449 protein-coding genes, 15 tRNA genes and 2 pseudogenes (2 of these 466 running past the window's edge) are annotated in these 461,373 nt (G+C 37.8%); 207 read left to right on the top strand and 259 right to left on the bottom strand.

Annotation, left to right across the window (positions count from 1 at the left end):
- The 8 genes from MCBB_RS03345 to MCBB_RS03310 all read right to left on the bottom strand — a co-directional run.
- A protein-coding gene (locus tag MCBB_RS03345) for a DUF362 domain-containing protein (protein ID WP_084789748.1) crosses the window boundary here: on the bottom strand, nt 1-155 show its beginning. 985 nt of this gene lie to the left of the window's left edge; only the first 155 of its 1,140 coding nucleotides appear in the window; the start codon lies at nt 153-155; its stop codon lies beyond the left edge, outside the window.
- Between the two features lie 141 nt (nt 156-296).
- A complete protein-coding gene (locus MCBB_RS03340; protein ID WP_071906440.1) occupies nt 297-1,136 on the bottom strand; it encodes an ATP-binding cassette domain-containing protein in 840 nt (279 codons plus the stop codon).
- Nucleotides 1,137-1,396: 260 nt separating this feature from the next.
- Nucleotides 1,397-2,095, bottom strand: a complete 699-nt coding sequence (locus MCBB_RS03335; RefSeq protein ID WP_084789747.1) for a HoxN/HupN/NixA family nickel/cobalt transporter — start codon at nt 2,093-2,095, stop codon at nt 1,397-1,399.
- 316 nt (nt 2,096-2,411) lie between these two features.
- Entirely contained in the window at nt 2,412-3,251 is an 840-nt protein-coding gene (locus MCBB_RS03330; protein ID WP_071906439.1) for an ATP-binding cassette domain-containing protein, read from the bottom strand.
- Between the two features lie 161 nt (nt 3,252-3,412).
- The gene (gene cbiQ / locus MCBB_RS03325) at nt 3,413-4,207 is read right to left on the bottom strand and encodes a cobalt ECF transporter T component CbiQ (protein ID WP_084789746.1); all 795 of its coding nucleotides are present in this window, start codon (nt 4,205-4,207) and stop codon (nt 3,413-3,415) included.
- Nucleotides 4,208-4,303: 96 nt separating this feature from the next.
- Nucleotides 4,304-4,642, bottom strand: coding sequence for an energy-coupling factor ABC transporter substrate-binding protein (locus MCBB_RS03320; protein WP_071906438.1), 339 nt, complete (start codon nt 4,640-4,642; stop codon nt 4,304-4,306).
- Nucleotide 4,643: 1 nt separating this feature from the next.
- Nucleotides 4,644-5,330, bottom strand: a complete 687-nt coding sequence (gene cbiM / locus MCBB_RS03315) for a cobalt ECF transporter S component CbiM (protein WP_071906437.1) — start codon at nt 5,328-5,330, stop codon at nt 4,644-4,646.
- Nucleotides 5,331-5,688: 358 nt separating this feature from the next.
- Nucleotides 5,689-5,898, bottom strand: coding sequence for a hypothetical protein (locus MCBB_RS03310; protein ID WP_145976001.1), 210 nt, complete (start codon nt 5,896-5,898; stop codon nt 5,689-5,691).
- 157 nt (nt 5,899-6,055) lie between these two features.
- Between MCBB_RS03310 and pyrF the strand changes: the two genes are divergently transcribed.
- A complete protein-coding gene (gene pyrF, locus MCBB_RS03305; protein ID WP_071906435.1) occupies nt 6,056-6,706 on the top strand; it encodes an orotidine-5'-phosphate decarboxylase in 651 nt (216 codons plus the stop codon).
- Here pyrF and MCBB_RS03300 read toward each other — a convergent pair.
- The 13 genes and pseudogenes from MCBB_RS03300 to MCBB_RS03240 form a co-directional block, all read right to left on the bottom strand.
- Nucleotides 6,641-7,258 (bottom strand): hypothetical protein, encoded by a 618-nt coding sequence (locus tag MCBB_RS03300; protein WP_071906434.1) that lies wholly within the window; start codon nt 7,256-7,258, stop codon nt 6,641-6,643. The two genes, pyrF and MCBB_RS03300, sit on opposite strands and share 66 nt — an antisense overlap.
- A gap of 43 nt (nt 7,259-7,301) precedes the next feature.
- Nucleotides 7,302-8,216 (bottom strand): deoxyhypusine synthase, encoded by a 915-nt coding sequence (locus MCBB_RS03295; protein ID WP_071906433.1) that lies wholly within the window; start codon nt 8,214-8,216, stop codon nt 7,302-7,304.
- A gap of 154 nt (nt 8,217-8,370) precedes the next feature.
- Entirely contained in the window at nt 8,371-9,255 is an 885-nt protein-coding gene (locus MCBB_RS03290) for a CBS domain-containing protein (RefSeq protein WP_071906432.1), read from the bottom strand.
- Nucleotides 9,256-9,882: 627 nt separating this feature from the next.
- Nucleotides 9,883-10,611: a hypothetical protein gene (locus MCBB_RS03285; protein ID WP_071906431.1), complete on the bottom strand. Its 729-nt coding sequence runs from the start codon at nt 10,609-10,611 to the stop codon at nt 9,883-9,885.
- 128 nt (nt 10,612-10,739) lie between these two features.
- A complete protein-coding gene (locus MCBB_RS03280) occupies nt 10,740-11,897 on the bottom strand; it encodes an AlbA family DNA-binding domain-containing protein (protein WP_071906430.1) in 1,158 nt (385 codons plus the stop codon).
- Between the two features lie 150 nt (nt 11,898-12,047).
- Nucleotides 12,048-12,311, bottom strand: a complete 264-nt coding sequence (locus tag MCBB_RS03275; RefSeq protein WP_071906429.1) for a hypothetical protein — start codon at nt 12,309-12,311, stop codon at nt 12,048-12,050.
- Nucleotides 12,312-12,819: 508 nt separating this feature from the next.
- Nucleotides 12,820-13,308, bottom strand: a pseudogene (locus tag MCBB_RS03270) (tyrosine-type recombinase/integrase); the annotation flags it as partial.
- Between the two features lie 199 nt (nt 13,309-13,507).
- Nucleotides 13,508-16,075, bottom strand: a complete 2,568-nt coding sequence (locus tag MCBB_RS03265) for a cation-translocating P-type ATPase (protein WP_071906427.1) — start codon at nt 16,073-16,075, stop codon at nt 13,508-13,510.
- A 181-nt stretch (nt 16,076-16,256) separates the two neighbouring features.
- Entirely contained in the window at nt 16,257-17,153 is an 897-nt protein-coding gene (locus MCBB_RS03260; protein ID WP_084789744.1) for a cation diffusion facilitator family transporter, read from the bottom strand.
- Nucleotides 17,154-17,209: 56 nt separating this feature from the next.
- Complete coding sequence (locus tag MCBB_RS03255; protein ID WP_071906426.1) at nt 17,210-17,845, bottom strand: DedA family protein; 636 nt, start codon at nt 17,843-17,845, stop codon at nt 17,210-17,212.
- A gap of 96 nt (nt 17,846-17,941) precedes the next feature.
- Entirely contained in the window at nt 17,942-18,556 is a 615-nt protein-coding gene (locus MCBB_RS03250) for a phosphatase PAP2 family protein (protein ID WP_071906425.1), read from the bottom strand.
- 217 nt (nt 18,557-18,773) lie between these two features.
- A complete protein-coding gene (locus MCBB_RS03245; RefSeq protein WP_071906424.1) occupies nt 18,774-19,100 on the bottom strand; it encodes a hypothetical protein in 327 nt (108 codons plus the stop codon).
- An 11-nt stretch (nt 19,101-19,111) separates the two neighbouring features.
- Nucleotides 19,112-19,393: an ArsR/SmtB family transcription factor gene (locus tag MCBB_RS03240; RefSeq protein WP_071906423.1), complete on the bottom strand. Its 282-nt coding sequence runs from the start codon at nt 19,391-19,393 to the stop codon at nt 19,112-19,114.
- A gap of 402 nt (nt 19,394-19,795) precedes the next feature.
- Here MCBB_RS03240 and MCBB_RS03235 point away from each other — a divergent pair, with 402 nt between their 5' ends.
- The 5 genes from MCBB_RS03235 (at nt 19,796) to MCBB_RS03215 (ending at nt 24,116) form a co-directional block, all read left to right on the top strand.
- Nucleotides 19,796-19,999, top strand: coding sequence for a hypothetical protein (locus MCBB_RS03235; protein ID WP_071906422.1), 204 nt, complete (start codon nt 19,796-19,798; stop codon nt 19,997-19,999).
- 5 nt (nt 20,000-20,004) lie between these two features.
- Nucleotides 20,005-20,625 carry a DUF4013 domain-containing protein gene (locus MCBB_RS03230; protein WP_071906421.1) on the top strand — a complete coding sequence of 207 codons (621 nt, stop codon included), beginning with the start codon at nt 20,005-20,007 and terminating at the stop codon, nt 20,623-20,625.
- Nucleotides 20,626-20,670: 45 nt separating this feature from the next.
- On the top strand, nt 20,671-21,192 hold the full coding sequence (locus MCBB_RS03225) for a hypothetical protein (protein ID WP_071906420.1): 522 nt from the start codon (nt 20,671-20,673) through the stop codon (nt 21,190-21,192).
- Entirely contained in the window at nt 21,192-21,527 is a 336-nt protein-coding gene (locus MCBB_RS03220) for a hypothetical protein (RefSeq protein ID WP_071906419.1), read from the top strand. Before MCBB_RS03225 ends, MCBB_RS03220 begins: the two co-directional genes overlap by 1 nt.
- 900 nt (nt 21,528-22,427) lie before the next feature.
- Complete coding sequence (locus MCBB_RS03215; protein ID WP_071906418.1) at nt 22,428-24,116, top strand: SulP family inorganic anion transporter; 1,689 nt, start codon at nt 22,428-22,430, stop codon at nt 24,114-24,116.
- Nucleotides 24,117-24,243: 127 nt separating this feature from the next.
- Here the strand turns inward: MCBB_RS03215 and MCBB_RS03210 are convergent, their stop codons facing one another.
- The 3 genes from MCBB_RS03210 to MCBB_RS03200 form a co-directional block, all read right to left on the bottom strand.
- Complete coding sequence (locus MCBB_RS03210; RefSeq protein ID WP_231916392.1) at nt 24,244-24,978, bottom strand: DedA family protein; 735 nt, start codon at nt 24,976-24,978, stop codon at nt 24,244-24,246.
- Nucleotides 24,956-25,849 carry a cation diffusion facilitator family transporter gene (locus MCBB_RS03205; protein WP_071906416.1) on the bottom strand — a complete coding sequence of 298 codons (894 nt, stop codon included), beginning with the start codon at nt 25,847-25,849 and terminating at the stop codon, nt 24,956-24,958. Before MCBB_RS03205 ends, MCBB_RS03210 begins: the two co-directional genes overlap by 23 nt.
- 136 nt (nt 25,850-25,985) lie before the next feature.
- Nucleotides 25,986-26,210 carry a hypothetical protein gene (locus MCBB_RS03200; RefSeq protein ID WP_071906415.1) on the bottom strand — a complete coding sequence of 75 codons (225 nt, stop codon included), beginning with the start codon at nt 26,208-26,210 and terminating at the stop codon, nt 25,986-25,988.
- Nucleotides 26,211-26,543: 333 nt separating this feature from the next.
- On the opposite strand from MCBB_RS03200, the gene MCBB_RS03195 reads away from it, so the two are divergent.
- Entirely contained in the window at nt 26,544-27,419 is an 876-nt protein-coding gene (locus MCBB_RS03195) for a P-loop NTPase family protein (protein ID WP_071906414.1), read from the top strand.
- 437 nt (nt 27,420-27,856) lie between these two features.
- Here MCBB_RS03195 and MCBB_RS03190 read toward each other — a convergent pair whose 3' ends face one another.
- Together MCBB_RS03190 and MCBB_RS03185 are read right to left on the bottom strand one after the other, a co-directional pair.
- A complete protein-coding gene (locus tag MCBB_RS03190) occupies nt 27,857-30,832 on the bottom strand; it encodes a PAS domain S-box protein (RefSeq protein WP_071906413.1) in 2,976 nt (991 codons plus the stop codon).
- 357 nt (nt 30,833-31,189) lie between these two features.
- Nucleotides 31,190-32,446, bottom strand: a complete 1,257-nt coding sequence (locus tag MCBB_RS03185) for a tetratricopeptide repeat protein (RefSeq protein WP_071906412.1) — start codon at nt 32,444-32,446, stop codon at nt 31,190-31,192.
- A 786-nt stretch (nt 32,447-33,232) separates the two neighbouring features.
- On the opposite strand from MCBB_RS03185, the gene MCBB_RS03180 reads away from it, so the two are divergent.
- Nucleotides 33,233-33,442, top strand: a complete 210-nt coding sequence (locus tag MCBB_RS03180; RefSeq protein WP_071906411.1) for a TOBE domain-containing protein — start codon at nt 33,233-33,235, stop codon at nt 33,440-33,442.
- A gap of 476 nt (nt 33,443-33,918) precedes the next feature.
- On the opposite strand, the gene MCBB_RS03175 is transcribed toward MCBB_RS03180, so the two are convergent.
- Nucleotides 33,919-35,643: a DUF11 domain-containing protein gene (locus tag MCBB_RS03175; RefSeq protein ID WP_071906410.1), complete on the bottom strand. Its 1,725-nt coding sequence runs from the start codon at nt 35,641-35,643 to the stop codon at nt 33,919-33,921.
- A 607-nt stretch (nt 35,644-36,250) separates the two neighbouring features.
- Here MCBB_RS03175 and MCBB_RS03170 point away from each other — a divergent pair.
- The 3 genes from MCBB_RS03170 (at nt 36,251) to MCBB_RS03160 (ending at nt 39,114) form a co-directional block, all read left to right on the top strand.
- Nucleotides 36,251-37,390 carry an ABC transporter permease gene (locus tag MCBB_RS03170; RefSeq protein ID WP_071906409.1) on the top strand — a complete coding sequence of 380 codons (1,140 nt, stop codon included), beginning with the start codon at nt 36,251-36,253 and terminating at the stop codon, nt 37,388-37,390.
- A gap of 13 nt (nt 37,391-37,403) precedes the next feature.
- Nucleotides 37,404-38,084: an ABC transporter ATP-binding protein gene (locus tag MCBB_RS03165; RefSeq protein WP_071906408.1), complete on the top strand. Its 681-nt coding sequence runs from the start codon at nt 37,404-37,406 to the stop codon at nt 38,082-38,084.
- 301 nt (nt 38,085-38,385) lie between these two features.
- Nucleotides 38,386-39,114 carry an RDD family protein gene (locus tag MCBB_RS03160; RefSeq protein WP_071906407.1) on the top strand — a complete coding sequence of 243 codons (729 nt, stop codon included), beginning with the start codon at nt 38,386-38,388 and terminating at the stop codon, nt 39,112-39,114.
- A 67-nt stretch (nt 39,115-39,181) separates the two neighbouring features.
- On the opposite strand, the gene MCBB_RS03155 is transcribed toward MCBB_RS03160, so the two are convergent.
- Nucleotides 39,182-40,069 carry a Tim44 domain-containing protein gene (locus MCBB_RS03155; protein WP_071906406.1) on the bottom strand — a complete coding sequence of 296 codons (888 nt, stop codon included), beginning with the start codon at nt 40,067-40,069 and terminating at the stop codon, nt 39,182-39,184.
- A gap of 285 nt (nt 40,070-40,354) precedes the next feature.
- Between MCBB_RS03155 and MCBB_RS12055 the strand changes: the two genes are divergently transcribed.
- Together MCBB_RS12055 and MCBB_RS03150 are read left to right on the top strand one after the other, a co-directional pair.
- On the top strand, nt 40,355-40,558 hold the full coding sequence (locus MCBB_RS12055; RefSeq protein ID WP_171899075.1) for a hypothetical protein: 204 nt from the start codon (nt 40,355-40,357) through the stop codon (nt 40,556-40,558).
- 71 nt (nt 40,559-40,629) lie between these two features.
- Complete coding sequence (locus MCBB_RS03150; RefSeq protein WP_071906405.1) at nt 40,630-41,052, top strand: pyridoxamine 5'-phosphate oxidase family protein; 423 nt, start codon at nt 40,630-40,632, stop codon at nt 41,050-41,052.
- 130 nt (nt 41,053-41,182) lie between these two features.
- On the opposite strand, the gene MCBB_RS03145 is transcribed toward MCBB_RS03150, so the two are convergent.
- The 3 genes from MCBB_RS03145 to MCBB_RS12050 all read right to left on the bottom strand — a co-directional run bounded on the left by MCBB_RS03145 (nt 41,183) and on the right by MCBB_RS12050 (nt 44,216).
- Nucleotides 41,183-42,601: a right-handed parallel beta-helix repeat-containing protein gene (locus MCBB_RS03145; protein ID WP_071906404.1), complete on the bottom strand. Its 1,419-nt coding sequence runs from the start codon at nt 42,599-42,601 to the stop codon at nt 41,183-41,185.
- Nucleotides 42,602-43,111: 510 nt separating this feature from the next.
- Entirely contained in the window at nt 43,112-43,855 is a 744-nt protein-coding gene (locus MCBB_RS03140) for an alpha/beta fold hydrolase (RefSeq protein WP_071906403.1), read from the bottom strand.
- A 208-nt stretch (nt 43,856-44,063) separates the two neighbouring features.
- Nucleotides 44,064-44,216 (bottom strand): hypothetical protein, encoded by a 153-nt coding sequence (locus tag MCBB_RS12050; protein ID WP_171899074.1) that lies wholly within the window; start codon nt 44,214-44,216, stop codon nt 44,064-44,066.
- Between the two features lie 487 nt (nt 44,217-44,703).
- Here MCBB_RS12050 and MCBB_RS03135 point away from each other — a divergent pair, with 487 nt between their 5' ends.
- Nucleotides 44,704-45,135, top strand: a complete 432-nt coding sequence (locus tag MCBB_RS03135; protein WP_071906402.1) for a hypothetical protein — start codon at nt 44,704-44,706, stop codon at nt 45,133-45,135.
- Between the two features lie 160 nt (nt 45,136-45,295).
- Here MCBB_RS03135 and MCBB_RS03130 read toward each other — a convergent pair whose 3' ends face one another.
- Entirely contained in the window at nt 45,296-47,086 is a 1,791-nt protein-coding gene (locus tag MCBB_RS03130; protein WP_071906401.1) for a glycosyltransferase family 39 protein, read from the bottom strand.
- Between the two features lie 641 nt (nt 47,087-47,727).
- On the opposite strand from MCBB_RS03130, the gene MCBB_RS03125 reads away from it, so the two are divergent.
- The 3 genes from MCBB_RS03125 (at nt 47,728) to MCBB_RS03115 (ending at nt 49,269) form a co-directional block, all read left to right on the top strand.
- Nucleotides 47,728-48,024: a hypothetical protein gene (locus MCBB_RS03125; RefSeq protein ID WP_071906400.1), complete on the top strand. Its 297-nt coding sequence runs from the start codon at nt 47,728-47,730 to the stop codon at nt 48,022-48,024.
- A gap of 92 nt (nt 48,025-48,116) precedes the next feature.
- Nucleotides 48,117-48,650: an NUDIX hydrolase gene (locus MCBB_RS03120; RefSeq protein ID WP_071906399.1), complete on the top strand. Its 534-nt coding sequence runs from the start codon at nt 48,117-48,119 to the stop codon at nt 48,648-48,650.
- Nucleotides 48,651-48,942: 292 nt separating this feature from the next.
- Nucleotides 48,943-49,269 (top strand): DUF2769 domain-containing protein, encoded by a 327-nt coding sequence (locus tag MCBB_RS03115; RefSeq protein ID WP_331709797.1) that lies wholly within the window; start codon nt 48,943-48,945, stop codon nt 49,267-49,269.
- Between the two features lie 117 nt (nt 49,270-49,386).
- Here MCBB_RS03115 and hisG read toward each other — a convergent pair whose 3' ends face one another.
- From hisG to MCBB_RS03100, 3 genes are all read right to left on the bottom strand, one after another.
- On the bottom strand, nt 49,387-50,373 hold the full coding sequence (hisG, locus tag MCBB_RS03110) for an ATP phosphoribosyltransferase (protein WP_071906398.1): 987 nt from the start codon (nt 50,371-50,373) through the stop codon (nt 49,387-49,389).
- A 148-nt stretch (nt 50,374-50,521) separates the two neighbouring features.
- Nucleotides 50,522-51,343, bottom strand: coding sequence for an AIM24 family protein (locus MCBB_RS03105; protein WP_084789743.1), 822 nt, complete (start codon nt 51,341-51,343; stop codon nt 50,522-50,524).
- 85 nt (nt 51,344-51,428) lie between these two features.
- Nucleotides 51,429-52,313, bottom strand: coding sequence for a UbiA family prenyltransferase (locus tag MCBB_RS03100; RefSeq protein ID WP_145976000.1), 885 nt, complete (start codon nt 52,311-52,313; stop codon nt 51,429-51,431).
- Between the two features lie 224 nt (nt 52,314-52,537).
- Between MCBB_RS03100 and MCBB_RS03095 the strand changes: the two genes are divergently transcribed.
- Nucleotides 52,538-54,256: a histidine kinase dimerization/phosphoacceptor domain -containing protein gene (locus MCBB_RS03095; RefSeq protein WP_071906396.1), complete on the top strand. Its 1,719-nt coding sequence runs from the start codon at nt 52,538-52,540 to the stop codon at nt 54,254-54,256.
- A gap of 21 nt (nt 54,257-54,277) precedes the next feature.
- Here the strand turns inward: MCBB_RS03095 and MCBB_RS03090 are convergent, their stop codons facing one another.
- A complete protein-coding gene (locus MCBB_RS03090) occupies nt 54,278-54,847 on the bottom strand; it encodes an SOUL family heme-binding protein (protein ID WP_071906395.1) in 570 nt (189 codons plus the stop codon).
- 108 nt (nt 54,848-54,955) lie between these two features.
- Between MCBB_RS03090 and heR the strand changes: the two genes are divergently transcribed.
- Nucleotides 54,956-55,774: a heliorhodopsin HeR gene (gene heR / locus MCBB_RS03085; protein ID WP_071906394.1), complete on the top strand. Its 819-nt coding sequence runs from the start codon at nt 54,956-54,958 to the stop codon at nt 55,772-55,774.
- Between the two features lie 238 nt (nt 55,775-56,012).
- On the opposite strand, the gene MCBB_RS03080 is transcribed toward heR, so the two are convergent.
- The 3 genes from MCBB_RS03080 to MCBB_RS03070 form a co-directional block, all read right to left on the bottom strand.
- A complete protein-coding gene (locus MCBB_RS03080) occupies nt 56,013-56,408 on the bottom strand; it encodes a hypothetical protein (protein ID WP_171899073.1) in 396 nt (131 codons plus the stop codon).
- A gap of 58 nt (nt 56,409-56,466) precedes the next feature.
- The gene (locus tag MCBB_RS03075; RefSeq protein ID WP_071906392.1) at nt 56,467-57,036 is read right to left on the bottom strand and encodes a flavin reductase family protein; all 570 of its coding nucleotides are present in this window, start codon (nt 57,034-57,036) and stop codon (nt 56,467-56,469) included.
- 201 nt (nt 57,037-57,237) lie between these two features.
- On the bottom strand, nt 57,238-57,747 hold the full coding sequence (locus MCBB_RS03070) for a nitroreductase family protein (protein ID WP_071906391.1): 510 nt from the start codon (nt 57,745-57,747) through the stop codon (nt 57,238-57,240).
- Between the two features lie 319 nt (nt 57,748-58,066).
- On the opposite strand from MCBB_RS03070, the gene MCBB_RS03065 reads away from it, so the two are divergent.
- From MCBB_RS03065 to MCBB_RS03045, 4 genes are all read left to right on the top strand, one after another.
- A complete protein-coding gene (locus tag MCBB_RS03065; protein WP_071906390.1) occupies nt 58,067-58,246 on the top strand; it encodes a TIGR04165 family Cys-rich peptide in 180 nt (59 codons plus the stop codon).
- A 704-nt stretch (nt 58,247-58,950) separates the two neighbouring features.
- Complete coding sequence (locus tag MCBB_RS03055; protein WP_145975998.1) at nt 58,951-59,646, top strand: hypothetical protein; 696 nt, start codon at nt 58,951-58,953, stop codon at nt 59,644-59,646.
- A 508-nt stretch (nt 59,647-60,154) separates the two neighbouring features.
- Complete coding sequence (locus tag MCBB_RS03050) at nt 60,155-60,322, top strand: 4Fe-4S binding protein (RefSeq protein WP_071906387.1); 168 nt, start codon at nt 60,155-60,157, stop codon at nt 60,320-60,322.
- A gap of 17 nt (nt 60,323-60,339) precedes the next feature.
- Nucleotides 60,340-61,527 carry an NAD(P)/FAD-dependent oxidoreductase gene (locus tag MCBB_RS03045; RefSeq protein ID WP_071906386.1) on the top strand — a complete coding sequence of 396 codons (1,188 nt, stop codon included), beginning with the start codon at nt 60,340-60,342 and terminating at the stop codon, nt 61,525-61,527.
- 123 nt (nt 61,528-61,650) lie between these two features.
- Here MCBB_RS03045 and MCBB_RS03040 read toward each other — a convergent pair whose 3' ends face one another.
- Complete coding sequence (locus tag MCBB_RS03040) at nt 61,651-62,448, bottom strand: UbiA prenyltransferase family protein (RefSeq protein ID WP_071906385.1); 798 nt, start codon at nt 62,446-62,448, stop codon at nt 61,651-61,653.
- A gap of 186 nt (nt 62,449-62,634) precedes the next feature.
- Nucleotides 62,635-63,402 (bottom strand): hypothetical protein, encoded by a 768-nt coding sequence (locus MCBB_RS03035; RefSeq protein ID WP_071906384.1) that lies wholly within the window; start codon nt 63,400-63,402, stop codon nt 62,635-62,637.
- A gap of 222 nt (nt 63,403-63,624) precedes the next feature.
- On the opposite strand from MCBB_RS03035, the gene MCBB_RS03030 reads away from it, so the two are divergent.
- From MCBB_RS03030 to MCBB_RS02980, 11 genes are all read left to right on the top strand, one after another.
- Nucleotides 63,625-65,397, top strand: coding sequence for a thiamine pyrophosphate-dependent enzyme (locus tag MCBB_RS03030; RefSeq protein ID WP_071906383.1), 1,773 nt, complete (start codon nt 63,625-63,627; stop codon nt 65,395-65,397).
- Nucleotides 65,398-65,548: 151 nt separating this feature from the next.
- Entirely contained in the window at nt 65,549-67,048 is a 1,500-nt protein-coding gene (locus MCBB_RS03025; RefSeq protein ID WP_071906382.1) for a glutamate synthase-related protein, read from the top strand.
- 136 nt (nt 67,049-67,184) lie between these two features.
- Complete coding sequence (locus tag MCBB_RS03020) at nt 67,185-68,180, top strand: PAS domain-containing sensor histidine kinase (protein ID WP_071906381.1); 996 nt, start codon at nt 67,185-67,187, stop codon at nt 68,178-68,180.
- A gap of 446 nt (nt 68,181-68,626) precedes the next feature.
- A complete protein-coding gene (locus MCBB_RS03015) occupies nt 68,627-73,870 on the top strand; it encodes a DUF3320 domain-containing protein (RefSeq protein WP_071906380.1) in 5,244 nt (1,747 codons plus the stop codon).
- A gap of 434 nt (nt 73,871-74,304) precedes the next feature.
- Nucleotides 74,305-75,216, top strand: a complete 912-nt coding sequence (locus MCBB_RS03010; protein WP_071906379.1) for a DUF5591 domain-containing protein — start codon at nt 74,305-74,307, stop codon at nt 75,214-75,216.
- A 184-nt stretch (nt 75,217-75,400) separates the two neighbouring features.
- Complete coding sequence (locus MCBB_RS03005) at nt 75,401-75,691, top strand: metal-sulfur cluster assembly factor (RefSeq protein WP_071906378.1); 291 nt, start codon at nt 75,401-75,403, stop codon at nt 75,689-75,691.
- A gap of 2 nt (nt 75,692-75,693) precedes the next feature.
- On the top strand, nt 75,694-76,239 hold the full coding sequence (locus tag MCBB_RS03000) for an AAA family ATPase (RefSeq protein WP_071906377.1): 546 nt from the start codon (nt 75,694-75,696) through the stop codon (nt 76,237-76,239).
- A gap of 177 nt (nt 76,240-76,416) precedes the next feature.
- Nucleotides 76,417-76,489 (top strand) — tRNA-Ile (locus MCBB_RS02995).
- A gap of 978 nt (nt 76,490-77,467) precedes the next feature.
- Nucleotides 77,468-78,580: a hypothetical protein gene (locus MCBB_RS02990; protein WP_071906376.1), complete on the top strand. Its 1,113-nt coding sequence runs from the start codon at nt 77,468-77,470 to the stop codon at nt 78,578-78,580.
- Between the two features lie 49 nt (nt 78,581-78,629).
- Nucleotides 78,630-78,983: a hypothetical protein gene (locus MCBB_RS02985; RefSeq protein ID WP_145975997.1), complete on the top strand. Its 354-nt coding sequence runs from the start codon at nt 78,630-78,632 to the stop codon at nt 78,981-78,983.
- A gap of 123 nt (nt 78,984-79,106) precedes the next feature.
- Nucleotides 79,107-79,514, top strand: a complete 408-nt coding sequence (locus tag MCBB_RS02980; protein ID WP_071906374.1) for a DUF5518 domain-containing protein — start codon at nt 79,107-79,109, stop codon at nt 79,512-79,514.
- 106 nt (nt 79,515-79,620) lie between these two features.
- Here the strand turns inward: MCBB_RS02980 and MCBB_RS02975 are convergent, their stop codons facing one another.
- From MCBB_RS02975 to trpE, 8 genes are all read right to left on the bottom strand, one after another.
- Nucleotides 79,621-79,812, bottom strand: coding sequence for a hypothetical protein (locus MCBB_RS02975; RefSeq protein WP_071906373.1), 192 nt, complete (start codon nt 79,810-79,812; stop codon nt 79,621-79,623).
- Nucleotides 79,813-80,037: 225 nt separating this feature from the next.
- Nucleotides 80,038-81,087 (bottom strand): anthranilate phosphoribosyltransferase, encoded by a 1,050-nt coding sequence (gene trpD / locus MCBB_RS02970; protein WP_071906372.1) that lies wholly within the window; start codon nt 81,085-81,087, stop codon nt 80,038-80,040.
- Nucleotides 81,088-81,130: 43 nt separating this feature from the next.
- Nucleotides 81,131-81,943, bottom strand: coding sequence for a tryptophan synthase subunit alpha (gene trpA, locus MCBB_RS02965; protein WP_071906371.1), 813 nt, complete (start codon nt 81,941-81,943; stop codon nt 81,131-81,133).
- A 73-nt stretch (nt 81,944-82,016) separates the two neighbouring features.
- On the bottom strand, nt 82,017-83,201 hold the full coding sequence (gene trpB / locus MCBB_RS02960; protein ID WP_071906370.1) for a tryptophan synthase subunit beta: 1,185 nt from the start codon (nt 83,199-83,201) through the stop codon (nt 82,017-82,019).
- Between the two features lie 114 nt (nt 83,202-83,315).
- Nucleotides 83,316-83,999 carry a phosphoribosylanthranilate isomerase gene (locus MCBB_RS02955; RefSeq protein ID WP_071906369.1) on the bottom strand — a complete coding sequence of 228 codons (684 nt, stop codon included), beginning with the start codon at nt 83,997-83,999 and terminating at the stop codon, nt 83,316-83,318.
- 27 nt (nt 84,000-84,026) lie between these two features.
- Entirely contained in the window at nt 84,027-84,914 is an 888-nt protein-coding gene (locus MCBB_RS02950; RefSeq protein WP_071906368.1) for an indole-3-glycerol phosphate synthase TrpC, read from the bottom strand.
- Nucleotides 84,911-85,486 (bottom strand): anthranilate synthase component II, encoded by a 576-nt coding sequence (locus MCBB_RS02945; protein WP_071906367.1) that lies wholly within the window; start codon nt 85,484-85,486, stop codon nt 84,911-84,913. The genes MCBB_RS02950 and MCBB_RS02945 overlap by 4 nt, the downstream gene beginning before the upstream one ends.
- A complete protein-coding gene (gene trpE, locus MCBB_RS02940) occupies nt 85,483-86,934 on the bottom strand; it encodes an anthranilate synthase component I (protein ID WP_071906366.1) in 1,452 nt (483 codons plus the stop codon). The genes MCBB_RS02945 and trpE overlap by 4 nt, the downstream gene beginning before the upstream one ends.
- A 367-nt stretch (nt 86,935-87,301) precedes the next feature.
- Here trpE and MCBB_RS02935 point away from each other — a divergent pair, with 367 nt between their 5' ends.
- Nucleotides 87,302-87,805 (top strand): amino acid-binding protein, encoded by a 504-nt coding sequence (locus MCBB_RS02935; RefSeq protein WP_071906365.1) that lies wholly within the window; start codon nt 87,302-87,304, stop codon nt 87,803-87,805.
- Between the two features lie 298 nt (nt 87,806-88,103).
- Here MCBB_RS02935 and MCBB_RS02930 read toward each other — a convergent pair whose 3' ends face one another.
- Nucleotides 88,104-88,346, bottom strand: a complete 243-nt coding sequence (locus MCBB_RS02930) for a HypC/HybG/HupF family hydrogenase formation chaperone (RefSeq protein ID WP_071906364.1) — start codon at nt 88,344-88,346, stop codon at nt 88,104-88,106.
- Nucleotides 88,347-88,675: 329 nt separating this feature from the next.
- On the opposite strand from MCBB_RS02930, the gene MCBB_RS02925 reads away from it, so the two are divergent.
- Nucleotides 88,676-89,980, top strand: a complete 1,305-nt coding sequence (locus tag MCBB_RS02925) for an FAD-dependent oxidoreductase (RefSeq protein ID WP_071906363.1) — start codon at nt 88,676-88,678, stop codon at nt 89,978-89,980.
- Between the two features lie 50 nt (nt 89,981-90,030).
- On the opposite strand, the gene MCBB_RS02920 is transcribed toward MCBB_RS02925, so the two are convergent.
- A complete protein-coding gene (locus MCBB_RS02920) occupies nt 90,031-90,486 on the bottom strand; it encodes a hypothetical protein (protein WP_071906362.1) in 456 nt (151 codons plus the stop codon).
- Between the two features lie 139 nt (nt 90,487-90,625).
- Here MCBB_RS02920 and MCBB_RS02915 point away from each other — a divergent pair, with 139 nt between their 5' ends.
- The 4 genes from MCBB_RS02915 (at nt 90,626) to MCBB_RS02900 (ending at nt 93,250) form a co-directional block, all read left to right on the top strand.
- Nucleotides 90,626-91,642, top strand: coding sequence for a hypothetical protein (locus MCBB_RS02915; RefSeq protein ID WP_071906361.1), 1,017 nt, complete (start codon nt 90,626-90,628; stop codon nt 91,640-91,642).
- Between the two features lie 132 nt (nt 91,643-91,774).
- Complete coding sequence (locus tag MCBB_RS02910; protein WP_071906360.1) at nt 91,775-91,960, top strand: hypothetical protein; 186 nt, start codon at nt 91,775-91,777, stop codon at nt 91,958-91,960.
- Nucleotides 91,961-92,233: 273 nt separating this feature from the next.
- Nucleotides 92,234-92,899, top strand: coding sequence for a hypothetical protein (locus MCBB_RS02905; RefSeq protein WP_071906359.1), 666 nt, complete (start codon nt 92,234-92,236; stop codon nt 92,897-92,899).
- Between the two features lie 6 nt (nt 92,900-92,905).
- Nucleotides 92,906-93,250, top strand: a complete 345-nt coding sequence (locus tag MCBB_RS02900; RefSeq protein ID WP_071906358.1) for a hypothetical protein — start codon at nt 92,906-92,908, stop codon at nt 93,248-93,250.
- Here MCBB_RS02900 and MCBB_RS02895 read toward each other — a convergent pair.
- Nucleotides 93,236-94,480 (bottom strand): transposase family protein, encoded by a 1,245-nt coding sequence (locus tag MCBB_RS02895; protein WP_171899072.1) that lies wholly within the window; start codon nt 94,478-94,480, stop codon nt 93,236-93,238. The two genes, MCBB_RS02900 and MCBB_RS02895, sit on opposite strands and share 15 nt — an antisense overlap.
- 132 nt (nt 94,481-94,612) lie before the next feature.
- Here MCBB_RS02895 and MCBB_RS02890 point away from each other — a divergent pair, with 132 nt between their 5' ends.
- Together MCBB_RS02890 and MCBB_RS12335 are read left to right on the top strand one after the other, a co-directional pair.
- The gene (locus MCBB_RS02890) at nt 94,613-94,933 is read left to right on the top strand and encodes a hypothetical protein (protein ID WP_071906356.1); all 321 of its coding nucleotides are present in this window, start codon (nt 94,613-94,615) and stop codon (nt 94,931-94,933) included.
- 149 nt (nt 94,934-95,082) lie between these two features.
- On the top strand, nt 95,083-95,214 hold the full coding sequence (locus tag MCBB_RS12335; RefSeq protein WP_269454993.1) for a hypothetical protein: 132 nt from the start codon (nt 95,083-95,085) through the stop codon (nt 95,212-95,214).
- Nucleotides 95,215-95,441: 227 nt separating this feature from the next.
- On the opposite strand, the gene MCBB_RS02885 is transcribed toward MCBB_RS12335, so the two are convergent.
- Both MCBB_RS02885 and MCBB_RS02880 read right to left on the bottom strand, forming a co-directional pair.
- Nucleotides 95,442-96,497, bottom strand: a complete 1,056-nt coding sequence (locus MCBB_RS02885) for a glycosyltransferase (protein WP_071906355.1) — start codon at nt 96,495-96,497, stop codon at nt 95,442-95,444.
- A 309-nt stretch (nt 96,498-96,806) separates the two neighbouring features.
- Nucleotides 96,807-97,604 (bottom strand): TrmB family transcriptional regulator, encoded by a 798-nt coding sequence (locus tag MCBB_RS02880; RefSeq protein WP_231916391.1) that lies wholly within the window; start codon nt 97,602-97,604, stop codon nt 96,807-96,809.
- A gap of 239 nt (nt 97,605-97,843) precedes the next feature.
- Between MCBB_RS02880 and MCBB_RS02875 the strand changes: the two genes are divergently transcribed.
- Entirely contained in the window at nt 97,844-98,608 is a 765-nt protein-coding gene (locus tag MCBB_RS02875; RefSeq protein ID WP_071906354.1) for an ABC transporter ATP-binding protein, read from the top strand.
- Entirely contained in the window at nt 98,605-99,744 is a 1,140-nt protein-coding gene (locus MCBB_RS02870) for an ABC transporter permease (RefSeq protein ID WP_071906353.1), read from the top strand. Before MCBB_RS02875 ends, MCBB_RS02870 begins: the two co-directional genes overlap by 4 nt.
- Before the next feature lie 109 nt (nt 99,745-99,853).
- On the opposite strand, the gene MCBB_RS02865 is transcribed toward MCBB_RS02870, so the two are convergent.
- The 4 genes from MCBB_RS02865 to MCBB_RS02850 form a co-directional block, all read right to left on the bottom strand.
- Nucleotides 99,854-100,771, bottom strand: coding sequence for a cell wall biosynthesis protein (locus MCBB_RS02865; protein WP_071906352.1), 918 nt, complete (start codon nt 100,769-100,771; stop codon nt 99,854-99,856).
- 71 nt (nt 100,772-100,842) lie between these two features.
- Nucleotides 100,843-101,493 carry a hypothetical protein gene (locus MCBB_RS02860; RefSeq protein WP_145975996.1) on the bottom strand — a complete coding sequence of 217 codons (651 nt, stop codon included), beginning with the start codon at nt 101,491-101,493 and terminating at the stop codon, nt 100,843-100,845.
- Between the two features lie 366 nt (nt 101,494-101,859).
- Nucleotides 101,860-102,507 (bottom strand): hypothetical protein, encoded by a 648-nt coding sequence (locus MCBB_RS02855; RefSeq protein WP_071906350.1) that lies wholly within the window; start codon nt 102,505-102,507, stop codon nt 101,860-101,862.
- 176 nt (nt 102,508-102,683) lie between these two features.
- Nucleotides 102,684-103,745: an mRNA surveillance protein pelota gene (locus tag MCBB_RS02850; protein WP_071906349.1), complete on the bottom strand. Its 1,062-nt coding sequence runs from the start codon at nt 103,743-103,745 to the stop codon at nt 102,684-102,686.
- Between the two features lie 252 nt (nt 103,746-103,997).
- Between MCBB_RS02850 and MCBB_RS02845 the strand changes: the two genes are divergently transcribed.
- The 6 genes from MCBB_RS02845 (at nt 103,998) to MCBB_RS02820 (ending at nt 111,324) form a co-directional block, all read left to right on the top strand.
- Nucleotides 103,998-104,318: a hypothetical protein gene (locus MCBB_RS02845; protein WP_071906348.1), complete on the top strand. Its 321-nt coding sequence runs from the start codon at nt 103,998-104,000 to the stop codon at nt 104,316-104,318.
- A 276-nt stretch (nt 104,319-104,594) separates the two neighbouring features.
- Entirely contained in the window at nt 104,595-105,908 is a 1,314-nt protein-coding gene (locus MCBB_RS02840) for a prephenate dehydrogenase (RefSeq protein ID WP_071906347.1), read from the top strand.
- 421 nt (nt 105,909-106,329) lie between these two features.
- Nucleotides 106,330-108,522 carry a CDC48 family AAA ATPase gene (locus tag MCBB_RS02835; RefSeq protein ID WP_071906346.1) on the top strand — a complete coding sequence of 731 codons (2,193 nt, stop codon included), beginning with the start codon at nt 106,330-106,332 and terminating at the stop codon, nt 108,520-108,522.
- Nucleotides 108,523-109,128: 606 nt separating this feature from the next.
- Complete coding sequence (ahcY, locus tag MCBB_RS02830; protein ID WP_071906345.1) at nt 109,129-110,382, top strand: adenosylhomocysteinase; 1,254 nt, start codon at nt 109,129-109,131, stop codon at nt 110,380-110,382.
- A 152-nt stretch (nt 110,383-110,534) separates the two neighbouring features.
- Entirely contained in the window at nt 110,535-111,149 is a 615-nt protein-coding gene (locus MCBB_RS02825; protein ID WP_071906344.1) for a DUF2119 domain-containing protein, read from the top strand.
- Nucleotides 111,150-111,241: 92 nt separating this feature from the next.
- Nucleotides 111,242-111,324: transfer RNA gene (locus tag MCBB_RS02820), tRNA-Leu, on the top strand.
- A gap of 288 nt (nt 111,325-111,612) precedes the next feature.
- Here the strand turns inward: MCBB_RS02820 and katG are convergent.
- The 10 genes and pseudogenes from katG to MCBB_RS02770 form a co-directional block, all read right to left on the bottom strand.
- Nucleotides 111,613-113,787, bottom strand: a complete 2,175-nt coding sequence (katG, locus tag MCBB_RS02815; RefSeq protein WP_071906343.1) for a catalase/peroxidase HPI — start codon at nt 113,785-113,787, stop codon at nt 111,613-111,615.
- Nucleotides 113,788-114,140: 353 nt separating this feature from the next.
- Nucleotides 114,141-114,545 (bottom strand): annotated as a pseudogene (locus MCBB_RS12405) (IS1595 family transposase); the annotation flags it as partial.
- Nucleotides 114,539-115,048, bottom strand: a complete 510-nt coding sequence (locus MCBB_RS02805; protein WP_394327153.1) for a transposase — start codon at nt 115,046-115,048, stop codon at nt 114,539-114,541. The gene MCBB_RS02805 and the pseudogene MCBB_RS12405, both read right to left, overlap by 7 nt.
- Nucleotides 115,049-115,200: 152 nt before the next feature.
- The gene (fen, locus tag MCBB_RS02800; protein WP_071906341.1) at nt 115,201-116,187 is read right to left on the bottom strand and encodes a flap endonuclease-1; all 987 of its coding nucleotides are present in this window, start codon (nt 116,185-116,187) and stop codon (nt 115,201-115,203) included.
- Between the two features lie 176 nt (nt 116,188-116,363).
- On the bottom strand, nt 116,364-116,897 hold the full coding sequence (locus MCBB_RS02795) for a chorismate--pyruvate lyase family protein (protein WP_071906340.1): 534 nt from the start codon (nt 116,895-116,897) through the stop codon (nt 116,364-116,366).
- A gap of 1 nt (nt 116,898) precedes the next feature.
- Complete coding sequence (hacA, locus tag MCBB_RS02790) at nt 116,899-118,143, bottom strand: homoaconitase large subunit (RefSeq protein WP_071906339.1); 1,245 nt, start codon at nt 118,141-118,143, stop codon at nt 116,899-116,901.
- A gap of 264 nt (nt 118,144-118,407) precedes the next feature.
- A complete protein-coding gene (locus MCBB_RS02785) occupies nt 118,408-119,583 on the bottom strand; it encodes a homocitrate synthase family protein (RefSeq protein WP_071906338.1) in 1,176 nt (391 codons plus the stop codon).
- Nucleotides 119,584-120,214: 631 nt separating this feature from the next.
- Nucleotides 120,215-120,757 (bottom strand): class IV adenylate cyclase, encoded by a 543-nt coding sequence (gene cyaB, locus MCBB_RS02780; protein WP_071907965.1) that lies wholly within the window; start codon nt 120,755-120,757, stop codon nt 120,215-120,217.
- A 228-nt stretch (nt 120,758-120,985) separates the two neighbouring features.
- Complete coding sequence (locus MCBB_RS02775; protein WP_071906337.1) at nt 120,986-122,941, bottom strand: adenosylcobalamin-dependent ribonucleoside-diphosphate reductase; 1,956 nt, start codon at nt 122,939-122,941, stop codon at nt 120,986-120,988.
- A gap of 118 nt (nt 122,942-123,059) precedes the next feature.
- Nucleotides 123,060-123,542 carry a hypothetical protein gene (locus tag MCBB_RS02770; RefSeq protein WP_231916390.1) on the bottom strand — a complete coding sequence of 161 codons (483 nt, stop codon included), beginning with the start codon at nt 123,540-123,542 and terminating at the stop codon, nt 123,060-123,062.
- Between the two features lie 329 nt (nt 123,543-123,871).
- Between MCBB_RS02770 and MCBB_RS02765 the strand changes: the two genes are divergently transcribed.
- The 3 genes from MCBB_RS02765 (at nt 123,872) to MCBB_RS02755 (ending at nt 127,759) form a co-directional block, all read left to right on the top strand.
- Complete coding sequence (locus tag MCBB_RS02765; RefSeq protein WP_071906336.1) at nt 123,872-124,417, top strand: TATA-box-binding protein; 546 nt, start codon at nt 123,872-123,874, stop codon at nt 124,415-124,417.
- A gap of 34 nt (nt 124,418-124,451) precedes the next feature.
- Nucleotides 124,452-125,975 (top strand): phosphoserine phosphatase SerB, encoded by a 1,524-nt coding sequence (gene serB / locus MCBB_RS02760; protein WP_071906335.1) that lies wholly within the window; start codon nt 124,452-124,454, stop codon nt 125,973-125,975.
- Between the two features lie 380 nt (nt 125,976-126,355).
- Nucleotides 126,356-127,759 carry an MFS transporter gene (locus MCBB_RS02755; RefSeq protein ID WP_071906334.1) on the top strand — a complete coding sequence of 468 codons (1,404 nt, stop codon included), beginning with the start codon at nt 126,356-126,358 and terminating at the stop codon, nt 127,757-127,759.
- A 72-nt stretch (nt 127,760-127,831) separates the two neighbouring features.
- Here the strand turns inward: MCBB_RS02755 and MCBB_RS02750 are convergent, their stop codons facing one another.
- From MCBB_RS02750 to MCBB_RS02735, 4 genes are read right to left on the bottom strand one after another with little or no spacing between them, the layout of a single operon-like run.
- Complete coding sequence (locus MCBB_RS02750) at nt 127,832-130,534, bottom strand: AAA family ATPase (RefSeq protein WP_071906333.1); 2,703 nt, start codon at nt 130,532-130,534, stop codon at nt 127,832-127,834.
- Nucleotides 130,524-131,669 carry a metallophosphoesterase family protein gene (locus tag MCBB_RS02745; protein ID WP_071906332.1) on the bottom strand — a complete coding sequence of 382 codons (1,146 nt, stop codon included), beginning with the start codon at nt 131,667-131,669 and terminating at the stop codon, nt 130,524-130,526. The genes MCBB_RS02750 and MCBB_RS02745 overlap by 11 nt, the downstream gene beginning before the upstream one ends.
- Nucleotides 131,669-133,210, bottom strand: coding sequence for a helicase HerA domain-containing protein (locus tag MCBB_RS02740; RefSeq protein WP_071906331.1), 1,542 nt, complete (start codon nt 133,208-133,210; stop codon nt 131,669-131,671). Before MCBB_RS02740 ends, MCBB_RS02745 begins: the two co-directional genes overlap by 1 nt.
- Nucleotides 133,207-134,295, bottom strand: a complete 1,089-nt coding sequence (locus tag MCBB_RS02735) for a DNA double-strand break repair nuclease NurA (RefSeq protein ID WP_071906330.1) — start codon at nt 134,293-134,295, stop codon at nt 133,207-133,209. The genes MCBB_RS02740 and MCBB_RS02735 overlap by 4 nt, the downstream gene beginning before the upstream one ends.
- A gap of 278 nt (nt 134,296-134,573) precedes the next feature.
- On the opposite strand from MCBB_RS02735, the gene MCBB_RS02730 reads away from it, so the two are divergent.
- A complete protein-coding gene (locus tag MCBB_RS02730; protein WP_071906329.1) occupies nt 134,574-135,035 on the top strand; it encodes a hypothetical protein in 462 nt (153 codons plus the stop codon).
- A 132-nt stretch (nt 135,036-135,167) separates the two neighbouring features.
- On the opposite strand, the gene MCBB_RS02725 is transcribed toward MCBB_RS02730, so the two are convergent.
- On the bottom strand, nt 135,168-135,554 hold the full coding sequence (locus MCBB_RS02725; protein ID WP_071907963.1) for a thermonuclease family protein: 387 nt from the start codon (nt 135,552-135,554) through the stop codon (nt 135,168-135,170).
- Between the two features lie 346 nt (nt 135,555-135,900).
- Nucleotides 135,901-136,575 (bottom strand): hypothetical protein, encoded by a 675-nt coding sequence (locus tag MCBB_RS02720; RefSeq protein WP_071906328.1) that lies wholly within the window; start codon nt 136,573-136,575, stop codon nt 135,901-135,903.
- A 489-nt stretch (nt 136,576-137,064) separates the two neighbouring features.
- Between MCBB_RS02720 and galE the strand changes: the two genes are divergently transcribed.
- Nucleotides 137,065-138,033, top strand: coding sequence for a UDP-glucose 4-epimerase GalE (gene galE / locus MCBB_RS02715; RefSeq protein ID WP_071906327.1), 969 nt, complete (start codon nt 137,065-137,067; stop codon nt 138,031-138,033).
- 202 nt (nt 138,034-138,235) lie between these two features.
- Here galE and galU read toward each other — a convergent pair whose 3' ends face one another.
- On the bottom strand, nt 138,236-139,084 hold the full coding sequence (gene galU, locus MCBB_RS02710) for a UTP--glucose-1-phosphate uridylyltransferase GalU (protein ID WP_071906326.1): 849 nt from the start codon (nt 139,082-139,084) through the stop codon (nt 138,236-138,238).
- 278 nt (nt 139,085-139,362) lie between these two features.
- A complete protein-coding gene (gene rfbD / locus MCBB_RS02705; RefSeq protein ID WP_071906325.1) occupies nt 139,363-140,229 on the bottom strand; it encodes a dTDP-4-dehydrorhamnose reductase in 867 nt (288 codons plus the stop codon).
- A gap of 60 nt (nt 140,230-140,289) precedes the next feature.
- Here rfbD and MCBB_RS02700 point away from each other — a divergent pair, with 60 nt between their 5' ends.
- From MCBB_RS02700 to MCBB_RS02650, 11 genes are all read left to right on the top strand, one after another.
- Nucleotides 140,290-140,754 (top strand): dTDP-4-dehydrorhamnose 3,5-epimerase family protein, encoded by a 465-nt coding sequence (locus MCBB_RS02700; protein WP_071906324.1) that lies wholly within the window; start codon nt 140,290-140,292, stop codon nt 140,752-140,754.
- A 203-nt stretch (nt 140,755-140,957) separates the two neighbouring features.
- On the top strand, nt 140,958-141,899 hold the full coding sequence (gene rfbB, locus MCBB_RS02695) for a dTDP-glucose 4,6-dehydratase (protein WP_071906323.1): 942 nt from the start codon (nt 140,958-140,960) through the stop codon (nt 141,897-141,899).
- Between the two features lie 368 nt (nt 141,900-142,267).
- On the top strand, nt 142,268-145,999 hold the full coding sequence (locus tag MCBB_RS02690; RefSeq protein WP_071906322.1) for an Ig-like domain-containing protein: 3,732 nt from the start codon (nt 142,268-142,270) through the stop codon (nt 145,997-145,999).
- Nucleotides 145,993-146,745 (top strand): hypothetical protein, encoded by a 753-nt coding sequence (locus MCBB_RS02685; RefSeq protein WP_071906321.1) that lies wholly within the window; start codon nt 145,993-145,995, stop codon nt 146,743-146,745. Before MCBB_RS02690 ends, MCBB_RS02685 begins: the two co-directional genes overlap by 7 nt.
- A gap of 48 nt (nt 146,746-146,793) precedes the next feature.
- Complete coding sequence (locus tag MCBB_RS02680; protein ID WP_071906320.1) at nt 146,794-147,528, top strand: hypothetical protein; 735 nt, start codon at nt 146,794-146,796, stop codon at nt 147,526-147,528.
- 6 nt (nt 147,529-147,534) lie between these two features.
- Nucleotides 147,535-147,816 (top strand): hypothetical protein, encoded by a 282-nt coding sequence (locus MCBB_RS02675; protein ID WP_071906319.1) that lies wholly within the window; start codon nt 147,535-147,537, stop codon nt 147,814-147,816.
- A 119-nt stretch (nt 147,817-147,935) separates the two neighbouring features.
- Nucleotides 147,936-148,250: a hypothetical protein gene (locus tag MCBB_RS02670; RefSeq protein ID WP_071905841.1), complete on the top strand. Its 315-nt coding sequence runs from the start codon at nt 147,936-147,938 to the stop codon at nt 148,248-148,250.
- A 145-nt stretch (nt 148,251-148,395) separates the two neighbouring features.
- On the top strand, nt 148,396-148,710 hold the full coding sequence (locus MCBB_RS02665; protein WP_171899059.1) for a hypothetical protein: 315 nt from the start codon (nt 148,396-148,398) through the stop codon (nt 148,708-148,710).
- Nucleotides 148,707-149,489 carry a hypothetical protein gene (locus tag MCBB_RS02660; protein ID WP_071906318.1) on the top strand — a complete coding sequence of 261 codons (783 nt, stop codon included), beginning with the start codon at nt 148,707-148,709 and terminating at the stop codon, nt 149,487-149,489. The genes MCBB_RS02665 and MCBB_RS02660 overlap by 4 nt, the downstream gene beginning before the upstream one ends.
- A gap of 48 nt (nt 149,490-149,537) precedes the next feature.
- Nucleotides 149,538-149,975: an RDD family protein gene (locus MCBB_RS02655; RefSeq protein WP_231916427.1), complete on the top strand. Its 438-nt coding sequence runs from the start codon at nt 149,538-149,540 to the stop codon at nt 149,973-149,975.
- A 162-nt stretch (nt 149,976-150,137) separates the two neighbouring features.
- Nucleotides 150,138-151,001, top strand: coding sequence for a tetratricopeptide repeat protein (locus MCBB_RS02650; RefSeq protein ID WP_171899071.1), 864 nt, complete (start codon nt 150,138-150,140; stop codon nt 150,999-151,001).
- 93 nt (nt 151,002-151,094) lie between these two features.
- Here the strand turns inward: MCBB_RS02650 and MCBB_RS02645 are convergent, their stop codons facing one another.
- Complete coding sequence (locus MCBB_RS02645) at nt 151,095-151,385, bottom strand: DUF167 family protein (RefSeq protein ID WP_071906315.1); 291 nt, start codon at nt 151,383-151,385, stop codon at nt 151,095-151,097.
- Nucleotides 151,386-151,572: 187 nt separating this feature from the next.
- On the opposite strand from MCBB_RS02645, the gene MCBB_RS02640 reads away from it, so the two are divergent.
- Nucleotides 151,573-151,656, top strand: a tRNA-Leu gene (locus MCBB_RS02640).
- Nucleotides 151,657-151,946: 290 nt separating this feature from the next.
- Here the strand turns inward: MCBB_RS02640 and MCBB_RS02635 are convergent.
- Nucleotides 151,947-152,531 (bottom strand): class I SAM-dependent methyltransferase, encoded by a 585-nt coding sequence (locus MCBB_RS02635; protein WP_071906314.1) that lies wholly within the window; start codon nt 152,529-152,531, stop codon nt 151,947-151,949.
- Nucleotides 152,532-152,575: 44 nt separating this feature from the next.
- Nucleotides 152,576-152,989: a DUF371 domain-containing protein gene (locus tag MCBB_RS02630; RefSeq protein ID WP_071906313.1), complete on the bottom strand. Its 414-nt coding sequence runs from the start codon at nt 152,987-152,989 to the stop codon at nt 152,576-152,578.
- A gap of 348 nt (nt 152,990-153,337) precedes the next feature.
- Between MCBB_RS02630 and MCBB_RS02625 the strand changes: the two genes are divergently transcribed.
- Nucleotides 153,338-153,775, top strand: coding sequence for a GIY-YIG nuclease family protein (locus MCBB_RS02625; RefSeq protein WP_071907962.1), 438 nt, complete (start codon nt 153,338-153,340; stop codon nt 153,773-153,775).
- 320 nt (nt 153,776-154,095) lie between these two features.
- On the opposite strand, the gene cfbC is transcribed toward MCBB_RS02625, so the two are convergent.
- Together cfbC and MCBB_RS02615 are read right to left on the bottom strand one after the other, a co-directional pair.
- Nucleotides 154,096-154,902, bottom strand: coding sequence for a Ni-sirohydrochlorin a,c-diamide reductive cyclase ATP-dependent reductase subunit (cfbC, locus tag MCBB_RS02620; protein WP_071906312.1), 807 nt, complete (start codon nt 154,900-154,902; stop codon nt 154,096-154,098).
- Nucleotides 154,895-155,374, bottom strand: a complete 480-nt coding sequence (locus MCBB_RS02615; RefSeq protein WP_071906311.1) for a CBS domain-containing protein — start codon at nt 155,372-155,374, stop codon at nt 154,895-154,897. The genes cfbC and MCBB_RS02615 overlap by 8 nt, the downstream gene beginning before the upstream one ends.
- A 334-nt stretch (nt 155,375-155,708) precedes the next feature.
- On the opposite strand from MCBB_RS02615, the gene MCBB_RS02610 reads away from it, so the two are divergent.
- The 7 genes from MCBB_RS02610 to MCBB_RS02580 all read left to right on the top strand — a co-directional run bounded on the left by MCBB_RS02610 (nt 155,709) and on the right by MCBB_RS02580 (nt 164,071).
- Nucleotides 155,709-156,179, top strand: a complete 471-nt coding sequence (locus MCBB_RS02610) for a MarR family winged helix-turn-helix transcriptional regulator (protein ID WP_071906310.1) — start codon at nt 155,709-155,711, stop codon at nt 156,177-156,179.
- A gap of 51 nt (nt 156,180-156,230) precedes the next feature.
- Nucleotides 156,231-157,691 (top strand): MDR family MFS transporter, encoded by a 1,461-nt coding sequence (locus MCBB_RS02605; RefSeq protein WP_071906309.1) that lies wholly within the window; start codon nt 156,231-156,233, stop codon nt 157,689-157,691.
- A 486-nt stretch (nt 157,692-158,177) separates the two neighbouring features.
- Nucleotides 158,178-159,533, top strand: coding sequence for a B12-binding domain-containing radical SAM protein (locus tag MCBB_RS02600; RefSeq protein ID WP_071906308.1), 1,356 nt, complete (start codon nt 158,178-158,180; stop codon nt 159,531-159,533).
- 621 nt (nt 159,534-160,154) lie between these two features.
- Nucleotides 160,155-160,607 (top strand): hypothetical protein, encoded by a 453-nt coding sequence (locus tag MCBB_RS02595; protein ID WP_071906307.1) that lies wholly within the window; start codon nt 160,155-160,157, stop codon nt 160,605-160,607.
- Between the two features lie 120 nt (nt 160,608-160,727).
- Nucleotides 160,728-161,708 carry a calcium/sodium antiporter gene (locus tag MCBB_RS02590; RefSeq protein ID WP_071906306.1) on the top strand — a complete coding sequence of 327 codons (981 nt, stop codon included), beginning with the start codon at nt 160,728-160,730 and terminating at the stop codon, nt 161,706-161,708.
- Nucleotides 161,709-162,108: 400 nt separating this feature from the next.
- The gene (locus MCBB_RS02585) at nt 162,109-162,549 is read left to right on the top strand and encodes a MarR family winged helix-turn-helix transcriptional regulator (RefSeq protein ID WP_071906305.1); all 441 of its coding nucleotides are present in this window, start codon (nt 162,109-162,111) and stop codon (nt 162,547-162,549) included.
- Between the two features lie 109 nt (nt 162,550-162,658).
- Nucleotides 162,659-164,071, top strand: a complete 1,413-nt coding sequence (locus tag MCBB_RS02580; protein WP_071906304.1) for an MATE family efflux transporter — start codon at nt 162,659-162,661, stop codon at nt 164,069-164,071.
- A 386-nt stretch (nt 164,072-164,457) separates the two neighbouring features.
- Here MCBB_RS02580 and MCBB_RS02575 read toward each other — a convergent pair whose 3' ends face one another.
- The 5 genes from MCBB_RS02575 to MCBB_RS02555 all read right to left on the bottom strand — a co-directional run bounded on the left by MCBB_RS02575 (nt 164,458) and on the right by MCBB_RS02555 (nt 168,789).
- A complete protein-coding gene (locus tag MCBB_RS02575) occupies nt 164,458-165,669 on the bottom strand; it encodes a U32 family peptidase (protein ID WP_071906302.1) in 1,212 nt (403 codons plus the stop codon).
- A gap of 208 nt (nt 165,670-165,877) precedes the next feature.
- Nucleotides 165,878-167,278 carry an amidophosphoribosyltransferase gene (purF, locus tag MCBB_RS02570; RefSeq protein ID WP_071906300.1) on the bottom strand — a complete coding sequence of 467 codons (1,401 nt, stop codon included), beginning with the start codon at nt 167,276-167,278 and terminating at the stop codon, nt 165,878-165,880.
- Nucleotides 167,279-167,340: 62 nt separating this feature from the next.
- Nucleotides 167,341-168,231, bottom strand: coding sequence for a toprim domain-containing protein (locus MCBB_RS02565; protein WP_071906299.1), 891 nt, complete (start codon nt 168,229-168,231; stop codon nt 167,341-167,343).
- Between the two features lie 40 nt (nt 168,232-168,271).
- Nucleotides 168,272-168,454, bottom strand: coding sequence for a 50S ribosomal protein L37e (locus tag MCBB_RS02560; RefSeq protein WP_071906298.1), 183 nt, complete (start codon nt 168,452-168,454; stop codon nt 168,272-168,274).
- Nucleotides 168,455-168,546: 92 nt separating this feature from the next.
- Nucleotides 168,547-168,789, bottom strand: coding sequence for an LSm family protein (locus MCBB_RS02555; protein ID WP_071906297.1), 243 nt, complete (start codon nt 168,787-168,789; stop codon nt 168,547-168,549).
- A 151-nt stretch (nt 168,790-168,940) separates the two neighbouring features.
- On the opposite strand from MCBB_RS02555, the gene MCBB_RS02550 reads away from it, so the two are divergent.
- Nucleotides 168,941-169,417 (top strand): DUF1947 domain-containing protein, encoded by a 477-nt coding sequence (locus tag MCBB_RS02550; RefSeq protein WP_071906296.1) that lies wholly within the window; start codon nt 168,941-168,943, stop codon nt 169,415-169,417.
- A 105-nt stretch (nt 169,418-169,522) separates the two neighbouring features.
- Complete coding sequence (gene arfB / locus MCBB_RS02545) at nt 169,523-170,218, top strand: 2-amino-5-formylamino-6-ribosylaminopyrimidin-4(3H)-one 5'-monophosphate deformylase (RefSeq protein ID WP_071906294.1); 696 nt, start codon at nt 169,523-169,525, stop codon at nt 170,216-170,218.
- 282 nt (nt 170,219-170,500) lie between these two features.
- Here arfB and MCBB_RS02540 read toward each other — a convergent pair whose 3' ends face one another.
- The 6 genes from MCBB_RS02540 to glmS all read right to left on the bottom strand — a co-directional run bounded on the left by MCBB_RS02540 (nt 170,501) and on the right by glmS (nt 179,291).
- Nucleotides 170,501-173,023: a DUF5814 domain-containing protein gene (locus MCBB_RS02540; RefSeq protein WP_071906292.1), complete on the bottom strand. Its 2,523-nt coding sequence runs from the start codon at nt 173,021-173,023 to the stop codon at nt 170,501-170,503.
- A gap of 436 nt (nt 173,024-173,459) precedes the next feature.
- Nucleotides 173,460-175,118, bottom strand: a complete 1,659-nt coding sequence (locus MCBB_RS02535) for an AMP-binding protein (protein WP_071906290.1) — start codon at nt 175,116-175,118, stop codon at nt 173,460-173,462.
- 202 nt (nt 175,119-175,320) lie between these two features.
- Nucleotides 175,321-175,773 (bottom strand): acyl-CoA thioesterase, encoded by a 453-nt coding sequence (locus MCBB_RS02530; RefSeq protein ID WP_071906288.1) that lies wholly within the window; start codon nt 175,771-175,773, stop codon nt 175,321-175,323.
- A gap of 150 nt (nt 175,774-175,923) precedes the next feature.
- On the bottom strand, nt 175,924-176,499 hold the full coding sequence (locus MCBB_RS02525; RefSeq protein ID WP_071906286.1) for a helix-turn-helix domain-containing protein: 576 nt from the start codon (nt 176,497-176,499) through the stop codon (nt 175,924-175,926).
- 396 nt (nt 176,500-176,895) lie between these two features.
- Entirely contained in the window at nt 176,896-177,177 is a 282-nt protein-coding gene (locus tag MCBB_RS02520) for a hypothetical protein (protein WP_071906284.1), read from the bottom strand.
- A 335-nt stretch (nt 177,178-177,512) separates the two neighbouring features.
- A complete protein-coding gene (glmS, locus tag MCBB_RS02515; protein ID WP_071906282.1) occupies nt 177,513-179,291 on the bottom strand; it encodes a glutamine--fructose-6-phosphate transaminase (isomerizing) in 1,779 nt (592 codons plus the stop codon).
- A 434-nt stretch (nt 179,292-179,725) separates the two neighbouring features.
- Between glmS and purC the strand changes: the two genes are divergently transcribed.
- From purC to MCBB_RS02475, 8 genes are all read left to right on the top strand, one after another.
- Nucleotides 179,726-180,472, top strand: a complete 747-nt coding sequence (gene purC / locus MCBB_RS02510) for a phosphoribosylaminoimidazolesuccinocarboxamide synthase (protein WP_071906280.1) — start codon at nt 179,726-179,728, stop codon at nt 180,470-180,472.
- 37 nt (nt 180,473-180,509) lie between these two features.
- Nucleotides 180,510-180,764, top strand: coding sequence for a phosphoribosylformylglycinamidine synthase subunit PurS (gene purS / locus MCBB_RS02505; protein WP_071906278.1), 255 nt, complete (start codon nt 180,510-180,512; stop codon nt 180,762-180,764).
- A gap of 14 nt (nt 180,765-180,778) precedes the next feature.
- Nucleotides 180,779-181,429: a phosphoribosylformylglycinamidine synthase subunit PurQ gene (gene purQ / locus MCBB_RS02500; RefSeq protein WP_071906275.1), complete on the top strand. Its 651-nt coding sequence runs from the start codon at nt 180,779-180,781 to the stop codon at nt 181,427-181,429.
- 220 nt (nt 181,430-181,649) lie between these two features.
- Nucleotides 181,650-182,354: a uroporphyrinogen-III C-methyltransferase gene (cobA, locus tag MCBB_RS02495; RefSeq protein WP_071906273.1), complete on the top strand. Its 705-nt coding sequence runs from the start codon at nt 181,650-181,652 to the stop codon at nt 182,352-182,354.
- A complete protein-coding gene (locus tag MCBB_RS02490) occupies nt 182,351-183,136 on the top strand; it encodes a uroporphyrinogen-III synthase (RefSeq protein WP_071906271.1) in 786 nt (261 codons plus the stop codon). The genes cobA and MCBB_RS02490 overlap by 4 nt, the downstream gene beginning before the upstream one ends.
- 58 nt (nt 183,137-183,194) lie before the next feature.
- Nucleotides 183,195-183,467, top strand: a complete 273-nt coding sequence (locus tag MCBB_RS02485) for a signal recognition particle protein Srp19 (protein ID WP_145975995.1) — start codon at nt 183,195-183,197, stop codon at nt 183,465-183,467.
- Nucleotides 183,468-183,727: 260 nt separating this feature from the next.
- Nucleotides 183,728-185,131 carry a single-stranded-DNA-specific exonuclease RecJ gene (gene recJ / locus MCBB_RS02480; protein ID WP_071906269.1) on the top strand — a complete coding sequence of 468 codons (1,404 nt, stop codon included), beginning with the start codon at nt 183,728-183,730 and terminating at the stop codon, nt 185,129-185,131.
- A 102-nt stretch (nt 185,132-185,233) separates the two neighbouring features.
- Complete coding sequence (locus tag MCBB_RS02475; protein ID WP_071906267.1) at nt 185,234-186,037, top strand: DUF7839 domain-containing protein; 804 nt, start codon at nt 185,234-185,236, stop codon at nt 186,035-186,037.
- A 92-nt stretch (nt 186,038-186,129) separates the two neighbouring features.
- On the opposite strand, the gene MCBB_RS02470 is transcribed toward MCBB_RS02475, so the two are convergent.
- Nucleotides 186,130-187,017 carry a pantoate kinase gene (locus MCBB_RS02470; protein ID WP_071906265.1) on the bottom strand — a complete coding sequence of 296 codons (888 nt, stop codon included), beginning with the start codon at nt 187,015-187,017 and terminating at the stop codon, nt 186,130-186,132.
- Between the two features lie 85 nt (nt 187,018-187,102).
- Here MCBB_RS02470 and MCBB_RS02465 point away from each other — a divergent pair, with 85 nt between their 5' ends.
- Nucleotides 187,103-187,768 carry a histidinol phosphate phosphatase domain-containing protein gene (locus tag MCBB_RS02465; RefSeq protein WP_071906263.1) on the top strand — a complete coding sequence of 222 codons (666 nt, stop codon included), beginning with the start codon at nt 187,103-187,105 and terminating at the stop codon, nt 187,766-187,768.
- 229 nt (nt 187,769-187,997) lie between these two features.
- Nucleotides 187,998-188,150 (top strand): hypothetical protein, encoded by a 153-nt coding sequence (locus MCBB_RS12045; protein WP_171899070.1) that lies wholly within the window; start codon nt 187,998-188,000, stop codon nt 188,148-188,150.
- A gap of 125 nt (nt 188,151-188,275) precedes the next feature.
- Here MCBB_RS12045 and MCBB_RS02460 read toward each other — a convergent pair whose 3' ends face one another.
- Both MCBB_RS02460 and MCBB_RS02455 read right to left on the bottom strand, forming a co-directional pair.
- Nucleotides 188,276-188,929, bottom strand: coding sequence for a 2,5-diamino-6-(ribosylamino)-4(3H)-pyrimidinone 5'-phosphate reductase (locus tag MCBB_RS02460; RefSeq protein ID WP_071906260.1), 654 nt, complete (start codon nt 188,927-188,929; stop codon nt 188,276-188,278).
- Nucleotides 188,930-189,118: 189 nt separating this feature from the next.
- The gene (locus tag MCBB_RS02455; protein ID WP_071906258.1) at nt 189,119-189,385 is read right to left on the bottom strand and encodes a hypothetical protein; all 267 of its coding nucleotides are present in this window, start codon (nt 189,383-189,385) and stop codon (nt 189,119-189,121) included.
- 169 nt (nt 189,386-189,554) lie between these two features.
- Here MCBB_RS02455 and MCBB_RS02450 point away from each other — a divergent pair, with 169 nt between their 5' ends.
- Nucleotides 189,555-189,938: a carboxymuconolactone decarboxylase family protein gene (locus MCBB_RS02450; protein ID WP_071906256.1), complete on the top strand. Its 384-nt coding sequence runs from the start codon at nt 189,555-189,557 to the stop codon at nt 189,936-189,938.
- 162 nt (nt 189,939-190,100) lie between these two features.
- Here MCBB_RS02450 and MCBB_RS02445 read toward each other — a convergent pair whose 3' ends face one another.
- The 5 genes from MCBB_RS02445 to MCBB_RS02425 all read right to left on the bottom strand — a co-directional run bounded on the left by MCBB_RS02445 (nt 190,101) and on the right by MCBB_RS02425 (nt 195,150).
- Nucleotides 190,101-190,859 (bottom strand): TatD family hydrolase, encoded by a 759-nt coding sequence (locus MCBB_RS02445; RefSeq protein ID WP_071906254.1) that lies wholly within the window; start codon nt 190,857-190,859, stop codon nt 190,101-190,103.
- Between the two features lie 178 nt (nt 190,860-191,037).
- Complete coding sequence (gene uppS, locus MCBB_RS02440) at nt 191,038-191,805, bottom strand: polyprenyl diphosphate synthase (protein ID WP_071907960.1); 768 nt, start codon at nt 191,803-191,805, stop codon at nt 191,038-191,040.
- Between the two features lie 256 nt (nt 191,806-192,061).
- Nucleotides 192,062-192,775 carry a methanogenesis marker protein Mmp4/MtxX gene (gene mtxX, locus MCBB_RS02435; protein ID WP_071906252.1) on the bottom strand — a complete coding sequence of 238 codons (714 nt, stop codon included), beginning with the start codon at nt 192,773-192,775 and terminating at the stop codon, nt 192,062-192,064.
- Between the two features lie 240 nt (nt 192,776-193,015).
- Nucleotides 193,016-194,278 (bottom strand): glutamate-1-semialdehyde 2,1-aminomutase, encoded by a 1,263-nt coding sequence (hemL, locus tag MCBB_RS02430; protein WP_071906250.1) that lies wholly within the window; start codon nt 194,276-194,278, stop codon nt 193,016-193,018.
- 242 nt (nt 194,279-194,520) lie between these two features.
- Nucleotides 194,521-195,150, bottom strand: a complete 630-nt coding sequence (locus MCBB_RS02425) for a cobalt-precorrin-8 methylmutase (RefSeq protein WP_394327152.1) — start codon at nt 195,148-195,150, stop codon at nt 194,521-194,523.
- Between the two features lie 276 nt (nt 195,151-195,426).
- Here MCBB_RS02425 and MCBB_RS02420 point away from each other — a divergent pair, with 276 nt between their 5' ends.
- The gene (locus MCBB_RS02420) at nt 195,427-195,690 is read left to right on the top strand and encodes a DUF5654 family protein (RefSeq protein ID WP_071906245.1); all 264 of its coding nucleotides are present in this window, start codon (nt 195,427-195,429) and stop codon (nt 195,688-195,690) included.
- Nucleotides 195,691-195,943: 253 nt separating this feature from the next.
- Here the strand turns inward: MCBB_RS02420 and MCBB_RS02415 are convergent, their stop codons facing one another.
- Nucleotides 195,944-196,387, bottom strand: a complete 444-nt coding sequence (locus MCBB_RS02415) for an RDD family protein (protein ID WP_071906243.1) — start codon at nt 196,385-196,387, stop codon at nt 195,944-195,946.
- A gap of 300 nt (nt 196,388-196,687) precedes the next feature.
- Entirely contained in the window at nt 196,688-197,698 is a 1,011-nt protein-coding gene (gene hypE / locus MCBB_RS02410) for a hydrogenase expression/formation protein HypE (RefSeq protein WP_071906241.1), read from the bottom strand.
- Nucleotides 197,699-198,248: 550 nt separating this feature from the next.
- Between hypE and MCBB_RS02405 the strand changes: the two genes are divergently transcribed.
- The 6 genes from MCBB_RS02405 (at nt 198,249) to MCBB_RS02380 (ending at nt 203,436) form a co-directional block, all read left to right on the top strand.
- Nucleotides 198,249-198,629 (top strand): 30S ribosomal protein S8e, encoded by a 381-nt coding sequence (locus tag MCBB_RS02405; RefSeq protein ID WP_071906239.1) that lies wholly within the window; start codon nt 198,249-198,251, stop codon nt 198,627-198,629.
- Nucleotides 198,622-199,266: a DNA polymerase domain-containing protein gene (locus tag MCBB_RS02400; protein ID WP_071906237.1), complete on the top strand. Its 645-nt coding sequence runs from the start codon at nt 198,622-198,624 to the stop codon at nt 199,264-199,266. Before MCBB_RS02405 ends, MCBB_RS02400 begins: the two co-directional genes overlap by 8 nt.
- A gap of 349 nt (nt 199,267-199,615) precedes the next feature.
- On the top strand, nt 199,616-200,296 hold the full coding sequence (locus tag MCBB_RS02395; RefSeq protein ID WP_071906235.1) for a TIGR02253 family HAD-type hydrolase: 681 nt from the start codon (nt 199,616-199,618) through the stop codon (nt 200,294-200,296).
- Between the two features lie 90 nt (nt 200,297-200,386).
- On the top strand, nt 200,387-201,937 hold the full coding sequence (locus tag MCBB_RS02390; protein WP_071906232.1) for an ATP-binding protein: 1,551 nt from the start codon (nt 200,387-200,389) through the stop codon (nt 201,935-201,937).
- Nucleotides 201,938-202,180: 243 nt separating this feature from the next.
- Nucleotides 202,181-203,143 carry a sortase domain-containing protein gene (locus tag MCBB_RS02385; RefSeq protein WP_071906230.1) on the top strand — a complete coding sequence of 321 codons (963 nt, stop codon included), beginning with the start codon at nt 202,181-202,183 and terminating at the stop codon, nt 203,141-203,143.
- A 101-nt stretch (nt 203,144-203,244) separates the two neighbouring features.
- Nucleotides 203,245-203,436, top strand: a complete 192-nt coding sequence (locus MCBB_RS02380; RefSeq protein ID WP_071906228.1) for a hypothetical protein — start codon at nt 203,245-203,247, stop codon at nt 203,434-203,436.
- A gap of 289 nt (nt 203,437-203,725) precedes the next feature.
- Here MCBB_RS02380 and MCBB_RS02375 read toward each other — a convergent pair whose 3' ends face one another.
- The 26 genes from MCBB_RS02375 to MCBB_RS02250 all read right to left on the bottom strand — a co-directional run bounded on the left by MCBB_RS02375 (nt 203,726) and on the right by MCBB_RS02250 (nt 222,231).
- Nucleotides 203,726-204,655, bottom strand: coding sequence for a PfkB family carbohydrate kinase (locus MCBB_RS02375; protein WP_071906226.1), 930 nt, complete (start codon nt 204,653-204,655; stop codon nt 203,726-203,728).
- A gap of 24 nt (nt 204,656-204,679) precedes the next feature.
- The gene (locus MCBB_RS02370; RefSeq protein WP_071906223.1) at nt 204,680-205,363 is read right to left on the bottom strand and encodes a HisA/HisF family protein; all 684 of its coding nucleotides are present in this window, start codon (nt 205,361-205,363) and stop codon (nt 204,680-204,682) included.
- Between the two features lie 569 nt (nt 205,364-205,932).
- Nucleotides 205,933-206,214, bottom strand: a complete 282-nt coding sequence (locus MCBB_RS02365) for a DUF3194 domain-containing protein (RefSeq protein ID WP_071906220.1) — start codon at nt 206,212-206,214, stop codon at nt 205,933-205,935.
- Between the two features lie 42 nt (nt 206,215-206,256).
- Entirely contained in the window at nt 206,257-206,607 is a 351-nt protein-coding gene (locus MCBB_RS02360; protein ID WP_071906218.1) for a prefoldin subunit beta, read from the bottom strand.
- A gap of 105 nt (nt 206,608-206,712) precedes the next feature.
- Entirely contained in the window at nt 206,713-206,985 is a 273-nt protein-coding gene (locus MCBB_RS02355) for a KEOPS complex subunit Pcc1 (protein ID WP_071906216.1), read from the bottom strand.
- A 26-nt stretch (nt 206,986-207,011) separates the two neighbouring features.
- Nucleotides 207,012-207,503, bottom strand: coding sequence for a Brix domain-containing protein (locus MCBB_RS02350; RefSeq protein ID WP_071907959.1), 492 nt, complete (start codon nt 207,501-207,503; stop codon nt 207,012-207,014).
- Between the two features lie 52 nt (nt 207,504-207,555).
- Complete coding sequence (locus MCBB_RS02345) at nt 207,556-207,687, bottom strand: DNA-directed RNA polymerase subunit P (protein ID WP_071906215.1); 132 nt, start codon at nt 207,685-207,687, stop codon at nt 207,556-207,558.
- Nucleotides 207,688-207,957 (bottom strand): 50S ribosomal protein L37Ae, encoded by a 270-nt coding sequence (gene rpl37A, locus MCBB_RS02340; protein WP_071906213.1) that lies wholly within the window; start codon nt 207,955-207,957, stop codon nt 207,688-207,690. It abuts the gene before it with no gap.
- A gap of 243 nt (nt 207,958-208,200) precedes the next feature.
- Entirely contained in the window at nt 208,201-208,992 is a 792-nt protein-coding gene (rrp42, locus tag MCBB_RS02335) for an exosome complex protein Rrp42 (RefSeq protein ID WP_071906211.1), read from the bottom strand.
- A gap of 1 nt (nt 208,993) precedes the next feature.
- A complete protein-coding gene (gene rrp41 / locus MCBB_RS02330) occupies nt 208,994-209,710 on the bottom strand; it encodes an exosome complex exonuclease Rrp41 (protein ID WP_145975994.1) in 717 nt (238 codons plus the stop codon).
- A gap of 16 nt (nt 209,711-209,726) precedes the next feature.
- A complete protein-coding gene (gene rrp4, locus MCBB_RS02325) occupies nt 209,727-210,515 on the bottom strand; it encodes an exosome complex RNA-binding protein Rrp4 (RefSeq protein WP_071906206.1) in 789 nt (262 codons plus the stop codon).
- Between the two features lie 70 nt (nt 210,516-210,585).
- A complete protein-coding gene (locus tag MCBB_RS02320) occupies nt 210,586-211,281 on the bottom strand; it encodes a ribosome assembly factor SBDS (protein ID WP_071906204.1) in 696 nt (231 codons plus the stop codon).
- Between the two features lie 3 nt (nt 211,282-211,284).
- Nucleotides 211,285-212,034, bottom strand: coding sequence for an archaeal proteasome endopeptidase complex subunit alpha (gene psmA, locus MCBB_RS02315; protein ID WP_071906202.1), 750 nt, complete (start codon nt 212,032-212,034; stop codon nt 211,285-211,287).
- Between the two features lie 208 nt (nt 212,035-212,242).
- A complete protein-coding gene (locus MCBB_RS02310; protein WP_071906199.1) occupies nt 212,243-212,608 on the bottom strand; it encodes an Rpp14/Pop5 family protein in 366 nt (121 codons plus the stop codon).
- Nucleotides 212,609-212,870: 262 nt separating this feature from the next.
- The gene (gene rnp3 / locus MCBB_RS02305) at nt 212,871-213,581 is read right to left on the bottom strand and encodes a ribonuclease P protein component 3 (protein WP_071906197.1); all 711 of its coding nucleotides are present in this window, start codon (nt 213,579-213,581) and stop codon (nt 212,871-212,873) included.
- Between the two features lie 315 nt (nt 213,582-213,896).
- Nucleotides 213,897-214,319: an RNA-binding protein gene (locus MCBB_RS02300; RefSeq protein WP_071906195.1), complete on the bottom strand. Its 423-nt coding sequence runs from the start codon at nt 214,317-214,319 to the stop codon at nt 213,897-213,899.
- Between the two features lie 3 nt (nt 214,320-214,322).
- Complete coding sequence (locus MCBB_RS02295) at nt 214,323-214,868, bottom strand: 50S ribosomal protein L15e (protein WP_071906193.1); 546 nt, start codon at nt 214,866-214,868, stop codon at nt 214,323-214,325.
- Nucleotides 214,869-215,161: 293 nt separating this feature from the next.
- A complete protein-coding gene (locus MCBB_RS02290) occupies nt 215,162-215,482 on the bottom strand; it encodes a carboxymuconolactone decarboxylase family protein (protein ID WP_071906191.1) in 321 nt (106 codons plus the stop codon).
- 332 nt (nt 215,483-215,814) lie between these two features.
- Nucleotides 215,815-216,273 (bottom strand): riboflavin synthase, encoded by a 459-nt coding sequence (ribC, locus tag MCBB_RS02285; RefSeq protein ID WP_071906189.1) that lies wholly within the window; start codon nt 216,271-216,273, stop codon nt 215,815-215,817.
- A gap of 312 nt (nt 216,274-216,585) precedes the next feature.
- The gene (mch, locus tag MCBB_RS02280; protein ID WP_071906187.1) at nt 216,586-217,548 is read right to left on the bottom strand and encodes a methenyltetrahydromethanopterin cyclohydrolase; all 963 of its coding nucleotides are present in this window, start codon (nt 217,546-217,548) and stop codon (nt 216,586-216,588) included.
- Between the two features lie 417 nt (nt 217,549-217,965).
- On the bottom strand, nt 217,966-218,583 hold the full coding sequence (locus MCBB_RS02275; RefSeq protein ID WP_071906185.1) for a thymidylate synthase: 618 nt from the start codon (nt 218,581-218,583) through the stop codon (nt 217,966-217,968).
- Nucleotides 218,571-219,542: a methionine synthase gene (locus MCBB_RS02270; protein ID WP_071906183.1), complete on the bottom strand. Its 972-nt coding sequence runs from the start codon at nt 219,540-219,542 to the stop codon at nt 218,571-218,573. The genes MCBB_RS02275 and MCBB_RS02270 overlap by 13 nt, the downstream gene beginning before the upstream one ends.
- Nucleotides 219,543-219,544: 2 nt before the next feature.
- Complete coding sequence (locus MCBB_RS02265; protein ID WP_071906181.1) at nt 219,545-219,850, bottom strand: DUF1894 domain-containing protein; 306 nt, start codon at nt 219,848-219,850, stop codon at nt 219,545-219,547.
- 2 nt (nt 219,851-219,852) lie between these two features.
- Nucleotides 219,853-220,314 carry a DUF1890 domain-containing protein gene (locus tag MCBB_RS02260; RefSeq protein WP_071906179.1) on the bottom strand — a complete coding sequence of 154 codons (462 nt, stop codon included), beginning with the start codon at nt 220,312-220,314 and terminating at the stop codon, nt 219,853-219,855.
- 83 nt (nt 220,315-220,397) lie between these two features.
- On the bottom strand, nt 220,398-221,480 hold the full coding sequence (locus tag MCBB_RS02255; RefSeq protein WP_071906177.1) for a hypothetical protein: 1,083 nt from the start codon (nt 221,478-221,480) through the stop codon (nt 220,398-220,400).
- A gap of 262 nt (nt 221,481-221,742) precedes the next feature.
- The gene (locus MCBB_RS02250; protein WP_071906176.1) at nt 221,743-222,231 is read right to left on the bottom strand and encodes a GNAT family N-acetyltransferase; all 489 of its coding nucleotides are present in this window, start codon (nt 222,229-222,231) and stop codon (nt 221,743-221,745) included.
- Between the two features lie 82 nt (nt 222,232-222,313).
- Here MCBB_RS02250 and MCBB_RS02245 point away from each other — a divergent pair.
- Nucleotides 222,314-222,386: transfer RNA gene (locus MCBB_RS02245), tRNA-Ala, on the top strand.
- A 158-nt stretch (nt 222,387-222,544) separates the two neighbouring features.
- On the opposite strand, the gene hypB is transcribed toward MCBB_RS02245, so the two are convergent.
- Together hypB and hypA are read right to left on the bottom strand one after the other, a co-directional pair.
- Entirely contained in the window at nt 222,545-223,207 is a 663-nt protein-coding gene (gene hypB, locus MCBB_RS02240) for a hydrogenase nickel incorporation protein HypB (protein ID WP_071906174.1), read from the bottom strand.
- A 204-nt stretch (nt 223,208-223,411) separates the two neighbouring features.
- Nucleotides 223,412-223,786, bottom strand: a complete 375-nt coding sequence (gene hypA, locus MCBB_RS02235; protein WP_071906172.1) for a hydrogenase maturation nickel metallochaperone HypA — start codon at nt 223,784-223,786, stop codon at nt 223,412-223,414.
- A 328-nt stretch (nt 223,787-224,114) separates the two neighbouring features.
- On the opposite strand from hypA, the gene MCBB_RS02230 reads away from it, so the two are divergent.
- Nucleotides 224,115-224,978: a ribose-phosphate diphosphokinase gene (locus MCBB_RS02230; RefSeq protein WP_071906171.1), complete on the top strand. Its 864-nt coding sequence runs from the start codon at nt 224,115-224,117 to the stop codon at nt 224,976-224,978.
- Between the two features lie 257 nt (nt 224,979-225,235).
- Here the strand turns inward: MCBB_RS02230 and MCBB_RS02225 are convergent, their stop codons facing one another.
- The 3 genes from MCBB_RS02225 to lonB form a co-directional block, all read right to left on the bottom strand.
- The gene (locus MCBB_RS02225) at nt 225,236-225,832 is read right to left on the bottom strand and encodes a hypothetical protein (protein WP_071906168.1); all 597 of its coding nucleotides are present in this window, start codon (nt 225,830-225,832) and stop codon (nt 225,236-225,238) included.
- A gap of 416 nt (nt 225,833-226,248) precedes the next feature.
- A complete protein-coding gene (locus tag MCBB_RS02220; protein ID WP_071906166.1) occupies nt 226,249-227,829 on the bottom strand; it encodes a DEAD/DEAH box helicase in 1,581 nt (526 codons plus the stop codon).
- A 420-nt stretch (nt 227,830-228,249) separates the two neighbouring features.
- Nucleotides 228,250-230,190 carry an ATP-dependent protease LonB gene (gene lonB / locus MCBB_RS02215; protein WP_071906165.1) on the bottom strand — a complete coding sequence of 647 codons (1,941 nt, stop codon included), beginning with the start codon at nt 230,188-230,190 and terminating at the stop codon, nt 228,250-228,252.
- Between the two features lie 564 nt (nt 230,191-230,754).
- Between lonB and cobQ the strand changes: the two genes are divergently transcribed.
- Nucleotides 230,755-232,236: a cobyric acid synthase CobQ gene (gene cobQ / locus MCBB_RS02210; protein WP_071907958.1), complete on the top strand. Its 1,482-nt coding sequence runs from the start codon at nt 230,755-230,757 to the stop codon at nt 232,234-232,236.
- Nucleotides 232,237-232,386: 150 nt separating this feature from the next.
- On the opposite strand, the gene MCBB_RS02205 is transcribed toward cobQ, so the two are convergent.
- Entirely contained in the window at nt 232,387-233,037 is a 651-nt protein-coding gene (locus MCBB_RS02205) for a potassium channel family protein (protein WP_071906163.1), read from the bottom strand.
- Between the two features lie 679 nt (nt 233,038-233,716).
- Between MCBB_RS02205 and MCBB_RS02200 the strand changes: the two genes are divergently transcribed.
- Nucleotides 233,717-233,790, top strand: a tRNA-Gly gene (locus tag MCBB_RS02200).
- A gap of 2 nt (nt 233,791-233,792) precedes the next feature.
- Nucleotides 233,793-233,866 (top strand) — tRNA-Gly (locus MCBB_RS02195).
- A 409-nt stretch (nt 233,867-234,275) separates the two neighbouring features.
- Here MCBB_RS02195 and MCBB_RS02190 read toward each other — a convergent pair.
- A complete protein-coding gene (locus MCBB_RS02190; protein WP_071906162.1) occupies nt 234,276-234,677 on the bottom strand; it encodes a CBS domain-containing protein in 402 nt (133 codons plus the stop codon).
- Between the two features lie 352 nt (nt 234,678-235,029).
- Between MCBB_RS02190 and nikR the strand changes: the two genes are divergently transcribed.
- The 11 genes from nikR to MCBB_RS02135 all read left to right on the top strand — a co-directional run bounded on the left by nikR (nt 235,030) and on the right by MCBB_RS02135 (nt 247,430).
- Nucleotides 235,030-235,446 (top strand): nickel-responsive transcriptional regulator NikR, encoded by a 417-nt coding sequence (gene nikR, locus MCBB_RS02185; RefSeq protein WP_171899139.1) that lies wholly within the window; start codon nt 235,030-235,032, stop codon nt 235,444-235,446.
- Between the two features lie 102 nt (nt 235,447-235,548).
- Nucleotides 235,549-236,391 carry a methyltransferase domain-containing protein gene (locus MCBB_RS02180; RefSeq protein WP_071906160.1) on the top strand — a complete coding sequence of 281 codons (843 nt, stop codon included), beginning with the start codon at nt 235,549-235,551 and terminating at the stop codon, nt 236,389-236,391.
- Nucleotides 236,360-236,854: a hydrogenase maturation peptidase HycI gene (gene hycI, locus MCBB_RS02175; RefSeq protein WP_071906159.1), complete on the top strand. Its 495-nt coding sequence runs from the start codon at nt 236,360-236,362 to the stop codon at nt 236,852-236,854. The genes MCBB_RS02180 and hycI overlap by 32 nt, the downstream gene beginning before the upstream one ends.
- Nucleotides 236,855-237,238: 384 nt before the next feature.
- Nucleotides 237,239-238,408 carry an ATP-grasp domain-containing protein gene (locus MCBB_RS02170; protein WP_071906158.1) on the top strand — a complete coding sequence of 390 codons (1,170 nt, stop codon included), beginning with the start codon at nt 237,239-237,241 and terminating at the stop codon, nt 238,406-238,408.
- 279 nt (nt 238,409-238,687) lie between these two features.
- The gene (locus tag MCBB_RS02165) at nt 238,688-239,761 is read left to right on the top strand and encodes an MraY family glycosyltransferase (RefSeq protein ID WP_071906156.1); all 1,074 of its coding nucleotides are present in this window, start codon (nt 238,688-238,690) and stop codon (nt 239,759-239,761) included.
- A 53-nt stretch (nt 239,762-239,814) separates the two neighbouring features.
- The gene (locus tag MCBB_RS02160) at nt 239,815-241,362 is read left to right on the top strand and encodes a Mur ligase family protein (RefSeq protein WP_071906154.1); all 1,548 of its coding nucleotides are present in this window, start codon (nt 239,815-239,817) and stop codon (nt 241,360-241,362) included.
- Nucleotides 241,363-241,932: 570 nt separating this feature from the next.
- Nucleotides 241,933-243,393, top strand: a complete 1,461-nt coding sequence (locus tag MCBB_RS02155; protein ID WP_071906152.1) for a Mur ligase family protein — start codon at nt 241,933-241,935, stop codon at nt 243,391-243,393.
- A 31-nt stretch (nt 243,394-243,424) separates the two neighbouring features.
- Nucleotides 243,425-244,996 (top strand): Mur ligase family protein, encoded by a 1,572-nt coding sequence (locus MCBB_RS02150; protein WP_071907957.1) that lies wholly within the window; start codon nt 243,425-243,427, stop codon nt 244,994-244,996.
- Between the two features lie 135 nt (nt 244,997-245,131).
- A complete protein-coding gene (locus MCBB_RS02145) occupies nt 245,132-245,569 on the top strand; it encodes a hypothetical protein (protein WP_071906150.1) in 438 nt (145 codons plus the stop codon).
- Nucleotides 245,566-246,831: a hypothetical protein gene (locus MCBB_RS02140; protein ID WP_071906148.1), complete on the top strand. Its 1,266-nt coding sequence runs from the start codon at nt 245,566-245,568 to the stop codon at nt 246,829-246,831. Before MCBB_RS02145 ends, MCBB_RS02140 begins: the two co-directional genes overlap by 4 nt.
- Before the next feature lie 197 nt (nt 246,832-247,028).
- Nucleotides 247,029-247,430 (top strand): DUF356 domain-containing protein, encoded by a 402-nt coding sequence (locus MCBB_RS02135; protein ID WP_071906146.1) that lies wholly within the window; start codon nt 247,029-247,031, stop codon nt 247,428-247,430.
- A gap of 59 nt (nt 247,431-247,489) precedes the next feature.
- On the opposite strand, the gene MCBB_RS02130 is transcribed toward MCBB_RS02135, so the two are convergent.
- Nucleotides 247,490-247,966, bottom strand: a complete 477-nt coding sequence (locus MCBB_RS02130) for a multiprotein bridging factor aMBF1 (RefSeq protein WP_071906144.1) — start codon at nt 247,964-247,966, stop codon at nt 247,490-247,492.
- Nucleotides 247,967-248,111: 145 nt separating this feature from the next.
- On the opposite strand from MCBB_RS02130, the gene MCBB_RS02125 reads away from it, so the two are divergent.
- Nucleotides 248,112-249,344 (top strand): proteasome-activating nucleotidase, encoded by a 1,233-nt coding sequence (locus MCBB_RS02125; protein WP_071906142.1) that lies wholly within the window; start codon nt 248,112-248,114, stop codon nt 249,342-249,344.
- Nucleotides 249,345-250,296: 952 nt separating this feature from the next.
- On the opposite strand, the gene cobK is transcribed toward MCBB_RS02125, so the two are convergent.
- From cobK to MCBB_RS02110, 3 genes are read right to left on the bottom strand one after another with little or no spacing between them, the layout of a single operon-like run.
- Nucleotides 250,297-251,121, bottom strand: a complete 825-nt coding sequence (gene cobK / locus MCBB_RS02120; RefSeq protein WP_071906140.1) for a precorrin-6A reductase — start codon at nt 251,119-251,121, stop codon at nt 250,297-250,299.
- The gene (locus MCBB_RS02115; RefSeq protein WP_071906139.1) at nt 251,118-253,649 is read right to left on the bottom strand and encodes a calcium-translocating P-type ATPase, PMCA-type; all 2,532 of its coding nucleotides are present in this window, start codon (nt 253,647-253,649) and stop codon (nt 251,118-251,120) included. Before MCBB_RS02115 ends, cobK begins: the two co-directional genes overlap by 4 nt.
- Nucleotides 253,646-254,035, bottom strand: coding sequence for a UPF0146 family protein (locus MCBB_RS02110; protein WP_071906136.1), 390 nt, complete (start codon nt 254,033-254,035; stop codon nt 253,646-253,648). Before MCBB_RS02110 ends, MCBB_RS02115 begins: the two co-directional genes overlap by 4 nt.
- A 31-nt stretch (nt 254,036-254,066) precedes the next feature.
- Between MCBB_RS02110 and rimI the strand changes: the two genes are divergently transcribed.
- The 7 genes from rimI to MCBB_RS02075 all read left to right on the top strand — a co-directional run bounded on the left by rimI (nt 254,067) and on the right by MCBB_RS02075 (nt 262,605).
- Nucleotides 254,067-254,528 carry a ribosomal protein S18-alanine N-acetyltransferase gene (rimI, locus tag MCBB_RS02105; RefSeq protein WP_071906134.1) on the top strand — a complete coding sequence of 154 codons (462 nt, stop codon included), beginning with the start codon at nt 254,067-254,069 and terminating at the stop codon, nt 254,526-254,528.
- 241 nt (nt 254,529-254,769) lie between these two features.
- Entirely contained in the window at nt 254,770-255,852 is a 1,083-nt protein-coding gene (gene carA, locus MCBB_RS02100) for a glutamine-hydrolyzing carbamoyl-phosphate synthase small subunit (protein WP_071906131.1), read from the top strand.
- A gap of 241 nt (nt 255,853-256,093) precedes the next feature.
- Nucleotides 256,094-259,300 (top strand): carbamoyl-phosphate synthase large subunit, encoded by a 3,207-nt coding sequence (gene carB, locus MCBB_RS02095; RefSeq protein WP_071906129.1) that lies wholly within the window; start codon nt 256,094-256,096, stop codon nt 259,298-259,300.
- A 363-nt stretch (nt 259,301-259,663) separates the two neighbouring features.
- Nucleotides 259,664-260,818: an amidohydrolase family protein gene (locus tag MCBB_RS02090; protein WP_071906127.1), complete on the top strand. Its 1,155-nt coding sequence runs from the start codon at nt 259,664-259,666 to the stop codon at nt 260,816-260,818.
- A 4-nt stretch (nt 260,819-260,822) separates the two neighbouring features.
- Entirely contained in the window at nt 260,823-261,272 is a 450-nt protein-coding gene (locus tag MCBB_RS02085) for a universal stress protein (RefSeq protein ID WP_071906125.1), read from the top strand.
- A gap of 72 nt (nt 261,273-261,344) precedes the next feature.
- On the top strand, nt 261,345-262,181 hold the full coding sequence (locus tag MCBB_RS02080; protein WP_071906123.1) for a CBS domain-containing protein: 837 nt from the start codon (nt 261,345-261,347) through the stop codon (nt 262,179-262,181).
- Between the two features lies 1 nt (nt 262,182).
- Nucleotides 262,183-262,605, top strand: coding sequence for a hypothetical protein (locus MCBB_RS02075; RefSeq protein ID WP_071906120.1), 423 nt, complete (start codon nt 262,183-262,185; stop codon nt 262,603-262,605).
- A gap of 149 nt (nt 262,606-262,754) precedes the next feature.
- On the opposite strand, the gene larE is transcribed toward MCBB_RS02075, so the two are convergent.
- From larE to comA, 10 genes are all read right to left on the bottom strand, one after another.
- Nucleotides 262,755-263,807, bottom strand: a complete 1,053-nt coding sequence (gene larE, locus MCBB_RS02070; protein ID WP_071906118.1) for an ATP-dependent sacrificial sulfur transferase LarE — start codon at nt 263,805-263,807, stop codon at nt 262,755-262,757.
- 207 nt (nt 263,808-264,014) lie between these two features.
- Nucleotides 264,015-264,674, bottom strand: a complete 660-nt coding sequence (locus MCBB_RS02065) for a TfuA-related McrA-glycine thioamidation protein (RefSeq protein WP_231916389.1) — start codon at nt 264,672-264,674, stop codon at nt 264,015-264,017.
- Between the two features lie 275 nt (nt 264,675-264,949).
- Complete coding sequence (locus MCBB_RS02060) at nt 264,950-265,459, bottom strand: TIGR00295 family protein (RefSeq protein WP_145975993.1); 510 nt, start codon at nt 265,457-265,459, stop codon at nt 264,950-264,952.
- 67 nt (nt 265,460-265,526) lie between these two features.
- Nucleotides 265,527-266,015, bottom strand: coding sequence for a transcription factor E (gene tfe / locus MCBB_RS02055; RefSeq protein ID WP_071906116.1), 489 nt, complete (start codon nt 266,013-266,015; stop codon nt 265,527-265,529).
- Nucleotides 266,016-266,361: 346 nt separating this feature from the next.
- Nucleotides 266,362-267,219 carry a coenzyme F420-0:L-glutamate ligase gene (locus MCBB_RS02050; RefSeq protein ID WP_231916388.1) on the bottom strand — a complete coding sequence of 286 codons (858 nt, stop codon included), beginning with the start codon at nt 267,217-267,219 and terminating at the stop codon, nt 266,362-266,364.
- Between the two features lie 133 nt (nt 267,220-267,352).
- Nucleotides 267,353-268,039, bottom strand: coding sequence for a (Fe-S)-binding protein (locus MCBB_RS02045; protein WP_071906113.1), 687 nt, complete (start codon nt 268,037-268,039; stop codon nt 267,353-267,355).
- Between the two features lie 62 nt (nt 268,040-268,101).
- Nucleotides 268,102-268,803 carry a GTP-binding protein gene (locus MCBB_RS02040; protein WP_071906110.1) on the bottom strand — a complete coding sequence of 234 codons (702 nt, stop codon included), beginning with the start codon at nt 268,801-268,803 and terminating at the stop codon, nt 268,102-268,104.
- 351 nt (nt 268,804-269,154) lie between these two features.
- Nucleotides 269,155-269,228 (bottom strand) — tRNA-Lys (locus tag MCBB_RS02035).
- A 231-nt stretch (nt 269,229-269,459) separates the two neighbouring features.
- On the bottom strand, nt 269,460-270,236 hold the full coding sequence (locus MCBB_RS02030; protein WP_071906108.1) for an ATP-binding cassette domain-containing protein: 777 nt from the start codon (nt 270,234-270,236) through the stop codon (nt 269,460-269,462).
- Nucleotides 270,236-271,009 carry a phosphosulfolactate synthase gene (gene comA, locus MCBB_RS02025; RefSeq protein WP_071906106.1) on the bottom strand — a complete coding sequence of 258 codons (774 nt, stop codon included), beginning with the start codon at nt 271,007-271,009 and terminating at the stop codon, nt 270,236-270,238. Before comA ends, MCBB_RS02030 begins: the two co-directional genes overlap by 1 nt.
- Before the next feature lie 408 nt (nt 271,010-271,417).
- Here comA and MCBB_RS02020 point away from each other — a divergent pair, with 408 nt between their 5' ends.
- The 10 genes from MCBB_RS02020 to MCBB_RS01975 all read left to right on the top strand — a co-directional run bounded on the left by MCBB_RS02020 (nt 271,418) and on the right by MCBB_RS01975 (nt 282,190).
- On the top strand, nt 271,418-271,981 hold the full coding sequence (locus MCBB_RS02020) for a pyruvate kinase alpha/beta domain-containing protein (protein ID WP_071906104.1): 564 nt from the start codon (nt 271,418-271,420) through the stop codon (nt 271,979-271,981).
- A gap of 230 nt (nt 271,982-272,211) precedes the next feature.
- On the top strand, nt 272,212-273,360 hold the full coding sequence (gene ftsZ, locus MCBB_RS02015; RefSeq protein ID WP_071906103.1) for a cell division protein FtsZ: 1,149 nt from the start codon (nt 272,212-272,214) through the stop codon (nt 273,358-273,360).
- Between the two features lie 270 nt (nt 273,361-273,630).
- Complete coding sequence (locus tag MCBB_RS02010; RefSeq protein ID WP_071906100.1) at nt 273,631-273,813, top strand: protein translocase SEC61 complex subunit gamma; 183 nt, start codon at nt 273,631-273,633, stop codon at nt 273,811-273,813.
- A 198-nt stretch (nt 273,814-274,011) separates the two neighbouring features.
- Nucleotides 274,012-274,455 (top strand): transcription elongation factor Spt5, encoded by a 444-nt coding sequence (locus MCBB_RS02005; RefSeq protein ID WP_071906098.1) that lies wholly within the window; start codon nt 274,012-274,014, stop codon nt 274,453-274,455.
- Entirely contained in the window at nt 274,455-274,943 is a 489-nt protein-coding gene (locus tag MCBB_RS02000) for a 50S ribosomal protein L11 (protein WP_071906096.1), read from the top strand. The genes MCBB_RS02005 and MCBB_RS02000 overlap by 1 nt, the downstream gene beginning before the upstream one ends.
- Before the next feature lie 220 nt (nt 274,944-275,163).
- A complete protein-coding gene (locus MCBB_RS01995) occupies nt 275,164-275,802 on the top strand; it encodes a 50S ribosomal protein L1 (RefSeq protein ID WP_071906094.1) in 639 nt (212 codons plus the stop codon).
- Complete coding sequence (locus MCBB_RS01990; protein ID WP_071906091.1) at nt 275,803-276,810, top strand: 50S ribosomal protein L10; 1,008 nt, start codon at nt 275,803-275,805, stop codon at nt 276,808-276,810.
- Nucleotides 276,811-276,914: 104 nt separating this feature from the next.
- Nucleotides 276,915-277,217, top strand: coding sequence for a 50S ribosomal protein P1 (rpl12p, locus tag MCBB_RS01985; protein WP_071906089.1), 303 nt, complete (start codon nt 276,915-276,917; stop codon nt 277,215-277,217).
- 577 nt (nt 277,218-277,794) lie between these two features.
- Complete coding sequence (gene alaS, locus MCBB_RS01980) at nt 277,795-280,509, top strand: alanine--tRNA ligase (protein WP_071906087.1); 2,715 nt, start codon at nt 277,795-277,797, stop codon at nt 280,507-280,509.
- A 421-nt stretch (nt 280,510-280,930) separates the two neighbouring features.
- Nucleotides 280,931-282,190, top strand: a complete 1,260-nt coding sequence (locus MCBB_RS01975; protein WP_071906085.1) for a methanogenesis marker 16 metalloprotein — start codon at nt 280,931-280,933, stop codon at nt 282,188-282,190.
- 185 nt (nt 282,191-282,375) lie between these two features.
- Here MCBB_RS01975 and MCBB_RS01970 read toward each other — a convergent pair whose 3' ends face one another.
- From MCBB_RS01970 to hypD, 4 genes are all read right to left on the bottom strand, one after another.
- The gene (locus MCBB_RS01970; protein WP_071906083.1) at nt 282,376-282,798 is read right to left on the bottom strand and encodes a zinc ribbon domain-containing protein; all 423 of its coding nucleotides are present in this window, start codon (nt 282,796-282,798) and stop codon (nt 282,376-282,378) included.
- Between the two features lie 279 nt (nt 282,799-283,077).
- Nucleotides 283,078-284,388, bottom strand: coding sequence for a TldD/PmbA family protein (locus MCBB_RS01965; RefSeq protein ID WP_231916387.1), 1,311 nt, complete (start codon nt 284,386-284,388; stop codon nt 283,078-283,080).
- Nucleotides 284,388-285,065 (bottom strand): phosphoglycolate phosphatase, encoded by a 678-nt coding sequence (locus tag MCBB_RS01960; protein ID WP_084789738.1) that lies wholly within the window; start codon nt 285,063-285,065, stop codon nt 284,388-284,390. The genes MCBB_RS01965 and MCBB_RS01960 overlap by 1 nt, the downstream gene beginning before the upstream one ends.
- A gap of 29 nt (nt 285,066-285,094) precedes the next feature.
- The gene (gene hypD, locus MCBB_RS01955) at nt 285,095-286,141 is read right to left on the bottom strand and encodes a hydrogenase formation protein HypD (protein WP_071906077.1); all 1,047 of its coding nucleotides are present in this window, start codon (nt 286,139-286,141) and stop codon (nt 285,095-285,097) included.
- A 257-nt stretch (nt 286,142-286,398) separates the two neighbouring features.
- Here hypD and MCBB_RS01950 point away from each other — a divergent pair, with 257 nt between their 5' ends.
- From MCBB_RS01950 to MCBB_RS01940, 3 genes are all read left to right on the top strand, one after another.
- Nucleotides 286,399-287,667 (top strand): Mur ligase family protein, encoded by a 1,269-nt coding sequence (locus MCBB_RS01950; protein WP_071906075.1) that lies wholly within the window; start codon nt 286,399-286,401, stop codon nt 287,665-287,667.
- A 250-nt stretch (nt 287,668-287,917) separates the two neighbouring features.
- Nucleotides 287,918-289,045 carry a hypothetical protein gene (locus MCBB_RS01945; RefSeq protein WP_231916386.1) on the top strand — a complete coding sequence of 376 codons (1,128 nt, stop codon included), beginning with the start codon at nt 287,918-287,920 and terminating at the stop codon, nt 289,043-289,045.
- 256 nt (nt 289,046-289,301) lie between these two features.
- The gene (locus tag MCBB_RS01940; protein ID WP_071906071.1) at nt 289,302-289,964 is read left to right on the top strand and encodes a nucleotidyltransferase family protein; all 663 of its coding nucleotides are present in this window, start codon (nt 289,302-289,304) and stop codon (nt 289,962-289,964) included.
- A gap of 142 nt (nt 289,965-290,106) precedes the next feature.
- Here the strand turns inward: MCBB_RS01940 and MCBB_RS01935 are convergent, their stop codons facing one another.
- The 6 genes from MCBB_RS01935 to MCBB_RS01910 all read right to left on the bottom strand — a co-directional run bounded on the left by MCBB_RS01935 (nt 290,107) and on the right by MCBB_RS01910 (nt 295,790).
- Nucleotides 290,107-290,310, bottom strand: a complete 204-nt coding sequence (locus MCBB_RS01935) for a hypothetical protein (RefSeq protein ID WP_231916385.1) — start codon at nt 290,308-290,310, stop codon at nt 290,107-290,109.
- 155 nt (nt 290,311-290,465) lie between these two features.
- Complete coding sequence (locus MCBB_RS01930) at nt 290,466-291,146, bottom strand: DUF169 domain-containing protein (RefSeq protein WP_071906067.1); 681 nt, start codon at nt 291,144-291,146, stop codon at nt 290,466-290,468.
- 304 nt (nt 291,147-291,450) lie between these two features.
- Entirely contained in the window at nt 291,451-292,188 is a 738-nt protein-coding gene (locus MCBB_RS01925; protein ID WP_071906065.1) for a geranylgeranylglyceryl/heptaprenylglyceryl phosphate synthase, read from the bottom strand.
- A gap of 280 nt (nt 292,189-292,468) precedes the next feature.
- Entirely contained in the window at nt 292,469-292,615 is a 147-nt protein-coding gene (locus MCBB_RS01920; RefSeq protein WP_048085552.1) for a 50S ribosomal protein L40e, read from the bottom strand.
- Between the two features lie 2 nt (nt 292,616-292,617).
- On the bottom strand, nt 292,618-293,127 hold the full coding sequence (locus MCBB_RS01915; RefSeq protein ID WP_071906063.1) for a DUF367 family protein: 510 nt from the start codon (nt 293,125-293,127) through the stop codon (nt 292,618-292,620).
- A 704-nt stretch (nt 293,128-293,831) separates the two neighbouring features.
- Nucleotides 293,832-295,790, bottom strand: coding sequence for a VWA domain-containing protein (locus MCBB_RS01910; RefSeq protein ID WP_231916384.1), 1,959 nt, complete (start codon nt 295,788-295,790; stop codon nt 293,832-293,834).
- A gap of 249 nt (nt 295,791-296,039) precedes the next feature.
- On the opposite strand from MCBB_RS01910, the gene MCBB_RS12040 reads away from it, so the two are divergent.
- The 3 genes from MCBB_RS12040 (at nt 296,040) to MCBB_RS01900 (ending at nt 297,535) form a co-directional block, all read left to right on the top strand.
- Nucleotides 296,040-296,195, top strand: a complete 156-nt coding sequence (locus tag MCBB_RS12040) for a hypothetical protein (protein WP_171899069.1) — start codon at nt 296,040-296,042, stop codon at nt 296,193-296,195.
- Nucleotides 296,196-296,218: 23 nt separating this feature from the next.
- Nucleotides 296,219-296,650, top strand: a complete 432-nt coding sequence (locus tag MCBB_RS01905; protein ID WP_231916383.1) for a hypothetical protein — start codon at nt 296,219-296,221, stop codon at nt 296,648-296,650.
- 180 nt (nt 296,651-296,830) lie between these two features.
- Nucleotides 296,831-297,535 carry a DUF116 domain-containing protein gene (locus tag MCBB_RS01900; RefSeq protein ID WP_071906057.1) on the top strand — a complete coding sequence of 235 codons (705 nt, stop codon included), beginning with the start codon at nt 296,831-296,833 and terminating at the stop codon, nt 297,533-297,535.
- Nucleotides 297,536-297,795: 260 nt separating this feature from the next.
- Here MCBB_RS01900 and MCBB_RS01895 read toward each other — a convergent pair whose 3' ends face one another.
- The 4 genes from MCBB_RS01895 to MCBB_RS01880 all read right to left on the bottom strand — a co-directional run bounded on the left by MCBB_RS01895 (nt 297,796) and on the right by MCBB_RS01880 (nt 299,592).
- Nucleotides 297,796-298,482 carry a CPBP family intramembrane glutamic endopeptidase gene (locus tag MCBB_RS01895; protein ID WP_071906055.1) on the bottom strand — a complete coding sequence of 229 codons (687 nt, stop codon included), beginning with the start codon at nt 298,480-298,482 and terminating at the stop codon, nt 297,796-297,798.
- A gap of 97 nt (nt 298,483-298,579) precedes the next feature.
- The gene (locus MCBB_RS01890; RefSeq protein WP_071907954.1) at nt 298,580-298,780 is read right to left on the bottom strand and encodes a helix-turn-helix transcriptional regulator; all 201 of its coding nucleotides are present in this window, start codon (nt 298,778-298,780) and stop codon (nt 298,580-298,582) included.
- A gap of 7 nt (nt 298,781-298,787) precedes the next feature.
- Nucleotides 298,788-299,168 carry a DUF2178 domain-containing protein gene (locus MCBB_RS01885; RefSeq protein ID WP_071906054.1) on the bottom strand — a complete coding sequence of 127 codons (381 nt, stop codon included), beginning with the start codon at nt 299,166-299,168 and terminating at the stop codon, nt 298,788-298,790.
- Nucleotides 299,169-299,184: 16 nt separating this feature from the next.
- Nucleotides 299,185-299,592, bottom strand: a complete 408-nt coding sequence (locus MCBB_RS01880) for a DUF2178 domain-containing protein (RefSeq protein ID WP_071906052.1) — start codon at nt 299,590-299,592, stop codon at nt 299,185-299,187.
- Between the two features lie 374 nt (nt 299,593-299,966).
- Here MCBB_RS01880 and MCBB_RS01875 point away from each other — a divergent pair, with 374 nt between their 5' ends.
- From MCBB_RS01875 to MCBB_RS01815, 13 genes are all read left to right on the top strand, one after another.
- On the top strand, nt 299,967-300,533 hold the full coding sequence (locus MCBB_RS01875) for a flavodoxin family protein (protein ID WP_071906050.1): 567 nt from the start codon (nt 299,967-299,969) through the stop codon (nt 300,531-300,533).
- Nucleotides 300,534-300,550: 17 nt separating this feature from the next.
- Nucleotides 300,551-301,300 carry a class I SAM-dependent DNA methyltransferase gene (locus MCBB_RS01870; protein ID WP_071906048.1) on the top strand — a complete coding sequence of 250 codons (750 nt, stop codon included), beginning with the start codon at nt 300,551-300,553 and terminating at the stop codon, nt 301,298-301,300.
- A 259-nt stretch (nt 301,301-301,559) separates the two neighbouring features.
- Nucleotides 301,560-301,895, top strand: coding sequence for a NifB/NifX family molybdenum-iron cluster-binding protein (locus MCBB_RS01865; RefSeq protein WP_071906046.1), 336 nt, complete (start codon nt 301,560-301,562; stop codon nt 301,893-301,895).
- A 375-nt stretch (nt 301,896-302,270) separates the two neighbouring features.
- On the top strand, nt 302,271-302,729 hold the full coding sequence (locus tag MCBB_RS01860) for a flavodoxin family protein (protein WP_071906044.1): 459 nt from the start codon (nt 302,271-302,273) through the stop codon (nt 302,727-302,729).
- A gap of 303 nt (nt 302,730-303,032) precedes the next feature.
- Nucleotides 303,033-303,611: a 30S ribosomal protein S3ae gene (locus MCBB_RS01855; RefSeq protein WP_071906042.1), complete on the top strand. Its 579-nt coding sequence runs from the start codon at nt 303,033-303,035 to the stop codon at nt 303,609-303,611.
- A 29-nt stretch (nt 303,612-303,640) separates the two neighbouring features.
- Nucleotides 303,641-304,309, top strand: coding sequence for a TIGR00297 family protein (locus tag MCBB_RS01850; protein WP_071906040.1), 669 nt, complete (start codon nt 303,641-303,643; stop codon nt 304,307-304,309).
- Between the two features lie 9 nt (nt 304,310-304,318).
- The gene (locus MCBB_RS01845; RefSeq protein WP_071906038.1) at nt 304,319-305,545 is read left to right on the top strand and encodes a 2,3-bisphosphoglycerate-independent phosphoglycerate mutase; all 1,227 of its coding nucleotides are present in this window, start codon (nt 304,319-304,321) and stop codon (nt 305,543-305,545) included.
- Between the two features lie 9 nt (nt 305,546-305,554).
- Nucleotides 305,555-306,925 (top strand): phosphoglucosamine mutase, encoded by a 1,371-nt coding sequence (gene glmM, locus MCBB_RS01840; protein WP_071906036.1) that lies wholly within the window; start codon nt 305,555-305,557, stop codon nt 306,923-306,925.
- Nucleotides 306,922-308,196, top strand: a complete 1,275-nt coding sequence (gene glmU, locus MCBB_RS01835) for a bifunctional sugar-1-phosphate nucleotidylyltransferase/acetyltransferase (RefSeq protein WP_071906034.1) — start codon at nt 306,922-306,924, stop codon at nt 308,194-308,196. The genes glmM and glmU overlap by 4 nt, the downstream gene beginning before the upstream one ends.
- Nucleotides 308,197-308,450: 254 nt before the next feature.
- Entirely contained in the window at nt 308,451-308,933 is a 483-nt protein-coding gene (locus tag MCBB_RS01830; protein ID WP_071906032.1) for a gamma carbonic anhydrase family protein, read from the top strand.
- Between the two features lie 150 nt (nt 308,934-309,083).
- Complete coding sequence (hisC, locus tag MCBB_RS01825; RefSeq protein ID WP_071907953.1) at nt 309,084-310,181, top strand: histidinol-phosphate transaminase; 1,098 nt, start codon at nt 309,084-309,086, stop codon at nt 310,179-310,181.
- Nucleotides 310,182-310,192: 11 nt separating this feature from the next.
- On the top strand, nt 310,193-310,915 hold the full coding sequence (locus MCBB_RS01820; protein WP_231916382.1) for an anaerobic ribonucleoside-triphosphate reductase activating protein: 723 nt from the start codon (nt 310,193-310,195) through the stop codon (nt 310,913-310,915).
- 110 nt (nt 310,916-311,025) lie between these two features.
- Nucleotides 311,026-312,159 carry a tetratricopeptide repeat protein gene (locus tag MCBB_RS01815; RefSeq protein WP_071906030.1) on the top strand — a complete coding sequence of 378 codons (1,134 nt, stop codon included), beginning with the start codon at nt 311,026-311,028 and terminating at the stop codon, nt 312,157-312,159.
- Nucleotides 312,160-312,204: 45 nt separating this feature from the next.
- Here the strand turns inward: MCBB_RS01815 and MCBB_RS01810 are convergent, their stop codons facing one another.
- The gene (locus tag MCBB_RS01810) at nt 312,205-312,600 is read right to left on the bottom strand and encodes a tautomerase family protein (RefSeq protein ID WP_071906028.1); all 396 of its coding nucleotides are present in this window, start codon (nt 312,598-312,600) and stop codon (nt 312,205-312,207) included.
- A 277-nt stretch (nt 312,601-312,877) separates the two neighbouring features.
- On the opposite strand from MCBB_RS01810, the gene MCBB_RS01805 reads away from it, so the two are divergent.
- From MCBB_RS01805 to MCBB_RS01800, 3 genes are all read left to right on the top strand, one after another.
- Nucleotides 312,878-313,252: a hypothetical protein gene (locus MCBB_RS01805; RefSeq protein ID WP_071906026.1), complete on the top strand. Its 375-nt coding sequence runs from the start codon at nt 312,878-312,880 to the stop codon at nt 313,250-313,252.
- A gap of 403 nt (nt 313,253-313,655) precedes the next feature.
- The gene (locus tag MCBB_RS12035) at nt 313,656-313,829 is read left to right on the top strand and encodes a hypothetical protein (RefSeq protein ID WP_171899068.1); all 174 of its coding nucleotides are present in this window, start codon (nt 313,656-313,658) and stop codon (nt 313,827-313,829) included.
- A gap of 104 nt (nt 313,830-313,933) precedes the next feature.
- Nucleotides 313,934-314,599 carry a putative Ig domain-containing protein gene (locus tag MCBB_RS01800; protein ID WP_071906024.1) on the top strand — a complete coding sequence of 222 codons (666 nt, stop codon included), beginning with the start codon at nt 313,934-313,936 and terminating at the stop codon, nt 314,597-314,599.
- Between the two features lie 122 nt (nt 314,600-314,721).
- On the opposite strand, the gene MCBB_RS01795 is transcribed toward MCBB_RS01800, so the two are convergent.
- From MCBB_RS01795 to MCBB_RS01710, 18 genes are all read right to left on the bottom strand, one after another.
- A tRNA-Gly gene (locus MCBB_RS01795) sits at nt 314,722-314,795 on the bottom strand.
- 551 nt (nt 314,796-315,346) lie between these two features.
- Nucleotides 315,347-315,769, bottom strand: a complete 423-nt coding sequence (locus MCBB_RS01790) for a hypothetical protein (RefSeq protein WP_071906022.1) — start codon at nt 315,767-315,769, stop codon at nt 315,347-315,349.
- A gap of 18 nt (nt 315,770-315,787) precedes the next feature.
- The gene (locus tag MCBB_RS01785) at nt 315,788-316,210 is read right to left on the bottom strand and encodes a hypothetical protein (RefSeq protein WP_071906020.1); all 423 of its coding nucleotides are present in this window, start codon (nt 316,208-316,210) and stop codon (nt 315,788-315,790) included.
- 23 nt (nt 316,211-316,233) lie between these two features.
- Complete coding sequence (locus tag MCBB_RS01780) at nt 316,234-316,704, bottom strand: hypothetical protein (RefSeq protein WP_071906017.1); 471 nt, start codon at nt 316,702-316,704, stop codon at nt 316,234-316,236.
- A 23-nt stretch (nt 316,705-316,727) separates the two neighbouring features.
- Complete coding sequence (locus tag MCBB_RS01775) at nt 316,728-317,186, bottom strand: hypothetical protein (protein WP_071906015.1); 459 nt, start codon at nt 317,184-317,186, stop codon at nt 316,728-316,730.
- Between the two features lie 433 nt (nt 317,187-317,619).
- Entirely contained in the window at nt 317,620-319,656 is a 2,037-nt protein-coding gene (locus MCBB_RS01770) for a copper-translocating P-type ATPase (protein ID WP_071906013.1), read from the bottom strand.
- 132 nt (nt 319,657-319,788) lie between these two features.
- A complete protein-coding gene (locus MCBB_RS01765) occupies nt 319,789-320,130 on the bottom strand; it encodes a DUF3566 domain-containing protein (RefSeq protein WP_071906011.1) in 342 nt (113 codons plus the stop codon).
- 367 nt (nt 320,131-320,497) lie between these two features.
- Complete coding sequence (locus MCBB_RS01760; RefSeq protein WP_071906010.1) at nt 320,498-320,977, bottom strand: DUF308 domain-containing protein; 480 nt, start codon at nt 320,975-320,977, stop codon at nt 320,498-320,500.
- Nucleotides 320,978-321,036: 59 nt separating this feature from the next.
- The gene (locus tag MCBB_RS01755) at nt 321,037-322,575 is read right to left on the bottom strand and encodes an MFS transporter (RefSeq protein WP_071906009.1); all 1,539 of its coding nucleotides are present in this window, start codon (nt 322,573-322,575) and stop codon (nt 321,037-321,039) included.
- 143 nt (nt 322,576-322,718) lie between these two features.
- The gene (locus MCBB_RS01750) at nt 322,719-323,144 is read right to left on the bottom strand and encodes a DUF1284 domain-containing protein (protein WP_084789736.1); all 426 of its coding nucleotides are present in this window, start codon (nt 323,142-323,144) and stop codon (nt 322,719-322,721) included.
- A 6-nt stretch (nt 323,145-323,150) separates the two neighbouring features.
- On the bottom strand, nt 323,151-323,777 hold the full coding sequence (locus MCBB_RS01745) for a biotin transporter BioY (RefSeq protein WP_071906008.1): 627 nt from the start codon (nt 323,775-323,777) through the stop codon (nt 323,151-323,153).
- Nucleotides 323,778-324,007: 230 nt separating this feature from the next.
- Nucleotides 324,008-325,372 (bottom strand): deoxyribodipyrimidine photo-lyase, encoded by a 1,365-nt coding sequence (phrB, locus tag MCBB_RS01740; protein ID WP_171899067.1) that lies wholly within the window; start codon nt 325,370-325,372, stop codon nt 324,008-324,010.
- Nucleotides 325,373-325,394: 22 nt separating this feature from the next.
- Nucleotides 325,395-326,360: a YbgA family protein gene (locus tag MCBB_RS01735; RefSeq protein WP_071906007.1), complete on the bottom strand. Its 966-nt coding sequence runs from the start codon at nt 326,358-326,360 to the stop codon at nt 325,395-325,397.
- A 112-nt stretch (nt 326,361-326,472) separates the two neighbouring features.
- The gene (locus MCBB_RS01730; RefSeq protein ID WP_071906006.1) at nt 326,473-327,672 is read right to left on the bottom strand and encodes an MFS transporter; all 1,200 of its coding nucleotides are present in this window, start codon (nt 327,670-327,672) and stop codon (nt 326,473-326,475) included.
- A gap of 218 nt (nt 327,673-327,890) precedes the next feature.
- A complete protein-coding gene (gene xerA, locus MCBB_RS01725; protein ID WP_084789735.1) occupies nt 327,891-328,880 on the bottom strand; it encodes a site-specific tyrosine recombinase/integron integrase in 990 nt (329 codons plus the stop codon).
- A gap of 35 nt (nt 328,881-328,915) precedes the next feature.
- A complete protein-coding gene (locus MCBB_RS01720) occupies nt 328,916-330,427 on the bottom strand; it encodes an ATP-binding protein (protein ID WP_071906002.1) in 1,512 nt (503 codons plus the stop codon).
- A gap of 123 nt (nt 330,428-330,550) precedes the next feature.
- The gene (dnaG, locus tag MCBB_RS01715; protein WP_071907949.1) at nt 330,551-331,699 is read right to left on the bottom strand and encodes a DNA primase DnaG; all 1,149 of its coding nucleotides are present in this window, start codon (nt 331,697-331,699) and stop codon (nt 330,551-330,553) included.
- A gap of 217 nt (nt 331,700-331,916) precedes the next feature.
- Complete coding sequence (locus tag MCBB_RS01710) at nt 331,917-332,312, bottom strand: toprim domain-containing protein (RefSeq protein WP_071906000.1); 396 nt, start codon at nt 332,310-332,312, stop codon at nt 331,917-331,919.
- Nucleotides 332,313-332,785: 473 nt separating this feature from the next.
- On the opposite strand from MCBB_RS01710, the gene MCBB_RS01705 reads away from it, so the two are divergent.
- The 5 genes from MCBB_RS01705 (at nt 332,786) to MCBB_RS01685 (ending at nt 336,383) form a co-directional block, all read left to right on the top strand.
- On the top strand, nt 332,786-333,076 hold the full coding sequence (locus MCBB_RS01705) for a DUF211 domain-containing protein (RefSeq protein ID WP_071905998.1): 291 nt from the start codon (nt 332,786-332,788) through the stop codon (nt 333,074-333,076).
- Between the two features lie 149 nt (nt 333,077-333,225).
- Nucleotides 333,226-333,894, top strand: coding sequence for an RraA family protein (locus MCBB_RS01700; RefSeq protein WP_071905996.1), 669 nt, complete (start codon nt 333,226-333,228; stop codon nt 333,892-333,894).
- A 28-nt stretch (nt 333,895-333,922) separates the two neighbouring features.
- A complete protein-coding gene (locus MCBB_RS01695) occupies nt 333,923-334,981 on the top strand; it encodes a UPF0104 family protein (protein ID WP_071905994.1) in 1,059 nt (352 codons plus the stop codon).
- Between the two features lie 134 nt (nt 334,982-335,115).
- Nucleotides 335,116-335,391, top strand: coding sequence for an H/ACA ribonucleoprotein complex subunit GAR1 (locus MCBB_RS01690; RefSeq protein ID WP_071905992.1), 276 nt, complete (start codon nt 335,116-335,118; stop codon nt 335,389-335,391).
- A 56-nt stretch (nt 335,392-335,447) separates the two neighbouring features.
- The gene (locus tag MCBB_RS01685) at nt 335,448-336,383 is read left to right on the top strand and encodes a transcription initiation factor IIB (protein ID WP_071907948.1); all 936 of its coding nucleotides are present in this window, start codon (nt 335,448-335,450) and stop codon (nt 336,381-336,383) included.
- A gap of 265 nt (nt 336,384-336,648) precedes the next feature.
- On the opposite strand, the gene MCBB_RS01680 is transcribed toward MCBB_RS01685, so the two are convergent.
- On the bottom strand, nt 336,649-336,846 hold the full coding sequence (locus MCBB_RS01680) for a DUF2116 family Zn-ribbon domain-containing protein (protein WP_071905990.1): 198 nt from the start codon (nt 336,844-336,846) through the stop codon (nt 336,649-336,651).
- A gap of 101 nt (nt 336,847-336,947) precedes the next feature.
- Entirely contained in the window at nt 336,948-337,625 is a 678-nt protein-coding gene (gene pyrH / locus MCBB_RS01675) for a UMP kinase (RefSeq protein WP_071905988.1), read from the bottom strand.
- A gap of 341 nt (nt 337,626-337,966) precedes the next feature.
- On the opposite strand from pyrH, the gene MCBB_RS12270 reads away from it, so the two are divergent.
- The 4 genes from MCBB_RS12270 (at nt 337,967) to prf1 (ending at nt 343,174) form a co-directional block, all read left to right on the top strand.
- Nucleotides 337,967-339,001 carry a PEP/pyruvate-binding domain-containing protein gene (locus MCBB_RS12270; RefSeq protein ID WP_231916381.1) on the top strand — a complete coding sequence of 345 codons (1,035 nt, stop codon included), beginning with the start codon at nt 337,967-337,969 and terminating at the stop codon, nt 338,999-339,001.
- Nucleotides 338,928-340,709, top strand: coding sequence for a PEP-utilizing enzyme (locus tag MCBB_RS12265; RefSeq protein WP_231916380.1), 1,782 nt, complete (start codon nt 338,928-338,930; stop codon nt 340,707-340,709). Before MCBB_RS12270 ends, MCBB_RS12265 begins: the two co-directional genes overlap by 74 nt.
- Nucleotides 340,710-340,717: 8 nt before the next feature.
- Nucleotides 340,718-341,596 (top strand): DUF7065 domain-containing protein, encoded by an 879-nt coding sequence (locus MCBB_RS01665; protein WP_071905986.1) that lies wholly within the window; start codon nt 340,718-340,720, stop codon nt 341,594-341,596.
- A 348-nt stretch (nt 341,597-341,944) separates the two neighbouring features.
- Nucleotides 341,945-343,174: a peptide chain release factor aRF-1 gene (prf1, locus tag MCBB_RS01660; protein WP_071905984.1), complete on the top strand. Its 1,230-nt coding sequence runs from the start codon at nt 341,945-341,947 to the stop codon at nt 343,172-343,174.
- 361 nt (nt 343,175-343,535) lie between these two features.
- Here the strand turns inward: prf1 and MCBB_RS01655 are convergent, their stop codons facing one another.
- The 7 genes from MCBB_RS01655 to MCBB_RS01625 form a co-directional block, all read right to left on the bottom strand.
- Entirely contained in the window at nt 343,536-344,135 is a 600-nt protein-coding gene (locus tag MCBB_RS01655) for an orotate phosphoribosyltransferase-like protein (protein WP_071905982.1), read from the bottom strand.
- Nucleotides 344,136-344,227: 92 nt separating this feature from the next.
- Entirely contained in the window at nt 344,228-345,181 is a 954-nt protein-coding gene (locus tag MCBB_RS01650; protein ID WP_071905980.1) for a Gfo/Idh/MocA family protein, read from the bottom strand.
- A complete protein-coding gene (gene hemC, locus MCBB_RS01645) occupies nt 345,178-346,050 on the bottom strand; it encodes a hydroxymethylbilane synthase (RefSeq protein ID WP_071905979.1) in 873 nt (290 codons plus the stop codon). Before hemC ends, MCBB_RS01650 begins: the two co-directional genes overlap by 4 nt.
- Before the next feature lie 240 nt (nt 346,051-346,290).
- Nucleotides 346,291-347,814: a coenzyme F430 synthase gene (cfbE, locus tag MCBB_RS01640; RefSeq protein WP_071905977.1), complete on the bottom strand. Its 1,524-nt coding sequence runs from the start codon at nt 347,812-347,814 to the stop codon at nt 346,291-346,293.
- A complete protein-coding gene (locus MCBB_RS01635) occupies nt 347,811-348,662 on the bottom strand; it encodes an NAD(+) kinase (RefSeq protein ID WP_071905975.1) in 852 nt (283 codons plus the stop codon). Before MCBB_RS01635 ends, cfbE begins: the two co-directional genes overlap by 4 nt.
- Nucleotides 348,662-349,576 carry a bifunctional fructose-bisphosphatase/inositol-phosphate phosphatase gene (locus MCBB_RS01630; RefSeq protein ID WP_071905974.1) on the bottom strand — a complete coding sequence of 305 codons (915 nt, stop codon included), beginning with the start codon at nt 349,574-349,576 and terminating at the stop codon, nt 348,662-348,664. The genes MCBB_RS01635 and MCBB_RS01630 overlap by 1 nt, the downstream gene beginning before the upstream one ends.
- A 112-nt stretch (nt 349,577-349,688) precedes the next feature.
- The gene (locus tag MCBB_RS01625; protein WP_071905973.1) at nt 349,689-350,144 is read right to left on the bottom strand and encodes a pyruvoyl-dependent arginine decarboxylase; all 456 of its coding nucleotides are present in this window, start codon (nt 350,142-350,144) and stop codon (nt 349,689-349,691) included.
- A gap of 300 nt (nt 350,145-350,444) precedes the next feature.
- Here MCBB_RS01625 and MCBB_RS01620 point away from each other — a divergent pair, with 300 nt between their 5' ends.
- The 3 genes from MCBB_RS01620 (at nt 350,445) to MCBB_RS01610 (ending at nt 353,408) form a co-directional block, all read left to right on the top strand.
- Nucleotides 350,445-350,837: a translation initiation factor IF-5A gene (locus MCBB_RS01620; RefSeq protein WP_071905972.1), complete on the top strand. Its 393-nt coding sequence runs from the start codon at nt 350,445-350,447 to the stop codon at nt 350,835-350,837.
- Nucleotides 350,838-350,915: 78 nt separating this feature from the next.
- The gene (speB, locus tag MCBB_RS01615) at nt 350,916-351,800 is read left to right on the top strand and encodes an agmatinase (protein ID WP_071905971.1); all 885 of its coding nucleotides are present in this window, start codon (nt 350,916-350,918) and stop codon (nt 351,798-351,800) included.
- A gap of 390 nt (nt 351,801-352,190) precedes the next feature.
- Entirely contained in the window at nt 352,191-353,408 is a 1,218-nt protein-coding gene (locus MCBB_RS01610) for an ornithine cyclodeaminase (RefSeq protein ID WP_071905970.1), read from the top strand.
- Nucleotides 353,409-353,581: 173 nt separating this feature from the next.
- On the opposite strand, the gene MCBB_RS01605 is transcribed toward MCBB_RS01610, so the two are convergent.
- The gene (locus MCBB_RS01605; RefSeq protein ID WP_071905969.1) at nt 353,582-354,394 is read right to left on the bottom strand and encodes a class I SAM-dependent methyltransferase; all 813 of its coding nucleotides are present in this window, start codon (nt 354,392-354,394) and stop codon (nt 353,582-353,584) included.
- Between the two features lie 260 nt (nt 354,395-354,654).
- Here MCBB_RS01605 and ade point away from each other — a divergent pair, with 260 nt between their 5' ends.
- The gene (ade, locus tag MCBB_RS01600; protein WP_071905968.1) at nt 354,655-356,274 is read left to right on the top strand and encodes an adenine deaminase; all 1,620 of its coding nucleotides are present in this window, start codon (nt 354,655-354,657) and stop codon (nt 356,272-356,274) included.
- A 146-nt stretch (nt 356,275-356,420) separates the two neighbouring features.
- Here ade and MCBB_RS01595 read toward each other — a convergent pair whose 3' ends face one another.
- From MCBB_RS01595 to MCBB_RS12030, 3 genes are all read right to left on the bottom strand, one after another.
- A complete protein-coding gene (locus MCBB_RS01595; protein WP_231916379.1) occupies nt 356,421-357,050 on the bottom strand; it encodes a DUF447 domain-containing protein in 630 nt (209 codons plus the stop codon).
- Nucleotides 357,051-357,135: 85 nt separating this feature from the next.
- Nucleotides 357,136-357,597: a DUF2124 family protein gene (locus MCBB_RS01590; protein ID WP_071905966.1), complete on the bottom strand. Its 462-nt coding sequence runs from the start codon at nt 357,595-357,597 to the stop codon at nt 357,136-357,138.
- A 178-nt stretch (nt 357,598-357,775) separates the two neighbouring features.
- The gene (locus tag MCBB_RS12030; RefSeq protein WP_171899066.1) at nt 357,776-357,928 is read right to left on the bottom strand and encodes a hypothetical protein; all 153 of its coding nucleotides are present in this window, start codon (nt 357,926-357,928) and stop codon (nt 357,776-357,778) included.
- Between the two features lie 253 nt (nt 357,929-358,181).
- On the opposite strand from MCBB_RS12030, the gene MCBB_RS01585 reads away from it, so the two are divergent.
- From MCBB_RS01585 to guaA, 3 genes are all read left to right on the top strand, one after another.
- The gene (locus MCBB_RS01585; protein WP_071905965.1) at nt 358,182-358,748 is read left to right on the top strand and encodes a GMP synthase subunit A; all 567 of its coding nucleotides are present in this window, start codon (nt 358,182-358,184) and stop codon (nt 358,746-358,748) included.
- A gap of 67 nt (nt 358,749-358,815) precedes the next feature.
- On the top strand, nt 358,816-360,234 hold the full coding sequence (locus tag MCBB_RS01580; RefSeq protein ID WP_071905964.1) for a DUF2142 domain-containing protein: 1,419 nt from the start codon (nt 358,816-358,818) through the stop codon (nt 360,232-360,234).
- Nucleotides 360,235-360,367: 133 nt separating this feature from the next.
- Complete coding sequence (guaA, locus tag MCBB_RS01575) at nt 360,368-361,294, top strand: glutamine-hydrolyzing GMP synthase (protein ID WP_071905963.1); 927 nt, start codon at nt 360,368-360,370, stop codon at nt 361,292-361,294.
- A gap of 158 nt (nt 361,295-361,452) precedes the next feature.
- On the opposite strand, the gene MCBB_RS01570 is transcribed toward guaA, so the two are convergent.
- Nucleotides 361,453-361,785 carry a cupin domain-containing protein gene (locus MCBB_RS01570; RefSeq protein WP_071905962.1) on the bottom strand — a complete coding sequence of 111 codons (333 nt, stop codon included), beginning with the start codon at nt 361,783-361,785 and terminating at the stop codon, nt 361,453-361,455.
- Between the two features lie 239 nt (nt 361,786-362,024).
- Here MCBB_RS01570 and msrB point away from each other — a divergent pair, with 239 nt between their 5' ends.
- The 3 genes from msrB to MCBB_RS01555 all read left to right on the top strand — a co-directional run bounded on the left by msrB (nt 362,025) and on the right by MCBB_RS01555 (nt 364,756).
- Nucleotides 362,025-362,420, top strand: a complete 396-nt coding sequence (gene msrB / locus MCBB_RS01565; protein WP_071905961.1) for a peptide-methionine (R)-S-oxide reductase MsrB — start codon at nt 362,025-362,027, stop codon at nt 362,418-362,420.
- 96 nt (nt 362,421-362,516) lie between these two features.
- Nucleotides 362,517-363,692: an Nre family DNA repair protein gene (locus tag MCBB_RS01560; protein ID WP_171899065.1), complete on the top strand. Its 1,176-nt coding sequence runs from the start codon at nt 362,517-362,519 to the stop codon at nt 363,690-363,692.
- 65 nt (nt 363,693-363,757) lie between these two features.
- On the top strand, nt 363,758-364,756 hold the full coding sequence (locus tag MCBB_RS01555) for a DegT/DnrJ/EryC1/StrS family aminotransferase (RefSeq protein ID WP_084789734.1): 999 nt from the start codon (nt 363,758-363,760) through the stop codon (nt 364,754-364,756).
- 195 nt (nt 364,757-364,951) lie between these two features.
- Here MCBB_RS01555 and cgi121 read toward each other — a convergent pair whose 3' ends face one another.
- The 6 genes from cgi121 to MCBB_RS01525 all read right to left on the bottom strand — a co-directional run bounded on the left by cgi121 (nt 364,952) and on the right by MCBB_RS01525 (nt 371,192).
- A complete protein-coding gene (gene cgi121 / locus MCBB_RS01550; RefSeq protein WP_071905960.1) occupies nt 364,952-365,470 on the bottom strand; it encodes a KEOPS complex subunit Cgi121 in 519 nt (172 codons plus the stop codon).
- Between the two features lie 110 nt (nt 365,471-365,580).
- Nucleotides 365,581-366,165, bottom strand: a complete 585-nt coding sequence (locus MCBB_RS01545) for a hypothetical protein (RefSeq protein WP_071905959.1) — start codon at nt 366,163-366,165, stop codon at nt 365,581-365,583.
- Between the two features lie 186 nt (nt 366,166-366,351).
- The gene (locus MCBB_RS01540; protein ID WP_071905958.1) at nt 366,352-367,854 is read right to left on the bottom strand and encodes a (R)-citramalate synthase; all 1,503 of its coding nucleotides are present in this window, start codon (nt 367,852-367,854) and stop codon (nt 366,352-366,354) included.
- 260 nt (nt 367,855-368,114) lie between these two features.
- Complete coding sequence (locus tag MCBB_RS01535) at nt 368,115-369,149, bottom strand: TIGR01177 family methyltransferase (protein WP_071905957.1); 1,035 nt, start codon at nt 369,147-369,149, stop codon at nt 368,115-368,117.
- Nucleotides 369,140-370,312 carry a geranylgeranyl reductase family protein gene (locus MCBB_RS01530; RefSeq protein ID WP_071905956.1) on the bottom strand — a complete coding sequence of 391 codons (1,173 nt, stop codon included), beginning with the start codon at nt 370,310-370,312 and terminating at the stop codon, nt 369,140-369,142. Before MCBB_RS01530 ends, MCBB_RS01535 begins: the two co-directional genes overlap by 10 nt.
- A 226-nt stretch (nt 370,313-370,538) precedes the next feature.
- Nucleotides 370,539-371,192 (bottom strand): PH domain-containing protein, encoded by a 654-nt coding sequence (locus MCBB_RS01525; protein WP_071905955.1) that lies wholly within the window; start codon nt 371,190-371,192, stop codon nt 370,539-370,541.
- Nucleotides 371,193-371,416: 224 nt separating this feature from the next.
- On the opposite strand from MCBB_RS01525, the gene MCBB_RS01520 reads away from it, so the two are divergent.
- Nucleotides 371,417-372,172: a UPF0280 family protein gene (locus tag MCBB_RS01520; RefSeq protein WP_071905954.1), complete on the top strand. Its 756-nt coding sequence runs from the start codon at nt 371,417-371,419 to the stop codon at nt 372,170-372,172.
- Nucleotides 372,173-372,276: 104 nt separating this feature from the next.
- Here MCBB_RS01520 and MCBB_RS01515 read toward each other — a convergent pair whose 3' ends face one another.
- Nucleotides 372,277-373,572 (bottom strand): molybdopterin-binding protein, encoded by a 1,296-nt coding sequence (locus MCBB_RS01515; RefSeq protein WP_331709796.1) that lies wholly within the window; start codon nt 373,570-373,572, stop codon nt 372,277-372,279.
- Nucleotides 373,573-373,923: 351 nt separating this feature from the next.
- On the opposite strand from MCBB_RS01515, the gene eif1A reads away from it, so the two are divergent.
- The 9 genes from eif1A to pscS all read left to right on the top strand — a co-directional run bounded on the left by eif1A (nt 373,924) and on the right by pscS (nt 383,311).
- Nucleotides 373,924-374,229 carry a translation initiation factor eIF-1A gene (gene eif1A / locus MCBB_RS01510; protein WP_071905952.1) on the top strand — a complete coding sequence of 102 codons (306 nt, stop codon included), beginning with the start codon at nt 373,924-373,926 and terminating at the stop codon, nt 374,227-374,229.
- Nucleotides 374,230-374,380: 151 nt separating this feature from the next.
- Complete coding sequence (locus MCBB_RS01505; RefSeq protein WP_071905951.1) at nt 374,381-375,157, top strand: serine protein kinase RIO; 777 nt, start codon at nt 374,381-374,383, stop codon at nt 375,155-375,157.
- Between the two features lie 60 nt (nt 375,158-375,217).
- The gene (locus tag MCBB_RS01500) at nt 375,218-375,796 is read left to right on the top strand and encodes a KH domain-containing protein (protein ID WP_071905950.1); all 579 of its coding nucleotides are present in this window, start codon (nt 375,218-375,220) and stop codon (nt 375,794-375,796) included.
- A gap of 119 nt (nt 375,797-375,915) precedes the next feature.
- On the top strand, nt 375,916-377,481 hold the full coding sequence (top6B, locus tag MCBB_RS01495; RefSeq protein ID WP_071905949.1) for a DNA topoisomerase VI subunit B: 1,566 nt from the start codon (nt 375,916-375,918) through the stop codon (nt 377,479-377,481).
- The gene (locus MCBB_RS01490) at nt 377,474-378,526 is read left to right on the top strand and encodes a DNA topoisomerase IV subunit A (RefSeq protein WP_071905948.1); all 1,053 of its coding nucleotides are present in this window, start codon (nt 377,474-377,476) and stop codon (nt 378,524-378,526) included. Before top6B ends, MCBB_RS01490 begins: the two co-directional genes overlap by 8 nt.
- 643 nt (nt 378,527-379,169) lie before the next feature.
- The gene (locus MCBB_RS01485) at nt 379,170-379,748 is read left to right on the top strand and encodes a transglutaminase-like domain-containing protein (protein ID WP_071905947.1); all 579 of its coding nucleotides are present in this window, start codon (nt 379,170-379,172) and stop codon (nt 379,746-379,748) included.
- A 328-nt stretch (nt 379,749-380,076) separates the two neighbouring features.
- Nucleotides 380,077-381,093 carry a phosphorylating glyceraldehyde-3-phosphate dehydrogenase gene (locus tag MCBB_RS01480; RefSeq protein WP_071905946.1) on the top strand — a complete coding sequence of 339 codons (1,017 nt, stop codon included), beginning with the start codon at nt 380,077-380,079 and terminating at the stop codon, nt 381,091-381,093.
- A gap of 234 nt (nt 381,094-381,327) precedes the next feature.
- Nucleotides 381,328-381,966 (top strand): PHP domain-containing protein, encoded by a 639-nt coding sequence (locus tag MCBB_RS01475; RefSeq protein WP_071905945.1) that lies wholly within the window; start codon nt 381,328-381,330, stop codon nt 381,964-381,966.
- Nucleotides 381,967-382,165: 199 nt separating this feature from the next.
- On the top strand, nt 382,166-383,311 hold the full coding sequence (pscS, locus tag MCBB_RS01470) for an O-phospho-L-seryl-tRNA:Cys-tRNA synthase (RefSeq protein WP_071905944.1): 1,146 nt from the start codon (nt 382,166-382,168) through the stop codon (nt 383,309-383,311).
- Nucleotides 383,312-383,559: 248 nt separating this feature from the next.
- On the opposite strand, the gene MCBB_RS01465 is transcribed toward pscS, so the two are convergent.
- From MCBB_RS01465 to MCBB_RS01450, 4 genes are all read right to left on the bottom strand, one after another.
- A complete protein-coding gene (locus tag MCBB_RS01465; RefSeq protein WP_071905943.1) occupies nt 383,560-384,018 on the bottom strand; it encodes a GyrI-like domain-containing protein in 459 nt (152 codons plus the stop codon).
- A 146-nt stretch (nt 384,019-384,164) separates the two neighbouring features.
- Nucleotides 384,165-384,464 carry a TIGR04076 family protein gene (locus tag MCBB_RS01460; RefSeq protein WP_269454998.1) on the bottom strand — a complete coding sequence of 100 codons (300 nt, stop codon included), beginning with the start codon at nt 384,462-384,464 and terminating at the stop codon, nt 384,165-384,167.
- A gap of 248 nt (nt 384,465-384,712) precedes the next feature.
- Nucleotides 384,713-385,387, bottom strand: coding sequence for a class I SAM-dependent methyltransferase (locus MCBB_RS01455; protein ID WP_071905941.1), 675 nt, complete (start codon nt 385,385-385,387; stop codon nt 384,713-384,715).
- Between the two features lie 111 nt (nt 385,388-385,498).
- Nucleotides 385,499-387,109 (bottom strand): GAF domain-containing protein, encoded by a 1,611-nt coding sequence (locus MCBB_RS01450; protein WP_071905940.1) that lies wholly within the window; start codon nt 387,107-387,109, stop codon nt 385,499-385,501.
- A gap of 239 nt (nt 387,110-387,348) precedes the next feature.
- Here MCBB_RS01450 and MCBB_RS01445 point away from each other — a divergent pair, with 239 nt between their 5' ends.
- From MCBB_RS01445 to MCBB_RS01425, 5 genes are all read left to right on the top strand, one after another.
- Nucleotides 387,349-388,029: a DUF169 domain-containing protein gene (locus MCBB_RS01445; RefSeq protein ID WP_071905939.1), complete on the top strand. Its 681-nt coding sequence runs from the start codon at nt 387,349-387,351 to the stop codon at nt 388,027-388,029.
- Between the two features lie 3 nt (nt 388,030-388,032).
- Nucleotides 388,033-388,863 carry a DsrE family protein gene (locus MCBB_RS01440; RefSeq protein WP_071905938.1) on the top strand — a complete coding sequence of 277 codons (831 nt, stop codon included), beginning with the start codon at nt 388,033-388,035 and terminating at the stop codon, nt 388,861-388,863.
- A 10-nt stretch (nt 388,864-388,873) separates the two neighbouring features.
- Nucleotides 388,874-389,200, top strand: a complete 327-nt coding sequence (locus MCBB_RS01435) for a DUF5400 domain-containing protein (protein WP_071905937.1) — start codon at nt 388,874-388,876, stop codon at nt 389,198-389,200.
- Between the two features lie 355 nt (nt 389,201-389,555).
- Nucleotides 389,556-390,932 (top strand): DASS family sodium-coupled anion symporter, encoded by a 1,377-nt coding sequence (locus MCBB_RS01430; RefSeq protein WP_071905936.1) that lies wholly within the window; start codon nt 389,556-389,558, stop codon nt 390,930-390,932.
- Nucleotides 390,933-391,063: 131 nt separating this feature from the next.
- Entirely contained in the window at nt 391,064-391,510 is a 447-nt protein-coding gene (locus tag MCBB_RS01425) for a universal stress protein (RefSeq protein WP_071905935.1), read from the top strand.
- An 82-nt stretch (nt 391,511-391,592) separates the two neighbouring features.
- Here the strand turns inward: MCBB_RS01425 and MCBB_RS01420 are convergent, their stop codons facing one another.
- Nucleotides 391,593-393,740 (bottom strand): PAS domain S-box protein, encoded by a 2,148-nt coding sequence (locus tag MCBB_RS01420; protein WP_084789732.1) that lies wholly within the window; start codon nt 393,738-393,740, stop codon nt 391,593-391,595.
- A gap of 247 nt (nt 393,741-393,987) precedes the next feature.
- Here MCBB_RS01420 and MCBB_RS12025 point away from each other — a divergent pair, with 247 nt between their 5' ends.
- The 3 genes from MCBB_RS12025 to MCBB_RS01405 all read left to right on the top strand — a co-directional run bounded on the left by MCBB_RS12025 (nt 393,988) and on the right by MCBB_RS01405 (nt 395,123).
- A complete protein-coding gene (locus tag MCBB_RS12025) occupies nt 393,988-394,149 on the top strand; it encodes a hypothetical protein (RefSeq protein ID WP_171899063.1) in 162 nt (53 codons plus the stop codon).
- A 181-nt stretch (nt 394,150-394,330) separates the two neighbouring features.
- Entirely contained in the window at nt 394,331-394,705 is a 375-nt protein-coding gene (locus MCBB_RS01410; RefSeq protein ID WP_145975988.1) for a hypothetical protein, read from the top strand.
- A 58-nt stretch (nt 394,706-394,763) separates the two neighbouring features.
- Nucleotides 394,764-395,123, top strand: coding sequence for a hypothetical protein (locus tag MCBB_RS01405; protein ID WP_071905933.1), 360 nt, complete (start codon nt 394,764-394,766; stop codon nt 395,121-395,123).
- 147 nt (nt 395,124-395,270) lie between these two features.
- Here MCBB_RS01405 and MCBB_RS01400 read toward each other — a convergent pair.
- The 3 genes from MCBB_RS01400 to MCBB_RS01390 all read right to left on the bottom strand — a co-directional run bounded on the left by MCBB_RS01400 (nt 395,271) and on the right by MCBB_RS01390 (nt 396,597).
- Nucleotides 395,271-395,356 (bottom strand) — tRNA-Ser (locus tag MCBB_RS01400).
- 133 nt (nt 395,357-395,489) lie between these two features.
- Nucleotides 395,490-395,951 (bottom strand): GyrI-like domain-containing protein, encoded by a 462-nt coding sequence (locus tag MCBB_RS01395; RefSeq protein WP_071905932.1) that lies wholly within the window; start codon nt 395,949-395,951, stop codon nt 395,490-395,492.
- Nucleotides 395,952-396,102: 151 nt separating this feature from the next.
- Nucleotides 396,103-396,597, bottom strand: coding sequence for a TIGR00288 family NYN domain-containing protein (locus tag MCBB_RS01390; RefSeq protein ID WP_071905931.1), 495 nt, complete (start codon nt 396,595-396,597; stop codon nt 396,103-396,105).
- Between the two features lie 277 nt (nt 396,598-396,874).
- On the opposite strand from MCBB_RS01390, the gene MCBB_RS01385 reads away from it, so the two are divergent.
- From MCBB_RS01385 to MCBB_RS01370, 4 genes are all read left to right on the top strand, one after another.
- On the top strand, nt 396,875-397,330 hold the full coding sequence (locus MCBB_RS01385) for a MarR family winged helix-turn-helix transcriptional regulator (protein WP_071905930.1): 456 nt from the start codon (nt 396,875-396,877) through the stop codon (nt 397,328-397,330).
- A 45-nt stretch (nt 397,331-397,375) separates the two neighbouring features.
- Nucleotides 397,376-398,833, top strand: a complete 1,458-nt coding sequence (locus MCBB_RS01380) for an MFS transporter (RefSeq protein ID WP_071905929.1) — start codon at nt 397,376-397,378, stop codon at nt 398,831-398,833.
- A gap of 130 nt (nt 398,834-398,963) precedes the next feature.
- Nucleotides 398,964-399,524 (top strand): TetR/AcrR family transcriptional regulator, encoded by a 561-nt coding sequence (locus tag MCBB_RS01375; RefSeq protein WP_071905928.1) that lies wholly within the window; start codon nt 398,964-398,966, stop codon nt 399,522-399,524.
- An 87-nt stretch (nt 399,525-399,611) separates the two neighbouring features.
- Nucleotides 399,612-400,856 carry an aldo/keto reductase gene (locus tag MCBB_RS01370; protein ID WP_071905927.1) on the top strand — a complete coding sequence of 415 codons (1,245 nt, stop codon included), beginning with the start codon at nt 399,612-399,614 and terminating at the stop codon, nt 400,854-400,856.
- A gap of 67 nt (nt 400,857-400,923) precedes the next feature.
- On the opposite strand, the gene MCBB_RS01365 is transcribed toward MCBB_RS01370, so the two are convergent.
- From MCBB_RS01365 to MCBB_RS01325, 8 genes are all read right to left on the bottom strand, one after another.
- A complete protein-coding gene (locus MCBB_RS01365) occupies nt 400,924-401,655 on the bottom strand; it encodes an MBL fold metallo-hydrolase (RefSeq protein WP_071905926.1) in 732 nt (243 codons plus the stop codon).
- A gap of 183 nt (nt 401,656-401,838) precedes the next feature.
- Nucleotides 401,839-402,345 (bottom strand): CDP-alcohol phosphatidyltransferase family protein, encoded by a 507-nt coding sequence (locus MCBB_RS01360; protein ID WP_071905925.1) that lies wholly within the window; start codon nt 402,343-402,345, stop codon nt 401,839-401,841.
- Between the two features lie 57 nt (nt 402,346-402,402).
- Entirely contained in the window at nt 402,403-402,945 is a 543-nt protein-coding gene (locus tag MCBB_RS01355; protein ID WP_071905924.1) for a flavodoxin domain-containing protein, read from the bottom strand.
- Nucleotides 402,946-403,069: 124 nt separating this feature from the next.
- The gene (locus tag MCBB_RS01350) at nt 403,070-403,567 is read right to left on the bottom strand and encodes a MarR family winged helix-turn-helix transcriptional regulator (RefSeq protein ID WP_071905923.1); all 498 of its coding nucleotides are present in this window, start codon (nt 403,565-403,567) and stop codon (nt 403,070-403,072) included.
- A gap of 13 nt (nt 403,568-403,580) precedes the next feature.
- Complete coding sequence (locus MCBB_RS01345) at nt 403,581-404,408, bottom strand: hypothetical protein (protein WP_071905922.1); 828 nt, start codon at nt 404,406-404,408, stop codon at nt 403,581-403,583.
- Between the two features lie 199 nt (nt 404,409-404,607).
- Nucleotides 404,608-405,120 (bottom strand): RDD family protein, encoded by a 513-nt coding sequence (locus MCBB_RS01340; RefSeq protein WP_084789731.1) that lies wholly within the window; start codon nt 405,118-405,120, stop codon nt 404,608-404,610.
- A 143-nt stretch (nt 405,121-405,263) separates the two neighbouring features.
- Nucleotides 405,264-405,722, bottom strand: a complete 459-nt coding sequence (locus MCBB_RS01330) for a GyrI-like domain-containing protein (protein WP_071905921.1) — start codon at nt 405,720-405,722, stop codon at nt 405,264-405,266.
- 256 nt (nt 405,723-405,978) lie between these two features.
- Nucleotides 405,979-407,085 (bottom strand): hypothetical protein, encoded by a 1,107-nt coding sequence (locus MCBB_RS01325; protein WP_071905920.1) that lies wholly within the window; start codon nt 407,083-407,085, stop codon nt 405,979-405,981.
- A 501-nt stretch (nt 407,086-407,586) separates the two neighbouring features.
- Between MCBB_RS01325 and MCBB_RS01320 the strand changes: the two genes are divergently transcribed.
- Nucleotides 407,587-409,365, top strand: a complete 1,779-nt coding sequence (locus MCBB_RS01320; RefSeq protein WP_071905919.1) for an ATP-dependent nuclease — start codon at nt 407,587-407,589, stop codon at nt 409,363-409,365.
- A gap of 93 nt (nt 409,366-409,458) precedes the next feature.
- Here MCBB_RS01320 and MCBB_RS01315 read toward each other — a convergent pair whose 3' ends face one another.
- The 25 genes from MCBB_RS01315 to MCBB_RS01195 form a co-directional block, all read right to left on the bottom strand.
- Nucleotides 409,459-410,142: an alpha/beta hydrolase family protein gene (locus MCBB_RS01315; protein WP_071905918.1), complete on the bottom strand. Its 684-nt coding sequence runs from the start codon at nt 410,140-410,142 to the stop codon at nt 409,459-409,461.
- A 182-nt stretch (nt 410,143-410,324) separates the two neighbouring features.
- The gene (locus MCBB_RS01310) at nt 410,325-410,801 is read right to left on the bottom strand and encodes a hypothetical protein (protein WP_071905917.1); all 477 of its coding nucleotides are present in this window, start codon (nt 410,799-410,801) and stop codon (nt 410,325-410,327) included.
- A 172-nt stretch (nt 410,802-410,973) separates the two neighbouring features.
- Nucleotides 410,974-411,058 (bottom strand) — tRNA-Ser (locus tag MCBB_RS01305).
- Nucleotides 411,059-411,091: 33 nt separating this feature from the next.
- Nucleotides 411,092-411,400, bottom strand: a complete 309-nt coding sequence (rpsJ, locus tag MCBB_RS01300; RefSeq protein WP_013645952.1) for a 30S ribosomal protein S10 — start codon at nt 411,398-411,400, stop codon at nt 411,092-411,094.
- Nucleotides 411,401-411,482: 82 nt separating this feature from the next.
- A complete protein-coding gene (tuf, locus tag MCBB_RS01295) occupies nt 411,483-412,724 on the bottom strand; it encodes a translation elongation factor EF-1 subunit alpha (protein WP_071905916.1) in 1,242 nt (413 codons plus the stop codon).
- 169 nt (nt 412,725-412,893) lie between these two features.
- Nucleotides 412,894-415,086 carry an elongation factor EF-2 gene (locus MCBB_RS01290; RefSeq protein ID WP_071905915.1) on the bottom strand — a complete coding sequence of 731 codons (2,193 nt, stop codon included), beginning with the start codon at nt 415,084-415,086 and terminating at the stop codon, nt 412,894-412,896.
- A 218-nt stretch (nt 415,087-415,304) separates the two neighbouring features.
- Complete coding sequence (locus tag MCBB_RS01285; protein WP_071905914.1) at nt 415,305-415,868, bottom strand: 30S ribosomal protein S7; 564 nt, start codon at nt 415,866-415,868, stop codon at nt 415,305-415,307.
- 15 nt (nt 415,869-415,883) lie between these two features.
- On the bottom strand, nt 415,884-416,309 hold the full coding sequence (locus MCBB_RS01280; RefSeq protein WP_071905913.1) for a 30S ribosomal protein S12: 426 nt from the start codon (nt 416,307-416,309) through the stop codon (nt 415,884-415,886).
- 235 nt (nt 416,310-416,544) lie between these two features.
- Complete coding sequence (locus tag MCBB_RS01275) at nt 416,545-416,976, bottom strand: NusA-like transcription termination signal-binding factor (RefSeq protein ID WP_071905912.1); 432 nt, start codon at nt 416,974-416,976, stop codon at nt 416,545-416,547.
- A gap of 5 nt (nt 416,977-416,981) precedes the next feature.
- The gene (locus MCBB_RS01270) at nt 416,982-417,278 is read right to left on the bottom strand and encodes a 50S ribosomal protein L30e (RefSeq protein ID WP_071905911.1); all 297 of its coding nucleotides are present in this window, start codon (nt 417,276-417,278) and stop codon (nt 416,982-416,984) included.
- Between the two features lie 11 nt (nt 417,279-417,289).
- The gene (gene rpoA2 / locus MCBB_RS01265) at nt 417,290-418,444 is read right to left on the bottom strand and encodes a DNA-directed RNA polymerase subunit A'' (RefSeq protein WP_145976045.1); all 1,155 of its coding nucleotides are present in this window, start codon (nt 418,442-418,444) and stop codon (nt 417,290-417,292) included.
- A 198-nt stretch (nt 418,445-418,642) separates the two neighbouring features.
- A complete protein-coding gene (locus tag MCBB_RS01260) occupies nt 418,643-421,255 on the bottom strand; it encodes a DNA-directed RNA polymerase subunit A' (RefSeq protein WP_071905909.1) in 2,613 nt (870 codons plus the stop codon).
- A gap of 139 nt (nt 421,256-421,394) precedes the next feature.
- Nucleotides 421,395-423,206, bottom strand: coding sequence for a DNA-directed RNA polymerase subunit B (rpoB, locus tag MCBB_RS01255; RefSeq protein ID WP_071905908.1), 1,812 nt, complete (start codon nt 423,204-423,206; stop codon nt 421,395-421,397).
- 382 nt (nt 423,207-423,588) lie between these two features.
- The gene (locus tag MCBB_RS01250; RefSeq protein WP_071905907.1) at nt 423,589-425,079 is read right to left on the bottom strand and encodes a DNA-directed RNA polymerase subunit B''; all 1,491 of its coding nucleotides are present in this window, start codon (nt 425,077-425,079) and stop codon (nt 423,589-423,591) included.
- Between the two features lie 46 nt (nt 425,080-425,125).
- Entirely contained in the window at nt 425,126-425,359 is a 234-nt protein-coding gene (locus MCBB_RS01245) for a DNA-directed RNA polymerase subunit H (RefSeq protein WP_171899062.1), read from the bottom strand.
- A 28-nt stretch (nt 425,360-425,387) separates the two neighbouring features.
- Nucleotides 425,388-425,461 (bottom strand) — tRNA-Lys (locus MCBB_RS01240).
- Nucleotides 425,462-425,471: 10 nt separating this feature from the next.
- Nucleotides 425,472-425,543, bottom strand: a tRNA-Asp gene (locus tag MCBB_RS01235).
- A 214-nt stretch (nt 425,544-425,757) separates the two neighbouring features.
- A tRNA-Tyr gene (locus MCBB_RS01230) sits at nt 425,758-425,831 on the bottom strand.
- Nucleotides 425,832-425,839: 8 nt separating this feature from the next.
- Nucleotides 425,840-425,914 (bottom strand) — tRNA-Pro (locus MCBB_RS01225).
- 35 nt (nt 425,915-425,949) lie between these two features.
- Nucleotides 425,950-426,023, bottom strand: a tRNA-Thr gene (locus tag MCBB_RS01220).
- Between the two features lie 342 nt (nt 426,024-426,365).
- On the bottom strand, nt 426,366-427,583 hold the full coding sequence (locus MCBB_RS01215) for a phosphoglycerate kinase (protein WP_071905905.1): 1,218 nt from the start codon (nt 427,581-427,583) through the stop codon (nt 426,366-426,368).
- Nucleotides 427,584-427,825: 242 nt separating this feature from the next.
- Entirely contained in the window at nt 427,826-428,506 is a 681-nt protein-coding gene (gene tpiA / locus MCBB_RS01210) for a triose-phosphate isomerase (RefSeq protein WP_071905904.1), read from the bottom strand.
- A gap of 533 nt (nt 428,507-429,039) precedes the next feature.
- Nucleotides 429,040-429,564, bottom strand: coding sequence for a hypothetical protein (locus tag MCBB_RS01205; protein WP_071905903.1), 525 nt, complete (start codon nt 429,562-429,564; stop codon nt 429,040-429,042).
- Nucleotides 429,565-430,371: 807 nt separating this feature from the next.
- The gene (locus tag MCBB_RS01200) at nt 430,372-430,992 is read right to left on the bottom strand and encodes a transglutaminase domain-containing protein (protein ID WP_071905902.1); all 621 of its coding nucleotides are present in this window, start codon (nt 430,990-430,992) and stop codon (nt 430,372-430,374) included.
- A gap of 861 nt (nt 430,993-431,853) precedes the next feature.
- Nucleotides 431,854-432,345: a hypothetical protein gene (locus MCBB_RS01195; protein WP_071905901.1), complete on the bottom strand. Its 492-nt coding sequence runs from the start codon at nt 432,343-432,345 to the stop codon at nt 431,854-431,856.
- Between the two features lie 937 nt (nt 432,346-433,282).
- Here MCBB_RS01195 and twy1 point away from each other — a divergent pair.
- From twy1 to MCBB_RS01180, 3 genes are all read left to right on the top strand, one after another.
- Nucleotides 433,283-434,197, top strand: coding sequence for a 4-demethylwyosine synthase TYW1 (twy1, locus tag MCBB_RS01190; RefSeq protein WP_071907943.1), 915 nt, complete (start codon nt 433,283-433,285; stop codon nt 434,195-434,197).
- A 227-nt stretch (nt 434,198-434,424) separates the two neighbouring features.
- The gene (locus tag MCBB_RS01185; protein WP_071905900.1) at nt 434,425-435,297 is read left to right on the top strand and encodes a DUF1002 domain-containing protein; all 873 of its coding nucleotides are present in this window, start codon (nt 434,425-434,427) and stop codon (nt 435,295-435,297) included.
- A 317-nt stretch (nt 435,298-435,614) separates the two neighbouring features.
- The gene (locus MCBB_RS01180) at nt 435,615-436,697 is read left to right on the top strand and encodes a hypothetical protein (protein WP_071905899.1); all 1,083 of its coding nucleotides are present in this window, start codon (nt 435,615-435,617) and stop codon (nt 436,695-436,697) included.
- A 306-nt stretch (nt 436,698-437,003) separates the two neighbouring features.
- Here the strand turns inward: MCBB_RS01180 and sucC are convergent, their stop codons facing one another.
- The 15 genes from sucC to MCBB_RS01105 all read right to left on the bottom strand — a co-directional run bounded on the left by sucC (nt 437,004) and on the right by MCBB_RS01105 (nt 450,683).
- Complete coding sequence (gene sucC, locus MCBB_RS01175) at nt 437,004-438,110, bottom strand: ADP-forming succinate--CoA ligase subunit beta (protein ID WP_071905898.1); 1,107 nt, start codon at nt 438,108-438,110, stop codon at nt 437,004-437,006.
- Between the two features lies 1 nt (nt 438,111).
- Complete coding sequence (locus MCBB_RS01170; protein ID WP_071905897.1) at nt 438,112-438,669, bottom strand: 2-oxoacid:ferredoxin oxidoreductase subunit gamma; 558 nt, start codon at nt 438,667-438,669, stop codon at nt 438,112-438,114.
- Nucleotides 438,670-438,672: 3 nt separating this feature from the next.
- Complete coding sequence (locus MCBB_RS01165) at nt 438,673-439,539, bottom strand: 2-oxoacid:ferredoxin oxidoreductase subunit beta (protein ID WP_071905896.1); 867 nt, start codon at nt 439,537-439,539, stop codon at nt 438,673-438,675.
- Nucleotides 439,540-439,714: 175 nt separating this feature from the next.
- Nucleotides 439,715-440,839, bottom strand: a complete 1,125-nt coding sequence (locus tag MCBB_RS01160) for a 2-oxoacid:acceptor oxidoreductase subunit alpha (protein WP_071905895.1) — start codon at nt 440,837-440,839, stop codon at nt 439,715-439,717.
- Nucleotides 440,829-441,038 carry a 4Fe-4S dicluster domain-containing protein gene (locus MCBB_RS01155; RefSeq protein ID WP_071905894.1) on the bottom strand — a complete coding sequence of 70 codons (210 nt, stop codon included), beginning with the start codon at nt 441,036-441,038 and terminating at the stop codon, nt 440,829-440,831. Before MCBB_RS01155 ends, MCBB_RS01160 begins: the two co-directional genes overlap by 11 nt.
- Before the next feature lie 281 nt (nt 441,039-441,319).
- A complete protein-coding gene (locus MCBB_RS01150; protein ID WP_071905893.1) occupies nt 441,320-442,126 on the bottom strand; it encodes a DUF5518 domain-containing protein in 807 nt (268 codons plus the stop codon).
- Nucleotides 442,127-442,183: 57 nt separating this feature from the next.
- Entirely contained in the window at nt 442,184-443,176 is a 993-nt protein-coding gene (locus MCBB_RS01145; protein ID WP_071905892.1) for a hypothetical protein, read from the bottom strand.
- Nucleotides 443,177-443,361: 185 nt separating this feature from the next.
- Nucleotides 443,362-444,144 carry a GIN domain-containing protein gene (locus MCBB_RS01140; protein WP_071905891.1) on the bottom strand — a complete coding sequence of 261 codons (783 nt, stop codon included), beginning with the start codon at nt 444,142-444,144 and terminating at the stop codon, nt 443,362-443,364.
- 37 nt (nt 444,145-444,181) lie between these two features.
- Nucleotides 444,182-445,573, bottom strand: coding sequence for a DUF4013 domain-containing protein (locus tag MCBB_RS01135; protein ID WP_071905890.1), 1,392 nt, complete (start codon nt 445,571-445,573; stop codon nt 444,182-444,184).
- A 366-nt stretch (nt 445,574-445,939) separates the two neighbouring features.
- On the bottom strand, nt 445,940-446,188 hold the full coding sequence (locus MCBB_RS01130; protein ID WP_071905889.1) for a hypothetical protein: 249 nt from the start codon (nt 446,186-446,188) through the stop codon (nt 445,940-445,942).
- A 127-nt stretch (nt 446,189-446,315) separates the two neighbouring features.
- On the bottom strand, nt 446,316-446,690 hold the full coding sequence (locus MCBB_RS01125) for a dihydroneopterin aldolase family protein (RefSeq protein ID WP_071907942.1): 375 nt from the start codon (nt 446,688-446,690) through the stop codon (nt 446,316-446,318).
- 135 nt (nt 446,691-446,825) lie between these two features.
- The gene (locus MCBB_RS01120) at nt 446,826-447,548 is read right to left on the bottom strand and encodes a class E sortase (RefSeq protein WP_071905888.1); all 723 of its coding nucleotides are present in this window, start codon (nt 447,546-447,548) and stop codon (nt 446,826-446,828) included.
- 283 nt (nt 447,549-447,831) lie between these two features.
- A complete protein-coding gene (locus MCBB_RS01115; RefSeq protein ID WP_071905887.1) occupies nt 447,832-449,211 on the bottom strand; it encodes a DUF515 domain-containing protein in 1,380 nt (459 codons plus the stop codon).
- Nucleotides 449,201-449,917, bottom strand: coding sequence for an archaetidylserine synthase (locus tag MCBB_RS01110; protein WP_231916426.1), 717 nt, complete (start codon nt 449,915-449,917; stop codon nt 449,201-449,203). The genes MCBB_RS01115 and MCBB_RS01110 overlap by 11 nt, the downstream gene beginning before the upstream one ends.
- Nucleotides 449,918-449,966: 49 nt before the next feature.
- Entirely contained in the window at nt 449,967-450,683 is a 717-nt protein-coding gene (locus tag MCBB_RS01105; RefSeq protein WP_071905885.1) for an archaetidylserine decarboxylase, read from the bottom strand.
- A 725-nt stretch (nt 450,684-451,408) separates the two neighbouring features.
- Here MCBB_RS01105 and MCBB_RS01100 point away from each other — a divergent pair.
- The 11 genes from MCBB_RS01100 to atwA all read left to right on the top strand — a co-directional run.
- A complete protein-coding gene (locus MCBB_RS01100) occupies nt 451,409-452,038 on the top strand; it encodes a hypothetical protein (RefSeq protein WP_071905884.1) in 630 nt (209 codons plus the stop codon).
- Between the two features lies 1 nt (nt 452,039).
- Nucleotides 452,040-453,116 (top strand): rod shape-determining protein, encoded by a 1,077-nt coding sequence (locus MCBB_RS01095; RefSeq protein WP_071905883.1) that lies wholly within the window; start codon nt 452,040-452,042, stop codon nt 453,114-453,116.
- A gap of 382 nt (nt 453,117-453,498) precedes the next feature.
- Nucleotides 453,499-454,110, top strand: coding sequence for a ribonuclease HII (gene rnhB / locus MCBB_RS01090; RefSeq protein WP_071905882.1), 612 nt, complete (start codon nt 453,499-453,501; stop codon nt 454,108-454,110).
- 7 nt (nt 454,111-454,117) lie between these two features.
- A complete protein-coding gene (locus tag MCBB_RS01085) occupies nt 454,118-454,957 on the top strand; it encodes a MotA/TolQ/ExbB proton channel family protein (RefSeq protein WP_071905881.1) in 840 nt (279 codons plus the stop codon).
- A gap of 27 nt (nt 454,958-454,984) precedes the next feature.
- The gene (locus tag MCBB_RS01080; RefSeq protein WP_071905880.1) at nt 454,985-455,380 is read left to right on the top strand and encodes a biopolymer transporter ExbD; all 396 of its coding nucleotides are present in this window, start codon (nt 454,985-454,987) and stop codon (nt 455,378-455,380) included.
- A 160-nt stretch (nt 455,381-455,540) separates the two neighbouring features.
- The gene (locus MCBB_RS01075; RefSeq protein ID WP_071905879.1) at nt 455,541-456,146 is read left to right on the top strand and encodes an IMP cyclohydrolase; all 606 of its coding nucleotides are present in this window, start codon (nt 455,541-455,543) and stop codon (nt 456,144-456,146) included.
- Between the two features lie 158 nt (nt 456,147-456,304).
- Nucleotides 456,305-457,066: a coenzyme F420-0:L-glutamate ligase gene (locus MCBB_RS01070; RefSeq protein ID WP_071905878.1), complete on the top strand. Its 762-nt coding sequence runs from the start codon at nt 456,305-456,307 to the stop codon at nt 457,064-457,066.
- 64 nt (nt 457,067-457,130) lie between these two features.
- Entirely contained in the window at nt 457,131-458,036 is a 906-nt protein-coding gene (cofD, locus tag MCBB_RS01065) for a 2-phospho-L-lactate transferase (protein ID WP_071905877.1), read from the top strand.
- Nucleotides 458,033-458,797, top strand: coding sequence for a GTP cyclohydrolase III (locus MCBB_RS01060; protein WP_071905876.1), 765 nt, complete (start codon nt 458,033-458,035; stop codon nt 458,795-458,797). Before cofD ends, MCBB_RS01060 begins: the two co-directional genes overlap by 4 nt.
- A gap of 223 nt (nt 458,798-459,020) precedes the next feature.
- A complete protein-coding gene (locus tag MCBB_RS01055) occupies nt 459,021-459,737 on the top strand; it encodes an MJ0144 family RNA dihydrouridine synthase-like protein (RefSeq protein WP_071905875.1) in 717 nt (238 codons plus the stop codon).
- Between the two features lie 112 nt (nt 459,738-459,849).
- On the top strand, nt 459,850-461,373 hold the 5' portion of the coding sequence (gene atwA / locus MCBB_RS01050) for a methyl coenzyme M reductase system, component A2 (RefSeq protein ID WP_071905874.1). It continues 72 nt past the right edge of the window; the window shows 1,524 of its 1,596 coding nt (coding positions 1-1,524); the start codon lies at nt 459,850-459,852; its stop codon lies beyond the right edge, outside the window.

The following is a 461,373-nucleotide window of genomic DNA, read 5'->3' as shown; positions in this document are numbered from 1 at the left end:
GCCTGGAGCATGTTGGGTTTGAGGAGTACAGTGTCACCAGGCTTTACAAAGGACTGTATCCCTCCAATACCATCTAATGACTTTTCCACAGCACTTTGAACTTCATGAAGGGTGTAGGATCTGCATTCTGATATTGAAACTGTACTTTTATTCAATTTAGCACCACATTGATCCATCGAACATTAACAGAATATTTGCTCCTTTTTTAAAAAAAGATTTTTTTTAATTTTGATTTTTAAGCTTCTGGGTCTTTTTCAATGCAATTATAGATTTTAAAGGCAATTATCGGATCAAATTTAATCTTCAACCTCTTCCAGGATTTTTCTTCTTGCTTCGCCTATGGTGAGTGGGTATGGTTTGCCAAAGGAAACATGATCCTCCTTGTTGAGTATCTCCATGAGGTGTGCTATTCTTGGAAGCCTGAGATTTGCCGTTCTTATGGTTTCAACATCACTGAAAACAGTCTGAGGGTTACCCTCCTTTATTATGTTTCCGTGACTGATTATGTAAACCGTGGATGCATAAAGGGGAACCAGATCAACGTCGTGGGTTGATATGATAATGGTCATCCCATCCTCGTTAAGATCGTAGAGCAACCTCATTATCTGGGAGGCACCCTTAGGGTCCAGGCCACTTGTTGGCTCATCCAGAACCATTATCTTGGGATCCATGGCAAGAATACCTGCAATTGCAACCCTCTTCTTCTGACCACCACTCAAATGATGGGGCGGCTTCTTCTCAAAACCCTCCATCCCCACACGTTTCAAGGCATCCTTAACCCTCTTCTCCACTTCATCCCTAGAAAGTCCCATGTTCATTGGGCCGAATGCAACATCCTCCATCACAGTGGGAGCAAAGAGCTGATCATCAGGGTTCTGAAAAACTATTCCCACGTTCTGCCTCAACTTCATGAGATCCTTTTTGTTGTAGCTTACTGGATGGCCGTTAACAACAACTTCACCTGAGGTGGGTCTCAGTATGCCGTTGAAGTGAAGAAACAGCGTTGATTTACCTGCACCATTGGGTCCAAGAAGTGCAACGATCTTACCATCTTCTGCTTTGAAGTTAACATTTTCGAGGGCTTTTGTGCCGTCAGGATACTCATATATGATTTCTCTGGTTTCAATGACGTTCATAATGATCACATGGGTTTTTAAGATATAAAAAAATCATAGCAATGAATTTATGTATAAAATCTGTATGAAATCTTGTACGTATAGAACTTTTTCTTTAGTAGTATATTATCTTTTTATTTTCTTTGAATTGATCATTAACTGGATCTTATGAGAACGGGTAAATCCATAAAAAAAAGTTTGGTTAAAAACTTTTTAAGATACAAAATTGTACATGATGGTTCTTTACATGATTCACTGCAAAAATTGGTGCTGTGAATGGTTCACAAATGCAAAAATGGCAGTAAATATTCTGTTATGGGTTGTAACAAAGTCAATATCCCCACTCCAACAATTATGGTTCCACTTACAAGGGGAATCTTATTTATGACCTTGTTGCTCACGTAACTCTGTATGAAGTCCTTTCCTTTAACAAAGAGTACTGAAAGGAGAGTTATAGATATTGCAAGACCTGCACTGAACACAAGAACGTAGATAATACCGTTGTATATCTGACCATTTCCAATGCTGAAAAGGAGCACTGCAAGGGCTGCAGGGCAGGGTATTAAGCCTGTGGATAATCCAATTGCAACCACTCCCTTTTTTGTGTCGATTTTATGTTCATGATGGTGATGGTGTGGATGATGGAACCTTCTAATTATCCATAGACCAACTGCAACGAGTATGATTCCACCTATTACACTCATGATATCATGGGTTGTACTGACGTTCAAGGATCCAAGAAGGAAGATTGAACCAATTCCAAGGAGAACAACCACGATCACATGGGAAAACACCACTGTGCCCCCAAGTAACAGTGTATCCTTCAAACCTGCATCTGTACCCATTACAAATGCAGCCATAACCGCCTTTCCATGTCCAGGTTCCAGGGCGTGTAATGCACCGAGTAGGAATGCAGCAGCCATGAAAAAGAAGCTTATCTGTAGGGGGAATGTGGTTAAATTTGATGATATGAAAGCCATTTTTATCACTCCAATGTGTTAATACAATTTTCAATTTTCTTTATAAGTCCAGTAATACCTATGATCTGTGTAGAACCCCTTCCATTCAAGTTCTTTAAGAAATAAAGGATATTATTAATACTATTTTAAATTTTATTTATATAATGAGTAATACTAATGTGCGCTGAAATAGTAGGTTCGTTGTATAGTTGAATGAAAAGGGATTCACTACTACTCTAGGTTAAATATTTTTATTTATATGAAATATTTTTATTTTAGTTTTTTTTAGGTTAATACTTAATTTAAACTAATTTTAACAGATTAAACCTTTGAAAACTCAATCTTCAGCCTGTTCACGTATTCTTCTTCTTGCTTCGCCTATGGTGAGTGGGTATGGTTTGCCAAATGAGACATGATCCTCCTTGTTGAGTATCTCCATGAGGTGTGCTATTCTTGGAAGCCTGAGATTCGCCTTTCTTATGGTTTCAACATCACCGAAAACAGTCCGAGGGTTACCCTCCTTTATTATGTTTCCGTGACTGATTATGTAAACCGTGGATGCATAAAGAGGAACCAGATCAACATCATGGGTTGATATGATAATGGTCATCCCATCCTCGTTGAGCTCATACAACAACCTCATTATCTGGGAGGCACCCTTAGGGTCCAGGCCACTTGTTGGCTCATCAAGAACCATGATCTTAGGATCCATGGCAAGAATCCCAGCAATTGCAACCCTCTTCTTCTGACCACCACTCAAATGATGAGGCGGCTTCTTCTCAAAACCCTCCATACCCACACGTTTTAAAGAGTCTTTAACCCTCTTCTCAATCTCTTCCTTAGAGAGACCAATGTTCATGGGGCCAAATGCAACATCCTCCATCACAGTAGGGGCAAAGAGCTGATCATCAGGGTTCTGAAAAACTATTCCCACGTTCTGCCTCAACTTCATGAGATTTTTTTTGTTATAATCCACAGGACTGCCATTGAACAGGATTTTTCCTGAAGAAGGTTTCAGTATGCCGTTGAAGTGAAGAAACAGCGTTGATTTACCTGCACCATTGGGTCCAAGAAGTGCAACGATCTTACCCTCATCAACCTTGAAATTAACGTTTTCAAGGGCTTTTGTACCATCAGGATACTCATATACAATATCCTGAGTTTCAATAACATTCATTTTTACCACCTTACACTATTTTATACAAAAAACAACTGTATACTTGCAAAAAGTTAATTAAACTGATATTACATCAACTATTCACTTATCCCCCATCATAGTCATTCGATTGTCTAAAAAAAATAGTTATAAAAAATTTATGGTTCTTATAATTCCTTAACTCAGAATACACTGAAACTGGCTGTTAGGTAAGTTCCAATTGCAAGTGTGACTTCAAATAAAGCCAGTAAAAGCAGGTTTTGGGCTCCAATACTTTTTATGCTTCCTTTTTCTCCCATGGTTCTTATTGAACCGTCGTAGCATCTTGATTCCATTGCGATGTACACTTGCTCCCCTTTCATCCATGTTTTTATGAAAAGGTTGCTTGCCAGCATCCCCATGGACTTGTAAGATTTTCTGAAACTTGAGTAGCCAAGTTTCGTTTCCTGGGAATGGTACATGGTTACGGCCTCGTCCAAGAAAAGGAATATGTAACGGTACATGAGCATGGCCAGTTCAATAACTATCTGGGGGATCTTGATGTCTTCAAATACTGAAAAAAGTTCTGTCATTGGTGTGGTGAGTGCCAGGAAGGCCAAACATGAAAACCCCCCCATGATCCTTGCCAGAACAAGAAATCCTAGGTTAAAACCATCTACAGTCACTGCTAGATTGAATATTCCAAGTTTCAGTATTGGTGCTCCTACTCCAAAGAATATAGCCATGAAAACAAAGGTTATAAATGCAAATAGGAATGGAACTGCCAGGAACTTCAGGTAAAATTTGGGAGAAATTTTAGCCTTGAAGATGATCAGAGCCGTTAAAATTCCAAATATGACGAGGGGCACAATTGGCGATTGCGATACCACACTCACAAACATGGTTAAAATTGCAAATAGCACCTTGTAATATGTATTTACATCTTTAAGCCCATTTGAATGAGCATAACTGTCCAGAGTGGTTTCAAACATAGACATTGTACCATATTTCCCCTTTTATTTTGCTACGAAGACAGTTAAATCCTTATTAGGATTTAAACTATTTTTTTAATTCCTACTTGCATTTTTTTAAAGCTATTCCCATTTCATCTCATCTTTAAGATCTTTACCTTTTTCTTTCCTTCTTTTTGCTTCACAGTGCCAGTATCCCATGAAATAACCTATAATTATAGCACCTATGGCTGCTTGGAGAGAAAATAAAAGAACCTCTATTTCGCCGCTTGGTGGTGTCCAGATAGAGTTTATCCAAGGGTGATAACCTAAGGACTCTAAATATTCCGGGCCCTGACCATCTGTTCCACTGAAGTAACCTTGGTCTTCCCCTTTACCATTGTAAAATGCAAGTGGGAATATTAGAAGTGCAGCAGTAATACAAAGTAAAATTATGGCTCTTTTAGTTACTTTACTTACCATCTTAGTCTTCCTCCAGTGCTGCTTTTCCTTCTTCAAGCGTTATAACTTTTAAACGTACCAGTATATCCGGTCTGAGTTTCATTATGTATCCAAATATTATTACGGTTAAAAGGCCTTCTGCTATTGCAAGTGGTACCTGAGTGTATGCGTAGATCACCATGAATTTAACGAATGCTGAAGTGAACGTTGGTATTGGAAATGCCAGTGAAAGCTGTATTGCAGTTGTTACATATGTTAACCAATCTGCCATAACCGCTGCAAGGAATATAGTTACTGAAGAGGACCATCCTAATTTTTTACCACCTTTCCAGATTAACCATGCGGCAAATGGACCAACAATACCCATTGAAAAGTCGTTAGCTCCAAGTGTAGTTATTCCACCATGCGCCAAGAGCAGTGCCTGGAAGACAAGGACAATTGCAGCTAAAACACTCACAACTGCAGGTCCAAATATCGTGGCGCCTAACCCTGTACCTGTAGGATGAGAACAGCTTCCTGTAACTGAAGGCAGTTTCAATGATGACAAGATAAATATAAATGCCCCTGCAACTGCTATTAACGGTTTTGAATCTGGTTGTTCGTTTGCTATCTTTTTTATCTGGATCACACCGTAGGCAATGACAGGTAATGCCAATGCATACCAGAACACGCACCAGTACCACGGTAAGAATCCTTCATATATGTGCATCTTTTCTTTCTCCTCTGATTTTTTTGAATCTGTTTGTTCAAGCTTTTAAACTTTACTTTAATTTTCTAAAAATTTACTTTAATTTAAAATTTACTTTAATTTAAAATTTACTTGAATTTCTGTAAAGTAAAGTTGAATAATATTATATTTAAAGGTTGCCATTTTTCTATTCAAAAGGAAAATGACAGGACATTTTATGTGCCTTTTAAAGTAGTGATAAAATTAGGTTGAAAAAACTTAAAACAAGCATTGGAATTAAAAATTTTTTTATTAGGATAATTCATTTTTGAATAAATGATTCTTATTAAAAAATAGTTGAAACCCATAAAAAATGTATCTAACTATCTTAGACAAAAAACTAAAATTCAACATCTTTAAGCAGGTAATAAACACAACATGCCGCTACCGCACCTATTAAAAAGCCAATGGTTGAAAGGAACCAGTGCCCCTCAAGGTTGATGTCAAGGGGGTAGCCCATTAGGTAGTACATGAGCTCAATTGAAACCAAACTCACAACTGTGAAGGTTATGAATGCAGCTGAAAGCTCCCACATTTTTTTCGTATCCATCTTTGGCACCGCAGACAAAAATTTACAGGATATTGGATGTTTTCTCAGTTACATCCATCCCTAAATCCATGTTTTATTTAATTATATATCTGATCCTTATTTAAAATTTGAGATATATGCCCAAAATCATTTAAAGAATTTAAACCAATTTAATTTCATGGAAGTCAAAAACAGGATAATACTGGCCCTGGATGTTAAAACCATGGAAAGGGCCTTTGAAGTAGCAGATGCAGTTTCAGATTACATAAACACCATAAAAGTGGGTTACCCCCTTGCACTTGCAGAGGGTCTTGAATCCATATCCATGATCAAAGAAGAGTTCAGTTCGAAGATCATAGCTGATTTCAAAGTTGCAGATATCCCTGAAACCAACAGGAAGATAGCAGACCTCACCTTTGAAGCTGGGGCTGATGCAATCATAGTACATGGATTCGTTGGGGCAGACAGTGTTACGGCATGTATGGAATCTGCAGATGAACATGATAAAGAGGTTTTTTTACTCACGGAAATGTCCCATCCTGGAGCTTCAGCATTTTTACAGCCTGCAGCTGAGCATATTGCAGAGATGGGTGTTGAACTTGGCATCAAAAACTACGTTGCACCTGCAACCAAGATCAACCGCCTTGAAACCATCAGAAACATCGTTGGTAAAAACGCATTCATAATATCTCCAGGAGTTGGAGCCCAGGGCGGAGAAACATCCAGCACACTTGATTTTGCTGATGCTGCAATCGTTGGAAGATCAATCTACCTTTCTCATGACCCTAAAAATACTGCAAAGGGCATTGTAGATGGCATCAAACTTTGAACCTGCCACCTCATAAAACACATCAAACAGTAGGAAGTAAATGATTGTTTGGGGCTGGAAGTACTGCAGTCCATTTATTTGAGGCAAATTTACAAATATCTGGAGTAATCCAAGGATTGAGAAGATCAGAACCGCTATTTTAAGGGTGAACCTGTATTCGAAGAAGTTTTTAACTAGATCACTCCTCTTTTCTATCCATGAAGCCTCGTGACCAACTTCATCAAGGAATGCTGCAGCTGTGCACACCATAAGGGTTACTATCCCAATGGCAGGTACTCCAAATATGAAGAGTATTGTGCTCAATATAATCAGAGAGAGTATGTGATTTGCTGTGTCAACCTTGAATGCCAGCAGATTTCCAATTAAAACTCCAATGAATATGCATGCTGCATCTGAACTTGAAACAGCAAGGTAACTGATGCATAAAACGCATAGAAGTCCCGTGATCACTGCCAGTAATTTGTTATTTTTAATATCGTAGAAATCATCGGAAAGTTTCATTAAAAAGCCTGAAAGGGCATAAAAAAGGGGGTAAAGTTCAAAAATAAGCATCACTTCTCTTTTAATTTGTAGAATATTTATTTCAGTTTTACACTTATTTCTGCTTTTTGTTTATCATTGCCCTTGCACCTGCAACCATGAGTGGGAAGGCTATGGTTGCATCTCCAACAACGGTTACGAGGTTTGAACCTGTCTTGGCCTTTGCCCATGACTTTGCCTCTTCAAGGGGTGCACCGCTGAGGCTTCCACCTTCACTCCGGTCCAGTGTTACCTGAATTCCTGCATCCACTCCACCTTTGAGGATGTTTGAAGCCAGTGCGTAGTGTTTTGGAAGTCCTCCTCCAAGCATTACAGTTGCAACCTTTTTGGAATCATAGACAATATCGGAAAGTTCGTGCATGTCTCCTGATGCGTCCAGGTGTAGTTCATGTTCCTGTGTGAACATCCATAGCTGGAGTCCGAGCATGCTGTCTATCATACCCGGTGCGTAGATTGGAACGCCCTTCTTTGCGGCTGTGTGGAGTATGGATCGTTCATCATCCACCCTGCTCCCAATTTCTGTGAGAAATTCCCTTATTGTGAGGTTGGATCTTTCCTCGGAAATTTGGGACATGAGTTCTGTTATTCTGGTTTCAAATACTTCAAAATCCTCTGATTTTGTGTATAGATCTGCTATTCTCCCCATTCCCATCTGGCAGAGGTCTTCATCATTTTTTTCAATTCCACGGTAGTGTCTGCCACCGAAGGCTTCAAGAAGGTCGTGGGTGAGGTTTGCACCGCTTGTTATCATGACGTCAACGTATCCATCATTGATGAGATCCCTGATCACGTTTCTGAGCCCGCCCGGCACCATTGGTCCTGCAGCACTCAAGAAAACCGCCGTGTCTTCATCAGCCATCACATCTGCAAGGAGTTCTGTGGCCCTGTAAAGCCTTCCAGCACCGAGTACGCCGGAATTTCCCATTTCTTCAATAAGTTCCAGCACGCTCATATCGCCATGGATATTCATATGGTTTATCTTCAGTTTAAGCATCTCCAAAAAATGTTAATTCAAAAAAGAATATGATTTCAATTGGAAAAATATTCATTGAATAAAGTGAGTTCTTAAAAATAAGTTTAGATCTTGATGTATTTAAATTAATTTATTTATAAAAGAAGTGGGTTCATTTGATTCCCGCTATCTTGTCCAGAAGATCCGTTCTTGTGACGATTCCTAGGGAAGTTCCATCGGTGTCAACAACTATCAAACGACCTATACGATTCTTGTTCATGATTTCTATTGCCTCTGCAATCATGACATCTTTCTCAACTGTTATGAGGTTTTTTGACATTAAATCCGTTAAACTGGAATTTTCTTTACCGTCTGCAAGGGCGCGTGTGATGTCGCTCAGTGTTAGGATTCCTGAAACTTTACCTTCATCATCGGTTACAGGTGCTCCCTCTATATGTTCATGGGTTAAAATTCTTGCAGCTTCCTTCAGAGTCATGGATTGATTGAGTTTAATCACATCAACGGTTGCAACTTCAAGAACAGTCTTTTTAGGTATGCTGCGTATTGCAGTGGTGTCAAGAAGCAGAATGTTGTCCATGTCATCCCTTCCAACAATGATACCGTCCACAATAAGTTTGTTCACAGGGGTTGGTCCAGCCCGGATCTTGTCACCCAGGTCAAGTTTCTTTATGTTTCCAACGGCCTTCACAGCTGCCTCACATTCACCAGGATGTGGAATACTTGTGAACTCTATCTTGGCCACTGATATGTCTTTGAGCTTTTTACCATCTTTGTAGATAGGTACCTGGGTTTCTTTGTTACTTTCTGAGATATTCAAGGTGTGGTATGCTTTCACAGTTGGTTTGTAACCTCCCCTTGGCCCCGGAACACCTTTCACAAGACCTAAACTTCGCAGTGACTGCATCTGGTTCCTTATTGTACCAGGATTACGGTTCATTAACTCTGCTATCTCTTCTCCCTTAATTGACTTACCTTCAGCATTCCTGTACAAATTTATGAGACTTTGGAGTATTTCTTTTTGAACCGATGTGAGCATAAAACCACCTTTAATATTTAATAATTATTTATAATTATCAATCAGATCATTCCTGATTAAATACTTAACTATATGTCTGCAAAATAAATTTAAAAAACAATCCACATGCAAGACCACATTTTATGAATTCCCATTCTTCGAATCTGTTTAAATGTTAAACAAAACTTTTTAATCATTTCATAAATTATTAAAAAGAAATTTCTAGAAAATTCACCCATAGAGCAAAGCTAAAAAAAATCCGTTTTTATAAATGTTATGGCTGTTAATTAGTCTTTTGTTCATTTCTGGATATTTAAATGTCTAAAAATATAAAAAACGGTTGATTCTTCTTTATTTCCCATAATATTTTTCAACTTTTAAATCAAGTTAAAAATCAACCTTAAATGTGGCACATTTATTATAATTGACAATTATCATTAATTGTCACTTATGATTATATAAAGATTTTGGGTATTACGCCTTATTTTTTAGTCTATCAAAAGGAAAATTAGTAGGATAAGTTAATACTCAAGGATTTTCCATGAGAATTTTGTTTGAGAATAAATAAATTGTTAGGGGCGGAGTAACCTTTAGTCTGTTTTCTTTTTTGGTTAAAAAGTAAGTAGAGGAAGTTTTTTTATTTAATTTTTATTTATTTTCAAGACAGTCCATATCCTCTTTCATTTGTTCATATTGTTTAATTGAATGATTGAAATAATTATCCAAAAAAGATTTGCTATTTTCTAATTTGGTTTGATACGCAATTTTTTTATCATCAGTCCAGGCTTTAGAAAATTCTTGAACAAGAATGCTCATCCTATTATTACATCTTTTCCAGATTAAACTCCATTTCTTTGTTATAATGTTCTTATCTTTTGATATTAGCTCTGCTTCTTCTTTTGTAATCTTATTTAAATCTTTAATTAAGGGAGTTACTACAATCGTTTTCTTATCTGGCCCTGTTCCCAAATGATAATATTGTCCTTTTTTCTTAACTAAGTAATCGTGCCTTGAAATAAAACCTGTTGACGAATCGGATAACATTTGCGGAATTAAACACCAAACATCCATTCTTTGAATTTTTAGATGTAATCCTAAACCCGCTTTAACCATTGCTTTAATAAAACCTTCATTCGGTTCCCATACAAACATGAAAATATGTTTTTCAAAAACAAGCCTTAAAAAATCTTGAGTAAATCCAGTACCTCTAAAATCTTCTCTTACCCAAACATGCTTTAATATAAACTCTTCTTTATCGTAATTGATCATAGCTTTAAATTTTCCATTTTCATCAAATTCGGCGGAAACATGATCTATGAGTCTTTTATCCCAATTATTTTCTTGAAATATTTCTTGAACTTTATCTTTAATTTCCATAAACCCTACCCCCTACACGAATTGACTCTACGATTTAAAGCTTAATTCATATACGTTATCTAACCAGTCTTTAAAGTACATTACTGCAATCCATTAAAGATTAAATTGGAATTAATCATTGGAAATGTTCACCTTCTTTTAGGATTCCACTCTCCTTCATCATTATAATTCCCAGATCCACCAAATCCACATGCATTTCGAAAAGCATCAAACGCAGGCTTTAGCAAATTACCAGGTATTTCAGGATATTTTGACATCAAAATTTCAGGATTGGCAAGTACATTTCTATCTATTAAATCTTCTTTTCGATGACTTAAAAAGAATTCATTATTATCTGGTTCCATTTTGTATCCCTTGACATCTACCAGAGTAATGAAAATAAATACAGGTAGTTCCACATTTAATTCTTTATAAAGTTCTAAATAGTTGGAGAATGCCCTTACTACTTGAATTTCATAGTAACTACTGGACATAAGTTTTTTCTCAGCATCAAAAAAATCTCCACAAACAGCTTCAATGATTCCATTTCTATAAAGCTGAGCATAACTACCACTAGCATAATCACCTATAGATTCACTAGTTAAATATCCATCAAAATTAACTCTAAAACGAGGGTTATGTGCATCAATCGCTGTTAGTTTATTGATAAGGTCTTTAATTTGCCCAATATTATATTTCTGGCCAGGATAAAAAGCATTGATTGGAATTAAATGCAAAATGAGTTTTCCTCCGGTTTTAAGCGATATCGGAGTTTCGCTAGACAATATGCTACTGATTCGTTCTTCTCTGAATCTTTTAATTTTCTCCCCTAATGTTTCTGAGAGATTGAAAGATGTTCTTAATTCAAAAATGTCCATCAAATTATTTTGAAACCCACCACGGATATAAAAATGTTTTAATTTTTTATTGTTAGTTATACTCACTCTATGTGGCGAATTCCAACTCCTTGGAACCTTAATTAAAATAAAAACATTATTTGAATCTGATTTATCTCTAAATCCAACTGATACTGAAGGAATCGAAGGTTCAGAATTTTCCTTAATTATATCTATTATTCTCATTCCAGTTTTATCTTGATTATCAACAGAGATACCATTAATTTCTGTGGGTATACCATCTTTAGCATCTATCCCATAAATCAACAGCCCACCATTAGTATTAGCAAATGCACATATGGTTTTCAATAATTTTTCTTTATGGCGTGGATTATCAAAATCTAAACTTCCTTTATATTCTAAATTTTTGCTTTCAGGTATTTTATGTTCTTTTAAAAGGTTTAAATCCAATTCTGTGATTTCTTCTACACTCTTTTCAAAAATAATAGGTCATCACCCCATTCAGCAGAATATATTCTTTTAAATTTCCTTCCTTGGAAAATTACAAACAAACTTTCTTTATCTTCATGAGCACGCTAATTAAAAAAAAGACTTATTGGACTAATGGACAGTGAATTCTTGCCATTGAACTGCTTCAATTGGCACATTAGCCATGAAATTCACAATATCGTTCCTACCATAATACTTTGGTATTCCCCTACTATCTTGTGCCATTAATATAACTGGCTTCCCTGGAAAAAATCTTTGAAAAGCAAGGATGGCATCTTGTGCCCTCGAACTACTATTTAAAACATGCATTTTTACAATCACAATTGCAAATTCAACACCTTGTTCTCTAATTAAAGCTCCCTGAAATTTTTCCATTTTATTACTCCCATTCATTCCATTATATTGGAATATACAAATATCATATTTATTATTATTGTGAGAGCATTTGATAAAAAATAATCAATAGAATAAGCCTTCACGCCCCATCATTCAACTCCTGCAGCCATATCCATCTCAATACCCAATTAAATTAAATTAAATTAATTAACTCATTGGAAAATTACGAGTTATAAATGATTTTTGGTTAAAGTTTTTACGTTTAAGCAATATTTGTTTATAGTTTATTGCACCTGGTTCATAGAATCCATGAAACCAAAAAAGAAACCTAGTAAAAAAATTGCAAGAAAAAATATAATCACTATGATTATACCGTATTTTAACGCCTTTTCCATAACAACCCACTCATTGACAACATCATATTTTATTTAAATACCATTATTACTAAAACTTATTTATCTTCCACCCGTTGAGTAATATACATGAGTATGATTATTTTCTTAATAAACTTAATTTAATAATGTTCTCAATCAAAAAAAATAGCCCTCTAAACCTCACCTTTCAGTTCTTTTAACTCCCTTTTCATTTCCGCAACTGTTTCACATAACTTACTGTTCTGTCTTTGTAGTTCCCTGATTTCATCTTGTGAATATTTTCCTGCCGTGGAGTCTTTGACTGATAGGTGTTCTATATACCTTAAATAGATTTTTCTAAGTTCATTTGGGTCAGCTAGGAAGTATGCCTCACGGACCCTATCTTTTAACTTGTGTCCCATCATGTGCTCCCGGATTTCCCAGGGCATTCCTGCATTTATTAACTGGGTGTTGAAGAACTTCCGCATCATATGACTGGTGGCCTTGTAGAACCCACCCTCATCTGGTACCCAACCAAGGAACCGGTTCAGTTCACGGTAGGAGTGCTGAATGGCCATTGTACTCATATGGTCACCACCAGACTGATACCTTGAAAAAAGGGCATCACCATCTTCCATATCCAACCGTTCAAACTCAAAATAAGTCTCAATAGCCTCAACCGCTTCCTCACTAAAAAAAGGTAGTGAACTTTACGTGAGTTTTCTTTCGATCTAAGCACCACGGGTAGAAAGAGAACTTCAAGCAGCAATTGAGAAATTAATTAAAAATAAGATATTAATATCTTTACATTAATTTGAGATAGATTATTGATTGAAATTTACTTAGCCATAGCTGCAATTTAACGAATATAACTAGCTATAGCTAATAAGTTTCATCCAATCCTTTCTTGCGGTATCGATTCACCCATTTAAAGCTTTCGAAACATAATATAATGACAAATGCAGCCAATATACACATTAAAATATCTTGTACTTCCAGAGGTCCGAAACGGAAGACATTTTGTAGTGGTGGGAAATAAAGCACCAGTACCAGGAAAAATAATGCCCCTCCAATAACCCACCAGAGAGCTTTATTAGAGGATTTGGGAGCTTTTAATATGTTCCGAGACCACGAACGATTGATAATTATCAGGGAAAGATTGGCAAAGATCAGGGTGGTGAAGCAAACAGTACGCGCATACACTTCCCCATGACCCCAGTAAAGAGCGGCTAAATAGACAGATAAAACAACGAAAAGAACAAATAATCCCTGTAAAATGCTCATTCCAAGAGTTTTCCGGTCAAACAGAGGATTTGTTGAACTGCGAGGGGGCCGTTTCATCACATTCTTCTCAGCTGGCTCAGCTTCAAATACAACTGAACACGCAGGGTCAATTATTAGTTGCAAAAAAGCAATCTGAACCGGGAACAGGACCAAAGGCCATTGGAAGACTACGGGTAAAATTGACATTCCAACAATGGGAACATGAATAGCGAATATGTATGCTATAGCTTTTTTTAGGTTGTCGAAGATGCGACGTCCCATTTTTATGGCGGCTACAATTGAAGAGAAATCATCCTCTAGTAAAACCAGTGCAGAAGCTTCTCTAGCAACATCAGTACCTCTCCCACCCATACTTATGCCAATCTGGGCTGATTTAAGGGCAGGTGCATCATTCACCCCATCCCCAGTCATGGCTACTATCTCCCCATTGGATTTAAGGACCTCTACCAGGCGTAACTTCATCTCCGGCACCATACGGGCAAAAATATTGACCTCCATCACCCTTTTTTTAAGGTCATCATCACTCATTTCATCCAGCTCAGGGCCTGTTATAACCTCCTCCGGATTTTTAAGTCCTATAGTTTTGGCAATGTTTTTGGCAGTGCCAGGGTAATCCCCAGTAATCATCACCACTCTGATTCCAGCCTGGTAACATTCTTCCACAGCTGGTGGAACTTGAATACGAACCGGATCCAGGAAACCCACCAGCCCCAAAAACTCGAAATGAAAATCATGTTGTTCATGAGGCAGATCAGGTTTTTTAAAGGAACCATTAGCCACTCCGATTATCCTTAAACCATCTTTAGCCATTAAAGATATATTAGATGATAATTTGTCAATTTCAGCACGGTTGAAGTGACAAAGATCCGCTACTGCTTCTGGAGCTCCTTTAGTAGCAATTATGTAATCCTCGCCATCGGGAGATTGCCATACATGGGACATGGCCAGTAGTTTCTCAGATAAAGGATATTCGTGGACTAGCTGCCAGTCATCATGGAGATGTTCAGTTTCTGATAAGGTTTTATCACCAAATTCTTTGAGAGATTTTTCCATAGGATCAAAGGGGTCTCTCTGACTTGCAAGGATGCTGAATTCCACCAGTTCATGGAAATTTTCAGGAAGATGGTCAGTTTCATGGGGGTTAAAATCGTAAAAATCAGTTCCTGCGAAGATTTTACTGACTGACATTTGGTTTACAGTCAGGGTTCCAGTTTTATCAACACAGAGTACAGTGGTGGATCCAAGGGCTTGAATTGCATGAGAACTGCGAGTAAGCACGCTTTTCCTGGAAATACGCCAGGCACCCAAAGCCAAGAAGATGGTGAGCACCACCGGTATTTCTTCAGGAAGGATGGCCATGGCCAGGGTTATCCCTGCAAGGAAACCGTTAAGCCAGTCAAGACGGGTGAAACCGTAAATTACTACTACAGCTGCACAGAACCCTGCCCCAATAATAGCCATATTCCGCACCAAGGTGCGAGTTTCCTTTTGAAGGGATGTATCCTCTGTTTCCAGGGTTTTGAGACGTTTACCAATACGGCCCATCTCAGTGTTAAGGCCTGTAGACATCACCTGAGCCACCCCCATGCCCTGCACCACCATGGTTCCAGAGTAAACGGAGGGAAGACCATCACCACCAGGCGGATGCATGTCCATCACACCTCCGCAGTGCACTTTGCGCACAGGAACTGACTCCCCGGTTAAGATGGACTCGTTTATTAGGAGGTTGCTGCAGGATAATATCACGGCATCAGCCGGAACCCGGTCACCCTCTTTGAGCATGATAACATCATCAGTTACCAATTCCTTACCCGCAATCCTTTTTTGCTTCCCATCCCGTATTACCCGGGCACGGGGACTGGACAAATCTCTAAGTGCCTCTAAAGTCCGTTCGGTTTTACGTTCCTGGTAAAAAGTGATACCCATAATAACGAAAACAAATCCCAGGAGCATCAGTGCCTCCTGAAGATCTCCTAAAAATAAATAAATGGTACCACATGCGATTAACAGGAGGAACATGGGTTCACGCACAACTTCCAATACAATGGTTAGAAATGATCTCTTTTCACTGGAAGGAAGTTCGTTGTATCCTTCTTCACTTATTTTACGGGTGCCCTCTTCTTCAGAAAGTCCGCTTATATTTTTCAGGTCCAGCTCATCTGCCAAATCATTACCCCCATCATTGGGAAAATTATTCACCTCGAGTTTATTTAAATCTGAAGAAGGACCTATAAATCTTTTTCCATTAATTAGAGTGTTAGGAAAGCCTAATTGTTCTTAAATGGAATGTTAGTCCCTTCTAATCTTGATAGGCCCACCTAACATTTAAAAATTTTACTTGTTCTTTTTAATCTAACTCACATTCTTCTTCAGCAGGACAGGTGTGAACAATAACCATTTTTAAGGGTTTTACTTGATTGATAATCTCTTCTTCTACACGATGGGAGATTTTATGACTCTCTTCAAGTCTAAGATTTTTGTCCAATTCAATGTGTAATTCAGCAGATGCATAAGGCCCCATGTTATTTATTTTCACACTATGAACACCCTGCACATCTTTTAAAGATAATGCAGCGGATTCAATATCTCTTAAAATCGTTGGATCAGGCACTTTTCCCATAAGAGCGTTAACACTATCACGAGCTACCACATAAGCCGTTTTAAGAACCATTATGGCAATAAATACAGCAACTAAAGGGTCTAAGAAGGTAAAACCTAAGCGAGACCCTATAACCCCTATTAATATGGCAGCACAGGAATAGATGTCAACAGACTGATGACGACCATCAGCAATTAGTACCGGGCTGTTGATTTTTTTCCCAGCATTAATAAGATAATTGGTCATGGCATAATTTACAAAAATACCAATCAATGCCATCCCCGCTGCAATTAAATCAGGAGGTGTCAGTGCTTCGCCCAGCATTAGTTTTTTATAGACTTCAAAGAGTATTTCAAAGGCCACAACACCCAAAAATGCGACAATAATTATTCCTACTATGGGTTCAGCCCGACCATGACCATAATGATGTTCTTCATCAGCAGGCCTCATCCCAATCATAAAACCAAAATAAGCCATTACTGAGGTGATTACATCAGATAATGTGTGTGTTCCTTCAGCAACCAACGCTGTACTACCTGAGAAGATTCCCACAGTAAAATTGAATATTGTAAGGAAGATATTACCAAATATAGCCACAAAGGAAGCTTTTTGGCCGATTTTTTCTCTCTGAATTTCATTTTCCAATTTAACCACCTAGAATCATAAGATTTTAAAGAATTTGCCCTGAATTATCTATCTGTTTATTTTTTTAATTTCTTTTTGTAAATAAAGTACAAAACAGCTGAGATTAGGATCACTATAACACTGACCTCTTCTAAATACGAAATCTCATCGGCCAACGTTTGATACATACTTCCAAACTGCCATCCAATAAATCCTAAGATGAAAGCCCTTACCAAAGTCCCGAAAAAGGTGATGACTAAATACTTCTTCAGATCAAAACGAATAAAACCACAAAATGCACTGATAGCTACGCTGGGAATGATCGGCACAGCCCTTACCAGAAATAATACCAACTCATCTGAACGACTTTTTTGAAATTTCTTTTCTGTTTTTTCAATATCTTCCCAGGAAACACCTAAATATTTACCCCAACGCTCCAAAAAGGGCTTACCTGCAAAATATGCGATACCATAAACAAATAACGATCCAATAGTCACACCTAAAGAAGCAGGCAACACAATGTTAAGAAATAGCTTCAAAAATGCATCTATAGAAATTACAGCACCTTTTAGCACAATAAAACTAGTTCCCATAATAACTAGTGTAGATGGAATAGGAGCTATCACTTCTTCAATAATACTAGCAATAAAAACACCTAAAGGCCCATAAACAAATAATATATTTTCTAAGTATAAAATTATCTCAGCAAACATGATTTTAACCTCATCAGGGAGAATTTACTATATATTTTAACGATTTTACATAAAGTTGAATTCATTACTAAAAAAATGTGCATTACTTATAAAACCTCAAATTTTACCCGTATTTTTATCCAATAAACAAACATGGGACAGTTTATCCATCAAATTATTATTTCCTACTTTCAGGACCAGTAGAGAGGATAATATTCCCACAATAGCACCGAAGGCAACATCTAAGGGATAATGCACTCCTATGTATATCCTGGAAAACCCTATAACTCCTGCAAAAGCTAATAAAGGATAAATCAAACCATAATTTTTTCCTCTGAAATTAAGTTTGTATTTAAGCCCGATCACCACAGCAGCTGCGAAAGATGATGCTGTATGGCCAGAAGGGAAAGAATAAAACTCGCTTTCTGAGACTAAAAGATCTACATTGGGTAGAGTAAGGAAAGGTCTGGGTTCTGCTATTATAAATTTCAACAAATATACTGCTACATTACTTACAAATAAAGCTGCCAAACCAAGGATAGCAACTTTTTTTCCTTTTTCTCCTCCAAATATAAACAAAAGTCCACAAATCGCAGCCCACACAATGAAGCTTCCAAAATTAGTAAGTAAAGGCATTATAAAATCAAATGCATTGTTATCCATCCCATGATTAATCATGTAAAAAAGAACGGTATTTTGATTTAAAATTCCAGATATTATAAAATTGTACATGAATATTTACTCCATTATTTCAGTATTGGGAATCAAAAGAGTTGTTCCCATGTTTACTAAGTTCTTTGGTTAAGTTGTGTGAGTTATAATTAAGTACTTATTCCAGAATTACGCCCCAATCTTTCCCCAATCAAATTAGTAAAATAAAAAAAAATGTTAAAAAGGTTCCTCTTAAGGGAAAAAAATAACTATTTATCCTAAAAAAAGAGGAGAATTTCTAATAAGTTATTTTAAATAGGATGGATAAAGCTACGAATTGTATTAGGTTTATGGAGAATAGTTCTAATAGGTGTTCTATGGCCTCCTCTAATTCCCCACCTCCTCCAACTGTAAAATTAAGTAGAACTAAAAAAACAGTGGCAGCAACATTCTGTACCAGAAGAACCAGTGTAAAGAATAACAGTCCTATGGTGAATTCAGATTTCATATCACGGTAACTGTTCCAGTAAATGTAGAACAATCCTAATAATAGGCAGACATTAGCTATTCCAACTCCAATAGCTGCATATTGAATGATGCTTAGTAAACCCGGTTCCAGTATCATTTTCTCACCATTTATTCAATGTCCAGTTTTCTCCAAATATTTTCAAAAAGTTTGTAATTTTCTTCCATTTTTGGAGAAAGAAAGTATAATTTACCATAAGTATCTCCAGTAGGCTGAATCAAGTTATTTTTTTCTAAAATTTTAACATGATGCCTTACTGTCTTATAATCTAAGTTTAGCTCCTCTGAAAGTTGATGAGCATTATAGGGCCTATCAGCTATCATTTTAATTATTTTAGCCCTATTCTTGCCCCCTCTTTTGCCAGCGATTAACCACCAGAGTAACTTATCCATAAGTTAGTATATAGAATACTAATATTAATTTATTTGCATAAAAAATAGGAATGAACTCATTTTTAACCATAAGAACGCCGGAGCCGGTTTTTATAATTATCAATTAGATTATTCCTGATTAAATAATTAACTATATGTCTGCAAAATAAATTTAAAAATCAATCCACAAGCAAGACCACATTATATGAATTTCCATTCTTCGAATCTGGTTAAATGTTAAATAAAACTTTTGAATCATTTCATAAAATATTTAAAAAAATTTTATAATCAGAATAATAACACAGAGTATTAGTTTGATGTTTATTTATATTAAGTAGGAATAGGAATAAAATGCATAGGAATATGAAGTGAATTTAAGGGCATTTAATGAACTTACGATTATCACATCAAACGGAGTTAATAATGAAGATAAAAGAAATTTTAAGTGATTCCTTAAAATATCCTATTTCAGATTGGAAGAAATTTTTGATATTTGGAATTTTCTCGGTTCTTGGTGGGATAAATATAAATTATTATTTCAGTATTTTAAGTACAACAAATGTTACAATTCCTCTCTTAGAAATAATTAATTTCATTTTTATAATTTTAATTATAGGTATTTTTTAAAAATCATGAAATCATCTATTAATAATGCTAATAAACCCCCAAAATTTGACCAATGGAAAATCATGTTCATAGATGGGATTAAAGTATCAATAGTAAACATTATTTATTTGATCCCAGTTATTCTGATTGCAATAGTTTTTTTAGCCATAAACCCATTAAATATCGTACCAATCATTAAAATCATTGAATATTATCCAAATAATGTTTTTTCCATGCTTAATGATATGTTATGGTATTTAAAGACAGGATTTGTGGTTCTTATGCTTTTATACACATACATGATCATCATTTATCCTTTTATTAACATTGCCGTAGCCTATATGGCCTACAATGACAGTAAACTAAAAACAGCATTCAAATTCCGGGAAATATTACATAAAATCTCTACCATAGGATGGAAAAATTTCACATTATGGTACATTGTGATTAAAATTTTGTTTTTAACAATATCTTATGCAGGATCTTTTATATTATTCTATGCCGCTGTTATCCTCCGTAACGGTTTTGGAATACATATTACTCCAATTATGCCTATTCTGACCTTCTTAATTATAGCCCCTTACCTTTCAATGTATTTTGTTAGATCAGTGGCGTTATTTTACATGTCTGGAGAAAAAATATCTTAATTGACCTTTTCGATAAGTATGAAAATAAATTGACTGGGTGAATGAATGGATAAAACAAAAGTTATGTTAATTTTAATGGGGATCGTGGTAATACTATTGTTTTTAGGAGATTTTTCACAGTATAAATCCTCTTTAGACCTATTGTATATTACTATGGGAATGATGGTGGTTATATTTGGATTTTTTGTTGAAGGCGAAAAATTTAATGAAACAGTTACTTATTTTGTAGCTATGTCTGCTGTTAACATATTCCAATGGTTAATTGTGATCAATATCTTATTTATTAGTCAAGTTTATTTAACGATTCAAGTTTTCATTGTTTTGGCCATTGCACCAGTGATGACGATATTTTTAATTAATAGACTTCGTAGAAGCAACCTAAAATACCTTGGAAATCAACAAAGGAAAAATAAGGATTTGGTAGTAGCTGACAAGATGAACGTGATTTTAACGGATAAAACAAAAGCCATATACATATTTGTAGGAATTGTGATAATGCTTGTCTGTTTAGCAAGTTTTTCACAATCCCAATCTCCTGAGAACTATTTGGTAGTGCCGTGGGTTTGATGGTTATAATATATGGATATTACTATGAAAATAAAAATGTAATGCCTCCAAAATATTCCCCCGGCATGTCCCGCGGTTCCATATATCGTGACATTAAAAAAGTTAATGTGACAGAAAATTATTTTTTTGCTATGTCCAGTGTTTTAATATTCCAATGGTTAATTCTATACTATATTACCTTTATTCGCCCATCTCTTGTCCCAGATGATGGTGCTGCTCTTGCAGCGTCCTTTGCCATAATAGCTACGATGTATTTTTATATCCAAATTCGCGAAAGTCACTTAATTAGAATAACTTGGCAAGGGATATTTATTGGAAATAAAAAAATATTTTGACCATCCCCCACTGTTATACCAGCTAAAACCAGCTCTCCATCCCCAATATGTCATTTAAACGGAAGTTTCTAATAAAATAATATTTATTAATAATTATTCACTAATTTTTATATCAAAAATAGTCTTGAAGGTGGCACATTTAATACAATTGATAATTATCAATCAGATCATTCCTGATTAAATACTTAACTATATGTCTGCAAAATAAATTTAAAAATCAATCCACATGCAAGACCACATTTTATGAATTCCCATTCTTCGAATCTGTTTAAATGTTAAATAAAACTTTTTAATCATTTCATAAATTATTAAAAAGAAATTTCTAGAAAATTCACCTTTGTAGTAAAACTAAAAATATTGCTATTTTATGGATATTACGAGTTATAATTACTTATTAATTTAATTATGGACTTTTAAATGTCTTAAAATAGAAAAAAATAGTTTATTCTTCTTTATTTCTCAGAATATATTTCAATTTTTTAATCAAGATCAAGATCAACCAAAAATGTGGCACATTTATTATAATTGACAATAATCATTACCATTCAATTGAGAATATGTAAAATATCTTGAGTATACGGCGTGTTTTTAAAGTCTCTCGAAGAATTATTGTTATAGATAAAAACTCCAAAATTTAGTTATTTTTGGAAAAAAATGTCAGGAATGGGATAAGTTTTTTAATATCTATTTCTAGGCCCAGAATGGTTAAAAATAAGTTTTAGGATTCATAACTTTTATCTTTAGAAAAATCATTGTACAAAAATTATTTTCTCAGTTTATAATTATTAAATCCCCAATTAAGCAAATAAATGGAAAAATCCACCTAAAAGAAACTAGAATTAAATTTCAGATAGTGAATTTTGGAATAAATTATATGCTTTAAATATCTAAAAGATATTAATGAGTTATAAAAATTATTTACCTAAGTTTCATCGTGAAACTTTAGTAAGTGACCTTTCGGCTGGTCTAACTCTGGCTTTTGTTAGTATACCTATTAGCATGGCCTATGCACTCCTGGCTGGTGTTGATCCCATCTATGGCATCTACACTGCAATGTTAACTGTTATTATTGGTTCTTTAGCTGCTTCTTCAAGTTTAATGATTGTTACCATCAGTGATGAAGTTGCTTTAGTGGTGGCAAGTTCAGTAGGTGCCTTGGGGGGTGATGTAACTCAGGGACTCGTTACTTTAACCTTGTTGGTAGGCTTATTACAATTTGCCACAGGGCAACTTAAAATGGGGAGTCTGGTGCGTTTTATTTCTGCAGAAGTCATGTCAGGTTTTATTGCTGCAGTGGGTCTTTCTTTGGTTATTAGTCAGCTTGCAAAATTCACAGGTTACAAAAGCACGGTCATACTGCCCTATATCTCGGATTCCATAATACAGGGAATTGACATTATCACTCATCCAAGTTTATGGGATTTACCCACATTTTTAGTTGGTTTGGTAACCATCGTGGTTTTAATATTATTCAAATGGTCACGGTTAAAGCGTTATGGGAATCTTCTGGCCATGGTCATCATTTCTGCCATGGTAGCTCTATTAGGACTAACAACTGTTAAGCTGACAGGTAGTATTGCTCCAATTTCAGGGGGTTTGCCAAAACCTGTTTTACCTAATCCTATGCTTATCCCTGATCTTATTTTACCCGCCCTGGCCATACTGATTTTAACATCTATACAAACAGTTGGTGTGGGATCTGCTTACCCTAATCCTGATGGAAAACGAACTAATAGGTCAAAAAACTTTTCTGCTCAAGGTTTAGCCAATATAGGAGGTTCAATATTCACAGCGTTACCTGCAGGTGGTTCTTTTACCCGTACTGGTGTGAATATTGAAAGTGGTGGTAAAACTCGATGGTCAGGAGTATTCTCAGGGATTTTTGTAATAGTAATATTCCTCTTGATACCTCAAATGTTTGAAAAAGTTCCTATGTCGGGCTTAGCTGCAATTTTAATTGCGTTGGGGTCAACGATTATAATAAACGAATGGAGTAACATCGTTTTAGCCTGGAAAAGTTCCAATATTTATCGTTATGCTATGCTTTTAACCTTTGTTGTGGGTGTAGGATTCAGTATTGAATATGCAGTTTTCGCGGGGGCCATACTCTCTCTATTAATTTACGCTTTCACCACTCACAAGGACATAATGCTCGAAGAACTTGTTTTACTGGATGATGGTCGTTATCAGGAACGCTCTCTCCCTGATGAGTTTCCAACTAATAAGTGCACTGTTATAGAAGTTAAGGGGTTAGATTATTTTGCAGTAGCATATTTACTGGAAGAACAAATGCCTTCAATTGAAAACACTACTTGTGCAGTTATTATTCTAAATTTACATGATCGTAAATATTTAGGAACAAATGTAGTTGTCTGGATGAATGAATTTGCAAGAAAGTTGCATGAATCAGGTAATCTCTTAATGCTAGCAGAAGTAGAAGATTCCATAAAAAAACAGCTTGAAAGAACGGGTGTACTGGAAGAAATAGGTTCTAAAAACGTTTTCATGGCCAGTTCAATAGTAAATGATTCAATCCGTGAAGCTGCATTATCCGCCAATAAATGGATTAAGGCTAATAAGATTCAATGAAAACCAACCAGAAGACGTTATAATGATCAAAATGTTCTAAATAAATAATTTAACTACATTCTGATCAAAAAAAGACCACAACCCTTCAAGTTTTGTTGCTTACTAATTCGTTATCATTACCAATTTTTCAAGAACTTGCTTTATTTAGTGTTTTTGACTTTTTTAACTTTTTTTTGTAAATAAAATACAATATAACCGCAATTGAAATAACTGCCACTGTAATTTCTTCCAGGTAGGAAATTTCATCTGCTACAGACTGGTACATACTTCCAAATTGCCAGCCTATAAATCCCAGAATAAAAGCCCTTACCATAGTCCCTAAGAATGTAATTATAACATATTTTACCAAATCGAATCTAATAATACCACAGAAAGCACTTATAGCCACACTGGGAATAACTGGAATCGCTCTAACCATGAAAAGGAGTATTTCATCTGAATGACTGTTTTCAAATTTTTCTTCTGCTTTTTCAATATCTTCCCATGAAACACCCAAATATTTACCCCAACGCTCAATGAATGGTTTTCCTGCAAAATAACCAATTCCATATACAAAAAGTGATCCTAGGGTAACACCTAAAGAGGCAGGTAATACAATGTTAAAAAATAGATTTATGAATCCATCTAAAGAAATTGCAGAACCTTTTAAGACTACAAAACTGGTCCCCATGATAACTAGAGTAGATGGTATGGGTGCTATTACTTCTTCAACAATACTGGCAATAAAAACCCCAAAAGGACCGTAAACAGCCAGTATACTTTCTAAATATAAAATTATTCCTTCAAACATTATTGGGCCTCTTATTTCTTTTGTTGAACAGGTAAATTTCAAAACAAGTTCATTCTTTGCTATATCCTTCAAAAGGGCAGGTGTGAATAGTAGCCATTTTTATAGGTCCTACCTGGTTGATGATCTGTTTTTCAACCTCATGAGAGATTTTATGAGATTCTCTTAGGTTTAAATCAGCATCAAGTTCAATGTGCAACTCTGCTGAAGCATAAGGCCCCATATTATTAACTCTTACTTCATGCACTCCTTTAACATCATTTACAGACATTGCAGCCACCGTAATTTCATCTAAAATTTTTTCAGATGGTATTTTACCCATGAGGGTGTTAATATTGTCACGAGCCACAATGAATGCTGTTCTTATCACCATTATAGCAATGAATATGGCTACAATAGGATCTAACATAGTAAATCCTAATTGTGCACCTATGACACCTACCAGTACTGCACCACATGAGAAAATATCCACTTTCTGATGCTGCCCATCAGCAATAAGTGCAGGACTGTTGATTTTCTTCCCAGAACGAATTAAGTAAGTGGTCATAGCATAATTCACAAATATTCCAATTAATGCCATGCCTGCTGCGATCCAATCCGGTGCTTTTAGTGTTTCATGCATTAAAAGTTTGATATAAACATCTGAAAGAATTTCATAGGCAACCACCACCAAGAACACCACTATTACTAATCCAATAATTGGTTCAGCCCTACCATGCCCATACTGGTGTTCATTATCTGCAGGCCACATCCCTATTTTGAACCCGACAAAAGCCAGAATGGAAGTGATGACATCTGAAAGTGTGTGGGCAGCCTCAGCAACTAAGGCAGTACTACCAGATAAAGTCCCAACAATAAAGTTGAAAATAGTCAATAGGATATTTCCAAAAATAGCAACCATCGAAGCTTTACGACCAATACTTTCCCGGTTAGTGATGGCATCCATAAAAAATCACTTAAAGTTTTTAAATTCTGGCAATTTATTAAATAAGTACGCTTAACTCGTTTTTTTCTAATTTATGAATCTTATTTTACTCAGAAAATAAGGAGAATCCAGGGATTAAAAATATGAAGTCCCTGAGTTAATAACGCCTGTCGTTTCGATTAAGTAAATTTTTCAGGTGGTTAAATTGCATGTCTAAATCATTTAACCTCTCTGTGAGTTCCCTATTTTTCATTCTAACTTCTTCAAGGTCCCTGGACATTTTGTATAGAATATCATCTACTTCGCCCCTGCTACCATGAGAACTTCCACTTTTTTGGACCTGATCAATTGCAGTGTCCATTAATTTTTTCGGATCAAACATTTTTTATTACACCACTCTCGGATTTTTTTTGGAAATGAGGTTTATTTCAGCCTTAGATTAATCCAATGTATTCCAAGCTATATAAAGACTTCGGTAGTCCATAGGGCTTTAATTAGGCTTAACTAAGATTATTAGGGCATCCTAACAAGGAGGAACATTTATTAATTTAAATAATAAACATTAAATAAAAAAAATAAGAGTTTTCAAATGCTACTGGTTTCTTAATACTAATTTAGAAAAACAATAAAACACACTCTATCCAACAAAATAATCACTTAGGCAGTGATTTAGTTTTAATAAGCAAATTAGTAAAATGGAAATTAATGGTGCAGCATGGTTGATTACAAGGTTCATAGTGTAGATGAAAATGAGGATTTTGTTTATACACGCTCATTTAGGAAAATATACCGCATGTTCCGTAGTCTTAAAAACCGTAAAGGACGTTTTGTACTCGTTACCGGAACTCCGGGAACTGGTAAATCCGCTAATATTTACACCGCCTTAAAAAGTTTAGATTTGAATGTCTATGAACCTGCCTTATTTTTACACAATGTGGATATGAGTTATGATGAAGTCTTTAATGAATTTTTCAAAACACTCAGAGCTGACCTTAATGTAGAGACTAATGAAGATGTATATAAAAAAGTGCAAGAGTATGATGTGGTCTTACTCGCAGATAAAATTCTCGATTCTGAATTTATTAACAAAGAAAAAGCAGGACTCAGCCTTTGGACTCTTAATAAAGGATTACGAGCATTGCCATTCTATTTTAAAATCGAACTGGAACGTATAAAACATAAAAATGACCTCAAAAACGTGAATATAGTAATCCAAACAGTTTTTGCGTTTCGTTTCAATGGGAGAAGCTATGATATATTAACAGATTTTTCCATATTTTCAAAAATTCTCATTTTCATATTTAAACATCTTTTTGAAATAATCATGATCACCTATTCTGAAGAGGAAATCTTACAAATCGTGAAAAATAACTTCAAATACGCTGATGATACATCGATAAAGTCTTATATTGAAAAATATGGTCATAAACCCAGATCTATTTTTAAAGCATTACGAAATGAAGGAGAAACTATTGTCCCAAAATATGAAAAAGGATTTTTGTACGGTTTAATAATTACAGGCATATTCCTAATTTATCAAATAATGAGGTTTATTATTCACTTTGCAACAGATGTACTTGTAGTAGTATAGAGCAAATTTATAGATCACTAACCCGTCCACTGCATAGAATCACTGGAATATTCACAATACGACGAGTCCATTCTAAATTCTCTTCTAAAGATACATCTAACCTATTGAATATTTAAAAATTCAAACCAAACTGTATAAATTATTGATAGTCTTTTTTGTTAAATTTGCACTATTATAATTAAGTACTAATCTAAAATTCTACCCTAATTTTTCCATAATATTAAAAAAAAAAGTAATATTTATAATGAATTTTATACATCAAAATTAACCTTAAATAAGGGACATTTAATACAATTTACAATCAGATTATTTGATATTAAAATATTTTGGGTAAGTATATGGTTTCAGTTTCCAGTTTAATAACTCTACAAAATAATAAAAAAATTACAAAAAGATGCATATTTTTCATTATAGGAAGTTTCTCATATATGCTTCAATTATAATCTTTCTTTATAATCCAATTCTTTAAAAGTAATTTTAAATTTAGTTCCATTACTTCTATCCAGCTCAATATTCCCATCAATTTGGTCAGTTAAACTGTTTACAAGTTGTAGACCGAGTGTTTCTGTGTTTTTGGGATCAATGTCTTTTTGTAATCCAATTCCATCATCAGCAACAATAAGTTCTAATCCTTCCTCTGATGATTTAAATTCGATTTTTATTGTTCCGTTATATTTGGGGAATGCATATTTGATGCTGTTGGTCACCAATTCATTTATGATTAGTCCTACTGGTATGGCAGTTTCGATGCCAATTTTAATATCTTCAATATCCAATTCTGATTCAATGGAACCGGTTTTGATTCCATAAGAATAGAATATATCAAAGACAAGTCTCTCTATATACTCTTTGAAATTGATGTTAGTGAAGTTGGGTGATTGGTAGAGCTTTTCATGGAGCATGGCCATACTCTTCACCCTGCCCTGGCTCTCCTTCAAAACATTCTCTGCTTCCCTGTCTTCAACGTGTTGAATCTGTAGGTTAAGCAAACTAGAGATAATCTGCATGTTGTTCTTAACCCGGTGATGGATCTCCCGAAGAAGAACTTCCTTTTCCTCGAGAGATTTTTTAATCTCTTCCTCTTTTTCTTTAAGTTCAGTAATGTCTTGATTGGTACCGTGAGTTTTGATGGTACGTCCTTCAGAATCTTTCGTAATCGCAATTCTCACCACTAAGTGGCGAATATTACCATCCCTTCTGATAATTCTATGCTCCACCATGGATACATAATCCGGATCCGAAGTTTCTATTGCTTTCGCAGTTTCATCTGCTACCATATCATGATCATCAGGATGTACAAATTCACGAGCATAAACTTCCGAAGACATCAAATAGCTACCTTCCCTTTCAACAGTTGTACCATATAAATCATAGAACCGATGATCAAAAGTGAATGTATCACTGGCTACATCATATTCCCAATTAACCAAATTTGACATTTCCATTGCATTAACCAGCTGAATTTGGCTTGATCTCAACTTTTTTTCGGCTATTTTACGTTCTGTAATATCATTGAAAATCACCAGAATATAAGCTGGCCCATTTTCCCCCATTATCAAAGTTAATGAAGTTTCTCCCCATCGAATATCGCCATTTTTATCAATGATTCGGAACTCAAAAGGAGCTACTTCTCCATGCTTAACTAAAAGTGAAAACTTTTCTTCCAACAAGTCTAATTCATCTTTAGGTAAAATTCCCAGGTCCATTAAATGTTTTCCGATTAATTCATCTTTAAATATGCCAATAATTTGCTCTGCCGCCACATTAAAATCTAGAATTATACCATCCAAACCTACGATTATAGTGTAATCTGGATTAGATTCAAAGAGAGTCCTGTATTTTTCTTCATTATCCCTAAACTTTTTTTCTGCATTTATACGTTCTGAAACATCTTCACTAAAGATTATAATACCACCTATATCACCGGAGGATAAGTACCATGGATGAACTTCCCATCTAATATATTGAACTCGTCCGTCTGCACGAACAAACTTATCATCATCAGCACGCTCAATAGATCCTGTAAGAGCACGCTTATGCACTTCTTTCACTTCATCAGTAATCTCTGGAAAAATATCGTAATGTGATATGCCGTGAAGTTCCTGCCCCTCCAGATTGTAATCTTCAATCCAACGTAAACTAGCGGCAATGTACCTCATCCGCTTATCAAACATGGCAATAGCAACAGGGGCACTATCAATAAAATACTTGAATTCTTCATCACGTTTCTTCAAAGCTTTGTTGATATTTAGCAGTGATTCTTCTGATTCTTTCCTTTCAGTGATGTCTCGGAACATTCCCTGTATAATAGTTTTATCCCCATATTCTATTAAACTTCCAGTTATGGCCACAGGAACTTTCTTATTATCTTTGGTTAAAACTAATGTATCAACAGTGCCCATATCATCCATTATAATCTTTTTAAAGGATGTTTGAACTACTTCAAGTTCTTCCGACGGGTGTATATCCCTAAAATTTAGTTTAATAAGTTCTTCTTGCGAGTAACCAAATAATTCCTCTGCGTTTTTATTACATTCAACAAAGTTACCCTCAAAATCTGTTAAAACAATTGCATCACTGGAATAATTCATCATAGCCCGATATTTCTCTTCACTTTCCCTAAGAGCTTTCTCACCATTTTTTCTTCTTTCTTCACCTTTTTTTCTTTCAGTAATGTCATAAACTGAACCAATAAGGAACATGATGTCTCCGTCTTTCACAATAGACCCAAAATCGTTTACCCATTTATAGTGTCCGTTTTTTTGTTTGAAACGATACTCAATGTTGTATGTCTTTGTTTTTCCAGAAAAAGCATTAGCAAAAATATTACTTACATTTTCCCTGTCATGGGGATGGATCAGTTCCACAACCTCTGTTGAGGGCATGGAAATGAACTCTTCTGTAGAATAACCTAGGACCTGTTCAATCATTGGGCTTAAATAATCATACTCATCACTGTCTAAATTCCGTCTATAAACTACATCTAATGAATTTTCTAGGATGTGACGGAACCTTTTTTCATTCTGCTTTAATTCTTTTTTCGTTTGGTTTTTGTAAATGGCGAGTTCTATAGCGTATTTAAGTTCGGTGGGATCGTATGGTTTGATAATATAACCATAGGGTTCTGTGAGTTTAGCTCTTTCAATGGTAGATTCTTCAGAATGAGCAGTTAAATAAATAACGGGAATATTCAAGTCTTTAATCTTAGAAACAGCACCAATACCATTACTATCTCCTTTAAGAACTATATCCATCAAAATAAGATCCGGCATAATTTCTATGGTTTTCTCTACAGCTTCTTCACTACTTGAAGCAACGTAAGGTACTTGATAACCAAAGGATTCTAAGACGCGCTTAATATCCAGGGATTCTATGCTTTCATCCTCAACCAGGAGAATTTTTTTATTTACCATAGGAATAACCTGAAATAAGGTATGTTAATAATTACATTTGTATTTATGGAGATAAAAAAAAGAAAAAAACCTTGAAATATTGAATAAATAAGTAACAATTTTTCCATATTCCTTATGTCAAAAATAGCTCTAAAGGTGGCACATTTAATACAATTGATAATTACAAATAATCTATCATGGTTCTAAATATATAAATCTTTTCAAATAATCCTTGAGATGGGTTGTGTGAATCTGAAGGAAATTATAATTGAGTAAGAGGCTTGAAAGTTCATATTTTTAAGTATTAGACAATTCAAGGAGATAAAAATGAGTTTTTTAATGTGTGAATGTGAGGTCGTCGTTGGGTGAAAAGTAAAATTAGTTCTCCATCACATTCAAAACTTCATCTCTTGCTTTTTTTGCATATTCACAATTAGGATTTAATTCAAGGACTTTGTTGTAACATTTTAAAGCTTCTGTGTATTGTTGGAGTTTTTGATAAGCTTTCCCTTTATGATAATATCTTTCTTCATCAAGAGGAGCTATTTCTATTGCTTTTTGGTAGTATTGCAATGATTCTTCTGGTTTTCCAGATTCTGCAAGGATATAACCTTTACTATTTAATGCAAAATCATTCTCGGGATACAAGTCCAGAGATCTGTCAATACAGTTTAAGGCTTCATCATACTGCCCTAACTTTGCAAGGGTATAACCCTTATTATTCCACCCCATAGACTTATTTGGGTTTAATTTTAATGCTTCACTGAAAGAGTCTAATGCTTCAGGGTACTGGTGTAACTTAATTTGAATACATCCTTTCAAAGTCCAAAGTTCCAATAAAATTCTATTTCGATTATCATTAGAAACACTCATTTTCTTAATTAATGATTTGTGATGTTTTAATAGTTCATTATTGACTGATTCTAATGAATTCACATAATAATCCATTGCTTCCTGTTTATAGCCTATTTTTAAAAGTATTTCGGCTTCATAGTACATTGTAACTGAATTATCTGGATCTTCTTCAAGAATTTCATCAACAATATCTTCTGCATCATCATACCTTCCAAGATTTGAAAGAGCACAAACCTTTAAATTTAAAACAAACATTTTCTGTTTTTTATTCAACTTCATTTTCAAGAGCTCGTCCACTAATTCCAGTTGTTCCTGGTGCTTCCTTAAGATATTCAACGTACATGCTTTAAAATAAATAGTATTGAAATATTCTGGATAAGATTCCAGTATTTTATCTGAAATAGCAAGAGATTCTAGGAATTTATTCATTTCAACAAGTGAAACAGATTCCATGAAAAGTGCTTTCTTTTTGAAAATTGGGATATACTCTATAACACCTACTAAAGCACCTAATATCGGAATCAAAGTTCCAATATTAATCAAACCTTGACTTAGTATAGAAATTAGAACAGATAAAACCGTTAAAACTATAATTACAGTACTTAAATAAACCTTTAGACTGTAATTGAAAATTTGAAATAAAATTGATATGAATATTACTAAAATTATGAACAAAACTAACTCTAAAACTTTATTAACGGACACAGAAAGAATGAAGAATAAAATGACTGCCAAAAAGACTGAAAATTCAAAAAGATTATGTTTAAGGTTAGATCTCATTTAAAATACTCCAAAAAATTAATTCACAAATTTTTAATTAAAACTAGATTGATAAAAGATAATATAAAAAGTTAATCTTTTATTTCCATCTTCTTTTTCAACTCCATGATAACAGCTTCCATCTCATCAATTCTGGAATTGTAAATTGGATTAATTAGGATCAGAAATCTTAAATTGCATATCTTCCATAATCCCAAAAAACATATTATTTAATGGGAACTGAACTTGCTTCAATATAATTAAATGGAGTTTCTTGACATGATCAATTAGAACTGCCACATAGCAATAATTGCAAGTACTGTTAAAATTGTTGAAACCGAAAAAATGGTTATTAAAATTGCATCTGCCATGTTAACCCCCATAATGATGAATTAAATTCTATTTTTGTTTTAAAAATTATACTTTATTAACTTTTTGAAAGATTTTCAATAAAATTATCAAATTCACAACCTAGAAACAATATTTCTCAATTATCAACCAGAAAAACTCAAAAAAACAGCGCCTAAAGACATTATAATTACAAATTAAGGTTATTAACTGTTATCAGAAAGATCGATCTAACCATTCATTCATTTCGCATACATTAATTGATTAAAGTGATATCTAAAAGATCCTGAAAAAAAGAGTTAAGAGGGTTTATTAATTAAATTAAACCCATTAAATTGCTTCATTTAGTTTTAATCTTTTTAAATTTGAGCGATAAGTAAAATATTGCATAAAAATTGGTTTATACTTGAAAAACAAACTAATAACTTAATTAATTGAAATTGTGATGGAGGTTGTTTTATGAAGATAAGTGCAAGGAATGCTTTAGAAGGAACAGTTGAAAATGTGGAGATCGGGGCAGTTATGGCCAGTGTAAAAATTAACATAGAAAATCCTGGTGTTATAACAGCTGTAATAACCAAAGAATCTGTTGAAAAGCTTGGAATAAAAAAAGGAGATAATGTTTCCGCAATAATTAAATCAACAGAAGTCATGGTTGGAAAGGACTAACCACCTAAAAACCAATTTTCTATTTTATTTTAAAAAAACTTATTTTGAAGATTATTTTTAATTTAAAAAGTTGTATATTTCTTTTATTCATACTCAAACATTTAATAGCCAGCCAAAAGCATTTATTCTAACAAAAAATAAACCTTTCAAGAGTTTAGGAGCAAAATCTAAACCAAAACTCTTTTAATCCTTTTCCATACCACTGATTCTCAAAATCCATCTTCCATTCTTTTTCAATTACACAATAACAGTTTCCATATCCATTTTGGAATTATGATTTGAATTATTTTGAGAATTAATGATTGCACCCCCCCAGAATTAACTCTTCAAGTTCATCAGGGTCAAGGAGAAAGTATGCTTCACGAACCTTATCTTTTAAAGCATGGATCATCATGTGATTACATATTTACTCAGGCATTCCTGCGTTTATTGGTGAGGCTTGAAAAACTAAAAAAAGATAAAAAGTGGAATTTGGTTTATTTTCTTCTTGGCATCACAAAACCACTGATTACAGCTAAAATAGCCAGTACTAAATAGTTCAATGGTAAACCTGTGTCTTTCATGGCTACTGTTTTTGTTGTTGATGCAGCGTTCACTGTATTGCCATTACTATTGTTCTGTTCCTGTACATTGACTGTGAATGGTGTTAATGGGTCTGTGTTTCTGTTGTATGTGTCTGAGGTTATTGTTGGTATGATGGTGTAACTTCCACTTCCCAATGCCCGGACCGTGAGGTAAAGATAAGGGTCTCCCACAGCCACGTTCCTGAGTGTCCAAGTTACAGTCCTATTTGCTGGGTTGTAGGTCCATGTTCCATTATCAACAGTTGCATTTACAAATTCCAAACCAGCCGGTATCTGGAAAGACATTGTAACGTTTGTTGCATTATCTGGGCCACTGTTACTGAGCTTATAGGTTAAAACAAACGTTTCACCAACACTAGGATTATTCTTTGAACTTGTAACGTTCAGGTACAAGTAAGACACTGGATTCACTGTTAATTGTGTAACTTTCTGATTATCTGTTGTTGCTGTTAGGTTGCCGGTTCCTGTTTGGTTTGCTGTGAACAATGCTGTTGCAATACCATTAAACGTTGTGGGTGTTGCAGGATCGAAACTTCCCAATGCACTGCTAAAGGTTACAAGTGTTCCATCTGGGATGTGACCGTTTGCAGGGTTTATAGGAGTTACGGTAGTTCCATTGTATATATTGTTGAAGATAACTGTGACTAAACTGGTCTGAGTATTGTTGATAGTGGTTGGTGTGGCGTTTATTGTCATGTATAACCATTGTGCAGGATTTGACATTCTATATATGAGGTTTGTCCATACTGGATCATTAGAACCCCACCAGTTATTCTCAGCACTCACTAAACCACCCAAAAGATAAATATCGTTGCCTTTTGAAGCTATGTTTTTGTAGAATCTGTTGTAATTAGCTGTCAAGTTTTGTTGACTGTAAAGGGCACCTCCTCCATTAGAAGTCATTGCAGAGTTCCCAATGAATGTACTGCCTGTAACAATACCATTAGTTGAACCAAGAGCAATAGCTCCACCCCCACCATAATTATTTATAATGTTATCTATGAAGATACATTCATTCACAATACAAGTACCAAACTCAGCAGAAATTGCCCCACCATAAGCAGAGGCATTGTTACTAATGAAAGAACAATTCTCCACAGTTAAAATACCGGAACTATAAATAGCACCCCCATAATTAGTTGCGTTGTTGTTGGTGAATGTGCAATTAATCACGGTTAACGTACCATAATTACAGATAGCACCACTCCCACTTTTATATCCCTGAGTTAGTGTTAAGTTTGTAATTATTGCAGTAACCCCACTGTTAATGTTGAATATCCAGTTGGTGCCTGTTCCGTTGATTATGGTTCCTGCCTGGCTTTGTCCTGTGATGTTCATGTTTTTACTGATGGTTATATTTGTGTTACCTGTTCCATTGTATACTCCATTTGCTATGTACATAGTTCCATTTTCTGAAATGGAATCCACTCCTTTCTGTATTGTGAGGTATGGAGAATCTACAGTACCACTGTTAGCATCTGAACCATTAACACTCACATAAACCTGTGAAACAGTTGGTAAGGGAGCCGCACTAACACTAGATACTGAAACCATGATAGCAAAAATGGTGAGTAAAAGGAACATAACCTGTGCTTTAGGCTTTATTTGTTTTCGCATCTTTTCACCTCCTTCATGCTCGTTCTGGACATGATATCATCACATTTCCATATCCATAATTACGTAATACATTCACAATAATAAAATTTATGATTTTCTCCTCAAAATACGGATGTTCAAATCCAATAAAGACCATTTACAAAAAATATAAACTTCCTAAGAAGTAATACTCTAAGATTAAACAACACCACACATATCAACTGAGATATAAAAATAAAATTCCAGAATACCATGTAAAAACTGATTAACTAAATACAAAACACCTCAAAAACATTAAAACTGTTCAATCACAACAAAAAGGCCTATTCACAAAGATTCAAATAGAAAAAAAGAGATAATCCAATTTTTACTTTAGACCAGTAAAAAAACGAGTTATATCCTCAGAATAGAAGTATGACAATTTATGTCAATTGAGGACAACATAAAAAATGATTAAAAGTAGTATAAATCAATTTAATCAACGCATTCCTAGTTATATTTTATATGGCAAATTATACGAAGTAATTTTGTTAATACTACACATGAGATAAAGAAAAACCGGATAAAAACTTTAAAAAATTCAAACAACAAATATTGAAGATGTTTTAAGTTACAGGTGAATAGAAAAATGTTAGATATAGCTTTTAAAGATTTTAAGGCCAAAAAGGGCCGCACAGCCATGTGCATCATCGGTATCGTGGTGTGTGTTCTACTAATCGGTACCGTTAACCTGGTTTTATATGAAATGGAATCAGGCCTCAAGGGTGATCTGGGAACAGTCAACGGAAAACTGTACTTCGAAAAAAATGGGACAAGTTACCCACCATCTGGGAGCATAATCACAGAGAGTCTTGGAAATGAAGTGTTGAACCGTAGCGAAGTTGATCAGGCTAAGAGTACAAAGGCTCTATTTGTACCAGTTCAAGGAAATAACAACAGTCAGTACACCATGATCGTGGGCGTTACACCTGGTAAGGAGCAGGCTTTCATACAAAACGCCAAAGTAACTGGTAAAAGTTCACTGGTGGGTGAAAGTGACAATGCAGTTATCATTGGATCAGAGACTGCCAAAAACTACAATGCAACAGTGGGAAGCACAATAACTGTTCAGGGAAACAAATACAAAGTCGTTGGTATTATGAAAAAGGTAGGCACTGGATGGCCCCTTACCATTGACAACTCCATGATCATGTCCCTCTCACATGCACAGTCAGTCACGGACATGACTGGTCTCGTATCCACTGTTATCATATCACCCACAGGATCAATTGACAGTGCAGAGACCAGCCTACAGGATGCATATCCCAATTACACCATCTACTCACAGAAAGACACCAAAAAAACAATTGATGACAATTTAAGCCAGATCAAGATATTCATGAACATGATCAGTACATTCATATTCCTGGTTTCTGTGATAATCATCATGATCGTTATGATGATGTCAGTTAAGGAGAGAACCAAAGAAATAGGTACTATGAGGGCTATTGGAACCAGTAAAAGGAAGATTTTGGCACTGATAATTTATGAATCACTCATCTTGAGTTTGATTGGAGGTGTTATTGGAATCCTGCTCATGTCACCTACCTACAGCATGTTGGGTGTTTTGATGGGTGCAACAGGTGTGAACTTCCTGAGTTTCAACATACCCAGTGCAATAGTCACCCAGGTACTTGTTATAGTCTTTGTCATTGGAACGTTCAGTGGACTCATACCCGCTTACATTGCCACCCGTATCAGTCCCATAGACGCTTTGAGATATGAATAAAGGAGTGTTTAATATGAAAAGTTTAGTGAAGGGAGAAGGACTTTGGAAAACCTATAAATTAGACAGCACCGAGGTCCACGCCCTTAAGGGATTAAATATAACCGTTGATGAGGGAGAATTTGTGTCCATAATGGGACCATCAGGTTCAGGAAAATCAACCCTCCTCAACATGATCGGAGGTCTGGACACCCCTACCCAAGGAGATCTCTACATAGGGGATAGGAAAATATCCTCAATGAAAGATTCAGAGCTTACAAAGATGCGAGCAGAGAATATAGGATACATATTTCAGACTTTCAATCTTTTACCTGCCTTGACTGTCCGTGGTAATGTGGAATTTCCAATGAGGAACCTTTCAGGCGATAAAAAACTCGATAAAAAGTCCAGAATTAAAAGGGCTGAGGAATGTGTGGAAATGGTTGGCCTTGGTCACAGGATGAATCAACTGCCATCCAAACTCTCTGGAGGGGAAAGGCAGAGGGTAGCTATTGCCCGTTCACTTGTTAATCATCCAAAATTCATTTTAGCAGATGAACCAACAGGAAACCTGGACAGCGAAGCCACTAACAACATAATTGAACTTTTACATCAGGTTAATGATGAAGGAACAACCGTGATCATGGTTACCCACGACGTGGAAACCACCAAGGGTACAAGAGTGATGAGGATTAAGGATGGATTGATCGAAGTTTAAATCCATTTTTAACCTTATTTTTTAGTTATTACTACTAAATATCAGTTAAATAGTTTAAATCTATTTAATAATCTTTAAATTACTTTTTTTGTTGTGGAGCTCTTGAAACAATGAATTTTCAAATTCAAAATAATTTTATTTTTTAAAATAAGGCCTATTAACGAGGTCGGCAACTGAATTTTCCATGAACGCTTATCAAACAGCGTTAAGATTCAAATAAAGTTAAATAAAAAAAATGTAATAAGTTATTTAAAGATTAACATAATTTAAAGATCATTACCATTAATAAAGGAGAAAATATATGGCAGCAAAAGAAACACCAAGATCCCAAGTTGACGATGAGGTTACAGGTTCAAAAGAGAGTTCCAGATTAAATGAAAATGATGATCCTGTAGTAGATGACTCCATACCAATTGTGAAGGATGAGATTATCCCAGTGAAGAAAACTTACGATCATGAAACTCCAGATAATGAATTTGAAACTCCATATGAAAGATATGAACATTACAAGAATATTCAAACATGGAACAATGTTCAATGCCCCCACTGCTACACTCCAAATCCCAGAGATGCAGTTTACTGCCAGAGCTGTGGTAAACTCATTAGAGAATATGCATCAACCCTGAGCAGAGTGCTGGCCTTTATCATAGACTTCATCTGTATCTTCCTTCTCAGCATAGTGGTGGCTATCATCCTTGCCATCGTTGTTCCAAACTCAGATACAACCAACAGCGATTTATTCGCGATTCTATGGTTGACTGCATCATTTATCATCACATTGATTTATTTCATTGCATTTGAGTTAGAAGGACAGACCACTGGAAAGATGATACTGAAAATAAAGGTTGTTAATGAATCAGACTTGAAAACTATCCCAGTTTCTAAGAGTATTATCAGAAATCTGCTCTTCATAATAGATTTGATGCCTTATCTAGTACCTGGCATGATAGGTGTCATTGCAATGGTAGCATCTGAAAAAAACCAGAGAATAGGGGACATGGCATCAAAAACCATTGTTATTAAGGATTAAGTGTTTACAAAGACAAAAAAAAATAAACGACAATATATAATCTTAAAAAAAATAGGGGAAGTTATTCTCACAGATTAGGGGATTTATAAGCTTTTCTTAACTGATTCCCCATATCTTCCTGGAAAACAACCTTTTTGTGGTATGTCAAATGACCTCCACACTGACAGGTGTCAAAATCTTCAGGATGTTCCCCCTCCTGAAGTTTGTAAAAGCCTCCACACTTCTCACAGACCATGTAACCTCCATCCAGTTCCAAATCATAGCCTTCAGTTAAAGATTTGAATTTCTTCAGATCCCCTAAAATATGCTGGTCTATCCTGTCCAGAACCCATTTTCCATTGGGATCTCGAACAAATTTCCAGAGCTCCTGGAAGGACGTCTTTGATTTATCTCCAGATATAAATGCACCTGAACGATCATCAGCTATATAATCTATCATGGACCCATTTATATAGGCCCAGAAGAAATCTCTGCTGTCTTCCTTCAAATCTACTATCTCTACAATCTTTATATTATCTAATTTTATGTTTAAAAGGATGTTTTCCTTATGTTCCTTTAACATCATGTCAGTCTGAATTTTGTGCTGTTTATAAATTGAATCACTCATATAATCCCGTGCTAAATCCTGATTTCGCTGCATCCATGCATCTTGTACCCTGTAAAATGTATCTTCAACGATTTTATTTATTTTTTCCATATTCCATGATGGATCGTACTGTTCTATCTGGGCAGCGAGTTCTTTTGCTTCCTTATTTTTCCTACGGACAAGCCAGGATATGATTAAGCTGTAAATTATAAGGAAAGGAAGTAATATAATCGTGAGTAATCCTGCACCACCACCACTACCCCCACCGGCTCGTGCAAAGGCAGGATCAATGGTTAAAACAATTAAAACTGCTAAAAAACCGAATATATAAATAGATTTTGCCATATTTTTTGATTTAAAAGTTTTCATTAATACAATCCTCCAAATGATAGAGTCCCATTGCCCAATGATACATCACAGTAATTTATCGGTTCAGAGACCAGAAGATATTATTTATTTAAAAATTGTTGTTATATATAAAAGTTTGTATATCCTCCTGTTTTTTTAGTTAATGCAATTTTTAATTTCAATTTCTTGAAGGATATCCAAATTTGGATTAAATCTCTGCCCCATATTTTTAACAAGATTTAAAAGTTTTATAAGGAATTATTTTCGTTTAAATTTGATAAACATTCTATAAAAACAAAACAAATAATGGATAAACTCATTAAAATGTATTTTAAAATTAAAAAACTGTACATGACTGAGAAAATATCATTTAAACACCTAAAATTTTTTAAAATGGAAAAAAAGATTTTCAATTCACCCCTATTTTCTACTGTAGAAAATATTTCAGGACATGGAACCTTTTTAGGTTCATGTCCTATTAAAAATCCAAAAAAAATCAGACCACGTTAACAAGAATAAATATGAAATCAATTAAAGTACAAACTAAGAAATAGAATTTAAAAAAAATAGGGAGTGATATCATGGATTTTGAAGACTGTATAAAATTTGCAAATGAAACACCAGTTTGCTACCTTGCAACTGCAGACGGAGACCAGCCACGTGTTAGAGCCCTTGGGTTCTGGTTTGCAGATGAAACTGGATTCTATTTCCAGATAGGATCCGTGAAGGACATGTACGGACAGATGCAGACCAATCCAAAGGTTGAAGCATGTTTCTGGCAGCCAGATGAACAGACAGGGACCATGATGAGGGTTGCAGGCGAAGTGGAGTTCTTGGATGATCCAGAACTTAAAAAGAAGGTTTTAGAGGACAGACCATTTTTAAAGGAATTTGGAATGACATTCGACCACCCAGGACTCATAATCTTCAGAATAACTCATGGTGAAGCATACTTCTGGACCATGCAGACCAACTTCGAACCTAAGAAGATGATCAAGTTCTAAGATCTGTGCGGAAATTAGTTTTGAGTTAAAATAAAAGTTAGTTTATTATTTATTTTAGAATTTATTCTTTTTTAGGGTGTTAATAAAAACACAACCATTAAATAAAAAAAATAGAAAAATGGAAAAGATTTTATTTCCTTCTTGGTGCCAGTGCTCCTCCAAGTACAGCGAGGATTGCCAGTACTAACCCTACTATTGGCATACCTGTTTTCTGCATTCCAATTGTTCCTTCTGCAGTTGTTGTTGATGCTGCTGCTTCTACAGTTGGAGCTTGGAGTATAGTTACTCCTGCAGATAATGTTTGATTTCCATCTGTTCCTGTTACTGTTGCCATTCCAGGACCTTCATCCCCTCTTAAAATGGCAAATGCCAACCCAAGACTCCAAGGTACTGTAACAGATTTACTGCCAACGTTACCAAGGTCTGTTTTGAAGGTCACCTCTGGACCGCTGAAGAATTGTGCGGCATCAGCACTGTGATCAACACCATTCGAGTCTGTGTAAACATTTACAGTGATCTTAGAGGTTTGACCTGTGTAGATTGTGGACGGATCTGCTGGATTGATGTTCATGACAAGCCATGGGTTGTACATGGTGCTTTGCATAGTAGTACCTTCGATGTAGATCCTATCAGATGCTGGTCCCGAGTTGGAACCCCACCAGTTGAGTGTAGCATTCTGTAAACCACCGTAATGGGAATAGATATCTTTACCTAAACTTGTTGCATTGTTTCCAACAAAGCGGCTGTACTTAACAGTCAAAATATCATAAGCACTGCAAAGTGCTCCACCGTTGTTGCCTGCAGTGTTTTTGTTGAAGTTACAGCCAGTAATAGCAATACTCCAGTAACTGCATATAGCTCCACCATCATTTGTTGCATTGTTTTGGTCGAAGATACTGTTGTTGATTACTGTGGTTGCAAGTAATCCTGAATCAGTCCAAACAGCACCCCCCTCTTGTGCACTGTTACCTGTGAAAGTACAGTCTGTGATTGTCATTCTTCCATCACAATGATAAACTGCACCACCATACTCGGCAGTGTTATTTGTGAAAGTACAGTGATTTATGGCCATATCTCCATCGTTACCAATAGCTCCTCCGTAATCCCCGCTATTATTTTTGAAAGTACAAGAGTTTATCGTTATATTGGCATTATAATTGTTGTAGATTGCACCACCAAACCAGTTTGTCGCATCAAAAAATGTTATATTCTGGATTGTGACTCCATTAGCATTGTTATAGAATATCTGGTTCCCTTCTCCATTTATTATGGTTCCGGTCTGGCTTTGACCCTGTATTGTAATGGCTTGGTTAATTGTAATTTGATTGTTTCCTGTTCCACTGTATGTTCCGTTTGCAATGTTTACAGTGTCCCCTGCTACCGCGGTGTTTACTCCTTTTCCTATTGTGAGGAATGGATTTTCTGATGTACCGTTTCCAGTAGTATCATTTCCAGTAGTATTCACATAAATATCAGCAGCACTAACTGCAGAAACAGAAAACAAAACAGCAATTAAAGCAAGTGTAATCAGTGTTATTTGTTTTTGCATCTTTTCACCTCCTTTATGCTCGATCCGTGCAGCACTCCTTTTAAAGAACCTTGCTTTTTAATGTTACACTTCAAACAAAGGCTGTTTAAGTGAAAATCTCCACTAAAAATTATGAGATACTTTATTAGTATGTGATACACAATAATATGTAAAGTTATAAGTTCTATTAATATTTAACTAAAAAAATCCCAACAAAAGACTTTAAATACTGCAACAATCGTCAAAAATTCATTAAAAAAGTGAACATTCATAGAGCATAAGATCATGTAAGTTATCATAACATAATTTCAATTTTTAGGAATATTACATAAAGAAACCATCTTAAGTCTTAAAATAAAAAGCTCTCAGCTATTCATATTCTTAAATTTAATAAATAACAATGTAATCTCTTGAAATAAGAGTTTAAAAAAGAAGAAGCCAATATTAAGCGTAATTTACTTAAAAAAGTTACGATACATATTAAAAACTCATTTTTAAGTCTCCTCTTGAACTGAACCGTAAGAAAAAAGTTCAAATCCCCTTAACGAACCTAACGATGTAATCAACTGTAAGATTCTGCTGTTTCTCCCGCGTTATGGTGCTGTTGTTGTCTCCGGCCTGCACACCGTAGTCACCGAAGTTGTAATGGTTACCTCCATGTAAGGTTATGAAAGTGGTGTTTGCAGGGAACTTATCCAGATTTTTAGAGATGTCTTCCACTGTTGTGAGTCCATCGAGGGAACCTCTGATTGAAAGTGCTTTGAAAGTAGCATTGGATGCATTGGTTGATGGATATGCTGCCAGGTATATGACTCCACTGATTTTATCCTGATTCTTCAGTGCGTATTCAGATGCGAAAACTCCTCCAAGTGAATGGCCTCCAATCACCCACTTATTGATTTCAGTGTGTTGTGCTATAACCTCATCTGCTTTATCTGTACCAAAAAATGCCAGATTGAAGGGCATCTTTACGATGATCGTTGTGTAACCATTTTGAGCGAGTTTGGAAGCTAGGACTGAGTAAGCTTCGGCTTGAACCTTTGCCCCAGGATAAATTATGATTCCAGTTGTGCTCTTGTTTGTTGTGGGAGTGAAGGTAATGAAATCAGCAGTATCCGATACAATGTAAGTGTCTGTTGATTTAAGAGCTGCTAAAGCTCTGTTATCTGCATGGTAATAATCGGAAACGTAGTAAGTGAAGGCAGCAGCTACTATAAAGATTAGTGCTAGAATTGCAACTAAAATCAGTTTCTTCTTGGAATTCACATATCTCATGATGAAATCTCCCATTTAGAATGTACCCAAGTTATGTTGTTTAATATTAATTTGAGATTTCAAACATAAAAAAACATGGATTTTCATCAGGTTGAATTCCTGATTGAAAGGGGATACTGTAAATTAAAAAAGAGCACCATGACTGGAAAAAGGCATTTGATAATTGAGATTATTTAATTTATTTAAAAATTGATTTACACGACGAATTTTAATGTACAGGTATCTCTAAAATTCCCTGCTCGTACTTATCATGTATTTCCTTTTTATGAACTTTAAAACCGCATTTGCTGCATTTGATTGATTCTTTGGTCTTTGAGGGTATCATAACACCTCTGTCTTTCTTGTGTATTAGTTCACTCATTGTTAATCACCTGCAAACTTAATAATATCCTAAATTTAATGATTAATAAATATTCCTATTTTAATCGCTCAAAATGGAGTAAAATAACTAGAATGTTGAGGGTATACTTAAATCAATAATAATATCATAAACCTTATGTTCTTTTTACAAATTTCAGTAGATCAAAAGAGATATGAAACTCAGGGAAAGTTCGAGGAAAAATGTATGTAATAACTATGATTAAATCCTTTTTTTGTTAATAAAAACATTCAGCTTAACTTGAAAAAATGTATTGAATTTGTTGCAACTATCTAGTACCTTAATCAATATGTTTTCAGTAGGTTTAAATGTTCAGTTTTTTAGTAGTTTTTCTAATTTTAATGGAACTTTTAAAGGAAATACTCCCTATTCCCATAACAATTTATTGGTTCGTTTAAATAATATAAAAAACAGTAATTATGAACTCATTGAATTGGATGAAGAATGAGATTTTGAAGGGAGGAATATTATGGCAGAACACAGACAGGTTGAAGTTGAGGTAGGTGAGGATTTTCAGATCCTCGTGGATGAAGGACTGGAGGATGTGATTAAGGACTTCTTTCACTGGGAGATTGAAACTTGCAACTCATGTATAGACTATAAAGGTTCAGTATGGATAGAATTTTGTGACTTTCATGATTGGGAGCAGTTTTTAGAATTGGCATTGAGAAACAACATTACAGTAAATGGAACCGGTTACAATCGTGAAACCCTCTGGACTTTTCTTCAGGAAAAATCCAAGGCAAAGGTTGTCTTCGATGAGGAAGTCATAGACGATCCAAATAAGGAAGATGCATTTTTAGGAACCGGCGTTCTTGTGATCTGTGTCGGCCTGAACTTCCCCAGGGAACTGCTGAATGAATTTAAAGAACTGTTATTTGAAGTCTTACCTCCAGAATGATCATTGGATGGTTTCATTTTAAAGTTTTTTTTTCTTTTTCTAATTGTTTAAATCAATTTATTTTTAGATATAAACTATTTTCAAATATAAACTGAAAAATTTGGTAATCCTTGGATAATTTCATTAAACTCTTAAACTTAAAGAGGTAAGGTTAAAATTATCAGGATAATCTGTAAACCCTGATGTTACCCTGGCTGAATATCAGGGTTCCCTGATTTATCCAAGAACTGCCCATACTGAAGGATCCTCCATCTCTACCTGCTTCTGCAAGGTTTCCTGAAGCTCCCTGCATTGGTGCGTTGTTAGATGTTCCATTTGGAATGGAAGGTGGACCGTTAGAGGAATTTCCAGGGATTGAATTTCCGGAGATATTTTTATTTTCCATGTTCTTAGGATCGTTGGAACTGTTTTTAGGTGCTGTTAAATTGTTGTCTTTGAACTGGGATTGTCTGGAATTTGTGTTCCATGACATGTTAAATCCTCCAAAGGGGAATGAGTATGGGAAGAAGGGGTTCCAGAGGTACTGGTAATTGGTGCTGGACATGGAACCATTCCGTGTCATACTTATTCCGTATATGGTTTGGTTTGGATATTTCTGCTGGACATCCGTGAGGTTTCCTGTTTCTGCCTGTATTCCCAGTACGTACTGAACCCAGTACCCTGTGTGGTAATCATCAACCAGTATTATGCTGCTTGAATTAATTTCAGAGGGTATGTAATTGGCCTTAATCTGAAGGAGCTCGTTGTACTGATCAGAGCTTATACTTGGACCCATATCAGAAAAAATGCCTGCAGCAGTGTAAAAACTTGAAAAAGCAAATAGAACTGCAATCACAGTTACAACACCCACTTTGAATCTTTTTTTAGATGGTAATTGGTTTGAGATCCATTTTTCAATGAGTTTCAGTCCAATGGGTACCATAAGGGCAACTGGAACAAATGCCATTGCTATGAATCTTTCCTGGTAATCAGACGGTAGAACTGCCAGCACCACCAAAACCAGAGTCATTACAATGTAAGCTAAGGATAAAAGTGTGCTCTTACTTACTCTTGGATTTTCAGGTTCTAATTTTTCCTTCAATCCCTCATAAAAGATTTTTATTGCTGCAAAAACCCCCAGTAGGAAGGGTATGGTTAAGAATATGGTGAAGTTGATGGATCCCATCATCGTACCAGACGTAGCTGAAGAGCCGTTCAGGAAGGACAGTACAGTGGTGAATTTGTTGAACATCAATGGATACGCAGTGAAGAGTAAAGCCAAACCACCTAAAATTAAAACCAACATTAACCCGAATATCTTAAGGTCGAATAAAGGTAAGCTGTGGGTTTTGTAGGTCCTGAATAGGAGGTTGAAAACCATCAGGGACATGAATATCACAACTGCCAGCATGCCTGTGTAGATGTGGGTTAATATGCTGCATAGGAGCAGTGCAACGCTTAGAACACCATATTTTTTCCACTCAGATATGTTTTCAAGCCATTTAACTGTGAAGTAGATGAGAAGAAGTAGGAAGAAAACTCCCACAAGGTTCTGCATGAAATCTCCGATCATGGAAAAGTATGAAACATTCACGGTTACCAGGAATGCACTTAAAAGTGCAGGAACCTTGGATTTAACTTCCAGCTTGTTGCTGAAGGTTTCCGTGAGCAAAAAGGCAGGAAATGCCATGAGGGACCCTATCAACGCCATTCCAATTTTTATACCAAGGAAAGAATTTCCAGTCAACAGAACGAATGGCGTTAATATATAATAGACCAGTGGAGGGTCGTTACTGGCTGGAAAACCTGTCTGAATAATACTCTGAACCTTGAGATCATAGAAAGGACCGTCCATACCATAGGATAAATTGTAACGGGTCAAGAGATAGATATCCAGTATGAATGAGAACAGAAATATTGAGAAAAGGATGATTAGATGCGGTTTTTCTTTTAGAAAGCTTTTGATTGACATGAAGCTTCACCTCCATTAATATTCAAGATATTAATTGTTTAAATTCATTATAAAACTGAGTTCTGTATTAAAATTGAATTAGAAATAGATATAATGCTTTTCCCAAATTACACCAGAATTGTACCTAAAGAAAGTTTTAAGGACCAAAATCTGTAAATACTTTTAATAAGTCATTCATATATTAAAAATAGAAAAAATAAACTGATTTAATTATTAAAACCAATTATTAAATCTGCAATCTTAAAATAAATCAGAAGTTGAGGATGGGATCCTTATTATCAATAAGCTCCCTTCGAACAATTAGACGTTCACTTCAAGTGTAAAAAATAACACAGAATATGAATATAGTCTACAGTAGAACCAATTTTTACCTTAAAATTCAGTACCAGCTGTGAAATAGGAAGTATAAATTTATTTCTTGAGATTTTATCGCGAATATCGTTCCTTAAATCGTTTTCCAATCAAAATCACTGGGATAAACCAATATATATAATAATTCTAATCCAATTACAGATCTTTACCCAATAATTTTGGATACTCCATAAAATGACATTTAGAAACCTTTGAAACCCGATAAAAAAATGGGTGTCCCATTATTATTTATGGTATTAAAAAAAATAAATAGTATCTGGTGAGTTTTCATGGATAATGATGATCTGGTGAAAAATCTGAAGATTGTACTGATTGTTGCCCTTGTAATTGGAATTGTGGCTGCTGTACTCTATTTAATCTATGGACTGGCCCTTATCTGGCAGGCAATGGCTGCAGGCATCCTAACGGGATTCCTGGTTTTGATGCTGATCCTGTTCATTGCACTCTCGATCTACCTTTGGATAAAAAATTTCTTAACCAAAAGAGAATTGAAAAGGGTTGAAACAGAACTGATGAGTTGTAAAACCCAATTGAAGAAGTTTCAGAGGGAACAAAACGAAAATTAAAATGTTTACCCTAAAAATGAACCATTAAATAATGTGAGAACCAAGGATAATTGTAAAAAAAGTTTTAAAAGAAAGATTCAGGATATGAAAAAATGATAAACCACATCTTCGGTCTTGCAGTAAGGGTTATTCTCACGGATCCCGATGGTAAGATCCTCATCATCAAACGATCAACAGAGTCCAAGACCAACCCTGGACGATGGGAGCTTCCAGGTGGAAAGGTGGACCAAAACGAATCAATCGACCAGGCACTTTTAAGGGAAGTCTACGAGGAAACTGGACTTAAAATAACCCCAGATCATGTTGTGGGTGTTTCAGAGCAGAATCTCCATATAATTCGTGCCGTGCACATCATAATGTCCGGCAGGATAATTGAGGGAGAACTGACATTAAGCCCTGAACATGAAGGTTACGCATGGGTATTTTTAGAGAACCTTTCAAACTACGAACTGGCAGACTGGCTTCATGACTTCATAACCAACCAGAAAAGTTTGATAGAGGATTACAAGGAACATGAAACTGAAACTACAGACGATGCTGAAGAGATACTGAAAAGAGGCCTCAAATCCTTGAAAAAATCATTGAACAATTTCATTGAAAAGAACGACCCCAGAAAACCATCATAATTCATTAAAATTTTTCGTTTTAACCATTCGTTATTCTTTTAATTATTCATTTTAAAAAATTTCTTTTAAAAATTTCATTGACAAAAAATCTTTTTTTCATAGTTAACCCTTCAAAAAGGTAATCAATACTTCAAAAAAAGTTTTTTATTTATTTAAAGGGGTTTTATCTTATTTTAAATATTTTAAGATTTATTAAAAAATTTATTTTATTCAAGTAATTCCCCTACCTCCAAAAATGTCCCTCTTTCATGATTTATAGATCAAAAATCATAAAATAAGTGAAGGAGGTTTGATGGTGATGGTTGAAATAGACTTCAGCATGGATAACATCAAAAAATGCCTTTGCACACATTGCCATGTGCAGCTTCAAAGCCAGTGCGTCAGGGACAAGGAGAAAATTCTGCTTGAGATAACCATGCAGGATCTGGACAGTCCCATGATGATGGGGCCAGATAGAGTCCCAGGACTGTACTGTTCCACAGGAAAAGCTGTATGCAAAGATATTGACACAAGCCAGGTTTGTCGATGTGAGGAGTGTCCAATATGGAGGGAATACGATCTTTTGGACTGCGAACCTATGGCGTATTTTTGCAGGGATGGTAAAACCCTGAAGAGGTAACTGAAAATTTTTATAATCCTAGTAAAGGTTTATAATCCGTGTGAAGGAATTCATATCCACGATAAAGGAACCATCAATACTTAAAAAAATAGTAAAATAAAAAAAAAGAGTACGGCCTTATTTAACGTACTGTTTCACATTTTTTCTGATTATAGCTGAAGCTCCGTAATTTTTAACTCCTTTGAGCATCTCTGGAAACTTGATCTTTGGAATTAAAACGTTGACCTGGGAGAAGTTCTTACCCTGAACAACTGTGGGCTCGTCTGAGCAGAAGACATTGGATACTAAAAAGTCCTTCACTTCTTCCACACTTTCATTGGATATGTTGAATTTCACATCGAAGTACTTCCTGGCTTTTATTGCACCGAAGAGCTGTTCGAATATCATCTTCACCTTGGCTTCCTTTAATCCACAGCAGCTTGGTCCGGCGTAGAGCCCTGCACTTGATTCCATTATGGTTTCAAGTTCCCTGAGACCAGCTTTACGGAGGCTGTTTCCTGTCTGGGTGTTGTCAACGATTATGTCAGCTCCCTTGGCTATATAAACCTCAGTTGCACCATCTGAGTTGATTATCTGAACCATCTCATTCTCACCGTCAACAAGTCCCCTGACCTGTACCATTGGACTGGTTTCACCGAAGATTTCCCTGTAACCTTCGTTGTTCATGAAGTGCTGTTTTGTGAGGTTTGGGTATTCTGTGAAGCAGAGTATGGGTGTTTCACGTTCCCTGTTCACCCTGAAAAACTCAGTAAGCGATGTGTAAGGTGAATCATTGGGAACTGCCACTATGAGTCTGGTTTGTCCGTAGTCAAGGTCACCTATCTTTTTTATGGTTCCCTCACTGTTCACAGATTCTTCATTCACCCAGTCCTCCCCTATAATTGCGATGTCCAGCATCTGCCTGAGGAGTTCCACAGGAGCGCTTTGAGGTCGTGTTAAGAATGCCTTTATCTCTGGATCGTTTAATATGTTGATCTCATTGGATTCATTGCCAGGTTCGTATCCCCTAACTTCATAACCTGCATCAACGAATAATTGATGAGTGTTTCCCCTGTTCACATTGTTTAAACTCCCTTTTGGGAGACCTAATACTATCTTGTCCATGTTTAAACGAGATAAAAATTAAGATATAAATTTTTCTATATCATCTTCAGAATTTTTATACATTGAATTGGAAAATAAAAAAAGTGATGAAGTTTTTGTGGATTTAAGTAGATTTAAAACCTAATATCCATTTAAATCAGCTGTAGATTTAACCATGAAGATTATAAACCTCTTCATATGGCTGCAGTATAACGAATCCTTCTCCTTCGAATTTCATCTGGTAGGTTTCACCGCTGTCCTTGCCTATGAGGGTTTTGAAGTCTATGTTGGTCTTGAGAGAGGGACTTATTCCTCCAGACCATGCAACAGTTGCATTGGGATCAGTCATGACAGGATGTCCTGGTTTCACTTCAAGCGTCAGAGGTGTGTAATGGGTTGTTATTGCTACCATTCCTGTTCCCTCAAGTTTTATGTTGAACAATCCTCCAGACATCATGCTTGAGCCCTGGCTCATGATCTTTATGTCCCATTCGATCCCATCCTCAAATGCAAGGACATCGTTTCCATTGACGTATATCCTTTCATTTTGAAGGTTCAGTATGGTTACAGTTTTACCGTTATCAGCCAGATAAACATGCCCATATCCATCCATCTTCATCATGGTGGTGGCTTCCCCTGTAACTGCCTTTTTCACGAATTTTCCAAGGCCGTGTTCAAGTGATCCTTCTCTTTTGAAGTGTACATCACCTGTGTAAGCTATCATGGCCCCCTTCTTTGCCCAGACCCTTCCATCCAGTTTAACGTCCAGCAGATGATCGTTTTCAAGTTCAAAGGTTTCATCACCTGAATCCTTCTGCATGGTGTTTCTCACGAATTCAGTTACGGAGTATTTACTTGTGAATCCAGTATCTTCACATAATTGGGGTTTAATTGTATTTTCATTGGAATTTAATTCAGTTTTTATGTTTTCCCCACAGTTTGGGCAGTATTTTGCATCTCCAGTATCGGTTCCACAACTTGGACAGTACATTATCTTAACACCTCAAAGAGTTATAATAAAAAAAGTTATGAGTACTGCTTAATATAATTATCCAGTGCAACACCAGTTTAAAAGGTTAAAAAATCATCTGAACAATTACAAATAAAACTGCCCACAGTATGAATTCTGAATCTGCAATGGAACATAAATTTTGCCATGAATCACTATTTAAATTCTTACATGCTCGTTTCAAGTAATAGTAAGTGTAGAAATAGAAGGGTATCAATAAAAGGGCTGTTAAAGGAATTATTTTAATGTAAACTCCTATTATCAGGGGTAAAAATGCTGTGAAGTTTAGGATATGCAGGAATTTAACTGCATTCTCCTTACCCAACATCACAGGAAGCGTTTTTAAGTTTTCCTTTGCATCAGAACTGCAATCCTTCAAATCAAAAAATACAGCGTTTACCATTCCTTTTAACGTTATGAAAATGAATGCTATGAAAAAAGAAGACGTTATTTCCATTGAGTAATATAATGGAATGAAAAAAGTTCCTGATAATGACCACGTCAATACAGTGTAAACGTTCTTGAATAATGGAATTTTTTTTGTTATCTTTTTAAACAAAGTAGCGTAAAAAATACCTCCCACTGTAATTAAAACTATAAAAACAGCCAATTGGATGCTTGAGAAGATCAGGATCAGTACTATAAGTAAAATTAAATAAGTCACCAGTATAAATGGATAAAATCTATCCTTTTTAAGATATCTGGCCCTTTCTTTGTTGGTGGAATTGTCTTTGTCCAGATCATGATGGTAATCATAACTGTAGACTATTAAGGGCAGAAGATAAGATATTAAAAGTAGTGGGATGCTCACATGAGTGTTGGTAAGATTTGAAGTTGTTAAAATAAGGGAAGGTGCCCCTAAGGCAGTTAAATATCCCCCATGAACAACTTTGTTTATAAGGATGTTTAGGTATCTTTCATGGGGATTTCTTGAAGATTCATAGGAATACATCAAACCCCTTACCGCTTCCAGTAATTGAACAACAGATGATCCTTCTCAGCCTTAAAATGTATTACTATAATATTAAATCATGTTTTATATTATAATCTTTCGGATTTATCCAGAATATTGGTTACTTTTTCATCCAATTCTATGCCAGTTGGTAGCTTGAGCCCCATAAAACATATTAACTAAGAAGAATAAAATAATATAAATTCAATGAGGGGAATAGCTTTATGAATGTTTTTGCAACCATATCATTCATTGCTTTCATGCTATGTTTTTTCATGGGCAACTTCATCTATCATAAAAATCCAGAGAGTTCCCTAAATAGAACAGTGGCAATTTTATGTATTTTAGTAGGATTTCTGGCATTTGTGGAGTTTGAATACCTGCAGGTGGTTGACTTTCAAACTGCCTACTTCTGGTTGAAGATCAGTGGACTGTGGCCCCTTGTACCAGCATTACTTCTGCATATTTCCCTCATCTTCACAGAAAAAAAGAAACTTTTAAGGAACAAACTTACCTACATCGCAATATATGTGCCTGCATTGATAATAACAATTTTCGGCATGAGTACCCCCCTCATGCTTGAGGGTATCCTAAGGGAGTACTGGGGCTGGACCTACATCTTCCCAAAAAATTCTCTACTTTTTATTTTGATGAGTGTCTGGACTGTGATCTGCATCATGATCTCTGGAACATTGTGCTTCCTACACTACCTAAAATCCCATCACATCGAAAGGATGCAGGCAAAGTACATGCTTGCAGGCCTTTACCTACCCCTGCTTGTAAGTTTCTCAAGCGATTTTGTGTTCCCCACGGTGTCTGTAAGGTTGCCTGAAATTAGCATGACCATGTCAACAATTGGTATCACATTCATAAGCTATGGAATATGGAAGTATGGGTTCCCAGCCCTTACTGCAGCATCAGTTGCAGATGAAATAGTTTCCACCATGTCTAACTTTCTGATACTTCTGGATAGTCAAAAAAATATAATCACAGTTAATAACGCCACATCAGATCTTCTGGAATACGCTAAAAATGAACTTGAAGGATTCCCAGTGAAAAAAATCTTTGCAGAAGAGGATCAGGAAAAATTCATATTCAGTGGAGATTATCTAAATACAAAGAAGGGATCAAATTCCATGAACATGGAATTGAACTTCGTTAACAACTTTGAATTAAATTTGAAATCAAAAAAGGGATTGGAAATTCCAGTTATAATCTCAAAATCGTTTATAAAGAATGAAGAAGGTTTGATTGTAGGCATAATACTCATTGGGAATGATATCAGAGATATAAGATCGGTTGAAAATCAAATTGCATCTGCACTTGAAGAAAAAGAGTTACTGCTTCAGGAGGTGCATCACAGGGTTAAAAACAACCTTCAGATCATATCCAGCCTTCTGAGCCTTCAATCAAACTACGTCAAAGAACCCGAAGACCTGGAAGTCTTCCAAAACAGTCAAAATCGTGTTAAATCAATGGCTTTAATACATGAACAACTCTATCAATCCCCAAATTTCACCCACATAAACTTCGAAGATTATATATGGAGTTTAATGAACTACCTCATATCTTACTACAAACCCAACCGAATCAACCTTAAAATTGATGTTAAGGACATATTCCTGGGTATAGATACTGCAGTTCCCTGTGGCCTCATAATAAATGAACTTGCAACCAACTCCATAAAACATGCATTTCCAGATTCAATGCAGGGAAAGATTGAAATAGGACTTTACAGTGATGGATATGAATTTGAACTCATTGTTAGTGATGATGGAATTGGCTTTCAGGAAGCTGTCGATCTTGAAACAACTGAACACCTTGGACTGAGACTTGTTTCTGCCCTAACTCAACAGATAAATGGTACCATAGAACTGGATAGAAGCAATGGCACCAAGTTCAGAATTAAATTTCGTGAACTGAAGTATGCAAAGAGAATTTGAAGTCATTGCATTAAATCAGATTTAAATTTCAACTATTATCTCATTCCTTCGCAAAAAGCCTGGAACCAATGGATTATTGTACTGGGCCACAACCAAATTTGATTTAGACTTTATTCCATTTTTATCCATGTATTTAATCATTTCATCCATCTTTTTCCGTGCCATATCTTTTTTAACCCTTCCTGAAAACTTCAAAACCAGTGCCCGCTGATTTTTAATCTCTTTAAACTTTATTCTATCATCATCTGGCTCTGGAAGGTTTTCAAGCCCATATTCTTTGGGCATTGTAAATGATATCCTGTAAATATTTTCTTCCCTTCGTTCCCCAGTAACTGGTACGGTCATGGAGATTTTCTCAGATCCTCCCTTGGATGATGAAACTTCTTCTTCAGATACTGGGGCAGTCATATTTATTTTAGAATGTTTCCTGTTGGCTCCAAAGATGTAGTTTGCAAGTATAGAAAATCCTTTCCCAATTGCATCATCAAAATCTCCCTCAACATCCACCTGTGCCAGTACGTAGTGCCCATAGTTTCTGATTTCGAAGGTACCATCTTCAAACTCAACTGAGTATTCTGGACTTTCAACCATACCAACCCTCCATTTGTTAATTAAAGTAAAAAAATTCTTTACCATTAAATAATTTGTAAATCAAATAATAAGTAACTAAACATTTTATCATAAAGGGGGTTTGATAAGATGGACAATGATGAAAGAAGGGAAATAATATCCAAGTCTCCAATCAGTTTTGAGGGGCTTCGAAAACTGAATATGGGTGCTGGAAGCCTGCACCTCATCCAGGGAATTTTAATGATTGCTCTGGGCATTCTTTTGACCTGGAACAGGGATATATACACTTTTTACCTGAAGTTTCAGGTTATTCCACCAAACGTGTTCAAGGTTGCACCGGATCCAACTGTTGCATTTACAGTGGGCTACCTAGGAGTTATACTCGCATCGTTTCTACTGATCTCAGCTGCTGCACACTTCATAATCGCATTTTTAAGGAACAAAGAGTACAATGAAAACCTTAAAAAGGGAATGAATCCTTACAGATGGTATGAATACGCCCTTTCAAGTTCCATAATGATTGTAATACTCGCAACATTTGTTGGAGTCTGGGATCTATGGTCTTTGGTGATGATATTCATCTTAAACGCCATGATGATCATGTTCGGTTATCTCATGGAGAAGATCAACCAGTACCCTAAAAAAACAGATTGGTCACCCTACATTCTGGGATGTGTTTCAGGGTTAACACCATGGATAGTGATTGCAGCCTACTTCGTAGCAGCTCTTGGTTCATCAGCAACCAAACCACCAACTTTCGTTTATCTGACGCTTTTAATTTATTTCATAATGTTCAACACGTTCTCAGTGAACATGGTACTTCAGTACAAGGGTGTTGGAAAGTGGAGGGATTACCTCTACGGTGAACGGGTTTACATACTCCTGAGCCTCATAGCAAAGACTGCGCTGGCATGGTTGGTATTTATAGGGGTTTTTGCTCCGTTTTAGACAAGACCATATTTGAAGGTCATAAAAAAAATGTTTCATTAAATAATACACTACTTTTTTTTCTTTTTTAACTTAATTTTTTAAGTTAAAATTGATTTAAAATTTGTATCAGAACCATTTGAAGAAATTATTTAGTTTAGACGTTAATATTACCAATTAAGTTAATGGACATGGAAATTTGAAGATAATAAATTGAGTAATCAAAGTTCAATTAATGTTAAGGTTTAAAAAACTTGTTTTAAGGAAAGTCCAGCTTCAGATCCATATCCATCAAATCCTCAAGTGCCCCTACAAATTCCATGAAGGAATCTGGGAAGTCATTAGCCCCTTCAGACTCAACTTCCATATCTTCAAGGGATATTTGAACCTTCCACTGAGTTCCATCAAAGCAACAGAGATCGTAGTGTTCATTCCACTCCCACAATCCAATATCATCCATCTTATCCCAGAAATCCGTCCATTGATTTTCACTGGGGGTTACGGGTTCAGTGGGGTTTACTCGCTCTGAAGTTTCATCAATTTTTCCCTCTTTGTATAAAAGGTCATTATTTTTGATTGTTACTGAAAATCTCTCTTCTGAATGGAGAATTGAACCATACTCCACAAGAAACCTATCTGGAATCATATCATTCACGATTTTTATCTTAAAAAAGATTTTACATCTTAAAAATTTTAAATCCACCAACAACAGTTCATTTAATCTCTTTGCCCACATTAAATGCTTTTGCAAGATATTTTCCTATTGAGTAGTATGCCCTGCCTGCGGGGTCGTATAGGAATGGTTTTACCTTTTTTATGTCTGGATTTCCATCTGGATCTAGAACAGATTCATCCACTTTAACATCTATTATCTCACCGTTCAGCTGGACGTGCATCCCAAGATCTGCTTTGTGAACCAGTTTGCATTCGAGAACCATTGGAAACTCCCCAACGTATGGCGCATCCACCAGTTCACTTTTAACAGGGGTTAAGCCTGCTTTTTCGAATTTATCTGCGTTTCTTCCAGATACGATTCCTGAGTAGTCTGCCTCCATGACATGTTCCTCTGAGGGTATACTTACCGTGAAGGCCTCCCTTTCAAGGATGTTCTCGTAGGTGTATCTGTGTTTCTGGAGTGAAATTGAGACACATGGTGGGTTTGAACAGGATATACCTCCCCATGCTGCTGCCATTATATCAGGTTTTCCAGCTTTGTCGTAGGTCCCAACTATGAATACTGGTGTTGGGTAAACTATTGTTTTTGCTCCTATGGATCTTTTCATGATTTTATCTCCTAAAAGATTTTATATCCGATTTTGTATCCTAAAAACTTCTTGATTTATTTTAAATTACTATTTAATTTGTTGAATGATTATTTATTGAATAATTTATTGTGGAATAATTTAAATGAAGTTGTTTGAAAATGCTATCAATTTTAAACATGGTGAGGATTCATTACAAGAGATACTCCAGGCTAAGTTTTCCTACCAGTGCTCGTAATGTACAATCTGGGACAGCTCTTTACGTGTTTTAGGTTGTGGCTCATCAGCAGGATAACCCAGAGTTGTGAATAAAACTGGTTCAACACCTTCAGGTAAATTCAGTACCTTTCGAGCTGCATCTGCATTGAAAGCTGCTATCCAGCAGGTTCCAAGTCCTAAATTTGTTGCTTCAAGTATCAGGTGATCCATGGCTATTGTAACATCCACTTCACTGTAGTTTTTACCATCACGACGAACCCATCCTTCCTCAGGCACTGCACATCCGCAGATAACTAGGGGTGCCTGAGTGAACCACTCTGCACCATAGATCGTCTTCAGTTCCTCTTCTCTTCCCTCAGTATTCACAACTATGAATTTGAAGGGCTGTTTGTTGGCTGCAGTTGGTGCAACACGCACAGCTTCCAGGATTTTTTCCAGTTTTTCTCCTTCAACAGGTTTAGATTCATATCTGCGCACACTGTACCTTCCCTTAATTAAATCCATAAATTTCATTGGAACACCACCTATAACCTACCACCTATAACCTATTTAATTTCTTAAATCCATTAAAATTTAAATCCACTATAAGTTAATTCAAGTCTTCTGCCAAATAAGATCATATGAACAAAACCTGAACAGCACATTGAGTAGGACTGGACTTGATCCTTGAAAACTATGAAATAAACTAAGTTTTCAGACGGATATTATAATTATGAGAATTGTTTTTAAATAAATTTGTTCATATCTAAAATGAAGTTAAAAAAATGAAAATGAATTTAAAGAAGATGAATTTAATCTTTGAAGGTTTCCATCAAGTTTCAGGAGGATTAACATGAAGATCAACCTAACAGAAAAATGTCCAAAGTGTGGATGTCAGGATAAAACAATTGAAAGAAAAATACAGGATGAACACCTTGCTTTCGCCACCACAGGAACCGTTGTATGCTCAAAATGTGGTTACGTCTTTAATACACCAGAAGAAAGTGAAGAAACTGATGAAAGTGAAGAATGAATTCATTTCATCAAGCATGCTGTGGAAAATGAAAATCAGGACGTAAAAATTAAATCTTTATGTCCTCTAAGTTTTTATAAACCTATATACTTTTATAAAACTTCAAATTTAAATGAATGGGCCAATTTCTTTCAATTATTCTAAGAAAAATCATGCCAATCTTTGCTGGAAGAAACAGTATAAACACATATCCGTTAATTTTTTTAAAAAGTTGGATAATAGGGTTCAAATTTAGAAAGATTTGGCCATATAACTCTATATAACTAAATACTGAAAAAAAGCTTTTAATATGAATCATACTCCTTTTTAAGAAAAAAATTATATAATTGGGCCATTTTTAGATGTTTAAAATAATGGACAGATCGTTGATGATTCAAAAAACAATTTAAACCAATTAAAAATATTTATACTTATTTATAACAGTTATTTTTCAATTTAAATTCATTAAAATCCTTTGAGTACTGTTTGAATTCATCCATACAGTAACAACCATATTTCAAGCACAAGATGGCGTTGAAAAAAGGTTTAATTAGTTCTCTTTTTTTGAAAATAAGGTTTGAATGAGCTTATTTATCCATAAGTGAAACCCCATTAACTGCTCCCTGATCATCAATTTCAATTCCTGCTGAAAACGTTTTAAATCCAAAAAAGAGTTTTATGCTTGCCTTTTTTTCGATTTTAGACCAAAACCTTTATAAGTTATAGTGAGGTATCTAAGTTGGTGCCAAAAAAGTCCTGCATTACTATTTTTAAAAGTAGGACACGGAGGCGGTACAATTAAGCGAAAATCCATACTTGCATTACTATGCGCGTTAGGCATGGTGATGTGCATCCTGCCGGCAACACTGGCAGTAAATACATCAAATACTTCACAGGAACCTTCTAAGGTCACTTCAAGTGGAGTTAAAGAAATTAAAGAAGTTAAAAAGTTAAATGCAGCTTCTTATTATTACAAGAAAGTTGTTAAGTACAAAAAGGTGGCTTACTACAAAAAAGTAGCCTACTACAAAAACCACAAAAAATACTACAAGTACAAAAAGTACTACAAGTACAAGAAAGTTGTGACCTACAAAAAGGTTTACAGAACAGCAAAAGCAGCTTCAACCTACAAAACAAGTGTAAAGGTTTATAAATCCGTTGCAGGGTACAACGTGAAGAAAACTTCAAGTACTGTTACTGCAACTGCAAAATGTTCCTGCGGTGCATGTGGGAATTATAATTACCACACAGCAAGTTTTAAGAACTACTGTCCACACTGCCACAAATCAGGAGTTCTCGTATGGAACCCTAAGGGAACAGCAGAGGGTGAATGGACATGTTCCAGCTGTGGTGCAGATTACTGTGCTGCAGATGGTAAGGAAAAAGTTTACAGCAGCCCCAAATATTTAACAAAAGTTTAAATAATAACTTCAAAGCCTGTTAAAATCAAACAGGTTTTTAATTTCTAATTTTTTTAATTGATTTTTTTAATTGATCCCGGAAAAAAGGAAATCACAGCTAATTCTACTTACCCTCGAATTTTTAGTTGGTTTAAACATTGATTTAAAATAGTGATCGTATCTGAGTATCATATTATATTCAGATTATTGTTGATATTATTATTTTATTATGGATATTCACAAAATTTATTGAACACATCCAATTAAATTGGAGATAAATTTGAAAGCCAACATAAAATTGATAAAAATATTTTAGTAAGGTTGTTGAAATTAGTTTTAAAGACATATTTTTATAATTTTTTGAAGGATTTAGATAATAAACAATTTTTAATTTGAACAGATTCATTTCCAATAAAACCTATAAATACTAGGAAGGATTAACAAATGTAATCTGAAACTAATGTGCTTAAATAAAATAAGCTGTCAAATTAAATAAAACAACACGTAAAATAATTTGAAGGTTGATAAAATGATGGTTAAGGAATGGTGCATGTACTGCGGGGAATGTGCCGGCGTATGTCCCCGATCACTTATAGAAGTCAGGGAAACAAGTTTAATATTCAACGAAGAAGGATGTAAAGACTGCCAGATATGCGTACAGGTATGTCCTGTGCAGGCTTTAAGCAAAGAGGAATGAGTAGAGGAGATGAAGATATGAAGTTAATTGAGACTGATGTTCTTGTGATAGGTGCAGGTCCAGCTGGTTCATCCACTGCAAAACATGCAGCACTCAACGGTGCTGATGTTATCATGATCGACAGAAAATCAGAGATAGGTGCACCTAAAAGATGCGCAGAGGGTGTTTCCAAGGAAGGGCTTAAAAAACTTGGAATAGAACCTAACCCTCGGTGGATTGCAAGGGAATTAAGTGGTGTGCGTCTTGTAGCACCAAACGGAACAGATGTCTGGTTGAACGAGGAAAAGGTCAAACTCCCAGAGGCAGGTTACATATTAGAGAGGAAGGTCTTCGACAAACACATGGCAATGGATGCAGCACGTGCCGGAGCCAAAATAATGGTCAAAACCCTCGCAAGGGGAATGAGAAAGGATGGAGATGCTTACATCGTGAGCTGTCAACGCATGGATGAGGACTTCGAGATCAAAGCCAAGATCATCGTTGGTGCAGACGGACCTGAATCCCGTGTTGGAAGGTGGGGTGGCCTTAAAACCTCATTAAAGCCAAAAAACATGGAATCCTGTGCTCAGTTTGAAATGGCAGGCCTTGAACTTGAAGATCCATACTCAATAGAGTTCTACTTTGGAAGTGTTTCCCCAGGTGGTTACGCATGGATATTCCCAAAGGGAGATGACATAGCAAACGTTGGACTGGGTGTTTTAACAACCGAAACTGATAAGACTGCTTACCAGCACCTTTTGGAGTTCGTTGAAAACTGCCCAGCAACCAAGAATGCTCAAGCAGTTGAACTGAACGTAGGTGGAGACCCTGTTGGAGGTATGCTCAAGCATCTGGTTGCAGACAACGTACTCATAGTTGGAGATGCTGCAGGTCACGTTAACCCACTTACAGGTGGAGGAATAAACACTGCACTGGAAGCAGGAATGTACGCAGGTGAAGTGATTGCTGCTGCCATTAAAGAAGGAGATTACTCCGAAAAAAGGCTTAAGGAATATCAGGATATCTGCAAAGAAAATATAGGTGATTCATTCGTTAAGTACGCCAAAACCAAGGATTATTTACTATCTGTTTCCGATGAAGAACTGAACAAAATAGCAGATGCCTTCCAGGAAATTGAACTGGACAGTATAAGCACAAAGGAACTAATAAAAGTTCTTGTAAAGGTTTCACCTAAAGCTCTGGTAAAATTAGGGAAAATATTCTGATTGATTTAATATCTGAATCAATCCATGAATATTAAGACTTAAAATTAGTAATATTTTCCATTAATATTTCCTATTTTTTCTTTTTTCTTAATTTTTAGTTTTTATTCAACTTTAAAGTGTTTTTTAAAAGATTATGTAAAGTATGCATATCAAAAAAAAGACCAGTGCAACTTGATGATACAACCTGTCAGCAATGCACATCATCGTGTCCTTCTGGATAAAGAGGGATAAATAAAGAGGTATTCCTGCAATAAATGCGGGTAAAACTGCAACTGCAAATTGTACAAGGTTCATGGTCCCAGAATAAAGGACATATATGAGTGTTACACCTGCTACAGTTCCAACAACACTCGCCTGACCAGTCTTGGATTTGTACATCATGTATGTGCCCAACCCTGCCATGTACATAAAGAAGTAAACACTCACTGGAACCAGGAAAAGGTTGTCAAGGAGTACACAACAGGATGCTATTCTCAAAACAGAGTTGGTTGCTGTACTTGCAAATGGAGCTAAGACTGTATCCTTAAGCCTTATTGGAGGTACTGTGTATATGACTTGATTTAAAAGCATGAGCGCCATTATGAGTGTGAAAACAGGTTTCATGAATGCAAATGATATCAGGAACACTGACGCAATTATTAAACCAAAAAAAAGCATTATCCATTTCTTTTCTATGCTGTTTTCTATGAAAGCCCTACCCTTCTTAGTTACATCGTTCCGGTCTAACTCAAGATCTGTAAGGTCATTTAAGCTGTAAAGAGCCCCCCACAGTACAGATACCAGTAAAAGACCTCCAAGTATTTCGTAGGGATTATTTATGGTTAAATTTGTAAAATAAGCATAAGTTAGGGCTAAAAGATACATATTAACCGTTTTAGATGCCCATGTTATTCTGGTTGACTTTATAAGGATTTTTATCATTTTATCCCCACGTAAATAAAATTTATGCATCTATAAACTCTCTTCAAAGTATTTGTTATTCTGAAGCAAAGATATGATTACTTGAAAAGGGTTCGTCTGCAAAGTTAGTTGCATGAATTCATAATAATAATTTTACCTAGTCTTCTTAGTTTGAATTGAAATCATTCCATTTTTTTAATTCAAATTTCAATTGTGATCACGATCTTCATCAATCTTTTCCAATGCCTTACATATAAACCTTGGTTTATTACCATATCGTTTAATAAGAGATTCTATAGTTTTTCCATTAACATCAAACCGTTTATTGACAATTTGAATAATTTCATCCTTTGAGTATGAGATCTCAACAACTTCAAAGAGCATTGAAAGAACACCAACCATCAATCTGGATAATGGTCCAAATTCCGTTAAGAGGTCCTTCTTCTCGCCCTTAACATAAACCCTCCACGCAGTCTGAAAAACCACATTAACACCCTTGAAATCATTTCTATGAGTCAAATATTCCTTAAAACATAAAAAGTAAAAATAAAATGATTTAAAACCATTATAATTCGTCCATTGACTGAATCCCACAGTTTTATCATTTAATACATGAGAATCATGAAATTTATCTGCAAAAAGAACTGCATCAAAGGTCTGAAGTTTTTTATACACATCACTTCGAGAGTTCACATGAAATTCCCGCTTCAAATTAATTAAGATTCTGTTAAAAAGTTTCTTAGGAGAATCTTCAAGGTCTATAATATCCAGTTCAACATCATAAACATTAAAGCCCAATTCATCAACTGCGAAGTATATGTTTGCAGATTTACCAGTTCCTGGAGCCCCCAGTACATGCACAATTTTTCCCCTGTGCATCTTAAGATCTTCAAGGATTTTATAAAGTTTTTTGTAGGAACGTGTTTCAACGAAGCTTCCATTGTCTGCACTGGATGTAACCTTGTAGTTTTCCATGATAAAATATTGATTTTCACGGTTATATAAACACGGAGATTGTGATCATCTACATTTAAGTAACGGCATCAGGTATGTACTGAAAAATTGCCAATGGGTGATCCCAACTGGATGAGTTAGATGAGGTACACTATGAATTTGCATGAAAACCCATGGTTTTATTAATTTTATAAATCATAATGATAAGCAGAAAATGATTAAATGTTTTGTTGAGGGGTTTAAATGGCAAAATATAGGTGTACAGTCTGTAACTACGTATACGACGAGGAAGTTGAGGATGTTAAATTCGATGAACTGCCTGAAAATTGGAGGTGTCCCGTTTGCAACTCTCCAAAAAGTGCATTTGTATTTCTATGTGAAGGTGAAACATGCAAGGAACCTGAAAAAGCAGAGGGTGAAAAGAAAACAGTTTCAGAGATTATGATTGCACAGATGGTGGAATGGGGCGTTAAATACGTCTTTGGACTCCCCGGAACCTCTTCCCTGGGCGTTGTTGATGCAATACGTAAGAATGATAGCATTCAATATGTGCAGGTGAGGCATGAGCAGGCAGCTGCCCTCATGGCATCTGCATACGGCAAGCTCACAGGACATGTTGCCGCATGTCTGACCATTGCAGGTCCTGGTGCAACCAACCTTGCAACTGGTCTTTACGATGCCAAACTGGACCATGCCCCAGTTCTGGCCCTGACAGGTATGGTCAAAAGGCAGCTCATTGGTCCGGGTTCCTTCCAGGAGATAGATCAACATGCATTCTTTGATCCTGTGACTGTTTTCAACAAGACATTGATGTCAGAGGATCAGACCACAAGCCTCACAACCCTTGCAATTAAACATGCACTCCTTGATAGGGGAGTTTCACACATTGGAATACCAAACGATGTTCAGAAAAAACCATGTAAAGGCAGTGTAATCTCATTCAAGGATCGGATGCCCAATCAGGCCATTTTACAGCCAGAGGTTCTTGTGAAAAAAGCTGCGAAGTTGATAAATGATGCAAAAAGACCCGTTGTGGTAGCTGGTTTTGGTGCAATGGGTCATGGTGACAAACTCCTTGAACTGGCTGAGAAGATCCATGCCCCCATAACTACAACCTTCAGGGGAAAGGGAGTGATCGATGAGTACAATGAACTTTACGTTGGAAGCCACGGCACCATAGGTTCAACAGCTTCAGCAGAACTTGTACAGAAAGCAGATCTCCTTATAGTGGTTGGATCCTCCTTCTCAGACATGACACAAATACCCGAGAAAAAAAGCGTCCAGATCGATATAGATCCTCTTATGATAGCCCGAAGATATCCTGTTGAAGCACCGCTCCTCGGAAACAGCTCAGAACTTCTTCCACGCATCTTAGAATCTGTTGAAAGGAAACAAAGACCTGAGTACTTGAAGGAAATTGCTGCTTTGAAGAGATCCTGGCTTGATCTTCTTGAAGAGGAGGCTGATAGTTCAACTTCACCCTTAAGACCCCAGTACATAATAAAGGTTCTGAATGAGAAGCTTGCAGATGATGCCATCATATCCCTGGATGTTGGTGAGAATGGATGGTGGTTCGGCCGTAACTTCCTCATGAAGGAAACCCAAAAACTTCTCATGTCAGGCTACCTCGCTACAATGGGATTTGGACTACCTGCAGCCATAACAGCCCAACTGGTTTACCCTGAAAGGCAGGTTGCATGTATAAGTGGTGACGGTGGTTTTTCAATGGTTATGGGAGAATTCATGACAGCCTGTAAGTACGATCTTCCCATAAACCTGTTCCTGATGGATAACAGGCAGCTTGGAATGATCATGCAGGAGCAGAAGGTTGAGAACTATCCCAACTGGCAGACTGACCTTCACAACTGCGATTTTGCAGATTACGCAGAAAGCTGTGGTGGTGTTGGAATAAAGGTTGAAAATCCTGAAGAACTTCCAGAAGCAGTTTATAATGCTTTAAATTCAGATAAACCTGTTTTAGTCAATATAAAAACTGATCCAAGGAGATTTATTTGATCTACATTTGATCCATAAAATTAAAGTGAAATTAAGTGATAAAAGGACTGCTTTGAAGTAGATATTACTGATAAATGTATTACTGTATAAAGGAATAATTTTGAGATAAAAAAAATTCATGTATCCAATGAGAATCAGGAGGAAGCGAATTATGGTTCAGGATTCCTGGAAGGTACTTTCAAAGATAAAAAATTCCAAGGAGAACCGGGCCAGATGTCCATGCCCAGTGTGCCCAAGTTATTCAAACTGCGGTGGGGAAGTACTTTACTGTGGCGGGGGGGCCAGTAAGTGTGATGTTGAAATTCAGGGTTGCATATGCAATGAATGTGATATATACCTCGAAAAAAGCCTCAAAGGAAACTATTACTGCACCAAGGATGTTGTTGGATTTAACCATAATCTCATGCGTAAAAGGGGGTCCTCTGAAGACCCTGAGAGTTACACTAAAATGGTTAACATCAAAGATATATCCTCCAAAGGACGTAGTGTGGTGGGTTCAATGGGATCCACGAAAAAACTTCCTGTTTCATTTGATTACCTCCATTTCATCCCTGCACAGATCAATAGAATACCCCTGAATCATGATGAAGATGTTAACACATGTATCTGCATAGGTCCCTCATCAAAGAAACCACTACAACTTTCATCACCCATAATAATTTCAGGGATGAGTTTTGGTGCTGTTTCAATGAACGTTAAGTTTGTAATTGCAAAAACTGCCTCGAAGTTGAATGTAGGATTCAACTCTGGTGAAGGCGGCATAACAGAGGAAGAACTTGAAATGGCACGATCCCAGATGGTTGTTCAGTATTCAACCGGAAGGTTCGGAGTTGATAAAGAAATACTGAAAAATGCTGCGGCAGTTGAAATACGTTTTGGACAGGGAGCTTACCCTGGAAAGGGAAGTTACCTACCTGCAGAGAAAATGAACCAGAAGATAGCAGAACTCAGAGGCCTTGAAAAGGGAGAATCCAGTTATTCACCTGCACACCATCCAGACATACTGAACCCTGGAGACCTTGAAGAGAAGGTTTCACGGCTGCGTAAATTAACTGATGGTACCCCTGTAGGTGCTAAAATTGGATGTGGTGATATTGAAGGGGATCTTGAGGTTCTTGTAGATGCTGATGTTGATTTTGTAAGTCTTGATGGTTTTGGGGGAGGTACTGGTGCAACGGATCTTTACGTCAGGGAGAACGTTGGAATACCACTCATTGCTGCACTTCCAAGGGCACATAAATACCTGGAAGAACTTGGAGTGAAGAAGGATGTTTCAATTCTTGCAGGAGGGGGTCTGCGCAGTTCTGCAGACTTTGCAAAGTGCTTGGCCCTGGGTGCAGATGCAGTTACCATAGGAACTGCTGCACTCATAGCAATGAACTGTGAACAGTACCGTGTGTGTTACAGTGGATCTTGTCCAACAGGAGTTACAACCCAAAATCCAGAACTTATGAAACAGTTGGAGGTTTCTGAGGGGGTTAGAAAACTTGAAAACTATCTGGAGATTTCAACGGAGGAAATAGCTAACCTCACACGTATAACTGGAAAAGAAAATATTTCAGATTTGAATATGGATGACTTAACTGCAGTTACACGTGAAACTGCATTTATAACCGGTGTTAAATGTGTCAACGGTACGTATGTGAAGTGAATTATTATTTTTAAAGGAGTTTAATATCTTTATGCCATGTAAATGTAGGATGTTGATCAGCGAACCATTTAAAACCTTGATGGATCAAAGATGAACAAAAACAATGTATATATTTTTTAGTTAGGAGCATGAAGATATGGATGAAATGGATTTTGAAGCTGAAAAAGTATTTGATCTAACTTTTAATGCCATGCCAGACCTTATAACAATTCTTGATAAAAATCATAAGATTTTAAGGGTTAACAAGGCCATGGCAAATCGTCTTGGAGTTTCACCTGAAGAATGTGTTGGTAAGATATGTTTTGAGGTGGTTCACAAAAGTGAATGTCCCATAGAAAACTGTCCCCATGCACTGTTACTGGGAGATGGTTCAGAACACACCTCCGAAGTTAGGGAAGATAATTTAGGAGGATTTTTCCTTGTGACAGCCACACCCATCATCGATGACAATGGAAACACGGTTGGAAGTGTTCATGTTGCAAGGGACATCACACAGCGTAAGATCATGGAGGATGAACTTCAGAAGGCCCTTGAAGATAAGGATGTACTCATTAAAGAGGTGCATCACAGGGTTAAGAACAATCTCATGATCATATCAAGCATGTTAAGTCTCCAATCCCGTTACATAAAAGACAGAGAGGTTCAGAATATTTTTAAGGAATGTCAGGATCGTACCCGGTCCCTTGCAATCATACATGAAAAACTCTACAGATCAGAGGAGCTCAACAGGATAAGGATCGATGAGTACATTGAAAGTCTTGTCTCAAGCCTTTATCACAGTTACACAATTAATTCTAATAGCATTAAAGTCAGAGTGGATGTTGAAAGTCTTGAATTTGATGCGGACACATCCATACCCCTTGGACTCATTATAAACGAACTATTCACCAATGCAATGAAACATGCCTTTCCAGGAGAGAGAACTGGGCAGATAGATGTTGAACTTCATTCAGATGATGATGGATTTAAACTTGAGGTTTCAGATAAGGGAGTTGGCTTCCCTGAGGGTTTAGACTACAAAAATGTTGATTCTTTAGGTTTAAGACTTGTAAATAGTTTAACAGAACAGATAGATGGTAAGCTTGAGCTTGAAAAGGGTGAAGGTACTAAATTCATCGTGATATTCAAGTAGATTTGAGAAGATGCATTAAAAACTATCTTCCAAGAACTTTCTCTTCTTTTTTATAATTTATCTTCATATAAAAGCCTATTTTTCCAGAATTTATAAAAAATTTATAAAAAATGATATTTATAAAAAAATTATGATAATTTTAAAAACAATCCTTAAAACCATATATTATCCTTTAATCCATCATTTTTTTAATACTACTTGAAATTAGTTAATTTAAGAAATTTTTAAAATATCTTAAACTGGTCATATTTTAAAGTTATCCCCCCCAAAGGCTATTCTACCATAAATGTTCTAAAAAAGTCAAAATATATATCCATTGCTTGGATATTATTATTTAAAAGAATTGTTTGAAAGAGTTTTTAAAAAAAGTTTTAAAAAATATTTGAACAATTTAAAATCATTTTTTGAGGTAGTTTGGTTAAAAGTTGATGAGGTTGGTTATTTAAATGGATTTAAGGGGTAATGCAAATATTGAAGCTCAGGTTGGAACACTGCGAAAGAATCTTCTAGATCTTAGTATGAAGAATCAGCTTCTGAACTTCAGACCCTACACCAGATCCATAAAGGTTGAAGATGAGATACCAACTGAAGTTTACAGCACCCTGGTTTTAGATGAAAAAAAGATGCAATTTACCCCAAGGGCAGAAAAGGAAGAAAAATCAGATTCTGAAGATCATGATCCTGAAAAGGATCCATCATCAGAGACTTCAACAGAACCTGATGATGATAGGAGTACAAGTAGAACTCCTGAAGAGGAATCTCTTCTATGGAAGCTTCCGAAGCCCCAGTTAAAGGTTAAGGGAAAATACAGCGACCTCCTTCTTCAGACCAATTTAACTGCAGAGGAACTGCAGAAACGTCTGTTCCGCATAGGTCAGCAGTCAAGATCCATGGTTGAAGAACAGGGTTACAACATCCTCTATCTTGCAATGGGCTTTCTTGAATGGAGGGAAAGCTCAGAGTCTGAGAATATGAGAAAAGCCCCTCTTCTATTGGTACCTGTGGAACTGGAGCGTAAAAAGGTTAAAGGCCCCTTCAAACTCAGATGGACTGGAGAGGAGATCATCACAAACATTTCACTCCAGGAAAAACTCACAGAACAGAACATTGAACTTCCAGAGCTTGAAATGCCTGAAAGTAAAGATGAGCTTTACAACTACTTCAAGGCCGTTAAAAAGGCCGTGTCCTCAAAGAAGGACTGGAAAGTGATCTACGAGATCTACCTTGGGTTTTTCAGCTTCACAAAATTCGTTATGTACAAGGACCTTGATCCTGAAAGCTGGTCTGGAGAGTACCTTGAAGGCAACCCCATAATAAACGCCATATTCGATCCATCGGGAGATAACTGTGATGAAGGCTTCCTTCCAGAGGAGGTTGATAAAAAACTGCGTTATAAAGATGTTTACCACATCCTTGATGCTGATTCATCCCAGATCGCAGTTATAGAAGATGCAAAGGCAGGTCGTAACATGGTTGTTGAGGGGCCTCCAGGTACTGGTAAATCCCAGACCATCGTGAATCTCATAGCTGAATTGATAAGTAATGGGAAGACCGTACTCTTTGTCAGTGAAAAAATGGCGGCTCTGGAGGTTGTTAAAAGTCGTTTAGATGGTATAGGGTTGGGTGAGTTCTGCCTGGAGCTTCACAGTCGTAAATCCAAGAAGAAGGATGTTCTTAATGAACTGGAAAGAACACTCTACAAGAGGGTTAACCCTCAGATATCACTTGAAAACGAGTTTCAAAGCATTGAAAAGCTCAGATCAGAGTTGGATGAATACGATAAAGTTTTACACTCTCCATTTGGTGAAATTGAGTTATCCCCATTCCAACTTTTTGGTATGAAGGAAGAATGTTTGAACTACTTCAATGATGCAGGAAGAGAAATGCCCAGGGTTAGATTCCAGTCCCCTGAAAAGTGCAGTTTGTCCCAGTACAACGAAACAGTTACAAACCTTAAAAGTATCCAGGAGCTGGTCAGGTTCCTGAAGCCCATATCAAAAAATCCCTGGAAAAACTGTATGCCAACCAATCTCCTACCATCAGATGAGGATGAGGTTGGATCCATTCTTAAAAGAACAGAACTGTCCCTTGAAAACCTTAGATCTGAACTGGAATACCTTTACCAAGCAACAGGGCTTGAAAAACCTCAAAATATGGCTGAAATTTCAGAGTTCCTTTCTTCTGCAGATATGATCTCCCATTCAAAACAGATGCCCCTTGATGTTCTCAAAAACCCGGAATGGGATGAAAATAATGGACTGGCCCTTGATTTAATAGGAAACCTTGAAACATTTAATGCGTACAGATCCAAGCTGTCCATGTTCCAAAGGGACGTTTTGAACATGAACGTTCAGCCTCTACTTAGAGAGTACCGTGAAAACTCTTCAAAACTCTTGAGATCATTTAGAGGAGGATACAAAAAGGCTAGAAACCACATATCTTCATTATACATAGGTAACGTTCCTGAAAAAGATGAAGAAATTATAAAAGACCTTGAATGCGTTGTTAAATGTCAGAGGGCCCTTCAAAATCTGGCGGATCATGATGCTGCTGGTCAGAGTTTGTTTGGAAATCACTGGAATGGTTCGAGTACAGATCCAGAGTCACTGAAAGAATTAATTAAATGGATGATTCCCTTCAGGAAAATGATTGTAACAGGTAAAGCTGGTGATAAAACAATCGAACTTGTAAGTTCTGGGGTGGATGCTGAGGATCTATCAACATCGACACGTAGGATACATGGGTACACACATGAAATTAAGAGGTGCATCAGTGAACTGGACAGCTACCTGAAAATTGATTTTAAGTCCATCTTTGGGAAGGGAATTGAAGAAGTCTCTTTCAATGAAATAACAACCCAAGTCACGGTTTACATGGAGGGGCTTTCATCACTGCAGAAATGGTCCCAGTTCCTTGAAATTTTAAGGGAAAGGCCCAACACAATGGTGGATCCCATAATTGAACTCGTGACCCATGATGAGATTGAAACAGATGATCTGATACCCTGCTTCAGGGGAAATCTTGCAGATGAACTTTTGAGATATGTTTTCAATGCAAATCCCGTTCTTTCAGGATTCATAGCTGAACTTCATGAGGGCAAGATAGAACGATTCATGGATACAGACAGGAAAATTATATCCCTCAACAGAAAACGAATATCTTCAAAGCTTTCAATGGAAAAACCAAGTTTAAGTGGGGCACCTTCAAGAAACTCTGAACTTGGAATTCTTTTAAGTGAATTCAACAGAAAAAGGGGACATATGCCTATAAGACAGCTTTTATCCAATACCTGTGGGCTGGTTCAGAGGATAAAACCCTGTTTTATGATGAGCCCCCTGTCAGTGGCCCAGTTTCTGGATCCACAAAATTCCAAAAACGTACGCTTCGATGTGGTTGTATTCGATGAGGCCAGCCAGGTTAAACCTGAAGATGCACTTGGAGCATTCCTAAGGGGAAATCAGGCTGTTGTTATGGGAGATACCCGTCAGCTGCCACCAACCTCCTTTTTCGATACCATGGCAGATGCCGAAGATGTTGAGGACTACGAGCTTTCATCCATATCAGATATGGAAAGCATACTCCACCTCTGCAAGCGGAGCTTCCCAACCAAGATGCTGCACTGGCACTACAGAAGCCGTCACGAATCACTCATAGCACTTTCAAATCAGGAGTTCTACAACAATGAACTCCTCATCTATCCATCACCATGTCATGATACTGATAAAATGGGTTTGAAGTTCCAATACCTTCCTGAAGCAGTTTATGATAGAGGGAGAAGCTCTTCAAATCGTGTTGAAGCTAAAAAGGTTGTTGAAGCTGCAATGGACCATTACAGAAGGTTTGGATGGTCCAAGAGCCTGGGTATTGGTACCTTCAACATCAAGCAGCAGCAAGTAATACAGGAAGAGCTTGAGCTGCAGCTTAAGCTGAATTCAGAGCTTGAAGAGTTCTTCACAGAAAGTCGTGATGAGGCATTCTTCATAAAGAACCTTGAAACCATTCAGGGAGATGAGAGAGATGTTATATTTGTTAGTGTGGGTTACGGCAAGGACCAAAATGGTCGTTTGAGTCTTAACTTCGGACCTTTGAACCGTGACGGTGGAGAAAGACGTTTGAACGTTCTCATAACCCGGGCCAGAGAACGCTGTGTTGTTTTCTCAAATTTCAGATCCCGTGACATAGATGTGACCCAAAACTCAGCATTTGGAGTCAGGGCCCTGAAATCATTTCTGGAGTATGCAGAAACAGGACACCTTGAAAGCATCAGAGCTCCAGGGGATGATACAGAATCACCATTTGAAGATTCTGTCTACAGATTCCTGGTAGAAAATGGACATGAAGTACATAAACAGGTGGGATGTGCAGGTTTCAGAATAGATCTTGCAGTTCTTAATCCCCACGCTCTAGGTACCTACCTCTTGGGGGTTGAATGTGATGGAGCAAGCTACCACAGCTCACAGGTTGCCAGGGACAGGGACAGACTCCGCCAGCAGATACTTGAAGGTCTTGGATGGACCATATACAGGATCTGGTCAACTGACTGGTACAGAAACCGTGCTGACGCTCAAAAAAGGTTAATTGAAGCCATAGATAAAGCTTCAACTGCAACGTCCCATGAAAACTTGCAAGAGGAAGTTGAAGCTGAAGATGGAATGAATACAGTGCAAATAATAGAAGAACAAATTGAGGATGAAACTGGAGATGAGGTTGAAAGCCCCCTGGAAGTTGAAATGGAAACCATGAAGGTTGAAGTTCCATACGATCCAAACAGGGACCAATCATTAAATAGGGATGATCCACTAGATCTGGCTGAACTTAAACACAAAACTGAATCTAAAGCACAAGCAGATACTCAAAATCCAAGTCCTGTTAACAGTTCCTCAACCCATGATGTTCCATGGGACAAATCTTCAGTTAATGATAACTCTCCAGTTAACAGTTCCATCGATCATTACCTGGTTAAAGATTCTGCAAGTTTAAATAGTACTGATGAGATAGATTTTAGTGAAACTGAGGTTTTTGACGATTTAAACAGTGGATCAGCTAATTCTCATACTGAGGGATCTGATGATGGTTCAGTTGTGGACCAATCGGATCTTCAAGGATCTTATAATATTTCTGAATCTCCAGGAGATTCTGTAGTTGAATATGAGCTTTGTTCCTCCCTATGCATCCCTGTAACTGGAGAACTTCATGAAAAACACCCATCTGAACTTGCAAAGGCCGTTACTCAGATCGTGGAAGTGGAGGGTCCTGTGCATTTCAGTGAAGTTGTGAGGAGGATAAGGGTTGCATGGGGCCTTAAAAAGGCGGGTAAAAGGATCCAGGATGCTGTGCTGAGTGCAGTGGTTTACGCCAAGCAAAGTGGCGATGTAATATCCAAGGGAGATTTCTTATTCTACAATGGAACTGCTGGAATTAAGGTGAAGGTGCGCAGGCGCTGTGGAAATCCTCCAGCCAGGATTGACCTGATATGTGATGATGAAATTGCAAAAGCTGTTAAAATAGTCATAATTCGTCAGTTTGCAACTCCAAGGGATGAACTTGTGAAGCAAACCTCCAGACTCCTTGGATTCAAGGCCACCCGTGGTGGAACTGCATCAAGAATTGAGAATGTTGTGAACTGGCTTCTTGAAACTGGTGAACTTGAAATCCTGCCAAACAGTATGATAAACTTCCCAAAGCAGTAAAAAAAATCAAGCAAGCTTAAAAATTGCACATTTATGTTTTTTTTATTTATAATTTATTTCTTTTATTTAATTATAACAGAACATCTAAAAAAAGGTGTTAAAAAAACTTTTCACCTCCAAACTGTAAAATATGCAACTATAAGATAACTATAAAATAAATTCTAAAAAAATCTAAAAAAATTTCCTAAAAAAACTTAATCCATGAGAACAAGATCAAAAATACAACATGTGGTTTACATTCAATTTTTAAATTCAACTTCACTTTATGATGAATATAATTTAATGATAAATGAAATTTTTAATAAAAAAATTTTTAATAAAAGGTTATTTTAATAGTTTGTCCAACAAAAAAGAGCTTATTTAAAAAATAAACATCAATTTGATGAATTGAATGAAAATTAGATGAATTTTTAAATCTGATGAAGGAGAAGAATATGAAGATACCGTGTATAACAGAAGAATCACTTTACAGGCCTGAAGCCCGCAGGTGGAGAGAAAGAATGGGTTTACTTGAACCTATTGGTGATGTTGTGGTTGTAATACCCTGCAGTATGCGTAAACCTTACTCACAGTCCAAATCCCACTCAATTTTCATGAAGGCAACCAAGGGTTATCAGGAAGCCATTTTAACATCCCCATTTGGTGTTTGTCCCAGGGAGATGGAGAGAACCTACCCAATACAATCCTACGACACCTCAACAACTGGTGACTGGTCCCAAGAGGAGATCAAAGCTACAGGCGAATGTTTAAAGGATTATATTGGAGATAAAGAGGTTATAGCCCATGTTTCGGGAGGTTACAGGGAAGTCTGTGAGGAATATTTACCTGATGCCATCTACACTTGTGAGGATGGCAGACCAACATCATGGGAGTCCATGGACAAACTTAAGAGTACTTTGAAAAGTTATAACAAGGTTCCATGGAAGGAGAGAAGACTTCATGGATTGAGATCCATTGCAAGGTACCAGTTCAACACCCCTGATGCAGATGCACTAATACCTGATGGATCCAAGGTTGTGGGACGTTTCAGCAAACGTATACTCCAAAACAAGGAACAGATCGCAACTTTATTATTTGACAATGGATTTTACTCCCTCAACCTCAAGGGTGGGGAGATTTTAAGGGAGATTAATGTTAAATGGGTTGAGATAGATTTTGATCTTAAAACCAACACAGTATTTGCACCGGGAGTTCTGGATGCAGATCCCGGCATAGTTCCAAGGGACGAAGTTGTGGTTTTAAGGAAAGGGGAAGTTCTTGGTGTTGGTAAAGCCGTTTTGAATGGCGAAGAGATGAAAAGATCCAGTAACGGTGTTGCAGTGAGGCTTAGGCACAGAAAAAAGTGATAATCACCAAAACTCAAAAACTAATTGATAAAAGTATAAATACCATGAACAGATCATAGAAAACTACATCTATTCTATGTTGATAAACATCATAAAATAGGCCATTAAGATAAAAATGAGATTTTAAATAAAATTTAATGGAATGAAGGCAATAAAACACTTTTAAAAATTTTTGAGGGATAATATGAGCGAAGAATTAGTTGCAAAAGTAAGAGAAGCACTTGCAGGTATTGCAGATCCTCACATGGGCATCAGTATAGTTGAAATGGGAATAGTTGGAGACATCGAAGTTAACGAAGCAGAAAAAACCGCTAAAATCGTTATAAAACCAACAAACCCTGGATGCATGAGCGCAGCAAACATAGCAATGCAGGCAAGGATTAACGCTGAAAAACTCGACGAGATCGACAAAGCAGAGATCGTTGTTGAGGGACACATGATGGCAGATGCAATCTGCGACATGGTAAACAAATAGATATGGTTCGGTGGAACATCGCCGCTGTAGTGGGTGTTCCAGGAGTGGGTAAAACTTCACTCTGCAGGGAAGCTGCAGAACTACTTGGAAGTACCCATGTAAACTACGGCGGCCTTATGCTAGAAATAGCTAGGCAGAAAGGTCTTGCAGAAACAGATTCTGAGATGTTCGGTCTTGATCTGGACATCCAGCACAGGATCTGGAGGGAAGCAGCCCTGAGGGCCAGTTCTATGAGTAACATCATTCTGGACCTTCATGGGATTGATGTATCCCCAATAGGTTACATAACTTCATTTCCAGTTGAAATCATATCACCCGACATCGTTGTGATAGTAGAATCATCTTATGAAAACATTTTGAAACGAAGGCAGACAGATAAATCTAAAAAACGTGCTTTGGAAGATTTTAAAAATTTAAATGAACATATGAGTCTTTTGAGATCGTCTGTAGCAGCATTTTCTGTTTTTTCAGGATACACATTTATGGTTGTTGATAATAACAACTTCGATGAATGCCTGGAAGAAATCGTTGCTCTTCTGGGTGAATAATTCCATGAATTCGTAATATATGCCATGGAATGCTTAATACATTCTTCAGAATCAGCCAATGAATAGAAAGGGTTATATATGATGAAGACTAAATCTTGGATCTACCCTTACGTCTTCTAAATTTTAATTTATGAAGTATTGATGAGGATTGAAATCCAAATGTACTTTAGGATATGGGGGCCCGTGGCTCAGGCGGTAGAGCGCACGGCTGATAACCGTGAGGCCCTGGGTTCGAATCCCAGCGGGCCCATTTCCTTTCATAAACTATTCTAATTTTAAAGGTATAACCTGAACTTCAGATAACTCATTCTTATGATCATCGGATTTATCACCCTTTCTTTCAGACTCATTATTAGCAAAAATCAATGATTAATTCTTTAATTCAAAGAAAAATGGTTTAAAAAGCCATTGCAACATTACTTAAAATGCTGATTTTTTGTGTTTTGCTCATACAAAATTCAATTTCAAAAAACTTATATCTGGTTGTGGTGAATAGTAAATTGGAGCAATGGTAAAGTCTAGGTAAAATTTAATTACCTCATTTTTTACCTTCTTTTTTATTATTTTATCTTGAAATACTTTCAAATCCTATAAAAAGAGAATTTTTATTTTTAATATGGATTTGTGCTACGAAATATTCACGCCATATAAATTTTACATAAAATTTCAACTTTATATCTATAATATGTATATTACTAATCGATTTAAGTTGAGTCTTCGCCTTTGAGGAAGCTGTGCAGTACTATATCGTATGTATTAACCCTAATTCATACCCAAGGAGCTACACCCCTCTTCACCCCAATTTTCTATTTTACAATATGTTTTTAGTAACAATTTAAAAGTGTAACTAATTAATTAAAATTCATTCTAATTGTTGAGCAGCTCTTTTAAGGTAATTGCTCCATTGGATGGTTTATAAGTCCTATTCTTGAATTCATATTTGAAAGAATTTGAGGATTAAGAAAAAAGTTTTATATATTACTTCAATCGACATGTAATATTGTGTTTTTCATGTCTTAACCATGATAAGTCACATCGACATACCTTCTCCCATTTTAGCCATTAAGTTTTAGGGAAAGGGTTTTTCATCATTGTATATGTCTTAACTAATAGACTGATGTTGTTTCTGAGTATTGTGAGTCCAATTAAGTTTTGTTGTAGTTGTTTTTGGCTCATACAATATTTTTTTTGTTTCAAATGTTATAAAATATGAAAGAAGGAGTTAGTAATGAAGTTTCATCCAGCTATATCAATAATTTTAGGGATTGTTACTATTTTAATGTGGTTTATCTTAGCAGGAATTTTAGGGTTAGACTTTAGTAAAAGTATTTCGAATACATCTGGCGGTGCAACACTAATTATTTTGATTTTAGGAGGATTTGTAGCCACTTATTTTACTGAAGACAAAAAGATAAGATACAGTATCTATGAAGGACTCATATTTACGGCTTTTGTGGGATTATCTAAAAATCTTAAATTAATTTTTGCAGCTTTTATTGCGTATGTACTTTTTATAGGAATTGGCGGTTTTATCGGGAAAATGACTGATAATAAAGAAAGACAAAACTTTAAAAATCATTTTGAGAAAGGATTTAATCCCATTATCACCATTGTAATGGGATTCATTGTTGCAAACTTTTTTTATTATTTGTTACTAGGGATCACAAACATATACACTTCTTATAATATTAAAACAGCTGCTTTAACAATTGCAGTGATTTCTAATGTAATTGGAGGATTTACAGCTACATTCTTCGCTAAAGAAAAGAAGATACAATACGGAATTTACACAGGACTAATTATACTCATAAGCTCCTTAGCTATGAAATTAATACATGGGACACTTCATGTAAATTATTCCTCAATAAGTATCGTTGAATATCTGTTATTTGCAGGTATTGGTGGTTTTATAGGGAAAATAACCGACAATACTGGGAGACAATCCCTTAAAAAACGTTTTAACAATGGATATAATCCAATCATCACCATCGTAATGGGATATTTTATTGCAACATTTTTTAATAATTCGATATTGTTGATTACATGCACATATAATTCCAATCCCTTTGGAGTAACTCAGTTTATAGTTGCAGCGATTTCTTTTGTAATTGGAGGATTTACAGCTACATTCTTCGCTAAAGAAAAGAAGATACAATACGGAATTTACACAGGAATGATTATCTTAATAGTTAACCTAGTTTTACAGTTGATATATGGCCCAACTATCCATGAACCTTACTATATAAAAATAGGTAAAATCGCAGGATATCTCATAGCCTCAGGCATTGGTGGTTACCTGGGAAAAACAATATATGCACGTAAACAAAAGGAAGCTGAATAAATGGAAAAAAGGTGTCGAATGTTATAAAATACGGAAGAAGTGGTTACTAATGAAGAGGTATCATCCTGTTATTGCAATTATATTGGGGAACATTATAACTGGCTTTTTAGGAGGCTTTGTTATCATTTTACCAATATCTTTATTATCGCACATTTTAGTAATATTTATATTTGTTTTGGGTGGATTCAGTGCTACATATCTATCTAGAACGAATAAAGCCACAATTGGTTTCTATAACAGTTTATTATATTCAATATCATCGTTAATAGGGGCCATCTTTATCTTTAAAACAGGATTAACACCAAATAAAGTATTAATTTTATTTATATATTTCCCGATTTTAGGGCTTATTGGAGGATTCATTGCAAAGACATTGAGGTCACGTAGAGGTAATGAGAATTAGGAGAAAATTACAAGGAATAGTTTCAATGTTTCTATTTGAGGTTATTTTGCTACTTGGAAAAATGAGTGGTAATTATTTTTAATCCATATCAAAAGCATATATTGAAAAAGGTGGGTTTATCATATGATAATTAAATGGAAAAGTGTGGTTTTTGGTTGTTTTTTAGCAATAATAATTAGTACAATTCTTTCATCGGTTTTTGATGTACTTCTTGGAATTAGAATAGGAAATTTATGGAATTGGATGGGTTTTCTTTTAGCAGCGGTTTATGTGAGTTACAGTCTTGGAGGAGGTTATTTAAAGGAGGGAGTGGTTTATGGTGTGCTTATAGGTTTAATTGGTGGTGTGATTGGTGGAATACTTTCCCTCATTGCATTGTGGCTTATAAATGGAAGTTTAGAACTATCCTTAACAAGAATAATATTGGACTTTTTAGTTAATGCAATAGTTTATAGTACAGTCAGTGCCATTGGTGGCATAATAGGATTACTATTAACTGGAAAATCCAAAAGAAGAAAAATTATTGCTTAACTTAGATCATTTATAAATAGAAATGTGGAGGAGTTTGTAATGGGCTTCCCAATAAAATCCATTTTCTAACCCTCTTATTCATCTCTTAATCACGTTAAAAATTGAATTATTTCTTTATATGCGTTAATATTTCAACGAACATTATATCTCCATCCCAACCGTCTGGGAAATATTCTCTCACTGCTTCTGCAACATAGAGATCAGAATGTGGATCTACTTTTCTCCAGATATCTCTCATTTCTAGAAAAGGACCTGTATAAAAAACGTTTTTTCTATCAATTATAGCATATTCACTCATTTTATCCCTCCATCATGATCTTGATGTCCACACTTATTTTTCACATAACTAATATCAATATCGCTCTGAAGCTTTTTAAAAACCTTACTTCTCAAAATGAAGTTTCAAATCAAACACAACTTCAAAGGACTTGTCTTAAAGTCTTAAGAATTGGAAAACCAACACAATAATAGAAGTGATTTGTAAAAAATGAGAAAACAAAATGGATACATATAAAAAAAAGGATTAAATGGAATTACTCACCCTTATAAACTCTTCAAGTTTCTTGGATGCTGCTCCAGATTCAACTGCTTCTTCTGCCATTTTATAACCCTCTTCAAGGGTTTCAGCCTGTTCGCTTATGAAGAGTATGGCTGCAGCGTTTGCAAGGCACATTTCAAGCCGTGCAACGTCCATTTCATCATCCCTTTTACCTGTCAGAACATCCACAACAACCTCAAGGTTTCCTTCAAGGGTTTCAGGAGCTCTTATAAACTCAGGATCAACACTTTTAATTCCAAAATCTTCTGGTGCTATGTTGAACACTTCTATTTTTCCATCGGCCAGTAGTGCAACCCTTGTTTTTCCTATGGTTGATATTTCATCCATTGCAGGTTCGTCATTATGATCGAATCCATGCACAACCATTGCCCTTTTGAGTCCGAGGTTTTTCAGGACCTCTGCAACCAATTCAACGTATTCAGGTTCAAAAACTCCAAGTAGCTGGATATCTGCTTTTGCAGGTGATGTTAAGGGGCCAATTATGTTGAAGGCTGTTCTTATTCCAAGTTCCTTCCTCACTGGCATGACGTGTTTCATTGCAGGGTGGAAGTTGGGTGCGAACATGAACCCTATTCCTGCATCTTCAAGGCACCTCTCAACTCCTGCTGCATCGCAGTTTATGTTGACGCCCAATGCCTCCAGAACATCTGCTCCACCACATTTACTGGTTATACTGCGGTTTCCATGTTTTGCAATGGCAACACCACAGGCTGCTGCAATTATTGATGCTGCTGTGCTCACGTTGAAGGTTTTGAATCTATCTCCACCTGTACCGCATGTGTCAACGAGTGGAATATTCATATCCGGCTTCACAACGATACATGCATCTCTCATTGCCCTTGAAAATCCTGTGATCTCCTGTGCTGATTCTCCCTTAACTGCAAGCCCTGTGAGGAGTGCTGCTATGTGAATGTTGCTCGCAGTGCCACTTATCATCTCCTTCATGCAGTTGTAAGCCTCTTCTTCGCTGAGATCTTCCCTTGCGGCTACTTTTTTCAGGTAATCCACCATCATTTAGTCATCTCCTCAGATATAATTCCCATTTATCCCTTAATCTTTATTCCTTAATCTTCGTTGCAGATTTCAGTTCAGCACATCTTTTCTGGACCTTATCGAGCATAGCTGTTTTATTCTGGAGGTTTTCTTCAACTATGTTTATGAGGGCGCTTCCAATGATTGCACCGTCAGCTCCAGCATCTATGATCTCGGCCACATGTTCTGGTTTTGAAATTCCGAATCCAACACAAAGTGGTAGATCTGTGTGGCTGCGCATTCTCTCCACGAGTTCAACACTGCTGGTTTTAACCTCGGATCTGGCACCTGTAACGCCCATAACAGATACAACATAGAGGAATCCTGAGCACATCTTGGCAATTTGTTTGAGTCTTTCGTTGCTGGTTGTCTGGGCTGCAAGGAATATTGGGTCAATACCATGTTTACGTGCTGCTTTAACAGATTCTTCTGCTTCTTCAGGGGGCAGGTCTGCTGCAAGAACACCGTTTACACCGGATTCCATTGCATCTTCGTAGAATTTGTCGATTCCCCTCTGGTAGATAAGGTTGTAGTACACAAGAAGGCCTATTGGAATTTCTGTGAATTCACGGATCCTCCTTATGAATTCAAAACATTTGTCTGTGGTCATTCCTGCATTCAGGGCCCTTAAATCTGCAGATTGTACTGTTTGACCATCTGCAACAGGATCACTGAAGGGGAATCCTATTTCAAGGGCATCTGCTCCTCCTTCAACCAGTTTTTTCACTATCTCTAATGATGTTTCAAAGTCAGGGTCTCCTGCAACCATGAATGGTATGAAAACACCCTCACCTTTATCTTTAACCCGTTTAAACATTTCTTGATAAGTTTCTATCATAAAAGTCACATCCTATGAATTATTTATGGAACTACCCATGAAATTGGAAACAATAATGAAACCAATGATGAATTTAGAGTTCCCTTCCCATTTCCTTTGCAACTATGAACATGTCCTTGTCTCCCCTTCCAGACAGGTTCACAATTATTGTTTTTCCCTTGTTCTCTGGCATTTTAGCGTACTTCTCAGCGTATGCAACTGCGTGGGAGCTTTCGAGTGCAGGTATTATTCCCTCGTACCTGGATAGAAGTTCGAATCCCCTGAGTGCCTCTTCATTGGTCACTGCAACATAGTTGGCACGACCTGAAGTGTGGAGGTATGCATGCTCTGGTCCAACCCCCGGATAATCCAGTCCTGCAGAGACTGAGCTTGCCTCCCTTATCTGTCCGTCCTGGTTCTGGAGTACGTATGAGAGTGATCCGTGGAGTATTCCCTCTGTTCCCTTGCAGAGTGTGGCTCCTGTTTTGTTGGTTTCAATTCCTTCACCTCCACCTTCCACTCCAATGAGATCAACCTCATTATCATCAACGAATCCTGAGAAGAGCCCCATTGCATTACTTCCACCACCGACACATGCTATTGCTGCATCAGGCAGTGCTCCCTCTTTTTCAAGTATTTGTTCCCTTGCTTCGCGCCCTATAACACTCTGGAAGTGTTTGACCATGCTTGGGTATGGGTGGGGTCCCATTGTCGTGCCTATGAGATAGTGGGTCGTTTGGATGTTGGTGATCCAGTCCCTGAATGCCTCGTTTATTGCATCTTTAAGTGTTTTTGAACCGGAGTGTACTGGAATTACCTTCGCACCGGATATCTCCATTCTGAACACGTTGAGTTTCTGTCTCTCAACATCCTCACTTCCCATGTACACGTCAACCGTGGGTATCTTGAAGTTGGCACCTACAACTGCGGTTGCAATTCCGTGCTGTCCTGCACCGGTTTCTGCTATTAACCTGGTTTTACCCATGTACTTTGCAAGAAGACCCTGTCCAATGGTGTTGTTTATCTTATGAGCACCTGTGTGGAGCATGTCCTCCCTTTTAAGATATATTTTACATCCAAGTTTCTCTGAAAGGTTCTTTGCATAGTAAAGGGATGTTGGCCTTCCTGCAAATTCCTTCAAATAATACTGAAGTTCTGTGTTGAACTTTTCATCATCCTTGTACTTTAAAAAAGCCTCTTCAAGCTCTTCAAGCGCAGGTATTATGAGTTCAGGGACAAAAACTCCCCCATATTTACCGAATTTTCCACTTTCCATCATGAGATCACCTTAAACCAATTCATTCTATTATTATTCCATCAATTTTTTTTATTCAATTGAATATTGGCCCAACAATTAATTGAATTATAAATTCCATGTATTATCCCAATATTCCTATTTTAATGACTTATTAAACAGATCCCTTATTTTGAGGGGATTTTTAATTCCAGGTGTGTCTTCCACCCCTGAATTGATATCCACACAGTCGAAGTGTTCATTCAAAATTTTTTCATGAGCTTTTATTCGTTCTGTGTTCATTCCACCGGCAAGAACTGTTTTTATACTTTTTTTAATATTTTTTGCAATCTTTGAAGCTTCAACTGCTGTTTCAATTGGAATCTGTCTTCCAGTTCCACCACTTTTTCCTTCAACTTCATAGTCGAATATCAGGGCATCACAAACCCTTGCAAAATCTTCTATTTCCCTTTTCTTTTCATCTGAGAGTTCATCAGAGATTCCAACAGCTCTCACTATCCTCAAGTCCTCTTCCAGCGGACATGTTTTGAAGCAGTCACGCCACTTGAGATATTTTATACCATAGGGTGAGAGTGAGTGAAGCTGTAAAATCTTTATACCAGTTTTTTCAATGGCAAAAATTGCTTCTTCAATGGTTTCAGGTTCAAGTACAAGAACTGCTCTGTTTTTATCCTCCAATAAGGATCTCAGTTCAACTACATCTTCCAGTTCCACGAAGCGTTTGGATCTTTTGATGTTTATGAATCCTAAGAAGTCTGCACCTGCATCTTCACATGTTCTAACATCTTCAGGTCTGGTCATTCCACAGATCTTGATTTTCATAGATAATCCAACCCAACAATCTAATTATTAATTTCTTTGGATTTTGGAGCCTTTAAGAACTTTTATTATATCTGAAGCTGCAGTCATCATTTCGGATTTGGTTTTTTGGCCCATTATCCCTGTCCCTATTAATATTGTGTCTGCACCTGCTTCGGCCAAACGAAGGGCATCTTCAGGTCCTTTGACTCCACTTTCAGATACGAAGATGATTTCAGGGGGTATGTAACATGCAAGTTTCTCTGTTACCTTGAGGTCAATTGTGAAGTCCTTGAAGTTTCTGTTGTTAACTCCTATTATCTGGGCTCCTGACTTCAGGGCATTTTCTATGTCTTCACGGCTTCTGCACTCCACCAGTGAATCCATTCCAAGTGTGGATGCAAGTTCAATACCACCCTCAAGGTCAGGGTACACTCCAGACATCAGGAGAACTGCAGATGCACCTGCAAGCTTTGCCTCATATATCTGGTACTCATGCATGAGGAAGTCCTTTCTTATGAGTGGAACTTCTGTTATCTCTGAGGCAGACTTCAGGTTTTTGAGGCTGCCCTTGAAGTAGTTTTCCTCTGTTAAGATTGAAACTGCAGATGCACCTGCACCCTCAAAAACATCAATGGCATCTTCAAGTTTGGTCTCTGATATATCTCCCATTGAAGGGGATGCAGGTTTATACTCACATATAACCTGAACATCTTCCGGGGAGGTTAATGCATTCTTGAATGATTTATGTTCTTGATTTGAATTAAATTTTGGGCTGGAATATTTTTCATTATTATTCCCGTTTTCATTATCGTTCCCATTCTTTTCGTTGCCAAGAATTTCTTCAACCTGGTTTTTCAGCTCTGACAATGGTTTTGATTCCATTGTGCTTTGAAGTGTTTTCTGCCTAGTTTCCAGGATCTGCTGAATCTTTATCATGGAGATGTCTCCAGAAAGTTTTTGAGGATCCGGAGTCCCTCTTTTGTTCCAACAGATTCTGGGTGAAACTGAAGGCCATAAATTGGGAATTCACGGTGTTTTATGGCCATTATCAGACCTTCATCAGTTTTTGCAATGATTTCAATGCATTCTGGCGTTGTTTCTGCATCACAGAGCAGTGAATGGTAACGGGCAGCCTTCAATGGGTTTTCAACCCCATTAAAAACACCTTTGCCATTATGGATTATCTTACTCTGTTTTCCATGTACAGGTTCTGTTAAGATTATTTTACCGCCAAAAGCTGAAAATATTCCTTGATGTCCAAGGCAAACTCCAAGGACGGGTATTTCGGGTCCAAGTTCTTTTATGACCTGCATGCAGACCCCGAAATCCCCCACGTTTTCAGGGTTTCCAGGTCCCGGAGATATTATTATTCCCTGAGGTCGAAGCTCCTTTATCTCATCCACCGTGATTTCATCGTTTCTCTTTACAAGGATATCCTCCTGAATCTGACCTATCATCTGGTAGAGGTTGTAGGTGAATGAGTCGTAGTTGTCGATTATCAGTATCATTCAATCTCATCCCTTGAGTTGATTGTTGAACTGGAACACTTGGAACCTGAATTTGAATCGTTTGAACTGGAATCCCCTGAAACTTCAAGTGCTTTTAAAAGGGCTCCTGCTTTATTTTCGCATTCATGGTACTCATTTTCAGGTACGGAGTCATGAACTATTCCTGCACCTGCCTGTATTCTTCCAGTGTTCCCATCACAAACCATGGTTCTTATGGTGATTGCAAAATCTGCATTTCCATTAAGGGAGAAGTAACCAACTGCCCCTGCATATGGCCCCCTTGGAATTCCCTCAAGTTCGTTGATTATTTCCATAGCCCTTATCTTTGGAGCTCCACTGAGTGTTCCTGCAGGGAACATGGCCTTGAATGCATCAACTGCTGTTTTATCATCACGCAGTTTTCCCTGAACATGGGAAACTATGTGCTGGACGTGGGAGAATTTTTTAACATCCATGTACTCTGGAACATGGACCGATCCAAATTCACTGACCTTCCCAACGTCGTTTCTTGCAAGGTCCACTAACATGAGGTGTTCTGCCCTTTCCTTCTCATCGGCCAGGAGTTCACTTTGAAGTTTTTCATCCTCAATGGTGTTTGAACCTCTTGGACGTGTTCCTGCAATTGGAAAGGTTTCAACCTTTCTGTTCTCCACCCTTACAAGCATTTCAGGACTTGAACCTATGATTTCACGTTCTCCAAGTTTCAAATGGTACATGTAAGGGGAGGGATTGATTTTACGCAGTTTTTCATAGAAGGATAATTTGTTGCCCTTTAACTCATATTCCACAGCATTGGATATGACTCCCTGAAATATTTCACCAGCCCTTATTCTCTCTTTGGTTTTACGAACCATTTCCTCATATTCTTCCTTGGAGAAATAATGGTTTTTCTCCTTGAATGACAAATCATCTATTTCATAGTCTTCTTTTGATATTTCACGGATTTTTTCAAGCCTGTTCTCTCCAAGAGTTACGTATTCACATTTGTTACGTATCCTGTCGAAGATCACTCCATCGAGAAAGAGTCCAAATTCAAAGTCTGGATAGTATCCCTCGTTTATGTCCACAGGTTCGAAGTGTCTTACTGATTCGTAGGACACGTATCCAACAAGACCGCCGTTGAATCCTTTTTTTCCCGTGTTTTTAGAGTTTATCTTCTTTATTTCATCGAAGGGGTTTTTAACTTCTATTTCCTCTTTTTTTCCTTCATGTTCTATTTCGAGGAGGTTACCCTTAGCCCTGAAAGTTGCAACAGGATTGAATCCAAGTACAGAGTACCTTGCAAGTCCACTGTCACTTTCCATTGACTCAAGTAAAAATGCGCTTGAATAATTACTGTATATTCCTTTGAAGAGTTCAAAGGGAGAATCAAAATCTACGTCAATTGTTTTGGGTTCATTTATTTTAATTCCAATTTCATCGAAGTTATATTCGCCAAAAACATTCACTGCCTTTCATATTTTCACCTTGAAATGATACCATGTTAAATTTCATATCTAAATTTGATTTTCTTGTGTTGAATTTGTTTTGAATCTTTAAATCCGGTTTTTATTCTTAATCCAGTTTTTTTTATGTCTGAATTTTTGAATTTTTTTCCTGTTGATTCTTTTTTTGTTGATTCAATTCAACTCAAGTTCTTTCATCTTAGAGGTTTTCTCTCTAACATATCCTTACATCATAGTACTATTTAAACCTTTATTGTACATATTTGTACATAGTTTTAAATAGGTGGTCATAGAAAAAAGAAAAACAGCAGAGATAGAAAGACAAACTACAAAAACATATCAATTGAATTGAAAAAATGGAGGGGTATCTGTGTGGGACAGGGTAAAACATAAATTCGAGAAATTTCCAGCCCGTATGGCTGTTGCAAGGAAGATCGTGGAGTTAGGACTTAAAGTGGGTGAAAATGGTAAGATTTACTGTGGAGACGTGGAGATAAGTGACCTGGCCCTTGCAAGAGCGTCTGGTGTTGATAGAAGAACAATAAAATCCACAGTAGATGTTATACTGAACGATGATCAGCTTTCAGCCATATTTAATAATATTCATCCGGCAGGTGCCCTTCTGAAGAACATTGCCAAGAACCTTGGATTCGGTGTTGTTGAAATAGAGGCAGAAGCAGGAAACCCCGGAATACTTGCAAAATCCACAGAATTAATATCACGTGAAGAGATAAGCATAAGACAGGCACATGCAGACGACCCTGAACTTGAGGAACATCCTAAGCTTACCATAATAACAGAAAAACCTGTTAAGGGAGAACTGATCAACGAGTTCCTTAAGATACCTGGAGTTAAAAGGGTTTCAATTTCCTAAAGATTTCCTTGATCAAGCCAAAGAGCATTGCTAAATATTGAAATTAAACACAATAACTCCTTAAATTTTATAATTTTATAATAAAAAATTTAGAGCAAACATTAAAACTGAATTGAAAAACTGATTAGATAAAAAAAAACTGATTAAATAATTAAATTTCCATTTAAATAATCAATCCTTTTTAAATAGTTAAAAAAGGGGAAACCCTCTTTCACAGATAGGGTTAAACACCTGAAAAAATGGAAAAAAATGATTTAAAGAGTTTAAAAAAAGATTGTATAAAAAAAATAATTTACAATTATTTTTCTTCCAGATCTTCCTCATCAAGGACCTTCAAAAGCTCATCCCAAGCTTCAAGAGATTCCTGAGCTTCCTGATCTGATAAAACCTCAATGGCATATCCTGAATGAACAAGAACGTACCTTCCAACTTCTAAGTCACCTACAAGGTCCAGTTTTGCCTGCTGTCTTACTCCACCAAAATCAACGGTGGCAACGTTGTCCTTAATCTCAACTATCTGTGCTGGTGCTGCAATACACATAAATATCTCCTCTTGTTAACTTCAATACTCAACATATCAATTTGATGGTTGATATCCAGTTTTTGAATGCAACTTCTCTGCATCTACAATCATAACTTCATATTCACTATGGTTTTACTATTGTTTAAATTTCAACCAATAAAAGCTTTGGTTAATACATCTTTAAAGACTTTGATTATCTTTGAATTTATTTTAAAGCCCGCTTTTTAAATTGAGTTTTAGGTTTGAAACCTTGAAGTTTTCAATCGTAACTTATTTTAGTAATTTTAATATGTAGTTGTACAACTATAATAAACAACATGTTCTGTAATGATCTGGAGGATGAAAAAATGAAGATCGTGGTTATAGGGGGAGGTCCAGCAGGTAGAACAGCTGCAATGGAAGCATCAGAACTTGGGGCAGACGTTACACTGATCGAAAAGAACAAAATAGGTGGTAAATGTCTTAATGAAGGATGTGTTGTTGTTTGCGGACTCAACGACGTTGCGAAGTACCTAAGGAACACCAAAAAATTCAACGAACATGGGATCATCAATCTGAACCCTGAAATCAATTTTGATAAGGTTACAGGTGGAGTTAAAGAAACAATAGGCAAAATAAGGCATATTCTTGAGGTTGAAACTCGTGAAGCAGGTGTTAACGTTGTCATGGGTGATGCCTTGGTTGAGGAGGGTTACGTTTCAGTGGGCAGTGAACGCCACAATTACGATAAACTCATCATAGGAACAGGTGCAGGTGCGTTCATTCCCCCAGTGGAAGGCGCTGAACATGCACTGACCTACAGAGATGTTCTCAACATTCCAGAGGTTCCTGAAAACCTCAACATCGTGGGCAGTGGAGTTATAGCTGCAGAATTTGCAGGTATATTCTCAGCAATGGGCTCCAAAGTAAGGATCTTCTGCAGGCACAGTTTTTTGAAGATGCTCGACCTAGATATCAAAAGTTACGTGGTTGAAAAGTTACTTGGGGATGTTGAAGTGCTTGAAAACACTCCAGTTAATGCTATTCGTCCAGATGGACTCGAAACTGATGATGGTTTTTTTGAGGGAACCGTTCTCCTTGCAGTGGGTATGGTGCCCCACTCTGATGCAGTGAAGCACTTGGTTGATACTGGGAGAAATGGAGAGATACTGGTTAACAGCAAGATGGAAACAAGTAAAGAGGGTGTTTATGCTGCAGGGGATGTGGTTGGTGGAATAGGGTTAACTCCAGTAGCCCGTATGGAGGGAGTTGTTGCTGCAAGGAACGCCTGTGGAATTCATGCTGAGGCAGATTATAGATACGTACCAAGTTCCATATCACTCCAATACGATGTCAGTTTCCTGAAATCTGAATCTTCCACAGGTTCTGAGGGCAGAGTTTCTGAAGGGCACATACCCGGGTCTTCAGGTCCCGACACATTTTGGAGGGTTCTTGATGGGGAAACTGGTTTGAGCAAGGTTGTTTTTGATGCTGAAACTGGAGATATAAATGGTTTGTTTGCAGTATCACCCTCTGGACGTACAACAATGGCTTACATGTCCAAATTTTTAAGGGACAGTTACAAAATCCATGATTTCGATAACTTCGTTGAAACCCATCCCTCAACCGATTCCATTTACAAGCTCATAAGGTTTCTCTCGAAGTTCGAGTGAAATCCAGAAAAGGTCACTATTTAAAAAAATAAAAAAGGAAGATTGAAAAATTATTTACTGAAAAATGTTTTAAATTCTTCTTCATAAATTTCCATTATTTCATTAAACAAATATTCATAAAATTCTTTGAATTTTTCTGGATTATCTTTGTGAATTTTAAATTCAGTTTCATCATTATGTAATTTAACAATAAAAGCCTCTTCCTTTTTTTTCAGTTTTAATCCATATTTCAAAGTTTGATTTGGATATTTTCTTTCTAAATTTTCAGGTATGGTTAATAAAAATCCAATATGAAAAAAGTTGTCCATTGTATGGATGGCTTCATTTAGATTACTTTCTTCTAAGTTAATTGCATCTGCAAATTTAAAGGCATCATCAGGACATTGTAAATATTCAACAAATCCTTCACGTAACCCTATCAAAAATCTTTTACATTCAAAAAGGTTTTCTTCTCTTTCAGTCTGGGCTTTGTTAGCTGCTTTGCTCAATTCTTCATATCTGGTCATTATCCTACCTCTTTTTGTCATATTTATTATTAATATATGATGAATCATTATATTAATTGTTGTTTGATTAAGAACTATGGGCTCTATATTTAGAAGTTTATGTTCGTTCTAACAATACAATATAAAATAGAGGGATTATATGGGACAAAAATATGCGGAACTCCGGAGGATAGATCATAGCTTAAATAATTTCAAATTAAGTATTCAAAATAATCTTAAGGGATTAGGGTTAAGTGATCCTGAGGATATGAGCCAAGTTTTTCAATTTTTGTATAAAAGAGTTTTTAATGCAACAATATCTAAGAAGCCTAAACTAGATGAAGAATTGAAAGCATTGTTGACTCCTTTATTTGAAAATATGTGGATAAATGAGGCTTATGTTCAAACTTCATTGAATAAAAGTTTAACAAATAGTATGAATTATCATCATTACTTCTATTTAGTTTATATCTCTTTTTATTATTCTTTATTTACTTCTATATCTATTGTTTTAAGAATTTTTGAGCCTAAAACGCGAAAAAATTCCCATGCCAAAAAAATTAATAGATTTAACTTGAAAATAGTAAAAACAAAATTTTTAAGGGAATGTTATTTTAAACCCTTTTTATTAATTACTTCGAATAATGAACTTAAAAACTTAGATATAACATACCCTAAAGATATCTGTAATGAAACTGTTAAAAATTGTGCTAAATTAATTAAGGATTATTCTTCTCTTTGTGAACAATGCACAATAAGTGGTGATCCTGTTATTAATGAGGATATAAACACTTTAAAAATTGCTATGAGTTTAGTGAAGTATTGTATTGAGAATGATAATAATTCCGATGGAGTGTCTTATATCCATTATTTCATGTCTAGACGTCATTTTTTACATTATAATGCTTCTTTTGTTTATGATTCTGATGAGGATTATTATAAAGATAATTTGTTAAAGAATATAAAAAGGAGTATGATTTATATTTTAAATATAACTAATTTTCTTACAGAGTCTATTTTTGTAAGAGTATCAAATTTAGAAAATTTTCAAGAGATTTATTATGATTTTGACAATTGCTTATTTGAAGGTATAGGAACGGTTTTTGATGAAAATGATTATTTCACTCAATTTCAGAATTTAACCTTAAGATCACTTTGTTTAGAAAATCCGGAATAACTAACAATATCAAAAGTTTCATTCCATTTAATTTTTAAATTTTCGGATTTAAAGTATAAGTTCAAAGTAGTGTATTTAAGCTTTTAAGGTTTCTTGTAACACTCTCAATGGGATTCTAATGAGGAATAAATAATGTTTGGAAAAAAAGAAGATACTGAAAACTTGAAATATAAAATTGTACATGCAACAAATGAGATAAACTTTAATGAAAGAGTGATAAAACTTGAAAAACTAGGATATGAACTGATACCTGCAAGCTTTGGTGTGGGTGGGGGAAATGGAATAATAGTTCTTATGATACAGAAAAATTTGCTGTAATTTGTTTTGATGCAATTTTTTCTAAAACTTTTGTTGTTCTTTTCTTAACTTTTACTCGTAAGATTTATAAATAATATCAAATGGTTGAAAAATGGTTTAAACAACCATTAGGTAATTTAACAGTACCTGAAGAGGAATAAGGAATGTATGACAAAATTAAATTTTTCATGAATAATCTAATCGACATATTTTTATATTACATATAGAGTTATTTATTAAACAGACTTGCTAATTTAGTATAGTAGTATTGATTTTTCTGGTTTGGGTGAAAAAATGGCATACGGTTGTGGAAGGACTATTTTAGGAGAACCTTTAACAATTCCTTCATTGGAACTTAGTAATAATTTTAATAAAACGTTCAATAAGTATAAAACTAAATTTTTCAGCATCTTAGATAATTTAAAGGAAAGTTTACATAACTTAAGGAAACACCTGCGTATTAAAAAATCTAATACTCAAAAATATGCCCAAGAATATGCCACCATACTTGATAATCAGAGATTAAATAAGGAATATGTTAAATATTTGCATACTATTGATATTCGTCCAATATTTGAAAGTATGGATAAATTAAGGGTTATGTTTAAAAAAGACCCGTTAATTGAGGATGAATTTTTCGATTTTTTAGAAATTCAACAAATTACAGAGTATTTACTAAAAAATCAAGATCATATTAACCCCAATATTAAAGAACTTAATTTTATTATAAAATTATTTAAGGACTTTAAAGAAATAGTCTTCACTAAAGAAAATTTATTTGGAGATATATCCTCTCAAGATCAAGTAACAGAGGAAATGTTATCTAAATATGAACAAAAATATGCATCTTTTGAAGAAGAGTTTTCCCAAGATAAAGAAAAGTTTTATTTAGAGATGTATACTCCTTCAGGCAAACATCAAAACACAATCGACAGTTTATATGCCGTTATGAAGGAGTAACTATAAATGCCTATTTTTTTTGATACAAATGTGCCAGTAGGCTATATTTTTAAATGGGATCCATGGCATCCTTACGCAGAGAGTGCATTTGCTATTGAGGATTTAAAATATTGGTCTGAAACTGTCAAAAACGAGACTCGTCGTAAAATTAAGGAATTTAAAAACTCATATTCTAATTTATTATTATTTTTGTGGTCCGAATTGAAAAATACTGAGGGTAAATTTAGTAAAAAGGATATTATTCAGCTAGCTAATTCTTCTGAAATAGATTTAGACACCAGAAAAATAAGGATAACTATTGAAGAAATTTGGAAAAATGAAAAATTTAGGGTTTGTCTAATTTTTAGTTGATGTTTTTTTATTTTTTTGTTTAGTTTCCCATTTTTCTTTTTGTAGTGTTAATTGTTCTTTTAATCCTTTTTTTGTTTTGAATATTCTTTTTATTCCTTTGGGAAGTGTGTTTCTAAAGTAATTTTCTATTTTGTTGCTTGTTTTCGTGATATTTCTATCTTTTAGATAGTTTGTATATCTATTGAAGTTTTTTAGGAATTTTTTATTTATGAATTTAATAAATGAAGATGAATGGTTGTTTATTTCTTTTTTAAGTTTGTTGAATAATTTTTTTGATTCATTATAGTTTTTTGAATCTATTATTTCAAATATTAAGTTTTTAATATTTTTTATTTGTTCAATTTCTTCTTTATTCAGTTTATTTTTGCGTTTTATCCTTTTTATTTTGGTATTTAATTCTTTTTTTAAGTGAAATATACATAGTTGATGTTTTATTCTTAATTTATCCATTATATTTCTGTAATATGGTTTGTTATCTGTTGTTATGGCAATTATATGTATTTTATCTCGTATTTTCTTTAAAAAGCTTTTAACAGTTTGTGGATTTAGTTTTTCCTCAATTTTTTCTTTGACTAAAATATTGTTTTTAACGTCGAATAAAGCTAATCTAAACATCCATTTACCGTTAATTTTAACGTATTGTTCATCATAGTTATAATATCCGGAATAATCTCTTTTGGTATTGTTATTTCTATTTTTAATTGTTTTTGATAGCCAATTCTTGATCGATTGGGGTGAAGGCCTTTTATTCCAGTCTAATTCAATAATTTTCGATATATTCCTCAATGAAATTCGTTGTAAAGCATTAATAATACTTGGATACTCTTTAATTTCATTATTATATGTTGAATTTTGTTTTAATATGTTATCAAGATGTGTTTGATAATATCCGTCACAGTTTTTGCATTTATATCTTTGTAATCTGATTTTAAAAGGTTCCATTCCTTTAATAAGGATTAATTTTTGGTTAAAACCATGTTTAACATATTTTTTTGAGTTACAAGATGGACAAACTGGTTTCATCAAACTATAAATATTATCATGGTCTTTAGACACGATTTTAGATTTTTCAGTATTTTCTATGGGGTCTTGGTGTTTTTCAGGGATTAATTCATCTTTTTTTAGATTAATGTTCACCCAATCATAAAGTTTATATTGTTTAACACCAAAATAACTATTGAGAGCAGTTTGTTTTTGTTTGGTCATGAAAATAAATCTGCTCTCACCCATATATTAAATTTACTATTTTAAATTTAAATTTAAACCATTTAAACAACTTAAAAAAACTAATATTTTGTTATAAAAAAGTAAGAAAATTTTTTTAAACCAACTAAAAAATGGACAAACACAAAATTTAAACCTATGGAAAATAGTAAAAAAATAGCAGATACTTTTGATAGGATAGCACTGGATTTAAATCGCGATGTGGACTTTAGAAAAAAGGAGTTCCGTTCAAATATGCAATTCCACACACGAACAGGAAAGTATCCAACTATCCAAAAGATATTAGAGAAAAAAATTCATTATCCTGATGTAGATATTTTTTTAGATGCTCATGATTTATGTTTTAAGCATAAGAATTTAGAGGTTATAACTTCCGATTATAATCCAGAAAATATTAAACATGTTAAATCCTACACGCTTATTCGTACAATTACAAATTTAAAAGATTGTAATTCTTAAACTCATTAACTAAAGGATATCTTTATTTTTGTTCTTTTCTTAACTTTTACTCGTAACTTATTTACTATTTAAATACTGATATTTTATTTAAGCAAGTGTAAGGCTGGCAGGCCATGGAATAGACTTTTTAGTCGATTGGTGGTGGCCTGATGGAAGAATTAACACAACCTGAAATTGAAAAAACTATTTTTGAAGAATTATATCAGAACTTGCACATAAAAGGTATGGAAATACTGAAAACTCTCACATCAAATGAAGTGAAAAATGAAATCTTGAATTAGTGCACTGTTTCTCCAAGAAATCCTATCTTTCCAAGACCTGCAGCTTTAGCACCAACACTTTTAGCACCTACAGCCCGTCCCATTCCTTTACAAAGAGGTATAGTCATCATGTAATATCTCCATTTAGGTTACATTTAACGAAAAATTAATTCTTCATGTTAAAATGTTATAGTCCTAAAAAAAAAGATTTTAAAAATTAAATAAGGTCATCAGTCTATTTTAAAATCTTATTTATGAATCTTACTGTAGATCATCTCTGCAATATCATCAGCTGAATTTAAAACGTCTGTCCCATACTTGGAAGCATTCAGCTTCATCTCATCCATATCTCTGAAAGCATCTTCTAGGACTGTTTCAAGGTTTTCAAGTTCAGCCTCAAGCACAGCACCCTTGAAGACTGCAGCTAAATTGTGGTAACGTCCATACTTCACTCCTAAAAGTGCCACAACAGGTATGTTGCATGCCATGGCTTCATGTATCATCATACCATCATCTGTGACCACAGCCACATCAACGAGCTTGTAAAGGTCGCGTATCCAGTCTACGTAACCCAGATAGAACACCTTTTCAGATTCGAAGTAATTCAGGTAATCCTCTTCCAAGGGGTCTCCAACAACAAGTATATTAGCATGAGTTTGGCTTTCTCCAAGTTTTTCCACACCCTGGGCCATTTTTTCAAAGAGTGTTGAACCTGATGAGAAGAGAACAGTTGGTAAAGCTGGATCATAACCTTCTGGCATTTTTTTAAGGGCTTTTTCCCTATCACCCACTATTACTTCGGGGTTTATTGGAGAGTAAGCTTTTTTAGTGTTGAGCTTTTCAAGTTCCGCACTTTCCAACTGGAATAAATTGGACTCAGGTAATGCAACGTTCGTTGTGACCTTTGTGCAGATGTTGGCATCCATTGGGGTTATGAGAACTCCAACAGATGGAACCCTTGCAACGAGTGCTCCAAGACATCCCACAACTGCACCTCCACCTATCACTCCCACCACAACATTGGGTTTAACTTTTTTGCAAAGTCTTGATGCTCCCAGTACTGCTTTGAATGTTTTAAATGCTGCCTTGGCCATTTTTGCCTTTGTTGCAGCGTGTCCTCCCGCCTGTGGAACGCTGGTTTTGTGCCATGTTATTCCATGTTTTTTAAATAGTAAACCTGGCGCTGTGGGATCCAGGGCGAACTCACATTCAACTCCCCTCTTTTCAAGAGCCCTTGCTATGTTGAGGGCTGTCATTGCATCCCCTCCTATGCCCCTTCCTGTAACAACAAATAATGCTTTCATATAATCACCCTAAATTCTTTTAAAATTATTTATCATTCTTAAAAATTCATTAAATTATTTTGATTTATGATTGAACTGTTTTTTAAGGTTTATAAACAATTTATATGCTCACAAACATTTTGTACCTTCAACTTTTATTTTTAGAAGGTATATGCTTATCTGAAAATTCATCTGGAATTTTTTTCCAATATCTATCTGAAGGAGTATAATCCATTTAAAATAATTAAAATCTACTTAAAATTTATTTTAGAAGATTAAAACAAATTATGTGGACAATATGACTTTAAATAAATGAACTATGAACTTTTTTTAAATCTGTGCTTCCTTAAAGAGTTCTGTGCTCCACACAAATTCGTATATCCCCCCAATAGTTTCAACAAACTCTTTGTACTGGTTCCATATTCCAATTGAGGTTTTTGAAACTGCGCTTTCTCCTGAAAACTTGGAGAACGCCACGAGCATTTCCTTTTTATCCCTTAAAACCATTTTTATGTTGGGTATCTGCAGTACCTTCAGGTCGCAACCCACGTTCTCGAGAACTGGAGATACATGTATCACATCATCATCCACCACAGAGTGGGGTACAGTTATGATTCTTACATCCACCCCCTTTTTAATTACTGGTTTAATTAATTCTTTTAATTTGCTAGGTTCTTCCTTGAACATAAACCCTGCCATTATGATCAGGGATTCTTCCGCCCTTGAGATGATCTCGAGTTCCTTGTTCACGATCTTCTCAGGACCGTGCACGAGCCATATGGGTGCTGGTACGTTGGGTATCTGGGTTTCGTAGACCACGTTCAATTCAGCTTCAGCCTTGTCCATTGTTTCCATTATTTCATTTCTCGACCTTTTGAAGACCTCATGGGGAGGTACAACAGTGAATTGCAGTGGTTTGCCTCTGCTCATTTCCACAAATCCCTTCTTCACAAGGGACTTCAGGACAACGTATATCTTAGAACGTGGAACGTTTGATGCTTCACTTAACTCCGTCGCTGTTCCAGATATAACCGATGTTAAAGCCACGTAAGCCCTTGTCTCATAATCTGTAAGTCCCATAGTTTTAAGGGCGTTTAAAGTTTCATTTTCCACTGGAATGTCTGCCAATATGTCACCTTCTTAATTTTTAATTTCATTTAATTGACTTTTTTAAAGATTTTAAAGGATATTGATGTTATTTTGAGGTTATTGGATTGGATATTGGTTTCAAGAATTTGATGAATCATTAGATGTTCACCAGATCATGCTGACAAATGTCAATTTGCTCCATTTTATACTCTGTTAGTTACACAAGTTATAAAAAGGCCATGTTCATATTCCTTATTAACTGAAGGGAAGTGATAAAATTGGAAGAAGAAGTTGATTATGCCATAAAAACATCCCAGCTTGTAAAGAAGTTTGGTGATTTCAAAGCCTTGGATGGGATGAACCTCAAAGTAAAAAAGGGTGAGATTTATGGATTACTGGGTCCTAACGGTGCAGGTAAAACAACCACCATACGAGTACTCTGCGGTTTATCAAACGCCTCATCTGGAAAAGCCCAAATTTTTGGAAAAAAAGTTCCAAACAGTGCAATATCTAAACTCATAGGTTACATGCCCCAGGAAACTGCTCTTTACGATGGGCTCACAGTGAAACAGAACCTGAAATTTTTTGGGGAAATTTTCAGCCTGAAGAATGATAGAATAAATGAAAAAATTGGTGAACTCCTCAAATTCATAGATCTGGAAGACTGGAAGGATGAGGTGACTGGTAACCTTAGTGGAGGAATGAAACACAGGGTTTCACTGGCATGCACCCTCATACATGAGCCAGAAGTACTTTTTCTTGATGAACCTACCGTTGGTGTCGATCCTGAACTCAGGGTATCCTTCTGGAACTACTTCAACATGCTGAAGGATTCCGGTATAACCATACTCATCACAACCCATTACATGGATGAGGCACGCCACTGCGACAGAGTGGGATTCGTTAAAAGGGGCAAAATAATCACAGAAGGACCTCCTGAAGACATATTAAAGGCTACAGGAACCAAATCCCTTGAAGATGCCTTCCTTGAGTTTTCAAGAACTGAGGAATTGAATCATCTTGAAGGAGTTGTTGTTCCATGAACTTCAGAAGAACCTTTGCAGTTACAAAGAGGGTTTTCAGGGACATCAAGAATGATAAACGTACCATTGCTCTCATGCTCCTTGCACCAATCTTTGCAATGTTCGTATTTGGCCTGGCCTTCAGTGGGGATGTGGAAGACGTTAACGTTGTTGTTGTGAATCACGACACTGGTTTTCATGTACCTGGAGGCGAAAACCTTTCACTCTCCCAAGAAATAATCAACAACCTTGACACCAAGGTTTTGAACATCAAATACATGCCAGACGATGCTTCTGCTGTTGGTGAGGTTGAGAATGGAAAGGCCTACGCAGTCATCATCTTTCCTGAAAACTTCACAAAAACTGCTTATACTGGTGCAACAAACCCTTCATCCAATCAAAGTACTCAGATAGTTATAAGGGCTGATGAAAGTGTTGTTAACATAAAAAATGCTATATTCAGCACTGTTGGAGATGCTGCAACCAAGACAATGGAGGATCAGGGCATTAACCCTGCTGTGAAGGTGAATTCTGATCCGGTCTATGGTGAAGGTGCAGAGTTCATAGATTTCTTTGTTCCTGGAATAATGGCCTTCGTTGTCTACCTGCTCACAACACTGCTTACTCTTCTTGCATTCGTTGGTGAGAGAACTTCAGGAACCCTTGAAAGAATTTTAACAACACCAGTCAAGGAAAGTGAAATTGTATGTGGTTACGCTCTGGCCTTCGGAATTGTTGGAACCATACAGGCTGCTTTCCTCCTTGCAGTGGGAGTTCTTGTCTTCAAAATAGATGTGGTTGGAAACGTGCTACTGGCATTCCTGGTGGTTGCACTCCTTGCAGTCGTATCCCAGGCACTTGGAATACTGCTTTCAAGCCTTGCAAACCGTGAAGGGCAAGCCGTGCAATTCATACCATTCATAATACTTCCAGTTTTCCTGCTTTCAGGTGTTTTCTGGCCAATAGAAGCAATACCCACATGGTTAAGGCCACTATCATACGTGGTACCTCCAACCTATGCAGTCGATGCCTGCAGAGCAGTGATACTCAAGGGATGGGGATTGGGTAAGATATGGATAGACGTGGCTGTTCTTGTGGCGTTTGCAACTCTTTTCCTTGTTATGGCTGCACTATCCCTTAAAAGAAAGAATGATTGAAAAGGAGTAAATGGCTCCCATCTTTTTTTTAAATGGTGGTTACTTCTACGATTATATTAGAAGTAATTCCTACCATACAAAGGAGATAATTTTGTACAATTTATCAAATCTAATTAACATCATTCTCTGCTGCATAGGGGTTGAAAAACAGCCTCCTGAAACCTAAAATCTTAAGTAATTTGTTATTTATTTTAATGCATCGTTTTTTAAGGATTATTTTACGCATCAAGTCTCCAAGCCCACCTCCTGTCAGGACATCCATGGTGTAATCTCCAAAGTTGGGATCCTGAATTTTGAGGTTTTTCTTTATGAATGCTTCAAGGTTTTTTCTCCTTAAAAATGCTATGAAAATTGACGTTAAGATGAATAAGGCCAGTACAAATAGGAAAACACCTAAAGACCCAAAACCAAAGGAATTTCCAACTATGCCACCTAAAACTGCGTATAAAATTCCAAGACCCACTCCAAATGAGTGGTTGCCTACTTCTCCCATCATGATCTTGCCCTGATAATCCAGGGTGGCGTATCCAAGGCAAACCACCATGATGAGTAGTGCTGGGTAGTAAATGGTTGAAGTTAGTGCGAATATTCCCAGAACAACCAGAAGAGCCATTGTGATCACTGTTGAACACGCGGTTCCAGGCTGCATGTCTGCAATGTTCATTGGTTGTATCATGAGGGCTATGAGTATTGCAAGGGCTCCGAAGTTGTAGTAAAATCCCACTGCCATGACAAGCAGCATGCCTATTCCCCTTGAAAGCTGTCCAATCTCAAAGGGCAATCTTTTTATCCTTTTTCTGCCAATCAGATCATCTGCAAATGCAAACAATCCTATTATACCTATTAAGTATTGATAAGGTGGTTCTAAAAATAGTAATAAAATTAGGAATGGGGCCAATCCCACTGCCCGGGGTGTTCCACCCCTTACACTGGTGTAAAGGTTTCCTTTGGTTCTTGTGAAAATTTCCTTGAAAATGTAGGTCAACACTGCTGATGCTAGAAAAGCTAAGATCAATTCTTCGTACAATTAACACACATCCAGTAAATATTAAAAAATAGGGGTTTATTAAGTCCTGAATAACAGGATACTTTCCCTCTTTAAAGTTTGTTCAGTGTGTTGATAAATAGGTTTGCATCTGCAACCTTCTTACTGTAGGAATCGTACTTGTAGGTCTCATAAATAATTGTTGGAATGCCCTTTGATGCTATTGGCTTTGTAACGTATTTTGGGCTGGTACCGCTAGGTGGCACGTAAACCTTCAAAAACGGCATCTTTGTTTTTACCCTATTTATGTAACTGTAGGTTTTAGATGTCTTTGATACAGGGTCTAAAAACCGTGGGTATTTGTAGCCACTTGATTTCCAGGCATCTTCATGGATGTCGAAAACAACATTTGGATGGCTTCGTTTGACATCAGGGACAACGAATTTATTTCCAAGCAGCTGTCCATACATTCTACCCTTGTAATAGTTCATAGGAGTCTTGGTAACATGGATCCTGTAAAGAATGTACTTCTTGTTTGAAGATGCGGTTTGAGTCTTCAGGGCATTAACCATTGCATCATGAAAACCATGCTCCCTTGGGTGAACCCCCACAATTATAGCTATTGTGTTGGTTGAGGATAGATTTCCATAAGTTTGCTTTTCAACCCATCCATAGTTCGTTTTTCCAATAACTGCTGCAGAAGATGCCCCAATCACAGAAAACACAAAAATTAAACATATAAAAATACTAATTAGTTTTCGCATGTAATCACCTTTTATTAATAACATATGTAAATTTTCAATATTCCTTAATAAACTTTAGCATTTATTATCAAAAAAGGATAGAAATTTAAGGATTTTATAGGGTTATACAACTTTTTAAATTATTTTTTAAAGAAAAGGTTTGAATTTCATATTAATTTCATTAAAAATACAGTTATACCCTATAAAATCTTTCATAAACAGGATATTCATGAACATTGATTAAAAATGATTAAAAAATTGATTAAAAAGTTCTCAAAACTGTTATTCAACAGCATAATACAACAATTCTTCGAATAATTACGTGTGTAGATTTAAAACCACTTGATGTACCTATTCACTGCGACTACTATCTGAGGTTACTAAACGCTAAATACTGTTCAACGTATTGATAAACAGCTTTGCATCTGCAAGCTTTTTACTGTAAGAATCGTACTTGTAAGTCTCATAAACAATTGTAGAAATACCTTTACGTGATATTGGCTGTGTAACGTACTTGGGACTTGTACCTCTGGGTGCGTAAACCCTGAGAAATGGCATTTTAGTTTTTATACGATTTATGTATCCATAAGTTGTGCTTGTCCTTGATATTGGGTCCAGAAAACGGGCATATTTATATCCACTGGCTCTCCAACCATTTTCATGAATATCAAAGACTACCCTTGGATTGTTTCGTTTGACATCAGGGACAACGAATTTATTTGCAAGTAGCTGACCATACATCCTGCCCTTGTAGTAGTTCATTGGAGTCTTTGTAACGTGAACCCTGTAAACTATGTATTTCTTGTTTGAAGATGCGGTTTTGGTTTTTACTGCAGACAAAATGGCGTTATGAAAACGGTACTCACGAGGATGAACCCCTAAGATTATAACGATTTTGTAGTTGGACGATGGATTACCATAAACATTCTTTTCAACCCAGCCATAGCTCGTTTTTCCAATAACTGCTGCAGAAGATGCCCCAACTGTAGAAAACACAAAAATCAGACAGAGTAAAATACAAATCATTTTACGCATTTGGATCCCTCCAACTGGCTTCATGACTTATGTATTCCTCTTTTTTTTGAAGTTAATTAATTTTTTTGTTGAATGTCCTGAAACTGAAAAAATAGGGTTGAGTTTTGAGCAACACTGAAAAATCAAGTGAGCTGGAAAATAAAGGATTAAATATTCCAATAAAAAAAAAGTAGTGCTTAATTTATTCCATACCTTAAAAGGGCTGCAATTCCCCCAAGGGAGTTGAGCTGTTTTCCTCCATCGTGTTCGGTACTTACGATCAGTACCTTACCTCCCATGTTCTCTGCAAGTTCCATGATCTTTTCCACATCCAGTTCACGTACCAGTTCATCCACAACAAGGAGTTTTTCAATGGCACCTGCATTTGAAGCTGTTTTCACCTCTTTTTTACCGTAGGCAACGAGTTTCGAAGATTTGCCTATCTCTGCAAGCAGTTCTTCAACTGCCCTCATTTCATGAGCTATCCTGTTTTCTGTGGCCATATCCTCAATTATACCCTTTTTAAGAACTTCACTTATCCCAGTTCTTCCCCCAGCACCGGTGTTTTCGATTATGGATATCTTTGCCATTTCAGGGTAGTTGTCCTTTAGGAAATCGTAGAATTCTCCCTTGGTAAATCCTGGACCTGCCAATATTATGCTCTGTACATCTTTGAACTTCTCCAAGGAGTTTGCAACATCTGTGAAGAAGTCGGATATTGCCTTTTTCCTGTTCTTCTGCACTATCCTTTTACCGGAGATCTGTCCCATTATTGGGCCGTAGTAATCTATTCCGTACTGTCTTATTATTCCAAGGTCCGCAACATCATCTTCAACTGCAACTACAATTGCTGAAGGTTTTTTAGAAGATTTAACTGCATTTTCAAGCCTTTTAATGTTCCATCTGGACCATTTTTCCTTCTGTATCTTCACAGAATTTTTGAGCTTAAGATCCAAGGTGTGGTGAGAGCCCAGTGGAACCAGATCTTCAGGACCATGTTCTATCATGCCAGTTGCCCTCAATTTTCCAGTGTACTTGTGGAAACTTATATCCTCAACTTTTATTCCTAAAAAGAAGGTTTTTTTAATGCCTCTGTCGCTCCTTATCTTTTCACCAGTTGAATCCTGTATTCTGCGTGTTGTTTTTGACGATACCATATCTCCAGGCTCTATTATATGTGATAGATGCCAGAGGTCGTCCAGTGTTTCTGGGACAAGTTCTATTATGCCTCTTTTGGTATCCTGATAAACTATTCGCATGTTAACACCTTGAAAATCCTTGAAAAATTCCATTTCGGATTATTGTAATCATATCTTTTTTGAAATAAATTTTAAATACCTTTTAAGATTCTTTTATATCTTTTTCTATTTATTTTACATCCTACACTATGAGTATATGTTGAAAAGCCATTTAAAGAATTAGCTCGAATGGGATATTACCTGTTATTAATAAGTTTTATATAAAAGTTAATACATATTATGGAATAACTACGAATCAGTAGGAGAGATAAAATGGATGGTGAACTGGAAAAACAGATAAAAAATGCATTGAATGAAGTAAATCCATGGCAAAAAGTTCCAACAAATTTGAAAGGTGCCTTTCTAGTTAAGACTCCATCTTCAAAGCAGGGTGAAAGTTTCATGGTTGAAATAAATCCCATTGATGCCAATGGAACTCCCCTAAAAAGAAGAGGTGTGTTCTTAAAGAGACTATCCGAACTGGAAAGTTTCATTGAAGTCATGGAAAATGAGAAGTTGAAGGATCTTATGATTGCCCTTGAAAATATTCAGGGTTTAACCCACGAGGAAAAACTTAAGACCATTGAAATTTAGGGCACATTTGAATTGACGCCCTGAAAACTTTTTTATTTCAATTCAGTTTTGAATGAATGGTTGAGAAACTCACACTCAATACAATGTAAACCTCAATTTTTTTATTGGATTGGTAACTATAGTTTTATTTGATAACTATAATTTTATAAAAGGTCTATGAATCTATAGTTTACAATCTATGTAATCCAGATCAAAATTTTAATTGATATAGATTATATGAATTTTAATTGAAGTTAAATTAAGAGGTTTTTAATCCATATTCTGGGAGTTCATTCCATGAAAATCACGATAATCGGCGGTACAAGGGGTCTTGGTAATTGGATAGCACGTTTCCTGAAAAGTAAGGGATTTGATGTTGTTATAACGGGTAGAAACAAAGCAGAAGGAGAGAACGTTTCAAGAAAGTTAGGTGTGACTTATCTCCAGGATAATGTTGAGGCTGCATCCCACTCTGACGTAACAATTGTATCCGTACCAATAGGTGTAACAACCAGGATCATAAAGGAAGTTGCACCCCATGTTAAGGAAGGTTCCCTTCTTATGGATGTTACCTCTGTCAAAGAAGAGCCTTCAGAAGCTATGAGAGAATTCACACCAGAAGGTGTGGATTACTTGCCAACACATCCAATGTTCGGGCCCAGGATACGATCCCTTGATGGTCAGGTGGTTGTTTTAACCCCTGAAGAGGAGGTAAAAAAGAGTAGATGGTACCCTAAGGTTTTAGAATTCCTTGAAGCTGAGAATGCTCGTGTTCTCGTAACCAGCCCTGGGAATCATGATAGGATGATGAGCATAGTTCAGGGACTCACCCACTTCTCATACATATCAATTGCAGCAACAATAGAAAAGCTTGGAATTGATATCAAAGAGTCCAGAAAGTTTGCAAGTCCTGTTTACAGCCTGATGCTGGACATGATTGCTAGGATCGTTGCACAGAACCCCTACCTCTGTTACGCCATACAGACCAACAACAGGTACATCGGTCAGACACACGAAGCATTTCTCGAAACCTTCCTTGAACTCAAGGACATGGTGGCTGCAAGAGATGAAAGGGATTTCGTTGGTGCCATGAGTTCTGCAGCAAAACACCTTGATGACCTTGAAGCAGCCCTTGGAAGGTCTGATAAAGCAATATCTGCACTCAACCAGGAGGTTCAACTTCTCAAAGATTCTGTTGGTAAAGAAGTTGGTTTAAGACATATATACTCTGAAACAACCCATGTTGGAAGGCTAAAAGAGCTATCACCAGATTTTGCAGTTCTGGTTAGGGATGAGAATGAAACTCGGCTGAAGTTATCCAATGTTGAAGTTTTAAGCCAGGCAGAACTCGTGAATTGGAAGTTAGACAACTATCCACAGAAGGTTTACGATGTTTCAGCAGTTTTTCCTGAAAGCTGCAACCCTTCAATCATAGCAGAAACCCTGATGAACCTGAGTAACGTTGTGGAAGCATCTGTTGTTGATGTTTACACTGGAAAGCAAGTGGAAACTGGTAAAAAAAGTGTTAGTATACGTTACTCTGTGATAAACCCTGATGCACGTTTCGAAGTTGAAAATCTTTTAAAGGGTTTTGGAGGAGTTATACGTTGATGGATCAGGGAATGTACTTTTTCAATATTGTTTTTAATTTAAAATAGTGTATTTTCAACGATTAATTTTTTTTTTAATTGAAGATTTTTGAATTATTTTTTAATTAAAAATTCTTTTAAGAATCTTTTAAGAGTAAATGAACAGTTTTTTTAATTTTTTTTCAATTTTATCAGTAAAATTCTCTTTTTTTATGGAATCTAAATAAAAATTAAAGTAATTTAAAATCCTTTTTTAGATTAAGATTTCCCCATTTCCAGTTAATAAATATAGATGGATACCTATGAAAAAACCGCAACCTTTATATATGATGAACAACAAGGTTATAGTAACAAAAGTTAACTAAACATGTTGAATAGTGTAAATTATTTTAAACCAGTCAAACATATTATGATTAAGTAAAACGTTAATGTAGGGGGTTTCTATGGAAAATAAAGAAATGAAATTAAAAGTTGCAGAAGCGTTTTCACAAAACGATGTTGGTAGAACCATTGCAAGGATAGACCCAGCATGCATGCAGAAGCTGGATCTTCTCGATGGAGACATAATCGAAATAGAGGGAAAGAAGGTAACTGCAGCAAAGGTTGCATCAAGCCAGTCTGATATTGGGCTTGGCATAATCAGGATCGATGGATACCTCAGGAAAAATGCAGGTACATCCATAGGAGAGGAAGTCACAGTCAAAAGGGCAGAAGTGAAAGAAGCCCAGAGAGTGGTTCTTGCACCCGTTGACCAGCAGATAATGATCCGGGGAGATGTGAAACCTGCCTTCATGGGCAGAGTAATGTCAAAGGGAGACCTCATAGTCACTGGAATAAGACAGCAGCAGCCAATGAGGGGAGGACTCTTCGACGACTTCTTCAGGGACATGATGACCGACATGTCACCAATGGGTGAGATAAAACTTGCAGTGGTCTCAACCAAACCTGCAGGAATCGTTCAAATAACCGACATGACTGACATGCAGATCCAGGCAGAACCCGTGGATGTTTCAAAAATTGAGGGCATAAAAAACGTTGTGGATGTGACCTACGAGGACATAGGTGGCCTCAAGGAGGAGGTTAAAAAGGTCAGGGAGATGATAGAGATCCCACTCAAACGACCTGAACTCTTTGAAAGGCTGGGAATAGCTCCACCAAAGGGTGTTCTCATGCATGGTCCACCAGGAACCGGTAAAACACTTCTGGCCAAAGCCGTAGCAAACGAAAGTGACGCCCACTTCATAGCCATCAACGGCCCTGAGATCATGAGCAAGTACGTTGGTGGATCAGAGGAACGCCTCAGGGAATTCTTCGAGGAAGCCGAAGAAAACGCACCATCCATCATATTCATAGATGAAATCGATGCAATAGCACCCAAAAGGGAAGAAGTCACAGGAGAAGTTGAACGCAGAATCGTTGCCCAGCTCCTCACCCTCATGGATGGACTCAAAAGCAGGGGACAAGTGGTTGTAATCGGTGCAACCAACAGACCAGACGCCCTTGACCAGGCACTCAGACGACCAGGAAGATTCGACAGGGAAATAGAGATAGGCGTACCAGACAAAGACGGAAGAATGGAAGTTCTCCAGATCCACACAAGGGGAATGCCCCTGGACGACAAGGTGGACCTCGATGAGATAGCAGAGATAACCCACGGTTTCGTTGGAGCGGACATTGAATCACTCTGTAAGGAATCTGCAATGAGGGTTTTAAGAAGGGTACTACCGGATATCAAGGCAGATGAAGAGATACCAAAGGAAACCCTCAAGAAGATGATCGTTACCAAATCCGACTTCAAAGAAGCCCTTAAGGAAATACAGCCATCTGCACTGCGTGAGGTGCTTGTACAGGTTCCAGATGTTAAATGGGACGACATAGGTGGACTCGAAAGTGCAAAGCAGGAACTTCGTGAGGCAGTTGAATGGCCGCTCAAGTACCCTGAAAGCTTCGACAAATTCGGAGTCAGACCACCAAGGGGCGTGCTTGTCTACGGACCACCAGGAACCGGTAAAACACTCCTGGCCAAAGCCGTAGCAAACGAAAGTGATGCAAACTTCATAGCAATCAAGGGACCTGAACTCCTCTCAAAATGGGTTGGAGAATCAGAGAAAGGAGTGCGTGAAGTCTTCAGAAAAGCCAGACAAACAGCACCAACAGTGATATTCTTCGACGAGATAGACTCAATAGCATCCACAAGGGGTGGGGGCAGCACAGACTCCGGTGTGACACAGAGAGTTGTTAACCAGCTCTTAACAGAGATAGACGGACTTGAGGAGCTTCAGGATGTTGCTGTGGTTGCAGCCACCAACCGTGTGGACATAATAGACCCTGCACTCCTGAGGCCTGGAAGGTTCGACAGGCACGTTAAGGTGGACACTCCAGATGAAGCTGCAAGGATGGAAATATTTAAGGTTCACACCAAGGACATGCCGCTTGCAGACGATGTTGACCTGGAAAAACTTGCCAAAAAAGCAGATGGATACGTTGGAGCAGACATAGAAGCAGTTTGCCGTGAAGCAGTGATGCTCACACTCAGAAACAACCTTAAAGCAGATGAAGTCAAAATGAAACAGTTCAGAGAAGCCATGGAGAAGGTGAAACCTAAAAGTGAGGTGAATCTAAGGCAGTACAGTTAAAACGTGACACAATACCAACCAAAACACCAAATAACCAAAAAATAAATTTGCCTCCCTAAAAACCAAAAAAAACCTGAGAATTTCAATGGGAGAAGATTAATTATTTTCTTCTCCCAAACCTCCCTTAAAATAACTCTCAAAGTAACCCATTTTGAATATTTTAAAATTAATTTTTATTCCTGATCATCAACACCCAATCATTAATTAAAACTCATATTATACTTTAAAAATACTTTAAAATATTATAAATGATGATTAATTATTATAATAAATACTAATACCATTTTAAGAATTAACGCTAAGTCCAATTAACATTCACATAAATTTAAATCATTATTTTATAAAATTAAGTTGTATAATAGAGTTTTTGAATTAAAAGATGATGTTTCTGTTATTTTAAAAACATTTAAAAAAAAATATTTAAAAATATAAATAAATCTTAATAGTTTTTTATATCGGAAATCATTTTTTTCCCAATGAAATAAAATCCCTAAAACGAATAAATGAAAAAGTTAAGTATCCCCTGAATCAATAGTTTTATTCATCAAAAACTATTCAAATTTATTCAGATCTTTTAAAAGATAAGATTCGTTTTTAGGTGAAACAATGAGCTACAAAGTAAAGGATATTTCACTGGCACCGCAAGGTAAGAAGAAGATTGAATGGGTACAAAGACACATGCCTGTTCTTGAGTACATAAAAAAAGAATTCAGCAAAACAAAACCTTTCGAGGGAATTACCATTGGATCATGCTTACACCTTGAACCAAAGACCATAAATCTTGGTTTAACGCTTCAAGCTGGAGGTGCAGAGGTTGCAATGACCGGTTGCAACCCATTATCAACACATGACGATGCAACAGCTGCAGGAGCTTCAATGGGCCTTAACATGTACGGTTGGAGGGAAGAAAGCAACGAAGAGTACTACGAGAACATCGAGAGGGTTCTCGACCATGACCCGGATATAATAATCGATGACGGGGCAGACATGATATTCTTCATCCACAAGGAACGCAGGGACCTCATTGGAAAGATACTTGGAGCATGTGAGGAAACAACAACTGGAATTCATCGTCTGAAGGCTATGCATGATGATAAAGCCCTTGAGTTCCCAGTTATGGCTGTGAACGATTCTTACATGAAGTACCTCTTCGACAACAGGTACGGGACTGGACAGTCCACATTTGACTCAATAATGGGCTCAACCAACATGCTTATAGCAGGAAAAACAGTTGTTGTCTGCGGATACGGCTGGTGCGGTCGTGGAGTTGCAATGAGAGCTGTTGGACTTGGTGCAAACGTTATAGTAACCGAGATAGATCCAATAAGAGCATTAGAGGCAAGAATGGATGGTTACAGGGTTATGAAGATCCGTGATGCTGTTAAAGAGGCAGATCTTATACTGACGGTCACAGGAAACATAGACATAGTTTCAGGCGACGACTTCAAGTACATGAAGGACGGCTGTCTCCTTGCAAACTCTGGGCACTTCAACGTGGAGATAAACAAAGAAGACCTTCACAAACAGGCTGTAAGTTGCCAACAGATAAGGGCAGATATAGAAGAGTTTGTAATGCCTGATGGAAGGAAACTTTATCTCATAGCAGATGGTAGACTGGTTAACCTTGCAGGAGAACGTGGACAGGGTCATCCTGCAGAGATAATGGACATGAGCTTTGCAATGCAGGCTCTGTCAGCCAAGTACCTAACAGAAAATAAGGTGGAAGTTGGTGTTCACAAGACCCCTGACGAAACAGATAGATACGTTGCAGAACTCAAGTTAAATGCAATGAACATCAAAATAGATGAGTTAACATCAAGACAGGTCAATTACATGAACAACTGGGAAGAGGGAACCTGAATCCCATCCCCGTTCTAATTTTTAGTGTATTTTGAATAACATTGAAGAATTTGAGCACTATTTTTCTTTTTCAAATATAAGATTTAAGATTGTTACATTCTTACTGCATTACTAACTGAAATCCTGATAAAAACTTCACCCAGGGACCAATTATGAATACGAACTATTCAAAGATCATAGACAAGAACAATGAACCTTCACGCCTTTTTGTTGGAGGAGTTCATGGCAAAGAAGGAATCACAACCATAAAAGCACTTTCTCAACTGAGTGATGATTCAGTTTCCAGTGGAAAACTCAGAATATACAATTTCGATGAAACTCCATACCTGAGCACCATAAACAAAGAGTATTACAGTTCAGATATGGGTAAAAAAGTCATTTCACTTATTAAAAAGTACAAACCAATGATTTACCTTGAAGCTCACTGCTACAAAGAGAAAAGCTATGAAAAACTTGTGGATGAAGATCGTAAAAGCAGGGTTGGTGTTCCACCATTGATTGAACTTGAAGAAGGGATTTTGATGGGTTCTGTGGCTCCATTTCTGAGGTTGAATTGTTTCAAAAGGCAGGATATCTGTTTAACCCTTGAAATTCCATGTTCACCTTCTAAAAAGGCATTGGATGTTTATGTTACTATTTTAAAAGATGTTGCATCTTCAAAAACCCGGAATGACCTTGAAGAGACCATAGGATCCAGATATCCGGAACAGGTTGAAACTGCACGCAGGTACGCCATTGAATTTTTTGGGAATTATCCCCCATTTTGAATAAAAAAACTTAAAAAGTGATTACAGGAAAGTTACGGGATACAATCCAAAAGACGTACATTAATATATGATGTTCAACTACCATGATATATGCAAGGGTACCCAAGTGGTCAACGGGGATAGGTTCAGGGCCTATTGGTGTAGGCCTTCAAGGGTTCGAATCCCTTCCCTTGCACTTATTTGAGAATAAGATTTATTTTTTATTTGTTTTGTAGAGTTTCAAGGTTAGTTTTTCAATTTCTTTTAAGGTTATTTAAACATCTATCCCTACTTAAATAAGAGTGATGCCCTCCACTTTTGAGAAATATTTGAGGATTTTCTTTATCTTCAGCTTTTTTTGGAATATGAAGTTTATTTTTTCTTTATCATAATTTTTATGAGTTATCCTGTATTCAATAGAAAAAATAAAAGAGAAAAAAATGTTTTAAGAAAAAAACTTAATTTATAAACGATGCTGACTTTTTCACAATGAAACCCGGTCGAACCTGTCCAGGTTCATGACCTTGTCCCACGCCTTTATGAAGTCCTTCAGAAACTTCTTTTGAGAGTCTTCACATGCGTATACTTCCGCCACCGCCCGGAGCTCGGAGTTTGAACCGAAGATGAGGTCGACACGTGTGGCGGTCCACTTGAGTTCGTCTGTTGCTCGATCCCGTCCCTCAAACACATTTTCGTCTTCGGAGGATGCATTCCATTCTGTTTGCATATCAAGCAAATTCACGAAAAAATCATTGGTGAGCGCCTCAGGCCTCTTGGTGAAGACACCATTCTTGGATTGTTCAAAGTTGGCGTTCAGAACACGTAAGCCACCAATGAGAACCGTCATCTCAGGAATGGTCAATGTCAGTAATTGCGCTTTGTCCACCAGCAACTCTTCGGGCCTATTAGCACTTTGAGTCTTCTGATAGTTTCGGAACCCGTCTGCGACCGGTTCAAGCACCGCAAAGGATTCCACATCGGTTTGTTCCTTTAGAGCATCCATGCGTCCAGGGGTGAAGGACACTTTAACCTCATGACCCGCATTTTTTGCAGCCTGCTCAACACCAGCACAACCAGCCAAAACGATGAGATCAGCCAGGGAGATCTTCTTGTCACCTTTTTGGGCCTGGTTAAATTCGCTCTGGATGCCCTCAAGTACCTCCAGCACTTGGGCTAGCTGGGCTGGCTGGTTGACTTCCCAATCCTTCTGTGGTTCCAGACGAATACGGGCACCGTTGGCACCACCACGCTTGTCAGAGCCGCGGAAGGTGGATGCTGAAGCCCATGCAATGGAAACCATATCTGAAACTGACATTCCCGAATCCAATATTCTACCCTTAATGGTATCGATGTCTTCTTCATCAATCAGTTCATGATCGACTGCAGGGATGGGGTCCTGCCAGATGAGTTCCTCGTCAGGTACCTCCGGGCCGAGATAACGTGTCCGTGGACCCATGTCTCGGTGGGTCAGTTTGAACCATGCACTGGCGAAAGCATCTGCAAGCTCATCAGGGTTCTCATAGAAGCGCCTTGAAATCTTTTCGTAAATAGGGTCAAAGCGTAAAGAGAGATCTGTGGTTAGCATACCAGGGGTGCGACGTTTTGATGGGTTGTGTGGATCAGGCACAGTATCTACACCTGCATCACCCTTCGGCTTCCACTGGTAGGCACCGGCTGGGCTCTTGGTCAGTTCCCATTCGAATTCAAATAATATCCTGAAGAAGTTGTTGTCCCACTTCGTTGGAGTGTTGGTCCAGATAACTTCCGGACCGCCGGTAATAGTGTCGTCTCCTTTACCCGTGCCGAAGCTGCTCTTCCAACCCAGACCCTGTTCCTCGATTGGCGCTGCTTCCGGCTCAGGGCCCACATGCTTTGGATCACCAGCACCGTGGGTTTTTCCGAAGGCGTGGCCACCTGCAATGAGGGCCACTGTCTCCTCGTCGTTCATGGCCATGCGGGCAAAACTCTCTCGGATATCATGCGCCGCAGCGATGGGGTCTGGCTTGCCGTTGGGGCCTTCAGGGTTCACATAAATCAAACCCATCTCCAGGGCGGCGAGTGGTTTCTCCAGTTCACGGTCACCGGTATGACGCTCATCTGTAAGCCACTCTTTCTCGGAACCCCAGTATATGTCCTTTTCAGGTTCCCAAATATCCTCACGCCCGCCACCAAACCCGAAGGTCTTAAAACCCATGGATTCCAGGGCAACGTTACCTGCAAGGATCATGAGGTCCGCCCAAGAAATTTTCCGGCCGTACTTCTGTTTGATGGGCCAGAGCAGTCGACGTGCTTTATCAAGATTTGCATTGTCGGGCCAGCTGCTTAGTGGTGGAAAACGCTGATTACCATTACCCCCTCCTCCGCGGCCATCGCTGATACGGTATGTGCCGGCACTGTGCCACGCCATACGGATGAAAAAAGGTCCATAGTGGCCAAAGTCCGCGGGCCACCAATCCTGTGACTCTGTCATGAGTCCGTGGAGGTCTGTCTTCAGGGCATCTAGGTCAAGACTCTTGAATTCTTCAGCGTAGCTGAAATCCTCATCCATAGGATTGGACTCTGAGGAATGCTGGCGCAGGATGTCTAGATTCAACCGGTTTGGCCACCAATCAAGGTTCTTAATGTTACCTCTAACAGTTTTTTTGCTTTTTTCATCCATGATTCCACCCTCTTTTTTTCACGTCTAATTCATCTATTTTAAATTTTCTAAAAACTGTGAATCCTGTGTTTTGGAGCTTAATGACCATTAATAACATCCCTTTAGAAAATACAATTTGAATCGTTTTGAAATATTTTCTAACAATTATTTATTAATTACAAGTTTATTAAAAATTTTTATTGATTTATATGGATAACATAAAACCATGGATTCACGAGAGGATGTTGTATAAAGAGTGTTGTATAAATCCAAAAAGCAGATAAAAAAAGTACATAAATAATTTTAAAAATTATTTTTAAAAAAATCAACTAAAAAAATGTGCAAAAAAGACAAATTCTATTTAAGATTCGCTCTTATACTTTTTTAGGTGCATTGCATGTTATCTGTATTGCTTTGTCTATCCAGTTTGTTCCGTTTAGGAATGTGAATTGGAAGAATTTGACGTATTTGTTGAGGTATTTCTTTGAAATACCTCTAAATATTCTTAGATATTGTCTCAAGAGTGAATGTCTGTTTTCACAGTTATTAACGTGTATTTCGCCGTTTGCATACTCTTTTAGTGAGTGGTTGATTATTTTATGTTCTTTAACTTGTGGGTGTTGTTTTAAACCTGTGTAGATTGTATAGTCATCGGTGAAAACGGTTACTGGATTTTTGCAGTGTGTTTTGAGTTTTTCTTGTATTAATTTTTTGGAGAGGTTCTTTTCAACGCTTAAAATGGTGTTTCTTGTCCCTCTTTCTGTTATGGTGACTATTGGTGGTTTGTCTTTTTTCCACGTGCCTCTTCCTCTTTGTTTGAGGCCTCTGCATCTTGGATTGTTTTTTTTAAACCTTTATCTCCTGAAGATTGGTACATTTCATCAATTTCAATTTTTCCAGATAAAACAGGATCTTTTGTGTTTTTCTCCAGATATTCCTTAAATTCCTTAGATAATCTATCAATACTCTCCCATTTATGGCCTAACTCTTCTGATAAACGATTAACACTTTTTTTATCTTGATTCAATATTATGTAAAACATTTCACCTAAAGGCAAGTGTTTATTGGCAAATATCGTATCAGAGAAATCTGTAAAGTTTTTACCACATTTATTACACGAATAACGCCTTACTCTCTTGTTATAAACATAACCCCTTTTATAAACATCATAAGACCCACATTCCGGACAATAAACACCGTTAGACCATCTTATACATCTAAAAAAATTTAAAGCTTTCTCCTCATCTGGAATAAACAATTCCAACACCAAATCACTCTTCATACCTAAAAATATAACACCAACCACTACTTAAACCTTTGCACTAAAAAAAGGACAAGAGCGTTAAGATTAATTATTTTTTTACGTAAAGAATTATTTTCATATAAAATATTTATAAAAAAAGGATAATAATTGTGCAAAACTTGAATGAAAGTTTAAAACCACTGCTCAAGACTGCTCTGGTTCATGTCAAGTTTTTTGAGTTTATCTAGGGCGCTTGAAACTCTTTCCTCTGAAAAATCGTGTTCTCCACAGAGGAAGTCTGTGGCACCTTCCCTGTCTGGTTTCTTCCATTTAAGGCTGTAATCCTCAAGAACATCATGATCCAGGAACATATCTCTTAAGATCTGGGGATCAACTTCCATCTCAACATCCAGATGTTCCAGGGCTTTGAATACATCTCCATGCTTTTTTATGAGTTTCAAACCTTTTTTAGCACCTATGCCCTTTATTCCCTCGTTGAAGTCTGTTCCAACGAGTATTGCAACATCGACCAGCTGTTCCCTTGTTAACTCCACCTGTTCTAAGACTTTTTTAAGCTGTATGAGTTCCAAGTTGGCTTTTCCACCGGTTATGGTCAGGTTTTTAACCATTCGTGTGGCTCCAAAGAGTATGCAGTCGTAGTCCTGTGATCCAACACACCATGCATCTCCCCTTTCAACCATGTACGATGCCTGAGCTTCACCTTCACCCTTTGCCTGGATGTAGGGGATGCCCATGAGTTCTAGAAGTTTTTTAGAGCCTTCAACAACTCCTGGAGACATCCTTGAGGATCGGACTGCGTACTTACGTGCCTCTTGAATATCTCCCTCATCAAGGGCTTCCTTCCATTTCTTCTCAGATTCTTCCTTCACTTCTCTCCGTTTATCCTGTGTGCCCTTTTTAAGATGACTTGATGCACCATCAAATACGTATACAGGTTTTATTCCCTTCTCAACAAGTGAAGATGTTCTGTAAAGTATTCCGCTGAAGTGTGAGGTTATGTTTCTGTTGTGGTCCATTAGCGGAGTGCCATCAACCTGCCTTATGCTCGATAAAAACTGGTAGATTATGTTGGCTGCATCGAGTGCAACGATCTTTCCTTCTAGTTCATTGAATCCTATGGATTCTGGAGATACAATATCTTTAAATTTTACTCCCATTCAAACCACACCAAAATCTTTAATTATCACATTCAGATACAGATACTTTGTATACAGCTCATTTGAACCTATTATAATAAAACTATGAAATATTATCGACTATTGAAATTTTAAATGGTGAACCTGTTTCAAATAATTTTTTAAAGGTTGATTTGTTTACTAAAACAAGTAAAGGTTTAATCCCTGAAAAGGTCATAGGGAAATGTTTCCTTTATCCATATAAGAGTTTCACCCTTGTGGATGATGTTGTAGGTTCTTGTAAGCATTGGAGAATCTGTTCCATATATGGATTGGGTTTCCTCGTTGGTTTTCTCTGCGTAAATTGTTTTTATTTCCCTTCTGGACTCGATCTTGTGTTTCTTGAGTATGCGCCCAATGGGAATATCTGCCCTTATAAGGTCTTCTTTGAAGTCATTTTCAAGTCTTTCCACTGGAATGTAAGATACTGCATGTATCAATGGTTCTCCTGTTCCCATGACCACAACTCTGTAGTTCACAGTGTCCCCCTCATTTATATCAAGGAGCTCTGCAACCTCCTTATCAGCATCTTTAAATTCCTGGACAAGTGTTTCCAGATGAACATGACCCTTAATAACGTCAAGTATTGCAGTTACAGATCCATCCGTTGTTAAGAGTATTTTCTGGGCACTTGAAAGTTTTCCAATACATTTTTCAATGTTTTCAATTCCGTAGATAATGTTTTGGTCCATTTTATCTCCTTGGATCAGTTATTTCTCCTGAAATTGCTGATGCTGCTACAACAGCTGAGTTTGAAAGATAAACCTCTGAATTTGGGTCTCCCATTCTTCCAACAAAGTTTCTGTTGGTTGTTGATATACAAACCTCACCTGAAGTCAGCACTCCCATGTGGGCTCCAAGACAAGGGCCGCATCCAGGATTGCAGACTTCTGCACCGGATCTTATGAATGTTTCTATCAGTCCTTCATCCAGTGCCTGAAGGTAGATCTCTGCAGATGCAGGTATAACAATGAGTCTCACATCATCATGAACCCTTGAACCTTCCAGAACTTGAGCTGCATCCTTCAGATCTTCAATACGTCCGTTTGTACATGATCCTATGAATGCCTGGTCAACACCAACACCCTCAACCTTTGAAACGGGTTTCACGTTGTCAACATTGTGTGGACATGCTATCTGCGGCTCCATATCATTAACATCAAATGTGTACTCCTTCTCATACTGAGAGTCTTTATCGGAACGTACTATATCAAAGTTTTTAACGTTTCTTTCCATTAAGTACTGTTTTACGGCATTGTTGGGTTCCATTATTCCGTTTTTGGCACCGCTTTCAATTGCCATGTTGCAGATGGTCATTCTCCCAGATACATCCATGGAGTCTATGGTTTCACCTGTGAACTCAAGGGCTTTGTACGTGGCACCGAATGAACCTATTTCCCCAATTACATTGAGTATAACATCTTTAGCCCTTACATATTCTCCCAAATCACCATTTATATTTATTTTATATGATTCTGGAACCATGAACCAGTTTTTACCCGTTGCAAAAACTATTGCCATGTCTGTTGCACCCATACCTGTTGCAAAGGCTCCGAAAGCTCCGTGTGTGCATGTGTGGGAGTCTGCACCCACAACAACAGTTCCAGGTTTTACAAAGCCCTTCTCTGGAAGTACCTGGTGACATATTCCTTCACCATGGGTGAATAAATTTTTAATGCCCTGTTCTCTTGCAAATTCCATTGCAACCCTCTGGAATTCTGCAGACATTATTTTATTGGCAGGTACGTTGTGATCAAAGATTATAACAATTTTTTCATTATTCCATACTTTATCTGCAATTTTTTGGAATGTTTTAATGGTAGGTGGAGATGTTCCATCGTGTGCCATTGCAATGTCAACTGCAACGTCGACTATTTCGCCGGGTTGTACCTCAGATTTTCCTGATGCACGTGCAAGAATTTTCTCGGTTATGTTCATATCAAAATCAATCCCTAATAATTCAATCTAAATTTCAGCTAAATGAAACCTCTTCCACTAACAAAGAAGTTTTTAAAGGTTCATGCTTTGTGAAATTAATTTTCTATCTTTATTTTATTGATCATTGAAATTTTAATCATTAAAATGATCACACACTGAAATAACGTTAACAATGATTAAAAGGTTTTTAAGGCATTATGACCTTAGTTTACCCTTTAAATTTTAATCCAAATCTAATGGTTAGATCTATTTTATGACCAGATCTTATGGATCGAAGGGTCCGCGAACCGATCTCACTATCTCGTTGAAGAGTTTATCGTTGATGTACTTTCCCTCTTCTCTTCGTTTTTTGACATTTTCAACAATTTTACAGAGTTCCTCTGTTGTAACATCTATTCCACATGCATCGAGTTTTGCCTTAACAGCTCTACAGCCTGAATGTTTTCCCAGAACTATTTTTCTGTGGTGTCCTATCATCTCAGGGAGGAATGGTTCGTATGTGAGTGGTTCTTCTATAACTGCGTCCACATGTATACCCGATTCATGTCTGAATACGTTTTTACCCACGATAGGTTTGTTTTCAGGCACATTCATGTGTGTTAGTTCCCCAACGAGTTGGGAAAGTTCGTAGAAGACGCTGATGTTGAATCCCAGATCTACTCCATAGATAAGGTAAAGGCTCATAACGAGTTCTTCAAGGGAGGTGTTACCTGCCCTTTCCCCTATGCCATTGACCGTTGTTGAAACCGCATTTGCACCTGCCAGAAGTCCAGATATGCAGTTTGAAACTGCCAGTCCAAAGTCGTTGTGACAGTGAAGTGCTATTTCCGCTTTAAGGTCTGATCTTAATTCCCTTACAAGGTAGTCCATACCCTGAGGACTTATAGCTCCAACTGTGTCTGCTATGTGTACCCTGTCTGCACCACAGTCTTCAGCTTTTTTATAAACCTGTTTCAGGAAATTAAGGTCTGTTCTTGTTGCGTCTTCAGCAGAAAATGCTACGAAAAGTCCATGATCCTTTGCATGTTCAATTGAGTTCATGCAGATGTTTAGGATGTCTTCACGGCTCATGTTGAACTTGTGTTTGAGGTGAAGGTCTGAGGTTGCCATGAAGGTGATTATTCCATCAACCCCACAGTCAATTGCCTTGTCAATATCTTCTTTCTTGGTACGTGACAGAACAAGTATCTGGGCATCTAAATCTTCATTCACAATGGTTTTAACAGATTTTTCTTCCTGCTTTGACACAACTGGAAATCCTGCTTCTATCTGATGGATTCCAAGTTCGTCGAGTTTTCTTGCGATTTGAAGTTTTTCAGAGGTTCCCAGACACACACCAGGGGTTTGTTCACCATCCCTTAGTGTTGTATCGTAAACTTTAACATCGTTTGGAAATTTTAAATCCGCTGCCTTGTTGTAAGGGCTCACAAAGTAATCCAAGTTATTCCCACCTGTTAATTTTTTGAGATATTCAGTTATTTCAAGGTTATTTATATTATATATTATATCAGTTTTATTAGATTGATTTTTTAAAGGGGTAGATTAGTTAAGCTTATCCTCAAAATTTATTCTATAAAAAAATCTTTAGACTAAGTTGTTTCATAAGTTACAGGAGAAAAATTTATCCTATGTATAGATGTATTTTTCGAAAATCTACGATGCAACTTTTTCTCTTCCCTCATGATCTAGTGTTGTGATCCACTCCTTATTTATCCTTTTATATTTAAAAATCTACTTTTTTGTGAATTTTAGCACCATGAAGATTCCGGTTTCCAACTAAGGTTTCCAAATAAGATATACTTGCAGATTAGGAAGAAAAGTAGAATCTAACACGGATTATTGACAATGAAGTAACCTAAAAAGTAGAGTAATGTTGGAAGAATAATGAGTATGAAATTCTAATATGATTTACAAAATGAAAAGTTAACAGTTAAAATAAGAGGAATATTTATTTTTAATATTCTTCAATATCTTTGAAAGTCATTTAGAAATAAATTTACTTGGTTAATGGTTTGAATTAACTGAAATATTCAATTAATGACTCTTTTGGAAGCCAATCTGCAGTATTTTTTTATTGATGAACCCCCATGAGTTCCAGGTAGGATCTTCTCTCAAAACCATCTTCTATTCCAAGTTTCTTGAATAAATCAAATATTTCATCCCTTGCATGGGAAAAATCTTCACCTTCCTGAGCTTCCATTTCTATTTCAACGAATTTTCCAACATTTAAAACTTCGTCAAGAGAGATTACAGCTTCATTGAATGTGTATATAACCCTTTTCTTTTCAACTCTTGCAGCTGCCCTGAATCCAAGGTTTTCAAGGATGGCTGTCATGTTTTCAGTATCTGAAACATCAACCTCAATTTCTTTACGTGTTTTACTGACTTCATCCATCTTAGCCCCTTTGTAGGTTAAGATTATTCGTTTTCCAGATTCATCTGGAATTTCCCGTATCCTGAGTGCTTCGTCAGTTTCTGCAAAGTCCCTGTCTGGAGCATTGAAATAAACATCCTTCTGATGCTCCAACCCCGTGCGCTCTGCACCAATTTCATTGAGTTTAACTTTAACGTCATTAAAATCATTTGCATGGGCTTTAACTTCAACTTCTATCATTTTTTTACCTTCCAATTCTTCTAAACATGAAAACTGAATTAAATTCATCATGAACTCAATACACTCTTTGTATTTTCTACATTAATTAATTACACGAATTTATCGATGCACCCCTCTGAACTTGTTTTATCTCAGAACCATTTCTAGATTAAATGAAATTTTTAAATGAAATTTCAAGATTTGTTGGATGATTTATTGGATAATATATACGATTATAACAAAAAAAGTTCAATGGAGACAGCAATTTGAAGGACGTCCCCCAGAATATTCTGAATCAATTGATACATATTCCTTTGACTCTTCTCCAGGTTTTAGATCAGCACCTTTAAATTCTTTAAGGTACCAGACCTGTTCAGTTTTACTACCGTACCTGTAAACAGTTATTCCTTTGCATTTGAGTTTGTAAGCCATTAAAAATATCCTTCTAACATCTGCTTTAGTTGTATGGTGTGGCAGGTTAACCGTCTTTGAAACAGCATTGTCCACATACCTCTGGAAGGCAGCCTGCATCTTAACATGCCATTCAGGTTTTATATCATGGGCCGTTACAAACAATCGCTTAACATCCTCAGGAATTCCATCCACATCTTGAATGGAACCCTTACAGGCCACAGCATCCATTATTTCTTCTGTATAAAAACCCCTTTCTAAAGCAGTTTTTTCAAAGAGGGAGTTTACCTCAAGGAGTTCTGTGCCGTTCATAACATTTCTTATAAAAGAAACTGCAAATAGAGGTTCTATACCGCTTGTAACATTTGCAATTATGCTTATGGTTCCTGTTGGTGCTATGGTTGTTGTTGTAGCATTTCTCATGGCCTTGAAACCCTTTTTGCACCATAAACTATCCTTGAAGTTTGGGAAGGAACCCCTTGATCTTCCAAGTTCTTCAGAAGCCTTTTTTGAATGATCCTGTATGAATTTCATGACTTCAACCGCGGTTTCAACGGCTTCATCAGAGTCATAGGGGACGTTGAGCATTATTAACATCTCTGCAAATCCCATAACCCCAAGCCCAATTTTCCTGTTTTTCAGGGTTTCGGTTTTTATCAGGGATGTTGGGAAATTTGTAACGTCTAGAACGTTGTCAAGGAAGTGTACAGCAGTTTTTACAGTGTTTTCCAGTTTATTCCAGTTCACAGTACCATTTTTAACCATTCCGGCAAGGTTTATTGAACCCAGGTTGCAGGATTCATAGGGGAGAAGGGGCTGTTCTCCACAGGGATTCGTTGCCTCGATCTTCCCTGAAGCTGGAGTTGGGTTCATCCTGTTTATCTCATCCATGAAGAGGATCCCTGGATCCCCTGTTCTCCATGCATTCTCCACAATAAGGTCAAAAACTTCCTTTGCATTCAAATGTCCCACTATTTTATTGGTTCTTGGATTCAAAATGTAGTAACTCCCATTTAACTTCTTTTTTGATTTATCTGAACCCGGTGAACCCTCTTTTGTGAGGTTTCCAGTTAGGTTATTATCATGCTTGTCTTCGTCAAAGGCTAACTTATCCATGAATTCATTGTCAACTGCCACTGAGAGATTGAAGTTTTCCAGAGGATTTGAACCTTCACCTTCAACCGGTACATTTTTGGCACAAATAAATTCAAGGATGTCTGGGTGATGGACACTGAGTACAGCCATGTTGGCACCTCTCCTTCTACCACCCTGCTTTATAACGTCAGTTGCAACATCGAAGATTCGCATGAATGATAATGGTCCAGATGCTATTCCTGCTGTTGACCCAACAACATCACCACAGGGGCGGAGTTTTGAAAAGGAGAAACCAACACCCCCACCAGATTTGTGGATGAGGGCCATGTACTTGAGTGCATTGAATATTTCAGTTACAGAATCACCAACAGGTAAAACGAAACATGCAGAAAGCTGATTCATGGGAGTTCCAGCATTCATGAGGGTTGGGGAGTTGGGTAAAAATTCCATTGATGACATGAGATGGTAGAATTCCCTTTCTACTTCAAGGGGATCCGATTCATAGAATGTTTCCGCCATTGAAACGGCTCTTGCAACCCTCCAGAACATGCCCTCTGGATCTTCCACTACCCTTCCAGTTTCATCCTTGAGCAGGTACCTTTTTTCAAGGACGTCATGTATGTTCTTTGGGAAGTAAATGGATTTTCCAGGCATATCTTTTGGATTACCCTTAAATTTTGGATTCCCATTAAAACCCATTTTTTTAACCCCAGTTTAACCACAGCTGGAAATTTACCCATCTCAACTTAAAAATAGAACGAAAAAGTTATGTTTTTGAATTTAATAGTGATTTAGATTGATGAAACTGCGTAACGTATTATCCCACCCTTCCCTGGATAGAATTTTTAATGTAAAGTCGTGAACTTTCTATTTGAGAAAGGTAATAATTTATTTCATTCTCAACAACTTCATAAGCAGCTATTTTAAGATCTTTATCCTTTAAAAGACTTTTCTTTTCCTTGATAATTTTATTTGTGGATTTTTTTCGTTTGAAAAGTCCCTTTGGCTGCTCTTCAGCCGCTTTCATTTTATTCAAATACTCCAAGCGGATATTCCTCATATCAATTCGAACGTTATGACGTATTTTATTTAAGACATTTTCAATTTCATCCAATTCATTTATGGTACTCATGGCCCTCTCGATTGAAGATACATCTATGATCATACCTTCAATTCCAAGGGAATCTATCTGTTGACGGTATTTTTTAGGAGATATCATTGTATTCTTCGTTCCTCCCCTTTGATTTCCAGAGTTAATCCAAGCATCAAAAAGCCTAATTAAAAATTTATAGCTCCCCATATATAATACTAACTAACTTCTGCATATTAAAATAGAAATAAATAGAATTAATCATGGTTGCATGCCAGGATTAAGTTCATTTCAATTGATCCAGTTATGTGACAACAGGTTTGATCCTCCACAACCCAAAATTATATATGATATTTAAGAGAAGTTTTAATGCTGAGTACTTCTCTTTTATAATAACCAAGAATTTTTTTATTAATATAAGACCACAAAGTATGAAAACCTTTACCTATTAATAACACGCCACTTATATACTTTATAAAGTAAAATTTATACCAAATATAAAATTCATTTATTAATATTGAATGATCTGGAGGAACAGAATGACTGATGTAAAAATCAAAATTGAGAATATTGTGGCTTCCGCAACGCTCGGTAAGTCCTTAGACCTTACACAGGTCGCTCCGGCACTTAAAGATGTCGAATACAACCAAGAACAATTTCCAGGCTTGGTTTACAAACTTAAAGAACCTAAAACAGCCGCTTTAATATTTGGATCAGGAAAACTCGTATGTACAGGTGCAAAATCTGTAGACGATTCAATAAAAGCTATCCACATAACAGTGGATCAGATGAGAACCCTCGACCCAGACATACCAAAAGAATTTGAAATAAAGGTACAAAACATAGTTGCTTCAGCAAACCTCATGAAGACTTTAAACCTTGAAGCAGTTGCTTTGGAACTTGAAAACACAGAATACGAACCTGAACAGTTCCCCGGATTAGTTTACAGACTTGGAGATCCAAAAGTCGTTTTACTTCTATTTGGTTCAGGAAAAGTAGTATGTACAGGCGCAAAAACAGCAGAACAAGCCCAATTGGGTGTTGAAAAAACTAAAGAAAGATTAGTTGAATTGGATCTTATCTAACTTCATTTTTTAATTTGAATAACTCGGTGATCTTTTGATTAAACTTATAGCATTCGATCTTGATAACGTTCTTATAGACGGCGAAGCCGTCGATGAAATAGGCAAACTGATGGACGCAGAAACTGAAATCGCAGAAATAACAAAAAAAGCAATGGAAGGAGACCTTGAATTCGAAGAAGCCCTTAAAGAAAGAGTAGCTTTACTTAAAGGTGCATCTGTGGATGACATAAAGGATGTTGTCTACAAGATTCCTCTCATGGAAGGAGCCAGCGAAACTATTGCAGAGCTCAAAAAGAGAGGATACAAAATTGCAACAATAACAGGCAGCTTCGAAATAATTGCAAATCGTATGAAAGAGGAATTAGGCCTTGATTACGCATTTTCAAATGTTCTCCATGAAGAGGAGGGTAAACTCACAGGAGAAGTTTCAGGTCCTCTGGTATCAGGTTCAAAATCAGACGTCCTCAAAGAGATAATAGAAACAGAGAAAATAACCGCAGAAGAAACTGCGGCCGTTGGAGACGGCGCAAACGACATTTCAATGCTCAAGGAAGCAGGAATGGGAATAGCTTTTAATGCCAAACCTGTTTTAAAGGAAATTGCAGATGTTGTTGTGGAAAAAAGGGATTTAAGGGAGTTGTTGAACATCTTCAAAGGGGAAGAAGCCCAAGTGGAAAAATCTGAAACTGAGGAAGTTGAAGAGAAAGCTGAAGAGCCTAAATCTCCTTATGCTGGTAAAAGCTTCAAAGAACTTCTCAAAGAGAAAAAAGAGTTTGAGAAGAAACTCAATGAGTTCACAAGTAAAAGGGACGAACTCAACGAAGAAGCCCGTACTCACAAGGATTTGAGGAATGATTTGAACAACAGTATAAAGGAAAATCTGGACAAAGCCCTCAAGTACCGTGACGAACGTGATCAGCACAACGAAGAGGTCAAGAAGTACAAGAAGTTAAGGGATGAAACCAATCATAAGCTCAAGAAGATTGAATGGGCATCTGGAAAACGGGAAATAGTTAAGGTCCAGAGTGAAATAGAAAAACTGGAAAAAACTATAGAAACCAAGGTCCTGGATATAAGGAAAGAAAATGAGCTTGTCAAAAAGGTTACTGACCTTCGAAAAGAACTTCAGGACATGCATGAGGATGAAAAAACCAAGAAAGAAGCCCTTGAACTTAAAGAGGTATCTGAAAACTACCATGCAAAGGTTGTTGAGCTTTCAAACAAGGCCCAGGAAACCCATGAGAGCATGATCGAGTACTTCAGGAAAATCGATGATATAAGGGCAAAGGCAGATGAAGCCCACAAAAAATTCGTTGAAACCCGTGAAAAAGCATCTGCTGAACATGAATCTGTTAAATCCGTTCTCAATGAAATAAGAAAGATAAATAAAGCCCTTGACAAGATAAAGGCAAAAGAACGAAGCAGTGAAAATGAGGAAAGTAAGAAGAAGAATATGGCTGAGAGGGAAGTTGCTCAGGACATATTCGAAAAGTTCAAACAGGGTAAAAAGCTCTCAAAAGATGAACTAATGCTCCTCCAGAAGCATCACATCGTCTGATTCTAGTAATCAGACAAAACCTCATTTCTTCTTTTTAACTTCAGGGTTTTAAGGTTTTATCCTTCAAATCATGTTTTAAATTCTTTAGATATCTTTATTTGGATCATACTTCATTTTATTTCTTTAAAAGTTTTTTATTGAAAATTTATTTCAAATTATTTGTTTTTATAAAATTGTTTTTATAACAGATTTTTATAAAAATTCAGTTATAGGTTGAGTTAAGATTTAAAATATTTCTGTTTTCAAAAAAAACGCTTATTTAAATTTAGATGCCACATATAATACGATTTTATGCCCAATGATTACCATATATATAAAGGAAATGAAACTAATTAGAAATTAGGAAAATTTGAATAAAAAGAAGTCAGGAGTCGAATTTTATGGGAAAAGAAGAACCATACGTTGAAGAGTCAACCAGAATCGCAGCTTTGATAATTGCCACACTTGCCAGTTTTTTAACACCATTCATGGGCTCTGCAATTAACATAGCACTGCCTGCAATTGGTGCAGAGTTTGGATCAAATGCCATTCTCCTGAGCTGGATCCCTACATCATTTTTACTTGCTGCAGCCATGTTTTCAGTTCCCTTTGGTAGAATAGCAGATATATACGGGATGAAAAAGGTATTCGCATATGGAATAGTTATATTCACAGTAGCCTCCCTGCTTTCGGCTCTGGCACCATCAACCATTACACTCATAACCTTCAGGATCCTTCAAGGAGTGGGTGCCGCAATGATATTTGTAACAGGTCTTGCAATAATCACATCGGTTTATCCACCATTCAAACGAGGAAAAGCCATCGGAATCAACATTGCATCAGTTTACATTGGACTGTCCCTTGGTCCTGTGCTTGGTGGAATCTTGACTCAGTACCTTGGATGGAGAAGCCTTTTCTATTTTGTGGTTCCCCTGGGTATTTTGATATTTGCCCTGACAGTATGGAAGCTTGAGGGTGAATGGGCAGTCTGTCACGGCGAAAAATTCGATGCTCTTGGCTCAATATTTTACAGTATCGTTCTTGTAACGGTTATGTACGGAGTTTCCATACTTCCAAGTAACACAGGATTCGTCATGATAGCCCTGGGAATGCTGGGCCTTTTAGCATTTGTTGTATGGGAGTTGAGAACTGACAGTCCTGTTTTAAACATCAAACTCTTCAAGAACACAACCTTTGCATTTTCAAACCTTGCAGCCCTTATAAACTACAGTTCAACCTTTGCTGTGACCTTCCTTCTGAGCCTGTACCTTCAGTACATCAGGGGATTCGATGCACAGACAGCAGGGATCATCCTTGTAGCCCAACCAATTATCATGGCTATTTTCTCCCCAATAGCTGGAAGGTTTTCAGACAGGTTTGAGCCCCAGATACTAGCATCCCTTGGAATGGCAATTTCAACCATCGGAATATTCACCTTCACCTTCCTGACACCCACAACCAATCTCACACTTCTCATAGTAGGTTTGATGGTTCTTGGATTAGGATTCGCACTCTTCTCATCCCCAAACACCAATGCAATTATGGGATCCGTTGAAAAACGTTTCTACGGTGTTGCATCTGCAATGGTCAGTACTATGAGGCTTATAGGTCAGATGTTCAGCATGGGACTTGCCCTCATGGTCTTTGCAATATTCATAGGAAGCGTTCAAATAACACCCACCCAGTACCCGGCACTGTTATCAAGTATACACGTCGTTTTCATGATCTGCACAGTGCTCTGTTTCATTGGCATCTTTGCCTCCATTGCACGGGGTAAAAATCATGAAAAGAGTGCAGGAAAATAATTTATTGAACTAAAAAAAGTTAATAATAGATAAAATCAAATATAATTAAAAAAATAGAGATATGTCCAAGAATCAGGAGTTCACAACAAACGATTCCCCTTCCTCTTTTTTAACCCTCAATATATTGTCTGCAGCATCTTCAAGGTCTGTTTCATGGGTGACTATGATCATCTGAGGTATTATGGACATCTTCTTCAGGAGTTCTATGAGTTCCTGTCTCCTGTAGGCATCGAGGTGTATCGTTGGTTCATCCAGCATTATAAGTTCCAGGTTCCCCCCTGAAAGTGTCTGGGTTATTCCAAGCCTGAGGGCCAGGGCCACTGCAATTTTTTCACCACCACTTATCATATCAAGACTGTTCTGACCTGCAGGACCGTATATGGTAACATCATAATCCTCATCCAGTTTTATATCCGAGTACTCGAAGTTGAACTTTTCAAAGAAGTCCCTTGTGTTATGTTCTATGAGTGGCCTTGAAAGGTTTCTAAGATCCCTTTGAACCCCATCTTTACCGTAAAGGTCTCTTATATAATCTAGAAGTTTCATGAAGTCTTTCAGGCCCGTGAGTTTCTTCTCATCAACACTGTAAGACTCAATTTTCTTGTGGATTTCCTCAATAGAACGTGTGATCTGGGATTCTTCACCTGAAAACCTCTGTTTTTGACCCTTAAGATCATTCAGAAGAATAGTTTTAGCATCAAGATCTTTTTTAACCAGTTCATGGGCCTCCTCATTGTATGCAACAGCTTCCAGTTTCAAAGTCAAATCCTGAATCTCTGTCCTGGTCCCTTCAAGTGCAGCCATTGTTTCCATGAGTCTTGTGCTGAATGATTCTTTCTGGGCCACAGCTCCTGAAAGCTTGTGATATTCAGCTTTAAGGCCTTCTAAATAATTTATTTCTTCCTGAAGGTTTTCAACAATGCCCCCTGCAATATCAACGAAGCTGCTTATCTTTGTTTTCAAAGCTTCAACATGGTACTGGATCTTAGCCAGATCTTCTTCGTACTTCTCAGAGTCCTTCAGAGACTCCAGAGAATTTTTAGCACCAATGTAAGCTTCATATTTACCTTTCAGACCCTCAAGAACCTTATTTTTATTATTTATATCTGCGTTAAGTTCTTCAAGGATCTTCATCTTGTCTTCAAGCTCTGCAACCTTTGAATCTATATCTTCAATATCCTTTTTACTATCTTCAACTGCACCCATGTACTCATTTATTATTCCAAGGTTAATATCCTGTATTTTAAGACTTTTAGATTCAAATATTCCTTTTTTAACCTTCAGTTGCTTCAGACTCTTCTCAAGTTTCGAATATCTCTTCTTGTTAGTTTCCATTTCAGAAAGGTACCCATTTAAAAGTTCTTCACGTTTTTGAGGAGTTATGTTTGATTTACATATTGGACAAACATCTTCAACATGTTTCAATTCTTGTATAGGGGTTTCAAGTCCTTTGTTCTGGATTTTAATGTTTGATATTTCAGTTTGAACCTTGTGGATATCTTCAACTGCCTCCTTTAACCGTGCTTCAACCTCAGGTTTCACAGATTCAAGGTGTGCTTCCACATCCTCCACTGAATCAAAGTCTGTGTTGAGAATTTTGCTGGACTTTTCAAGAACATCTGAAACCTTCTCCATGGATTGTTCCATTTTAGTTTGGACTTTTTTTCTCCTATCCCGGTAGTTGTCCAGTAAACTTCTGTTGCCTGCGAACTGATCCCTGGCGTACTGAAGGCTGCAAATTTCAGATTCCAATTTCAGATAGTCCTTGTAATGTGATTCATTGGAACTTAATATCTCCTTAAAACCATTTATATCATGGATTATTTTATTTAAGATGGCTTCTTCCTTTTTAAGACCTTTAAGTTCATCTTTTGCATCTTGCATTCCCTTTAAAACAGGTAATTTATCGATTTTGGGTTTTAATTGATTTATCCTCTTTTCAGTGGCTTCAATTTCATCTAATTTGATCCTTAGATATTTTTCATCGGCCTCCATCCTTTCAACAAGATTTTTCCGGGACTCCAGGGCAGAACTGGTCGTTTCAAAGTCTGATTTTTTGGAGTTTAATGAATCATTCTTATCCTGTAAAGATTTGTATTCTGCTTCAGTTTCTTCAATGTCCCCTGTGATTTTTTGAATTTTAGCTTGAATAGTATCTTTATCTTTATTTTGAACTTTCAAATCACTCTTGAGATCTTTTAATGCTTCCAGGCGACCTTCAAGCTTTAATTTTTCCCCGTTGTACTGGTCCAGGAGGATCTTCATGTTCTTCCATGCCTTTTCAAGGGATTCTATTCCCAGGAGTTTTCCTATCATCTGCTTCTTTTCAGCGGGTGATTTTTCAATTAAATCCGCTATTTCACCCTGTCTGACGTAGACCGCATTTAAGAAAAGGTCTCCATCCATCTCAAGAAGTCTTTTAACCTCTTCTGTTACTGTCTTTTCCCCTGTGGCCATTGGCATGAAATTGTTTTCATCCATGATTCCTAATTTGGCGTGTGCACCTGATTTTTTGCTTCTGTCCCTTTTTATACGGTACCTCCTTCCGTTCACCTGGAAGGTTAGTGTAACACTCATTTTATCTGTGTTGTTCATTATGAGCTGCTCCATTCTCTTTCCTGAGTGCTGTTTGAAGAGTGCGAAGCTCACTGCTTCAAGTATACTGGATTTTCCAGCACCATTTTCGCCCATAACTATGGATATTCCTGTGCCAAGATCCACGCTGGTGTTTCTGTGGGATTTGAAGTTCTCCATCTTGATGTTCTCAATTATCATACAATTCCCCGTAGAATTCCGCTGTAATCTCTTCAGCACGTTTCATGTCACCTTCAGACATTTCCTTCATGAGGTTCACTGCAAACTCAGAGATCTTTTCGTCCTGAAAATCTTTAAGACGTTCTGCAAGCATTTTTTTAATATCAAGGGCATCTTTTCCCATTTCAAGGAGGGTTCCATCGTCTGCCAGTATGTCTGGTCTGTAGTTAGGTCTTAAAGACAGACATAGATCTGAGAAAGTGGTGTTGAGTTTTTCGTAGAGTTCTGACCTGCTGAAGTTCCCACCCTCCACTGTTAACTGGAGCAGGGGTTTTTTCTTGAGGGTGGTTATGTGTTCTGCTATCATGGATAGTTTCTCCTCAAGCTCATGGAACCTGATGGTTTCCTTTATGAACTCCCTTGGAAGTTCAAGGTCTATTCTTTCTATTTCTGGAATGTCTCCACCCATATCAACCAGGTAAAATCCTTTTCCATTCTTTTTGTAGCCTTCCACCTCATTCGAACGCCAGATCTCAGTGGAACCTGGATAAACGAGTTTTCCCTCGCCAAAGTCATCGATGATCCTCTCGTGTATGTGGCCAAATGCACAGTAGTTGAAGCTTTTTGGAATATCTCCAATCTTTATTTCATATTCATATGGTATGTAACGGTCTATACCCTGATGAAGTACAAGTATCCTTTTTTTATGTTCAAGGGATGCTTTTTCAATATCCTGAAGCCTTTCTTTCAAATGTTTGGAGTTGTAACGGGATGCATAGGGTGTTCCACCTATGAAAATATCTCCTTCCATGTAGAATGGATTTTTTGGACTTATGAGTTTCAGACCAAAGTCCCTGTAAAGAACTTGTGGAGGTAGAGCGTTTTTTCGCATTACTATGTCATGGTTTCCTGCCACTGCATAGAATGGGATTTTTTCATCCTTGAATCTGATAACTGCATTTTGAACAGTTAGAAGGGCCTTGGTTGGAGGTCTTGAGTACTCGAAGAGGTCTCCAGAGTGCACTGCAAAGTCCGGCCTCTCCCTGATGACCTCATCAACCGCCTGGTTGAAAACCTCAAAGAAATCGTTTTCACGTTCCAAAAGTCCGTACTGCCTGTATCCAAGGTGTGTGTCTGACATGTGAACGAACTGCATCAGTAATCCCCTCCAAGATCCTCATACTCGCGTCTCTGTTCTTCAAGATCCTTTTCATCCTCTTCAATGGATCTTGACCATTCCTCAACTATGTTCAAGTCTCCCCCAGATACTTTGCCCTGAAACTCATCCACCTTGACGAGTGTTGGTATCCTTGTCATTAAACCCAGCACTATGGCTTCACCTATGTTGAGGGATGGGAGTTGGGCTATGAGATCATCACTCAGACTTTCACTTGCCCTTTGAACATGGTTCTGGTCTGTTGGTTCAACAAGGCGGAGAATTATCATGTTGTTGGCCTGTGAGAGTGCATCAGAATCCAGTGATTTTGGACTCTGACTCACAAGGCAAAGTCCCACCCCAAATTTACGTCCCTCCCTTGCTATCCTACTTATCCAGAGTTTTGACTCTGTTGTTCTGTTTTGTGGGGCGAGTATGTGTGCCTCTTCAAGTATGGTAAATATTGGGAATCCTATACCGTTTCCTGTTCTCAGATATTCTTTTCTGCTTTTTAGGACGTTTCTCAGAACGTGGCTTACAATGACATCCGATGCAAACTCATCAACAGGTCCAAGGTCCATTATGTTTGCCTTGCCCAGTTCAATGTTGTCTGTGACATCACGGGCTTCTAAGCTGAGTATGTTACCGTACTTGTCCCTCATGTGCTGTAGCTTGTTTAAAACATCTGTTATTGATTTTTTATCTGCTGCGTTGGTTGAGTTTCCAGAGTTACCCTCTGAATCTGCTTCTGCCTCCACGATCCATGATTCAAGTTTTCCTTCTATCAAACCTAAAAAATCCTTTCCAGTTGTCAGGCCCTGTGTAAGGGTTTTCTGTGCAGACTTGTATGCCTTTCTGAAGTAACGTTCCTGGACGTAAGCATTTGATGGGATGTTTGAGAGCTTCTTCAGTTCTGCAAATGAAAGGTAAAGCGGGTTTATCTGGGGTTTTATCACGTTAACCTTACCCATGCCGAACTCCGTGTTAACGTACTCAGAGTGCATGTCAAAGATTAGTACACTTCCATTCACCCTTAAAAGCCCGTCTACGATAACAGATACTGTGTTGGATTTTCCTGCACCTGTCATTGCAAGTACTGCAAGGTGTCGTGTTACCATCTTGTTTATGTCCACTTCAACTTCAACTTCTTCCTGTGTTATGAGGTTTCCAAGTTTTAAACCTGATCTTTCAATGTGGAATATCCTCTTCAAAACAGATGGATCTGCAACCTCAACTGGAGTGCCTGGTGGTGCAGGTGTTCTTGGGATTTTAAGGTCATTTATATCTCCAAGTATCTTAACAGAACCTCTTATGTAGTGATCATCACCTTCTATCAATCTTATCTTCTCTATGGTTTCAGGGTCATATATTTCACCGTTTATTGATACACTTCCACGTACTAGAGTTTCTATCATTCCAAGAACCGTTTTTCCATTGTATTCGAGTGAAACGTATTCGCCCACGCTGGGCATTTCCTTTGAGATGAAGTTCACCTGGGTTGGTGATGTTTCTCCAATGCATCTTCCAATGATCTGATTCATAACATTTCTCTCCCACTCTTTTGTAAAAATCCAATTATGTTTGAAAGTCTTTCAAGGTCAGATTTACTTATAACAACATCGTTATGGGCTTTTTTAAGAAGGTAAGGATAACCTTCAGGACTTATGCCCTTCAAAGCTTCAAGTATATTAATTATTTCTTTTTTTGAGGCTTTGTATGGTAATTCAAACTTCAAAACGTTTTTATAATCTTCAAGACGTGCATAGAACACCGTGAAACTTAAACCTTTGAAGAAATCGTCCATGATTGGGAAATCTCCTTTAACTGCCTTTTCAGCGATCTGATAAAAGGGTTGAGCATCCAGCGGAATTGGATCTGTGTATCCCTGTTTTTTACAGAGTTGTTCAAATATGGCAATGTCCGGGATGTTCGATCCAAAATAATCTGTAGTTATGGATGTTTTTGATATTGAAACGATACTTTTGGTTTCCTTGAGGATAGTACCTATGCTCATGAGTTTTTCAATGTTTTGGAGGTAGAGCATAGCCTCGATCTTGTTACCGGGAAAGTTTTCTGCAACAGATTCCTGAAGTTCGTAGGATTCTATTCTAATTTCATGGGTATTTTTAAGGCTTTCTTGAAGTACTGGAACGTAAAGGCCCCTTATGGCATCTTTTTGTTTTGTTGTGAGCCTTTTTTCAGCAGGAGACGATCTTAAAAGGTTGCCCCTGATGGAACCATCAAAAAGTGTTACATCCACATTGTAATCTCTCAATGCCTTTAAGCTGGTTTTGTATTCAAGTATGCTCATGTAGTTACCTAAAATACCCTCAATTGGATATTTGTAAGGAGGTATTGTGTTCACATCAGATACTCCAACTTTATCAAGTCCATTTTTGTTGAATATCAAACATTCAGCATCGATTGCATATAAAAAGAATCCCATGAACCTCTTTTTGTTGTAGCTGCCATCACTTGCAGAGATTGTGAGGTCAGCATCCTCTTCTTTAAAGGGATGGGGGATCCATTTATTTTCATCCATTTTTATGGCATTTAAATCCCTTTTTAACGTATCATTTATGGTTTTCCTATTTTCAAGAGCTTTTTCATAGAGTGAATCAAGCATGTAATCCTTCCAATTATTTTAACCGTTGTTTTGGAATTTTAAAGTTGAATTGAATGTTTTAGGACAATTATTCAGAATATTGTTTCTTAGATCAGTATATTAAACTACTAATTTAAAAAAAGTATCTCTTTAAAATATTTTAGGGGAAAAATCTAGGTTAAACATCTCATTGAATCTTAAATGAGGTTTTTAAGGCAATAGTCTGCCAGCATGTCTTATCCTTGTAAATTGTAGTGTTTCCCTGAAATTTATATGATACAAAACACAATCTAAAACATATGATCCACATAACCAAAAAGGAAAACATGGTCCTGAACAAGATAAAATATTTTCAGACTGAATACGATGACGGCGTTCCTTACAATATCCTCAAATTAGACCTTGAATTATCTGAAATGGAACTTAAAGATATTTTGAAGATTTTAGAGGATAAAAAAGTGATATCCCATGTTGACAACCGTGTGAAAGTGTGTGCAGTTGATGAAATAAACGTGCTGGAATCAAAGGCAGAGGTTAGACAGGAAGAACTGGATGATATGGAGAAAAAGGCCTTTGAGATAATAACAGAGCTTGCAGGGGAAAGGGGGTATGTTTCAAGGCATTCACTGGAAGGTCACATGCTCTATGGCGAACTCAACCTGAACACCCAGAAGACCTACAACCTCATCATATCTCTGGAGAATAAAGGGCTTATTAAAAGGGTTCAACTTTCTGATGGGGAGTACTACTCCTTGAATTGAGGTTAAAACAAAAATGAATGATTTTATTCATTTAAAAAACTATTTAAAAAAAAAAATTCTGAGGATTATTTCTTCGGGATTATTTCTGTTCCAGTACATAAATTTAATCAATTTATTTAAAAGCAATGAAGTTCAAGTCCACGAATAGGGATTGAACTCAGACGGAGGGATGTACATGACCTCTGCGTATCCTCTTTTTAGGAGTTCCTGGTTGATATTCACGTTACCGGCATAAACAACTGCAAGAACCCTTCCATACTTGTCGTGATGCTTTTCATCATCTATGTCAAGGTAAACAGTTTTTCCAAGGCACATGCGTTTTACGTAGTCCTTTGCTTCCTGGTATCCAGGTTCTCCACGTTCTGGAGTGTTGACCCCAACGAAACGTATCCTTCCAACACCCTCAACATCCAGGGTATCACCATCAACAACGTATGGACAGTATCCACTGGCTTCATAATGTTCAGAAGTTTTTAGAGCATTGTTTGAAGAATTCTGGAGGGTGGAACCATTTTCCATTGTCTGGTTTGCTGTGTTGGAATCCTGGTTTGAATAGTTGAAATCTGTGAAATCTGAATCCGATGTGACACATCCTGAAACTGCGATTACTATACAAATCATGGTCATGCAGATGATTAGGGATATGCGGGATATGTTTTTAAATTTCAATTTTGATTCCTTCTTAAAATAAAATTTCTAAGTTGTAGAAATAATCATTAATTCGTATTTAATAAGATTTTACCAGATCATTGTATAAAAACGTTCCATAAAACTTTAAAATCTTAAATTATTCATTCAAAAAGAAGTATAAATCCAGAAAACTAAAAAAATAAAGATTTAAAACCTATCTTGCTTCAAATAGGTTTTAAGCTGGTGTTAAATATTTTGGGTTGGTTACTTTTTTCTCTTTACCACAGACTGCACAGTAGTCAGCCCCACATTTAGAACAAGTCCATTCACCTTCTGCTGTCGCCTTCGGGTTCCATACTAGGGTACCATCTTGGTGACAATACGGGCAGTAATTTTTAAACGCGGCTGTGTGGTAGTTGTAGTCTCCTTTAGCACCGCAGGAACATCTTGCAGTTGATTTAACAGTTGTTGAACTTACACCAACGTACGTTGCACCATAACTTTTTGTGGTGGTTGTAGTTTTTGTGGTGGTTGTCTTTGTAGCTGCCTTAGCTGTTTTGTAGTAGACCTTCTTGTATGTAACAACCTTCTTGTACTTGTAGTACCTCACGTACTTGTAGTACTTTTTGTGGTGTTTGTAGTAGGCCACTCTCTTGTAGTAGGTCACCTTCTTGTAGGTGATTACTTTCTTGTAGTAGTAAGACGCTGCACTGGTTTCTGCAAAATTTCCACAGGATGCGATTGAATTGAGACTAACATTATCTTGTACTGTTAACGTACCTTGGCTTTGATCTATGGTTCCCATTGATCCTGGGACAATGCATATAGCAAAGGCTAATGCACATAGAACTACACCAATATGTAGTCGCCTAATTAATACCGCCTCCATGCTCAGGTTTATTGAAAACATTACCCCGAGCTTTTTAGGACTGCTAAATGATCACTTAAACTTAACATATAAAAGTTTTGATTTAATTTTCAAAAAACAGGCAGCATATTGCTCTTTTTTAGATTTAAGAGGGTTTAAAAAGGTATTGAAATTGAAGATCATGAATATTTCCACTGGATTTGTATTTTAAAGAAAAAAGGCCAATAAAAACCCTATTTTTAAAAAGAATTAATTATTAAATATCTTTTTTAAAGTGTTCAGAAGTTTTTTAATACAACAAGCCAGTTAATATAACACTGAATAAAATATATCTATTTTAAATCTCCCTTTAATAAAAAAATGATTTAATAAATCCCAAAAAATTGTTTAAAGTGTTCTTAATAATTTAATAATTTTAGAGTGTTCTTCATCTCGTGGATGATTTGGGATGGAAGTTTTCGTTAATATCACTTCATCCATATTTATAATAGACATAAAATCCAAACCAAATTTCAAAGAGAGGTAAAAAAGATGATTCTTATAGTAGGTGGCGCAGGATACATAGGTTCACACGTTAACAAGGAACTCAATAAAAGAGGATACGAAACAGTTGTTTTTGATAATTTAAGTTATGGACATGAAGATTTTGTTAAGTGGGGTGTTTTTGAAAGGGGAGACCTTGGAAACATTGAAGAGATACGGGAAGTTTTCAGTAAATATTCAATAGAAGCTGTTATGCACTTTGCAGCCTTCACATACGTTGGAGAATCTGTTGAAGACCCCCAGAAGTACTACCTAAATAACCTTCGTAACACCCTGAATCTGCTTCAGGTTATGCTTGAATTTGAGGTTAAGAAGTTCGTTTTCTCATCAACGTGTGCAACCTACGGCAACCCCATTGAAATACCAATAACAGAGGATCACCCCCAGAACCCAATAAATCCCTATGGAAAGGGTAAATTCATGGTGGAAAAGGTTTTGGAGGATTACAGCCGTGCCTATGATCTTCGCTACGCATCCTTGAGGTACTTCAATGCTGCAGGTGCCGATCCAGAGGGGGAAGTTGGAGAGCTTCATGACCCTGAAACCCACCTCATACCATTGATACTGGACGCTGCAGCAGGTAAAAGGGACGATATCAAGATATTTGGAACTGATTACGACACTCATGATGGTACATGTGTCAGGGATTACATACACGTAACAGACCTTGCAGATGCACATATAAGGGCCCTTGAATATCTTAAAAATGGCGGTGCCAGTGAATTCTTCAACCTTGGTAATGGAAACGGCTTTTCAGTCAGGGAGGTTATAGATGTGAGCCGTGAAGTTACAGGCAAACCAATCAAAGCAGTTGAAGATGAAAGGAGACCTGGAGATCCACCAGTTCTTGTGGGAAGTTCAAAGAAAGCACAGGAAATATTAGGCTGGAAACCAGAGTATGCAAATATCCGTAAGATCGTTGAGACTGCATGGAAATGGCATCAAAAAATAGAGTAAATTAATTATTTCCAAATTCTTTTTAATCTTCTAAAAAATCTCTTTATTATAAATATTACTTTTATTAATAAATATTGTGTCTAAATCTGAGCACAATTCTTTTTTTTATGAATAGGTTTTTTATGAAATTAGTTGAAATGAAATAGTTGAAAATAAGGGTAATCTAAAAAAATAAGGAATAATTGAAGGAGATCTGATGATCTCACTCTTTGATGATCTCTTTGAGGTACTTCATCATGTCATCCCGCACCTCTTCATTTTCAAGGGCCATTTCAATGGAACTTTTAAGCCATTCCACTGTGTTTCCAATGTCGTAAATCTTTCCATCAAAAACATGACCATAAACTGTTTCAAGGGATTTCATTGCATCTGTAAGCTGTATTTCTCCACCAACTCCCGGAGAAACATTTTCCAGATGGTCGAAGATTTCCGGGGTGAGGATGTACCTGCCTGTGATTCCAAGATTTGATGGGGCCTCTGAGAGTTTTGGTTTCTCAACAAGCTCATCTATCTTGTAAAGGGAATCGTTCACTTTATCCCCCTTTATTATACCGTATCTCTCAATTTTTTCCTCCGGAAGTCTCTCTATTGCAATTGTCGATGACTCATACTTCTCAAATATGTCCATAAGCTGTTTCGTGCACGGAACATTGGAATGGGTTATTGTATCTCCAAGGAGAACTGCGAATGGGTCTCCGTCTATATGTTTCTCTGCACATAGTATTGCATCTCCAAGACCCTTCTGTTTTTTCTGACGAACATAATAAATATCTGCCATTTCAGAAATTGCCTCAATTTCCACAAGGTTATCAATTTTTCCACAGTTTTTAAGGAAATATTCCAGCTCAAAAGACCTGTCGAAATGGTCTTCTATTGATCGTTTTCCTTTACCTGTTATTATGAGAATATCATCAATTCCTGAGGCAACTGCCTCTTCAACAACGTACTGTATAGTTGGTTTGTTAAAAACTGGCAGCATTTCTTTTGGTTGTGCCTTTGTTGCTGGTAAAAATCTTGTTCCGAGTCCAGCTGCTGGTATTATAGCTTTCATTTTTGTCACCTAAAATTAATGGATCACTGAATCATTCCATGACTCCAATGACCTCTGATTTTATAATCTCCCATGATAATTATTTTGTGCAATGAAAGGAAGTAACTTCATGGCCCTGTCATTATTTTCTAGTTTTCAACGTATTATTAAATGGATATTTTTTCATTCCCTAAATGGTTTGTTTTAACGCTTTATAATGATTTTGAATTCTTGAGAGAATTTTTTTGACCATTTGCTTTAGCCTTTCACCCATTTAAATTCCTTAAAATAAAGCACGATCATTCCATGATCTTCTTCATATACTCCAGTCCTTCGACCGTGCCCATCATCTTCATTCCAGTGTCTCTTTCAATCTTATTAATATCTAAGGAGGAATCTTTAGGTCTTTTAGCTTTCTGAACAAAATTCGTGCTTTCAATCGAGTTTATAAGGTTTGGATCCAGTTCAAATACATCTGCAATGTTCACTGCAAAGTCGAACCTGTTTACACGTTCACCACCTGCAGTGTGATATATTCCTGTTTTATCCAGCTCAAAAAGCTTTAAAATGGCTTCTGCAGCATTGTCTGCAAGTGTTGGAGAGTTGTACTGATCCGTTACTATGTTTATGTTCCTTCCATTTTTGAGTTCATCTATAACCCATGTTACGAAGTTCATTCGATGGTGCCAGCCGTAGAGAACACTTACACGTGCCACGGCATAGTTGACATCGTATTTTTGAATCACCTCTTCACCTTTGAGCTTGGTGAGGGCGTAGTGGCCAAGAGGACTTGTTTCATCTTCCTCACGGTACATTCCCCTTTCACCGTCAAAAACAAAGTCGGTTGAAACGTAAATGAGTTTACTTCCTGTTTTTTCACATGCCCTTGCTATGTTTTCGGTTCCAGTCACGTTGAGTTTCCAGGCCTCGTCTGGATGGTCCTCGCAGTAGTCAACGTTGGTCATTGCTGCAGAGTGCACAACGAGATCCGGATTCAATGCACTTATCTTTTCTAGAACATCTTTTTCATCAGTTATATTGAATGAAATTGAATTTGGAACGGGATTTTTGTGGTGGGTCACTGTTATATCGTACCTGTCTCCTGCAAGGTACTCAAACTTGGAACCTAAAAGTCCGCTTCCGCCGGTTATAAAAAGGTTTTTCATGGTAATGGTTAATAGGAATGGAATATATAAAAGTTTTGAGAATACGCAAAAGGTGTTTTTATGATAGATGGCGTTAAAACAAAAAATCTTAAGGTAGTTCCAGATGAGAGGGGCTGGCTTATGGAAATACTTAGAAATGATGATGATATATTCGAAAATTTCGGCCAGGTCTACATGACAACCGCATATCCCGGAGTTGTTAAGGGCTGGCACCTTCACAAAAAACAGACTGACAACTTCACATGCATACACGGTATGATGAAGGTCGCACTCTACGATTCAAGGAAAGATTCACCTACCTATGGTGAGATCAATGAATTTTTCGTTGGAGAAAAAAATCCAATGCTTATAAGTGTTCCAACCTACGTCTATCATGGATTTAAAGCTGTTGGAACAGAAACCGCCTACTTCGTAAGCGTTCCAACCCATGCCTACAACTACGATGAACCTGATGAGTTCAGGCTACCTCCAGACACTGATGAAATACCCTACGACTGGATATTAGAGGGTAAAAAACACGGCTAATAAACTTATAAACTCTCTTTTATTTTTTTGTAAGAGTAGTGTTAAAATTGTAAAAAGAGGGTTAAAATCTTTAACGATTAAAATCTTATTTTAATACATTGTAAAAGATTAATACATTGTAAAAGTATTGTAAATTTTTATAAAGATTTATAAAAAAGTTGTTTTAAAAACTGTAAAATAATGATATAAACAGGTGATATTAAATGAAAATGCTCGTAACAGGCGGTGCAGGCTTTATAGGCTGTAACTTCGTCCATCATATCCTTGAAACCTACGACCATGAAATGGTGGTCCTTGATAAGTTAACCTACGCTGCCAATCCAGAATACCTGAAGGATGTTCAAGATAAAATTGAATTTGTTAAAGGAGATATAAAAGATTCAGAAGCTGTTAAAGAAGCCATGAAAGACTGTGACATGGTTGTGAACTTCGCTGCAGAAACCCATGTGGACCGTTCAATAGAGGATCCTGGGGTTTTCGTTAAAACAGATGTTATAGGAACCTACAACCTCCTTGAATATGTTAGAAAGTACGATGTGGACCGCTACCTTCAGATATCAACAGATGAAGTTTATGGAAGCATTGAAAATGGTTCATTCACAGAAGAAAGCTGCATAGATCCTTCAAGTCCATACTCCGCAAGTAAAGCAGGTGGCGATGTTCTTGTAAGTGCATACTACAAAACCTACGGTACACCCATAATAATAACAAGAAGCAGCAACAACTTCGGACCCTACCAGTACCCAGAAAAGCTCATACCACTCTTCATAACCAATGCAATGCAGGACAAGGAACTTCCAGTCTACGGAGACGGACAGAACATACGCGACTGGATATATGCACCTGATAACTGCAGGGGAATATACACAGCCCTTACAAAGGGTAAACTCGGAGAAGTTTACAACATTGGTGGTGGAAACGAGAAAACCAACCTGGAAATCACCCACATGATACTTGACATCCTTGGAAAACCTGAAAGCCTCATAAAATTCGTTGATGACAGGTTAGGTCATGACAGGCGTTACTCCCTTGATTCTGCCAAGATCAAGAAGCTTGGATGGAAGCCAGAGTGGACCTTTGAAGATGCAATCAGGGAAACTGTTGAATGGTACAAAGAGAACCTTTCAATGGTTATGCAAGGATAAAATTATCATAAAGCACCAATAGAGTAAGCCGGAGTTCATAATATAAGACCTGGCTTATTTTACTTCTTTTTAAGTTTCTTTTTTTATTAATTTTTATTAGAATTAAATTATTCATTATCATTCCAAAATCAATGAACTAAAAGGAAAATTCTTATTTTTAAGAGAGAAAAATCTAGGATCTCAAAGATTATTTTGATTCAAAAGGGGATTTTTTCGCGTTTTTCTTTTTGGTTCATTATATTTTCGCGTATTTTCTGTTTTTTTCCGATAAATTTATATATTGTTTTATTTAATTAGTTGTATTATCGTATTATTTGTGGTATTGTTTTTGTTGATTTGTATTAATTTGTTTGTGGAAGGTTATTTTAATGATAAATGGGAAGTTCAATGTTGTTTTAGTGTTGATATTGGTTTTAGCGATTTTAACTCCGAATTTGGTTTATGCAGGTAATTTAACAGGGCCATGGAGTGGAAGTGTTAGTGGTGGTGGTCGTAGTGCTGTTGTAACGTCTCAGGCGGGTAATGTTACGGTTACGGGTGTTGTTACGACTTCCGGTAATGCTCGGTGGGGTGTTGCAGATTCCAGTGTGCCGGGTTCTGCTCCATTTTCTAATGGTAAGTTGAATACCAATAACTTCTGGAGTAATCCCAGTGCTCATGGGCACACGTCTCTGCAAAGCAGTTACTGGTGGGATATTAGTCCGGATTCTGTGGGTACAAATATAGATCGTTCAGGGGATGATAAAGGAACCGGGTACATAACTTTTTACTTCAGCAAGCCTGTTGTGAATCCTGTACTGGATTTGGATCGTATGGGTGGTGATGGTCGTGTTTCAAACAAGGCAACCACTAACTCTGCAATCTTAACACTCTTAAACTCAGATCTGAGCCTTACTAAACTTTCGGGTAACAGTCAGTTTCAGGTTACCAGTAAAACTATAGAGAGAACACCTAATCAGAAGTTCTCCCAGTTTAATCAGGAAGCTTCATGGGCAGCCAACAGTGCAGGTGCAGGAAGCGTAATGATCAAAGGAATAATCAGCAGTGTGAGTTTTAAGTGGACAGGAACCGGCATAGAAGGAATGGGACAAGACGGAATAGAACTAGTATGGGACCTCACAGAATACGTGGACAACACATCCCCAGTTGTAACATCCTCCCTGAACCGTAATATGGTACGTTCTGGTGATAATCTTACTGTGAATGCCCAGTCCAGTTCGGATACGTCGTATATTGTTGCTAATGTTATGGGAAACCTGTACAGTATGAACAAAGGTTCAGGTAACAACTGGAACCTGAACTTCACAGTTCCAGATGCAGCAGACGGCGTTTACAATGTTTTGTTGAGTGCTTTTGATGGTATGGGTAATATGGGCACTTCAATAATGAACTTCACTGTGGATAACACAGCACCAACTATAAATGCGACTTGTAATCCGGTTTTAACAAGGACTGGAAATAGTGTTCTGGTGAATGCCACTGCAGATGATGACACAGCGAGTATGACCCTGGAAGTACTGGGAACCATCTACAACATGATAAAAGATCCAAATAACAACTGGATATTCAACTACACAGTACCAAAACTTACAGATGGCACCTACGACATCATATTAACTGCAACGGATGCACTGGGAAATACCGGCAACACTTCCCTCAATTTTACAGTGGACAACACACCACCCACACCAATAGGAGAATTAAATCAAACCACCACCCGAACAGGGGATAACCTAACATTGAATGTGAGTGCAGATAACGACACAGATACATTAACAGCAACCATCCTCGGAGATGCTTACAACCTCACAAAAGGTACTGGTGGATTTTGGACACTCAATTATACGGTACCACGGGTTGCAGACGGACTCTACACCATACTCCTGACTGGAACTGATGTACTGGGAAATATGGGTAACACATCCCTTAATTTTACGGTGGACAACACCGCACCAAGTATCAAAGGCTCTGTGCTTCCGGGCCTTACCAAAACCGGTAACTCCGTACTTGTTAAGGCGGTTTCAGATCCTGATACGGTTCGTATGACTGCAACAATACTCGGAACAACTTATGCTATGATCCAGGGTCCTGACGGTATCTGGACACTTCAGTACACAGTACCACAGGTTATGGATGGCTTTTTACAGGTATTTTTGGATGCTTGGGATGATGCTGGTAATCATGGATTTAATACAACGAATATGAGTGTGGATAATGCGCTTCCTGGTGTGAATTGTACTGTTTTGCCGGGTCGTATTAAAAATGGTGGTAATGTCATGTTGAGGGTTTGTGCAGATCCTGATGTGGTTAATGTCACAGCATTCATCGCTGGAAACCATTACAACCTAACACAAAACAGTGACGGCACATGGACTCTAAACTATCCCATTCAAGGACTTGCAGATGGATTTCAAACCGTACTTCTTACTGCTACCAACGGCCTGGGTAGTCAAGGAACAGCTTATACTGGTTTTACTGTGGATAATACTGCGCCGGCTTTGAAGGTTGAGGTGTTACCGTTTACTGTTAGGGAGGGTGGTAAGCTTTTTGTGAGGGTTTATTCTGATGTTGATGCTGTGGTAGTTACTGCTGAGATTCTCGGCAAAACTTACAACCTGATTAAATGTTCCAACAGCATCTGGACACTCACCTGCACTGTTCCCGGACTTAAAGACGGTAATTACAATGTCATGTTGAGGGGTTGGGATGATCTCAACAACACCAACAACACAACAGTCACATTCAAGGTACAAAATCCAGTAACACCCATTAATCATGGTTCACTTGGAGGTGCTACTGGTTCATCCACATCAACTGTGCATTCTGCTTCACAGGGTTACAGTAACGGTGTTCATAGTGTGCAGGGTGGTTCTTCTGGTTCTGCCGTGGCTGGTAAGGTGGTTTCTCCTATTGCTCCTGTTGGTGGGGGTTTGTCTGCGTCTTCATCGTCTTCTGGTTTTTTGGATGGGTTTTTGAGTTATGCAAGTAATTCTTTGGATTGTAATGTGCAGGGTTCTATTTATGGCAGTTATGCTAAGTTTATAGAGAATCCTTTTAGTCCGCTTTTTTATCAGTTTTACATACAAGATAAGTTGATGCAAGCCGCTCAGAAGGCCCGGAGTACTGGGAACTTTTGGGATTTCTGGAATTATAATTTTTATCATATTTACGGTTACAGTAATTTGGATCATGTGTGGGGTGGGGAGAATATTAAGTGGCTGCTTTATTGGGGATTTGGTGTTGAACAGAATGGTGATATGTCCGTTGGAAACTTCCTCCTGAACATAATTGCAATAATACCCATCGGAAGAGCAGGAACAATACTGGGAAAGGCATTATCAGGACTACTAAGTAAAACAGGAATAAAAATAGGCTTTAATTTTGGGAAAAACTTTTTGCGAGCAAGAAAGTTTTTTGATAATTTAGCTAAGAAGTTTGGTTTTTTTGATTTGAAAAGATGGAAGGAGTTTGTTTCTGTGGTGGGTGATGTTCTTTTTCCTAATCCTGTGGGTTGGTTTGTGGATGCTTCTAAGGCTTTGGGTAAGTTGGTTGGTAGTGAAAGGTTGGTTGCTATTGCAACGGCTTTTGGTAATTTTGAGTTTAGGAGGGGTTTAGGAGATTTAGGTAATCTCCTGGTTAATCCAGATCCACTTAAGAAAATATGGGAGAATTACGGTGAGCTCGGTGCTTTTTTAAATAGAAATCTGAATTATTTAATAGATTCATCTAAAAGTTTAATAGATTCCTCTAAAAAAGTTATTAATAAAGCTGTAAATACTGCTAAAACCGGTTTTAATAAGGTCGTGACTAAAATCACCAATACTGTTAAGCAGGTACTGCCAAAAGTCGTGACTAAAGTTAAAACAACCATGAAAAAAGTAGTTAATAAAGTTAAAAAAACGGTTAAGAAACTAGTTAATAAAGTTAAAAAAGTTGTAAAAACAGTTAAAAGAGTAATTAAGAAGGTAGTTCATAAGGTTAAGAAAGTTGTGAAGAAAGCTGTTAAAGTTGTTAAAAAAGCAGTTGCTAAAGTCAAAACTACCGTTAAAAAAGTAGTGACTTCAACTGTAAACTGGATCAAAAGTAAATGGCCATGGTAATGGAAGTGAAAAATATGAGTTTTTTTAGTGCAGAGCCGACTGTTGATGTTGCGGGTAAAGTTTTAGATGAGTTTGGTGGTGTTGAGGGGTTAAAGGAAGTGATTGAGGGTATACTTGCTTTAGAAGATTCTGAAGTCTATGAAAAGCTTGTTCATGTGCGTTTTGATGGTCTTATGGGTTCTGATGTTGAAATAGATAGAAGTGAAGATGAATTTTCATCATTAGAGAAATTTGCAATAGAAAATCTTAGTAAATTTCCTTTAAGTATTCCTTTAGCACCATTAATTGGAATAAAAGAATTTTTAGTGATTTATAGTTTTATTGCAGGTATTTATCATGTTAATTTGGGAAGAAAATTAAATTTAGAAGACAGAAATAAAATATTCCATAGCTCCATGGCCACAAGAATAGTATCACTCTTAGAAGATTTTGATTCTGACATTGACACTCCCAATCCTAGTGCTGAATTCTTCAAACGTTTAGGTAAGATTAAATGGCAAAATAAACAGGTGAAACGCCTTTATAATCATATTCATGAAATTAATTTTATGTTGATACATAACAAGTGGAAAGGAACAGAAAGGGTGTCAACAACTTTTTTAGTTACTGAAGAAGCTTTTATTTTGCTTTTATCTGGTTGTAGTGCAGTTATCTGCGGTAGGGATAAAATTAACACTTTCGATGTTATAAAAGCCAATAAAACTTATCTAAAACTTATAAACACAGATATTAGTCGTTTGATGTGATAGTTTTTCTATGGTTGGGTTTATAGGTAATTGTTAAGTGGTAAAAAGATGGGAATTATAGATGCAACAAGGTCTATTGATAGTTTAAAGAAGAGATTACTCAATGAATTTGATCATGTTGATGGTTTGGATGGTGTATTGGATGATATTTTGGGGTTGACGGATTCGGATGTGTATTGGGAGTATTTTAAGGCTTTTAAGATGGAGGATGGTGTTAGTGGGGAGGATTTTAAGTATAGTGATGCGGAGAAGAGTAATATTCGTGTTGTGAATCTTGCACGTGAGAATTTAAGTAGTCCTGTGCTTTATTTTCCACCAGTTACAGATTTAGTAGAATTTTTAACTTTTTATGTGATGTATCGTGTTTTTGAAGATATTTACTATGTTTACAAAGGTAGTTCTCTTGTTCATGAGGATTTTATTAAACTGTTGTATAATGGTTTGGATGAACGTGTTATGAGGGGATTAGACCAGTTTGACACACTTACTAACCCCCAAGAGGTTACCGCTGAATACTTCCTCAAACTTAAGAAAATGAACTGGAAAAATAAAAACGTGAAAAAGTTGCATGGGAAATTAAATCAGTTTCGTGATAGTAATTTTATTGAAACACGGAAAATAACAACTAGTAAATTTTCTGTCACTGAATCTGCTTTTATCCTTTTCCTTGCGGCTTGTTGTGCTGTGAACGATGATCGGTTGAAGATAGTGGAATCTGATCTTTTAATGGCTTATAAAACTTATTTCAAACTTATAAACACAGATATTACTAAGTTGATGTGATGGTTTATGGGGTTTAGGAATTTTTTTGCAGCAGTAGCTGCAGTGGCAGTTTTCATTAGTACAGGCACAGTGATTGCTTTGGCTGTGAGTTATATCGGTCAATCCCCGGGAAATCCAATTATAAGGATTGGAGGATTGTTTATATGTTTTGTACTAGCTTCGATGGTTTACAACCTTATAAAAGTTGATGCAATTGAAGATCAAAGTCAAAAAAAGGAAAAACCAGTCGTAACTGGTAAAGACATCTCCAGAAAACTTGAAGAAAAACGTGACATAGGGAAGAAATGACCTTTTTATGTGATAATCGCTCGTTAAACAACTTTTTAGTTTTATTAAGTCATTATCTATAGTTGAAATAGTTAGCAAATGCATGGAATTGGATTAAATTTACTAAAGAGGGGAAGATAATGGTTTCACAGAGGGATATGTTTAATTTGAGTGGGGATGAGATTGCTGAGAAGGAAATAGTTAAACTGGTTGATGTATTTGATGTTGAGGGTTTGGAGGATATGGCTGAAGGTTTGAGAGGCTTGGGTAGTGGCGTTCATAAGACGTTCTATGAGGCTTATCTGTTAGGAAGGAATCTTTTTGAGGATGCTGCTGAGTTGTCTGTAGATGAGAAACGTGATGATGATCTTTTAACGTTGGCTTATCAGAATTTAAGTTCTAAACATTTTTTTCTCGCTAAAAAAGGATTTAATTACTTTTACACATTTTTCTGAAATATTTGAATTCATCTTTCCTATTTATTATGTTTATTTAGGCAGAAAATTGGGACACAATGATGTAAAAAGGATTTATGATACTAAAATTTATGAACGTTTAATATTTTTCTTGGATAATTTTGATACAAATAGCCCTGAAGTCATGACTCCTACTGCAGAATATTTCCAAAAACTCAAAAAAGTCCAGTGGGCTGATAAAGAGACTCAAAAGTTATTTAAACTAACTGACGAGATACGTTTGTATGGTACTGGAGGTAGACATGCATCTAATCTTAAATTAATTGATTTTCAAGTTCGAGAGAGCATGTTCCTTTTATCCCTTGCAGGCTGCAATGCCATTAATAACAAAAGAGATAAAATAACCCTAGAAGATATTGTAAAAACACATAAAACATATTTCAAATTATTAAAAACTAATTTACCAGCCTTAGTTGATAATTTAAGTGATATACAATGATATGGACTGTTGTTATGGTTTCACAGAGAGATATGTTCAAATTGAATGATCAACAAATGTTAAAGAAGTATTCTGGGCTTCTGCTGGATGAATTTGACGTTGAGGGTTTGGAAGATGTTATTAATGGTTTGAAGAGTTTGAAAAGTGAAAGTTTTCATGAAAGATTGTTTGAGGATTATTTGTTAGGTTCGAATATTTTTGAGGGTGGTGCTGAGTTAACTGTGGATGAGAAACGTGATAACGATCTTCTGGTTTTAGGATATCAAAATTTAAGTTACAAACGCCTATTCTCCATTAAACGGGATTTGATAAGTTTTACTGAGTTTAGTGAGATTTCTGATCTCTTATTACCATTGTATCATATGTGTCTTGGGCGTAAACTTACTCATGGTGATGTTAAGGCTTTTTATGATGCTCGTATTGATGAAAGACTGGTTTTCTTGTTGGATAAATTTGACGAACCTCTAAATGTTCCAGAGCCAACTCCTGAGTTTTTTAAGAAACTTAAAAAGCTACAATGGCAGGATAAAAAAACAAAAAAATTCCATGAAAATTTAAAAGAATTGCTGGTGTATGCAACTAGTGGAAAGCACGTGGATTTAAAATTGGTAAATTTTCAGGTTAGAGAATTCAATTTCACACTTTCCCTTATGGCATGTAGTGCAGTGGTTGATAGTCGTGATAGGATTAACTTGGATGATGTTATCCGGGCTTATAGGACGTATTTGAAGTTGTTGAAAACTGATTTACCTGCTTTGGTTGAGAAGTTAGGGGTTTAAGTTTTAATTGTAGAAAAAAAATTAGAGGTTGGGGAGGGTTTTGTTTTGATGGTGGATGATGTTGAGGGTGTTGTGCTGGCTTCTGTTTCTCGCAGGGCAGGTGCTTTTGTGTTGGATGTTCTTTTGTTGTTGATGTTTTTCGGATTTTTGTTCTTCATAGGTTTAGGGGCATCTGACCTGTTTGTAGGTATTGTTTTCCTGATAATCAGTACCCTGGTTATGTTGGTTTATTTTTCTTACTTTGAAGGACCTTCAGGTGGTAGTACTCCCGGTAAATATTATTTATCTTTGATGGTGGTGGATGAAAAGACCTTAAAACCTCCAAGTAAGATGCAGAGTGTCACAAGGAATCTTTTAAGGTTCGCTGATCTCCTACCCTACTTCGTACCAGGTCTTCTAGGCCTAATTGTTATGCTGTGTTCCGATAAAAATCAAAGACTCGGAGACAAAACAGCAAAAACCATAGTCATCCAAAAAAAAGCCTAATAAAATTTTAATATTAATAAATTTGGATTTGGTATTGCTTCATTTTTTTTGGGGGGTTGGTGAGGATCAAAATTTACAGGTTGTGGTTAGGAATGTTCCAGTTATAAAGCAGGGTTTAAATTTTGTAGGTAAAATTGGAAGAAAATTAGGGTTATGGTAAAAATGGGAATACTCAGTTTATTTAAAAATAAAAAAGAGAATTGTAATGAGCTTATGAAAAGTAGGAAGTATGAAGAAGTAATTCGTTGTTGTGATGAAATATTAAAGAAGGAACCAGAAAATTCAATCGCATGGTACAACAAGGGTTGGGCACTCACTAAACTTGAAAAATTCGAAGAAGCACTACAATGCTATGAAAAAGCATTGGGACTAAACCCCGAATATGAAGATGCATGGGTTAATAAGGGCAGGGTTCTTGAGGAATTGGGAAGGTTTAATGAATCGTTGAATTGTTATAATACTGCTTTGAATTTAGATTCCAAAGATGAATATTTATGGATTAATAGGGGTAGGGTTCTTGAGGAGTTGGGAAGGTTTAATGAAGCAATTGAGTGTTATAATAAGGTTTTAGAGTTAAATTCTAGTTTAGAAATGGCTTTTTATTATAAAGGAGATGTTTTTAGTTCTCTTGAGAGATATTATGGCGCATTGGACTGTTATAATAAGGTTTTAGAGTTAAATCCTGAAGCATACTACGCTTGGACTCGCAAGGCAGATACTCTTATTAAACTTGAAATGTATGACGAAGCAATGAAATGTTACAAGGAATCTTTGAAATTAAATCCTAATTTTGAATATACATTTTATGGAATGGCTAATTTATTTAAAAAGCTTGGAAAGTTTGAAGAAGCTTTTGTATGTTATAATAAGACTTTAGAAATAGATTCTGAAGATGAAAATGCATGGTATGAGAAGGGAATAGTTTTAGAAAAACTTGAAAGATACTCTGAAGCATTAGAATGTTATGATAAAGTTTTGGAGTTGAATTCTGAATTTGAAGATGCAATCAAAGCCAAAAAAACATAAACTGTCAAAAAAGTAGTTAAAAAGGTTAAAAAATGATTTTAAAATCTTTGATTTAATTTTTTAGAAATGTTTATCAGTTTTAACATTATGATTTCAAAAATAAGGCTCTAAAATCTTCAAAAACTCATTTTTACTTATATGATATATTTTTAATGTTTTATGATGGCTTTTATGTCCGGATACAATTTCAACCGGGTTCTGGGTGAGTTTGGAAAATTCCTTTGTTATTTCCTTGTTGGCCTTTCCCTTCTGTGGAACTGCTTTTATCCTGATTTCAATGGCTTCACGCCAGGTATTGTAGCCTGAAATCTCAAACTTGTTTGATTTTGTGGAAACCTCTACGTCCACCAGTATTCCACCTTCAGATTCCTTCACTGCCTTCATAGTATCAGTTTATTTTTTTTATTATTTGAGGGTTTATAATTTTAATTTCTTTTAATTTCTTCCTATTTTTAGGACACATAGGTATTAAATTCCTGTTTCAGCACCTCCATGAAGGAAAAGATTTAAATACTGAAAGAGAAAGATGTTGGTATGCTCTAATGTGAGTGAAACTAAATTATTTGATCACGCAGGGGTGGTCGAGCGGTCAAAGGCGCTAGGTTGAGGGCCTAGTGGGGTAGTCCCTTCGCGGGTTCGATTCCCGTCCCCTGCACTTAACAATTAACTTCTATTTTTAACATTTCCGAGAATCAGATTTAACATAGATCTCATTTGATGAAAAATTTCTAACGATTTATGGTTGCTTGAGATCAGAAAATCAATACCCTTCTAAAAACAATTCTTCAAAGTTTTAAAGGTTTAAAATGTTTACAAATAAATTTTTGAAACATTTAACAAAAAACGAAACAATTAAAAAAAATATTAGAATAATATATTAAAAATAAGGTAGATTGAACCTTATAAATTCAATTTTATACATTTAATCCCTTTGAATTTTATAATTCACTCCTTCTTGAAAATGGTGAAGGATTGAGAGGATAAAAAGTCAAATTTCTCCAAAACAAGGTATCCACCCTTTTCCATGACATTCAATATATCCTCTTCAGGGGTGTAGTGACCAAAAAGGTTCACAAAGTTGATTTTTTTAGTTTTTTTGTAGTCTATAATAACAATTCTTCCATCAGGAGCTAAAAATTGTTTTAAATGGTTGAAGTAACCTAAAGGTTCGGGTATGTGATGGAATACGTTCCTCAAGAAAATGAGGTTCAGATCATTTTCAAGCTCAAGACTGTTCTCTTCTGCCAAAACAGTTTCTATATTCTTCACACCCTTAATTCGAGTTTCAGATTTCACATAATCAAGATATTCTGGTTCCATATCCACTGCGTAGACCAATCCGTTTTCTCCCACATCATCTGAAAACTTAAAGGTGAAATAGCCCCCACCACAACCAATATCTGCGATTTTATCGTTTTCACGTATTTTAAGAGATTTTATAATTTCAGTTGATTTGAATTCAGGCAGGGCTGCCTTTTCATTGAGTTTTTTAATTTTTTTTAACTTAGAACTTTTAGAACTTCCAAACATTAGGATACATCTTCCATTTTTTTCAAGTTAAGAACATCGTTTAATCAATCAACATTTATCACAACTTTCAGGGGTTTACCCTCACTTAAATCATCTATTAAACCTTTTTTAAGGTCACATGATGCTCTATCCGCATTTATCATAAGGGTTCTGCTGCACTTGAACTCACTTTTTCTGCAGACCATATCCGTTGGATGGTCCAGGGTCAGTTCTGGATGTCCATAACCCTTTATTTCATCCCGAGCATTTTCTGTCTCAAGAATCACTTTGATAATGGCTTTTTCATTCTGTATGGCATTTTTCAGTTCCTCTGGAAAATCTTTCATGGAAACTCCAGATGAAACTCCTATTATGCAGTCGGCTTTGATGCCTATTTCTGGATCCATTGTAACTTCAAGTGTTGTTTTATGACGTGATGTGACGTTGGGATGTCCCTTTGCAAAGAAGCTGTAGTTCATGGTACTCACTTTTCATACGGATTATTTTTTTTGAGATTTGCCTGAATCTTTGGTTAAATTTTTTATAATCCTATTTTTTTAGGTTTTTGGTTTAAATAAACTCTAATTTCAGTTAGAGTGTTCATTAAAATATTATTATGAATTATTATACCCCTAAATTTTAGATTTTAATATAATCAATAAATTTTAATTATGAAAATTAAAAATGATTTTTGTAAAAAAAATGATTTTTATAAAAGTTCATAATCCACTTGATATAAAACTAACTCAATTATGAGTAGGATTAATCACTGAATTAACGAAATATGAAAAAATAATTTAAGGAAGTTTAATATGCCAAAAAACCGATTGAAAGGCACTTACTGTTTAATAATTCAATTAAAGTCTCAACAAAATATTAAAATTGGACGTTTAGGTGAAATAGATTTTAAAAGGGGTTACTACGTTTATGTTGGTTCTGCACTGAATTCACTTAAAAGCCGGCTTGAAAGACACCTTAAAGATGATAAAAAACTTTTCTGGCATGTTGATTATCTTCTAAACAATCCTGATGCAAATGTGGAGGATGTTGTCTTTGCTGTGAGTGATGAGAAATGGGAATGTTCCCTGGCAGCCCACATATCAAAAGAAGGGTCTGAAATCCATGCTTTCGGGTGTTCAGATTGTAAATGTCCATCTCATCTATTCTACTTCCAGGATCTGGAAGGATCAAAAAGGATTTGTTTGGAATCCTTTGAAAAACTGGGGCTTAAACCATTGGATCTAAGTGATCTGGAAAGACTTTGAATCATAAGATTTAAATCATCAACTTCAAATCCAGTTCTCATATTTTTTTTAGTCTTATTTTAAGTTTTATGAATTTTTTTTTAAAGTCCTATTTTTAGGTTTTATGAATAATTTCGTGAAAAACATAGTTTGGTGGGTATGCTCCACCATAGGCCTCAAGTAAAAATCGATCCCTTCAATTAAACTAATGAGTACATAAAAATAAATTAGAATTTATCCATGTACTCATCATCATATTAGGGCTTCTATTAATTTAATGAAAGTAATTTTTTTCAAATTATTTATCCTTGAAAGTGGAGGGATGTGGATTAAAAGAAGGTTCACTGGAACTTCCTGAAAAATTCCTCGAACTCATCCACACCCATGGGTTTGGGAACAACAAATTCCTGATTTTTGTATATCTTCTCTGAAAGTTCCATGTATTTGGCTGATTGTTCTGAATCTGGAAACTTTTCAACAACTGTTTTAGCATCATATTCACTCTGCTGTACTAGTTCGCTTCGGGGTATGACCTCTATGACCCGGGTTCCGATTCTATGGGCGAATTCTTCAACGATTTCAACTTCATGGTTGGTGCCTCTGCAGTTGCAGATTATACCTCCAAGACGACCTTTGAGTTTCTGAATACCTTGAGAGATGTTGTTTGCAGCGTAGAGTGCCATGTACTCTCCAGAGGTGACTATGTAAACTTCGTCTGCGAATTCCTCCCGGAGGGGTACTGCAAATCCTCCGCAGACCACATCTCCAAGTACGTCGTAGATCATAACATCAGGATCTGGCTTGAAGACTTCAAGTTTCTCAAGGAGATTCATTGCAACTATGACTCCACGGCCTGCACATCCCACTCCAGGTTTTGGACCTCCACTCTCAACACATTTCACTTCCCCATAACCTTCAAATAGAATATCGTCCTTTTTGACATCCTTTTTTTCCTTCACAACGTCAAGTATGGTTGGTATTCTTCGTCCCACAAGGGTTCTGGTTGTGTCTGCCTTGGGGTCGCAGCCTATCACCAGGACGTTTTTATTCTGGGAGTAGGCTGCTGCGATGTTTGAGACCACTGTGGATTTTCCAATCCCTCCCTTACCATATATGGCTATTTTTTTGGTTTTTGGGACCTCAGTCATTACCCTTCACCATGGCCCCTATTATGTCGCCCCTTGTGACTATTCCAATGAGTTTGTGGTTCTCATCAACCACTGGAAGTCTTTTGATGTGGTGGGAGTCCATGAGCTCTGCTGCATCAGCTATCTGAGCATCCTTTGAGATTGTAACAACCTTTTTTGTCATTATATCCCCAATTAAAACTGAGCTTGCCCTCTCCATGTCCTCTGCAAGTTCATCCATTTCATGTTTCATCTTCACAGGGAGTTCTATGAGGTCCAGGGGTGCGGGAAGTATTAGGTTTATCTTAGGGGAGTGGAATTCAAGCATCCTCATTATATCGCCCTCACTTAGTATTCCAATAACGTGGTTCTCCTCGTTAACAACAGGTGCCCCGCTTATCTTGTTGTTTCGAAGGACCTGTGTAACATCCACTATTTTATCGGTTGATTTGAATTTCACGACATTTACTTCCATGGCATCTTCAATCTTCATAACTCATCAACTCCTCCAGAAGTAGCTTCAGCTGTCTGGATCTATCCCATCATTGAATATTTACTTATCTTTTATTATCAAAGTCTTTTAACTATATTTTTAATTATATCCAAGGTTTTAAAATAAAACTTCTTTTATTGTAATTCTTTTATTTAAGTTTTTTATTCCTTTTTTGGTTTTCATACTACTTTCATTTTATGATCATAAATTGGGACCTAAAAGTTTAAATAATGAATAATTAAATTTTATAATAGTTCATAAAATTAACTATTAATTGGGATTGAAAAATTGTGAAAAAACATACAATTAGATAAAAGTAATGTGACGTGATACCTTGAAAGATGAAAATATTGATGAAATACTTGATAACCTTTTAATTTATCTTCCACTCTTCTATCAAAAGGCAATAAAACCGAAAAATCCGGATATAAAACAAAAACATCAGGTTTATTATCAGATACTTGGAATACTCGAACACTTTGATAATTTACCCATATCCCACCTTGGAAAACGCCTCTTCGTATCGAAGCCCAACATGACCTCCCACATTGACAAACTCGTTGCAGACGGAATGGTTGAACGTGTGCCTGATGAAAAGGATCGGAGAATAATCCGTGTGAGAATCACAGACAGAGGATTGGGTTTCATAAAGGAATCCCGTGAGGTCATCAATGAAATCATAAAGTACAACCTTTCGCCCCTCGATGAATCCGAGCTTGATGAACTCAATGGCTGCCTTAGAAAGATAAGAGAATTCATGCATAAAATCGACACAATGGAAGAAATACATCGTAAAACTCCTTAAAACTTACGAATAACTGAATGTTATAATTTTTAATTTATTGGAGGATACTTAATGGAAAATGAAAAATCAAAGGGTTCTAAAGCCCTTAACATCAAGTTATTACTGGGAGGATTAATGATAAGCCTTCTTGTAGGTGCTCTTGACAATTCCATCATGAGCACAGCCATGCCCCAGGTTATTACAAGCCTTGGAGGAATGGCTTATTATGTTTGGCCCTTCACAATTTACCTTTTAACATCAACCATTGCAATAATACTGTCAGGAAAATTATCAGATATATACGGCCGTAAAAAGTTTCTAATAACAGGAATAATTATATTTATAACCACATCTGTTCTCTGCGGTTTCTCCCAGAACATAATGGAACTCACCTTCTTCAGAGGACTCCAGGGAATCGGTGGCGGAATACTCATGACCATTCCATTCATAGTCGTGGCTGAAGTCTTCCCTCCCAGGGAGAGGGGAAAGTACATGGGAATCCTTTCATCGGTATTTGGATTTGCAAATGTCCTCGGCCCTGTGCTCGGAGGATTCATAACAGATTTCATGGGCTGGGAATGGGTCTTCTACGTGAACATTCCCGTGGGTATTGCAGCCATATACATGCTAAGATCCTACTTCCCAAACCTTGAACTGGTTGTAAAGGAAGGTTCAATAGATTACGCAGGAATCGTGACCCTAACAGCAGCTTTAAGCGGACTTTTCCTGGGTTTAACCTTTGTAAGGGACACTGCAGTTTCATCAGGACTCGCTGCCACCCTTTTCATATTTGCAGCAGTAATGATTGTGTTGTTCATTTACGCTGAAAAGAAGGCCCGCGAACCAATTCTACCAATGAAACTCTTTAAAAACTCAATATTCAATGTTTCATCCATTGCAATGTTTCTTTCAAGTGCTGTGATGTTCTGCGGAATCATCTACATACCCCTATTCATTCAGGGGGTGCAGGGAATGAGTGCTTCAACCTCAGGGCTCCTCATAATCCCAATGCTTGTGAGTCTCACAGTTGCATCCATCGCAACAGGGCAAGTCATCTCAAGGACTGGAACATACAAAAAACTGGGAGTTCTGGCATTTGTACTTCTCACCATTGGTATCTGGCTCCTTTCAACCATGAACACCAGCACAGGATACCTTGCCCTTGTAATATACTCAACCATCATGGGTATTGGAACCGGTATGATGTACCCAATATTCAACGTTGCAGTGCAGAACGCAGTCTCATTGAGGGATCTTGGAACTGTTACAGCTTCAATGCAGTTCTTCCGTAACATCGGAGCAACTGTGGCTCTCCCTATATTCGGGGTCATTGTGAACCTCTCTGTGAACATGAACATACAGACTGCCAAGAACGTTCCACCTGAACTTATGAGCCTTGGAATACACAATGTTTTCCTTTCAGGACTTGTGATAAGTGTTGCAGGACTTTTGGTTTGTTTGTTCCTGAAGGAGAAGGTTCTGGCAAGTAGAGGTGGTTTTGAAGGTGATAAAAAGGAGTTGCATGGAAAATAAGATTCTGCAGGAAAAATTCTTCTTTTTTCTTTTATTTTTTAAGGATAAAAATAAAAATTAATGATATTTAATTAATAGAAAATTGATTAAATAAAAAATAGGTGATGAAAGGGTTGAATCTCTTAAAATAGAAACCAGTGCAGTGAAATATAAAACCTAAAAACTTGATTTTTTTGTGAAATAGATTTGAAATGGATAATTAATGAACTGGCACCTAAACACGGAAAAAAAACTTGAGATTATTATTTTTAAGAAATAAAAATACATCAAATAATTAAATTACAATTTATTGAAACATTTAAGCGTTTGAAAACATTTACTCAACTTAAATGTAACTCTTATTTTTTGTTGCAACATCGTTAATAAATTTCCCCTAAATTATCATTACTTTATCTGAAATCCAAATTCGAAGGTTTTAAGGGGACACAGTTCATTAAATAAAAATAACCCATTAAATTACTAAATTCATCGAATCGAGGTGTAACAATGAGGATAACGTTCATAAATCCTCCACAAACAAATTCAAAATACAAATTCATAGGAGTTGTGGCCCCACCCCTTGGAATAAGTTACATGGCAGCTGTTCTGGAAGAAAACAACTTTGACGTGAGCATAATAGATGCTTCAGCCCTTGACATGACCTGGGAATCCCTTGAAAAAGAAATAAAAAGGGTATCCCCAGATATCGTTGCAGTGACAGCCTTGACCCCTACCATAAATCAGGCCATGAAAACTGCGGAAATTGCAAAAAAGGCATGTCCAGATGCTTTGATAGTTCTCGGAGGTTACCATCCAAGCTTCAACTACGAAGAAGTTCTTGAAAAGGATTTTGTTGACATCGTTGTGAGGGGAGAGGGAGAAGTCACCATGCTTGACCTTGTTGAAACCATTGAAAAAGGAGGAGATCTGTCTGAAGTTAGGGGAATAGCCTTTGAGAATAGTGTAACACCTATACGCCCCCTTATTGCAGATCTAGACAGTTTACCATTCCCTGCAAGGCATCTGCTCCCCATGGACCATTACAAACTCTTTAACATGGATGCGAAGATGGCAACAATGATAAGCAGCCGTGGATGTCCAATGCAATGCTCTTTCTGCGCATCTGCAGCACTTCACGGATCTAAAATGCGTTTGAGAAGTCCTAAGAACGTTGTGGATGAGATGGAGCACCTTGTGAAGGATCATGGTGTTGAAACCATAGCCTTCATGGATGACACCTTCACCCTGAAAAGGAGCAGGGTTGAGGAGATCTGTGCTGAGATCAAAAGAAGGAACCTTGATGTTTTCTGGGGATGCACAGCCCGTGTGGACACATTATCCGAGGATGTTATCAGACAGATGAGGGAAGCTGGATGTATCGCCATGTTCATGGGTGTGGAATCAGCTGATCAGCAGGTTCTGGATGAAGTTAACAAGAAAACCAGTGTTGAAAAGATCAGACGTGCCTTCGAGATCTCAAGGAAAGAAAAAATGCGCACCATAGCCTCTGTGGTGCTTGGAATGCCTGGAGACACCAAAGAAAGTATAACAAAAACTGTGAACTTTGTTAAGGAGTTGAAACCTTCCTACGCAATTTTCAGCCTGGCCACCCCCTATCCTGGAACCCTTTTCTACCAACAGACCCTTGAGAAGAATCTGATAAAGGTTCGGGACTGGTCCAAGTACACCCTAATCTCACCCATCATCGAGACAATGGAGTGTTCCCTTGAGGAGCTTAAAAAGATGCAGAACAGAGCATTCCGCAAGTTCTACCTGCGTCCAGGGTACATTCTGCGCCAGGCATGGATGGACGGACCAATGCTCCTTAAAACCATTGCATCGGTTATCAGGGAAGTGATCTAAGGATCATTTCCATTTTATTTCTTTTTTTTTGAAAGATTGAATATGAATTTTTACAAAAAATTAAATTTAAGATTAACTATTTTTAATGTGCCTAAAAAGTCCATAAATTATTATTCAAATCTTATAAAGTTAAATATAAAATAGTAATCATTTAAATATAAAATAAATGGTTTTAATGAATTATTTTTTTAAACTAAATCCTAAAATTTTGTATTTCATGAAATTCATCGAAAAAGAAGTAATAACCCCTGTCCTTGTAATAACTCCGTTCTCCTTTCCACATAAAGTTATGATGGTTAATGTTGACATGAATTAACGGAGGTAACCTAATGGACATACTGGCAATCTGCATCATTGGTGGAGCTTTAGCTATGATCCCTCTCATGCTCCTTGTAAGACACTTAGTTATTGGAGATTAAAGATCCATAAACAAGATTTAAAACCAGCAATTTAGATTGAAGTTGCGAAAGATTATTCTTTAAAGAAAATTTACTCAAAAATGTTAAATCAAAAAATCATGGCTTAAAAAAAAGGGCAAATCAGCCCAACCCTTTTTAATGATAAGAAATTTATATAATTGGATTGAATAAAACTAACACTTTCATTGAAGGTGACCCATATATGAACAGGAAATACACTCCAGTTAAGTACTGTAAATGGTGTGGTGATCCATTCCTGGTTAAATCCCCCAACCAAAGGTACTGTTCACCAGATGTTAAAAATTGCAGTGAGGAAGCTAAGCGTGAAAGCTGGCGTAAAGCAGCACATAAATACCGGGAAAACTACAAGGATGTTCTTAAAATATCCCAGGTTTACAAACTGGGATCTGGTTTTCTGGGCAGCAAACCCCAGAAGGAATTTGATGCTGAGTACAGGGCAATACAGAAGGAAAAACGAAGGCTTAAGTTAAACAGCATAGGGATTGGATTCTGGTTTTGGGTTCAGTACAACTTACCCCTTATGAGAAATCTCATGGAAAAAGGCGAAAATCCTTTAATAACTTTTTACGTTAGCTTCATTGCAGTTGGAGTTTTATTGATAAGTGTGTTTGTTTTCGGAGTTTACTATAAATAATACTTTTCACTATTTTTTTATATAAACTTATGATGGTCAACTACGAAGGGCGGAAGTACATTTCCTAGCCCTTGATCCTTGTCATTTAACTTATAAAATTATAAAAATCTGGTGGAATTTATGGAAATGGTAGTAATCTATGTTTTAGCCATGGTAGTATCATTGATAATTGTAATAAAAATGGCAAATATATTTATAGATAATTTAGTTGCTGTAGGTGAAGCTAAAGGAATATCCCAGACCATTTTAGGGGTTACAGCTTCAGCAGTCGGAACATCTCTGCCAGAGTTTGGTTCAGCCATCATAGCCATATCAAGCGGCACACCGGATATTGGAGTTGGTGTGGTTATTGGATCCAACATCTGGAACATTGCAGGTATTCTGGGCATATCTGCATTTGTTGCAGGCTTTATAAAGGCAGGAAAAGAGGAATTAAAGCGTGACGGCCTCATGACCCTGTTAACCGCCTTGATTCTCATGTTCTTCATGATATTCATGACCCAGTTAAACGCCATAGTCGGGATCATAATGATCATAACCTACTGCATTTACTTCTGGATTCTGATAAAAAAACAAAAAGAACACAACAATGAGGATGAAACAAAAGAAAAAGTCGAAAATAAGGTTAAAAATAAAATTGAACATACAGATCTTAAGAAAAACTACATATTAAGCATTGTTGGTATTATAGGGCTTGCAATTGGCTGTAAAATTATGGTTTGGAGTGGCGTGGAAATTGCAAATGTGTTAAAAGTTCCACAAATGATAGTTGGACTTTTTGCCCTGTCAATTGGAACGAGTGCGCCAGAACTCGTTGTGACCTTAAGTTCTGCAATGAAAAGACTTCACAGCCTTTCAATGGGGACTGTACTTGGAAGTAACGTGTTCAACATACTCATAGGAATAGGTGTTCCATCACTCTTCCTTGCAATTCCAGTAGAACCCCTTTCTGTGACCTTTGATGCACCTGTAATGATTATTGTAACTTCCCTCTTGCTTATAATGGCTGCAAAAAAGAAAAAACTTACGAGATGGGGTGGACTGGTCTTGATGTTAATCTATCTGGTGTATATAACTGTGAGGATATCCCTTTCAGTGTGAAGTTTTTTCAATGGATAGATGTTTTAATTGCAAAAATGAACCAGTGCATGGATAGAATTACGGAACACACACTGGAAGTCTTCTAAAAGAAAAGCGTTGAGTTAATGGGGCTTGAATAATTGAACTCTTCAAAAAATTAAATAAATAAAACTAAAAATTATTTCTTTTTATGAAAAAAAGCCCATTCCCCTTATTATTAAGAGGTATACTTACGATTTATACTTCTGTATTTTCATTGAATTCAATTAAAGGATCATGAACAATAATTGTTGTCGTGACAATTGTTGTCGTGACAACATTTATATGCTTGGTGATCCATAGTAGGTACATACATAAAACATGCATCAAAAACACATGAAGTGCTTAAAATCACTTAAATGGAAAAAATAAAGGTTAGCTCATGAAATCAGATATTCCACTTCCAGGACTTCTGTCCATTATCAGCCGTAACCATTTTATCTACCTCAACAAAGAAACAAAGGATTTAGATCTTACAGGAGGTCAATTTCCATGTTTAATAACGATTTCACGCAAACCTGGAACCACTCAAGATCACATTGCAAAAAAGCTCCAGATAGACAAGGGATCCATAGCCCGTGCCGTTAAAAAATTGGAAGATAATGAACTTATACACCGCATACCAGACCCTAAAAATCGTCGAAAATATCTCCTTTTCCTAACAAAAAAAGGAGAAAACATAATACCACAAATCAAAAGTATCGAAGAAAAATGGGAAAAAACTGTGTGTGAAGGACTTAGAGAAGATGAAATTACCACGTTAATGGAATTCCTCAACGTACTTGCTGAAAACAGCACTGAAAAAATTAAAAAACAATGCTAACCTTAAAAAGCTTAAAATTCCAGATAGATATCTAGAAAACCTTAAGATCAATCCTAGTTTTTAAAAAAAAACCTTAAAACCAATTTTAGTTATTCTTTGGTGAAATATAATGCAAAAAGAACAATCACAAACAAATCAAAATTCTCCAGGAGGAGATGACAAAACCGCGGGAGTCTCCCTTATCATGGGAGACCCAAAAAAAGCAGTAATCAAACTTTCAGGACCCATGATCGTTTCAATGATCCTCATGAGCCTCTACAACCTGGTCAACGCAGTTTGGGTTGCCGGTCTTGGTGGAGATGCCCTTGCAGCAGTGGGATTTGTAACACCCTTATTCATGGTGCTCATTGGACTCAGCAACGGTCTGGGGGCAGGTGCAGCATCTGCAATAGCACGTTACATAGGTGCAGAAGATAAAAAATGTGCAAACAACGCTGCAATGCATACACTGCCCATTACAATGGCCATATCCATTGTTCTGACTGTGCTACTGCTTGTGTTCCTAAAACCCATACTTTTACTTCTGGGTGCCGGAAGCACGTTAGACCTTGCAGTTCAGTTCGGACAGGTCACCTTCGGCGGAACCATTCTTATGCTTTTTACAGGTGCAGTTTATGGTGTGCTTCGTGCAGAGGGAGATGCAAAAAGGACCATGTATGCAATGGCAGTATCCTCAGTCCTTAACATGATCCTTGACCCTATACTCATTTACTGGGCTGGTTGGGGTATTTCAGGAGCTGCATGGGGTACAGTAATATCCATGGCCTTCGTGTCCATGGTCATGATCTACTGGTTCTTCATTAAGAAGGATACCTACGTTTCATTCTCATTGAAAGACTTCGTACCAGACAGGAAGGTTACAATGAACATTTTAAATGTTGGTCTGCCTGCAAGTGCAGAGTTCTTTGTCATGTCTGTGCTTGCAGGTGTCCTTAACGGTATCCTGGTATTCGTTGCTGGAACAGATGCTGTTGCAGTTTACTCTGCAGGATGGAGGGTTGTTATGATGGCAACCATGCCAATAATAGCAGTTGGAACATCTGTTATCACAGTTGCAGGTGTATCCTACGGGGCAAGAAGATACGAAAACATCTCCATAACACACAAATATTCCATAAAGGTAGGAATATTCATTGCAGCCATTACAAGTGCTCTTACCTATGTGCTTGCACCATACATTGCCATGATATTTACCTACACCCCACAGAGTGCATCACTGGCACCAACCATTGCTGCCTTCCTCCAGGTGATGTGTTTCTTCTACATATTCATGCCACCAGGAGTGATGTCGGGTTCTATATTCCAGGGCGTTGGTAAGGGAATGAGCTCCCTCACACTGACCCTCCTCAGGAACCTGGCATTCATCGTTGTGTTTGCATACCTGCTGGCAATACCCCTGGACCTGGGAGAGCAGGGAGTATGGTGGGGAATCGTCGCTGGAGACATTGTAGGGAGCGTAGTTGCATACACATGGGCTCACACGTACATAAGAAGGTTGAAGGGGAATTCAAACCCCAATTAACCTTTGAAAATTAGATTTAATGAAATGCTCTGATGGATGCACAACCACATTAAAATTAACTTTTTTAAGATAAAATCAATTGGATGATCCATCATTTTAAATTTAATTATCCTATTTTTTTAATCCTGTTTTTATTTTTATCCTATTTTTAACTTTAAATATGAATTAAAAAGTGAAAATTAAATGTTTAATAAACTATTAGATTTTTATTAAATTTAAAAGGGAATTAAAATTAAAGAGGTATTTATTATCAGAAAAAAGTGTTTTTATGCATTTATATCCCAATTCATTATCTCAAAAAGCCTAAATAAATATTTTACTAAAAAAATTATTAAAAGAATGCTTATTTTACATTTTAAAGTGGTAAATGATAATTTCCTTAAGTTTTACTTCTTAATTCTCTTATAAACAGAATCATTCGCCCTAACCTTGTCCACAACAGAAATAGCCACATTCTGACCTTTAAATCCCTTTTGAATGTTTTCACCATTTATCTGCATGGACTCAACCTTCTGGATGAGGGAACCCGTTGTTGGTCCCTGAATCACGACCTCATCATCCACTTGAAGGTCATTCCAAAGTCTTATCTCTGCTGCAGAAACCCTGCTGTAATAATTCACAACCTCTCCAACGTCCTGTTTTTTGTGGGTTGATTCGTTGCATCCACTAATTTTGTAGGGTTTTCTGAGGTAAAATCCTGTGTCAAAACCCCTGTTGAAGACCTTACGAAGCTCGGACATCCAGCCATCCATGCGTTCCTGCCTGTTGACATCCCACGATCCAGTGTTGTAAATGTCAATTGCTTCCCTGTAAACCTTTGTAACCGTTGCAACGTAGTCTGCAGGTCTTGCACGCCCTTCTATCTTAAATGCATCGATTCCAGATTCTACAAGTTCAGGAACATGTTCCACCATGCAGAGATCCTGCGGACTCAAGATATGAGTTGTGTCAGGCACCGATCCCTCTGACACAAACATTGATAACTCTTCTTCATCCTCAGATAGTAGTTTCCATCTTTTTCTACAGGGTTGGAGACATTCACCACAGTTTGCACTCTTATCGTATAGATGTGAACTTAAAAAGCACCTTCCAGACACTGCCATACACATGGCCCCATGCACGAAGGTTTCGATCTCCATTGCTGTCCCTGATTTGATACGTTTGATGTCGTCAAGTGATAGGTCCCTTGAGAGGATGGCACGTTCCACTCCCAGTTCTTCAAGGAGCTGCAATGATTCTGTGTTGGACAGATTGGCCTGAACACTCATGTGAACTGGAACATCATGTTCACGTGCAACCTTCAGCGCCCCAAGGTCTGAAACTATCACTGCATCAGCACCAGAATCCCTGATAAAAGGCATAACCTCTTTAAGGTGTTCTATTTCATCTTCCTTCATTATGGTGTTGGTGCAGATGTAGAGCTTCACAGCAGATTCATGACAGATATCTGCAGCCCTTTTAATGTCTTCAATTTTGAAGTTTGCAACGTGGGCCCGCATGTTGCAGCCTTTTATACCTATGTAAACTGAATCTGCACCGTTTTTAACTGCAGAGTTCAGTGCTGCAAAATCCCTTGCTGGAGAGAGAAGTTCTACCATTTTAACACCCAATATATACAATGAATATTTAGTTATGTGGATCCGAGTTTTATAAGTCCAATTTTGAATGTGTTTAATTTGAACGTATTTAGTTTAAAATTTTGGTTTAAAAAAGAATTAAAAAAAAATGTGAATTAAAAAAAATAAACATTAAAAATCCGATTTGTTGTGTGAGCTGTTTTATGATTCAAGTTCTAAAAAAGTTTTTTTAACACCGACTGGCCTCGTATGCTTTAATATCTTCAGGCAGAGTCGTTGGATATTCTCCAGTAAGACAGCCCATACAGAGTTCATCCCTTCCAAGACCTATACACTCCACAAGGGATTGTTTATCAAGGTATCCCAAGGAATCAACACCCAGGATCTGTCTTATCTCTTCAACTTCCTTGTCAGATGCTATTAACTCTTTTTTGGTTGCCATTGCTATTCCATAGTAACAAGGGGATGTTATAGGTGGACAACCCACTCTGAGATGGATCTCTTTAACCCCTGCATCCCTTAAAACTTTTACAAGGGATTTTGATGTTGTTCCACGAACCACACTGTCATCAACAAGCACTATGCTTTTACCTTCAAGCTCTGATTTTATAGGGTTCATCTTAAGCCTTACAGAGGTTTCACGTTCCTCTTGTGTTGGCATGATGAAGGTTCTTCCTATGTAACGGTTCTTTATGAGTCCCTCACCGTAAGGTAATCCTGATTCCCTTGAGTAACCTATCGCTGCGGTTATCGCAGAATCAGGTACTGGCATGACGATATCAGCATCAACTGGGAACTGTCTTGCAAGGGATTTTCCAATGTTCAAACGAACGTTATAAACTGATCTACCGTCCAGAATACTGTCAGGACGTGCAAAATAAACATATTCAAACATACAGTGTGCACGAGGCATTTTCTTGTCTTCAAAGATTTTGTAACTCTTTATTTCATCGTTTATAACAAGAATTTCACCAGGCTCTATGTCCTGAACATATTCCGCCCCTACAACATCAAAAGCAACAGTTTCAGATGCCACAATCGTAACATCATCTAATTTCCCCATAGAAAGGGGTTTTATTCCTATGGGGTCACGTACAACAATAAGATCATCATTTACAAGTATTACAATAGAATAAGAACCAATCAACCGTTTTGAAACGTTCCGAACAGATTCGACCATATCCCTAGTCTTGGAGTACTCCAAGGATAAAAGCTGGAATATGACTTCTGAATCTGTTGTTGAATTGAATTTGTGACCAAGAAGCTGTAGCTCCTTCCTCAATTCCATTGAATTAATTATATCCCCGTTGTGGGCTATTGCAATGGTTCCACATTCAAATTCACTGTAGAATGGCTGTGAATTTTCAAGTTTTGATTTTCCAGTTGTTGAGTACCTTACATGACCTATGCCCACATTTCCGTCAAGACCATCCATGTTTCCATTGTTAAAAACATCACAAACAAGACCCATTCCCCTGTACGTGCTCATTTCCTTGCCGTTATGGGTAGATATTCCTGCAGATTCTTGTCCTCTGTGCTGCAAAGAGTACAATCCATAATAGATGTACCTTGAAACATTATCGGATTTTTTATTAGAGTAAGCTCCTACAATACCGCATTTATCCCGCAATTCAACTTCTCCCTGATATTATACAATAAAAACCCGTTCAAAATTAGTTAAACACACAAAATTTATTGTTTGAGTAGGTTGGGACTGAATTTTTCATCATCAAACTCTTCCTTCAAGTCATCTATTTTAGAATCATAAAAAATTAGAACAGTTCTGATTATCTTCAACCAGCCTGTGGCATCTTCCTTGGAAGGTGCTACAATGTAACCTTGACCTACAACGATTTTTTCAGGTTTAAATTCGTTGGATATAAAATAAAGTTGTTCTTCATCAATTAATTCTTCATCAAAAGCTTCTTTCCAAAGTTCATTCAATGGAAATGCTTCGAATAACTCTTTATTCTTGAGTATCTGATACTTGTTCTTTGTATCTGCGTATCTCTGCTTCACATTTTTAAATTCGTCTTCACTGATCTTGAGTTTTCCCCTGAACTTCTCCTTTGACTCTGCTATTTCCTTGTTTTTAGAAATTAATTCCTGGTTTTCAGCAGTTAAGGCCTTTTTCTCTTCTTTGAGTGCCTTGAGTTTATCCTTGGATTCCCAGAGTTTTTCCTCAATTTCTGTGTATTTCTGTATGTTGGCAATGGATATGAGTCCTGCACGTATTATGGCGTTTTTGATCTCGTTTCTTATGATCACGGGATCCATGTACTCCACATCATGTCCAAATGGAAGTTTCATCCTTTCTATATGGCCCACTTCCTTTTTAAGACATTTCTGGAATTTATCTGCAAGTTCCCTGCCTGGTGCATCAACATCCGTTGCAATTAAAAGTATATCCGCACCCCTGACTGCTTTTTTAGCTATTTCAGGGTTGGTTGTTGGGATTATGGCGGAGATGGTGATGTGGTACTCCGCTCCGAGGGCTATGTTCTGCATTGCCCTGGAAACCTTCTCCACATCAGAGGCACCTTCCACAATTATCCGGACATCTATTGGATTTACAGCATCCATATCTTTTCAACCTATATCAGTTAATCCATTCACAGTTAATCTATTTTAACCTGTAACCTGTGATTTTTTTGTTCTGCCAGTTGTAACTTCGGATCCTCTTGGATTTACCGAATCCACATGCTGCGCAGTATTTTTTACGTGCGTGGTATGAGTTTTTACCACAGCGCCTGCATCTGATATGGGTTTTTTTATTACGCTTACCAAATGATGGTGTTCCTTTCATTTATTCAATCCTCCAATAAAATTGCAATTTAAAAAAATTTGTATTTAGATCAGAAATTAGATCAGAATAGTATAAGTTGTAGGTTACTTACTCTATCCTGGTGATATATAAACTATGTTGTCGCCCCTTATAAGGACAACCCCTAACCTTCTTGCGGACTCGCCATCTTCTAATTCTTCGGCGTCGTTCAAGACTAAGTTCATATGCATGTCAAAACTGTTGAGAGCTCCTCTAAATTCTCTTCCACCTTTGAGTTTAATGAGTACTTGGGAGTTTAATGATTTACCTAACACATCAAGTGGTCTTGATGTATTCACATTCTTCTGTGCATTCACAATATCACCTTTCCTATAACTTCAATGTTGGTTTGATTTATATTTAAATGTATGCGTTGTTAAATAATGTATTATAAAAGTTTTAATTAGAGTTTATTTAGGAAATAATATTTGTCATCAAAGCTTATATATCAATAAGGTGTGTTTTAAATTGAAGATCAAAAAAAGGTACTATCTTAAAAAGAAAAAACTCAAGGAAGTTCAGGAAAAACTCGGTGACTACGCAGAACTAATAAAGCCAAAAAGCAAAGTTGAAATCATTGAAACTGACCTTCCAGACATTCTCCTGGTTGATGGAGAACCCCTGGTGATGATGCTGGATGATGAACCCCTTCCAACAGTCAAGGGCGCCCTTAAAATGGACATAAAATCCAGTTACGTTGTGGTGGATATGGGTGCTGTTAAATTCGTTGCAAAGGGTGCAGATGTGATGTCACCAGGTATAGTGGATGCAGATCCATCAATAGAAGAAGGAAATCTCGTTGTTATCGTTGAAGAAAGTCATAAAAAGCCCCTTGCAGTTGGAAGAAGTTTAATATCTGGGACTGAAATGATTGAAAACCGTGAGGGAAAGGCCGTGAAAAGCCTGCATTACATTGGCGATGACATATGGAACCTTGAGATTTAATGATGAATCAAATCACAATGATACTAATGATGAACTTAAATGACTAACCACGTTGCAAATTGATTAACGGAATTAAAAGAATTAAAGAATTTTAAAGGTGTTTCAATGGTAAAACTCAGATACTCATCTGGAAACGTCATTTCACCCCATGTTCACGGCGTAGGTGTGCTTGCAGTTGGATCCCACCGTGAGAACCATGGAGCTGCCCTTCCAATTGACACAGATTCCAAAATAGCAGCACATATTGCACTTCAGGCATCATTAAAAACAGGGGCAACCTTCCTGGGAATATTATACGCTGCCACAGAGTACGATTACGTGAAACATGGCTATCATCTGTCTGTGGATGACTTGGTGGAAGGTGAGCTGAAACCAGCACTGAGATCCGCAAAGAAATGCCTGGATCTCAAGAAGGTGATTCTTGTAAATGGCCACGGCGGCAACGTGCCCATCATAGATCACATTAAAGATATTGAAGGGAATCTGGACCTTGAGATCATCTTCAACAACCGCGTGGTTGAGATAGAAGGCCCACATGCAGGGACTGGAGAACTTTCAATGGCCGCTTTTCTTGGTTTTTTAGATGAAAAACGTGTTTACAAACACTGCAACTTTGAAAAGTATCCTGAAGTTGGAATGGTGGGCCTTGATGAGGCGCGTGCAGCTGAAGAAGGTATCAATAAGGGAGCCCTTGAAGTTGAGAAGAAGGGCGTCTGTGTGGACAAGGAACTTGGAAAAGAACTCCTTGAGGATGCTGTTGAGAGTGTTGTGATGGATATTAAGGAGGCCATCTCAAACTAAATCTTTTTCTCAAACTAAATCTTTTAAAGAGAGATTTTAGAGATAGATCCTAAGGATAAATCCTGTTAAAAATAAAATCCATTTTTTAATTCCAATTTTTAAGTCAAATCATTATTTTAGAATTTTTTTTATAATCTAATTTATAAAATAAGTTGAATTAAATAATTTTAGAACCTTAAAATTTATTTTTTAGATTAAAGTTTTTTTTTAGAAATTTAGAAAAAAGTAATAAAGATATGAAAGAATAATGAGGAGTTGCAATAATCCAAAAAAATATCCAGTTCATCCACCCTCAATCTTCTTGATAAGCCTTGAACACTCCCTTACAACCTCTTTCTTACCAAATGCCCCTGCAATTCTCCTGATAGCTTCCAGCATCCTTATAACTGCATCAAGCCAGCTGAAGATATCCCCTGCATATGCCTGAATTCCATAGTTTCGCATGAGCTTCTTGCTTATGGCTGCAGGGTCCTTCTTCATCATACGCTGTTTGAGTATTCTACGTGAGAGCTCCATCTGGAAACAATCACAGAAGGGTCTGTCCTTACATTTGCAGGATAAAAATTCTATTTGAAGATTTATAAGTGTCTCCTGGATGTTGGGCTCCAGCTTGGAGATCGCATCTCCTGATGAGAGTATGTCCAGGGTTGAATCTGCAAAGAGCCTCGTGGACATGTTGATCTTGAGAACCTTGGACAGCCTCTGACTTATTCTGTTTGAGAGGTACGCACTTTCAAATGGCTCCAAGAACACTGCAATGTCAAGGGGTTTCACTTTCTTAGCGTGTATCCTCTTTCTTATGTAGTCTGCATCCTCATGGTTCAAGAATGATGTGGAAACTGCCCTTCCATACCTTGTTGGAAGCAGTTTTTCCTCTCCATCCTTATTTTTAACTTCCCTTATGAACTTGTGGTGTATCAAGGTGTTGTAAGTTTCTTCGAAGCTCAGTGGAAGTTCTTCTTCCATGTAAGCTGCTTCCATGCTCTCAAGATCATCAACACGGCCTGCGCAGACATCTGCAAGGAACTGTTCCACGACATCGTCCTCTGAGTAAGTCACGTCTATGCGTTCCACATCACTTTCTAAGAGTGATACTGCCATCATATCCTCTGACTGGTCATCGTAGCTACGGCCAACCTCAGGTATGAGGTAAACCTTTCCAACATCATGATATGATGGTCTTCCTGCCCTTCCAAGCATCTGAGAAAACTCGTTTGGACTGAGCCATTTGTTTCCCATGGTAAGGGTTTCGAAGATAACTTGGGAGGCTGGAAAATCAACTCCTGCAGCCAGCGCAGCAGTTGTAACCACTGCTGAAATCTTCTGCTTCAGGAAATCCTTTTCTATCCGACTTTTCTTGGAATAAGAGAGGCCAGCATGGTAAGCTTCGGCATTGACACCTCTTTTTGATAGGTAGTCTGATATAGAATGAGTTTTCCGCCTGGAATTGGTGAATATGATTGTCTGACCTTTGAACCCCTTCTTTGAAATGTTTTTGTATTCGTTACGTGAGAGACGTGCCATTATGTCCTCTTTATCGTACTCAGACTTTGCAAATACAAGGTGGCGTTCAAGGGGTACTGGTCTGTTTTTGTACTCCACCATCTTCATTCCAAATTCTGATGCTATTTCCGCAGGGTTTTGGACAGTTGCAGAAAGACCTATTATCTGGAGATCCGGGAAAAGTGCCTTCAAACGTTTTATAAGACCGTTTAAGCGAGGTCCTCTCTCTTCGTCGTCCAGCATGTGTATCTCATCCACAACCACCGTTCCAAGGTCTCCCAGTGTGTGGGCCTTTCCAGCACGCAGGAGAAAGTCCAAGCCCTCGTAGGTTCCAACCACAATATCTGAAGCTTCAACATCATCATCAACGATTGAAAGTTCACCTTTGGCTTTTATTCTACTCATTCCAACCCTTATTGATACATCCAATCCCATTTTCTTGTATTTCTTCTTGAAATCCCTGTACTTCTGGTTTGCAAGGGCCACAAGAGGTGTGAGGAACATGAATTTCTTCCCATTCAAGGTTCTGGGTATTCCTGCAAGTTCTCCTATGAGGGTTTTACCACTTGCAGTTGCAGATACGATTAGAAGGTTATCCCCTTCAAGAAGTCCGTTCTGAACTGCCAGGGTCTGAACAGGGAGCAGATGTTTACCGTGTGACTTCAAAACCCTTTTGAATTCCGATGGAAGTTTCAATTCATCCATGGACATCTTTGGAATGTCCTTATCACTTCCCCTCTTTATCCGGTCGTAAAGAGTGAGGTCAGGGTTCTTCACAGGGTTGAAGTTGGGATTTAAAACGCTTAAAACCTTGTTCAGATCCCCTGTCTTTTGAAGCATCCTCTGGAAGTTTCTGAAGGTGCTCATGTCAAAGCCACGAGCTTTAAGCTCCCTCTTTATCTCTGCCTCAGCACACAACCTGCAGATGTACTCTTTATGGTAAAGGTAGGAGGATTCTTTTCTCAGAAGGGTTACGTATCCCTCGAAGGTGCAGTGCCTGCACATTCGAGTCCTTTTAAAGGGTATGTTCAAAGATTCCAACATCTCTTCAGTTTCTTCATCCTTCCCTATGACGTAAACGTTCTGTTTACGGAGGATCTTGATTGCCTCGCTTGGTGGAAAAAGATTCTCAGTTTCAGGGTCCTTTTTAACGATGAACTTCTGCGGCCTTACCTGGTCACCATTTCTGCCCAGTTTAAGGTATCCATAGAAGATAGGCTGTCTCCTGTTGTTAACAGCACCCTTAGCACTGCCTATTGGAAACATCTCCAGAATCTTCTTGTTCTTTCTTAAAATTATCATTTAAATCTTTTGAATTGTTTTACAGTAAAATAAACTCATAACATCTTCTAAAAAAATGTTTATGCTTTTTTAATTTAATTACAGTTTTAAGATTTTGATTGGTAAGTTACTTGTAAGTTTTAACGTTCTTTAATCTATTTTTTAATGTAACTTAATTTTATGATATTTCCTAAATAACTTCTTAAACAGTTTTACGTGTAAAAACTTAAAAATTTTATGCAATTGCTAAACAAATCATTCATCAAAGCTTTTTTTTATTAAATATGATATGTGTAAGTTGAATTTCTTTTAAAAAATTCTTTAAAAGTTTAATTCCTAAAGGATTTCTTAAATGGGTAATTAATAAAAAAATACTTAACCATAACAAAGTTATCCGTTTAACCCATTCATTTTAACTTATTAGATAAAGAAAGAGTAAATGTGAAAGATACATATCTCATATCTCTTCTTCCTCTTCCTTCCTTTTTTTTAAGAGTTCCACTGCCTGTTCCTTGAGTTTGAACTTTTGGATCTTACCACTGTGGGTTAATGGGAATTCATCAACGATGAAAACGTACTTTGGAACTTTGTAACGTGCTATTTCTTTCATGGAGTAATCCCTGACATCCTCCTCGGTTATATCTACCCCCTCTTCAGGTATTACAAAGGCTCCAACTATTTCACCGTACTTCTCATTGGGTATTCCAACCACCTGCACGTCCCTGATTTCAGGCATGGTGTAGAGAAACTCCTCGATCTCACGGGGGTAGATGTTCTCCCCACCGCGGATTATCATGTCCTTTATCCTTCCAACAATGGAATAGTAACCGTTTTCATCCTCGGTTGCGATATCTCCACTGTGAAGCCATCCATCTTCATCTATAACTTCACGGGTCTTTTCAGGCATTTTGTAGTAGCCCTTCATTACGTTGTAACCACGGCAGCAGATCTCTCCAGGTTCCCCTTGCTTAACAGGTTCTCCAGTTTCCATGTCCACGATCTTAACTTCACAGTTCTCCATCTTCCTTCCAACCGTGGTTACTCGAAGTTCCAGTGGATCATCAATACTGGTCTGGGTGAATCCTGGCGAAGCTTCAGTTAAACCGTAGACACTGGTGATACCCTTCATGTGCATGTCATTTACAACCTTTTTCATTGCCTCAACTGGGCAGAGGGATCCTGCCATTATACCTGTTCTGAGGCTTGTGAGATCGAACATGTCAAACATTGGATGTGTGTACTCAGCTATGAACATAGTAGGAACTCCATAGAGTGCTGTGCAACGTTCTTTATGAACCGCTGCCAGTGCCAGGAGGGGGTCGAATACTTCAAGCATGACCAGTGTTCCGCCGTGGGTTAGAAGTGCCATTACCCCCAGAACTATGCCGAAACAGTGAAACAAGGGTACGGGTAGGCATAGTTTCTCTTCTTCTGTGAAATCCTGTCTGTCGCCTATGTAGAATCCATTGTTCAGGATGTTTCTGTGGGTGAGCATTACTCCCTTGGGGAAACCAGTTGTTCCTGAGGTGTACTGCATGTTAACAACGTCTGTGTTTTTAACACTGCTTTTAACCCGCTCAAATTCCTCATCAGAGCCGTGTTTACCTAAAAGCATCAGTTCATGGGTGTTGTACATTCCCCTGTGTTTTTCAGGGCCTATGTATATGACGTTTTCAAGGTGTGGGAAGTCTTTACTTTTGAGTTTACCCCTTTCCTGGGTTTTGAGTTCAGGTACAAGCTCGTAGATAATGTTTAGATAATCTACATCCCTGAATCCTTCTATGAGAGCTAGGGCTTTCATATCGGATTGTTCGAGTATGTAAGCCAGTTCATGGTTTTTGTAGGCCGTGTTAACGGTTACGAGAACTGCACCGATCTTGGCAGTTGCAAACATGAAAGTGAGCCAGTCAGGCACGTTCAGCGCCCATATACCCACATGATCACCTTTTCCAACACCTATGGACAGCAAGCCCTTTGCAAGAAGGTTAACTCTTTCATCGAATTCTTTGTACGTAAATCTGAGGTCCCTGTCGGGATAAACTATGAAATCTCTATCAGGACTTTTTTCAACCTGTTTTTCAAAGAACTTACCTAGGGTATCTTCTGTAAAAAGCATGCGCAACCACCTTTTTTTTAATCTTAAGTTATATTAACATTGTTTAATTAGAATACGATACATCCCTTTATTTTTTAGATTAATGCATGTATTAATCATTGAATTTATCCATCATCCTTCATTTATTGAAATCTTTTCATTTATTGAGATTTTTAAAATTATGAATTTTAGTACCGATTCAATATCACAGGTCACTTCAAACTCATTTGTTGTTCATCAAAGCCATTTCCTGGCTGTTTGATGTTTCTATCTCAGTTTCAGGTAGCATGTGCTCTGCAAGCTGTGCCCTTATAGGGTCTGGTATTGGAACAGAGGTTTCATTGACGAAATCGTAGTGAACAACCACTGCATTTCCCTTAACCTTTATCTTACCTTCCTGCCATGCTTCGTGGCGTAGTGTGAATGAGGTGTTTCCAATTTTCACCACATAGGTTCTCAGTTCCACATCTTTCTCAAAGTACATTTGGCATAGGAAGTCGAAGTCTGTTCTGACCATTATGAGTTTCCAGTTTTCGTAGCTGAGGTCAAGATCTGGTGTGAACATTCTGAATATTGGGTTTCTTGCCTGTTCAAACCATACCGCAAGAACAGTGTTGTTAACATGACGAAGTCCATCTATATCTCCGAATCTTGGTGTTACCGTTGTCTTAAACATTTTAATTCATCTCTAATTATCTAATTTTATGCAAATCTAAAATTTCATGCAAATTTGGTTGTACATTCTAAAGTCCAGTCTATTTATTTTGAATTTTGATATTTTTAAATAATCATAATTGTAAATTCTATTTTTTACGATTTTTAAGCCTTAAAACGGTGTGTAAACCACTGCAAGGATCTTTGCATCACCACCGTGGGCATGCAGGTCATGGGGTACGATTGAATCGTAGTAGATGCTGTCCCCTTCACCAACCACATAACTCTCCTGGCCGTAAAGAATTTCTATCTCTCCATCCATCACGTATATGAATTCTTCCCCTTCATGGGATGCTAATTCATATTCACCGTTTTTGGGAGGGTGAACATCTATGATGAATGGTTCCATGTGTCTGTCACTTTTACCGTAGGCTAATGAGTAGAAATCAAGGGCACTCTCATCAAGGCTTGTGTTTTTACCTGAAAAATGAGTCACACTCTTTGAACTACCAGATTTAACCACAAATGGGCCGGTTTGAGGTGCATCATCCATGAAAGTGCCCAGTCGAACCCCAAGAGCCCTTGCAATGTTGAGTAACGGAGTTAATGAGGGTAAAACTGCTCCGTTTTCAAGTTTTTCAATTAATTCCACATCACACTGACTTGACTCTGCAAGTTCCTCACGGGACATTTCTCTGCTTTCTCTTAACTGACGAATTTTTTCCCCAACTTTGTTCTCATCTACCATTGCAAATCACCTTTAATTATAAAATTTGGATTTTAATTCTTCTGAAGAAGGATTGTGAAAGTTTATAGGTATCTATAAAACTTTTTTAAAATAATTCAATTCATATTACTTATTCTATTACTTTGTTTAACTATCCGGGTCATTCTTGTTCTATTAGTACTCCCCAATTCTTACTTTTTAAATAATTCTGTGTAGTTGGCACATCTTATGTCAAATAAAAAAACATAACACATCGTGCGGTTCATTATATTATTTGATTCTGTAATATCCTGTCTGGTTAAAAACTGTTTGAACTGAAAACACTTAAAAAGAGGTTTATTATGAATTTTCGTATGTTAAATCAATTGAAAAGCAAATTATTATTTTTATAATGTTTTTTTATAAATGGTACTTACTTTAAATTGATGTGTTGTTCGTTACAGTGCTGTTGGTTACATTGGATACAACTGTGGTGTTGTTGGTCACATTTAGAACCATTTTCTGGATGTGAGCTGGTTTAAATGAAGTATCTCCAATGGAGGATATTTGTTCTGAGCCTGTTAAGTTAAGATCAGGCATAATGCCCACAATATCAACATCATTTCCCACACCCACAACATTTACAAATGAGCCAAATCCATAGGCAAGCAAAGCCACCATCAAAATTATAAAAACTGCCCCAGATTTCTTTGGATTCATTTAAACCTACCTGAACAATTGCTTTGGAATATTTTAATTTATTAAAATTTTTTTTATCAATATTTAAAGCTTTTAATAACTTATCATTATTAAAATCTATAGTTTTATGCTTTAAATTATTTGATATTTGTAATTTAGAGATATTTAATTTAAGTTGTTATAATTTTTATATTTTATATGGTTCCCACCATTTAAATGTAGCATAGGGAAACATTTCCGAATATAGAATTTAGATAAAAGGAGTTGAAATGAAACCAAAAAATGGATTCAAAACTTCATCTCATGAAGATGCATTCAAAATCATGCAAAATACAACCAAAAAGCATCCATTTTTTTTATTCGACGGTAACACATTTTGCCAAATTTTTTGGTTTATCAGGGTCTATGCCCCTTTCAACACTCATATGATAGGATAAAAGCTGCAACGGAACAACGTAAACTATTGGAGATAGTACTTCATTCAGTTCACCTGAAAATTCTATCATTTCATGTGCCTCAGACTTTAAAACTTCATCATCAGAGGATCCAAGGGCTATGACACTTGCACCCCTTGCCTTTACTTCTTGAAGGTTTCCAAGGGTTTTATCATGACTATCACCTGGAGGCACAACTGCAACAACAGGTACGTCATCATCGATCAACGCAAGAGGTCCATGTTTGAGTTCTCCTGCAGCGTAGCCTTCCCCATGTATATAGGTTATTTCTTTAAGTTTTAGAGCTCCTTCCATTGCAGTTGGGTATGAGTAACCCCTCCCTATGAAGAAGAAATCTTCTGCATCCTTGTATTTCTTTGCTATTTCCCTTATCTGATCTTCGGCCTCCAGTGCCAGTTTCATGTGATCAGGTACGTGCTGAATATCCTCTAAGAGTTTTTCTTCCCCTGCCATAGACAGTGCCAAGAGACATATACACGTTAATTGGCTTACGTAGGTTTTTGTTGCTGCAACACCAATTTCTGGTCCTGCTCTTGTGTATATAACATGATCCGCTTCCCTTGTGGCAGTGCTTCCAAGCACGTTCACAATTGCAAGGGTTTGAGCGGTTTCATTGGCCATTCTAAGGGCTCTGAGCGTGTCTGCAGTTTCACCGGACTGACTTATGAATATCGCAAGGGTTTTCTCATCCAGGGCCCCTGCAGAAAATTCAAATTCTGATGCCAGTAAGACATCCGTTGGAATGCCAACAAGACCCTCGAATAAATATTTTCCAACGAGGGAAGCATGGTAGGATGTTCCACATGCCACGAAACAGATTCTGTTGAACTTTGGAAAGTTTTCAACCATTTCTTTTATGTCCTGAAGTTCCATCAGGGTTTTTTTAACAGCATCAGGCTGTTCATGAATCTCCTTAAGCATGAAATGATCGTAACCTCCCTTCTCAGCCATATCCGGCGTCCAATCTATCAGATCAATCTCCTTTTCGATTGGATTGCCATCAACGTCTTTTACAGTTATTCCCTCACCTGTTAAAAGGACCATCTCATTATCGTTGAGGTAGATGATCCGGTTGGTGTGTTTGAGTATTGCAGGTGCGTCTGAAGCCAGGAAGTACTCATCTTCGCCTTTACCCACTATGAGCGGGCTTTCCTTCCGGACCCCTATGATTTTATCAGGCTCATCTGCAGATATAACTGCTATTGCATAAGATCCTTTGATATCATGAGTTGTTAGGCGTGTTGCTTCTTCTAAATCAGAACCAGTGGCCATGTATTTTTCAATGAGATGCGGAATCACCTCTGTGTCTGTTTCTGATCTGAATTCATGCCCTTCCCGGATTAGCTGGTCTTTCAGTTCCCTGTAATTCTCTATTATTCCATTGTGAACCACTGCTATCCTTTTTTTGCAGTCTGTGTGGGGGTGGGCATTTTCCTTTGTTGGAAGCCCGTGGGTTGCCCATCTCACATGGGCTATTCCCATTTTTCCAGGAAGATCTGTTAGTTCAAGTCTTTTCTGGACGTCATCTATTTTACCTTCATCCTTCTTGATTTCAATGTTCTTCGATGAAGTTGCTATGCCCACTGAGTCGTAACCCCTGTATTCCAACCGTTTAACACAGGATAAAAGCACTGGGGCTGCATCTTTATCCTTTAGTATACATGCTACAATTCCACACATCTATTTCACCAGTAGGTATTAATTTAAATGGAAGTTATAATTGTTTTTAATAAGTTTTGAGTGCTGTTCTACTGTTATTTTAGGATTATTTTATGAGTATCAAATATCTATTAGTATTTTTTAGTATTTTTTTGAATATTAAATTTTTTAATATCAAATAGAGTTTCTATGGAGTTTTATATATAAAAACTGCATTTAATTGAAGTTATATCAATTAAAATCTTTGGATTGATTTTTAGTGAGATCCTTTTTAATGAATTGTAATAAGTTTTTATTATAATAAGTTTTATTTTATAAACCTGGATAATCATCTGATTGTAACTTCTTAAATATAATTTAGTTATAATAGAAAGTACAATATCTCTAATTGTAATTTATAGGTATATATACATTTGATAAAATATTATACAAAAAACAAAAAGAATGGAGTTACCATGAACACGAAGGTTGGAAATCTCATATATAAGGGTAAAGCTAAGGACGTTTACGAAACTGAAGATGATCAAAAGGTTATAGTCAAATTCAGAGATGATATAACTGCTGGAGATGGTGCAAAGAAGGAGAGTCTCAGTGAAAAGGGTTTTTACAACTCCATAATATCTTCAAAGTTCTTTGAGGTTCTTGAGGAAGCTGGAGTTAAAACCCAGTACATAGAGCTTCTTGAACCAAGTTACATGCTTTCAAAGAAGCTTGAGATGATACCCCTTGAGGTCATAACACGTAACATAGCTGCAGGAAGCCTCCTTAAAAGGTTCCCCTTTGAAGAAAAACAGGAATTTGAGCCACCTATAATTCAGATTGACTACAAGAATGATGAGTTTCACGACCCTATGCTCAACGAGGATATCATAATTGCACTGGGACTTGCAACGGCAGAGGACCTTGCAACCATCAGGGAAATCACCCTTAAAATAAACAGCATCGTGAAGAACTTCCTTAAAGAGAGGGGGATTCTTTTCCCAGATTTCAAAATTGAATTTGGACGTGACTCAGAGGGAAACATAGTTCTCGGTGATGAGATAAGTCCTGACACATGCAGGTTCTGGGATATGAAAACCTGGGATGTTCTGGACAAGGATCTGTTTAGAAAAGGTGAATCTGGAGTTATGGATGCTTATAAAACTGTTGCATCCCGTATACTTGATGAGGAAGATAAGAAGAAGTGGAACCTGAATATTTAACCACGTGCACTTTTTAGTGATTGAGAGGATTGATCATATGAAATACAATGCAGAAGTTAAAATTAGTCTTAAAAAGGGTATGTTGAACCCTGAAGCTGCCACAATCCAAAGAGCTCTTGCTCTTTTGGATTACAAGGTTGAAAATACCGACACCATTGAAATAATAAAATTTTCAATTGAAGGTGAAGATGAAGAAACTGCACATGATAATGTGGATGAAATGTGCCAGAGGCTTCTCTGTAATCCAGTGATCCACGACTACGAAATAACCATAACTCCAGAGAATGGGTGAAGGGAGAATAGAAAATGAAAGTAGGGATTATAAGGTTCCCTGGTTCGAACTGTGATAGGGATGTTTTCCATGCACTGGAACTCGCAGGTGCACAGCCTGACTATATCTGGTGGAATCAGAGAGACCTTTCAGACTTTGAGGCAATTTTAATACCTGGTGGTTTCTCATACGGAGATTATTTAAGGGCTGGAGCCATAGCTGCCATAACCCCTGTTATTGATGGGATTAAAGATGCTGTTAAAGAGGATAAACCAGTTCTTGGTATATGTAACGGGGCTCAGATACTTGCAGAGGTGGGTCTTGTGCCCGGAGTTTTCACAGTGAACAAGAACTCCAAGTTCATATGTGAATGGGCCGATTTGAAGGTTCAAACAACGAGAACACCCTTCACAAGCATGTACAAAAAGGATGAAGTTATAAGAATGCCCATAGCCCACACTGAAGGTCGTTACTACAACCCGGAGATTGAAAAACTCCATGACAACGACCAGATAGTTCTCTCATTCGAATCTGAAAACCCCAATGGTTCAATGGAAGCCATAACAGGAGTTTGTGATGAAGAAGGTCTTGTCTGTGCAGTCATGCCTCATCCTGAAAGGGCTTCAGAGAGCATACTCGGATCCGATGATGGATTGAAGTTCTTCAAGGGAATAGTAAACTATTAAAAGTTAAATCTTAAAAATAACTTTAAAAATAACTCTTAAAAAGAGTTGATCAATTAAAAAAAAAAATATTTGATGAGTAGTTACTGTGTTTATCTACTTGTTTCAAAAAACCAATTTTGATACAACTAGTAATGTGATAGTTCTATATAACGTGATACATTCTATGAATGCGTTCTAAGTTTAATCATGGATATATCTGATAAAATTCAAAGGTGAATCAATGGTAGTATATTTAGTTGGTGCTGGACCCGGAGATCCTGAACTTATAACACTTAAAGCTGTTAATGCACTTAAAAAGGCAGATGTTGTTGTTTATGACCGTCTTGCCAATGAAGAGATACTGAAACATGCGGAGGGTGCAGAATTCATTTACGTTGGAAAAAAAGCTGGAGAACACTACAAAAGCCAGGAAGAAATTAACCAGATACTGGTTGATGAGGGTAAAAAGCATGATGTGGTTGTCCGACTTAAAGGTGGAGATCCATTCGTCTTTGGACGTGGTGGTGAGGAGATGCTCGCCCTCCTTGAGGAGGGAATTGGAGTGGAGTTCGTGCCAGGCGTTACCTCTGCAATCGGCGTTCCAACATCTGCAGGACTTCCCGTCACCCACAGAGGCGTTGCAACATCATTCACAATCGTTACAGGGCATGAAGATCCAACGAAATCAAAAAAACAGGTGAAATGGAACTTCAACGCAGATACCATTATAATACTCATGGGTATTGGTATGCTGGAGGAGAACGTGAAGGAGATCATGAAGTACAAGGATCCAAAAACACCGGTTTGTGTCATTGAAAAGGGAACACTCTCTGATCAACGAATAATAACTGGAACACTTGAAGATATAACTCAAAATAATATCAAACCACCGGCCCTTGTGATCGTTGGGCACGTGGTTGATGTATTCAAGAAGGCAAGATCATGAACAGATTGGAAGGAAAAGTTGTTGCACTGACACGGCCTGCCGAGAGGATGCAGGAAGCCGTGGAAATACTTGAAGAAAATGGTGTTGTGCCCCTTGTGGCACCCACACTGGAGCTTCAAATATCCAATACAGATTCACTGATTCAGCTGTGTGAGATGGCTCATGAACTGGATTGGTTGATATTCACATCACCAACAGGAATAATATCCGCCTTCAAACACTGTCAAGACCTTAAAAATCGGTTAAAACCAGGATGTAAGATAGCAGTTATCGGACCCAGAACAGCTAAATTTTTAGGCAAAAATGGGCTTGACGCAGATATCGTTCCTGAAGATTACACTGCAGAGGGTCTTCTTGAGATCTTCAATGATATCGATGTTGCTGGAAAGAAAATTGGGATACCAAGGACAAAAGCTGCACGTGATGTGCTTCCTGAGGGTCTCAAAGATATGGGAGCAGACGTTTTTCTTGCAGAAGCCTACAAATCCGGGCTTCCAAAGGACAAAACCCGTGTCAACCATCTCATTAAAAGCATCGTAAGTGGAGAAGTGGATGCTGTAACCTTCACAAGTACCCTGACTGTGAAAAATCTTTTCCAGCTTGCAGATGAAACAGGAAAAAAAGAGGATATCGTTAAATCTATGAAGGAAGGAGTTATGGTTGCTGCAATAGGTCCTGTAACAGCCCAACCATTGGAAGAAGAGAATATTCCCGTTATGATACCTGGAGAATACACTGTTGAAGCCATGCTTCAAAAACTCTTTGATGAAATGGTACAATAAAATAAAAGGATACTTATACAGATATGATTTTAAATATAATTTAAGTGGGGTGAAGCTAATGAAAGCAGTTATATGGCCTGTTTACATTGATTCAACAAAAACGAAAGGTGAAGGAAGAAGGGTGCCCCAGGAATATGCAGTGAAATCTCCAAAACTCAGGGAGATATCCAACGCTGCCACAAAGATCGGACTGAATCCTGAGATTGAAAAGGGCAAATCTTATCCCAGATCATGGTGGGAGATTTCAGGGAGGGTTATGGTTGATAAAAACCTGCCAAAACAGGAGATACTGCTTAAGATAAGCAAAATGATCAAGGCTTCAAGGAAATAAAGAGATTTTATCCCCTACTTTTTACCAATCTACTCTTTTAAATGATGGATCCTTTAAATAATAGGTCACAACATTCTTATCCTATTTTTTATTTACAAGGCATAAAAAATGTTATTCACAGGATTTCAAAGTCCCAAAATCGTTAGATTTATTATTAATTCACACCTAACTTAAACAAGGACAAGAACCAGATGAGAAAAGAATTATAAAATAATTGATTAAATGAAAGAAGAGTTAGGAGTTAAGGGAGTTCATATTTAATGATCAACGCTCAAAGGAATTCAATGGACACTGCATTTTCAAAGGCCCATGAGATGGTTAAAAATGCAGATGATATCAAGATATACACCCATATAGACTGTGATGGTGTAACAGCAGGAGCTGTGCTTTCATCAACACTTGATACGCTTGGAAAGGATCATGAAGTTGAATTCATAAGTCTGGACAGGATGGAGGACATTGAAGTAGAGAATGAACTTACGATTTTCTCTGATCTGGGTTCTGGACAGTGCATAAATAAATTCTGCACATCAAATTCCAAAACCCTGATTTTAGACCATCATACACCCATAAGAAAGCCTGAAAACAGCATTAATAATGGTTTTCTTGAAATAAACCCCCATTTTTACAACATAGATGGATCTCAAGAAATTTCAGGGGGAGGTATGACTTACCTCCTTGCCAAAACCTTTGGATTCAACGAGCTGAGTTGGATGGGTATTTTAAGTGCTGTTGGAGACATGCAAAACAACTTAACTGGCAAAATGGAGGGTTTGAATCGGGAGATACTTAGAGAAAGTGTTGAACAGAATCTTGTAGATTCAACCAATGACCTGGCCCTGTATGGTAGGCAGACAAGACCCCTTTTTATTGCACTCTCATACTTCGGAGACGTTAACTTGCCCATAACCAACAACAAAACAGAATGTCTTCTTTTACTTGATAAATTGGGTATTCCTTCAAAAAATGGTAAAAAATACAGGACCCTATGTGATCTGAGTAACGAAGAGAAAAGTAAACTGTTTTCAGAGTTAGTTAGGATGCTTAGCAGGGAAGTCCCATCCAAGTACGTGAGATACGTTCCAAAACTGATTTCAGGAGATTCTTACGAGTTTTTAAACGAGACTGAATATTCTCCACTACGTGATGCAAGTGAATTTTCAACCGCTGTGAATGCATGTAGCCGCCATAAAAGGCATGAAGTTGCCCTCAAGGTGCTGAAGGGAGATAGAGGTATGGCACTGGAGGATATGGATGATCTTGCAAAGGAGCACCGAAGGTACCTTGCCCAGAAGATGAGCTGGATTCAGGAGGAAGACAGGATCATCCCCATGAGCAATCTACAGTACTTCAACGGCAGTGAAATAAAGAGCGAAGTTGTTGGAACCATAACAGGGATGATCCTGAGCTATAGTGATTGGAAAAAACCAATAATAGGTTTTACAGAAATTGGAGATGGTAAAGAAGGTTTAAAGGTTTCACTGAGGTGTTCACGTCTTCTTGCCTACAATGGAATACACTTCGGTAACATGATAAGGAAAGTTGCCCAGAAGGTTGGTGGTACTGGTGGGGGACATTCAGTTGCCTGTGGAGCTTACATACCACCTGGAACTGCAGATAAATTCCTTGAAATATTCAATGAAAGTTTAAATGGAATGATTTAAAGAAGTTATTTGAGGATGAGGTTTAATGAATTTGAATCTCTTCAACTTAATTGAGATGGTTCAACTTAATTGAAGGTATTAAAACTGGTTGGATGAGTAAACATGAAGGTCTTCAAGAAAAAAGGGGAATTAACAAGGTTTCAGATACTTGCAGAAATAGCGAAGGGAGAACCGCATCTTAGACAGAAGGATATAGCAGAAAAGCTTGGAATAACAGTTCAAGCTGTGTCTGAGAATATAAAAAATCTTGTGGATGATGGATACGTTGAAACAGGATTTGGCAGTGCTAAGTACAAGATCACGAAACGTGGTATTGAGAAGGTTAAGGGTGAAGCTTCAAACCTCCGGAAGTATGCAGACAATGTTCTTGAAACTATGAATGCATATAAATCTGTTTGGCCAGCAATAGCAAGGGAACCCATGAAAGCTGGCGATAAGATCTGGCTTGAAATGGACAAAGGTACACTCTACGCAACCAAGAAAGAAACCTCCGCATATGCTGAAGTATTGAACGATGCAAAAGAGGGTGAAGATGTGGCCCTCATCAGACACGAAGGTACCATTGAATTGGAACTTGGAACCGTAACCATAATTCGGCTTCCAACCATAAATCAAGGTGGATCAAGATCATGCAACCTTGAAAGGGTTCTTGAGATATACAATACTGGATTTGATAAGATCGGCGCAATGGGAACAGTTTCAAGGGCAGTTGCAGATAAGTTAGGAATTGAAATTGATTTTGAATTTGCAACACCTGAGGCAACGGCGGCTGCAGCAAAAAGAGGTCTTAACGTGATGGTTTTTGCAGTTGGAAAAATGACAAAGAGCATAACACGGAGACTCGATTCAGAAGGGATAACGTACGTGATAAAAGATGTTTTAAATGGGGAAGCATCTGAGGACTGAATAATGTGCTTTTAAAGAATTTAAATGAAGGAATAGTTGGGAATAAACACTAATAGACTATTAAAATAATTTATTTAAAATATTTCAGTGTTTTAAACGAACCTGCAACCACATGAATCTATCTTAGAAACTATTGCACCTTCAACACTTGTATCAGGGGTTTTAGAAATTGCAAAGGCAGTTTTTCCAAGCATGGCCATCGAAGATCCCATCGTTTCATCTTCAAGAATTTCAACAAGTTCCAGAACTTCAGGATCCATGAGTGCTGTTTCCTCTGAGAACCTTCTTGAGAGTTTCATGAATTGGCATGGATCTGGATTTTCTAAAAGCTTTGAAAGCAGGTTTCTTCCGGTTTTGTTTATTTTTGCCTTGTAAACTGGATCTCCTATTATGCTTGAAGTTTCAATTTCCCCCAGGGTCTTGGATATGACAAAAAGGTCTTCTTCACTTCCATTCAGTATCAGTTTATCAGCGGATCCGACTCCAGGAGCTCCCTCCTTAAGTCTTAGCGTAATTCCTCCACATACCTCTGCTATAACATCTCCAAGTCCACTCTGCATTTCAATCTCTGCAAGGTGGGCTATTGCTGCAGCTCTGTTGAAGGTTAATGGAAGGTTGAGTATCTTTGCGATTCCCATTGAAGCTCCAAGGGCACAACCAGCAGATGTGCCGAATCCTGCACCTAAAGGGACTTCTAATTCATGTTTAACAACTACCCGTTTATTGTTAAAATATTCATCCAATTTAAACTCTTTTTTTATGAGATCAATGGTTTTGTACGTTATTGAAGTGTTACGAGCATCATGTTTACCATTTATTTTAACAGAAACTCCACTTCCATCTTCTATTTCCATGTCTGTGGTTACACCTTTATCAAGTGCAACACCTGCACCCTTCGATCCTTTTTTAACTGGATCCATGTTTTCTATTATTTCAAAAAAGCCGGTTATGTGGGCTGGGGCGAAAATGGAACATTTCATGATATCACTATATTTAATATGTCAGAGAACCATAAATAATCTATCAAATAATAAGGTAATCCATTGAATAAAGGGGGATTTAAGCATAGACAAGAGAATCGATCTCCATACACACAGTATATTCAGTGATGGTGAACTTTTACCATCAGAGATAGCAAGAAGGGCAAGTGTACTGAACCACAAAGCTGTCGCAATAACTGATCATGTTGATGCCTCTAACATAGACTGTGTTGGACGAATTATAGATGCTGTTTTGGATATAAGAGAAAACTGGGACATAGAAATCATTCCAGGAGCTGAAATAACCCATGCTCCAGCTGAAATCATTGAAAAACTCGCAAATCATGCCCGTGACCTCGGAGCAGAGATCGTTGTTGTTCACGGTGAAACCATAGTTGAACCTGTGATTGAGGGCACCAACTGGAATGCAGTTAACTGTCCTGAAGTTGATATTTTAGCCCATCCAGGACTTATAACAATTGAAGAAGCTGAAATTGCCAAAGAGAATGACATAGCCCTTGAGTTAAGTGCCCGGAGAGGTCATTGCCTTGGAAATGGACACGTTGCAAGTGTTGCAATGGATGTTGGAGCCAAACTCGTTGTGGACACGGATACACATGCTCCAGAAGACCTTATATCCTATGATATGGCATATAAAATAGCTTTAGGTGCAGGGTTACCTGAAAAAGAGATTGAAAAAGCTTTGAATGATAATCCTCAAGCTATACTTAAGAGTAAGGGAATACTCTAAATTAAATCATCAGATATTCCATCAGAAGACTTTTAAAAAATTCGACGTGTCAAACACGTTAAAAACCTTTTTAAATAGGGTCACACTTGAATTACGATTAAACTAAAATCCACAAAAGAATCAATTTACCTCTTTTTTAATGTATTCATTTAATCATACATATCTTCAAAAAACTAATTATTTAGAATGGTTTAACAAATATTTATAACTTAATAAAGGTGGTTTTGTTATGAAAGAAAAAATAATTGGAATATGTTACATCGTTGTGGCTGCTTTAATAATCGTTGTTAAGTACACAGTACCTGGATTCTTTGACATACTAATATGGCTCGTTACAATTGGTCTCATAATTAATGGAATTTATTTGATAATTAAAAAGTGATATACTCTTATTTTAAGTTAGATCTAACGATCTTACGATTTTTTTTATATTTTGATATTTTGAGGGTTTTTACTTATTTAAACTAACTTACAGAATTTAAATATAAAAAAAAGGTTTTTTAAGAATTATTCATGGACAACATGGTACTCCACCACCATATCCTTCCCCAAACTGTAACTCTTTTTAAATTCCATCTTAAATGCATCCTTCATGTGGCCAATACCTTCACCATCAACCAGTGTCTTTGAATCCCTACCTCCAGCTATCATTGGAGCTATGCATACCCTAACTTCATCCACAAGTCCCTGGCTGAGCATGGAATAATTAAGGGTTGAACCCCCCTCAAGCATCAAGGTCTTTACACCCCTCCCATGAAGCTCTGCCATGAGACATTGAAGATCAACACGTTTATCACCACAGGATACAACATCAACCTTTTTTTTAAGTGCTTCAACCTTCTGAGGGTCTGCAGATTCTGAAACTGCAATCAATGTTGGTGCATCAGTGTTCAAAATTCTGAATTCAAGGGGTGTTCTTGCTCTGCTGTCAACAACCACCCTTAAAGGGTTATCTGATGGTACTGAGGGTATTTTATGCACAGTTAAGCGTGGATCATCTGCAAGAACTGTGTTTATTCCCACCATTATTGCATCCACTTCCTTCCGAATCTTGTGAACCCTGATAAGGTCTTCAGGACCTGAAATTTCAGAACTGCCAGTTTTTGTTGCTATTTTACCGTCAAGTGTCATTGCAGAATTTAGTATCACGTAAGGTCTCAATTCATCACGTCCCGATTTGGATTTGTACACTGAATAGTGTTAAAATCCTAGATTTGAAGTGTTAATGGGAAGGTTGTGAAAAAGAAATTTTCCCAGACAAAGAGATGATCCTTCATAAAAAAATGAATGTTTTTGATTCTTTTCGAGTTCACGGGTTAATTTAATATTCCATGGAAAGGAGGGTTTTGATCACTGCCCTCCACCAAGTGCATAGAATATCTGCTGTATCTGTTGTACAATGTTGTTAATGCTGTTCAGGATATCCTGTATTGGATCCAGAAAACTCTGGACCTCGTCTGCAGTTTGATTAGCAGTTTCAGATGCATTGTTAAGAGTCTCCTTGGCGTTATCTTTAACATTACTTAAATTTGTATCCTGTGCTGCTGCAACTACACTTTGAAGGCCAAAAAATACCAGTATCAAAAATATAGCCATTAATTTAAAGGATCTTTTCATTTGGTTCACCATCTTCATTAAATTGGTTAATACTCTTAGATGATTCAAGGTACATCTTAAAATTTTTGATCCATCTTCAAGTTCATGCTCCTCTTAAGTTCATAGAAAAGCCCAATTTTATTTAACAGAAACATCTAAACTAAATTGGAAATGAAGAGGAGAAGTTCAAATGACTGATGAGAATTATGAAGAAGGATTAAAAAACATTGAAAAGATCCATCCAAATGCAAGTAAAGCCCTCATGGAAAATTTGAAGGACATAGCCCCAGATCTTGGAAAGTTTGTCATCGAATTTCCATACGGGCAGATATACAATCGTCCAGGGCTTGACCTGAAAACCCGGGAGATAGCAACTGTTGCTGCACTCACAGCAATGGGCAACGCCAAACAGCAGCTTAAAGATCATATCCATGGTGCACTCAATGTTGGCTGTACCCGGGAGGAGATCGTTGAGGTTATAATTCAGATGGTTGCGTATGCGGGTTTTCCTTCAGCAATAAATGGTATAAAAGCAGCAAAAGAAGTTTTTGAAGAATTAGATGAAGATAAATAAACTTCAGAGGGTTTTTCTTCGATCTAATTATTTTTATAAAAAAATGGTTATTTTAAAACTTAAAATTATTAGAAGTTTAAAGGTGCAAGTTAACCATTATAAAATGCAATTTAACCACTATTAATCATTTATGAAGTGGAAAGAGGTAAATTTGAAGAATTTTTAAATACCAAACACTTTCCTTACATTTTTCTCTGTCACCCTATCAACTTCACGTACTGAAACTGACTTCACCTGGGCAAGGGTTTTAACAACCACTTCAACGAATGCCGGCTCATTTCTCTGACCCTTAAATGGTGAAAGGTAGGGGCTGTCTGTTTCTGTTAAGATACTGGATAATGGCAGATCTTCCACCAGTTCCTTGTGATGGTCTGAGAAGGAGAGTATGGTTGAAAATGATAGATAGTAACCCTCTTCAACTATTTTCTGGGCTGTTTCAAGGTCTCCGCCGTAGCAGTGAAAAACAACATCTGGAAGTGATGAGTGTTTCTTCACTATGTCCAGTGCCTGCTTTTCTGCATCCCTTACATGGAGTACAATGGGCAACTCGTATTCAACTGCCATTTCTATAAATGAGGTGAATACTTTGTGCTGTCTGCGTCTTCCTTCTTCATCCTGCACCTCATAGAAATCAAGACCACTTTCACCTATAGCAACGGCTTTATCTATGTTCTCTTCTATTTCGTGAAAGGCTTGTTCTATTATATTTGAATCTGCCTTGGACGCATTGACAGGGTGAAATCCAAGACTCACATTAACAAACCTTGGATAATCTTCTAATAGATTTAATGTCCGTCTGTTTCCACCTAAACTTGCTCCTGAATTAATGATTCCAGTTAATTTTTCCCTGGATCTTTTCATCACGTCTTCACGGTTTTTGTTGTACTCCTTAAAATCAACATGGCAGTGTGTATCAATCATAAGAAAAATATCCCCCAATTACTACTGATTTAAAAAAAATGAAATGGAAACTTTCTTTATAATTTTTTAGATTGATATTTTTTATAAAAATTTTTACAAAAATTTGCATTTCTTTATAAAATCTAATTTTACAACCATTTAAAAATTGTAAATGCTTTCAAAACATGTCTTTGAATATTCAGACTCCAAAACGCCTTTCCCTCTGTTGGTATGACCTCAAAGCCCTTAAAAAATCAACTTTTCTGAGTTCTGGCCATAAACTATCGCAGAAATAAAGTTCAGAGTATGAGGATTGCCATAAAAGGAATCCACTCAACCTTTCTTCTCCACTGGTTCGTATTATGAGGTTTGGATCATCTAAACCTGCAGTGTAAAGTTTTGAGTTGACAATCTTCTCATCCACACAATTTGGATCGAGTTTTCCTTCTTCAACATCTTTTATTATCTTCTTAATGGCATCAACTATTTCCAGACGTCCATCGTAACCTATTGCAATGTTAACAATCCTCTCATCATAGGATGCTGTTGAATCTTCAGCTTTCTGTATTGCTTCCCTCACATCCTCTGGAAGAAGTTCGAGTTTGCCAACAGCCCTTATTCGGACCTTATTCTTATGTATTTTCTCGTTTTTAGCTATTCCCTCAAAATTTTCCTTGAAAAGTTTCATTAAACCTTCAACCTCATCCTCTGGTCTTTTGAAGTTTTCAATTGAGAAGGCATAAACAGTTACGATCTCTATTCCCAAGTCAACACACCAATCCAGAACCCTTTCCAGTGTGCTTACACCCTTCTTATGAGCATCGATGGTCCTCATATTTCCCTGAATCTTTGAAAACCGCCTGTTTCCATCCATTATTATGGCAATATGCTTAGGCATGTTCTCCTGTTTTAGATTTCGTGCGATGTACCATTCGTACAGACTGTAAAGTGGTTTTAAAACAGACATTTTCAGTTCCTTTCTCCTCATTTATATCATCTGATAAAATTCAATTCAAATCATGAGCACTTGACTTCAATTTTGTAAGATGGTCAGTAATATGACACAAAACCCCATCTTTTTTTTAAATGTCATTCAATTGAGTTAAATATTCTTCAATATCTTCAATAGTTCTTTACTTAAATTTCTTTTTATAGAATATAGAAATTTCATTTATCATTATTTTTGTAAAAATTTTGATCTGTGAAAATCAAACTTTAGGATGTTATCCCTCGTTTTTAAGCTTTTTCATCCGGGCAAGGTACGCTGCAAATTTCAATGCTCGTACATATCCTTCTTTTTTTTGTGATCTGGAGGTATCAATGAGTATTTCTTCTGTTCCAAGGGTCACAGCGCCGTGACTTTTCACTCCTCCAACTAAAACAAGACTTCTGAATATTAGGTTGCCGGATATTCCATCTGGAGCAAGTATCAAATTTGCATCATCTGCAACTGCATCCTCTATCAATATGAAGTAGTGTTTAACTGGATATTTATCCCTTGTGATTGCAGTTACAATCTCTCCTTCCTTGATTGAATCATGGATCTTCTGGCTTCTGTCTTTATCCTGGGCTCTTCCACCAGATAGAACTGCTACTTTGGGTTTTATATGGATATCCTCAAGAAATTTCACACCTGACTCAATGAGATGAACCTTCTCCTCTACCCCTTCCCCTTCATCAATTCCAACAGGGGTTAAAAGGAATTTATGGCCTTTGATCTCCAAAAAAGAGGCCCTTGAAAGTTGGGGATATTTTCTTCGTAGTAGGGCTAGGATCTTGGATGCGCTGAGAGATCCTCGTATTGCAGCATCGACTTCACCATTCAACAGCATTTGGACGAGTTCATCTTCAGATTCTGTTAAAATAACATCAAAATCCACTTCACGGGCTGCTTCAGCAACAGCTCTGTTTTGACCGAGACCTGCAACAACTTTCATCCTATCATTTGATCCAGTATTAATATAGAGTTTAAGATCTATTCAATAAAAAGGTTTTCGCCCACTTAAATTGTGTCTATAGAAAATTTTCTGAAAAAATGTTTTTACATTATTTCAGCTGCAATATTTTCAGATTGAGGTATCCAATTCTTAAGTATCCCAACAGAGTCAATCTATTAAAAAAATAAAAAAATATTAGAGTTGAATCAAAACCCAAAAATAAATAAGATAAATTAAAAACTACTTTTTAACAACTTTCAATGCTTCATCCACATTTTCCAGCGTTATTTGAAGGTCTTCATCACTGTGTGCCCTAGATAAAAAACAGCACTCGAACTGTGATGGTGGTAGGAAAATGCCCCCCTCAAGGAGCTTGTGGAAGTAAGCTGTAAAGCCCTGCGTATCTGCAGATTTTGCATCCTTATAATCCAGAACATCACCCTCTTTGAAGTATATCTGGAACATGGAGCTTAAACCTGCAACGTGGAAGTTCAGACCGTTGTTTTCAAGTACATCCTCAAGTCCTTTCCTTAGTTTCTGACCTTTGGAGTTCATTGTGGTGTAAAAGCTGCTGTCGAGCTGTTTTAACATTGCCAGCCCTGCTTTTATGGAAACAGGGTTTCCATTGAAGGTTCCTGCTTGATAAACATTTCCTGATGGGGCTATCATTTCCATCAGCTCCCTTTTACCTGCAAGTGCCCCCATTGGGAATCCTCCCCCAAGTATCTTTCCAAAGGTCACGAGATCCGGTGTCACTCCAAAGTACTCCTGAGCACCACCTTCAGCTATTCTGAAACCAGTTATAACCTCATCAAATATGAGTATTATATTATTTTCAGCAGTTATTTTCCGTAAAAATTCCAGGTAACCCTTCTTTGGAGGTATGCATCCAATGTTTCCCATTACAGGTTCGACTATTATTGCAGCTATTTCATCCTTCTCAGATTCAATCAACTTTGCAACTGCTTCTTCATCGTTGAAGGGTGCAAGAACTGTGTTTTTTGTTGTGTCCTCTGGAACTCCTGGCGAATCTGGAAGTCCCGCTGCACCGGAACCTGATTTTACAAGTACGTAGTCATGGGCCCCGTGGTAGGATCCTTCAAATTTCACTATCTTTTTTCTACCTGTAGCTGCCCTTGCAAGTCTTATGGCACTCATTGTTGCTTCAGTACCTGAATTCATGAATCTGACCATGTCTGCACATGGCACTCTTCTTACAACCTGTTTTGCAAGTTTTATCTCATTTTCCGTTGGTACTCCATAGGCAGTTCCATTTTCAAGCTGTTTTGAAACCGCTCCTATGATGCTTTGGTCTGCGTGGCCGAGAACCAGGGGTCCGTAGGCAAGGCAGTAATCTATGTAACTGTTTCCATCAACATCGTAGATCCTGGATCCTTCTGCCCGCTCTGCAAAGAAGGGATAGGGTTTGTAGGCCCTGACTGGAGAATTCACTCCTCCTGGAAGGAATTTTTTAGCTTCATTGAACAAATCCTCTGAAATCATATTATCACTCCTGAAATAGTTAAGATTGAACGGTTTATAGATAAGCTTATGTTAATAACATTGAATTCTGATTATTAAATCAGGATTCTAGTTAAATCATGATTTTAATGGTTTGATTTTAATGGTTTAATATTGATTAAAAATTTTAATATTAATTAAAAGTTTAATTCAATGATTTTTTTTTAATTCGAGGGGGAGATTAGTTTAAAAGATTATTATAAACTCATTTTAAATCTGTAATCTCACACTTTACCCATATCAAGATTAATAAGGGCATTTACTGCAGCTACTGCAACAGGCGTGCCTCCTTTAGGACCTTCTGTTGCTAAGTAAGGTATTTCTGTTTCCTGAAGTGCTTTTTTAGATTCTGCAGCACCGACGAACCCTACTGGAACTCCAATAACTGATTTTACATTCATCTCACCCCTCTGAACAAGGTCTAAAACTTCTAAAAGGGCTGTTGGGGCGTTTCCTATTGCAACAATGCCTTCAAATCCTTCAAGTGCTGCAACCCTCATTGCAGCTGCTGCACGGGTTATTCCAGATTCTTTCGCAATTTTAACTGCTCTTTCATCTTTTATGTAGCAGTTCACATTGCCATGGTACCTGTTTATTCCCACCTTAACCATGTTTATGTCCGTGAGAATATCACCACCATTACGAATGGATTTCAAACTTTCGTGGACAAAATCGTCACTTATCCGGGTTATATCTGCATATTCAGGGTCTGCTGTTGAATGAACCATCCTCTCAACAATTGCCCTTTCCTCAGGAGTGAGATGAGCTGTTTTATCATCTATAAGTGATTTTACTATTTTCCTACTTTTTTCTGCTATATCATAGCCCTGCTTTGTTGATGCACCCATGAACATGGTTTTCACTTACTCAAAAATTTTTTAGTTGTTCAGTCTTTGTTCTGGTTCAATTAAGTTATTTTTGGTGGTAACCTCAGCACTGATTATTGACTATCAATATCAAATTTTAGCATAACCCCCTCATTATTCTGAAGTTCAATGGCTTGAATCAAGAAATCCAATTTAATTTATGCTAATTTCATTCCAAGGAAGTTCGTTAGATTTTAGGCAAATTTATACCTCATTTTCAATATATAAGTATTAACTATAATTTTTTGAGCAAGAGGTAGTATTATGAAAGAAGAAGTGAAAGAAGTTAAGGGACAGGTAATGCAGACCATTGCAACCTTGATGACAACAGCCTTTGGATTAATAGCAGCACTAGCATGGAACGAAACCATCAAAGCATTTATAACCCAGTTGTTCCCAAAAGGGAGCGGATTAACTGGCCTGCTGGTTTACGCAGTTCTTGTTACTATACTTGCAGTTGTTGCAACCATATTAATTGGAAAGGCTATAGCAAAACCTGCAGTTCAGGAAGTTAGAATAGTGGAGTAATGGTAAGGGCAAAAATAATTTCAATATTTTCTTCTTTTAATTTATTTTTTTAAATTTTTTAATATTTATTTCTCTTTTTAATTGATTTTTATCATTTTTTTTTTAAGAGTATCCTATTAAAAACAGCATCCTTTAAAAATTAGTTTTTACTGGTTACTTCTTAAAAGCTAAACTTAAACTTATTAAAACTTGAAAATAATCATTTTAATATGTTTATTCTATATTATTAGTCTTAATTATTTTATAAAAAGTTTTATGATGCTGATTCTTCAGCATTTTCCTGGGATGTGTCCAATTCTTCAACCTTAAAAACCTGTGTATTTGAAACCTGACCCAGAAACCTGTCATTGGAATCCCCAAAGAGGTATCCAAGGAACATATCAAGGAGCAAAGGAACCCAAAGGATCTTGGATAAATTTCTAACAAAGGCAGTTTTATAAGTCATTTCCCCATTAGAGGCCTTTACTTGAAGATTCATTACAGATTTACCCAATGTAGTCCCATTTTTACCTTCCATATATGTGAAATAGGCTATTATGAGCAGAGCAGTTGGCACAATCCAGTAGTTTAAAACTGTAAATGTGCTGGTTGCCACTATCAAAGGATATATCATGGAACTTAATATCCACATCATAAGTGTTAAAATTATTCCATCAAATATTAAAGCTACGAAACGTCTTCCCCAGAAGTACTCCATGTTCTTACCACCTGAAATCGTTGAGTCAAAACATTATCTTTCCATGAATCTGTGCCACGCAGTTCATTTCAAATGATTCATCCAATCTATCTATTACCAGTTCCTATGGATTTATATAATTTTGTGTTGCAGGATTATAACCTTGTTGTAGAACTTATAACCTTGTATTGATGTAAATGTGATGTAAATATTGAAAACAGGATTTTTTTTTATGTGCTTTTATGTGAAACTGCAGTTCAAAAAAAGGGGTTAATTAAATTAATGTAAAAATAAGGAAAAAAAATTCCTTTAAAGAAGGTTTTAGCAAACCCTTGGAACCGGGTCAGCTATCGGAGCTTCAAGTATCCTCTTACCACCTAAGGCTGTTTCGAGAATTACGTGCTTGTCGTTTGTGACCTCACCAATTATCTGGGCATCTTTTCCATACTTGGTTTTGCGCACAGCCTGAAGTATCTCCTCTGCTTTGTCTGCTTCAACACCCATTATGACTTTGCCCTCATTTGCAACCTCGTAAGGGTCTATTCCAAGCATTTCAGATGCAGCATGAACCTCTTTTTTGATTGGTATCTTCTCTTCATCAAGGAGCATTCCAACGCCGGATTTTTCAGCCAGTTCATTGAGTGCATTGGCTATTCCACCCCTTGTCGGGTCTTTCATTGCCTTAACACCTCCAACTTCCAGTGCAGCTTCAACCATGCTCCATACTGGTGCAACATCAGATTTCAAGTCTGTTTCAAATCCAAATCCTTCCCTGTAAGACATCAAAGAAATTCCATGGTCTCCAACACTTCCGGTTAGTATGATCTTGTTTCCAACTTCAAGGTTGGAGTCCCGTGTGATCTGACCCCTTTTGGCTATTCCTATTCCAGTGGTGGATATGATTATGCTGTCCAGCTTGTCGTTCTCCATAACTTTGGTGTCACCGGTTACTATAGATACTCCAACTTCCCTGCAGACTTCATCCATAGATTTTATTATCCGCTCAAAATCCTCCCCTGAGAATCCTTCACTCACCACCATGGCATTAGTTATTGCAAGGGGCTTTGCACCCATCATAGATACATCATTGACAGTTCCAGCTATGGATATTTTACCGATATCTCCACCAGGGAAGAAAATAGGATTTACTGTGTGGCTGTCTGTACTCACAACAATTTCATAGTCCCCCAAAGGTATGGTTGCACCATCATCAAGGGAATCAAGCCCAACTCCACCATTGACCTGTTTATTATTGAGATTTCCAAGTATTATGTCTGATATGAGGCCCTGCATGACCTCTCCACCTGCTCCATGTGACATGCTGATTTTCATGTGAATTCACCCACTGTTTTACTTCTAAAAATCCGGATTTTGAAGATCTATGAATTCTTTCTATGGACTTCATTCCATGGCTACGGAATCCATCTAATCGAGATTATTTTTATTTTATTTTTAAAATTATTCTTTGAATCTATTCAAATTAACATCTTTTGAACGTGACATGTTAAAATCTTCGAACAATAACTTTATTCAAAAAAATTTACAACACAACCTTCTTATCTCAAGATGCAATCCATTGATTGAGGTTGGAATTTGAAATATTTAAATATTTATAATTACAGATTTCTGTGAAATGAAGTATTTTGTATAACCCATAAAAAGTCTTTTTAACCTGCATGAGCAAAACCAATAATAAACTGGTTAACGTTAAATTAATATAGTTTGATATAAAAATAGAATTATTCTAACTAAGACTTTTTTAGTTTGAGTTGGGTATGATTTGAATTTAATCGAATTCTTATTATTGGATTAAAATTAGATTAACACTGAAGTAATAAAAATAAACTAAAAAAACAAGTTTTAAGATAATAGAGGTGAAATCATGGCAATATGGCAAGGAAAATCATTAAGAAAACCAACAGGTGCACGTGCAAAAACCAACAGGAACAAGAGGAACTCTGAATTTGGAAGAGACCCTGCTGAAACCAAAATCGGAGACAGAAAGGTCAAAAAGATCAGAACCAAAGGTGGAAACGAAAAGATCAGACTCACCAACACCCAAACCATCAACGTTGTGGACCCAAAGACCAACAAGGTCCAGGTAACAGATATACTCAACGTTGTGGACAACACAGCAAACACCCACTTCGTAAGGCGTAACATCATAACAAAAGGAGCTGTTGTTGAGACCAGCCTTGGAAAAGCTAAAGTAACATCCAGGCCAGGCCAGCACGGCATGGTAAACGGTGTACTGGTTGAATAAACAGATTTTAGAACGGGTGAACGAGTTCCTTGGGGATGTGAATAAAGACCTCCCTGAAGGAATGGAACTCGAATATGAGGGGTTCTACGAAAGGGGTTTCTTTGTAACCAAGAAAAGATACGCCTTGATACATGACAACAACATAACCGTAAAGGGTTTGGAACTTGTAAGGCGTGACTGGGCCCCTGTAGCAAAAAAGACCCAAGAGCAGGTCATGATGGCCATACTCAAGGAAGGTTCCCCTCAAAAAGCCGCTAAAATCATTAAAGATGTTATTGACGAGATAAAAGAGGGGAATATTCCCCTGGAAGATCTTGTTATACACACACAGCTTACAAAGAAACCAGAAAACTACGTTCAAAAGGCACCCCATGTAATGGCTGCCAGGAAAGCAATTGAACGTGGAAGGACTGTTGGACCAGGATCCATCATCCGTTACGTTGTTGTTAAGGGTAGAGAACCCATAAGCAGACGTGCAGAACCAATAGAGGATGTGGATGTTGCAAACTACGATCCAAACTACTACATTGAGAACCAAGTTTTACCTGCAGTCTCACGTATAATCAATTCCATTGGTTATTCTGAAGAGGAAATAATGCAGAAAGAAAAGCAGAGCAGTTTGGATGCATTTTTTTAAATGATAATTAGATCATTCACTTGAAGTATTGATTTAAGTTGTTTTTATTTTTATTAATTGAAGATTAAATTAAGGAAGATTAAATTACGGATTCAACTAAGGATTCGATTATTTTTAGAAAGAATAATTTTATTTTACAGAATAATTTTAAATCGATTTGATATAGATGCAGTCAATTCAACGTGAAACATTAATTCAACGTGATAACTATTAATACAAACAATCTATAAAGAGAATCTATAACAATGAACTGAGAGTTTTATCCAACAAAAACTCAGGCATGTTATTCATTAGTTTTAAATAATCAATTGCGTAATGATCAAATGTTGTAAAGGTTTATGGTGTAAAAATGATAGACGCTGTTTTTTTTGATATTGATGATACTCTTTACGATACTTCGGGCTTTGCAAAACTTGCAAGAAAGGCTGCATTGAACAGTATGATCGATGCAGGGCTGCCCATGGAACAGGATGAAGCCTACATACTTCTACGAGAGATAATAGATGAAAAGGGATCCAACTACGACAAACATTTCAACGTTCTAACAAAACGTGTTTTTGGAGAGGAAAAGCCTCTTTTAATAGCTCTGGGAATGATCACATACCACAACGTTAAATTCGCTCTTTTAAGATTGTTCCCTAACACAGTATCCTCCTTGATTTACCTGAAGGGTAAAGGATATACCTTGGGAGTTATTTCAAATGGAATAACCATTAAACAATGGGAAAAACTCATAAGACTTGGCCTTCACCATTTTTTCGAGGAAGTTGTAACCTCTCAAGAGGCAGGTGTTGAAAAACCAAATGAGAAGATATTCCAACTCGCCCTTGATAGAATGGGCTGTGAAGCTGAAAGATCCGTTATGATCGGTAATAAGTTCAACGAAGACATAATGGGCGCCTTAAATGTAGGAATGTCTGCAATACTGGTTAATTCAGAGTTAAAAGATTCTGAAAGGGAGTATCTCAAAAAAGAAAATTTGAATGTGGAAGTTATAAAGGATCTAGGGGAAATCAAGAATATACTGTAATCACAGGATCTACTGACGTATGATACTGTTTTATACACAAAATTTGAATTTAAATCTGAAGTTGGTGTTGTATGTAAAAGAGGTGCTTTAATGAGCTACTATCATGACCCCAAAATGGAAAAACTATTCGAAGTACTGGAGGAACCTAAATCACTGGAGGAACTGAATCTTCCAGGGACATTTGTAAAGGATCTCATATTGAAGATCATAGCAAACCACAACACAGTTAAAACAAGCCGAATAAATGAGATCACAGGTTTGCACTGGGATGTAATTAAAGAAAGCTTAACTGAACTTGAGAAAGATGGTTTCTGTGCCCCTGTGAGTGGAGGATTCCTTTTTTCAAGTATTGAGTACAGTGTTACCAAGAAGGGCAGGGAAAAATCCAGAGCAATTTCTGAAGACAACCCCTACATGGGAATGGCTCCTGTGAATTATGAGGATTACTACACCATAATGGAAGCCCAAATGAAGAATCGTTACCCCATTAGAATACCCCCGGAAGTTGTGGAAAACACATTCCATGAAGTTGTGGGTGTTGAATATGCAAAAGAATCCCTCATTGAAGCCTGCATAATTGGTAAGGGAGTTTTCATTTACGGGGAACCTGGAACCGGTAAAACCTTCATTCTAGGCAAAATGCCAGATCTTCTACCTCCAGTTCTAATTCCCAAGTTCATAGAATTTGGGGGAATGGTGATCCAGATATACGATCCTGATTTTCACAAGGAATGTGAGGAACAACCAGAAGATCCTCGCTGGGTTAAGATATGTGCCCCTTTTGTACTTACAGGTGCGGAACTAAGTTTAAATAAATTGGAAACCAACTACAACCCTAACAAAGGAGTCTATGAAACTTCCCCAATAATAAAGGCTAATGGAGGAGTTTTACTAATAGACGACCTTGGAAGGCAAAGGGATGACCATGAACTTATTCTTAACAGACTCATTGTACCTATGGAAAATAAAAAAGACGTTATATACGTCAGGGGAATTCCAGTCATATTCCACAGCCACTTCATACCTGCATTTTCAACCAACCTGGACATAAGCATAATGGATGAAGCACACCTCAGAAGAGCCCCACTTCACATATTCCTTAAAAAACCTAACCTTGAGGACGTTAGGGAAGTCTTCAAACGAAACCTTGATGCCATTGGCGAAAAATATGATGAAAGAGTTCTCAAAAGATTTGTAAATGTTTACGATGACCCCGAAAATGGTGGAGAGGGTCTTCAGCCCAGTTTTGCCCATGCAAGGGATGTTGCACAGATATGTCAGGCAGTGAGGATAAATCGTGGCAAAGATGTTGTTGACAGAGAAGTTCTTGATGAAGCCCTTGAAAAACACGTTTTAATAACACTTCAAAGAATGAGAATTGATATTGCACAGGTTATGCGCCAAACAAGATCTTTCCGTGTGCGAACGGCCCAGATAAATGATACTTATAGTGCACTTTTGAAGTACGGGGCCAACAAAATTTCATACGAATCAGAATCCCTGATAGTGGACCTTGATGACACCGTGACCCCTGTACAGCTGGTTGAGTACCTGCACAACAATGGTATTGAAGTTGACAGGATAGATGTGATTGCAGAATCTGAAAAAGAACTGCGTAGAACAATTCTTGAGTATGATTGAGCAGTGTAATATATTCTTAAATCCTATTTATTTGTTATAATATTTTTGAATGATTCGGTTTGATTAGAATTTTTTTATTTCATGTTCGTGTTTTACACAACCTTTTTATGGAACTATAGTACCACTTATTAGCATTAGAATTGTTCCATGGAGATGTAGAAAAAAGGATTTTAACCAAATAAAATTCCAATTAAGAACCAATGGAACCTTTTATTTAGAAATTATTAGATGGAGATCATTAGATTGAAAAAGTATTTGAATTATAGTTTAGCAATAATAGTTGTTCTTTTCCTCGTAGTTTACGCAACAGAGGGTAATAATGTAGAAAAAAAACATTTTAGTGGGGATGGAATATCCTTTGATTACTCTGCCACCTGGGAGAGTGTTGAAGCTGGAAGTCACGTTGCTGCGTTCAAAGATCCAAATTCAGGTTCAAACATAACGGTTAATAAACAGTTCATGCCTTCAGATTACGCTTCAAACAATAACTTTGCCCTGAATTTCAGTGAGGCTAAAGATCTGGGTTTTAAGTTCGTATCATCTGAGAACATCACAGTGGATAATTTAAGTGGCTACAAAAACAGCTATGAAGTTAACACCAAAAACTCCTCAATTGCTCTGGACGAAATTTGGGTTGTTAAAGACGGATTTTTATACAGTATAATAGTAAAAACTCCTATGAATGAATCCAACGATAAATTCAGTTTAAGTTCACTTTTACCTGGCTCTGAAGAACCTGTATCTTCAGATATAGTTACTGAAAGTTTTAAAATAGAAAATTCAAGTAATTCAACAGTTTCACCCTTCTGGGGATACGTTTCAATTCCAAGTCTTGGTGTGAACTGGGGAATACGTTCAGACACAGTTAATGCACTTGGTTCAGTTTACCATTACAACGAAAGCTTTTATCCAGGTCAAGATGGTGTTGCTGGTCTTTTAGGACATCACACCAGGTTTTCAGCACCGTTCATGAACATCGATACCTTGAAAACTGGAGACGTTGTTGTTGTAACGGATCTACTGAGTCAAAAACGTTACACCTACCAGGTTTCATCCAGTTGGGATATAAAATGGGATTTCAAAACAAACCCTGTGAATTTCACCGCAGGTAATCCTGAATTGAAGTTAGTAACGTGCTGGCCAAAAGGATACAGTAAGGCTGCCTTCCAGACCCATTGTAAACTCGTTTCAATAGAACCTCTATGAAATCCAGTGGGATCAATCAATTTGAATATATGCTGAATAGTAAAAGGTAACAGAAAAGTATATAGAACCGCTAAAATATACAAAGAGAAGAGATGATTTAAATGTCAGAAACAGTTATACTCGGATCGTTATTATATTCTCATATAATTCCTCCCATACTTGCATTTATAGGCGTGTTACTTCTCTGTTCAGGTATAATGGATAGAAAAATGAATTACACCCTAATTGGAATGGCATTATTCTTTGCAGCAGGAATTTTACCATTTTTAATTCTTCCTGCAGTTTTAGGGTGATCAAAAAGTCTTAGGTGATCAAAAAATTTGATCCACAATGGAGGAATTTAAAAAGACGTGGGAGATGATTGAACTCCAATTCTTATTTATTTTTTAAATTTTTAGTTCATTCTTTAATATATCAAAAAGGGATGTAAAGATTTAAAGGAATTAAAACACGGAACTTTTTTTAGAATATATTTTTTTTAAATATCTTTTTAAAATATAAATATATCTTTAAAGGGAATGTTAAAAAAACCATAAAATCAGAAATAAATTTTAAAGAAGGGTTAATTTGCTCAAATAAATATTATACTTGCTTTTTTACAGATTCTATACTGATTATATTCTCTTCACTGATTCTATCCTCCACTAAACCCTTTGTACCATCAAAACTTCCTTCAGATTCAAGTTTTATAGTGGATGCCATGGATGCAAATATTCCGCACGTTTCAGGGTTTGAGGTTTCCATCCTTTTAGTTGCATAGGCGGCCATGTAAGTATCACCCAAACCTGTAGGATCTACCCTTTGCTTGTGGGGAAATGCAGGAATTTTATAGGTACCTTGAGTTTTTACTGAATATATGATGGATCCCCTATTCCCCATGGTGATTACAACTTCATTTGGTCCAAAGTTACCGATGGTTCTTGCAACAGACTCGAGTTTGTGGATGTGTGTGCCCAGCACCACCCTTGCCTCCACCTCATCAAGGAACACAACATCAAAGAACTTTAAAAATCTTTTAAATTCACCCCAAGGTTTTAAGATAACTTTATTTTCTTTTATATGCCTTAAATATCCCTGTATACCTGCATAAATTGGAACATCGAAACTGGAAAGATATTCAACAGTTTCAAGGGGCACATCGAAGGGTGTGAGTGGAGATATTAAAAATGCGTCGAATCCTTTAAGATCGATTTTGCTGAGGTTTTCAGGTTTTATTGGGTTTTGAGTGATGTGTGCATTTTGGATCCTGTGATTGGGATCATGGTTTGGGTATATGTTCTCGAACTTCAGTGTTTTATCAACGAAAACAGGTTGAAAGGTTACATCATCTGGAAAAGATTCAAGGAGGTGTTCATCCTCCTCTGCAAAGGTTACAACTGCAGTTGTGTCCACTCCCATTCGAGATAGAACTGCTGCCTGATAATAAACAGCCCCTCCTGTTGATTGGTAGGTCTTTTTGTCACGGACTATGGTATCCATGGTTAATGGACCTACAATGAGAAATTTCGACATTTTAATCTTCTCCTTTTTTTGAACTTAAAACATGGACCTTATTCTACCAGAGTGGAGTGCAGAACCAACAAGGAACTTATGAACACCTTTACCTGAGAGTTCTTCAATATTCTCCTCAAGGATACCGCCACCCATAATTATTGAGGATTTAAATGCTTCAAACTTATTAATAATGGCGTTATTAACACCACTTTCAGTTCCAACCCGAGATATATCAAGTAAAATGATTTCAGGAGGTTTTAAATCTTTTATTTTATTAACAAGAGTATTCAGATCCGTGTCCATATCCCTTGCCAGAAGTTCGTTGTTCTTTATGTCTATGCTCAGAACCAGTTCATCTCTCTTGAAGGATTTAAATATCTCATCAAGACTTTTAAGAGTTTTAAGTGTTTCTGTTGCAATAATAACCTTATCTGCAAATTTTAAAAACTTTTCAACCCTTTGAACATTGTTAGCACCCGCGTCCAGCATAACAGGAATTATTTCATTGACCTTCTTCACGATTTGGAGGTTAGATCCCTCTCCTTCAATGGAGTCCAGGTCTGCTATGTACATACGCTTTGCTCCTGCAGCTTTTAAGGATTTTGCAATCTCCACTGCATCAGAAGATTGTGAAAAAATTGTTTTAAGAGGTTTATAAGTTTCTCTCATTCCAGATTTACCTGAAACTGCTTCACCATTTTTTAGATCGATAACTGGTATTATCATTGAGTAACATCCCGTTTAGTAAAATCATAATATTGAATAAAATAACCTGTTTTTGATTTTTTAGTTAATTAAATTTTGGTTAATTCACTTGATTCATTAAATGAATATCAATGAACCGATTGCAAGGATATACTACAATAATGAGTTAGCCGGATTAACAAAGGACACTATTAATTACACTTCTTAATATAAAAAGGAGGATAAAGATCGTTTGAAAAAATCAAAAATCTGTTGTTCGGAATATAATTCCTTAGCTTGATTGTATGTTATAGAGTATCCTCTGAAGGAAACATTTGAGCGAAAGAGTGTTTGGATACTCTATAAACCAAGCCGGTTGGATCCATGTTGGGTAAAATTTTACTTATCAGATAGCTGAGGAAGTCCTAATTCCTAACATGGACAACCTAAAGAATGATTGTTCAGCCCACTATAAATACTTTTATGCTAAAATGTATTACTTATCCTCTGTTGAAGATTGGATTTGTAATAATGAAGTTTTCAATGAAAAAAAGCTGGAATTTTAGAGGTATTTTGGGGAGGAAATATTTTTGAAAGGACTTCCCTTAAACTCATGTTCTGTATTTATCATCCAAGAACTTACCGAGTTCCTCCAGTGCATGATCAACAGCTTCCTGGGCCATTTCATTACTTGCATTTGAGAGTTCATCGAAAACGATGTGAACCTCGACGTCAACGTTGAGTTCATCTTCATAATCCATTTCAACATCTACGTTGAAGTCCATGACCTCTTTTTTAGATATTTTTTTAAAAATAAAGTTTTCTGCGGCTGAAGATGTGAATTCTGAGATTGTATCCAGATCTTCACTGCTCAGCCTTTTGAGTTTACTCAAGAAACTAACTCCTTAAATGAATTTAGATAGATCATGAAGGATTTAGGAAATTCCTGCGCCCTGCATTGCTTCCTGAAGGGATGCCTGCATTTCCTGGAGTTTGTTCATGATACGCTCTTCTTGACGTTTCACTGTTTTCTCTCGAAGTTCAAGTGTTTCAACCTTTTCTTCAAGTTCTGCAGTTATTTCGTCTTTTTTAACTTTTACAAGAAGATTTCCTGCGGTTTTGTATACGTCGCTGTCATCTTCAACCTTTTTCAGTTCGTCAAGTGCTTTTTGAGTTTCCTTTATCTGAAGTTCTACACTCTGTTTCTGCATTGAAATTGCCTGTGCCTGCTGCTGCACCTGCTGAAATTGAGCTATTTGATGCTGGATGTTTTGTGGAAGTTCCATTTTATCACCTCATAAGAAAAATTATCTTAAATTTTTTTTTAATTTCATTTAAGCCCTTATTTTATGGTTAATTTTGTATGATCATGCAAAACTATCATAAAAAGCTTATTTGGTTTTGATGTATTTTTTAAGTTCTAGAATTTCGTAAGACAGCTTAGTCCATCTCAAGTAAGAGTTCAGAGAGGCACGCAGTGAAGTTGCATCCTCTGCATCTACCTTGATCCTTATGGTGCTGCCTGCAAGATGAACACTTACAGATGCCCTATCTGAGGGAGATGTGCGAATTTCAGGTTCTATTGATTTCAATATTATCTCTGCATCCTCAGGGGTGTCAAATTCCATTTCCAGTTCTGTTTCAACACCTTCAAGGACTTCCACAGTTCCATCTCCCGGTAGGTATGTGTTTACTCATGGAATATTCTCCAATCCTTGATGTATATTTTGGGGCCGGTTATCAATCCTTTGGAATCATAAAATTCCATTATAGCCCTTCTTTCATTGTCTCCTTTCTTAAGAACCAGGACGTTTTCCCGTTTGAGGGTTTCCATACATTTTGGAACACCCAATAATTCTCCTAAAATGTTAAGGTCATCCATCTCAGATTTCAGGGAAAGTTCTTTGATCTTCACCCTGCCCTTGGAATTTGTGATGGATACTGTAACATCCATAGAAAGGACAATATCCCCTTTTTCATTGTAAAAATCTATCTTAGAAGGGTTACCCTTGGTCTCGGAGATCACTGCAGTTTTGTCAAATCCCAACTGCGAAGATTTTAACAAAACATTACGCAGGCTCATCTTCCCCCTGTTAGTGTATTCCGAGTTTATAACTCTATCTAAACTTTTACAGAAGGATCTTGTTCTCTGAGAAGGCTTCCTAGATGTGGTTATTAACATGGGATACCCTATCAGTTCCATATTGAAAATAGTAAAAAACTACCTTCAAAGATTATCTTGCTTTTATCGTCCTTTTCACAGGAGGTATTACTTTGAAAAGTATCCTGTACCTGCAACTTGGACATTTGGACTCTGTGTATCCTTTAATATCTACTAAAGTACCACATTTTCCACATTTATACAATTATAAGCCTCCAACTATCCTCTTTATGTTCCTGGTAGCTGTTCTTCCCATTGGAGTTGATGGAAGGTATGCTCCACCAGTGAATACTGCACCACATTTCCTGCATTTCCATATTCCTGCTGAAACCCTTTTTACACCAGGTCTGTCACATTGAGGGCAAACATGATTCTTTTTCATGCTTTCTTCTACTGATTTAACGGATCTTTTTGCTTTCCTTCCGTATCTTGCACCGAATCTTCCGGTTATTCCTACTTTCTTAGTTCTTGCCATTATATCACCTTTAAATTTGATTTTTTGAATTTTTGATAGGTCGCCATGAATGAATCACTGGCCCTGATCTTACCCAGAACTTTAATAATTACCATAATAACATTAATATTCATTAAAATTCATGGCATAAATAGAATTATTATAGATATTAGTGTCAGGGGTTATTAAAACTGTTGTTGAACTATTATAGTATCAAGTCATACCTTAAATAGACATGGGTAAAGAAAAGATTGATCCGGATTTTTAATCCAGATACTCTCTAAGCTCAGCAGTTTTTTCCCTTGCAATAGAGACTGCTTTAAGGATTTCTTCTCTTTTGAACGGTTTTTCTCCACCCTTCTGCATTGCACATATACTACCATCAGCCCTTACACCAATTGAAATACGGGCATCCATTATGTCTTCTTCTTCAAGGGATGGATCTATGAGTAATTCATCACCTATCTTTGCGAAGGTGCACATCAAAGCTTTTTCATTGATTGGTAATGGAACTGTGTTTTCAGTGTCAAGGACAACTTCACCATCTTCAACCCTTGTCTGTGGTATTCTGGTGTTTAAGAGTGCTGCAACACTTCCAAGAACTGCTGCATCCATGAGGTTGCCGTCGTAGTCAATTATGTGAAGATCCAGAAAGATCATCCACACCTTTTTCCCTTCAATTATACAGAGTTTTTCAAGGTCGATGATTTTTCCTTCCCTAATACAGCGGTCTGTAACCCTTGCAAGTTCAACAGAACGTTCATCAGGTGGTCCTGGTTCGAAATTTGGTGCTGCCATGGGTAGTAACTCAGAATTCGTCATTAAAACACCCATACCGGGTGTGTCTGAGAATGGTTCGGCTATCTGAGGTTTTGCACCCACCACTATCTGGGTTTTTCCTAGTTTAACCCTGGCAGAACCCTCTGCTTTAGTGATGATACCAGTTTCAAGGGATACTTCACGATATTCATCAAAAGCTCTCCCATCTGTTCTTTCTCCCTCTTTAACAAGATTTGTAATGCTTTCCTTTATTATTTCAGGAATTATAGTAACCATATTAATCACCATACCTGTTTATTATGGCCTGCTTCTGTGCCTCACCTAATTTTTTGCATCCATCCATTGCAAGATCAATGGCCTTTTCAAATTCATCACCTGTGAGATGGCCATCCATCTGAAGAAGTGTAATATCACCGGTTCTTGGCATCATAGCTACTGGAAGGTCTGCCTCACCTTCTTTATCCTCAAGCTCTGAAAGATCCAATACAACCTGACCATTGGATTTTCCAGCTGCACATGCCACAACCATGTCCCTCATGGGTATACCTGCATCTGCAAGTGCAACTGACGCAGCAGTTATACCAGCACATCTTGTTCCTCCTTCAGCCTCTATCACCTCGATGAAGACATCTATGGTTGATCTTGGAAACTTCTCAAGAAAAACTGCAGGTGTTAGTGCTTCAGAGGTTATCTTTGATATCTCAACTGATCTGCGATCTGGTCCGGGTCTTTTACGGTCGTCCACTGAAAAGGGAGCCATGTTGTATTTACACCTTAAAACCGCCTTGTTTGGCTGCATCAATCTCCTTATGTGGAGTTCTCTTGGCCCATATACAGCCACAAGGACTTTGTTACCTCCAATTTCAAGGTAAGCTGAACCATCAGCCCTTTCAAGTACTCCTGCTTCTATTTTGAATGGTCTTAATTCATCAAAAGCTCTTCCATCAGCCCTTGCACTGGTTTCTGTACCTGTGCTTAAATTACTATCTGCCATAATAATAATCACCCCTTTACTGGATCAATTCCTCTCCATTTTCTTCTTCCTCTTCAGGAGCATCTTCTTCGGAACTGTCCTCATGTTCTGAAGCCTTTTTATCTGCTTCAAAACTTTCTTCATCTTCTGAAGTTTCTTTACCAAGAAGTTCTGAAAGCATTTCCCTCACCCGATCTGTCAATCCTGAGGTGTGAGCCTGCTCCTCGATCATCTTTATAACCTTCTCAGCAACTCGTTCCATGGAAGGTTCCCCTTTAACCCACACAACTCCGTTCTGTCCTACAACAACATCACAGTGGGTTTCATCTTTTATCATGTTTATCATGGAACCTTTTTTACCTATGAGCCTTGGTACCTTGGTTGGGGTGATGTTTATGAGAATTCCTCCCCTGAATTTTCCAAGACCTCGTCCTTTAAGGCCGAGTTTAACTTTTTTGACCTCATCAACATCCACTACCCTTAAAAATAGAACGTCTCCAACATCAAAGGTTTTGTTAAGTTCCCTTTTCTCCTTTCCAAAAACATCTGAAGCTGGTAAAAATCCAGAGTAGGGAGAGTTTATATCCAGATTCCACATGGAAAATCTTATGTCTGTGATTTCCCCAATGACAACATCACCCCGTCTTGGAATGTACTTGCTCTGTAGAGGTATTACACTTATTTTTTTGTCTCTTATGGCCACAAGACCTACAAGGGATGAGCATATTTTGTTATCTTCCCTGAAAGTCCCTCTTCCTGCGTGATATTCTTCATCTGCAAGAACATCACCTGGAATCACTATTTCCTTATCATCTACAAATATCACATTCTGCCTCCTTTACATGGAATGCCAAAAAATAAGAATTATAGATGGTTTACCTGAATAAACATCTAAATCATTTGATCAGCTTTGTTTCCACCTGTCCATGCGTAAGTTCGCTCATCTTAGTGTAGAAACTGTCCTGCAGTCCTCCAGGTATTTCGATGACTGCTACCCATGAGCCATCCTGCTGCCATTCCTCATTTTTTATGGTGCCAAATTCAGATACTGCTCCATAGGCCTTGCCTGTGAAGTCTCCAGGTATTTTCACTGCAACCTTCACCTTCTCAAACCGTATGGGTATCTTGGTACGTATGGCTTTGAGAACTGTTTTAACCTGTTCATCAACGCTTTTGAATGGATCAACATGGATCTTGCATTCTTCCATTGCTATTTCTATCCTTCTTGCAGGGTGTGGAAGTTTCGTCTGGGGGTTTATTGATTCTCGGGTTATGGTTGCAACGATCATCTTTCGCTTCTCTTCCTGCATTTCCTTACGTTGCTGGGCAGTTAACTGCACATGTCCCTTTTTGATTATGGTTGGAGCAGCTTCTATAGGATCAACGGTGCTGAAGGCCTTCATCATGGCCTCTTCAGAAGCTTTATCCCCCTTCCTTGCATCTTTAAATACTTCCTCAACTGCAAGTACGTCTTCGATCTTTATGTCTTCGCCTCTTTTAAAGTCCGATGCAAGATCTGGGTCTACAAGGATCTCAAAATGTTCTCCGTAGTACTCCAAACGGGCTATAACTGCATCTTCAAGAGTAACCATAATTTATTCCTCTTCTTCTTCCTTAGATTTTCGGATGAGGAGTTCTTCAACATGATCTGCTATGTCATCGTCTGGGAGTTTTTTGAATTTTTTGTCCTTGGCTTCGATGAGGGCAATTTCAACGCTTTCCGGGGTTGTTTTACCTTCAGTTGCCTCGTAAACAGCGTCCAGTGCCAGTTCAATGGCTTCTGTGAGTTTTATATCTTCATGATACTTCTTCTCAAACTCATCCATTGCCACTTGCCTTCCAGCACCAATTGCAGTTGCCTTGTATTCAATCAAAGCACCACTTGGGTCTGTTTCAAAGAGTCTGCACCCGGAATCATTAACTCCACCAATTATAAGGGCCGATCCGAATGGCCTGACCCCTCCATGCTGGGTGTACATCTGTTTCATGTCGCAGATTTTCTTTGCAAGACCTTCCACCCTTATTGGTTCGTTGTAGGTTATTTTGTTGATCTGTGATTCCATCCTGGCTTTTTCAATGAGGGATCTTGCATCTGCCACCAGTCCAGAGGTTGCAGCTCCTATGTGGTCGTCTATCTGGAATATTTTTTCTATTGATTTAGGTTCCACAAGTTTACTTGTTGGCCTTTTATCAACCACAAGTACTATTCCCTCGCTTGATTTAACACCTAATGAAGTTGTACCTCTCTTTACAGCTTCTCTTGCATATTCAACCTGAAATAGTCTTCCATCTGGACTAAATACTGTTATAGCCCTATCATATCCTGCTCCTGGAAACGGTTGCATATAAATACCTCTCTATCTTTTTCTCAAATTAGAAATGAAATTCAATCTGACTGCGGCCATTACCAAATTCACCACATCAAATCCATCTACATAAAAAAACAAGGATTTGAAGTCATAGCCACGTTTTTATTCTCAGATCGTCTGTACTTATGCACATTTTATAAAATGTATTTGAATATTTATTTCAAACTAATTAATCATCTTATTTTCATGGTTTAATAAACTTTTTTATTGCAGATTTAATTGTCCCTGAAATTCCAAGGGTGTGAAAAACAACTCTTCGACCTTTAAACCGGGTTATGGTCGGGATTATTGCCATGACAGATTCCAGTTCATCACGGTTGCATCGGAAGATGCCCTTCATAACAGTTTCATCCGGAGTTGAGTGACATTTCCAGAGTTTAACAAGCCACAAATCAAAGCGGCTGGTACCACATGCCCCGTAGAGATCCTGTGAAGCTTCACCAATGATGAATATCACATCTTCACGTCTTAAGGGTATTTGGGATATCAACTCAAATGTAACGTACCTTTTCTTTACACGGAGAGTCGGTGGGAGTATTTTAAGCTTCATTTAATCATCTTACAACATATTTATCTAATATCTGTTTATCTAACATCTAACTATTCATCCACTAAATTAAATACTAGTTATCTGATATATGCCTGAGAAAGAATTACGAATCAACTTCAATTACTAAGGAATTAAGATTATACAGAATATAATATTTAATCCTTGACGTAATCCTTGATGATACCACGGAATGAGAATATAACAGATAGTACGTTTGAATCTTCTTAATTTATTAATTTAAACCGTGAAACATGGACGTTATTCATGTAGAAATCGTTCGCACACCCTCAACAACAACACTGCTTCTTAATTCATCCCTTTTTATTATTTCCTGAGGAGTCTTGGATATTGTTTCAACTGCCTCTTCCCTGGTCAATCCGAAGCATCTCGAAAGTGCAGTTACATCTTGAGGAGTTCTGAGGTCGTAAATCGATGCTGCAGCAGACGTGGTCATGATTGGAAAGTTGAACTTTCTTTGAAGTTTCACGATCTGCTGGAACTGATTTAAAACCCGGTACCTGTTTCTGGGATTTGTTTTGAGAAGATATTTAAGGTTTATCTCAACAGCAACACTGTTTTCTGCAGCCTTCTTTGCAAGGACGTGGTTCATTCCACTGTCTCTACGATTCTTGTAGGGTTGGGACAACACATCAATGCGAGGATCTTCACATGCAGCCCTGTTTATCTTCAGATCGCCTCCCTTAACCATGACAACATCCGCCTTTTTGCGGAACTTTTGAACCTTTCGTTTAAGGTCTTCAGGGTTTTTTGGGGTGATCTCAACGCCACTGTAGATCATGAAACTTCTGTCTTGGGACTTTTCATTGAATTCTTCTTTTAACTCCATGAGATGATTCAAAAATTCTTTGTTGTAATCATCCATATACTTTACAACTGCTACTCCAGAATAACCCAACCTCTCTGCTTCCATGAGGAGTTTTCTACCGCCGTGGAAGTGAAAATCGAAGAACATGTTTTATCACCCAGTATTTTTACGTCTACTCTGGTATTCCACCATACAATCACTGATTTAGGATTTTATTATTAGTTTAGTAAAAAGATTTATTAAGAAATTATTGGAGGAAATAGAGGAAATTATTTTTCATTTTGATTCATGATAAATGGAGGATTACTGAAATACTCGTTAAATTATTAATTTCGTTCAGCATCCTTTATAGGATTATAAATGTTAATTAAGTTATAATTTAAAAGAATTTTGAAATCTAAATTTGATTGAAATTGATAGAATTGATTGAAATACAAATGATTTGAAGTATATAAAAAAATGTTAGATTTCAAACATTTCCCTTGCAAGCTTCAGTGCTATCTCCTTCTTTGCAGGGTAGGCAGCTATCTTTATTTTAACATGGATCGAATCACCATGTTCAACCACCTTCAGATCCCCAAGGTACGCCCTTTGCTTGTCGAATCTTAAAAATAGATTTCCATTATCATCTATTTTATTTTCCAGTTGATGTGAAATCCTTTTCTTATCAGGAACAGGCAGTTCATTTAAAATCTTGACAAAATTCCGTGTTTCCCTTTTTTTGGTGATCTTGTCGCTTAAAATTAAAACAGAATTTTTATAGTAACCCTCTGTGAGCTCACTTTGGGGTGAAGAAGAAGGAAAAAGGGTTTTAATACCTGTTTCCACTTTTTCCTGGTTTTCTGTTCCATAAACAAATGCTCTGTATGAGATGTTATGGATCATTGATTACCTTGCCTTCTCTGAACCTTTTCCTTTAACTCGGAGTCCCCTTGTCTTTTTACCCTCACTTGTAAGGCCTCTGAACACACGACTTGTGTGCTGTTTCTCACAGATCCAGTTGATCTTTGGATCGTTTTTGATTGAAGGACTGTTTGGGTCAACAAGGATTACTTCGAAGAATTTGAATTTTCCATCTTCCCATACCCAGTATGAGTTAAGAACTTCAAGGTTAGGGTATTTTCTTGCAACCCTCTCTTCTGCAATTCTTTTGATGGATTTTTTAGGGGTTATTTTGTTAACACCCATTCTTTTAGGCTTCCTACCTGCTGTGAATCTTGTTTTTCGCCTTCCACCTCTGCGGACTCGAATTCTTGCAACTACGTATCCTTTTTTGGCTTTGTAGCCTAAGGATCGTGCTCTGTCGATTCTGGTAGGTTTGTCTATCCTCTTGATTACACTTTCTTTTCTCCAGACTGGAACTCTTTCACGCATTAGTTCCTTGACGTAGGAGTCATCTGGGTTTTTCCATGCATCTCTTATATATTTGTACATTAAATACACCTCTTTTGTTCAGCTTTCGCCACATCCAGGGATTATTCGTCCCAAAATAGGTTTGACATCCTAAGATATCAATTGTTGAATACAATCTTAATTGATCAAAGATGATCCTAAAATCATATTTCCATATCACCAAAATAAGCGATGATCACTATTGGTTAATTCCTATTTAAAAAGTTTTACCCTTCAAATTCAGGGTACATTACTATCTTGAAAAGGGATTATTTAAATTAACCGAAAATATTCAAGGAAACTTCAAAAATTAAAAAGAAGAAAGGTGGTGTCCATTAGTCTGACACTTTGTAAAGTATTCTTACAGCCTTCGTGAATGCAGGTTTTCCAGCTGTAAGGAGCACAACCCTTAAAACATCCATTATTTCATCTTTGGTTATGTCAAGCTCCTTCATACCGCTTAAAATTTGTTTTTTAATAGCTCTGTCATCAGAAGCAGCTGCAGTTATGGCTATTGCCATTAACTTCTGTGTTTTGTAGTCTAGAACCTTTCCAGTGTAACAGGTATCGTTCAATGTAACACTGAGGTCGTAAAGATCCGGGTAGTCCTCTTTAAGATGGCTCATTCCTTTACTAAAAAATACTTCATCTTTCACTTAAAAGACCTCCAAAAAACTCTTAGTTAACACACATTATGTAACATACTTTATGATCTTCAGAGGATATAAGTTTAACTTGAATCCATAAAATGTCTATTAAATTATTTTAATGCCAAAAAAATCTTTACAAATATTTTTTTTATAATAATTTAAACCCTTTAATAGTTTAAATTCTTTTAAATGTTGAATTTTTAAAATTTAATCGTTAAATTATTAAATCTTTAAATTACTATTTTTTTAAAAAAATATAAATTAAAATATAAGAAATAAATTTAAGGCTTCTTTTTAAGTCTTTACATCCTCAACTCTGAGTAGGGCTGAGCAAAATCTTAAAGAGCCCCTTTGTTCTCTCTTCCTTCCCTCATACCAGTTCCTGCTTCACGGCGCATTTTATCTGGTTTGAAGAGCATTTTAACAACGTTGTCTGCATGTTCACGTGCACGGTTCTCTGCAAGTTGTTTAAGATCCTTTTCATCCAGTCCCTCATCTTCATGGACAAAAACCTCAATTATATGAGTGTTGGTCATGAGCTGGGCATTTATAAGGCCTGTTGATGCTTCGTGGGCACATAGTTTGTCTATCTTTTCAGGGCCGGGCATTCCAAATGCCATGACAAGTTCACAACCCTCCTCTTCTATGAGCTTTTTGGATGCCACTGGAAGGTCCTTCACACCCGGCACAGTGCACCTTATGAAGTTTATGTTACCGATCTGACCCTTTATCTGGTCAAGTGCAGCTCCTGCCATGTCAAAACGTGCAAATGTAGTGTCACAGATTCCTATTTTCATTTTATCACCAGATTTGAATGAATATTTTCTAAATATTTTAAAAAATGGTATCGTATCAGCTTTAGTTTAAAATTTTCTTAAATTTCTTAAATCCATTTTTTTTCTTTAACCTAATTTATGAACAGGTCTATAAAATATATTTTGAAAATATTTGAAATTAAGTGAACTCAACCACAAACTTAATTCGAAAAGAACCTGCTTTAAATCCACTTTAAAATAAGTTTAAAATAAAATCTGTAAAAAAATAAGAAATAAAAAAATATTTTAAGGTAGTTTCATGATTTAAAAGATTTTAAAATTCCAAATGAACTTTTAAATTCCAAAGGACTTCTTCAGAAGTTCAACGTTCACTGCTCCTGCACGGAACATTTCTCCAGTTCTAAGGTCGTTTATAACAACTTCTGCAGGTGCAAACATTCCTTTGTCTATTTTGTAGAAGTCGAATCCAGCTTCTTTGAAGACATCGTAGAATGGTTTACCGAATCCATCTGAGGATGCAGATGGTAGTTGGTCTGCAACTGATTTTATGTCATCTCCCTCTTCGGATTCTATGTAGTAGTAGGTTCTGCCCCCAAATAGAACTGCGTCGTTGGTTTTACCCATTGCTTTGAGTCCGTCTGGGTCAACTGGTGCTATTGGTGCTATACCTGCTGCATGTTTAACCTTTGTGACGTCGAATTTGAGGAATTCAAGCATCTTGTAGGTTCCGTTTTCAACTACCCTTCCAGCTATTTGGATTGAACCAACAAGGGAGGATGTTGGTGCTACAAGTAGGTAAACGTTTTCTGGTGAAACACCGCAGTCTGATGCTATTGATTCTGCAACGTCTGCTCCAGGTAATTTGTCAGCTTCAAGTGTTAATATTGCAATGTCTGCATCGTCTTTGTATCCTATTTCTTCATAGGTTTCTGCAGGTTTGAGTGCAAGGGCCCTTGCAGGTCCGGATCCAAGTGCAAAGAAGTCTCCCACACTGACTGACCATCCTGCTTTCTGTGCTCCGAGTGTTGATATTGCAGGGAAGTCTGTTTTTATCTTAACGGAGGGTATTGCAAAGTTCTCTGAAAGGTCGCCTGGTATGGATATTCCAACCTCTGCCAGTCCACCAAGGCAGATCTTGGTGTAAAGTTCTCCTGCTTTAAAGCTTCCTGCAACGTTCACACCACAGTCAATTACTGTTGCACCGTTATCGAGTTTTGAAACTGCTACGTTGAGTTCCTCTGCATTTTCTATCATCTGATCCAATGTTTTTTTTGCTTCAAGATTGACACTTACCATTGTTTCACCTCATAAATTCAAATTTTTAACATCCTCATAAATTGAACCTTCAATAAAGTGAAGAGTTAAATTCAATTTAATGTTAATTCAGTTTTTTAATTTAATTCAGTTTAATCCAACAAGAGTTTTAAGTTTTTTTATTTTATTTTCAAAACCACGTGAACCAAAATTGAAAATAAAAAAAATCATGTGCATAGCTTAAAAATCTTTTATTAAGAATTTAATTGATTAAAGAATAATTATAAAACGTAAGATTCTATTTTAAATAGTTTATAGATTTAATAATAGATAACAAGAGATTTACCCGTAAGGATATAACGAATCAAATAAATTAAAATCAGACAGAATAACAATTTGAAAATAAAAACAAGTGAAAAGATTGGTATTAAATTAATTTTTAAAATTTAAAACCTTTCTTTAAACCTCTTCCGCCTCTTTGAAGTTCACTTCATAGATATGGGCACTTATCGAATGGATGGTGAGTGTTCCAACCTCAACCCCAATCTCACCTGCTGCATACTGGGCCAGGTGGCTGAGTCCCACTGCATTTGGGAACCAAGCCCCGTAAATATCATGTGATCTCCACAGACCGGTTGTATGAAGCTTGCCGTCGCGTATTTTGAAGTCAACGAGTATCATGCAGGGTACTTCATCGTTTGCGGTGTCTGTTGGAGGGTCCCATGTTATGGATATGGCCCGTCTTGATTCCTTGCAATTTTTGAGTCTGTTTATTGCTTCTTGTATCTGATCTATACCCTGGAAGTGTGCCCTTAACCTGTTGCCGTAGGTGTAAACGAATCCCTGTTTATCATCAGAGAGGAACTGTTCAGCGTATTTATCCAGTTTTTCACCGCTCCAGAAGTATCCTTCAGGTGGTTCTGTGTCAAGGGGGTTTTTAATCATCACCATTGTGTTTAAAATTTCCTTGGTTAATGAGCCGCGTTCATCATTTATTTCAACACCTTTCTTCACTATAGTTTTTACAAGGGCTTTCCAGCCTTCCTTTATGGTTGGTACCTTCTTCAGGATAGCCATCCTACCGCCTCCGTCATTGCTTTGAGTTTTGAGAATGCAGCTTCTTTTGGAAGCATTTTCATTCCACAGTCAGGGTCAATTATAATGTTATCTTTTCCAACAGCTTCCAAACCCTGTTTTATGAGTTCTGAAACATTTTTGGGATCCTCAACTTCCTTCTTCTTGGTGTCGATACATCCAAAACCTATCTTCTTATCCTTGATGAGACCTTTCTTCGCTGCTTCTTCAAGAACATGAATGTTTCCAGGAATTCCTGCAAATTCACAATCTATTATGTCCACAGGAAATGTTAAAAGCTCCTTAAAAACATCCCTTACGTCTCCACAGACGTGCATTGCTGTTGGGACCTCCAGATCCTTTGTTATGATTTCAACGGCTTCTTTTGCAGTTTTTACATCTGGAAGTCCAGTTGAAAGAAATGGTTCATCAATTTGAATGTAAACTGCTCCTGCTTTTTCTAAAAATTCTGCTTCCTTCTTTAAAGCATGTGCTAAATCAATAACAGCACTATCTTTGCTCTTGTAAAAACCCTCAAGAATTGATGAAAAAACCAGGGTTGAAGGACCGGTTATTATACCTTTAACTCCTTTAACACCATCTTTGATTTTTTTACCTTGATTTGAGCCGTATTCCTTGGAGATGCTTTCAGAAACCTTTACCGCATATTTAAGGTCTTCAGCAGATATGGATACTGGAGAGGGTTTTATTTTCCCAACGATCTTGGGAGTGTTACCTTCAACAGTCATTCCTGGAATGGCCTTTGCAAAGATCTCAACCATACCATCCCTTACCTGTCCATCGGATATAATATCAATTCCTGCTTCTATTTGATCCCGCACAGCACTTTCTATTGCAGGTTTGTATCTATCGTAGATCCCAAAAAAACTCGAAAGTTTTTGAGATAAGGAGGATGGTTCTTCTGGTAACGCTGGATAACTTCCAACAACTGTGGTTAACATTTTCAATCCACTGCAACAGATTTGATCCTTGATAACTCTTCTTCATCAATTGGAATTTCCACAACCGCTGTTCCGTGGCAGGGTTTGGTGTATGGAATCATGACCCTACTATTTTCTTCATCGATTCCTATGGGTACAGGTGGAAGGCCAATTATACGGGCCCCAAGTATTTTTTCTCCAGGATTCACATGGATAACCTTGACTGCTTCTTTTTCAATGAGCTTGGAGCAGTCTTTAAATCCAGACCGTGAAGTCAGTATCCTGTAATCCTCTGATTCCTGCAGGTAGGTTTCAAGACAGAAAGTCATTTTTATTCCTCCAATCCCTTAACAGCCCTATCAAATTTAACTCTGAGGGGTGTTGGGTTATGATAAGCCCTTACAGCTACTATTTTAGCATCGGTATTTTCTGAAACTGCCTTCTGGAATTTTTCAAGAAGATCTGGGTCTTTTTCAAATACCAGTGCAATTGAATCTGTGTTCAATATGTGGTAGAATGTTACGAAGTAAGAAACAGCAGCATCCTTGTGAACGAATCCCACGAGAAGATCGTACTGTTCTGGTTCAAGGTTTTCAAGACATGATTCTATATCTATCTTGTTTTTAACATAGAGTTCTTCTGGATCCGAAACCTCCAGAAGTTTCATTGCAGAGGGTGTACTTGCAACTGTTACTTCATATCCCATCTGCTGGAGTTTATAGGTTGAATAAACTGCCATTGGAGTTTGTGATGGGGCTTCCGGACATCCTAACAATATAAGGGCTTTTTTCATAATTCATCCTCCATTCATCGTATTAATGCATTATCATCTGTATTGTTGAACTCATAATTTTAACGCTGGATCTCTTTTAATGTTCAATCCCGTTTTACAACAAGTACATGTGCAACCACGAGTGCGCTCAGGAACATAAAGGTTAAAAGGGCTGTTCCATTGATTGAACGGTTCATCAAGAATAAACCAACAACCGCCTGGGATATAAAAGCTGTTAAAGAACCTATAAGAAGTGCTTCCCTTCCTAGATAATTTCTGTTACCCTTCTCTCTTTTTTCCCTGTATGCAGCCAGTATCTTGAATCCCACGTACATAACAAAAACGCACCATGCAAGCAGTAGGATCATGACCACGTATCCAAAGTCGTAGGCATATCCAAAGATTCCGGGTAACATATAATCTATTACATCCTTCTTTGTAACGAGTATACCAAAGAAAACAGGAAATGGTAATCCAAATAACATTATCATGTTTATTGGTAGGGATATGTATCCACTGGAACTTCCAGGGTCACTTGCACCCCAATAACTTGACGTTGGTACATGGCCAAAAAGTGTTGTGTTCTTTATAACCAGTTCAACACTTGCAAGTGCGTTGGTTTCAATTCTTTCAAGCCTCAGAAGTGGACTCAGTATTGGCATTGAAAGCAATCTTGAAAGGAGTTCAAGGGATCCAAAACCTGCTAAAACAACTGTAATCCCCAATATCATCCTTTTTATTGTGAAAATCGATTTTTGTCTGAAGGATTTTGAAATGATGAATAATCCTATGACCAATCCTAAAAACCACAGCAGAAGGAAGGATCTGTGCATCAATCCTCCCACAACTGTTATGATAATTGCCATAAGTATTGTGAATCCCTTAAGATTTCTAACCTTTATTCCAACTTGTTGCATCATGGGTAATGCTGCAAGGAGTGTTATAATCGCCAGAATGGCCAGAGATCCATAGGGATGTGTGAATTCGTGGTGGGTCATACCAGGTAAGAAAAGGAAAAGCGCATCTGCACCGAAAAGCAGGGTTAGACCAACACCTAAGATCAAAGCTAAAAAGAGCACTAGGCTAAGTGAAAATGGTATGATGTTTAGAAGCAACATCACCGCAATCTGAATGAAAATTGCCACTTCTAATATGAATTGAAGATTAGTTTGAGCGACTAAAGCCATTTTATTCCTCCATCCCTCTGGACTTAATTGTTATTTTTCATATTATCTATTATCATTAAATTTCAGTAGAATCTAAGTGAAATATTGGTTTTATATTGTTTTATGTGTGATTAATAGAAAGTTATAGTTTCTATTTCTATTTAAAATAAAAGATTTTACGTGTATAATCTGATCAATTTGGGATATGAATCTTATCGATATAAATTTAATCATCTTCTTTTAACATCTTCTTAAACATTAGATCAAGCATTGAAGATTGATCTCAAACCATCTTAAAAAAAACCACCTTGTGATCTCCAGGGCCACTGTAATCCCTTGCAACCTTCAGCCCATTGATGTTCATTGTTTGATCAGTTTCATACTCAGTAAAGCCCAAATCCTTGTAAAATGAGATTGCAACCTTGTTTCTTGGATTGGTTACAAGAAAAACCCTCCTACAGCCAGCAGCCTTCAAAACTTCAAATAAGTTCTTAAGAAGACATGAAGCAAGTCCTTCCTTTTTAAAACCTGGTTTTACACATAGTAAATGTATGTATGCTTCATTGATATTTTCCTGTGAGATAAATCCAAGTAAAAAGCCCATTATTCCCTTTCCATGGTCTTCAACTACAAAGGATGTTCTTTTAAAGAACTTTGTGAACAAATGGTAAACTGAATTTTTTTCTGTTATCATTGGGCTGCACTTTCCTGCAAGCTCAGCTATCTGGATCAGGTCTTCCTCTTCCAAATTTCTTATTCGAATATTCTTCATGATCGTCCCCCATGAACTCCAAAAAAATAACATTAACTTTAAACATTAACTTTAAATATCAAGAAATTAAATCCATTTATACGGGCTGGTAGCTCAGGCGGTAGAGCGTCGCCTTGGCATGGCGGAGGCCCCGGGTTCAAATCCCGGCCAGTCCATCTATTTTAAATGATTTAAAGGATATTTAAAGCAATTATTCTCCCGTTATTTTATGAATGTCTTGAACTGTGTAATTCTAAAAATTTTAATGGCTTGTTTTGAGGATTTGAAAAGGTTCAAAGATTTAAGTTGATCAAATTTTCAAGTTAATTTGATCTTAAACCTTCAATTCTTTCATGAACTTTTCTATAGTGTTTATAATTTCATCAAGCCCCTGACCTGTTTTTAAACTGCTTTTTATAACCACAGCTTCAGGGTTTAATTCTTTAACATCGACAACCATTTTGTCCTGGTCTGCTCCAACTGCATCTGCAATATCCACCTTGTTTATGACGACCATGTCTGCATCCTTGAATATGAGCGGGTGTTTTTCAACTGTGTCGTCTCCCTCACTCACGCTTATAACTACCATTCTTATGTGTGATCCAAGGTCGAAGTCTACTGGACATATCAGGTTTCCAACGTTCTCTATGAATAGTAAGTCTATATCTTCAAGTGGAAGGTCTGGAAGGGCATGTTCAACAAGATGAGCATCTAAATGACATTCTTTACCAGTATTCAGCCCAACAACTGGCACTCCATATTTTTCTATTCTTTGAGCATCGAATTTGCTTATGACATCCCCTGCTATAACACCTATCTTCTGATCCATCTTCTGAACCAGTGTTTCAAGGAGGGAAGTTTTTCCAGAACCTATGGCTCCTAAAACATCTATTGAAAATGTATCTGCTTTATCGAATATGCGCTGGTTTCTCTTTGCAAGTTTTTTGTTTGCAACCATAATGTCGTGCTGTATCTCAATATCTGCAACTTTATGCATCTTAATCACTCTTTTTACAATGAATATTTGGTCCTTTATTAAATTAGATTAAATTTTTATATTGAATTGAAAAATGAATCCCACTTAAATCAATTATTAATAAAGATCTCTTGTTCTATTTATAATTTATAATTACGATTTTAATGTATTTACAACTTGAAGTTTCTAATTTTTGATCTTGAAGACTGAAATTTTCAATCACTCTCAATCATCTTCTTTTTCTATTTTAATATTTTTAACGTTGCATTCCCTACCTGCAGTTATCTCAAGATCCCTTTCATTACATTCTGGACATTTAACAATTGCCAGGTAATGATCAGAATCATCCATATTTGCAGGTCCAGTGTAATCACATGCATTACATTCAATTTCAACTGGAACTTCTTCTATGTTAATAGTTGCATTTTCAAGTAACGTATTCTCAACTAAAACATCTAAAAGGAATTTGAGCTGCTCCGGATTGAGCATTGTAAGTTTTCCAACTTCTATGGTAGCTTCAAGTACTTCTGTAGCATCGTTCTTCTCTGCAACGTCCAGAATTGTCTTAACCATAGCGTCAGCCATTGAAAGTTCATGCATAGTGCCACCTCATTTATCATGATTTTTTTTTGATCTATAATCTCTATAAGTAGTGATCCTGATCCTAGATAATCCTAGTATTAGAGGAATCTCATTAATAAATTTAACAAATCTTAAAAAAAATGATGTATCTTTTAAAGGAATTAAATGTACCTGACGATTGATTCGCAAGATGTTGAAGATTAAAATTTCTAATATAAAGATTCCCATCAGATTGTATATTGGTTTAGAATTTTTAACCAAAAATTCATAAACAATGGTTTTGATAAGTTAAGAACATGATATTTGAAGTTTACAATCATAATATAAATTGTTACAGGTGGTTATTTTGATAATAGGAGGATCTGCCTCACAAAAGTTGGCTGCGAAAATTGCATGGGAACTTGAGGATATTTTATGTCCAGTTGAAACCCGTAAATTCCCTGATGGCGAACGTTACCTCCGTATAAAAGAAGATGTTGATGATGGAGCGGTTGTTGTTCAGTCAACAGGATATCCTCAGGATGAAAATCTTATAGAACTCTTTTTAATCCTTAAAACTCTCCAGGAAATGGGTGTGGAAGATGTTAAGGTCGTGACCCCCTACTTTGGATATGGAAGACAGGAACGTAGATTCAAAGATTTTGAAGCTATTTCAGCATCTATAATGGCAGATATGATTGAATTCTGCGGTGCATCTGAGCTTCTATGTGTTAACCTGCACGAAGATGGTATTCGAGACTTCTTTGACATTCCAGTACACAACCTCTCAGCCATGCAACCAATAGCAAAACACATCGGTGAAATGTTTGAAGATCCGGTTATAGTTGCCCCAGATAAGGGTGCTCTTGGCTTTGCAGAAGAAATTGCAACAATTTTAGGCTGTGAATGTGACCACATGGAAAAAACCAGAATATCACCTGAGAAGGTTGAAACCAAACCTAAAAGCATGGATGTTAAAGGCAGGGACACTGTGATAATCGATGATATCATAAGCACAGGTGGTACAATAGTTAACGCTACAAACATTTTAAGGAAACATGGTGCAGAAAGTGTTGTTGTGAGCTGCGTACACCCTGTCCTTGTGGGTGATGCACTCCTGAAAATATTCGCTGCAGGAGTGGATGATGTTATAGGAACAGATACACTCAGATCAGATGTTAGCACAGTTTCTGTTGCAGGAATCGTTGCTCAAAAACTCAGGGAAATTTAAAAAACATCCAAATTTCCCTTTTTAAATAGATCACCACCCTTTAATAATCACTATTGTTATCTATTTTTATCTGTAGAACCTTTAAATATGATAAATCATTAAAATAGTTAATAATCACCACAATTCAATGAAAATAATACTTATTGATGATATTTTTATAAAAGAATTAGTTAAAAATTGTTTTTATTTTAAAAAAGTATTTTTAAAATGGATAATGATAAAATAATAACATATCCCTTTAAAAATGAAGATTCTGATTAAGCCCTGAGAAGAGGGAACTCAATCAAAGTTTTTGGCCGGTTTTCAGGTGAACATATGCCCTGGGAAGCTTCAAACCCAGATTTACCCTGAGAAGATTTCTGCATATCCTCCCTCTGTTCAGAGGTGTAGTCTCCAAAGTAAAGCTCTTCCACGCCATCTTCATCCTTCACTAAACTAAGGAGATCGTACTCCACTGGACAGTTTTCAATGGAAGGAACTAAAAAACAGCCCTCTTCACTCACTTCCTGCTCTACATTAGCTTTCCATCCTACCTTACCCACTGCTGCATGGTTCAGCATCTGTGCCATTGCACCATTTTGGGGTGTGACGTACCTTGCAGTGTTCTCAAAATCAACACATGTTGCACCAGGTACATCCTTGGCTTCTTCTCCTAATTTGTAGTTACCCTTGGCACGTACCGTGAAAAGTGGTAATTCAGCAGATTCATCCACAAAGGTTTTGATCAGTATTTCCCATGAATCCTCTGAAAAAACCGCATCCCTCTTTATGTACATAACTGTTCCATCAGGGTTTTTAAGGGTTTCAGATTGTTTACTCTGCCATTTACCATTTAAATCTGCTTTTTTAATCATGATTTTATTCCTCCAAATTTGAAAAGCTTTGAACTGTTAAACTAAAACACAACAACTCCATGTTAATGAATTTAATGTTAAACCATTGCAATTCTTCACATAATTAGTTTTTTAAAAATTAATTTTACATAACAAAACATGACAAGATAATGGTAAATAATTGTAGGATGATTCTAGATAATTGTAGGATGAGTGTAGATAATTTATAATTAGTTTTAATTGTCAATTTAAATGTAATGGATTTTTATTGAATCACGGAATGGTCATTGGATTAATAAATGTTTGTTGGACCCAATGAAATGATGAAAATAAAAAAATAGATTTTTTTCCTGTTTAAAACTGGTTACTGATAGAACGAATTGATAGAATCAAAAAATTGAAAAAAAATGAAAAAATTGAGGAACGGTATCCTCGATTTATTCCCTTTTGTTTGCAGGTTCAATGTTAATGGATTTACCCTTGATCCTTGCACCGTTCATGAGGGAAAACACATCACTGGCACTTGCTTCTGGAACTTCAACAAAGGAGAACTTGTCGAATATATCGATCTTACCGATGTTTGAACTTGAAAGTCCAGTATGTTCAGCTATGGCCTTGACAATATCCTTTGCTTTGACCCTCTGTTTACGGCCTGCGTTCATGAAGAATCTGACCATCCCAGGTTCAGCCCCTGTGTCTCCAAATTCTTCAGCTGCAGAATCAGAACCCTCTCTTGTCATCACAATTTTAAGGAGAGCTGCAGCCATTTCAACTGAACTGTAATCTTCTTCCATCATTTTTTCAACTATACGAACCTGTTTCTCAAGATCCTCAGTGTTCATAACGTGTTTTACTTTTTCAAGGAATTTGTTGGTTTTGATTGCTTCAACATCCTTGACTGATGGTATCTGGTGCTGTTCTATCTTGGTTTTTGTGTACTTCTGTATGTCCCTTAACTGATAGATCTCCTTTCCAGATACAAAGGTGAATGCCATTCCTTTTTTACCAGCCCTACCCGTTCTTCCTATCCTGTGAACGTAGTACTCATCGTCGTTTGGAACATCGTAGTTGAAGACTGCTTCAACATTTTCAACATCGATTCCCCTTGCAGCAACATCGGTTGCAACCAGAACTTCCACCTTTCCGTTTCTGAATTTGGACATTACCCTGTCCCTCTGGTTCTGGGTCATGTCACCGTGAAGACCGTCTGCAGCGTATCCCCTTATCTGGAGGTGTGTAACGAGTTTGTCGACTCTTCTTTTGGTGTTACAGAAAACCAGTGATAACTGGAAGTTGTGTATATCCAGAAGGCGTGAAAGAAGCTCGAGCTTCATTTTCTCCTTGACTTCGAAGTATATCTGCTGGATCTCAGGCACGGTCAGTTCTTGATGAACCACTTTAAGGAATTCAGGGTCTTCGAGGTACCTGCGAGTCAGGTTGAGGATGTCACGGGACATGGTTGCTGAGAATAGTAACGTCTGTCTTTCTTCGGGCATTTCACTTAAAACGAATTCTATGTCTTCCCTGAAACCCATGTCAAGCATTTCGTCAGCTTCATCAAGGACCATCATTTTAACGCTGCTCATGTCGAGGGTTCTCCTTCCCATGTGATCCATCACACGTCCAGGTGTTCCTATTATGATCTGCACCCCTTTTTTAAGGGCGTTGATCTGTCTCTCTATTGGCTGGCCACCGTATATTGGCAGTACCTTGATCTTCTTCATGTACTTTGATAGTTTTCTGAGTTCCTCTGCTACCTGGATTGCGAGTTCCCTTGTTGGACATAAAATAACAGCCTGCAGATCCTTGTTGCTTGGATCAACATTTTCAAGAATTGGAATTCCAAATGCAGCTGTTTTTCCGGTACCTGTTTGTGCCTGGCCTATAACATCTCTACCACTGAGCACATGAGGTATGGCAAGTGACTGGATTGGTGTGGCTTCTTCAAAGCCCATATCTGCGACAGCCCGCTCTAATTCAACGGATATGTCTAAATCTCTAAATTTAAGTTTTTTCATGTTTTATTATCCTTTATTTTTTTATTTAAAAGATTTTTATGATCCTTAAAATCTTGAATTATTTGAAATAGTAAAAACAAGGTTCATCATTAGATCTGTTTAATAAACCTATTAAAATTTACATTAAAATTCGAATTATAGTAGTTGTTACTATCTTCACTAAAATGAAAAAGTTCTATCTAAATTTTAGTTCTATCTAAATTTTCATTCGAATTATTGTTTAACTATATGTATAGTTTTAAATATTTACAGCTTTAAGCTTGTTGATGTTTGATAATCATGATATTTATAATAAACAGTTGAATATTCAGTAAATTTATTATATTGCACTGAAGTTCTAGTATCCCATGGATAGGGATAATTTTTCAAATATTTAAAAAAAGAATTGGAAGGGAGGAAAAAGTTAATCCCTTAATTCCTTTAACCTTGGTTAATAGTTGGAGTTTTGATTACTCCCTTTGGAACCATTTCAGTTACCCTTCGCATTTTCTCAATGAGTCCCTTTTTACCCGTTCCGATCAAAGCGTGCTCAAGAACTTCGCTGAGAGTTTCAACTGGTATGATCTCAATTTTATCTTTGTACCTGTCCTCAAGGAACACGTCATCCATGTTGGATTTAGGGATCAAAACCTTTTTAATACCCGACTGAGCAGCAGCCTCTATTTTACCGGTTACTCCACCTACAGGTAGAACATCTCCTCTGACGCTCAGTGATCCTGTTAATGCAAGTGACTGGTCAATTGGTATGTTTTCAAGCGCAGATACAACTGATGTTGCAACTGAAACACTGGCACTGTCACCTTCCACACCGTCGTAGGCCTGGAGGAACTGTATGTGTATGTCGTACTTGGATATGTTGGTTCCTGTGTTTTTCTTAATGAGTGCACTGACGTTTTGAACAGCTTCCTTGGCTATTTCTCCAAGTTTACCCGTTGCAATGATTCTACCCTCTTCTTTACTCTGGGCAGGTGCAGCTTCTGCAGCTATTGGAAGTACTATACCACTTCTATCACCGATCACTGCTAAACCGTTAACCCTACCAATTTCTGTACCTTCTGTTTTGAAAACACTGTACTCTTTTCTTTGAACTATGTAACGGTCTGCTATCTGTTGTTCAAGTGTTCTTGCAAGTTTTTTAGCGTTCAAGACATGATCCAGAGTGACAACATTTGCATTTTCTCCCTTGGCTATGTCACCGGCAGCCCTTACAAGACCACCAAGATCCCTTAACCTCAGGGTTAATGCATCTTTTTTGCCAGCTCTTCTTTGAGCTTCCCTTATAACTTCAGCAACAGCTTCTTTATTGAAGTGAGGTATTCTACCATCCTTTTTAACTTCTTGTGCAATGAACTGAACGAGTTTGTCCCTGTTTTCAGGTGTGTCAGCCATGCTGTCCTTCATGAAAACTTCGTAACCGTATCCACGTATCCTTGACCTCAGTGCTATGTGCATGCCCTCAAGCACCTGAAGGTTTCCTGATGCAACCAGAACGAAGTCACATGGAACTGGCTGTGAACGTACCATTGCTCCACTGCTGGTTTCACTTTGACCAGTTATGGAGTACTTCTTTTCCTGCATTGCAGTTAAGAGTTCCTGCTGGGTTTTAGGTTTCATGGTTCCTATTTCGTCTATGTATAAAACTCCCTTGTTTGAGCGGTGGATCATTCCTGCCTCAACACGTTCATGGGCTGGTGTTCCAAGACCTCCAGACTGGTATGGGTCGTGCCTAACATCACCTAAGAGTGCTCCTGCATGTGCCCCTGTTGCATCAACGAAAGGTGCTGTTGTTTTGTTTTCAGCACTTACCAGAAGTTTTGGAACCATTATTGAACTTCTTGGTTTCATCTGTTGAAGTGCAAGGAAAACGAATGCTGCTGCAATTATTGCAACCAGGAACTGGTTGAGTGCGAATCCAACGATCATGATTAGGGTGATGGCCAGCATCATGAACATATTCTTCTTTTCTTCCTGCCCCTTGGACTTCATTTTGTAGTTCATAACCACTTTTTTTCCTTCTCCAGAAGGCATTACACCTATAAGTGGATTCTGGTTATCTTCCATGTTTGGATAAACCAGTATGTCCTGTAGTTCCTCTGGAGGGAGAAGTTCAGCCATTCCTTTAGCAAGCATTGATTTACCAATACCCGGTTCTCCAATTAAAAGCACATTTCTCCTTTGTTTTGCTGCCTTTGTGATGGTTTCAACAGCTTCTTCCTGACCTATGATCTGGTCTATGATCCTTTCAGGGACTTCTATATCTTCAGAAGTTTGGTAACTAGTGGAATCCAGTTTATCTTCTGATGGATCCTGTGATGAACTGGTTGAATTTAAATCTGTTGAATTTAAATTTGAATTTGCCATGATCTATGACAACCTCCTGAATTTTACATGTGAATAAAAAAAATTAACTTAATTTTAGTTTGTTATACTCTATTTATTATATATAACCTTATATATGTAGATTTGTATTTTAAAAGTTTAGGCATTCTTTTTCAAGTTCCAGAAAAGATATCAATCTTTTTGATTATCTTATTTTCCTTTGTTGTACATTTTCAATTTTAATCATCTTCAACTATTAATGCCTTGATGCCATCAATTTTTTTTCTTTCCAGTCCTTAATTTTCTTGTTCCTTAATTCTAATTCTTAATATGAAATTTATTTTTTATTTTTAATTTTTATTATAAAATAAAGAAAAACTTTTTTCCTATTTTAGTAACTTCAAGTATATAAAAGCATTGATCATGAAAACTGGAAAACTTATTTATAAAGAATTAATCCATCACTATCTAAATAAAAAACTTTGGATTTAAAAATTTTAACATTTAAAATGTGTTAAATCAGATTTAAATATTAATTCAAAGGGAAATAATCACTTTCAAGGAGATTCAAGTTTGTTCTCAAAAGCAGATAAAACTAAATGTATAATGATACAGGGAACATCATCCAATGCAGGTAAAAGTGTTGCTGTTGCAGCACTCTGCAGAATATTCTCAAAAAGGGGTTACAGGGTTGCACCCTTCAAATCACAGAACATGTCCCTGAACTCATACACCACCCATGAGAACGCAGAGATTGCAATGGCCCAGGTTCTCCAGGCAGAAGCTGCAGGGGTTGAACCATCCTACAATATGAATCCAATCCTCTTGAAACCCAAGGAGGACTTCATATCCCAGGTCATAGTTCATGGGAAGCCTGCTGGAGACATGAACTTCTACCACTACCAGAACAACTTCAGGGAAGAAGCTTTAAAGGCTATTAAAACTTCTCTGAAGGTTTTGAAAAGGGATTACGACGTGATCGTCATTGAGGGAGCTGGATCTCCTGCTGAAATAAACATGCTGGACAAGGATCTTGCAAACATGCAGATAGCCAAAATGGCAAATGCGGATGTTATTCTGGTTGCAGATATTGATAGAGGTGGAGTTTTCGCATCGATAGCCGGAACATTCTCCCTTCTTCCAGAGGAGGATAGAGATCGGATCAAAGGAATAATCATCAACAAATTCCGTGGAAATCTGGACATTTTAATGCCGGGAATCCGTCAGATAGAGGAAATAGTGGGCGTACCTGTTCTTGGAGTTCTTCCCTACGATGAGAGCTTAAAACTTCCAGAAGAGGATTCTGCATCACTTACAGAACATAAATATGCAAAAAATGAGAAAATAACAGTGGGTGTCATGAGACTGCCCCGCATATCTAACTTCACAGACATAGACCCCCTTGAATATGAACCAGACATTGGAATAAAGCTCATTGAAGTTGGTGGCAGTGTTGGAGATGTTGATGCCATCATCATCCCAGGAACCAGAAACACCATAAGCGACCTTTTAGCCCTCCAAGAAGCAGGATTTGCAGATGAAATATCCAGTTTATCCCGTGAAATTCCTGTTTTCGGTATCTGCGGAGGTTACCAGATGCTGGGTAATAAAATCATTGACAGATCAATGAAGGAATCCAAACACGGGAGTGTAGAAGGTATGGGACTTTTAGATGTAAGTACAAGCTTTGATGATGTTGATAAAATCATCACCCAGAGCTTGGGTGAATCACTTGGTGGTGGATTGTTCAGATCCCTCAAGGGAGATAATGTGAAGGGTTACGAACTTCATGAGGGTGTAACCGTCCTTAAAGGATCGAAACCATTATTCAAGGTGCTTGAAGGGTGCGGAAACTTTCCAAACTCAGGATACGACGGTGCCATTAATGGTTTGACTTCAGGAACATACTTCCACGGCATATTCCACAACTTCCATTTCAGAAGAGTTTTCACAGATTACCTGAGAAACTCAAAGGGTTTTGAACCCCTTGGATTCACAAATGATACTTTCAAGGACCTAAGACAATTTTCCATAGACCGTTTAGCAGAGATATTTGAGGAAAACGTTGATCTGAGTATCTTAGAATAGAAACGTGACAAAAATAGGCATACTGAACATAAATGAAGAAATATTTAAATGATGAATGGATTTAATGAAAATGGATTTAATGAAGAAAATTCAGGGTAGAACTCTATCTCAAATGGTAGAACTTATCTTAAGTGTAAATTCCATTTGAAATCACTTGGTGAATTTACGGGTTACATCCTTGACTGCTGGGCTTTTAACCAGAATTGAGATTTTATCACCTTCAGAAAGGACCATATCCTCTGTTGGAATGGTGATCTCACCGTTTTTGTATATTGCGGAGATTATGTAATCATCAGTCGGGCTTAAATCACCTATTCTTTTTCCTATAACCTTTTTATTGGTAACGCTTATGTCCAGTAGTTCTGCATTTCCCTTTCCAATGACTATGAGATCCGCTATTTTAGGTCTTGTTATGAGTTTTTCAAGGTAGCCTGCAGCTGTGAGTTCCGGACTTATAACATCATCTATGCCCACTTTTTTGAAAGCTTCCTCATGGTCTGGGTTACTGACCCTTGCTATAACCTTTTTGATGTTGTAATCCTTCACAAGGATGCATGAAAGTAGATTAGCTTCATCATTTCCTGTTGCTGCCACAAAAACATCAGCATCCCTTATATTAGCTTCTTCAAGCGTTTTTGTATTGGTTCCATTACCACAGATAACCAGGGCATCCAGCCCTGCTGCAGCGTTTGCACATAGATTTTCATCATTCTCAATCAAGGTCACATCGTGACCAACTGAAACCAGGGCTGATGCAAGGGCCAATCCTACTCTTCCACCACCCATTATTACTGTGTACATGGTTAAAATCACCTTTCAACAATTTTAATAATTAAGAATCCTTTATCTTAGAATCTCTTTATCAATTCTTAGAAAGTTATAAAGTTATTTTATAAAGTTATTAATTTTAAACTAAAATTGAATTATTTAAATTTTTAAAATTTTTATTATAATTCTATAATCATTTAGACTAATTTTACTCATTTAAACTAATCTTAACAAGTTAATATCAATTATCATCTTAAACAATGGATCACAAGTACTATGAAACTTGATAGACTTGAACTTTTTAGTTATTTGAATGTTGTTGTATATACTTTTTTCCTGAATCCTCCTATTTCATTAAAACATATATATTTTCCATTTAAAGCCCAATAAAAGGGTTAATATGGCCTTTAATGGAATTTTATCAAAGTAGAAATTGAATCCCAGTGAACCCCGAAAATTATCGTTGAGAATGTAATCAAAAAAAGCATGATCCTTCAGACTCTTCTCAAATGGAAATACTTTAAGAACCTATCAATGCTTAAATAACACTAAGAAATAGACCGCATAGTTTGTTATGAAAGTGAAATATTGATTTTCGATGCTTTGAGAGTGTTGAAATAATTTTAAGTTATCCTTTAATACACAGCCCTTCAAAACCTAAAAGCTTATATAGTATAAAGCCAAAACACTGGTATGCGGTAACAGCACTACTGCGACGTTAGTCCAGCTTGGTTAAGACACTAGCCTGCCACGCTAGTGACCCGGGTTCAAATCCCGGACGTCGCATTGCGGTTGTAGTCTAGTCTGGTTAGGACTTGGGCCTTCCAAGCCTACGACCCGGGTTCAAATCCCGGCAGCCGCATTTTTAACTTTTTAAATATTTTGATTTTAATTGATTTTAAATTTCAAGTAACAAATTTTCAACAACTACTAAAAATTTTAATCCAATCCTTATAATATTCATCCTATAATTGATTCAATCCTTATTTTTATTGATGTAACTATTTTTACTAATTTAACAATCCAAATTATTAGTTTTGCTTATTTATTCTTTATTTATTAAGTTTTACTCATTTATAGATGATCGTTACACTTACTGAACCCAGTAAAATTCCAAAATAAATTTTAAGTCTATTTAACTGATTAAATAATGAAACTAACATAAAAGAAGACATAAAAAACTGAAAAGATCCTCAGTTCAAGTATCTAAGTTAAGGGAATTGAATAAAGGTACTACAAGAAAAATAATGGGAAAAGAGATGATTTGAAATTCAAACAGGAACGAGAAGTTCAGCCGCAACCATTCTGCAAATGTCTGTTTTTGTAATAACACCAACAGGTTTTTCACCATCTAAAACCAGAAGTCCTGAAACATCAGCTCTTAACATTAAATTTGCAGCATCTTCTATTTCATCATCTGCATCTATGGTCATAACGTTGTCAGACATGATATCTCTAATCTCAAGTGATCCTGTCCCCTTGTTTGTTGGTCGTATACTACCTAGAACACCCACCAGATCGGAGTAGGATATAACGCCTTCAGGTTTTCCCGGTTCATTCATTACAAAGAGTCTTCTTACGCCCTCTTTGTACATCTTTTCAAATGCTTCCAAGGGTCTTGTATCTGCACTGATGGTGATAACACCCAAATTCATGGCTTCTTTAACTTTCATTTTACCACTTCCTTCATTTACTGTGGGAACTAGTAGTTTCTTACGCTTCAAAAAGAAACCCAACAAACTATTTACCATTTATAGTATTCACTACTTCCAATTAATAGCTTACGAATATGTCACAAATCGAGATTTAATATTTATATTTTAGTGCGGTTACACACACATTGGTGTTAACAAAATTCAATAGTAAAAAAAATATTGAAAAGTAATAAGTATTATATGTGTTGAGAACCATATGAAAGTATGACAACCAAATTGTTTTCAGCGAGCAATATTGTGATGGAAGACAAGGTTTAAATAGCACTGAAATTGTATTATGGTAATATCTAAAAATGGAGGAAAAATTGTGATGAGAATAAGTATGTCATTACCAAAGAAACTTTTGAATGAATTTGACGAGGTTTTAAAGGATAGAGGATACCAATCCAGATCAAAAGGAATTAGAGATGCTCTGAAGGATTATATAGTTAGATACCAGTGGATGAACGAGATGGAAGGTGACAGGATAGGGATTATCGCTGTTATATACGACCACCATTACACAGGCGTCATGGAAGACCTGACAGACATCCAGCACGACTACAGGGACTACATAAACGCAGTTATGCACGTCCACATGACAGAAAAATACTGTTTAGAAGTCATCGTTGTTAAAGGCGATGTAAAATACATCCGCGACCTAACAGAGAAAATAATGAGGCTCAAAGGCGTGGAACACGTGAAACTCACAAGCACAGCCAGCGGCGAAAAAATAGACAGAACTTAATTTTTCAATTTCTGAGGTGATGGGTAAGAAGATTTGATGGGTGAAAAGATACATTAAATCCAATTACAGATTTAATGATTAAAAAAAGATAAATGAGTTAAAATGTACAGAACATCCTATCACCACGATTTAACATCAGATACTGAAAGAATGGCTGGCTTTTATGAAGCCATAACAGAGAATGCGAAGGGAACTGTATACGATATAGGGGCAGGTTCAGGAATTCTATCAAGATGGGCTGCTCCGTATGCAGACTTCGTTTATTCTATTGAAATAAACCCTAAAGTTGCAGAAAACACCAGATCGCATCTTGAATCCTTCAAGAACATCGAAGTGATCTGTGCAGATGCAAGAAATACTAATTTTCCAAAAGAGGCTGACCTTGTGATCTGTGAAATGCTGGACACAGCACTCATAGATGAAGAAGAAGTCCCTGTTCTCAATTCTATTTTAGAAAATCTAAAACCAGATGGAAAAATCATCCCATATGGCGTTATAAACTGTGTTGAACCTGTTTCAACAGATATTGAGTACATCTTCTACGATGATCTTTACGATACACCCATTTCTCAAGCACAATCCCTTGATCATGATCAACGTTCTAAATTCAACCAGAAATATCATGTTATTGGAGAACTCTTGAGTTACCATAAAATTGATTTTAAAGAAGAACTATTCAAAAAGGGGAAAATCAAAGAAAACGTTGATTTTAAGCTGGATCTTAGGATAAACAAAACTGGAACAGTTTCTGGAGTGAAATTAACAACCTTTACTCTCTTAACTCCAAAGCTCATCTGCGGTCCAACACCCATGATGAATCCCCCACTCATCATTCCAACCAACAGTGTAAAGGTTGAGAAAAATGATACAGTTCAACTGAATTTTAGTTACACCATGGGAGGTGGCCTGGAAAGTGTTGAATCTTCAATTAAAAGAATCCCTTGAGAATTTCCTGAAGGATCATGGAAAAGTATTTATTTTAGGAATTGGGAACGATATGAGGGGAGATGATGCTGTTGGACCTATTTTAGCCAATAGATTGTTCTCAGAGTTCCAAACCCAGACAGACGTTGTTGTTGTGAACGGTGGAAGCGTGCCTGAAAATTACACAGGAACCATAAGAAGGGAAAATCCATCCCACATCATATTCCTCGATGCTGTGGAGATGAGAAAGGAAACAGGACATGTGAAACTCGTTAAAAAGGAAGAAATTTCAAATTACAGCATATCAACACATGCAATGCCAATTTCATTCCTTATAAAGTACCTTGAATCTGCAGTGGATTCTAAAATCATTTTAATTGGAATCCAACCTAAAAACATGGAAGTAGGTCAAGATATTTCAAAAAAGGTTGAAAAGAGCATTGAAGAGGTTTTTAATGGGTTGAAAATCCTTTTAAAGAGTTGATAGTTAATATCCTCAAACAACGAAGGATCAATTGAAAATCAAGTTGAGGAAGAAGCCTCTCAAATCGTTTTAAATCTTGATTTAAAGATAAAAAATTAAATGCCTTGCTTAAATTCTTCTTGGACTACTCCTTTTTATCAATTTTCTATTATTTTCTTTAAAATTAATATATGGACTTGTTTTCAGATTATTTACATTAAAAAAACCATTTTTATTCTTTTAAAAAAAATGTACAGTATAAATAAAAGGTTGATCTAAGATAACAAGAACAAGGTTGCCATTTATATGAATGGTTACAAATCCTCAAATATGTGTTAAATAAATTATATGTTAAAAGTTTTTAATAAAGTTTTTAATAAATTTTAAAGTTATTTCAGTGATAAAATGAAGTTATTATTTGTAGGAGCTCGACTTTTCGATGATGTGGCACTTTACGCCAAACAAAAGGGATTGGAAACTATTTTAACAGAATCAAATCCTATGGCCAGAAACCTGGAACTTGCAGACAAACATTACCTCGTACCAAGGGGCATGAATGATCCAATGGACATTGCAATCAAAGAGGATGTTGATGCAGTTGTTCCCCTAATGGGAATTGATGGTCCTTTACTTGAGGTTGCCAAGATGAAGGAGAAACTTGAAGAAGATCATGGCATTCCAGTTGTGGCATCAGGGGTTTTCGCAACATCCATTGCAAGGGACAAACTAAAAACAAAGGAATTTCTCCTTGAAAAGGGCATAAAAACACCGAAGTTCCATAAAATTATCCCTGGAATCAAAAGGAACATTCATGCTGAAACTGTTGATACTAATTTTCCAGTTGTTTTGAAGCAACCCGAAGGTCAGGGAGGTTCTGGAGTGGAGATAATCTCTTCAAGGGTTGATCTTGATAACCGTTTAGAAGATTTAAGCGATTCCATGGAAGCGATATTTCTAGAAGAATTTCTTCAGGGAATAGAGGTTTCAATAGAAGTTTTAAGGTGGGAGGGTTCTTCTGTACCACTTGTTCCTGTTTACAAGGGTGAAACCACTGTTGAGGGAATTCATCCTCTGAACAAGATAAAAAAAGCCCCCCTTGATGTTGATGGTGTTGACAACAGAAAGAACAACCGTAATATTCAGGAGCTTGCTTCGAAGATAGCTGAGCTTGTGGGTATCGAAGGTACTGCAGATATAGATATAATCTTCAATGCTGAAACAAATGGAAACAACATCATTGAAATCAACAACCGTCCCAGTGGAACCCGTTACATAACAGCTGCTTCAACAGGTGTGAACCCTTTACACGAACTCGTGGATATGGGTGCAGGTTGCTGGAATCCTGAAAATGTTCAGAAACGTTTGAAAGATTTTGCAGGACTTGAAATACCTGTGGGAAAACTTGAAAGTGACAGAAACAATTACAAATTTAGAAATTTTTCAGGAGAAGAATCTTGGATAGTTCATGGCCCTGAAAACTATGAACGCGTCACCATACGTGGAAGAACCATGACAAAAGCCTTTGAAATTGCTGAATCTTTGCAGATAAATCTTGAAAAATTTAAGAATGAATGAGGAAATTCAGAGAAGATTTGAACTGAATAAAAATAAAACAAAAAAATCATGATTTTTTAAACCTTTTTCATGGTTTCATACTGAATTTTAAAGGACAAGAATTTGAGGATATTCTGAATATAACTAAAGATATTAATATTTGAAGCCCTCAATCTTAAGAATATTTTTTTATAATAGGTTCAAAAAACCTAACAATGAATAAAATAGAGATTAATTGATTTAAATTTAAAGTGTATCAATACTAAAAAAAATAAAAATAATATATAATAAGGTGGTAACTTGAGTAACATTCAAACCGGCATTTTCATATTCATTTTTGCATTTATAATAACCACTTTCTTCACCTTCTTCATAAGAAGGGCCCTGAGGTACGCGGACATCAAAGACAATCCAATAGTAACGGAACACCGCCACAAGGCAGGTACACCAACCATGGGAGGACTTGCAATACTTCTTGGTTTTCTTCTGGTGGCATGTGCCTATCCAATGAATAAGATCCTTGTGCTGACAGCCATGATCATGATGACTGCAGGAATCATAGGTTTGTTAGACGATTTAATTGGCCTTAAAACCAAGGAGTACCAGAAGCTCATACGTAACGTATCCAATGAGCCAGTTGAAATAGGCAGATTAACTCTTAAACACGGGGAAAACGCAAGGGTTACCACACCCAAAGCAAAGAAGGATCTTGTGAAACTTCTTGAGGATGAAAAGGTTGAAATTGTAGATGAGGTTCCAATAAAAAAGGAAATTGGAGAGGGAGAAAAGATATTCGCCCAGATCCTGATTTCAATTTTCCTGGTAATTTCAGGAGCTGTGAGCACATCTGTTATGGGCATCAACATCGGACTTTTCGTCATCCCCGTCATAATAATGGGTATCGTTGGATCCATAAACTCTGTAAACCTTATTGACGGAATGGATGGCCTTGCAGCAGGAATACTTGCCATAGCATCCATTGCATGTGCCATCTTCGCATTTTCCACTGGAAACATGGATGGAACTGTTCCATTCCTGGTTCTTGCAGGTACCTGTTTCGGTTTCCTGGTGTTCAACAGATACCCTGCAAGCATATTCATGGGAGACACAGGTTCATTTGCACTTGGAGCTGGTTACATTACAGCAGCATTCCTTGGAAACGTTATATATTTCGCAGTGCTTGCACTGGCAGTTCCAATCATTTCGGTTATAGTGAGTCTAATGCACAGAGCTCATATAATAAAATTACCAGTTGAACCACTCCACCACACCCTCAACTACAAAGGAATGTCTGAACAGAAAATAGTGGGCCTTTACTGGGGTTTAACACTCATAATATGTGCAGCTGCAATATACTTCTACCATGCACTTTAATGCAGAGGTAGTTCAACATCAACACATAAATTAACACGAAATAGGGACATAAAATGGAAATTACAACTTCTTACCTGGCCCAGAAGATCGAAGGCAAACTTTTCGGGCATGATAAAAAGATCACAGGAATATTCAACTTTCTTGGTGATGCGAAACATGGGGATGCTGTGGTAAGACACTGGATAAACGAACAGGGCATTGAAATTGCTGTAGAAAAAGGAGTTTCATGCATCATAACCCAAAATCCCCATGGAAAAGCCGTTGAAACCGCAGAAAAATTGGGTTTGCCAGTAATAGTGACTGAAAGGATAGAACTTGCCAATGCATTTGCAATTGAATGGGCAGTTAAAAGATTTGCAGCCGATGCACTGCGAATCGTTGTCACAGGTACCAATGGCAAATCTACAACAACCCACATGATACATAAAATATTTGAAGATGCAGGTTACAATACCTACACAAACACAGACCCTCAATCTGAATTCAACACCCTGATAGACCCCAGAGTTGCAAAACAAATAACAGAATTTCCTGGAAAAATTGAGGCAATGGTTGTTGAAGTTTCAGAGGTTCAGGGCTGGCTTGACAAGTTAATGAAAGACCACGCTCGGATCATGACTTCAGCGGTAGATCCAGGGGTTGTTGTGCTTACAAACGTTTCACTGGATCATATAGGGCTTGTTAATTCTCTGGAAGAAGCTTTTCATGAGATATCCGGTGCAATGAAAGCAATTAATTCTGATTCAAACACCCATGAAAAAACCTTTGCTGTGCTGAACAAAGAAGACCCCCTTATAAGTAAAATGGCAAAATTAAAAGGTTCAGAAACTGATGTGATCTTTTACGGTGCAACTGATCCCTCATCTAGAGTATGTAACCCTGAAAAAAGTCCAGAATGTGACGGGAAAGTTAAAGGTGAACTTGAAGAGGATGACGGAAAGTTCGAAGTTAAGATGGGTCCAGATGGAATCACCTTCAATGGAGATGTTGTTGTACCCATGGAAAAAATTCCATTCAAAAGCAGACACTTCCTCCAGAATACCATGGCTGCTGTTGGAGCCGCTCTTGCAGTTGGAATTCCCAAAGAAATCATTGCAAAATCTGTTTCATCTTACACACCCCTTAAAAGAAGGTTCAGTGTACTGCATGAACATCCCACAATAATCGATGACTTCGCCCACAACCCAGATGGGATCATGGCAACCATAAAAAGTACTGCAGAAAGTTTAACAAATAATGGACAGTTGTACATCGTATCTGCAATCCGAGGCTCAAGAGGAGAAGCCATAAACAGTGCAAATGCACAGGCCATTGCAGATGGATTTGAAGGATTGGAATCAAAGGGAGATCTCAAAGGAGCTTTGATTGTGACTTCGAGCAGTGACGTTGTGGATGAAAACAACACCGTGAAGCCCCATGAAAAAGCTGTTTTCCTGGAAAAACTTGAAAAAAGAGGTTTAAAGTACAAGTTCCATGAAAAGCTCCAAACTGCAGTTGAAACTGTATTGAAATCTGCTAAACCTAATGACACAATTTTATTAATAGGAGCACAGGGTATGGATCCGGTTTCCGATCTTTTAAATGAACTGCTAAATGAATAATTTTACGATTCTTCAAATATTTATTAAGTTTATTTATTAAATTTTGAAATGGAATTTTAAAATCAAATTCTTTTTTTAAAGTTAAATTATGTATATTCCCCTCAGGGACTCATATCATGGCACAAACATGTCTTGGAAGTTCAGAAATGTTTCATAATATTGAGTAAATCTTTTATAGAATATTGGTAGACTAATATCATCAGTTGAAGTTTCAATGGTGGTTTACATTAAACAACAGGAAGACTTGTATCTTAAAAATAAGGACATTCTTTAACTATAAATTATCAATTTATTTTAATAATAATTTTAAAGGAATAAGTTTAATATTTTAAAAATTATATTTGAATCATTGATTGTTGGATCATTGATTGTGGATTAACAAAGTTCTAAAGGATATTTTTAATAAATTAGTTTCTACAATACTGATATGTACTGAATTGAAGTACTGAAGATTTATTTGATTTATGAAATTTAATCTAGAAATCTATTAATTTAGAATTAGAGAAATTGATTTGCAAAGTACAGATCAATCAATAGGTAAAACCCACCCATTTGATGTGAGAGTTTAAAATGAAATGTACAGTCATAGGCGCAGGTAACGCCGGCCGTCCAGTAGCAAGGATACTTAACCATGCCGGTAACGAAGTAACCATCACCGACCAAAAGAAGATTGAAGAATTTCCAGATAAAGTCCAGAAAACTCTGAAAAAAATGGAAGAAGAAGGAGTGGAACTTAAACTGGGTTCAAATGCACCAATTAACTTTGAAAAAGGAGAACACGTTTACATATCCCCCACAATACCTGAAAATGCACCAATAAGAGAATTTTTAAGTTCTGAAGATACTGAATTGATTACAAATGAAGATGTTTCAAGGAAAATAGACCATCTGATTGATATAGATATCATTGGGGTTACAGGAACCCTTGGTAAAACCAGCACCACCCATACAATTGCAGAGATATTTGAAACTGCAGGTTACAGGGTGTGGATGTGTTCATCACGAATGGGCAACCTGTTGAGTGAGGTTATAGTCGATGGAATCATCACTGGCAAACCTCAAGAAAATGATGTTGCAGTGCTTGAGCTTCCCCATGGAACCTCAAGGCTCATGTCACAGGTTCACTTGAAAGTGGGTGTTCTGACAAACATCTACCCCGAGCACCTCGATGAATTCGATTACTCCATGGACAAGTATGCTGCAAGAAAATTGTTCATAGCAAATTCCAGTGAAACACTTGTTGCAGGAGTGCAGTGCAGTGAATTTTTAAAACCACTCCGTAACGATACAATATTTTACTGCCTGAAGGATGCAAATGATCCAGTTGAATTGAATGTTGCAGATGAGAATTGTGATATTCCATGCAGTGTTTACGGTTGTCCATCCAATGGAAGTATCACAATTTATAAGGATATGCCAGAAAAATCTGGAAACACAGACAGAGTTAAGTTTATGGCACCATTCAAATTAATGAGTTACTACCTTGAAAATGCTGTGGCTGCAGCAGCAGCCGCACTCTCCTACGGAATCCCTGAAAAATCCATATCAATGGGTTTAAGCCACTTTCATGGAGTTCCCGGACATATGGAATACATAGGGAACTACAAAGGTAGAGAAGTTCATTTCGATGCAGCTTTTGTACCTCAAGGCTTGATCAACACTTTGAACGTGTTCTCAGACAAGGAGCTGGTGATCTTGATGGACAACCCAGACAGCACCAACCCCCGTGACAAGGACCAGATTGGAGAGGTTCTTGGACGCTACGCAGATGTCATGATCGTAAGTGGATACAACGAAACAACTAAAAAACTCGATATGAAAGCAGCACAGGAAGTTATTGATGGTGCTGAAGGCTCCAAAGCCATGAAGTTTGCAGTTGAGGACATGAAGACTGCAGGAGATCTTTCAATTAAGTATTCAAAACCAGGTGATGTTATTTTACATGTTGGACCCGGTGCAATTACCTCCTACGAAGAGGTTAAATCCAAGATGATGATGGGAATAGAGGAAGGATGTAAAAAATATGAGTAAGGATACTAGCTCCTTTAATCATTCTACTGAAATGAAAAAGGATATCTATGGAGTTATAGGAATTTGTGGAATCGTTGGAAACATTGCAGCACGTGTGCTAATGGACAGAGGCTTCCATGTACTGGGTACAGACATGAAGTCAGAGAAGGAGTGTAAATTTAAGGACACCCTCCAGACTTACATCCAAAACAAGGAGATTGAAGTTTACTTTTCAGAGCATCCTGACTCTTTTTTCAGCCAATCCCAGTATGTAGTGCCTCCACCAAGCCTTTCAAAAGATTCAAAAGTGTTCCAGAAAATAGAAAAGAATGGAAGCAACGTTCTCGATGTTGATACCCTTCTCAATGAGATAAAACCTGATAAACCTGTTTTATGTGTTACAGGAACCAATGGAAAAACAACAACCACAACGTTACTGAAACATATATGCAGAACTGCGGGTTTAATCACCACAGAACATGGTTTCAGGAATTTACAGGGAAACATCGATTACATCCCCCCACTGCAGGCCAGACTCAAGGGAGATGTGGCTGTTCTTGAAACAGGAACCTTTGGAATTCCAGGAGATCTTAAACGTATGGTTGAACGCTGCCAACCATCCTGCGGTATCGTAACCAACATCACACCTGACCATCTCCATGATGATCATGATTTTCTAAGTTACGCTAGTATAAAGGGAAGTTTCATTGAATACTTCAAGAGAGGTAAGTTAATTGTTAACGCAGATGATCCAACTCTCTGGGGACTTGTTGAAGCATATAAATCCAGTTCCAACGATCAAAACATCGTTTCAGAGGATAATGATTGTGAGTACATAAGCTTCGGAGTGGACTATGGATCCACCAATCCCAACAAAAAGAAATGTATTTGTGGCCGTGAAATCAGGATCAATGAAACCATATCAGGAGTGGGTTATTACAACTGTGAATGCGGGCTCAAAAGGCCGGAACCAGATTACGTTGCAACAGATGTTAAAGGAAACAGTTTCACCTTGAAAACACCTGAAGGTGATGTACAATTTGAAATGAAACTAAAGGGACTTCACAACGTTTACAACGCCACAGGTTCCATTGTTGCAGCAATTGAATTTTTTAAAATAGACTTAGACACTATCAAAAAAGCAGTTAAAAATTTTGAAGGCGTTTCTGGTCGTATGGAATACATGTACACCTACGATGGTAAAGAAGTTATCGTTGATTATGGTCATAACCCTGCAGGTGTTGGAACCGTTCTGAGGGAGATGAAAAAGATCTACAAGAAACTGGCAGTTGTTATCACAATTTCATCAGAGTCCGGAGAAAGTGGAGATCTTGAAATACTCAAAAAAGCGGTTGAAATTGGAGATTTTATTGTGCCTGCATCTTTCTACTCAAGACAGGCTGCAGAGAAACATATTTCATCAGCTAAGATCATACCTACTGCTGAGTCAAAAGAAGAATTTAAATCCGGCACTCTCGGAGCAACCGCAGATCAGGTTCTTGAAGGATTAAAAAAAGGTTTAGAATGTGATGTGGATGCAGTTATCTGTCTTGGTGAGGCTGCATTTAAATATAAAAGGAACATTCAATCACTGCCTAACTATTTAAAGGAGGAGAATAATTAATTAAAAATCCTGCGATCATTATAAATGATCCAAAATCGTTATAGTTTGAACTGATTGTAATATATTGAAAATTTCATGATCATGAATAAGAAAGATCATGAATTTAAGAACGATTGCATATTATGTGGTGAGATCATGTTCATAAAAGTAAGGAGAGACACTCTAATCATTTTAATACTTGCATTCCTGTTAATTTTATCAGGGCAGTTGATGACTTACATGGCGTATGCATCATCAAACGGAACTGATGACGGAGTTGCAATATCCGGTGTTATAATAAAGGGTAACGACATCATACCCACAGACACCATAAAAAGTAACATAGCTAATGCAGGTTTCAGATCAGGTAGTTACATCAAAGGAGACACGTTAGTCACTAGCAAACGACAGTTACCATTAAGTGAAGCCATTCAAAATGCTAAAACAGCAGCTTTGAACTCCAGAATTCCAGGAACAACTGTGAAACCAATTGTAGCTGCAGATGTTCAGGTTGATGAATCAACAGGAATCGTTACTGTTACAGTAATAGAAGACTTCTCAAGCGTCAAAATTTCAGGAGCGAACAGTACATGAATAAAAACAGATTGATAAAGGCTTTCATATTCCTAGTAACCATTTTAATGGTTGTAGGTACATCAGCAGCAACATGCAACGTTGTGGTCATAACAGACCCCACTGGAACCGATCCAAACGGTGCTGCAGGAGGAAGTATGTCCTGGGCAACCAACATGTTCCAATCAACCTTCATACTCTCCAAGGAGAAACATTTCTGTCTGCTCTCTGGTGGTGAAGGTGAGTCCTCAACAAGGATTCAAGCCATAGTTGCGTCTCTGGCAAAGCTTGAAAACGGTGCAACTCCTTCAGAAGCAGCTTCAACAGCGAGCAGTTATTCAGGAATCAGGCTTGTGGTTGGTAGTGCAACCCAGGGTGCTGCAGTTGGTGGTGATTTCAATGCGTACCTCGTGGTTGTTTCAAACAACGGTACAATAACCGTGACCCACTATTCAGGAGGCCTGGCAGTGTTACCTGCAGGTAGTAAAGGAGCCATTATTCACTTGAGAAACAGTGAGGGAAACCCTCAAGCAGGAACTGCAGACACTGTACGTCTTCAAACCGCTGAAAACATAGGAAAAATGATAAGGGATGGTTACAATGCTACTTACATAGTTGGAAAAGCTATGGAAGAAGTAGCAAGAGATTCCGGTGAAAAACATGGTGGAGGTGGAGTCAACCTGGTTTCAGGAGTAACGACTGGAGATATGTTCACACCTGAAAACTTGAATGAAACTGGATACTCAATGGATGAAGCCTTCTACAAGGTATGCCCAACATGTGGTTGGAGGGTTAGTTACCCAGAGGCAGATAATTACCAGACCTGTCCAAATGATGGAGCCACATTGCAAACTGTTTACGCATACGATGCCCTTATAGATGCAATAACAGTATCAAATAGTAGTTTATCAGTGTCTACCTATGGAACAGATGCCTCAGGTATTTCAGAAACAACAAAGGAACTGGTAACTGCATCTGTTAAGAAGAATGGATACGATGCCACTGCAATTGCAAAGACCCTGAACTCTGCAATAGACAGTGGAACCCTTGTAGGAGTAAACTACGTTGAACCTAAAGATATAAACGTGAAACCAGGTTCCAGAGCTGTGGGGGTCTATTATAAACAGCTTGCAGATGGTAGAACATCACCTACATGGAATCTACCTGTTAGTTCATCCTTCCTTAACATAGTGGGAAACATACAAACAGCAATTGGATTGATACTGGTTTTACTAGTTTTATTCAGGAGTACACTCATTAAGTCCTTCTTGAAAAAGAGATAAAACTGTTATCTACCCTTGAAGTTAAAAAAAGGATGCAAAAATAATTTAAAATTTTTTTTATTAAATTTTTTTATTTTAAAAAAAGATTTTATTTTAAAAAGAAAGTTTGAGTTTCAATGGGACATTCCCTTCAACGAATGATTAATAAATTATTGTGAATGAATATTAAATAGTTGATTACTACAAAAGGTGAGATCATGGCTTTAATTTTAATACGTGCAGACAATAAAGAAAAACTTTTAAATGGTATTGCAGATGTTGAAAGACATGCAAAATTAAAAATACTGGGAATTCCACGAGTAATACCTTCAGAATCTGCGGATAATATTGTTCAGGAAATAATAAAACAAAAACTTCGATCAAAATCAAAAAAAGCAGTTATAGTCAGGGTTGAGGAAGACACAACAAAGAGTATAGTTAACATCAGAAAAATACACCCTCCAGCACATTTAATGGTTATAAGTGAAGAGTACGATGCATTTAAAGATCTTGAAGCTAAGTTTAAGGAACTTAAACCATTCAGAGGTTACTACTCTCCTAAAAATCCTAATTCTCCAAAACGTAAAGCAGATTCAAAAAATAATTCAAAAAAGAATTGAATTCAAAAGTGAATTCCAAGGATGAAAAATAAAATAAACCAAAGATAAAAAAAATGTGATTAATTCCTTTTTATCCTTGCTATATCTCCAATTGTAGCTCCACGAGCATTTAAATGCCCAATATCCTCAGGAGTAGCACCATCAGATTTTTCAAGAAGCGTGATGCCAAGGGTCCTTTCAAGCTTCCGTGCAAGCTTGATATCAGGAATCATCTTACCAGATTCTATCCGGTTTATAACAGAAGCCTTTTCATAGATCTTCTCGGCCAGTTCTTCACGTGACCATCCCTTTTTCTCCCTTGCCTGCCTTACAAGAAGGTTACAGTCTTCAACCACTTCATATGTAGGCTCTGCAGGTCTTGGTCTTCTTCTTGGAGCTCCTGTTTTTCTTGGTGCCCCCTGCCTCCTCTGCTTTTGAGGTTCCCTCTGAACTTTACCAAATTTAGAGCATTCTTTGCATGTTAACATTACTGATCCATCGATTTTAGTCTTCAATGGAGTTCCTACTATTTTCTTTCCGCATATCTCGCATCTCATGACGATCCCTTTGAACTTGTACTCATTATATAATCTGTACCTCTATATTTAAATATTATTAAAAACTAAAAAATCTACATATAACCTTGATATATTATAAACTAACATATCTTTATTTTATAAAAATTAGGAGTGAGTTAGGATCATGGAAAACATGTCCCCAAACATATTAAAGAAGATAGAAGACCTTAAAACTGAGATAAAAATTCTCAAAGAGGAGAATACTAAAACCAAACGTAATCTAACGTGGAAGGTGAGGAAACTCGAGAAAGATAAGGTCCTTATCGAAAATGAAAAGATGAGGCTGGACAGGGAAGTTAAATCCCTGCGGGGGGAGATTGAAAGGTTCAGATCACCTCCACTCGTAATTGCAACTGTAACTGAAGTCTTAGACGACGGCAGAGTAGTTGTAAAAAGTAGTACAGGTCCTAACTTTGTTATTGGATATTCACGCTTCCTAAATAAAAAGGATCTCGAACCTGGAGTTCGAGTTGCACTCAATCAGCAGACATTCAGCATAGTACATGTCCTACCATCTGAGAAGGATCCAATAGTCAGTGGTATGGAAGTTGACGAAAAACCACAGGCAAGCTACGATCAGATAGGTGGACTTGAGGAGCAGGTAGTTGAAATTAAAGAGACAGTTGAACTGCCCCTTAAAAAACCGGAGTTATTCACAAATATTGGAATTGAACCACCTAAGGGTGTTCTTCTCTACGGTCCACCAGGAACAGGTAAAACCCTTCTTGCAAAGGCAGTTGCACATGAAACCAACGCAACATTCATAAAAATAGTTGCATCTGAATTCGTCAGGAAGTACATAGGTGAAGGTGCAAGGCTTGTCAGAGGCGTTTTCGAGCTTGCAAAGGAGAAATCACCGAGTATCATTTTCATAGATGAAATCGATGCAATCGCTGCTAAAAGGCTTAAAAGTTCAACAAGTGGTGACAGGGAGGTTCAAAGGACTCTTATGCAGCTTCTTGCAGAGATGGATGGTTTTGAAGCCAGGGGAGATGTTGGAATCATTGCAGCAACCAACAGACCAGACATACTTGACCCTGCACTCCTGCGTCCTGGAAGGTTCGACAGGTTCATAGAGGTACCAGTTCCAAACGAAGAGGGTAGAATGGAGGTTCTTAAAATCCACACATCCCACATGTCCCTGGATGAAGAGGTGGACATCCAGCTCATTGCATCCCTCACAGAGGGAGCATCAGGTGCTGACCTGAAGGCAATATGTACAGAAGCAGGTATGTTTGCAATAAGAGAAGAAAGATCCACTGTGACAGTTGCAGACTTCATGGATGCCGTTGAAAAAATAATTGGAATGGAACGTGAAGAAGAGATGAGAAGAGAAGCTGGAGTCATGTTCGGCTGATACTTCCAAACCCTCTACTTTTTTATTTCTATTTTTCAATCAAAAATTAAGTCAAAACTAGGATAAGAATTAGATTTAAGGCCAATGATGAACCCTATGAGCTCTGATACGTGATGACTGATGGGCGATCTGAGGCTAACTAATATTTCAAGTAAGAATGGAATTGTAAAATGTAATTATAATGTCATTCTCTAAATTTACCTGTTTTTATTTTATTTATAGCAAATAATCAATTCAAAGATGCTTGCGTAAGAATATCACTTTTTTCTAAAATTTTTTAATCATACAAAAATAACTTTTGAATCGAAAGTATTAAATAGTATTTTTACCTACCGAACTGTAGTGTTATGCATAATGATTCAAAGTTTATTAAAAAGATGTGTATTATGATTAAATTAAAAAAATATTGGTTTTTATTATTTAGGATACCCTATATGTGCGTTAAAGGTTCCCCAATGACATATATCCATATTTCAGTGGTGGCGATCTAATTATAGTATCAACTACGGTCACAGAATATGCCATTTCCCCAATTTATCCATTAATTTTCTTTTTTTTAATTGGTTTCATATACCCTATACTTAAGAATAAAGAATACAAAGATACAATACTACTAAGTTGTATATTGGGACTTATCGATGGTATTCTATTTAACCCCGAAACTAGTGTACCCACTAATTGGATTATATGGATCGGATGGCTTATAATTATTGTAATAATAGTTATAATTGGAGGTTTGATGGCAGTGTACTTAAAAAAAAGGTTGAAAACCAAAGATTAATTTTTTCTTAAGAATTATCTTTTTTAAAAGGATTACGTCCTTCAAAGCATGCCTCCCCTTGGGAGTGAATCCTAATTACATTTAAAAATATAAAAATGAAAAATTAATTTTTCATTAAATAATTTAAAAAAAACAATTGAAATTCCGAATTTTATTAAATTAAATTTTAAATTAAATTTTATGTAACTCAGCTAAAACCTGATTCACATCTTCAAAGGCCATTTGATTTTGAAGTTCCGGAACAGTTGGACGCGTGACAACAACCACGGGTATTCCTAGTTCAAGTGCAGCATCTATCTTTGAGAGTGTGCCACCTGTTTCACCACTCTCCTTGGTGAGAACAACAGATGCATGGTACTCCTTCATCACAGCCTCGTTTAATTCCTTTGAAAATGTTCCCTGCATTGCTATTATGTTTTCACCAGTTAACCCCAGTTCAAAACACTTATTCAAGGAATAATTGGAGGGTACTATTCTTGCAACAATGTTTTCAGGAGGTATTAACTCAGTCAGATGGTGAAGGGTTGAAACTCCAGCAAGATGCAGTACTTTAGGCGTAGGAATTTTATCTTCCATATCATTTCCTGCAGTCTTCTTTGAAGTTGTTTTTACAATCTCCTTCACCTTTGAAGCTGCTTCTTCAAATGATTTGACTTCATGGACCAGATCATCATCCGGAAGTGGTACTTGAGGTCTTTCAAACCTCAAATACTTTATTCCTGATATTTCTGATGCTTTTATTGCATTCTTGGTTGCTTCAGCTGCAAATGGATGGGTTGCATCCACGAGAACCTCTATATTTTTTTGAGATATGGTTTGAACTATTTCATCCACACCCAATCCCTTCGATATAACACTAAAAGCCCCTGCGGATCTTGCAAGTTCTCCACCGTACCCTGTGGTTGTGGTGGCGAGAATTTCAGTATCCTCAAAGGCACGGAGTTTCTCAATTATTCTAACTGCATCACGTGTACCAGCCATGACCATGATCTTCATTTTATCAACTTCTCAGATATGAATTCAGCTACAAATATTATGGCTGCAACCACCACTATTAAAACCCAATCCTTGGCCCCAATAGCAGTTGTCCTGAATATTCCCTGAAGGAATGGCACGTAGATTACACAGACTTGGAGCAGGAACGATGCTGCAACAGCCAACAACAAAGTTTTGTTAGGTACCATTCCCTTGGCCTTGCAGTTGAACACGTTGAATATCTGAAACATCACGAAGACTGTGAATGCCATGGTGGTTGCCTTGATCACAGTTGAACCTGATGTTAGTTCAAAGTAGTAGAGTGCCATGGTTCCAACAGCCATGACAACTCCTGCAAAGGTTATTCTCAGGAGGTTCTTCCTGTGAAGGATGTTTCCCTTACTTGGAGGGCGTTCCATAACATCTGCCTCGGAAGGTTCAACACCCAAAGACTGGGCTGGAGGACCGTCCATTATTATGTTGATCCACAGTATCTGAATCGGGTTGAAGGGTATTGGCAGATTTGCAAGGGATGCAGATGTTATGGTGAGTATTGCACCTATGTTGGTTGAGAGCTGGAATTTGACAAACCTTTTGATGTTGTCGAAGATCGTTCTTCCCTCTTTAACAGCTTTAACTATTGTTGCGAAGTTATCATCCTGGAGGAGCATGTCTGCAGATTCCTTAGCAACATCTGTACCTGAGCCCATTGCAACACCGATAGCTGCCTTTTTAAGTGCAGGTGCATCGTTAACTCCATCTCCAGTCATGGATACAACATGACCCCTTGAACGCAGGGCCTCAACTATTCTGACCTTCTGTTCAGGGAAAACACGTGCGTAAACGTTCACATCTTCAACAATGCTGTTGAATTCATCATCACTGAGTTTATCAAGATCTGAACCTGTGAGAACTTTTCCAGATCCATCCCCTGATTTAGGACCTAAAATTCCAATTTCAGATGCTATAGCTGCTGCAGTGTCTTTATGATCACCCGTTATCATTACAACATTGATACCTGCATGTTTACAGGTTGCAACAGCTTCCTGAGCTTCTTTACGGGGTGGATCCATCATTCCAACAAGGCCCACAAAGATCAGATCATTCTCAAGGCCATCTTTATCCTCCAGATCAACACTCGAATCAATTTTTTTGTAGGCAAGTGCCAATACCCTCAGGGCACTTGAGGTCATGTTTTTAAGTTCTTCAAGAACTTCTTCTCGGTTATCCTCTGTGATTTCAGAGATCTCTCCCCCTTCCTCAACACGGCTGCATCGTTGGAGTATGATCTCAGGAGCACCCTTGGTTAACACATACCTTTCGCCGTTGAACTCGTTGACAGTGGTCATTCTCTTCCTTTCACTGTCAAGGGGTATCTCAAAGATCCGCCTATGGGTCTTTTCAAGTTCTTCACGGCTATAGCCATTTTCATCTGCAAATATGAGCATTGCTCCATCTGTTGGATCTCCAATGATCCTTCCATTTGAGAGGGAGGAGTTGTTACAGAGTGCTGAAACTGTGTAGGCCATTTCAGGGGATGTGATCTTGGTTTGGCGTACGGTCATCTTGTTCTTTGTGAGGGTTCCTGTTTTATCTGTACATATGGTTGTGCATGAACCCAGGGTTTCCACTGCAAGGAGTTTTCTTACAACTGCATTGCTCTTAGCCATTCTCTGCATTCCAAGGGCCAAAGTCAGGGTTAAGATTGCAGGCAAACCCTCTGGTACAGCTGCAACTGCCAGGGAAACTGCTGTCATGAAGTTTTCAACGATTGGTACCCCCTTGAAGAACTGGAGTACGAATATTCCAGAACACACAACAACAGCTATGAGGCCCATCATCTTTCCAAGACTGGCTATTCTATCTTGAAGGGGTGTTTTTGCCTCTTCTTCCTGTATCATTTCTGCAATTTTACCTATGGCTGTGTTCATTCCGATTTCAACAACCACTCCCATTCCACGTCCAGTTGAAACATTGGTGTCCATGAATGCAAGGTTCTTTGTCTCCTCATCAGATACAAAGTTTTCATCCTTTTTAACAGGTTTTGATTCACCAGTTAGTGCTGATTCATCAACAAGAAGGTCATAACTTTTTATTATCCTTATATCTGCGGGAATTTTGTCCCCCTCTTCAACAACAATGACATCTCCAATTGTGAGTTCTGCAGCGGGAATTTTGACCTTTTTACCATCACGCAGCACAACTGCCTCTGCAGAACTCATGTCCTTAAGCTTTGCCATTGCTTCCTCGGCACGATTCTCCTGTATGAACCCTACGGTTGCATTTAAAACAACCACAATTAATATTACAGCTGCATCTGTGGTGTCTCCTATGAAAGCTGCAGCAACAGCTGCAACAATAAGGAGGATTATAAGGAAGTCTTTGAACTGTCCTAAAAATCGTTTTACGGGGCCTGGTTTTTCTTCTTCCACAAGCTCGTTTTTTCCATATTTAGTAACACGTTTTTGAGCTTCTTCTGTTGTTAATCCATCCGATGTGGATTTTAGTTTATCCAAAACTTCATCAACACTTAAATTTTGCCATTTCATTGTTTACACATCTTGTAAAAAACTGCTTTTTTGTAATTTATGAGTTTCATATTCTTTTTTGTATTTAAAAATTCAGTTGAGAGTGGTTTTATTATTACATCTGATCCCACGGCCTCTGCAACCTCAACTATGTAAGGTTGAAGTTCTTCTGGAGGTCTTATTGAGTAGATGAGTGATGCACCACCATATATTTTTAAGTTAGGATCTGTAATATCATCTTTAACAACACCTTCATGGGAAGGTTTAATATCTGTCATGATAATATTCATCTTATGATGTTCCTTCAGTTTGAGTGCAACCCTTGGGAAACCACCAACACCAACCTCCACGATCTTAGAGTTTTTATCATAGTTTTTTAGAATGTAATCAGATAAATCGTTCCACATAATATCACTACACTGTTTAATGGAGAAATTCATGATAATAAGAGAGTTTCGGCGTCCAGATATCAAAAGGGTTCTTGAAATAGAGGAATCCTCATTCGATGACCCCTACCCCTCCAGTGTACTTGTCGAAATTTACAACCTTGGAGCTGGTTTTCTGGTTGCCCAGGAAGATAATAGTATCGTGGGATATATTATATTTTGGATCAGATTTGAAGATGAGGGTCACATCATTTCAATTGCAGTTGACAAAAAATACCGGCGAAGGGGTGTTGGTTCCAAGCTCGTTGAAACTGCAACGGAAATATTCCAGAAGTACAACGTGAAAAAAATAAAGTTGGAAGTCCGAGTTGGAAATCGTGGTGCACAGAAGTTCTACAGACACCTGGGATTCTCTGAAAAAAAGATTCTTGAGGATTACTACGAGGATCTTGAAGATGCTGTGATCATGAATCGAGAACTGATGAACCCAAAAACGCCTAAGATATGGGAGTGACTCAAACATTGCTAAAAATTTTTACTGATCTTGGAACTCATAAACATCATCAAAATAATTAGATAATAATTTAATGATAATTTAACTTAAATATTGAATTGATCCAGTGATAGAACTTTAATATGAATTTTACAGGATAAATAAATTTTAATTAATGAATAAAGCTCATTTAGTAATAAACAAGTGCATAGAAATATAATACAAATAGAATAAAAAGTTAATGTAACGATACGGTGATGTAATGCTAAAAGAAGCAAAATTAGCTTTAGAAGATGGAACAATATTTAAAGGAGATGGATTCGGTTTTGAAACCACTAAAACTGGTGAAGTGGTTTTTACAACGGGAATGACTGGATACGTTGAATCACTTACTGATCCTTCCTACAAAGGTCAGATACTCATGTCAACATACCCTTTACAGGGTAACTACGGAGTTTCCAGGGAATGGTTTCAATCAGAGGGGATAAAGGCTGAAGGATTCATTGTAAGGGAAAACAACCCCTACACATCCCATAGTTTATCAGAAAAAACTTTATCAGAATTTTTAGCGGAATATGAAGTTCCAGGTATAAGTGGAATCGACACCCGTGCCCTCACTCTGAAGATCAGAAGGTTTGGAGCTATGAAAGGCGCCCTCACAACAGAGGACATATCTGATGATGAACTTAAGGAAATGGCAAATGCACAGAAGGGCATAGAGGAACTTGACCTTGTGGATGAAGTCTGTGTTTCAGAGCCCAGAATATTCGGTGAAGACTACGATAAATGGGCTGTCATTCTGGACTGTGGTATAAAACAGAACAGTATCAATGCACTGCTTAAGAGGGAAGTTGGAGTCGTTGTATTGCCCTACAAGACAGATGTTAATGATATCATGGACTACGAACCTGATGCAATGCTTGTTTCAAGCGGCCCTGGAAATCCAGAGAGGGTTGGAAATGCCATTGAAACCGTTCAGAAGCTCAAAGAAAAGCTTCCAATATTTGGGATATGTCTTGGTCAGCAGATAATCAGCCTGGCATTCGGTGCCAGGATCTACAAGATGAAATTCGGTCACAGGGGAATAAACCAGCCAGTTAAGGACCTTAAAACTGGAAAGGTTTCAATAACATCCCAGAACCACGGTTTCACAGTGGATCCAGAATCAGTAGAAGGTTTACCAATAAGGATAACCCAGTTAAATCTCAACGACGGCACTCCTGAAGGAATAGAACATAAAGAACTGCCAATTTCAAGTGTGCAGTACCATCCAGAGGCTGGGCCAGGCCCACACGACACTGATTACTACTTCGACAACTTCGTTGAAACCTTGAAGAACTACTGAAACTAATTAATTAAAACTTAATTAAAACTAAATTTAAATACTTAAAAAGCCAATTGTAGACAGATAAAACCTCCAAATTATAATAAAAACGGTTTAAAAAATAATAACTGAGTTATTTGAAATTGGAGATCACTTTGTAGTGAAAACATATAATTCATTAAAATTGATTGAATTAAAGTTGATTGTTAAGTAAATGGATTATAATAATTTCTAATTAAGAGAATTAAGTAGAGGATCATAAATGCCAAAGGACGCAGACATAAAAAAAGTTCTCATTATTGGATCGGGACCCATTCAGATTGGTCAGGCAGCTGAATTCGATTATTCAGGTTCCCAAGCATGTAAATCCCTCATGGAAGAGGGAATTGAAACCGTGCTTGTGAACAGTAACCCTGCAACAATACAGACTGATATCGAAACTGCTGAAAAAGTCTATGTGGAACCCCTAACCCCTGAAATCGTTGCAAAGATAATAAAAAAGGAGAAACCAGATGCAATACTCCCCACTATGGGCGGACAAACCGGTTTAAACGTTGCAACCGGTCTTGAAAAGATCGGTGCCCTTGACGGAGTTAAGGTCATAGGATCATCGGTTCAGACCATAAGAAACGTTGAAGACCGTGATCTTTTCGGGCACTTCATGTTGGAGTTAAATGAGCCCATACCCAAATGTAGGGCTGTTACCTCTCTTGAAGAAGCTCTTGATGCTGTCAAGGAGATCGGTTACCCTGTGATAGTCAGGCCTGCATTCACCCTTGGTGGAACAGGCGGAGGTGTTGCCCACAACCAGGAAGAACTGGTTGAAATTGCAACCAGGGGCCTTGACATGAGCTTCATAAACCAGGTTCTCATTGATGAGTCTGTTATTGGATGGAGAGAATTTGAATACGAAGTGATGAGGGATAAAAACGACACTTGTATCATAGTATGTAACATGGAGAACATGGACCCCATGGGAATACATACCGGTGAGAGTATAGTTGTTGCTCCAAGCCAGACCCTTTCAGACGTTGACAATCAACGACTGAGAAATGCTTCCATCAAGATCATAAGGGCCCTTCAGATACAGGGAGGTTGTAACATCCAGTTCGCTGTTCATCCAGACACCGGAGATTACAAAGTCATTGAAGTGAACCCAAGGGTGAGCAGAAGCAGTGCACTTGCGTCCAAAGCCACAGGATACCCAATTGCAAAGATATCCTCCAAGATAGCAGTTGGAATGACCCTTGATGAGATACAAAACGATATAACCAAGGAAACACCTGCATCCTTTGAACCTTCCCTGGACTACGTGGTTGCAAAGGTACCGCGTTGGCCATTCGATAAATTCAAGGGTATCAAACGTGAAATTGGAGTTCAGATGCAGTCAACTGGAGAGGTTATGGCCATCGGTAGAACTGCAGAGGAAGCCCTTCACAAAGCCATAAGATCCCTTGACATCGGAAAGAACAGTTTTGAAGAGGTTCCATTCACAGAGGATCTCCTCAGAAATGCAACGGATCAACGTATATTCCATATTTACAGTGCCCTGAAATCTGGAATGACCGTTGAAGAACTGCATGAAATAACCCAAATAAACACCTTCTTTTTATATAAATTACTCAACATCATTGAATTTGAGAACAAATTAGAAAAGTTAAGCACTACAAATAAAAATGATGTTTTAAATCCTGAAATCCTTAGAAAAGCTAAGAGAATGGGATTCCCTGATCGCAAGATCGCTAAGTATGCGGGATGCTCCGAGAAAAACCTTCGAAACATCAGGAAGGAAAATGGTGTAGTTGCAACCTACAAAATGGTTGATACATGTGCTGCAGAGTTTGAAGCAAAAACACCTTATTATTACAGTACCTATGAAGATGAGGATGAAGTAGCTGTTTCTGATAATAAAAAAGTTGTTATAATTGGTGCTGGACCTATAAGAATTGGGCAGGGTATAGAATTTGATTACTGCTGTGTTCATGCAGCAATGGCCCTTAAAGATGAGGGAATTGAAACAATAATCATAAACAACAACCCTGAAACTGTCAGTACTGATTACGACATCTCAAACAAGCTCTACTTCGAACCCCTGACACTGGAGGATGTCATGAACATCATTGACAAGGAAACCCCCTATGGAGTCGTTGTCCAATTCGGAGGGCAAACATCCATAAACCTTGCAGTACCCCTTGCAGAGGAAGGTGTAAGGATTCTTGGAACTCCTCATGAAAGTATTGATCGTGTTGAGGATCGTGAAAGGTTCACCGAAGTTTTAGAGAAACTTGAAATACCTCAGGCAGATTATGGTATTGCACACTCATTCGAAGATGCCAGCAAAGTTGCAGAGAGGATAGGTTTCCCAGTACTCGTCAGACCATCTTACGTTCTAGGTGGAAGAGCCATGGAGATCGTTTACGATGATGATGAACTCAGGGAGTACATGAAAGAAGCCGTGAAGATATCACCAGAACATCCCATACTCGTTGACAAGTTCCTTGAAGATGCAATCGAAATAGATGTTGACGCACTCTGTGATGGCGAAGAGGTCTTCATCGGAGGAATAATGGAACATATAGAAGAAGCAGGAGTTCATTCAGGCGATTCTGCATGCGTTATACCGCCACAGAGCATCTCAAAAAAGGTTATTCAAACAATCCGAGAACACACAAGAAAGCTTGCCCTTGAACTGGACGTTGTTGGACTTATGAACATACAGTACGCTGTCAAGGCGGAAGAAAATGGAGAAGACACAGTTTACATCATTGAGGCCAACCCACGTGCAAGCCGTACAGTTCCATTCGTGAGTAAATCTGTAGGAGTACCACTTGCAAAGATTGCAGCCATGCTCATGATGGGTAAAAAGCTCAGTGACTTCGGACTCAGGGATAAAATTGAAATCAAACACGTTGCAGTTAAAGAATCAATATTCCCCTTCATCAAGATTCCCGATGCAGACTCAGTACTCGGACCTGAGATGAAGTCCACAGGGGAAAGTATGGGAATAGATGACAACTTCGGAGTTTCCTACTACAAGGCACAGCTTTCAGCAGGCATGAAACTTCCAAAGGAAGGTAAAGTGTTCATAAGTGTTAAGGATGCAGACAAGGACAGTATCCGGGACATAGTTGAAGACGCAGCAAATATGGGATTCCAGCTTACAGCAACCCGCGGAACTGCAGAAGCTGTTAAAGAGCATGTTTCCATAGAAACCATTCGCAAGGTGAGTCAAGGATCACCGAACATACGCGACGCTATGCTTGATGGTGAAATAGACCTTATAATAAACACCCCCTCAGGCAGACAGTCTGCAGATGATGGTTACCATATAAGAAGGCTTGCAGTTGAACTTGGAATACCCTACGTCACAACACTTGCAGGGGCCAGGGCAGTTCTAAAGGCAATTGAGAAGGTTAAAGATGGAAGTATTGACGTTAAATCCCTCAATGAATATCATGAATTGATTTAATGAAAAAAGAAAGAAAGGATTAAGATCCTTTTTTATTTTATTTCGGGATATTCTTATTTAACTTCCAAAATCGATTTTTTTAATTTTTTTTAAGTTATAGTTCATCCTTAAAAATTATTTTAAATGAAATTAATTTCAAATATAAAAATTTTTTTTATAGGATTTTTTATTATTCCATCAATTTAAAGTCAAAGGTTAAATTTATGGCTAAAAATTGTTTTTTAAAAAATTAAATACTAGAAAATCTTTTTTTAAACATTTCAACGATTTTTCATGATTTTTCATACTACAAACCAATAAATAGAAGGATATTTTTCAATACTACAAACCAATAAATAGAAGGATAAAAATATTTCATTTCATATGATCACCATTAAAAACGCCACGGTTCTCTACGGAGAGAACATGGACGCTGTAAAAAGTAACATCCTCATTGAAGATGATAAAATAGTAGAAGTATCCCAAAATGCCAGCGGTGGGATGATCGTAGATGCTTCAGGCTGCATAGTTGCCCCATGCCTCATAAATTCCCATATTCACATGGGAGATTCAGTTGCAAAGGATGCTGGGGACGGACAACCCATAAACAAAATAGTTAAACCTCCAGATGGTATAAAGCACAGGATACTGAATGAAACTCCTCCAGAGAAACTCGTTGAATCCATGAGAGAGTCCATGAACTACATGCTTGAAACAGGTACCACAACTTTTGTTGATTTTAGAGAGGGAGGATTTGAGGGTGTTGAACTCATTGATGAGGCTTCAAGGGATATTCCCATAAGGAAGATCGTTCTTGGACGTCACGATTCATTCCTGGATCCAGAAGTTGAAACCTCCGCTGTGAAAAAAACAGCAAAAAAACTTCTAAAAAGCTGTGATGGAATTGGTTTAAGTGGTTTTGGTGAGATACGGGATGATGTGGCCATTGCAATTACCGATACCTGCAAGAAGTATGGTAAAATCTCATCCATACATGCTGCAGAGTACCATGATGTTCAGGAAAAATCTTTAAGAACAACTGGCAACACAGAAGTTCAAAGGGCCCTTAAAACAGGTTTTGACCTTCTAGTACATTTAACTTCACCCATTGACAATGATTTAAAGTTCACAGGACTGAATGGTGTGCCTGTTGTTTCATGTCCCCGATCAAATGGAGCATTATCCGTGGGAATACCACCTATAAAGGAAATGATGGACAACAACATAGACGTTCTCCTTGGAACCGACAACGTGATGTTCAACTCACCAAACATGTTTCAGGAGATGGAGTATGCTCTCAAGGTTACAAGAGGGCTTTACAGGGCGTATGTGTCCCCAGTTGATGTGTTTAAGATGGCAACTGTCAACGCTGCAAAGGCTCTGAACCTGGATACCGGATGGATTCAGGAGGGTAAGGTTGCCGATCTCATGATAGTTAAACTGACATCTGAAAATCCGGTGCTGTCCCTCATAAATAGGGCTGAATCGAAAAACATAATAGGATTGATAACTGATAGTAGATTAATATTAAAGAGGTGAACCAATGTACAAGAAAATACTACTGCCAACAGATGGTTCAAAATACGCAAATAAAGCTGCAGAACACGCCATCTGGATTGCAAGTGAAAGTTGTGCTGAATTAATTGTTTTGAATGTGGTTGAAACTTCTTCACTTGTAGGATTACCTGCAGAGGACCTCATAGTGAAAATCACTGAGATGCTCAAGGAAGAGGGAAAACAAGCCATAGAAAAAATTGGTGATATGGCAAAAACTAGTGAAATTGAACCTAAATGTGGAGAAACATTGAAGGTAACATCCAAAACAACTGAAGGTTCTCCTGCAGAAGCCATATTAAAAACCATTGAAGAAGAAGATATAGATCTTGTTGTGATGGGAACTTCTGGAAAACATGGATTGGACAGATTTTTATTGGGAAGCGTAACTGAAAAGGTAGTCAGATCAGCAAAATGCCCTGTTTTAGCTGTGCACTGATCTGCAAAAGAATTTTTTAATTCATTTAAAACCGTGTTAATTAGTTTTATGCATAAATTAGCAGGTGTAACAATGCTTGTAAAAGAGATAATGTCAGAGGACATACACTACATAAACGTTCCAGGTAACCGTGCCAACGCACTGGAAATCATGAGAGATACCAACGTATCAGGATTACCCGTTGTAAAAAAAGGAACCAAAGAAGTTGTTGGAGTACTTACAAGGACAGATCTTGTTGAAAACCCTGATGAAGAGCAGATAGCTCTTATAATGACCAGGAATCCAATAACCGCATCTCCAGATGATGATGTTAAGGATATTGCAGTTAAGATGATGGAAAACAACATAAGAAGAGTTCCAATAACTGAAAATGGAGAGTTAGTTGGTCTTGTAACTGCATCAGATATGATAAACAATGCGTTATGGAAGATGGAAGTTAAGGATCCTGTTGAGGATTACATGCTCAAGGATATTCCAACAACATGGGAAAAAACTCCCCTCAATGTTGCATTTGGGATAATGAGGTATTTCAACCTAAAAGTTCTCCTGGCCCTTAACAACGAGGGAAAACTTTCAGGCATACTCACAGAAACAGATTTTATAGACGAAAGTGAGGTCGTTTCAGAGAGAACCGTGCACAACACATCCGTAGGTACCGAAGGGGATAAATGGTCCTGGGACAGTAAAAGCGTGCTTTACGTCGTGAAGAATCATCTCAAATTTTCTGATAAGGAGGTTAAGGATGTTGCAACACCAGATCCTGTTGTTGTAACAACAAAAACACCGGTTCAGGAATGTGCAAATAAGATGAAACAGAGAAAAATTGAACAGATTCCTGTAATTGATGTTGAAGGAGATCTGGTCGGACTTGTAAGGGCCATTGATTTAATAAAGGCTATCAGCGATTAAAATGTCAAAAATTCCAATTTTGAAGATAAAGGGGGATCCAGAAACCATAAGGATCATCGCAAAAAAGGGTGGAGATGTATCCATACAGACCATAAACCTGAAATTCATAATGGCCAACCTATGGTGGGACGGAGCCCCTGAACTTGAAACTTTTTTCAACGTGATGGAGTTAACAATAAAAAGAGCCCTTAAAGAAGTTCATGAATTCGAAAAACTGACCATTGACTACACTTACCGTGCAAATGACAGACTTGAAGATGCATCTGAGATAGTGGTTGAAATAGATGATGTCAAAGCTGATGACGTGGATGTGGAAGTGGCTGGACGATTCATAAACCTTCTTGGAGTGGATGATAGAGGATTCTTCAAAAGACTCACAAGCTCCCGTAGAAGGGTTGAAGAAACTGTTCACAAAGAGATTTAAAGAAAAATAGGATTTTCTTATTTTTAGTTTATTATTTTTTTTAAATAAAAATCAAATTTATTTTAAATAAATGATTTTAAATAAAAAATTTAAGTTGAGGGCTTGAAATAAATTCAAAGTCCCTGAAATTCAGATGTTTAACATAAAGATTAAATAACTCTTCTAACATGAGGCAAAACTTCAATGAGAAGTTTTTCAGCATCTTCCCTATCAACAACTCTTCTTGCAACGATTTTACCCTTTTTGAAAATTGTAACATTTCTTCCATCTGTTTCAAGCATTGCTATACCCATTTGACTGGAACACTTAACACTACCAAGTTTTTTAAGTTCTTCACATGTACTCTTTATGTTGATCTGGTAGGGAAGCTCTGTTTCAAACATTATCTTGTTCTTCTCGTCTTTACAGGGTTTATATACAACAATTTCCTTCTTTGAACCGCCATAATCCCCTATATCGAGGGTGACTCTTCTGAAACCAACAGCCCTAAGCTCTGAATCAATGTGCTGTAAGATTCCCCTGTTCAAGATTTTATCTATTTTTTCAACTTCAATGAGTGCAGTATCCTCATTATCCCTGACTCTTACAACAGTAGATCCTGTAAGCCCCTTCAAGAGTGATTCAGCATATTTGATTCTGTTTATCTTTTTAGGAGTTATTTCACTGTTTTTTGATATTCTCGTTGCAAGGCATGTTGTTGAAGGGGAGTAGTTCATTCCCATGGAACCCAGTAGTTCCCTGACTTCTTCTGCTGTGAAACCTGCCTTTACAAGGGGGCTTCTAATGTTTTTAGCGTAGTTCACCATTGTTCCAGGCCTGTCCTCAAGGAGGTCACTTACGTTGGTACCATCCACCACCTCATCAAGGCCTTCTTCAGCCCGTATCTCCTCAAGTTTAGAGTACATCTTGTTCTTACATATGTAACACCTGTTAGGAGGGTTTGATTTAAATGATTCATCAAGACAGAAGTCTTCCTTCAGAATCCTGTGTTTTATCCCTAGTTCATCTGCCACGTTCCTAGCACTTTCAATGAAATCGTTGGGCATAACTCCATTGTCGATTGTTACAGCAAGTGAGTCATTTGAAACTTCCTCTGCAATTTTTGCAAGGAGCGTGCTGTCGGCACCGCCTGAAAAGGCCACCAAAACCTTTTTATCACGGAGTTCTTCCTTTAATATGTTTAATTTCGTTGTTGTTTCCATTAAAATCTTTCCATGCGCTTTATCTTCTAATTCTAAAGTTTGAGGAGGAGATGAAAATATTCAGAAGAATATATGATGAAGTTATGTTCTTTAGAAAATTTTAATGCATCATCACAAAAGCAGGCCACATATTCCCTCTTAAAACATCATTTTATTCTAGGAAAATATTAATTTACGCCATTTAATATTTTTAATAAAGTTATAACCTTATAAATTCTCTTTTACGTATTTCAGGACTTCAACAGCATCTTCCATTTTCAGGTCAATACCTCTTTCATCAAGAAATCTTTCAAGCTCCTCTTTTTTATCCTCATCAATCTTAGCATCCTTTAAAACCTTTCTGTAGGTTCTCTTAGGGTAATAAATGGATTTTGCAGTTTGAACTAAACTTTTAAAGTCTTCTTCATCTATCAGATCTTCGTTCACAGCTAGCCTGAAATTGTATCCCATAGTAACAAGGGCTTCTGAGAGCTGTTCCAGGGTTTCAGGGTTGAATACAACTGCAACATCATCATCAGCTTCTATTAATCCGTTTTTGTAGTAACTGTAAACTCTGCCCACCCCAACCATTCCAAAATCATCCAGTTCAGATGCCCGAAGTGCACCCATACTTGCACCACCAACAACCCTGACACCTTCTTTCAATGCTCTGAGTATTTCTTTATGGGAAACAGCAGGTTTCTGGTGGAAAACACCATCAATAATTGCTATCACATCAGGTTTATCCTGTAAAGCTTTGATTACATCATCACGCCCTACTGGAGGTCGGTAGTCTGCCTTCAAAATTTTAACAGCATCTTTAGGGTGGATCGATGGTCCTGTAAATACTATGATCCTTTTATCAGTACGTGTTATATTTTTATCCAATTGAATCCCCTATCTCTTTATTCATGGGTTCATTCCCAAGAAAGGGATGATCCTAATTTCACCTAAGTCCCTATTTAAATAACTATTAAAATATAAAACTAATAAATAATTTTCTACTTCAAAAATAAGAGATATGATGGAATTCTAAAAAATAAAAGTTTAAAAACAATTAAAATAAAATTTAACCAGTTTAATGCATAGATTGATGTACTACCACGTGGAAGTAGTATATTGAAATGTGTAATTTAAGAAGGGATAATAAAATGGGTGGACAATTACTCGTTAAGATCAGTACTTCCAACGATTTCTTCGTGAAGCTTTAAAATCCTTGGAATTGATGGATGATCCGATCCAATCCGTTTTTCCCATTTCTTAAGGACGAATTCTATTCCAACTTCTTCTGTGCCATGTACAAGGTTGTCTGCATGGGCAACGATTTTTTCCTCAAGTGTTAGGGGAATATAATCTTTAGAGGGTAATCCAAGTGCTTCTGCTTCAAGCCGAGGTATTCCGGCACCTATATGTCTTTCAGCAATTTTCTGGACTTCAATGGGATATCCATTTTTACGAAGTATCTCTGCACCCACCACCCCGTGAAATATACTGTGGGTTTTTGATCTACCAATATCATGGAGCAGAGCTCCTTCTTCAATCAAATCCACATTCACATGGTTAAAATTAGAGGATAATTGTAGTGCCTTCCTTGAAACTGTTTTACAGTGCTCAATTACATGGGAAGGTAATTTTAGATCGTTTAAGTTCTCTAAGATTAAATTCGAATTCAAATATTCTTCCTCAAATGATAATTAATTCAGATCTTAATTTAAAAATAGGGTTTCATGATTTAATGGGTCAACTCATTTTTTGCATCATTTCCTTCAATTCAGTTATAACTGCAGAGTTATCCTGATATTCAAGGTTTCCACCACATTTTGGACATACAAAGTTGTTTTCAGATGCTTCCTCGAATCTATATCTGCATCCGTTGGTTAAACATACAAAGAACATGTTTCCTTCTTCGAATTCCAGTGCCTCTTCAATTTCCCTTGAAAAGTTTTCATACTTGTGATTTATTATGTCTGCAACCTTTTCCTCCTCAAACTTCCAACTGTATGTATACCACTGGGTTTCAGGGTCTTTGCTTCTTTTGTAACTAGCAACTCCTGCATCGTAAAGTTTGTAGAGTACTTTTCTTACAATATTAAGTCTTACTTCAGTTTCTTCTGCAATTTCTTCGTCTGTTGTTTTACCCTTCACTAAACATTCAATGATGGAAACACTGCTTTCCTCATCATTTGTGATGTCCATGAGGACTTCTTGAACGGTGGGATCCATAAGCATTTAAGCTCCTCCTTTAATTATGAAAATTTGAGTGAATCCGAGATCAATTCATGATCTGACATGACTTCCATAAATGAACAGTTCATTAACCATCTAAAGCCATGATACGATGGTTCAAATACAATCAAATTTAATGGTCGGTACCTAATTTCCAGAAACTTCAGTTCAGGTTTGGTACTTTGATCATCACTCACATCAAATCGTTTTACACCATTACACTTTGAAATTTACATTCAAAATTTTCAAAAGAATATAACAATCTCGGTGTTATTCTATATAAACAAAATAGTATTTATATTTGTTGAATGACAATATTGATCAGAAAAAGCAATGGTTAAAAACAAGTTTAAATGATTCTAACAATTACAGCTGGTGTGTGTTCAACAGAATCGAGCATTTCAACTGTGATATCAGTTATGTCCCCATCGAAGGCACTGCCCATATCGTAAACCGTTTCTATATCCATCTCATTTTTTTCATGATATTCTTCAGCTAGTTTAGCTATTCCAATTATATCATCCAGATCATGGCTCTTTGAAATTCCCAAAGGTGTTGGACCTATTTTACTCCCAAATCGGCCTAAAACATACCCAAAAAATCCCAGATCATATTTTATGCCAGAAACTGCTATGGGAAGGGATGTGAATTTTCTACCAAAAATTTCGTAACTTGCATCGGTGTCTATGATCATCACAGTAACTGTCTTACCTGTGTTATCTTTTATCTTCTCTTCAATATCCCTTGCAACCAGTTCAGGTTTATCTGGAAGTAATGAAAGGAATGTTCCAGGAACGTTACTCAAATCCACTCCTGCTTCAGATGCAGGTTTAAGTGCATGTTTCAGCCCATAATATTCCAGAATAACCTTTTTATGAGATCTGGCTTCTGGAGGAAGTTTTCTGAGGTTATGGATGGTTCTCTTTTTTATCCGGAAAATTGGGCCCAGAATATAACCCCACATATATTTGGACCATACTTCTGCAAGTATTGTGGATAATAGTGATGGTTCAAATTTTGATTCATCAACTAGCCTGTTCTGGGATACAGATATGGGTGTTTCAGAGATCACAAGAAAATCTCCATCTTCGATAAGATCTGTAGCAGCATGAACTATTGTTTCATAAGGTTCACCAGGTTTTATGTATCCTGTTTTAATTGGTATAGTGAGGTAATTCAGTTTCTTATCCAATACATGTTCATCCAAGTTTATCACCGTTCAAGTCCATAGTGGATTGTTAACTTCCGCAAAATTATCGTAAAATAACTGCAAATTATCCATTAAATTATCCATTGAAGTTTTTAACTCCTAAATCAATAGAAAATAAGAATAAGAAGTTTTATCCCTTAATTGGTGGTGCCCAAACCTTAAGGTCTATTCCCTCTATTATTGCCCTTTTACCTTCAAGCTGCACAAGAACTCCAGAATGGACCTTCTGCATCATACAGTGCCCTGGAAGGAATCGGACTGTTTCACCGATACGGGGCATGTTTCCCTCGATTATGCCCTCAAATCCTCCAACCATACATATTCCAATGTCCAGGAATTCAAAGTCAGATTCTGGATCAATTCTGTGGCAGGGTCCTATCATGTGGACAGTTATGAGGCCGTTGTCCTCACTTAGAATCTTTGCAAAATGGGTTATTGGACATGCAAGTGGCCTGTACCTTACAACATCTCCTGCTTTGAGTTCCTTGTGTGTGAATGGATAAAGAACTTCTCGGCATGAACGTTCCCCGGGGAGGGGATGCAATATAAAATCTGCTTCGTATCCGTCCAGAACTCCCACAAATTTTTCCTCTTCAGGGATCACATCCTCTTCCTTGAGTATCTCCCTTATTTCATTCCTGTTTTCATTGAATATTTCTTGAAGGAGAAATCTGCAGCTTTCAACTTCTACCTTATTTTTTAGGAGGAAATGTGCAAACTCTTCGCACCTTGCGTAGCCACACACACCACAGTTGAAGCCAGGTAAGAGTTTCAAAAGCCTGGATCGCGGATCTGTGTTGTTTGAACTGTTGCTCATAAATACACCTGTAATTTATATAATTTAATATCCTGTTTTATCCTGATTTCAGATCTACTTTTTTATTCTCCTTCATAGCTCTGGAATCCATCAATTTTACGGAGTATTCCTCGATGGTATTTTTTGTTAACCTTGGTTTCTCCAACACATAACGTGCACACAGCAAGAGGTGCGGAATGCCTTAATTTTTCCTCATCAAGGGCCACTTCTTCTGACTTTATCATCTCTTCCGCAAGTTCAACGCATCCCTGACCTGAAAGGCCATTTGCTTCTATTATCTTACATTTTGGGTTCACTTCAAGGACCCTTTCCCGGAATATTTCACGTTCAGCCTGAGATATCATGTCACCCTTTGTTATGACTGCGATGTCTGCTGTGCTGAGGAATGGGCCAACTTTAAGGGGGGTGTTGGGTCCGCTGGTTGCATCTATAACACAAACCCCTAGGCAGTTCATTGTGTAAGGAGCGCATCTGTGGCAGAGTCCTGCTGTTTCAACAATGAGAAAATCTGATTCATTCTCTTCTGCCCAAGCTATCATATCTTCTACGTTGTAGATGGCGTAGTGGTCTGGACACATGTCCATGGAAAGTCCCACCTTGGTTGGTACCCCAACCCTGGCAAATTTTTGATCGTCATCTGTGTAGAGACAATCAATTTTAACCACGGATGATTTTAAATCCCTTTCTTTGAGGTTTTTAAGGGCATGTATCAGTACAGCTGTCTTTCCAGAACCCGGGGTTCCTGCAACAATTACCATTCTCATGTTATCACCAATATATATGATTTAATAAGTTTGTGGGAATGTACATACAATGTTACCATGAATTTTTAAAAACAGGTATCTGTATGGATCATCTAATTAAAGTGTTTTTCCTTGAAAGACCATTGGAAAATTAACCTAAAATCCTGTTTTTGATTATTTAAAAGCATTAATTTGGTTTTAGTGTTAGATATAGTTAATTTAATAGAGTAAGGTAAAATAAACTGAAAAACGTTTTTAATGATAAAAAAGATGACTGAAAATTACTTTATTGATTTTATGGATTTTATTAAAATTTATGGAATTATGATAAAAAAAAGCCATGAACAAGTAAATCTCCTGGTAAAAAGTAAGCGGGCCCGACGGGAATTGAACCCGCGACAACTTGGTTAAGAGCCAAGCGCTCTGCCAGACTGAGCTACGGGCCCCATAATAAATCTGAACAGAAAATGAATTGAATTATCTCAACAACAAATGATTGGTGGTCTAAGTCCCACATAACATGTAATGTTCAATGGGACTTAAATAGTTTGTGGCTGTTTCATAAGAATATGGGATTTTTTTCGTTGTTTTGGTCTGAAGTAATAATTTTATCCGGAATTTATTATGGAAAACAGCTTCAAAAGGGGGGGAATGGTAGATTTTTATCTGGAAACATCTCACAGTTCCAGATCTTCCATATTTACATCTTCAATAATTTCTCCATTACGCACCTTGTCCCTTAAACTGAGCAGGAGTTCATCGATCTTGTTCAGTTTCTTTGATATTGCTTTTTCTGCAGGTGTTGTGCCCACAACATTCTGCATACCTCCAGCCTTCATAACTATACGTTTATCTGTCATGAGTGCAAGCACAGGGTCATGGGTTACAACCATCACTATTTTTCCATGCCCCGATAGAACCTTAAGGGCATCGTGTTTTCTTATACCTGCGTTCTCTATTTCATCGATGAGCACGATTGGTGAATCACTTATTATTGCCACATCTGCAACCATCAAAGCCCTTGACTGACCTCCACTTAGAATTGTAAGGTCAAAGTCCTTTTTTATTGGCTCTCCAGTGAGTGTGTTTGCCAGTTTTATAACGGAGTTCACACATTTGTCACTGGCACCTCTGCATTTGGCGTGAAGATTCAAAAAGTCACCCACAGACATGTCCGCAAGGAAGTTCATGTTCTGGGACAGTTGAGCCACCATCTTCTTGCGTGGGTTTGTTCTGTCCTCGTAACTTGGTTCTTCATCATTCACCAGGATCTTTCTGCGTGAAAAGGTGTCTTCCTGTGCGAGCTGTTCTATATCTCCTATGAGAGAACTTTTACCGCTTCCTGTTGGACCTACAACTCCAAATATTTCACCCTTTCTTATGATGACTTCTTCAACAGGTTCCTTGTTTCCCTGTTTATCGTAGCCACCTCTAACAGTTATTTTCTCTATCATCACAGGTTCACCTTTCCCAGGGTATCCCCCCTTAATCCACGCCTCATTGTTTCAAGGGAGATTATCTCTTCTGGAGGAATGTTACCCAGGTTTACATTGGCTCCAAATTTGAGTATGAGGTAAACTTGCTGATTCTTCTGAGGAGCCTCCCAGATCACATTCTTAACGTCAATACTGTCTGCAATCCTTTGAACATCATCTTTTTTAACATTTCCAGCATTATCATAAATACCTATACCCTTTCCTCCTTCTCTAGCCTCGATAAGTACCTTGTATGCTCCCATGTTTATATCGTGTTCAATTAGTTCCACCCTTTCTTGAGTCGTGTATTCTCCATCTTTTTGAGGATCCTTCTTTCCAACCTCTGTTATTACCATGAATCCGTTGTCCTTAACGTTCTGGATCACTTCATCCCTAGCTTCTAAAGGAATATCAACAGAACCATCTGATATTTCAATAGCTTCAAATCCAAGTTTATCTGCTTCATTCAGAAATTCTTCAAGTTTGTTTTGAGTGTAAGCTACTTCAAATAATGTTCCACCGGGGTATGGCACAACACCATGGGCTTTATAAGATTCAACCTTAGTTTTTACAATTTCTTCATTGTACACCGCAGATGTGCACCATCCAAATTTCGCAAGATCAACGTGTTCACCTGATATCTCAAGCAGGTCCTCCAACATTTTAGGTCCTGTTCCCTTATCTAACATCATGGTAATTCCAGTACCAGGTTCTTTAACGCGATCCTGTGTGAGAAAATTAAATGCGTTCATTGCATCACCTTGTTTTTCCATCTAATTTCATATGTTAGATTGCAGATTATATATAAACTATTTCAAATAAATTTTAGAACCTAATAAGAATTGAATTTTTCGCTTCAAAAAAATTTGAAAATTCGATGGATCACCAGTTAATTGGAAGGTTGAATGTGATGAAAACTATGATTATCAATTAACGTATTATCATTTAATCAAAAAATTTATCTGAGTTCAAATTTAAGGATTAATAAATCTAAAAACTCATTGGGAACCCTCAAAAAATAAGTCAAAATTAGTGGTTCTTGATTGGTACCCGAATGCAACCTTATTAAAATCTTATAATAAGTTACTTGATTCAAGCTTATGAAAAAAAGTTGCTGTAATGGGTTAAGCTCATGCAAATAGAAGGTGAAGTGATTCTTTATGGATAAAAACATTCATTACTTTGAAAATCCAGGTATAGAAAACACAGATAAACTCATAGAACTTGTTAAAGCTCGAAAAGAAGAGTTAGGCATAAAGAACATTGTTATTGCATCTGCATCTGGAAGTTCAGGTGTTAAACTTGCAGAGAAGATTGAGGATGCGAGTATCGTTAACGTGACCCACCATGCAGGTTTCAGGGGTGGGGATGAAATCGAGGTTGAAACCAAGTACGGTTTGGAACTTGAGAAGAGAGGTGTTGAAATCTACGCAGGATCCCATGCTCTCAGCGGTGTTGGGAGGGGAATATCCAACAAATTCGGCGGCGTTACACCTGTTGAAGTAGTTGCAGAAACTTTAAGGATGTTCTCCCAGGGTTTGAAAGTCTGCGTTGAAATAAGTATCATGGCAGCAGATGCGGGACTTATACCAACAGATACTGAGGTTATAGCCATAGGTGGAACTGGAAAAGGTGTGGATACTGCAGTTGTTCTCAGTCCAGCACATATAAACAACTTCTTTGACCTCAGGATACATGAGATCATTGCAATGCCAAGACCCTGATTTTTTGGGTTATCTTTTCATCATGTTTCCAAGCAACAGTTCAAAAATTAATCTTAAAAAACTAGTAAGTTCACAATGACTTCATAGTGGAATGTTGATGACATTTTCATGATAAAAGTCAAAAATCAGTTCTGTGATAATAAATTATTGGTGAAAAAACCGTTGCTTTTAAATATGAGTTATTACAATAACACAATAAGTATTAGTAACATTAGCTGTGGGGGTATGAATTGAAATCTCTTATAAACAATACCATAAAAGAATCTGAAAAGAGAAGGGAAAGATCAGAAGTTGAAGCCCATCATGAATATGATGACAGCATCGACAACGATCTTAAAGAGATTATACAGAGAAGCCGGGCTAAAATCTATGTTATTGGAACTGGAGGGGCAGGAAACAATACAGTTTCAAGACTCAGTGAAATAGGAATAGCCGGAGCAGGAACTATCTCGGTAAATACCGACGCACAGGATCTTTTTTACTCAAAATCAGACCATAAAATACTCATTGGTCGGGACACATGCGGAGGTCTTGGAGCTGGTGGAATCCCTGATGTAGGAGAACAGAGTGCCGAAGAAAGCGAAGAGCAGATAAAGGCCAAACTCGAAGGGTCAGATATGGTCTTTGTAACCTGTGGTCTTGGTGGAGGAACAGGAACTGGTTCTGCACCAGTCATATCAAAGCTTGCAAAGAAATTAGGGGCTCTTACAATAGCTGTTGCAACAATGCCCTTCAGTGCAGAGGGACTTCGAAGAAGAGAAAACGCTGAAAAAGGACTTGAAAAGCTTCAAAACGCTGCAGACACAGTAATAGTCATTCCAAATGACAAACTCCTTGAAGTAGCACCTAACCTTCCAATAAACAAGGCTTTCATGGTTGCAGATGAGATACTTGGAAGGGCTGTGAAGGGCATAACCGAACTCATAACCAAACCTGGTTTAATCGGTCTGGACTTTGCAGACATCCGAAGTATTATGATGGGCTCAGGAATGGCAATGATAGGAATGGGTGAATCTGATTCAGGTGACAGGGCAATAGAATCTGTTCATGAAGCTCTCAACAGTCCACTGCTTGATCTTGACATATCCAATGCCAAAGGTGCACTCATAAACATCTCTGGAAGCTCAGATCTGACACTCCATGAGGCAGAGAAAGTTGTTCAGATAGTTGCAGATGAACTGGATCCAGATGCAAACATAATCTGGGGTACACAGATACAGGAAGACCTCCAGAACACAGTAAGAACAACCATAGTCGTGGCAGGAGTTAAGTCACCACATATATTTGGACTGCCAGGTGAACGTGAGTTCGTAGAAGAAAAGACAAAAGAAACTGTTCCAGAATCTTCATTAGAAGAATTCATTGACGGTGTTTTTTAATCAAAGACATTGATTCTAGATGAAGAGATATATTAATTGATAGATGATACTGTCAATCATTTAGGAGACACCATCACCGATAGATTAATCATGGAAGGTTATTCGAACCATTCAAGACAGCATGATTCACTAGGTTTATTTTTAGGGGTTTAGTCCGTACCATCCCCACAGATCAAAAGGTTTATAAATCCCTAAATAGATAAGCTATTGGTGATATTCTAAATTTTTTATAAATATCTCTTCTTTAATTTTATCAAAGCAGGTATTTCTATGAGTTTAAGTAAAGAGTCAACAGTCAATTTTCTAAAATTATGTCAGAGAGTTCTGCATGTGTCCAGGAAACCAGACAGATCAGAATATTTTAACGTTGCCAAAATAACAGGCATTGGAGTTATAATAATAGGTGTTGTAGGATTTGTAGTCAGCATGATAGCCCAACTTTTAGGCCAGTAATGAGTATGTTGATTTAAATCCAATTTATAACAGCTTTTAAAAAATTTTTTAAAATAATTATCTATTTATAATAATTATTTGAATAGTTATTTGTAATTAAAAATCTAAATTTATGATTTCAACGAAACCTAAAACAGCATTATCTAAAATTATTTAAATCCAAAAAGTGATATTGATTTAAGTCAGGTAAGTGATAAATTGATCTATGCAATAAGAACCCTTGTGGGCCAGGAGAAGAACGTTGCAAGACTCCTTGCAAGGAATGTTAAAACGAGTGGAATTGAAGTTCGCTCAATTTTAGTGCCCGAAACACTTAAAGGATATATTTTAGTTGAATCAGACACTAAAATAGACATGCAGAATCCTGCATTTAAGGTTCCCCACATGAAGGGTGCAATCGAAGGTGAAATACCCTACGATGAGATACAAACCTTTTTAAACCCTGAACCTATAACAGCCTCCATCAAGAAAGGAAGTATTGTGGAACTGGTATCAGGACCATTTAAGGGAGAAAAGGCCAAAGTTATCAGGATAGACGAATCTAAAGAAGATGTGGTCTTAGAACTTATTGAGGCCGCAGTTCCAATTCCTGTTACAGTTAAAGGTGATCAAATCAGATTAATACAGAAGGAGGCAGATTAATGGCAAAAGAAACCGTAGAAATTCTTATAGACGGCGGTAAAGCCACACCAGGACCACCATTAGGTCCTGCAATAGGTCCGCTGGGCATTAACATGATGCAAGTGGTTGAAGAGATCAACAAAAAAACTTCAGATTTCAGTGGAATGAAGGTACCAGTTAAGGTCATAGTTGACATAAGTACCAGGGAATTTGAAGTGGAAGTTGGTACACCACCAACAACCGCACTCATCAAGGATGAACTCAACATAGAAAAGGGTTCACAGGATCCTGGAGTAGACAAAGTAGCAGACCTCAAAGTTGAACAGGCACTGAAGATCGCTCGTATGAAATTCGATGCATTACTGTCCAACGACTACAAGATGGCTGCTAAAGAGGTTATAGGTACCTGCGTAAGTATGGGACTAACCGTCGAAGGAAAGGACCCAAGAGAAGTGCAGAAAGAAATAGATGAAGGAGTGTACGACAGTGTACTTGTTCAGGATGCTTAAATCCTGATCTATTTCTATTTTTAAAATTTAAATCAAGTGTAACCAAAATATTTAAAATTTTCATATTCACAAATTTATCATAAATGATGGATGAGATTTCATTCATCATATCACACATATCACAAATTCAATTTCATGGATATGGCATCATATCAGTGAACAAAAAATAGAATAATTCATTGTGAACTTTTCATTGAAAAAGTTCATGGAGGAATATTTGATGAAACAAGAGATACTTGAAGCGGTGAAGAAGGCTAAAGAAGACTCAAAGCCGAGGAACTTCACACAATCCATTGATGTTGTTATAACCATCAAGGATTTAGACGTGAAAAAGCCAGAAAACCGTATAGATGAAGAAGTGTTTCTCCCAAATGGTCGTGGTAAAGACGTTAAAGTTGCCTTCATAGCTGAAGGTGAGTTAGCGCTTCAGGCCAAAAATGCAGGTGCAGATATGGTTATAACCAAGGAAGACCTTGAAAAACTTGGTAAAAACCGTAAAGAAGCGAAAAAGATTGCAAACAACCATGACTTTTTCGTTGCACAGGCAGATTTCATGCCATTGGTAGGTAGATTCCTGGGACCTGTATTAGGACCAAGGAAAAAAATGCCTAAACCTGTTCCTGCAACAGCCAAAGCCGAACCAATCATGGAGAAACTTAAAGGCACAGCAAAAGTTAGAATAAAAGATCAACCAGTTATACAGGCACTTGTAGGTGCTCAGGACATGGATGATGAACTCATTGCAGAGAACATCGAAGCAGTGCTGGATATACTGGACAGAAAACTGGAGAAAGGAAGAAGCCAGATCAAGGCCATGTACATTAAAACAACCATGGGTCCAGTAGCGAGGGTGATCTAAATGCCTCATGTAGCTAGTTGGAAGAAAGAAGAGGTGGAAAGCCTCAAAGAACTCATAGAAAGCCATGATGTTGTGGGTATGGCTAACCTTTCAGACATACCAGCTCCTCAGCTTCAGAAGATGCGAAGATCCTTGAAGGACAGTGCAGTTGTTAAGATGTCAAGGAAAACCTTAATGAGCCTTGCACTTTCAGAGTCCAAAAAGGAAAACATAGCAGATCTTGAAGGACACATGGAGGGCCAGCCCGCCATGATCTTCACAGATATGAACCCATTCAAGCTGTACAAGATACTTGAGGCCAGTAAAACAGATGCTCCTGCAAAAGCTGGAAGCATTGCACCAGCAGACATCGTGGTGCCAAAGGGTGACACAGCCTTCAAACCAGGCCCAATACTTGGTGAGCTCCAGAAAGTAGGCATTCCTGCAAAGATCGACAAGGGCAAAATAGTTATAACCAATGATAAAACTATAGTTGCTGAGGGAGAAACCATCTCCAAGGAAATTGCAAGTATGTTAACCAGACTTGAGATATTCCCAATGGAAGTTGGAATTGACCTTGTAGCTGCTTATGAAGATCAAACAGTTTACACATCTGATGTATTGACAATCGATGAAGAGAAAACAATAGCAGATGTACAGAAAGCCTTCACTCAGGCACTGAACTTGTCAGTGAACGCCGTGATATTCAACAAGGAGTCCGTACCAGTACTACTGCAGAATGCAAACACCAAAGCAATGAACCTGGCACTGAATGCAGATGTCTTAACATCCAAAACCAGGGACATGATACTTGCAAAAGCTTACTCACAGATGCTTGCAGTTGCATCTGAAGTATCAGGTAAGGATGCAGATGCAGTTGATGATGAACTTCGAGAAAAACTGAATTCACAGGCCGCTGCAGCAGCAGCCCCGAAGGATGAAAATAAACCCGAAGACGATGAAGAGGAAGAAGCTGAAGAAGAGGAAGAAGAGAACGCAGCAGCCGGTCTCGGAGCCCTATTTGGCTGATTTAACTGAATTTCAACAAGTTTAATAAATTAAGTAGTTAAAACTCAGAGAAACACTCACGAGTTAAACGAATTTAAGAATATTTAGAATTTGAGGTGAATCAAATGGAGTATATATACGCAGCAATGTTATTGCACACAGCAAATCAGGACATTAACGAAGAGAACGTTAAAAAGGTATTAGAAGCAGCAGGATCAGAAGCAGATGAAGCAAGGATCAAAGCATTAATAGCAGCACTCGAAGATGTTGACATCGAAGAAGCTATAGCTAAAACAGCAGTGGCAGCCGCAGCACCTGCAGCAGCCGCAGCACCTGCAGCAGCAGCTGAAGAAGAGGAAGAAGAAGAGGAAGATGAAGAAGAGAAAGAAGAAGAAGCAGCAGCCGGTCTCGGTGCACTCTTCGGATAATCTCATTTCCCCTTTTTTTTAATCGAAAACTTCACAGGACTCTTCGTTAGTCCTAAAAGTCAGGAGTCTAATATATCATTATTAGATCTCCAAACGACTTTTTAAGATCGTGACTTAACTTATTAGACTTATCTTTAAAAATATTGTTTTATATCTTATTTTTAGAACTTATATTTTAGAATCCTTTAGGTTTTCATAGAATTTTTATAGAATTATTTTTGTAGAATGAATTTTAATTTTCAGTTTTTAATATTAATTTACAGTTGAATCCTATTTTAAATACCATTTCTGAAAGTTATTTTAAAAAAATTTTAAAACTATTTAAACCATTTTCATTCAAAATAGGATCACATTTTAAACATCAAAACTAAAATAAGTGTTGATTACAATACCAAATAAACAATTGAAATTATAGTACTTAAAAAATATAGATCTAATTACAATTTTTGAATGAAAAAACTCTTACATTACACTCTTTATGGTTTAGACGTTTAGAAGAGTTTGATTCAAATTTATGTATAAATAAGAGTGGATATTAATAAGTAAAGTCAGTTAAACTTAAAAAAACTTTTTATTGATGATTACCATGTCTCGTCAGCTTGAAGAACTCGGATTTACAAAGAAAACCTGTAAAAAATGTGGAAACGAATTTTGGTCAATAGGAGATAGGGACACCTGTGGAGATGCTCCATGCGATGAGTACGAATTCATAGGAAACCCTGCAACCAGCAAGAAGTACGACCTCTACGGAATTCAAAAGGAATTCACAGAATTCTTCCAGAAAAACGGTCACACCCCCATAAAGCGGTACCCAGTACTTGCAAAACGATGGAGAGATGATGTTTTCCTTGTTGGAGCTTCAATCTACAACTTCCAGCCTTGGGTAACCTCGGGAATGGTGGAACCACCTGCAAACCCCCTTGTTGTGGCCCAACCATCCATCAGACTCAACGATGTGGACAACGTTGGACGTACAGGCAGACACATGACCTGCTTCACGATGGGTGCACACCACGCATTCAACCGCCCTGAAAAACAGATTTATTGGCAGGATGAAACTGTCAAGTACTGCCACGACTTCATAAAACACATTGGAATCGATCCAAGTGAGATAAGTTACATAGAATCCTGGTGGAAGGGTGGTGGAAACGAAGGACCCTGCTATGAGATCTGCGTCAGGGGAGTGGAACTTGCAACCCTTGTCTTCATACAGTACAAAACAACACCAGATGGGCTCAAGGAGATTCCACTGAAGATCGTTGATACAGGATACGGGCTTGAGAGGTTCGCATGGATCTCACAGGGAACAGCAACAGCCTACGACGCATCCTTCGGACCTGTCATCAACCAACTTAAGGACATATCAGGTGTGGAACTCGACCAGGAACTCCTTGGGGAGAATGCAAAAATAGCCGGGATGATGGACATCGAGGACATTGCAGACCTCAAGGTATTAAGATCAAGGGTTGCAAACAAACTCGGAATATCCGTTGACGAGCTTACAAAGGCTGCAGAGCCAATGGAAGCAGTATATGTTATTGCAGACCATACAAGGTGCCTTGCATTCATGCTTGCAGATGGAGTGATACCATCAAACGTCAAGGAAGGATACCTTGCAAGACTCGTTCTGAGACGAACAGTACGGTTCATGAAGGACCTTAAATTGAAGGAATCACTCTCTGACATCATGGACATGCAGCTTGACTTTTTATCCAAAACCTACCCTGAAATCAAAACCAGCCAGGAGCACATATCCAACATAATCAACCTCGAAGAAAAACGCTACGGCAAAACAACATCAAAAGGGAAAAAACTGGTTCAGAAGAGTATAAAGTACCTTAAAAAGGAGAACAAAACAGAAATTCCCACAGATATGCTCATAAAACTCTACGATTCCCATGGAATTCCTCCAGAGAGTATTGAGGAAATTGCAGCTGCTGAAAACTTCAGTGCAAATGTTCCCGACAACTTTTACACCCTGGTTGCAGCGGAGCATGAAGAGGAAGTAGTTGAAGAGAAGTTCCAGATGGAACTTGACTTCCCTGAAACAGAGCTCATGTTCTACGATGAACCAGATGAAAGAGATTTCACAGCAAAACTGCTTGGTTTCCATGAAACCAGTGCAGTACTTGACAGAACCGTCTTCTATCCTGAAGGAGGAGGTCAACCATCGGACATAGGATTTTTAAAGGTTGGAAATGAGAAGTTCAGGGTTCTTCATGCTGAGAAGGTTCAGAACGTTGTCATGCACAAACTGAGTGATGAAGATGCAGAGAAACTCAGGGCATTTACTGGTTCAGAGGTTGAAGGAGAGATCGATCCTGTGCAGAGAGTGGCACTTACAAGGAACCACACAGCAACACACTTGATCGTTGCAGCTGCAAGGCAGGTTCTTGGGGAACACATATGGCAGGCAGGTGCCCAGAAGGGTGTCAAAAAGTCAAGAATCGATCTGTCCCATTACAAACGTATAAAACCCGAGGAGCTTCAGGAGATAGAACTCATTGCAAACAGGTTCGTGATGGAAAATCATCATGTTAAAACCCGCTGGATGAACAGGACAGATGCAGAGAAGAAGTACGGTTTCATACTCTACCAGGGAGGAGTTGTTCCTGGAATCAACATCAGAACTGTTAAGATTGAGGATGTGGATGTTCAGGCATGTGCAGGTACCCATGTGGAGCGCACAGGGGATATCGGTATGATCAAGATAACCCGTACCGAGAGGATCCAGGACGGGGTTGAAAGGATCGAGTTTTCAGCTGGAGAAGCTGCAGTTGAAGCTGTTCAAAGAAACGATGACCTCCTCAAGGAGAGCAGTGGCATATTCAAGGTTGAAGCTGAACAGCTCCCTAAAACCTGTGAAAGGTTCTTCACAGAGTGGAAGGCCTTCAAGAATGAAATTGGAAGACTTCAGGATCAGATCGCTGCCCTCAAGATGGGTGGACTTGGAGACAGTGCTGAAAGTATTGGAAACATCACCTTCCTGAGCCAGCAGATGGACAGTGACATGGGCGAACTCATGAAGATCGCAACGGACCTCACGGAAAAAGAAGATGGCGTTGACGTGGTTGTACTTGGTAACACTGAGGGTAAGATCGTTGGGGCTTCCTCTAAGAAAGCTGTAGGTCTTGGTGTGAATATGAACGAGATCATCAAGGGTGCAGCCAAGTTACTTGGTGGGGGTGGGGGTGGAAGACCCAACCTTTCACAGGGTGCAGGCCGCAGCAGCGAGAAGATGGATGAGGCAATGGAGTACGTTGCAAAGAGTGTGAGGGAGATTGTGGAGTGAATCCATAACCCTTCAATTACTTTAAAATCATCTAATTAAAAGTATTCAGTTTTTTTAATTTTTTATTAATTTTTTATTTTTACATTTTCATTTATTTCTAATTTAATTAGTCTAAATTTTCATAAAATTTTAATTTATCTTCAGTTTTCAATTTTGAATTTAAAACCTGAATTTAAAACCATTTTTAAATCAAAAAAAAATCAAAATGTTATATAAGAAATGATCCAAACTAAACAATTGTTATAAAAATCGTTCTTATAAAAAAATGAAAAATTTAATTGTTTTTTAATAAAAAAAATATTTAAAAATATTTAAAAATTTACTTAAATTATTTAAAAAAATATTTCTAAATTTCCTGAAAAAAATCGTTGAAAATTTATATGAATGATTTTAGATGTACAAACTAACCCGGAGAACCTGAATGAAGATCCGTACAATAGAAGAGATAAATAAGAAAATTGAAAGTGGAGATGCAACTGTCTTAACAGCAGAGGAAATATCACATCTTGTAAGGGATGGTGAGGAACCACGTGCTGAGGATGTTGATGTTGTGACCACAGGTACTTGTGGAATAATGTCTGGAACAGCTGCAGTACTCCACGTGCCGGTTGCAGATCCTGGAGCATTCAAGAAAGCTAAAAGTGTCTTGCTCAATGGTGTACCTGGATTTCCAGGTCCATGTCCAAATGAATGGCTTGGATCCGTGGATATGATCGTTTACGGGACAAACCATAGTGTTTACGATGAGACCTATGGTGGAGGGTTCCTTTTCAAGGACCTTGTTAGTGGAAATGATGTGAAAATAGAGGTTGAATCCATACACGGAGAAAAATTTGAATCAACCGTTACTATGGATGATTTAGGCACTGCCCAAATGATCGGAACACGCCTTGCCTTCAAAAACTACAACTCATTTGTAAATCCAACAACCGAAGCTGTTTCATCCATATTCAACGCCATAGACATGGCTGGTCCCTTCAAAGGCTTCACATTTTCAGGCTGCGGTGAGCTGAATCCCCTGCAGAACGATCCATCAATGAATGCCATTTGTGCCGGGGCTAAAGTGCTTTTGAACGGTTCTGAAGGTCTTGTGATCGGCAGGGGGACACGCAGCAGTGCTGAAAAACCCAACATGATGATAACGGCAGATATGAAAGCTATGGATCCTCATTACCTTGGGGGGTTCAAAACTGGGGCTGGACCTGAGATCTTCGACAGTGTTGCAGCTGCAATCCCTATTCTGAGTGAGGATATATTCAAGGAAACCTTCATACAGAATAAGGATGTTAAATTGCCAGTTACAGATATAAGAGGCCGTCACAGTGTTCTTGGATTCACTGACTATGCTGATGCCTGGGAAGGTTCCGATGAGAGGCCGGTTTATCACTCAGATACCTGTCAAAACTGTGAGGTTTGTATCGTTCGTGAGAGATGTCCTACAGGGGCTTACACAGACACGTTGAACACAAGACGTTGCTTCGGCTGTGGAATGTGTGCTTACTCATGTCCATACGGTGCCTTCACAATGGAAACTGGAAGTGTGCATTTTTCCGTTGAAGGAGAACCTATGGAGGTTCCTGTGATGTGCAGACAGTCCGATATAAAAAGGGCCAGAGAACTTGTTGCAGAACTGACAAAAAGGATAGTTGATGGGAAATTTTTACTGAATAACTGCTTGTAGTCCCAACTTTCCATCCTTAAATTTCTTTTATTTCTTCCTGAATCATTGAAGATTTAAAAAAAACTTTTTTTAGAAAACTTTTTAATTTTGAGTTATGCTAAAAAAGTTCCAGATTAAATTTTAAAATAAAAATAGAAATTTAACTGAAATTGAGTTAAAATTACAGAAACTGATTAAAGATTAGTTCATCCAATCTTCAGGCTGGGAACTACCTGGGACGTTCCAGAAAATAGCATGATACCTATCATAAATCCGATTATCAGTGCTGCAATTAGTATTATAAGAGTTGCACCCATATCACTGGATTTCTTGGATGGCACAGGTTCATAATCATCGTATTCATAATAAGACTCATAATATTCCTGTTTTTGTGGTTTTTTAGAGTGATCTCTTCGTCTAGGAGTTTCAGGTTCATCGTAACCACTGTAACTTTCGTAGATATCCTCGTAGTCTTCCTGATCCTGGTACTCCCCCTCTATGTATCTTTCCTTCAGGGGCTTTTTAGATACTGGTTTCCTCTTACTTTTGGGTATGAAAAGTTCCATACCACAGTTGGGACAGTATGCCTCATCATCTCCAATTTTAGCTCCGCAATTTTCACAGATCATGTTACCACTTGCCAGTTTCGATATCCCACCATTCTACATGCATAATCATTTGAAAAGTTTAATGTGGAATACTATAAGATTATATGGTATTATAAAGTTTTTTTAATTGCACCCATATAACTTATAAAAATTCTATAGCTTATAAAAGTTATTTTTACCATATAAATTTAGAGTACATGGTTTACACAACCATCCATCAATGGATCTGCTTTTTAAGGTTTTTCACCTACAAAAAAAGAAAGATAGTTTGGAAAGAAAGATACTTGGGGAATAAAAATTTTATCCAACAACCCTCATGTTCTGAATGAATAACTGGGGAAGAACAAACGGGCCTCTCTGTTTAATGGTTTTAGAAGCTGCAGATGCGTCTTTGAGGCTCTGGAATATGTTTCCAGATATCATGGCCTTTTTCACAGGATACGCAATCTCTCCCTTTTCTACTTTGAAGGCGTTCATTGCTTCCACTGAGAAGTCTCCAGATATGGGGTTTGCAGTGTGTGCACCGAGAACATCCCTTACGAAGATTCCATCTTGAACATCTGAAAGTTCGTTGATGCTTCCAAATTCAACTAGGAAGTTGCTCATACCCACACCAGGCATGTCTGCATAGGATCCCCTCATACCGTTACCTGTACTTTCAACACCGCCCTTTCTGGAGGTGTATATGTCATACAGGAAGTTTTTAAGGATACCCTTCTCTATTAAGGTTGTTTTCTGGCTTGGTGTTCCTTCACCATCGATGCTTGAGGAGTTGAGACCCTTCTCAAGGGTTCCGTCATCGCATATACTCATGGAATCTGATACCACCTGTTCCCCAATTTTGTCTGCAAAGAGTGATCTTCCCCTTTGTACATTGTCTGCATTCAGTGCATTTGAGAAAGTTGAAAGTAAACCTGCAGCTGCATCGTAGTCCAGTATAACCACAGAGTCTCCAGTATCTATGGGTTTGCCTCCCCTTGAGTCTAGTGCAACTTGACATGCTGTCTGTGCTATGGTTTCTGGATCCACATCCAAGTGGGTTGATGAGTCTAATTCATGGGCAGTTGAAACTGCTTCACCATCTTCTGCATTCACAGATATGTAACCTGCAAAACCTGTTGAGACATCCTGACAATCTGCACCCTCTGAATTCAGAAGAAGACTTTTGTAGGAACCTGCAGCAAATCCTCCAGATGTTGGCTGGCATTTACGATCCGAAACCGTGTTTATCATGGTCTGTGCAAAGTTCACAGCTTCCTCAATTTCAAATGATTCAAACCTTTTGTCGTAAAGGCCTTTGACACTTGGATATTTGGATTTTGGTGCGAATGCAAAGTTTTCATCGGCCACGTTTGAACTGGCGTTGAAAACTGCCCTTTCAACTGTTCTGGTCAGTTCTTCTGTGTTTTTGGTGTTGGTTGTGTGTGCAAATCCCATTTTACCGTCAATTATCACCCTCACTCCAACTCCAAGTGAGATAACTTCCTTTGCAAAGTCCACCTTGTCATTTTTAATATCAACATCCACACTTTCTTCCTTTTCCACGTAGATCTCAGCATTTTCAGCCTGTTTCAATGCAATATCCATTGTTTTTTTTGCTAACTCATACATCATAATATAAACCTCTCAACAGCTTCTGCAACCCCGTCTCCATAGGGTTTTTCTGTAACGTAATCTGCAATATCTTTAAGCTCGGGAACAGCATTTGAAACTGCAACTTTAACTCCTGAAGCCTTCAAAAAGTCCAGATCATTTTCACTGTCACCTACAGCCATTATCTCATCCGTACTTATCCCCATTTTTCCTGCAAGAAATTTGAGGGATGAACCCTTGTTCACTGAAGGGTCTGTGAGGTGTATTGCAAATTTTGAATCATATATTTCAACATCCCACTCTTTAAGCACATCTTTAACTGTTTTAACAGGAATACTCCGATTCAATGCAATTTCAGACACCCTGTACCGTGAGTATTCAACCTTTTCAACTGAAGAACTACCCTCAGTGTTGGATTTTAAAAACTCATATGCCCTCTGACATTTATCTATATCCCCAAGAACATGTGTTTCTCCCTGAAACTCCACCACTCCACCGTTTTCAGCCACAAAACCACCAGTTGTGCCGAAGAGTATTGACAATGCGTTTACAAAACAGGATATGTTTCCTGTGACTATGACAACAGGAATTCCCATATCCTCAACTGTACGAATAGTTTTTATTGCACTTATACATGCTTTTCTTGTTTTATCAGTTATTGTACCATCAACATCCAGAGCTACAGCCTTAATCAATAGATTTCCACCCATTATTATTTATCAAATTACATTGAACCGTACCTGTATGCAATGTTACAGGTTCCCTCTTTACTCACCATACAAGCCCCTACAGGATTCATGGGATTGCATTCCTTCCTGAATAGTTTGCACTGCTCAGGTCTTGCAATTCCCCTGAGTATTGGGCCACAAATACAACCTTTAACAACGTCCTGTACTTCCTCAACTTCTATGTCAAATTTTTCCCTTGCATTGAACTGGGAAAACTCATCCTTGATCTCGTAGACAGAATCTGGTATGGTAGGGAAACCCCTCCACTCCCTGCTTGTGACGTAGAAAACTTCTTCAAGGAGTTCCTGGGCCTTAACATTACCTTCCTCCCGGACTGCACGTTTGTATTCATTCTGAACCTCTGCCTTTCCATCTTTGAACTGTTTGAGTATCATGTAAACTGACATGAGAACATCCAGTGGGTTGAAACCTGCAACGACCTGAGGAATGTTGTATTTTTCAGAGAAAAGGTTGTATGGTTCTGTTCCAATGATGGTTGACACATGTCCAGGCTCTATGAGTGCGTTGAGGTTCACCTCACCAGATTCAATTAGAAACTTGAGTGCCGGTGGTATCATCCTGTGACATGACAGAAATGAGAGGTTTTCTGGAGGTTCCGAAACAATCTCAGCTGCTGTTGTTGGGGCGGTGGTTTCAAATCCTGCAGCCATGAAAACAACCTCATTGTCTATCTTTTCAGCTATTTCAACTGCGTTGTTTACACCGTAAACTATCCTAACATCTGCACCCTCTGCCTTTGCATCCATGAGTGAACCTGTTACTCCTGGAACCCGTAACATGTCCCCAAAGGTTGCTATTGTAACTCCCTGCCTTGCAAGGTATAGACACTCCTCAACTTCCCTTGCAGGGACACAGCAGACTGGACATCCAGGTCCTGCAACTATCTCAACTTCCTTTGGGAGAAGTGACCTTATTCCATGCTGCATTATGGTGTGTTCATGTGATCCGCAAACATGCATTATTTTAACGGGTCTTGAAATGTTTTCTATGCGTTTTACTATTTCTCTGGACAAATTCTTCATTAAGACACCTTGATAACTTTTGATTTCCTGAATTATACCTTTATCAGACCTAAGAATTTTGAGTTTAATTCTTGTAATATCTATTGTAGAAACAGATACATAAAAATAAGCATGAGGAAAAAGTTCTATAATTTTTTAAGAAAATTTTTTAAGAAGACTTCAGAAAAGGAAATAATTTTAAAGAACTTCCAACTATTTATATAATCATAAATCGTAATTGCTACTTCTATTTAAAAAATAAAAAGGATAATATAAAAATGAAGGTATCTGTTATTGGTCTTGGTAAAGAGGGAGAAAATGCCGTAAAATCCCTTTTAAATTATGGATGTCATGTTTACGCCTCAGATATAAATGAGAATATTGATCTAACTACTTTTGATGATTACATCGAATATCCTGATAAAGGCCTTGATATCGATCTGGGACATCACGATCTTGATAAGATCCATTCATCAGATGCCGTTGTCATCAGCCCGGGTCTCTGGAACCTTAAAATGGCAGAGAAAATCAGATCCCAGAAAAAACTTCTCTCAGATGTTTTCAAGAAACATGAATCCATATTCACAGTGGGTGTTACAGGTACAAACGGTAAAACCACAACCTGTTTCATGATAAAGGAAATACTCGAAAAAAAAGGTTTGAAGGTTCTTGTTGGAGGTAACGCAGGTGGAGGATTTCAGGGTTACACCCAGCTCATACTTGAAGCTGAACTTGGAAAAACAGAACAAAAATATGATGTCATGGTGGTTGAGGTCTGTGACATGACCCTTGATTTTTCAAGGGCAACCTTCAACTTGGATGTTGTGGTGGTCACCAACGTTGGAACCGACCACATGGACTTCCATGTATCCCTTGAGAACTACTGTGAATCAGTTTGCAGATTCTTAAAGGATAAAAAAGCGGTTTTAAATGGATACGATGTTAACCTGAGAAATTTGGGTGATTGTGCAGATGAAACCCTGTTTTTTGAGGAGTATGCTGGAAAGTTGAATGTCTTTGGTAAGTTCAACAGACAGAATGCAGGGGCTGCATCAGAAATAGGAAAGATTTTGGGTGCAACATCTGATGATATCACTACGGCACTTGGAGATTTTAAGGGTGTTGAAGGAAGAACCAAACTCCTGGAGGTTCATGGTTCCAGGGTGCTCATAGGAAAAACCGACAATGCAGATGCAACATCTGCTGTGCTCACGGAGACTCATTTTGATGTGGTTATGATTGGAACCCCCAGGAAGGGAGAGTTATGTAGATTTGATACATTGAGAAAGGTTTCAAAGGCAAATCCAAGTGTTTTAGCACTGTTTCCAGGACTTGATGATACTGTGGATGCTGCTTTGAAGATCCTTAAAAATACAGGTTACTCTGGAGAGGTAAAGATTCTTGAAGATGTTTCTGAAGTTGTTGATTTTACATTGAAACTTACAAAGGTAGAACCCGGTATCAGCATATTCATCGGTGGAAACGGCCAGGATAAGATCACAGAGATACAGAAAAAATTGTATCCACATTCTAAAGACAAAGATTGATTAAATTAATTTTTTAAATGAATTTTATTATTTTTTTGATGGAATGAATGATTTGAAGTCTCTTTTACAGTTTCATGTGAATTGATCCTGCAACTTCGTATGATCAATTTCGCCGACACTCATATTATGGGTATTTATAGTGTGATGATCTACTATATAGAGAAATAATAAATTTCTATTAGAACTCAAAAGGAGGATTGAATTATTGTACCGCCGCTTAAAACCAATAATTATCCTATTAATATTGATAGTGTTAGCAATTGCGATGAATCCTGTTGGTGGCTCTTTAGATAGTTATTATCCACAACAAAACGCTACAGAAATTGCTGCTTTAAATATTGGGGATACAGTTATAACTGGAATGGATGTTGTGGATGAAGGTAAGCTACGTAAAGTACCCTTAACCTACCATCCAGACTACTTGATTAAAGATATCCAAGAAGAACGTTTTTCTGATCTTTTCACTGCCTTGATGACCGGTGCCGTTGAAACACCCATAGATGAGTTAACTGGAGACCATATATCATCTCAGGGAACTGCTCAGGGATTTGAAGGACCGGGAATACTCGTTGTAAATGGAGATAAACTTTCTGTAAGTTCTCCAGGTACATTTGTATGGGGATTCAAAAAAGCTTACACCTACGGCGTTAAGACAAATAACGGGCTTGAAATCCGGGAAAATGGAACAACAATTAAAACAGTACCCTACACGGACATAAGTAACAGCACAGTTCCTCACAAATACGTTACAGTTAAAACACTTAAAAAATGGTACAACAAAGCAAATAACGGGGCCAAAATAGCACTAGACTATGGACTGTCCAATTTCAACGATAACCGAAATTCGGTTGCTCCCGAGGAGATAAAAACATTCTTTGGAGAGGATGTTTTAAATTACATGGAGAATTATCCTTCAGGCTCTCCTGTAATGGTTTACGCCAAATCCACAACACAAACGGTTGTTGGAACAGGAGCTGAGGTTCTGGGATCTTATACAAATTACAGTACCGCTGCCAGAGCTTACAATGCCATGCAGTTTGTGAAGGGCTGGAACAACACCATAATCCCACCACACACAACTTCACATGGAAAGGAAACTGTTGGATTTCAGGGAATCAGTGACCCGCATGCTCCCGACGACAGTGCAACCCACGGAGTTTGTCCAGCTGCAAGATCACTACGAAGTGCAGTTATGTCCGATGGATTTCCACTCCCGGTAGGAATGTCAACAGGCGAATATGCAGTTTTATATGGATTCGAACCCAGTGCAGGCATACTACTCAACAACACCAATGATTATCCAGTTAAAATTGTGATGTGGACAACTGGAAGTGGCGCTAGCCTGCATATATATACAAAGGCAATTGCATTGACCTAAACCAAGATACATCACCTTTTTCCTTTTTTATTTTTAAGAAAAATTTTAAGTTAGTTTATTCTATTAAAAATTATTTGATTAAAAATATGATTAAGATAATATCTTCAGTTTTAAAAGTTTCATTTCTTAGGAATTTTAGAGGAATGAAAAGTTCTTATAAAGAAAAAGAAGATTAAATAATATTAAATTGATTTTAAAAAAATTGTTTCAACAAGTTGCACCCTCAAATTAATTACGTGGGATACAGGTGATTCAAATGGTTTCAGCTATAGTAACAGCAGCAGGAAAAAACAGGCGTATGATAGCGGATCAGAAATCAAAAGGTATTGAAGTGAAGCATAAGCTCCTTTTAGACATTCATGGAAAGCCTGTCATAATACGTACCCTTGAAAATGTTTTAAATTCTGGTGTGGAAGAAGTTGTGGTTGTTCTCGGGCATTTCAGCAGTAAAATAATTGGGGTTATTGAGGATTTCAATGATGAAAGGGTCAAAGTTGTTGAAAACCCTGATGTAAATGTTGAACTTTCTGAAACAGTTTTATACGGGGCTAATAATCTCCAACCAGGTTTGTGTCTGTGTGTGGCTGCAGATCAGCCCACTATAACAACAGAAACATTCAAAACCCTTATAAAAATGGCTTCAGAATATTCTGAACCTGAAAACATCCTTTCAATCATGGCAAGACATGAAACTGGTTTCCTCGATAGTGCAAAGGGACTTGGAATGCCCTTCGTATGCCACACCCATCTTTTGAAGAGTTACCTTCCAGGACGTGAGGATAATCTGAACCCCATCCTCCAGGATATGATTGGAGAGGGAGTGGTTTTCTACGGTGTTCCTGCTCGGAACGAACTGGAACTTGTTAACATAAACCGTTGGGATGATTATCTACTTGTTTTGGAAAATATAGATAAATAAACAAAATATATCACTTTGATCAACCTATAAACCTTTAGAGCCAAAGCTAAAACAGTTCAAAATAAGCTTTGTTGAATCATGTGTACTATGAATTTGTGTTTGGTGTGTTGGTGACTTTGTGTTTGGAAATTTCTCAAAAAATCTATTTCTCCAAACTCTCTTCTAAAAGTTCAAATTTTTCTTCAAACTCTTCCATGACCTTTCCAAGTTTTTCAACCAATTTTAAGGTGTCATAAACCCAATTTATAACCAGTTCCTGGTCTGCTTCTCCTTCATAATCTCTTATTTTCTGTGTTAGATCCTTCACATCTTCCAATATTCCATAGACTGCTGTTTCATCTGACACATCCTTCACCCCACTTTTGATCATATATTGTACTTCATTCCTATTACAATATTCTGAAGCAAAAAAAATCATAAGAGTTACAATAGGGCCATGAAAATTGACTACAGATAAAAAAAATTACTGATAAAAAAAGGAATAAAAATGATTAAGAGCAATTATAAGGCATCCAATGCATTAACGAAACAGCCTATATTTTCACCGTTCATTCCCACTATAACCTCATCAGGCTTGATATCTGCGTAGCCCCTTGAGCCACTGCATCCTAGGGTTATGTTTGGTCTTTTACGTGTGTAAGGGCCTGCAACTGCGTCTGCACATAGGGACTGTATTCCTGCGAAGTCTGCCTCAACACGACCCCCAAGGGTGTAAACCATTGCCTGAGCCATTTCCATTGCCTGTTTTGGATTTGCAATTATCACAACAACATCAGGGTCGAAGGGTGTGGTTTCAAGTGGTGCATATGCTATTGCTCGCATTATCGGGTCAATTTTTGGTATAGCATCCATTGTTCTCTTGGCTGAGCCAAGGCTTGAGAACCTTTTCAGGGAGTGATACATCTCACCTGTTTTAACCTTTTCTGGAGCTTCCATAAGGCCTATTGCTGATGCCCCACCTTTGCACTTCTGTTCGGCCACTGTTGCATAGAAGGTTGCACCTTGAGCAGCTTTTTGAACCATTTCACAGTGCCTGATGGTTTCATCTATCTTTGGAATGCCTTCAGGAATATCTTCTTCCTTTAGAACAAGTTTAACTGCAACTGGAGATTTTTCTAGCCCTAATTTGTCCTTTATTTTTTGGGAAAGTTCCTTGTATCCATCAACATCACAACTTGCCATAAATTTCACCTCAGATGATCTATGTAGGTACGAGATATAAGTTTTTATTTATCTTTCTGATTAACGACGTTAACTAAAACTGTTCCTGAAGAGATTAAAAGAGATTCTTAGACATTAAATACCATTTAATAAGTTAATCATTGATAAAATTGAAAAATAATTAAAAAAAGGCTTAGATAGTTATTTTTAATAGTTATTTTAATTAAAATGTGGTAAATAAATTATTTTTAACCAATAACTTATCAAAGAACTGTAAAATAAAAGTATGTATGGATAGAACTGTAAAAATAGTATTATCCATATCTCAGGCGGATCTTATGCCATTTACGAGTTCTGATATTTTTTCATGGACGTTGGATGTGTCTTCAACCACTGTTCCAGTTACCACTATATCTGCACCTGCTGCTGCAACTTCCCCTGCTTCTTCACCGCTTCTGATTCCTCCGCCAACTATCAGCATGATGTCTGAGGATTTTTTAACTGCAGCGATCATTTCAGGTGAAACATGGTACTCTGCACCGGATCCAGCTTCGAGGTAGAGTATTTTCATGCCCATAAACTCTGCTGCTATTGCATAGGCTGCTGCAAGGTCTGGTTTACCTCGAGGTACTGGTTTGGCATCTCCAACCCATCCCACTGTTCCACCAGGCTCCACAACCAGGTAGCCCATGGGTATGGTTTCGATGCCCATTTTCTTAATGGTTGGAGCACCCAGTGCCTGAGCTCCAGTTATCCAGTAGGGATTAGTTGAGTTCAACAGGCTCATGAATAAAATTGCATCTGCGTATCTGCTCACACCGGTTATGTTTCCTGGAAACAGTATCACAGGGACATCTATGTTTTCTTTAAGTGCCTTGGCAGTTGCATCCAGCTCGTTTGAGTTGGTTGTTGAACCTCCAAGCATTATAGCATCTGTTCCACCTGCAACCGCTTCTAAGGCTATTTCAACAGCCTTTTCAGGACTTTGCTCCTCAGGATCCAGGAGGGTCAGATGCAGCTTATGATCCTTCAATGACTCTTTAAGGTAATCTTCAACATTCATTTGAATCCACCCATTATGATAAATATTATGATGATACTTTAACTGTTCATGGATAATTTACAGAGAAAATCTCTTTTTAAAGATACTTTTACTTATAAATCCATCAAAAAGCATGTAAATGAGATAAAAGAATTTATTTAAAGCATTATAATGATTTGTTTGAACTTAAGGTAAATAAATTAAAATTATTTATTTGAAATAATTTTTTTATTCAAATCAATTTCATTGATAATTTAACATGAGGGTTAAAACCCTCCCCGTTAAATTAAAAAGGGCTTAATCAGCCTCTTGGTTCTTTTGCCTTGTATCTTAAACCTTTGTAACCGCATTTCCTGCATGTTTTTGCGGTTGGTGGGTTTCTTGCGTTACATTTAAGACAAATCTTTATCTTGAAGATTCTGTTCTCTGCTTCTTCAAATCTAGCCATGTTTAGCCTCCTATGAATTCATTTTGAATCTGAACAACTTCCATGCTTGTTTTAGCACTGGAATATGCCTCTAAAAGCTCATGGTTGAGCTCTAGAAAAGTAGGTCCCCACTTGAACTGGGACATGATTTCAACAGCATTATCTTTAAGTCCCACTATATAAAAAGTTGCTGCTATGGCCTCTGCAGTTGAAAGTTTGCATGGCTTCCCATAGTTGGTGGGATTGGCTGCAACAAGAAATGGGAGTAAACGATGATACTTCCTGCCTTTGAACATTACAGAAGATTTTTTTATCTGGTTCCACGAACAATCAAGCCCCACAATACCAATTTTCTCAACGATCTCCCTGTCCTCTGGTGACACCGCCTTCTCTGCAAATGGGTCAAGAACAAGTCCCTTCCGGGGGAGCAGGTTCAGATGGGTTACCACCCTTATCTTGCCCTGCCTCTGGAGTTTGACTGTTGTGCACTTTCGAGGGTCGCACTCGTCTGCATGGTATACTGTGACTTTCATTTCAATCAGTGGTTTAATTCATGGATTTATCTTGACAAAAATTTCATCATAAAAATAATTTAACTGTAGATTTATATCTCTCTGTTAAATCAACTATTAAATTTAACGATCATAGGTATAAAAATATTTTTTTTATTGATTCTTAGTAAATAAAAAGTTCAACTTGATGTTTGACAAGAATCATAATGTTTAATCTTATTTTAAAAATCCTGCAGGGGAACTCTTTCTTCATCTCAGAGACAATATCACACAGTTCCGATTGTTCTCCGTTGCAATTAACGTATCTCCCCTAATATTTCTCATGGAAGTTTTCACATATTACTCATAACTTTTTTTTAACTCATCTTCATAACTTAACCAATATAAACATTCGGGAATAATATCTATACTGGTTGCTTTGTTGAATCCATTCTCATGGTTCCTAGTTAAGGAATTTGTTTATTTATAGGCCCATGTATTTTTATGATAAAAGGCTCTGTCAAAAATTGGAGGTTTTTGATTTTACGTTTTGATAAATAATTTTTTTATTCTTCTATAAAACACGTATTTTTTGAAATAAATAACCTGAAATCTTTTATATATAATTGGATTTAGTATTTTTTAGGACAATAAAAAAAAACACTTGTTATCATGATTAAAAATTCTTTTTTAAATTCATATAAAGAATTTAACTTAAAGAGACTCCTGAAAAATAAATTCCAATTCTAAAGTTCCCTTCTCTCATTACGGAGTATCTCTGGAACAACATCCTCAGGATTTCTTAGTTCTTCCAGGTCGTAGTAGCGGCCTCCAGATGCCAGTGCCAGTTCCATGTTCATGTTCCTGCCGTACTTAACCGATCTTTCAAAGTTGATGACTATGGTGTGGATTTCGTTCTCCTTGAGGGCACCTGCAATGTTGAGGGCATCTTTGGTTGGCCCTTCCTCAATTGCAACGTTGGGCATACCATCGGTCATGACGAGCATCATAGGAACGTACTCATCCCTTGTCTTCTCCTTCTTTAGGATTTCAAATCCCTTCTCAAGGCCAGATGCAAGGGGGGTTGTCCCACCAACGGTTATAGCATCAATTTGTTCCTTGAAAGAACCTGCCCTTCGCGTTGTTGGAATTATGATCTCTGCATCTTCCCCCTTGAATCCCACAACGCTTATCTTGTCGTGGTGACGATTGGCATCCTCTATAACCCTGTTCAGGATTCCTTTAATCCTGTTGGCCTTCCTTTCTGTGAACATGGATCCGCTGATATCCACAACAAGAACTATGGATGCCCTTGCACCATGTTTTCGAACCTTGTGCCTCAGATCATCACTTTCAACCTTCAATGCACCCATTGTCCCCTTTGGTCTGTCACCTGAGGATTTCAGTGCTGCAGCCCTCAAGGTTGCATCTATGGCAATGTCCCCTGCAGCATCCTTCGGAAGCTTGCTCTTTACGTACTTTCCTTTCTGGGTCTTTGAATCAACCCGCTTACCGTAAAGCCTCCTTTTCTTTTTCCCCTTCATCTTCAGCAATTTTTTTAGATCAGCCCCCTCTTCATCAGCTTCAACCTTTTCATCCTCTTTCTCAAGGCTTTTGAGTTTCATACCCCTTTTTTTACCCTCTGAGGAGTTCTGCTGATTTTGGCCAGTTTCCTGCTTCTTGTCCTCAGAGATATCTGAAACTGCCTTTTGAACCTTTTCCTTTATCTTTTCAGGTCCCTGTGAGGATTTGTGGAATCTTTCCCCAAGAACAAGGAGTGCAGCTTCCTCAACATGTTCCTGATTCACTTCATCCATGTTCTGATAGGCTGCAACTGTCTTTGCTGTTTTAAGTATTGCTATATCCGCCCGGTGTCCATCAACACCCATATCCATACAGATGTGGGCTATAACCTTCATGAGATCCTTTGAAATCTTTACGTTACCCAGTAACTTCCTGGCGGTTACTATCGAATCCAGTACTTCCCTCTGTTTTTCCTGAAATTTGTCCCTGAAGGCTGCAGGGTCCCTTTCAAATTCTTCCCGTCTTTCCATTATCTTGACGCGCTTTTCAAGGTCCATTATACTGTGGACCGATATGTGAAGACCTATCCTGTCGGAAAGCTGAGGTCTGAGTTCTCCCTCAGCAGGGTTCATTGTTCCAACCAGTATAAACCTGGAGGGATGGGCTATGGATATTCCCTCCCTTTCAACTATGTTTACACCGTAGGCCGCTGCATCAAGGAGCACATCAACCAGGTTGTCGTCCAGGAGGTTTATTTCATCAACGTAGAGGATGTTCCTGTTTGCATCTGCAAGGATTCCAGGTTCTAGGGCCTTTGATCCTTCTTTAAGTGCTTTTTCTATGTTTATGGATCCAACAACCCTGTCCTCCGTTGATCCAAGGGGTAACTCAACCACACGCATTTTTTTCTCTTCAACCTCGAAGTCCCCGGATCTGCAGGATTCACAGAGGGAATCTGGATCCTCAGGGTCGCAGTTAAATGGACATCCCTTCACGACCTTAAGAGAGGGTAGAAGGTCTGCTAGGGCTCTTACTGCCGTTGTTTTACCTGTTCCCTTGTCCCCCTTTATGAGTACTCCACCGATACTTGGATTTATGGCATTGAGTATTAAGGCTTTTTTAACATTTTCCTGACCGACAATTGCTGAAAATGGGAAAATAAAGTTTTTCAATGGTCTCACCGCTTAGTAAAGAATTTTTATATTTTCCTTTTATTTTAAGTTAATTAAATCTTGATATTATATGGGTTGCATAGGATATAATATGATTCAATTTTTTGTATTAATTTAGGGATAGCTTAATGGATAAAAAATGGAAATAGTATTACTTCAAGGGTTCTCCAAAACCATTACAGCTGTAAGGGGAATCTTGAATAAAAAAATACAAAAAGGTAAATAAAAGTGCAGACAAAAAAATAATTGGTGATATAAATGTGCACTGTTGGAGGGCCAATGGCTGACATCAAACTGAAAAAGCTCAAAACAAAAAGGTATAAATGCCTTGATTGTGGAAATAGCTTTAAAGGTATTGGAAGAAGGGTAATATGTCCATCATGTCAGTCAGAGAACGTAGAAGAATTGAATTAAATTCTAACGAAATTCTTTTTTTAATGGGAAGCTCAGGAGAGCTTGGAGTAGTTAAAATATCCAGAGATATGCAGATATTCATAGGAACTCCAGAATCAGAGGAAATTGTGCTGTTCATGGAACCCGGAGATTTAATAGCTGTTTCTGCATTTGAAAAAGGTAAAAAGGCTGAAAAAGGGATTAAATCCATGATTTTCCTTCTTAAGGAATTTGGTTCACCCATCATCGTTCTACCCAAGGGACATCCCACCTCAAAGAGACTGCCACTGGTTGTTGCCTGTGGAGATCATGTGCGCCTTGACTGCAACGTACAGGCAGGTACTCATCCAGAACAGGACATTCTCTGTGCATGCAACGATCTTTCAGGTGTTAAAATAACTGGAGTGGATGAGGGTGTGGAGGTTGAGGGGGATTTCACGAGATTCACGTTTAAAGTTGAAGATAATTCCCATTGAGTATAAAACAACACATTTAAACCTACAAAGCACTTAAAACTATTTTTAACATATGTTAAATCTTAAAAAATTGTAAAATTTAAAAAAAACTAATTTAAAACTTTGAAAAAAATATGGATACTTCATTGAATTCATTTTCAAACACCTTTATATTTATAGTAAAATAGATGAAATGGTACCATGGCAATGTATGAATTTTACCAGATATTTGGGCAGATAGTTTTCATTCTCGGAATCTTGATACTGGTTCTGCTCTCGGTTACACTCGTTCTTGGAAAACTTCTGATTAAGGAAAACAAGTTAGTCTTCCCAAGACTGCTCCTTTTCACCATAGACATGTTCTATGGCATATTCAAACGGTTCGCTGAAATCGTTGGTGTCGATGCCAAGATCGTGGATCAGATAGGTATAGAAGTTAGGAACAAATTGAACGAAAGAATATTCCAGAAGATCAAACCCGAGGAGAAGATCCTCGTACTTCCACACTGCCTCAGAAGTCAGGACTGTGAGGCCAAACTCGGAGAGTCTGGATTGATCTGTCAAAACTGCAACCGCTGCGTTATAGGTGTTCTCAAGAAAAAAGCCGAAGAAATAGGCTATGGAGTTTACATAATCCCAGGATCAACGTTTTTAAAGAACATCGTTAAGAAGAACGATTTCAAGGCATTCGTGGGCGTTGCCTGTTACCAGGATCTGAACCTCTCCATGATGCAGCTTTCGAAGTTCCACTGTCAGGGAGTTCCACTTCTAAGGGACGGCTGTGTCAACACCAAAGTGGATGTTAAAGCTGTTCTTGCAAAGATGGGCGCAGAGATTAAAAGTGGGTCTGAAAAACTCTCAGAGGGAAGCCCCTGCAGCAAGAATCCAAGTAGGAAATCACTTTAATTTTACTAACTTGATTACGCGCCCAATAACATTTCTTTAACACATTCATTACTTTTTTTCATCAAAGTCTCATTTATCTTATCAAAACTTAAAAAAACGGTTTTTTTTTAATATAATAATCATATTTACACTAATTATTTCTTATTTTATCGTTTCAAAATTTTTTTTTATGAATAAATTTTTTATGGATAGATGGGTTTTTTACGAGTAGATATGATGAGTAGATATGACTTATAAAAAAATAAGCTAAAAAAAGTAATTTAAGGGGCGAACACATTCCAAAATCCATGGAAAAGGAATGATGCATATGTCTTACCTGTTTTCATACGTAAGAAACCAACTATGGCCCCTAATATTAATCCAATTGCCATTTTAGACACTAATATCATTGGTAGATTGGTCAAGCCCATTGGATGAATCAAAAAGACATCTAGGTACCCAATGTGCCATACGCTGAAGAGTATGGTGACTGCCAACCATGTGATAATCTGGGGGTTCACCATTTCCACAGAACCCTGAATACTATTCCAGATGTAACCCCTGAAGAGGAATTCTTCAAATGCAGGGGTTAAAAGTCCGAATACAATACCCAGCACCAGGACGTCGGTTTCCCATGCAAAGGTGTATGGAATCAAAGCCATTGCAATCAGAAGAGAAACCCCTAATATGTACAGATTTCTGGTTTTAGGTTTGATATCATCCCAGTTAAGGCCTAATTCCTTGAGTGATGGTTTGAAGTAAAAAAGAAGGATCACTCCAACCATTATAAAGCTCAGGCCATTGAATATCTGGAAGGTTACCAGATCATTTGGTGGGTGGGGAACTCCAAACCACAGCACACTCATTAAGCTCGCCCTCAGCACCTGTATAACAATCAGAGCAAACAATACCTTCAATAAAAGTTTTAAAAAGTTTATTTTATCATCGGATGATTTGAAAACGTGCATTTCAATTCCTCGCGGTTTAATTCTTCATGACTTAAAGCCTTGAAATATGTTTCTTGTTTCAATGATTCTCTCGATGTTTCATTCATGGAAAAGCACATCACTCCCCCTCCCCGTACAGGAAAATGTCCTCTATTTTAACCTGGAACAATCTGGCCATTTTAAAGGCTAAACTCAGTGAAGGGTCGTATTTATCCTTTTCTATTGCTATTATTGTTTGTCTGGTTACTCCAAGCTTCTCTGCAAGTCCTTCCTGGGTTATGTCGTTCATAGCCCTGAAAACCTTCAGTTTATTTTTCATTTTAGCACTATCCATGTTTTTTGTTGTAGTAGATGTAGAATCCACTGTATAAGAGGAGTAGAAGGCAGGATGCATCTGCAAGGGTGAATCCCACCTGGGTGAATTGAGGAAAACTGTTCTTGAGTGTCAAAAGCCCAATTCCCATAACTGTGATTATGGTCAGAAACGAAAGCATTGCCATCCTTGAAGCTTTGTTAGCCACAAGAGCTGTTCTCTCATCTGCAGTTACTTCATAAACATTTTTCTTGATGAAGTAAGATACTAAAAAACCCAGAAGTAGGGTTATGAATGCCAGGAGCAGGTTTCCAACTGTGACTGCTGCTGCAACCAGTGCAGCCACAACAAGTATTATAAACATTCTTGAGTATTGGTAGATTTTTTTGTCCATGCTTAATTCCTCCGACTTAATATTTGCTACGGTAGTATGTGGAAGCTACAACGTATATTACAAGGGTGAAAGCAGCCACCGCAAATAGGGTGTAACCTATTTGAGTATATTGAGGAAAACTGGCCCTTAATGTAACCAGAACTATTGCAATCCACATTGTAACTGCAATTACTACTCCAAGAGTCATATTTGCTGCTTTATCATTTATCAGCTGGGTTCTTTCATCTTCACGAACACCCTCCCCCATTTTGAACATTTCTTCCAGTTTATCCCTGTGGATGTATACTGCAATGATTATTACAGCCATAAAAAGTATAGCCAGTCCAATAAGAGTTATATTTCCCATTAAAAGGCCAACTATCCACAGTCCAGTTGTGAATAGGGAAACTATCATCAATATTTTTCCAATTTTTTTCAGATTCATAAATTCCACCTCATGTAACTAATACTTTACATAATGTTACTTAAACTTTACTATTTGTATATGTTGATTAACATAGAAGGTTTGTGGAACAATTTAAAATAGCGAGTTAAATCCTTGAAAATTGGATTATTTACCAGAACTAGTTTTAAATACTCTTAAAACGTAGCCCCCATAATAAAATAAAAATAGAATTAATCAAAAAATTGTAAAAAGTTTTAAAAAATATTAACGGTCTTAAAAACCCTAAAATACGATTAAAGATAAATTAATCAGACATTGAGTATAAAATTTTCATGGATCAACGGTTTTTGATAAAAAATTTAAACTCCCCCAAGATATGATTAAGATGAGAATTTTTTATGGAGGTAGTCAAAATGACAAAGGTTCTTTTGATATGTGCAAGTCCGCGTAAAAATGGTAACACATCCCAGGTTCTGGAGGCCTGTGCAGACGTGATTGAGGAAAATGGATTGGAAACTGAAACTGTGTATCTGAAGGGTGAAAAGATTGAATCCTGCAGGGCATGTGGAAGATGTGCCAGAATACACAAGTGCAAGATAGAAGACGGCCTGAATGAAATCATAGACAAGATCAGAGATTCAGAGGGTTTGATAGTTGGCACCCCAGTTTACTTCGGAACTGCCCGCGGCGACCTCATGGCAGCACTTCAGCGTATTGGTTACGTTTCAATGAACAGTGACAACTTCCTATCATGGAAGGTAGGCGGCCCAGTTGCAGTTGCAAGGCGTGGCGGACATACAAGCACGATTCAGGAACTTCTGATGTTCTACCTCATAAATGACATGATAATTCCAGGATCAACCTACTGGAACATGGTCTTTGGACTGGAAAAGGGAGAAGCCCTTGATGATGATGAAGGGATCAGAACCATCAAAAGATTTGGGGAAAACGTTGCAAATCTCATAAAGAAGATAAACTAACTAAAGGAGCGGATTTTTTGGGTGAAAAAGAACTCTACAAAAAGTTTGCAGGTTACTACGATAGGATCTACGAAAATGTGGATTACAGGAAAGAAGCAGAGTTCATTAAATGGGCCATTGAAAACCACAGGGAGTGTGAAGGAAAAAAGCTCCTTGATGTTGCCTGTGGAACAGGTACACATGCATCCATACTTGCTCGAGATTTCCAGATACTTGGGGTGGACATAAGTAAGGAAATGTTGAATATAGCCCGCGAAAAGGTGTCAAATGCCAGGTTCATCCATGGAGATATGAAGGAACTGGGCCTTGGGGAGACGTTCGACGCAGTTATCTGCATGTTCTCAGCCATCCATTACAACACAACTTACAGCGAACTTGAAAACACCCTGCAAAATTTTTACAACCACCTGAAAGAAGGAGGAGTTGTTATATTCGATTTCGGTTTGAACAAGGAGAACTGGATTGAGGGCCTTGTGAGTGTGGACACCGTAGTTGAAGAAAACCTGAAACTTGCAAGGATATGTCAATCCCACCTTCAAGGTACTTTATTCGATGCAAATTTCGTCTTCCTTGTTAAGGAAAATGGAAAGCTGGACTTCGATATAGATCAACACAAATTGGGTGTTTTTGAGATAGAGAAAACCATTGGAATCATGCAAAAAATAGGGTTTGAGACAAGTATCTATGCTGATTTCTCCAAAAAAGGATGGGACATTATGGCAGGAGAAAGACCAGTTTTTGTAGGTGTGAAACAAACAAGACCATAAATTCCTTGAATCCTCTGAAAATCAATTAGTATTCAAAACAGAAAATCTAGAAAAAAGTAAATTCATGAAGTTATAATTGTAATAATTATATACCCATAATCATATGAATTATCTTGAATAAAATATATTGAAATAAAAATATATTGAATTTTATGGATTAAATTTAGATTAAGTGTAGATTAAGTACGGATTAGGCCGGAATAATTTAAAATGAATTTTAGATCAATTCCTGAATAAAATTCAATTGGGGTGTTCAAATATGAGAATAGCTGTTGCTGCATCAGACGATGAAAAATACGCAGAACATTTTGGTAGGGCACAGAAGTTCTTAATATACGATTTTGATGAAGAAAACCTTGAATTTATGGAAATAAGGGAATCTTTAAAGGTTCCTGGAGAAAAACATCAGTGGGGAAAATCTTTAGATGTGCTGAAAGATTGTGATGTTGTTATATGTGCTCAGATCGGTATAAATGCCAAACCCGGACTCAAAAAAATGGGTAAAACTGTTGTTGAAGATGAAGGAACCGTTGAAGAAGTTCTTGAAAGGTTCCGCAAGCATCAGATATTCCTGAGTAAGCCCCTTAAATTTTGAATAACCTCCCTTTTTTGAGATTAAATCATATCTCGATTAGTTGGAAGGTTATTTGATATTAACGTGATTCAATCCCATAAAACTCAATCCTTCCTGCAAATTTTTATGAAACTCATTATTCAATCCCGGGAATTCAATGTTATTTTTAAAGTACAAGACATCACCAATTTTGTGCTCCCTTGAACAGACATTTTATATATGAATTTTTAAAACCTATTTTAACCTAGAATCAACATAAAAATTAACGATTTTCAATGTAGTGAATGGATATCAATCCTGATCTTCAGGGATTTTTAATGATTAATAGGATCATCACTTTAAGAATGTGAATTTTAAGAATGTGAATCAAAATTAAATAAATTTAAAGGTGCTAAAATGAAAACAGCAGTTATATACTACTCATCACATCATGGAAACACTTTAAAGATTGCAGAAAAGTTCTCTGAATCTTTTGAAGGGAATTTATTTGAATACAAAGATGTTGATGGTTACAACACGGTTGAATATGATTTGATTGGATTTGGATCTGGAATTTATCATGGAAAACCTGCAAATGAGTTTCTAGAATTTCTGGATGAACTTCCAGATGTTAAGAACGTAAAGGCATTTGTTTTCACAACCAGCGGGAGAGGAAGCGAAAAGTACAACATTCCACTCAAGGAAAAACTGGAAGAAAAGGGCTTTGAGGTTGTTGGAGAATTTTCATGCAAGGCCTTTGATACATGGGGGCCCCTGAAGATTATAGGTGGTAAAAACAAAGGAAAACCTGATGAAAACGATTTTAGAAGGGTAAAAGAATTTGCAAATGAACTTAAAGAACGTTTAAATTTTTGAATTCATTGTAATTGGTGAAGTTAAATTTTTGAAGTTTTTTGAATTTCAATTTTTAACAGAAAACCTATATAAGATGAGGTTCAAGCATTTAATGACGGGTTCAAGAAAAAAGTGAAAATTTCTATTTTTGTAGGTTGAGATCAGATTATGACTGGATCTTCAACAATATTTATAAATCATAAATGAGAGTTATAATAAATGATTCTCAATTTCTATAGTGAATTATATTAGATAAGGTTATGATTTTAACATTGCCTCACTCTGAGGCCATTTTATAAATCGTTTACAACTAAAGGTGATAGTATGGCTAAAGCAAGACGTCGAAGAGTACGTGATACATGGAAAGAAAAACAGTGGTATAAGATAGTAACTCCTAAAGAATTTGGAGATATTGAAATTGGTTCAACCCCTTCAAGAGACCCGGACATGCTCCTTAAAAGGACTGTTGAGGCAACCATGAGGGAGCTTGCAGGTGACTTCAGCAAGCAGTACGTAAAACTCGCATTCCAGGTGAACAACGTTGCAGGTGACACAGCAAACACCAAGTTCATAGGACACAAGGTTACAACCGACTACGTAAGAAGTATGATACGCAGGGGAACAAGTAGAATAGACACAATAACCAACGTCACAACCAAGGACGGACAGACCTTCAAGGTTCACATCCTGGCAATAACCATCAAAAGGGCTAAATCTTCCCAGCAGAAATTCATAAGGGAAACCATGGAAAAACTGATTCAAGATGCAGCTGTAGACAGATCATTCCCTGACTTCATTGAAGGAGTTGTATCTGGTAAGGTAGCATCCCACATCTACCACGAGGCAAAGAAGATCTACCCACTAAAACGTGTTGAAATCATTAAAACCAGGGTAGTCGAATAAGCCCTGAAAATCTTTGATCTGGGAGATAGATGATAAATCTTGAATATGTGGTCCTGATTTTGGTCGTAGGGCTTGTAACTTATGTTAGAAAGGCCCTTGATCTATTTGGATCCATCTTCATGGTTGTCATGGGCATAATTATTGTTTTTACCGCCGGTGTAAACTGGCTCATTTTAATATTCATATTCCTGCTTTTAGGACTTTTATTCACCAAATACAAGCACGGTTACAAGAAGGAAATGGGCGTTTACGAGGGTACAAGAACCCTTAAAAACGTTATTTCCAACGGCATAGTTGCCTTTGTAATGGCTGCATTTGGAAACTACGCAGGATTTATAGGTTCAATTGCAACAGCAACAGCCGATACAATGGCGAGTGAAGTTGGAGTAGTTGAAAAGGATGCAATACTCATAACCACCCTTAAAAAGGTTCCTTCAGGGACAGATGGTGGAGTAACGGTTATTGGAACTGCAGCTGGAATAATGGGTGCGGGTATCATTGGAGTTTCTGCGTACCTCCTGGGAGTTTACCCAGACATATTCCAGACCTTGAAAATATCAATAATCGCAGGTACAGCTGGATGCTTCGTTGACAGCATCCTTGGAGCTGTATTTGAAAGGAGAAAATATCTCTCCAATGAATACGTGAATCTTATAGCTACCATAACAGGAGCAGCATTAGGTATCATCATGGTTTAGGTGATAATCGTGAAAGGAATCATAATGATAATGGATGGGATGGCAGACCGTCCCATAAAGGAACTTGGATATAAAACACCCCTTGAAACTGCAAAAACCCCAAACATGGACAAAATGGCCAAAATAGGGATATGTGGACTGATGGATCCCATAAAACCAGGTATAAGAGCTGGAAGTGATACATCACACATATCCATACTTGGATACGACCCATACACTGTTTACACGGGAAGAGGACCCTTTGAAGCTGCAGGAGTTGGTGTGGACGTGCTTCCAGGTGACATAGCCTTCAGGTGCAACTTCTCAACTGCAGATGAAAATGGTATCATCACAGATAGACGTGCTGGAAGAATAAGGGAAGGAACAGATAAAATAGCTGAAACCATAAACTCCATGGAACTTGAGGAAGGTGTTGAAGTTATATTCAAGGAATCCACAGGTCACAGAGCTGTTCTTGTATTGAGAGGTGAGGGTTTATCTGACAAGATCTCAGATGCAGACCCAAAACATGAGGGCAAAGCTCCTAAGGAGGTTGTTCCACTTGAAGAGACTGCTGAAGCCAGGAAAACTGCAGAACTCCTGAATAAGTTCATCCAGAAATCTCACAAACTACTGAAAGATCATCCAGTGAACCTCAAGAGAATTGAAGAGGGGGAGAACCCAGCAAACATAATCATACCAAGGGGTGCCGGTGCAGTGCCCCATGTACAGCCCTTTGGTGAGAAGTATGGGTTAAAACCTGTTTGTATAGCAGAAACTGGACTTATAAAGGGTATTGGAAAGATCGCAGGTATGGATCTCGTTGATATTGACGGTGCAACCGGTGGTATCGACACCAACCTTGAGAACATCCAGGACGGAATACTCGAAACCGCCTCAAAGGACTACGATTTCCTCCTCATTAACGTGGACGGTGCAGATGAAGCTGGACACGACGGTCAGATGGAAGAGAAGGTTAAATTCATTGAAAAAGCAGATTCCATAGTTGGAGAGATCATGAAACTGGAAGATGTTTACTACATACTAACAGCAGACCATTCCACCCCAATATCAGTTATGGACCACACAGGAGACCCTGTTCCAATCGTTATAAAGGGCCCTGAGGTAAGGGTGGATGATGTGGAAGAGTTCAACGAACGATCCGTAACAAGGGGAGGATTGTGCAGAATAAGGGGAAACAATATCATGGATATTTTAATGGACCTCATGAACAGATCCACCAAATTTGGAGCCTGAGGTGAGAAGATGGCTTCAAATATCCAGGAACAGCTAACCCCAAAACTCTTTGGAACATCAGGTATACGAGGTAAACTCGGCGAAAATATAACCCTTGAACTTGCACTGGACGTTGGAATGGCAGTTTCCACCTACATCGGTGGAAATGGATCCAAAGTTGTGATAGGTTACGACACACGAACATCCAATGAAATGATTGAAAGTGCAGTTGTTGCAGGACTTCTCCAGGGAGGCTGTGATGTGCTGCGTCTCAACATGGTACCAACACCCCTGGTGGGATACGCTGCAATGAAGCTGGGTGCAGATGCGGGTATAATGATAACAGCATCACACAACCCCCCAGAGTACAATGGAATCAAAGTCTGGAACCCCGACGGCATGGCATATCGCCAGGATCAGGAAAGAGAAATAGAAAGAATAATCCATGAAAAAACCTTTAAAAAGGTTTCATGGGAGGATGTGGGAAAGATCCAGGACGTATCCTACCTAAAAGAGGAGTACATAAATGATCTGCTGGGTCACGTTGATATAAAACCGGGTATCAAGGTTGTTGTTGACTGTGCAAACGGTGCAGCATCCCATCTTTCACCACTCATACTGAGAAAGGCAGGCTGTTCAGTTGTAACCCTTAACTCACAGCCCGATGGATTTTTCCCAGGTAGAATGCCCGAACCTTCAGCCCAGAACCTTCAAGAACTCATGAAGGTTGTTAAGGCCACAGGTGCAGATATTGGAATTGCACACGATGGTGATGCAGACCGCATGATCGCAGTGGATGAGAAGGGACGTATCTCTGACTTTGACAAATTATTAGCCCTTATATGCTATGAAAGAGGTGGCAAGGTTGTTACAACTGTTGACGCATCCATCTGTACAGACCGTTGCATGGATAAGATTGGTGGAGAAGTTGTAAGAACTAAGGTGGGTGATGTTCACGTTGCAGAGACGGTTGAAGCTGAAAAAGCAACCTTTGGAGGGGAACCTTCAGGTACATGGATACACCCTGACTTCTGCATGTGCCCAGACGGCATATTATCAGCACTGCGCATCATAGAGATCGTTCAAAAACATGGTGCCCTTTCAGAGCTTCTTGATTCGGTTCCAAGTTATCCCACCATCAGGGACAAGGTGAACTGTGACAGCAGCAAGAAAAATGTCATAATGAAGAACGTGGAAACTGAACTTTCAAAGCTCTTCAACGATGTCCAAGATGTTAACCGCATAGATGGTGTAAGAATTTCAATGAATGATGGAAGCTGGGTTCTTGTGAGACCCTCGGGTACAGAAGCTTACATCAGGATCACCCTTGAGGCAGTTGATGAAGCTCGGGCAACCTCAATCAGAGATAAATGCAGGGAATTTATAGGGGAGTTTTTATGAAGGCAGTTCTACTCACGGCAGGGGAAGGCACAAGGATGCGGCCCCTGACCATCACAAGGCCAAAAACCATGTTGAAGGTAGGTGGAAAACCCATACTCCAGTACAATGTAGAGGCACTGGTGGATGCTGGTGTGGATGAGGTAACCATGGTGGTTGGGTACCATGAAGAGGTTATTAAAAGCCACTTTGGAGACGGATCCAAACTGGGAATTAAGATAAACTACATAACCCAGGAGGAAAGACTGGGAACAGGCCATGCAATAGGTCAGGCATCAAAGAGTTTTGAAGAAGAATTCCTAGTCTTGAATGGAGACATACTGGTTGAACCACAGCTTTTAAGGGATCTTGTAGAACGCTACAACCAAGGTGATGCAGATTCCATTTTAGCTTTAACAGAGGTTGATGATCCATCATCATTTGGAGTTGTTGAACTTGATGGCGACCTCATCGTGAGAATAGTTGAAAAACCACTCCCTGGAGAGGCACCAAGCAACCTTATAAATGCAGGTATATACCTTTTCAGCCAGGACATCTTCCAGGCCATAGAAAAAACAGGAAAATCCAAGAGGGGAGAATATGAAATAACAGACTCCCTTGAAATCCAGATGTCCCAGAAAAAGAGGGTTGTGGGACTTAAATCAGATTACAAATGGGTGGACGTTGGAAGGCCATGGGAACTTCTGGATGCAAACGAGTACTTCTTAAAGGACCTTGAAACACATATAGAAGGTGAAGTTGAAGAGGGAGCAACCCTACACGGCCCGGTGTTCCTTGGAAAGGGTAGCATCATAAGGTCTGGATCCTACATCATGGGACCTGTTTACATCGGAGAGAACTGTGATATCGGTCCGAACAACTACCTGAGAAAACACACGTGCATCTGCAACGATGTAAGTGTAGGAAATGCCGTTGAAATCAAAAATTCAATCATAATGGACGGTACAAATGTTAACCATCTTTCATACGTTGGAGATTCCATAATCGGTGCCAACTGTAACGTTGCAGCAGGCACTAACATTGCAAATCTCAGATTTGACGACGGACACGTTAAGGTCATGGTCAAGGGAGCTAAAATTGACTCTGGAAGACGTAAATTTGGAGTGGTCTTTGGGGACGGTGTTAAAACCGGTATAAACTCCAGCTTCAACCCAGGGGTTAAGGTGGGTGTGAACTCCCGCATAGGATCCGGGGCAATAATCTACAGTGATGTGGGCTCAAACAAGATAGTTTTACCCCGCCAGGACCATGATGTTCTTGAGTACAAGGGATGAAACCATTAATCCATGTTTTTTTAAATTTTAATTCCATGAAAATCCAATTTCCAAAATCACCATTTTAAAATCACCATTTTTAAAATTTTTTAGAAAAATATTTTATTAGAATTTAAAATAATTAAAAACCATTTTAAAAAAAATAATTCGTTTTTATAAAAATATTTTTTCCAGCCAAAATCTTATTTTATAGTAAATTAAAAAGGTAACTATTATCAATATAAAAGTAACCTTTATCAAACTTTAAAAGGGAAATGGAAATGATTCATAGAAGTGTTAAAATATTTGAAGGCGCAATAGTAACCAAAAACGTTGAAATAGATGAAAAATCATCAATATGGTTCAACGCAGTTCTCCGAGGAGATATAGAACCAATAAAAATTGGAAAATCTTCCAATGTTCAGGATAACTGTGTACTCCACTCTTCAGCGGATCATCCCCTGGAAGTTGGGGATTTCGTTTCTGTGGGACACTCAGCTGTGCTCCACGGCTGCAAAGTTGAAGAAAACTCCCTCATAGGTATGAACGCCACAGTGCTCAACGGTGCGGTTATCAGGAAAAACAGCATAGTGGGTGCAAGTGCCCTGGTTACAGAGGGCCGTGAATTTCCAGAGGGCAGTCTGATACTGGGTGTGCCTGCAAAGGCTGTTCGAAAGCTCAGTGAAGAGGAAATAAACGGAATTAAGGATAACGCTGTTCACTACTTTGAAATGGCAGGATCCTCATTCTATGATTGATGATTCGAATTAAAATTAAGAAAATTAAAGCTAATCAAGATTTAAATTAAATTTTAATGATGAAATTTTTAACGATGGAAATTTCGAGTTAGGATTAGATGTTGAAGTTGATTTGAAGTTTTACTTATGATTTATGGAGTGATGCATATGATTAAACCACGAAAAGTTGTGGAAGAGCTTGACCCTTACGTTCCAGGAAGATCTATCGATGAGATAGCATCTGAGTATGGTGTTGAACTTGATAAGATAATAAAACTTGGATCCAATGAGAACCCAATGGGACCCTCACCACAGGCAGTTAAGGCCATTGTTGAGAACCTGAACCTAATAAACCAGTACCCTGAATCAGATCTGCAGGGGTTGGTCAGTGAAATAGCAGAGTACTCTGGTGTTTCACCTGAAAACATCATCGCAGGTGGAGATGGTGCTGATGAAATCCTGGATGTTCTTGGTAAGACATTCATGGATGAGGGAGATGAATTCATTGTACCTTTACCTTCCTACATGTACTACGAGTTCACACTGAAGATCCATGGTGGAGTGCCTGTCTACGCAAGGTGGGACATTGAGAAGAACCTCCTTGATGTGGATTCTGTTCTTGAGGCAATCACCCCCAGAACCAAGTTCATATTCCTGTGCACACCCAACAACCCCACAGGCGGACTCATAGCCAAGGAAGATATTGAGAGGATCCTCGAAGCAACAGAGGCCATAGTTGTTGTGGATGAGGCCTACTTCGAATTCTCAGAGGTGAACAACGTTGACCTCCTCAAGGATCACCCCAACCTCTTCATACTTCGAACCTTCTCAAAGGTCATGGGGCTTGCAGGTATGAGAATAGGCTACGGAATAGCCAGTCCAGATATAATAGAGTACATGTACCGGGTTAAACCAGTGTTCAGCATCACCAAACTTTCACAGATCGCTGCAAGGGCCACATTAAATGATGAAGAGTACATAAGAGAATCCACTAAGCTCAGCATTGCAAGCAGAGAATACCTCTACCAAGAGATATCCAAGTTCAAAACCTTGAGGGTTTTTCCATCCAAATCCAACTACATGCTGGTTGATGTGCATGAAACAGGTATGAAAGCCAAGGATCTGACAACAGAACTCATGAAAAGGGGAGTTATTGTCAGGGACTGTACTTCTTTCAAGGGTCTTGATGAGTACTGGATAAGGGTTAGTGTTGGAACCATGGAAGAGGATGAAAGGTTCATAGGGATACTTAAGGAAGTAGTTGAGTAAGGTCTGAGAATATGCCAGCAGGTTCAGGTGAGATTGAAATAGGCAGCATCCTTGTATCCTCAATTGAGTATCCCGGAAACCTGTCTCTGGTTGTTTTCACAGCAGGATGCATGTTATGCTGCCCCTACTGTCACAACCCCGACCTCTTGGAGGGGGGAGAAACTGTAAAAACCAGTGATGTACTCAAAAAGATCGATGAATCCCTTGATTTTATTGACAGCCTCGTTGTAACAGGGGGAGAACCCCTGATGCAGTACAATGAGGTTTTGAAGATCATCAAACACGGAAAATCCCGGGGTTTGAAGGTTAAACTTGATACAAATGGTTGCTTAAGTGACAGGCTTCGTGAAGTTCTTGAATGGGTTGACTACGTTGCACTGGATGTTAAAGCACCATTCAACAAGTACAAAGATGTTATTGGAGATGATATAAGTCAGAAGGTCAAGGAGAGCCTGAAGATCTGCCGTGAACAGCCTGATCTCTGGCTTGAATGCAGAACAACCTACGTCCCAGGACTTCTGAGTCCTGATGATGTTGTGGATATTGCAAGGAACCTTGACTGCGATGAGTACAGCATACAGCAATTCAGTAACAAGGTCGTCCTTGATGCCAGACTTGAAGAAACCCCTAACCCAACCCGCACCCAGCTCATGGAAATTGCTGAGAAGGTGAAACCCTACCTGAAGAGGGTTAAAATAAAAACATCTGAATTTGGTGATGAAGTCGTTGATTGATGAATGATTCCCTTTTAAAATGTTCAGATTTGAATCTTTTGTACTCTTAATCCCGTATTCTTAACGTTAATATTTGTTCATAATGTTAATCATGAATTGGAGGGTTTAAAATACCAATTTTACTATTTGGAAGTCGTCACGTTGAACTTATAACTGGAAAGAAGACAACAACCATCAGGAAGCTCTGGAAAAAACCATTGAAGCCCGGTGATAGACTGCACTGTTACTGGAACCTGGTTTCCAAGGAGCGCAGAAAGCTTTTTGAAGCTGAGGTCACTGATGTGGAGGTTGTGAAGTTCAAGGATCTGATAATCAATGATTCCCTTGCCCATGAAGAAGGTTTTGAGAGTGCAGCAGAACTTGAAGCAGATTTCAGAAGAACCTACCCTGACGACACCGCAGATGGATCCCTCTTCCAGGTTATACGCTTTAAAAAACTCCCAGTAGATGAGTGGGAAGGTAAAAAAATAGATGAAAAAGCCATGATAACCAAAAGGGCTGATCTGCTTTTTGATGTGGGTAAGTTCAACAAATCTGTTGTGTGTTACACTGCAGCACTGAAGATAGACCCTGATGATGTTTACCTCCTTAACAAGAAGGGGGATAACCTTTCAAGACTTGGAAAATTCCAGGAGGCCATAGAATGCTACGACAAGGCCCTGGAGATCGATCAAACCAACGAGTTCATACTGAACAACAAAGCCATAGCCCTTTTAAACTCCAACAAACCTGAAGATGCATTGAAAGCCAATGACATGGCCATGGGAATTGATGCGGAAAATGTTGTGGTTCTCTACTGGAGGGGTTTCATCCTGGAGATGCTTGGAGATTTCCAAGGGGCACTTGAGTGTTACAACAAAATAATAAAGTTGAACCCTGAGGATCCTGAGGTCTGGAATGCCAAGGGAAACATACTATCCGAAATGAACAGAACGGAGGAAGCCCTTGAATCCTACGATAAAGCCCTGGAACTCTGTCTGGATGAGGAACCCGACGCTTCAACCTGGAACCGTAAGGGAAATGCCCTCCTGGAACTTGGACGTTTACCTGAAGCTGTGGAATGCTACAGTGAAGCACTGAAACTAGACCCTAAAAATGATGTGATCCTCAGCAACAAGGGCGTTGCCCTCATGGAGCTTGAAAGATTCCGTGAAGCTGTGGAATGCTTCAGAAAAGCAGTGCTCCTTAACCCAACCAACGATGATGCCAAAATACTGAGGGATGAATGTCTGGAGAACCTTTGAGTCTTTTGAAGGTTTTTGTATATTAACAATCAACGTAAAAATGGTTCAAACCTTGATGTTGAATCCCAGATCAACTTCACTTGCAGGTTTACCTCCCCTGATTCCCCAGTTCTCCAGAGGAGGTTCCAGTAACACTATCACAATATCATTTCCATCGATACCTGGATTTTCAGATAGTTTATCAGTTATTAACCTGTAAAGTTCTTTTTTAGCTTCAATGGATCGTCCACGGAACATGGTTATCTCAATTAATGTCACATTATCTGTTTTGTTTTCTGGAAATTCGAAGCTGGCTTTATCCAGTTCGTATAGCCTTTGAAATCTGTCAGAATCAGGAATTTTTATTGATTCCACCAGTGCATCATGAACACCATCCATCAACGCCTTTTTATATGCTTCTGATTTTCCTTCTACAATCTCTACTTTAACGAGTGGACACATTTTTCTTAACCTCTGTTTATTCAATGAATATCAACCAAACAACTATTTAAATGATGAGTTTCCCACAGGCATTGTGTTTTTAGATGGGACAATTAAATTTATTTAATAGGTAGATTTATTTCTCATTTCAAGTAGTATCAAGGATATATACTTGAGAAAGACTTAGAGGATATGAAGTTCATAACAATTTTTTAATCGTTTTAACTCCTTTATATAGGCACAAAATTTATTAGTATAGCCCTACATATTATTACTTAACATAAAAGGGGTTAATATTGTGAATGAGAAGGTTAAACCCAACAATCAGACTTTAAAACCCGTTGATGATAAAAGCCAGAAATGGATTAAGAGGCTTACCATCCTTGTAGCAATATGGGGAGTTTTGAATCTTTTATTTTCATCTATGGTATTTGGAGTAATTTTTATCCTCTTTGCAGTGTTGATTCGTGTATCCAGAAATTTTATGGCCATATATGCACTTGGAGTCATTTTGTGGATTTTAGCAGCAATACAATTATTAAATGCAACAGGATTTATCAATCTGGGATTTACAGAAGGTGCAGCTCAAGGAACTGAATTGATTCTAGTTGCAATTGCCAACTTTGCAGTTGGAGGATTGATTATTTACAGAACAAAGAAATTATCCGATTAGGAATATCAATCATCTATTTTTCTTCATTTGAACATTGAATTTACTTTTAAATAGGTTATTTCTTCAAGGTTCTGGAATCTGAACTCACGATCTCGTGGATTTTGATGTGCAGATAACACCGGAATCATTTAATGAAAAACAAAAAGATATTAAAAAACCTGAAAAAATCCCATAACTGGATGAAAAACCAGTACAGTGCTTGATAGGACTGTGAACTGGGTTAAAATTGCCCAAGATTTATTGATCCCCCAGAAAAGAATGATCGATCTTAGGGAATATAAAACACGACAAATAAGTGTTGTAAAGGTCTTAAAATGGAATTTAATCACATTGCGAGCTTCCTCAAAATATAAGTTATAGTAGTAATAAATATTAATAACATGACTGATTGGGGGTGAGAGTAGTGACTTGGGTGAACTACCTTCTTTACCTTATAGGTATAGTGGTATTAATAATGGGAATTATGGCATTTGCCAACAAACCAATAGAGTACACTCCAAAGGAACCAGCTTGGCACGCAGCAGTAAAAGTCATATTCGGAATTATAATCCTCTACCTTGGATACATTGTTGTCTAAGGCAGCTCAAAGATGAGTTATCTCCAAACTAGAGTTTCTATTGGTTTTTTTCTTTTTTTTATTTTCTCTTATTTTCTTATAAAGAGTAGGGAGGAGGATTTATTGTGACGAACTGGAAAATAGATAAAGATGTGCAGGTTTTAATTATAGGTGGCATATTCTTGCTTGTATTGGCTTATTTATGGTTACAAAGTGGACAAAAACTGCAAATTTTACTTTTAGGTGGAACCATAATAATCATACTCGCTACAATCTGGGCATTCGGTGGAAAAAAAATTTCCATGAAGAGCCACCATAAAATACAGGTTGTAGGCCTTTTAGGATTGACTTCAGTAGCTATAATTGCTTTAATTTTGGCCATATTGTATCATCAAGAGGAAAAGATTACCACTGCCATTATAGCAATTGCAAGTACCGCTGTAGGTGGAATAGCCGGTTTTCTCACCCATAAAACAACTTTACCAAATAGAACTGTACTCCTTCCAATTTCTGATCAGACCATAATTGCAGGTAACGAATTAAAATTTAATGTAAACGGTCAAAGCAGCGCCAACTACAACCTAAAATACACCATGACAAGCACACCCGCATTGCCGGATACTGCAAAACTAAATGAACTCAGTGGAGAATTCAAATTCACGCCCCCCGCAGACGCAGAGGCCAATACATATAATGTGATATTTACTGTAACAGATGGTCAAGGAACATCAGACTCAAGGAGTGTGAAGATTATAGTGGTACCAAAGCCCAATCAAGGCCCTTCAAAATAGTTAAGATTTCTGTGCTTACTTCCTATTTTTGGAATTAATTTTTCCTATAAAATTGATGTTTCAATTGAAAAGGAATAATTTGAATAAAGTTAGGGATATTAAAACCATTTGATAACAGTTAATGCGACGTCCGGGATTTGAACCCGGGTCGTAGGCTTGGGAAGCCCAAATCTTAACCAGGCTGGACTAACGCCGCTAATTATGATGTTCAGTTATTCTTATTTAAATTTTTATGGTTTGAGCAATTAAACTCTTGAATATTTCCTAATTACTTGTGCATGTCGCATTAGTATTACCCATATTTGGAAGTTTTACAAAAAAGATCCTGCTTAAAAGTAAATAACACTAGAATTAGATTTAAAAAATGGAACACACTTTTTTAGAGTACATAATGTTCATTAACACGTATAAATTGAAAATAAGTTTCGACGAGAAGTTTTCACTCAAATTTCCAATCCATTTTACTTCGTTAAATCTAGCTATAACGCAGTAACCCTTCAATCACACATCCTCATTCTATCTAAAAAATGCAAAACTTGGAAAGTTGAAGAAATCGACCTAAATTGATCGGTACATATAGGCCGTACCTATAAAAATAAAGAAGAAATTGTTTAAAGAAAATTATACGTTCCCACCGAGTTAATATCCACAAGAGTCCACTGCAGTCTGTAAAAAAAAGAATGATGAATCCTATTGAGAGGAGTCACAATGCCCTCCACAAAGTTTGAAACTAATCCCGCCTGTTACCTAACTCACATGTATTTTTACAGTAGAATTACTTGGGCTTAGTTTACTCCGTTCATTTCCACCATAGGTTACCATCAGTACATAGTCACCCTGTTCAAACTGGATCTTTGGGGTTGTAGCCGTGCCAAATAGATTGGTCATTTTTCGGGTGTGGTAGTACTCTATTTTATTGGATTCATCTGGATTTAATTTATAGATATAAAAATCCAGGTAACGAATACACTTACTATCGGCACCTTCATACAAACTTGCTTTAAATTGTAATATATTGTTGTATTTAGTGATGTTGTACTGTTCCAAATCATTACCATATTGATCAGATACATGTATCGTAGTTTTAATATAATCTGCAGCACATATGGGCTGTAAAGCTGTAGCTAATACCAAAAACGTGACAAACAACCCAAGATATTTCATATTCATACTCTAATCCCTCCAAACCTAATTTACATGTATTTTTACAGTAGAATTGCTCGGGCTTAGTTTCCACAGGTTGTTTCCGCCATATCTTACGAGAAGTATGTAGTCACCGGATTTAAAAGTGATGTCAGGTGTTGTAGCCGTGCCATAACCATTGGTCAGTTTTTTGGTATTATAATATGGCAGTATATCATGTCCATCGGGAGTTACTTTAAAAACATAGAACTCCAGATTACGTAAACCTAAACTGTCCACCTCAGTTGTGCTAACGTCATATAAAGTTGCTTTAAACTTCTCTACAGTATAATTGAGATTGTATTGTTTCTGATAATTACCATCATGATCAGATATGTATATTTTAGTTTGGTGTGTTGCACATATGGGCTGTACTGATGTGGCCAGTATCAAAAACATTGCAAACAAGCCGAGATACTTTATTTTCATAACTTAATCCCCCAACGGTTCCCTCAACTCACATGTATTTTTACCTTAGTCATACATGAGTCTTGCAGCAACCTTCTGCTTCCTTCATATTTTATTATGAATATATAGTCCCCTGGTTCAAACTGGATCTTTGGGGTTGTAACAATACCATTCCAGTTTGTCGATTTGTGATCATGATAATATAAGCTGATATCAAGTCCATTTGCATCTGATTCATTTGTAATTACTTTATAAATATCTAAATCCAAATCTTGCCAGGCTGTACCTTCCTTTTTAATACCCTCGTCCCATAAATTTACCTCGTACCATAAAGTTACGTTAAACATCTCATCAGTATTACAAGGGAAATTAAATTGACTTTGACAATGACCATACTGATCAGTTACATTTATCCCCGTTGGCGTCCAATCCGGATAATCTCCGGCATATATGGGCTGTACTGCTATGGCCAGTACTAAAAAAGTGGCAAAGAGCCCCAAATATTTCACTTTCATTCTAATCCCTCCAACAGTTACCCCTAACTCACATGTATTTTTACACTGGCATCACTTGGGCTTAGTCTATCCTTCTTGTTTCCTCCATAGCTTACTATGAGTACATAATCACCTGGTTCAAACCGGATATTGGCTGTTTCAACCACACCACGCCAATTTGTCATTTTTCGGTCGTGGTAGTACAGTACTGGATTTGATCCATCTGTAGTTACTTTATAAAGATCAAAAACAACCCAACGCCAAGCTAAAGGTACTATCTCAATATCAGTGGGATCCTTACCAAAGTAATAGGTAAATAAAGCTGATTTAAACTTCTCTTCAGTAGAACTATTAAGATTAAACTGATTTGCATAGTTACCATACTGATCAGATACATTTATTCCAGTTTTATAATACTCAATTGGATCTGCTGCGCATATGGGCTGTAAAGCTGTAGCTAATATCAAAAACGTGACAAACAGGCCAAAATATTTCACTTTCATTCTAATCCCCCCACATATTAACATGCATCTTAGTACTATTACTACAATGGTACCCCAAAGTATATATAGTTTACTTTTTACTTTTTAAATTTTCAGTGAAAAATTTTCTTCAGAAGTATTGTAACGCCCATCGTTTATGGAAAAATATGGTTTTATCATGCATTCAGTGAATTGAGCGATTATAACGTTTTATTTAAAAAAAGTATTGTATCAATTTATTATAGGCCTGAACTAAGACATATATAACCTTTTTAATGGGGCAAAGGATTCAAATTAGGGTTCTAGAAAAAAATAGTCAAGTTAGATCGTTAGGGTACCACATGTAACACATCATTTGGACAAGTTTCTCAATTTTCTGAATTTACTTTTAAAAAATAAATTTCCTAGGATCCAGAAACTTCACCTCATGCCACAGATTCCATCATATTCCAACTCAATCTTTAATCCTCAAAAACCTTGAGTTGAATGCAACTATGATGGTACTTGCAGACATGAGTATGGCTCCTGCTGCAGGTGTTAAGAGAATTCCATAACCATAAAGAACTCCTGCTGCAATTGGTATTGCAAAAACGTTGTACCCTGCTCCCCATGCAAGATTCTGGAGCATCTTACTGTAGGTGGACCTTGCAAGTTTTACAGTGTAAACAACATCGAGTGGGTTGCTTCGGACAAGTACAACATCCCCTGCTTCAATGGCAACGTCGGTACCTGCCCCAATTGCAATACCAACATCTGCCTGTGCAAGTGCAGGGGCATCGTTGATACCGTCACCAGTCATTGCAACAACTGCGCCTGCAGATTGGATTTCTCGGATTTTTTCTGCCTTTTCATGGGGTAACACTTCTGCGTAGTATTTATCAAGTCCAATTTCATTTGAAACCCACTCTGCAACCTCTTTTTTATCCCCAGTAATCATTATACAACGAATTCCCATTTCTTTGAGCTTCTTTATGGCTTTCTTCGATTCTCCCCTTATAACATCTGCAAGTGCAACTGCACCAATAACTTCTCCTTCAACAACCACAAAAACAATGGTTTTGCCCTGAAGGGAGAGTTCATCTAGCTTTTCATTTGAAGCTTCAGCACTATGTTCAGTTAAAAATCCAGGGCTCACCACTTCAACGTGTTTTCCATTGATCCTGCCCTGGACACCTTTTCCAGGGATGGATCTGAAGTCATGAACCTCATAGGTTTTCACTGCAGTTTTTGCAAATCCCCTGGCAATTGGATGCTCAGAATAGGATTCAAGGGAGGCAGAGTAGTTTAAAACATCATCTTCATCATGATCAGGACTTAAGGTAACAACATCAGTTATACCGAACCTTCCCTCGGTAAGTGTACCTGTTTTATCGAAGATCACAGCATCGATGTTTCGTGACCTTTCAAATGAGGCACGGTTTCTTATTAAAAGTCCGTTTTTGGCAGATAATGCTGTTGAAACTGAAACTACCAGAGGTACTGCGAGTCCCAGTGCATGGGGGCATGTGATAACCATTACAGTCACAGCCCTCTCAAGTGCAAATTCAAAACCAAAATTCGTGGCCAGTAACCATGCTAAAAGTGTTAAAAATCCTCCAGTGAGAGCCAGTACAGTGAGTGCCGTTGCAAAACGATCCGCAAGGTTTTGAGTCTTCGATTTACTTGCCTGTGCTTCCTCTACAAGATCTATAACCTGGGACAGAAAGGAATCCTTTCCTGTTTTCCTGATTTCCACTGTGATTGATCCCTCTCCATTGATGGATCCACCTATGACCTCAGCACCAGTTTCCTTAAAAACAGGGTCGGATTCACCTGTGAGCATGGATTCATCCATGGAAGTGGTTCCTCCTATAACTTCACCGTCTGCAGGGACCTTCTCACCGGGTTTGATCATCACCCTGTCTCCCAAGGTCAGATCATCCAGAGAAACGTCCCACACATTTCCATCAGGCATTAATTTGTGTGCATGTGATGGCATGAGTTTTACAAGTTCTTCAAGGGATCTTGAGGCACCCATAACCGATCTCATCTCAAGCCAGTGCCCCAGAAGCATTATGTCAATCAAGGTTGCAAGTTCCCAGAAAAATACCTCACCTGCAAGGCCAAAGGTAACGGCAGTGCTGTATAAATACGCACTTGTAAGTGCAACAGAGATCAGAGCGTCCATTCCAGGATTTCGAGCTTTGATCTGAGTGAAAAATCCTTTAAAAAAGGGGTAACCCCCATAAAAATAAACTAAGGATGATAAAACAAAAAGAAGGTACATATCCCCTGTAAATCTGATGGAACCACCAAAACCAGATAATTCTTGAATTGTGGGGGATAGAATAAGAATTGGTACCGTGAGAATCAGGGATATCCATAATCGTTTCTTCAAATCCTCAATCATACTGGAATGGATGTGTTCTCCTTCCATCCTATGTTTTTCACTTATTTCATCTCCACAAACAACACATTTACCCCTCTCATGGCTGTAGTGGTCGTGCTTCATTCTCTGATGAGGACCATCATGGTTAATTTTAATCACCCCACAAGTAATGTTAAATTCCCAAAAAAGGATTCCATCCGAATTTAAAGAAAATAAAAGAGTATATAACTAAAAATAAAAAAGTAAAGGGAGACTTTATTCAAGTTCCAGTTTGATGGCTCCAACTCTCGGTGCCAAGAAGTTGTAGAGTAAAGCCACTATTGCTGCGCCAATGAAGGTTAAAATGAACGTCATAATTGGCCAGATTATAATGAGATACAGTGCTCCCATGGCAGTTATGGAACTGGCAACAGAATTTACAACCGCAGTTGTATTGTTGTTCAAACTAATTATAAATGTACTGAGGTTGTACAAAGCTGCATATCCCGCAATAAAATAAATAATTCCCATTATAAAGGACAAAATCGCGGATATCACTGATATTATCACTGAAAAGTCAAATACTGGTATTGATTTTATTTTCTTAATCTCTCCCATATTATCTACCCCCAATGATCTGTTATTATCTATTATGAGGATTATAGAATAAATCATTTTCGATATTATTTTAATAACAAGGGTTAAATCTGAATGATGTTCAACTATCACGTGAGGATGTGCGATTATAACCTGCAAAACCTAAAATAAGATGTAAAGATTTCAGCATAATATCTACTTGTAAAGGGCAAAGTAATACTGTTTTTTTAAATAAAAAGGTTACATTTAACATTTTGAAATAATTTAGCTAAAAATTAAAGGAAAGTGGTAAATGAAATGATCTTAAAGAGTGGAACCTTCCATCCAACGTTTGCACAGAATTCTTTCTAAAAAAAAAATATTTAAACCCCAACAAGACAGTTGGAGTTTAATCCTTCATAGTCAGCATTATTGCTCCAGTTATTATGAGCCATATACCAATCAATGCACCTAAAACCCGGGGGTCAGCTATGAAGATTCCTATGATTATATAGATTATACCTATGATTATGGCTGTTAATCCATTCCATCTGCTGCCACCAGTTTTTGAAATTAATGCCATAATACCTGCAATAATCAGGAATAAGCCTGCAATCCATACCAACAAACCAACCAACCAGCTGAAAAGTCCGGGATTAACTATGAATCCTATACCCAGGAACAGAGCTATAATTCCTAAAATCAGTTCAAGAATTCCTAAACCTGCACTCTCACCCATTTCCATGGTTCCGCTCAGTACAAGACCAATACCCAATATCAGGACAATGAATCCTGTTATTAAGCTAAATGGAATTACTCCCAGTACTGGAAAGGCAAGAACAACCAGGCCCAAAATAATCAAAGTCAGTGCACTAGCCATTTTTTGCATATATATCTACCTCCACACTTTAATTAACTTATTAAATTTTTTTAATAAATTCTAATGTATTAAGTTTGTTGTTTTTTCCTGGAGGGTATGAATATACTGGTAACAAATCCTAAGAAGAATATCAATGCCAGTGCATTGAAGGTCATCTGCATGGCAGAGCTTATTGTTGCATCCACCATTTGGGTGACTTGAGGAACCAGATTTGCAGGTATATCCTGTGGAGCAGTTGTCTGCATCTTTTCAACGTAGCTAAAGAGACTATCCTGAATCTCCGTGGTGGTCATGTTCTCTGCAAGACCAGACGATTGTATAGATGCTGTGAGTCCCCAGAATACTCCAAGTAACAACAGAACCCCAATTAAAGCCGTACCCATGGAGTATCCAAGGTTTTTGAATGCATTTAAGAAGCCAGCAGCATCAGATTCCTGATCTTTTCTGGCTGCAGACATGGTGAGGTTGGTTAGCTGGGACAGCAAGAGGCCAACTCCAACACCGAAGACAACGGTTCCTGGAATGATATCAGCTATCTGGGTGTTGATGTTGAATGTTCCTCCAAGTATCCATGTTCCCATGGCAGATACCAGAAAACCAATCATCATAACGTACTTTGGATCCAATCTAGATGAAAGCTTGGCACCTAAAAGTGAAAACACCATAATAGTGAGGGATGCAGGTAAAAGAGCTACCCCTGTCATGAATGCATTCAGGTGGGTTACCTGCTGGAGAAACACCGGGATTATGAAGAGGAAACCTGCAAGGGGTATCTGCTGCAGTATGGAGTTTAAATTTCCCAGTCCAAAGATACGATTTTTCAGCAGGGATATGTCAGAGAGGGGTTCCAGGCCCTTGTTGATCCTTCTCCTTTGCCATAGTAAAAACACTGCAAACAGGAGGGAACCTGAAACCAGAAGAACAACCACGTAAGCCCAGTACTCAGGTTTTGTTAGGAACAGGATACCTAGAACTATTAAAACAAGGGATACTATGGACAATATGGCCCCCACAACATCCAGATCCTTCCATTCAAGTGTTGGTTGGGATTCTGTAAGGTAGCCCCGGAATATAAGTATTAAAGCAACGAAAAGCAGTTCTGAACCAAATACCAGTCTCCATGACAGGTATGTAGTGAAGATTCCCCCGACTATTGGGCCTATGGCAGCACCCATTGCTGCAATACCTCCCCAAATCCCAAAGGCTGTGATTTTATCTTTACCTTGGTAGCTGGCCCCTACAATAGTTGTGGTGGCAGGAAACATCATTGCAGCACCAATTCCTTCCAGAACTGCCCATCCCAGAAGCAACATGAACGCATTGATACTCAAGGTTGCTATGACAGTTCCAGAAGCATATATGAAAACTCCAGTTAAAAACGTCTTCTTCCTACCAAGAATATCCTGTAATTTACTCCCCAGTAACATGAAAGAAGCAATTATGAGAGCGTATAGCGCAATGATTGATTGAATGATTGACAAAGTTGTATTCAAATCCTTAACAAGTGTTGTGATCGCCACGTTCATTGCAGACGAATCCAAAACAATAATAAATATCGCCATACATGCGATTATCACCACACCCCATTTGTACTGTCCTTCAGCCATGCCCCTCCCCCTTAAGAACTTTTATAACTATAATATGACATTAGCCAGTATTTATTTTTTGGGAAAAAGTATTTCAAAGGATTGGTGAACCTACTGCTAAAAAATCTGTTGCAAAAAAATAAGAAAAAATAGAAAGAACTGATTTAAAGGGGTTTCCCCATAAACCAAAGACATTTATCTGACCAGATACAATCTCCACAGACTTCCCGGGCATCTTCACGTGTTCTGAAGGTTTCATTCACGTACTCAAATATAATCCCAGATTCAACATTTGAACCTTCTATAATACCCAGTTTTTGAAGAACTGTTTCATCCATTCTTTTTATATTTTCATCTGCACCATGATCTTTGCAGATATAATCCACATTGTGGGGGCAGTGGATGCAGATTTCATCACAGTTTGCAGTTATTTCCAGTTCAAGGTTGTTACTCCCCAGCACGTGCTCCACAACCAGTGCCATGGCTTCTGCAAATTCCTTGCTGTACCCATAGCCCTGGAATCCTTGCATGCAGAGGAGGTGGTGGGCCCTGATCCGCATGGGATCAGAGACCCCAGGTTTTGCTTTCAAGCCATTTTAATCCCCGTTGAATGGTTCTTTTGGCGTTACTGCCTTGGCGAATGCTGCGGCACCACCTATTTTCACAAGGTCTCCAGCAACGAATGGTAAAAGACCCATAACCATGATAGTCCACATACTTGGCTGGGAACCTGTTGCAACATAGGTCCATGCTCCAAGCTGAAGCATTCCTGGGATGTAGATCAGTGCGAAGTTTGCAAAGAGCATTAAAGCCAGCATTGGAATGAAGTTCCTTGCCTTAACGAATCTGTCTGCGAAGTACCCTAAAAAGAGTGCTGCAAGGACAAATCCTACGAGGTATCCTCCTGTAGCTCCCATGAGAACTCCAAGTCCCCCTGTCATTCCACCGAACCATGGAACACCGGCTATGCCCACACCAAGGTATATTGCCTGGCTCAGTCCTCCCCAGTACCTTCCAAGGAGTATTCCTGCAATGAGAACTGCAAAGGTCTGGGCTGTTACTGGCACAGGGGTCCATGGTAACGGAATAACCACCTGAGCCATTATACCAGTTATACATGCCATGAAAAATGCTAGGATAACTTTGTTCAAGGTTGAAGTTTCGGATCTCCATTTGAAGAAGGTGTACCTTCCCTTGAAGTAGTCATCTATTGTTATTTCCATCTGAAAATTCCTCCTGATGTAAAATTTCATAAAGATTTTGTTTTTTAAATATAAAGCAGCAAGTTAACATGTCCAACAAAAACTGCTTCAAATAGCAAATCACATCTAAAAAGGGCACTTAATATGCCATGGGAGAATTCGTTATTCATTCCCTTTACTTATTAGGTTCAGATATTATAAATAGTTTTTTAAGGGAGGACATGGAATAGATAATATTTAAATGAGGGGTTTCAAGGTTCTTTACTGTTCACCCTTTCAACGTAGCTGTCTATTTTGAATTTTCTTTTTAGTCCCTTGGCGTTCATGTATCTAACCTTTCCAAAGATTTCCCTTTCCTTCCACGCCCTGTCATGTTTTCCAAAACACCATAGAACACCAGTGTATCCATTGGGGTCTCTTCCATCAAGTTCGTATTTGTTATTGAGGCGAATTGCTATTTCAAATGCCTTTTGTGGGTTTTCAGTCCATTCAAGTATCTTCTTTCCCCAGTACATTCGCATGTAACCGTGCATCTTACCAGTTTTAACCATCTCCATTTGAGCTGCATTCCAGTAGGGGTCGTGTGTACTGGCGGTTTCAAACTCTTGAAGGGTGTAAACGTACTTTCTTCTATCATCTTCATGTTCTTTCAATGTTTTTAGAGCCCAATCAGGTAGTGCATCCATGTTTTTGTAGTTGGGGTTGTAATGGACAAAGTTCACTGCCAGTTCACGCCTGATTATAATCTCCTCCAGGAAAGCGTCTTTAGAGGAGCTTTCACTATCATTTACCCTGAGTGCAATGTGAACTGGTGATATCTGGCCGAAGTGAAGGTATGGACTCATATTTGAGAGATGATCCATTGAGGGATCGTTTCTAAACTCTGCAAATCCATCCAGTTTATTCTCTACAAAGTCCTCCAGAAGTTTGATGGCAACGGATGTTCCACCATGGAAGTGTTCTGTTTTTGGCACACTTAAGTCAATTTCAAGGCCGGACAGAACTTCATCAACATCATCCAAAGATATTTCAGGTATCTTCGTAGGTATTTCCATTGAAACAGAACTCTTTTCAAGTGGAACCTCCTTCAGAAGCACTAAAAACTTTTCAATATGAAGTTTTATCCTTCTGCGGAAGGTTGCAGCAGAATACTCTTCCTTAAATGATGCAACTTCAACTGGAACAACCACGTTTGATTCAACCTGTACAAATGGACATTCAACAGTCTTAAGAACATTTTTATACCATTCAACTTGCTCTTCAAGGTATCCTCTGTCAACAACAACCATTGATGCTCTTTTGGATAGTTCCATCGCACCTACATCTGGTGAACATTTTAAAACAAGAAATTTGATGTTTCTCTGAATGAGTGAAGTTTTTAGATCCTTCAATCCTTCCAGCATGAATGTGTAATGTCTTAAATTGGCTTCGGGATAATTTTCAGTCAGTCCGAAGTAAATAACGAGTGGTTTGTGGATTTGGTTTGCCTTTGAAACTGCGTATTCAAGTGCATGGTTTTGATGTGCCCTCTGGGATGACTGCATCCAATAAAGCACATATTCTCCATCTTTCAATGGTTTTTCATTGAGTTTCTTTATTCTCTCAGCCTGAATCATCACCGCCCCCAGAAATCAATTTTTATGCCATTCTATCGAATATGAAAGTTACCTGAATGAGATCTTCAGGGTAAGGTTCAAAAAATGTCTGTTTTAAAAGGTATTCCTCCTCAAAACGTATCATCCATGATTTAATAAGATTTATAATTGCAAGAAGTGGTAGTCTTCCTTCCCTGTACTTCTGGATTGAGTCCAAAAAGAACGTTTTTTCAGGAGATTTCAGGTTATTTGAGAAGTATCCAAAGGCATGCATGAGAACGTTGATGTTGGATGGAACTCTCTGTGGTTCTGAAAGAGCTGAAAGCAACATAGCACCATATTTATCTTTGAGATCATCAAGCGAATATTCAGTACGGTTTGAAAGAAGATTACCCATATTACGAGTGCATTCCTGGTCGTAGGAAAGAAGAAGGAGTTTGTTACGGGTCTGGAAGTCTATGAGATCATTGAAATCCCCTGATTCTTTTACTTCACGGAAATCTGCAAGTGTGAATACTCTGGTTAAGAAATTTTCCCTAATTATGAGGTTCCTGAGCCTGCCCTCATCTTCAACAGGCAGCTGAGGAAATTTATTCATAACTGAAGCTGCAAAGAGACCAACACCATCACCACGAATTCTTGAATCATCAAAGCCATCATATACTTTGATACTCTTTGTACCGCAGGAAGGAGATTTATTTTTGAGTATGAATCCATCAACATCAACTAATGAATTTAAAAACGATTCTGAAAATTCTTTCATCTTATCTGTGAGATTCAAACCTGTTTCAGGTTGTACCAAATTTATCCTTCCATCTAAATCTGATACTCTAACAGGTTTTCTGGGAACGCCCAGTCCAATTTCAACTTCAGGACAGATCGGATGGAATTTAGCATGCTTTTTAAGGTTTTCAACAACACTGCTCCTGATTATGAGGCCGTTGTACCTGCAGGCTTCAAATTCAAGGCATTTACTTGAAACTATCTTTGGAACTGGAAAATCTCTCAAGGGCATCATCCCATAATTTATTTATCAACCCAACATCATTCATTATTTTTATTATTTGAACGTTAATTAGTTATGGAATTCATTTTTCATCCATATAAAAAAAAATGAGGATTTATGGTGGACTTGGAGCCTTGAATCTCTTTAAGGTGAAGAACAAAGGGATAGATGCCAGCTGCATAACCATTGAAAAAACAACGAGATATATAAGGGACACTCCGTAGAGCAGTCCCATGACCATACTTCCTGCAAACCATGAAATTCCATAGATGGTGTTGAAAGCTCCGTAGGCAACTCCTCTTCTCTCAGTTGGTGCCATGAGTGCAACTGCTGCCCTCATTATTGATTCCTGAGCACCCATACCAACACCCCATAGTGCCACTCCAATTAGTGCGGTGTAGAATCCTCCAAGAAAGACTAGAGGTGCAAAGAGAGATGATACGATGGCAACAACCATCATGATTGAAACTCCTGTCCTGTCAAAGAGCTTTCCAAATATCAGTGCTGCAATTGCATCCACTCCCATTGCAACGGCGTAAAATATGGGTATCATGGCCCCTGCAACTATGTTTTGGTCCTGGAAGTGGTAGGCAACAAGGGGAAAATCTGCAAATCCTGCTGCAAGCAGCGCAACGCCTGCAATGTATATCCAGTAAGTTTTCTTAAATCCTTTTGTGTCAAATTGAGGTCTGCTTGATTCCATATCCTGAGGTTTAGGATAAAGAAAGCGAGAAAGGATGAGTACGGTTATTGCGAGGATTGCAGGTATTAATAGTACTGCAAATCCTGTTCTGTAGCTTCCATGGAAAGCCAGAACAAGTGCAACGATGAGTGGTCCAAGTATGGCACCTGTTTGGTCCATGGCTTCATGTATCCCAAAGCCCCACCCTCTTCCAACCCTGGAGGTTGCATGGGATAACATTACATCCCTTGCAGGTGTTCTTATGGCTTTTCCAAGCCTTTCAGTTATTAAAAGCACTGCTGCAATTTCCCAACTACCTGCAAGTGCCAGAAGAGGTACTGCAAGGAGGTTTACAATATATCCAACGATTGTTATTGTCCAGTAGCGTCTGGTTTTATCGCTGAGGTATCCTGAGAAAAATCTGAGGAGGTAACCCACAAGTTCACCAAAGCCAGATACGAAAGCCACAGTCACTGCACTGGCCCCTAAAACTGCCAGGAATGGACCTGTAATACTTCTAGCCCCTTCATAAGTCATATCAGAGAATAAACTCACAAATCCAAGGAGTATGATAAACTTCCATGCATTGGATTTTAAAGTATCTCTTGTTTGCTTAAATTTTTCATTTTCCATGTTACTTGATCCCCAGTTCCTGTCTGATCAGGTCCCACATTTTAAGCTTATAAAATGTTCTATTTAATTATTGAATCTATATCCGCATAAATTTAAAATAAAACCTTCAATTACCAAACAAAAAAAACATCAGAATACTCAGGATCAAAAAATAAAACCTAAAAAATCCTTACAATATGGACTAAACTGAATAAATAAAATGAGTAGAAGTTCTTAATTCAATTTTTTGCCCTGTCGTAAACATCTTTAAGGGTGTGCATGTCCACACTGGTGTAGATCTGAGTTGTGCTCAGGTTTGAGTGGCCAAGAAGTTGTTGTATGGCCCTTATATCCACCCCATTTTTCAGGAGATGGGTTGCAAATGAATGGCGTAATATGTGAGGCGTTACCCTTTTTTTAATACCTGCAGCTTTTGCATAGTCCTTTATCATCATCTGAATGTAGCGGGGAGTTAAATGGTTTCCTGAACGATTGACAAAAAGGTATTCACTGTTGCAACTCCTTTTAGTTAGGTAACCCTCAAGCATTTCCTTTGTCTCATCATCAAAGAGGACTATTCTATCTTTTTCACCTTTACCCCTTATTCTCAGGGTTCTCTCGTGAAGATCAACACTGTCTGTACGGAGGGTTACAAGTTCAGAAACCCTGAGGCCTGAAGAATATAAAAGAGCCAATATAACTTTGTTTCTGAGTTTCAAAAACTCTGAATGATGGGTTGAACCGTTGGAACTCCCATCCATAGCATGTATCAGTCGCTGCACTTCCTCTTCATTAAGAGATTTAGGGAGGGATTTTGTTCTTTTTGGGGTTTTAACATCTTTAAGTACACCTATACCCCCAAATTCAAAGAACTTTTTCACAACAACCGTCACTAGGTATATGTAATTCTGGGAAACATCTTTATCCCTCTTAAGGTGCCTTATGTACCTCTTAAATGCTCTTAAAACAAGTCTTTCATCGTGCAAATCTTTTTCTTTTAATAAAAATCTGTAAAAATTGGTTATTATTGATTTGTAGGTTTTTATGGTGTTCTGTGAGTAGTTCCTTATCTCCAGTTCAATGAGGTAATCCTCTATCATCTCTGGAAAGTCAAATGCATCCAGTATATTCTCCCTCAGGAGGTAACCAGATTCGCCTGCAATGGATCTTTCCAAATTTGCAGGACCCCCCTCAGAACTTCTCCAGTGTTGATTTGGGTAAGGACTCATGTTATCAGATTAATATTTTTTTTCCATTTATACCTTTACATGTAACTTCTGTCAACATTCTCATTGGGAGAACCATCCTTTCCACCACCCATATGTTGAGAACTGGATAGATCCTTTTCCATAGCATTTTGAAAGGAACTGTATCTCCTCAGGATCTGATCCTCAATGGAAACAGCATTTTCTATGGCAAACAACATGTGCTTTTCTTCTATGAGGTTACTGCCCTCCATCACAGCCATATCTCCGGCCATCCGCACAACTCCTCCAAGATCACGAAGTCTTAAAGTTAAAGCGTTACGCTGATCATCGATAACCTTTGCCCTTCTTCTTGCATCTCCCATTAATATTTCAACTGCTCTCCTGGTTGCGTGGGGTATCTTTCCATCCATCTCTATTTCCTGGGCAACGAATTGAGCTATTTTTGATTGGTTCTCATCGGTGTCTGGCATGGTGGTTTTCATGAGAATTTCATAGCCTTCACCTTGAATTCTTGAGCGCAGTGGTGGGAGTATGTACTGCACATCCCGTATGTTGCAGGCCCCAACGAATATGAAGTCACAAGGCACATCAGAAACTTTAACTGAACTTCCAGCACTCTGGGGATTTCTTCCAACTATCGGAAAGACTTTATCCTGCATCGCACTTAATATGTAACGCTGCAGGGGTGCTATGTGAACTATTTCATCTACAAAAAGAACACCTTCATGTGCCTCGTGTATCGCACCGGGTACAACCCGTTCATAGGGTTGAGTTCCAAGGTCAGGGTGCCCTCCATAGGGATCATGCCTTACATCACCTAGGAGTTCTGTTTCACTGGCACCGGTTGCCTGTATAAACAGTTTCCTTTCAAGGGGCACTATGACGTTTTTGGGTTTTTCCTCAACCATCACCCTCCTCCTCTCAAGGGCGTGCTGATCCAATACCCTTATTCTGTCACCGTCAACACGTTCGTAGATCACAACTTCTTCCCGTCCATTGAGCATGCGCGTTGTTGTAACCCTTTCCTGGGGAATGTTTATTGCACCAGAGTTCATCTCAAACATGCCAAGGAGGTCTCCTAAATGCTTTCTCCTTGCATTTATATGGGCGTACTTATCTGCACCACAGCTTGGACATATACTCTGATAAGCGTTGTTGTAACTTCCACAGTTGGCACAGAGAAATCCTAACCTTTCTGCAACTGCATCGGGCACATCCTGCGGACTCACAAGATCACCTTCTGCCCTTTCAAGATTTTTTTGCTGGGTTTCCATCTCTTTTCTATTTTTAACCTCAACAAAGGGCCTTTCAGGCCTTTCAGGGTTGTGGACAACTGTGACTTCTTCCTGGGGTTCTGCAAGATGGAAGGATATGGCTTGGGCTATTAAAGATTTGCCTATTCCTGGCGGCCCAACAAGAAGAAGATTTCTTCTCTGTTTTGCAGCAATTTTAACGAATTTTATAATGTCTTCATGGCCTATCACTCGTTCCAGTGGATCTTTAGGTATAAGTATGTCTTCTGTTGTTTCAAAATCCTTTAAAAATTCCTTTTTCATGTTAACATACATGGATACCACCTGAATTTATGCCTAACATTATAAAAGGGGATGAAAAGGAAGTCCCCTGAATTATACTTATTTAAATCTCCATAATATGACGTTAGAATGGAGGTGTGGATAGATTTGTGAATTTTACTTGGTTATAACCTTTATTGGGCCTGGTTTTTTCACAACTTCACTCATTCTGACTGCAACTATGTACTTCAAGCCCTTATCCTTTGCAATGTCTATCAATCTCTGGCTTACCACACCATCGAATACAACTGCGTATGTGGTGTTGTTCACAATTTTAAGTTCCTCGTAGAGATTTTCAACTTTAACTTCCTTGAGGATGTTCATTGCATCATCGAGAATCTCGGCATTTCCAGTTCCTTCCAGTTCATTAAGAATTTCCTTTAAAAGGGTTATTTTGTCACCGGCTTTTTGCTGTTCAACCTTCTCAACCTTAACGCCCACATCCTGGTAGATCTGTTCGACAGGTATTTTATCCCTTAAAGCCACCATTACCTCGTCTTTGCTCAGATCTTCAACTTCTTTACCCCTTGGAGCTCGGGTAACGTAGTCGATTTCCCCTACCTGGAGCAGTTCTTTGAGTATGAGGTCTCCACCCCTATCCCCATCAAGGAATGCGGTGACTGTTTTGGTTTTGGTTAGTTCTGCAACTGCCTTTGGAACACTCACTCCTTCAACAGCTATTGCATTTTTAACCCCATATTTAAGGAGGTTTAAAACATCAGCCCTTCCTTCAACAACCAGTATCGCATCGGAACTTATGACATTTGGACCAGATGGAAGCTTTTCATCCCCATAATCCATTATTTCATGGATCCTCATGGCTTCCTTAACTTCCTCTATCATTTTAAGGCTTTCTGGTGTTACCTCTTCCATCATTCCTTTGTACAGTTCCTTGGCCCTGTCAACAACCCTTCGCCTTTTAACTGCCCTGACATCTTCAACCTTGGAAACCTGAATGTAAGCTTCACATGGCCCCACCCTGTTTATTGTTTCAAGTGATGCTGCCAGGATTGCAGTTTCAACCCTGTCAAGGCTTGAAGGGATGACTATTTCTCCCTTGGAACGGCCTGCTTTGGAGTTTATGTTGACCTTTATCCTTCCTATTCTCCCTGTTTTTTGTAATTCCCTTAAATCAAGATCATTGCTTAAAAGTCCCTCTGTCTGTCCGAAGATTGCTCCGACAACGTCTGGCTTTTCCACAATACCGTTAGCATTTATTTGAGCGTGAATAAGATATTTAGTTGTGCTTATTTCTTCTTTTCCCATGTTTGGGCCTCCTTCATGCACAGATACCTTCATGATATTAACCCAATGATATAACTCGATAACTGGATGATTCCAATCCATCAAGGGAAGTTATGATTAAAATTATCGTTGTAGTTCATTACTTCATTTGATTCTTTATCGTGGTACCACCTGCAATATCATTGCCATTGGCATAAGTATCTTAACATAAATTTTGATGAATAGTGACTACCAGCTATCATCTTGGGCGTTCTTCGAGTTCCAGCTGATCCATGTGTTTTGGAAGACTCTCAATGTCCTTTATATACTTCCTTGTGATTCCCCTGATTTTGCGCCTTATACTAAGGTCAGGATGGGAACCAAGACTTTGTATGTCCTCTGAAAGTCTCTTGGCAAGTTCATCACCTTTTTTATCAAAGTCTGTTAATATTATGACTTTTGAAGATGACTTTGCAGCCATCTCGGCTATTTCGAATAATTTAAGGCCTGAACCCGAGACTTTTATAAAGTTACCATTGATACCAAGTTTTTTTAAAGCTTTTTCATCTTTTCTTCCTTCGATCAGTATGGGCATTCCCTCTTCAACGCAGATTTTGAGTTCTTCTATTATACAGGACAATCTTCTAAAACTCATTTGTAAAGCCCTTTGATGATGTCTAAATAGTATCCTACAGAATAATATAACCGATCTTATATATAAAATTGAAGATATTAAAAAAATAGGATTTAAGGAATTTTCAGGGTTTTTACTATGATTAAAAGCTATTAATAGCATTTAATATAGATATGGCCTTAAAATGATGACATTATATTATATATGATTATGAAAAATTAATATTTTTAACTATAAACCTATGAGGTATTGTTTTAATTTTGAGGTAAAGTTTTAAATATTTTTGATTCAAAAGTAAGTTTGATAAGATTTTTTTTACACATGCAGGATCAATTTATTACAAAGATATTAAAGGCGATGTAACTAATAAGAAGTTATCCTAAAAGTTATCCTTATTAAAAGCCAGTAACGTTGTAACGCAGAGTCACTGCAAAATAGGATTACTGTAAAAAAATTACTGTAAAAAATTTATTTTAAAAAATGGAGGATTTGAAGTGGCAAAAGGCCTTATAAGAATAGTTCTGGACATATTAAAACCGCACGAACCAAACATCCCCTCTTTTGCAAAGTTTTTAAGTGAGTTAGGTGGTGTTGACGGGGTTAACATCACACTTATGGAAATAGACAAGGAAACAGAGAATGTTAAAGTCACTATGCAGGGTGATGACCTGAACTTCCAGGAGATAAGCGATGCAATAGAACAGTACGGTGGCTCAATACACAGTGTTGATGAGGTTGTTGCAGGTAAAAAACTTATTGAAGAAGTTACAACTCCTCAAGATTGATAAAAACAAGATTATGGAGCTGTTGTACCATGTACTCAGTTCATGAATTACATTTAATACTTTCAATAAAGTAGATTAACTGGTTTAAATGCATTCACAGATGCATTGAATTAATTTTTTTTTGATTTGATATTTTTGGATTTGATAAAATGGTAGGAAAAGAACTTTCAGCAGAGTCCCTATTGAAAAATTTTTCAAAAGAATTGGCCCTATCAAAACTTTGGAACTCCCTTGTAACAACTTCAAATCTGTCAGATGCTTTGAGGCATGTTGCAGGAGAAAACGGAGTTCTTACAGGAGTTAAACCTGTTAAAGAGGGTTTAAGAATAATGGGAAAAGCCACAACCGTTGAAACTGCTTCTGACGATTGGGGAACAGTTATACAGGGAATATATGCAGCTAAAAGGGGAGATGTTCTGGTTATAAAATGCAGTGCCGATGATCCTGCAGTTTGGGGAGAAATGGCATCAAGTACTGCTCAGAAGAGAGGTGTAGTTGGGACAGTTATCCATGGATCAGCACGGGACATTTCAGGAATCAAAACCCTCAATTACCCAGTGTTCTCCAGGGACATCATACCAAATGCAGGTGATGCAAAGGCTGAAGGACGTTTAAATGTTCCAGTGAAATGTGGAAAGACCACTGTGAATCCTGGAGACTTTATAATGGGTGATGAATGTGGTGTGGTTTGTGTGCCACAGAGTATCCTTGAAGATGTCTTCAGAGAAGCCTTCAGCATAGTGGACAACGAGGATGAGATCGTTGCAAAAATAAAGAAGGGTTCTTCATTCCTAGAGATACTTGGAATAGATAAGTAGTTATAGTGAAAGGAAAAAAGTTTTTAAGATGCAGACGAGTTATGAATTCATCCATGAACATAAATGGGAGATCGTAATCACATTTATCATTGGAGCATTCATAATCTTTTTAATATCATTCGCAGTTGGATTAGACGATATAATTGATGTTTTAAGTCATTCTAACCTTCAAATAATATGTTTAGCATTGATACTGGAGTTATTTCTAATTTTAGCATGGACCCTGCGCTGGTCACTGATCCTGGATGTTGTGGATCACTCCCCAGGATTCAAGGATCTCTTTTTAATGATGTTCACAAGCCTCTTTGGAAACAACATAACACCTGGAGCTGCAGGTGGCGAACCATTGAGGGCTTACCTTGTGAGCAAGTTTGAAAATATTCCATTTGACCTTGCATTTGTATCTGCAAGTGCTGATCGGGTTTTTGAATTTTTCCCCTTTCTTCTGGTTTCATTATTTGCAATCTACCTCATATTCACCTGGAACATTTCAACAGTCAGTGCGGTTGCCCTGAGCATACTCATACTCGTCACCATGACCTTCTTTGGGATTCTCATATACGTTGGAATCAACAAGGACATTGCCCAGAAGATCATAATCAGAATTGCACGTTCAGTTTACCCATTCTTCAGCAGGATCAGCAAGAAGGAAGTGACCTTTGCATACGTAAAGGAAAAACTGACCTATTACATTGAAAGGTTCACAACCGGCTTTTTAACCGTTCTTCAGGACCATAAAATCTTTGCATTGGGCCTTGGGATATCCTTTGGAATGTGGGGAATAGATGTGGTTCGTATGTACCTCTGCTTCGTGGCAGTTGGTTCGTACCCTCCCTTCGTGCCCATGGTGATTATATACAGCATCGCCCTCCTTGTAACCATACTTCCAACCCTTCCTGGAGCCCTTGGACTTCGTGAAGGCGTTATGGTCGGGCTTTTTTTGGTGGTTGGCGTTCCTGCAGATGTAGTATTGGCTGCAAGCCTCATAGATCGTGTTGTAAGCTATTTAATGCCCACAGCGGTTGGTGCTCTTACAACAGTTTATTACGGAAACTTATTAAAAAAGAAAGATTCATCCAGTACTTAGAGGGTTTTGATCAGCAAAAAAGACATCTTATTCTTCATAGCCCAATTTAATGACCCCATTTAAAATTATCGAAAACTTTATATATGACCTCTAACTCTAATAATTATTAATATAAAACTTTCGGTTTGAGGGTAATGAAAAAACTGGGAAAAATCTCACATATCTCCAATAGAGGCCGCGTCATCTTAAGGTCTGACAAAACACCAGGTTTTGGATTAGCTGTTTTTACAGAAGATAAAAAGAAATTTGGCACTGTTTACGATGTATTCGGTCCTACAAAAGAGCCATTCATATCAGTGAAGGCGTATGCAAAAAATCCTAAAAATCTTGAGAACCGAGTTGGAGAGACCCTGTATATATCATCAAAACCTATTAAGAAGTGGGGGCGAAGGAAACGAAGGAAAAAATGAAACACGAAGTTTCACAGATCGAAAATGAAGAGCCTGATGTTTCAGAAAAGGAACAGATGAAGCATGATGTCTCTGAAATTGAGAAAATTGAAACCAAATGTCCAGAATGTGGCTCTGAAAAGCTTATAAATGATCACGAGCGTGGTGAAGTAGTATGCGGTGCATGTGGTCTTGTGATAGACGACAACATCGTTGATATGGGTCCTGAATGGAGGGCATTCGACCATGAACAGAGGGACAAACGTACCAGGGTAGGTGCACCTATAACATACACCATACACGATAAGGGTCTCTCAACCATGATCGACTGGAGAAACAAGGACATATACGGCCGTGACATACCTGCAAGGAACCGTGCACAGTGGTACAGGTTAAGGAAGTGGCAGAGGAAGATCAGGATCTCCGGTGCAACAGAAAGAAACCTTGCATTTGCACTGAGTGAACTCGACAGGGACTCTTCAAGGCTCGGCCTTCCAAGGAGCGTCAGGGAAGCAGCATCCGTTGTTTACAGGAACGCTGTGGAGAACAAGCTCATAAGGGGAAGGAGCATAGAGGGAGTGGTTGCAGCATCACTCTACGCAGCATGCAGAAGGTGCAACGTGCCCAGAACACTTGATGAAATCGCAGAGGTCTCCAGGGTCAGTAAAAAAGAAGTTGGAAGGACTTACAGGTTCCTGACACGTGAGTTAAAGATAAAGTTACCACCAACATCCCCTGTGGACTACGTTCCAAGGTTTGCAAGTGAACTGGGACTTTCAGGTGAGGTGCAGTCCAAGGCCATTGAAATAATTGAAAAAGCAATGGAAAAAGGATTGACCTCTGGAAGGGGACCTACAGGAGTTGCAGCAGCAGCCCTTTACATAGCATCAGTTCTACTGGGAGAAAGGAAAACCCAGAGGGATGTTGCAGATATTGCAGGGGTTACCGAGGTAACAATACGTAACAGGTACAAAGAGCTTACAGAACAGCTTGATATGGGTGTAACCTTATAGGTTCACCTGAAAACTTTTTTTAAAACTATTTTTGATTTATTTTTGATTTAATAACTGCAAAAAACAATTTTGAAAAACGATTTTTAATCTTTAAAGTAAAAATTTATAAAAATAAAGATTAAACCTTTTTTTGAATTTCCCCCAATACTCATAAACTTGAATTAGATTTAAAGTTTATTAAATTTGAGTTAAAGGTTTTATTAAAAAATACGGTTAAAAAGGGAATAAGACTGAAAATTCAGCCACTAATTATATTAAATAATATTTAAAACAGTTTACCACGTAGAGTGAAGATCAACCACACAAGTATGAAAACTATGAAGATTCCGTAAAGGATTTTTCGTGTTTTAGCAACTCGTTTCTGGTTTTCAGCTGCAAGATATTCACACTCCTGTGAACAGTACCTCTCAGAAAGTGGCACTGGCTTTCCACACACCGGACAATGTTTGTGTTGCTCTACCATATTATACACCTCTTATTTTGAATTTAAATTAGATTTTAAATATTTGATATTTATTTTTGATATTTTGTTTCAAGTAGAAGATCCTGTATCCACAGTTAATTCTACCCTTGGGATACAATGCGCGTTCCTATCTTCTGGGTCAAAACCCTTTGAACATTCTGGGCATCGTTACCATTCACGATCACAGTGTCTATTGCCGATCGTTTGATTATCTGTATGGCTGTTGTGTCGAAAAACTCATAGGTACCTGCCTTGATTTCATTGCTGCTCATGAGTTCCATCATCCGGGACGGTGTTACCTCGTTGAACATCTTGGCATCAGGGTACTTGTTGGGGTCCTTATCGTAGAGCCCATCCACAGAGGTTGCATTCACGAGCATGTCTGCATCAACGAACTCTGCAAGAATACTTCCAACTGCATCTGTACTGTGTGCAGGCTCTGTTCCACCCATAACAATGATTTTACCGGAACTTGAAAATTCAAGGGCTTGCCTGAAGTTGTGGGGAACCACAGGATATGCATCCTCACCCAGAGCCATTACAAGGAGTCTTGCATTGAGCCGGGTTACATCTATGCCCACATCATCACACAGGGCCTCTGATACTCCCAGACCCCTCGCTATTCCTATGTAATCCCTGGCTGTTCTACCTCCACCAACGACCACAAATATTTCGTGTTCTGCTGCCATTTCCTTTAGAACATCAGCATAATCTTTGAATCTTCTGTAATCATGATCCTTTATTATTATTGATCCGCCTACTGTTATGACTATTCGCATCTCATCACCATCAAAGATAATGTTAAATTTAATAGGATATAAGGCTGTTTTTTTTGTAAACTTTTATTTAATTTTTTACGATTTTTTAGTAAAATTATATTACGTTCCAGTGGTTCTATAAAATCATTACAAGAGTAGGGAACTGTTTTTCTTTTTTAACATGTCCAATCAACAAACTTCTAATTTCACTACAAAACTCGAAACTCTGTGCACGATCTTAAGAACTAATTTTTTTAATTTTATAAAAAAAATCGTACTGCTTTATATCCTACCTATCTCAAAAACAAATACAAAATTCTACTTATTTTAAAAAAAGATAGAGAAAATATGGGGATTGTACTGTGAGCATTGATAATATGGTAAATAATAGTTATGTGATAGATCTTAAAGAAAAAGGCCTTAACATAGAAAAAATTGGAGGAAAGGCCCTTAATTTAGCTAAAATGTCATCAGCAGGTTTTAACGTTCCCCCAGCAGTTATTGTTTCAGTCCATGCATACGATTTTTTTATTAAAAACGAGTTAGAAGGTAAAATATCTAAAATACTTGATTCCATTGATTTTAATAATGAAGATTCTATTTCCCATGGTTGTTCTTCCATTCGAAGCATAATAAAATCAGAAGAAGTACCTGAAAATCTGTTTTTGGAGATTAACCATAAAATAAGTAATCTTCCTGATGGATATTACGCAGTAAGATCATCGGCAGTGGCTGAAGATTTGGCAGATACCAGTTTTGCAGGACAGTTGGATAGTTTTCTTTATATAAAAAAGGAAGATATTTTAAAGAATATCATTAATTGCTGGGCATCTTACTGGAATGATCGTGCCGTGAAGTACAGACATGATGCTTCCATTGAACATTTAGACACAGAAATGGCCTCAGCAGGAATAGCTGTACTGGTACAAAAAATGGTCAGTGCTGATATCAGTGGAGTGACCTTCACAGCTAATCCTGTCAATGGAAGTAACAACATTGTTATTGAGTCCACCTGGGGCCTGGGTGAAGCCATTGCCTCTGGAATTGTCACCCCTGATATTTTTGTTTTAAGTAGGGATGGAAATATCATTGAAAAGAATATTAAAACAAAGAAACAGGGATATTTCCTTAAAAACGGTGCAAACACTTTAATTAATATCGATGAAGAAGACAGAGAGAAAGCAAGCCTCAATGAAGAAATCCTTAAAAAAGTATTGGAGACAGGGATAGAACTTGAAAACTTTTTTGGCGTAGCTCAAGATATTGAATGGGCCATAGAATGTGGAAATAATGGTTTGAGTAACGATGGAACATTAAACAAAGATGAAAAAAAACACTCAACGTATTTATATCCTCCAGTCTCGTCCAGTAACCACTCTCAGCGATGCATCTCTTAAAGACGATATTTTATGGACCAGAGCTTATGGAGATGAGTACTGGGCTGATGCTACCACACCCCTCTTTTATGATGTTATGGGCAAAATGCTCACAGATTATGTTAATCATGAAGGTGCCCGTATAATGGGATATAAAGAAATAACTGACACTGAATTATTAAAACTCCACAAATCCCGGGTTTATTTCAATAGTTGGGTTTTAGAGAAAGCTTTTTCATATTATCCCAAATTTGCCAGGTCTAAAGAGTTGTTAAATTATTTCCCCCTAGAAGATCAGGAGCGAATATCCAAGTACCCTTCCATACCACATAAAACACTACTCTCACAGATTTTAGTGGCCATTCGAGACCCCGATGGAATGATGCACAAAACAGACAAAGCCTACAGAAAATGGGCTGAAATCTTTATGAAAAAATGTGAATCCTTTGACCAAACTGATTTAGAGACACTAAGTAACATGGAACTGGCATCACTTTACGAGGATATAGAAACATCAGGTATCAAGCACTATCAACTAATAAGATACGGCATGGTCTCCCATTCCATAGCCACTAACCTGATGATCAAAAGCTGGCTGGTGAAATGGCTGGATGATAATGATGGTTCTCTTTATGCAGGTTTAATTTCAGGTTTAGATGATAACAAAACCGTGGAAATGAATATCAGATTTTCTGATTTAGCTAAAATTTTAAGAGAAACCCCAGATTTATTGGCAAAAATGAATTCCATCAACGATTTAAGTTCCTTAAACGAATCAGATATTGATGAATTAATTTCTTCTAATTCAGAATTTAAAAAAGAGTTTGATTTATTTATCACAGATTATGGACACCGTTCAAATACTCGTGAAATACTGTATCCACGCTGGAGGGAAGATAAAGCTTACGTATTAGAAGTTATTAAATTGTTATCTTTTTCTGATTTAGATTTAAGAAAAAAAGAATTAGAAAGTCGGGAACATAGATTGAAAACAGAAAAAGAAGTTTTTCATAGAATAAAAAAACAAAAAGGTGGATTCTTCAAAGCCAAAATATTTGGTGTTGTGCTTAATTTAGCTCAAACCTATTTAACCTTCCGGGAAAATCAGAGATTTTATTTAGATCACCTGCTCTTCCGCCAAAGATTAATGTTACAGGAGATGGGAAGAAGATTGTTGATAAAAAATATTGTTGACAAAACAGAGGATGTTTTCTTCCTCTATGAAAAGGAATTATTCAATTTTTTTAATGTTAACACTTCAAGGGCAGAATTAAATGAAAATATCCCATCCTTGCAGGATAAAATTCTAAAGAGAAAAAAAGAGTTTTATAGGTATAGATCTTCACTTCCACCAAAGTTCTTAAAAAATGGAATTGAATTTGATGATACTGTTATGGAATATGGTAAAAATGTAATTTATGGTGCTGCTGCAAGTCCTGGAATATTCCATGGTGTAGCCAGAGTGGTAGAGTCCATTGAAGAATTATCCCAGCTTGAAGATAATGAAATCCTCATAACCAGTAACACTGATCCTGCCTGGACAGCTGTATTTTCCAAGGTAGGTGGTCTTATCACAGAAACCGGAGGAATATTATCCCACGGTGCTGTAATTTCCAGGGAATATAGAATACCTGCGGTAACTGCTGTTAAAGGAGCTACTGAAATTTTTAAAACAGGTGAAAAGTTAGTTGTAGATGGTAATGAGGGAGTTGTATATAAAGAGTGGTAGGTGCTATTATGGATGTTGATTTAGAAATGCTGAAAAAACATGAAGAATGGAATGAAAGTTATTATTTTAATTTTCACGACAATAATAACGATTTAACTGCCTTTATGCGCATAGGAAACAAGGTTAACAAAAATGAGAAATCAATGTTCTTCTATTTAATGTCTCCAAGTATTACAGCAGGGATTAAATTAGAAACCCCCTGCGATGACAAACCATTGAATATTGCTGGTTTAGATTACCAAAAGCTCGAATCAGGACAATGGAAACTTAAATATGAGGGTCCAATCTTTAATCCATTAGATAAAACTGAATTTAAAGTTAAAATGGATGTCACATGGGAAGCTTTAAACCCTGTCATGGATTATGTTGATTGTGTTGATGAAAAAGAAACTGAAATGTCATCTAATGTAGCATCTGAACACTATGAACAGTTTGGAAAAGCTACGGGAAGAATTGAAATTGATGACGAAGCATTTGATATCGAAGCACTGGGTGAAAGAGATTTAAGCCGTGGTATAAGGGCCTGGGGATCGCCTAAGATGTGGATGTGGATTAACTCTGAGTTCTCCAATGCCGAAGCTTTTAATATAACCAAACTTTCCGTTGATGAAGGGGATATAGATGCTGGATATTTCTATACAGGTTCAGTCAATGAACCGCTGGTAAAATCAGATATAGATGTAGAATTTAATAATGGAATCCCCTCCAAATTTTCAATGAACTTAGTTGACAAAAAAGGTTCTGAATATTCAGTTGCAGGCGAAGTAGTTAGATTTGGAATGATCCCTGTTGACGAGAGGATGATTCTCATAGAAACCCTATCAAAATATAACTGGGAGGGAAAAGAAGGTTATGGTATAGCAGAGTTTTTAGTTCCTAAACCCTAGTTGGGCGAATTGTGGGTCAAGTTAGCAGCTGAAATTATTGGAAACCTAAAATTAAGATCAAATAGATATCATGTGGTTAAACAAATATTTGTCTTCATTTTAGAAGTTTTTATATAATTTTTGGAAAACACAGGCCCTACATAAAATATAAAGTTTAGAGATCCCAATAGATAATTAAGTTAAAGTACAAGTTAGAACTTAAGAATTATTCTATACTAAAATTTTTACATACGATTTTAAGTTAATTAGAATGATTGAACCAGATCTGTTAAATCCAAATAGATAATCAGGACTAACAACAGATCGAATAATATTAACAATAATTTCAAGTTTTTAGGAGTGATAAATTTGACTGAAGTATCCTCAAAGGAACTGTACGAAGTTAAAAGAACCCTTAAAGAGCTTTCAGATAAGAAAGGTAGGGGAACAGAGCTTGTTTCAGTTTATATACCACCAGACCGCCAAATAAGTGATGTTGTCAAACACATGCGTGAGGAGTTAAGCCAGAGTGCCAACATCAAGAGCAAACAGACCAAGAAGAATGTTCAGTCTGCAATCGAGGTTATAATGCAGCGAATGAAACTCTTCCAGCGCCCCCCTGAGAAGGGACTGGTGCTTTTCGTTGGAATGATACCTAGAGGAGGTCCTGGAACAGAGAAGATGGAAACCTACATGTTCGAACCACCAGAACCTGTGCAGACCTACATCTACCACTGCAACTCAGAGTTCTTCCTGGAACCCCTTCAGGAGATCATTGAGGACAAGGAAGTCTACGGCCTTGCAGTTATAGACCGTAAAGAGGCAACGATAGCCCTTCTACGAGGAAAAAGGATAGATATCGTCAAACACCTTACAAGTGGTGTGCCGGGTAAACACAAGGCAGGTGGTCAGTCACAGCGAAGGTTCGACCGTTTGATAGACCTTGCAGCCCACGAGTTCAAGAAGAGGATTGGAGAACATATGAACGAAGCATTTCTTGGAGTTCCTGAACTCAAGGGTGTTATTGTGGGTGGTCCTGGCCATACCAAGGAGGAGTTCGTTGAAGGGGACTACCTCCACTACGAGATAAAAAATAAGTTAATAACCACTGTGGACACCTCATACACTGGAGAATTTGGTATTAGAGAAGTCATGGACAAATCCATGGATGTTCTGGATGAAATTGGTGTAATGAAAGAAAAGAAACTCATGCAGAAATTTTTGGGGGAACTCATCAGTGAGGACGGCCTTGCATCCTATGGAGAAGCTGAAGTCAGACGAAACCTTAAAATGGGTGCAGTTGAAGTACTCTTACTCTCTGAAGACCTGAAATCCAAAAGATTGACCTACGAATGCCAGTCCTGCGGACACACTAAGAATAAAACCGTGAAAAAATCTGTTGAAGAAGAGGATAAAACCTGTCCCAAATGCAACGAGAAGATGAAAGTTTCTGAGAGCAGGGATGTTATTGACGACTTCGTTGAAATGGCTGAAGAGGTTGGATCTAAAGTGGAGATAATTTCAACGGAAACTGAAGAAGGAACGCAACTTTTAAAAGCATTTGGAGGAATTGCAGCCATATTAAGGTACAGGATGTGATTTTAAATCCTTTATTTCTCCCCTATTTTTCTTCTGTAGAACAGATATTTGCATTCTTCTGTAGAACTTTTCTTCAGAATTTTTTACACTAAAACGCTATTAGAATTTCTATAGAATTTATTAAAATTTCTAATTTTTACTTTAGTACTATAAAAAATGTTAAAAATTAATTTTAAAAATATTTAGCTTATTTTAAATATCAATGGTTAATTTTAAGGTATCGATGGATTAATTGGGAGATTATTAATTAATTGTTCTATTTTAGAAAGAAATTCAGGCAAAGGGATTAAAAAAAGAATTAAAAAATATAGTAAAAAATATAGGATACTTCTAAATATTCTGACTTCTAAGGATATTCTGTCTATCCCAATCTACTTACCCGGATCAGGGATTCCACGGGAACACCTTCAACCTCGGAGATTCCCTTCTTGTCGATGAGGACAACTGCTGCAAGTGGTTCTGCCCCCACATCCTTGAAGATCTTTATGGCTTCAGCTATGGTTCTGCCGCTGGTTATAACATCATCCACTATAACAACCTTTTTACCCTCTACAGATGCGAAGTTGCTGCTCACAGCTCCTTTAGCATCTTCTTCCATTTTTCTGTGTTTGATTGGGTGGAAGACAGATATGTCTGCATCTATTATCTCTGCCATCATGGTTGCAAATGGTATTCCACTGACTGTTATTCCCACTATAACCTCAGGTTCTCCGTACTGGAGTGCCATATCCACCATGGCCGCTGAAACATATTTCATACGGAAAGAACTGCCTCCAAGACTTTTCCAGTTTATTGCAAAGTCAAGGGGTGCTGCCTCTTCAGTTTCAGCTTTTTTACCGGTTCCCTGCAGTATAAGCCATCGTGCGGTATCCTTGGACACGTTCAGATCATCAGCTATTTCTCCAGTTGTAAAACCTCTACTTCTAAGTTCCTGGGCTTTTTTTATGAGTTTTTCATTCATAGGTCACCAAATCCTTCAATTCTATCTAGATCCCTAAGATCAGGGATGTATAAAGGGTATTTTAATAAATCAATGAAATGATAAATCAGTACCTAACATTCATTCATATTCACAGGTATTTTGTGCTTAGCAGATTTCATTGCTGCTAAAACCACTTTCAGGGCGTGCACACCATCTTCTCCTGTGATCTTTGGTTCCTCATCATTTGTAACTGCAGATAAGAATGAATTAAGTTCTTCCTTAAGGGGCTCCTTATGATCAACCTTAACCTTCTGGGCATTTTTTCCATAGACCTTAACTGACTGATCTATGTAATCAATGGATATTATACCATCAACACCAGTTATGTCCAGCTGCCTTTTTTTGTAGGGAGTTAACCAGTTAGTTTCAAGGATACCAATAACTCCATTCTCAAATTTCATCATGATCTCTGCATGATCCTCATATATGCATTTTTCAAGTTTACTGCCCATATTAGCGTAAACAGTTGATGCGGGACTGTCAAGAAGATAGAACATAATATCAACTTCATGAATTGCCAGATCTATTGTTACTCCAACATCCTTTATCCTTGGAGGGAAGGGCCCAAGCCTCTTTGCAGATGCAGATACAAGATCACCTATTGCTCCCGCATCTATGAGCTTTTTAGCTTCAAGAACTGCCGGGTTGAATCTTTCAACGTGTCCAGTTGCGAGTTTGACCCCTGCATCATGGGCCGCCTCAACCATCTCCTTTGCTTCGTCAAGTGTGAATGCAATGGGTTTTTCAACCAGAACATTTTTTCCATGTTCTATTGCACTCATAACAACTTCATAATGATAAGTGGTTGGTACACAAACACTGACTACCTCTATTTCAGGCATTTTAAGTATGTTATCATAATCAACAAAACCAACGGTGTTAAATTCCTTGGAAACCTCGGTCATTGTTCCCTTCACAACATCAGAAACTGCCATTAGATTTGCAGTGGGAAGTTCAGAATAAACCCTCACATGGTTGTAGCCCATTGCACCCACACCAATAACACCAACATTAACCTTACTCAAATATAATCCTCCATCATATGTTTTGCAACTTCAACACCTAATTCATGGGGTTTAGCTGCAGAACCTTGTAAATTAACCTTTGAAAGGACTTCTCCTTCCTTTGTAAGTAGAATACTTTGAAGATTCAATACATCTCCATCGGTTCTTGCAGAAACTCCAAGGGGCCATTGACAACCTACCCCAAGTTCTTGAAGAACCGTTTTCTCAGCAATAACTTCACTTTCAGATTGGGAATGATTCAATTTCCGTAAAACATCTCTTTTATCAGTATCATCCCTTGCAACAACTGCAAGAGCTCCCTGACCTGCTGCAGGGGTGAAATATTCTATGGAAAATATTTCGTTGATGTGCTCTGTAAGACCAAGCCTGTTTAAACCTGCTTCAGCCATTATGGTTGCGTCATAATCTCCACGGATTACCTTCTTAATCCTTGTATCTATGTTTCCCCTTATGGGTTTTATGTTGAACTTTTTTTTGTGATACCTGCAGAATGCTTCTCTCCTGAGACTGCTGGTTCCAATATTTGCACCTTCAGGCAGTTCATCCCAAGAATATTTGGATATTAGAACTTCCCTTGGAGATTCTCTCCTTGGAACTGCAACGATTTCAAGGCCGTCTGCAAGTTCAGTTGGAAGGTCCTTGAAACTGTGAACAGCAAAATCAACTGCTCCATCAAGAACTGCTGTGTCCAGCTCCTTTGTGAATATTCCCTTTGCATCGATGTTGTAAAGTTGAGAATCCTTTATTTTATCGCCGGTCGTTTTAATTAAATTTACATTTACTTCTTCATCTGTTATTTTAGATAATGAACTGATTATACTTTTTGTCTGGACAACTGCAAGACTGCTTCCCCGAGTACCAACGTTCACATAACCATCTCCGTGAGTTAGGGGCCGGTTTTTTTCCCTTGAATGATCTGATAATTATTGATCCAATACATTAAGGAGATTCATAGTTACTATAAAACTTAACAAAAGTTTCATGAATTCATAAAAATCCGCTTAATAAATATTAATTTGATTCGTTCCCTAAATCCTTATTCAATGGTTTCTTATGATCTCTAATAAATGTTGCCATGGCTAAGTTACAGCAACTTTAGAAACTCCCATTTACCTTCGCTCCACATCTGAATAGTTGGATCTGTAAACAACAAGAACATTCTTAGAACCCATTAAAACAGCATGATCCAGTGCCTCATCCAAACTCTTTTTAAATGTGAGATCCCTTTTTATAAACTGTTTAACGTTATCTCCAAGGTTATCAGCCAATATAAGATATGTATAAGGTTCCAATGCATTTAAAACAAAAGCTACTGCTTTTTCATCTATTTCTTCACAGGTGATTCCGTACTTACCTCCAAAGATAACTGTTGAATCGCCTTCATCTGAAATTCTCTTCAGCATATCAACTGCCTTTTTAACAGCTTCAACATTCAGTCCAGGGTTGATCTCCTCTATGACCCTAACACCCCTGTGATCCCTAATTGATGTTCTGCCCTTTATGCCTTTAAAAGATTTTAAACCTTTCTTAATAGTATCGATGGGAGTTTCAAGTGTTAAAGCTGTGCAGATAACTGATAATATATTTTGAAGGTGGTAGGGTGCAGGTGCAAAGGCTGAAACTTCAAAGGAACTGTTTAGAAGATTTCCATTTACAGTTTTTAAATCATGGACCTCCACTTGAAATCGTGTTTCATAAAATCCAAAGTGAACATTGGTTGCTTTGACGTTTGCATGAGATTTCAATCCAAATGTGTTGGTTTTATCTTGAATTTTATTTTGAACATTCATCATTTCATTTTGAAGTTCTTCAGACGTTTTAAACATGAACTTCGTTTCAGTCAGGTTTTTGGAGTTATTTGAATAAAATGAGTTGAATGATTCAAAATCACACACAACTCTGCGACTTCTGAATATTTGGGACTTTGCAGCTGCAGCACTGCTTGTTCCACCAGCAACAGGATAATTTTCCACAAGATTGGTTAACACTCCAACATCAGCCAGACCTGTTCCCCCCAATGAAACCTCGAATATGCATAAACCCACTTCAAAGGGATTTTCATAGCCTTCAAGAAATTCTTCCAGAAGTTCCCATGCTTCAACGATACTTGCAGGAGTTATACTTATGTTACGCTTTAATACATGGCTTTCACCATTTTCAAGAACTTCAACACCTAAACTACTTAAGATCAGAGGATTTAAATCCTTAAATATCTCTTTAAGCATGGCCACTGTGCTAGTTTTTCCCTTAACACCTGTAACTTCAATAACTGGAACGTTTATCCGTTCCTCCATTAGGAATTCAACTGCCTCATGGTGGGTCATGAACCTTGAAACCTTCATTGAATCCATGTTGATTCCTGTACCATCATTACCATTTGTATCATCAGTACCCTCATTGAGGTATGACTTTAGATCGCAGTGTACAGGTGCAATTACCCATAATTCCCTATCAATACCCTTTAAAAAATCTGTTCCAACAATTTCTACGTTTTGATCAATTAAAGAGGTTTTTACATCTGATTTCAATGTTTTGTAGATATCCCATGCATAGACCTTAAATCCTGGAATCTTTGCAAACTGTGATGCAATGACAGCCCCCCCATGGGTCATATCCACAACCAGAACATTCATGAACTTACTCCACCTTCGGTGAGTTTTTCACGTACCTTCCTGTAGAAATCAGTTGTGAGCCTTACGAAGTAAGCGTTGTTTGCAGATTTTTTGAATATGATTTCATCCATGTAATTGATTTCTTCCTCGAACTGACCATCTATGACTGCTATTGCCTTTTTACCTTTTCTTAAGAGTTTTACCTTTATAACACTGTCATTGGACACAACGGTTGGTCGTGCACCCAGTTTAAAGGGACATATTGGAACTATTATAAATGCACCTACCTTTGGATCAACTATAGGGCCTCCTGCCGACATGGAATATGCTGTTGAGCCTGATGGAGTTGCCACTATAAGGCCGTCAGCCCTTAACTCCTCCATAACTTCATCATCAACTTTTATCTCTATGTGCAGCATTTTGGCGGGTTTTCGGGTCATGAGCACAACTTCGTTGAGTGCAGAGTGGAGTTTATTGTTGTGACATACCTGAAGCTGGGTTCGTTCTTCAACAAAATAGTTACCCTTTAAAACTTCCCCTATTGCTGTTAATGCATTTTCAGGGTCAATTTCTGTGAGAAAACCAACGGTACCCATGTTTATCCCAAAAATTGGTATTTTTTTCTTGTTGACGAAGCTCTGGGTTCGAAGGATGGTACCATCACCACCAACGGCTATAACCATATCCACATCCATATCTCCAAGTTCACAGCTCAATTCCGTGTACTGTGCGTTATATTTTTTGAGTTCATCCACCAGGGGACTGTCGATGAAGGTTTCAACATCATTTTCCATTAAAAAATCAACTATTTCACTGGAGAGTTCAACAGCTTCATCAATATCACTACGGGCTACAACCCCTACACGCATCAAATTCCCCCTAAAATCTTTATTATATCCTTGTGAATGTTCTTATTACATGCAGCAACTATTGATGTCCTTTCAAGAACGTTAAGTCCACCATTAAGCTCTTTACAGTTTTCATCAGTGACTAAACCATTCGTTTCATTTATTATTAACTTTGCAGCAGACACATCCACTATCCTGAGGTTTCCCCTTATATCAATGAAGGCATCGTAGGTTCCATCTGCAACGTAACAGAGTTCAATTGCAACGGATCCGAGAATTCTCATTCTTCTAACCGTCTTACAGAGGCCGTCTATTTTATCCATTTCTGCCCTGTATATGTAGGCCCCAACTGAAGACGCTGAAATATCCTGCAACGTTGAAGGAATGAGTTTTTTACCATTTAAAGTAGCTCCACAGCCCTTCACACCTTCATAAACATCACCAGTCGCAATGTTTTTAACAAAACCCAGTTCAATGTCTCGGATTGTGAGATCATGCACATTTGAGTCTTTAAATTTGTTTGATTCCATTTCTGATGGATTTGCAGTTCCTGATTGAGTTGAATTTATGGTTTTAGACTTTTTTGATGCATCTGCAACTGCAATGGATATTCCATAGGCCGGTATATTTTTTACTGCGTTGCTTGTACCGTCAAGGGGGTCAACAACAAAAACAACTTCAGAAGCACCTTCTCCAATTTTATGTTCACCTATCTCCTCACTTATCAGGGTAACAGGCCTTCCAGTAGCTTCCAGAATTTCAACCACCTTATCTTCTGCAACCAGATCTATCAATTTTGTTGGAGTACCATCTGCACCCATTTTAACTATTTCTCCACCCTTTTCAGTACCCACAAGGGGAGAAATAACTTCTGAAGCTTCATCCATAATATTCCGTGATACATCACTCCAGAACTTGATATCCTTTTCATTCATTGTTTTTGCCCCTTAAAAGTTTTTATGTACGAAACAAACGTTAAATCCATGAATTGAGCCTATTACTGGAAGAACCTACTACTGAAATATATCCTTATCCTGGGTATCCATATCACATAGGGTTATTTTCCAGGTAAACAACTGATGCAACAACTGCACCGTGTTGCTTAACTGTATGACTTTCATGTGCCATTAGGATTTCCCTTATCTCAAGACCCCTGATATCCATCATGTATCTAACCATTTCCTCTGCTTCTTTTTTTACATCTTCTATGTTTCTGTTAACACCAGAACTCTCTACAACACATCCGAAGTCATCAGATCTTGCAAGGGCCACTGCAGCAGATATAATATCTCCCTCCCTATCAGATGAAGCGTAGGAAAGAACACAGTTCACCATTTTTCCTGCAGGAAATTCTGGGAGTTCAACTACCTGAGTACCTGCAGGGAGTATGCTTGAAACTTTTATAAGATTTATATCACCTATTCCAGCGTCTAAAAGTGCATTATCAAATGCATTGAGCTTTGTTGGGCCTTCTGCCCTTCCTGATGTTATTGAAACTTTCATTCGTATCACTCGTTCGATCCTTTGTTAAATCCTCAAGCACATTTCACTGGCCTGACAACTTAAAAACTTAAATATTGAAAAAAATATACGTAAATCTATACCTATTCTATATCAAGGAGTATCTATAATAACTTTGCATGTATAAACATAAAATAAGATATATCCTTTGAATTTGGAACGTTGGTCATTTTACGTTTTCAGAAATTTGAACCTGAAAGAGGATTCAATCTAATTAAATGTAAAATACATCTTAATTATTCTTAATTAAGAGTTAAGAGGATTATACTGGAGGTAAGTAATATGTCAAAGAAGGTAGTGGAAGTTAAAACCTTAAAAGTCGGTAAATATGTAATATTAGGCGATGAAGCATCAAAGATCACACACATACAAACATCATCCCCTGGAAAACACGGAGCTGCAAAGGCAAGGGTTGAAGCAGTTGGAGTATTCGACAACCAGAAAAGAAGCATAGTCAAACCTGTTGATGCAAAGATAGACATCCCAATAATAGACAAACGTGCAGCTCAGGTTCTTGCTCTTATGGGAAGCGATGTCCAGCTCATGGACCTTGAAACCTACGAAACATTTGAACTACCAATCCCTGAGGATCTGAAAGACAAACTTGTTGAAGGTGTTGAAGCAGATTACATCGTTGCGATGGGCAACATGAAACTCATGAGGGTAAAAGGATAAGTGGTTAATCAAATAACTGCTTAATTCCTTTGGATATTATTTAAGCTTTAGTCCCAGGATCATCTGAAGGTATCATAAATGTTTTTTTATACAGAAAGTCCGTTAAAATTTGCTTTCGCAAGGGAAGCCAACGATTTTAATGAACTTGAATCCAGAGATGATCCAGATAAACCCGTTTTTGGTGTCGTGGGTGTGCCCTTCGATGGCACAACAACCTACAAACCAGGAGCAAGGTACGGCCCCAGATCCGTAAGGGAAGCATCCTACAACTTCGAAAGGTACAACTTCATTTTAAATAAAAATCTTGATGCTACGGTCTACGATCTGGGTGACGTTGAAGTTACACATGGAAACTTCAAAAAAACCTCCAAAAACGTTGAATCAACCATTTCAGAAATTCTTGACATGAACATGGTTCCTTTAACAATTGGAGGAGAACACAGCATAAGTTACAGTGTTTTAAAGGCATTTGAAACTGAAGATTTGACTGTTATACATTTCGATGCCCACTGCGACCTCATAGACAGGTACATGGATGAGAAGTATTCCCATGCAACGGTTATGCGCAGAATATTCGATTTAAACCCCAAGGAGATCATCCAGATCGGTGTGAGATCTGCCTCAGAGGAGGAAGCTATCCTTGCATCTGAAGAGGGTATCAAACAGTTCAAAACCCATGACGTTAAAGAAAATATCAGTGCAGTGGAGGATCTCATGGGATCCATTGAAGGACCAGTTTACGTGAGCCTGGACCTTGACGTTCTTGACCCTGCATACGCTCCATCTGTTGGAACACCCGCACCCTGCGGTCTGAACCCACATGAACTTGAAAGACTTATATTCAGTTTAAAAGGTTGTGAAGTTGTTGGATTCGATCTTGTGGAAGTTTCATCAACACAGATGGGAGATATAACTTCAATAAATGGTGCCAAGTCAATATACGACTTTTTATGTCTTTACTGAATTTTTTACTGAATATCGTCCGAAAAAATATTCTGAGAAGAATTTAACACCCTCTCAAGGGGAAATTCCATTTCCATTAGATTTCTTTTATTTTCAGTTTTGTTAAGAAAGGGTTCATCCCACGCAAAATTTAATATCGTACTTCAAACAGATATGAAAACTCAATTAATTAAAGCTTGGAAAAGGGGTGCATCAATGAAAATGGATGCATCAATAATTCATTCATATGAAATCCAATTTAAACCGTTATTTTCTTGCTTGTAAAAAAAAATTTTAGTTAAAGATTTTAGTTAAATAATTAAAACTGATAAAATTTAAATTAATAACAGTTGATTAAGAAATGAAAAATTGATTAAGAACAGTTGATTAAAAATTTGAAGGTGGATAATTATGTACACAAGAGAAGTCACACTTTCCGGTCATATAATAGACTCCCTTGCCCTTCCAAAAACCATGGACCTCATAATGGACAAGGGTGGCGACTTCAAGATACTGGAATTTGAAGTGGGTAAAAGAAAAAAAGATGTGAGTACTGCACGTATACGTGTTGCAGCAGAAACTGAATCTCTCCTTGGTGAAATACTCGATGAGCTCAGTGAAATTGGTGCCCTGATCACTGAACTCAAGGAAGTTCAACTTTTAAGATCCGAGAAGGATAAAACACTTCCACCAGATTTTTATTCAACAACACATCATCCAACATACATAAGGCAAAATGGAGAGTGGTTGAAGGTTCAGGACATAGAAATGGACTGTATGATAGTCTTTGACCCTGAAACAAAAAGGGCCTTCTGCAAGCCAATCGGAAGGATTCAGAAAGGTGACCTTGTGGTTGTTGGAAGGGAAGGCATAAAGGTTGTGCCTCCAGAAAGGCCAAGGGGTAAAAAGGGTGTTTTTGAATTCATGTCCAGTGAAGCATCCTCTGAAAAACCGATAAAGTCCACGGTCAAAAAGATAGCTGCTGAAATAAAGGAGATAAAACGTAACAATGGTAAAATAGCAGTTGTTGCAGGACCTGCAGTTGTTCACACAGGTTCAGCACCTGTACTGGCCGAGATGATTAAGGATGGAATCGTGGACGTTATCTTTGCAGGTAACGCCCTTGCAACCCATGATATAGAGAGTGCGCTCTACGGCACTTCCCTTGGAATATGTGTGAAAAGTGGTGAAGCCACTGTAAGGGGCCATAAACACCATATATATGCAATAAATGAAATAAACAAGGCGGGATCCATAAGGGAAGCTGTTGAGAAGGGTGTTCTTAAAAAGGGAATAATGTATGAGTGTATAAAAAATAACGCAGATTATGTGCTTGCAGGTTCCATAAGGGATGATGGTCCACTTCCAGATGTCATAACAGATGTTATCGATGCTCAGGATGAAATGAGGAAACACGTGAAGGACGTGGATATGGTCATAATGATCTCAACCATGCTCCACTCCATAGCAGTTGGAAACATACTCCCATCACACGTTAAAAGCATATGTGTGGATATAAACCCTGCAACAGTCACAAAACTTGCAGACAGGGGAAGTGCCCAGGTTGTGGGTATCGTTACAGATGTTGGAGCATTTCTGCCAATGTTGAAGGATGAACTGGACAGCTAAAATTTTTTTTATGCTTAGGGCAACCTAAGCAGTCCCCTACTTATTCATTCAATTTCTTATTTTGCATTACTCTACAGTAAAAACAAACTTTATAATAACCCCATCCTTACTATTTTTAAATGGAAAATTTCATATGTTTTTCAATCTTAGGTACTAAAAAGCGTTTAAGAGGTTTATATTGAATCAAACTTTATATGAACAATCCTATTACCGAATCTGTTTTTAAATGGTGGAATTAAAGCCAGCCAGCGTATTGATTTCCATCTTTCCCGGTGATGATCGAAGTAGTGCCACTCTTTGATGAATTCAATTCTGCTGTTCAATTCTTCCATCCCTTTTCTTCCCCTTTTAACTCCCCATTGAAGTGTTGCATCTATACTGTACTGGTTCTTGATTAAATCTTGTTTCTGGCTCTGTTTAACCAGTGCCGGCGATGTGGTTTCAAGGAGCATTTCAGCACCTGGAAATGCAGTCACCAATTTATTCATGAGATCCTTTACCTCTGCCTCTGTAAAATACATCAATACTCCTTCTGAAATAATCAGGACGGATCCGCTAGGGGTTACATCCTCCATCCACGAATAATCAAATGCAGATCTGGCTATCATCTTGTAACGGTCTGTTTCATCGAAGAAGTTTCGTCTGATCCTGATGGGCTCTGGTAAATCCAGATCGTACCAGTGAATCCTGCCGTTGTCCAGTCTTGAAAATCGGGTGTCGAGACCGCAGCCAATATTGATTATGATAGCATCAGGGTGTTTTTTGATGAAAACCTTTGTTGCGTTATCTAAAATTTCTGTTCTAACAACGACACTGATCTGGGTTGGCCATTCTTCATCAAGCTTTGCAAAGTCGTATTCAATTTCCTCAATTATCTCTGCTGCCTTCTCATCCTTTATGATTGGATCAGGATACTCCGCTTCAACTGCCCTTGCCCAGAGCGGGATGAGTAAAGTTTCAGACACTCCCTTCAGATTTTGTTTCATATGCAACCGCCTTGAATTTTTATTTTTATAAAAAATGATTTCATTAATCTTTATGTCTAAATAACAGTTACTAAATGGTTTCTAAACTAAATATATTTAATTCATGATAATTCTTAACATTAGTAAATTCAATTAAAATCATTGATATTATAATTGAATATTGAAATCAGTTCATTTATTTAATGAAACAGTAATTTTATCATCACACATAAGAATACCAAATGGAGTAAAATCAAATAATAGTAACAATGGGGTTTTCTATGATAAGAGGGAATGTATTCAATGTATTTACAGATGAAATTTATCCTGCAGAGATAGAAATCAAAAATGGGATTATAAGTTGTGTAAAACCTGTAGATCAGAAATTTGAAGGTTTGATCCTTCCAGGTTTCATAGATGCACATATACACATCGAAAGCTCCATGCTCACACCCTCACGTTTTGCAGAGGCGGTTGTGCCCCATGGAACCACTGCAGTTGTTACGGATCCCCATGAAATTGCAAACGTGATGGGACTTGAGGGCATCCGTTACATGATGGACGATGCATGTAATGTTCCCCTTAAAACCTACTTCACAGCACCTTCATGTGTCCCTGCTACACCATTTGAAACATCCGGTGCCAGCCTCGGCCCAGAGGAAGTTGAAGGCCTCCTTAAAATGGATGATGTTGTTGCACTTGGCGAGATGATGAACTTTCCAGGGGTTTTAAATGAATATCCACAAGTCATGGCAAAGTTAGATGCTGCAAAAAGATCTAAGAAACCTGTTGATGGACATGCTCCTCTTTTATCAGGAGCAGACCTCTGCAGATACACGGCTTCAGGAATATCAACTGAGCATGAGTGCACAGAGCTTGTTGAAGCCCTTGAGAAGAAGAGGTTAGGGATGAAGCTCATGCTGAGGGAGGGTTCTTCAGCCAGGAACCTCAGGGATCTCTTCAAGGCAGGTGGTGAATTCATTGTATCCGATGACAAACACCCCCAGGATCTGCAGGTCGGACATGTGGATGTTATGCTTCGAAATGCTGTGGAATATGGGGTTGATCCAGTTGAAGCTGTTAAGATGGTTACACTGAACCCCTCAAATCATTACAACATTAATATAGGTTCAATATCCTCTGGAAAAGCTGCAGATATCGTTTTTGTGGATGATCTTAAGAACTTCCATGTTGATAGGGTTTTAATAAATGGAGAAATGGTTGCAGATAATGGTAAACCTCTCTTTAAAGTCAATCCCCTTGAACTTCCAAGTACATTTGATTTAAAACCTAAAAATGCTGATGATTTTGATATCAGAACTGACGGTAACAATGGAAATGTAACGGTCAGGGTAATCAACGTTTTAGAGGACCAGCTTTTAACCCTTGAATCTGAAGCTCTTTTAAAGGTATCAGATGGAACCCTGAAACCTGATGTGGAAAATGACATCCTTAAAATTGCTGTTGTGGAACGGTACGGACACAACAGAATATCAAATGCATTTGTAAAGGGATTTAACCTTAAAAAGGGAGCTATTGCATCCAGTGTTGCCCATGATTCCCACAACGTTGTGGTTGTTGGAACAACAAGTTATGACATGGCAGCAGCTGTTAATGAACTTCTTAAAAATAAAGGTGGAATTGTAGCCACTGCAGATGGAGAATTTTCAAGTTTGAAGCTTCCAGTAGCTGGTTTAATGAGTAGGGATCCTGTTGATGAAGTTGCAGGTAAACTGAATGAACTTCACGATTTTGTAAGAGATATGGGCTCCAAACTGGAATCACCCCTCATGACCATGTCCTTCATGGCACTGCTTGTAATTCCAAAGCTTAAAATAAGTGATCAGGGACTTTTTGATGTTGAAAAATTTGAATTCAGTGATGTTGTTAAGAAGGACTAAAAAAGGATTGAAAGGAATGTTATCAGAAACTATCCTTAAAGTACAATCCTTTAATCCCTAAATTACTTTAAAAAATAGATGATTGAAATTTTTAATTAATTTTAATTAAATTTAAAAAAGGAATTTGAAAAAACAGATGTTTAACATTATTCATACTTGCTGAAGGCCTCTGAAATTTTCTTCATGGCTTTCTTGTGTTCCACACTACCTACTTTGTTCACTATCCGTGAGATCTCCTTCATCCTGTGGCGGTAAAGTTTTTCCATATCCCCTGAAACCATGTCCATACGTGTGAGGTAAACCAGGCCCTCTATAACTCCATAAATTGCCCGGTTCAATGGTTCAACATGTTCCTTTTTCTTAACGATTTCCTTGACCTCTGCATTGATAACGGTGGTTGTGGAGACTCCGAACTGGTCCTCCCTCTCAACATCACGCAGACGTGTGACTTCCACATAAAGAAATGCATCTGTCCCTTTTAGATAAAATTCATTGTTGAAATGTTCAAATGATTCTTCAGAAGGATTTCCCAGGGTTGATTCCACGAAGATCATTGGATCCTTGGTTATGTTGACAACGAATTTTTCTTCAAGTTTTATGTTCCTCACGGTCTGAGAGCCCTGGTGAAGGTAGAGTACAACCTCATTTTCGTTCTTACAGATAACACCCATTGGGGCTGCGTTGGGTGTTCCATCCTCGTTTCTTGTGGTCACAACTGTCTCGTAGAGAAGACCCCTTTCCATTCCAACAGATTCCAGGTTCAACAATTCATCCACTTTAAACTTAATTAATTATATCATGAATCCCTTTTTTAATCCAATGACTGTCTTTAAGAGTTTCGGTGCTCAGTACACTACAAAGCTACTTTTTAAGGACGAAACCCTCAAGATTTCCATTGATGATACAGTCAAATTCAATTTCCTTGTCCCATCCTGCGTTCTGGAACATCTTGTTGTAACAGAGGCCAAGGAGTTTTCCATCCTTTTTGAGTATCTTGGAAACCGTTTCATTAACATCCTCAGTTTTTATATTTGCCTTTGGAAGTGTTAATCCGCCCAGAAGAGCCACAACATCTGCATGGGGATCTGCATCCTCTGAAAACTGCATTCCCTGGGGTGTTAGTTCCACCTTACGTGCTGTACTCAGATCCAGGCCCGTTACAAATACAGATTCCTTGTCCCTTACCGCATAGGCAAAGAGCTCTGCAAATGGGCTACAAACTCCAGGCATTCCTGCAAATGTGATTTTATTTGCATTAGCCACTTCTTCCTTAAATGCCAAGATGTTCTCTGTAATTCCGCTAAATTCCTTTACCTTCCTCATTGTATCGCCTTGATCCTTATTTAAATCCGAGGTTATATTAATAGTTGAGCAAGTGAATACTCCACGATTTCAAACCTAGAAATAACCCTTTAACAATCAGAATTAAGCATTGTTAACTTCTAAAATTGTTGAAAACAAAACACTTCAAATAATTTAAAATAAACAATTATTTAAGGCTTCAAAAATCGTGAGAAGCCCCTTTCATTATTATATAAATTATGTACGCTATTATAAGAATTATTATAACTGGTAAAAGCCAGATCAGAAGGTAAAAAACTGCAACAGCCAGTATTATGGCCACAACTATGTATGCAACATCTTTAAGTTCCATGTTCTTTTTTAGGGTGGGTAAGATATAAGTATATTTCCATGAGAAATCTATAAAAAAATAGGATCAACTACTTCAAAGGAAGGGGCTAAAACTCATTTATAGTCCTATCTAAAAATTAATTAATCACATACTAATGGACAGTTAAAATCTTTTTACGAGTTTAAAGTAAATAAGAATGAAATAAATGAGTAGTGAAGTTTCAACTCAATTACATATATTCAAATTAAAAGACTGAAAATAAGAGGAGTTACATATGAAGATATTAGTTGTTAACAATCACGGACAGTACAATCACAGGATTTACAGGACTCTGCATTACCTCAAGATACCTGCAGAGATGATACCCAACACAACAACCTTAGAGGAAATAGAAGAAAAGGAAGCTATAGGAATAGTTTTAGGTGGCGGTCCATCAATTGAAAGGGCTGGAAACTCTGCAGAATACGTTAAAAATCTGGACATCCCAATACTTGGAATATGCCTTGGCCATCAAATAATAGCACAGACCTACGGTGCAGAAATAGGTGCAGCAGGTGCTGAAAGTTATGCCAAGATCAAACTGGACATAATCGATGAAAACGATATTTTCAAGGGACTTGGAGATGAGATGGAGGTATGGGCCTCCCACAAGGATGAGATAAAGACACTTCCAAAAGGATTTAAACTCCTTGCAACATCCCCAATATGCAGTGTTGAAGCAATGAAACATGAATCCAAGCCAGTTTATGGAATACAGTTCCATCCGGAGGTTCATCATACCGAGAATGGTGAGAAGATATTTGAGAATTTTTATGAGGTTTGTAAGAAACTTCGTGAATAAACCTTTTTTTAAAAAAGTTTTAGATTAAATGAAAAGCTTTATAATTTACTGTTAACGAGTTATTTTAATGATTAACAAAGTTAGGGAAATCCCTCCGCAGAAGATATTTTTAATAATAGGAATAATTTTTGGAATAATTTTCCTGATTGTAACTCCCCCGTTTCAGGTTCCAGATGAAGAAGTACATTTTTACAAGGCTTACACCTTAAGTGAGGGCATGTTAACCCCTGAAAAAGTGGGTAACGAAACAGGATATTACGTTTCACAGAGTCTTTTATATGATACACAGAAATTTCGTTATCTACGCTTTCAGCCAGAACATAAGGTAAAAACCAACTCAATTATCTTCTCATTAGAAACGCCTATTAATAACAATAAATTAGTCTTTTTAGATTATCACAATGTTGGCGTACCCATTCCAATAGCTTATCCTCCAATTCCTTACCTTATACCCGCATTGGCTATGGGCTTAATCAGCTTTATAGTCAACCCTTCTGTACTGTTTTTAATGTACATAGGCAGGTTGGTAAATCTCCTTGTATGGGCCATCCTGATTTACCTTGCAATAAAGATAAGCCCAGTCCATAAATGGGTTTTTGTACTCCTTGCATTAATGCCAATGACCCTATTCCAGGCAGCATCACTTTCAGTTGACAGTTTTACCATGGGAATATGCTTCTTAACAATTGCATTCATATTCAAACTCTCATTCAAAGAAAATAACATCAACAAAAAAGATATTTTAATCCTGCTAATCTTCACACTGCTAATTACATTATCCAAACCCGGATATGTGATTATTCTAATGGGATTACTGATGATACCCATTGTGAAGTTCAGATCAAAGGCAAAAAAATTGATATTGCTGATGCTTGTACCTTTAACTGCATTCATAAGCAACAAATTATGGAACTCATTACTGGTTTTAGACACTGCAACTGGAGGATCTGGACGACACAACTCATTCTATTCAATCATAGCCGATCCAATAAACTTCATCAACATCGTTATCAACACCATAAACCTCAAATTCAACTTCTACCTTGTAACTTTTGTTGGGAAATTTGGATGGTTAGATACACCACTCGCCCTTAAAACAAGCATTGCAGTTTATTTAGCAGGTATATATCTAGGAATTATCATTTTAACCGCATTAATAGACAAAAATAAGTTAAACGTGAGCTTAAAACAAAAAATAGTGGCATTTAGTACATCTGCACTCCTTGCAATCTTAATATTTGTTAGCCAATATACGTCCTGGACTGCAAAAGGGGCCACAATAATAGAAGGTGTGCAGGGAAGATACCTTCTACCATTAACACCGTTGATATTCATTATTTTATATAACAACAAGGATAAAATCATCATAAAAGGTAAAAAAATTAATTTAAGCCCAAAAAATATCTCACTACTTGTAATTCCCGTTGTTTTAGTATATCTCACAGTTTCAGTCTTTACAATCATAAGTAGATTCTACCTGATGTAAAACCCAAAATTCATTAAATCTTAAAAATCATTACTTATGAAAAAAATGTAGATGAATCTACGTAAAGGTAGATGAAGCTACATAAATTTATACTTGTTCCTCTAAAATAGATCATTAATATTAAGGTGAAAAAATGTTCGATCCATCTGATTTTATAACAGAATCCATAGAAGAAATAAAAAATCGTATAGGCGATAAAAAAGCCATAATAGCCTTATCTGGAGGAGTTGACAGTTCTGTAGCATCTGTTTTAACATCCAGAGCAATAGAAGACCAATTACTTGCAGTTTTCGTTGATCATGGACTTTTACGTGAAGGAGAAGCAGATTACGTCCAGAAAACCTTTGAAAACAGACTCAATTTCAGATCCGTGGATGCAAAGGAGGAATTTCTGGGAAAGCTTGAGGGTGTTGAGGATCCTGAAGAAAAACGGAAGATCATTGGTGAAGTGTTCATAAGGGTTTTCGAGAGAATTGCAAAGGAAGAAGGAGCTGAATTCCTTGTTCAGGGTACAATAGCTCCAGATTGGATAGAGAGCCAGGGAAACATCAAATCTCACCACAACGTTGCACTTCCAGAGGGACTTGTTCTTGAGGTTGTTGAACCTATAAGAGAACTTTACAAGGACGAAGTAAGATTACTAGGAACTGAAATGGGCCTTCCTGATGATATGGTATCAAGGCAACCTTATCCTGGACCTGGACTTGCTGTGCGTATTGCAGGAAAAATAACCCCTGAGAAGATAAAGGTGTGCAGAAAGGCAAATGCAATAGTTGACGAAGAGGTCAAAAAAGAGGGTCTTGATAAAACTCTATGGCAGTACTTTGCAGTACTAACTGATACAAAGGTTACAGGAGTGAAGGGAGATATACGGGACTACGGATACCTTGTTGTGATCCGTATGGTTGAATCCCTAGATGCAATGACTGCAGACGTTCCAGAACTCCCATGGAATATGGTTAAAACAATTTCGCAGCGCATAACTGCTGAAATATCTGAAGTAACCCACGTTGCCCTTTCAGTAAGTGATAAACCACCAAGCACAATTGAGCTTGCTTAAAAACACTTCTTATTTTAATTTTTTTTATTATTGGTTGAAGTTTTTCTGATTTTTTAGGTTAAATAAACAAGTTGCGAACCACGTTTTAAAAATAAAAAAATCTTTTATAAAAAATCCTCAATAATAAGCACTCAAGGGTTTTTTACAGTTCAAACGAACTACTGAATGTAGTCCTCCCGAACTGGAGAGAAAACTTCAACAGCCACTGAGTCCTCTTTTATTTCAGCCCCATGATCTACGTTTCCATTAATTGACCAGCTGTCACCGGGCTTCATATCATAATTCTCACCATCTATTGTTAAGATTATATTTCCCGATACCAGATACCCTGTCTGTTCCTCAGGATGTCTGTGCATTGGCAGTGTGTTTCCACCATCCAGTAGAAACTCTGTTAACATGGTTTTAGAACCATAAACCAATGTTTTACGTTTAATACCCTCTGAAACTATTATATACTCTTTTTTATCATCACTAACTTCATGGTTGGACATAGTTTAACTCCAAAATATAACCCATCAACATATCCTTAAGATATTCAACTGTTAATTTTTTATGGTTAAAAAGTAGATCTTCTGATGTTTAAATGTTTATTTTATGGATTTCATGGCTTTTTTCCAAAAATGATAAAGAAATTTATGATAAAAAATCTATAAATATTATCATGAAAACCTCGAGCACCTCCAACTCTCAAAAGATTCCGATATATTTCTACCAAAGAGACAAGGTGGAAATGGTGGAAAGAATTGAAAAACCCCCTGAAGAATGGAAAAAGATTCTTAGCCCCGAATCTTACAGGGTTTCAAGGGAAAAGGGAACTGAACTTGCCTTCACAGGTAAGTACCATGACTGCCATGAGGATGGAATCTACAGATGTGTTTGCTGTGGAACGGATCTCTTCGATTCAAAGACCAAGTTCGATTCTGGAACTGGCTGGCCGAGTTTCTGGGCTCCCATTGCAGAAGATAACGTTCAAACAAAGACGGATAGAAGTCTTATCATGGTGAGAAAAGAGGTTCTCTGCGCCAGATGTGATGCCCACCTAGGACATGTCTTCGATGACGGTCCAGAACCCACAGGTAAAAGGTACTGTATGAATTCTGCATCCCTGAGCTTTGTAAAAAGGTAAATGATTGAGGAGATTTAACCTGTTAACTTCAACCTTTCATAACTTATCACATGCTCACTAATTTTTTATTGAAGAAAGTGGATACTATCTAACAACATGATAAATGGAAAAACAGCCTACCTCAAAAAACTCACTTCACGGATGAAGATGCAGTCTGTGGATGTTGGTAAGGAACTTGAGGGCAGCACTCCACCATCTGTTTTTATAGGAAGCTGGAACTATCCCAAGGTCTACGCAGGCCCAATGATCGCCCCGCTTCAAGGAGACACAACCATAATGGACACTCCAGAGTCCTGGATACCCCAGGAAAAAACCCAGGAGGACATCATTGGTTACAGGCTCAACCTGGTTCGTGGAAAACAGCTTGTGGGTATAAGGGACCTTGAAAATAACTTCGTTGAGAAGCTTCAGGAGATATCCCTTGCATCCAACTCCATAGACAGTGAAGCAGAGTTTGGAAAAAAACCCAGAGGGGTTTCCTTCAGCGATGAACATGCACCCCACGGTCCAAGCGCTCTTATACAGAAGTTCGATATTGACAGTGTTAAATGGGACCATGAACTTGAGAAAACCTACTACGACAGCGATTTAAGGGCATCTGATGCACTGATGGACCTTCATAAAAAGGAAGTTCCATTTTCCAGCATGCAGAAGGCATTTTCAGTGGGAGCAATGGGTGTTGGTAAAAGAAGGCGGCTTGTACCAACCAGATGGTCAATAACAGCCTGTGACAGCACAATAGCAGACCATCTACTGAATGAGGTTAGGTATTACGATCTGATAGACTCTCACAGGGTTTACGAATTTTCAAGCCTCAACAACTACTACGCCATACTTCTCTTACCTCTGGAGTGGCAGTACGAATGGATGGAAGCATTTTTACACGTTTTAGGTCGTGAAGAACTGATATTCTCAGATTATGAGGAAAATGGTGGTAAAAAGGGTTATTCCAGGGTTGGAGGCTGTTACTACACCTGCAAAATGGGTGTGCTGGAGGAGCTTGCCCGTATAAAAAAACAGGCAGGAGCCATAGTTTTAAGGGAGGCCTACAATGGATACGTTCCCCTGGGAGTTTTCAATGTACGTGAAAATGTCAGGCATGCCATGAGCCAACCCTACCATGAATTTGAGGATATGAAGTCTGCACTCAACTACATATCAACGAAGTTAAAACTGCCAATGGACAAGTTCGTTAAACAAAGCGACCTTTTAAAGGAGCTGTTGCAGTCAAGACAGACAACACTTGATGCTTTTATACAAAAAAGGTTTTAAATAGGGTTTAAAATATTCTATTTTAATATTTTTAAAAGTAGTGGAATGTTTTTAGAATAAGGGGGATGATTCAACTGGAACTCATTTTTAGAAGACCATCAAGGACTGCAAGGGAAGCCATGTGTCAATCTGCCCTCAATCTCAAACACGTGCCTGGAGGCAGATATGAAGAGGTATCTACTGCAGAAGAAATTGTGGCTGAAACAACAGGTCATGAATACTCTAAAATCGTTGGAAGCGGCAACTCCGCAATACTGGCTGTCATGAGCAGTTTCAAGGAGAGGGTAATGGTTCCAGATCAGGGCGGATGGAGCGGTTTCAGGAAGATGGCAGATTTCAGGGGCATTGAAACCGTTGAAGTGCCCACAGATGAGGGTTTAATAAACCCTGACGTTTTAAATGATTACCTCAAAGTAAAGAGTCCTGAAGCACTGTTCATGACGAGCTTCGCAGGTTACATGGCAGAACAGCTAGTGAAGGATTTGTACGAAGTCTGTGAGGATAATGGGGTTTTGCTGGTTGAGGATGCATCTGGATCCATTGGAGACCCTGAAAAAAGGCTTGCAAATGGAAACCATGCCCACGTTATAATAGCATCAACTGGAACACCAAAGACTGTGAACGTTGGAAATGGAGGTTTCATCACAACAGATGATAAAAAGCTTTTAGACAACTCCAGTTACATACTGAAGAGCCTGAAGGCTGACCCTGTGACCTGTGCAGGTATAGCTGAGGAAATCAAAAATGCTCCTGAGATCATTTCAAAGACATTGAAATCATGTGAAATACTGAAAAAAGAGTTGAACGAACTCAAAATATATCACAAAAATAAAAGGGGCATCAACGTTTGTATATTTCATGAAAACCCTAAGAGAATGGGTTACAATCTAAGACAAAACCTGAAAGTTGAAGGTGGAGGAATTGTAACTGTGTGTCCACGTTACGATAGAATAAAGGAAAAAGGTGTGTGTATAGAACTAAAAAATCTGGATGTTAAATGTTTGAATAGACATAATATCCTTCAGGCCTCTGAGATCATTCTTGATGTCATTAGATCATCATGAAAATTAAGAATAGCTAAAAAGATCGGCACATCCTTTTTTTACTCAAGGGGGGTTATGAATGCTTAGGATTATGGACGTTTATTTATAGAATCAAATATATTACAAAATCAATTATTTTATTTAATGCTTGAGAGGTGGGTGATGGGAGTGGGAGCAATATCCCTAATTTAACCCTAAACAAGTCTTAATCCACCTTCATTTATCAATAACAAGTAAAGCCGTTCTCTCAATCAACACCCGTGTAATTGTTCCTGCTGCTTCAATTTCAGAGTCCTGAAGGTTGTAAAGTTCCTTGAGAAGGGGTTCATCAGGTTCAAGTACATCATCATCCCTTTTACCAACCACCCCCTCGATTTTTGCCATTACATCAAATGTGCAGCCCACAGCAACGGCACAGATATTCATTTCTCCATCCTTTATTCCCAGTACATCAAGTGCACGTGATATCTGTCTCTGGGCTGATGCACGCAGACATATCTCAAGGCCAAGGTCCTTTGCGATATTTTCTTCACGTTTGAATGCATTTAAAGCTTGAAGTGCAGCACTGAAGGCATGGCCTTTACCTGCAACTGCCTCTGCATCCATGAGTTGTACTGTGCAGTTGAGATTCAGATCATGAAGTCCCTGCATTAGCTCCTTGAAATTTCCAACGTTGGACTTAAACCCGGCCACCTGTATATTTGCATAATTAGTTGCATTAGTTTTAGATTCCATTGAATTTGTACCCCTTGATTCTAAGTAATTTTGTTTTAATTATTATTTTATTAGTTTTTAATCTTTTAATTTTGAATTAATCGGTTATATCATATTTATTCTATTTTTTATCAGTTTTTTTTTAGTTTTAAAATTTTTTCCCGTCCGGATTGAATGATGGATGCAAATCCTTCTATTCTGAATGTCCAGTAAACCTTCATAACTCCCTTGAAGAATTTTGACAGGGCGAACACTATCTCAAAGATAACAGCTATCTGGAAGATGAAGATCAGAATCCCAAGCAAGTTATGCCAGTTGAAAGAGAGTTTTAAAGTGGACACTGGAAGGAATCCTATTCCAAAAGCGTTTAAAATAAAAAGAAGGAACAACCCAACAATGAACTGCACCGTGGACATGAAAAAGAGTTCTCCTGCACTTAAAATAGATTTGAAAACCTTTTCTTTCATATTTTCCAGGGCCATTACATATGTGAAGGAAAGAAGGGATAATGTGGCTGAAACAAGGACAAAAACTTCTATAAGGTTGATTATCTCATCGAAGTTCTTGGAATTGATTGATGCAGCTATAAGAGGTATTAAAAACCCTATTGTGAGTAACCTACTGAGGTAAGTGGTTAAAAAGTGGTTAAATACCTTAAAAAATTTTGATATAATTGAAAGTAACCTTTTTATTTCTCTTTTTCCTTCAAATACCATGTTACACCTTATGAATGTATTTTAGAATTGTTATCTGGTTTAGATTGTAGATCCTCATTGAGTATTAAAGAAATGCATTGAATATAAAAATTCTTTTTAGGTTTAATTCTTTTTAAGTTTTAATTTATTGAAACAACTCTTATTAAAATAAAAAGAATTATAAAAAAAGAAAAAATTAATGATATTTCAGCTGGAAGTTTCCTTGGATTCTCGGATCTTCTTATCACTCAGTATTTTGTTTATTCCACCGAGAACAGCTTCCACACTGGCCATTATGATGTCTGGTTGGGTGCTTCTTGCACTCACTATGTTTTCACCGTTTCGAAGCTTGACAACAACGTCTATGAGTGCATCTGTACCTCCGGTTATTGCATCCACATGGTATTCTTCAAGGGTTATGTCTGCAACACCTGCCATGCTCTTTCTTATGGCCACGATTGCTGCGTCCACTGGTCCAACACCAACACCTGCTTCAAGTTTCTCTATATCCTCAACCTTGAGTTTAACTGATGCCGTTGGTGTGACCTTGTTTCCTGAGACTATTGTGAGCTCTTCAAGCTCCACTGGCTTTTCAGGAAGAACTCCAAGAACGTCCTCAGCGATTGCCTGAAGATCAACGTCTGTAACGCATTTTCCCATGTCTCCCAGGGCTTTTATCCTTGAGAATATCTGCTGGAACCTTTCCTCATCCACCCTGAGGCCCATCTCATTTATCTTCTGCCTTATTATATGGGAACCCACGTGTTTGCCCATTACAAATCTGCGCTTATGTCCAACAAGCTCAGGCGTTATGGGTTCGTATGTTTCTGCCTTTTTCATAACTCCATCTGCATGTATTCCTGATTCATGTGCAAATGCATTTTCACCCACTATTGCCTTGTTGGGCTGGAGGTATATTCCAGTCATCCTTGCAACGGTCCTTGACATATCGTAGAGCATTCCTACGTTAACTCCAGTTTCAACCTTGTAGAGGGAGTGAAGTGCTACAACAAGTTCTTCAAGGGATGCATTTCCTGCACGCTCTCCTATACCGTTTATTGTTACATGGGCCTGTGTTGCACCTGCCCTTAAAGCTGAAAGGGTGTTTGCAACTGCCAGTCCGAAGTCATTGTGGCAGTGGACGCTCACAGGGACTCCAAGGTCTGTCAGACCGCCGTAGAATTCATAGGCACGTTCAGGAGTTAGCATTCCCACAGTGTCGCATGCACAAATTCTATGGGCACCTGCATCTATTCCTTCACTGAAGATTTCCTTCAGAAAGTCAAAATCTGTTCTTGTTGAGTCTTCTGCAGACAGTTCAACTGTGAGTCCGTGATCAACAGCGTATTCAGTTGATTCCACTGCAAATTCCTGGACATCTTCCCTGGTTTTTCGTAGTTTGTGCTTTATATGAAGATCGGATGTTGGAACAACGAGATGAACACTATCAACACCACACTCAATTGCTGCATCAATATCAACCTTAACTGCCCTTGCAAAGCTGCATATTTCTGCGTTGAGACCCTCTGAAACTATGTTTTTTATTCCCTGTCTTTCTCCTTCAGATGTAATTGCTGAACCTGCCTCAATAACGTCAACTCCAAGTTCATCGAGTTTAACAGCAGTTCTCAGCTTCTGATCCGGAGTTAAGGAAACTCCAGGGGTTTGTTCCCCATCCCTAAGTGTTGTGTCGAATATTTTGACCTTCAAAAAACTCCCTTCCATTTGTTGAATTATTTTTACTTACCATTTATTTTACACTTTTATTTGATCTTGTGATTGATAAATTTATCATCACATTGATTTTATTATCACTACAATCATCACACCCATGTCAAAGACTTTTGAAAAACCACAGTTTATCTGATAAAATAAATAAAAATATTAAAAATATAGGATGAAATGGTTATTTAAAATGAATTTAAAGTGAATTTAAGCCAAAAAAAGAATACTTAGAAGTTTCAACGAATTTAAATCTTCTTCAAAAGGGATATCACCCGTGTTAAGCTTTTATGCATCCTTATATGATGCTGTTCAATTATTTTGAAGCCAGTACCCTTGATCACTTCCTTCATATCCATGTAATGAGGTGTTGCCATACAAACGAGTCCATCATCCTTTAGGAGTTTCTCTAGGGAGTGCATGGATTGGTTGTAAAGCTTTGGCTTTTCTTCCCCACCTGTTGATGCAGATATTCCATAGGGAGGGTCCATTACAATTGCATCCACCACGTATGGCAGATTTATTTGTCTTGCATCTGACTGGAAAACCTCATAATCTTTGATACCGCAGTACTCAAGGTTCTTAATGGTTCCCTCAACCATTCTCTCATCTATGTCTGCCCCAACAACCCTTGCTCCAATGATTCCTGCCTCTATGAGTATTCCTCCAGTTCCACAGAAGGGGTCAAGGACCCTGTCTCCATTTCCAACCATGGTGAGGTTGACCATGCACCTCGCAAGCTTGGGGCTCATGGATCCAGGGTAAAAAAAGGGTCTTTTATGGGGTTTCAGGTTGTAGAAATGTTTTTTAGCCACCTTAAAAATTCTCTCGCACACAAGAATCTCTTCCCCTATGAAGATGGTCCTAATGAAAGTTTCAGGATTTTTGAGGTTTACCCGAATGTTATCATGTACCATATCATCTATTGTTCCACCCATCTTCCATTCAAGATCCGTTGTGTTGAATTTCTGATCTTTGTTCATTCTCTTGATTCTCACAGCGTAATCCTTTTTTATCAGGTTTTTCCAGGGATACTTCTGGATTTCATCCATTAAACCCTGTTCATCTGTTCTGATCAAAAGTTTGGAAGCCTCATGTACGTATGAAAACCTTTTCTCTACTTTGTGGAAGGCTTCAACTTCTTCATCAGGGATTTCAAGGGTTAAAATGCCACCATATTCCATTTTTATCTGGAATGGAATGTTTTCAGCATTTAATATAGATTCAACTTCTGCCCGAGGTAGTGTTGGATGTTCCTGGGACATTATGAGTACTATTTCCATAGATTCAACAACCCCTTCATGATCATTCCAGGAAGAATGGATATGAGAAGCCCACTTTTAAGCATCTCCTTTATGAGTGTGGACTGTGTGTCCATATCTCCATATTCAGATATCATTGATTCAGCACCGCCTTTTTTAAGCTTCATGAACATTCTGTCAAGTTCTTCATCAGTCATGGCCCCAAATATCTTCTTAACTTCAAGCTGCATTCTGAGCTCATTTTTGTATTCCTTCATATAATTTTTCGGATAATCCTGAAGAAGTTTCATATCTTCTTCATCCAGGGCTTTTGAAACCACATCTGAAGCCATATTAGCACATTTAAATCCTATTAGGAGTCCGCCGCCTGTTGTTGGTTTCACTTGGGATGCAGCATCCCCTAATATTATGGTCCTACCGCATAATATCTTCTTTTTCGGGTCGTATTGAGGTATGAATCCCTGATACTTCTTAACAACTGATGCGCCTTCGAACTGTTTATCATTACTTATAAATTCATTCAATATATGGTTAAGGTTCTTGTAGCTGGTATCTGCGAAGAGCCCCACCCTTGCCCTTGACTCTGAAATTGGAATCACCCATATGAATCCAGGGGATATATCGGAATTCACATGGAGCTGAACGTAGTCGCTGTTGAAAACCTTGGATCCTGTATCCACCAGGTACTGAGCTGCCTGAACTGTTTTTGAGGGTGGGTTCATTTTACTTGAAACAAATGATCCATGACCATCAGCCCCCACAATTACCTTTGCAGATATTGTGCCATGGTCCTTAACATGAATTTCACCATTTTCAATATCAATACCATTCACACGATGATTTAAAAGCAAATCTGCGCCTGCATCAACTGCTTTTTCTGCTAAAAATTTATCGTATGCCACCCTGTCAAGAACGTAAGCTGCAGGTTCCTTTTTAGCAACGGATAACACCGTGCCTGAAGGAGAATGTAGGTAAGCGCCGTATACTTTGTTCACTATGAACTCTTCAGGTAGAATGTTCGTATCCATTATCTTCTTTCCAACAAGACCTGCACACTGCAGTGGAACACCTACCTCTTTTTTTCTTTCAATTATACCTACTTTAAATCCTTTCTCTGCCATTTGCCTTGCAAAACTTGATCCTACAGGCCCTGCGCCAACAACTGCAACGTCATAATCATTCATATTATCCTTTCCAGTTTTTGATCATTTATTTACACTAGTTACAACCTTTGAGGGGAGATTGAAACCTATCGAAACTGGATTTCAATCAGATCAGATCCATCTAAACCCAATTTTAAAAAAATAAGTTACGATCTGTATCTCCTTCTATTTACCAAGGATAAAAAAGTATCATGAGAGATGTTAAACCCTACTCAATGTACATGAATATCCTAAACTTTCAGGTAATTCATTTTTTAAATTTTTTGTCATAGTCAGAGATTATATCCCTTTCAACCGTCTTTTTCTGTTTTGGTGGTTTTTTGTAAACCTTGTTGTAAACCTCGTTATCGTAGCTTTCGTAATTATCTTCCAGGTCAGAATCTCCCTCTATTAACCGGTTTATCATATCTTCGACTTCACTGGGATCTGGAATATCCTCAAGCACCATGGTTGTTCGTTCATGGCCTCCAAATATTTCTATATCCCCAGAATTGAAGATTCGTTCTGTGATACTTTGGGAAACTGAAACATCCTGGATCTTATTGTAATGCATAAAAACTCTTTTTTTTCTTAGAACTCCCCTTTTAATTACGACTCTACGGTCGGTGATAAGGTAACTTATGGATTTCCATACCAGAACATCCCAAACTATCCATAAAAACAGGAAAAATGCTATAAGCATCAGTATTATGGTTACTGACTCAACAAGGGGTATTTGAACCATTGTTATGAGGTAGTTCTGGAGGGATGCTGCAGCCACAACTATTGAATTGAAGAATTTGAATATGATTAGTAAAATTATAAATTTTAGGAAGGTTGATGTTAAACTCATCATGAATTTGGGTCTGGTTTCAAAGACCACCCTTTCACCTGGATGTGATTTCACTTTTTTACCGAACATACTAATCACTCCATTATATCTTTAGTTTGTAATCTAAATATTTTGTGTAGCTTTTAAATCTGATTATGCTTGGATTTGTCCTTCAAAATCAAGGTTACAATGGTTTTGCAATTTATCATATGATCTAAATTTGAACAAAAAATGAATTGAAACGAATGGATGTTGTTGAAGTTATCAATTGAGTAGAATCTTTTATGTAGAGTTCATGCTATAAAAAATATTTGATGAATTCCAGGAACATTAAGGTTAGATCTATTGGTATCCATGAAACCAACCTACAGGTAAAAACAGACATTGAAGTAGAGGGACTTTACACTTTCGTGTTCAGACAGCGTGAGGAGCTTAAAGGATACATTCATAAATACCCTGATTTTTTAACAAACCTTGAACCTGTGATCATTGAATCACATGAAGATGCACCTCAGATAGTGAAGTTGATGGCTCGTGCTGGGAGAAAAGCTGAAGTTGGACCTATGGCAGCTGTTGCAGGGACCATATCCCAACTTTCAATGGGATTTTTATTGAGTAAAGGTTCAAAATATGTTATAGTGGATAATGGTGGAGACATATCCATTAAAACCCATGAAGATGCAGTGGTAGGATTGTACGCTGGAGAATCACCATTATCTGGAGCTTTAGGATTCAAAATAAAACATGAAAAAACCCCCATGGGCATATGCACATCATCAGGAACCGTTGGGCATTCCATAAGCTTTGGAAGGGCAGATTCTGTTACAGTTTTTGCAGGTGAATCAAGCACCGCAGACGCCCTTGCAACATCCATTGCAAACAGTGCAGTTGGGGCTACAGATGAAGATGCCGTGGAGAAATGTCTTGAACGGGCCGATGACTTTAGGGGAATCATGCAGGGGGTTCTTGTCATCGTTGGTGAGTCTGCAGGTACACTGGGAAAAATTCCAAAACTCGTTGAAACTGATAAAAAAGTGGTTCTCGGGGATCTATGGGACACAATTACTTGAATGGGATCCACGTGGTTTTTTACCCATTTCAGATCCAAAGAACTAAAAAAGATAAAAAAATAAGAATATAAGAGAGAATAAAAGCAAAATGACTAAATAAAGGATTAACTGGTTTCAAATGGAAGTACTTCCACCATACTTCCCTTTTCAAGGATTTCAATGTTTTTAGGTACTTTTATGAAGCCATCAGCCTGTGCAAGGGAAGCTATTGCACCAGAATCCTTGAGTATTGGAACTGCAGTGTCCCCCTCGATCTTCACAAGAACGTTGTGGCTTCTTCCACGAGCTGGCCGATATCGTCGTGATAATTTGAGATTGAACTTTGGAACATTGGAATCAACCTTCAAACATGCGGCTTTCCTTAAAAATGGTGCAACGAAGATGTAAAAGACCATTAACGCAGCCACAGGATAACCTGGAAGTCCAAATAAAATCTTTTTTTTCGTTTTTCCAGGTATTAAGCATATTAACGTTGGTTTTCCAGGTTTTACAGCTATACCGTGCACGAGGACCTCACCAATTTCATCCATAACCGTCCTCAAAACATCCCCTGCACCTGCAGACGTTCCTCCAGATGTTATTATAATATCTACATCCTCAAATTCATTTATCTTATTTTTTAAGGTATTATAATCATCTTTAACTATTTCCGAATGTATTGGCATGCATCCACATGTTTTAACTGCATCAGAAATTGTTCTGGAGTTTATATCATAAATTTTACCGTAATCAAGATCCTGACCTGGAACCACCACTTCATTTCCAGTGGATATAACTGCTACCTTCGGTTTTGCATAAACTGGAACTTCAACCTGTCCAATGGCACTTAAAACTCCAATCTTATCTGGAGTCAAAGAGGTACCCTTCTTCAGAAGGAGTTCACCTTTTTTCACATCTGACCCCTCTGAAGCTATGTTCTGACCCATGGCTATACTTTCATAAATGAGTATTTCATTTGTCACATCTTCATCAGTAGTTACATCTGTTTTTTCGGTTGATTCAACCATCACAACCCCATCTGCACCTTCAGGTATTGGTGCTCCTGTTGAAACCTCTGTGCACGTTCCATTTTCTATCCTTTTTACAGGAACATCCCCTGCACCAACAGCTTCCAGAAGTTTTAGTGAAATAGGTTTATCTTCTGATGCTTTGAAGGTATTTTCTGATTTTACAGCGTAACCATCCATGGAAGCTCTGCTGAATGGGGGCAGATTGATAGTTGCATACACATCCTCTGCAACAACCCTTTTGTGAGCTTTTTCAAGGGAAATTTTTTCAATTTTTGCCCGGAAGGGTAAATCTGAAATTATTTTTTCCACATCTTCAGGATCCATTATGTTTAGAAATTCCGTTCCCATTGTCACCACTAACTCCAATATCATATTAACTGGTTTTTCCATGATAAAAAGTGTAAAACCTAAACTTATTTCACTTTTATACTCTTTATATCTAATTAGGTTTTTTACTTTTCATATGCTCTTGGGAAAATAGGATATTCTTTACATGGAAGATAGTCTTACACAGACAGATAAACAATCAAAAAAATAGGTTCCCATGAACCCCAACTTATACAAATACTCCGTTTTATATAGACCAACAACCTATATAAGTAAAGAGATTAAATGATAAGAGAGTAGTACAGTAAGATAAACTTTTTATGAATGGGTTTTTTGATTCAGGATCCTTTAAAAATGTAATCTTACTTCATAACTATAACTCAATCTTTATTCCATAAAATAGGAGGAGAGTATTTGAACAAAGGACATAATCAAGGACCTCAAGAAGTTAGGAGAGTACGTTCACCCAGAAGGGGAGAAATACCAGGAGTAGTTGAACAGATATTAGGACATGGAAAACTCAGGGTTAGATGTTCCGACGGTAAAACCCGACTTTCAAGAATTCCCGGTAAAATGAAGAAGAGGATATGGATAAGGGAAGGGGATGTTGTTCTCATAAAACCATGGGAATTTCAGAGCGATGAAAAAGCTGACGTCATATGGAGATACACCCGAACCGAAGCCAACTGGCTTGAACGTAAGGGATACTTAAAATTATAATCCCGAATAAATTTTGAGGATTTTAACTTTACGTAATTGAACGATCTTAATCATACTATTTTAAAGCTTTTTAAGACTTTTAATCCTGTTTGATTCGTGTTTCACCAACTCTTAAGATTGTTTTAAGGCTTTTTATCCTGGAGAAATTTATATGAGCTCAAAAGTGTCAAAAGCAGATGATAACTTAAGAAAGATGTTATCAGAAAAAAGATTGAAAAGCGTTGAAGACAGAAGAGTTGGAAGTGAGGTTTTTGATAAGATAACCCTCGAAACACTCTACAAACTTGCCAAGATGGGATATATAAACGTCCTGAACGGAGCCATAAGCACAGGAAAAGAAGCAAATGTATTCAAAGGCATTGATGATGACGGAAACTTTGTTGCAGTTAAAATTTACAGAGTAACAACCTCAGATTTTAAAAAAATGCAACAGTACATTCAGGGCGACCCCAGATTCAATGTTAAAAGTAGCAATAAACGTCAGCTCATTAACGCATGGGTTACCAAAGAATTAAGGAACCTCACAAGGGCCTACGAAGCCGGGGTAAATGTTCCCAAACCTTTGGTCGCTAAAAACAATGTTCTGGTAATGGAATTTATAGGCGATGCAGAAGGAAACCCTGCACTGCCCATGAGATTATCAAAAGTTTCAAATCCTAAAAAAGTTTCAGAAAAAATAATTGAATACGTTAAAATTCTTTATAATGACGCTAAAATAGTTCACGGAGATTTGTCTGGCTTTAATATCTTGATAAAAGATGATGAACCCTACATCATTGACATATCCCAAGGTATGATTGTTGATCATCCAATATCCCATGAGCTCCTGAATAGAGATATTGACAATTTAATACGAGATTTTAAGAAACTAGGCATTAATATAACGAAAGAAGAGCTTAAAAGTAAGATTATGGATTTAAAATCATAGAAAACTATAAAAGTATATCATAATGGATATTTTAATATATCCGTGCAGTGAGGTGAAATCATGCCTAACACTGAATACCTCAAGATCCCCCGCGAACGTGTTGGGGCGGTCATTGGAAAACAGGGCATTACAAAGGAAGAAATTGAGAATGCAACTAAAACATCAATAGAAATTGACAGTGAAACTGGAAGTGTATCCATATCTCCACGGGAAGATGCCGAAGATCCTTTGGCTGTTTGGAAAGCTAGGTACATAGTCAAAGCTGTGGGTAGGGGATTCAACCCTGAAATTGCACTCAAACTCACAGATGATGAAGTGCTTCTGGAAATAATAAACCTTCCAGACTACGTTGGAAAATCAAAAAAAGCCATATTAAGACAAAAAGGCAGAATAATAGGTAAAGATGGACGTACAAGGGACATCATAACAGATATGACTGGTGTTGATATTTCAATCTACGGTAAAACAGTTGCAATAATAGGAGATATGGAACATATCCACCTTGCAAAGGAAGCTGTTGAGATGATACTCGATGGTTCAAGACATAAAAGTGTCTACGCATTCCTTGAAAAGAAAAGCCGTGAAATGAAGATAAGAGAATTTCACAAAATGGCAAAGGACGAAAATAAGTTACTTTAATTATCTAATATCTTAAATCTTCAATTTTTATAAATTCAAGGATTTTACTGTTTTAAATCCAGTTAAATCCCTATTTAAATCAAATGTATCTTAATAATCATATTTAAAGGAGGCTAACTTTGGAACGAGAAGCATCAGAACTTTTTGAAGAGTTTAAAGAACTCACTGCATCTGAATTTTTCAGAAGAAACAAACAGATGCTGGGATTTTCCGGTAAGATACGATCCCTCACCATAGTTTTCCACGAGCTGATAACGAACAGCTTCGACGCTGCTGAAGAGGCAGGCATATTACCGGAGATATCCATAGACCTCAAAAGAGTCGATAAAGACCATTACATATTGAAACACAGAGACAACGGCCCTGGAATTCCTGAGGACTACTTAACCCGTGTGTACTGTACCATGTTCGCAGGTTCCAAATTCAGAAACATTCAATCCAGAGGTCAGCAGGGTCTAGGGTGCAGTGGATGTGTCCTTCTATCCCAGATGACAACTGGAAAACCTGCAAAGGTAATATCAGGTTACAGGGATGGAAATCAAATCAAGGGCGTTGAGATGACATTCAAAATGGATGTCAAACAAAATAAAGGACTCATACTCGAGAGAAAAGAGGTTGATCTTGATTCTACAGGTGTTTCAATAGAACTTCAGTTCAAGGATGTTTCCTACTCCCTCAGTGAACAGGGTGCATACGAGTACATACGAAGGACCATGATCGCAAACCCCCACGCAAAGATAACCTTCAGGGATCCAACAGGACACAAGTACATCTTCGACAGAAGTTCCAGTGAGATACCACCACTTCCTAAGGAGGTTCTACCTCATCCTAAAGGTGTTACGGCAGACGATCTGATATTCATGGCCAAACACACCGATAAACGCAGGTTCAGGAGCCTTCTTACAAGTTCACTCTCAAGGATGTCCAACAAGAGGGTGACTGAAATTGAGGAAGCAACTGGAATAGATCTCAACAAACGTCCAAAGGACATGAAGTGGGAAGAGGCAGAAAGGATAGTTGATCTCTTTGGTCAGATGGACTTCATGGCCCCTCCAACTGCTGGTTTAATTCCTATAGGTAAAGAACAGATTGAAAAAGGTATAAGGGAAATTCTAAACCCGGAATTTGTTGCTGTTACAACCAGAAAGCCCAAAACCTATAAGGGTGGTGTTTCATTCATAGTTGAAGCGGGTATCGCCTACGGTGGAAGTTCTGGAAGGGTTGTTGGAGAACAGAAAAAGGCTGAGATCATGCGTTTTGCAAACAGGGTCCCATTAACCTTTGACCAGGGAAGCTGTGCAATAACAGAGGCACTTAAAAGTATTGACTGGAAGAGGTACGGTATAAGGGACATGGAAAATGCTCCAATAACTGTTTTCGTCAACATAATCTCAACCAACGTCCCATACCTTTCAACTGGTAAGCAGAGTGTTGCACCTGAAGCTGAAATTCTCCATGAGATAAGACAGGCCACCATGAAGATAGCAAGAAGTCTTCAGAAGTACATAAATGCTAAAAAGGCTGCAAAAGAGGAAGAAATGCGTTCAAAGGTCTTTGAAGCCTATGTACCAGTAGTACTTAAGGAAGCTGCAATCCTTGCAGAGAGGGATGTTCCAGAATACGGTGATGTTTTGGCAAAGGTCACAAGAAAACCAAAGATTTTAGGTGATGTCAACAATGAATAGACGAGATTTAGCCCTGGGTAAACTCAGAGGCCTGGGAAATTCAATAATAGATGACGTTGAGAATAACATGGTTCCTTCAATAAAGGTTCCATCAAGGGGTACATCCAACATAGTTTACGATGAGGCAAAGCGTTACTACGTTCTGGGTGACAGGTACGGAAAACGATCCCTTGGAAACGTGAAGCAGATCAAGAAGGTTGCTCAGATGGTCAGTATGGGTAACTTCTGCAAAGGACTTGTCAATACAGAGAAAACAGCAACTATAAGGGAAATGTACTACGTTTCAGAGGGATGGGATGTTGACTTTTCAAATCAGGACGAATCCAACCTCATAGTTGAGGACCTTGAGGTCACAATGGGAATAAGTCGTGAAGACCTTGGACTCATGCCAGAGGAAGATGGAGCATCTGTTTACGGTGACCTGACCCTTAAAGATGATGATGTGGAAATAAATGCCATAAAATCGGGTAAATCCGGTTACAGTATCTCCCCTACAATAGATGAGATTGAATTCCTTGATCATGGTGTTGAGAGGGTTATAGCTGTTGAGACCATGGGTATGTTCCACAGGATGGTTCAGGAGAAGGCCTACAAAAAATTCAACTGCCTCATTGTGGGGCTCAAGGGACAGGCTGCACGTGCAACCAGAAGGTTCATTAAAAGAACCCACGACGAGCTTGGTTTACCTGTTTATATCTGTAACGACGGAGACCCATGGGGATTCCATATCGCCATGGTTATAATGTCTGGAAGTGCAAAGCTCGCCCACGTGAACCACGAGCTTGCAACACCAGATGCCAAGTTCCTGGGAGTTACAGCATCCGATATCATAAACTACGACCTTCCAACGGACAATCTTAAAGACATCGATGTTTTGCGTCTCAAAGAGCTCTCAAAGGACCCAAGGTACCGGGATGAGTTCTGGCAGAACGAGATCAAGAAGATGCTCAAGATCGGGAAAAAAGCAGAGCAGCAGTCCTTCTCCAAGTACGGATTGGAGTACGTTGTTGAGAAGTATCTGCCTGAAAAACTCGATGCAATGTAAAAACAAACAAATATAAACAGGGTTGCAATACCCTTTTTTCGTTCTTTTTTTAGAAATATAATCGATTTATATAAAATAGTATAATCTGATTCTTTTAAGATAAAATAAGATGGAAGTATCCATTTAAGGACACACCACCCTCCACATAATCAATTTAAGAAGGTTAACCCTTGAAATAACGGATTTAGAATTTGAAGACATTTACACTTCATATAAATAAGTTTCAAGAGGAACTTTACATAAAAAATAATAGTTAAAAATGCCTTTTTTAAAAAATAGAGTAATAGATAAGGGTTATCCAATAGAAGGGCACATTCCACATTAAATAATCCTTATAATTACCTTTTTTCTTTAAATAAGTTCTAAATTAACATCATTTCTAAAAAAAAGAAATTAAGAAAGGAAACTCCTAACCCATTAATATAAATCCCTTTAATAAAGTCTTAAAACTAAAAAAATGCAATTAAAAGGTTTTTAAATTAATTTTGAATCAAAATATTTATATGTACTCCTTTTAAGACAATAAGGTTGTCTAGAAATTCATTCAGAACAAATTTTGATATTTTGATCATCATCTAAAGTTCTGAAACTGAGGATATCTAGACATGGAGGCGGTATAATTAAGCGAAGATTAGTATTAGCCATGCTGCTAATTATGGGCATGGCAGTTTTCAGCGCAGGAAGTATATGTGCTGAAAACCCACAAAGCACAGTAAAAACCAGTTTAAGTTCAGGAAACGGACAGGGTACATGGATTGTGGCATTATCAGCATTATCAGCATATTTAAAGGCCACTACAAATTGTCAAGCAACTAATTCTAAAGTTGTGGCCACATCAAAGTCGATTGTGAAAAATGCTAATGCAACTACCAGTTATACTAAAGCAGTTGCAATATTCAACTGGGTTAGGGATAAAATAGGTTATTCTTCCTATTCCAACACCCGGTACGGTGCTTTGAGGATGTTGAGTGTTAAAAAAGGAAATTGTGTTGACACGACCCATTTATTAATAGCCCTTGAGAGAGCTTCAGGTATTCCAGCACGATACGTACATGGAAAATGTAGATTTTCAAGTGGAACCAGTGGTCATGTTTGGGCAGAGGTCTATGTCAATGGTAAGTGGTATAAAGCAGATGCAGTGAGTTCTAGAAATAGTTTTGGAACTATGAACAATTGTAAAATATTAAGTATATACAGTAAATCTGCAGCACTAAAATTTTAATTTCCTTTCTTCCTTTTTTAATGGTTATTTTTCAATATATTATAAAATGATTATTTTAAACCACCCATATTACTTTTAAATCATAGCCTAATTTAATTTCTTTAAAACATCTTATTGTTAGATTAAATAATAAACTAAGATCATAAAATTTATAATAGAATGAAAAATATAAAAAGTTATATAAAATGGTGTTTTTATGTTGAAACTTATTTCAGAAACTCCATTTTAAATTCAAACTTGAAACTTATCTGAAATATCATATCAAAATATAAAATGGAATAAATCTTGGAAAAAATCGTTGGGAAACGTTTAAAAACGGAGGTTAATCATGAAATCTGTTGGAATAAATGGATACGGTACCATAGGTAAGAGAGTTGCAGATGCAGTTGCTGCCCAGGAGGATATGAAGATCGTGGGGGTTACAAAGAGAACCCCTGACTTTGAATCAAAAATGGCGGTTCAAAAGGGATATCCACTTTACATAAGTGTTCCTGAAAGGGAAGAACTCTTTGAAGAAGTAGGGATAAAGGTTACAGGTACAGTTGATGATCTCTACGATGAAGTGGACATCATGGTTGACTGCACTCCAGAGGGTATTGGTGCAAAGAACAAGGAGATTTACAAGAAACAAGGCCTAAAAGGAATATTCCAGGGTGGTGAAAAGCACGACCAGATAGGTCAGTCCTTCAACTCCTTTGCAAACTTCAAAGATGCAATTGGAGCAGATTATGTGCGTGTGGTTTCATGTAACACCACAGGACTCTGCAGAACCCTGACACCAATAAGGGATCTTTGCGGGATAAAAAAGGTCAGAGCTGTGATGGTGAGGCGTGGAGCAGATCCAGGACAAGTTAAGAAGGGCCCAATCAACTCAATAGTCCCTAACCCACCAACGGTGCCTTCACATCACGGTCCAGATGTCCAAACTGTCCTACATGGACTCAACATAACAACCATGGCATTACTCGTTCCAACAACACTCATGCACCAGCACAACCTCATGGTTGAACTTGAAAACCCTGTGGATGTGGAAGATATAATTGAAACCCTTGAAAAAACTCCTAGGGTTACCCTTGTAGAGGCAGGTAAAGGTTTAGGTTCAACTGCAGAGATAATGGAGTATGCAAGGGATCTTGGAAGACCAAGAAGTGACCTATTCGAAATAGCTGTGTGGAAGGAGTCCCTCAATGTTGTTGATGGAGAGCTCTACTACATGCAGGCTGTGCACCAGGAATCCGATGTTGTACCAGAAAACGTGGACGCAATAAGGGCCATGCTGGAACTTGAAGATGACCCTGCAAAGTCCATAGAAAAAACCAATAAAGCAATGGGTATTGTTGGATAAAATCCAACCATTTTTTTTCTATTTTTTAATTAGAAAACAAATCATAAAAAACAAGTTCATTACTTAAGTTAAAATGTTTTAAAAATGTTTCATATTAAATGTTTCAAAAATTAAGATAAGGATAATCTCCATCTTCTCAGTATAAAGATGCTAAAACTGATTTTAACAAGGAATCAACTTTCAAAGGGAATATCACAAATCAACTGGTTTTAAAAAATGTAACTGTGAGGCAAAATGAAGTACGACTTCCACACCCACTCAAAGTACTCTGCAGATGGACAAGGAGAACCTGAACTCATGGTCAAAAAAGCCATTGAACAAGGGCTTTCAGGAATTGCAGTAACCGACCACAACACCATAAGAGGTGGCGTTGAAGCCAAAAAGTATGAAACCTCTGATTTTGAAGTGATAGTTGGATCCGAAATAATGACGGATCGTGGCGAAGTAATTGGACTATTTCTATCTGAAGAAGTTAAATACAGAAGTTTCATGGACGTTGTGGATGAAATAAAGAATCAAAATGGTTTTGTGATTGTTCCACATCCCTTCGATACCATCAGGGGAAAATCCGTCTTTCCAAAGGAAGAGGATGTGCGTTTCATTGACAACATGGAAGTATTCAATTCCAGATGTGTTTTAACAAATTACAACAAAAAAGCAGAAGATTTTGCAGGAAAAAATGCTGTTAACATCATTGCTGGAAGTGATGCACATTTTTTAAGGGAGATCGGCTCCGGAGGAGTTGTAACTGAATCTGAAGACATCTACGAAGCCGTTGCAAAGGGTGACTTCAAAGTTTTCGGCAGAAGATCCACTCCAGTGAACATGGGATTATCTGAGATTTTGCGGTTTTGGAAGATGCTGAGAGAATGAGATTGCTCGGAGATTTTAAAACTCCAAAACTCATAAAAAAAAACTTTGAATCTAAAATTGGAGTAGGGCGCTAAAACTCATTTTAAGTTCTATTTTTAATATATTTAATATAAGTGGGACATAGATCAAATAGCTCGGTACTTATCAAATTATGAAGAATCATTTTAAAGACTTGATTTTAAATTAGAAGGTGAAGGATATGGAATGTCAGGATTATGGGCTTACAAGAAATACAGAGAGAGAAAATTTGAATCTGAACCCTCTTCAGAGGGGCGGTGTTCTACCAATTGAGGCCAGGAAGGCCCTTTATGAATTTTCAGATGGTTACAGTGTCTGTGACTACTGTGGAGGCCGTCTTGATGAAATAGCCAAGCCCCATATACATGGATTTCTGGACGACCTTGCAGGTTTTATAAATACTGATCATGCCAGAACAACCCATGGAGCCCGGGAGGGAAAATTTGCAGTTATGCATGCACTCTGCAAACCTGGAGACACAATAGTGGTCGATGGAAACGCCCATTACACCACACACGTTGCAGCAGAGCGCTGCGGACTTAAAATGGTGGAGGTTCCAAACGAAGGAGAACCAGAATATAAGATCACACCAGAGGGATACAGAGAAGTTTTGGACGATCTTTCAGATCGAGGCGAGGATGTTAGCCTTGTTCTCCTAACCCATGTTGATGGTAACTACGGTAACTTAACTGATGCGCGTTCTATTGGGAAGATAGCTCATGATGCAGGTGTTCCACTGCTTCTGAACTGTGCGTATTCCATGGGCAGGCTTCCCATTGATGCCAAAGCAATGAATGCAGATTTCGTTGTGGGAAGTGGGCATAAGAGCATGGCTGCATCTGGACCCATTGGTGTGCTTGGAGTTAGTGATGAATGGGCAGATCTTGTGCTTAGAAAGTCCGGAAGGCATGCTGTGAAAGAACTGGAAATGCTGGGCTGCACCAGCCGTGGAGCACCCATCGCAACATTAATGGCCTCACTTCCACACGTTGCAGAACGTGTGCAGCAATGGGATGAAGAAGTGGAGAAGACTAGGGGTTTCGTTGCAAAGATGGAAAAAATTGAGGGTGTTACCCAGGTTGGTGTTAAACCAACGGAACATGACCTCGTACGTTTCGAAACACCGATCTTCGATAAAATAGCTGAAAAACATCCACGCAGGGGCTTTTTCCTCTACGAAGAACTTAAAAAACGCAACATCGTGGGTATAAAACGTGGGCAGACCAAATGGTTCAAATGCAGTGTTTACGGCTTCAGCCAGGGGCAGGTTGATTATATTGGAGATTCATTTGCTGAAATTGTTGCGGAGTATGAAAAACTTCTGTGAATAAAGTTTTTTTACTATCCCACCTTTATTTATACACATACCATTGAGTTTATATTTTAAATTTGTAGCTTCCTATTTTTTTTGAAATATTATGAATTATTTTCATGAATTAAAATAAAATCTGTTCCAAATTGAATTACAGAAAAATAAGTTTAAAATCAAGGGTACAGAAATGTTAACCTCTAAAAGGACATACCCCCTTAAAAATGAAAAAATGGACAATATTTAATCAGGTTTTAGGATCAACCTCATCTTTTAACAACAGGGAATTGAATCTCCGTTAGAAGTTCTTCCTCAGGTACCTCCTGTGGACTGTTGAGGTATATCTCCATGGGCGCACCTGCAGGTTCGTACTGGTTTTTCACTGCATACTCCATCACCGCAGCGTAAACATTACCCACTTCACTGTAAGGCCCCTTATACATCACTGAAAGGACATGGTGCGCTGCAACATTCTTCACCCTGACATTTCCCTTACCTTCTGCCTCCCCTTCAAATGGCATGCCAACTTCAAATTCCATTTCATCTGGAGAAACATCCTGAGGACTTGTGTAGTAAACTCCAAAGGGTGGACCGGCTACCTGAAGATTCTTACTCATTACCCAACCAACAACTTCACCCATTATCTCAGGAATGCTCTCAAAAGAACCTTTGTGGAATATATAAGCTACCTGTTTCTTGGGAACTTCCTTAAACTCGATTTTCATATGAAACCTCCATGTATCTGTGTATTATTATTTGATCTTCGATGCATAAACATCTGATCAAACAAAAAATGAAAAAAAACAAGAACTTTTAAAGATACAGATAATGGAAACAAAGACTCAAAGGACAGAGAACCCAAACTGAGACGTTATTTTATTCTCTCAATCTTAAATACAACAGGCCTTAAACCATCCGTGCATGAAGCTATCATAACGTTATCATCCTTCATCCATCCCTGGAATATATCCTGGGAAAAATTTCCACCGGTTGAAAGAGCTGTTACAAACCTTAAAATATCGTTCCATGCCCATTCACAGAAATCTGCAGGTTTTTCAAGGCCATCAACAAGGAACTCCTGGCCTTCTTCAAAGCAGGGGCATGGAATAATCTCACCGGGACAGTACTCCCTCGCCAGATCTTCATTCAAAATCCTCTTTAAAACAGTGATTTTACAGTTGGACAGTTTAAACCCTCCATGTTCTATTATTCATTGATTCAATTAATTCCTTTCTTTTATTAATTGCCCCATATTAATTTTAAAAATAAAAATATATTTTAAGAGGTATATTAAAAATCTATTAAAAATTATTTCATTTTTGTAATATTTGATATTATTCAAAGGATTCGAATAATCTTTTTGGGCATTATTATTTCTTTGGTATCATTATTTCAACTTGGATAATCGTTTTATTCAAATTATTTAACACAGTAAAATCCTGCCTGCATGTAAGAGAACCACAGAAGTTCAACAATCCTGAAACCCGTATCTTCAAGGAGTGATCTGTGTTCTTCAACTGTTAAGGGGAAGTACTCAACATCGAATCTTGCCAAGTGTGCTTCAACATCTTCTGAATTCTTACCCTGAGCGAGCTGGAAGTTCCTCCAGTAATTTTTAGCAAATTCCACACCTGCTTTAGTGAATGGTCGGGTGTTTTCGAAGGTAACATAAATTCCATGATGCTTCAAAAGATTGTAACAATTCTTCACAGACTTTACTCTACCATCCTTATCCATGTAATGGTGAGACTGGATGGCAGTTATGACATCCAGTTTCTGAGGAAAATCAATCTCTTCACTGGTCAAATTTCCTAAAAAGTTTATTTTGGAATTGGAAGATAACTTGCTCCTTGCTTCATCAAGCATACCCTGTGATGGATCTGCAAGTAAGAACCTGGTGTTTGGAAATTCCTCTGAAGCCTTTTCAGCCAGCGTTCCTGTTCCACAGCCAGTATCAAGCCATAACTGAGGATCATCCACCATGGACTTCACTAAATTTATCGTTTCATGGTGTATTGAATCGTAGTAGGGTATGGTGCTTCTTATCTGGCTGTCGTAAATCTCTGCCTTGTGGGAGGTTTTGGTGTCATTCATATGATCACGTCCATTAATACTGCTATTTCCATATCAAAAGCATTAATCACTGTGTTATAAATTATTGTGTTATAAATTATAAATCTCGTTCCTGACTCTTATGACTCAGATTTACCCTTTTTTTAATTTGAGGGCCAGCTTCGATCGTTCAAGTGCCAATCCAAGCTGTAACCCTATGGAACTCAGATTTTCGAGACTTATTTTATTGTAAGTTTTTATCTTCCGACTTCCCATGTTCAAGAGTCCAATTATTTTATCTCCAGTTTTTATTGGTAAAATGAGGAGTGTTTTTATGCCACTTGCCCTTATTGAGGGTTCAAGTGAGTCATATTCCTCAGATTCTGTTGTTATGTATACCAGATTTTGTTTTTCAAGGGTTTTACTGAATAGATCCTTGAACATGCCCGCCATGCACATGTTTTTCATCTTTTCAGGTAGGTTCCTGTGAACCCTTAATGAGAGTTCTTCCTTATCATCCTGAAGGTATATACAACCCATATCAAATCCAAGGGAATTTATTGTTGATGTTACGGCATTCTCAAGCATTTTATCTTCTGCATCAGAAGAATTAACTACTCCAGATACTTTGTTAAGTGCCACGAGTGTATTTACAAATTCTTCCTTCTCAAGACCAAGGGCCTTCATTTTAAGGTAACTGGATAGTTCATCTGCAGCCATTTCAACATCCTCCAGATTGACTGAGCTTAGTGAACTGGAGGTTGTTAAAAGTAGTATTGCACCCAAAGAAGTGTCTTCATGAATCAGGGGTATGGAGATCATCATTTCTAGGGATTCATCTCCAAATTCAGATTTCATGGTTTCAAACTCATCACCTTCAACTGCAGAGATGGTTTCAAGGTTTTCCATGCTTCGTTTCACAAATTTCTTTACAGATTCAGACACTGATTTGGTGTTGTATAAGGATCTCAAATTTTTACCATCTTTTAAAAATATTTCACCGTGTTTAAATGGAATTATGGTGTTTATTGCATCCATTACTTCCTTTAAAAGTTGTTTTTCATTTGAAGCTGAATTCACAGCTCTGGCTATGAAGAGCAGTGTTTCCAGTTCACGTTTACTACGTTTAGACTGAGATATTTCATCACCAATGAACGTGGTCCCTATAACTTCACCCTTTTCATTTGTTATAGGCCTTATGAATAATTTATAGGGTTTGTAGATACCTGGCTTTTCCAGGAGATCCAGTTCCATATTTATTGTTTCATCTGTACCCATTTTAGATATTGATTCATCCAGAGCCAGCCCCTCATCGCTTGTGACAATCTCGTGAAGATTTTTATTCCCAAAAAACGTTTTAAATGTTTTATTAGCTGTTATAACAGCACCATGTTCATTTAAAGTGAACACAATGGTGTCAGGACGTTCTATTAATGTTTTGAGGTTTTTTTCTTCCATCATCAATCTGTGAAGCTTCGATGCATTGGTTGCCATATTCACAACATCACCAGAAATCTGTTCTTCAGCAGATTCTCCCGTTAAAGCCACTTTGATTTCAGTTTCATCAGTTAAAGACCATAATTTACTTCGACCCACAAATTTGTAGGTTAAAATCCCCTTTGCATTGAGTATTTCCAGATATTTCAGCACTGTTGCTCTGCTCCTGCTGGTTCCCCTTGTTATCTTGTCAAGCATACAGTCCTCAGGTGGATGTGATTTGATGTACACCACTATGAGTCTTTCAGTACTGGATAGTTCTTCCATTTTTTTTAACCTCCCTTCAACCTTCCCCAGATGTTTATACCATATAGTATAAAATATTGACCATATAAATATTGTGGAAAAAGGATTTTAAACCTATTTTTTAGGAATTTAAGTTGTAATAAGATGATCCATATTTTCGTGTAGAAAGTTTTATAAAGGATGAGTTATACTATACGTTATAGTTATACTATACAGTATAAGTGAATGTGTACTTGAAATTCATTCCTGGAGGAGAATCTATGAACTACGAAGAAATGGTAAAAGAATTGAAGGAAGTTTTGGGGATTAAAGGAAGTCCGGTTGCAGTTAAACTCGTGAAAAATCCGGTTGAAATACCTGAATCCTATGATAAAATGCCCGAAAAGAAAAGGCACTGTGAATTCGTTCAAGATGCCCGACTCAATGGAACTGCAGGATACGCAACCACTGCAGAACACTTGTGTAAAGGTGGTGCCGGCGTGATGGGAATTGGCAAACTCCCAGAACCTGTTGCAGACGGAAGCACATACAACAAGTTGGGTAACTTCAAAACAGCTGAAGGAGCCCTTGAAACTGTTGAGGCAATTCCAAAGGTGGAATATGAGAACTACGCATCGCTCTACGCACCACTAGAATCTGTAAAATTCGATCCAGATGTTGTTGTCCTTGTACTGACACCAAAACAGGCACTTCGTGTTAGTCAGGCTTACCTTCAGCTTAAGGGAGGAAGGTTGTCCTGTGATTACTCAGGAATACAATCTTTGTGTGCAGATGCAGTTGTTGCAGTTAAAGAGAGGAGTGTGCCCAACATGACCCTTGGATGCAATGGTTCACGTAAATTTGCAGGGATAGCTGATGAAGAGGTTGTGATGGGAGTACCACCAGAGAACCTTGAGGATATTCTGGATGCCCTTAAAACCTTCAAAGAAAAATGGGGATAGATCATGAAAAAAGTCAAAATTCTGGGCATCAAAAGCCCAAATTCTGCAATACTTGCAGAAAACATTATAAAAAATGGTGCAGATGATGGGCTGATACTCACCCTAAGTCCCGGTTCAGAGAAGGGCCTCGAGGGAGTTGCAGCCAAGTACGGATTTAAAATGGAAGTTCAGAAACTTGAAGGAGAGGTAGTTGTTAGAATGACCACTAAAGATGTTGAAGAGATGGATGTTACAGGAGAAACATGCCCGGGCCCCATAATAATTGTAGGAGATAAGTTAGATTCAATGGAAGTTGGGGAGCGCTTGAAGGTTAAAAGCAGTAAAGTTGAAACCATTGAGGACATATCAGTTTCCATTCCCGGAATGGGTGGGAAAGTCATTGAAAATGGAGAAATTAACGATAAAAGTTACTTACTACTGGAAAAGGTTTCAAAAGATGAATCTTCAAGTTCTGCTTCAGCAGCAGTCAATAGGGACAAGGTACTTGTTGTGCAAAGCAACGGAATAGGTAACGCTGAAAAAGCTTATGCAACCTTCATATTCTCAAAGGCAGCTTTAAGCATGGGAAAAGAAGTTACAGTGTTCATGCTCATGGACGGAGTGAGCATAGCCAAAGATGGAAATGCAAAGACAGTCAAACACCCTGCATTTAACAGGTTGGACATATTAATGAATGAAGCAATTGATGCCGGCGCAAAGGTGTACGTCTGCGAGTTAAGTGCAGAATTCAGGGGCATGAAACAGGCTGACCTTGTTGATGGAGCCAAACTTGCAGGGGCTGCAACCTACATAACCCTTCTAAGCGATCCAAGCTATGCGGTTGTGAATTTCTGAGGTGATTTAAATGGAACTTAGTTATCAGATAATAATACTTTCAATACTCATGAGTGGAATGGTCACAGGGTTTATAACCTTCAGGATGCATGGAATGCGCCTTGCACCACACTTCGCAGCACTTATAACTGCATTCATAGCAACACTTGGAGGAGTGGTGACAGGGAACATCTGGGTATTGTATGTGGCAGTTTTACTTCAGTTCGCTGTAGTTATAACTGCATTTACCCAGACCTGGGCTGTTTTGAGGTACAACTTCCAGACAGCACCATCCTACGCACCGCACCTGGCGCTCGTAGCCCTGATCCCTGTGCTGGCGATTGTTTCAGTAATTTAATCTTTTCTTTTTTTATCTTTCTTCTTTAATCAACAGAAGATTAAACCAAGAATCTCAAAAAAACTTAAGCCATCTCTTTCTAATTTTAAGGTTGAGTAAAAAGTTCATCATACTCTTTTTTTAGTAATTTTACAAATTTTTTTTTGAAGCTATAAAAAACGTAAGGATTATTATTTATTCAAAATAAAATAATTAATGATTAAAAGGCCCTCCAACCAATGAAAAACATAAGACCCATATGAACCTCATGATTAATCATTATAAAATATGTTTATATGTCAATAATCCATTAGGTTATCTGTTTGTAGAAGTTAAGGAGGCTTGAAACGAACATTTAATTGGGAGGGAATTGAAAATGAATTTTAACAAAAAAGTTATTGGTTTTATTTTAGCTATAGTGGCTTTTATAGCTGTTATGCTGGTTCCTATTCATGGATTGAGTTATCCAGGGCATGCTGCACTTGCTCTTTTGGTTTTTGCCATAATCATGTGGGGTACTGAGCCAGTTGATCTGCCCATTACCTCAATTATGATCATGTTTTTACTGCCCCTGTTGGGTATTGAAAGCTTTACCAACGCTGCAATAGGCTTTGCGAATCCAATTATCTTTCTGATGATTGGTGGATTTATTTTAGCTGAAGCTATACGTAAAAGTGGATTGGCTAAGCGTTTCACTTATTTCTTACTGTCAAAGTTGGGTACAAGTCCCAGTATGAGTATTTTTGCAGCTGTATTCTCCACAGGAATTCTGTCGGCATGGATTGAGAATGTTGTGGCATTTGCAATGTTACTGCCAATCATCAAAGAGGTTATACCACTCATGGGTGTGAAAGACGCTGAGAAGGGAAACAGTAACTTTGCAAAGGCCATGGTACTAGGTGCTTCCTACGGTTCCTTGGCAGGTGGATTTGGAACAGAAATTGGAACTGCTCCAAACCTTATGGCAGCAGCCTACACACACTTACCCTTCGCTAACTGGATGATCTTTGGATTTCCACTGGCAATCATGTTACTCGTGGTTATATGGAAGGTTTTGCAGTGGGTGTTCCCACCAGAGGTTGAGGGAATAGTAGGTGGAAAAGAAACACTACATAAAACACTGAGCACATTGGGATCCATCACCCGAACCGAAAAGATAACCGCAGCCATACTCCTCTTCACAATTGGTTTATGGGTTACAACTGGAATAACTGGACTTGACAGTTACTCTGTTGCGCTGATTGGTGCTGCACTCTACTTCATAACTGGTGTTGTGGACTGGAAGGATGCTCAGAAGAACATTGACTGGGGATTAATCATCTTCTTTGGAGGAGCATTAGCCCTTGGAGCATCACTATTAAACACCGGAGCAGCAAGCTTCCTCATAAACAACCTCATAGGTTTAATGGGAAATGACCCATCAACATTGGTCATAATGTTGTTACTCATGGTCATAGCTGTGATTTTCACGCAGGTCATGTCCAACATAGCACTCTCTGCAATACTGATACCTATAGCAGTGACACTGTCCTCTGCTCAGGGCCTTGCAGTGGGAACCTACGCAGTTCCTGTTGCAATTGCATGTTCCCTGTCCTTCATGTTCCCAATGGCAGATCCAACGGTGGCAATGGCATATGGAACAGGTTACGTAAAAATAAAAGAGATCCTGAAGGCAGGAATACCAATGGTCATAATAGGAATCATATTAACCATAATAGTCCTGCTGACCATAGCAAAACCGTTCCTAGGATAGTAATGTGCAGATTGAACTATTTACAGATATAAAATTCTGTAAATTTTTTTATTATTTTTTTAGGATCCTTAAGAATTAAGAATTTTTAGAGAACCTGATTATGAAACCTGAAATTTTGGAGGCTTTAAGTTATGTTTAAAAAAATATTGTTGCCTACAGATGGTTCAGAAGCATCTGAAAGAGCAGGCCAATACGTTATTTCAACTGCAAATTCAGATGGTGCAGATATAATTATTTTAAATGTGATTGACACCAATTACTTGAACTCATTATCACAAAATGATTTAAGAGAAAAACTCGATGAAGAGTTACGTGAAACAGGAAAAAAATCTGTTGAAAAATTTAAAAAGAAAATTGAAGAAGAACAGTGTGCTGGTAACTGTAAGAACATTAAAATGATAACCATGATCAAACATGGCCAACCTGCAGATGTTATCCTAAAAACAGCAAGTCAAGAAGGTGTAGATAAAATAGTGATTGGAAAATCTGGTAAACAGGGCTTGGAAAGATTCTTATTGGGCAGCACGACAGAGAGAGTGGTTAGAGGGACAAAGGTTCCTGTTACCATTGTAGTTTGAGTATTTTCTGAATTAACCCCTTTCTCTTTTTAGTCATGATTTAACCTTTTATAATTAAATGTACCTTGATTTAACATTAATTTTAAATTTTAAGGTTATTCTTTCTCCAGTAAATAGATATACCTTCCAGTGAAGGATAAACACTGAAACCAAAGCACTGATCAGTTTCATTTATGTCTGAATCTTCAAAGTATTGGGTTTCCTGTTCATCCATTGCCCTGCGGAGGGTTTTTTCATATTTGGTTCCTAAAAGTTCAGGGAAGATTTCCCAGATGTTTTCTCCAATGATATCCTCAGGTTCAGCACCGAAATACTCCCCGGCAGCTTGATTGACATAAATAAAATTCCAGTAGGAATTCAGGGCAACAAAACCATCCTTGATGCTATCTAAAATCTCTTTTATCTGATTTTGAGCATTAGCAAGTTTTTCTTCAGCCTGTTTACGCTCAGTGTCATTGAAAACATAACCCTTAACCTGAACCAGTTCATCAAAATCATCAAAAATACCCACAACATTAGCAACGACGTGTACCCTCAAACCATCGGATCTTCTCTGCCAGCTTTGAAAACCCTTGATCTTACTCTCTCTCTTGAGACGCGTAACCATGTAAGGCCAGTCAAAGGAGTTGGACTCTGAAATATTCCATTGAAGTGCCCTATCACAATCATCAAATCCGTAGATTTCAGCAAAAGCAGGGTTACAATCTAAAATTTCTCCTTTAGGTGTTGCAATAAAATCCCCAGTCAAATCCTCATCAAATAAACGATGATACTTCTCTTCACTATGTTTAAGAGATTCTTCAGCCTTTTTACGCTCAGTATCATCAAAAACATAACCCTTAACCTGAACCAGTTCACCAAAATCATCAAAAATACCCACAAGGTTACTAACAACGTGAATCTCCCTACCATCAGGACGCCTATGCCATCTCTGATGATCCTGGATTTTACCTTCATCCTTAAGACTGAAGATTAAATTAACCCAATCATCATGGTCAAATTGTGAAATATCTGAGTTAAGAGCTTTTTCACAGCTGTTGAATCCATAGATTTCAGCAAAAGCAGGGTTACAATCAAGCACCTTACCATCCAAAGTTGCAATAAAATCCCCAGTCAAATCCTCTGCAAATAGGCGGCGATACTTCTCTTCACTATGTTTAAGAGATTCTTCAGCCTTTTTACGCTCAGTATCATCAAAAACATAACCCTTAACCTGAACCAGTTCACCAAAATCATCAAAAATACCCACAAGGTTACTAACAACGTGAATCTCCCTACCATCAGGACGCCTATGCCATCTCTGATGATCCTGGATTTTACCTTCATCCTTAAGACTGAAGATTAAATTAACCCAATCATCATGGTCAAATTGTGAAATATCTGAGTTAAGAGCTTTTTCACAGCTGTTGAATCCATAGATTTCAGCAAAAGCAGGGTTACAATCAAGCACCTTACCATCCAAAGTTGCAATAAAATCCCCAGTCAAATCCTCTGCAAATAGGCGGCGATACTTCTCTTCACTGCGCTTAAGAGATTCTTCAGCCTTTTTACGCTCAGTATCATCAAAAACATAACCCTTAACCTGAACCAGTTCACCAAAATCATCAAAAATACCCACAACATTAGCAACAATGTGAATATTCCTACCATCAGGACGCCTGTGCGTTGACTGGTGGCCCTGAACTTTACGTTCAAGTTTAATGCGTTTTATTAAGGTTTCCCAATCAGGGCGGTTGAAATTAGATATGTCTGCTTCGACAGCATGTTCAAGGTTATGGAATCCATAGATTTCAGCAAAAGCAGGGTTACAATCAAGCACCCTACCATCCAAAGTTGCAATAAAATCCCCAGTCAAATCCTCCTCAAACCAGCGTCGGTACCTTTCATTTTCTTTAATGGATTCTTCAGATGTTTTCTCTGTGACCTCTTGAATCTGCACTAAAAATCCCGAATCAAGAACGGAAATGTTCCAATCAATTAAAATCTCACCAGACTTTTCGAAGGCTTTGTTTTTTATATTCTCAAAATTCAAGGGGGCTTGAAACCTAAATGATCCTTCTTCAGCCAATATTTCCTTATTTTGAGCCATGAATTCACTACAAAATATATCAAGGTCTGAATCCTCCTCAAGATTTCCAGTTATCTCCAGTGCAGAGTGATTGGCATCCAACAACTTACCATCCTTATTGTATAGAAGAATTCCTATTGGAGATCTGTTGAACATCTCCATTAAATTCACCTGATCGCTTTTTAAAATTATTCCCCCTCAACTACCAGTTTCACGATATTTAGTGCATGACTTTTTAGATATTAGATAGGTTGGGGCCAATTATATAACTTGAGGTGTCACGACATGTCAAAAAAAATGGATTTAATTCAGTACTTTTTTGATAAATTTTATATATGGATTTAATTTAACAGTTAAAAAGATAATTAATTATGAATATCCCGTATATTAGTTTAGGAGGAGAAAAAATATGGAAGATAAACAGAGGGACATGTTGATCTACATCATGGGTTTTGTAGGAGTGATAGTACTTCTTGGAGGAGTGTTCAATCTTTATACATTTAAATACGGTTTATTTGCTGCCATAATTATATGGTTCATATGTGGAGCAGCCAAGCGTATCTACAGTTAAACAAAGGTCATTTTATTTTTAAATATTTTTTTTATAAAGATTTAAAAAAATTTATAAGTTTTTTAGCTGTTTTTAAAGGGTAATAAATCTTCAATTCCCAATTAATATGTTATTCTGTGAAGTTAACATCAAAGATTCACAATATTTAAATAATATGATAATTTATTACATAAATGATGTTATGAATAGAGGATATCTGGTATGCAAGGACTGTGGGGGACGTTACGATCTCCAGCCTGGAGAATTGCCTGGAGAATTTGAAAGCTGCAGTTGTGGGGGAAAACTGGAGTATTATGATAATAACGGGCATAAAAGAGGATACATGCCCGTGTATCCCAACGATAATAGATCAAAAGAAAGAAGCCCTTTACTCAAAATTTTAATTTTCTTTGTGGTTGCCTACGCAGTGTTCCATGTTTTCGGTGGTGTGGTAATGGGTGTTATGGAAGCAACAACTGAAGTAGGGAGCCCTGGAGCCACCTATGTATTTGTTATTTTCATGGTGATTGCCATTGCAGTTATCCTATTTCTGTTATGGATCCTGTTTAAGAAATGATTTAATTACTGGATAAAGGGTAACTTAACATTTATTAAATTAATTGGAGAATAATGATATGCGTTATCTGAAATGCAAAGAATGTGGTGGAGTTTATGAGCTTAAGGAGGGAGAATCGCCTGAGGATTTTGATGTTTGCTACTGTGGGGGAGAAATAGAGTACCATCTTTCACGTGATGAACTGAAGGAGAGATCTGAATATGTTCCATCTGATGAAGAAATAGCAAGAAGAAATACGTCCAACAGGAATTTGATCCTTATAATTATTGTTATAGCCATTTTTATATTCATAGTGCCAACTGCCATTGCAGCACTCCTAATATATAGAGCTTATTTTTCTACAGCTTATTCTGGAGCAATTATTGCAGTGGAACATGCCGTTACAGGCCTTACACTCATTTTCAGTGGAATTCCTTGATTTAATTGGTTGAACGTTCATATCTATAGAAGGATGAAGGTCTTCAACCTGACTAATGATATGAACCCATAGTTGTAAAAACAAGCATCAAATGATCAGAACTCTGGTAAATATGCGTTAATGGTTATAAAAAATTTGGTGAATTAGCGCCGGGACTGGGATTTGAACCCAGGACGAGCGAATGCTCAACAGGATTTCGAATCCTGCGCCTTACCTGACTAGACTATCCCGGCAGGTGATATATTAGTTAGTTGATAGTTCTATTTAGAATACGTTACTATTTATATTATTTAAAATAATCCAACTTAAAATTCAAGCTCAAAAATTAATTTTAAATTAAAAAAAGGAATTATGGGGCTTTAAAACCTATCGTACCTTGATAACAGGTAACCTGACCTCAGTTAGGAGTTCTTCCTCTGAAACCATGTTAGGATCGTTGAGGTAAACCTCTGTTACGGGTCCAACAATATCGTAGCCGTTGTCCACTGCGTACTGTGCCACTGCATGGATCACAGGTCCAACGTTTGTGTAAGGTCCCTTGTGGGTTGCTGCAAGCACCGTATGTTCGGGTATGTCCTTGAATCCCAGCGCATCTTCCCGAGGCATCTCATCTTCAACTGAAAATCCGATTTCATACTGAAGTTTATCCTCAGGCACGTCTTCAGGACTGTTGAAGTATGTTCCATAGACTGTTCCAGTCATTTTAAGGTTCTTCTTCATGATTAACTGTCCCACTTCCTGCATGTGCTCTGGGATCTTTTCATAACTGCCACTGTAGGGTATGTAAGCTACTTTTGATTGTTCAATCCTTTTTTCAGTTATTTCCATCTTAAACTCTCCTGGTTTTACTTTAGTTCTCTTTGACTAATAACCATTGTGGATTAACTGTAAAAGACTGTTCCAGCATAGCATGAAATTTTCTAAAAGGAGGGAGGGGTAAAATTAGTATTAAAGTTAAAAACAATGCTTTATATATTTTTTAGGTAACGCTTGGATGCCTGTTGGTGTTGAGGGTTATGGCACTATCTGCAGAATTCTGCAGGGCTATGCTGAAACCTGGTTGAGCTCCAATCACAATTGTTTTTTTACCATTTTCCTTTGCTATGTTTATAAGTGGGAAAAAATCAACATCTCGAGTCATAAGCGCGATTATATCTATATTTGGATTGTGGATAAGTTCATATGCTTCCACAGCTATGTGAACATCTGTTTCTCCTGAAACTATAGTTGGTGAGAAACCCTCATTTGTAACTGCTTCTATGAGTTTACCTGAAGCGTACTGGTTTAAAAAAACCTTTGCAACCCTTATACTCCCATATTGGCTTATTATTTTCCTCACAACATCAAGATGGCAGTCAAATTCTTTTCGAAGCATGTTTGGGCCATCTACAAGAAGTCCAACATTCTTTCCATCTCGCCCATCTAAACGTGGCAGGCGATCCTTCAATGAATTGAATTTTTCTAAGTTAGCCATTTTTTCATCTCCATGATGCTCAAAGTTTCAATAAATTTTACCTTGAGCATAAGTGAATGTACCTTTCTATTATTAACAAAGAATAAGTACCTATGCCTAAATCAGACCCAAATCTATACTAAATTCCGCCAAAAAATCCATTAAAAATTAAAATACATAACAAAACTCTCTCTCTTTTTTAAAATGGGAATCATTTTTGGATGGGATCTCAAATGTAAGATATTTATGTCTTGCCACGATATAATTTGGTAATATATACTTTAGGATCAGTGATTGTATGGATGAGAAGGTTGATGAAGCCATCGAATGGTGGAACAAATTAAACAAAACTCTTCACTTAAAACATCATGAAGCAGCAAAAAAATACAATTTAAGCTTGGAACAATTTCATTTACTTCTGGAACTTGAAGAGATGGAGCATGAGAGAAGTGAGGATGTACTTCAGATAGGTCCAAGTGTGGGAGAAATAGCAATTCGAAAGGGCTGTGCCCCCCACACCATATCAGAGAGGTTAAGTAGACTGCAAAAAAAGGGACTTGTTGACAGGGTTAAAGACCAGCATGACCTCAGAATCAGCAGAATAATTCTCACAAAAAAAGGGAAAGGAATCATAGATCAAATAAGACATGAATCACGTGACATATTTCTCAAAAACTTGTTTGAAAGTATGGATACAAATTCACTCAACGACCTAGTTGAAGGCCTCAGGGAACTCATGAAAAAATTGGAATAAATGGGATAAACTCTAAAAGATTTGAACATAATTGAAGGATAAAACATGGACCATACGATTTACAAAACAGAGATTGCAAGAAGATCCTATGAAAACCGTTACAAAATAATGACTGTGGTTTTAACTGCAGTTTTTATGGCAGTTTTAAACACCAACATAGTTAACGTTGCCCTTCCAACCATAACAAGTTTTTACAATGTTTCAGTTGGACTCTCACAATGGATAATTACAGGTTATCAGGTTACAGCAACCATAACACCCATTGTATTTGCAAAATTATCAGACCGGCTTGGAAAATCAAGAATATTCCTAATTGGGCTTTTGATATTCACAATCAGCTCCTTTTTATGTGGAATTTCAACATCACTACCTGAACTTATCTTCTTCAGGATAGTTCAGGCACTGGGAGGTTCCATGATCATGAGCATCAACCTTGCAATTCTAATGCAGATATTTCCAGGCCCAGAACGTGGAAAGGTTATGGGATACTTCACAGCCATAATAGGATTCGGAATGATAATAGGTCCAACAGTCGGGGGAATCTTGGTTGACACACTGGGCTGGACATACATATTCTTTGTTAACCTACCAATAGGAATACTGTTACTTTTACCAACCTTAAGATACCTTAAAATAGAAGAAAAAATTACCAGAAAAGGGTACGAGGATTATACTGGATCCATACTCTTCATGATATTCATTGGAAGCTTCTTCATGATCCTTAACACCTTATCCAACACTCCAGTTGATGCAAAGGCTGCAGTAACTTACACTGGAGTTTTTATGGTATCACTCACGGCTTTTGTTTTACGTGAGATCAGGGTTGAAAAGCCCTTTCTGGACATATCCGTGTTCAAGATAAGGAGTTTCACGTTTCCCAACATCAGTTTAGTGCTTTACTTCACAGCAACCTTCATAATGGTTTTTATTCAGCCATTTTACTTCGAGGGGGTCATGGGATTCAGCCCCTCAAAGGTTGGAATATTGGCTGCTGTAATGCCCCTTGCAATGATGATAAGTTCCCCGTTAAGTGGAAGGATTTACGATAGTTTGAAGCTTCAGAATAAATCCTGGATCGTTGGAAACTACGCAATGCTGGGTATAACACTAATGGGGATTGCATATTTCCTATGTGGATATGGATTCCAAAATATAAACCTTACACTGATAGTGGCAAGTTTTTTACTTGCAGGAATCTGTCGTTCAATCTTCCAGGGCCCGAACAATCTGGATATTATGGCTGCACTTCCACCAGAGAGGAGTGCCCTTGCATCCAGTATAACAGTAACCAATCAAAGCTTTGGACTGGCCTTGGGTACTGCAATGGGCACTTTACTCCTTTCTGTACTTCTATTTGGAGCAGGATACTCTGGAGACGTTGTGGGTGCCTGTGCAGGTCTTTTGAAGGGTGTTTGTGGGACCACCATGTACATAAGTTCAGCACTCTGTTTTGTAGGAGCAATTTTATCATATAAACGTGGTTTGAGACGTTCTGCAAACTGAAATTCATTTAAAAAAAAATACTCAGAATTTTGAAGAACAATTTTTTTTTCATTTTTTTGATCTGAAAAGTTGTAAACTATAAATATGTGATTGACTAATCAGTCTATTACTTGGAAAACAAGGTGATGATGTGAAGGAGAAAGAACTGAAAATAATGAATGCATCCCTGAAACTCTTCGTTGAGCGAGGATTTCATGGAACTTCAACTGCAGAGATCGCAAAAACTGCCGAAGTTGCAACAGGCACCCTTTTCCACTATTTCAAAACCAAAGAAGACCTTATAAACCATTTATACCTTTACTCAAAGGAAAGTCTTCTGGACTCTGTTAGTGAATGTTACAACGATAAAAATTCCTTCCGCGAAAATATACAGAACGTGTGGATGAATTTAGTAAATTTTGGTATTGAAAAATCTGAGAAGTTTCATTTTATCATTAGTTTCCATTGCTCACCATACATAACTTACCTAACAAAAAAACAGGTTGAAACTAAATTTGAAAGCGTTTTCGAAGCTTATAAAATGGGACTTGAAAAACAGGAGATCAAAAAAGCATCCTACGAAATGCTCACAGACTACCTCTGGGGAAACGTTGTTGCTACAGTTGGCCACTTTGAGAAGTACCCTGAACGATTAAACAAAGAAAATTTGAAACTGGCATTCGAACTGTTCTGGGGTGGAATTTCCAAATAGACAGTTTTTAGAGAATATTTGTAGAGAATAATTCTCAATTCCAAAAAATTTCAATTTAACGAATAATTACAATTATGAGGTTTAAAAATGCAGAAAAGAACCATCACAAAAAACGGCCAGGAAATCTCAGCATTAGGATTTGGTGCAATGAGACTTCCCACCAAAAACGGCAGGATCAACAAGGAAGAAGCTAAAAAAGAGATATTTTATGCCATAGACACTGGTGTGAACTTCATAGACACTGCCGTACCTTACCACGGTGGTGCAAGTGAATCTTTCCTGGGTGAGATACTCTCTGGAGAGTACAGGGACAAAGTGAATATTTCAACAAAAATGCCCCCGTGGTCTGTTAAGAAGTACGAGGATATGGAGAATATTCTGGATAAACAGCTTGAAAAACTCCAGATAGAACGTATCGATTACTACTTCATCCACAGTCTCGGTAGGGGAAGCTACAAGAAACTTGAAGATCTTGGAGTTTCAAGGTTCCTTGACAAGGCCAAAGCAGATGGAAAGATCAAGTATGCTGGTTTCTCATTCCACGACAACCCTGAAGCATTCAAAGAAATTGCAGACGCCTACGATTGGGATGCCTGCATGATACAGTACAACTACATGGATGAGGAAAATCAGGCAGGAAAGTCTGGTCTCGAGTACGCTGCCTCCAAAGGTATGGGTATTTTTATTATGGAACCCCTTAAAGGAGGGCACCTTGCAGGTGATGTGCCTGAAAGGACCTTGGAGATATGGGAACGTGCAGAGGTTAAAAGAAGTCCTGCAGACTGGGCCCTCAGGTGGGTGCTGAACCATCCAGAGGTTACATGTGTACTGTCTGGAATGAACAGCCAGGAACAGGTTGAGGAAAATCTGAAAGTTGCAGGGGAAGTTCAGCCAAACTCCCTAACCCCTGAAGAGTTGAAACTCTACGCAGAGGTTAAAGAGGTTTACAAGGATCTTACAAAGGTGGACTGCACAAGCTGCGGTTACTGCATGCCATGCCCAGTTGGGGTGGATATTCCAGGGTGCTTTGAAATTTACAACAACAAGTACATGTTCAATGACAAACGTGCACCATTTTCATATTTGATACGTATGGGTGGAGTTATGAGCGGTAACGAATCAAATGCCGGGCTCTGCATAGACTGTGGTAAATGTGTCAGGGCATGTCCACAGAAGCTGAGCATCCCAGAGCTTTTGGAAGATGTTTCAAATGAACTGGAGGGTCATGGATTCAGTTACAAGGTGAAATTTGGAAAATCCGTTGTTATGCCCATGATGGATGCGTTCATAGCACTGCAACATCGGTTTTCAAGGAGTTCATCTAAGAACTGAAATTATCTTCCCCTCCGTTTTTGGATTTTTTAAGGGGTTAATTTTAAATAATTAACATTCAACGTTTTTAATCCTTTTTTAAATTTTTATATTTATTGTAACCATTTTGCAGCTCTTTTCTGCTCTTTTCTACACCATGACCTGGAAGAAAAATCTTGGAACCTGTTTTCAGAAGTGTATCCCAACTTTCAATCAGTACATCTACATCATCTGCAAATGGTGGGAAAACAGAGCCTCTAAAAACTCCAAAGACCGTATCACCAGCCAGTGCCACTTCTCCATCCACCACAACACTCAAAGAACCTGGAGAATGACCTGCAGTGTGGATAATACATGCATCAATTCCAAATTCATTCAGACAAAATGTTTCATCCACTTCGATGTCTGGATCCACGGATCTGTAGTTGTAACGTGAAACCAAATTTTTTCCGCCCCATTTTAACATTTCAAGTGAATTAACCAGGTATTTGGTGAGTAAGTTGGTTCCCTGTGGCAATGGAGTGTTTCCCTTCATCAAGTGCTCTGCCTCACTTCTTTGGACGATTATTTTTGCATGATACTTCGCTTTTAAGGATGCAGCATTTTCAACGTGATCAAAATGGGTGTGAGTAAGTACAATAGCTTTCAGACCATTTCCATCTGTTAAACTATCGAGTTTTTGATTTAACTTTTTCCATGAACTGGTTCTACCTGTATCCACAAGAACATGAGTATTACCCTTTGAAATCAAAAAAGCGTTGCTTCGGCCACTTAAAACCTGGTGAACCGTATTTTTTCCATTTGTAATCCATTTTTTCATGTTTTTCATCAACCCAATTTATGTTTTATCCCTTTACGCACCCATAATCTTTATTCACCCATTTAAATCTTTTATAAAGGATTCACAGTCATTTTTTTTCATTTGCTCACTTTTATTACCCATAATTCTTAAAAAAAGTTTTAAAAATCCCTTCAAAGACCAGATCATCACATAAACCTACTTTCAATTACCAAGACCCCTGTAAAAAAAGAACAGGCGGCTTACAATTGAGGATAAACAGAAGATTATCAGTGATATCATTAAAATATGTCTTACAAAAGTTTGAGGTAGTAAAAGTGATATAACTACCATTCCCATTAGGAAAGCCCCCAGATATTTGCCCACTGGATCGTAAACTGGAGTTTCAAGCCCCGACGTTGCAATGAATAGACTGAACATGGTGATAATGAGTAACAAAACCAGGGGGTCGTACCAGCCCACAAATACGTATGCAGAAAAACATGCCATTATAATAACAAAATCAGCTGCCACGTCCATGTAAGCTCCTGCATTTGAGGTTACAACCATTTTTCTTGCAACGTAACCATCCAAGAAGTCTGTGAAACATGCAAAAGCAAATATAATGATGGATAAGGAGTATAACCCTTTGAAAAATGTGAAAACAAACACTGGGGCTATTAAAAACCGTGTGGAACTTATTCCTGATGGTATGAATGATCTCTTGAACATTTTTTTCTCCAAAAAGGTTAAAAACAATTCAAAAACGAATGGAATTTAAACTTAAGGTTACCTTCCATTTTTAGCCACCAGATCTCGAGCCCATTCCTTTATTGCATCCCAGTCACGGTAATCATGGCGTTTAGTGGTATCAATGCCCTGTTTTTCCAGTTCTTTTTTGATGAAGCTCCTTGTGAATTTGTACATCAGCCCGTGTTTGGCTTCTGGATCGTAGACACTTCCAAAGAGTCCTGTGGCAACGGGTTCATTTAGAAGATATTTATTGGCCACATCATCAAGGTACTTTTCCTGTCCCTCTGCACGACTCTTCTCCTCATTGGCAGCACCGCAGGAAACAAAAAGCGCCACCTTCTTGCTGGTAAGAATTTCTTTGTTGTTTTTAAGGAAGTTAAGTGCATTTTTGGTCCACTTTCCCATTTTTATCCCGCTTCCCACAACAAGAAGGTCGTATGGAGTTATATCAAAGTTCTTAAGACCTTTTGAATCCACTAGATCCACTTCAGCCCCTTCCTCTTTCATAACCCTGCTCATTTCTTCTGCAATTTCTGCAGCTGTACCGTATCTGGTTCCATACACAATCAACGCTTTCATTTCAATCCCCAACTTTAAATCAATTTTTTTAACTTTATTCATCGATTAATTGACTGATTATTTTTATTTTTTATTATAAATTATATTTTGATTTTTATATGACTTTTAAAGGTTTATATAACTTTTAAATGTTCTTAGAATCTTTATATAACTTTTCAGATGATCTTTCAAGTTTTCCCATGATTTCGAATAGAGTTTTAATTTCTCCATCGTCCAGGGATTCAAAAAGTGCAGACACTGATTCAACATCGTCTCCATTTCTTCCCTCCCAGTATCTCTGAGATTCCTCTGTGAATTTCAACCTGAGTATACGTTTGTTGCTTTTATCTCGTTCGATTTTTAAGAATCCTCTTGCCTCCAATCTGGTGGCCAATTGTTTAACGTTTTGGTGTGTGGTACTCATTGCTTCTGCCACTTCCTGCATGGAGGGGTCATGTTTGAATGCATTTCCCATCACCACCATCATCAGCCACTGCTTGGTTGTTATTCCATCCTGAGCAAATTCCTTGTTGATTATGTAGCCCCATCTCTGCTGTACCAGAAATAGAACTACCAAAATGTATTTCTCCATTTCAAGCCTTTCCACGCTGAACTCTGCCTTTAATTCCTCTGGTTCTTTCATTGTAATTCCTACTTTAATCTAATTCCAAGTCTTTGAAGTCGCGCAAGCTTCCATGAATTTTTTTGTAGAATGCAGTTGTGATTACAACTCCTGCAAGGGTCATCACCACGAAGAAAAGTGCCTGTCCCACTTCAACGTCCACACCGTTTCTTGCCATGAAAAATATCATGGAAAGTATGGCTGTTCCAAGGAGGGACACCTTTACAAGGAGTACTGAAACAAGTGCATAACCCCATCCTTTGCCCTTTAAGGTCATGAGCCCTGCAATAAACGCAACTGGAACAAGGACTCCCAGATCCAGAGCCTGAATCACCAGGGTTGTGTAAGTTTCAAGTGCAGCAGGTGCGTTACCATTTAGAAGTGATCCCAATATCATTGAAAGCCACATACCTGCAAGTAGCAAGCCCATGATTATTGGAAATACACCTGCTACCTTTAGGGTAACTCCAGTAGAGACACTTTTTTTAATCGTTTTAATATCCATGGAAAACAGCCCATATAGGAACGTGTAAAGAGATACTGAGAAAAGTGCCACGTAAACCAGGAAAAGTTGGTTGTAGGATGTCAAAAAGGATATGGATGCATAGGAGTAAAGGAAGTAGAAGATAGTTCCCATCCACATCAGGTAGCCCCGGAGTGAAGCTCTGGATATTAGGTACATCGATACCAGAAGTAAGGGAACAACCACAATTAGGGTTATCAAATCCTGACCCATCATCTGGGCCACACCTGAAACTGTGTCATGTTTGTAGAGGCCCTTCCAGAACAGGCCAGATGCAGTTGCAAAAACCGCCAGAATGCCAATAACCATTGAATTTATGTATATTATTTTTTTATCCATTTTTCATCAGCCCATAGGTAATATATTACATGTTAATTTAGGTAATATATTACCTAATATATAAAGTTTTGGCCAACATTCAAATAAGTTCCATTTATGTGAAATTTTTTACACTTGAAGTGTAGGTCTAACAAACACTGAAAAATGAATTGGAATATGAAGAATAAAATTTTTAAAAATAAAAAAAAGAACATAGTGATTATTTTTCTTTTATCACCAAAGTATGAGCTGCACTATCACCTAAACGCTGGTTCTTATCGCTTGAGTGGATCAGAAGGATTGCAATGAGGTAACATAAGAAACCGTCTATTATCCTCAGGATGTTCCTTACAAAGCTCTTGGTGTAATCCATGACCTCCAGGTTTTCCTCTCTTACAACACGTATGTGAAGAATTCTCTTTCCAATGGTCTGACCTCCACCGAGAGGTCCCTCTAAAAGGATGAAATAACCAAAGAATACTAAGAATCCCACTAAATAACTGGCAACTACAAATGATGTATCATTGGCAGATAGACCTCCAAAAACGAATGTGACACCCATTAAACCGCCCACAATAAAACCTAAAACCATTGTTATCAAGCTATCAATGAAAAAGGCAATGATTCTATCACCTAAACCTGCCAATTTAACTCCAGATCCAAGTTCCGCCCCACATTTTTGACAGAATTTGGCATCAGATATATTACTTTCTCCACATTCATTACATAACATTTTAACACCATTCTAAGATTAGAGGAAAAGTAATATAAAGCTTTCTTTCCATTGTGTCAATTAATGGACCTGTAATTTTAAAATATTTAAAATATAAAAGAAAAAATTTAATTTTAGTATGGCTGAAGGTTGGATCAATAAAATTACTTTTTCACCACAGGAAACTGAACCTCTGTGAGAAGCTCTGATTCTGGAACCTCATCTGGACTGTTGAGGTATATCTCTTCCACAGGCCCTGCAATCTGGTAGTTGTTTTTAGCTGCATACTCAAACAAGCTGCCGTATACCGATGCTGCCTCTCCGTAGGGGCCCTTGAATACTGTGGATACAGCTTCGTGTTCTGGAACGTTTTTTATCTGAATGTCACCTTCTGGTTCCACATCTCCCAGGAATGCTGCTCCAACTTCCCATTCCAGTTCCTCTGGTGGCACTTCATGGGGGCTGTTGAAGTAGGCACCGTAGACTGGCATCTCTATCTGAAGGTTCTTCTCCATTAAGAATCCCACCAACTTTCCAAGGAGTTCCGGGATCTTCTCGTAGCCGCCTTTATGGAATATGAAGGCTGCCTGATACTCTTTCACCTTTTTTAGTTCTATCTCCATAATTACACGTCCAAATGTTAAAGGGTAGCACGTATTGTGGGGGCAATCGTGCTGTATGATAGTTTAGTATGAGGTACCTTCTAGTTTTTGGGAGCGTGTGGGAAGTAAAAAAATAGATTTTCAAATTGAAACAGTAGAAAGCCTAATTCCCATCCTATTCATGTTAAGCCCCTGCCACGGATAGGTTAGGGCTTTTGATTGTTTGCTGTTCATGATTTTAGTTCCTATATTCTAAGTTATCAACATAATGCTAACATTATAATGGGGAGTTATCAGAGTATAATAAGTAGTTATAACCTTTTTCTTTAGAAATGGGGAATAATGTTGTGTTTAACTCATTTTTTTTAACATTTTGGAAAATTTTGCCCTCTTCTTCCTCAGTAAATTCTCCTTCAAATGAAACTGTTATTTTATACTTAATTTTTGAATTAACAAAGGACATACGCTTTATATCTTCTCCTAATAAAAATTGAAGCTCAAATAATAAAAATTTTTTATTCTCATAACTTGACTCTTCTAAACTTAACATTAAATGACCTGAAAAAAATTTACGTTGAGAATACTCTAAAACTTTAGAAAGCGCATTAGGTGATATCTTGATAATTTTTAATATAATTTCTCTTTCTTCCTCATTAAATGAAATTTTTAAGTTGTTTTCCAAAGTTTTTACTGTATCAATATTTATTAAATTATTTAAATAAACGGAAGACATCATCTTTGCAACAAAATTTGAATATGAAAAAAGACTTAACTTGGGATTAAGTAATTTTATTAAAATTTTTGACAATGCATCTGGATCTTGTTTTAAGTAATGTTGATTGGGCGAAGGTCCCCTCCCACCTCTTTTAAAAGCCACAGTTTCTAATATACCCTCTTCTCTAAGCTCTTTAAGGATAATTGAAACCATAGGATCTGTTATTTTTTTCAATTTTTTTAAGTAAAGTTCTCTGAGATCTATCAAATGAGCTACTTCCATTGGCCAATCATCACTATCTAATCCATTTAACTCCTCTGGACCAATGCCTTCCCATTCTTCTAATATCCTTTCAACTTCTGACACATCTCCCTCTTTTCCCATTTCAAAACTATCTGTTAATTCTTCTAAAGAAATCTTATAAGTTTTTTCATCCATAAAAAATTCATAATCAAATTCATCTCCATTGTAATATCTACTATCCACAGCTTCATCAGGATCATATTCTAAAATCAAATCGATTTCTCTATATTCAATCTCTTTTTCTAGGAACTTTTGAGCTATTTTATTCAATTCCTTAATGAGATCCTGCTGATATTTTTTCTCACAATTTAACAACAAATAAATAACCCAAATTTTTCTAAGTTCATTTTTTGAAATTTCCTCCATAAAACAACCCCCATGTTATGATATTTAAATTATTATATATGATATAAATAATTATAGATATTATAAAAAAATCTAATAATTTATAAAAAACAAAAATAATTGTTAATATTTACTTATTTTAAATAAAATAGTAAAAATAACCTTTATATCTCATTAAACACACAAATACACCTATAAATTTAAATAAAAGAGTAGGTGAATAGAATATGATAAAAAAGTGTCCAAAATACCATTATGTGCCCTTTATTGCTTTGGGTTGTGTTTATATAACTTTAGGAACAATGGAATTTTCTTTAAACTTTAGTATCAGATTTTTGTATATCTTATTAGGAACAACATATCTCGGAATGACATACCTTAAATCAAGCTATAAAGAATAGTAACCTTTTAACAATATAATAAAAGCATCTAAAGATTAAGGCTGTATATCCCCATGTCTAATAATCTTAATTCATAGACATATTTTTATATGAATGAATTAATATTAAATTGATGGTTATTATGAGAGTTAAGAGTATTCGTGCGAATAATTATCGGCCTTTCAAAAAATTAGATGAAACTAAACTAAACTCTTTGTCAGTTCTTATTGGAAAAAATGATTCAGGAAAATCCAGTATTTTAAGAGCACTTCAATCATTTTTATCAGATAAACCTCTTCAAAAAAGTGATCTACATTATGGCGCAAATGTTGATGAAGATATTATCATAGAAGTTTCTTTTATTTCACTACCAAAAAAAATTCAATTTGAATCAAGAGTAAACACAACTTTTGAAGAAGAAAATTTAGTAGATAGATATTGTAATTTAAGAATAAGAAAGACTTACAATTCAAGAGATAATTTTAAACCAAAAGTTGAATTAATAGTCCAAGATTTTGATGGAAGTAATTATTTTGGGTTAGTAAACAAGAAAGAGGAAGAACTTAATGGTATATGTGATTCATTGTCAATTGATTTAAGTAAATTTGGAAGGAACGTTACAAATAAAATTAAAAGAAAAAAAATACGGGAAAAAGCACTTGAAGGGAAGATTCCATTAAAAGAATGTCCATTAGAATTAGAAAAAAAGGTTTGGAGCATTGTAAATAAATCATTACCAACATTGGATCTATTTGAAACTGATACTAAGTTAGGTGTGAATGAAACTACTTTCCAAAATAAATTCAATCATATTATTAGTAAAGTTACCAAATCTACAGACCGTTGGGCTAGAGACTATTTTAAAAAACAAATAGAAACTTCATTACAAAAAGAAGTCAATAGTATTTTTGAGTATTTTAAACGACACGACCCCGATTTTAAGAGTTTTAGTGTGGAAAGTACTTTTTCATGGGATAAAGCTGTTAAATTTGATATAATTGGAGAAGATAGATTTGCTGTAAAAAAATCTATTGATGAAAGAGGTAGTGGGATAAGAAGGTTATTAATGGTATCATTCTTTCAATATATGGCTGAAACTAAACATGCAGACGGCAGTTTGATTTTTGGAATTGAAGAACCGGAAAATTCTCTTCATCCAGGACTTCAACGTGAATTATATGAATCATTTGCCAAAATAGCAAAAGCCGGGCATCAAATAATTATCACTTCTCATTCTCCTGTATTTGCAGGTTCAGCAGATTTAGAGAGTCTTACTCTTATTGTTAGAAATTTGGGTATAGCAAAAGCTAAACAATCTTCAAACTTTAATGCTTTAGAAATTGCTGAAGAATTGGGAGTTCAACCTTCTGATCAAATAACAAGTTTTAAAGCATGTATATTTGTTGAAGGGATGAATGACACAGAATTCTTTAACACAATAGCGTCAAAAATGAAATCTGCAGGAATAATCTCTGAAGATTTTAAAGATAAAGATATAGGTTTCATAATTCATGGCGGGGATAACTTAAAACATTTTGTTGAAGCTAATGCTCTGAGTAAATTAAGTAAAAAATTTGGAGTTATCATTGATAGTGATAAAGAATATTTTGACCATAAGATCCCTCAAAGAAAATTAAATTGGAAATCTAAATGCGAATCAAAAGGTGGCAAATTTTTCATTTTGAGAAAGAGAGAAATTGAAAATTATATTTATCCAGCAGTTATCAAAAGAGAATTGCATAAAGATGATGAATACGATGACTTTTCTGACATGAAAAAGATTTTTGGACCGAATGTTTATAAACTGATTGAAAAAATGAATATTGACGAAATTAAAAATATGGGTTACTATGAAGATGATACTGGGAGCCCACATAGTGAACTAACAGAAATAATCATTGATCTGTTAGATTTAGTTTAAAAACAAATGAGTTATCCTTTAACTCATTATTTATTAGTGATTGTTACATCCTCCATATTTCCTATTTAAAATATTATATTTATAAAATCAAATTTACCTAAAATTCGTAATTTTATAATCCCACCATTCCCCAACCTTCCCACAAACAACCTCAAAGGTCTCTTCCAGGGTGTAGATATCATGGTGCAGGGCATTGTCTATCATAACTGCAGGAACTCCATGAGACTCCAGTTCCTGGCACCTCTGGAATATTTCATGTATGTCTTTCTGGCCGTAAACTATGAAGGTTGTGTCAGTTTCAAAGCGTCCAGCAGGCAGATCCCTCATCATGTCAAAAACCGTGTCCGGAGAGAGTTCTATCACCCTGTAGCTCCTCTTTGCACCCATGACTTCATGTATTCCCTCGTGGAATGTTCTGCCGAGTGATGGGGATATTCCAATGCGGTAATCTGCACTGCTTACAAGTGCCAGGCGCCCTCCCATTGAATGGCCCACCGCAGCAACCTTACCAAAATCTCCTGCATATTCAATTGCCATTTCAAGGTCATCCAGCGCATTTTCATCCAGGGTGTGCATGTTTTCTCCGTGTCCTCGGATATCCACTGCAAATGCTGCAACACCACATAATGCCAAACGCCATGCCAGTCCAAGCTGTTCCTCCTTTGAACCACCGTAACCATGAACAATCACTGCAGCTCCAACTGCATCTTCTGGCAGAGTAGTTACACAGGGGACTGTGAAGCCCTCACCTAAGATATCTTCCCTTCTGATTTCCATTTATTCATCCCCATTTTTTTATCAATAGAGATGGTTGTTTTTCAGGTTAAAAATGTTTTTCAGTTAAAAAAACTTTTTCAAAAATATGGAAAAATTAATGGAAAAAATGATTAAAAAAATCGTTAAAATTTCTAAAATAAAAAAAATCTTAATTAGTTTAAGCTTAAATGCTCTAAATTAGTTTAAAGCTGTAGATGCCTCACATGATCGTGAAGGCTTATTCCAGGAATTATTTCATACTTAACAGATCCTGGCACCGCATTTCGGGTCATGAACTTCATTGCAAATGAATCCACGTATTTGTGGGCATTCTCCTCATTGTTCCATTCATAAATACCTTGAAAATCTCCATTCCACTTGTTCACCATCCACATCTTTTCACGAAGACCTGGAAGGCCCAATGAAAAGAACATTGGTAATTTGGAAGGTTTAACCTCTTTTTCAGATTCTGCGTCCTTCAGGTGAAATCTCAAACACAAAACTGTAATTTTACTTTTATCTTCAGTTTCTGAGGCTTTTACGGCGTGTTTCAGGATGGTGAATCTGTAACCATCGTTCATCTGAATTGTTTTACCAATGTCATCCTTCTGAAATTTTATTTTACGTGTTAGAATACCTGTTGTTGTTTTTATAAATGCATATATAGGGTTAAAACTCATCGAGTATCATCTCTAGGTTAATTGAATCATTGCGACGGATTTATTCTGGTAAAATAGTAAAAATTTGAAATTGATTTCCATACAATATTTTAAAATAAATGATTAAAAAGTGGGAAGGTCTTACAATCTTAAAAAAGATCAAATAAACTAAACCTTTTTATAAGTTATAAAACGCCGGGACTGGGATTTGAACCCAGGTGGAGCACAGCTCCACAGGATCTCAAGTCCTGCGCCTTCCCTGGCTAGGCTATCCCGGCATAAGATAAAAAAGGGGTTAAGCTATAAATTAATTAGCTTTTAAGTTCTATTTCTATACTCACGTTATCAGGTACGTTGACCTTCATAACTTGACGCATTGCCCTTTCATCAGCTTCTATTCCAACTAAACGTTTGTGAATCCTGAGTTCCCATTTTTCCCATGTTGCTTTTCCCTCTCCATCTGGAGATTTTCTGGTTGGCACCACGAGTTTTTTGGTTGGTAATGGTATTGGTCCTGAGAGATCCACACCTGTCCTTTCTGCGATTCTTTTAAGCTGGTCACATACGTATGCGAGTTTTTCAGGGTCTGTTCCTGTGAGTTTGATTCTGGCTTTGTGCATTCCAATCCTCCATTAAAATAAAAAGAAGGTAGTAGATTTTTCAATCCTTTATATTTACCTTCATTTATGTTTATTCGTGTATTTATTTTGCTGGTACGAGGTCGATACACATTCCAGCAGCCACGGTCTGACCCATATCACGGATAGCGAATCTTCCCATGTGTGGAATTTCTTTGATCTTCTCGATTACCATTGGTTTTGTAGGTTTAACTACGACAAATGCTGCGTCACCAGTCTTGAGGAAGTCTGGGTTTTCTTCTTTTGCTTGACCTGTTGCTGGGTCGAGTTTTTTCTGGAGTTCAAGGAATGTGCATGCAACCTGTGCTGTGTGACAGTGGAATACTGGTGTGTAACCGACTGTGATAACACCTGGGTGCTGGAGCACAACTATCTGTGCTGTGAACTCTTTTGCAACGGTTGGTGCGTTTGAGGTGTGTCCTGCAACGTCTCCTCTTCTGATGTCGTTTTTACCGACACCCCTAACGTTGAATCCTACGTTGTCACCAGGTTCTGCTGTTTCAAGCATTTCGTGGTGCATCTCTATGGATTTTACCTCTCCGCTTGCTCCTGCTGGTTCGAATATGACGTTGTCACCCTTCTTCATGATTCCAGTTTCTACCCTTCCAACAGGTACTGTTCCCACACCAGTGATGGAGTAAACATCCTGGATAGGTACCCTGAGTGGTAGTTTGGTTGGTTTTTCTGGTGCTGTGAACTCGTCAAATGCAGCTACCAGTGATGGTCCTTTGTACCATGGGGTGTTTTCACTTGGTTTTGTTATGTTGTCTCCTTCGAATGCGGAGATTGGTATGAAGTGTATCTTTTTAGGGTCGTAAGCCACTGTTTTGATGAGGTTACCTACTTCTTCTTTGAGTTCATTGAATTTTCCCTCATCGTATTTAACAAGATCCATCTTGTTTATTGCAACGATTAACTGGTTGATACCGAGTGTTCTTGCAAGGAAAGCGTGCTCCTTGGTCTGTGGCATTATACCGTCGTCTATTGCTACGACAAGTACAGCTGCATCAGCCTGGGATGCACCTGTGATCATGTTTTTAACGAAATCTCTGTGACCTGGACAGTCCACAATTGTGAATTCGTATTTTGGAGTGTCGAACTTTGCGTGTGCAAGGTCGATTGTAACTCCTCTTTCTCTTTCTTCGGTCAGTTTATCCATGACAAACCTGAACTTGTTTTCACCGTCTGAGAGCTGCTGCTCTGCGATAGCTCCGGACTGGAGCAGTACGTGTCCGACAAGTGTAGATTTACCGTGGTCTACGTGTCCAATAAATGCTAAGTTCATATGTTCTTTTGCTTTAGCCATAATTATTCCTCCATTAACATTGCATAGCTTGGATAGCAATTAGTCTAAACAACGTGCTTTAAGGTCCTTTTATCTCATAGTTCTAATAAAGATTGTGATTGTATATTGATTTTACTCATATATAACCTAATCTTTTGATAGGACATAACACTGATTATGTAATAAACCATCAGCCTATGTAGTGGTCTGGGCCGTATGGTTCTGGGCTCAATCCTTTTCTTGCCCTTATCTCTTTTATTATATTCCTTTGAAGTTCAGTTGGGAGTCTTTCAAATCCTGAGTTTTCAGTTGACCATAGACATCTGCCCTCTGCAGCTGATCTTATGTCTCCTGCAAATCCGAACATTTCAGCAACTGGTACTTTGGATTCCACTGTTGCCATGTCTCCTTCCTGTGACATGTCCACGATCTGTCCTCTTCTGTTTTGTATCTCCCTTGTTGCTGCACCCATATAGTCTTGTGGAACGTTGATAAATACTTTTTGCATAGGTTCCAGTAGTGTTGGATTTGCAAGCATTATTGAACCGTAAACTGCCTTCCTAATTGCAGGTAAAACCTGTGCTGGACCCCTGTGAACTGCATCTTCATGTATCTTTGCATCTTTGAGGGATATTTTTAGTCCCATGACCTTTTCCCTTGCTACTGGGCCGTCTTCCATTGCACTTTCGAATCCTTCAAGGAGAAGTTCCTTGATCTCGTCCAGGTACTGGATACCACGGGTCATGTTTATGAATAGGGATCTGTTGTAAACATCCCATACTTTTTTGGCCTCGTCCTTTGGAAGTCCATATTCAGTGAAGGTACTTGTAAGTTCTTTTCCTTTGACACGGCCTTCTTTAATATCTCCAGCCTGTATTGCCTGGAACAATTTATCTTCAAGTGGTTCTATGTCTATGTAGAATCTGTTGTGTTTGTTTGGTGATTTTCCTTCAACAGGTCCTGCTTTTCCTGCAACTGTTTCCCTGTAAACAACGATTGGTTCAGATGTTTCTATTTCAACACCCTTCTCGTTTATACGGTAGGCTATGATCTCAAGGTGGAGTTCTCCCATACCTGATATGAGGTGTTCACCTGTTTCCTCGTTGATCTCAACCCTTACTGTTGGGTCTTCCTTACCGACCTGTCTTAGAACTTCTATGAGTTTTGGAAGGTCTTTGGTGTTTTTAGCTTCAACTGCAACTGTAACAACAGGCTCTGATATGTGTTCTATGCTCTCGAATGGTGCTATTTTGGTACCGTAGGTGGTGATTGTTTCACCTGCAACAGCATTTTTTGCACCGGTTATTGCGACTATGTTTCCTGCTGGAACGTTGTCTGTATTGATCCTCTCTGGTCCCATGTAAACACCAACCTGTTGGGTTCGTGCTTTACCCATTGAACCTACAAAGAAGATCTCTGTTCCCTTTTCTATTGTTCCACCGTAAACACGCCCAGTTGCTATTTCTCCTGCGTGTTTGTCTATGCTCACGTTGGTGACCATAACTGCAAGCGGAGAATCTGGGTCTGTGCTTATCATTCCCTGTCCTTCAACTGTGTCTATTTCACCGGACCAGATGTTTGGCACCCTATATGCCTGGGCAACCTTTGGACTTGGCAGGTGCTCAACAACCATTCCCAGAAGAACGTTGTGTATAGGCACTTTCTGAGCAAGTTCCTTCTGGTTGTCATCTCTGCAATACTGGAAGATGTCCTTGAAGGTTATACCAGTTTTCTGCATAATTGGAACGTTTATTGCCCAGTTGTGGTATGCTGAACCAAATGCAACACTTCCATCTTCTACACGTGCAAGCCATTCCTCTTTAAACTCCTCTGGAGCCATGTTTCTTATGAGCTTGTTTGCACTTGCAATGATCTTAACGAACCTCTGCTGAAGTTCATCATCACCAAGTTTGAGTTCGTTTATGAGCCTGTCAACTTTGTTTATAAAAAGAACCGGCCTTACATTTTCTTTTAGAGCCTGCCTAAGCACGGTCTCTGTCTGTGGCATGATTCCTTCAACTGCACATACAACTACAACTGCACCGTCAACAGCCCTCATTGCCCTTGTAACGTCTCCACCAAAGTCAACGTGACCTGGGGTGTCTATGAGGTTTATGAGGTACTCCTGATCCTTGTACTTGTGTACCATTGAAACGTTTGCAGCATCTATTGTGATACCTCTTGCCTGTTCCTGTTCATCGAAATCCAGGAAACGCTGGTCACCTGCAAGTTCTGAGGATATCATACCTGCACCTGCCAGGAGGTTGTCTGATAACGTGGTTTTTCCGTGGTCAATGTGAGCCACTATACCGATGTTACGGATGTACTCTGGCTGGTACATTAAATCCTTAATCTTTTCAATCATTTTAGAACGTCTACTCACTAAAATCACCTGAATAATTATGAAGATTCCTAAAATTCCTACATGACATTACCAATGACTTGGAACATCATTGAAAATCTTTGAGTCACAGATATACTGACATTCCGTGGATATCCCGGTTCTATGCTGATAACTGAAAAAAATCACTGATTCAAAACAGCCCATGGAACTTGATAAAAAAAATGCAGTCTGTGAATCTCTAAAAAGATGTAATGGAATTAGTGTGCGGATCTTGCAACTCTCTCCTTCTCTTCTTTCTTCTGGATTGCGAAACTTCTTGTATCGTATTCTGCTGCAAACATGAGTTCGTCAGCAAGACACTCTGCTGCGGATCGTTTCCTTTTGAATGAAGATTGTAGTGCACCTTTTGTAAGGAATCCTACAGCCAGGTCAACCCTTCTCTGTGGTGCTATGTCCACTGCAACCTGGTATCCTATTCCACCGTATTTGATCCTTGTTGTTTCTTCCCTTGGGGCTGTGTTTTCAACTGCTTTAACAAGAACCTGTACTGGGTTCTGTTTTGAGCGCTTGTTTATAATGTCTAATGCATCTTTAACTATGTTGTAGGACTTGTTCTTTTTACCGGAGTTTCTCTCTGTCCTCATGATCTTGTTCATGATTCTTTCAACGATTGAAACCTTTGATTTTGCGAACTGTCTTTTAACATGTCTTCCGAGGGTGTGGGGAACCAGTATCTCGTCTAGGCAGACGTAGTTAACAAGGCCCATGTCTTCCACTTTAACCTCTCCTAAATCCCATTTATCGAAGACCTTAAAACTCATTAAATAACCTCACTTTTATCTTACTGGTTTTTCTATTTTACCTTTAACCATTTCCTCTAATGCTACGTTGTTAACTTTTGAAACCTTCCACCTGACACCTGGAATATCACCCATGGACCTTCCTGATGGTCCACCAATTCCTTCGATCATAACTTCATCGTGTTCATCGATGAAACCGATTGCACCGTCACCTGGTGCGAAGGCTGTTAACTGTTTACCGTTTTTGATGAGCTGGACACGTACACATTTTCGTATAGCGGAGTTTGGTTGTTTCGCTTCTATACCCACTTTTTCTATTACGATTCCCCTTGCCTGAGGTGCACCCTCTAATGGGTCTGCCTTAACATCTAATCGTAATGATTTCCTTTTGTAATGAGTGTCCTTCCATCTGAAATTCTGTCTGTTCTGTTTAAGCTTTTTTGCTGCAAAAAGTCCTGGCAAATGAAATTCCTCCTTGAATTAGGATTTAATTGTGAACATTCAACGTAAATAGATAAATCTAAATTATAATCATTGAACTCCATCTTTAATTAAATCAGGACAATGATCAATTCATAATCAATCCTAAATTTTTGAATTTACTCTAAAATTCAATGTTAAATACCCTTAAAATCCCTGTGAATTGGTTTTAGGATCCACATGATCCATATCTAACATTAAATTCTTTGATTTTCTTCTATTTTATAATAATGTTATTTATATTATGCTGTCTCTTAGCTAAGACCCTGGCCCTTTCAATGTTTTGACCGCCTTTTCCTATTGCAGTCCTTTTATTTCTTGAATCTGTTTCAAGGGTTGCTATCTTTTCCCCGTTTTCTTTCTGAAGTATTCTAATACTTCTGATCTTAGCGGGAGCCATGAGATTGCCTATGAATTCAACAGGATCATCTGAGTGTTCTATAACCTCAACGCCTTTGTCAACGGTTTTCTGGACTTTGGTGACTGTACTTCCTCTTTTTCCGATTGCAAGCCCCATATCTCCCTTTTTTACAAGGAAGGTTAATTTGGCGTTTTCATCGTCAACTATACAATCCTTTACCGTTGCACCTGTCATACTCTCAAAGAGAGCTATGTACCTTATCTCGTGTGTTGTAAATTTTATAGTCACAGAAATTACCCCATGATTTCTAGTATTGTAGAGTCACCTGGATCTTTTATGATAAGTGTGGCGACTGTGTAAGGCCTACCGCACACGGATCCAAGCTCCACGCTTGTTCCTTCATAAGTGTAAACAGGAATCTCTGATAATTTTGAGTAATGCTCAACATCCTCCTTTATATCACGAGGACAATTGTCTGCGATAATCACAAGCTTTCCTTTACCAAGTTTTAAAGCCTGAATTGATTTATCAGATCCAAGTGTGACACTCCCTGTGTCCACAGCAACTCTTATTCCTCTATCTACGTCCATCTACTGCCTCCTTATTTCTTTCTCTCTTTCATAACGACGCCAACAGATCCTGTTCCCAGTGGTATTGGCTGTCCTATTATAATATTCTCAATTATACCGGTGAGATGGTCAACTTCTCCCCTTATGCTGGCCCTTAAAAGGTGTTTACCTGTTTCCTCAAAGGATGCCCTTGCAAGGACGCTGGCTTTCTCACCACTGATACCGTGCCTTCCTATGGATTTCACGATACCATCTGATGTCATCATATCTGCAACAAGCATTATGTGCCTAACATCGACTGTAAGTCCCTGTTCTTCCATTGTGCTCTGTGCTTCATGTATGATTGAGTTTCGAGCGGCCTCTATTCCAAGTACCTTCTCTACTTCGTGAATGTCATTGGTTGTTGTTCTTGTCTTATCAACACCTTCCATTTTCAAGACGGCTCCAAGATTTGAACCTTCAGTGTGTATAGCCCATTCTGTACCTTCTTTCCTGATCACGACTTTTCCGATGTTTTTAACACCACTTATCTGAAGATCGCGAACTTTATCAGCTAAAAGTCTTAATTCTCTTATTGCATGTTTAGATTCAGAAATCGTAGGTTCAAAACTCAGTAGGTTTTTATTTATATCTACTTTCTTAAAAGCTTTTTCTATCTTAGCTATGATCTCATCGTAATCCAGCCTTTTTTCCTTGACATTTTCCTCATCGATCTCAATGCTAAGGGTCATGCTGGCGTAGTTCACGTTGAAATCCTTAAGAACATCATTTAGAACTATTTTACCTATTCTGTTAGCTATAGTTCGGACAAATTCCTCATCTGTACCGTAACCTTCTTCGAAGTATATGGCCATGGTTGGGGTTGATATCTTCTTACGAGCATCCACGATCTCAATGAGCCTTGGCAGACCCAGTGTAACGTTCAGCTCTGCAACCCCTGCGTAGTGGAAGGTACGCATTGTCATCTGAGTACCTGGTTCTCCAACGGACTGTGCTGCAACTGTACCAACTGCTTCACCGTCTTCAACCCTTGCACGTTCATAAGCCTTTTTTATATCTTTGATAAGTGTGTCAAGTTCCTTATCACTGAGCTCATGCCTCTCAGCTGCATCAGCTATTTCATGAATCAGTTTTTCAGGAAATTTAGCTCTTTTCTTTTTAACAACCTTTTCTACCTTTTCTACCATCTCGATATCCACAAAACCACCTGGATCCAGTTCCTATTCCCTTAATAAATTATTCCCCTATGAATGATCTCAAATTTCAATTTTGAATACACTTAACCGTGCATCAAGTTTTAAGCATGTATTAAGTCATTATTATTGATAATAATATTACATGGATGATAATGATAATTCAGGATGAGTTTTGAATAAAATAAGGGATTATTTACCCTTTGATTTTATCCTCATCTCATCTATCATACGATCTATATCTGCTACTTTACCGTAGTCACTCTTTGCAGGGTCTATTCCATCTTCACCGTAGTGTGTCTGGATTATAACTCCCCTGTTGTCTCTGACTGTTCCGTCTGGTTTGACACTGAGATCCTGCAGTGCGTTAACGAGTCTTCTCTGCATGTAACCTGACTGAGCAGTACGGATAGCTGTGTCCACAAGACCCTCACGACCACCCATAGCATGGAAGAAAAATTCCAATGGATCCAGTCCTTTCTTGTAGCTGGAGTGAACGAATCCACTTGCCTTAGCACCCATCTCCCCTTCATGGAAATGAGGAAGGGTACGTTTACTGTAACCCCTTTCTATACGTCCACCACGAACAGACTGCTGACCCACACAAGCCGCAATCTGAGTCAGGTTCAGCATGGAACCCCTAGCACCAGTAAGAGCCATTATAACAGCATGGTTCTCCATACCGAAGTAACTTTCAGCTATAACACCTGTACTGTCCCTTGCCTCACCAAGCACTTGCATGATCTTCATCTCAAGGGTTTCCCTCAGACTTCTGCCTGGCAGTGCCTCAAGTTCCTCATTATGGTAAGCCTCAATGAGTCTTTCAACTTTCTCCTCAGCCTTTTCAAGGAGTTCCTCAATACGGTCCTTAGCTTCCTGAGGTATCTCCTCATCAGCAGTACTGGTTGTGAATCCCCTCTTCATTATACCACCAATTGCAAGTTTGGTTGAACAATCAAGGAATTCACGGGCCGCATCTGTACCGTACTCCTTAACAATGGAATCCAAAATCTTACCCGCAAAAGCACCATAGGCTCTTTCATCTATAGCACCCAGTTTAAGCTCTCCGTCCTCAATAACAACGTAAGCATCATTCTTACAGGACTCCTTCAAACATTCATCACATTTCCTGCAGATCTCAGCCTTGTAAACCATGTTAAGATCCTTAGGAAGGAGTAAACTGAATATCTCTTTACCAGTCCAATCACGGCCCTTAGGTTTTGGAAGTTCCATCCTTGCCTTTTTAACCATCTGGAAAACATCTTCTTCGGAGAAGTTGGATCCCAGACGTGTAAGGAGGTATGCTCCAGATATGTGGTCGTGTATACCACCGATGATCGGTCCACCGAACCTTGGTGAGAGTATGTGTTCCTGAACCCTCATAAGGGATTTGGCCTCAGCACGAGACTCCTGGGTCTGGAATATGTGCATGTTCATTTCGTCTCCGTCGAAGTCAGCGTTGTATGGCGGACAAACACATAGGTTTAACCTGAAGGTTTTGTATGGTAGCACCTTTACTTCATGTGCCATCATGGACATCCTGTGGAGTGAAGGCTGCCTGTTGAAGAGCACAACATCCCCATCCATCAGGTGTCTCTCAACAACGAATCCCTCTTCGAGTTTGTCCACAACATTTTCCTTGGTCTCATCGTAAACCCTTATTTTCCTACCATCAGGTCGGATTATGTAGTTGGCTCCAGGATGCTTGTTGGGCCCGTTCATGATGTACTCCTTCATTTTATCCATGTTCCAATCTGTTACATGAACAGGCACTGTAACTTCCTTGGCTATCATCTCTGGAACACCAACCTCATTGATACTGATGTTAGGATCCGGAGAAATAACAGTCCTAGCAGAGAAGTTAACACGTTTACCTGAAAGGTTACTTCTGAAACGTCCCTCTTTACCCTTAAGACGCTGCGCCAATGTTTTTAATGGCCTTCCAGAACGATGCCTTGCCGGTGGCACACCTGAGGCTTCGTTATCGAAGTAAGTGGTTACATGGTACTGTAAAAGCTCCCAAAGATCCTCAACGATAAGCTGAGGAGCACCAGCTTCCATATTCTCCTTCAAACGCTGATTAATACGCAGAATATCCACAAGTTTATGCGTTAAATCATCCTCTGAACGCTCACCAGTTTCCAGAGTAATTGAAGGCCTCACAGTAACAGGAGGTACTGGCAGTACCGTTAAAACCATCCATTCAGGCCTTGCAACCTCGGAGTTAATTCCAACATAGACGTAATCCTCTTCAGGAATATTTTCAAGCCGCTCCCTAACCTCACTGGCAGTGAGTTTATAGTTTCCCTCAACGATGGAAACAGGCTTATCAATCTTGATATCCTCCTGCTCAGTATCACAGTGGGGACATTTATCTCTACGAGCAACATTATAGATCTCCTTGATGATAGGAGTTATACTCTCCTCATTCGTTATATGGTTCTCGATCTTGTTCTTGTAATCAATCTTCTCAGTTTCAGTTAAAAGAACACGTCCACACTCACTGCAGGTTGACCTCAATACCTTGTGGATGATATCAGCAAAACCAACATGTATAACCGGTCTCGCAAGATTTATGTGACCAAAATGGCCCTGACAATCACCACCCTTAGATCCACAGGATCTGCACCTAAGTCCAGGGTCAATAACTCCCAGCCTTGGATCCATGAGTCCAGCCTCTATTGGATATCCATCCTCATCGTAGGTATCAGGGGTCACGATCTTGGTAACGGACATCTTCCTTATATTCTCCGGAGACATCAAACCGAAGTTTATCTGGGAAATCTTCTTTAAAATTCCTTTCAAGCTCATTCTCTCCTTATAGTGCATTTAAATATGCTATAAATCCTAAATCATTAGTTCCATTAATTTTTTTGTTTCTAGGTTTGAACTGGTATATTACTATTCCTTGTAATGTTCCATTGCATCGCACTTGTCCATCCCATTATGCTTTGTCTTCCATTACCAGTTTTGGGAATATGCAAAGGCTCTTGAGTTCATCGAGTAGTAATTTGAATGCGTATGATATTTCCACAGGGAATGTTTCTGATTCTCCACAGAGTGAACAGTAGGTTTTATCCCTTATTTTATCGTATATTGCTATCATTCCACAGTTGGCACATACTATTGCTTCGTACTTATCTGATTCGTCCAGAAGTCTTTCTTTAAGTGCAAGTGCTGCTCCGTGTGCTATGAGGCAATCTCTTTCCATCTCACCAAATCTGAGACCACCTTCTCTTGCTCTTCCTTCTGTTGGCTGCCTTGTGAGTACCTGTACTGGTCCCCTTGACCTTGCGTAGACTTTGTCAGATGTCATGTGATGCAGTTTCTGGTAGAATGCAACACCTATGAAGACTTCAGCTTCAATCCTTTCACCGGTTATTCCATTGTAAAGAGCTTCTCTACCGGAAGTTTCAAATCCATTCTTCTTGAGGAGTTCCATTATTTCATATTCTTCCATTCCAGTGAATGGTGTACCGTCCATTCTTGTTCCTTCCATGGCTCCGGATTTACCTGCAAGCATCTCAATAACCTGTCCAACAGACATCCTTGAAGGTATAGCGTGGGGGTTCACTATCAGATCAGGGACTATTCCATTTTCTGTGAAGGGCATGTTTTCCTGTGAAACTATTAAACCAACAACACCTTTCTGACCGTGCCTTGATGCAAATTTATCACCAAATTCAGGCTGTCTTTGGTCTCTTACCCTTATTTTTGCAAGTTTACTTCCTTCAACTGTCTCTGTGAGCAGTACTGCATCAACGATACCGTGTTCACCGTGTCTCACAGTCACGGATGTTTCCCTTCGGCGTTCCCTTGAGGTTCCAAATTCATCCAGTTCTTCAAGGAACCTTGGAGGTGATGTTTTTCCAATGAGAACATCACCTGATTTTACCTCTACCTCAGGATTTACAATTCCATTTTCATCGAGGTGTTTGTAAAGTTCCTCGTTACGGTAACCTCTTACAACACTTTCAGGTAGTTCAAATTTATCCTCCTGTCCTCCAGGGTAACGTCTCTCAGATGCTTCGTAGGATCTGAAAAATGATGACCTTGCAAGTCCCCTTTCAAGTGATGCCTTGTTCAGGATGAGTGCATCTTCCATGTTGTATCCTTCGTAGGACATAACAGCCACAACGAAGTTCTGTCCTGATGGCCTTTTATCATACTTGGTAGCATCTATACTTCTTGTTTTAACCATTGGCACCTGTGGTTGGTGCAGGAGGTGTGCACGGGTGTCAGTTCTCATGCCGTAGTTTGATACGTAAAGACCTAGAGCCTGTTTTGTCATACCTGCTTCCATCGTGTTACGTGGAGAAGAGTTGTGGTTTGCAAATGGTATGATACCGGCACATATTCCCAGCATGGTTGAAGGATCTATTTCCAGGTGAGTGTGATTCTCTGTAATGTCATCCTCAAACATGGCTATGTATGCATTTTCTTCTTCCTCAGCGTCAATGTACTCAATTATTCCATTGTCTATGAGATCGTTCCAGTCCAGTTCACCATCTTCAAGCTTCTGGATGTGTTCCTGTTTGAGTTTTGACTCACCGCCTTCAACAACGATGAGAGGTCTTCTTGTCCGTCCTGGATCTGTGAATATGTATATCTCATCTGTTTCAGGGTAGTAGGTTATGTTCATCTCATGTGAAACCTCTCCAGACCTTCGTTTCTGCCTCATGGTTTCAACAAAGTCTTCTGGGTCATCACAGGTTCCTATGAGTTTACCATTAATATATATCTTGGATTTTTTCACGAATTTGCCCCCAAATAATAGGATTAAGGCTTTAAAATATCCCAAGCCTCATGATGTTATGATACTTATGTATTGAACCGGCTGAATTTACTGGAAATTCGTAGCTCATACAGTTATTTCATCTATGATTATTATGTAATTATGAGATTATAAAGAAATTTAATGGAAAATTTAAACCCATTTAAAATCTTCAAAGTTCGATTAAATGAAGCCTATGCCATACTTAACTTTGAATTTATATTAAATAACTTAAAATCTTTGAATTAATCCATTTTTTTCAATATTTCAGTTCACTGCACAATCAAGGATGTTTCTGTGTTTTTTTGTGTTTTTTCTGTATAGGTCTTTGAAAAAAATAGATGTTAAAAATGTTTAAAAAGATTTAAAGAGGGTTTAAAGCTCCTGTTTTTTTGATTACTTCTTCAAGCTCCTCTGGATCTGAGCCTTCAGATATCTTAGCAAGTATTGCAAGGTTCTTCACGAGTCCACAGTTTGGTCCCTCTGGAGTTTCGTTTGGACATATCTTTCCGAACTGTGTTGGGTGCAAATCCCTTGCTTCGAAGTGAGGCTGGCTCCTTGAAAGTGGGGATACAACCCTTTTCAGGTGTGAGAGTGTTCCCATGTAACTGGTTCTGTCGAGCAGCTGGCTGACACCTGCACGTCCTCCAACCCAGTTTCCTGTGGCTATTGCATGTTTTATGTTCTCTGTGAGCACGTCTGAACGCACAGCCTGTTTGACTGATGGTTCTTTTCCCCTTGCAAGGCTTCTCTCAAGCTGGTATGTCATGTCCCTTGTTAAACTTGTGAATGCAACCCTGAAAAGGTCCTCCATAAGGTCTCCAGATACCCTGAGTCTCTTATTGGCGTAGTGGTCCTTGTCGTGTGGTTCACGTTTTTCGAATATGACCTGAAGGAGCATTTCAGTCATTTCAGCCAGATAAGTGGCTTTATCAGCTCTTTTATCAGGTTCAACTCCCATGTGAGGTAGTAAGTATCTGTCTATGACGTCTTCTGCCCTTTTTATTCTGTACTCCTCAGTCATACCCTTTGCAACCCTGTTACCAATGTACTTGATTGCATCGTACTGGGTGCTTATTTCAGATGTTTGTATATCATCTATAAGCATGAACTGCACGTCACTTTCATCTGAAACGCTTGTAACAAGTTCCTGGTCTGTTTCAAGTCCAAGTGCTCGAAGCAACACAACCAGTGGTATCTCCCCAGGTACGTATGGGAATGATATTCTTAAAAAAACGCCTTTTTTACGTGGTTTTCTGTATTCAAGTGTTATTCTGGCCCTGAATCCACTTTTTATTGATGTTACAATTGCCCTAGCACGCCTGTCTTCAAGTTCACCTATACGTTCAAGGATGATCTTGTTTGGTGCTATCTCTTCCATTGTAACTATTGCCCTCTCTGATCCATTGACAATGAAGTATCCACCAGGATCCTGAGGATCTTCATTTTTTTCATCCAGTTCCTCTTCTGTCAATCCATCGAGGTGGCATATACTGGATTTGAGCATCACAGGCAGCTCGCCTATGTAAACTTTTTCCAGTTCGTTGTCCTCCTCACCCTTGTTAAGGGCCATTTCAAGGTACATGTGAGCTGAGTAGGTTAAATTACGCAGCCTTGCTTCTGTAGGGTATATTTTACTTTTCGATCCGTCTGCTTCCTTGATGAATGGCTTTCTGATCTCTACTTTCCCTGTTTTAATACTGTATTCACCCTGTTCGAGGACTATGTCATCTGTTATGTCGATTATGTCCTGTATACGATGGTCTACAAAGTCGTTGTAGGATTTGATGTGGTGGTCTACCAAGTTGTATTCATCAAAAAATGCATCAACCAGTTCCCATGCATTTTTTACCATTAAACTCCTCCAAAAAACAATTAAATATATTTCAATTAGTTTGGTACTAATCTAACACTAAACGATAGGTAACAAATTTTCCAGCAGTGTGGCTTTTACGAGTGATTTTCAAAATATCCCCTGGTTTAGCCTCAATAGCTTTAACAACAGGGTCGTCAGCTTTTATTTTAGGAAGCTGCTCTTTATGGATATCTAACTCTTTAAGCACTTTTTTAATTTCTGTTTTCGACAAAATAGTATGATCTGGAACCAATTTGTGTTTCAAAATATCTTTTTTCACAATTTATCCTCCAGTTAAAAATCAAGAACGGGCCCGACGGGAATTGAACCCGCGGCCACCTGGTTAAAAGCCAGGCGCTCTCCCAGACTGAGCTACGGGCCCCTTATACAAACGCCCTGGCCGGGATTTGAACCCGAGTCGCAGGCTCGACAGGCCTGCATGATAGCCCCTACACCACCAGGGCAGCTCTTCATGTCATAAGAATGAGAGTATAATGGGGTATGCCTATGCACATATATATAGTTTTCCTCTATCATACGGTAGATTTTAGTACTATATAAACCTTTGTATAACCTTTGTATTTGAGAAAGGTTAGTTTTCAATATGATGAAAAGCCATATTATCACAGAGAAGATTCTTCATACGAATTTCTCGTGTTTAACAGCCAGTTATCAAAATCCCGCCTGCCGGACTTGAACCAGCAACCCTCGGATCTACAGTCCGATGCTCTGCCAAATTGAGCTAAGGCGGGATGAATGATGGGACCACCCGGATTTGAACCGGAGTCTCAGGCTCCCAAAGCCCAAAGGATCGACCAAGCTACCCTATGGTCCCATTTGAATATTTTAAGCCAATATTAATCGGCTTAGAGCCCCGGGAGGGAATTGAACCCCCGACCACGAGATTACAAGTCTCGCGCTCCACCAGACTGAGCTACCGAGGCAATTATTTTAGTTATTTGGCATATGACCTTAAATACTTTTGGGTTATATGCATTTTTTTCCAATTTTTTATGCATGACAAAGGAGGGAATACCTCGCACCCAATGCAAAATCTAAAATTGGACTCAAAATCCTCAAGTACATCAAAATTCTTACTTCAAAGTTCATTAATAATTAATAAAACTGAACCTAATTCAATATTAAATTAAATTAATGAATTACCAAACCTCTCGGTTTTAACCGTAAGATTATCTTACTTGATTCATTATATTATTTAAATCTATCCATTATTTTCATAAAATTGTGAGTTTAATTATGATTTGGGTTAAGAATTAGGGTGTGCATCACCTTGAAGCAACTTCCCTTAAAACCTCAACAACAGGAAGTTTTTCACCTGCAAGAAGGTTTATTGATGCCCCACCACCACTGCTGATGTGACTTATACCTGAAAGTCCCATCTGGTTTGCTGCAGCTGCGAGGTGACCTCCACCAATTATTGAGAAACCTGGAGAGGACGCTATTGCGTTGAGGAGATCCTCAGTCCCAATGTTGAAGTCCTCCATCTCAAAAACACCTGCAGGTCCGTTTGCAAATAGGGTTTCAGCTGATCTTATGATCTCAGCGTACTGTTTTATGGTTTCAGTTCCAATATCATAGATTGGTTCGTTTGGAAGTTGTGAAACATCACATTCAACCCTCTTTTCATCGATGAACAGTGCCAGATCAACAGGTATCTTTATTTTACCATCGAACTTCTTCAGTAGCTCTTCGGCCTTCTTAACGTAATCCCAGTATCCCTTTTTCTTTACGAATTCACTGTTGTAACTGCCGATATCTATGCCTGCACCAAGCAGGAATATGTTTGCAACCAGGCCAGTTGTGAGAACGTAGTCTGCACTTCCATTTTCAAGTGTGTTCTCCATCACCATTATGGAGTCATCAACCTTCACGCCACCCAGCACATAAACACAGGGCTTCTTAACATTATTCACTGCATTGTATAGGGCTTTGAGTTCTTTCTCCATAACCCTTCCTGCACCTGAAGGTACCTTGAATGCAAAACCAACTAATGAAGCCTGAGACCTGTGTGCTGCTGCGAATGCATCGTTGATAAAGTAATCTACAAGTGGTGCCAGCTTCTGCACCATGTGGGTTTCTGCCTGGAGTTCAGGTTCCCTCTTCAGGATTTCTTCAGAATAAAACCTGACGTTCTCCAGTAGAATAACATCACCCTTCTGCATCAGAGATATTGCATTCCTTGCGTTGCTTCCAAAAATGTCATCAACGTAACGAACCTCGTGATTCAAAATATTTGAAAGTGCCTCTGCATGCTGTTCCAGTGTTGTAAAATCCTTCTTACCAGGTCTGCTCTGATGGGCCAGCACCACTGTCTTTGCACCCTTATCAGAAAGTTCCTTTATGGTTCCAGCATGGAGTTTTATCCGTGTATCATCCAGTAAAAGCCCTGTGTTCGGGTCAACTGGAGAATTTATATCAACCCTTACCAGGACTGTTTTATCTTCAATTTCAAAGTCATCAATTGTGTAGAAGTCAAGAGACATTCCTTTCACCGTTTTTTCGTGTTAAAATTAATTCATTAAAGATCTGAATTTATAATCAGGTTTGTAGTTAGTTTAGATTGAATAATCAAATATAATATTGTTTTTTAAAATCCTTGATAAAATCGCTGCTCATCTCGTACTCTGGAATCGTTCATCCCATCCCGTTGATGTGAGCTTCAGATATATTAACCCTTCATTAACCCTGAAAAAATAGGGAAAATCCCTAAATTTCAGATCCAAGATCATATCTTACTCACAAGGTCCAGAAGTGCGGCTTTAGGATCGTCTGCAAGTATTATTCCAGATGCAAGGAGAACGCCCTCTGCTCCAAGATCAAGGGCTGCTCGCATATCTTCTCCAGCCGATATCCCTGCACCGCAGAGTACCTTAACATCAGGGTTTATCTGGTGTATAACATCCACTGTTCCTTCCACAACTTCAGGTTCTGCCTTTGAAACTGGTATCCCTGATCCTATGAGTTCAGGTGGTTCAATTGCAACGAAGTTTGGTTTGAGGGTTGCTGCAGCTGCACTGGTTTCAACGTTGTTGGTGCAGACAACACTAACCATATCATTGGCTTTGACCTTCTTAACCACAGCATCAATATCTGCAAGTTTCATTCTCTGTTCTGAGTGATTTATAAGGGTTCCTGATGCTCCTGCTTCCATCATAGATTCCATGAGTATGCTTCCGGTGTGTCCGCCAGCATCAACAGGATCCACGTGCTGTGCAAATACTGGTATTTCAACTTCCTTTGCTATCTGCCACACATCAGCATGCTGTGGCGATACAACAACGTTGATACCTGTTTCTTCTGCAACTTCTCCTGAAATTTTTGCAAGTTCCAGGGCTCTTTTCCCTGTGGATTCAAGGTAGGTCTTAAAATTCAGAATTACAATTGGAGTTCTGGTGATTTGCTTCATGATTCTTCCCCAAAATAGTGTATATATTCTGTATCTCTTTTTATAACCCAAACATAAAAGTATTTTGGTGGTCCTTTTAAAGGGTGGACTAAAGAGATAATCCAAAGACCTCATCAAACTAAGAATTTAAGGAGGTCCTGCTGAAGAATTGAAACTTATATCAAATATGAACTGGTTTAATGGATCCGATATCTTGTTAATTTCAAAAGTTGTTAATTTCAAAAAATTAAAAGTTTCATCACTTGATCAATGGTTAAAATAAAGCAACAAATAACTAAAAAAAGTAGTTCTGGAATTACTTTAGTTCTGGAATTGCTTTTGATTGAATATTCTTCTTTTTGAATGATTTAAAATTTAAAAACAGCTAAAAAATAGGTTAAAAAAAGAGTTTTATAAAAAAATATCTAAAAATGCTAAAAATGGTTCAACAGTGAAGATTCCCCTGAATTGAGGATTTCAACTGTTGATCCAGATTTACATCATATTTCAGCAATCAATTACTGAAAACACGTTTTAGTTTCTAAAGAGAGGTACTAGAAGTTTTTTCTTAATTCGAACATTCCTGGTTTTGAGGATGTTGCCCAGTACCTCATTCTGTATCCGTTAGCCTTGTAGTTATAGTCAACCCAGTTACCGTTCTGGTACAGCTGAACAGATCTGTGCCTTGGGGACATACTTGTTCTGTACTGTATGATCCTGGCTTTAACTCCAGCTTTGGTTAACTTTCCCATTAGATAGTCACTGTTGGCCCAGCAGTCACCTACACCTTTACCATATGAGTACCTGTAGGTTGATGCTGCTTTAACCTTTTTGTAGGTTTTTTTGTAGGTTTTGGTCTTTTTGTAAGACTTTTTGTAAGCCTTGACCTTTTTGTAAGACTTGTAAGACTTCCATTTTTTGTAAGTCTTGACCTTCTTGTAACTTTTCTTGTAAGTTTTGACTTTCTTTGTCTTTTTGTAGGCTGCATTAACTAAAACGTTTCCACTATTCTGGTTTGCACTTAAAATAGATTTATCCTGTACGCTTAACGCACCTTGGCTCTGATCTACTGTTCCCATTGATCCTGGGATGATGCATATAGCAAAAGCTAATGCGCAAATAAGTGCCCCAATATGTAGTCGCTTAATTGTATCGCCTCCGCGCCCTAAAAACCAAATAGTTAGGACTAGAATTCTGTAACCTTTACACAGTATATAAATTTTTTTATTTAATTCTCCAAAAAAGACAGCCATAACGTCTCTTTTTAGATTTAAAACGTTTTATGGAGTTATTGAAATGATGAATTTCAGAGGAGGCATCTCCCTTGATATTTTTGACAAATCAACCCATCTAAAACCTTTTTCATCATAATGAGCGTTATCCAATTAGGGAATGTGCGGAGGTGTATAATGGAAATTATTGTATGTGTTGTTTCAGTATCTTTATGAAAGAGTAGTGTGTTTTGAAGGAGATTAAAACAAAATAAAGAGTTAAAAATTTATTTAAACCCTTTTTAAGGATTTAAATCATTCTTCAGTTTTCACGTGAAAACATATCCTGAAACAACTTTATAGGGCTTATTTTTCATTCGTTTAATTTAGAACTTTTAAGATTTCATTCAAAAATAAGTTACCCCACCAAAATATGAAACTTGGAATGAACACCCATGAAAAATGTTGTTAAGGATCAAAAACAGCTTAATCATGAGAACGCTTAAATCGTTAGAAGTCTTTTTTATGTAATTACCTTATGTAATTGCTTTTTAGAAAAGTAATTGCTCCTTGAAAATCTTTAGAAAATAGTCATCTGAAACATCTGTGAAATTATTAATAAAAAAAGTGTTGAACAACAGCCGCTTGAGAGCTGTTGAACTTATTCATACAAGTTTAGGATGCTACAACTGTCAATCCAGGTTTGCTTGAAGTTGCCCTGAACATGCTGTTGTATCCGTAGCTTGAGTATGGAACATCCACCCAACTACCACTCTGGTAGATCTGAACTGATCTGTGTCGTGATGAGTAAGCTGTACTGTACTGTACTATCCTTGCTTTTATACCAGCTGCTTTGAGCTTGCTGTAAAGATAAGCACTCATCGCCCAACAGTCTCCACTTCCAATACTTTGCATTGCAGCTGCTGTATGTGCTGAGCTGCTGTAGCCGTACCTTGCACCACTTTTAAGGATCTGGGCTGTGGTTGAAGAGGAACTGATACTATAGGTTGTAGTAGATGTTTTAGTTACAGATGCTGCTTTAGCTGTTTTGTAGTAGACCTTTTTGTAGGTCACAACCTTCTTGTACTTGTAGTACTTCTTGTACTTGTAGTACTTTTTATGGTTCTTATAGTAAGCTACTTTCTTGTAGTAAGCCACCTTCTTGTAGGTCACAACTTTCTTGTAGTAATACGAAGCTGCACTGGCTTCTGCAACACTTCCACTGTTTCCATTTGAATTTAAACTAACTTTTTCTTGTACGCTTAGCGTACCCTGGCTCTGATCTCCTGCTCCCATTGATCCCGGGATAATGCAGATAGCAATAGCTACCGCAAAGAGAAGTGCGCCAACATTAAGTCGCCTAATTATACCGCCTCCGAACCTATAATGCTCTGATTATAGGAATCTTTTTGGATAACATTAGGTCAACCCCATACACATATAAAGGTTTTGATTTAATTTCCAAAAAAAGGCCATTATAGAGCCCCTTTTTAGATTTAAAACGCTTTAAATGGATATTTAAATGAAGGATTTGGAAGAAGGTCATTTTATTGACACTTTTAAGAAACAACCATAGTTTTAGGACTGTTTCAAAAAAATAAGCCCATTCAATATGTTTTTGTTTGCAGTTACCCCACCGTAATCAACTGAAAAATAATATTTAAACCCCGTTGACTTTAAAAAGTTTTTTTAAGAGCTTTTTTGATTGAAAAATGGATTTATAAATAAACAGATAAAAAATAACTTCTTTGAGAAGTTTTTTAAAATTTGAACTGAATTCTGGATATAACGAACAAAATACTTCTTTGTTGAAGATGTTCATGGTTTGGAAGTTATTGCTAAGGATCGTGAAAGAGAAATTGGTTATGAACTCTTCAATGATCATCAACCATGCAGGTAGAAAAAAAGCTTATTAAACCTTATTAAAATTTTATTAAAAATATTTCATTAAAAATTCTGAAAAGGAATGAAACATGAACCATTCAAACAATTAAAATAGAAAAAGTGGGGGAACAGATCCCTCTGCCCTCCCAAGTAGGTTTATATTCGTATATGTCCCTGAATTTCAATGTTTTTCTCTGTTACCCTATTGTAACGATACATTGAGGTATGCTTCATATGATACCCTTTGAGTTCGAGTTTTCACTTGTAAAGCACTTAATTTGTACTTACCACAAACATTCCAGGTTTCGAAGATGTTGCATAGTATACCTTTTTGTAACCATTGGCTTTGTAGTTGTAGTCAACCCATTTACCGTTCTTGTACAGCTGAATAGACCTGTGCCTTGAGGACAGACTTGTTCTGTACTGTATGATCCTGGCTTTAACATGGGCCTTGGTTAATTGACTCATTAGAACTGCACTGTTAGTCCAGCAGTCACCTACACCCTTACCTGAAGATGAGTAGGAGTACCTGTAAACTGATGCTGCTTTCACTGTTCTGTAGACCTTTTTGTAGTAGGTAACTTTCTTGTACTTGTAGTGTTTTTTATGGTGCTTGTAGTAAGCCACCTTCTTGTAGTAGGTAACTTTCTTGTAGTAGTAAGAAGCTGCACTGGCTTCTGCAACACTTCCACTATTTCCATTTGAATTTAAACTTACTTTGTTTTGTACGCTTAGCGTACCTTGGCTCTGATCTCCTGCTCCCATTGATCCTGGGATAATGCAGATAGCAATAGCTACCGCAAAGAGAAGTGCGCCAACATGTAGTCGCCTAATTATACCGCCTCCATACCCGTAATACTTTGATTACGAGAATCTTTGGATACAATTGGATCATCGCGAAGCATATATAAAGGTTTTGATTTAATTTCCAAAAAAAGGCATCCAGCGTGCTCTTTTTTAGATTTAAAACGCTTTATGAGGTTATTGAAATAGATGATTTTGGATAAGGACTATGCATTGTTGTTTCTAATAAATCAGCTCATTTTAAAGCCCATTCCCCAAAAATACCCCTATTCGATCCTTTTGTAGAGAGGTAAATGCATTCCGATTGAACCATGATTTATGAAATTCCTTTTTTTGAATAAATACCTTGTTTTCAGGGATTAAATAATCATATAACCCTTTAAAATAGAGATAAGCCCAAATTAGATTATTCTAAAAGGATTTAATATAAAATTTAGCAATCTTAATAAAAAGCCTTGAAACTGCAAAAATTGTAGTAAAATTTAGAGGAATTCAATTAAAACTTTCCATCACCAACCAGTATTCAAAGTATAAATTTTGGAGTGATGAATCATCATTATAAATGTGAACTATGGCACGAAGATATATAGATTCCATGAAAAATGGTGATTGTTACTGAATTTTCTAAGGGGTTTTTAGTGGTTTTTATATTACTTCATATAGACTTGATATTAAATTTTATATGGATTTCTATTGAAAACTTGACGGTGGGATCTTTTGATCCACTACCCATGAAGACATTATATATTATACAACAACTCAGCAAACACAAGAACTCAACAACAACTCATTATAAATATAATACAATCCAATTTTAATGAAACGTAATCTATGTTAAAAGAGCTATTTTGAAAGTAGATTTTAAGATTATAAATTGAGTATAAATTGAATGATAACCATGCTGCTTAAAGATGAAGATAAAAGGGACCTTGAAAAGAAGGGTTACAGGTTTGCAGGCAAACACCGCCATGCAGCTGCAAAGGTCTGTCACTGGACCCGTAAAAGTCTGGTTGATGAAGGCGTATGTTACAAAGAAAGGTTTTACGGTATTGAAAGCCACCGATGTCTCCAGATGTCTCCAAGCATTCCTTTCTGCCACCATAAATGTATGTTCTGCTGGAGGGATGTTTCCATAACCAAGACCGAATGGGTTGAGGAGTACGATGAACCAAAAGAGATCATAGAAGACTGCATAGAAAACCAACGAAATCTTCTATGTGGTTTCTTTGGAAACCCCAATGTCAACATGAAAAAAATTAAAGAAGCCCAGGACCCCCGAAATGCTGCAATATCCCTTGCAGGAGAACCCATGTTGTACCCTGAGATAGGTGGACTTCTTGAAGAGTTTAAAAGGAGGGATTTTACAACCTTCCTTGTGACCAATGGAATGACACCTTCAAAGCTGGAAGCACTTGAAACAGAACCAACCCAACTTTATGTATCCCTGGATGCACCAAATGAAAATTATTACAAGGACCTGTGCAAGCCACAGATAGATAATGGTTGGAAGCTTCTGAACCAATCCCTTGACCTTCTATCAAGCTTCAATTGCAGAACTGTTCTCAGAACAACCTGTGTCAAGGGTTACAACATGATCAAACCTGAAGGTTATGCAGAGCTAATCAAGAGGAGTGATCCTGATTTTGTTGAGATAAAAGCTTACATGTACGTTGGAAATTCCAGAAAACGCCTTGAACTAGACAATATGCCGCCTTTCAGTGAAGTTAAGGAGTTTGCAGAGTCTGTTGCGAAGCTTTGTGGCCGTGAAGTTGTTGATGAAGCCTATGAAAGTCGTGTTGTACTTTTATCATAGGCACCATGATCTCAATTTAGGGATCCATTTTAACCATTCTTAACCCACTTTCACTGTTCTTAACCCACTTTTTCAAAATTTTTTTTATTTTTTATTAAAAATTTTTTTTAAAATAATCTAATCCAAGTTTTTAAAGTATTAAAAAGGATTTTAGAAATTTATACACTCCACAAAATTTAATTAAGATGTTAATCATAGGTATACGAAAATATGAAAGGAGTGTTAACATGAAAAAACTACTGGTTGGATTGATTTTAATACTCGTATCTTTAAGTCCCATATACGCTACTTCTGGATTTGCAGTGACCTACGGTGAGGCAACCTACTCAAACCAAGCCTGGAAGAATTCAGTTACAACTTACTTCCAGTCCCATACAGATAAAAACCTCACTGATGCATCTTCAAAGGTTATCACTGCCTCTGAGGTGAATGCAGTGTCCAAGGGAGTTACAGGAAAAACCTACAGCTCGAGTCAGATATACTCCTGTGCAATGGTGGATCTCAGCTACTCCAATGGAATCAAGATCGTAGTTGATAAGAGTAAGATAACCACGGTGACCCCTAAGATGTACGCCAACGCACTTAAATCAACGGGAATAGAAAATGGTTACGTTGTTGTAACTTCACCAGTCAGTGCTTCAGGTGAATCAGCACTTGCAGGCGTCCTCAAATCCTATGAAATTGCAGTTGGAACTTCAATACCGGAACAGGCAAAAAAGGCAGCTACTGAAGAACTTTACACTGAAACACAGATAGCCAACCAAACAGGACAGAGTGGAGATAACATTGCAACCCTCTTCGATAAGGTGAAGACCGAAGCACAGAAACAGAACACCCAAAATGCTACTCAGATCAAGATCATAGTCGTGAACATTGCAAACAACATGAACATCAACCTAACGGATAGTCAGGCCCAGCAAATTGCAGATGCAGTTGCAGGTTCCCTACAGGCCCAATCAAGCCTTACAGATTTTAAGAATCAACTTCAAAGTGTTACAGACCAAGCAAGCCAAGCGAGTGGAATATTGAGTCAGATATGGAACTATCTCCAGGGACTGTACGACTACCTATCAGGGGTTATCTCAGGTCAAAGCCTGTGATCACTGAATCTCCTTTTTTTTAAATATTTCTTTCTAAATATTTTCCAGCAATTAGTAGATACTGGAAATCACAAAGAATTGAGGTTATGCTGAAAAGAATGTGAATTGAATGAACTATGTTAATAAATGAACAGAATAAATCAATCATTTTAATTCATGAAAAAATTATAGATACTATGTCCTCACAAGGATAATTTAAAACTGTGAAACTAGTAATTATAATATCAGTAACGCATTAAAAAAATCAAAAAATGATCCTTTATTTAAAACCTTTAGTTTAAAATATCATATTTTAATAGCGATTTATAGTGATAAACATGCTCATAGCTCAAAACCATCTTCAGTTCATACTGGAAGTTGCAATAATGATTCACGTGGGAGTATTACTCTTTTTCAATGTAATAACCATTCCATTGAGTATGGTTTTATTCCTCTCTCTCTTACTAACTGCCCTATTGGCGCTGGTATTCGGAGTGGATACAATCTGCCTGTTCTTACCCTTTCTCTCGCATCATGAATTCACCCACCCCTTCGGACCACTGGCTGTCTTTGGATGGGTAACACTTGCTGCATCTGCAAGTCTCCTGAGTGAAGTGGACATTAAATCATCATCCATTAAAGCAATTTCCTACATCCTTTTCTTTGTCATAGCCATTGCAGGAGGTCTCATGCACAGATCATTTCTGCTGCTTTGGTTCCTCGGATGGATCATTGGAACCATCATAATGTCCAAAAGTTTCAAAAGAACCTCTCAAATCACACCAAAAAGAGTTATAGCAGTTTTAATTGCGGCAATTGGAAGCTTTGGAGTGCTTGAAATCCTTTCTAGGATATTCAACAAAGCTGTGTTAAGCCCGCTCCTGAGAATTTCACGTATCGAAGATAATGCAATGCCCAGTCTCAGCATGGTGGTTCACAACACGACCTTCTGGGGACACGTGCAGGGATCCTGTTACTGGGGAGCCAACTGCCTCGGAGGATCCGATGGTTATGTATCCCTTCCAATGAACCTAATAAACTTCTTTACATTGCCATTTCCACTCTTCTTTGGAGTGCTGGTTACAAAAAAGGACGTAATAGACTACATGCTCCCTGGAATATTTGGAATAGCATTCGACTTTGGATACGGAAGTTTGATGCTCTTCATGGGCTGGTGTCTCCTTGTGATGTTCACAGGATTCTACATACTCAGAAAATATAGAACCACACGTAAAAATGGTAGCAGAAGATACCTTGGCCGTGAAGCACTCTTAATAGGTGCCCTCACAGCATTCATATGCCAGACACTCATAGGACTGTTCCTCTTCAACAGAACCATCAATGGAGCTGCAATGATAACCTACATGCTGCTTTCAGCACTGGTCATGGCCCATATTGTCAACGTTAAAACCAGAGTCTGATTTAATTAAATCAAATCTTTTTTTAAATCTTTTTTCGAACTTTTAAAAAGGAATTTTTTTGTATAGTTAATTAAGAAAAAAGTGTTTAAAGGGGGATCTAAGAACCTATTTCAAAACATTGATACATACTTCTTAGGCTTAATCCTAATGATCAGGTGAACTCCTTAATATAAGCAGTAGTAGCTTATAAAATTGTGCAAAGTCATTGCAAAACTATATGAAATATTGGAGTTATTTTAAAATAAATGCAAGAAAAGATTTGGGCTAAAATGGAAGGGACGGTTGAAGTTAAAAATGAACTTAAGTTCAGGTCATTGACCTGCAGATTTCAACCGCCTTTCTTGCTGCTTCTTCCATGGACGTTTCAAATGAGAGGCCTGCTTCAGCAAGTATTTTCTGACCTTCCTCTTCATTTGTACCGGTCAAACGTATAACGATTGGAACTTTACGGCTCGAAGAGTTCATAACATCAAGAACACCCCTTGCAACATCATCAGCCCTTGTTATACCTCCAAGAACATTTAAAAAGACTACTTTGACGTTTTCATCCGAAATAACTATGTTCAATGCCTTTGCGATACTTTCCTCAGATGCACCACCACCTATATCCAGGAATGTGGCAGGTTTACCTCCGTAAAGGTGTAACATGTCCATTCCACTGAGTGTAAGACCTGCACCATTTCCAATAACTGCAATATTCCCCTTGAGTTTAACGTAGGCAAATTCAGGTTTGTGCACATGTTCAAGTTCTGCAAGCCGTTTTTGCCTGTAGAATGCATCATCATCCACTTCAAATTTAGCATCAGCTGCAAAAAGTTCTTTCCCGGTAAATACAAGGGGGTTTATCTCAGCTATTGTTAAATCGTAGTCATGGAATGCCTGGAAAAGTTTCCATATTATGGAACCAACCTGGGATATCAGATTGCTTGGAACACCCATTTTAATGGCAACTTCCCTTGCCTGGTAGGGTAAAAACTCTTCAAGAGGATTTAAAGGGTATCTTATGATTTTTTCAGGGTTTTTCTTGGCAACTTCCTCGATATCCATACCTCCCTGAAGACTTGCCAGTACCAGGGGTTTTTTGGTTGACCTATCCAGAACAACACTGACATAGAATTCTGATTGGATGTTGAGCTTTTCTTCAACAAGGACTATATCTACAGGTTCTCCATTCACCTCAGACCCGAGAAGGCTTTTTGCTACAGTGTAAGTTTCAGAGGGTGTTTCTGCAAATTTTATTCCACCAGCTTTACCCCTACCACCTACAAGCACCTGAGATTTGATTGCAACAGGTTTTCCTATTTTTTCAGCGGCTTTTTGTGCTTCTTCGGGGTTTTCTGCAACGATACTCTTAGGAACAGGAATTCCCTCCACCTGGAATATTTTTTTAGCTATGTACTCGTGAATCTTCAAGTTAATCCTCCTCCCCAACTAGCGTTGTTCCTGCATCAAATGCAGCAAGGTTCTTATCCTCAGTACCTGGTGGAACACTTTCTGCCACTGCCTGTCGGGCTGCTTCTTCAGATATGACCTTTGTTATCCGTGCTATTGCACCTATCATCACTATGTTTGCAACGATCTTCAATCCAACAACTTCCTCAGCTGTTCTGGTTACAGGTGCTTTGTGGAACGTTATGTTGTGCTCCTCAACGAATGGCAGAACTTCTTCCTCAATTATCATGTCGGGATCTACTATCAACGTGCCACCATCCTTTAGATCATCAAGGTAAGTCATCAATGCCTCATGGGACAGTGCAACAAAGATATCTGGCTTTTGGACCTTTGGATAGTCTATATCTTCATCACTTACTACAACTTCAGTTCTTGAAGCTCCACCCCTGGCCTCAGGACCATAAGATTGAGTTTGAACCGCATTTATTCCATCGTAAAGAGCTGCAGCTTTCCCTATAACTATCCCTGTAAGTATTATGCCTTGACCTCCAAAACCAGCTATTCTTATGTCTTTACGCATCTTCTAGTCCTCCTTGTAAGCTGACTTAACGGATTTGGGAGTTCCACTTTGACATTTATTTGCAATGAGCTTGCAGAGTTTTTCTGAAAATTCAGGTTCTGTTTTATCCTGAAGTTCCCCTATAACAATTTTTCCTTCAAGTTCTTCTTCAGAAAGTTCTTCTGCTTGCTTTTTAAATATGCTGGCTTCCTTCATCCAGTTCAGCATATCAATGGGTGAACGCATCTTATTTTTACGTCCGAAGTAAGTTGGACATTGTGACATTGCTTCAACAAATGAGAATCCCTTATTTTGTAAACCTTTTTTTATGGAGTAGGAAAGCATTGAAGGATTTGCTGTTGTCCACCGTGCAACGTAGGTTGCACCAGCTGCTTTCACGAGTCCTGAAAGGTCAAATGGCCTTTCAATTGCCCCATATGGTGCAGTACTTCCGTAACTTCCCCTGGGACTTGTTGGACTTATCTGCCCACCAGTCATACCGTATATGCTGTTGTTTATACAGATAACGGTCAGATCTATGTTCCTCCTTGCACCGTGTATTAAATGGTTTCCACCTATTGCTGCTGCATCACCATCTCCTGTGAACACAACAACATCCAAATCAGGATTTGCAAGTTTCAGTCCGGTTGCAAATGATATTGGTCTTCCATGGGTTGTGTGGAGTGAATCACACTTCACATATCCTGGTATTCGTGATGAACACCCTATACCTGAAACTAGCACGAGATTTTCAAAATCAATTTCTGCAAGTTCCATGGCGTTGAAGAATGCGTTCATGACGATACCATTTCCGCATCCAGGACAGAAGATGTTTGGAAGTCGTTCCTTCCGGAGGTACTTCATAAAACGGCTTTCCTTCTTTTCATCCATCTTATCTCATCTCCATATAATATATTATCATTATCCTTAACTCCATCATCCTTAAATTTGTTCTTAAATTAATATTTTTAAGTTATTCTCCAAATTCAGTCTTCAAAATGCTTGTAAGATTAGATTTGAATATTTAAGGAGGATGTTCTTAGATCAGATCTATTTAAATTAAGTTTCAATCAGATTTTATTTCTTCAAGTATCTCCTCAGGTAAATGCATCTCTCCACCGATCTTTGGGAGGAGTTCAACTTCTTTATCCCTGAGAACTCTCTGAACCTCGTTAAATACCTGTCCAAGGTTCATCTCTACAACCAGAACCCTTTTGGCGTTGCGGGTTGCGTTGATCAGTTTTTCTTCGGGAAATGGCCAGACAGTTTCAAGCTTCACAAAGCCTGCTTTTATACCCTTTTCCCTTGCATTTTTAACTGCTGTAAGAGCTGATCTTGACGGTGCACCGTAGGATACAACCACAACATCTGCGTCATCTGTGAAATCAGTTTTTACACGGGTTATTTCATCCCTGTTTTTCAGGATCTTATCACAAAGTCTTCTAACCAGTTTTGAATGGGATTCCGGGTTTGATGTATCTGGATATCCCCTTTCATCATGGGTCAGTCCTGTGATGTGTACCTTGTATCCGTCACCGAAGGCCGGCATTTTTGATGTTCCAGTAGGATCCGCCTTGTAGGGCAGGAAATCTTCAGGGGATTCTTCAGGCATTTGCCTTGGTGTGATGTCAACGTGTTCGGGTATGGTGATCTTCTCCCTCATGTGGCCCACGATCTCATCGCCCATGACCATGACTGGTACACGGTACTTCTCAGCCAGGTTGAATGCTTCCACTGTGAAATCGAAACATTCCTGAACAGATGATGGAGAAAGGGTTATCACTTCATAGTCTCCATGGGATCCCCAGCGTGCCTGCATCATGTCGCCCTGGGCAGCCCTTGTTGGCTGGCCTGTGGATGGTGATCCACGCTGCATGTTCACGATTACAAGGGGAGTTTCTGTCATGACGGAATATCCCAAATGTTCCATCATAAGTGAAAATCCCGGACCTGATGTTGCAGTCATCGCCTTCATTCCACCCCAGACAGCACCAATAACAGCTCCTAAGGCAGATATTTCATCTTCCATCTGTATGAATGAACCTCCCTCCCTTGGGAGGAAAATTGCCATGTCTTCGGCTATTTCAGTGGATGGAGTGATTGGGTATCCTGCGAAAAACCTGCAGCCCGCCTTAATGGCACCCCTGGCACAGGCCTCATTTCCCTGTATAAAGAATTGATCAGTCTTCATCCTTTTCACCCACCCTTATTGCTTGATCTGGACACATTAAAGTGCAAGTACCGCATCTGGTGCATCTTTCCCCATGTGCAGGTATTGGCAGACGCACACCCTTTTTATTGGGTGTTTTTGACTGTTCGTAAACCTTTTTGGGACAGAACTCAGTGCAGATATTGCATCCTTTACATAAATTCTCATTAACGGTTATCATATTCATTCCCTAATTTGTGGTAATTAAATAGAAATTTATCAATATTGATGTATAGCCCTAATAATATAAAAATTAATGCAGAATCAGTAGAATTCAATCTATACGATCCAAGCAATATGAATAAGTGAATTAAAATTAGTATCCTTGAAATTCTAATATAAAATTGGATCTGATATGGATGATATTACCAACTTTGGATTTTATCAGCAACTTTTAGTTACCTATTAAAAATTCAGAACATTTAAAGACTTTTTTTAAATATTATTGAATGAATTTATTGTTTAGCGACTGACCTTTTTTCTTATGCCTGCGCCGAGCATTCCACCAATTGAGCCAACAATGAAAAAGGCCATAAAGTAGGGGATTGCAAGTATTAAAGTTCCACTTAGTATTACTTCAAATGATGTTCCAGCATTGCTACCTCCAAATAAGAATATAAGTATTATAATACTTATAAATCCCGCCATACCTGCTGGAAATCCTCCATTTACAAGCCCATCCATGTAACTTTTACCCACTATACAACCTGCGACAAATCCACCAATTAATGGACCTATAACAAATAAATCACCCAAATATCTTTCACCAAAACTACCTATTACAATCGCAACCACAAATGCAATAACAATTGCCACCCATCTCAAATCAGTTCTATATTCCATTAAATAATTAACATATAATCTCCACGAAAGTGCAACAGCCGCCACCAAAAAGCATCCCGCAAAAATGGACATAACTATGAAAAGCTCAACATATCCAAAAAAATTTGTTACAGAGTCAGGTTCAAAAACAAGCTGATTAAGGACTGCCCAAGGCACACTTCCACCATAAATTGCACATATCATGAAAAAACATATTGCAGGCACAGTAAACAAAATCCTAAAAATAACTTGCTTTTCTGTCACAATGGGCTTCTTTAGTTCAAAACCACGACCCTGACAAACTTCATTTAAGCCATCAGCTTCCTCCAAGTCCTGAACGTAACTTAAATGTCCACCACATTCGCATTTATCACTGAAATCTTCAGGAGACTCACCAGGCTGGAGCTCATAATAACCCTCACAACGATCACAAACGAGATAAGACATAAATGAATTTATTATTTTATTAAATAAATAGGTACCTAATATACGGATTTAAATCATTTACAATGGCGGATCTAAAAAATTTCGAGGATTATCTGGACTAAATATCTTAAAAATCATGCCAAAACCGAATATAACGGCTAGAATCATGGAAAAAGAGGTTATTGTAGTTGCAATGTAATTATCAGTTGGAAGTGGCATAGTACCTAATCCCCAAGCTTCCACAAAAAATAAAACTGCTACTAAAAAGTAGAGTAATCGCCTGGAACTTATGTTTAATATTAATTCTTGGCTTTTAACACGGATTAAAGCAAAAACCATACTGACTGCTAAACCAATAATTCCTAAAGTAAGTATTTGACTTGTATTGTACACAAAACTTGTGATACATGCTAAACTTACAAGTATTAATGCTGCGGGGGGGCGCAGATATTCTGTTGGTCGACTTGTTTTTTTCCTTTCTACAATTTTTTCATCTGGAAAATCAGGCATAGCAATATATTCAAAATTCCCACCACATTCACATTTATCAGGAAAATCTTCTACGGACTCATCTTTATGCACTTCATAGTATGCTCCACATTTGTTACAAACAAGATAACCATCAACTAATGGTTTTAAAAATTGTATTTGGTCAACTATTTTGTTTAATTCAGAGTTAAGGTAGTTTTCTCCATAAATTGTTTTGTCTGCAGACATTAAACCCTTATGAACCGCTCTGGAAATTTCTAAACACGTTTTCTTCCCATTTAAATATATTCCAATTTTATACTTATACTCAATTGGAAGACGCTTATAAGCTAATGAATCACCAAAACGTGTCTTAACATAAACTCCATCTATTTGAGTTCCCTCATCTAAACTGTAACCTCTCTTCTTAAATATGAAATAAATGTAATTGGATAACTTTTCAACCGACATGGAATCAAAATCAAATAAATAACTATCTCCAGTCCACTCAAAGGGCACCCGCATTAATTGCAAAACTTCATCAGGATCCAAACCTTTACGTCTAGATTCACTCCTTATCTTAACTTCCACACCAGAAACCAATCCAAAGACCTCTCAACAGTTAATAAATTATTTTTTTATAATTCTTTTTAGGAATTAGAAAATAAAATCTTAAGTTCATGTATTATTTTTGAATTGTTTCTCCCATATGGTTCTTTTTTTGATGAATATTGTGAGAGTGTCTTTTTATTAATTCCACCTCAATTAAGGCAGTGATGGACTAATAATTATCCCGGTATCTGCATTATAATACCGGGGCCGTTTATTTGCTGTGTTATTTTAGGATTACCTATGTAATAGATGTCTCCGGGACCATTAATAATAGCATTTAAAAGATCTGATACGCGAATGGTAGCATCTCCTGATCCATCAACAGAAATAGTAGCTGTTTTGCTAATCAAGTTAGTTGCGTTATACGCTCCATGAATACTTGCTTTTTGATTAGTGGCTTTTCCAGAGATATAAATTCCCCTACCACTAATAAAAAGGTTGTTAGCTGTCAAATCAGTTATATTACAAGAGGATGCGTTAATTGTTAAATCGTTTGTCGTTACGTTCGTAACATAAAATCCCTCGCCACTGAGAGTGAGGTTGCTAACATTTATATTAGTTATGTTACAAGCCCCATTGTTAATTTTAATGGCCAAATTGTTAAGTTTTAGGTTACTGGACTGCATATTTCCAGGCCCAGGTCCCATCAATTCAATGGAATTTATATCCTTTACTGTTACATAATATGTGACCGGAGTAGTGGAGTTCAAATATAACTGATTGTTGATTACTCCTGTTTTTACATTTGATATTTCATTTCTTCCAGCTTCAAACGCAAGAGATTCCTTATCACCTTGAGTTACTATAAGATGATTGGGAGCCGTCCCACTTACTACAATATGATCAAACTCACTAAGATTTCCTGTTTCATTAATATAACCATAACTTCCAGTTCCAATACATCCAGAAACAAATATAACTACTAAAATCAGGATGGATATTACAATATAATTTTTCATTTCTTATGCCATCTTTATTTTTTATAATTTTGAATTGTCAGGCTGTTTTTTCTGAATAAATTTTGATAGTGCCGTTAACTCCAGCTTGTGAAATTACAAGACATTTAATCGAAGAACCGTCTAAATATAAAGTGCCTGTTTTATTTTTATCATTTTTATCTAAGGAAAGCACTTTGTAGTAAATTAAACTGTTATCCTGATAAATTAAATTTTCATTTGTTACATTAACATTATATCCTTCGATAGTAAGTCCACTATTACCTGCAATTGGTTGTGTCCACGATAAATTATATTCCATTCTAATTTTTGATGTTCCTGAAGGTATTGCAGTAATAACAGTACCATTAACGGGATTTATATCACCTACATTATAAGTTCCAATCAATGTACTATTTGTAACAACTGCTTTTTGTGTTGATGTAAAGCCCACCAAACAAATAACCAAAATTAAAACCCCAATAAACGCCAAATTCCACTTATTATTTAACAAAGACTTCAACTTATCCTTAAAGTTCTGTTTTTCAGAAATTGTATCCTCTGCCGAGTTATCATTTAAATCCTGAACAAATTTTAGCTTTCCACCACACTCACACGTATCACTGAAATCCTCAGGAGACTCCCCTGACTGTAACTGGTAGTATCCTCCACATTTCTCACAGACTAAGTATCCCTGATCTTCAGATAGATAGAATAATGCTACGGATCTGTAAATGTAAATCTCTATGTAAGGAACTACGATTAATATGATAAATAAAGCGCCTATAATTTTAAGAGAGATTAAATCGAAAATACTTACAATTAAAGCCCCGATGATTGATACAACTAAACAGATTATTATATTGATTATATACAATTTTACAAGATTAAACCAGCCAATATTAGAGATCTTCTTGAATATTTCATGGACTTCAAATGCTGCCCCAAGATCATCATAAAATGCCATATTCGCCAATGCCATTAAAAATACCGGAAAAATTGCAATCAAATAAAAAATTACAACTAAAATTAAGATTCCAAGAAGTATTACAACATTATGCCCTATAATACCCGCAGTTAAACCTAAAAATAATCCGCCAACTACTACAATCAAGATAAGGGGAAGTATATAACCAATAGAAACCACGAAGACTTTAATACCATCTACAAACAAGTCAAAGCCATTGTTAAAGTTTGGGAGTTCTTCAAAACCAGCTAAAGAATATTTAAAAATTCTGATCTCATACCCATACACAAATAACCCGAATATTAATCCAAAAAGACATGAAATAGGTAATAAGATCAGAGTAATACCTTCAGATTGGAGAACACCCATAGATTCAAAAATATAATTTAAACTACTCATCATTACAATGATTCCAAACATCAAAAGCTTCTTCCAATCTGAAAACGGATATTTAATGGAATTTTTTACTATTTCCCCAATCTTCATGAGTATTACACCTGTAAACAATTAAAATCAATATTATATTAACATAACAAAATAATATTTAATACTTTCTATTTTAGTCATACATAACCTGGTGAAAGCATCCATAGAACTATTTTCAGGATATTCTTTAAAAATAAGAGGATATTATTAATTCTTTAAAAATAATTTCTTTATTAATCAAGTTTAAAAAGATTTAAAATCCAATAGAAATCTTTAGATGTTTAATTCAAATAATCACCAAAGCTTTTAAAAAAAGAGAAGTAATTAGCATGTATAAACCTTCATTTCAATATTAAAAAAAGTGAGGATAAAATTCCGAATTGAGAAGTTCAAAATAAGATTCAATGAAAAAATCAAAAAATAGTTTCATGGAATAATCTCAAGGTAATGAGCTTCATTGGCACCAGCATTGAACTCTATACTCTTAACTCCATCCATTATATCCTCAAATATCTGCCATAACGTATCATCATCTGCATAAACACAAAAAACATTCCTATCTTTGATCGTAACATTCTCAACACCGTCATAATCCTTTTTAAGGTCATGGTATATTTCATCAGCGGTGTAATCCTTATCGGTTCCAGCTTCTTTGTTAGTATTGGTATCCTCCATTTAATCATCCTCCCATAAAAATTGACAACTATCAATTCTTTTTAATAAACTCTCTTTATATTGATTTACAATTCAATAATTTTAAAAAGTAGTATGTGATGAATTAGAGATCAAAATTCCCCTTGTTTCAAACTTCTCCAATATTTTCAACGTACATGAGAGGGTAGTTAAGTTCTTCAACGTACTTCAGCCTGACAACCACCTCTTTGTTACCGTAAACCGCCCAAACCCGGACATCCAGCATCTCACCGGTCAGGGATATGTAGTCGTATTCATTTTCAACTGCGTGGAGCGTGTCTCTGTTTATGGTAACCTCTAACCGGTTTATACATGGTTGGAGTTCCATTGCATCCTTTATGGATCTTTCAAGGGAACTGGCACTTCGGATACTAACAGGGGTCCCCACGAACTGATGGAACAACGCCCCCATAGTTATTGCACCCTCAAATATTGCCCGCTCCCGCTCTGAAATGTTACTGAAATACTTGGAATCCACATCTATCTCATCCACAGCTTCTGTATTCAAATTTGTATCCAATTTCCTTGAGTTTTCTTTCATTCAAACACCTATGATATTAATAGAAAAAAGGGGATGTGAATTTTCTGTTGCATCCCCCAAAAAACCAAATCCAAAAATCTAAGCACCCAAGAGACCGTTCATCCAGGATAATCCCGATCCAACAGCATCTGGAAGGGGTTGGTAGAAATATCCTAGAACAAGGAGCAAGGTGAACAGGACTGTTGCTGCAAATATCAAAATTTTATCTCCTTTAACAGGGTACAGATAGCTCAGTATTGTTCCGACTGCAAAAAAACCAGCCATTATGAGGAATGCATATTCAGGGTTGTCCGGAGGTTTTGTCTCGGTTTTCTGTATTGGATATATCTTACCCTGTTTTGCCTCTATTATCATCCTTTGAGCTGATGATCCCAGGGGATAACATGTTATTAAGAACAGTACTTTTCCCTGTTTCACGGATAGTCGGTAGGAAGCTGGAACTATCGTTGAGTTGATAACCGTGTACTCCACGTTGCCTATCCCTGGCCATTCAAGGGTTATGTTGTCCCCAGCCTTAAGCTCGTTGAGCCTGAGAAATGGTGAACCATGGAGGGTTCTGTGGCCAAAAAGAACAACCGTGCCCTCTCCAGGTTTTGAAGATGCAGGTTCATGGTAAACACCGTAGTTTACTGATTTATTGTTTATGGGTTGATCAACACCTATCTCAGATATTTTCAGGTAGGGTGTGTCTGAGAGGTTACGGGTTACCTCCTGAGCTGAGGCATAGTAGTTCACCTCCACGATGCAGTAGAGTGAAATTATGAAAAGTCCCATCACAACGAAGATTGTTGAAATTTTCATGGTTAATAATTATGAAAGTCCTATTTAAGAAACCTTTGATTCATTTTAAAAAAAATAAACAACACGTCAAAATTTTTCACAAGGATCAATCCAGAATTCGGGAGTTAATTTCAATTTCAGTCAAGAGTTAGTTCAAAACAGAAATATAACTTATTAAAGGGATATAAGCTAAAAACCTATTAAAATAGGAGTTTATAATAATTAGATGCCTTAATTCAAAAAAGAGTGTTAAAAAAATATTATTAACTGACTGTTAATGTTAACAGCCAGTTTAAACAGCCTATCAGTTGTAGATCGCTTTAAGCTCAGTGATCATCCATGTTGGTGCTGCTTGAGTTGGAACTGTCAGGATTATACTGTCCATGTTCTGTATCAAGAACGGAGCTTTGTCCCTTGGAACCTCGAGGAGTAACATGTACTGAGCATCAAGTTCTCCTGTATTGGACAACATCTCATAGTCAGATAACCTCCAACCATAGGAATTTAACAGGGAAGTTATTTGATTCTGATTCCATGTTCTGGATGCTGCAGCCTTTAGGAGTTCTTGTACATTTGTTACTTGAACAGATTTGGAGTTTGAATATCCTGCGCCTGCTGACTCTCCATAAGATGCATTTCCTGATGCTGCAGCAGCTGCAGCTGCAGTCACCTGTGCCTGTGTCAGGTTAGCATCAATGGTTCCCGTACTACTCGACCTCAGAATTGCCAGAACTGTTGCTCCACTGATTTCAGGGCTGGTACTTGTACTCGTGTTGGTCTCATTTCCACCACTTGAAGCATTGGTTCTGAGGTAGACATCAACTGTGTTTCCCACAGTGACAAGGCCTCCTGCAGCCTGAAGTCTGGAAACGAGTATTGGAACTGCAATTGTATCTGGTGTTTCAATATCCATGTTGGACAAAACAGCTGCATCTGCTTCATTAACAACCTCTTGGGCAGCAGTAGTGTTCATCATACGATCCTTCACACCATCAGAAGTTTGATCTGTCGAGGTATTTGTAGCGGTATACGTTATCATAACCCTGTTGTAGGCATCCTTCTTATTGTTGATCTGCTGGTTTTGATACGTTCTCCAGGACGTTGTTGCAGGTCCAAGGACATCCACTGCCAGTACCTGATCCGGAGTAACACTGCTATCGATTTCAGCCAAAAGTATCTGTTTCTTTGGATCAGATGCTAAACCTCCTTTGAAGTAGGAGTTAACCTCGTTGTACTTCTCCATTTTAGCGCTGTTAAGCGTATCCTGGTAAGGTGCATAGAACATGAAGTAGTAAAGTACCACAGCAGCAACTATGAGTACAACACCAAAGACTGCTGCACCAACCAGGGTTTTCTGGTCATCATCTGGAACTTTCCTTCCAAATCCGCCACCTCCACCGAAACCTCCCAAACCTGAAGATTTCTTTTCAGGAGGTTTTAACCTAGGTTTAGAGTCCAGAGGCTTCTTTTTAGGTCGGGGCATGGGCCTTGGTATTTTTTTATCGTTGGAAGGTTTTTCACCCAGATCACTGGAGGAGTTACCTTTTTCATTGCTCCCTGATACCTTACCCATCATGTCCTTGAGTCGTCCCCCCATGTCAGACTCGGACTTTTTCCCATTTTTACGGAGATCAGGGGTGTCTTTTTTATCTTTATCCTTTTTTCCTAGTATTTTATCTAACATTTGGACCACTTCTACGAAGATTGGCGTATAAATCCATAACCGGCACTGCTAATAAATAGGTTACTGCAAGGACAAACAAAATCTTTGCAGGGAAATACGCAATTATGGAGAGAATGTTCTGGGGCAAACATGTTGAAACTATTAGGATACTACCTACTGCAACAACCAGCGCGCCCTTAAATTTTGGATACTCAACTGTACTTATCATGAACAAAGATACCACCATCATCATGACCAGTGCCAAGTCCATCTGAAATATTCCTGAGATATAAAATGATCCAAGAATCAATGCCGTCGATGGTATAGGTAGACCAACGAATTTATCCCCACTTGAATTTGCAGTTAAATCTGCAAGTACATTGAACCTTGCAAGTCTTAATATCCCACATATAACTATTAGGAGAGATACTAGTATATTAATGTATGGTATGGAATATGTTACGCATGCAGAATACAAAAGCATTCCAGGTGCAACACCAAAGGATATCACATCTGCCAGTGAGTCAATATTTTTTCCAAATCCAAACTCATCAACCCCTTTTGTGTGTCTGGCAACCCAACCATCTAACGAGTCAAATATCACCGCAATGAGCATAAACTTTGCTGCAAGAATCAGATTCCCTGACATGACCATTACAATGGATAAAAATCCAAAAGAAGCATTTCCTAGGGAAACAAAATCTGCATAAGAAATAAAATCCTTCATATTCATAATTAAACTCCTTTAAAATCCTTTTTATGATTCATGTCTTAGTTTAAGTAGTTTCAGGAGTTACTTTTTCTGGTTTTTGATTCAATTCCAGCATGACATTTTCGATGAGTTCCGCCATGATGGTTTCTCCAGCCTTGGGTCTGTGACCTTCAGAGACCTTGATATCAAATTTACCATAGGGCAATATGAGGTCCACCCTGGAACCAAATCTTATCATACCCAGCTTGTCCCCTATTTCAAGTTTATCGCCCAGTTGAACATATTGAACTATTCTTCGGGCTACAAAACCTGCTATCTGAATTACTCCCACCTTCCCATAATCTGAATCTATAACTATTAAGTTTTTTTCATTTTCCTTCTCAACGTTTTTCCATGCCATCCTAAATTTTCCAGGGCAGTACTTAGTCTTCACAACTTCGCCTGAAAGGGGTGTCCGCTGCACATGCACATCGAATGGGGACATGAATGTACTTATACGAACACCCATCTCTCCCTCCTCTAAAAGATGTTCCATAAGAGGATAGTCACGATCAACCCTTTCGATTTTATCTATACGACCGGTGAATATCCTTCCATCTGCAGGTGCAACAACAACTCCTTCAGCTGAAGGTATTTCCCTCCTCGGATCTCTGAAAAACTGCATTAAAAATGCTATAGCCGAAAACAAGATAAAAGTCACAATAACATAACCAAATAAGAAAGGTAAAACTGCTATTGTTAATAATATTCCCACTTTTTTATAGGTTCCTTCCACGAACATGGTGATCACTATCAATCAAAAAAAATGATTATTCAAACAATTGATTATTATTTAATATGTACTGTTGTACTGTAAATTGTACTTAGATTGTACTCATGTATAGGTATTACCCCTTCAGCAACTCACTCGATCCAGTTTTAATGAAGCTACTGAAGTTTTAGGTTTATGGATCATTATACTTGCATTTGCTTGTAACAAAATATTAAACAGTAGGTTATAGTGAATCGTTACTCAGAATATATAAAAGGTTTTAAACAAAAACAATCCCAAGTAACTATTTGAGACCGTTAGCATCTATTAATTTTACAATTTTGATATTCTATAGTTTTATATAATGTCACAACAGTTTATTTATAAACTAGATCAATTTTATGAATCAAATTCAATCATAGATTCATAAGGGTTCATTTTCTTATAAAATGATTTCTAAGGTCTTCATTGATCATATTGATATGTTGCCTTAGTTAAGAAATGATTTAGAAATGATTTATTTTTAAGTGAATGTTACTGAATAAATCAGAAAAATTGAATACAATTTGGGAATAAATTTAAATGAATAAATTTGTAAATGGAATCTTAACAAAAAATATTGGATAAACTTTACAGTGAATTATTGTGGAGATAATTCTAGAAATGATTTTAAAATGTACAAAAATCAACAGATACTTTTTAACATTCAATTGAGTCTATCCTAAAAATTATTGCACCATGAAGAAGGGGTATTGATGATAGAGAATAAGATTAAAACCTTGAGGAAAGCTGCTAAAGTTTCTACAATGAGGAATTCAGATAGAATATGGTGTGTAATCGCAGGAAACGAAGAAATGGTCAATAATGTTGCATATGCAGCTATAAAAGATAAAAATAGGGCTAAAATCCTCTGCAGAGAGCATATAACCACTAAAGAATCATTCGTAACAAAGAAATTTGATTTCATACTGATCTACGGAGATCTAGATAAAATAAGGGAACTAAGCTGGATATGTAAAGAAAATGGAGGGGCTTACATTAAAATAGCACCTTACTACGCTATAAATGAATCCAACCTCCTTTTAACAGTGGGGCCTGAAGACTCAGTTAAGAAGTTCATGGGAGACTGTGAAAAGAACAGGGTCAAACTTTCATTTTTACTCGAAGATCAAACAACAGGATTTATAGAAACTGATGTTTACCTAACCAACAAGTTACCTACTTTTATCAGAAACACAATTGATCCGCTGTTTAAAATAGCAGATGTTGCTCTTTCAACGGTTTTAGTATCAACAACTGAAGATTACATCAAAAAAATCAAAGAAATTGCGAAATTAAACAAAATATTTGTAATAGAATTCGACAAATTTTTAGAGGAGGACTGAAATGTTCAATTTATTTGGAAAAAAGGAAGAAACTGGAGAAATAAAGAAAAAAGCATTAACAAGTACTTTAGGAATTGATTTAGGAACCCTGAATACTGTGGTTGCAAAACCATCTGGAGACAAATTCGATTTATACAAAATACCCTCAGTGGTAGCTGTTAAAAAGGAAGAACCATCATATGTACTTGCAGTTGGTGAAGAAGCTAAAGCAATGCTCGGAAGAACACCTGAAGATATCATAGCTGTAAGGCCACTCAGAAAGGGAGTTATAGAAAGTATAGCCCAGGCAGAAGCTCTTCTAGTCTATGCAATGGACAAGGGCTCCGGAGAATCCATGGACTCAATAGACAGGATCGTTGTTGGAATTCCTGGAGATGCATCAGAAGTTGAAAAACGCGCAGTTGAGGATATCGGTAAAAAAGCAGGCGCAAACTACGTTCTTGTAATAAGTGAAGGACTTTCAGCAGCAATAGGTGCAGGTCTTCCAATAGCAGAGGCATCAGGTACCATGGTCATAGACCTTGGAGCAGGTTCCAGTGACATCGTTGTGATCTCCCTTGGTGGAATCACAGACATCGAAACCATAAGAAACGGTGGAGATGACATAGACAACAACATAGTTGACAGGGTAAAGGAACTTTTCAACGTTGAAATAGGCATTCACGAAGCTGAAAACGCTAAGATAGAAGTTGGACTGGTTCATTCAAGTGCAGACATGGAGAACCTTACCACATCAGCCATTGGAAAATGCATGGAAACCAACAAGCCTAAAAAGGTTGAAATAGATTCAAAACTTGTTGCAGATGCTGCAGAACCAATAGTTGTGAATTTAATCAAAGCATTAGCAGTGGTACTTGAAAGAATGTCCCCTGAACTCATATCCGGGGTTTACAACAAAACAGTTGTTGTTGGTGGAACATCACAGCTTAGAGGCTTAAAAGACAGGATATATGAGGAAGTTGGAGTTCCTGTAGAAATATCAGACGACCCAATGACTGTTGTTGCTAAAGGTGCTGCAATAGTAGCTGCAGAACCAAGGGCACTCGAACCTGAAGTCCGTTTAAAAGCTATGAAATAATTATTTCCAATATTTAATTGAAATAATTATTTATTTTATTTATTTTTAAGTTTTAATTGAATGCTTCTTTTTGTATTAAATTTTGTAGATGGAACTATCGTTGGAGTTAATTTTAAATTTCCAGTACTTCAAGTTCATCACATCACACGTCCCTGAACCCGTGCTAAATCTATTTAAACCACTTCCTTTAAACTATTTTAAACCAAACTTAAACCATGGGACTGAAAAAATCCCATTAGAACATTGTTAAGTATTATTAATTGAAGTTTGAACTGATCTTAAAAAATTGATGGGATTACGTGGATCCGAAACATTTACATTATGTTGTAAATCCATGAACCACATCCTCAAAAGTTGTAACTATTAAAAAAAGGACAATAAAATGAAGGTAGCAGGAATAGATGAAGCAGGAAGGGGATCTGTAATTGGCCCCTTGGTTGTGTGTGGAGTGGCAGTAGAAGAGGAAAGGGAAAAATACCTGGAAAGACTCAAATTGAGGGATTCTAAAAAGTTATCTCCAAAGCGAAGAATCATACTTGCAAGGAAAATACGTAAAATTGCAGAATTTTGTCCTGTTAAAATAACTGCCCAGGATATAGATCTTCTTAGATCAAAGGATGTTAACCTTAACGAGATTGAAAAGATAGCCATAAAAAAGATCATAGGCGAGTTAGAACCAGATAAAGTCATAATCGACTCCATGGATGTAAAGCCTGAGAGGCTGAAGTCTGAGGTTGAAGGTTACAGGGAGAACCTTGAGGTTGTTTCAGAACACAAGGCCGATGATAAGTACACCCTTGTTTCAGCAGCATCAATAGTTGCGAAGGTTGAAAGGGATAAAGCAATAGCCAACCTTAGAAAGGAGTTTCCAAATATTGGATCAGGTTATCCCAGTGATCCCACAACCATTGCATTTCTCAAAGAAATACCCTACGATGAAATGCCAGATTTTGTGAGAAGATCCTGGTCAACCGTGTCAAAAATGAAGAAATGAGGTAAACATGATATACGAATTCTTTACCAGCGGATTCACAACCATAATGGAAATGTTCAAAAGTGGAGGATTTATAACCTACCTAATCACCATAATCGGATTATACGGCGTTATATATTCATTCGAGAAGATATATTACCTGCGTAAGATATCCAAGGTGGATCTACCGCAGATAATGAGAGTTGTGAATGATGCAATGGAGAATGGAGGTTCACTGGAGGCTTTACGCTCAATAGGAAAGTATCAAAATCCCCTCTCAAAGATCATCTCAGAAGCCCTTAAGATCGGCTACAGGAGCAAGAGTGAGGTCGAAGATGCAATGGAAAGAGTTTTCATCGTTGAAATGGGAAGGATGACCAAAGGACTTGACAGCATCCGAACCATAATCGAAATTGCACCCCTCCTTGGACTTATAGGAACTGTTCTGGGTATGTGGTACACCTTCAAAGCATTGGGAGTTAATGCCAACGCCACAGCAATGGCTGAGGGCATATATGTAGCCCTCATAACAACCATAGCAGGTCTGGCAGTTGCAATAATCACATTACCCCTTTACTCCTACATCAACGGTAAGATAGAGGATGAACTGGATAAAATCGAGATAGCCAAGAAGATGACCAACTGGCGAACTGCAGAGATGAAGATAAATGTGGATTCAGGGATCGATGATGCTGTTCAGGCACTCAAGGAATCCAATGGTGTGGTTGAAGTCAGAAAACTCCTGGATTCAGAGGCAAATATCTGGATCTCCATAAACCCCAACATGCTTGAAAAGAGCATAAACAACATCATAAGGGAAAAATGCAACTGCAACGTGAAAATCGTGACAAGCAAACTGAGACAGTGAAATACAAAAATAATGAGGAGGACTTACATGACCCTTGACACCCAAAGATACCGGAACAAAATGCGGCAGAAACAGGCAAGAGTTAATCTAGTTCCACTTATAGATGTTATCTTCACCATCCTCATATTTTTGATGGTTACAAGCAGTTTCCAGGCTGTAGATACGGGTTCAGTTTCAGGTAAGCCTCAGGTAAGTCAGACAGACGGAACATCTCAATATTATTTGATACCTGTCACGGGTCTTAAAAATGTTACAGTCAACGGTGTGGACATGTCAAAGGACATAAAAAACGATGCCATTGCTGTTCATAGAGATGTCATAGATTACGGGGAGATAATAATAAAAGCCAAGGAAGGAACCATAATAATCACATCCCCCTCAAACATACCCCCTGATAAAGCTGTGAGCATCCCTCAATCATGAGGGGTTAAATTGAATTTTAATGGGTTGAGGATTCATCAAATGCCCATAATTTCTTTAACTAAGGGATCAGATTAAGTTCAATACTGAACTGAAGTTAGTGGACCTGATTAAATTCATGGAATTAATTAAAATGTTAAAAAAAAGTATGGATGGTGATTTTATGTACCTTGGAAGAATAGTTGCAGTTGGAAGTACAAAAAATGGAAAATTCGCAGCATACAGAGTTTCAAGCCGTTCCTTCCCAAACAGAATGGCAAAAACCTTTGAAAAAAGGGTTTCAATAGTTCCCACAGAGGGAAATGAGAAGGACGTATTCCAAAATCCTTACATAGCCTACAACTGTGTCAGGATAGTTGGAGACGTTGCAGTGGTTACCAATGGTTCTCACACAGATGTTATAGCAGAAAAGATAGCATCTGGAATGAACGTGAGGGATTCTATTGCCTTATCACTCATTGCAATGGATTACGAGAAGGACGATTACAACACTCCAAGGATAGCATGTGCAGTGTCTCCAGAGGAGGGTTCCTACATCGGAATAGTGACCCATGACGATGTTATCGTTGAAAAGGTTCCAGAGGGAAAATCAGTTTACATATCCACCTACGAACAGACCCGCCCGGCATACGTTGACTTTGAAGCAGAAAATGCAGAGGATGCAGCCCAGTTCATAATGGATGGAGGCAAATTTGCAGAGTTCACAAACCCTGTGACATCAGCTGCAGTTTTCATAAAGGATGGGAAATGGAACATAGGTTCTGTATAAAAATCTTGAAACATTGTTAGTTTATTATTAAAAATTTTATTAAAAATTTAATTTTTTACTAAAAATGGTTGAATAAAAATGTTGAAAGTTAATTTCTGATTGTGAAATCATTAATCAAAAGTTAATCAGCGAATTTAAAAATCATGAGTTGTGTTAGAATGGAATTGAATCTCATAGGAATACCAGGCATACCCATTGTAAAGGAAGGAAACAACATTGCAGATATCATATTGGATGCTTTGGATGCAGAAAATCTTGAAATAAATGATGGTGACGTTCTGGTTGTAGCAGAGACCATAGTATCAAAATCTGAAGGAAACATAATCGATCTCAAAAGTTTAAAGCCAAGTGAACTTGCACTTGAACTTTCAGAGAAAACTGGGAAAACTCCTGAGATTGCAGAGGCGATAATCAGTGAATCAAATGAGATCATCAAAGTTGGTCCTGATTTCATAATATCCGAGACTAAACATGGATTTGTGTGTGCCAATGCAGGGATAGATGAATCAAATGTTGATGAGGGGCTTGCAACACCAATGCCTGCAGATCCAGATGTGAGTGCCCGGAAAGTGCGGGAGAAAATTGAAAAAATGACAGGATGCAAGGTTGCAGTTATAATCTCAGACACCCAGGGAAGGGCTTTCCGTGAAGGGGCCATTGGAACAGCAATTGGAATTTCCGGTATGTTCCCACTCTGGGACAGACGTGGAGAGAAGGATCTCTACGGTAGAGAACTTGAAACCACAAGTGTAGCTGTTGCAGATGAACTTGCAGCTGCAGCTTCAATATTAATGGGACAGGCAGATGAGGGAATTCCTGTGGTCCTAATAAGGGGTGTTGATTACTTCAAAACATTGAAAACTGATTCTGCAAATGTAAAACCGCTCATAAGACCTAAGAAGTATGATGTTTTCAGATGAAATCCTTAGCATGGGTTTTGAAAGATGAATGTTACGGTAGATATAACTTGAATGGAATGACACAATGATAACCATACTTTCCGGTGGAACAGGGACCCCTAAGCTCATACAGGGCATTACACAGATTTTGAACCCTGAAGAGATTAACGTAATTGTTAACACCCTTGAAAACTCCTATTTTTCAGGCGTTTATGTTGCAGCAGACATAGACACCGTGATGTACACCCTTGCAGGTCTTATAAATGAAGAGACCTGGTATGGAATTGAAGGTGATACATTTATTACACATGAAACTTTAAAGGAGATCAAATGTCCTGAAACCCTCAGAATCGGTGACAGAGACAGGGCAACAAAGATACAAAAAACACTTCTCATGGAAAAGTATCCACTTTCAACAGCGGTTGACATTCAGAGAACTGCCATGGGCATTGAATCCCGTATCATACCAATGAGCAACCAGGATTCACATATAAACATCGTAACAGATGAGGGAGATATGGAATTTCATGAATTCCTCATTGAGAGATCCGGGAAACCAGAAGTTCTTGATATCCAGTACAACACTGTTGAACCATCACCTGGACTCATCGAGGCCATTGAAGAGGCAGATACAGTTGTCATAGGACCTTCAAATCCAGTTACATCCATAGGACCCATAATTTCAATGGATGGTGTTGTTGATGCACTTAAAAAGGCACATGTTACTGCAGTTTCTCCAATAATTGGAGGTTCTCCGGTAAGTGGTCCTGCAGCGAAGTTCATGGGTGCACTTGGATATGAGGTTTCATGTTACGGTGTCGCTTCTCTTTACTGCGACTTTTTAGACAGATTTATTATTGATGTTGAAGATGTTAATTACAAGGAAGAAATAGAAAGACTAATATCAGATGTTGTTGTAACAAAAACAAACATGAGAAACATCGGGGATAAAGTGATGTTAGCCAGAAGTATTTTGGGTGAAATTTTATGATTCAAATGACTTTAATTCAGATTGATAACTACGGCCCATGGACCGTAACTCCTACACCAAGGGCAGAAGCAGATCTTCAGATACTGCAATCAGAGCTATATGCAGACCTTCAAAGACAATTTGCAGCAAAAGGAGGTCTTGTTTTTTTCACCCGGTTTGATAACATGCTAGCGGTGACAAACGGCGTTGATATTGAAGATCACCGCAGGATTCAGAAATCCATTGGTAACAGATACCCTATAACAGTCAGTATGGGTGTTGCAGCAGCAGAAACACCATACGATGCACAGAGCAAGGCAACTGCAGCTCTTCAGAACTATGGAGGGGCTCAGTCCGAGGAAAGAAAGGAAATACTTGCAATAGACAGTCTTGCCAAGAAGGAAGAAAGCTTCGTTCAAATTGCACATATCGATATAAACGGTATTACAGATACCCTAACAGATATAATACCTGCATATGATACTAATTTTATTGTGAATCGTGTTCAGCACTTTTTAATGAAAAAATTGATTGAAAAGGGTTCACTTCTATTCTTCATAGGTGGAGACAACTTCATGTCCCCATGCAACGGACTCACACCTGAGGGTCTTCTCAAGATCATAGAGGAAATTGAGGACGAGATCAACATAACACTTAAAGCCGGTGTTGGAAAAGCACCAAGCGCTGAAAAAGCTGCAAACCTTGCAGATCTTGGACTTGAGGAGATAAGAGGTGGTTTCACCTACAACCTGGTTCATGTTATGAAGGATACGCAGGGATAACTGATACCTTAAGGAAAGGTTGAAAAACCAGGCCTAAATTTTTTTTATTCTTTTATTAATCTTAACTATCCTTTGATCAAATGATTTAATAGAAGAAAATTTGCATAAAAATGAAAATAAAAATAATGATTAAAAAAATAAGAGCTATTTAGATATATTTTAATTTATAGGCTCTTCAACTTATTATTTTCAGTCAGGTGGTTCTATTGAAGTACTAGCACCCATGGCAGGTATAAGTCATGGCAGATTCTGCAGAAAGATGTCTTCCTACGGCTTTGACATGCTCACCCTTGGAGGTTACAGTGCAGATGATATTTCTGCAGAGGCAGGGCGTAAAATACTCCAGAGGGGCAGGCCAGAATTTGATTTTGAGCCATCCCAACTTCCATCCCACATCGAGGAAGAGGTTAAGGTTATCAGAGATGGGAATCCATGGGATGGTCTTGTGTCAGTTAACCTCAGGGCAGTTTCTCCAGAACCACTGATCCCCATATCAAAACTGGACTGTGTGGACGTTGTTGAGATCAACGCACACTGCAGACAGCCAGAGCTTGTTGAATCAGGCTGCGGTCAGAGCTTACTAAGGAATCCAGAAAGACTTCATGAGTTCATATCCCATGTTGTGAAGAAGGGCAGGAGCAAAGTTTCTGTTAAGGTACGGGCAAACGTGCCTGGTGTTGATGATCTGGAGATCGCACGTGCCATTGAAGATTCAGGTGCAGATTACCTCCACATCGATGCAATGAAACCAGGATACAACACTGCAGACTACGAGTTGGTACATTCCATCAGGAATGCAACTGACATATTCATCATAGGTAACAATTCAATCGTTGATATGGAGTCTGCAAGGAATATGCGGGCTGCAGGTGCAGATGGAATATCCATTGCAAGGGCTGCAATGTCTGGAATTCTAAAATTCGATCTGAAGGATTTGTAGGGTCAAAATTAAATAGGAATCAATATAAATTAAAATATATATAAATGATCCATCAAATTAAGAATATATATTCATTATAATTAGTGATACAATTTATTTGAAAGGTGGTTGCATGTCGTTTATAGAAGTGGAAAATGTTACTAAAACCTTCGATGGCGTAAAAGTTCTGAAAAATATTAACATGACCATAAACGAAGGAAAAGTTCTGGGTATTCTCGGTAGAAGCGGTTCAGGTAAATCCGTACTGATAAACATGCTCAGGGGAATGAAAGAGTACAAACCAGATGAAGGCAGGATCATATACACGGTGGCCATGTGTCCCGGGTGTATGCGGGTTGAAGCCCCATCAAAGGCAGGAACACAGTGCAGCTGCGGATGTGAATTCCAGCTTGAAAAGGTTGATTTCTGGAACTGCGACAGAAAAGTGTTTGCAGCAATTAAAAGAAGGATTTCAATAATGCTGCAGAGGACCTTCGCACTCTACGAGGATGACACAGTTATAGACAACGTTATAAAATCTATTACAGGTCACAATTACGAGGAGAGCACCTACATGGCAATAGATCTCCTTGACATGGCACAGATGACCCACAGGATCACCCACATAGCCAGGGACCTCAGTGGTGGGGAGAAGCAGAGAGTTGTGCTTGCAAGACAGATAGCAAAGGAACCAATGCTCTTCCTTGCAGATGAACCAACAGGTACACTTGACCCAAAAACAGCAGAACTCATACACCAGGCCCTTATTGAAGGAGTTAAGGACAAGGGAACAACTATGGTCATAACATCCCACTGGCCAGAGGTTATGAAAAAACTCTCAAACTATGCTATATGGCTTGAAAAGGGCGAAATAATTGAGGAAGGAGAACCAGAGGAAGTTGTTCAGAAGTTCCTTGAACAGGTGCCCCTACCTGAGAAGAAGGAAGTTTACGAGACTGGAGGTCCTATAATCCAGATGGAAGGGGTTAAAAAACATTACTACTCCATAGAAAGGGGAGTTGTCAAGGCTGTTGATGGAATAGACCTCACAGTCAATGACAGTGAAATATTTGGAATTGTTGGACTGAGCGGTGCAGGTAAAACAACCCTTTCAAGAATACTCTATGGATTAACTGAGCCAAGCAGTGGTAAGATCGAGGTCAAACTCGGAGAGAACTGGGTTGACATGACTGAGAAAGGTCCGTTTGGAAGGGGTCGTGTGAAACCTTACCTGGGAATACTGCACCAGGAGTACAGTCTGTATCCCCACAGGAACGTGCTTGGAAACCTTACAGAGGCAATAAGTCTGGAACTTCCAGCAGAATTTGCACACATGAAGGCACTTTACGTTCTTAAAGCAGTTGGATTTGATGAAGATTATGCTAAAAACATATTGAAGAAATATCCTGATGAACTGAGTGGTGGAGAGCGTCACAGAGTTGCCCTTGCACAGGTACTAATAAAGGAGCCTAAAATAATCATTCTGGACGAACCAACAGGTACTATGGACCCAATAACAAGGGTTCAGGTAACAGATTCCATAAGAAGGGCCAGGGATGAACTGAGCCAGACCTTCCTGATAATATCCCACGACATGGACTTCGTTCTGGATGTGTGTGACAGGGCAGCACTTATGCGCGGTGGAAAGATCCTGAAG

It is taken from the genome of Methanobacterium congolense (assembly GCF_900095295.1).
Lineage (GTDB): Archaea > Methanobacteriota > Methanobacteria > Methanobacteriales > Methanobacteriaceae > Methanobacterium_C > Methanobacterium_C congolense.
Note: the sequence above shows the minus strand (reverse complement) of the source record. Positions and strands in the feature narration are given on the sequence as shown.

What these genes read in the sequence shown, in the direction of transcription:
- MCBB_RS01905 (WP_231916383.1), top strand. Translation starts at nt 296,219, where the DNA reads ATGGGAAGCTCAGGAGAGCTTGGAGTAGTTAAAATATCCAGAGATATG.
- trpD (WP_071906372.1), bottom strand. Translation starts at nt 81,087, where the DNA reads ATGATGGTGGATTACCTGAAAAAAGTAGCCGCAAGGGAAGATCTCAGC.
- rimI (WP_071906134.1), top strand. Translation starts at nt 254,067, where the DNA reads ATGATAATAAGAGAGTTTCGGCGTCCAGATATCAAAAGGGTTCTTGAA.
- MCBB_RS01710 (WP_071906000.1), bottom strand. Translation starts at nt 332,312, where the DNA reads ATGAGTTTTAGAAGATTGTCCTGTATAATAGAAGAACTCAAAATCTGC.
- MCBB_RS01930 (WP_071906067.1), bottom strand. Translation starts at nt 291,146, where the DNA reads ATGGCAAGTTGTGATGTTGATGGATACAAGGAACTTTCCCAAAAAATA.
- MCBB_RS01385 (WP_071905930.1), top strand. Translation starts at nt 396,875, where the DNA reads ATGGATGAGAAGGTTGATGAAGCCATCGAATGGTGGAACAAATTAAAC.
- MCBB_RS01855 (WP_071906042.1), top strand. Translation starts at nt 303,033, where the DNA reads ATGGCTAAAGCAAGACGTCGAAGAGTACGTGATACATGGAAAGAAAAA.
- MCBB_RS12050 (WP_171899074.1), bottom strand. Translation starts at nt 44,216, where the DNA reads ATGAGTGAACTAATACACAAGAAAGACAGAGGTGTTATGATACCCTCA.
- MCBB_RS01630 (WP_071905974.1), bottom strand. Translation starts at nt 349,576, where the DNA reads ATGAATGAAAAGGATATCAAGTTCTGGAGTGATGTATCACGGAATATT.
- MCBB_RS02740 (WP_071906331.1), bottom strand. Translation starts at nt 133,210, where the DNA reads ATGAATCAGATCATTGGAAGATGCATTGGAGAAACATCACCAACCCAG.
- MCBB_RS02575 (WP_071906302.1), bottom strand. Translation starts at nt 165,669, where the DNA reads ATGGTAGAACTTCTCTCTCCAGCAAGGGATTTTGCAGCACTGAACTCT.
- MCBB_RS01570 (WP_071905962.1), bottom strand. Translation starts at nt 361,785, where the DNA reads ATGTCCAACCATGAAGTTAGTGATGATAAAAAAGAGTATATAATAGTT.
- tfe (WP_071906116.1), bottom strand. Translation starts at nt 266,015, where the DNA reads ATGCTTATGGATCCCACCGTTCAAGAAGTCCTCATGGACATCACAAAT.
- MCBB_RS01435 (WP_071905937.1), top strand. Translation starts at nt 388,874, where the DNA reads ATGGAACTTAGTTATCAGATAATAATACTTTCAATACTCATGAGTGGA.
- MCBB_RS02745 (WP_071906332.1), bottom strand. Translation starts at nt 131,669, where the DNA reads ATGCAGTTCGTTCACATGTCAGACACACACCTTGGATACAGGCAGTAC.
- MCBB_RS02870 (WP_071906353.1), top strand. Translation starts at nt 98,605, where the DNA reads ATGAACTTCAGAAGAACCTTTGCAGTTACAAAGAGGGTTTTCAGGGAC.
- MCBB_RS02080 (WP_071906123.1), top strand. Translation starts at nt 261,345, where the DNA reads ATGCTTGTAAAAGAGATAATGTCAGAGGACATACACTACATAAACGTT.
- MCBB_RS01860 (WP_071906044.1), top strand. Translation starts at nt 302,271, where the DNA reads ATGAAAACAGCAGTTATATACTACTCATCACATCATGGAAACACTTTA.
- MCBB_RS01185 (WP_071905900.1), top strand. Translation starts at nt 434,425, where the DNA reads ATGAAAAAACTACTGGTTGGATTGATTTTAATACTCGTATCTTTAAGT.
- MCBB_RS03230 (WP_071906421.1), top strand. Translation starts at nt 20,005, where the DNA reads ATGAAATCATCTATTAATAATGCTAATAAACCCCCAAAATTTGACCAA.
- MCBB_RS01920 (WP_048085552.1), bottom strand. Translation starts at nt 292,615, where the DNA reads ATGGCTAGATTTGAAGAAGCAGAGAACAGAATCTTCAAGATAAAGATT.
- MCBB_RS01970 (WP_071906083.1), bottom strand. Translation starts at nt 282,798, where the DNA reads ATGATCTGTGAAAATTGCGGAGCTAAAATTGGAGATGATGAGGCATAC.
- MCBB_RS01490 (WP_071905948.1), top strand. Translation starts at nt 377,474, where the DNA reads ATGAATAGACGAGATTTAGCCCTGGGTAAACTCAGAGGCCTGGGAAAT.
- galU (WP_071906326.1), bottom strand. Translation starts at nt 139,084, where the DNA reads ATGAAAGCTATAATACCAGCAGCTGGACTCGGAACAAGATTTTTACCA.
- MCBB_RS01605 (WP_071905969.1), bottom strand. Translation starts at nt 354,394, where the DNA reads ATGAAACAAAATCTGAAGGGAGTGTCTGAAACTTTACTCATCCCGCTC.
- MCBB_RS01355 (WP_071905924.1), bottom strand. Translation starts at nt 402,945, where the DNA reads ATGAAAGCGTTGATTGTGTATGGAACCAGATACGGTACAGCTGCAGAA.
- MCBB_RS01350 (WP_071905923.1), bottom strand. Translation starts at nt 403,567, where the DNA reads ATGAAAGAACCAGAGGAATTAAAGGCAGAGTTCAGCGTGGAAAGGCTT.
- MCBB_RS02405 (WP_071906239.1), top strand. Translation starts at nt 198,249, where the DNA reads ATGGCAATATGGCAAGGAAAATCATTAAGAAAACCAACAGGTGCACGT.
- MCBB_RS02140 (WP_071906148.1), top strand. Translation starts at nt 245,566, where the DNA reads ATGAATAAAAACAGATTGATAAAGGCTTTCATATTCCTAGTAACCATT.
- MCBB_RS01055 (WP_071905875.1), top strand. Translation starts at nt 459,021, where the DNA reads ATGGCAGGTATAAGTCATGGCAGATTCTGCAGAAAGATGTCTTCCTAC.
- cyaB (WP_071907965.1), bottom strand. Translation starts at nt 120,757, where the DNA reads ATGATAGAAGTTGAAGTTAAAGCCCATGCAAATGATTTTAATGACGTT.
- MCBB_RS03105 (WP_084789743.1), bottom strand. Translation starts at nt 51,343, where the DNA reads ATGTACTGTCCAAGTTGTGGAACCGATACTGGAGATGCAAAATACTGC.
- rpl12p (WP_071906089.1), top strand. Translation starts at nt 276,915, where the DNA reads ATGGAGTATATATACGCAGCAATGTTATTGCACACAGCAAATCAGGAC.
- MCBB_RS02425 (WP_394327152.1), bottom strand. Translation starts at nt 195,150, where the DNA reads ATGTTCATGGGTGCATCAACAAAGCAGGGCTATGATATAGCAGAAAAA.
- MCBB_RS02585 (WP_071906305.1), top strand. Translation starts at nt 162,109, where the DNA reads ATGAAATCAGATATTCCACTTCCAGGACTTCTGTCCATTATCAGCCGT.
- MCBB_RS01780 (WP_071906017.1), bottom strand. Translation starts at nt 316,704, where the DNA reads ATGAAAGTGAAATATTTGGGGCTCTTTGCCACTTTTTTAGTACTGGCC.
- MCBB_RS03250 (WP_071906425.1), bottom strand. Translation starts at nt 18,556, where the DNA reads ATGTACAATTTTATAATATCTGGAATTTTAAATCAAAATACCGTTCTT.
- MCBB_RS01330 (WP_071905921.1), bottom strand. Translation starts at nt 405,722, where the DNA reads ATGGAGATAGAACTAAAAAAGGTGAAAGAGTATCAGGCAGCCTTCATA.
- MCBB_RS01390 (WP_071905931.1), bottom strand. Translation starts at nt 396,597, where the DNA reads ATGGCTAACTTAGAAAAATTCAATTCATTGAAGGATCGCCTGCCACGT.
- ade (WP_071905968.1), top strand. Translation starts at nt 354,655, where the DNA reads ATGATAAGAGGGAATGTATTCAATGTATTTACAGATGAAATTTATCCT.
- MCBB_RS03180 (WP_071906411.1), top strand. Translation starts at nt 33,233, where the DNA reads ATGAAGATAAGTGCAAGGAATGCTTTAGAAGGAACAGTTGAAAATGTG.
- MCBB_RS01875 (WP_071906050.1), top strand. Translation starts at nt 299,967, where the DNA reads ATGACAAAGGTTCTTTTGATATGTGCAAGTCCGCGTAAAAATGGTAAC.
- MCBB_RS01885 (WP_071906054.1), bottom strand. Translation starts at nt 299,168, where the DNA reads ATGGACAAAAAAATCTACCAATACTCAAGAATGTTTATAATACTTGTT.
- MCBB_RS02605 (WP_071906309.1), top strand. Translation starts at nt 156,231, where the DNA reads ATGGAAAATGAAAAATCAAAGGGTTCTAAAGCCCTTAACATCAAGTTA.
- MCBB_RS01535 (WP_071905957.1), bottom strand. Translation starts at nt 369,149, where the DNA reads ATGGAAATAGTACTCATAATGTCCCAGGAACATCCAACACTACCTCGG.
- MCBB_RS12265 (WP_231916380.1), top strand. Translation starts at nt 338,928, where the DNA reads ATGAAAAAAAACACTCAACGTATTTATATCCTCCAGTCTCGTCCAGTA.
- MCBB_RS02595 (WP_071906307.1), top strand. Translation starts at nt 160,155, where the DNA reads ATGAACAGGAAATACACTCCAGTTAAGTACTGTAAATGGTGTGGTGAT.
- MCBB_RS02945 (WP_071906367.1), bottom strand. Translation starts at nt 85,486, where the DNA reads ATGATACTGATAATCGACAACTACGACTCATTCACCTACAACCTCTAC.
- MCBB_RS03075 (WP_071906392.1), bottom strand. Translation starts at nt 57,036, where the DNA reads ATGAAAAGATCCATAGGAGCAAAAACAATAGTTTACCCAACACCAGTA.
- MCBB_RS02775 (WP_071906337.1), bottom strand. Translation starts at nt 122,941, where the DNA reads ATGGGTTTTAATGGGAATCCAAAATTTAAGGGTAATCCAAAAGATATG.
- MCBB_RS01685 (WP_071907948.1), top strand. Translation starts at nt 335,448, where the DNA reads ATGAAGCATGATGTCTCTGAAATTGAGAAAATTGAAACCAAATGTCCA.
- MCBB_RS01110 (WP_231916426.1), bottom strand. Translation starts at nt 449,917, where the DNA reads ATGAAGGATTTTATTTCTTATGCAGATTTTGTTTCCCTAGGAAATGCT.
- MCBB_RS03215 (WP_071906418.1), top strand. Translation starts at nt 22,428, where the DNA reads ATGAGTTATAAAAATTATTTACCTAAGTTTCATCGTGAAACTTTAGTA.
- MCBB_RS02415 (WP_071906243.1), bottom strand. Translation starts at nt 196,387, where the DNA reads ATGGAGTACTTCTGGGGAAGACGTTTCGTAGCTTTAATATTTGATGGA.
- MCBB_RS01285 (WP_071905914.1), bottom strand. Translation starts at nt 415,868, where the DNA reads ATGAGTTTTAAGGTCTTCGATAAATGGGATTTAGGAGAGGTTAAAGTG.
- MCBB_RS03030 (WP_071906383.1), top strand. Translation starts at nt 63,625, where the DNA reads ATGGCAAAATATAGGTGTACAGTCTGTAACTACGTATACGACGAGGAA.
- MCBB_RS01520 (WP_071905954.1), top strand. Translation starts at nt 371,417, where the DNA reads ATGAATTCCAGGAACATTAAGGTTAGATCTATTGGTATCCATGAAACC.
- MCBB_RS03255 (WP_071906426.1), bottom strand. Translation starts at nt 17,845, where the DNA reads ATGTTTGCTGAGATAATTTTATACTTAGAAAATATATTATTTGTTTAT.
- MCBB_RS02600 (WP_071906308.1), top strand. Translation starts at nt 158,178, where the DNA reads ATGAGGATAACGTTCATAAATCCTCCACAAACAAATTCAAAATACAAA.
- speB (WP_071905971.1), top strand. Translation starts at nt 350,916, where the DNA reads ATGTTTTTTTATACAGAAAGTCCGTTAAAATTTGCTTTCGCAAGGGAA.
- MCBB_RS01425 (WP_071905935.1), top strand. Translation starts at nt 391,064, where the DNA reads ATGTTTAAAAAAATATTGTTGCCTACAGATGGTTCAGAAGCATCTGAA.
- MCBB_RS01775 (WP_071906015.1), bottom strand. Translation starts at nt 317,186, where the DNA reads ATGAAAGTGAAATATTTTGGCCTGTTTGTCACGTTTTTGATATTAGCT.
- MCBB_RS01555 (WP_084789734.1), top strand. Translation starts at nt 363,758, where the DNA reads ATGATTCAACTGGAACTCATTTTTAGAAGACCATCAAGGACTGCAAGG.
- ahcY (WP_071906345.1), top strand. Translation starts at nt 109,129, where the DNA reads ATGAGCTACAAAGTAAAGGATATTTCACTGGCACCGCAAGGTAAGAAG.
- MCBB_RS01080 (WP_071905880.1), top strand. Translation starts at nt 454,985, where the DNA reads ATGACCCTTGACACCCAAAGATACCGGAACAAAATGCGGCAGAAACAG.
- MCBB_RS02670 (WP_071905841.1), top strand. Translation starts at nt 147,936, where the DNA reads ATGGTTTCACAGAGGGATATGTTTAATTTGAGTGGGGATGAGATTGCT.
- MCBB_RS02040 (WP_071906110.1), bottom strand. Translation starts at nt 268,803, where the DNA reads ATGAGAATGGTAATTGTTGCAGGAACCCCGGGTTCTGGAAAGACAGCT.
- MCBB_RS01925 (WP_071906065.1), bottom strand. Translation starts at nt 292,188, where the DNA reads ATGAATGTTGAAGATTACCTTAAAGAGTCATTGAAGGATCATAAGCTG.
- MCBB_RS01070 (WP_071905878.1), top strand. Translation starts at nt 456,305, where the DNA reads ATGGAATTGAATCTCATAGGAATACCAGGCATACCCATTGTAAAGGAA.
- MCBB_RS03310 (WP_145976001.1), bottom strand. Translation starts at nt 5,898, where the DNA reads ATGGATACGAAAAAAATGTGGGAGCTTTCAGCTGCATTCATAACCTTC.
- hemL (WP_071906250.1), bottom strand. Translation starts at nt 194,278, where the DNA reads ATGATTTCAGAGGATTTGTTCAATGAAGCTAAAAAATTCCTTCCAGGA.
- MCBB_RS02000 (WP_071906096.1), top strand. Translation starts at nt 274,455, where the DNA reads ATGGCAAAAGAAACCGTAGAAATTCTTATAGACGGCGGTAAAGCCACA.
- MCBB_RS12335 (WP_269454993.1), top strand. Translation starts at nt 95,083, where the DNA reads ATGGAAGAATTAACACAACCTGAAATTGAAAAAACTATTTTTGAAGAA.
- MCBB_RS02915 (WP_071906361.1), top strand. Translation starts at nt 90,626, where the DNA reads ATGGGACAAAAATATGCGGAACTCCGGAGGATAGATCATAGCTTAAAT.
- arfB (WP_071906294.1), top strand. Translation starts at nt 169,523, where the DNA reads ATGGTAAAACTCAGATACTCATCTGGAAACGTCATTTCACCCCATGTT.
- MCBB_RS03335 (WP_084789747.1), bottom strand. Translation starts at nt 2,095, where the DNA reads ATGGCTTTCATATCATCAAATTTAACCACATTCCCCCTACAGATAAGC.
- carA (WP_071906131.1), top strand. Translation starts at nt 254,770, where the DNA reads ATGCTAAAAGAAGCAAAATTAGCTTTAGAAGATGGAACAATATTTAAA.
- MCBB_RS03295 (WP_071906433.1), bottom strand. Translation starts at nt 8,216, where the DNA reads ATGAATATCCATGGCGATATGAGCGTGCTGGAACTTATTGAAGAAATG.
- MCBB_RS01700 (WP_071905996.1), top strand. Translation starts at nt 333,226, where the DNA reads ATGGTAGGAAAAGAACTTTCAGCAGAGTCCCTATTGAAAAATTTTTCA.
- MCBB_RS02665 (WP_171899059.1), top strand. Translation starts at nt 148,396, where the DNA reads ATGACTCCTACTGCAGAATATTTCCAAAAACTCAAAAAAGTCCAGTGG.
- MCBB_RS02125 (WP_071906142.1), top strand. Translation starts at nt 248,112, where the DNA reads ATGGAAAACATGTCCCCAAACATATTAAAGAAGATAGAAGACCTTAAA.
- MCBB_RS03320 (WP_071906438.1), bottom strand. Translation starts at nt 4,642, where the DNA reads ATGGTAAGTAAAGTAACTAAAAGAGCCATAATTTTACTTTGTATTACT.
- MCBB_RS02770 (WP_231916390.1), bottom strand. Translation starts at nt 123,542, where the DNA reads ATGGGGAGCTATAAATTTTTAATTAGGCTTTTTGATGCTTGGATTAAC.
- MCBB_RS02450 (WP_071906256.1), top strand. Translation starts at nt 189,555, where the DNA reads ATGACTGATGAGAATTATGAAGAAGGATTAAAAAACATTGAAAAGATC.
- MCBB_RS02390 (WP_071906232.1), top strand. Translation starts at nt 200,387, where the DNA reads ATGAGCTACTATCATGACCCCAAAATGGAAAAACTATTCGAAGTACTG.
- MCBB_RS02295 (WP_071906193.1), bottom strand. Translation starts at nt 214,868, where the DNA reads ATGTACAAATATATAAGAGATGCATGGAAAAACCCAGATGACTCCTAC.
- MCBB_RS01120 (WP_071905888.1), bottom strand. Translation starts at nt 447,548, where the DNA reads ATGAAAATTTCAACAATCTTCGTTGTGATGGGACTTTTCATAATTTCA.
- mch (WP_071906187.1), bottom strand. Translation starts at nt 217,548, where the DNA reads ATGGTAAGTGTCAATCTTGAAGCAAAAAAAACATTGGATCAGATGATA.
- tuf (WP_071905916.1), bottom strand. Translation starts at nt 412,724, where the DNA reads ATGGCTAAAGCAAAAGAACATATGAACTTAGCATTTATTGGACACGTA.
- MCBB_RS03205 (WP_071906416.1), bottom strand. Translation starts at nt 25,849, where the DNA reads ATGGATGCCATCACTAACCGGGAAAGTATTGGTCGTAAAGCTTCGATG.
- MCBB_RS03150 (WP_071906405.1), top strand. Translation starts at nt 40,630, where the DNA reads ATGGATTTTGAAGACTGTATAAAATTTGCAAATGAAACACCAGTTTGC.
- glmS (WP_071906282.1), bottom strand. Translation starts at nt 179,291, where the DNA reads ATGTGTGGAATTGTAGCATGTATACTAAAGGATAAAGATGCAGCCCCA.
- MCBB_RS01915 (WP_071906063.1), bottom strand. Translation starts at nt 293,127, where the DNA reads ATGAAAGTCACAGTATACCATGCAGACGAGTGCGACCCTCGAAAGTGC.
- MCBB_RS02150 (WP_071907957.1), top strand. Translation starts at nt 243,425, where the DNA reads ATGAAAAAGGATATCTATGGAGTTATAGGAATTTGTGGAATCGTTGGA.
- MCBB_RS01995 (WP_071906094.1), top strand. Translation starts at nt 275,164, where the DNA reads ATGAAACAAGAGATACTTGAAGCGGTGAAGAAGGCTAAAGAAGACTCA.
- MCBB_RS03165 (WP_071906408.1), top strand. Translation starts at nt 37,404, where the DNA reads ATGAAAAGTTTAGTGAAGGGAGAAGGACTTTGGAAAACCTATAAATTA.
- MCBB_RS01785 (WP_071906020.1), bottom strand. Translation starts at nt 316,210, where the DNA reads ATGAAAATAAAGTATCTCGGCTTGTTTGCAATGTTTTTGATACTGGCC.
- MCBB_RS01900 (WP_071906057.1), top strand. Translation starts at nt 296,831, where the DNA reads ATGGCAATGTATGAATTTTACCAGATATTTGGGCAGATAGTTTTCATT.
- MCBB_RS02650 (WP_171899071.1), top strand. Translation starts at nt 150,138, where the DNA reads ATGGGAATACTCAGTTTATTTAAAAATAAAAAAGAGAATTGTAATGAG.
- nikR (WP_171899139.1), top strand. Translation starts at nt 235,030, where the DNA reads ATGAGAATAAGTATGTCATTACCAAAGAAACTTTTGAATGAATTTGAC.
- pyrH (WP_071905988.1), bottom strand. Translation starts at nt 337,625, where the DNA reads ATGCGAATAGTCATAACAGTAGGCGGATCAATAATAATAAAGGATCAT.
- MCBB_RS01790 (WP_071906022.1), bottom strand. Translation starts at nt 315,769, where the DNA reads ATGAATATGAAATATCTTGGGTTGTTTGTCACGTTTTTGGTATTAGCT.
- hypD (WP_071906077.1), bottom strand. Translation starts at nt 286,141, where the DNA reads ATGAAGAATTTGTCCAGAGAAATAGTAAAACGCATAGAAAACATTTCA.
- MCBB_RS02895 (WP_171899072.1), bottom strand. Translation starts at nt 94,480, where the DNA reads ATGGGTGAGAGCAGATTTATTTTCATGACCAAACAAAAACAAACTGCT.
- MCBB_RS02535 (WP_071906290.1), bottom strand. Translation starts at nt 175,118, where the DNA reads ATGCTTTTTACAGAAGATACCCTAGGTAAGTTCTTTGAAAAACAGGTT.
- MCBB_RS02855 (WP_071906350.1), bottom strand. Translation starts at nt 102,507, where the DNA reads ATGCGTAAAATGATTTGTATTTTACTCTGTCTGATTTTTGTGTTTTCT.
- MCBB_RS02905 (WP_071906359.1), top strand. Translation starts at nt 92,234, where the DNA reads ATGGCATACGGTTGTGGAAGGACTATTTTAGGAGAACCTTTAACAATT.
- MCBB_RS01115 (WP_071905887.1), bottom strand. Translation starts at nt 449,211, where the DNA reads ATGTTAGATAAAATACTAGGAAAAAAGGATAAAGATAAAAAAGACACC.
- ribC (WP_071906189.1), bottom strand. Translation starts at nt 216,273, where the DNA reads ATGAAAATAGGAATCTGTGACACTACATTTGCACGTTTTGACATGGCA.
- rrp41 (WP_145975994.1), bottom strand. Translation starts at nt 209,710, where the DNA reads ATGGCAGATAGTAATTTAAGCACAGGTACAGAAACCAGTGCAAGGGCT.
- MCBB_RS02530 (WP_071906288.1), bottom strand. Translation starts at nt 175,773, where the DNA reads ATGTTTAAGACAACGGTAACACCAAGATTCGGAGATATAGATGGACTT.
- MCBB_RS01585 (WP_071905965.1), top strand. Translation starts at nt 358,182, where the DNA reads ATGAAGATATTAGTTGTTAACAATCACGGACAGTACAATCACAGGATT.
- rfbD (WP_071906325.1), bottom strand. Translation starts at nt 140,229, where the DNA reads ATGAAAAACCTTTTTATAACCGGCGGAAGCGGACTTTTAGGTTCCAAG.
- MCBB_RS03040 (WP_071906385.1), bottom strand. Translation starts at nt 62,448, where the DNA reads ATGATAAAAATCCTTATAAAGTCAACCAGAATAACATGGGCATCTAAA.
- MCBB_RS03190 (WP_071906413.1), bottom strand. Translation starts at nt 30,832, where the DNA reads ATGGTAAATAAAAAAATTCTCCTGGTTGAGGATGAAAGCATAGAATCC.
- MCBB_RS01170 (WP_071905897.1), bottom strand. Translation starts at nt 438,669, where the DNA reads ATGCGTAAAGACATAAGAATAGCTGGTTTTGGAGGTCAAGGCATAATA.
- MCBB_RS03130 (WP_071906401.1), bottom strand. Translation starts at nt 47,086, where the DNA reads ATGTCAATCAAAAGCTTTCTAAAAGAAAAACCGCATCTAATCATCCTT.
- MCBB_RS02840 (WP_071906347.1), top strand. Translation starts at nt 104,595, where the DNA reads ATGAAAATCACGATAATCGGCGGTACAAGGGGTCTTGGTAATTGGATA.
- MCBB_RS03000 (WP_071906377.1), top strand. Translation starts at nt 75,694, where the DNA reads ATGGTTCGGTGGAACATCGCCGCTGTAGTGGGTGTTCCAGGAGTGGGT.
- MCBB_RS02930 (WP_071906364.1), bottom strand. Translation starts at nt 88,346, where the DNA reads ATGTGTATTGCAGCACCAGCACAGATAGTTGAGATTAAGGACAACGTT.
- MCBB_RS02275 (WP_071906185.1), bottom strand. Translation starts at nt 218,583, where the DNA reads ATGGCTATCCTGAAGAAGGTACCAACCATAAAGGAAGGCTGGAAAGCC.
- MCBB_RS03005 (WP_071906378.1), top strand. Translation starts at nt 75,401, where the DNA reads ATGAGCGAAGAATTAGTTGCAAAAGTAAGAGAAGCACTTGCAGGTATT.
- MCBB_RS03175 (WP_071906410.1), bottom strand. Translation starts at nt 35,643, where the DNA reads ATGCGAAAACAAATAAAGCCTAAAGCACAGGTTATGTTCCTTTTACTC.
- MCBB_RS03100 (WP_145976000.1), bottom strand. Translation starts at nt 52,313, where the DNA reads ATGTATTCCTATGAATCTTCAAGAAATCCCCATGAAAGATACCTAAAC.
- MCBB_RS03245 (WP_071906424.1), bottom strand. Translation starts at nt 19,100, where the DNA reads ATGATACTGGAACCGGGTTTACTAAGCATCATTCAATATGCAGCTATT.
- MCBB_RS03285 (WP_071906431.1), bottom strand. Translation starts at nt 10,611, where the DNA reads ATGGAAATTAAAGATAAAGTTCAAGAAATATTTCAAGAAAATAATTGG.
- cobA (WP_071906273.1), top strand. Translation starts at nt 181,650, where the DNA reads ATGGTAGTATATTTAGTTGGTGCTGGACCCGGAGATCCTGAACTTATA.
- MCBB_RS02885 (WP_071906355.1), bottom strand. Translation starts at nt 96,497, where the DNA reads ATGAAAGCATTATTTGTTGTTACAGGAAGGGGCATAGGAGGGGATGCA.
- MCBB_RS02475 (WP_071906267.1), top strand. Translation starts at nt 185,234, where the DNA reads ATGAAGGTCTTCAAGAAAAAAGGGGAATTAACAAGGTTTCAGATACTT.
- trpB (WP_071906370.1), bottom strand. Translation starts at nt 83,201, where the DNA reads ATGATGGAAAGTGGAAAATTCGGTAAATATGGGGGAGTTTTTGTCCCT.
- MCBB_RS02525 (WP_071906286.1), bottom strand. Translation starts at nt 176,499, where the DNA reads ATGGTAGATGAGAACAAAGTTGGGGAAAAAATTCGTCAGTTAAGAGAA.
- MCBB_RS01345 (WP_071905922.1), bottom strand. Translation starts at nt 404,408, where the DNA reads ATGGATAAAAAAATAATATACATAAATTCAATGGTTATTGGCATTCTG.
- MCBB_RS01165 (WP_071905896.1), bottom strand. Translation starts at nt 439,539, where the DNA reads ATGGATGAAAAGAAGGAAAGCCGTTTTATGAAGTACCTCCGGAAGGAA.
- MCBB_RS02795 (WP_071906340.1), bottom strand. Translation starts at nt 116,897, where the DNA reads ATGGACCAAAACATTATCTACGGAATTGAAAACATTGAAAAATGTATT.
- guaA (WP_071905963.1), top strand. Translation starts at nt 360,368, where the DNA reads ATGTTCGATCCATCTGATTTTATAACAGAATCCATAGAAGAAATAAAA.
- MCBB_RS02920 (WP_071906362.1), bottom strand. Translation starts at nt 90,486, where the DNA reads ATGACCAGATATGAAGAATTGAGCAAAGCAGCTAACAAAGCCCAGACT.
- MCBB_RS01105 (WP_071905885.1), bottom strand. Translation starts at nt 450,683, where the DNA reads ATGTTCGTGGAAGGAACCTATAAAAAAGTGGGAATATTATTAACAATA.
- MCBB_RS01730 (WP_071906006.1), bottom strand. Translation starts at nt 327,672, where the DNA reads ATGGAAAATGAAAAATTTAAGCAAACAAGAGATACTTTAAAATCCAAT.
- MCBB_RS02735 (WP_071906330.1), bottom strand. Translation starts at nt 134,295, where the DNA reads ATGCTTGATTCACTCTATGAAAAAGCTCTTGAAAATAGGAAAACCATA.
- MCBB_RS03290 (WP_071906432.1), bottom strand. Translation starts at nt 9,255, where the DNA reads ATGCTCACATCGGTTCAAAAAGAAATACTCCAAAGTCTCATAAATTTG.
- MCBB_RS01500 (WP_071905950.1), top strand. Translation starts at nt 375,218, where the DNA reads ATGCCTAACACTGAATACCTCAAGATCCCCCGCGAACGTGTTGGGGCG.
- glmM (WP_071906036.1), top strand. Translation starts at nt 305,555, where the DNA reads ATGGCTTCAAATATCCAGGAACAGCTAACCCCAAAACTCTTTGGAACA.
- MCBB_RS02110 (WP_071906136.1), bottom strand. Translation starts at nt 254,035, where the DNA reads ATGTGGAACGATTTATCTGATTACATTCTAAAAAACTATGATAAAAAC.
- MCBB_RS01975 (WP_071906085.1), top strand. Translation starts at nt 280,931, where the DNA reads ATGAAGATCCGTACAATAGAAGAGATAAATAAGAAAATTGAAAGTGGA.
- cbiM (WP_071906437.1), bottom strand. Translation starts at nt 5,330, where the DNA reads ATGCACATATATGAAGGATTCTTACCGTGGTACTGGTGCGTGTTCTGG.
- MCBB_RS01655 (WP_071905982.1), bottom strand. Translation starts at nt 344,135, where the DNA reads ATGAATGAAAAACTCATAAAAAAAGCCCAGGAACTTAGAAGTAGAGGT.
- cobK (WP_071906140.1), bottom strand. Translation starts at nt 251,121, where the DNA reads ATGAAGATCATGGTCATGGCTGGTACACGTGATGCAGTTAGAATAATT.
- MCBB_RS03065 (WP_071906390.1), top strand. Translation starts at nt 58,067, where the DNA reads ATGAAGATCAACCTAACAGAAAAATGTCCAAAGTGTGGATGTCAGGAT.
- MCBB_RS02590 (WP_071906306.1), top strand. Translation starts at nt 160,728, where the DNA reads ATGGAAATGGTAGTAATCTATGTTTTAGCCATGGTAGTATCATTGATA.
- MCBB_RS02045 (WP_071906113.1), bottom strand. Translation starts at nt 268,039, where the DNA reads ATGAGCAACAGTTCAAACAACACAGATCCGCGATCCAGGCTTTTGAAA.
- MCBB_RS03120 (WP_071906399.1), top strand. Translation starts at nt 48,117, where the DNA reads ATGATAAACCACATCTTCGGTCTTGCAGTAAGGGTTATTCTCACGGAT.
- MCBB_RS02680 (WP_071906320.1), top strand. Translation starts at nt 146,794, where the DNA reads ATGGGAATTATAGATGCAACAAGGTCTATTGATAGTTTAAAGAAGAGA.
- MCBB_RS02655 (WP_231916427.1), top strand. Translation starts at nt 149,538, where the DNA reads ATGGTGGATGATGTTGAGGGTGTTGTGCTGGCTTCTGTTTCTCGCAGG.
- MCBB_RS02580 (WP_071906304.1), top strand. Translation starts at nt 162,659, where the DNA reads ATGCAAAAAGAACAATCACAAACAAATCAAAATTCTCCAGGAGGAGAT.
- MCBB_RS02700 (WP_071906324.1), top strand. Translation starts at nt 140,290, where the DNA reads ATGATAGATGGCGTTAAAACAAAAAATCTTAAGGTAGTTCCAGATGAG.
- MCBB_RS03020 (WP_071906381.1), top strand. Translation starts at nt 67,185, where the DNA reads ATGGATGAAATGGATTTTGAAGCTGAAAAAGTATTTGATCTAACTTTT.
- hacA (WP_071906339.1), bottom strand. Translation starts at nt 118,143, where the DNA reads ATGAACATAACCGAGAAAATTCTTGCACGTGCATCAGGAAAATCTGAG.
- MCBB_RS03220 (WP_071906419.1), top strand. Translation starts at nt 21,192, where the DNA reads ATGGTTATAATATATGGATATTACTATGAAAATAAAAATGTAATGCCT.
- MCBB_RS01480 (WP_071905946.1), top strand. Translation starts at nt 380,077, where the DNA reads ATGAAATCTGTTGGAATAAATGGATACGGTACCATAGGTAAGAGAGTT.
- carB (WP_071906129.1), top strand. Translation starts at nt 256,094, where the DNA reads ATGCCAAAGGACGCAGACATAAAAAAAGTTCTCATTATTGGATCGGGA.
- cgi121 (WP_071905960.1), bottom strand. Translation starts at nt 365,470, where the DNA reads ATGGAATCTAAAACTAATGCAACTAATTATGCAAATATACAGGTGGCC.
- MCBB_RS02160 (WP_071906154.1), top strand. Translation starts at nt 239,815, where the DNA reads ATGGAAATTACAACTTCTTACCTGGCCCAGAAGATCGAAGGCAAACTT.
- MCBB_RS01665 (WP_071905986.1), top strand. Translation starts at nt 340,718, where the DNA reads ATGGATGTTGATTTAGAAATGCTGAAAAAACATGAAGAATGGAATGAA.
- MCBB_RS01580 (WP_071905964.1), top strand. Translation starts at nt 358,816, where the DNA reads ATGATTAACAAAGTTAGGGAAATCCCTCCGCAGAAGATATTTTTAATA.
- MCBB_RS02540 (WP_071906292.1), bottom strand. Translation starts at nt 173,023, where the DNA reads ATGATAATTTTAAGAAAGAACAAGAAGATTCTGGAGATGTTTCCAATA.
- MCBB_RS02890 (WP_071906356.1), top strand. Translation starts at nt 94,613, where the DNA reads ATGGAAAATAGTAAAAAAATAGCAGATACTTTTGATAGGATAGCACTG.
- cobQ (WP_071907958.1), top strand. Translation starts at nt 230,755, where the DNA reads ATGATACAGGGAACATCATCCAATGCAGGTAAAAGTGTTGCTGTTGCA.
- MCBB_RS01745 (WP_071906008.1), bottom strand. Translation starts at nt 323,777, where the DNA reads ATGGAAATAACAATAGATGACTACTTCAAGGGAAGGTACACCTTCTTC.
- MCBB_RS02835 (WP_071906346.1), top strand. Translation starts at nt 106,330, where the DNA reads ATGGAAAATAAAGAAATGAAATTAAAAGTTGCAGAAGCGTTTTCACAA.
- hypB (WP_071906174.1), bottom strand. Translation starts at nt 223,207, where the DNA reads ATGCATAAAGTTGCAGATATTGAGATACAGCACGACATTATGGTTGCA.
- MCBB_RS02395 (WP_071906235.1), top strand. Translation starts at nt 199,616, where the DNA reads ATGATAGACGCTGTTTTTTTTGATATTGATGATACTCTTTACGATACT.
- MCBB_RS01160 (WP_071905895.1), bottom strand. Translation starts at nt 440,839, where the DNA reads ATGAAGACTGATCAATTCTTTATACAGGGAAATGAGGCCTGTGCCAGG.
- MCBB_RS01755 (WP_071906009.1), bottom strand. Translation starts at nt 322,575, where the DNA reads ATGGCTGAAGGACAGTACAAATGGGGTGTGGTGATAATCGCATGTATG.
- MCBB_RS02170 (WP_071906158.1), top strand. Translation starts at nt 237,239, where the DNA reads ATGAAGTTATTATTTGTAGGAGCTCGACTTTTCGATGATGTGGCACTT.
- glmU (WP_071906034.1), top strand. Translation starts at nt 306,922, where the DNA reads ATGAAGGCAGTTCTACTCACGGCAGGGGAAGGCACAAGGATGCGGCCC.
- MCBB_RS01830 (WP_071906032.1), top strand. Translation starts at nt 308,451, where the DNA reads ATGGAAATGATTCATAGAAGTGTTAAAATATTTGAAGGCGCAATAGTA.
- MCBB_RS02370 (WP_071906223.1), bottom strand. Translation starts at nt 205,363, where the DNA reads ATGATAATACCAGTTATCGATCTAAAAAATGGTGAAGCAGTTTCAGGT.
- MCBB_RS01880 (WP_071906052.1), bottom strand. Translation starts at nt 299,592, where the DNA reads ATGAATCTGAAAAAAATTGGAAAAATATTGATGATAGTTTCCCTATTC.
- hypA (WP_071906172.1), bottom strand. Translation starts at nt 223,786, where the DNA reads ATGCATGAACTTTCAATGGCTGACGCTATGGTTAAGACAATTCTGGAC.
- MCBB_RS02255 (WP_071906177.1), bottom strand. Translation starts at nt 221,480, where the DNA reads ATGGCTTTAGTCGCTCAAACTAATCTTCAATTCATATTAGAAGTGGCA.
- MCBB_RS02765 (WP_071906336.1), top strand. Translation starts at nt 123,872, where the DNA reads ATGACTGATGTAAAAATCAAAATTGAGAATATTGTGGCTTCCGCAACG.
- MCBB_RS02565 (WP_071906299.1), bottom strand. Translation starts at nt 168,231, where the DNA reads ATGGATGCTGTAAATCCAATAGATGTCCGGATAATTGTGGAAGGTGCC.
- rnp3 (WP_071906197.1), bottom strand. Translation starts at nt 213,581, where the DNA reads ATGTTCTTCGATTTTCACTTCCACGGCGGTAGAAAACTCCTCATGGAA.
- MCBB_RS01395 (WP_071905932.1), bottom strand. Translation starts at nt 395,951, where the DNA reads ATGGAAATAACTGAAAAAAGGATTGAACAATCAAAAGTAGCTTACATA.
- MCBB_RS01440 (WP_071905938.1), top strand. Translation starts at nt 388,033, where the DNA reads ATGAAAAAAGTCAAAATTCTGGGCATCAAAAGCCCAAATTCTGCAATA.
- MCBB_RS03090 (WP_071906395.1), bottom strand. Translation starts at nt 54,847, where the DNA reads ATGGTTGAAAGTCCAGAATACTCAGTTGAGTTTGAAGATGGTACCTTC.
- MCBB_RS02660 (WP_071906318.1), top strand. Translation starts at nt 148,707, where the DNA reads ATGATATGGACTGTTGTTATGGTTTCACAGAGAGATATGTTCAAATTG.
- MCBB_RS01940 (WP_071906071.1), top strand. Translation starts at nt 289,302, where the DNA reads ATGGTTTCAGCTATAGTAACAGCAGCAGGAAAAAACAGGCGTATGATA.
- MCBB_RS02755 (WP_071906334.1), top strand. Translation starts at nt 126,356, where the DNA reads ATGGGAAAAGAAGAACCATACGTTGAAGAGTCAACCAGAATCGCAGCT.
- MCBB_RS01765 (WP_071906011.1), bottom strand. Translation starts at nt 320,130, where the DNA reads ATGGGAGAGATTAAGAAAATAAAATCAATACCAGTATTTGACTTTTCA.
- MCBB_RS03035 (WP_071906384.1), bottom strand. Translation starts at nt 63,402, where the DNA reads ATGGAAAACTACAAGGTTACATCCAGTGCAGACAATGGAAGCTTCGTT.
- MCBB_RS02985 (WP_145975997.1), top strand. Translation starts at nt 78,630, where the DNA reads ATGAAGAGGTATCATCCTGTTATTGCAATTATATTGGGGAACATTATA.
- MCBB_RS03195 (WP_071906414.1), top strand. Translation starts at nt 26,544, where the DNA reads ATGGTTGATTACAAGGTTCATAGTGTAGATGAAAATGAGGATTTTGTT.
- MCBB_RS02690 (WP_071906322.1), top strand. Translation starts at nt 142,268, where the DNA reads ATGATAAATGGGAAGTTCAATGTTGTTTTAGTGTTGATATTGGTTTTA.
- MCBB_RS02020 (WP_071906104.1), top strand. Translation starts at nt 271,418, where the DNA reads ATGGATAAAAACATTCATTACTTTGAAAATCCAGGTATAGAAAACACA.
- MCBB_RS01515 (WP_331709796.1), bottom strand. Translation starts at nt 373,572, where the DNA reads ATGGAAAAACCAGTTAATATGATATTGGAGTTAGTGGTGACAATGGGA.
- MCBB_RS02910 (WP_071906360.1), top strand. Translation starts at nt 91,775, where the DNA reads ATGTTTGGAAAAAAAGAAGATACTGAAAACTTGAAATATAAAATTGTA.
- MCBB_RS02075 (WP_071906120.1), top strand. Translation starts at nt 262,183, where the DNA reads ATGTCAAAAATTCCAATTTTGAAGATAAAGGGGGATCCAGAAACCATA.
- MCBB_RS02805 (WP_394327153.1), bottom strand. Translation starts at nt 115,048, where the DNA reads ATGAAGAGTGATTTGGTGTTGGAATTGTTTATTCCAGATGAGGAGAAA.
- rnhB (WP_071905882.1), top strand. Translation starts at nt 453,499, where the DNA reads ATGAAGGTAGCAGGAATAGATGAAGCAGGAAGGGGATCTGTAATTGGC.
- cofD (WP_071905877.1), top strand. Translation starts at nt 457,131, where the DNA reads ATGATAACCATACTTTCCGGTGGAACAGGGACCCCTAAGCTCATACAG.
- MCBB_RS01720 (WP_071906002.1), bottom strand. Translation starts at nt 330,427, where the DNA reads ATGTATGTTAACATGAAAAAGGAATTTTTAAAGGATTTTGAAACAACA.
- psmA (WP_071906202.1), bottom strand. Translation starts at nt 212,034, where the DNA reads ATGCAACCGTTTCCAGGAGCAGGATATGATAGGGCTATAACAGTATTT.
- MCBB_RS01485 (WP_071905947.1), top strand. Translation starts at nt 379,170, where the DNA reads ATGCTGCTAATTATGGGCATGGCAGTTTTCAGCGCAGGAAGTATATGT.
- MCBB_RS02615 (WP_071906311.1), bottom strand. Translation starts at nt 155,374, where the DNA reads ATGAAGATTGAAGATGCCATGGAAGTAAATGTCGTGAAATTCAAATCA.
- MCBB_RS02145 (WP_071906150.1), top strand. Translation starts at nt 245,132, where the DNA reads ATGTTCATAAAAGTAAGGAGAGACACTCTAATCATTTTAATACTTGCA.
- dnaG (WP_071907949.1), bottom strand. Translation starts at nt 331,699, where the DNA reads ATGGGAAAAGAAGAAATAAGCACAACTAAATATCTTATTCACGCTCAA.
- MCBB_RS01310 (WP_071905917.1), bottom strand. Translation starts at nt 410,801, where the DNA reads ATGAGTTTTAACCCTATATATGCATTTATAAAAACAACAACAGGTATT.
- rpsJ (WP_013645952.1), bottom strand. Translation starts at nt 411,400, where the DNA reads ATGCACAAAGCCAGAATCAAACTCACAGGAACAGACCCTGAAAAACTC.
- MCBB_RS02520 (WP_071906284.1), bottom strand. Translation starts at nt 177,177, where the DNA reads ATGAATCCAAAGAAATCTGGGGCAGTTTTTATAATTTTGATGGTGGCT.
- MCBB_RS01965 (WP_231916387.1), bottom strand. Translation starts at nt 284,388, where the DNA reads ATGTATGAGTTAGCAAAAAAAACAATGGATATTGCATTGAAACAGGCT.
- MCBB_RS03225 (WP_071906420.1), top strand. Translation starts at nt 20,671, where the DNA reads ATGGATAAAACAAAAGTTATGTTAATTTTAATGGGGATCGTGGTAATA.
- MCBB_RS02130 (WP_071906144.1), bottom strand. Translation starts at nt 247,966, where the DNA reads ATGAGATGCGAGATATGCGGAAAGAAAATAGTAGGAACTCCATTGAAG.
- uppS (WP_071907960.1), bottom strand. Translation starts at nt 191,805, where the DNA reads ATGTCTGTTTTAAAACCACTTTACAGTCTGTACGAATGGTACATCGCA.
- MCBB_RS02455 (WP_071906258.1), bottom strand. Translation starts at nt 189,385, where the DNA reads ATGAAAAGATCCTTTAAATTAATGGCTATATTTTTGATACTGGTATTT.
- MCBB_RS01365 (WP_071905926.1), bottom strand. Translation starts at nt 401,655, where the DNA reads ATGAAAAAATGGATTACAAATGGAAAAAATACGGTTCACCAGGTTTTA.
- MCBB_RS01360 (WP_071905925.1), bottom strand. Translation starts at nt 402,345, where the DNA reads ATGTTCAAGAGATCATTCATACCATCAGGAATAAGTTCCACACGGTTT.
- cbiQ (WP_084789746.1), bottom strand. Translation starts at nt 4,207, where the DNA reads ATGTCTATGTTTGAAACCACTCTGGACAGTTATGCTCATTCAAATGGG.
- MCBB_RS12030 (WP_171899066.1), bottom strand. Translation starts at nt 357,928, where the DNA reads ATGGAACTTAAAGATGTTGCATACATAGTTGTGGCCATAATACTGGCT.
- MCBB_RS02900 (WP_071906358.1), top strand. Translation starts at nt 92,906, where the DNA reads ATGCCTATTTTTTTTGATACAAATGTGCCAGTAGGCTATATTTTTAAA.
- rpl37A (WP_071906213.1), bottom strand. Translation starts at nt 207,957, where the DNA reads ATGGCAAGAACTAAGAAAGTAGGAATAACCGGAAGATTCGGTGCAAGA.
- MCBB_RS03330 (WP_071906439.1), bottom strand. Translation starts at nt 3,251, where the DNA reads ATGAATGTTATTGAAACTCAGGATATTGTATATGAGTATCCTGATGGT.
- MCBB_RS01135 (WP_071905890.1), bottom strand. Translation starts at nt 445,573, where the DNA reads ATGAAGATTGGGGAAATAGTAAAAAATTCCATTAAATATCCGTTTTCA.
- MCBB_RS02675 (WP_071906319.1), top strand. Translation starts at nt 147,535, where the DNA reads ATGGGGTTTAGGAATTTTTTTGCAGCAGTAGCTGCAGTGGCAGTTTTC.
- MCBB_RS12025 (WP_171899063.1), top strand. Translation starts at nt 393,988, where the DNA reads ATGGAAGATAAACAGAGGGACATGTTGATCTACATCATGGGTTTTGTA.
- MCBB_RS02135 (WP_071906146.1), top strand. Translation starts at nt 247,029, where the DNA reads ATGGCTTTAATTTTAATACGTGCAGACAATAAAGAAAAACTTTTAAAT.
- MCBB_RS02300 (WP_071906195.1), bottom strand. Translation starts at nt 214,319, where the DNA reads ATGATCCATAACATCTCATACAGAGCATTTGTTTATGGAACAGAAAAC.
- MCBB_RS01695 (WP_071905994.1), top strand. Translation starts at nt 333,923, where the DNA reads ATGCAGACGAGTTATGAATTCATCCATGAACATAAATGGGAGATCGTA.
- MCBB_RS02190 (WP_071906162.1), bottom strand. Translation starts at nt 234,677, where the DNA reads ATGAAAGTTAAAGAAGCCATGAATTTGGGTGTTATCACCATCAGTGCA.
- MCBB_RS03010 (WP_071906379.1), top strand. Translation starts at nt 74,305, where the DNA reads ATGAAGATACCGTGTATAACAGAAGAATCACTTTACAGGCCTGAAGCC.
- MCBB_RS02485 (WP_145975995.1), top strand. Translation starts at nt 183,195, where the DNA reads ATGAAAGCAGTTATATGGCCTGTTTACATTGATTCAACAAAAACGAAA.
- MCBB_RS03275 (WP_071906429.1), bottom strand. Translation starts at nt 12,311, where the DNA reads ATGGAAAAATTTCAGGGAGCTTTAATTAGAGAACAAGGTGTTGAATTT.
- MCBB_RS01380 (WP_071905929.1), top strand. Translation starts at nt 397,376, where the DNA reads ATGGACCATACGATTTACAAAACAGAGATTGCAAGAAGATCCTATGAA.
- MCBB_RS02685 (WP_071906321.1), top strand. Translation starts at nt 145,993, where the DNA reads ATGGTAATGGAAGTGAAAAATATGAGTTTTTTTAGTGCAGAGCCGACT.
- MCBB_RS01150 (WP_071905893.1), bottom strand. Translation starts at nt 442,126, where the DNA reads ATGTCTTATCTCGTTTGTGATCGTTGTGAGGGTTATTATGAGCTCCAG.
- MCBB_RS02375 (WP_071906226.1), bottom strand. Translation starts at nt 204,655, where the DNA reads ATGTCGAAATTTCTCATTGTAGGTCCATTAACCATGGATACCATAGTC.
- MCBB_RS01205 (WP_071905903.1), bottom strand. Translation starts at nt 429,564, where the DNA reads ATGGGAACAGTAGATCAGAGCCAAGGTGCGTTAAGCGTACAGGATAAA.
- MCBB_RS02310 (WP_071906199.1), bottom strand. Translation starts at nt 212,608, where the DNA reads ATGAAGCTTAAAATACTCCCACCGACTCTCCGTGTAAAGAAAAGGTAC.
- MCBB_RS03155 (WP_071906406.1), bottom strand. Translation starts at nt 40,069, where the DNA reads ATGAAAACTTTTAAATCAAAAAATATGGCAAAATCTATTTATATATTC.
- MCBB_RS03235 (WP_071906422.1), top strand. Translation starts at nt 19,796, where the DNA reads ATGAAGATAAAAGAAATTTTAAGTGATTCCTTAAAATATCCTATTTCA.
- MCBB_RS03300 (WP_071906434.1), bottom strand. Translation starts at nt 7,258, where the DNA reads ATGCTTATTTTTGAACTTTACCCCCTTTTTTATGCCCTTTCAGGCTTT.
- recJ (WP_071906269.1), top strand. Translation starts at nt 183,728, where the DNA reads ATGATCAACGCTCAAAGGAATTCAATGGACACTGCATTTTCAAAGGCC.
- MCBB_RS12055 (WP_171899075.1), top strand. Translation starts at nt 40,355, where the DNA reads ATGGATAAACTCATTAAAATGTATTTTAAAATTAAAAAACTGTACATG.
- MCBB_RS03125 (WP_071906400.1), top strand. Translation starts at nt 47,728, where the DNA reads ATGGATAATGATGATCTGGTGAAAAATCTGAAGATTGTACTGATTGTT.
- MCBB_RS01475 (WP_071905945.1), top strand. Translation starts at nt 381,328, where the DNA reads ATGAAGTACGACTTCCACACCCACTCAAAGTACTCTGCAGATGGACAA.
- MCBB_RS03115 (WP_331709797.1), top strand. Translation starts at nt 48,943, where the DNA reads ATGGTGATGGTTGAAATAGACTTCAGCATGGATAACATCAAAAAATGC.
- tpiA (WP_071905904.1), bottom strand. Translation starts at nt 428,506, where the DNA reads ATGAAGCAAATCACCAGAACTCCAATTGTAATTCTGAATTTTAAGACC.
- comA (WP_071906106.1), bottom strand. Translation starts at nt 271,009, where the DNA reads ATGAACGCATTTAATTTTCTCACACAGGATCGCGTTAAAGAACCTGGT.
- MCBB_RS02225 (WP_071906168.1), bottom strand. Translation starts at nt 225,832, where the DNA reads ATGATTAAAAAAGCAGATTTAAATGGTAAATGGCAGAGTAAACAATCT.
- MCBB_RS02825 (WP_071906344.1), top strand. Translation starts at nt 110,535, where the DNA reads ATGAATACGAACTATTCAAAGATCATAGACAAGAACAATGAACCTTCA.
- MCBB_RS01130 (WP_071905889.1), bottom strand. Translation starts at nt 446,188, where the DNA reads ATGGAGGATACCAATACTAACAAAGAAGCTGGAACCGATAAGGATTAC.
- MCBB_RS02925 (WP_071906363.1), top strand. Translation starts at nt 88,676, where the DNA reads ATGAAGATCGTGGTTATAGGGGGAGGTCCAGCAGGTAGAACAGCTGCA.
- MCBB_RS01100 (WP_071905884.1), top strand. Translation starts at nt 451,409, where the DNA reads ATGATAGAGAATAAGATTAAAACCTTGAGGAAAGCTGCTAAAGTTTCT.
- galE (WP_071906327.1), top strand. Translation starts at nt 137,065, where the DNA reads ATGATTCTTATAGTAGGTGGCGCAGGATACATAGGTTCACACGTTAAC.
- katG (WP_071906343.1), bottom strand. Translation starts at nt 113,787, where the DNA reads ATGGATGAAAAAAGCAAAAAAACTGTTAGAGGTAACATTAAGAACCTT.
- pscS (WP_071905944.1), top strand. Translation starts at nt 382,166, where the DNA reads ATGGAATGTCAGGATTATGGGCTTACAAGAAATACAGAGAGAGAAAAT.
- MCBB_RS02260 (WP_071906179.1), bottom strand. Translation starts at nt 220,314, where the DNA reads ATGAAAAAAGCCCTTATATTGTTAGGATGTCCGGAAGCCCCATCACAA.
- MCBB_RS01215 (WP_071905905.1), bottom strand. Translation starts at nt 427,583, where the DNA reads ATGTCTCTTGACTTCTACACAATTGATGACTTTGAAATTGAAGATAAA.
- MCBB_RS02180 (WP_071906160.1), top strand. Translation starts at nt 235,549, where the DNA reads ATGTACAGAACATCCTATCACCACGATTTAACATCAGATACTGAAAGA.
- MCBB_RS02205 (WP_071906163.1), bottom strand. Translation starts at nt 233,037, where the DNA reads ATGTACACAGTAATAATGGGTGGTGGAAGAGTAGGATTGGCCCTTGCA.
- MCBB_RS01680 (WP_071905990.1), bottom strand. Translation starts at nt 336,846, where the DNA reads ATGGTAGAGCAACACAAACATTGTCCGGTGTGTGGAAAGCCAGTGCCA.
- MCBB_RS01620 (WP_071905972.1), top strand. Translation starts at nt 350,445, where the DNA reads ATGTCAAAGAAGGTAGTGGAAGTTAAAACCTTAAAAGTCGGTAAATAT.
- MCBB_RS02635 (WP_071906314.1), bottom strand. Translation starts at nt 152,531, where the DNA reads ATGTTTGGAAGTTCTAAAAGTTCTAAGTTAAAAAAAATTAAAAAACTC.
- MCBB_RS01465 (WP_071905943.1), bottom strand. Translation starts at nt 384,018, where the DNA reads ATGAAAATCGAGTTTAAGGAAGTTCCCAAGAAACAGGTAGCTTATATA.
- MCBB_RS01085 (WP_071905881.1), top strand. Translation starts at nt 454,118, where the DNA reads ATGATATACGAATTCTTTACCAGCGGATTCACAACCATAATGGAAATG.
- MCBB_RS01560 (WP_171899065.1), top strand. Translation starts at nt 362,517, where the DNA reads ATGATAAATGGAAAAACAGCCTACCTCAAAAAACTCACTTCACGGATG.
- MCBB_RS02380 (WP_071906228.1), top strand. Translation starts at nt 203,245, where the DNA reads ATGTCAGAAACAGTTATACTCGGATCGTTATTATATTCTCATATAATT.
- MCBB_RS03015 (WP_071906380.1), top strand. Translation starts at nt 68,627, where the DNA reads ATGGATTTAAGGGGTAATGCAAATATTGAAGCTCAGGTTGGAACACTG.
- MCBB_RS01625 (WP_071905973.1), bottom strand. Translation starts at nt 350,144, where the DNA reads ATGAAAGTTTCAATAACATCAGGAAGGGCAGAAGGCCCAACAAAGCTC.
- MCBB_RS01180 (WP_071905899.1), top strand. Translation starts at nt 435,615, where the DNA reads ATGCTCATAGCTCAAAACCATCTTCAGTTCATACTGGAAGTTGCAATA.
- MCBB_RS02420 (WP_071906245.1), top strand. Translation starts at nt 195,427, where the DNA reads ATGAAAGAAGAAGTGAAAGAAGTTAAGGGACAGGTAATGCAGACCATT.
- MCBB_RS02730 (WP_071906329.1), top strand. Translation starts at nt 134,574, where the DNA reads ATGATCCACATAACCAAAAAGGAAAACATGGTCCTGAACAAGATAAAA.
- MCBB_RS02220 (WP_071906166.1), bottom strand. Translation starts at nt 227,829, where the DNA reads ATGAAAAAACTTAAATTTAGAGATTTAGACATATCCGTTGAATTAGAG.
- xerA (WP_084789735.1), bottom strand. Translation starts at nt 328,880, where the DNA reads ATGAGTCCTTACCCAAATCAACACTGGAGAAGTTCTGAGGGGGGTCCT.
- MCBB_RS01635 (WP_071905975.1), bottom strand. Translation starts at nt 348,662, where the DNA reads ATGCGTGTAGGGGTTGTAGCCCGTAGTGATATTGATGAAGCTGTTGAA.
- MCBB_RS02445 (WP_071906254.1), bottom strand. Translation starts at nt 190,859, where the DNA reads ATGATTGATACACACTGCCATGTTGATTTTAAGGAGTACAACAAAAAC.
- MCBB_RS01430 (WP_071905936.1), top strand. Translation starts at nt 389,556, where the DNA reads ATGAATTTTAACAAAAAAGTTATTGGTTTTATTTTAGCTATAGTGGCT.
- MCBB_RS03070 (WP_071906391.1), bottom strand. Translation starts at nt 57,747, where the DNA reads ATGAAATTTATGGATTTAATTAAGGGAAGGTACAGTGTGCGCAGATAT.
- MCBB_RS03025 (WP_071906382.1), top strand. Translation starts at nt 65,549, where the DNA reads ATGGTTCAGGATTCCTGGAAGGTACTTTCAAAGATAAAAAATTCCAAG.
- larE (WP_071906118.1), bottom strand. Translation starts at nt 263,807, where the DNA reads ATGGAAACAACAACGAAATTAAACATATTAAAGGAAGAACTCCGTGAT.
- MCBB_RS01450 (WP_071905940.1), bottom strand. Translation starts at nt 387,109, where the DNA reads ATGGAAGAACTATCCAGTACTGAAAGACTCATAGTGGTGTACATCAAA.
- MCBB_RS02725 (WP_071907963.1), bottom strand. Translation starts at nt 135,554, where the DNA reads ATGGAAAATGGTTCCACCCTCCAGAATTCTTCAAACAATGCTCTAAAA.
- purQ (WP_071906275.1), top strand. Translation starts at nt 180,779, where the DNA reads ATGAAAGTAGGGATTATAAGGTTCCCTGGTTCGAACTGTGATAGGGAT.
- rpoA2 (WP_145976045.1), bottom strand. Translation starts at nt 418,444, where the DNA reads ATGGTAGAAAAGGTAGAAAAGGTTGTTAAAAAGAAAAGAGCTAAATTT.
- MCBB_RS01865 (WP_071906046.1), top strand. Translation starts at nt 301,560, where the DNA reads ATGAGAATAGCTGTTGCTGCATCAGACGATGAAAAATACGCAGAACAT.
- MCBB_RS02115 (WP_071906139.1), bottom strand. Translation starts at nt 253,649, where the DNA reads ATGAAATGGCAAAATTTAAGTGTTGATGAAGTTTTGGATAAACTAAAA.
- MCBB_RS03200 (WP_071906415.1), bottom strand. Translation starts at nt 26,210, where the DNA reads ATGTTTGATCCGAAAAAATTAATGGACACTGCAATTGATCAGGTCCAA.
- MCBB_RS01810 (WP_071906028.1), bottom strand. Translation starts at nt 312,600, where the DNA reads ATGTGTCCACTCGTTAAAGTAGAGATTGTAGAAGGAAAATCAGAAGCA.
- MCBB_RS02645 (WP_071906315.1), bottom strand. Translation starts at nt 151,385, where the DNA reads ATGAAGGCAGTGAAGGAATCTGAAGGTGGAATACTGGTGGACGTAGAG.
- MCBB_RS01405 (WP_071905933.1), top strand. Translation starts at nt 394,764, where the DNA reads ATGCGTTATCTGAAATGCAAAGAATGTGGTGGAGTTTATGAGCTTAAG.
- MCBB_RS01315 (WP_071905918.1), bottom strand. Translation starts at nt 410,142, where the DNA reads ATGGAAATCAGAAGGGAAGATATCTTAGGTGAGGGCTTCACAGTCCCC.
- MCBB_RS01340 (WP_084789731.1), bottom strand. Translation starts at nt 405,120, where the DNA reads ATGTTATGTAATGAATGTGGAGAAAGTAATATATCTGATGCCAAATTC.
- MCBB_RS02720 (WP_071906328.1), bottom strand. Translation starts at nt 136,575, where the DNA reads ATGTTTTCAATAAACCTGAGCATGGAGGCGGTATTAATTAGGCGACTA.
- purC (WP_071906280.1), top strand. Translation starts at nt 179,726, where the DNA reads ATGAACACGAAGGTTGGAAATCTCATATATAAGGGTAAAGCTAAGGAC.
- MCBB_RS01895 (WP_071906055.1), bottom strand. Translation starts at nt 298,482, where the DNA reads ATGCACGTTTTCAAATCATCCGATGATAAAATAAACTTTTTAAAACTT.
- MCBB_RS01890 (WP_071907954.1), bottom strand. Translation starts at nt 298,780, where the DNA reads ATGAAAAATAAACTGAAGGTTTTCAGGGCTATGAACGACATAACCCAG.
- MCBB_RS01545 (WP_071905959.1), bottom strand. Translation starts at nt 366,165, where the DNA reads ATGGTATTTGAAGGAAAAAGAGAAATAAAAAGGTTACTTTCAATTATA.
- MCBB_RS02030 (WP_071906108.1), bottom strand. Translation starts at nt 270,236, where the DNA reads ATGATAGAGAAAATAACTGTTAGAGGTGGCTACGATAAACAGGGAAAC.
- fen (WP_071906341.1), bottom strand. Translation starts at nt 116,187, where the DNA reads ATGGGAGTAAAATTTAAAGATATTGTATCTCCAGAATCCATAGGATTC.
- lonB (WP_071906165.1), bottom strand. Translation starts at nt 230,190, where the DNA reads ATGGCAAATTCAAATTTAAATTCAACAGATTTAAATTCAACCAGTTCA.
- hisG (WP_071906398.1), bottom strand. Translation starts at nt 50,373, where the DNA reads ATGGACAAGATAGTATTAGGTCTCCCAAAAGGGAGTTTAAACAATGTG.
- MCBB_RS02320 (WP_071906204.1), bottom strand. Translation starts at nt 211,281, where the DNA reads ATGGTTACTCTTGAAGATGCAGTTATAGCCCGTTTGGAGTACTACGGA.
- MCBB_RS01850 (WP_071906040.1), top strand. Translation starts at nt 303,641, where the DNA reads ATGATAAATCTTGAATATGTGGTCCTGATTTTGGTCGTAGGGCTTGTA.
- MCBB_RS03045 (WP_071906386.1), top strand. Translation starts at nt 60,340, where the DNA reads ATGAAGTTAATTGAGACTGATGTTCTTGTGATAGGTGCAGGTCCAGCT.
- MCBB_RS01095 (WP_071905883.1), top strand. Translation starts at nt 452,040, where the DNA reads ATGTTCAATTTATTTGGAAAAAAGGAAGAAACTGGAGAAATAAAGAAA.
- MCBB_RS03160 (WP_071906407.1), top strand. Translation starts at nt 38,386, where the DNA reads ATGGCAGCAAAAGAAACACCAAGATCCCAAGTTGACGATGAGGTTACA.
- heR (WP_071906394.1), top strand. Translation starts at nt 54,956, where the DNA reads ATGGACAATGATGAAAGAAGGGAAATAATATCCAAGTCTCCAATCAGT.
- MCBB_RS02085 (WP_071906125.1), top strand. Translation starts at nt 260,823, where the DNA reads ATGTACAAGAAAATACTACTGCCAACAGATGGTTCAAAATACGCAAAT.
- rfbB (WP_071906323.1), top strand. Translation starts at nt 140,958, where the DNA reads ATGAAAATGCTCGTAACAGGCGGTGCAGGCTTTATAGGCTGTAACTTC.
- MCBB_RS03240 (WP_071906423.1), bottom strand. Translation starts at nt 19,393, where the DNA reads ATGGATAAGTTACTCTGGTGGTTAATCGCTGGCAAAAGAGGGGGCAAG.
- MCBB_RS03140 (WP_071906403.1), bottom strand. Translation starts at nt 43,855, where the DNA reads ATGAGATATGTGAATTCCAAGAAGAAACTGATTTTAGTTGCAATTCTA.
- purS (WP_071906278.1), top strand. Translation starts at nt 180,510, where the DNA reads ATGAAATACAATGCAGAAGTTAAAATTAGTCTTAAAAAGGGTATGTTG.
- phrB (WP_171899067.1), bottom strand. Translation starts at nt 325,372, where the DNA reads ATGATTCAGGCTGAGAGAATAAAGAAACTCAATGAAAAACCATTGAAA.
- MCBB_RS01060 (WP_071905876.1), top strand. Translation starts at nt 458,033, where the DNA reads ATGATTCAAATGACTTTAATTCAGATTGATAACTACGGCCCATGGACC.
- MCBB_RS02155 (WP_071906152.1), top strand. Translation starts at nt 241,933, where the DNA reads ATGAAATGTACAGTCATAGGCGCAGGTAACGCCGGCCGTCCAGTAGCA.
- pyrF (WP_071906435.1), top strand. Translation starts at nt 6,056, where the DNA reads ATGGAAGTCAAAAACAGGATAATACTGGCCCTGGATGTTAAAACCATG.
- MCBB_RS02860 (WP_145975996.1), bottom strand. Translation starts at nt 101,493, where the DNA reads ATGCGAAAACTAATTAGTATTTTTATATGTTTAATTTTTGTGTTTTCT.
- MCBB_RS01370 (WP_071905927.1), top strand. Translation starts at nt 399,612, where the DNA reads ATGCAGAAAAGAACCATCACAAAAAACGGCCAGGAAATCTCAGCATTA.
- msrB (WP_071905961.1), top strand. Translation starts at nt 362,025, where the DNA reads ATGGTGGAAAGAATTGAAAAACCCCCTGAAGAATGGAAAAAGATTCTT.
- MCBB_RS01455 (WP_071905941.1), bottom strand. Translation starts at nt 385,387, where the DNA reads ATGAATGACACCAAAACCTCCCACAAGGCAGAGATTTACGACAGCCAG.
- MCBB_RS01410 (WP_145975988.1), top strand. Translation starts at nt 394,331, where the DNA reads ATGAATAGAGGATATCTGGTATGCAAGGACTGTGGGGGACGTTACGAT.
- cfbE (WP_071905977.1), bottom strand. Translation starts at nt 347,814, where the DNA reads ATGAATGTTCTGGTTGTGGATATGACCCATGGGGGGGCTGTCATTGCA.
- MCBB_RS01690 (WP_071905992.1), top strand. Translation starts at nt 335,116, where the DNA reads ATGAAAAAACTGGGAAAAATCTCACATATCTCCAATAGAGGCCGCGTC.
- cfbC (WP_071906312.1), bottom strand. Translation starts at nt 154,902, where the DNA reads ATGACTGAGGTCCCAAAAACCAAAAAAATAGCCATATATGGTAAGGGA.
- MCBB_RS02250 (WP_071906176.1), bottom strand. Translation starts at nt 222,231, where the DNA reads ATGAAGAATATTCGAATAAGAAATTTGGAAGAGGAAGACCTGATCCAG.
- MCBB_RS02750 (WP_071906333.1), bottom strand. Translation starts at nt 130,534, where the DNA reads ATGATAATTGAGAACATCAAGATGGAGAACTTCAAATCCCACAGAAAC.
- MCBB_RS01610 (WP_071905970.1), top strand. Translation starts at nt 352,191, where the DNA reads ATGTACACAAGAGAAGTCACACTTTCCGGTCATATAATAGACTCCCTT.
- MCBB_RS03135 (WP_071906402.1), top strand. Translation starts at nt 44,704, where the DNA reads ATGGCAGAACACAGACAGGTTGAAGTTGAGGTAGGTGAGGATTTTCAG.
- MCBB_RS02090 (WP_071906127.1), top strand. Translation starts at nt 259,664, where the DNA reads ATGATCACCATTAAAAACGCCACGGTTCTCTACGGAGAGAACATGGAC.
- MCBB_RS01760 (WP_071906010.1), bottom strand. Translation starts at nt 320,977, where the DNA reads ATGCAAAAAATGGCTAGTGCACTGACTTTGATTATTTTGGGCCTGGTT.
- MCBB_RS01270 (WP_071905911.1), bottom strand. Translation starts at nt 417,278, where the DNA reads ATGGACGTAGATAGAGGAATAAGAGTTGCTGTGGACACAGGGAGTGTC.
- MCBB_RS02470 (WP_071906265.1), bottom strand. Translation starts at nt 187,017, where the DNA reads ATGAAATGTTCCATTTTCGCCCCAGCCCACATAACCGGCTTTTTTGAA.
- MCBB_RS02630 (WP_071906313.1), bottom strand. Translation starts at nt 152,989, where the DNA reads ATGAACTACAGCTTCTTTGCAAAGGGACATCCCAACGTCACATCACGT.
- MCBB_RS01525 (WP_071905955.1), bottom strand. Translation starts at nt 371,192, where the DNA reads ATGTTCGGTAAAAAAGTGAAATCACATCCAGGTGAAAGGGTGGTCTTT.
- MCBB_RS12040 (WP_171899069.1), top strand. Translation starts at nt 296,040, where the DNA reads ATGTGCACTGTTGGAGGGCCAATGGCTGACATCAAACTGAAAAAGCTC.
- MCBB_RS02360 (WP_071906218.1), bottom strand. Translation starts at nt 206,607, where the DNA reads ATGGAACTTCCACAAAACATCCAGCATCAAATAGCTCAATTTCAGCAG.
- MCBB_RS01770 (WP_071906013.1), bottom strand. Translation starts at nt 319,656, where the DNA reads ATGAAGCACGACCACTACAGCCATGAGAGGGGTAAATGTGTTGTTTGT.
- MCBB_RS01075 (WP_071905879.1), top strand. Translation starts at nt 455,541, where the DNA reads ATGTACCTTGGAAGAATAGTTGCAGTTGGAAGTACAAAAAATGGAAAA.
- MCBB_RS02990 (WP_071906376.1), top strand. Translation starts at nt 77,468, where the DNA reads ATGAAGTTTCATCCAGCTATATCAATAATTTTAGGGATTGTTACTATT.
- MCBB_RS01420 (WP_084789732.1), bottom strand. Translation starts at nt 393,740, where the DNA reads ATGGAGATGTTCAACAGATCTCCAATAGGAATTCTTCTATACAATAAG.
- MCBB_RS02010 (WP_071906100.1), top strand. Translation starts at nt 273,631, where the DNA reads ATGAGTTTAAGTAAAGAGTCAACAGTCAATTTTCTAAAATTATGTCAG.
- MCBB_RS01590 (WP_071905966.1), bottom strand. Translation starts at nt 357,597, where the DNA reads ATGAGGAAGGTAAAGGAATTTAGCGGAATTACAGAGAACATCTTGGCA.
- MCBB_RS01530 (WP_071905956.1), bottom strand. Translation starts at nt 370,312, where the DNA reads ATGAATGATTATGACGTTGCAGTTGTTGGCGCAGGGCCTGTAGGATCA.
- MCBB_RS12045 (WP_171899070.1), top strand. Translation starts at nt 187,998, where the DNA reads ATGAAAGAAAAAATAATTGGAATATGTTACATCGTTGTGGCTGCTTTA.
- MCBB_RS01250 (WP_071905907.1), bottom strand. Translation starts at nt 425,079, where the DNA reads ATGGTAAAAAATGCATGGGAACTGGTTGATGCATTTTTTGATGAATAC.
- MCBB_RS02980 (WP_071906374.1), top strand. Translation starts at nt 79,107, where the DNA reads ATGATAATTAAATGGAAAAGTGTGGTTTTTGGTTGTTTTTTAGCAATA.
- MCBB_RS01200 (WP_071905902.1), bottom strand. Translation starts at nt 430,992, where the DNA reads ATGGGAGCAGGAGATCAGAGCCAGGGTACGCTAAGCGTACAAGAAAAA.
- MCBB_RS01320 (WP_071905919.1), top strand. Translation starts at nt 407,587, where the DNA reads ATGAGAGTTAAGAGTATTCGTGCGAATAATTATCGGCCTTTCAAAAAA.
- MCBB_RS02270 (WP_071906183.1), bottom strand. Translation starts at nt 219,542, where the DNA reads ATGTTAACCACAGTTGTTGGAAGTTATCCAGCGTTACCAGAAGAACCA.
- MCBB_RS02265 (WP_071906181.1), bottom strand. Translation starts at nt 219,850, where the DNA reads ATGACTTTCTGTCTTGAAACCTACCTGCAGGAATCAGAGGATTACAGG.
- MCBB_RS01950 (WP_071906075.1), top strand. Translation starts at nt 286,399, where the DNA reads ATGAAGGTATCTGTTATTGGTCTTGGTAAAGAGGGAGAAAATGCCGTA.
- MCBB_RS03095 (WP_071906396.1), top strand. Translation starts at nt 52,538, where the DNA reads ATGAATGTTTTTGCAACCATATCATTCATTGCTTTCATGCTATGTTTT.
- MCBB_RS02845 (WP_071906348.1), top strand. Translation starts at nt 103,998, where the DNA reads ATGGATGGTGAACTGGAAAAACAGATAAAAAATGCATTGAATGAAGTA.
- MCBB_RS02850 (WP_071906349.1), bottom strand. Translation starts at nt 103,745, where the DNA reads ATGCGAATAGTTTATCAGGATACCAAAAGAGGCATAATAGAACTTGTC.
- MCBB_RS02950 (WP_071906368.1), bottom strand. Translation starts at nt 84,914, where the DNA reads ATGATAAAGATTCAGCAGATCCTGGAAACTAGGCAGAAAACACTTCAA.
- alaS (WP_071906087.1), top strand. Translation starts at nt 277,795, where the DNA reads ATGATTACCATGTCTCGTCAGCTTGAAGAACTCGGATTTACAAAGAAA.
- MCBB_RS03170 (WP_071906409.1), top strand. Translation starts at nt 36,251, where the DNA reads ATGTTAGATATAGCTTTTAAAGATTTTAAGGCCAAAAAGGGCCGCACA.
- MCBB_RS03050 (WP_071906387.1), top strand. Translation starts at nt 60,155, where the DNA reads ATGATGGTTAAGGAATGGTGCATGTACTGCGGGGAATGTGCCGGCGTA.
- MCBB_RS02975 (WP_071906373.1), bottom strand. Translation starts at nt 79,812, where the DNA reads ATGAGTGAATATGCTATAATTGATAGAAAAAACGTTTTTTATACAGGT.
- rrp42 (WP_071906211.1), bottom strand. Translation starts at nt 208,992, where the DNA reads ATGGTTACTATAATTCCTGAAATAATAAAGGAAAGCATTACAAATCTT.
- twy1 (WP_071907943.1), top strand. Translation starts at nt 433,283, where the DNA reads ATGCTGCTTAAAGATGAAGATAAAAGGGACCTTGAAAAGAAGGGTTAC.
- MCBB_RS02955 (WP_071906369.1), bottom strand. Translation starts at nt 83,999, where the DNA reads ATGAAAATCAAGATCTGTGGAATGACCAGACCTGAAGATGTTAGAACA.
- MCBB_RS02350 (WP_071907959.1), bottom strand. Translation starts at nt 207,503, where the DNA reads ATGTTAATAACCACATCTAGGAAGCCTTCTCAGAGAACAAGATCCTTC.
- MCBB_RS02490 (WP_071906271.1), top strand. Translation starts at nt 182,351, where the DNA reads ATGAACAGATTGGAAGGAAAAGTTGTTGCACTGACACGGCCTGCCGAG.
- MCBB_RS01155 (WP_071905894.1), bottom strand. Translation starts at nt 441,038, where the DNA reads ATGATAACCGTTAATGAGAATTTATGTAAAGGATGCAATATCTGCACT.
- MCBB_RS01325 (WP_071905920.1), bottom strand. Translation starts at nt 407,085, where the DNA reads ATGGAGGAAATTTCAAAAAATGAACTTAGAAAAATTTGGGTTATTTAT.
- MCBB_RS03145 (WP_071906404.1), bottom strand. Translation starts at nt 42,601, where the DNA reads ATGCAAAAACAAATAACACTGATTACACTTGCTTTAATTGCTGTTTTG.
- MCBB_RS01445 (WP_071905939.1), top strand. Translation starts at nt 387,349, where the DNA reads ATGAACTACGAAGAAATGGTAAAAGAATTGAAGGAAGTTTTGGGGATT.
- MCBB_RS02560 (WP_071906298.1), bottom strand. Translation starts at nt 168,454, where the DNA reads ATGAAAGGAACACCATCATTTGGTAAGCGTAATAAAAAAACCCATATC.
- MCBB_RS01505 (WP_071905951.1), top strand. Translation starts at nt 374,381, where the DNA reads ATGAGCTCAAAAGTGTCAAAAGCAGATGATAACTTAAGAAAGATGTTA.
- mtxX (WP_071906252.1), bottom strand. Translation starts at nt 192,775, where the DNA reads ATGAAAGTTGTTGCAGGTCTCGGTCAAAACAGAGCTGTTGCTGAAGCA.
- MCBB_RS01820 (WP_231916382.1), top strand. Translation starts at nt 310,193, where the DNA reads ATGCCAGCAGGTTCAGGTGAGATTGAAATAGGCAGCATCCTTGTATCC.
- trpA (WP_071906371.1), bottom strand. Translation starts at nt 81,943, where the DNA reads ATGATAGAAACTTATCAAGAAATGTTTAAACGGGTTAAAGATAAAGGT.
- MCBB_RS03340 (WP_071906440.1), bottom strand. Translation starts at nt 1,136, where the DNA reads ATGAACGTCATTGAAACCAGAGAAATCATATATGAGTATCCTGACGGC.
- MCBB_RS01990 (WP_071906091.1), top strand. Translation starts at nt 275,803, where the DNA reads ATGCCTCATGTAGCTAGTTGGAAGAAAGAAGAGGTGGAAAGCCTCAAA.
- MCBB_RS01140 (WP_071905891.1), bottom strand. Translation starts at nt 444,144, where the DNA reads ATGAAAAATTATATTGTAATATCCATCCTGATTTTAGTAGTTATATTT.
- hypE (WP_071906241.1), bottom strand. Translation starts at nt 197,698, where the DNA reads ATGAAAATCAGCATGTCACATGGAGCAGGTGGAGAGGTCATGCAGGGC.
- MCBB_RS03185 (WP_071906412.1), bottom strand. Translation starts at nt 32,446, where the DNA reads ATGAGATCTAACCTTAAACATAATCTTTTTGAATTTTCAGTCTTTTTG.
- MCBB_RS01195 (WP_071905901.1), bottom strand. Translation starts at nt 432,345, where the DNA reads ATGGGAGCAGGAGATCAGAGCCAAGGTACGCTAAGCGTACAAAACAAA.